This window comes from Streptomyces pseudovenezuelae (assembly GCF_001513955.1).
In the GTDB taxonomy this organism is placed as follows: domain Bacteria; phylum Actinomycetota; class Actinomycetes; order Streptomycetales; family Streptomycetaceae; genus Streptomyces; species Streptomyces pseudovenezuelae.
In genome coordinates, this window is sequence record NZ_KQ948147.1 from 179,632 (window position 1) to 641,004 (window position 461,373).

389 protein-coding genes and 4 pseudogenes (2 of these 393 cut by a window edge) are annotated in these 461,373 nt (G+C 71.8%); 209 read left to right on the forward strand and 184 right to left on the reverse strand.

Going from position 1 to position 461,373, the window contains the following annotated elements; genetic code table 11:
- Positions 1–787: the 3' portion of an FAD-dependent monooxygenase gene (locus AQI94_RS17225; protein WP_225890207.1), read on the forward strand. The gene continues 413 nt to the left of window position 1, outside the view; only the last 787 of its 1,200 coding nucleotides appear in the window; its start codon lies beyond the left edge, outside the window; it ends in the stop codon at positions 785–787.
- Between the two features lie 411 nt (positions 788–1,198).
- Positions 1,199–1,477 carry a type II toxin-antitoxin system Phd/YefM family antitoxin gene (locus AQI94_RS17230; protein ID WP_031058253.1) on the forward strand — a complete coding sequence of 93 codons (279 nt, stop codon included), beginning with the start codon at positions 1,199–1,201 and terminating at the stop codon, positions 1,475–1,477.
- Between the two features lie 189 nt (positions 1,478–1,666).
- On the opposite strand, the gene AQI94_RS17235 is transcribed toward AQI94_RS17230, so the two are convergent.
- Positions 1,667–2,653: an ABC transporter permease gene (locus AQI94_RS17235; protein ID WP_031058251.1), complete on the reverse strand. Its 987-nt coding sequence runs from the start codon at positions 2,651–2,653 to the stop codon at positions 1,667–1,669.
- Positions 2,654–2,779: 126 nt separating this feature from the next.
- Between AQI94_RS17235 and AQI94_RS17240 the strand changes: the two genes are divergently transcribed.
- The 8 genes from AQI94_RS17240 to AQI94_RS17275 all read left to right on the forward strand — a co-directional run bounded on the left by AQI94_RS17240 (position 2,780) and on the right by AQI94_RS17275 (position 9,940).
- The gene (locus AQI94_RS17240; RefSeq protein WP_031058249.1) at positions 2,780–3,409 is read left to right on the forward strand and encodes a TetR/AcrR family transcriptional regulator; all 630 of its coding nucleotides are present in this window, start codon (positions 2,780–2,782) and stop codon (positions 3,407–3,409) included.
- A 132-nt stretch (positions 3,410–3,541) separates the two neighbouring features.
- On the forward strand, positions 3,542–3,844 hold the full coding sequence (locus AQI94_RS17245) for an urease subunit gamma (protein ID WP_028810102.1): 303 nt from the start codon (positions 3,542–3,544) through the stop codon (positions 3,842–3,844).
- Between the two features lie 9 nt (positions 3,845–3,853).
- A complete protein-coding gene (locus tag AQI94_RS17250; RefSeq protein ID WP_031058243.1) occupies positions 3,854–4,165 on the forward strand; it encodes an urease subunit beta in 312 nt (103 codons plus the stop codon).
- Complete coding sequence (locus AQI94_RS17255) at positions 4,158–5,879, forward strand: urease subunit alpha (protein ID WP_031058240.1); 1,722 nt, start codon at positions 4,158–4,160, stop codon at positions 5,877–5,879. The genes AQI94_RS17250 and AQI94_RS17255 overlap by 8 nt, the downstream gene beginning before the upstream one ends.
- Positions 5,880–5,892: 13 nt before the next feature.
- The gene (locus tag AQI94_RS17260; protein WP_062229858.1) at positions 5,893–6,567 is read left to right on the forward strand and encodes an urease accessory protein UreF; all 675 of its coding nucleotides are present in this window, start codon (positions 5,893–5,895) and stop codon (positions 6,565–6,567) included.
- Between the two features lie 108 nt (positions 6,568–6,675).
- Positions 6,676–7,353, forward strand: a complete 678-nt coding sequence (ureG, locus tag AQI94_RS17265) for an urease accessory protein UreG (protein ID WP_031058231.1) — start codon at positions 6,676–6,678, stop codon at positions 7,351–7,353.
- Between the two features lie 35 nt (positions 7,354–7,388).
- Entirely contained in the window at positions 7,389–8,117 is a 729-nt protein-coding gene (locus AQI94_RS17270) for an urease accessory protein UreD (RefSeq protein ID WP_062229859.1), read from the forward strand.
- Positions 8,118–8,326: 209 nt separating this feature from the next.
- A complete protein-coding gene (locus AQI94_RS17275) occupies positions 8,327–9,940 on the forward strand; it encodes an alpha/beta hydrolase (protein WP_031051033.1) in 1,614 nt (537 codons plus the stop codon).
- 44 nt (positions 9,941–9,984) lie between these two features.
- On the opposite strand, the gene AQI94_RS17280 is transcribed toward AQI94_RS17275, so the two are convergent.
- The 7 genes from AQI94_RS17280 to AQI94_RS17310 form a co-directional block, all read right to left on the reverse strand.
- Complete coding sequence (locus AQI94_RS17280; RefSeq protein WP_031051034.1) at positions 9,985–11,007, reverse strand: NAD-dependent epimerase/dehydratase family protein; 1,023 nt, start codon at positions 11,005–11,007, stop codon at positions 9,985–9,987.
- Positions 11,008–11,081: 74 nt separating this feature from the next.
- Positions 11,082–11,801, reverse strand: a complete 720-nt coding sequence (locus AQI94_RS17285) for a lysophospholipid acyltransferase family protein (RefSeq protein ID WP_031051037.1) — start codon at positions 11,799–11,801, stop codon at positions 11,082–11,084.
- Positions 11,802–12,061: 260 nt separating this feature from the next.
- The gene (locus AQI94_RS17290; RefSeq protein ID WP_031051040.1) at positions 12,062–13,294 is read right to left on the reverse strand and encodes a PP2C family protein-serine/threonine phosphatase; all 1,233 of its coding nucleotides are present in this window, start codon (positions 13,292–13,294) and stop codon (positions 12,062–12,064) included.
- A gap of 57 nt (positions 13,295–13,351) precedes the next feature.
- Positions 13,352–15,784 carry a SpoIIE family protein phosphatase gene (locus tag AQI94_RS17295; RefSeq protein ID WP_062229797.1) on the reverse strand — a complete coding sequence of 811 codons (2,433 nt, stop codon included), beginning with the start codon at positions 15,782–15,784 and terminating at the stop codon, positions 13,352–13,354.
- Between the two features lie 95 nt (positions 15,785–15,879).
- Positions 15,880–17,100, reverse strand: a complete 1,221-nt coding sequence (gene rocD / locus AQI94_RS17300; RefSeq protein WP_031051952.1) for an ornithine--oxo-acid transaminase — start codon at positions 17,098–17,100, stop codon at positions 15,880–15,882.
- Entirely contained in the window at positions 17,097–17,909 is an 813-nt protein-coding gene (gene ddaH / locus AQI94_RS17305) for a dimethylargininase (protein WP_031051950.1), read from the reverse strand. Before ddaH ends, rocD begins: the two co-directional genes overlap by 4 nt.
- 154 nt (positions 17,910–18,063) lie before the next feature.
- Positions 18,064–18,549 (reverse strand): Lrp/AsnC family transcriptional regulator, encoded by a 486-nt coding sequence (locus tag AQI94_RS17310; protein WP_031051949.1) that lies wholly within the window; start codon positions 18,547–18,549, stop codon positions 18,064–18,066.
- A gap of 77 nt (positions 18,550–18,626) precedes the next feature.
- Here AQI94_RS17310 and AQI94_RS17315 point away from each other — a divergent pair, with 77 nt between their 5' ends.
- The 4 genes from AQI94_RS17315 to AQI94_RS17330 are packed head-to-tail and all read left to right on the forward strand — an operon-like array spanning position 18,627 to position 22,649.
- Positions 18,627–19,376 (forward strand): LytR/AlgR family response regulator transcription factor, encoded by a 750-nt coding sequence (locus tag AQI94_RS17315; protein ID WP_031051948.1) that lies wholly within the window; start codon positions 18,627–18,629, stop codon positions 19,374–19,376.
- 2 nt (positions 19,377–19,378) lie between these two features.
- Positions 19,379–19,738, forward strand: coding sequence for a hypothetical protein (locus tag AQI94_RS17320; protein WP_031051946.1), 360 nt, complete (start codon positions 19,379–19,381; stop codon positions 19,736–19,738).
- Positions 19,735–21,447: a sodium/solute symporter gene (locus AQI94_RS17325; protein ID WP_062229798.1), complete on the forward strand. Its 1,713-nt coding sequence runs from the start codon at positions 19,735–19,737 to the stop codon at positions 21,445–21,447. Before AQI94_RS17320 ends, AQI94_RS17325 begins: the two co-directional genes overlap by 4 nt.
- A complete protein-coding gene (locus tag AQI94_RS17330; protein WP_031053725.1) occupies positions 21,444–22,649 on the forward strand; it encodes a sensor histidine kinase in 1,206 nt (401 codons plus the stop codon). Before AQI94_RS17325 ends, AQI94_RS17330 begins: the two co-directional genes overlap by 4 nt.
- A gap of 2 nt (positions 22,650–22,651) precedes the next feature.
- Here AQI94_RS17330 and AQI94_RS43985 read toward each other — a convergent pair whose 3' ends face one another.
- The 7 genes from AQI94_RS43985 to AQI94_RS17360 form a co-directional block, all read right to left on the reverse strand.
- Complete coding sequence (locus AQI94_RS43985; RefSeq protein ID WP_031053721.1) at positions 22,652–22,828, reverse strand: hypothetical protein; 177 nt, start codon at positions 22,826–22,828, stop codon at positions 22,652–22,654.
- Between the two features lie 13 nt (positions 22,829–22,841).
- Positions 22,842–24,689 carry a serine/threonine-protein kinase gene (locus tag AQI94_RS17335; protein ID WP_062229799.1) on the reverse strand — a complete coding sequence of 616 codons (1,848 nt, stop codon included), beginning with the start codon at positions 24,687–24,689 and terminating at the stop codon, positions 22,842–22,844.
- 23 nt (positions 24,690–24,712) lie between these two features.
- Positions 24,713–26,062, reverse strand: a complete 1,350-nt coding sequence (locus AQI94_RS17340; RefSeq protein ID WP_031046298.1) for a PASTA domain-containing protein — start codon at positions 26,060–26,062, stop codon at positions 24,713–24,715.
- A 67-nt stretch (positions 26,063–26,129) separates the two neighbouring features.
- The gene (locus AQI94_RS17345; RefSeq protein ID WP_031046295.1) at positions 26,130–27,080 is read right to left on the reverse strand and encodes a cytochrome c oxidase assembly protein; all 951 of its coding nucleotides are present in this window, start codon (positions 27,078–27,080) and stop codon (positions 26,130–26,132) included.
- Between the two features lie 107 nt (positions 27,081–27,187).
- Positions 27,188–28,213, reverse strand: coding sequence for a 6-phosphofructokinase (locus AQI94_RS17350; RefSeq protein WP_031046292.1), 1,026 nt, complete (start codon positions 28,211–28,213; stop codon positions 27,188–27,190).
- A 197-nt stretch (positions 28,214–28,410) separates the two neighbouring features.
- On the reverse strand, positions 28,411–29,139 hold the full coding sequence (locus AQI94_RS17355; protein WP_007380395.1) for a type 1 glutamine amidotransferase: 729 nt from the start codon (positions 29,137–29,139) through the stop codon (positions 28,411–28,413).
- Positions 29,140–29,155: 16 nt separating this feature from the next.
- Positions 29,156–30,394, reverse strand: a complete 1,239-nt coding sequence (locus AQI94_RS17360; RefSeq protein ID WP_031046288.1) for a MurT ligase domain-containing protein — start codon at positions 30,392–30,394, stop codon at positions 29,156–29,158.
- 112 nt (positions 30,395–30,506) lie between these two features.
- Here AQI94_RS17360 and def point away from each other — a divergent pair, with 112 nt between their 5' ends.
- Positions 30,507–31,112, forward strand: coding sequence for a peptide deformylase (gene def / locus AQI94_RS17365; RefSeq protein ID WP_051832247.1), 606 nt, complete (start codon positions 30,507–30,509; stop codon positions 31,110–31,112).
- 3 nt (positions 31,113–31,115) lie between these two features.
- On the opposite strand, the gene AQI94_RS17370 is transcribed toward def, so the two are convergent.
- Positions 31,116–31,760 carry a TetR family transcriptional regulator gene (locus AQI94_RS17370; protein ID WP_031046282.1) on the reverse strand — a complete coding sequence of 215 codons (645 nt, stop codon included), beginning with the start codon at positions 31,758–31,760 and terminating at the stop codon, positions 31,116–31,118.
- Positions 31,761–31,932: 172 nt separating this feature from the next.
- On the opposite strand from AQI94_RS17370, the gene AQI94_RS17375 reads away from it, so the two are divergent.
- Complete coding sequence (locus AQI94_RS17375; RefSeq protein ID WP_031046280.1) at positions 31,933–33,159, forward strand: acyl-CoA dehydrogenase family protein; 1,227 nt, start codon at positions 31,933–31,935, stop codon at positions 33,157–33,159.
- Positions 33,160–33,174: 15 nt separating this feature from the next.
- On the opposite strand, the gene AQI94_RS17380 is transcribed toward AQI94_RS17375, so the two are convergent.
- From AQI94_RS17380 to AQI94_RS17405, 6 genes are all read right to left on the reverse strand, one after another.
- Positions 33,175–34,389, reverse strand: coding sequence for a cytochrome P450 (locus tag AQI94_RS17380; protein ID WP_031046277.1), 1,215 nt, complete (start codon positions 34,387–34,389; stop codon positions 33,175–33,177).
- A gap of 111 nt (positions 34,390–34,500) precedes the next feature.
- Positions 34,501–34,737 (reverse strand): DUF6213 family protein, encoded by a 237-nt coding sequence (locus AQI94_RS17385; RefSeq protein WP_007380390.1) that lies wholly within the window; start codon positions 34,735–34,737, stop codon positions 34,501–34,503.
- 25 nt (positions 34,738–34,762) lie between these two features.
- Positions 34,763–36,148, reverse strand: a complete 1,386-nt coding sequence (locus AQI94_RS17390) for an NADP-dependent succinic semialdehyde dehydrogenase (protein WP_031046269.1) — start codon at positions 36,146–36,148, stop codon at positions 34,763–34,765.
- Between the two features lie 71 nt (positions 36,149–36,219).
- Complete coding sequence (locus tag AQI94_RS17395) at positions 36,220–36,678, reverse strand: NUDIX domain-containing protein (protein ID WP_031046267.1); 459 nt, start codon at positions 36,676–36,678, stop codon at positions 36,220–36,222.
- The gene (locus tag AQI94_RS17400; RefSeq protein ID WP_031046265.1) at positions 36,675–38,213 is read right to left on the reverse strand and encodes an ATP-dependent DNA ligase; all 1,539 of its coding nucleotides are present in this window, start codon (positions 38,211–38,213) and stop codon (positions 36,675–36,677) included. Before AQI94_RS17400 ends, AQI94_RS17395 begins: the two co-directional genes overlap by 4 nt.
- A gap of 29 nt (positions 38,214–38,242) precedes the next feature.
- Positions 38,243–39,178 (reverse strand): NAD(P)/FAD-dependent oxidoreductase, encoded by a 936-nt coding sequence (locus tag AQI94_RS17405; protein ID WP_031046263.1) that lies wholly within the window; start codon positions 39,176–39,178, stop codon positions 38,243–38,245.
- Between the two features lie 64 nt (positions 39,179–39,242).
- On the opposite strand from AQI94_RS17405, the gene AQI94_RS17410 reads away from it, so the two are divergent.
- From AQI94_RS17410 to AQI94_RS17420, 3 genes are all read left to right on the forward strand, one after another.
- The gene (locus tag AQI94_RS17410) at positions 39,243–39,815 is read left to right on the forward strand and encodes a helix-turn-helix domain-containing protein (RefSeq protein ID WP_031046261.1); all 573 of its coding nucleotides are present in this window, start codon (positions 39,243–39,245) and stop codon (positions 39,813–39,815) included.
- Positions 39,816–39,918: 103 nt separating this feature from the next.
- A complete protein-coding gene (locus AQI94_RS17415; RefSeq protein ID WP_225890208.1) occupies positions 39,919–41,568 on the forward strand; it encodes a dolichyl-phosphate-mannose--protein mannosyltransferase in 1,650 nt (549 codons plus the stop codon).
- A gap of 62 nt (positions 41,569–41,630) precedes the next feature.
- The gene (locus AQI94_RS17420; RefSeq protein ID WP_031044636.1) at positions 41,631–42,467 is read left to right on the forward strand and encodes a prephenate dehydratase; all 837 of its coding nucleotides are present in this window, start codon (positions 41,631–41,633) and stop codon (positions 42,465–42,467) included.
- A 44-nt stretch (positions 42,468–42,511) separates the two neighbouring features.
- Here the strand turns inward: AQI94_RS17420 and AQI94_RS17425 are convergent, their stop codons facing one another.
- Positions 42,512–42,985: a Dps family protein gene (locus AQI94_RS17425; RefSeq protein WP_031044633.1), complete on the reverse strand. Its 474-nt coding sequence runs from the start codon at positions 42,983–42,985 to the stop codon at positions 42,512–42,514.
- Between the two features lie 234 nt (positions 42,986–43,219).
- Between AQI94_RS17425 and AQI94_RS17430 the strand changes: the two genes are divergently transcribed.
- From AQI94_RS17430 to AQI94_RS17450, 5 genes are all read left to right on the forward strand, one after another.
- Positions 43,220–44,188, forward strand: coding sequence for an NADPH:quinone oxidoreductase family protein (locus AQI94_RS17430; RefSeq protein WP_031044630.1), 969 nt, complete (start codon positions 43,220–43,222; stop codon positions 44,186–44,188).
- The gene (locus AQI94_RS17435) at positions 44,185–45,366 is read left to right on the forward strand and encodes an acyl-CoA dehydrogenase family protein (RefSeq protein ID WP_031044627.1); all 1,182 of its coding nucleotides are present in this window, start codon (positions 44,185–44,187) and stop codon (positions 45,364–45,366) included. The genes AQI94_RS17430 and AQI94_RS17435 overlap by 4 nt, the downstream gene beginning before the upstream one ends.
- Positions 45,363–46,445, forward strand: coding sequence for an acyl-CoA dehydrogenase family protein (locus AQI94_RS17440; RefSeq protein WP_031044624.1), 1,083 nt, complete (start codon positions 45,363–45,365; stop codon positions 46,443–46,445). The genes AQI94_RS17435 and AQI94_RS17440 overlap by 4 nt, the downstream gene beginning before the upstream one ends.
- 181 nt (positions 46,446–46,626) lie before the next feature.
- Positions 46,627–47,484, forward strand: coding sequence for a phosphatidylinositol-specific phospholipase C/glycerophosphodiester phosphodiesterase family protein (locus tag AQI94_RS17445; protein ID WP_062229800.1), 858 nt, complete (start codon positions 46,627–46,629; stop codon positions 47,482–47,484).
- A gap of 131 nt (positions 47,485–47,615) precedes the next feature.
- Positions 47,616–47,810: a hypothetical protein gene (locus AQI94_RS17450; protein ID WP_031044621.1), complete on the forward strand. Its 195-nt coding sequence runs from the start codon at positions 47,616–47,618 to the stop codon at positions 47,808–47,810.
- A 41-nt stretch (positions 47,811–47,851) separates the two neighbouring features.
- Here the strand turns inward: AQI94_RS17450 and AQI94_RS17455 are convergent, their stop codons facing one another.
- The 3 genes from AQI94_RS17455 to AQI94_RS46400 form a co-directional block, all read right to left on the reverse strand.
- Positions 47,852–49,090 (reverse strand): phosphodiester glycosidase family protein, encoded by a 1,239-nt coding sequence (locus tag AQI94_RS17455; protein ID WP_031044619.1) that lies wholly within the window; start codon positions 49,088–49,090, stop codon positions 47,852–47,854.
- A gap of 73 nt (positions 49,091–49,163) precedes the next feature.
- A complete protein-coding gene (locus AQI94_RS17460; RefSeq protein WP_107064248.1) occupies positions 49,164–49,550 on the reverse strand; it encodes a DUF779 domain-containing protein in 387 nt (128 codons plus the stop codon).
- A gap of 48 nt (positions 49,551–49,598) precedes the next feature.
- Positions 49,599–50,768 (reverse strand): bifunctional class I SAM-dependent methyltransferase/NUDIX hydrolase, encoded by a 1,170-nt coding sequence (locus AQI94_RS46400; protein ID WP_037942254.1) that lies wholly within the window; start codon positions 50,766–50,768, stop codon positions 49,599–49,601.
- Positions 50,769–50,878: 110 nt separating this feature from the next.
- On the opposite strand from AQI94_RS46400, the gene AQI94_RS17470 reads away from it, so the two are divergent.
- From AQI94_RS17470 to AQI94_RS17490, 5 genes are all read left to right on the forward strand, one after another.
- On the forward strand, positions 50,879–52,582 hold the full coding sequence (locus tag AQI94_RS17470) for a cellulase family glycosylhydrolase (RefSeq protein ID WP_404817918.1): 1,704 nt from the start codon (positions 50,879–50,881) through the stop codon (positions 52,580–52,582).
- A 156-nt stretch (positions 52,583–52,738) separates the two neighbouring features.
- The gene (locus AQI94_RS17475; protein ID WP_031044606.1) at positions 52,739–54,790 is read left to right on the forward strand and encodes a galactose-binding domain-containing protein; all 2,052 of its coding nucleotides are present in this window, start codon (positions 52,739–52,741) and stop codon (positions 54,788–54,790) included.
- Between the two features lie 24 nt (positions 54,791–54,814).
- Positions 54,815–55,405, forward strand: a complete 591-nt coding sequence (locus tag AQI94_RS17480) for a TetR/AcrR family transcriptional regulator (RefSeq protein ID WP_031044603.1) — start codon at positions 54,815–54,817, stop codon at positions 55,403–55,405.
- 54 nt (positions 55,406–55,459) lie between these two features.
- Positions 55,460–55,807, forward strand: coding sequence for a VOC family protein (locus tag AQI94_RS17485; RefSeq protein ID WP_031044601.1), 348 nt, complete (start codon positions 55,460–55,462; stop codon positions 55,805–55,807).
- A 54-nt stretch (positions 55,808–55,861) separates the two neighbouring features.
- Complete coding sequence (locus AQI94_RS17490; protein WP_031044598.1) at positions 55,862–58,240, forward strand: ATP-binding cassette domain-containing protein; 2,379 nt, start codon at positions 55,862–55,864, stop codon at positions 58,238–58,240.
- Between the two features lie 7 nt (positions 58,241–58,247).
- On the opposite strand, the gene AQI94_RS42830 is transcribed toward AQI94_RS17490, so the two are convergent.
- The gene (locus tag AQI94_RS42830) at positions 58,248–60,182 is read right to left on the reverse strand and encodes a PAS domain S-box protein (RefSeq protein WP_078902715.1); all 1,935 of its coding nucleotides are present in this window, start codon (positions 60,180–60,182) and stop codon (positions 58,248–58,250) included.
- A gap of 278 nt (positions 60,183–60,460) precedes the next feature.
- Between AQI94_RS42830 and AQI94_RS17500 the strand changes: the two genes are divergently transcribed.
- From AQI94_RS17500 to AQI94_RS17515, 4 genes are all read left to right on the forward strand, one after another.
- Positions 60,461–61,546 carry an S-(hydroxymethyl)mycothiol dehydrogenase gene (locus AQI94_RS17500; protein WP_062229801.1) on the forward strand — a complete coding sequence of 362 codons (1,086 nt, stop codon included), beginning with the start codon at positions 60,461–60,463 and terminating at the stop codon, positions 61,544–61,546.
- 160 nt (positions 61,547–61,706) lie between these two features.
- A complete protein-coding gene (locus AQI94_RS17505) occupies positions 61,707–62,069 on the forward strand; it encodes a bifunctional 3-phenylpropionate/cinnamic acid dioxygenase ferredoxin subunit (RefSeq protein ID WP_031054186.1) in 363 nt (120 codons plus the stop codon).
- Positions 62,066–63,226 (forward strand): NAD(P)/FAD-dependent oxidoreductase, encoded by a 1,161-nt coding sequence (locus AQI94_RS17510; protein ID WP_079062547.1) that lies wholly within the window; start codon positions 62,066–62,068, stop codon positions 63,224–63,226. The genes AQI94_RS17505 and AQI94_RS17510 overlap by 4 nt, the downstream gene beginning before the upstream one ends.
- Before the next feature lie 87 nt (positions 63,227–63,313).
- Entirely contained in the window at positions 63,314–64,441 is a 1,128-nt protein-coding gene (locus AQI94_RS17515) for an aromatic ring-hydroxylating oxygenase subunit alpha (protein WP_031041048.1), read from the forward strand.
- Here the strand turns inward: AQI94_RS17515 and AQI94_RS17520 are convergent.
- The gene (locus AQI94_RS17520) at positions 64,429–65,175 is read right to left on the reverse strand and encodes an IclR family transcriptional regulator (RefSeq protein ID WP_031041045.1); all 747 of its coding nucleotides are present in this window, start codon (positions 65,173–65,175) and stop codon (positions 64,429–64,431) included. The genes AQI94_RS17515 and AQI94_RS17520 overlap by 13 nt on opposite strands.
- Before the next feature lie 208 nt (positions 65,176–65,383).
- Between AQI94_RS17520 and betA the strand changes: the two genes are divergently transcribed.
- The 6 genes from betA to AQI94_RS17550 all read left to right on the forward strand — a co-directional run bounded on the left by betA (position 65,384) and on the right by AQI94_RS17550 (position 75,449).
- Complete coding sequence (betA, locus tag AQI94_RS17525; RefSeq protein ID WP_031041041.1) at positions 65,384–67,054, forward strand: choline dehydrogenase; 1,671 nt, start codon at positions 65,384–65,386, stop codon at positions 67,052–67,054.
- A gap of 184 nt (positions 67,055–67,238) precedes the next feature.
- Positions 67,239–68,708, forward strand: coding sequence for an aldehyde dehydrogenase family protein (locus AQI94_RS17530; RefSeq protein WP_031041038.1), 1,470 nt, complete (start codon positions 67,239–67,241; stop codon positions 68,706–68,708).
- A 20-nt stretch (positions 68,709–68,728) separates the two neighbouring features.
- A complete protein-coding gene (locus AQI94_RS17535) occupies positions 68,729–69,817 on the forward strand; it encodes a quaternary amine ABC transporter ATP-binding protein (protein ID WP_031041036.1) in 1,089 nt (362 codons plus the stop codon).
- Positions 69,817–71,826 carry an ABC transporter permease gene (locus AQI94_RS17540; RefSeq protein WP_031041033.1) on the forward strand — a complete coding sequence of 670 codons (2,010 nt, stop codon included), beginning with the start codon at positions 69,817–69,819 and terminating at the stop codon, positions 71,824–71,826. The genes AQI94_RS17535 and AQI94_RS17540 overlap by 1 nt, the downstream gene beginning before the upstream one ends.
- A gap of 13 nt (positions 71,827–71,839) precedes the next feature.
- Complete coding sequence (locus AQI94_RS17545; protein WP_031041032.1) at positions 71,840–72,805, forward strand: ABC transporter substrate-binding protein; 966 nt, start codon at positions 71,840–71,842, stop codon at positions 72,803–72,805.
- 205 nt (positions 72,806–73,010) lie between these two features.
- Complete coding sequence (locus tag AQI94_RS17550; RefSeq protein ID WP_031041029.1) at positions 73,011–75,449, forward strand: GcvT family protein; 2,439 nt, start codon at positions 73,011–73,013, stop codon at positions 75,447–75,449.
- A 176-nt stretch (positions 75,450–75,625) separates the two neighbouring features.
- Here the strand turns inward: AQI94_RS17550 and AQI94_RS17555 are convergent, their stop codons facing one another.
- Both AQI94_RS17555 and purU read right to left on the reverse strand, forming a co-directional pair.
- Positions 75,626–76,417, reverse strand: coding sequence for an IclR family transcriptional regulator (locus AQI94_RS17555; RefSeq protein WP_199814303.1), 792 nt, complete (start codon positions 76,415–76,417; stop codon positions 75,626–75,628).
- Between the two features lie 31 nt (positions 76,418–76,448).
- Entirely contained in the window at positions 76,449–77,321 is an 873-nt protein-coding gene (gene purU, locus AQI94_RS17560) for a formyltetrahydrofolate deformylase (RefSeq protein ID WP_031041011.1), read from the reverse strand.
- A 233-nt stretch (positions 77,322–77,554) separates the two neighbouring features.
- On the opposite strand from purU, the gene AQI94_RS17565 reads away from it, so the two are divergent.
- The 7 genes from AQI94_RS17565 to AQI94_RS17595 all read left to right on the forward strand — a co-directional run bounded on the left by AQI94_RS17565 (position 77,555) and on the right by AQI94_RS17595 (position 88,426).
- Entirely contained in the window at positions 77,555–79,660 is a 2,106-nt protein-coding gene (locus AQI94_RS17565) for a glycoside hydrolase family 36 protein (RefSeq protein ID WP_031041008.1), read from the forward strand.
- A 229-nt stretch (positions 79,661–79,889) separates the two neighbouring features.
- Entirely contained in the window at positions 79,890–80,987 is a 1,098-nt protein-coding gene (locus AQI94_RS17570; RefSeq protein WP_031040999.1) for a LacI family DNA-binding transcriptional regulator, read from the forward strand.
- A gap of 266 nt (positions 80,988–81,253) precedes the next feature.
- Entirely contained in the window at positions 81,254–82,639 is a 1,386-nt protein-coding gene (locus AQI94_RS17575; protein ID WP_031040996.1) for an ABC transporter substrate-binding protein, read from the forward strand.
- A gap of 1 nt (position 82,640) precedes the next feature.
- Positions 82,641–83,516 (forward strand): carbohydrate ABC transporter permease, encoded by an 876-nt coding sequence (locus AQI94_RS17580; RefSeq protein ID WP_031040993.1) that lies wholly within the window; start codon positions 82,641–82,643, stop codon positions 83,514–83,516.
- Positions 83,513–84,436 (forward strand): carbohydrate ABC transporter permease, encoded by a 924-nt coding sequence (locus AQI94_RS17585; protein WP_031040990.1) that lies wholly within the window; start codon positions 83,513–83,515, stop codon positions 84,434–84,436. The genes AQI94_RS17580 and AQI94_RS17585 overlap by 4 nt, the downstream gene beginning before the upstream one ends.
- A 28-nt stretch (positions 84,437–84,464) precedes the next feature.
- A complete protein-coding gene (locus AQI94_RS17590) occupies positions 84,465–86,588 on the forward strand; it encodes a beta-galactosidase (protein WP_031040989.1) in 2,124 nt (707 codons plus the stop codon).
- A 32-nt stretch (positions 86,589–86,620) separates the two neighbouring features.
- Positions 86,621–88,426, forward strand: coding sequence for an RICIN domain-containing protein (locus tag AQI94_RS17595; RefSeq protein ID WP_031040985.1), 1,806 nt, complete (start codon positions 86,621–86,623; stop codon positions 88,424–88,426).
- 45 nt (positions 88,427–88,471) lie between these two features.
- Here AQI94_RS17595 and AQI94_RS17600 read toward each other — a convergent pair whose 3' ends face one another.
- Positions 88,472–92,071 (reverse strand): LamG-like jellyroll fold domain-containing protein, encoded by a 3,600-nt coding sequence (locus AQI94_RS17600; RefSeq protein WP_062229803.1) that lies wholly within the window; start codon positions 92,069–92,071, stop codon positions 88,472–88,474.
- A 397-nt stretch (positions 92,072–92,468) separates the two neighbouring features.
- Here AQI94_RS17600 and AQI94_RS17605 point away from each other — a divergent pair, with 397 nt between their 5' ends.
- The 5 genes from AQI94_RS17605 (at position 92,469) to AQI94_RS17625 (ending at position 98,441) form a co-directional block, all read left to right on the forward strand.
- Positions 92,469–93,488, forward strand: a complete 1,020-nt coding sequence (locus AQI94_RS17605; protein WP_031046899.1) for a LacI family DNA-binding transcriptional regulator — start codon at positions 92,469–92,471, stop codon at positions 93,486–93,488.
- 127 nt (positions 93,489–93,615) lie between these two features.
- Positions 93,616–94,860 (forward strand): sugar ABC transporter substrate-binding protein, encoded by a 1,245-nt coding sequence (locus tag AQI94_RS17610; protein ID WP_031046896.1) that lies wholly within the window; start codon positions 93,616–93,618, stop codon positions 94,858–94,860.
- A gap of 20 nt (positions 94,861–94,880) precedes the next feature.
- Complete coding sequence (locus AQI94_RS17615; protein WP_031046893.1) at positions 94,881–95,834, forward strand: carbohydrate ABC transporter permease; 954 nt, start codon at positions 94,881–94,883, stop codon at positions 95,832–95,834.
- A complete protein-coding gene (locus AQI94_RS17620; RefSeq protein WP_031046892.1) occupies positions 95,831–96,640 on the forward strand; it encodes a carbohydrate ABC transporter permease in 810 nt (269 codons plus the stop codon). The genes AQI94_RS17615 and AQI94_RS17620 overlap by 4 nt, the downstream gene beginning before the upstream one ends.
- 64 nt (positions 96,641–96,704) lie before the next feature.
- Positions 96,705–98,441, forward strand: a complete 1,737-nt coding sequence (locus AQI94_RS17625; protein ID WP_031046890.1) for an amylo-alpha-1,6-glucosidase — start codon at positions 96,705–96,707, stop codon at positions 98,439–98,441.
- Positions 98,442–98,447: 6 nt separating this feature from the next.
- Here the strand turns inward: AQI94_RS17625 and AQI94_RS17630 are convergent, their stop codons facing one another.
- Positions 98,448–99,728, reverse strand: a complete 1,281-nt coding sequence (locus tag AQI94_RS17630; protein ID WP_031046888.1) for a cytochrome P450 — start codon at positions 99,726–99,728, stop codon at positions 98,448–98,450.
- 11 nt (positions 99,729–99,739) lie between these two features.
- A complete protein-coding gene (locus tag AQI94_RS17635; RefSeq protein ID WP_031046886.1) occupies positions 99,740–101,095 on the reverse strand; it encodes a glutamine synthetase family protein in 1,356 nt (451 codons plus the stop codon).
- A 260-nt stretch (positions 101,096–101,355) separates the two neighbouring features.
- Between AQI94_RS17635 and AQI94_RS17640 the strand changes: the two genes are divergently transcribed.
- The 6 genes from AQI94_RS17640 to AQI94_RS17665 are packed head-to-tail and all read left to right on the forward strand — an operon-like array spanning position 101,356 to position 106,838.
- A complete protein-coding gene (locus tag AQI94_RS17640) occupies positions 101,356–101,544 on the forward strand; it encodes a ferredoxin (RefSeq protein ID WP_031046883.1) in 189 nt (62 codons plus the stop codon).
- 1 nt (position 101,545) lies between these two features.
- Entirely contained in the window at positions 101,546–102,736 is a 1,191-nt protein-coding gene (locus tag AQI94_RS17645) for an NAD(P)/FAD-dependent oxidoreductase (protein WP_031046879.1), read from the forward strand.
- An 11-nt stretch (positions 102,737–102,747) separates the two neighbouring features.
- Positions 102,748–103,554 carry an acetoacetate decarboxylase family protein gene (locus AQI94_RS17650; RefSeq protein ID WP_031046876.1) on the forward strand — a complete coding sequence of 269 codons (807 nt, stop codon included), beginning with the start codon at positions 102,748–102,750 and terminating at the stop codon, positions 103,552–103,554.
- Between the two features lie 34 nt (positions 103,555–103,588).
- On the forward strand, positions 103,589–105,052 hold the full coding sequence (locus AQI94_RS17655) for an aldehyde dehydrogenase (protein WP_031046874.1): 1,464 nt from the start codon (positions 103,589–103,591) through the stop codon (positions 105,050–105,052).
- The gene (locus tag AQI94_RS17660; protein ID WP_031046871.1) at positions 105,045–105,974 is read left to right on the forward strand and encodes a 3,4-dihydroxyphenylacetate 2,3-dioxygenase; all 930 of its coding nucleotides are present in this window, start codon (positions 105,045–105,047) and stop codon (positions 105,972–105,974) included. The genes AQI94_RS17655 and AQI94_RS17660 overlap by 8 nt, the downstream gene beginning before the upstream one ends.
- Positions 105,975–105,992: 18 nt before the next feature.
- Positions 105,993–106,838 (forward strand): fumarylacetoacetate hydrolase family protein, encoded by an 846-nt coding sequence (locus AQI94_RS17665; protein ID WP_031046868.1) that lies wholly within the window; start codon positions 105,993–105,995, stop codon positions 106,836–106,838.
- 40 nt (positions 106,839–106,878) lie between these two features.
- Here AQI94_RS17665 and AQI94_RS17670 read toward each other — a convergent pair whose 3' ends face one another.
- Positions 106,879–107,286, reverse strand: a complete 408-nt coding sequence (locus tag AQI94_RS17670) for a RidA family protein (protein ID WP_031046865.1) — start codon at positions 107,284–107,286, stop codon at positions 106,879–106,881.
- A gap of 258 nt (positions 107,287–107,544) precedes the next feature.
- Here AQI94_RS17670 and AQI94_RS17675 point away from each other — a divergent pair, with 258 nt between their 5' ends.
- Together AQI94_RS17675 and AQI94_RS17680 are read left to right on the forward strand one after the other, a co-directional pair.
- Positions 107,545–108,207 (forward strand): TetR/AcrR family transcriptional regulator, encoded by a 663-nt coding sequence (locus AQI94_RS17675; protein ID WP_062229804.1) that lies wholly within the window; start codon positions 107,545–107,547, stop codon positions 108,205–108,207.
- A gap of 247 nt (positions 108,208–108,454) precedes the next feature.
- Entirely contained in the window at positions 108,455–109,912 is a 1,458-nt protein-coding gene (locus AQI94_RS17680) for an APC family permease (RefSeq protein ID WP_031053605.1), read from the forward strand.
- A 63-nt stretch (positions 109,913–109,975) separates the two neighbouring features.
- On the opposite strand, the gene AQI94_RS17685 is transcribed toward AQI94_RS17680, so the two are convergent.
- Positions 109,976–110,251 carry a hypothetical protein gene (locus AQI94_RS17685; RefSeq protein WP_062229805.1) on the reverse strand — a complete coding sequence of 92 codons (276 nt, stop codon included), beginning with the start codon at positions 110,249–110,251 and terminating at the stop codon, positions 109,976–109,978.
- Positions 110,252–110,440: 189 nt separating this feature from the next.
- Between AQI94_RS17685 and AQI94_RS17690 the strand changes: the two genes are divergently transcribed.
- The 6 genes from AQI94_RS17690 to AQI94_RS17715 all read left to right on the forward strand — a co-directional run bounded on the left by AQI94_RS17690 (position 110,441) and on the right by AQI94_RS17715 (position 119,633).
- Positions 110,441–111,931, forward strand: a complete 1,491-nt coding sequence (locus AQI94_RS17690; RefSeq protein WP_031039548.1) for an aldehyde dehydrogenase — start codon at positions 110,441–110,443, stop codon at positions 111,929–111,931.
- Positions 111,928–112,632 carry a gamma-glutamyl-gamma-aminobutyrate hydrolase family protein gene (locus AQI94_RS17695; RefSeq protein WP_031039550.1) on the forward strand — a complete coding sequence of 235 codons (705 nt, stop codon included), beginning with the start codon at positions 111,928–111,930 and terminating at the stop codon, positions 112,630–112,632. Before AQI94_RS17690 ends, AQI94_RS17695 begins: the two co-directional genes overlap by 4 nt.
- A 196-nt stretch (positions 112,633–112,828) precedes the next feature.
- On the forward strand, positions 112,829–113,812 hold the full coding sequence (locus tag AQI94_RS17700; RefSeq protein WP_031039553.1) for a hypothetical protein: 984 nt from the start codon (positions 112,829–112,831) through the stop codon (positions 113,810–113,812).
- Positions 113,813–113,893: 81 nt separating this feature from the next.
- Complete coding sequence (locus AQI94_RS17705) at positions 113,894–115,750, forward strand: HSP90 family protein (protein ID WP_031039557.1); 1,857 nt, start codon at positions 113,894–113,896, stop codon at positions 115,748–115,750.
- 2 nt (positions 115,751–115,752) lie between these two features.
- Entirely contained in the window at positions 115,753–118,686 is a 2,934-nt protein-coding gene (locus tag AQI94_RS17710) for a hypothetical protein (protein WP_031039558.1), read from the forward strand.
- A gap of 146 nt (positions 118,687–118,832) precedes the next feature.
- Positions 118,833–119,633 carry an endonuclease/exonuclease/phosphatase family protein gene (locus tag AQI94_RS17715; RefSeq protein ID WP_078902634.1) on the forward strand — a complete coding sequence of 267 codons (801 nt, stop codon included), beginning with the start codon at positions 118,833–118,835 and terminating at the stop codon, positions 119,631–119,633.
- Positions 119,634–119,903: 270 nt separating this feature from the next.
- Here the strand turns inward: AQI94_RS17715 and AQI94_RS17720 are convergent, their stop codons facing one another.
- From AQI94_RS17720 to AQI94_RS17735, 4 genes are all read right to left on the reverse strand, one after another.
- On the reverse strand, positions 119,904–120,560 hold the full coding sequence (locus tag AQI94_RS17720) for a hypothetical protein (RefSeq protein ID WP_031039564.1): 657 nt from the start codon (positions 120,558–120,560) through the stop codon (positions 119,904–119,906).
- Positions 120,557–121,438, reverse strand: a complete 882-nt coding sequence (locus AQI94_RS17725; RefSeq protein ID WP_051831942.1) for an ABC transporter ATP-binding protein — start codon at positions 121,436–121,438, stop codon at positions 120,557–120,559. Before AQI94_RS17725 ends, AQI94_RS17720 begins: the two co-directional genes overlap by 4 nt.
- Positions 121,439–122,369: 931 nt before the next feature.
- Positions 122,370–124,673, reverse strand: coding sequence for a beta-L-arabinofuranosidase domain-containing protein (locus AQI94_RS17730; protein ID WP_031039571.1), 2,304 nt, complete (start codon positions 124,671–124,673; stop codon positions 122,370–122,372).
- A 112-nt stretch (positions 124,674–124,785) separates the two neighbouring features.
- Complete coding sequence (locus tag AQI94_RS17735; RefSeq protein WP_318658112.1) at positions 124,786–125,157, reverse strand: hypothetical protein; 372 nt, start codon at positions 125,155–125,157, stop codon at positions 124,786–124,788.
- A 661-nt stretch (positions 125,158–125,818) separates the two neighbouring features.
- Between AQI94_RS17735 and AQI94_RS17740 the strand changes: the two genes are divergently transcribed.
- From AQI94_RS17740 to AQI94_RS17750, 3 genes are all read left to right on the forward strand, one after another.
- Positions 125,819–127,246: a glycoside hydrolase family 43 protein gene (locus AQI94_RS17740; protein WP_031039575.1), complete on the forward strand. Its 1,428-nt coding sequence runs from the start codon at positions 125,819–125,821 to the stop codon at positions 127,244–127,246.
- Positions 127,247–127,445: 199 nt separating this feature from the next.
- Positions 127,446–129,017, forward strand: a complete 1,572-nt coding sequence (locus AQI94_RS17745) for an alpha-L-arabinofuranosidase B (RefSeq protein WP_031039578.1) — start codon at positions 127,446–127,448, stop codon at positions 129,015–129,017.
- Positions 129,018–129,111: 94 nt separating this feature from the next.
- Complete coding sequence (locus AQI94_RS17750) at positions 129,112–130,488, forward strand: glycoside hydrolase family 43 protein (protein WP_031039581.1); 1,377 nt, start codon at positions 129,112–129,114, stop codon at positions 130,486–130,488.
- An 859-nt stretch (positions 130,489–131,347) separates the two neighbouring features.
- On the opposite strand, the gene adh is transcribed toward AQI94_RS17750, so the two are convergent.
- The 5 genes from adh to xylB form a co-directional block, all read right to left on the reverse strand.
- On the reverse strand, positions 131,348–132,871 hold the full coding sequence (gene adh, locus AQI94_RS17755) for an aldehyde dehydrogenase (RefSeq protein WP_031039582.1): 1,524 nt from the start codon (positions 132,869–132,871) through the stop codon (positions 131,348–131,350).
- A gap of 56 nt (positions 132,872–132,927) precedes the next feature.
- On the reverse strand, positions 132,928–134,208 hold the full coding sequence (locus AQI94_RS17760; protein WP_031039586.1) for a GAF domain-containing protein: 1,281 nt from the start codon (positions 134,206–134,208) through the stop codon (positions 132,928–132,930).
- A 96-nt stretch (positions 134,209–134,304) separates the two neighbouring features.
- Positions 134,305–134,904, reverse strand: a complete 600-nt coding sequence (locus tag AQI94_RS17765; protein WP_031039587.1) for an N-acetylmuramoyl-L-alanine amidase — start codon at positions 134,902–134,904, stop codon at positions 134,305–134,307.
- Between the two features lie 310 nt (positions 134,905–135,214).
- Positions 135,215–136,423, reverse strand: a complete 1,209-nt coding sequence (locus AQI94_RS17770) for an ROK family transcriptional regulator (RefSeq protein ID WP_031039589.1) — start codon at positions 136,421–136,423, stop codon at positions 135,215–135,217.
- Positions 136,424–136,430: 7 nt separating this feature from the next.
- Positions 136,431–137,876, reverse strand: coding sequence for a xylulokinase (xylB, locus tag AQI94_RS17775; RefSeq protein ID WP_031039591.1), 1,446 nt, complete (start codon positions 137,874–137,876; stop codon positions 136,431–136,433).
- A 180-nt stretch (positions 137,877–138,056) separates the two neighbouring features.
- Here xylB and xylA point away from each other — a divergent pair, with 180 nt between their 5' ends.
- Both xylA and AQI94_RS42845 read left to right on the forward strand, forming a co-directional pair.
- Entirely contained in the window at positions 138,057–139,223 is a 1,167-nt protein-coding gene (gene xylA / locus AQI94_RS17780) for a xylose isomerase (protein ID WP_031039593.1), read from the forward strand.
- 394 nt (positions 139,224–139,617) lie between these two features.
- On the forward strand, positions 139,618–139,860 hold the full coding sequence (locus tag AQI94_RS42845; RefSeq protein WP_225890209.1) for a hypothetical protein: 243 nt from the start codon (positions 139,618–139,620) through the stop codon (positions 139,858–139,860).
- Position 139,861: 1 nt separating this feature from the next.
- Here AQI94_RS42845 and AQI94_RS17790 read toward each other — a convergent pair whose 3' ends face one another.
- A complete protein-coding gene (locus tag AQI94_RS17790; protein ID WP_031039597.1) occupies positions 139,862–141,202 on the reverse strand; it encodes an esterase-like activity of phytase family protein in 1,341 nt (446 codons plus the stop codon).
- 212 nt (positions 141,203–141,414) lie between these two features.
- Positions 141,415–142,095: a TetR/AcrR family transcriptional regulator gene (locus AQI94_RS17795; protein ID WP_031039599.1), complete on the reverse strand. Its 681-nt coding sequence runs from the start codon at positions 142,093–142,095 to the stop codon at positions 141,415–141,417.
- A 100-nt stretch (positions 142,096–142,195) separates the two neighbouring features.
- Between AQI94_RS17795 and AQI94_RS17800 the strand changes: the two genes are divergently transcribed.
- Positions 142,196–143,041: a patatin-like phospholipase family protein gene (locus AQI94_RS17800; RefSeq protein WP_062229806.1), complete on the forward strand. Its 846-nt coding sequence runs from the start codon at positions 142,196–142,198 to the stop codon at positions 143,039–143,041.
- 52 nt (positions 143,042–143,093) lie between these two features.
- Positions 143,094–144,269 (forward strand): cytochrome P450 family protein, encoded by a 1,176-nt coding sequence (locus tag AQI94_RS17805; protein ID WP_062229807.1) that lies wholly within the window; start codon positions 143,094–143,096, stop codon positions 144,267–144,269.
- Here AQI94_RS17805 and AQI94_RS17810 read toward each other — a convergent pair.
- Both AQI94_RS17810 and AQI94_RS17815 read right to left on the reverse strand, forming a co-directional pair.
- The gene (locus AQI94_RS17810) at positions 144,249–145,517 is read right to left on the reverse strand and encodes an SWF or SNF family helicase (protein WP_031051372.1); all 1,269 of its coding nucleotides are present in this window, start codon (positions 145,515–145,517) and stop codon (positions 144,249–144,251) included. The two genes, AQI94_RS17805 and AQI94_RS17810, sit on opposite strands and share 21 nt — an antisense overlap.
- Entirely contained in the window at positions 145,514–148,345 is a 2,832-nt protein-coding gene (locus AQI94_RS17815) for a DEAD/DEAH box helicase (protein ID WP_031051371.1), read from the reverse strand. Before AQI94_RS17815 ends, AQI94_RS17810 begins: the two co-directional genes overlap by 4 nt.
- Before the next feature lie 237 nt (positions 148,346–148,582).
- Here AQI94_RS17815 and AQI94_RS17820 point away from each other — a divergent pair, with 237 nt between their 5' ends.
- Both AQI94_RS17820 and AQI94_RS17825 read left to right on the forward strand, forming a co-directional pair.
- Positions 148,583–149,641, forward strand: coding sequence for a fatty acid desaturase family protein (locus AQI94_RS17820; RefSeq protein ID WP_031051368.1), 1,059 nt, complete (start codon positions 148,583–148,585; stop codon positions 149,639–149,641).
- Positions 149,642–149,757: 116 nt separating this feature from the next.
- On the forward strand, positions 149,758–149,940 hold the full coding sequence (locus AQI94_RS17825) for a hypothetical protein (protein WP_031051366.1): 183 nt from the start codon (positions 149,758–149,760) through the stop codon (positions 149,938–149,940).
- Between the two features lie 53 nt (positions 149,941–149,993).
- Here the strand turns inward: AQI94_RS17825 and AQI94_RS17830 are convergent, their stop codons facing one another.
- Together AQI94_RS17830 and AQI94_RS17835 are read right to left on the reverse strand one after the other, a co-directional pair.
- Positions 149,994–151,016: a hypothetical protein gene (locus AQI94_RS17830; RefSeq protein ID WP_062229808.1), complete on the reverse strand. Its 1,023-nt coding sequence runs from the start codon at positions 151,014–151,016 to the stop codon at positions 149,994–149,996.
- 135 nt (positions 151,017–151,151) lie between these two features.
- On the reverse strand, positions 151,152–151,448 hold the full coding sequence (locus tag AQI94_RS17835; RefSeq protein WP_031053292.1) for a hypothetical protein: 297 nt from the start codon (positions 151,446–151,448) through the stop codon (positions 151,152–151,154).
- Positions 151,449–151,778: 330 nt separating this feature from the next.
- Here AQI94_RS17835 and AQI94_RS17840 point away from each other — a divergent pair, with 330 nt between their 5' ends.
- Entirely contained in the window at positions 151,779–153,140 is a 1,362-nt protein-coding gene (locus AQI94_RS17840; protein ID WP_031053295.1) for an FAD-dependent oxidoreductase, read from the forward strand.
- A gap of 5 nt (positions 153,141–153,145) precedes the next feature.
- On the opposite strand, the pseudogene AQI94_RS17845 reads toward AQI94_RS17840, so the two are convergent.
- A pseudogene (locus AQI94_RS17845) lies at positions 153,146–153,379 on the reverse strand (PadR family transcriptional regulator); the annotation flags it as partial.
- Between the two features lie 129 nt (positions 153,380–153,508).
- Positions 153,509–154,108 carry a class I SAM-dependent methyltransferase gene (locus AQI94_RS17850; RefSeq protein WP_062229861.1) on the reverse strand — a complete coding sequence of 200 codons (600 nt, stop codon included), beginning with the start codon at positions 154,106–154,108 and terminating at the stop codon, positions 153,509–153,511.
- Positions 154,109–154,260: 152 nt separating this feature from the next.
- On the opposite strand from AQI94_RS17850, the gene AQI94_RS17855 reads away from it, so the two are divergent.
- The 5 genes from AQI94_RS17855 (at position 154,261) to AQI94_RS17875 (ending at position 159,265) form a co-directional block, all read left to right on the forward strand.
- Positions 154,261–155,034 carry an MHYT domain-containing protein gene (locus tag AQI94_RS17855; RefSeq protein WP_031054090.1) on the forward strand — a complete coding sequence of 258 codons (774 nt, stop codon included), beginning with the start codon at positions 154,261–154,263 and terminating at the stop codon, positions 155,032–155,034.
- Positions 155,035–155,098: 64 nt separating this feature from the next.
- Positions 155,099–157,624, forward strand: coding sequence for a sensor histidine kinase (locus AQI94_RS17860; RefSeq protein WP_062229809.1), 2,526 nt, complete (start codon positions 155,099–155,101; stop codon positions 157,622–157,624).
- Complete coding sequence (locus AQI94_RS17865) at positions 157,621–158,091, forward strand: roadblock/LC7 domain-containing protein (protein ID WP_031048680.1); 471 nt, start codon at positions 157,621–157,623, stop codon at positions 158,089–158,091. The genes AQI94_RS17860 and AQI94_RS17865 overlap by 4 nt, the downstream gene beginning before the upstream one ends.
- A gap of 22 nt (positions 158,092–158,113) precedes the next feature.
- A complete protein-coding gene (locus AQI94_RS17870; protein WP_031048678.1) occupies positions 158,114–158,527 on the forward strand; it encodes a DUF742 domain-containing protein in 414 nt (137 codons plus the stop codon).
- Between the two features lie 132 nt (positions 158,528–158,659).
- A complete protein-coding gene (locus AQI94_RS17875; RefSeq protein ID WP_031048674.1) occupies positions 158,660–159,265 on the forward strand; it encodes a GTP-binding protein in 606 nt (201 codons plus the stop codon).
- Between the two features lie 31 nt (positions 159,266–159,296).
- Here AQI94_RS17875 and AQI94_RS17880 read toward each other — a convergent pair whose 3' ends face one another.
- Positions 159,297–159,725: a PPOX class F420-dependent oxidoreductase gene (locus tag AQI94_RS17880; RefSeq protein WP_031048672.1), complete on the reverse strand. Its 429-nt coding sequence runs from the start codon at positions 159,723–159,725 to the stop codon at positions 159,297–159,299.
- Positions 159,726–159,818: 93 nt separating this feature from the next.
- On the opposite strand from AQI94_RS17880, the gene AQI94_RS17885 reads away from it, so the two are divergent.
- Entirely contained in the window at positions 159,819–160,232 is a 414-nt protein-coding gene (locus AQI94_RS17885; protein WP_031048670.1) for a roadblock/LC7 domain-containing protein, read from the forward strand.
- A gap of 124 nt (positions 160,233–160,356) precedes the next feature.
- A complete protein-coding gene (locus tag AQI94_RS17890) occupies positions 160,357–161,238 on the forward strand; it encodes a DUF6397 family protein (RefSeq protein WP_031048667.1) in 882 nt (293 codons plus the stop codon).
- A gap of 1 nt (position 161,239) precedes the next feature.
- Here the strand turns inward: AQI94_RS17890 and AQI94_RS17895 are convergent, their stop codons facing one another.
- Both AQI94_RS17895 and AQI94_RS17900 read right to left on the reverse strand, forming a co-directional pair.
- Positions 161,240–162,106 (reverse strand): acyl-CoA thioesterase, encoded by an 867-nt coding sequence (locus AQI94_RS17895; protein WP_031048665.1) that lies wholly within the window; start codon positions 162,104–162,106, stop codon positions 161,240–161,242.
- A 73-nt stretch (positions 162,107–162,179) separates the two neighbouring features.
- A complete protein-coding gene (locus AQI94_RS17900; protein ID WP_031048664.1) occupies positions 162,180–164,693 on the reverse strand; it encodes a DEAD/DEAH box helicase in 2,514 nt (837 codons plus the stop codon).
- A gap of 145 nt (positions 164,694–164,838) precedes the next feature.
- Between AQI94_RS17900 and AQI94_RS17905 the strand changes: the two genes are divergently transcribed.
- Positions 164,839–165,633, forward strand: a complete 795-nt coding sequence (locus tag AQI94_RS17905) for a metal-dependent hydrolase (protein WP_031048661.1) — start codon at positions 164,839–164,841, stop codon at positions 165,631–165,633.
- A gap of 23 nt (positions 165,634–165,656) precedes the next feature.
- Here the strand turns inward: AQI94_RS17905 and AQI94_RS17910 are convergent, their stop codons facing one another.
- The 4 genes from AQI94_RS17910 to AQI94_RS17925 form a co-directional block, all read right to left on the reverse strand.
- A complete protein-coding gene (locus tag AQI94_RS17910; RefSeq protein ID WP_031048659.1) occupies positions 165,657–165,917 on the reverse strand; it encodes a type B 50S ribosomal protein L31 in 261 nt (86 codons plus the stop codon).
- Positions 165,918–165,998: 81 nt separating this feature from the next.
- Positions 165,999–166,469, reverse strand: a complete 471-nt coding sequence (locus AQI94_RS17915; RefSeq protein WP_031048657.1) for a DUF5709 domain-containing protein — start codon at positions 166,467–166,469, stop codon at positions 165,999–166,001.
- A gap of 507 nt (positions 166,470–166,976) precedes the next feature.
- Positions 166,977–168,758, reverse strand: coding sequence for an ABC transporter ATP-binding protein (locus tag AQI94_RS17920; RefSeq protein ID WP_031048655.1), 1,782 nt, complete (start codon positions 168,756–168,758; stop codon positions 166,977–166,979).
- Positions 168,755–170,569, reverse strand: a complete 1,815-nt coding sequence (locus tag AQI94_RS17925; protein WP_062229810.1) for an ABC transporter transmembrane domain-containing protein — start codon at positions 170,567–170,569, stop codon at positions 168,755–168,757. The genes AQI94_RS17920 and AQI94_RS17925 overlap by 4 nt, the downstream gene beginning before the upstream one ends.
- 179 nt (positions 170,570–170,748) lie before the next feature.
- On the opposite strand from AQI94_RS17925, the gene AQI94_RS17930 reads away from it, so the two are divergent.
- The 3 genes from AQI94_RS17930 (at position 170,749) to AQI94_RS17940 (ending at position 174,690) form a co-directional block, all read left to right on the forward strand.
- Positions 170,749–171,486: a L,D-transpeptidase family protein gene (locus AQI94_RS17930; RefSeq protein ID WP_062229811.1), complete on the forward strand. Its 738-nt coding sequence runs from the start codon at positions 170,749–170,751 to the stop codon at positions 171,484–171,486.
- A 56-nt stretch (positions 171,487–171,542) separates the two neighbouring features.
- The gene (locus AQI94_RS17935; RefSeq protein ID WP_062229812.1) at positions 171,543–173,162 is read left to right on the forward strand and encodes a peptide-N4-asparagine amidase; all 1,620 of its coding nucleotides are present in this window, start codon (positions 171,543–171,545) and stop codon (positions 173,160–173,162) included.
- A gap of 169 nt (positions 173,163–173,331) precedes the next feature.
- The gene (locus AQI94_RS17940) at positions 173,332–174,690 is read left to right on the forward strand and encodes a cation:dicarboxylate symporter family transporter (protein WP_037945362.1); all 1,359 of its coding nucleotides are present in this window, start codon (positions 173,332–173,334) and stop codon (positions 174,688–174,690) included.
- 58 nt (positions 174,691–174,748) lie between these two features.
- On the opposite strand, the gene AQI94_RS17945 is transcribed toward AQI94_RS17940, so the two are convergent.
- Complete coding sequence (locus AQI94_RS17945) at positions 174,749–175,186, reverse strand: MarR family winged helix-turn-helix transcriptional regulator (protein ID WP_031060639.1); 438 nt, start codon at positions 175,184–175,186, stop codon at positions 174,749–174,751.
- 94 nt (positions 175,187–175,280) lie between these two features.
- Here AQI94_RS17945 and AQI94_RS17950 point away from each other — a divergent pair, with 94 nt between their 5' ends.
- Positions 175,281–177,119, forward strand: a complete 1,839-nt coding sequence (locus AQI94_RS17950; RefSeq protein ID WP_031060641.1) for an ABC transporter ATP-binding protein — start codon at positions 175,281–175,283, stop codon at positions 177,117–177,119.
- Positions 177,120–177,201: 82 nt separating this feature from the next.
- The gene (mltG, locus tag AQI94_RS17955) at positions 177,202–178,050 is read left to right on the forward strand and encodes an endolytic transglycosylase MltG (protein ID WP_031060644.1); all 849 of its coding nucleotides are present in this window, start codon (positions 177,202–177,204) and stop codon (positions 178,048–178,050) included.
- Between the two features lie 12 nt (positions 178,051–178,062).
- Here the strand turns inward: mltG and AQI94_RS17960 are convergent, their stop codons facing one another.
- From AQI94_RS17960 to AQI94_RS46565, 5 genes are all read right to left on the reverse strand, one after another.
- The gene (locus tag AQI94_RS17960) at positions 178,063–179,139 is read right to left on the reverse strand and encodes an NAD(P)-binding domain-containing protein (protein WP_031060646.1); all 1,077 of its coding nucleotides are present in this window, start codon (positions 179,137–179,139) and stop codon (positions 178,063–178,065) included.
- Positions 179,140–179,178: 39 nt separating this feature from the next.
- Complete coding sequence (locus AQI94_RS17965; protein ID WP_031060650.1) at positions 179,179–180,195, reverse strand: ABC transporter substrate-binding protein; 1,017 nt, start codon at positions 180,193–180,195, stop codon at positions 179,179–179,181.
- A 41-nt stretch (positions 180,196–180,236) separates the two neighbouring features.
- Positions 180,237–181,016, reverse strand: coding sequence for an ABC transporter ATP-binding protein (locus AQI94_RS17970; RefSeq protein WP_031060653.1), 780 nt, complete (start codon positions 181,014–181,016; stop codon positions 180,237–180,239).
- Positions 180,989–181,900, reverse strand: a complete 912-nt coding sequence (locus tag AQI94_RS17975) for an ABC transporter permease (RefSeq protein ID WP_031060666.1) — start codon at positions 181,898–181,900, stop codon at positions 180,989–180,991. The genes AQI94_RS17970 and AQI94_RS17975 overlap by 28 nt, the downstream gene beginning before the upstream one ends.
- A 125-nt stretch (positions 181,901–182,025) precedes the next feature.
- Entirely contained in the window at positions 182,026–182,109 is an 84-nt protein-coding gene (locus AQI94_RS46565) for a putative leader peptide (protein ID WP_313884353.1), read from the reverse strand.
- 122 nt (positions 182,110–182,231) lie between these two features.
- On the opposite strand from AQI94_RS46565, the gene AQI94_RS17980 reads away from it, so the two are divergent.
- Together AQI94_RS17980 and AQI94_RS17985 are read left to right on the forward strand one after the other, a co-directional pair.
- Complete coding sequence (locus tag AQI94_RS17980) at positions 182,232–182,660, forward strand: YjbQ family protein (RefSeq protein WP_031060669.1); 429 nt, start codon at positions 182,232–182,234, stop codon at positions 182,658–182,660.
- A gap of 70 nt (positions 182,661–182,730) precedes the next feature.
- Positions 182,731–183,312 (forward strand): TetR/AcrR family transcriptional regulator, encoded by a 582-nt coding sequence (locus AQI94_RS17985; RefSeq protein ID WP_031060673.1) that lies wholly within the window; start codon positions 182,731–182,733, stop codon positions 183,310–183,312.
- A gap of 16 nt (positions 183,313–183,328) precedes the next feature.
- Here AQI94_RS17985 and AQI94_RS42850 read toward each other — a convergent pair whose 3' ends face one another.
- Positions 183,329–183,499, reverse strand: a complete 171-nt coding sequence (locus tag AQI94_RS42850) for a hypothetical protein (protein WP_391268988.1) — start codon at positions 183,497–183,499, stop codon at positions 183,329–183,331.
- An 80-nt stretch (positions 183,500–183,579) separates the two neighbouring features.
- On the reverse strand, positions 183,580–184,479 hold the full coding sequence (locus AQI94_RS17990) for a S1 family peptidase (RefSeq protein ID WP_031060675.1): 900 nt from the start codon (positions 184,477–184,479) through the stop codon (positions 183,580–183,582).
- A 289-nt stretch (positions 184,480–184,768) separates the two neighbouring features.
- Between AQI94_RS17990 and AQI94_RS17995 the strand changes: the two genes are divergently transcribed.
- A complete protein-coding gene (locus AQI94_RS17995) occupies positions 184,769–186,040 on the forward strand; it encodes an MFS transporter (protein ID WP_031060678.1) in 1,272 nt (423 codons plus the stop codon).
- A gap of 216 nt (positions 186,041–186,256) precedes the next feature.
- On the opposite strand, the gene AQI94_RS18000 is transcribed toward AQI94_RS17995, so the two are convergent.
- Genes AQI94_RS18000 through AQI94_RS18010 form a run of 3 tightly spaced genes read right to left on the reverse strand, consistent with a single transcriptional unit; the run spans position 186,257 to position 187,844 of the window.
- Positions 186,257–186,679 carry an arsenate reductase ArsC gene (locus AQI94_RS18000; RefSeq protein WP_031060681.1) on the reverse strand — a complete coding sequence of 141 codons (423 nt, stop codon included), beginning with the start codon at positions 186,677–186,679 and terminating at the stop codon, positions 186,257–186,259.
- Positions 186,676–187,470, reverse strand: a complete 795-nt coding sequence (locus AQI94_RS18005; RefSeq protein ID WP_062229813.1) for an aquaporin — start codon at positions 187,468–187,470, stop codon at positions 186,676–186,678. Before AQI94_RS18005 ends, AQI94_RS18000 begins: the two co-directional genes overlap by 4 nt.
- Complete coding sequence (locus tag AQI94_RS18010) at positions 187,467–187,844, reverse strand: ArsR/SmtB family transcription factor (RefSeq protein ID WP_031049381.1); 378 nt, start codon at positions 187,842–187,844, stop codon at positions 187,467–187,469. The genes AQI94_RS18005 and AQI94_RS18010 overlap by 4 nt, the downstream gene beginning before the upstream one ends.
- A gap of 89 nt (positions 187,845–187,933) precedes the next feature.
- Here AQI94_RS18010 and AQI94_RS18015 point away from each other — a divergent pair, with 89 nt between their 5' ends.
- Complete coding sequence (locus AQI94_RS18015; RefSeq protein WP_031049378.1) at positions 187,934–188,365, forward strand: ArsI/CadI family heavy metal resistance metalloenzyme; 432 nt, start codon at positions 187,934–187,936, stop codon at positions 188,363–188,365.
- A gap of 82 nt (positions 188,366–188,447) precedes the next feature.
- On the opposite strand, the gene AQI94_RS18020 is transcribed toward AQI94_RS18015, so the two are convergent.
- Together AQI94_RS18020 and AQI94_RS18025 are read right to left on the reverse strand one after the other, a co-directional pair.
- Positions 188,448–191,804: a S8 family serine peptidase gene (locus AQI94_RS18020; RefSeq protein WP_031049376.1), complete on the reverse strand. Its 3,357-nt coding sequence runs from the start codon at positions 191,802–191,804 to the stop codon at positions 188,448–188,450.
- A gap of 64 nt (positions 191,805–191,868) precedes the next feature.
- Positions 191,869–192,636: a DUF3152 domain-containing protein gene (locus tag AQI94_RS18025; RefSeq protein WP_051832403.1), complete on the reverse strand. Its 768-nt coding sequence runs from the start codon at positions 192,634–192,636 to the stop codon at positions 191,869–191,871.
- A gap of 158 nt (positions 192,637–192,794) precedes the next feature.
- Here AQI94_RS18025 and AQI94_RS18030 point away from each other — a divergent pair, with 158 nt between their 5' ends.
- Genes AQI94_RS18030 through AQI94_RS18040 form a run of 3 tightly spaced genes read left to right on the forward strand, consistent with a single transcriptional unit; the run spans position 192,795 to position 195,489 of the window.
- A complete protein-coding gene (locus AQI94_RS18030; RefSeq protein ID WP_031049372.1) occupies positions 192,795–193,490 on the forward strand; it encodes a response regulator transcription factor in 696 nt (231 codons plus the stop codon).
- Positions 193,487–194,947 carry a sensor histidine kinase gene (locus AQI94_RS18035; RefSeq protein ID WP_225890210.1) on the forward strand — a complete coding sequence of 487 codons (1,461 nt, stop codon included), beginning with the start codon at positions 193,487–193,489 and terminating at the stop codon, positions 194,945–194,947. Before AQI94_RS18030 ends, AQI94_RS18035 begins: the two co-directional genes overlap by 4 nt.
- Positions 194,944–195,489: a hypothetical protein gene (locus AQI94_RS18040; RefSeq protein WP_031049368.1), complete on the forward strand. Its 546-nt coding sequence runs from the start codon at positions 194,944–194,946 to the stop codon at positions 195,487–195,489. The genes AQI94_RS18035 and AQI94_RS18040 overlap by 4 nt, the downstream gene beginning before the upstream one ends.
- On the opposite strand, the gene AQI94_RS18045 is transcribed toward AQI94_RS18040, so the two are convergent.
- The 5 genes from AQI94_RS18045 to AQI94_RS18065 form a co-directional block, all read right to left on the reverse strand.
- Entirely contained in the window at positions 195,455–195,853 is a 399-nt protein-coding gene (locus tag AQI94_RS18045; protein WP_031049366.1) for an ArsR/SmtB family transcription factor, read from the reverse strand. The genes AQI94_RS18040 and AQI94_RS18045 overlap by 35 nt on opposite strands.
- A 155-nt stretch (positions 195,854–196,008) precedes the next feature.
- Positions 196,009–196,383, reverse strand: coding sequence for a roadblock/LC7 domain-containing protein (locus tag AQI94_RS18050; protein ID WP_031049364.1), 375 nt, complete (start codon positions 196,381–196,383; stop codon positions 196,009–196,011).
- A gap of 274 nt (positions 196,384–196,657) precedes the next feature.
- The gene (locus tag AQI94_RS18055) at positions 196,658–198,415 is read right to left on the reverse strand and encodes a SpoIIE family protein phosphatase (RefSeq protein WP_062229814.1); all 1,758 of its coding nucleotides are present in this window, start codon (positions 198,413–198,415) and stop codon (positions 196,658–196,660) included.
- Positions 198,416–198,507: 92 nt separating this feature from the next.
- Entirely contained in the window at positions 198,508–198,789 is a 282-nt protein-coding gene (locus AQI94_RS18060; protein WP_199814364.1) for a hypothetical protein, read from the reverse strand.
- 2 nt (positions 198,790–198,791) lie between these two features.
- Positions 198,792–199,613, reverse strand: a complete 822-nt coding sequence (locus AQI94_RS18065; protein WP_031053340.1) for a phytanoyl-CoA dioxygenase family protein — start codon at positions 199,611–199,613, stop codon at positions 198,792–198,794.
- A 70-nt stretch (positions 199,614–199,683) separates the two neighbouring features.
- Here AQI94_RS18065 and AQI94_RS18070 point away from each other — a divergent pair, with 70 nt between their 5' ends.
- The gene (locus AQI94_RS18070; RefSeq protein WP_062229815.1) at positions 199,684–200,460 is read left to right on the forward strand and encodes an AraC family transcriptional regulator; all 777 of its coding nucleotides are present in this window, start codon (positions 199,684–199,686) and stop codon (positions 200,458–200,460) included.
- 8 nt (positions 200,461–200,468) lie between these two features.
- Here AQI94_RS18070 and AQI94_RS42855 read toward each other — a convergent pair whose 3' ends face one another.
- The 5 genes from AQI94_RS42855 to AQI94_RS18090 form a co-directional block, all read right to left on the reverse strand.
- Complete coding sequence (locus tag AQI94_RS42855) at positions 200,469–200,618, reverse strand: hypothetical protein (protein ID WP_318658113.1); 150 nt, start codon at positions 200,616–200,618, stop codon at positions 200,469–200,471.
- Between the two features lie 59 nt (positions 200,619–200,677).
- Positions 200,678–201,577 (reverse strand): amidohydrolase family protein, encoded by a 900-nt coding sequence (locus AQI94_RS18075; RefSeq protein ID WP_031053463.1) that lies wholly within the window; start codon positions 201,575–201,577, stop codon positions 200,678–200,680.
- A 128-nt stretch (positions 201,578–201,705) separates the two neighbouring features.
- A complete protein-coding gene (locus AQI94_RS18080) occupies positions 201,706–202,998 on the reverse strand; it encodes a vWA domain-containing protein (protein ID WP_051832609.1) in 1,293 nt (430 codons plus the stop codon).
- The gene (locus tag AQI94_RS18085) at positions 202,995–204,215 is read right to left on the reverse strand and encodes an AAA family ATPase (protein ID WP_062229816.1); all 1,221 of its coding nucleotides are present in this window, start codon (positions 204,213–204,215) and stop codon (positions 202,995–202,997) included. The genes AQI94_RS18080 and AQI94_RS18085 overlap by 4 nt, the downstream gene beginning before the upstream one ends.
- Before the next feature lie 88 nt (positions 204,216–204,303).
- Entirely contained in the window at positions 204,304–205,701 is a 1,398-nt protein-coding gene (locus AQI94_RS18090; RefSeq protein WP_031043689.1) for a hypothetical protein, read from the reverse strand.
- Between the two features lie 122 nt (positions 205,702–205,823).
- Here AQI94_RS18090 and AQI94_RS18095 point away from each other — a divergent pair, with 122 nt between their 5' ends.
- Positions 205,824–206,981: a cytochrome P450 gene (locus AQI94_RS18095; protein ID WP_031043692.1), complete on the forward strand. Its 1,158-nt coding sequence runs from the start codon at positions 205,824–205,826 to the stop codon at positions 206,979–206,981.
- Positions 206,982–206,998: 17 nt separating this feature from the next.
- Here AQI94_RS18095 and AQI94_RS18100 read toward each other — a convergent pair whose 3' ends face one another.
- The 3 genes from AQI94_RS18100 to AQI94_RS18110 form a co-directional block, all read right to left on the reverse strand.
- Positions 206,999–207,772: a hypothetical protein gene (locus tag AQI94_RS18100; protein ID WP_031043695.1), complete on the reverse strand. Its 774-nt coding sequence runs from the start codon at positions 207,770–207,772 to the stop codon at positions 206,999–207,001.
- The gene (locus AQI94_RS18105; protein WP_031043696.1) at positions 207,769–209,028 is read right to left on the reverse strand and encodes a glycosyltransferase family 4 protein; all 1,260 of its coding nucleotides are present in this window, start codon (positions 209,026–209,028) and stop codon (positions 207,769–207,771) included. The genes AQI94_RS18100 and AQI94_RS18105 overlap by 4 nt, the downstream gene beginning before the upstream one ends.
- Positions 209,029–209,102: 74 nt before the next feature.
- On the reverse strand, positions 209,103–210,176 hold the full coding sequence (locus AQI94_RS18110; RefSeq protein ID WP_031043697.1) for an alkene reductase: 1,074 nt from the start codon (positions 210,174–210,176) through the stop codon (positions 209,103–209,105).
- A gap of 100 nt (positions 210,177–210,276) precedes the next feature.
- Here AQI94_RS18110 and AQI94_RS18115 point away from each other — a divergent pair, with 100 nt between their 5' ends.
- From AQI94_RS18115 to AQI94_RS18140, 6 genes are all read left to right on the forward strand, one after another.
- Positions 210,277–210,645 (forward strand): MerR family transcriptional regulator, encoded by a 369-nt coding sequence (locus AQI94_RS18115; protein ID WP_031043698.1) that lies wholly within the window; start codon positions 210,277–210,279, stop codon positions 210,643–210,645.
- A 426-nt stretch (positions 210,646–211,071) separates the two neighbouring features.
- Complete coding sequence (locus AQI94_RS18120; RefSeq protein WP_031043699.1) at positions 211,072–212,268, forward strand: cysteine desulfurase-like protein; 1,197 nt, start codon at positions 211,072–211,074, stop codon at positions 212,266–212,268.
- Positions 212,269–212,315: 47 nt separating this feature from the next.
- Entirely contained in the window at positions 212,316–213,104 is a 789-nt protein-coding gene (locus AQI94_RS18125) for a DUF427 domain-containing protein (protein WP_031043700.1), read from the forward strand.
- 147 nt (positions 213,105–213,251) lie between these two features.
- Positions 213,252–216,629 carry a pyruvate carboxylase gene (locus AQI94_RS18130; RefSeq protein ID WP_031043701.1) on the forward strand — a complete coding sequence of 1,126 codons (3,378 nt, stop codon included), beginning with the start codon at positions 213,252–213,254 and terminating at the stop codon, positions 216,627–216,629.
- Between the two features lie 41 nt (positions 216,630–216,670).
- Positions 216,671–218,116, forward strand: coding sequence for an alpha-amylase family protein (locus AQI94_RS18135; protein ID WP_031043702.1), 1,446 nt, complete (start codon positions 216,671–216,673; stop codon positions 218,114–218,116).
- 107 nt (positions 218,117–218,223) lie between these two features.
- Positions 218,224–219,699: an MFS transporter gene (locus tag AQI94_RS18140; RefSeq protein ID WP_031043703.1), complete on the forward strand. Its 1,476-nt coding sequence runs from the start codon at positions 218,224–218,226 to the stop codon at positions 219,697–219,699.
- Here the strand turns inward: AQI94_RS18140 and AQI94_RS18145 are convergent.
- The 6 genes from AQI94_RS18145 to AQI94_RS18170 form a co-directional block, all read right to left on the reverse strand.
- Positions 219,674–220,444: a response regulator transcription factor gene (locus AQI94_RS18145; RefSeq protein WP_031043706.1), complete on the reverse strand. Its 771-nt coding sequence runs from the start codon at positions 220,442–220,444 to the stop codon at positions 219,674–219,676. The genes AQI94_RS18140 and AQI94_RS18145 overlap by 26 nt on opposite strands.
- 208 nt (positions 220,445–220,652) lie before the next feature.
- The gene (locus AQI94_RS18150) at positions 220,653–223,556 is read right to left on the reverse strand and encodes a glycosyl hydrolase 115 family protein (RefSeq protein WP_037942123.1); all 2,904 of its coding nucleotides are present in this window, start codon (positions 223,554–223,556) and stop codon (positions 220,653–220,655) included.
- 197 nt (positions 223,557–223,753) lie between these two features.
- Positions 223,754–225,391 (reverse strand): C40 family peptidase, encoded by a 1,638-nt coding sequence (locus AQI94_RS18155; RefSeq protein ID WP_062229817.1) that lies wholly within the window; start codon positions 225,389–225,391, stop codon positions 223,754–223,756.
- Between the two features lie 128 nt (positions 225,392–225,519).
- On the reverse strand, positions 225,520–226,563 hold the full coding sequence (locus tag AQI94_RS18160) for an NAD-dependent epimerase/dehydratase family protein (RefSeq protein WP_031051589.1): 1,044 nt from the start codon (positions 226,561–226,563) through the stop codon (positions 225,520–225,522).
- 78 nt (positions 226,564–226,641) lie between these two features.
- On the reverse strand, positions 226,642–227,868 hold the full coding sequence (locus AQI94_RS18165; RefSeq protein ID WP_031051593.1) for a hypothetical protein: 1,227 nt from the start codon (positions 227,866–227,868) through the stop codon (positions 226,642–226,644).
- Positions 227,865–228,251 carry a hypothetical protein gene (locus AQI94_RS18170; RefSeq protein WP_031051595.1) on the reverse strand — a complete coding sequence of 129 codons (387 nt, stop codon included), beginning with the start codon at positions 228,249–228,251 and terminating at the stop codon, positions 227,865–227,867. Before AQI94_RS18170 ends, AQI94_RS18165 begins: the two co-directional genes overlap by 4 nt.
- A 95-nt stretch (positions 228,252–228,346) precedes the next feature.
- Between AQI94_RS18170 and AQI94_RS18175 the strand changes: the two genes are divergently transcribed.
- Complete coding sequence (locus AQI94_RS18175) at positions 228,347–229,225, forward strand: hypothetical protein (protein ID WP_031051598.1); 879 nt, start codon at positions 228,347–228,349, stop codon at positions 229,223–229,225.
- A gap of 27 nt (positions 229,226–229,252) precedes the next feature.
- Here AQI94_RS18175 and AQI94_RS18180 read toward each other — a convergent pair whose 3' ends face one another.
- From AQI94_RS18180 to AQI94_RS18200, 5 genes are read right to left on the reverse strand one after another with little or no spacing between them, the layout of a single operon-like run.
- A complete protein-coding gene (locus AQI94_RS18180) occupies positions 229,253–230,506 on the reverse strand; it encodes a glucarate dehydratase family protein (RefSeq protein ID WP_031051601.1) in 1,254 nt (417 codons plus the stop codon).
- Positions 230,503–231,411 (reverse strand): 5-dehydro-4-deoxyglucarate dehydratase, encoded by a 909-nt coding sequence (locus AQI94_RS18185; RefSeq protein ID WP_062229818.1) that lies wholly within the window; start codon positions 231,409–231,411, stop codon positions 230,503–230,505. The genes AQI94_RS18180 and AQI94_RS18185 overlap by 4 nt, the downstream gene beginning before the upstream one ends.
- Positions 231,412–231,438: 27 nt before the next feature.
- Positions 231,439–232,383 (reverse strand): carbohydrate ABC transporter permease, encoded by a 945-nt coding sequence (locus tag AQI94_RS18190; protein WP_031048967.1) that lies wholly within the window; start codon positions 232,381–232,383, stop codon positions 231,439–231,441.
- On the reverse strand, positions 232,380–233,300 hold the full coding sequence (locus tag AQI94_RS18195) for a carbohydrate ABC transporter permease (RefSeq protein ID WP_031048964.1): 921 nt from the start codon (positions 233,298–233,300) through the stop codon (positions 232,380–232,382). Before AQI94_RS18195 ends, AQI94_RS18190 begins: the two co-directional genes overlap by 4 nt.
- The gene (locus tag AQI94_RS18200; protein ID WP_031048962.1) at positions 233,297–234,631 is read right to left on the reverse strand and encodes an ABC transporter substrate-binding protein; all 1,335 of its coding nucleotides are present in this window, start codon (positions 234,629–234,631) and stop codon (positions 233,297–233,299) included. Before AQI94_RS18200 ends, AQI94_RS18195 begins: the two co-directional genes overlap by 4 nt.
- 169 nt (positions 234,632–234,800) lie before the next feature.
- On the opposite strand from AQI94_RS18200, the gene AQI94_RS18205 reads away from it, so the two are divergent.
- On the forward strand, positions 234,801–235,667 hold the full coding sequence (locus AQI94_RS18205; RefSeq protein WP_031048960.1) for a fructosamine kinase family protein: 867 nt from the start codon (positions 234,801–234,803) through the stop codon (positions 235,665–235,667).
- A 231-nt stretch (positions 235,668–235,898) separates the two neighbouring features.
- Here the strand turns inward: AQI94_RS18205 and AQI94_RS18210 are convergent, their stop codons facing one another.
- Both AQI94_RS18210 and AQI94_RS18215 read right to left on the reverse strand, forming a co-directional pair.
- Positions 235,899–238,070, reverse strand: coding sequence for a TerD family protein (locus AQI94_RS18210; protein WP_031048958.1), 2,172 nt, complete (start codon positions 238,068–238,070; stop codon positions 235,899–235,901).
- A gap of 75 nt (positions 238,071–238,145) precedes the next feature.
- Positions 238,146–238,529 carry a DUF5997 family protein gene (locus tag AQI94_RS18215; protein ID WP_031048955.1) on the reverse strand — a complete coding sequence of 128 codons (384 nt, stop codon included), beginning with the start codon at positions 238,527–238,529 and terminating at the stop codon, positions 238,146–238,148.
- Between the two features lie 58 nt (positions 238,530–238,587).
- On the opposite strand from AQI94_RS18215, the gene AQI94_RS18220 reads away from it, so the two are divergent.
- A complete protein-coding gene (locus tag AQI94_RS18220) occupies positions 238,588–239,391 on the forward strand; it encodes a LysR substrate-binding domain-containing protein (RefSeq protein WP_031048953.1) in 804 nt (267 codons plus the stop codon).
- 385 nt (positions 239,392–239,776) lie between these two features.
- Here the strand turns inward: AQI94_RS18220 and AQI94_RS18225 are convergent, their stop codons facing one another.
- Together AQI94_RS18225 and AQI94_RS18230 are read right to left on the reverse strand one after the other, a co-directional pair.
- Positions 239,777–240,982 (reverse strand): GDSL-type esterase/lipase family protein, encoded by a 1,206-nt coding sequence (locus AQI94_RS18225; protein ID WP_031048951.1) that lies wholly within the window; start codon positions 240,980–240,982, stop codon positions 239,777–239,779.
- Positions 240,983–240,999: 17 nt separating this feature from the next.
- Entirely contained in the window at positions 241,000–241,569 is a 570-nt protein-coding gene (locus AQI94_RS18230; RefSeq protein ID WP_031048949.1) for a TetR/AcrR family transcriptional regulator, read from the reverse strand.
- 79 nt (positions 241,570–241,648) lie between these two features.
- Here AQI94_RS18230 and AQI94_RS18235 point away from each other — a divergent pair, with 79 nt between their 5' ends.
- From AQI94_RS18235 to AQI94_RS18245, 3 genes are all read left to right on the forward strand, one after another.
- A complete protein-coding gene (locus tag AQI94_RS18235) occupies positions 241,649–242,146 on the forward strand; it encodes an FBP domain-containing protein (RefSeq protein ID WP_031048947.1) in 498 nt (165 codons plus the stop codon).
- Positions 242,147–242,310: 164 nt separating this feature from the next.
- On the forward strand, positions 242,311–244,950 hold the full coding sequence (locus AQI94_RS18240; RefSeq protein ID WP_062229819.1) for an ATP-binding protein: 2,640 nt from the start codon (positions 242,311–242,313) through the stop codon (positions 244,948–244,950).
- A gap of 100 nt (positions 244,951–245,050) precedes the next feature.
- The gene (locus AQI94_RS18245) at positions 245,051–246,466 is read left to right on the forward strand and encodes an FAD-binding oxidoreductase (protein ID WP_031052161.1); all 1,416 of its coding nucleotides are present in this window, start codon (positions 245,051–245,053) and stop codon (positions 246,464–246,466) included.
- Positions 246,467–246,511: 45 nt separating this feature from the next.
- Here AQI94_RS18245 and AQI94_RS18250 read toward each other — a convergent pair whose 3' ends face one another.
- Complete coding sequence (locus AQI94_RS18250; RefSeq protein ID WP_031052163.1) at positions 246,512–247,201, reverse strand: HAD family hydrolase; 690 nt, start codon at positions 247,199–247,201, stop codon at positions 246,512–246,514.
- Between the two features lie 20 nt (positions 247,202–247,221).
- On the reverse strand, positions 247,222–247,698 hold the full coding sequence (locus tag AQI94_RS18255; protein ID WP_031052165.1) for an Lrp/AsnC family transcriptional regulator: 477 nt from the start codon (positions 247,696–247,698) through the stop codon (positions 247,222–247,224).
- Between the two features lie 199 nt (positions 247,699–247,897).
- Here AQI94_RS18255 and AQI94_RS18260 point away from each other — a divergent pair, with 199 nt between their 5' ends.
- Both AQI94_RS18260 and AQI94_RS18265 read left to right on the forward strand, forming a co-directional pair.
- Positions 247,898–249,385, forward strand: a complete 1,488-nt coding sequence (locus AQI94_RS18260; RefSeq protein ID WP_062229820.1) for an FUSC family protein — start codon at positions 247,898–247,900, stop codon at positions 249,383–249,385.
- Between the two features lie 112 nt (positions 249,386–249,497).
- Positions 249,498–250,526, forward strand: a complete 1,029-nt coding sequence (locus tag AQI94_RS18265) for a lactonase family protein (RefSeq protein ID WP_031053631.1) — start codon at positions 249,498–249,500, stop codon at positions 250,524–250,526.
- Positions 250,527–250,602: 76 nt separating this feature from the next.
- Here AQI94_RS18265 and AQI94_RS18270 read toward each other — a convergent pair whose 3' ends face one another.
- Positions 250,603–251,526, reverse strand: coding sequence for a sirohydrochlorin chelatase (locus tag AQI94_RS18270; protein ID WP_107119426.1), 924 nt, complete (start codon positions 251,524–251,526; stop codon positions 250,603–250,605).
- 95 nt (positions 251,527–251,621) lie between these two features.
- Positions 251,622–252,605: an N-acetylglucosamine kinase gene (locus tag AQI94_RS18275; RefSeq protein WP_031049234.1), complete on the reverse strand. Its 984-nt coding sequence runs from the start codon at positions 252,603–252,605 to the stop codon at positions 251,622–251,624.
- A 155-nt stretch (positions 252,606–252,760) separates the two neighbouring features.
- On the opposite strand from AQI94_RS18275, the gene AQI94_RS18280 reads away from it, so the two are divergent.
- Complete coding sequence (locus AQI94_RS18280) at positions 252,761–253,438, forward strand: uracil-DNA glycosylase (RefSeq protein ID WP_031049232.1); 678 nt, start codon at positions 252,761–252,763, stop codon at positions 253,436–253,438.
- 61 nt (positions 253,439–253,499) lie between these two features.
- Here AQI94_RS18280 and AQI94_RS18285 read toward each other — a convergent pair whose 3' ends face one another.
- Positions 253,500–256,118, reverse strand: coding sequence for a LamG-like jellyroll fold domain-containing protein (locus AQI94_RS18285; RefSeq protein WP_031049230.1), 2,619 nt, complete (start codon positions 256,116–256,118; stop codon positions 253,500–253,502).
- Between the two features lie 105 nt (positions 256,119–256,223).
- Positions 256,224–257,717 (reverse strand): arabinofuranosidase catalytic domain-containing protein, encoded by a 1,494-nt coding sequence (locus AQI94_RS18290; protein WP_225890211.1) that lies wholly within the window; start codon positions 257,715–257,717, stop codon positions 256,224–256,226.
- A 609-nt stretch (positions 257,718–258,326) separates the two neighbouring features.
- Between AQI94_RS18290 and AQI94_RS18295 the strand changes: the two genes are divergently transcribed.
- The gene (locus tag AQI94_RS18295; protein ID WP_031049226.1) at positions 258,327–259,364 is read left to right on the forward strand and encodes a LacI family DNA-binding transcriptional regulator; all 1,038 of its coding nucleotides are present in this window, start codon (positions 258,327–258,329) and stop codon (positions 259,362–259,364) included.
- Between the two features lie 416 nt (positions 259,365–259,780).
- The gene (locus tag AQI94_RS45625) at positions 259,781–260,182 is read left to right on the forward strand and encodes a hypothetical protein (protein ID WP_225890212.1); all 402 of its coding nucleotides are present in this window, start codon (positions 259,781–259,783) and stop codon (positions 260,180–260,182) included.
- On the opposite strand, the gene AQI94_RS18300 is transcribed toward AQI94_RS45625, so the two are convergent.
- The gene (locus tag AQI94_RS18300) at positions 260,065–261,150 is read right to left on the reverse strand and encodes a WD40/YVTN/BNR-like repeat-containing protein (protein WP_051832388.1); all 1,086 of its coding nucleotides are present in this window, start codon (positions 261,148–261,150) and stop codon (positions 260,065–260,067) included. The two genes, AQI94_RS45625 and AQI94_RS18300, sit on opposite strands and share 118 nt — an antisense overlap.
- 285 nt (positions 261,151–261,435) lie before the next feature.
- On the opposite strand from AQI94_RS18300, the gene AQI94_RS18305 reads away from it, so the two are divergent.
- Positions 261,436–262,023 (forward strand): Rv1733c family protein, encoded by a 588-nt coding sequence (locus AQI94_RS18305; protein ID WP_031049220.1) that lies wholly within the window; start codon positions 261,436–261,438, stop codon positions 262,021–262,023.
- A 144-nt stretch (positions 262,024–262,167) separates the two neighbouring features.
- Here AQI94_RS18305 and AQI94_RS18310 read toward each other — a convergent pair whose 3' ends face one another.
- Both AQI94_RS18310 and AQI94_RS18315 read right to left on the reverse strand, forming a co-directional pair.
- Positions 262,168–264,189 (reverse strand): hypothetical protein, encoded by a 2,022-nt coding sequence (locus tag AQI94_RS18310; RefSeq protein WP_062229822.1) that lies wholly within the window; start codon positions 264,187–264,189, stop codon positions 262,168–262,170.
- Between the two features lie 137 nt (positions 264,190–264,326).
- Positions 264,327–265,982 carry an acyl-CoA dehydrogenase family protein gene (locus tag AQI94_RS18315; protein ID WP_031044847.1) on the reverse strand — a complete coding sequence of 552 codons (1,656 nt, stop codon included), beginning with the start codon at positions 265,980–265,982 and terminating at the stop codon, positions 264,327–264,329.
- A 72-nt stretch (positions 265,983–266,054) separates the two neighbouring features.
- Here AQI94_RS18315 and AQI94_RS18320 point away from each other — a divergent pair, with 72 nt between their 5' ends.
- Positions 266,055–266,813 (forward strand): PaaX family transcriptional regulator C-terminal domain-containing protein, encoded by a 759-nt coding sequence (locus AQI94_RS18320; RefSeq protein ID WP_031044845.1) that lies wholly within the window; start codon positions 266,055–266,057, stop codon positions 266,811–266,813.
- Positions 266,814–266,877: 64 nt separating this feature from the next.
- On the opposite strand, the gene AQI94_RS18325 is transcribed toward AQI94_RS18320, so the two are convergent.
- Both AQI94_RS18325 and AQI94_RS18330 read right to left on the reverse strand, forming a co-directional pair.
- Positions 266,878–267,681 (reverse strand): pectate lyase, encoded by an 804-nt coding sequence (locus AQI94_RS18325; RefSeq protein WP_031044841.1) that lies wholly within the window; start codon positions 267,679–267,681, stop codon positions 266,878–266,880.
- 32 nt (positions 267,682–267,713) lie between these two features.
- Positions 267,714–268,691 carry a pectate lyase family protein gene (locus tag AQI94_RS18330; protein WP_031044837.1) on the reverse strand — a complete coding sequence of 326 codons (978 nt, stop codon included), beginning with the start codon at positions 268,689–268,691 and terminating at the stop codon, positions 267,714–267,716.
- Between the two features lie 453 nt (positions 268,692–269,144).
- Here AQI94_RS18330 and AQI94_RS18335 point away from each other — a divergent pair, with 453 nt between their 5' ends.
- Positions 269,145–270,407 (forward strand): extracellular catalytic domain type 1 short-chain-length polyhydroxyalkanoate depolymerase, encoded by a 1,263-nt coding sequence (locus tag AQI94_RS18335; RefSeq protein ID WP_199814321.1) that lies wholly within the window; start codon positions 269,145–269,147, stop codon positions 270,405–270,407.
- A gap of 4 nt (positions 270,408–270,411) precedes the next feature.
- Here AQI94_RS18335 and AQI94_RS18340 read toward each other — a convergent pair whose 3' ends face one another.
- Entirely contained in the window at positions 270,412–270,591 is a 180-nt protein-coding gene (locus AQI94_RS18340) for a hypothetical protein (RefSeq protein ID WP_031044832.1), read from the reverse strand.
- Positions 270,592–270,876: 285 nt separating this feature from the next.
- The gene (locus tag AQI94_RS18345) at positions 270,877–271,956 is read right to left on the reverse strand and encodes an NADH:flavin oxidoreductase/NADH oxidase (protein WP_031044829.1); all 1,080 of its coding nucleotides are present in this window, start codon (positions 271,954–271,956) and stop codon (positions 270,877–270,879) included.
- A gap of 181 nt (positions 271,957–272,137) precedes the next feature.
- Between AQI94_RS18345 and AQI94_RS18350 the strand changes: the two genes are divergently transcribed.
- Complete coding sequence (locus tag AQI94_RS18350) at positions 272,138–272,491, forward strand: ArsR/SmtB family transcription factor (RefSeq protein WP_031044827.1); 354 nt, start codon at positions 272,138–272,140, stop codon at positions 272,489–272,491.
- Here the strand turns inward: AQI94_RS18350 and AQI94_RS18355 are convergent.
- Both AQI94_RS18355 and AQI94_RS18360 read right to left on the reverse strand, forming a co-directional pair.
- On the reverse strand, positions 272,411–273,799 hold the full coding sequence (locus AQI94_RS18355; protein ID WP_031044825.1) for a nucleobase:cation symporter-2 family protein: 1,389 nt from the start codon (positions 273,797–273,799) through the stop codon (positions 272,411–272,413). The two genes, AQI94_RS18350 and AQI94_RS18355, sit on opposite strands and share 81 nt — an antisense overlap.
- Positions 273,800–273,904: 105 nt before the next feature.
- Positions 273,905–275,248 (reverse strand): FAD-dependent oxidoreductase, encoded by a 1,344-nt coding sequence (locus tag AQI94_RS18360; protein WP_031044822.1) that lies wholly within the window; start codon positions 275,246–275,248, stop codon positions 273,905–273,907.
- Positions 275,249–275,437: 189 nt separating this feature from the next.
- On the opposite strand from AQI94_RS18360, the gene AQI94_RS18365 reads away from it, so the two are divergent.
- Complete coding sequence (locus AQI94_RS18365) at positions 275,438–275,905, forward strand: DUF6214 family protein (RefSeq protein ID WP_031044817.1); 468 nt, start codon at positions 275,438–275,440, stop codon at positions 275,903–275,905.
- A gap of 37 nt (positions 275,906–275,942) precedes the next feature.
- Here AQI94_RS18365 and AQI94_RS18370 read toward each other — a convergent pair whose 3' ends face one another.
- Positions 275,943–276,599 carry a DUF305 domain-containing protein gene (locus AQI94_RS18370; protein ID WP_031044815.1) on the reverse strand — a complete coding sequence of 219 codons (657 nt, stop codon included), beginning with the start codon at positions 276,597–276,599 and terminating at the stop codon, positions 275,943–275,945.
- 106 nt (positions 276,600–276,705) lie between these two features.
- Between AQI94_RS18370 and AQI94_RS18375 the strand changes: the two genes are divergently transcribed.
- Positions 276,706–278,208, forward strand: a complete 1,503-nt coding sequence (locus tag AQI94_RS18375; RefSeq protein WP_031044812.1) for an LVIVD repeat-containing protein — start codon at positions 276,706–276,708, stop codon at positions 278,206–278,208.
- Here AQI94_RS18375 and AQI94_RS18380 read toward each other — a convergent pair.
- From AQI94_RS18380 to AQI94_RS18395, 4 genes are all read right to left on the reverse strand, one after another.
- Entirely contained in the window at positions 278,196–278,870 is a 675-nt protein-coding gene (locus AQI94_RS18380; protein ID WP_031044811.1) for a TetR/AcrR family transcriptional regulator, read from the reverse strand. The two genes, AQI94_RS18375 and AQI94_RS18380, sit on opposite strands and share 13 nt — an antisense overlap.
- A gap of 226 nt (positions 278,871–279,096) precedes the next feature.
- On the reverse strand, positions 279,097–279,789 hold the full coding sequence (locus AQI94_RS18385) for an HAD family hydrolase (RefSeq protein ID WP_031044810.1): 693 nt from the start codon (positions 279,787–279,789) through the stop codon (positions 279,097–279,099).
- Between the two features lie 185 nt (positions 279,790–279,974).
- Complete coding sequence (locus AQI94_RS18390) at positions 279,975–280,646, reverse strand: phosphatase PAP2 family protein (RefSeq protein WP_031044807.1); 672 nt, start codon at positions 280,644–280,646, stop codon at positions 279,975–279,977.
- Between the two features lie 325 nt (positions 280,647–280,971).
- Entirely contained in the window at positions 280,972–281,514 is a 543-nt protein-coding gene (locus AQI94_RS18395; RefSeq protein WP_031044806.1) for a DUF5134 domain-containing protein, read from the reverse strand.
- 160 nt (positions 281,515–281,674) lie between these two features.
- On the opposite strand from AQI94_RS18395, the gene AQI94_RS18400 reads away from it, so the two are divergent.
- The 3 genes from AQI94_RS18400 to AQI94_RS18410 all read left to right on the forward strand — a co-directional run bounded on the left by AQI94_RS18400 (position 281,675) and on the right by AQI94_RS18410 (position 286,544).
- Positions 281,675–283,288 carry an FUSC family protein gene (locus AQI94_RS18400; protein WP_062229823.1) on the forward strand — a complete coding sequence of 538 codons (1,614 nt, stop codon included), beginning with the start codon at positions 281,675–281,677 and terminating at the stop codon, positions 283,286–283,288.
- Positions 283,285–283,824, forward strand: coding sequence for a MarR family winged helix-turn-helix transcriptional regulator (locus AQI94_RS18405; protein WP_031052133.1), 540 nt, complete (start codon positions 283,285–283,287; stop codon positions 283,822–283,824). The genes AQI94_RS18400 and AQI94_RS18405 overlap by 4 nt, the downstream gene beginning before the upstream one ends.
- Before the next feature lie 125 nt (positions 283,825–283,949).
- Positions 283,950–286,544 (forward strand): cellulosome protein, encoded by a 2,595-nt coding sequence (locus tag AQI94_RS18410; RefSeq protein ID WP_031052136.1) that lies wholly within the window; start codon positions 283,950–283,952, stop codon positions 286,542–286,544.
- A 60-nt stretch (positions 286,545–286,604) separates the two neighbouring features.
- Here the strand turns inward: AQI94_RS18410 and AQI94_RS18415 are convergent, their stop codons facing one another.
- Positions 286,605–287,927 carry a diacylglycerol/lipid kinase family protein gene (locus tag AQI94_RS18415; RefSeq protein ID WP_062229824.1) on the reverse strand — a complete coding sequence of 441 codons (1,323 nt, stop codon included), beginning with the start codon at positions 287,925–287,927 and terminating at the stop codon, positions 286,605–286,607.
- A 107-nt stretch (positions 287,928–288,034) separates the two neighbouring features.
- Positions 288,035–288,427 (reverse strand): VOC family protein, encoded by a 393-nt coding sequence (locus AQI94_RS18420; RefSeq protein ID WP_031053025.1) that lies wholly within the window; start codon positions 288,425–288,427, stop codon positions 288,035–288,037.
- 71 nt (positions 288,428–288,498) lie between these two features.
- Between AQI94_RS18420 and AQI94_RS18425 the strand changes: the two genes are divergently transcribed.
- Positions 288,499–289,035 (forward strand): GNAT family N-acetyltransferase, encoded by a 537-nt coding sequence (locus AQI94_RS18425; RefSeq protein ID WP_031053028.1) that lies wholly within the window; start codon positions 288,499–288,501, stop codon positions 289,033–289,035.
- 41 nt (positions 289,036–289,076) lie between these two features.
- On the opposite strand, the gene AQI94_RS18430 is transcribed toward AQI94_RS18425, so the two are convergent.
- Positions 289,077–289,760 (reverse strand): glycerophosphodiester phosphodiesterase, encoded by a 684-nt coding sequence (locus AQI94_RS18430; protein ID WP_031053031.1) that lies wholly within the window; start codon positions 289,758–289,760, stop codon positions 289,077–289,079.
- A 271-nt stretch (positions 289,761–290,031) separates the two neighbouring features.
- On the opposite strand from AQI94_RS18430, the gene AQI94_RS18435 reads away from it, so the two are divergent.
- The 6 genes and pseudogenes from AQI94_RS18435 (at position 290,032) to AQI94_RS18460 (ending at position 294,932) form a co-directional block, all read left to right on the forward strand.
- Complete coding sequence (locus tag AQI94_RS18435) at positions 290,032–291,429, forward strand: DUF6421 family protein (RefSeq protein WP_031053034.1); 1,398 nt, start codon at positions 290,032–290,034, stop codon at positions 291,427–291,429.
- Between the two features lie 62 nt (positions 291,430–291,491).
- On the forward strand, positions 291,492–292,241 hold the full coding sequence (locus tag AQI94_RS18440; protein ID WP_062229825.1) for an SDR family NAD(P)-dependent oxidoreductase: 750 nt from the start codon (positions 291,492–291,494) through the stop codon (positions 292,239–292,241).
- Positions 292,238–293,308, forward strand: a complete 1,071-nt coding sequence (locus tag AQI94_RS18445; RefSeq protein WP_031049115.1) for a threonine aldolase family protein — start codon at positions 292,238–292,240, stop codon at positions 293,306–293,308. Before AQI94_RS18440 ends, AQI94_RS18445 begins: the two co-directional genes overlap by 4 nt.
- A gap of 41 nt (positions 293,309–293,349) precedes the next feature.
- Entirely contained in the window at positions 293,350–293,862 is a 513-nt protein-coding gene (locus AQI94_RS18450; RefSeq protein ID WP_031049116.1) for a GNAT family N-acetyltransferase, read from the forward strand.
- 12 nt (positions 293,863–293,874) lie between these two features.
- A pseudogene (locus AQI94_RS42865) lies at positions 293,875–294,207 on the forward strand (transglutaminase); the annotation flags it as partial.
- A gap of 8 nt (positions 294,208–294,215) precedes the next feature.
- Positions 294,216–294,932 (forward strand): B3/B4 domain-containing protein, encoded by a 717-nt coding sequence (locus AQI94_RS18460; protein ID WP_031049118.1) that lies wholly within the window; start codon positions 294,216–294,218, stop codon positions 294,930–294,932.
- On the opposite strand, the gene AQI94_RS18465 is transcribed toward AQI94_RS18460, so the two are convergent.
- The gene (locus tag AQI94_RS18465) at positions 294,895–295,623 is read right to left on the reverse strand and encodes a lysophospholipid acyltransferase family protein (RefSeq protein ID WP_031049119.1); all 729 of its coding nucleotides are present in this window, start codon (positions 295,621–295,623) and stop codon (positions 294,895–294,897) included. The genes AQI94_RS18460 and AQI94_RS18465 overlap by 38 nt on opposite strands.
- A 188-nt stretch (positions 295,624–295,811) precedes the next feature.
- A complete protein-coding gene (locus tag AQI94_RS18470; RefSeq protein WP_031049120.1) occupies positions 295,812–296,228 on the reverse strand; it encodes a DUF4395 domain-containing protein in 417 nt (138 codons plus the stop codon).
- Between the two features lie 75 nt (positions 296,229–296,303).
- Here AQI94_RS18470 and AQI94_RS18475 point away from each other — a divergent pair, with 75 nt between their 5' ends.
- From AQI94_RS18475 to AQI94_RS18490, 4 genes are all read left to right on the forward strand, one after another.
- A complete protein-coding gene (locus AQI94_RS18475; RefSeq protein ID WP_031049121.1) occupies positions 296,304–296,717 on the forward strand; it encodes a TlpA family protein disulfide reductase in 414 nt (137 codons plus the stop codon).
- A 208-nt stretch (positions 296,718–296,925) separates the two neighbouring features.
- Positions 296,926–297,435 (forward strand): flavin reductase family protein, encoded by a 510-nt coding sequence (locus AQI94_RS18480; protein ID WP_031049123.1) that lies wholly within the window; start codon positions 296,926–296,928, stop codon positions 297,433–297,435.
- Positions 297,436–297,662: 227 nt separating this feature from the next.
- On the forward strand, positions 297,663–298,451 hold the full coding sequence (locus AQI94_RS18485) for an electron transfer flavoprotein subunit beta/FixA family protein (RefSeq protein ID WP_031049124.1): 789 nt from the start codon (positions 297,663–297,665) through the stop codon (positions 298,449–298,451).
- A gap of 72 nt (positions 298,452–298,523) precedes the next feature.
- On the forward strand, positions 298,524–299,486 hold the full coding sequence (locus AQI94_RS18490) for an electron transfer flavoprotein subunit alpha/FixB family protein (RefSeq protein ID WP_031049125.1): 963 nt from the start codon (positions 298,524–298,526) through the stop codon (positions 299,484–299,486).
- A 58-nt stretch (positions 299,487–299,544) separates the two neighbouring features.
- Here the strand turns inward: AQI94_RS18490 and AQI94_RS18495 are convergent, their stop codons facing one another.
- On the reverse strand, positions 299,545–300,405 hold the full coding sequence (locus AQI94_RS18495; protein ID WP_391269060.1) for an endonuclease/exonuclease/phosphatase family protein: 861 nt from the start codon (positions 300,403–300,405) through the stop codon (positions 299,545–299,547).
- A gap of 221 nt (positions 300,406–300,626) precedes the next feature.
- Between AQI94_RS18495 and AQI94_RS18500 the strand changes: the two genes are divergently transcribed.
- Together AQI94_RS18500 and AQI94_RS18505 are read left to right on the forward strand one after the other, a co-directional pair.
- Positions 300,627–301,931 carry a DUF6986 family protein gene (locus AQI94_RS18500; protein WP_031049127.1) on the forward strand — a complete coding sequence of 435 codons (1,305 nt, stop codon included), beginning with the start codon at positions 300,627–300,629 and terminating at the stop codon, positions 301,929–301,931.
- A 122-nt stretch (positions 301,932–302,053) separates the two neighbouring features.
- The gene (locus tag AQI94_RS18505) at positions 302,054–304,060 is read left to right on the forward strand and encodes a serine/threonine-protein kinase (protein ID WP_062229826.1); all 2,007 of its coding nucleotides are present in this window, start codon (positions 302,054–302,056) and stop codon (positions 304,058–304,060) included.
- Here AQI94_RS18505 and AQI94_RS18510 read toward each other — a convergent pair.
- Positions 304,006–304,818 (reverse strand): hypothetical protein, encoded by an 813-nt coding sequence (locus tag AQI94_RS18510; protein ID WP_031044349.1) that lies wholly within the window; start codon positions 304,816–304,818, stop codon positions 304,006–304,008. The two genes, AQI94_RS18505 and AQI94_RS18510, sit on opposite strands and share 55 nt — an antisense overlap.
- A 7-nt stretch (positions 304,819–304,825) precedes the next feature.
- Positions 304,826–305,875, reverse strand: coding sequence for a LacI family DNA-binding transcriptional regulator (locus tag AQI94_RS18515; protein WP_031044352.1), 1,050 nt, complete (start codon positions 305,873–305,875; stop codon positions 304,826–304,828).
- A gap of 194 nt (positions 305,876–306,069) precedes the next feature.
- Between AQI94_RS18515 and AQI94_RS18520 the strand changes: the two genes are divergently transcribed.
- On the forward strand, positions 306,070–307,020 hold the full coding sequence (locus AQI94_RS18520) for an ROK family protein (RefSeq protein WP_031044355.1): 951 nt from the start codon (positions 306,070–306,072) through the stop codon (positions 307,018–307,020).
- A gap of 82 nt (positions 307,021–307,102) precedes the next feature.
- Here the strand turns inward: AQI94_RS18520 and AQI94_RS18525 are convergent, their stop codons facing one another.
- On the reverse strand, positions 307,103–309,082 hold the full coding sequence (locus AQI94_RS18525) for an NPCBM/NEW2 domain-containing protein (RefSeq protein WP_031044358.1): 1,980 nt from the start codon (positions 309,080–309,082) through the stop codon (positions 307,103–307,105).
- 193 nt (positions 309,083–309,275) lie between these two features.
- Between AQI94_RS18525 and AQI94_RS18530 the strand changes: the two genes are divergently transcribed.
- The 7 genes from AQI94_RS18530 (at position 309,276) to AQI94_RS18560 (ending at position 317,085) form a co-directional block, all read left to right on the forward strand.
- The gene (locus tag AQI94_RS18530) at positions 309,276–309,470 is read left to right on the forward strand and encodes a hypothetical protein (protein ID WP_031044361.1); all 195 of its coding nucleotides are present in this window, start codon (positions 309,276–309,278) and stop codon (positions 309,468–309,470) included.
- A 148-nt stretch (positions 309,471–309,618) separates the two neighbouring features.
- Positions 309,619–310,659 carry an NUDIX hydrolase gene (locus AQI94_RS18535; protein WP_031044364.1) on the forward strand — a complete coding sequence of 347 codons (1,041 nt, stop codon included), beginning with the start codon at positions 309,619–309,621 and terminating at the stop codon, positions 310,657–310,659.
- A gap of 366 nt (positions 310,660–311,025) precedes the next feature.
- A complete protein-coding gene (locus tag AQI94_RS18540) occupies positions 311,026–312,054 on the forward strand; it encodes an ABC transporter permease (protein WP_031044367.1) in 1,029 nt (342 codons plus the stop codon).
- A 79-nt stretch (positions 312,055–312,133) separates the two neighbouring features.
- Positions 312,134–313,801, forward strand: a complete 1,668-nt coding sequence (locus tag AQI94_RS18545) for an ABC transporter substrate-binding protein (protein ID WP_031044370.1) — start codon at positions 312,134–312,136, stop codon at positions 313,799–313,801.
- 72 nt (positions 313,802–313,873) lie between these two features.
- Positions 313,874–314,866: an ABC transporter permease gene (locus AQI94_RS18550; protein ID WP_031044373.1), complete on the forward strand. Its 993-nt coding sequence runs from the start codon at positions 313,874–313,876 to the stop codon at positions 314,864–314,866.
- Positions 314,867–314,893: 27 nt separating this feature from the next.
- A complete protein-coding gene (locus AQI94_RS18555) occupies positions 314,894–315,970 on the forward strand; it encodes an ABC transporter ATP-binding protein (RefSeq protein WP_031044376.1) in 1,077 nt (358 codons plus the stop codon).
- Complete coding sequence (locus AQI94_RS18560) at positions 315,967–317,085, forward strand: ABC transporter ATP-binding protein (protein ID WP_051832151.1); 1,119 nt, start codon at positions 315,967–315,969, stop codon at positions 317,083–317,085. The genes AQI94_RS18555 and AQI94_RS18560 overlap by 4 nt, the downstream gene beginning before the upstream one ends.
- Here AQI94_RS18560 and AQI94_RS18565 read toward each other — a convergent pair.
- The 3 genes and pseudogenes from AQI94_RS18565 to AQI94_RS18575 form a co-directional block, all read right to left on the reverse strand.
- Positions 316,986–318,092, reverse strand: a pseudogene (locus tag AQI94_RS18565) (protein kinase family protein). The gene AQI94_RS18560 and the pseudogene AQI94_RS18565 overlap by 100 nt on opposite strands.
- A complete protein-coding gene (locus tag AQI94_RS18570) occupies positions 318,038–318,739 on the reverse strand; it encodes an MBL fold metallo-hydrolase (RefSeq protein WP_031044383.1) in 702 nt (233 codons plus the stop codon). Before AQI94_RS18570 ends, AQI94_RS18565 begins: the two are co-directional and overlap by 55 nt.
- Positions 318,740–318,804: 65 nt before the next feature.
- Positions 318,805–320,160, reverse strand: coding sequence for a dipeptidase (locus tag AQI94_RS18575; protein WP_031044387.1), 1,356 nt, complete (start codon positions 320,158–320,160; stop codon positions 318,805–318,807).
- A gap of 133 nt (positions 320,161–320,293) precedes the next feature.
- On the opposite strand from AQI94_RS18575, the gene AQI94_RS18580 reads away from it, so the two are divergent.
- Positions 320,294–321,580 (forward strand): geranylgeranyl reductase family protein, encoded by a 1,287-nt coding sequence (locus AQI94_RS18580; RefSeq protein ID WP_031044390.1) that lies wholly within the window; start codon positions 320,294–320,296, stop codon positions 321,578–321,580.
- Here the strand turns inward: AQI94_RS18580 and AQI94_RS18585 are convergent.
- Positions 321,570–322,019 (reverse strand): nitroreductase family deazaflavin-dependent oxidoreductase, encoded by a 450-nt coding sequence (locus AQI94_RS18585; protein WP_031044393.1) that lies wholly within the window; start codon positions 322,017–322,019, stop codon positions 321,570–321,572. The two genes, AQI94_RS18580 and AQI94_RS18585, sit on opposite strands and share 11 nt — an antisense overlap.
- Before the next feature lie 126 nt (positions 322,020–322,145).
- On the opposite strand from AQI94_RS18585, the gene AQI94_RS18590 reads away from it, so the two are divergent.
- From AQI94_RS18590 to AQI94_RS18600, 3 genes are all read left to right on the forward strand, one after another.
- Positions 322,146–322,838: a TetR/AcrR family transcriptional regulator gene (locus tag AQI94_RS18590; RefSeq protein ID WP_031044395.1), complete on the forward strand. Its 693-nt coding sequence runs from the start codon at positions 322,146–322,148 to the stop codon at positions 322,836–322,838.
- A 124-nt stretch (positions 322,839–322,962) separates the two neighbouring features.
- Positions 322,963–324,201 carry a sensor histidine kinase gene (locus AQI94_RS18595; protein ID WP_107119427.1) on the forward strand — a complete coding sequence of 413 codons (1,239 nt, stop codon included), beginning with the start codon at positions 322,963–322,965 and terminating at the stop codon, positions 324,199–324,201.
- On the forward strand, positions 324,198–324,863 hold the full coding sequence (locus AQI94_RS18600; RefSeq protein WP_031038830.1) for a response regulator: 666 nt from the start codon (positions 324,198–324,200) through the stop codon (positions 324,861–324,863). The genes AQI94_RS18595 and AQI94_RS18600 overlap by 4 nt, the downstream gene beginning before the upstream one ends.
- Here the strand turns inward: AQI94_RS18600 and AQI94_RS18605 are convergent.
- Both AQI94_RS18605 and AQI94_RS18610 read right to left on the reverse strand, forming a co-directional pair.
- Positions 324,824–325,111 carry a DUF6332 family protein gene (locus tag AQI94_RS18605; RefSeq protein WP_031038827.1) on the reverse strand — a complete coding sequence of 96 codons (288 nt, stop codon included), beginning with the start codon at positions 325,109–325,111 and terminating at the stop codon, positions 324,824–324,826. The two genes, AQI94_RS18600 and AQI94_RS18605, sit on opposite strands and share 40 nt — an antisense overlap.
- Positions 325,112–325,196: 85 nt before the next feature.
- Complete coding sequence (locus tag AQI94_RS18610) at positions 325,197–326,687, reverse strand: MFS transporter (RefSeq protein ID WP_031038825.1); 1,491 nt, start codon at positions 326,685–326,687, stop codon at positions 325,197–325,199.
- Between the two features lie 86 nt (positions 326,688–326,773).
- Between AQI94_RS18610 and AQI94_RS18615 the strand changes: the two genes are divergently transcribed.
- Positions 326,774–327,157, forward strand: coding sequence for a MarR family winged helix-turn-helix transcriptional regulator (locus AQI94_RS18615; protein ID WP_031038823.1), 384 nt, complete (start codon positions 326,774–326,776; stop codon positions 327,155–327,157).
- Here AQI94_RS18615 and AQI94_RS18620 read toward each other — a convergent pair.
- Complete coding sequence (locus AQI94_RS18620) at positions 327,154–327,888, reverse strand: maleylpyruvate isomerase family mycothiol-dependent enzyme (protein WP_031038821.1); 735 nt, start codon at positions 327,886–327,888, stop codon at positions 327,154–327,156. The genes AQI94_RS18615 and AQI94_RS18620 overlap by 4 nt on opposite strands.
- A gap of 110 nt (positions 327,889–327,998) precedes the next feature.
- Entirely contained in the window at positions 327,999–328,946 is a 948-nt protein-coding gene (locus tag AQI94_RS18625; RefSeq protein WP_031038817.1) for a LysR family transcriptional regulator, read from the reverse strand.
- 50 nt (positions 328,947–328,996) lie between these two features.
- Here AQI94_RS18625 and AQI94_RS18630 point away from each other — a divergent pair, with 50 nt between their 5' ends.
- On the forward strand, positions 328,997–329,692 hold the full coding sequence (locus tag AQI94_RS18630; protein ID WP_031038814.1) for a type 1 glutamine amidotransferase domain-containing protein: 696 nt from the start codon (positions 328,997–328,999) through the stop codon (positions 329,690–329,692).
- 94 nt (positions 329,693–329,786) lie between these two features.
- Positions 329,787–330,122: a hypothetical protein gene (locus tag AQI94_RS18635; protein WP_031038811.1), complete on the forward strand. Its 336-nt coding sequence runs from the start codon at positions 329,787–329,789 to the stop codon at positions 330,120–330,122.
- Positions 330,123–330,325: 203 nt separating this feature from the next.
- On the opposite strand, the gene AQI94_RS18640 is transcribed toward AQI94_RS18635, so the two are convergent.
- The gene (locus AQI94_RS18640) at positions 330,326–331,573 is read right to left on the reverse strand and encodes an MFS transporter (protein ID WP_031038810.1); all 1,248 of its coding nucleotides are present in this window, start codon (positions 331,571–331,573) and stop codon (positions 330,326–330,328) included.
- A gap of 297 nt (positions 331,574–331,870) precedes the next feature.
- Between AQI94_RS18640 and AQI94_RS18645 the strand changes: the two genes are divergently transcribed.
- Positions 331,871–332,773 carry a helix-turn-helix domain-containing protein gene (locus tag AQI94_RS18645; RefSeq protein ID WP_031038806.1) on the forward strand — a complete coding sequence of 301 codons (903 nt, stop codon included), beginning with the start codon at positions 331,871–331,873 and terminating at the stop codon, positions 332,771–332,773.
- Between the two features lie 1,041 nt (positions 332,774–333,814).
- Positions 333,815–335,497, forward strand: a complete 1,683-nt coding sequence (murJ, locus tag AQI94_RS18650; protein WP_031038804.1) for a murein biosynthesis integral membrane protein MurJ — start codon at positions 333,815–333,817, stop codon at positions 335,495–335,497.
- Here murJ and AQI94_RS18655 read toward each other — a convergent pair.
- Positions 335,480–335,668: a hypothetical protein gene (locus AQI94_RS18655; protein WP_030498833.1), complete on the reverse strand. Its 189-nt coding sequence runs from the start codon at positions 335,666–335,668 to the stop codon at positions 335,480–335,482. The genes murJ and AQI94_RS18655 overlap by 18 nt on opposite strands.
- Before the next feature lie 1,307 nt (positions 335,669–336,975).
- On the opposite strand from AQI94_RS18655, the gene AQI94_RS18660 reads away from it, so the two are divergent.
- From AQI94_RS18660 to AQI94_RS18710, 11 genes are all read left to right on the forward strand, one after another.
- Positions 336,976–338,313, forward strand: coding sequence for a gluconate:H+ symporter (locus AQI94_RS18660; protein ID WP_031038801.1), 1,338 nt, complete (start codon positions 336,976–336,978; stop codon positions 338,311–338,313).
- Positions 338,314–338,354: 41 nt separating this feature from the next.
- Positions 338,355–339,683 (forward strand): enolase C-terminal domain-like protein, encoded by a 1,329-nt coding sequence (locus AQI94_RS18665; RefSeq protein ID WP_031038797.1) that lies wholly within the window; start codon positions 338,355–338,357, stop codon positions 339,681–339,683.
- A 253-nt stretch (positions 339,684–339,936) separates the two neighbouring features.
- A complete protein-coding gene (locus AQI94_RS18670; protein WP_031038794.1) occupies positions 339,937–340,539 on the forward strand; it encodes a hypothetical protein in 603 nt (200 codons plus the stop codon).
- A gap of 121 nt (positions 340,540–340,660) precedes the next feature.
- Positions 340,661–343,852, forward strand: coding sequence for an amidohydrolase family protein (locus AQI94_RS18675; protein ID WP_031038790.1), 3,192 nt, complete (start codon positions 340,661–340,663; stop codon positions 343,850–343,852).
- A gap of 124 nt (positions 343,853–343,976) precedes the next feature.
- Positions 343,977–346,415 (forward strand): ATP-binding SpoIIE family protein phosphatase, encoded by a 2,439-nt coding sequence (locus AQI94_RS18680; RefSeq protein WP_031038787.1) that lies wholly within the window; start codon positions 343,977–343,979, stop codon positions 346,413–346,415.
- Positions 346,416–346,418: 3 nt separating this feature from the next.
- Complete coding sequence (locus tag AQI94_RS18685) at positions 346,419–347,360, forward strand: LacI family DNA-binding transcriptional regulator (protein WP_051831931.1); 942 nt, start codon at positions 346,419–346,421, stop codon at positions 347,358–347,360.
- 45 nt (positions 347,361–347,405) lie between these two features.
- On the forward strand, positions 347,406–348,638 hold the full coding sequence (locus AQI94_RS18690) for an ABC transporter substrate-binding protein (protein WP_031038781.1): 1,233 nt from the start codon (positions 347,406–347,408) through the stop codon (positions 348,636–348,638).
- Positions 348,635–349,555, forward strand: coding sequence for a carbohydrate ABC transporter permease (locus AQI94_RS18695; RefSeq protein ID WP_031038779.1), 921 nt, complete (start codon positions 348,635–348,637; stop codon positions 349,553–349,555). The genes AQI94_RS18690 and AQI94_RS18695 overlap by 4 nt, the downstream gene beginning before the upstream one ends.
- Complete coding sequence (locus AQI94_RS18700) at positions 349,552–350,379, forward strand: carbohydrate ABC transporter permease (RefSeq protein ID WP_031038775.1); 828 nt, start codon at positions 349,552–349,554, stop codon at positions 350,377–350,379. The genes AQI94_RS18695 and AQI94_RS18700 overlap by 4 nt, the downstream gene beginning before the upstream one ends.
- Before the next feature lie 5 nt (positions 350,380–350,384).
- On the forward strand, positions 350,385–352,400 hold the full coding sequence (locus AQI94_RS18705; RefSeq protein ID WP_051831930.1) for a TIM-barrel domain-containing protein: 2,016 nt from the start codon (positions 350,385–350,387) through the stop codon (positions 352,398–352,400).
- 109 nt (positions 352,401–352,509) lie between these two features.
- Positions 352,510–353,985, forward strand: a complete 1,476-nt coding sequence (locus tag AQI94_RS18710) for a glutamate--cysteine ligase family protein (protein ID WP_031038769.1) — start codon at positions 352,510–352,512, stop codon at positions 353,983–353,985.
- On the opposite strand, the gene AQI94_RS18715 is transcribed toward AQI94_RS18710, so the two are convergent.
- Complete coding sequence (locus AQI94_RS18715) at positions 353,986–355,083, reverse strand: Gfo/Idh/MocA family protein (protein WP_031038767.1); 1,098 nt, start codon at positions 355,081–355,083, stop codon at positions 353,986–353,988.
- The gene (locus AQI94_RS18720) at positions 355,062–355,763 is read right to left on the reverse strand and encodes a ThuA domain-containing protein (RefSeq protein WP_031038764.1); all 702 of its coding nucleotides are present in this window, start codon (positions 355,761–355,763) and stop codon (positions 355,062–355,064) included. The genes AQI94_RS18715 and AQI94_RS18720 overlap by 22 nt, the downstream gene beginning before the upstream one ends.
- 204 nt (positions 355,764–355,967) lie before the next feature.
- Here AQI94_RS18720 and AQI94_RS18725 point away from each other — a divergent pair, with 204 nt between their 5' ends.
- Positions 355,968–357,110 carry a S1 family peptidase gene (locus AQI94_RS18725; RefSeq protein WP_031038762.1) on the forward strand — a complete coding sequence of 381 codons (1,143 nt, stop codon included), beginning with the start codon at positions 355,968–355,970 and terminating at the stop codon, positions 357,108–357,110.
- Positions 357,111–357,146: 36 nt separating this feature from the next.
- On the opposite strand, the gene AQI94_RS18730 is transcribed toward AQI94_RS18725, so the two are convergent.
- Positions 357,147–359,309, reverse strand: coding sequence for a protein kinase domain-containing protein (locus tag AQI94_RS18730; RefSeq protein WP_062229828.1), 2,163 nt, complete (start codon positions 359,307–359,309; stop codon positions 357,147–357,149).
- A gap of 196 nt (positions 359,310–359,505) precedes the next feature.
- Between AQI94_RS18730 and AQI94_RS45635 the strand changes: the two genes are divergently transcribed.
- From AQI94_RS45635 to AQI94_RS18750, 4 genes are all read left to right on the forward strand, one after another.
- Positions 359,506–362,841: a tetratricopeptide repeat protein gene (locus tag AQI94_RS45635; protein ID WP_225890213.1), complete on the forward strand. Its 3,336-nt coding sequence runs from the start codon at positions 359,506–359,508 to the stop codon at positions 362,839–362,841.
- Complete coding sequence (locus AQI94_RS18740) at positions 362,745–363,962, forward strand: hypothetical protein (RefSeq protein WP_037941310.1); 1,218 nt, start codon at positions 362,745–362,747, stop codon at positions 363,960–363,962. The genes AQI94_RS45635 and AQI94_RS18740 overlap by 97 nt, the downstream gene beginning before the upstream one ends.
- The gene (locus tag AQI94_RS18745) at positions 363,959–365,224 is read left to right on the forward strand and encodes an alpha-glucoside ABC transporter substrate-binding protein (protein WP_031039161.1); all 1,266 of its coding nucleotides are present in this window, start codon (positions 363,959–363,961) and stop codon (positions 365,222–365,224) included. The genes AQI94_RS18740 and AQI94_RS18745 overlap by 4 nt, the downstream gene beginning before the upstream one ends.
- Positions 365,225–365,324: 100 nt before the next feature.
- The gene (locus AQI94_RS18750; protein ID WP_031039158.1) at positions 365,325–365,972 is read left to right on the forward strand and encodes a DUF6629 family protein; all 648 of its coding nucleotides are present in this window, start codon (positions 365,325–365,327) and stop codon (positions 365,970–365,972) included.
- Here the strand turns inward: AQI94_RS18750 and AQI94_RS18755 are convergent.
- From AQI94_RS18755 to AQI94_RS18775, 5 genes are all read right to left on the reverse strand, one after another.
- Complete coding sequence (locus tag AQI94_RS18755; protein WP_031039157.1) at positions 365,956–366,999, reverse strand: LacI family DNA-binding transcriptional regulator; 1,044 nt, start codon at positions 366,997–366,999, stop codon at positions 365,956–365,958. The genes AQI94_RS18750 and AQI94_RS18755 overlap by 17 nt on opposite strands.
- 124 nt (positions 367,000–367,123) lie before the next feature.
- Positions 367,124–368,191: a glycerophosphodiester phosphodiesterase family protein gene (locus AQI94_RS18760; RefSeq protein WP_031039155.1), complete on the reverse strand. Its 1,068-nt coding sequence runs from the start codon at positions 368,189–368,191 to the stop codon at positions 367,124–367,126.
- Between the two features lie 116 nt (positions 368,192–368,307).
- Complete coding sequence (locus tag AQI94_RS18765; protein WP_031039152.1) at positions 368,308–369,069, reverse strand: YqjF family protein; 762 nt, start codon at positions 369,067–369,069, stop codon at positions 368,308–368,310.
- A gap of 105 nt (positions 369,070–369,174) precedes the next feature.
- A complete protein-coding gene (locus AQI94_RS18770; protein WP_031039150.1) occupies positions 369,175–371,346 on the reverse strand; it encodes an MMPL family transporter in 2,172 nt (723 codons plus the stop codon).
- 449 nt (positions 371,347–371,795) lie between these two features.
- Positions 371,796–372,998, reverse strand: a complete 1,203-nt coding sequence (locus tag AQI94_RS18775) for an FAD-dependent monooxygenase (RefSeq protein ID WP_031039148.1) — start codon at positions 372,996–372,998, stop codon at positions 371,796–371,798.
- A gap of 285 nt (positions 372,999–373,283) precedes the next feature.
- Here AQI94_RS18775 and icmF point away from each other — a divergent pair, with 285 nt between their 5' ends.
- Positions 373,284–376,514: a fused isobutyryl-CoA mutase/GTPase IcmF gene (icmF, locus tag AQI94_RS18780; protein ID WP_031039146.1), complete on the forward strand. Its 3,231-nt coding sequence runs from the start codon at positions 373,284–373,286 to the stop codon at positions 376,512–376,514.
- Positions 376,515–376,523: 9 nt separating this feature from the next.
- Here icmF and AQI94_RS45300 read toward each other — a convergent pair whose 3' ends face one another.
- The 3 genes from AQI94_RS45300 to AQI94_RS18795 all read right to left on the reverse strand — a co-directional run bounded on the left by AQI94_RS45300 (position 376,524) and on the right by AQI94_RS18795 (position 378,773).
- Complete coding sequence (locus AQI94_RS45300; RefSeq protein WP_051831933.1) at positions 376,524–376,769, reverse strand: hypothetical protein; 246 nt, start codon at positions 376,767–376,769, stop codon at positions 376,524–376,526.
- Between the two features lie 338 nt (positions 376,770–377,107).
- The gene (locus tag AQI94_RS45305; protein WP_199814291.1) at positions 377,108–377,626 is read right to left on the reverse strand and encodes an MFS transporter; all 519 of its coding nucleotides are present in this window, start codon (positions 377,624–377,626) and stop codon (positions 377,108–377,110) included.
- Between the two features lie 100 nt (positions 377,627–377,726).
- Positions 377,727–378,773: a LacI family DNA-binding transcriptional regulator gene (locus tag AQI94_RS18795; protein ID WP_031039144.1), complete on the reverse strand. Its 1,047-nt coding sequence runs from the start codon at positions 378,771–378,773 to the stop codon at positions 377,727–377,729.
- 148 nt (positions 378,774–378,921) lie between these two features.
- Here AQI94_RS18795 and AQI94_RS18800 point away from each other — a divergent pair, with 148 nt between their 5' ends.
- The 3 genes from AQI94_RS18800 (at position 378,922) to AQI94_RS18810 (ending at position 381,400) form a co-directional block, all read left to right on the forward strand.
- Positions 378,922–379,980, forward strand: coding sequence for a glycoside hydrolase family 5 protein (locus tag AQI94_RS18800; RefSeq protein ID WP_031039142.1), 1,059 nt, complete (start codon positions 378,922–378,924; stop codon positions 379,978–379,980).
- Positions 379,981–380,207: 227 nt separating this feature from the next.
- A complete protein-coding gene (locus AQI94_RS18805; protein ID WP_031039140.1) occupies positions 380,208–380,831 on the forward strand; it encodes a restriction endonuclease in 624 nt (207 codons plus the stop codon).
- Between the two features lie 98 nt (positions 380,832–380,929).
- Positions 380,930–381,400, forward strand: a complete 471-nt coding sequence (locus AQI94_RS18810; RefSeq protein WP_031039139.1) for a carboxymuconolactone decarboxylase family protein — start codon at positions 380,930–380,932, stop codon at positions 381,398–381,400.
- A gap of 96 nt (positions 381,401–381,496) precedes the next feature.
- On the opposite strand, the gene AQI94_RS18815 is transcribed toward AQI94_RS18810, so the two are convergent.
- Entirely contained in the window at positions 381,497–382,969 is a 1,473-nt protein-coding gene (locus AQI94_RS18815; RefSeq protein ID WP_031039137.1) for an L-fucose/L-arabinose isomerase family protein, read from the reverse strand.
- 25 nt (positions 382,970–382,994) lie between these two features.
- Positions 382,995–384,293 carry an MFS transporter gene (locus AQI94_RS18820; protein WP_031039135.1) on the reverse strand — a complete coding sequence of 433 codons (1,299 nt, stop codon included), beginning with the start codon at positions 384,291–384,293 and terminating at the stop codon, positions 382,995–382,997.
- A gap of 240 nt (positions 384,294–384,533) precedes the next feature.
- Between AQI94_RS18820 and AQI94_RS18825 the strand changes: the two genes are divergently transcribed.
- Positions 384,534–388,457, forward strand: a complete 3,924-nt coding sequence (locus AQI94_RS18825; RefSeq protein ID WP_031039133.1) for a glycosyl hydrolase — start codon at positions 384,534–384,536, stop codon at positions 388,455–388,457.
- Here AQI94_RS18825 and AQI94_RS18830 read toward each other — a convergent pair.
- Positions 388,440–389,465 carry a LacI family DNA-binding transcriptional regulator gene (locus AQI94_RS18830; protein ID WP_031039131.1) on the reverse strand — a complete coding sequence of 342 codons (1,026 nt, stop codon included), beginning with the start codon at positions 389,463–389,465 and terminating at the stop codon, positions 388,440–388,442. The genes AQI94_RS18825 and AQI94_RS18830 overlap by 18 nt on opposite strands.
- A gap of 58 nt (positions 389,466–389,523) precedes the next feature.
- Between AQI94_RS18830 and AQI94_RS44615 the strand changes: the two genes are divergently transcribed.
- The 5 genes and pseudogenes from AQI94_RS44615 to AQI94_RS45640 all read left to right on the forward strand — a co-directional run.
- Positions 389,524–389,676 carry a hypothetical protein gene (locus AQI94_RS44615; RefSeq protein ID WP_158806171.1) on the forward strand — a complete coding sequence of 51 codons (153 nt, stop codon included), beginning with the start codon at positions 389,524–389,526 and terminating at the stop codon, positions 389,674–389,676.
- A 308-nt stretch (positions 389,677–389,984) separates the two neighbouring features.
- Complete coding sequence (locus tag AQI94_RS18835) at positions 389,985–390,203, forward strand: hypothetical protein (RefSeq protein ID WP_225890214.1); 219 nt, start codon at positions 389,985–389,987, stop codon at positions 390,201–390,203.
- Positions 390,204–390,352: 149 nt separating this feature from the next.
- On the forward strand, positions 390,353–391,141 hold the full coding sequence (locus AQI94_RS18840) for a cyclase family protein (protein ID WP_031039126.1): 789 nt from the start codon (positions 390,353–390,355) through the stop codon (positions 391,139–391,141).
- Positions 391,138–392,778: a thiamine pyrophosphate-binding protein gene (locus tag AQI94_RS18845; RefSeq protein ID WP_062229829.1), complete on the forward strand. Its 1,641-nt coding sequence runs from the start codon at positions 391,138–391,140 to the stop codon at positions 392,776–392,778. The genes AQI94_RS18840 and AQI94_RS18845 overlap by 4 nt, the downstream gene beginning before the upstream one ends.
- A gap of 80 nt (positions 392,779–392,858) precedes the next feature.
- Positions 392,859–393,234: pseudogene (locus tag AQI94_RS45640) on the forward strand (DinB family protein); the annotation flags it as partial.
- A 31-nt stretch (positions 393,235–393,265) separates the two neighbouring features.
- On the opposite strand, the gene AQI94_RS18850 reads toward AQI94_RS45640, so the two are convergent.
- The 5 genes from AQI94_RS18850 to AQI94_RS18870 form a co-directional block, all read right to left on the reverse strand.
- Positions 393,266–394,711 (reverse strand): glyceraldehyde-3-phosphate dehydrogenase, encoded by a 1,446-nt coding sequence (locus AQI94_RS18850; protein WP_031049156.1) that lies wholly within the window; start codon positions 394,709–394,711, stop codon positions 393,266–393,268.
- 76 nt (positions 394,712–394,787) lie between these two features.
- Positions 394,788–396,017, reverse strand: a complete 1,230-nt coding sequence (locus tag AQI94_RS18855) for a DegT/DnrJ/EryC1/StrS family aminotransferase (protein WP_031049158.1) — start codon at positions 396,015–396,017, stop codon at positions 394,788–394,790.
- Positions 396,018–396,110: 93 nt separating this feature from the next.
- The gene (locus AQI94_RS18860) at positions 396,111–397,250 is read right to left on the reverse strand and encodes a GNAT family N-acetyltransferase (RefSeq protein ID WP_031049160.1); all 1,140 of its coding nucleotides are present in this window, start codon (positions 397,248–397,250) and stop codon (positions 396,111–396,113) included.
- A gap of 160 nt (positions 397,251–397,410) precedes the next feature.
- Positions 397,411–398,052: a response regulator gene (locus tag AQI94_RS18865; RefSeq protein WP_031049161.1), complete on the reverse strand. Its 642-nt coding sequence runs from the start codon at positions 398,050–398,052 to the stop codon at positions 397,411–397,413.
- 2 nt (positions 398,053–398,054) lie between these two features.
- Positions 398,055–399,257 (reverse strand): sensor histidine kinase, encoded by a 1,203-nt coding sequence (locus AQI94_RS18870; protein WP_031049163.1) that lies wholly within the window; start codon positions 399,255–399,257, stop codon positions 398,055–398,057.
- 159 nt (positions 399,258–399,416) lie between these two features.
- On the opposite strand from AQI94_RS18870, the gene AQI94_RS18875 reads away from it, so the two are divergent.
- The 9 genes from AQI94_RS18875 (at position 399,417) to AQI94_RS18915 (ending at position 407,646) form a co-directional block, all read left to right on the forward strand.
- Positions 399,417–400,202, forward strand: a complete 786-nt coding sequence (locus AQI94_RS18875; protein ID WP_031049165.1) for a class I SAM-dependent methyltransferase — start codon at positions 399,417–399,419, stop codon at positions 400,200–400,202.
- 52 nt (positions 400,203–400,254) lie between these two features.
- Positions 400,255–400,875 carry a TOPRIM nucleotidyl transferase/hydrolase domain-containing protein gene (locus AQI94_RS18880; RefSeq protein WP_031049167.1) on the forward strand — a complete coding sequence of 207 codons (621 nt, stop codon included), beginning with the start codon at positions 400,255–400,257 and terminating at the stop codon, positions 400,873–400,875.
- Between the two features lie 158 nt (positions 400,876–401,033).
- Complete coding sequence (locus AQI94_RS18885; protein WP_031049169.1) at positions 401,034–402,146, forward strand: Gfo/Idh/MocA family protein; 1,113 nt, start codon at positions 401,034–401,036, stop codon at positions 402,144–402,146.
- On the forward strand, positions 402,143–403,069 hold the full coding sequence (locus AQI94_RS18890; RefSeq protein ID WP_031049170.1) for a DUF6807 domain-containing protein: 927 nt from the start codon (positions 402,143–402,145) through the stop codon (positions 403,067–403,069). Before AQI94_RS18885 ends, AQI94_RS18890 begins: the two co-directional genes overlap by 4 nt.
- A 68-nt stretch (positions 403,070–403,137) precedes the next feature.
- Positions 403,138–403,902, forward strand: a complete 765-nt coding sequence (locus AQI94_RS18895) for a cupin domain-containing protein (protein WP_062229862.1) — start codon at positions 403,138–403,140, stop codon at positions 403,900–403,902.
- 72 nt (positions 403,903–403,974) lie between these two features.
- Positions 403,975–405,258, forward strand: a complete 1,284-nt coding sequence (locus tag AQI94_RS18900; protein ID WP_031047526.1) for an ABC transporter substrate-binding protein — start codon at positions 403,975–403,977, stop codon at positions 405,256–405,258.
- Positions 405,255–406,193, forward strand: a complete 939-nt coding sequence (locus AQI94_RS18905) for a carbohydrate ABC transporter permease (RefSeq protein WP_031047523.1) — start codon at positions 405,255–405,257, stop codon at positions 406,191–406,193. Before AQI94_RS18900 ends, AQI94_RS18905 begins: the two co-directional genes overlap by 4 nt.
- On the forward strand, positions 406,190–407,050 hold the full coding sequence (locus AQI94_RS18910; protein ID WP_031047521.1) for a carbohydrate ABC transporter permease: 861 nt from the start codon (positions 406,190–406,192) through the stop codon (positions 407,048–407,050). The genes AQI94_RS18905 and AQI94_RS18910 overlap by 4 nt, the downstream gene beginning before the upstream one ends.
- A complete protein-coding gene (locus AQI94_RS18915) occupies positions 407,047–407,646 on the forward strand; it encodes a hypothetical protein (RefSeq protein ID WP_031047518.1) in 600 nt (199 codons plus the stop codon). The genes AQI94_RS18910 and AQI94_RS18915 overlap by 4 nt, the downstream gene beginning before the upstream one ends.
- Before the next feature lie 86 nt (positions 407,647–407,732).
- On the opposite strand, the gene AQI94_RS18920 is transcribed toward AQI94_RS18915, so the two are convergent.
- Positions 407,733–409,988 carry a heavy metal translocating P-type ATPase gene (locus AQI94_RS18920; RefSeq protein ID WP_031047515.1) on the reverse strand — a complete coding sequence of 752 codons (2,256 nt, stop codon included), beginning with the start codon at positions 409,986–409,988 and terminating at the stop codon, positions 407,733–407,735.
- 159 nt (positions 409,989–410,147) lie between these two features.
- On the opposite strand from AQI94_RS18920, the gene AQI94_RS18925 reads away from it, so the two are divergent.
- Positions 410,148–411,119 (forward strand): hypothetical protein, encoded by a 972-nt coding sequence (locus AQI94_RS18925; RefSeq protein WP_031047513.1) that lies wholly within the window; start codon positions 410,148–410,150, stop codon positions 411,117–411,119.
- Between the two features lie 3 nt (positions 411,120–411,122).
- On the opposite strand, the gene AQI94_RS18930 is transcribed toward AQI94_RS18925, so the two are convergent.
- The 3 genes from AQI94_RS18930 to AQI94_RS18940 all read right to left on the reverse strand — a co-directional run bounded on the left by AQI94_RS18930 (position 411,123) and on the right by AQI94_RS18940 (position 414,733).
- Positions 411,123–411,998: a PhzF family phenazine biosynthesis isomerase gene (locus AQI94_RS18930; RefSeq protein WP_031047510.1), complete on the reverse strand. Its 876-nt coding sequence runs from the start codon at positions 411,996–411,998 to the stop codon at positions 411,123–411,125.
- A gap of 42 nt (positions 411,999–412,040) precedes the next feature.
- Complete coding sequence (locus AQI94_RS18935; protein WP_031047506.1) at positions 412,041–413,882, reverse strand: glycoside hydrolase family 15 protein; 1,842 nt, start codon at positions 413,880–413,882, stop codon at positions 412,041–412,043.
- A gap of 71 nt (positions 413,883–413,953) precedes the next feature.
- A complete protein-coding gene (locus AQI94_RS18940; protein WP_031047503.1) occupies positions 413,954–414,733 on the reverse strand; it encodes a DeoR/GlpR family DNA-binding transcription regulator in 780 nt (259 codons plus the stop codon).
- A gap of 137 nt (positions 414,734–414,870) precedes the next feature.
- Between AQI94_RS18940 and AQI94_RS18945 the strand changes: the two genes are divergently transcribed.
- On the forward strand, positions 414,871–415,755 hold the full coding sequence (locus AQI94_RS18945) for an SIS domain-containing protein (RefSeq protein WP_031047500.1): 885 nt from the start codon (positions 414,871–414,873) through the stop codon (positions 415,753–415,755).
- A gap of 8 nt (positions 415,756–415,763) precedes the next feature.
- Positions 415,764–416,615 carry a class II fructose-bisphosphate aldolase gene (locus AQI94_RS18950; protein ID WP_031047497.1) on the forward strand — a complete coding sequence of 284 codons (852 nt, stop codon included), beginning with the start codon at positions 415,764–415,766 and terminating at the stop codon, positions 416,613–416,615.
- Here the strand turns inward: AQI94_RS18950 and AQI94_RS18955 are convergent.
- Together AQI94_RS18955 and AQI94_RS18960 are read right to left on the reverse strand one after the other, a co-directional pair.
- Positions 416,593–417,354 (reverse strand): class I SAM-dependent methyltransferase, encoded by a 762-nt coding sequence (locus AQI94_RS18955; RefSeq protein ID WP_031047494.1) that lies wholly within the window; start codon positions 417,352–417,354, stop codon positions 416,593–416,595. The two genes, AQI94_RS18950 and AQI94_RS18955, sit on opposite strands and share 23 nt — an antisense overlap.
- Positions 417,347–418,489, reverse strand: a complete 1,143-nt coding sequence (locus AQI94_RS18960) for a methyltransferase (RefSeq protein WP_031047491.1) — start codon at positions 418,487–418,489, stop codon at positions 417,347–417,349. The genes AQI94_RS18955 and AQI94_RS18960 overlap by 8 nt, the downstream gene beginning before the upstream one ends.
- 67 nt (positions 418,490–418,556) lie before the next feature.
- On the opposite strand from AQI94_RS18960, the gene AQI94_RS18965 reads away from it, so the two are divergent.
- From AQI94_RS18965 to AQI94_RS18980, 4 genes are read left to right on the forward strand one after another with little or no spacing between them, the layout of a single operon-like run.
- Positions 418,557–419,198: an alpha-ketoglutarate-dependent dioxygenase AlkB family protein gene (locus tag AQI94_RS18965; RefSeq protein WP_062229830.1), complete on the forward strand. Its 642-nt coding sequence runs from the start codon at positions 418,557–418,559 to the stop codon at positions 419,196–419,198.
- A gap of 37 nt (positions 419,199–419,235) precedes the next feature.
- Positions 419,236–420,480, forward strand: a complete 1,245-nt coding sequence (locus tag AQI94_RS18970; protein ID WP_062229831.1) for an ROK family protein — start codon at positions 419,236–419,238, stop codon at positions 420,478–420,480.
- Positions 420,473–421,195, forward strand: coding sequence for an NUDIX hydrolase (locus AQI94_RS18975; protein WP_031060217.1), 723 nt, complete (start codon positions 420,473–420,475; stop codon positions 421,193–421,195). The genes AQI94_RS18970 and AQI94_RS18975 overlap by 8 nt, the downstream gene beginning before the upstream one ends.
- Position 421,196: 1 nt before the next feature.
- A complete protein-coding gene (locus tag AQI94_RS18980; RefSeq protein WP_031060214.1) occupies positions 421,197–421,646 on the forward strand; it encodes an RpiB/LacA/LacB family sugar-phosphate isomerase in 450 nt (149 codons plus the stop codon).
- A gap of 119 nt (positions 421,647–421,765) precedes the next feature.
- Here the strand turns inward: AQI94_RS18980 and AQI94_RS18985 are convergent, their stop codons facing one another.
- Positions 421,766–422,737, reverse strand: a complete 972-nt coding sequence (locus AQI94_RS18985; RefSeq protein WP_031060211.1) for an NAD-dependent epimerase/dehydratase family protein — start codon at positions 422,735–422,737, stop codon at positions 421,766–421,768.
- Between the two features lie 202 nt (positions 422,738–422,939).
- On the opposite strand from AQI94_RS18985, the gene AQI94_RS18990 reads away from it, so the two are divergent.
- Complete coding sequence (locus tag AQI94_RS18990; protein WP_031060208.1) at positions 422,940–423,467, forward strand: hypothetical protein; 528 nt, start codon at positions 422,940–422,942, stop codon at positions 423,465–423,467.
- A gap of 6 nt (positions 423,468–423,473) precedes the next feature.
- On the opposite strand, the gene AQI94_RS18995 is transcribed toward AQI94_RS18990, so the two are convergent.
- The 4 genes from AQI94_RS18995 to AQI94_RS19010 are packed head-to-tail and all read right to left on the reverse strand — an operon-like array spanning position 423,474 to position 425,984.
- Positions 423,474–424,406 carry a phosphotriesterase family protein gene (locus tag AQI94_RS18995; RefSeq protein ID WP_031060206.1) on the reverse strand — a complete coding sequence of 311 codons (933 nt, stop codon included), beginning with the start codon at positions 424,404–424,406 and terminating at the stop codon, positions 423,474–423,476.
- Complete coding sequence (locus AQI94_RS19000) at positions 424,400–424,984, reverse strand: DUF4865 family protein (RefSeq protein WP_031060204.1); 585 nt, start codon at positions 424,982–424,984, stop codon at positions 424,400–424,402. Before AQI94_RS19000 ends, AQI94_RS18995 begins: the two co-directional genes overlap by 7 nt.
- An 11-nt stretch (positions 424,985–424,995) precedes the next feature.
- Complete coding sequence (locus tag AQI94_RS19005) at positions 424,996–425,391, reverse strand: (R)-mandelonitrile lyase (protein ID WP_031060201.1); 396 nt, start codon at positions 425,389–425,391, stop codon at positions 424,996–424,998.
- A 14-nt stretch (positions 425,392–425,405) separates the two neighbouring features.
- Positions 425,406–425,984, reverse strand: coding sequence for a TetR/AcrR family transcriptional regulator (locus AQI94_RS19010; protein ID WP_031060198.1), 579 nt, complete (start codon positions 425,982–425,984; stop codon positions 425,406–425,408).
- A gap of 171 nt (positions 425,985–426,155) precedes the next feature.
- Here AQI94_RS19010 and AQI94_RS19015 point away from each other — a divergent pair, with 171 nt between their 5' ends.
- Genes AQI94_RS19015 through AQI94_RS19025 form a run of 3 tightly spaced genes read left to right on the forward strand, consistent with a single transcriptional unit; the run spans position 426,156 to position 429,816 of the window.
- Entirely contained in the window at positions 426,156–426,449 is a 294-nt protein-coding gene (locus tag AQI94_RS19015; RefSeq protein WP_031060195.1) for an SHOCT domain-containing protein, read from the forward strand.
- Entirely contained in the window at positions 426,446–427,258 is an 813-nt protein-coding gene (locus tag AQI94_RS19020; protein WP_031060194.1) for an ABC transporter ATP-binding protein, read from the forward strand. The genes AQI94_RS19015 and AQI94_RS19020 overlap by 4 nt, the downstream gene beginning before the upstream one ends.
- Positions 427,255–429,816, forward strand: coding sequence for an ABC transporter permease (locus tag AQI94_RS19025; protein WP_031060191.1), 2,562 nt, complete (start codon positions 427,255–427,257; stop codon positions 429,814–429,816). The genes AQI94_RS19020 and AQI94_RS19025 overlap by 4 nt, the downstream gene beginning before the upstream one ends.
- A 1,111-nt stretch (positions 429,817–430,927) precedes the next feature.
- Here the strand turns inward: AQI94_RS19025 and AQI94_RS19030 are convergent.
- Positions 430,928–431,458, reverse strand: a complete 531-nt coding sequence (locus AQI94_RS19030; protein ID WP_078902993.1) for an ATP-binding protein — start codon at positions 431,456–431,458, stop codon at positions 430,928–430,930.
- Positions 431,459–431,639: 181 nt separating this feature from the next.
- On the reverse strand, positions 431,640–431,963 hold the full coding sequence (locus AQI94_RS19035) for a hypothetical protein (protein WP_031060185.1): 324 nt from the start codon (positions 431,961–431,963) through the stop codon (positions 431,640–431,642).
- A 346-nt stretch (positions 431,964–432,309) separates the two neighbouring features.
- Here AQI94_RS19035 and cds1 point away from each other — a divergent pair, with 346 nt between their 5' ends.
- The gene (cds1, locus tag AQI94_RS19040) at positions 432,310–433,455 is read left to right on the forward strand and encodes an L-cysteine desulfhydrase Cds1 (RefSeq protein WP_031060182.1); all 1,146 of its coding nucleotides are present in this window, start codon (positions 432,310–432,312) and stop codon (positions 433,453–433,455) included.
- A 152-nt stretch (positions 433,456–433,607) separates the two neighbouring features.
- On the opposite strand, the gene AQI94_RS19045 is transcribed toward cds1, so the two are convergent.
- Positions 433,608–434,087, reverse strand: a complete 480-nt coding sequence (locus AQI94_RS19045) for an SRPBCC family protein (RefSeq protein ID WP_031060179.1) — start codon at positions 434,085–434,087, stop codon at positions 433,608–433,610.
- 52 nt (positions 434,088–434,139) lie between these two features.
- Positions 434,140–434,970 (reverse strand): DeoR/GlpR family DNA-binding transcription regulator, encoded by an 831-nt coding sequence (locus tag AQI94_RS19050; RefSeq protein ID WP_031060176.1) that lies wholly within the window; start codon positions 434,968–434,970, stop codon positions 434,140–434,142.
- A 256-nt stretch (positions 434,971–435,226) separates the two neighbouring features.
- Here AQI94_RS19050 and AQI94_RS19055 point away from each other — a divergent pair, with 256 nt between their 5' ends.
- Positions 435,227–437,599 carry a hypothetical protein gene (locus AQI94_RS19055; RefSeq protein WP_391269156.1) on the forward strand — a complete coding sequence of 791 codons (2,373 nt, stop codon included), beginning with the start codon at positions 435,227–435,229 and terminating at the stop codon, positions 437,597–437,599.
- Here the strand turns inward: AQI94_RS19055 and AQI94_RS19060 are convergent.
- The 4 genes from AQI94_RS19060 to AQI94_RS19075 form a co-directional block, all read right to left on the reverse strand.
- Positions 437,569–440,004: a right-handed parallel beta-helix repeat-containing protein gene (locus AQI94_RS19060; RefSeq protein WP_031049589.1), complete on the reverse strand. Its 2,436-nt coding sequence runs from the start codon at positions 440,002–440,004 to the stop codon at positions 437,569–437,571. The genes AQI94_RS19055 and AQI94_RS19060 overlap by 31 nt on opposite strands.
- A gap of 111 nt (positions 440,005–440,115) precedes the next feature.
- Positions 440,116–440,721 carry an Rv1733c family protein gene (locus AQI94_RS19065; protein WP_031049591.1) on the reverse strand — a complete coding sequence of 202 codons (606 nt, stop codon included), beginning with the start codon at positions 440,719–440,721 and terminating at the stop codon, positions 440,116–440,118.
- 223 nt (positions 440,722–440,944) lie between these two features.
- Complete coding sequence (locus tag AQI94_RS19070) at positions 440,945–441,772, reverse strand: MOSC domain-containing protein (RefSeq protein WP_031049593.1); 828 nt, start codon at positions 441,770–441,772, stop codon at positions 440,945–440,947.
- A gap of 41 nt (positions 441,773–441,813) precedes the next feature.
- A complete protein-coding gene (locus tag AQI94_RS19075) occupies positions 441,814–442,254 on the reverse strand; it encodes a DUF6643 family protein (RefSeq protein ID WP_031049594.1) in 441 nt (146 codons plus the stop codon).
- A gap of 297 nt (positions 442,255–442,551) precedes the next feature.
- On the opposite strand from AQI94_RS19075, the gene AQI94_RS19080 reads away from it, so the two are divergent.
- Positions 442,552–443,757 (forward strand): TerD family protein, encoded by a 1,206-nt coding sequence (locus AQI94_RS19080; RefSeq protein ID WP_031049596.1) that lies wholly within the window; start codon positions 442,552–442,554, stop codon positions 443,755–443,757.
- 4 nt (positions 443,758–443,761) lie between these two features.
- Here the strand turns inward: AQI94_RS19080 and AQI94_RS19085 are convergent, their stop codons facing one another.
- A complete protein-coding gene (locus AQI94_RS19085) occupies positions 443,762–444,958 on the reverse strand; it encodes a glycosyltransferase (RefSeq protein ID WP_031049599.1) in 1,197 nt (398 codons plus the stop codon).
- Between the two features lie 39 nt (positions 444,959–444,997).
- Here AQI94_RS19085 and AQI94_RS19090 point away from each other — a divergent pair, with 39 nt between their 5' ends.
- On the forward strand, positions 444,998–445,786 hold the full coding sequence (locus AQI94_RS19090; RefSeq protein ID WP_062229833.1) for a glutamate racemase: 789 nt from the start codon (positions 444,998–445,000) through the stop codon (positions 445,784–445,786).
- Between the two features lie 90 nt (positions 445,787–445,876).
- The gene (locus AQI94_RS19095; RefSeq protein WP_031052628.1) at positions 445,877–446,425 is read left to right on the forward strand and encodes a hypothetical protein; all 549 of its coding nucleotides are present in this window, start codon (positions 445,877–445,879) and stop codon (positions 446,423–446,425) included.
- A gap of 15 nt (positions 446,426–446,440) precedes the next feature.
- On the opposite strand, the gene AQI94_RS19100 is transcribed toward AQI94_RS19095, so the two are convergent.
- Positions 446,441–447,412, reverse strand: coding sequence for an O-antigen ligase family protein (locus tag AQI94_RS19100; RefSeq protein ID WP_031052627.1), 972 nt, complete (start codon positions 447,410–447,412; stop codon positions 446,441–446,443).
- Positions 447,413–447,698: 286 nt separating this feature from the next.
- On the opposite strand from AQI94_RS19100, the gene lnt reads away from it, so the two are divergent.
- From lnt to AQI94_RS19120, 4 genes are all read left to right on the forward strand, one after another.
- Positions 447,699–449,312, forward strand: a complete 1,614-nt coding sequence (gene lnt / locus AQI94_RS19105; protein ID WP_031052625.1) for an apolipoprotein N-acyltransferase — start codon at positions 447,699–447,701, stop codon at positions 449,310–449,312.
- A 99-nt stretch (positions 449,313–449,411) separates the two neighbouring features.
- Positions 449,412–449,891: an NUDIX hydrolase gene (locus AQI94_RS19110; protein WP_031052623.1), complete on the forward strand. Its 480-nt coding sequence runs from the start codon at positions 449,412–449,414 to the stop codon at positions 449,889–449,891.
- A 54-nt stretch (positions 449,892–449,945) separates the two neighbouring features.
- Positions 449,946–450,746 (forward strand): 3-hydroxybutyrate dehydrogenase, encoded by an 801-nt coding sequence (locus AQI94_RS19115; RefSeq protein WP_062229834.1) that lies wholly within the window; start codon positions 449,946–449,948, stop codon positions 450,744–450,746.
- An 82-nt stretch (positions 450,747–450,828) separates the two neighbouring features.
- On the forward strand, positions 450,829–452,748 hold the full coding sequence (locus AQI94_RS19120) for a helix-turn-helix domain-containing protein (RefSeq protein ID WP_031046584.1): 1,920 nt from the start codon (positions 450,829–450,831) through the stop codon (positions 452,746–452,748).
- A 48-nt stretch (positions 452,749–452,796) separates the two neighbouring features.
- Here the strand turns inward: AQI94_RS19120 and AQI94_RS19125 are convergent, their stop codons facing one another.
- From AQI94_RS19125 to AQI94_RS19140, 4 genes are all read right to left on the reverse strand, one after another.
- Positions 452,797–454,185: an MFS transporter gene (locus AQI94_RS19125; protein WP_031046587.1), complete on the reverse strand. Its 1,389-nt coding sequence runs from the start codon at positions 454,183–454,185 to the stop codon at positions 452,797–452,799.
- Positions 454,186–454,375: 190 nt separating this feature from the next.
- Positions 454,376–456,088 (reverse strand): glycerol-3-phosphate dehydrogenase/oxidase, encoded by a 1,713-nt coding sequence (locus tag AQI94_RS19130; protein WP_031046589.1) that lies wholly within the window; start codon positions 456,086–456,088, stop codon positions 454,376–454,378.
- 83 nt (positions 456,089–456,171) lie between these two features.
- Positions 456,172–457,689 carry a glycerol kinase GlpK gene (gene glpK, locus AQI94_RS19135; RefSeq protein ID WP_031046593.1) on the reverse strand — a complete coding sequence of 506 codons (1,518 nt, stop codon included), beginning with the start codon at positions 457,687–457,689 and terminating at the stop codon, positions 456,172–456,174.
- A 68-nt stretch (positions 457,690–457,757) separates the two neighbouring features.
- Positions 457,758–458,606: an MIP/aquaporin family protein gene (locus AQI94_RS19140; RefSeq protein ID WP_031046595.1), complete on the reverse strand. Its 849-nt coding sequence runs from the start codon at positions 458,604–458,606 to the stop codon at positions 457,758–457,760.
- Between the two features lie 647 nt (positions 458,607–459,253).
- On the opposite strand from AQI94_RS19140, the gene dhaK reads away from it, so the two are divergent.
- The gene (gene dhaK, locus AQI94_RS19145; RefSeq protein WP_031046597.1) at positions 459,254–460,258 is read left to right on the forward strand and encodes a dihydroxyacetone kinase subunit DhaK; all 1,005 of its coding nucleotides are present in this window, start codon (positions 459,254–459,256) and stop codon (positions 460,256–460,258) included.
- Positions 460,259–460,265: 7 nt separating this feature from the next.
- Here the strand turns inward: dhaK and AQI94_RS19150 are convergent, their stop codons facing one another.
- Positions 460,266–461,373, reverse strand: partial view of a serine hydrolase gene (locus AQI94_RS19150; protein WP_031046599.1) — the 3' portion only. Its footprint extends 536 nt past the window's final position; the window shows 1,108 of its 1,644 coding nt (coding positions 537–1,644); the start codon falls outside the window, past its right edge; the stop codon is at positions 460,266–460,268.

Sequence of the window (461,373 nt, forward strand, 5' to 3'; positions counted from 1 at the left end):
GGGCCTGGACATCGACTGCGACTACGTCATCGGCGGCGACGGCTCCCAAGGGGTGGCCCACAAGGCCCTGGCCGCCGCCGGAGGGCCGGTGAGTGCTGCCCTGCGGTACCCGTACGAGACCCTGACGATGCTCGCCGAGGTGGACCGCCCCACCGAAGGCGTCACCTACACCCTGGCCGAGCAGGGCTTCGTGGGGATGATGCCGCGCACCGCGACGATCAGCCGCGTCCATCTGCAGATCCCGCACGGCGACACCCCCGCCGACTGGTCAACTGATCGCATCCACGCCGAACTCGCCGCCAGACTGGGGGAGTTCACGCCCGGGGCGCCGCGCTTCGGCGCCCTGACCGAGAAGCGCATGCTCCTGATGCGTGGACACATCGTCGGCTCGATGCGGCACGGCCGTCTGCTGCTCGCGGGCGACGCCGCGCACCTGCTGACACCATTCGGCGGGAAGGGCGCGAATCTGGCCGTCGCGGACGCCGCTCTCGTGGCGGAAGGCCTGATCCGCCACTACAAGGACGGCGACGACCACGGGCTCGACACCTACAGTGACCGACGGTTGCGAGAGGTCTGGGAGGTCCAGGAATTCTCCGACCGCCTGCTGCGCCTCGTCCTGCAGCCCGACGGCCTCACCCCCGCCGAACGCGTCTTCGCTCTCCGTATGAAACGGGCGACGGTCCAGTCGCTGACCCGACCCGGCTGGCAGAGCACTGCCTTCGCCCACCAGTACGTCGGCTCGGGAATGCACTGCGACGGCCCCTCTCAACTTCCTCCGCAAGCGTGATCACCCCCGCGGCCCAACTGCCGCGACGGGTACGAACGAGGAGCCTGGGGCGGTGTTGCGGGCGGGCGACGCGGTGCCACTGGTACCGCATGGGCCGTGCCGACGCCTCAGCGTGCCTGGTTCGTGTTCTCGGCCGGGTCTGCGCAGGTAGGAGTCGTGCGCCTTGTCGGTCCGCACCCGGTCCGGGCGTTCGCGCGGCCTGCCCCGCTTCGAACTGCGGGGAGTCGCCCCGCTGCCCGCCACACCGTAGACCTGCCAGGATTCAGTGCGACCAGTTAGCTCTTCTTCTCACCTCGTCCCACACATTTCTCACAGACGAGAGCGCACAGGAGCACGCGAGGCCCCTGACCTGGAACTTTGATGTCGTCACAGACCACGGTGAACCAGATAGCCGCACCGTAAGCTAGGGGTATGGCCTACGAGATTCCGGTGACGCAAGCCAGGGCTGAACTCGCCGAACTGATCAACCGGGTCGTGTACGGCGGCGAGCGCGTCGTCGTCACACGACACGGAAAGCCCCTGGTCGCCCTGGTCTCGGCCGCCGACCTCGAACGGTTGGAGGAGTCCCCGGAGCCCGTCGAGGAGCCGGTGATCAGCGCGGTCTCCAGCGTGCGCGAGGTCGCGCCCGCTCCCCGCGAACAGCAGCGGTTCGGCATCGCGGCACATCACCGGGGGAACGGCGCCTCCTAGAAGCGGGAGCGCTTCGACTGCGCAGGCGTCCGGCGGCGGCGACCGCAGCGATCATGCTTACAGGCGTAGCGCCAAGCGGTGACCTGCGCGCGGAGCGCAGCGAGGGGGTGGGCGCGCTCCGCCCCCACCCCCCCCAGCACTACCTGCACCAATCCCACCCGGCAGGGCCACACTCGCGTCTGGTGTCGGTCAGCCGACAGGAGCCAGGGCCGGTTCATCGGCGGTCGGCATGACGCCCCTCGACCGGGACTTCAGCGCGTTTCCCAGTACGACGGCGCCCAGGCCCAGCGCGGCCCACCAGGCGAGGGTCAGGGCGGGGCCCGGCGCTGCCGCGCCGTCGAAGAAGGACACCGAGCGCAGCAGGGTCGCGCTCGCGCCGGGCGGCAGCCACTGGCCGATGGCGCCCACCGGTTCGGGCAGCAGCTGCGGGGCCGAGGCGGCGCCGGAGAAAGGGTTGCCGAGGAACATCACCAGGAACGCGACGGCGCCGATGCCCGCGGGTCCGGCCAGGGCGGCGAGTCCCGCGACGGCCGCGCTCACCGCCAGCATCGCCAGTGCGAGGGACCCCGCCTCCGCCCACCAGTTCCCGGTGAGCACGCCGAGCCAGCTGTGGGCCAGGACGGCCGCGACGACGCCCACCAGTGCGGCGCCGACGAGCAGCGCGGTCACGGCACGCAGGCCGCGCAGTCCGAGCAGGGTCACGACCGCGCCCGCCATGATCCCGCTCAGTGTCAGCGGCAGCACCGACGAGCTCAGTACCGAGCCCCTCGGGTCGGACGCCGGGGTCGGGACGACGTCCACGGTCCGCACCTCGGCGCCGCTCGCCGTGGCCTGCCGGGTCACGGCCTGCTGGAGAAGCTGGGCCACGACCGGGCTCGCGGCCGACGCGGTGAGCAGCTCCGGGCCCTGGGCGGTGACCACGACCGCGCCGTATACGGTCCGGTCCCCGATCGCCGACCGCGCGGCCGCCTCGTCGGCGTAATGGTGGATCTCGAAGGCGCCCGCGTGCTGTCGGAGCTGTTGCTCCAGCGGCGCGGTCGCCGCGGCCGGTCCGGCCACACCGAGCGGCAGGTCGCGAGGGGCGGTGCGGGCGGCGGGCCAGGCGAAGGCCCACAGGGCCAGGGCGGCGAGCAGCGGCACGAGGACGACGACCGCGAGCATGCGACGGGTGGACATGGTGGTCCTCTCCGGGACCCGGGTGAGCCCCGCTAAAAAGAAGGATCGTTCGTTTTGACTTCCGTGACACCGTCTCGCCGTCGGTGTGTCTTGTCAAGAAGGAACGTTCGTTTTAGGTTGGACGGCATGGCTCGCGTATCCCAGGCACATCTCGACGCCCGCCGTCGGCAGATCCTCGACGCCGCGGCGGTCTGCTTCGCCCGCAACGGCTTCCACGCCACGTCCATGCAGGACGTCCTGAAGGAGGCCGACCTCTCGGCCGGGGCCGTGTACCGCTACTTCAGCGGCAAGGAGGAGCTCATCGGCGCGATCGTCGCAGAGGTGCTCGGCCAGGTCCACGAGGGTTTCGAGGAGGCGGCCCGCAGCAGCCCGCCCCCGCCCCCCGACCTCCTGGTGGCGTCGGTGCTGGGCCGGGTCCTCGCCACCAAGGAGACGGTGACCGTCGACGGGCGTCCGGCGTTCCCGCGGCTGGTCGTCCAGGTGTGGACCGAGACGCTCCGCAACGAGGAGCTCGCGGCCGTCCTGCGCGAGGGCTACGGCGCCGTGCGCGAGACCTGGACGCGGATCGTCGGGGCGTACCAGGACGCCGGGGCGATGCGCTCGGACGTGCCCCCGGAGCACGTGGCCCGCACGATGATGGCGGCCGCCATGGGCTTCATCGCGCAGCAGGCGCTGTTCGGACCGACGCCCGCCGAGGTCCTGGGCGACGGTCTGCGGGCGCTGATGAGTGTGCGGGACGAAGCCGGCACGCGCTGATGGATCACCGCTCGGTTAACGTGCCTGAAACCGGATCCAACTAGCCTGCGGATCCACGCCACCAGGGACTTTGCCCCGGGGCAGAGGCAACCGGGCCCCGCACGGTCCGGAGCGAGGACTGTGAGGTGGGACGTGCAACTGACCCCGCACGAGCAAGAGAGGCTGCTGATCCATGTGGCGGCCGACGTCGCCGAGAAGCGCCGGGCCCGCGGGCTGAAGCTCAACCACCCCGAGGCGGTCGCCCTCATCACGTCGCACATCCTCGAAGGCGCGCGTGACGGCCGTACCGTCGCCGAACTCATGGCCTCCGGGCGGACGTTGCTGACCCGCGACGACGTCATGGAGGGCATCCCCGAGATGATCCACGACGTCCAGGTCGAGGCGACCTTCCCGGACGGCACCAAGCTCGTCACCGTCCACGACCCGATCGTCTGAGGGGCCCCGATGATTCCCGGAGAGATCCTCTTCGCCGACGGGCCGATTGCCTACAACGAGGGCCGCGAGGTCACCCGGCTGACCGTCCTCAACGCCGCCGACCGTCCCGTCCAGGTCGGCTCCCACTACCACTTCGCCGAGACCAACCCCGGCCTGGAGTTCGACCGTGCCGCGGCCCGCGGCAAGCGGCTGAACATCGCCGCCGGAACCGCCGTGCGCTTCGAGCCCGGTATCCCGGTCGACGTCGAACTCGTCCCGCTCACCGGCGCCCGCGTGGTGCCGGGGCTGCGCGGGGAGACCGGAGGTGCCCTCGATGCCTGAGATCTCTCGTGCCGCCTACGCGGACCTGTTCGGACCCACCACCGGGGACCGCATCCGGCTCGCCGACACCGATCTGCTGATCGAGGTCGAGGAGGATCGTTCCGGCGGCCCCGGGCTCGCCGGTGACGAGGCCGTGTTCGGCGGCGGCAAGGTCATCCGCGAGTCGATGGGCCAGTCGCGCGCCACGCGCGCAGAAGGAACCCCGGACACGGTCGTCACGGGTGTCGTGATCGTCGACCACTGGGGTGTCGTCAAGGCCGACGTCGGCATCCGCGACGGCCGGATCACCGGGATCGGCAAGGCGGGCAACCCCGACACCATGGACGGGGTGCACCCGGACCTGGTGATCGGCCCCGAGACCGAGATCATCGCGGGCAACGGCCGGATCCTGACCGCCGGTGCCATCGACGCGCACGTCCACTTCATCTGCCCGCAGATCGCCGACGAGGCGCTGGCGTCCGGCGTGACCACCCTGGTGGGCGGCGGCACCGGCCCCGCCGAGGGCTCCAAGGCCACCACCGTCACCCCGGGCCCCTGGCACCTCGCCCGCATGCTGGAAGCGATGGAGCAGTACCCCCTCAACATCGGCTTCCTCGGCAAGGGCAACACCGTCTCCCACGAGGCGATGCTGTCCCAGATCCGTGGCGGCGCGCTCGGCCTGAAGCTGCACGAGGACTGGGGCTCGACCCCGGCCGTCATCGACGCCTCGCTGACCGTCGCCGAGCGGACCGGCATCCAGGTGGCCATCCACACCGACACCCTCAACGAGGCCGGATTCGTCGGCGACACCCTCGCCGCGATCGCCGGCCGCGGCATCCACGCCTACCACACCGAGGGTGCGGGCGGCGGGCACGCGCCGGACATCATGACCGTGGTCTCCCAGCCGCACGTGCTGCCGAGCTCCACCAACCCGACCCGGCCCTTCACCGTCAACACCGCCGAGGAACACCTCGACATGCTGATGGTGTGCCACCACCTCAACGCGGCGGTGCCGGAGGACCTCGCCTTCGCCGAGTCCCGCATCCGTCCCACGACCATCGGCGCCGAGGACATCCTGCACGACCTGGGCGCCATCTCGATCATCTCCTCCGACGCCCAGGCCATGGGACGCGTCGGCGAGGTCATCATGCGGACCTGGCAGACCGCGCACGTCATGAAGCGGCGCCGGGGTGCGCTGCCGGGCGACGGACAGGCGGACAACCACCGGGTACGGCGCTATGTCGCCAAGTACACGATCAACCCCGCCGTCGCCCAGGGACTCGCCCACGAGGTGGGTTCCGTGGAGACGGGCAAGCTGGCCGACCTGGTCCTGTGGGAGCCCGCCTTCTTCGGGGTCAAGCCGCATCTGGTCATCAAGGGCGGCCAGATCGCCTACGCGCAGATGGGCGACGCCAACGCCTCCATCCCGACCCCGCAGCCGATCCTTCCCCGGCCGATGTACGGGGCGATCGGGCGGGCCCCCGCCTCGAACTCCTTCAACTTCGTGGCGCCCCTGGCCATCGAGGACGGACTGCCGGAGCGGCTCCAGCTCGGGAAGCGGTTCGTGGCGACCGAGTCGACGCGCGGGGTCACCAAGGCCGACATGCGGGAGAACGACGCCCGGCCCGACGTCCGCGTCGACCCCGACAGCTTCGCCGTGCACATCGACGGCGAGCTGGTGGAGGCCACACCGGCGGCCGAACTGCCCATGGCCCAGCGTTACTTCCTCTTCTGATGGCGGGGTTGTGATGTCACGGGCCGCACTTCTGGTCCTGGCCGACGGCCGCTTTCCCGCCGGAGGCCACGCGCACTCCGGCGGGGCCGAGGCGGCCGTCAAGGCCGGGCGGATCACCGGGGCGGAGAGCCTGGAGTCCTTCTGTCGGGGGCGGCTGTACACGGCGGGGCTGGTGTCCTCGGCCCTCGCGACAGCGGCCGTACTCGGCGTGGATCCACGGCAGTTGGACGAGGCGGCGGACGCCCGCACCCCGTCGCCCGCCCTTCGGGTCGCCGCCCGCAAACTGGGCCGCCAGCTGTTGCGGGCGGCCCGGGCGACTTGGCCGTCCCCTGAACTGGACGCGCTGGCAGGTCAGTTCCCCAAGGGAGCCCACCAGCCGGTGGTGCTGGGCCTGACGGCCCGCGCTGCGGGCCTGGAGCCCGTGGACGCGGCCTACTGCGCGGCGTACGAGAGCGTGAGCGGCCCGGCGAGCGCGACGGTCCGCCTCCTGAGCCTGGACCCCTTCGACGCGACAGCCGTACTGGCCCGACTGGCACCGGAGTTGGACCGGGTCGCGACCCGGGCGGTGGAGGCGGCGAGGACAGCGGTCGAGGAGGGTGTCGACGCATTGCCGTCGGCGTCCGCTCCGTTGCTGGAGATCGGGGCAGAGCTGCATGCGGCATGGCCAGTACGCCTGTTCGCATCGTAGCGAGCCTCGGGCCACCCACCGTCTTTCAGGGGCGCGGGGAACTGCGCGACCAGCCCCCACACACCCGCACCCGGCCACGAACCTCTGAACCCCCTACAGGAGCCGCACATGCACCTCGACCACTCTCACGACGGCCCCACCGCACTGAGCGCCGACGCCCACCGCAAAGACGGCACCCGCAGAGCCCTCCGCATCGGCCTCGGCGGCCCCGTGGGCTCCGGCAAGACCGCCACCGTCGCCGCCCTCTGCCGGGCCCTGCGCGACGAGTTGTCCCTCGCCGTCGTCACCAACGACATCTACACCCGCGAGGACGCCGAGTTCCTGCTGAGGGAAGCCGTGCTGCCCCCCGAGCGGATCACCGCCGTGGAGACCGGCGCCTGTCCGCACACCGCGATCAGGGACGACATCTCCGCCAACCTGGAGGCCGTCGAGGACCTGGAGGACGAGGTCGGCTCCCTGGACCTGATCCTCGTGGAGAGCGGCGGCGACAACCTCACCGCCACCTTCTCCAAGGGCCTGGTCGACGCCCAGATCTTCGTCATCGACGTGGCCGGAGGGGACGACATCCCGAGGAAGGGCGGCCCCGGCGTCACCACCGCCGACCTGCTCATCGTCAACAAGACCGACCTGGCCCCGTACGTCGGCTCCGACCTCGCGCGGATGGCCGCCGACGCCAAGGCCCAGCGCGGCGAACTCCCCGTCGTCTTCCAGTCGCTCCGCGGCGAGGCCGGCGTGACCGCCGTCGCCGACTGGGTGCGGGCGCGGCTCGCCGCGTGGACGGCGTGACCGCGGCCGTGGCCGGGGTGCGGGCCACCGCCCGGATGGTGGCGCGCGACGACGGGCGCGGCGGTACGGCCCTGCCCGTGCTGGAGAGCGACGGGCCACTGGCGCTGCGGCGGACCCGGGGGAGCGGCGCGGAGCCGCGGGTCATGCTCGTCGGAGCGATGAGCGGGCCTCTCGGCGGCGACCACTTCACCGTGACGGCCGACGTCCGGGAGGGCGCCCGGCTGTGCGTCGGATCGGCCGCCGCCACCATCGCCCTGCCGGGGCAGACCAAGGGCGAGGCCCGTTACGACGTCCGGCTCACCGTCGCCGACGGAGCCGAACTGCGCTGGCTGCCCGAGCAGTTGATCTCCGCGGGCGGCAGTGACCTGTACGTCGGCACCCGGATCGACCTCGGGGCGACGGCCCGGCTCGTGCTGCGCGAGGAGCAGGTCCTCGGGCGGGTGGGGGAGGAGCCCGGGCGGCTCACCAGCCGGCTCGTGCTGCGGGTCGCGGGACGGACCGTGCTCGACCAGGAACTGGCCTGCGGGCCCGGGGCGCCGGGCGGCTGGGACGGGCCGGCCGTGCTCGCGGGTCACCGGGCGGTCGGCCAGCTCCTCGTCGTACGGCCGGAGTTCGCCGAGGAGCCGGTGCCGGCGCGGGTGCTCGGCGAGGGCGCCGTCGTCGTACCCCTCGCCGGACCCGCCGCGCTCGTCACCGCCGTGGCCCCGGACGCCCTGCTGCTGCGCCGGGCCTTGGACGCGGCGCTGGCTGCGCTCGTCCCCTAGGGCCTGTCGTTTGGACCAGCCCGGCGTCGCCAGAAAAGCACCGCACCTCACGGCCGCCCTGATCCAAACGACAGGCCCTAGTCCGCCGAGCGAACAGGTTCTTCCGTTTATCGGATTGGCAAAGAAGCCCGACAAACCCTGTTCACAGCGACTTCACAACCACGAGGATCCCCGGAGGAATCGAAACGACGTACGGGGAGGGGTCCCTCTTGAGGGAGACGCGACCGAAGTGGCGCACGACGGCACTCGGTTCGGCCGGCGTGCTCATCACGGCCACACTGATATCCGGTGCCGTCGCGGCACCCGCGTCCGGCGCCAACACGTCCGACAGGACGGCCCGGCACGGACAGGACCGCGAGGCGGCCGGCGCCGCGATCGCCGCCGCCCGCGCCGCGAAGGCCGGCATCGACTGGGCCGACTGCCCCGCGGACTGGGGAATCGCGAAGCCGGTCCAGTGCGGCTGGGTCAGCGTGCCGCTGGACTACGCGAAGCCGAACGGCAAGCAGATCAAGCTCGCCGTCGACCACATCGGCAACACCGGAACCACGGCGGAGCGCCAGGGCGCCCTCGTCTACAACCCGGGCGGACCGGGCGGCTCGGGCATGCGCTTCCCGCTCCGGGTCACGACCAAGAACCCGATCTGGGCCAACGTGGCCAAGGCGTACGACTTCGTGGGCTTCGACCCGCGCGGCGTCGGCCACTCCGCGCCCATCTCCTGCGTGGACCCGCAGGAGTTCGTGAAGGCGCCCAAGATGGACCCGGTGCCGGACAGCGAGGCCGACAAGCGCGCCCAGCGCAAGCTGGCCCGTGAGTACGCCGAGGGCTGCGCCGAGCGCACCGGCAAGGCGATGCTCCAGCAGATGACCACGCCCAACACCGTGCGCGACCTGGACGTCATCCGTGCCGCGCTCGGCGAGAAGAAGCTCAACTACCTGGGCGTCTCCTACGGCACCTACATCGGCGCCGTCTACGGCACGATGTACCCGGGCCACGTGCGCCGCATGATCGTCGACAGCGTGGTCAACCCGTCGCGGGAGAAGATCTGGTACGAGGCCAACCTCGACCAGGACATCGCCTTCGAGGGCCGCTGGAAGGACTGGGAGGACTGGGTCGCCGCCAACGACGCCGCCTTCCACCTCGGCACCACGCGGGCCGCGGTCGAGGCGAAGTGGCTCGAACTGCGGGCCACCGCCAAGAAGAACCCCATCGGCGGGGTCGTGGGCCCGGCCGAGCTGATCGGCTTCTTCCAGAGCGCCCCGTACTACGACTCCTCGTGGGTGCCGGTCGCGACGGTGTTCAGCAAGTACTTCGCCGGTGACACCCAGGCGCTGGTCGACGCGGCCGCCCCGGACCTCAGCGACACCGCGGGCAACATCTCCTCGGAGAACGGCAACGCCGTCTACACCGCCGTCGAGTGCACCGACGCCAAGTGGCCCACCAGCTGGAAGACGTGGGACCGCGACAACACCGCGCTGCACAAGAAGTACCCGTTCATGACCTGGGCCAACGCCTGGCTGAACCTGCCCTGCGCCACCTGGCCGGTCAAGCAGCAGACCCCGGTGAACGTCAGGACCGGCAAGGGCCTGCCCGGCGTGCTGATCGTGCAGTCCGAGCGTGACGCGGCCACCCCGTACGACGGCGGCGTCGAACTGCACAAGCGCTTCAAGGGCTCCCGCCTCATCACCGAGAAGGACGCGGGCTCCCACGGGGTGACCGGCCTGGTCAACCCCTGCATCAACCCGCGGGTGGACGCCTACCTGCTCACCGGCAAGCTCGACAAGGCCGACGTGACCTGCACCCCGCACGCCACGCCGAAGCCGTAACAGCCACGACGGGACAAGGCGGCCGGAGCCACCGGCCGCCTTTCTCATGCCCCGAGCGAGTCGACGAACGCGTCCTCCGCCGCGTAGTCGAAGAGGTCGCCGTAGGTCTGGAACATCCTCGGGTACGCCTCCCGCCAGTCCCGTCCGGCCAGCCGCTCCTCGATCCAGGCGACGGTCTCCGGCAGCCGGTCCGCGTACCGCACCACCGCCCGGTAGCCCAACTCCCGCTCGGCGGCGGACATGTCGCAGACGACCGGCACGGGCGCCGACCACGGCGTGTCGCCCACGGTCGGTGACGGCGGCGGCCCGTCCAGCAGGACCGTCTCCGTCTCCACGCCCGTCACCGCGTCGATCGCGGCGGCGATCTCCGCCACCGTCGGGGCGTCCGGGTCCACGGCGTTCAGGGCCCGTGTGCCCGGCTGCGCCGCCGCGAGCCGGATCAGCTCCGCGATGTTGTGGACGCTCGCGGGGTGGAAGCGGCTCTGTCCGCCGAAGGGGAGAACCCGCCGGGTCCGGCCGTCCAGGTTGCGCTTGACGAAGTAGAGCTCGCGCGGCGTCCGGCAGTGCGGTCCGTGGATCGCACCGGCCCGCAGCAGCGTGGCGGGCAACCGCCCCCCGGCCGCGAGGAGTTCACGCTCCAGCCCCGCCTTGCGGGTGCTGTACGAGGTGTCGCCCGGGGCGACGGTCCGCTGCTCCTCGGTCAGGGGCACCGGGTACTCCGGGAAGCCGTCCGGCTCGCCCTGGGTGTCGAAATTGCGCCCCTTGTCGTCTTCGTACACCGTGATGCTGGAGATCACCACGGCCGAGCCCACACGGTCGGCCAGCGACACCAACTGCCGTGCGTGCGCAGGCCCGTAGGCGACCATGTCCACCAGGACCTCGCAGCCGTCGCCCACCGCGGCGGCCAGGGCGGCGTCGTCCGCCCGGTCGGCCCGCGCGGTGCGCACCTGCCTGGGCCAGCTCCCGTCCCGGCCGCCGCCCCGGGAGACGGCCGTCACCTCCCAGCCGTCCCGGGCCAGCGCGCCCACGGCCACCCGCCCGATCTGCCCCGTCGCTCCGACCACCACAGCACGTCGTGTCATGCGGCGACCGTACGGCGCTCACGCCCGGTTGCTCCAGGGGCTTCTGCCGACGGCAGAGCTCAACTCAACGGCAGCCGCGGGAACTTGCGCTCCTTCGCCGCGGCGGCCTCCTCCGCCTTCACCACGGCCGCGTACTGGTCGACGTACTCCTGGTCGGACAGCTTCAGGATGGCGTACATGATCTCGTCGGTGATGGCCCGCAGGATCGCCTTCTCGTTCTCCATCCCGGCGTAGCGGGAGAAGTCCAGCGGCTTGCCGAAGCGGATCACCACGGGATGGATGTTGGGGATGACCTTGCCGGGCGGCTGTGCCTCGAAGGTGCCGATCATCGCGCAGGGGATGACCGGGACCTGTGCCCTGAGCGCCATCACCGCGACGCCGACCTTGCCCTTGTAGAGGCGGCCGTCGTGGGAGCGGGTGCCCTCCGGGTAGATGCCGAGCAGTTCGTCCTTGCGCAGCACGCCGAGGCCCTCGCGGATGGCGGCCTGGCCCGCCTCCTTGCCGGAGCGGTCGACCGGGATCTGCCCGGCGCTGCGGAAGAAGAAGGCGGTCAGCCGGCCCTTGACGCCGGGGCCGGTGAAGTACTCGGCCTTCGCCAGGAAGGTGATGCGCCGCTTGAGCACCGCGGGCATCAGGAAGTGGTCGGAGAAGGACAGGTGGTTGCCCGCGACGATGGCCGCACCCGACTCCGGGATGTGCTCCAGACCTTCTATTCGAGGCCGGAAGACCAGTCTCAGCAACGGCCCCAACAGCACGTATTTGAGCAGGTAGTAGAACAAGAGGGGGCGCTCCTCGGTCGGGCGGACGGCTCAACTCCGCGTTCTGGCTGGTCAACCGGCGTGAGGCGGGGCTGTCAGTGTAGGCGCAGGGTGCGACGGCCGGAACAGGGCCGATCACCGGACCAGCTTGGTGCCGACGGGCGGCGCGCGGCAACCCGGCCGGACGCTGTGGCGCGAACCGCCCGGGTGGTCGGCCAAGGGGCCGCTCTTGATTTCCGGGCCGGGTCCGGTGGTGTTCACAGCCGCACCATGAGTGGTGTTCACAGCCGCACGATGACCAGGGCCGTGTCGTCCGTGGCGCCGCCGGGCGGCAGGAGCTCCAGCAGGACCGCGTCGGCGAGGGTCTCGGGGTCGTCCTCGCGGTGCCGGGCGAGGGATTCGGCGAGCCGGGCGAGCCCCGTGTCGATGTCCTCGTGCCGCCGCTCCACCAGACCGTCGGTGTACAGCGCGAGGGTGGCGCCCCTGGCGAAGGTGGTCGCGGCCTGCGGCCGGAGCGTCGGGTCGGGGCGGGCGTCGAGCGGCGGGTCGGTGGCCCTGTCCAGGCACTCCACCCGCCCGTCGGCGTGCACCAGCATCGGCGGCGGATGCCCGGCGCTGCTGTAGGTGATGGTGCCGTGGTCGAAGTCGATGAAGGTGGTGACCGCGGTGGCGGACTCGGCGCCGTCGACGACATGGGCGTACCGGCCCAGCACGTTCAGGGCCTGCGCCGGGCCCGCCGCCACCCGTGATGCGGCGCTCAGGGCGCTGCGCAACTGGCCCATCACTCCGGCGGCCGCCAGACCGTGGCCCACCACGTCACCGACCGAGACACCGACGCGGTGGCCGCCCACCAGATCGACCAGGTCGTACCAGTCTCCGCACACGTTCAGCGCGCCGATGGCCGGCCGGTAGCGCACGGCCACCTGGTGGTGCAGCGTCTGCCGGCCGGTGGGCAGCATGGCGTCCTGGAGGGCGAGGGCGACCTCGCGGTCCCGGGCGTGGGCCTGCCGCAACCGCTCGTTGACCTCCTGGAGTTCACGGGCGCGGGTGTACAGCTCGGCCTCCAGGACGCGGTTGCGGTCGCCGTCCGGGCCGCGGGCCCGGATCAGCTCGGTGACCTCCTCGACCCGGTGCACGAGCAGCTCGACCTTGCCGTCCGCGCCGAGCACCGGGGCGTTGCAGGGGCTCCAGTAGCGTTCCTCCCACACCCCCGGCCGGCCCGGCACCTCGACGTCGTAGCGCTGGAGGGCCATGGCGTCGCGCTCCCCGGTCTCCAGCACCCGGCCCAGGGAGGCGGCCAGATTGCGCATGCCGGTCGACGCGGGGTCGTTGGGGTTGTCCGGGAAGACGTCGAAGAGATAGCGGCCCACGACCTCCTCGCGCCGGCGCCCGGCCATGCGCAGGAACTCCTCGTTGACGTCGGCGTACACCAGGTCGGGTGTCAGCAGCGCGACCATGCCGGGAAGGGCCTGGAACACGGCTCGGTAGTCGGTGTCGGTGAATCCGTCGCTCATGACTGCCGCCTGCCTGCCGGGATCGCCCCATTTTCCCACGCTATGCGGTGGGTGGGGTCAGTCCGGCGGATCCGCGAGGGACTGCTCGGCCCAGATGATCTTTCCCTCGGGTACGAACCGGGTGCCCCAGCGCCGGGCGAACTGGGAGACCAGCAGCAGCCCCCGGCCGCCCTCGTCGGTGGTGCGCGGGTGGCGCAGATGGGGCGCGGTGTCCCCGCTGTCGAAGACCTCGCAGATCAGGGACCGCTCCCGGATCAGCCGGAGCCGGATCGGACCGACGGCGTGCCGGATGGCGTTGGTGACCAGTTCGCTGACGACCAGCTCCGTGGTGAAGGCGAACTCCTCCAGCCCCCACTCCGTCAGCTGCCGGGACGCCGTCTTGCGGGCCTCGGCGACCCGGGCCGGGTCGGCGGGCACGTCCCAGTCCGCGACCTGGTCGGGGCCCAGCAGCCGGGTGCGGGCCATGAGCAGGGCCACGTCGTCGTGCGGCCGGGCCGGCGCCAGCGCGTCGACCACGGTGCGGCAGCGCAGCTCCAGCGAGGCCGCGGACTCCTCCAGGGCCTGGCGCAGCCGGTTCCGCCCCGCGTCCACGGCCCACTCCTGGCCGCGGGCGAGCAGCCCGTCGGTGTGCAGCGCCAGGGTGCTGCCCTCGGCCAGGGCCAGCTCGACCGACTCGAAGGGCGGACCGCCGATGCCGAGCGAGGGCCCCTGCGGAAGGTCCACGAAGGCGACCGTGCCGTCGGGCATGATCACGGCGGGCGCGGGATGACCGGCGGCGGCCATCGTGCACTGCCCGTCGACCGGGTCGTAGACGACGTAGACGCAGCCGGAGCCCTGGGCGCTGTCCGTGTCCTCCGGGTCCGGCCCCACGCCCTCCTCGCGCGCCGTCCGGGCGACCAGGTCGTCCAGGTGACCCAGCACCTCCTCGGGCGGCAGATCCAGCGCCGCCAGCGTGCGGACGGCGGTCCGCAGCCGGCCCATCGCGGCGGCGGCCCTGATGCCGTGCCCGGGCACCTCGCCGACCACCAGGGCGACGCGTGCGCCGGAGAGCGGGATGAGGTCGTACCAGTCCCCGCCCAGGCCCGTCAGTTCGTCGGCGGGCCGGTAGCAGGCGGTCACCTCCACGGCGGCCTGCTCGGACAGCCGGTGGGGGAGCAGGCTGCGCTGGAGGACGAGCGCGGCCTCCCGTTCACGGGTGTAGCGCCAGGCGTTGTCCACGCAGACGGCGGCCCGGGAGACGAGATCCTCGGCGAGGTTCAGGTCGTCCTCGTCGAAGGGTTCCTGGCGGCGCCGGCGGAAGAAGGTGGCGACGCCCAGGGTCACACCGCGCGCCCGGATGGGCACGACCAGCACGCTGTGCAGGCCCAGCTCCATGAACGTGGCCCGCCGTCCGCCGGGTATGCCGGTCGCCCACTCGGCGGCCAGCGGGTCCAGTCGCTCCTCCCGCAGGGGCACGCCCTCGGCCAGACACCGCAGCGGGGGCGAGCCGGGCCGGTAGGCGGCCACCTCGCCCACCTCGACGACGGCCTCGGGGACGCCCTCGTTCACCGACTGCTGCCCGGCCCGCAGCAGCGTCACCCGTGAGGTGGGCTCCGCGCCCCGCAGCACCGATTCCAGCAGGTCCACGGTGATGTAGTCGGCCAGCGCCGGTACGGCCACGTCCGCCAGCTCCTGCGCGGTGCGCCGGATGTCCAGGCTGCGGCCGATGTACTCGCCGGCCCGGTCGAGCAGGGCGAGACGCTGCCGGGCCCGGTGCCGTTCGGTGATGTCGACGACCGTGTAGTAGAGGCCCATCGGGTTGCCCCGGTCGTCGTCGATCCGGGTGAACGACAGCGTGTGCGCGGTCTCGCGGTGCGGGGCGGAGCGCACCCGGCCGACGTGCTCGTACCCCACGACCGCCTCGCCGGTCTCCAGCACGTGCCGCATCTGCGCCTCTATCGCCTCCGCGTCCAGACCCGGCTGGATCTCCGCGAACCGCAGTCCCAGCCGCCGCTGGGCCGGGGCACTGCCGAACTGCTCCAGCGCCGGGTTGGACCACACACAGCGCAGGTCCGTGTCCACGATCGCGATGCCGATCGGGGAGCGGGTGACCAGCTGCTCCAGCACGCGCCGGCTCATGTCCCAGCCGGGGGCCTCGGCCATCTCGGACAGCAGCACCAGCCAGCGGGCCGAGCCGTCGGAGTCGTCGGCCGCGGTGATCCGTGCCATCACCCGCACCGGCCGGCCGCCCCTGCGCCGGGCGGTCAGCAGGCCCGCCCAGCCGCCGTCGGCACGGCAGCGCTGCGCGAGTGCGGGCAGGCGGCCCGCGTCCTCGGCGGTGAGCAGGGCGGCGGCCGTCATCCCCACGGCCTCCTGGGCGCCGTAGTCCAGCAGGCGCTCGGCGTCCCTGGTCCAGCCCTTGACGATGCCGTGGGCGTCGAGCAGCAGAGGCGCGGCATCGGCCACGTCGAACCGGTGCCGCGCGGTGTCGTGCTCCTGCTGAGCGCCCACGGACGACCTCTCTGTCGCTGAGAGTGGTCTATCACCTCTTCGTCACATCTTCACCCGGTGTGCGGGAGTACGCGGCCGGAGGGGAGCAGGGCGGGTCAGCGCCGCAGGACCTTTTCCAGTACTCCCAGCGCCATGGCCAGTTCCTCCGCCGTGATGGTCAACGGCGGTGCCAGGCGGATCGTGGAGCCGTGGGTGTCCTTGACCAGGATGCCCTCGTGCATCAGCAGCTTGCTGATCTCGCGGCCGGTGCCGATCGCCGGGTCGATGTCCACGCCCGCCCACAGGCCCCGTGCGCGGAAGCCGACCACGCCCCGGCCGACCAGCCCGGTCAGGCCGTCCCGCAGGACCGTGCCCAGTTCGGCCGCGCGGCGCTGGAACTCGCCCGTCTCCAGGAGTTCGACCACCGCGGTGCCCACCGCCGCCGCCAGCGGGTTGCCGCCGAAGGTCGAGCCGTGCTCGCCCGGCCGCAGCACACCGAGGACGTCCCTGCGGGCGACCACCGCGGAGACCGGGACGATGCCGCCGCCCAGGGCCTTGCCCAGCAGCAGGACGTCCGGGACGACCCCCTCGTGCTCGACGGCGAGGGTACGGCCCGTGCGTCCGAGGCCCGACTGGATCTCGTCCGCGACGAACAGACAGCCCTTGCGGCGGGTGAGCTCTCGGACGCCGGTCAGATAGCCCTCGTCGGGGATGACTACGCCCGCCTCGCCCTGGACGGGCTCCAGGAGCACCGCGGCCGTCGTCTCGTCGACCGCCGCCTCCAGCGCCGCCAGGTCGTTGTACGGCACGATCCGGAAGCCCGGCGTGAAGGGGCCGAAGCCCGCCCTCGCCGTCTCGTCCGTGGAGAACGACACGATCGTCGTCGTACGGCCGTGGAAGTTCTCCGCGGCCACCACGATCGTCGCCCGGTCGGCGGGGACGCCCTTGACGTCGTACGCCCACTTGCGGGCCACCTTGATCCCGCTCTCCACCGCCTCCGCGCCGGTGTTCATCGGGAGCACCATGTCCAGGCCGGTCAGCGTGGCCAGGCGCTCCGCGAACTCGGCGAGCCGGTCGTTGTGGAAGGCACGGGAGGTGAGGGTCAGCCGGTCCAGCTGCCGGTGGGCCGCCTCGATCAGCGCCGGGTGGCGGTGGCCGAAGTTGAGGGCGGAGTAGCCGGCCAGCATGTCCAGGTAGCGGCGGCCCTCCACGTCCTCCACCCAGGTGCCCTCGGCACGGGCGACGACCACGGGCAGCGGGTGGTAGTTGTGCGCGAGGACCGGTTCCTCGGCGCGGATGAGATCGGCGGAGGAACGCGTGCCTACGGGTGCGGTCATGAGCGGATCTCCTGGGTGCAGCACTTGATGCCGCCGCCGGCCTTGTGGAACTCGGAGAGGTCGACGGGGACGGGGACATAGCCGTGGTCGTCGAGGCGCAGGGCGAGGGCCTCGGCCTGCGGGGCGATGAAGACGTGCCGGCCGTCGGACACGGAGTTCAGACCGAACGCCATCGCGTCGTCGCGGGTCGCGAGCACCGCGTCCGGGTACAGCTGTGCGAGTACCGCGCGGCTGCCCGTCGAAAAGGCCTCCGGGTAGTAGGCGATGTTGTTCTCGTCCAGGACGAACAGCGCGGTGTCCAGGTGGTAGAAGTGCGGGTCCACCAGGGTCAGGCTGATCACCGGGTGGCCGAAGAACTCCTGCACCTCGCGGTGCGCCTCCCGGGTCGTGCGGAACCCGGTGCCGGCCAGCACGTACCGGCCCGTCCAGACGAGGTCGCCCTCGCCCTCGCAGACCGCCTGGGGGCGCCGGACGTCGTAGCCCGCCTTCTTGAACCACAGGTCGTAGTGGGTGGACTCGGGGCGCCGCTCCGGCGCGTGGAAGAGGGAGCCGAAGACGCGGCCACCGACGACGACCGCCGAGTTCGCGGCGAAGACCATGTCCGGGAGGCCGGGGACCGGCTCCACGGCGTCGACGCTGTGACCGTGGGCCTCGTAGGCGCGGATCAGCGTCCGCCACTGGTCGTGCGCGAGGTCCACATCGACATGGGTGTCGGGATGCATCCAGGGATTGATCGCGTACTGCACGGCGAAGTGTCTGGGTTCGCAGACGAGGAAACGCCGTCGGCGCGGCACACGGGAGTCGGGCACAGAGGGGTTCCTCCGCTTCCTGCGGTGTGTACTGAGGGTTGACACCAAGGTAGGAAGTGACGGTCACGCCCGACAAGCAACGAGAATTGCGTGTCCGCGCAGGAACGCTGCGTATTCGACGGATATGACGCACGACTGCTGCGCCCTTGGATGTTTATTCGGGAGCGGGCTGGGTCGCCCCCGCCTCGGGGCTTTCCGGGATGAGGTGGGACAGCACCATCACGCTGATCGTCTTCCGGATGAACGGCTCCACGCGGATGCGTTCCAGCACCTCCTCGAAGTGCTCCACGTCCCGCGCCCGCACATGCAGCAGGGCGTCCGCGCCGCCGGTCACCGTCATCGCCGCGGTGATCTCCGGATGGTTGCGGACCACCTCCGCGAGCCGCCGGGGCGGGGCCGCGCCCTCGCAGTACACCTCGACGTACGCCTCCGTGCGCCAGCCCAGTGCCGACGGTTCCACCGTGGCCGTGAACCCGGTGATCACCCCGGTCTCCCGCAGCCGGTCCACGCGCCGCTTCACCGCCGTGGAGGACAGCCCGATCGCCGAACCGATCTCCGCGAAGGAGGTCCTGGCGTTCGCCATCAGAGCGGTGATGATCTTCCGGTCGAGCTCGTCGAACGCGGCGGTCCTGCTGTTCATGTCGGCACTGTATCCAGCGAGGCGTCCGCAGCTCGGCACGTGTCCAGTCGTACGAATTACTCCTAGACTCCGGGGTCATGCTGCGCGCCCTGGCTGTCGACGACGAACGCCCCTCGCTGGAGGAACTGCTCTACCTGCTGAGCGCCGACCCCCGGATCGGCAGTGTGGAGGGGGCCGGTGACGCCACCGAGGCGCTGCGCCGCATCAACCGCGCGCTGGAGTCCGGGCCGCACGGACCCGAGGCGATCGACGTCGTGTTCCTGGACATCAACATGCCGGGCCTGGACGGTCTCGACCTCGCCCGGCTGCTGACCGGTTTCGCCAAGCCGCCGCTCGTCGTGTTCGTCACCGCCCACGAGGACTTCGCCGTCCAGGCCTTCGACCTCAAGGCGGTCGACTACGTCCTCAAACCGGTCCGCAAGGAACGCCTCGCGGAGGCCGTGCGCCGCGCCGCCGAACGCCTCGACGCCGCGCCCCGCATACCCGTGCACGAACCCGACCCCGACCACATACCCGTCGAACTCGGCGGGGTGACCCGGTTCGTCGCCGTCGACGACATCACCCACGTCGAGGCCCAGGGCGACTACGCCCGGCTGCACACCGACCGGGGCAGCCACCTCGTACGGATCCCGCTGTCCACGCTGGAGGAGCGCTGGCGCTCCCGCGGCTTCGTCCGCATCCACCGCCGCCATCTCGTCGCCCTGCGCCACGTCGGCGAACTCCGCCTGGACGCGGGCACGGTGAGCGTCCTCGTCGGCGGCGAGGAGCTCCAGGTCAGCCGTCGCCACACGCGCGAGCTGCGGGACCTGCTGATGAGGAGGCCGTAGCCATGCCTCAGGACCCCGTCGAGCGGCGCGTCGTCGTCACCGGCCCGCCGCGCCGCGGTCGCCCCGCCTCCGGCTACTACCGGCCCCGCACCGAGATCGACGAGCAGACCACCCTCGGCCACACCTACGTCCGCTCCCTGATGCGCACCCAACTGCGCGCCGCCCTCGCGGTGTTCGCCTTCCTCGGACTGCTCATCGGCCCGCTCCCGCTGCTCTTCGCGGCCATGCCCGACGCCCACCGCCTCGAATGGGGCGTCCTCGGCTTCGGCCTCTACGTCCCGATGGTCCTGCTGGCCCGCTGGTACGTGCGCCGCGCGGAGCGCAACGAACGGGACTTCGTGCGGCTGGTCGAGGACCGATGAACTCCAGCTACTCGGTACCGGCCGTCGCGCTGGTCGTCGTCGCCACCGTCCTCGTCGGCGCCTTCGGCCTGCGCATCTCCCGCACCACCTCCGACTTCTACGTCGCCTCCCGCACCGTCGGCCCCCGCCTGAACGCGGCCGCCATCAGCGGCGAGTACCTCTCCGCCGCCTCCTTCCTCGGCATCGCGGGACTGGTCCTGGTCCAGGGCCCCGACATGCTCTGGTACCCGGTCGGCTACACGGCCGGCTATCTCGTCCTGCTCCTGTTCGTCGCCGCCCCGCTGCGGCGCTCCGGCGCCTACACCCTCCCGGACTTCGCGGAGGCCCGGCTCGCCTCGCAGGCCGTCAGGCGGCTCGCGGGCGCCTTCGTCGTCGGCGTCGGCTGGCTCTACCTGCTGCCGCAACTCCAGGGCGCGGGGCTGACGTTGACCGTGCTCACCGGGGCGCCCCAGTGGCTCGGCGGAGTGATCGTCGCCGCCGTCGTGGTCGCCACCGTCGCCGCGGGCGGCATGCGCAGCATCACCTTCGTGCAGGCCTTCCAGTACTGGCTCAAGCTCACCGCCCTGCTCGTCCCCGCCCTCTTCCTCATCCTCGCCTGGCAGGGCGACGGCGCCCCCAGCCACGCCTTCGACGAACCGGCCGCCTTCCGCGAACAACGCGTCGTCCGCGTCGACTCCACGCTCGACCTCAAGCTGGAGCGCCCCCTGACCGTCACCGTCACCGGCACGGTCGACGGCCGCCCGCACGACGACCAGAAGCTCGAACTCCCCGTCGGCACCCACCACATCGAACGGGGCACCCGCCTCACCTTCGCCAAGGGCACCACCGTCCCGGCCGCCGACCGCGGCACCAGCGACGGCATGTCGACCTCCCTGGCGGCGGGCCGCGAGGAACGGCCCCTGTACGCCACGTACGGACTGATCCTCGCCACCTTCCTCGGCACCATGGGCCTGCCGCACGTCGTCGTCCGCTTCTACACCAGCCCGCACGGCGTCGCCGCCCGCCGCACCACGGTCGCCGTCCTCGGCCTGATCGGCTGCTTCTACCTGCTGCCGCCGGTCTACGGCGCCCTCGGCCGCCTGTACGCCCCCGAGCTCACCCTCACCGGCGACGCCGACGCGGCCGTCCTGCTGCTTCCGGAGCGCATGATCGGCGGCCTCGGCGGCGACCTGCTGGGCGCGCTGGTGGCGGGCGGAGCCTTCGCCGCGTTCCTGTCCACGGCCTCCGGACTCACCATGGCCGTGGCGGGCGTGCTCACCCAGGACGTCCTGCCCTCGCGCGGCGTACGGCACTTCCGGCTCGGCACGGTCCTCGCGATGTGCGCCCCGCTCGCCGCGAGCGTCCTGGTCGGCGGACTGCCCGTCGCCGACGCGGTCGGCCTCGCCTTCGCGGTCTCCGCCTCCTCGTTCTGTCCGCTGCTGGTGCTCGGCATCTGGTGGCGGCGGCTGACCCCGCCCGGCGCCGCCGCGGGCATGCTGGTCGGCGGCGGCTCCGCCTTCCTCGCCGTGGCCGCGACCATGGCCGGCTTCCCGGCCGGCGGCCCGCTGCACGCCCTGCTGGCCTGGCCGGCGCTCTGGTCGGTACCGCTCGGCTTCCTCACCATGGTGCTGGTGTCCCTGGCCACCGCGGGCCGGGTACCGGCGGGCACCGCGGCGATCCTGGCCCGCTTCCATCTGCCGGAGGAACTCAGGGCGGAGGTGAAGGCGTGAGCGGATTCCTGGCCGGCCTGTGCGTGGCGATCCTCCCGCTGCTCGCCGCCGGCTTCTGGCTCGGCCGGCGCACCGCCCACCCGCAGAACCTGGGCGGCCTCGGCACCCCCGTCGAGCACGCCACCTTCGAGACCCTGCACACCGCCTCCCTGGCCGCGCCCCCGCTGCGGGCCGGGCTGACGGAGGAGACCGCCCGCAAGTCGGCCCGCAGACTGCGCTCCCTGCTCGGCACGGACGCACTGTGCCTCACCGACCAGAAACAGGTCCTGGTCTGGGACGGCGTGGGCAGCCACCACCGCACCGAGATCATGGAACGCCTCGCGGGCCCCCTGGAGAACGGCCGCGGCGAGGCCTTCCCGCTCACCTGCGACGCCCCGGACTGCCCGGTGCGCTGGGCGGTCGTGGCCCCGCTCACCGTCGACGACCGCGTCCACGGCGCCCTGGTCGCCTGCGCGCCCCGCGAGTCCGCCGTCCTGGTCCGCGCGGCGGGGGAGGTCGCCCGCTGGGTGAGCGTCCAGCTGGAGTTGGCCGACCTCGACCAGTCCCGGACCCGGCTGATCGAGGCCGAGATCAAGGCACTTCGGGCCCAGATCTCCCCGCACTTCATCTTCAACTCGCTCGCGGTGATCGCCTCGTTCGTCCGCACCGACCCCGAGCGGGCCCGCGAACTCCTCCTCGAATTCGCCGACTTCACCCGCTACTCGTTCCGCAGGCACGGCGACTTCACCACCCTCGCCGACGAACTGCACGCCATCGACCACTACTTGGCGCTTGTCAGGGCACGCTTCGGTGACCGCCTCTCCGTCACCCTCCAGATCGCCCCGGAGGTACTGCCGGTCACCCTGCCGTTCCTGTGCCTTCAGCCCCTGGTCGAGAACGCCATCAAACACGGCCTGGAGGGCAAGGCCGAGAAGTGCCGGCTCCAGATCACCGCCCAGGACGCCGGTGCCGAGGCCCTCGTCGTCATCGAGGACGACGGCGCCGGAATGGACCCGGTCCTGCTCCGCCGCATCCTCGCGGGCGAGGTCAGCCCCTCCGGCGGCATCGGCCTGTCCAACGTCGACGACCGGCTTCGCCAGGTGTACGGCGACTCCTACGGCCTCGTCATCGAGACCGCCATCGGCGCGGGCATGAGGATCACCGCCCGGCTGCCCAAGTACCAGCCGGGCGTCCACTCGGCGGGCCGTCTCACGGACGGCTGACGTCAGGTGCTGCGGGTGGCCACCATGCCGAGAGTGATCAGCCCCAGCACGACCCAGCCGAACCACAGCCAGCCGTTGCTGCCGAGCGCCACCGTGTAGGCGGTCACCGCGACGAGACCGCCTACCGTGAGCACCCCCATCGTCCGGGTCGAGCCATCCGTGGAACCGGTACCGGGCATCGCAACACCCTCCTCAGGATTCGTCCCCCTCCATGGTGCCCCCGTTCTGCCTGCGTACGGTGCACACGACAAAATGTGTGCCGTTCTTCCAGGGCCCCGCACTGGTCCAGGAGCCCGCCGTGTAGACGGACGGATCGAAGCCGTAGTCGCCCGGCGGCACGTCCCGCGCGCACGCCGTGTCCGACTCGGTCCGCGCCTCGGACAGCGTGACGTCGGGGGCCATTCGGGTGAATCCGAGCACCTGCTCGTCGTAGGAGCCCGCGCAGGAGACCAGCCGGGCGTCCCGGTTGGTGCGCACGTCCAGGCAGTCCCTGCGCTGCATGGTCGCCGTGTCCGCGAACCCCGAGCCCGTCCGGCGACGGCCGCCGATCGGCCCGTACAACGGCCCGTTCCCGCCCAGCACCAGACACGCGCTACGCCGTCCCGCGGCCTCGAACCCCCCGTCGGTCGGTACGACGGCCTGGCTGCGGACGTCCGCCAGCCGGCCCCGGAGCTCCCGGGTCCGCTCCTCGCACTCCGCCGCCCCCGTCCGCCGCGCCTCGGCCGCGGAGGCGGCCGCGGCGAACGCCGTCACCTGGCCGTCCGGGGCGGTGCCGCACGCGCGATCGAGCCGTAGCCTGGGCGTCCCCCGGAACCGCTCCGAACCGGGCCAGTCGGCGATCACGCAGTCGCCGTCCCGCAACGGCCGCGTGAGCCCGACCGTCTCGCCGTACGGCTGCCGCGCGTCCCCGTGACCACCGCCGCCGTCCGACGACCGGTCGGCCATGGCGTACCACACCCCGCCCAGAGCCAGCAGCAGCCCGAGACCGCAGGCGAGCACGGCCCGCAGCGCGTGCGAGCGCTCCCGCCGGTGGCCGCCCTGAGGCGGGAGCGCCCCGGCGGACGGTCGGTGCCCCTCCGGAGACGGCGGCCCGGGCGGCGGCGGTGCCTGCACAGCCGCCCACGGCGGCTGGGAACCGAGGTCGGTCTGCGTGCGGACGTACGGCTCGGCCTGCGGGGTCACGATCCGCGACAGCGCGGCCTCCGCCTGCGCCGCCGACAACCGCTGCCCGGGATCCTTGGCGAGCAGCGCCCGCAGAACGGGACCCAGCGCACCGGCGCGCACGGCGGGCCGCGGCTCCTCCATGACCACCGCGGTCACCTCGGCGAGATGGGACTCCCGCTCGAAGGGCCCCACGCCCTCCACCGCGTGGTACAGCGTGCAGCCCAGCGAGAACAGGTCGGCGGCCGGGGTGGGCGTGCCGCCCGTCGCCCGCTCCGGCGCCAGATAGCCCGCCGTGCCCACCAGCACCGACGCCAGCGTGTACCGGGTCTCCCCGGCGTCCGGCTGCACGGAGATGCCGTAGTCGGTGAGCAGGACACGGCCGTACGGCGATCCCGCGCGGTCCGGCGCCAGCAGGATGTTCGCGGGCTTCACGTCCCGGTGCATCACGCCGCGCTGGTGCCCGGCGGTCAGCGCGTCGAGCACGGCGAGTCCGACGCGGGCGCACTCCGCCGGGGCGAGCGGTCCGCGGGAGTCGACCAGGTCGCGCAGGTCCACGGCGTCCGCGACGTACTCCATGACGATCCACGGCAGCCCCTCGTGCTCCAGCACGTCGTGCACCGTCACCACGTGCGGGTGGCCGCGCAGCCCCGCCGCGTGCCGGGCCTCCGCGCGGGCCCGCGCCACCCTGGCCTCCCGCTCGTGGCCCGCCTCCACCGGGTCACGGAACACGATCTCCTTGAGCGCGACCTCGCAGACGAGTCTCTGGTCGTGGGCGAGCCACACATGGCCCATGCCGCCACTGCCGAGCGGGTGCAGCAGCAGATACCGGCCGGCGATGAGCCGGCCCACTCCCGAGGTCGGTGATCCTGAAGGCATCCGGTGACTCTCCGGTTCTGACGCTAGGTGGCGACGGTGGTGCCCGGCCCGTCCGTCGCGGGCTCGCTGCTCGCGGGTTCGGTGCTCGCGGGCCCGCCGGTCGCCGGCCGGCTCGTGAGGGGCGCACTGGACGTCGACGGAGGCGGGGGCGGAGCGGGCGCGCTGCTGGTGACCGGGGCGCTGGTCGGCGGCGAAGGGGTCGAGCGCGGCGGGCTCGGCCGGCTGCTCGACCTCTTGGGCGACGCCGAGCCGGGAGCCGTACTGGACGACGGCGGTGATGGGGACACCCCGGGCCTGCCGCTCGACGAGGACGGCCCCGACGGTCCGGCCGGCCCCGAGGACGGCGGCGTACTCGTGGCCGGTGTCCTGGGCCCGGAGGGCGGCGGCGGGGGAGTGGTCGTGGGCCCGCTCGGGCCGCCGGAGCCGCTCGGGCCGCCCCCGGCCACGGTCAGCATCACGTACCCCCCGAACGGCAGCTCGGTCCCGGCCGGCGGATCCGTCGCCGTGACCTTCGCGTCCCCGGCCGGCGCCCTCGGCCCGGCGTACCCGGCCGCCAGACCGGCGTCGGTCAGCTCCCGCCCGGCCTGGGCGAAGCTCCGGCCGGCGAGGTCCGGCACCGTGCGCCGCCTCCTGGCGTCGAAGGCGGTGTCCTTCCCGCCGGTGGTGCCGACCGGGCGGCTGATGCCCCGGGCGGGTTCCCGGACGTCGACGAGGGCGACCCGTTGCAGTTTCCGCGGCGCGGGCTTCACGGCCACCACGGACTCCCGTTCGTATCCCGCCCACTTCTTGTTGCCGTCCTCGAACCGGACGGAAATCCGGCCGGTGTCACCCTCGAAGGGCCGCAGTGGATTTCCGCACGAGCACTTCACAGCCGGAAGCCCTTGTTCATCGACGAGAATCGCGATTCCCGCCTGGAGCAAGGAGTTGTACGGGACGGCCTTTTCCTTTTTGTAGTCGTGGTTCCTGACGAGAGTGTCGTGACGCAGCAGAACCGGTGTGAGCCGATCGAGATATTCCGGTATCCCGTCCGTGCCGATGTCCAGCACGTCGGCCCACGCCTGTGCCTTCGCGTGATTCCCGGGGTCGGTGAGGAAGCGTTCGAGTCGTGCGACGTCACAGACGGTCGGCTGCTTGCTGCCGCCGTACAGGCCGGGCGTGTCCCCCTGCTGGAGGCTTCCTCGTACGGGCAGCGCCCGCACGGTGGCGGTGTCCTCGCCCAGGCCGCTGTTCTCCTCGAAGAACGGTGCGAGCGAGGGCACGCCGACGGCGACCGCCTTGACCACCGTCAGTGGATTTCCCTTCTCACAACCGCTCAGCAGCAGTGAGAAAATCGCCAGGACGGCGATCCTGTGCACAAATGCGCGAAGTGTCATGACCGCTCCCCCTGGCGGTTCCCCCAACGCACTTCATGCTACTGAATGCTTCGGAAAGGCGAAGCCTTTAACGTTCGTGGGTGCTCAATGAGGCCAAATATGCGTTGTACGCCTCGAGTTCCTTGTCGCCGTCGCGGTCCGCGGCCCGGTCGCTGCGCTTGGCCTGTCGCTGTTCGGAGCCGTACCACTGGAACAGCAGTGCGATGAGGACCAGTACGGAGGGGATCTCGCTGAACGCCCAGGCGATACCGCCGGCGTAGTTCTGGTCCGAGAGCGCGTCGATGCCGAGCGAGGCGGGCGGGTTCTTGAACGTCTCCACCATGGGCTCGGACGCCATCATCAACGCGATGCCGAAGAACGCGTGGAACGGCATCCCCGCGAACAGCTCCAGCATCCGCATCAGATACCCGGGCCGGTGCGGCCCCGGGTCGACGCCGATGATCGGCCAGAAGAAGACGACACCGACGGCGAGGAAGTGGACCATCATCGCCACGTGCCCGGTCTTGGACCCCATCAGGGAGTCGAAGATCGGCGTGAAATAGAGGGCGTACAGACTCGCGATGAACAGCGGGATGGTGAACGCCGGATGCGTGACGATCCGCATGTACCGGCTGTGCAGCAGCGCCAGCAACAGCTCACGGGGACCCTTGCGCCCCTTGCCCGCGACGGGCAGGGCCCGAAGGGCCAGGGTGACCGGGGCGCCGAGCAGGATGAGGATCGGCGACAGCATGCTGATCACCATGTGCTGCACCATGTGCACGCTGAACATGACCATGCCGTAGTCGTTCAGCCCGGTGCACATCATCAGCCCGATGGACAGCACACCGAGCACATAGGACACGGTCCGCCCCACCGACCACGAGTCCCCGCGCCGCCGCAGGCGCACGACCCCCCAGGCGTACAGGCCGAGCGCGAGGAGGCAGGCGACGAGGAAGAAGGGGTCGGCCGACCACTGAAGCCCTCGTCCCAGCGTGAACGGCGGCAGATCGTGCGTCATGCCGTGCCCGCTGTGGTCCATCGCGGCGGCTCCTGATTCGTGGGGGTTGTACGAGTCTGTCCGCCACACAGACTAGAACCGCCCCCGGCCGATCTTTCAGCCGGGGGCGACTGTCGCGCCGTTCGGGCCTACAGCACGCACTCCGCCTCGGCGTACCGGTCCTCCGGCACCGTCTTCAGCGTCTCCACGGCCTCGGCCAGCGGCACCATCACGATGTCGGTCCCCCGGAGCGCGGTCATGTGACCGAACTCGCCACGGTGCACGGCCTCCACCGCGTGCCAGCCGAACCGGGTGGCGAGCACCCGGTCGTACGCGGTCGGCGTACCGCCGCGCTGCACATGCCCGAGGATGACCGGCCGGGCTTCCTTCCCCAGCCGCCCCTCCAGCTCGATCGACAGCTGGCGGGCGATCCCGGCGAAGCGCTCGTGCCCGTAGATGTCCTTGCCGCCCTCGTCGAAGGCCATGGAACCGGGCGCCGGCTTGGCGCCCTCCGCGGCCACCACGATCGCGAAGCGCTTCCCGGCCTCGAACCGTTCACCGACCCGCCGGGCCAGCTCCTCGATGTCGAAGGGACGCTCCGGCACCACGATGGCGTGCGCGCCGGCCGCCATCCCGGAGTGCAGCGCTATCCACCCGGTGTGGCGTCCCATGACCTCGACGACGAGCACCCGCTGGTGGGACTCGGCGGTGGTCTTGAGGCGGTCGAGCGCCTCGGTGGCGACCCCGACGGCCGTGTCGAACCCGAAGGTGACGTCGGTGACCGCGATGTCGTTGTCGATCGTCTTCGGCACGCCCACGATCGGCAGACCGGCGTCCGACATCAGCCGGGCCGCCTTGAGCGTGCCCTCGCCGCCGATGGGGATGATCGCGTCGAGCCCGAGCTCCTCGACATGTCCCCTGGCCCGCTCCACGCCGTCCCGCAGATGCGAGGGCTGGACCCGGGAGGACCCGAGGATCGTGCCGCCGCGGGCGAGGATGCCGCCTACCGCGTCGAGGTCGAGCTTGAGGTAGTCGCACTCCAGGAGGCCCTTCCAGCCGTCCCGGAACCCGATGACCTCGTCGCCGTGGTCGGCGACGGCACGGTGCACGACGGACCGGATGACGGCGTTCAGGCCGGGGCAGTCGCCGCCGGACGTGAGGACACCAATGCGCATAGCCGCAAGAACCTTCTCAGCGAGTGAAAGGGGCACGGGTCCGGACCACGCTGTCCGGCTCGAACCCCGCCACCCTAGCGGCAGGAGGGGGCGGGGCCGAAGAACGCGTCCGCCTGCTGGACGGCCCCGCTCACCTGTGCGGAGCAGTCGTCAGACGGGCTGGTGACAGACGGCTGGAGGCGAGATGAACCCCCAGCTCAGGCAGGCTGCTGAGCGGCGGTGATGCGCTCGTTGCGCAGAGCCTCGTACCAGCGGTCGTCGGTCGGCGGCAGCGCGTTCACGTCGAGCGCCAGCTTCAGCAGCAGGTCGGCGATCAGCGGGTTGCGCGCGAGCACGGGCCCGTGCATGTACGTACCGAAGACCGTGTCGTTGTACGCGCCCTCCGTACCGTCCCCGGTGCCGTTGCCCTTGCCCAGCTTGACGTTGGCGAACGGGCGGGCGGTGGGGCCGAGATGGGTGACGCCCTGGTGGTTCTCGAAGCCGGTCAGCGGCGGCAGGCCGAGGCGCGGGTCGATGTCGGCGAGCACGTCGCCGACGCACCGCTCGCCCTCGCCGCGCACCGAGACCACGTCGAGCAGGCCGAGGCCGGGCTCGCGCTGGCCGAGGTCGTTGATGAACTCGTGGCCGAGGATCTGGTAGCCGGCGCACACCGAGAAGACGATCGCGCCGTTGCCGACGGCCCGGTGCAGACCGCCGTCCCGGCGCAGCCGCTCGGCCGCCAGCCGCTGGGGCCGGTCCTCGCCGCCGCCGATCAGGTAGATGTCGCCGGAGGTCGGGATCGGCTGGTCGCTGCGCACGTCCAGGCGGGCCACGTCGAGGCCGCGCTGGCGGGCCCGGCGCTCGATGACGAGGGCGTTGCCCTGGTCGCCGTAGGTGCTGAGCAGGTCGGGGTAGATCCAGACGATCCGCAGTTGGTTGTCGCTCACAAAAGTCCCCTGAGTCTCAGTTGCCGACGCGGCGGCGCAGGTCCTGGAAGGCGGTGTAGTTCGCGATGACCTCGATGCGGCCGGGCGGGCTCATCTGCACGGCCTGGTCGAGGTTGTCGCAGACCTGGAAGTTCTGGTTCGCGACCTCCAGACGGACCGCGAGGTCGAGCTTGCGGTCGCCGATCACGCAGATCGGGTGTCCGGTGAGACGCGTGTAGTCGACGTCCCACAGCCAGGAGGTGTCGGTGCCGTCGGCGCCGCGGGCGTTGACGGAGAGGATCACCGGGGTCGGCGGCGGGTCGATCAGGCTGAACGTCTCGAGCCAGCCCGCCGGGTTCTTCGCGAGCAGCAGGCGCAGGTCGCGCTGCTGGAACTGCACGATGTCGTAGCGGCCGGCCACGGCCTGCACCTGGTACATGCGTTCCAGGGCGACCTGCGGCGGTACGCCGAAGACGGCGGCCACGGCGGCGGAGGAGGCGGCGTTGGCCTTGTTGGCGCGGCCGGGCAGCTGGAGGTGGATGGGCCAGGCGGAGCCGTGCGGGTCGAGCACATGGTCGCCGGAGAGCGCCCAGCTGGGCGTGGGCCGCCGGAACCCGCACTCACCGCAGAACCAGTCGTCGCCGGGCCGCTGCATCACGCCGCCGCAGGACGGGCAGGACCAGGCGTCGTCCTTCCACATCTGTCCCGCGGCGACCCAGATCACGTTGGGGGAGGAGGAGGCGGCCCACACGACGAGCGGGTCGTCGGCGTTGGCGACGACCACGGCCTTCGAACCCGCAAGGCCCTCGCGCCAGTTCTCCGCGAGCATGCGGGTCTCGGCGGCGCGGTCCAGCTGGTCGCGGGAGAGGTTCAGCAGGGCGATGCACTTGGGGTCGGTGTCCCGGGCCACGCCCGCGAGGTACTTCTCGTCGACCTCGATGACGCCGTACCGGGCCTCCGAGCCGCCGGCGAGCGCCGAGGTGATGCCGGCGGGCATGTTGGCGCCGAGGGCGTTGGAGACGACAGGTCCGGCGGCGCCGAGCGCCTCCGCGATCAGCCGGGTCGTGGTGGTCTTTCCGTTGGTCGCCGAGACGAGGACGACGTCCAGGTTCTGGGCGAGCCTGGCAAGGAGGTCGGGGTCGAGTTTGAGGGCCACTCGGCCGCCGATGACCGAACCGCTGCCGCGCCCCGCGGCTCGGGATGCCGCCGCGACGGCCTTGCCCGCCGTCACGGCCAGCTTGGCCCGCGGCGAGAGCGGGTCCGAGTTGCCTGTCATCAGATCTCGATCCTCCTTGCGTACGCGCCGCGCCTCAGCCTCCGGCCACGTGGTGTGGACCTCAGCCTATCGAGATCCGAAGGCACTCCCGAATCGCCGTACCCTTGCGGCCATGCGAAACGGCTCCATTCCGGGCACCCGTGGCCGGGTCCGGCCCCTCACCCTGCTCGGCAGCCCCGTGCTGCACGAACCCTGCGGGGACGTATCGGACTTCGGCCCGGAACTGGCGACCCTCGTCGAGGACCTGTTCGCGACGATGTACGCGTACGAGGGGGTGGGCCTCGCGGCGAACCAAGTGGGCGTCCCCCTGCGCGTGTTCGTGTACGACTGCCCGGACGACGAGGAGGTTCGCCATCTGGGGCATGTGGTGAACCCACGGCTGGTGGAGGCGGACGGGGTGGTGCTGCGCGGCCCCGAGGGCTGCCTGTCCCTGCCGGGCCTGGAGGCGGGGACGGAGCGGTACGACCACGCCGTGGTGGAGGGCTTCACGGTGAGGGGAGAGCCTGTGACGGTCAACGGCACGGGCTTCTTCGCGAGATGCCTGCAACACGAGTGCGACCACTTGGCGGGCAGGGTCTACGCGGACCGCGTGACAGGCTGGCGCCGCCGCAGGTTGCTGCGGCAGGTGCGGCGAACCTCTTGGCACGGGGCGAGTGATCCCACCTGGGGGCGCGGGGAACTGCGCGACCGGCCCCCTCGGGCCGCACCCGAGACGTGACCGTCAGAACCCCGGACCCCCCACCTTGTCCCCGGCGGCAGCGAGCCGCCCCCACAGCAGGTCAGCCATGCTGCGCACCAACTCGTCCCGCGCGCACGGCCGTTCCCCCAGCCACCAGTCACCGGCCGCGTACATCATCCCGACGATCCCGTGCCCCCACACCCGGGCCAGCAACTGACTTCCGGGCCCGAGGTCCAGCCGGTCCTCGATGACCTGCGCCAGTTCTTCACCCATCCTGCGCAGCAACGGCACGGAATGCTTACCGACATCGAACCCAGGGTCCCCGGCCTGGCCCCCCTCGGCGGGATGCATCAGGAACCGGTAGACCTGAGGCCGGGCCTCGATCGCGGCGAGGTAGGTGTCCAGGGTCGCCTCGACCCGTTCGCGCCGGTCCGCGGGAGCGTCCAGCGCCGCCCGCAGCGAGTCCAGCAGCGCGTCGGTGTGCCGCTTGGCGAGCGCGGCGTAGAGTCCGCTCTTGTCACCGAAGTGCCGATACAGAATCGGCTTGGTGATGCCGGCCTCCGCGGCGATGGCGTTCATGGAGGCCTGCGGTCCGTCGCGCAGCACCACCCTGTCCGCGGCCTCCAGCAGCTCGCGCCGACGGCGGTCGGCGGACCGCTGCTGATCGGTCCGCTGTGTGGTGTCCATGAGCTCTCCCCACCCGTGCTTAATCGGTAACGCCTGCGCAAACTAACACCCGACCGATGATGGACTTCGAACAGGCTGCTGACAGGTCCTTGGGAGTTGACTTTTCCTACCCGTGGGTAACAGACTCGGGTTACCGCAAGTAACACGCACGTGCGTCGCCGCTGGAGGGGACATGGCCGAGTTCACCATGGAGCTCAACGACGAACAGAAGGAGGTCCGGGACTGGCTGCACGGCTTCGCCGCCGACGTCATCCGCCCCGCGGCCGCCGAATGGGACGAGCGTGAGGAGACTCCCTGGCCGGTCATCCAGGAGGCCGCGAAGGTAGGCATCTACTCCCTCGACTTCTACGCCCAGCAGTACTTCGACCCCACCGGGCTCGGTATCCCGATGGCGATGGAGGAGCTGTTCTGGGGCGACGCGGGCATCGCCCTGTCGATCGTAGGCACCGGTCTCGCGGCTGTCGGCGTTCTCGCCAACGGAACCGAGGAACAGATCGGCACCTGGATCCCCCAGATGTACGGCGACGCCAACGACGTCAAGGTCGCCGCGTTCTGCTCCTCCGAGCCGGACGCCGGTTCCGACGTGGCCTCCATGCGCACGCGTGCCGTGTACGACGAGGCCAAGGACGAGTGGGTGCTCAACGGCACCAAGACCTGGGCGACCAACGGCGGCATCGCCAACGTCCACGTCGTCGTCGCGGTCGTCGACCCGGAGCTCGGCTCCAAGGGCCACGCCTCCTTCATCGTGCCGCCGAACACGCCGGGACTGTCCCAGGGCCAGAAGTTCAAGAAGCACGGCATCCGCGCCTCGCACACCGCCGAGGTCGTGCTGGACAACGTCCGGGTGCCCGGCTCCTGCCTCCTCGGCGGCAAGGAGAAGCTCGACCAGCGTCTCGCCCGGGCCCGTGAGCGGGCCAAGGCCGGCGGCGAGCGGGTGAAGAACGCGGCGATGGCCACGTTCGAGGCCTCGCGGCCCGCCGTGGGCGCCATGGCGGTGGGCACCGCCCGCGCCGCGTACGAGGTCGCCCTCGACTACGCCAGGACGCGTGAGCAGTTCGGGCGGCCCATCATCGACAACCAGGGCGTGGCCTTCCAGCTCGCCGACATGCGCACCTCCATCGACGCGGCCCGGCTCCTGGTCTGGCGAGCCTCCTGGATGGCGATCAACGGGAAGCAGTTCACCGCCGCCGAGGGCTCGATGTCGAAGCTCTTCGCCAGCGAGACGGCGAAGAAGGTCACGGCCCAGGCCGTACAGATCCTGGGCGGCAACGGCTACACCCGGGAGTACCCGGTGGAGCGCATGCACCGCGACGCGGCGATCTACACCATTTTCGAGGGCACGAGCGAGATCCAGCGCCTGGTCATCGCCCGGACCCTGTCCGGCATGTCCATCCGCTGACCGACCGCTCGACGGTCACCACGTCACCGGGAGCGCCTCGGGGCCGCGGATCGACGTGCCCTTCCTGAAGGGCACCCGCTCCGGCGGCACCGCCGGCCGCAGTCCCGGCACACGGTCGAGCAGCACCTCGACCAGCAGCTCGGACACCAGCCGGACCAGCGTCCCGCCCGGGCAGTGGTGCGGGCCGGAGCCGAAGGACACGTGCGGGTCGGGGCCGCGGGAGACGTCGATCGTCTCCGGGTAGGGGAAGACGTCCGGGTCCCGGTTCGCGGACAGGTACGACACGTAGATCGCGTCGCCCGCCCTGATCCGCACGCCTTTGATCCCCACGTCCTCCAGGGCGATCCGTGCCAGCCCGACCGTGTTGCGGTGCGGGATGTAGCGCAGCAGCTCCTCGACGGCCCGCGGGCGGATCTCCGGCTCGGCGCGCAGGCGTTCGGCCAGGCCGGGGCGGGTCAGCAGCAGGTAGAACAGCTGGCCGCTGTTGTCCGTCATCGCCTCGCCGCCGAGCTGGAGCAGCACCGCGAGCCCCGCGGCCTCCTCCGGCGTCACCTCGCCGCGGCCCACGGCCGCCCCGAGCAGGGAGACCACGTCCTCGCCGGTGCCGCCCCGCCGGAGATGGACGAGCTCGCGGAAGTAGCCGGCCATCTCGGCCCTGGCCCGCTCGCCGGCCTTCGCGCCGTGCGAGCGGGACAGGACCAGCCGGGTCCAGGCGTGCACGCCGTGCCGGTCGGCGGCCGGGACGCCCATCAGCTCGCAGAGCACGGCGACCGGGAAGGGGCTGAGAACGGCCGCGGTGAGGTCGGCGGGCGGGCCGTCCTGGAGGAGTTCGTCGACCAGCTCGTCGAGCATCCGGCGGGACTTCTCCCGGACCCGCTCCACGCCCTGCGCGCTGAACGCGGCGGCCACCGAACGGCGCAGCCGGGTGTGGTCGGGCGGGTCGAGGAAGGCGAGCCTGTCGCGCTGCGGGACGAAGTGCGGGGCGAGCCGGGTGACCGGCTGGTCCACGACGGCCTCGCGGCTGAAGCGCGGGTCCTCGGTCACCGCCCGTACGTCGTCGTACCGGGTGACCAGCCAGGCCCAGCCCTCACCGTGCGGCAGCCGGATCCGGGTGACCGGCCCCTCACGCATCAGCTCGGTCAGCACCGGGTCGAAGTCGACACCGTTCAGGTCGAGCGCCGGCCAGTGCCGGATCGGGGGCAGGATCTCGGTGATCGTCTCTTCGCTCATCTCACGCCGTCTCGTCCCGGAACCGAAGACTGGTCCCGTCCACGATCACCCGAGGGGCGGACGACTTCGCGGCGGGTTGCTCCGAACGCGGGACGACGCGCTCCCCGCCTCCTACGGCGCTCCGCCGCTGCTGTGCGCGATGCACGCCACGTCGATCCGGTCGGCGAGCTTCGCGAGCTCGATCGTCAGTGCGGCGACCGTGTCCTCGTCCAGCCCGTCGGCGCCGGCCTCGACCAGGTGCAGCCACCGACCGCCGAGACTGCGGAGCAGCTTGCTCACATCGGCCGCAGCCACCTGCAGGGTCCCGCGGTCGTCGACGATCAGAGGCAGAGTCACTTCGCGGTTCACACCCGGGATGTTAGCCGCGCAACTGTCACGCTCCGTGCCAAACCGTCGTGATGTTGCAGAACTCCCTGATTCCGTGCCCGGACAGCTCACGCCCGTACCCGGACCGCTTCACCCCGCCGAACGGGAACGCCGGATGCGAGGCGGTCATCCCGTTGACGTACACCCCGCCGGCCTCCAGGTCCCGTACGAACCGGTCGACCTCGGCCTCGTCCCGCGTCCACACGTTGGAACTCAGCCCGAACGCCGAGTCGTTGGCGATCAGCACCGCCTCGTCGAGGTCGGCCGCCCGGTACAGCGTGGCCACCGGTCCGAAGGTCTCCTCGCGGTGGATGCGCATCTCGCGGTTCACATCGGCGACGACGGTCGGCGGGTAGTACCAGCCGGGCCCCTCGGGCCGCTGCCCGCCGCACAGCACGCTCGCCCCGCTGCGCCGGGCGTCGTCGACCAGTTCCTCCAGGTCGGTCCGGCCCTGCTCGCTCGCCAGGGGGCCGACCTCGGTGTCCTCCTCCAGCGGGTCGCCGACCTTGAGCGCCTTCATGCCCTCGACGAACCGCTCGGCGAACCGGTCGTAGACGTCCGTGTGCACGATGAACCGCTTGGCGGCGATGCAGGACTGCCCGTTGTTCTGCACGCGCGCGGTCACCGCGATCTCGGCGGCCCGGTCGACGTCCGCGGACGGCATCACGATGTACGGGTCGCTGCCGCCGAGCTCCAGCACGGTCTTCTTCACCATGTCCCCGGCGGTCGCGGCGACCGCCCGTCCGGCGGGCTCGCTGCCGGTGAGCGTGGCCGCCTTGACGCGGTCGTCGCGCAGGATCTCGTCGACCGCTCCGGACCCGACCAGCAGGGTCTGGAAGCAGCCCTGCGTGAACCCGGCCTGATGGAAGAGGTCCTCCAGGAACAGGGCGGTCTGCGGCACGTTCGACGCGTGCTTGAGCAGGCCGACGTTGCCCGCCATCAGCGCGGGCGCGGCGAAGCGGACCACCTGCCACAGCGGGAAGTTCCACGGCATCACCGCGAGCACGGGCCCCAGCGGCCGGTAGCGGACCAGGGCACGGGAGGCGCCGGAGTCCTTGACGTCGTACGCGGCGGGTTCCTCGTCGGCCAGGAGCGACTCGGCGTGCTCGGCGTACCAGCGCATCGCCTTGGCGCACTTGGCGGCCTCCGCGCGGGCCTGCTTGACCGGCTTGCCCATCTCGGTGGTCATGACCTTGGCGATGTCCTGCTGGGCGTCGTCGAGGAGTTCGGCGGCCCGGTTCAGGAGACGGGCGCGGTCCGCGAAGGACGACGTGCGGTAGGTGCGGAACGTGGCCTCGGCGAGCTGGAGCCTGCGTTCGATCTCCTCCGCGTCCATGGCCTCGTACGTCCTGAGCGTCTCGCCGTTCGCCGGGTTCACCGTCGCGATGGGCATGACCGACCTCCAAAAGGGCTGACTGTGCTTCGACCTTCCCGCGCGGCGGGGGCGACCGCAACGCGTGGACGTCAGGCCGAGTGCTCAGCCAGCCGGTCGAGAAACGCGGCCTGCGCCTTCACGATCACGGCCCGGCCCCGGTCGAGGCCGAACCACTCCACCCGGTCCAGCTCGGGGAACTCCTGCGTCCGCCCGGACTTCGGCGGCCACTCCATGGCGAACGTCCCCGGCACCACGGTCGCCGGATCCAGGTCGGCCTCGATCGCCCACGCCGTGACGACCTTGCCGTTCGTCTGCCGCACCTCACCGAGGGGTACGGCCTCCCCGTCCGGCGGCGGCAGTCCGAGCTCCTCCTGGAACTCCCGCCGGGCCGCGTCCCAGGCGGGCTCCCCGGGCTCGTACTCGCCCTTCGGGAGCGTCCACGCGCCGGCGTCACGCCGGGCGAAGAACGGGCCCCCCATATGGCCCAGCAACACCTCCAGGCCGTCCTCGGTGTGCCGGTACAACAACAGGCCCGCGCTTGTCCTCATGGCCTCACCTCGGGATGCGCGGCCAGCAGTGTCTCCACGGTGTCGGCCTCCTCGGGCCGCTTGTCCTCGCGGTAGCGGACCACGCGCGCGAAGCGGAGGGTGACGCCGGCCGGGTAGCGGGTCGACCTCTGGAGGCCGTCGTAGGCGATCTCGACGACGAGTTCGGGTCGTACGGTCACCACGTAGCCGCTGCTGTCCACCGCCAACTCCCGCAGCCGCTCGGTCTGCCAGGTGAGCATCGCGTCGGTCATGCCCTTGAAGGTCTTGCCGAGCATGGCGAAGCCGCCGTCGGCCGTGCGGGCGCCGAGGTGCAGGTTGGAGAGCTTGCCGGTGCGGCGGCCGTGGCCCCACTCGGCGGCCAGCACCACCAGGTCGAGGGTGTGCACGGGCTTGACCTTCAGCCAGGACGCACCGCGCCGGCCCGCGCTGTAGGGGGCGTCGAGGGACTTCACGACGACGCCCTCGTGGCCGCGCCCCAGGGTCTGGGCGAGGAACTCCTCGGCGGCCCCCAGATCCTGCGGCCCGGACACCAGGGTGCGCCGGACCCGCATCGGCTCGGGCACCAACCGGGCCAGCTCGGCGTGCCGTTCGGCGAAGGGCAGGTCCAGCAGGTCGCGGTCGTCGACGGACAGGGCGTCGAAGAAGACGGGGGAGACGGGCACCGCCTCGGCGGCCGTCCGCACGTCCACCCGGGAGCCGACCCGGCCCGCGGTCTCCTGGAAGGACCGCGGGCGCCCGTTCTCGCCGAAGGCGATCACCTCGCCGTCCAGGATGAACCGGTCCCCCCTCAACTCCCTTGCGGCGGCCGTCAGTTCGGGTAGCCGGTCGGTGATGTCGTCGAGGGTGCGGGTGTACAGCCGTACGGCATCGCCGTCCCGGTGGACCTGCACGCGGATGCCGTCCAGTTTCTCCTCGACCGCGCACCCGCCGAGCTTCTCCACCGCCTCGGCCACCGAGGAGGCGCTGTGCGCCAGCATCGGCAGGACCGGGCGGCCGACGGTGAGGCGGAAGCGGTCCAGGGCGGCCGGCCCGTCGGTGAGCAGCGCCTCGGCCACCGTCTGGAGGGAGCCCGCCAGCATCACGGCGCGGCGTACGTCGGCGGGAGGCGCCTGCGTGGCCTGGGCGAGTCCCTCCGTGGCGACCGCGTCCAGTGCCCCCTGCCGTACCTCTCCGCTGATCAGCCCGAACAGGAACCGCTGCTCGTCCTCGGTGGCCGCGCCCATCAACTCACCCACCAGCCGGACGCGTTCGGCCTGTGAGCCCGCGCCCGCGACCTTGCCCAGCTCGCTCAGCAGGGCGTCCACCGCGCGCACGGTCAGGGTCGGCTCCGCGGCCGGGGCGACCGGGCGGCTCAGCACCTTCCAGCCGACACCCAGCCGGCCCTGCGGGAGCCGGCCCGCCAGATACGGGATGACGACCGGGACGTCGTCCGCCTCGGCCTCCCGGAACAGCTCGGCGAGGAGCGCGATCTTCTTCGAGCGCGCCGAGGTCGCGGCGACGTCCTGGGACACCTGTGCCAGCCGGGCAAGCAACATGCTTCCAGGGTGTACCGGAGGCGGCCGGTCTACACCCCGGCAGCCGCGTCGAGGTCGCTCATCAGCAGCTCACCGTTGATCGTGGCGGCCGCCCGGTGCCCGGCGCTCGCGGCGTTGATCACCTGTTCGGCGAAACCGGCCGCGTTGCCCACGGCGTACACGCCGGGCACGGTGGTCTGCCCGTTCCCGTCGACCACGGGCCAGCTGCCGAAGGGCGTCTCCTGGAACCCGGCGCCGAGCCGTTCCAGCAGGCCGTTGTGCGGAACGGCCCGAGGGGCGGTGAAGACGACCTCGCGCGCGTGCGTCGTGCCGTCCGCCAGCCGTACGCCGGTGAGCCGGTCGTCCGTCACGACCAGCCCGGCGACCTCGCCGGGCACCACCCGGACGCCGGCCGCGGCCAGCCTGCGCAGGTCGTCGTCCGAGAGCCCGGACTCGGCGACCGTGTGCAGGAACAGGGTCACGTCCTTCGACCACTGGGAGACCATCAGCGCCTGGTGCACGCTGAGCGGGGTCGTGGCCAGCACGCCGAAGGCCTGGTCGCGGACCTCCCAGCCGTGGCAGTACGGGCAGTGCAGGACGTCCTTGCCGAAGCGCTCGGCGACGCCGGGCACGTCCGGGAGTTCGTCCCTGAGGCCGGTCGCGACGACCAGGCGGCGGGCCCTTGCCACGGGGCCGCCCGCCAGGGTCACGGCGAAGCCCGGGGCGACCTCGGTGACCCGGTCCCGCACCAGCTCGACGCCGTAGCGCTCGATCTCCTCGCGGCCGACCGCCAGGAACTCGGCGGGCGGCATGCCGTCCCGGGTGAGGAAGCCCTGCAGGTGCGCGGAGGGCGCGTTGCGTGGCTCGCCCGCGTCGACGACCAGGGTGCGGCGCCGGGCCCGGCCCAGGACCAGGGCGGCGGACAGGCCCGCCGCGCCGCCACCGACCACGATCACTTCGTATGTCCCGCCGTATGTCTCGGTCATGGCGCCACGGTCGCTCCGCGGACGCGGGATTGACAAACAACTTTGCTGATTCTGCAATACGGGTATGAGTACCGACGACGTTCTCGCCGAAGTGGGGCCGAGGCTCAGGCGGCTGCGCAAGGACCGGGAGGTGACCCTCGCGGCTCTCTCGGAGACCACCGGCATCTCCGTGAGCACGCTCTCCCGGCTGGAGTCCGGCCTGCGCAAGCCCAGCCTGGAGCTGCTGCTGCCCATCGCCCAGGCCCACCAGGTGCCGCTGGACGAACTCGTGGGCGCCCCGCCGGTCGGCGACCCCCGGGTGCGCTCCGCGCCGCTCGAACGGCACGGGCGCACCTTCTGGCCGCTCACCCGCCAGCCCGGCGGCCTCCAGGCCTTCAAGGTGCTGGTGCCGCGCCGCGAGGAGGAGCCGGAGCCGCGCACCCACGAGGGCTACGAGTGGCTGTACGTGCTGGCGGGGCGGCTGCGGGTGGTGCTGGGCGACCATGACGTGGTGATGTCGGCGGGCGAGGCGGCGGAGTTCGACACCCGGGTGCCGCACTGGTTCGGGTCGACGGGGGAGGGGCCGGCGGAGTTCCTCAGTCTGTTCGGGCCGCAGGGGGAGCGGATGCACGTACGGGCGCGGCCCCGGAGGGCATGAGGTCCGGGACAACGGGACGGCGTCCCGGGTAGGTTCACCGGGTGGACGAAATATCGCCCTGGGCGCACCCCGCGGTACGGCAGGCTCTTCGGTGAGCAGTGACGTGACCTGTTCCCCCGTCGTCGGGACCCCCACGCAGACAGCGCACCGGGACTGGCAGGCGCGCCTTCGCCGGTTCGGATACACGGCCCGCCCCGGGACGGACCCGCGCGAGCGTCTCGTGCCGCGTTTTCCGAAGGTGTCGGTGTGGGACTGGCTGGGGCCGGTGCTCGTCGCCGCCGTGGCCGGTGCGATCCGCTTCCGGCACCTCGGCCGACCGCGGGCCGTGATCTTCGACGAGACCTATTACGCCAAGGACGCCTGGTCCCTGCTGCGGCTCGGCTACGAGGGCAACTGGCCGGACCGCAAGATCGCCGACCCGCAGATCCTCGCCCACCCCCAGGTCGTCCCGCTCTCCGACACCGGGGCGTTCGTCGCCCACCCGCCGACGGGCAAGTGGGTGATCGCCCTCGGCGAGTGGATGTTCGGCCTCACCCCGTTCGGCTGGCGCTTCATGACGGCGGCCCTCGGCACCCTGTCGGTGCTCATGCTGTGCCGCATCGGACGCCGACTGTTCCGTTCGACCGTGCTGGGCTGCCTGGCCGGCGCGCTCCTCGCGATCGACGGCCTGCACGTGGTGATGAGCCGTACCGCCCTGCTGGACCTCGTGGTCATGTTCTTCGTCCTGGCGGCCTTCGGGTGCCTGCTGGTCGACCGGGACCGCGCCCGGGCCCGGCTCGCGGCTGCCCTGCCGGTCGGCGAGGACGGCCGCGCGCGCCCGGACCGGCACACCGCCGACCACGCCGGAACCGGGCTGCGTCCCTGGCGGCTCGCGGCGGGCGTCCTCCTCGGGCTGGCGGCCTCCACCAAGTGGAACGGCCTGTACGTCCTGGTCTTCTTCACCGTCCTGACCGTGCTGTGGGAGGTCGGCTCCCGCCGCGTGGCCGGCTCCTCCCGCCCCTGCCTGGCGGTACTGAACAAGGATCTCGGCTGGTCCCTCCTGTCCATGGTCCCGGTCGCCCTGCTGACCTATCTGGCGACCTGGACCGGCTGGTTCCGCTCCGACGACGGCTACGACCGCCACTGGGCCGACGGCCGCGGCGGCACCTGGTCATGGATCCCCGCCCCGCTGCGCAGCCTGTGGCACTACGAGCAGGCGGTGTACCGCTTCAACGTGGGGCTGCACACCCCGCACAAGTACGAGTCCAACCCCTGGAGCTGGCTGGTCCAGGGCCGCCCCGTGCTGTTCGACTACCAGTCACCCGAACCCGGCACGGACGGCTGCCGTACGGCGGTCCACTGCTCCCAGACGGTCCTCGCCCTCGGCACCCCGCTGCTGTGGTGGTCGGCCTGCGGCGCCCTGCTCTACCTGCTCTTCCGCTGGGCACTGCGCCGGGACTGGCGGGCCGGGGCCGTCCTGTGCGGCGTGGGGGCCGGCTACCTGCCCTGGTTCCTGTACCAGGACCGTACGGTCTTCTCCTTCTACGCGGTCGTCTTCGTGCCGTTCCTCTGCCTGGCCGTGGCGATGACGGTGGGCGCGATCCTGGGACCACCGGGCGCGGACCGCCGGCGGCGCACCCGGGGCGCGGTGGCCGCGGGCGCCCTCGTCCTGCTCATCGCCTGGAACTTCATCTACTTCTTCCCGCTCTACACCGACGAGACGATCCCGTACGCCGACTGGCACTCCAGGATGTGGCTGGACACCTGGATCTGAGGGCGGGGGCCGCCTGATACGTTACGGAGCTTCTGCCGCCCGACGACAAGAGACCGAACCCAGTGACCACCGTCGCTTACCAAGGTGAACCCGGATCCAACTCGGCGACCGCCGCGCACACCCTCTACCCCGGGTGCGCCGAGCAGCCCTGCACGGGCTTCGAGCAGGCGCTGGACGCGGTGACGCTCGGCACCGCCGACGTCGCCGTGATCCCGGTGGACAACTCCGCGGCCGGACGGGTGGCGGACGTGCACCACCTGCTGCCCGGGTCGGGGCTGTTCATCATCGCCGAGCACTTCCTCGCCATCCGCTTCGACCTGATGGGCGTGCCCGGGGCGACAGCGGACCAGGTGGAGTGCGTACGCAGCCATGTGCACGCCCTGGGGCAGTGCCGCAAGGTGCTGCGGGAGGGCGGCTGGCGCACCCTCGTCACCGACGACACGGCCGGAGCGGCGCGCGAGGTGGCCGAGCTCGCGGACCCTCGGCACGCGGCGCTCGCCCCGCCCGCCGCGGCCGGGCTGTACGGCCTCGACGTGCTGCGCTCGGGTGTCGAGGACGACCCCGACAACACGACCCGGTTCGTCGTCCTGTCCCGGGACGCCGTCGTCGCCCCGGGCACCGGGGAGCCGACGATGACCAGCCTGTTCTTCTCCGTGCGCAACATCCCGAGCGCCCTGTTCAAGGCGCTCGGCGGGTTCGCCACCAGCGGGGTGAACCTCACGAAGATCGAGAGCTACCAGGTCGGCGCGGGACTCGACGCCAGCCGCTTCTACGTCGAGGTCGAGGGTCACCCCGACGAGCCGCATGTCGCCCTCGCCCTGCACGAACTGCGGTTCTTCTCCACCGAGGTACGCATCCTGGGTGTGTACCCCGCCCACCCGCACCGCCGGAAGAGCTGAACGCCGTCGCGCGGCCGGGGCGGGCTCCAGGCCCTCCGGCGGGCTCAGCTGCGGTGCTCGGCCTGGAACATCCAGCTCTGCTTCTCCAGATCGGCGGTGAGGCCGATCAGCAGGTCCTGGGTCACGGCGTCCGCCGGGCCGGTCCGCTCGATGCGTTCCCGTACCCGTTCGACGACCGCGGAGAAGGCCCGCACCAGGGCGCCGACGGCGTCCACGTCCTTCGTCCAACCGGGTGAGAACTCCGGGACCCCGCTGGTGGCGGCGACGGTGGCGGCCCGGCCGTCCGGGCTGACCCCGAGCGCCGCGGCGCGTTCGGCCACCGTGTCGGCGTAGGCGCGGGCGGTGGTGACCACCTCGTCGAGCTGGAGGTGGATGGAACGGAAGCGCGGCCCGTACAGGTTCCAGTGCGCCTGCTTGGCGACCAGGGAGAGGTCGAGCAGGTCGACCAGGGTGTCCTGGAGGGCGCTGCCCGCGATCTCTCGTTCCTTCTCCGGCAGCGGGCTCTTGATGACCGTCATGTGCGCGGGTCCTTTCCGGGGATCGTCGGGGGCGCCCTGTGGGCAGGGGATGCCCGGCTCGTCCCTGTCACCCTGTTCAGGCCGCACCAGGTCGTGCAACCGCTGCGCGGCCCCCTCGGTGTGCCTGGTGACACTTTCCCCGCGGACTGTTCCCTGATCGGCAAGCGACCGCTTAGTATGCGGAGGACCCCGGTCAGACCCCGGCATGACGACGCAGTCCCGTGGAGGCCCCCCATGCAGGCTTGGCAAGTGCACGAGAACGGCGAGCCGAGCGAGGTGATGCGCCTCGCCGACGTGGCGCGGCCCGTGCCTGGCGACGGCCAGGTCCTGCTGAAGGTGCGTGCCGCGAACATCAACTTCCCCGACGTGCTGATGTGCCGCGGCCACTACCAGGTCCGCCCGCCGCTGCCCTTCACGCCCGGCGTGGAGATCTGCGGCGAGACCGAGGACGGGCGGCGCGTGATCGCCAACCCGGCGCTGCCGTACGGCGGTTTCGCCGAGTACGCCGTCGCGGACGCCGCCGCTGTGCTGACCGCGCCGGACTCGCTGGACGATGCCGAGGCGGCCGCGCTGCACATCGGCTACCAGACGGGCTGGTTCGGTCTGCACCGGCGGGCCCGCCTGGAGGCCGGCGAGACACTGCTCGTCCACGCTGCCGCCGGAGGGGTCGGCAGCGCGGCCGTGCAGCTCGGCAAGGCCGCCGGCGCCACCGTCATCGGTGTCGTCGGCGGTGCCGAGAAGGCCGCGGTGGCCCGGGAGCTGGGCTGTGACGTGGTGGTCGACCGGCGGAGCGAGGACGTCGTCGCCGCCGTGAAGGAGGCCACCGGGGGCCGGGGCGCGGACGTGATCTACGACCCCGTGGGTGGCGAGGCCTACACGCAGTCGACCAAGGTCGTCGCCTTCGAGGGGCGGATCGTGGTCGTCGGCTTCGCCGGCGGGACCATCCCGAGCCCCGGCCTCAACCACGCCCTGGTGAAGAACTACGCGATCCTCGGCCTGCACTGGGGGCTGTACAACACCAAGAACCCGAAGCTGGTCCAGCACTGCCACGAGCAGCTCACCGAACTGGCCGCCCGGGGCGCGATCAAGCCGCTGATCAGCGAGCGGGTGCCGCTCGCCGGAGCCGCGGACGCCGTGCAGCGCCTCGGCGACGGGGTGACCACGGGCCGGATCGCCGTCGTACCCACAGGAGCAAAGGCATGACCGACGCAGCCGAACTCCAGCGCCGCACCGCACAGTTGCTGGCCGCGCATCCGCCCGCGAACACGGACCGGATCGACTTCCTCAAGGCCCGCTTCGACGCCGGGCTCGCCTGGGTGCACTACCCGGAGGGTCTCGGCGGACTGAACGCGCCCCGCTCCCTCCAGGTGGTCGTGGACGCCGAGCTGGAGGCCGTGGGCGCCCCCGACAACGACCCGCGACGCAACGGCATCGGCCTCGGCATGGCCGCCCCGACGATCCTCAAGTACGGCACCGAGGAGCAGAAGCAGCGCTATCTGCGGCCCCTGTGGGTGGGGGAGGAGGTCTGGTGCCAGCTGTTCAGCGAGCCCGGCGCCGGATCCGACCTCGCCGCGCTCGGTACGCGTGCGGTGCGGGAGGGCGACGAGTGGGTGGTCAACGGGCAGAAGGTGTGGACCTCCGGTGCCCACAACTCCCGCTGGGCCATCCTCATCGCCCGCACCGACCCGGACGTGCCCAAGCACGCGGGCATCACCTACTTCATCTGCGACATGACCGACCCCGGCGTCGACGTCCGCCCGCTGCGGCAGATCACCGGCGAGGCCGAGTTCAACGAGGTCTTCCTCACCGACGTCCGCATCCCCGACGACCGCCGCCTCGGCGAGGTCGGCGACGGCTGGCGGGTCGCGCAGACCACGCTGAACAACGAGCGCGTCGCCATCGGCGGCATGCGGCTGCCCCGTGAGGGCGGCATGATCGGCCCGGTCTCCCGGACCTGGCGCGAGCGCCCCGAACTGCGCACCCAGGACCTGCACCAGCGCCTGCTGAAGCTCTGGGTGGACGCCGAGGTCGCCCGCCTCACCGCCGAGCGGCTGCGCCAGCAGCTCGTCGCAGGACAGCCGGGGCCCGAGGGCGCCGGCATGAAGCTCGCCTTCGCCCGCCTCAACCAGGAGATCAGCGGCCTGGAGGTCGAACTGCGCGGCGAGGAGGGCCTGTTGTACGACGACTGGACCCTGCGCCGCCCGGAGCTGGTGGACTTCACCGGCCGCGACGCCGGCTACCGCTATCTGCGCTCCAAGGGCAACAGCATCGAGGGCGGGACCAGCGAGGTCCTGCTGAACATCGTCGCCGAGCGCGTCCTGGGCCTGCCGGCCGAGCCGCGCACCGACAAGGACGTCGCCTGGAAGGACCTGGCCCGATGAGCGCACAGCCCGACCTGCTGTACTCGGAGGAGGAAGAGGCGCTGCGGGCCGCGGTACGGGACCTGCTCGCCGACCACTGCGACGCGCCGGGCGTGATCGCCCGCACCGAGTCGGACACCCCGCACGACCTCGCGGCCTGGAAGGCCCTCGCCGACGGCATGGGCCTCGCCGGACTCCTGGTCCCCGAGGACAAGGGCGGCCAGGGCGCCTCGCACCGCGAAGTCGCCGTCGTCCTGGAGGAGTTGGGCCGGGCGGTCGCTCCGGTGCCCTACCTCACCAGCGCGGTCGTCGCCACCGAGGCGCTGCTCGCCTGCGACGCGGACGACCTGCTCGCCGAGCTCGCCTCCGGACGGAGGATCGGTGCCCTCGCCGTCGCGCTGAATGTCGCGCCGGGCGGCGCCTACAAGGTCGTACGCCACGAAGACGGTGCCCTGCACGGGGAGTTGACGGCGATCGCGGACGCCCAGGCGGCCGACGTGCTGCTCGTGCCCGCGGACGACGGCGGGCTGTACGCGGTGGACGCCTCCGCCGTGACGCTCACCCCGCAGATCCCCTTCGACCTGACCCGCCCGCTCGCGACCGTCACCCTCGACGGGGCGCCGGGCCGCCTGCTGGGCGACGCCGAACTCGCCGTGCACCGCGCCCTGCGGGCCGGGGCCGGACTGCTCGCCTCCGAGCAACTCGGGCTCGCCGAATGGACGTTGACCGAAACCGTGCGCTACCTCAAGGAGCGCAAGCAGTTCAACCGGCCCGTCGGCGGCTTCCAGGCGCTCAAGCACCGGCTCGCCCAGCTGTGGCTGGAGGTCGTCAACCTCCGCGCCACCGCCCGCAACGCCGCCGACGCGCTCGCGACGGGCGAGGACGCCGACGTGGCGGTCGCCGTCGCACAGGCCTACGCGGCGTCCGTCGCCGTGCACGCCGCCGAGGAGGCGCTCCAGCTGCACGCCGGCATCGGCATGACGTGGGAGCACCCGATCCATCTGTATCTCAAGCGCGCCAAGGCCGACTCGATCGCCTACGGCACGGCGGGCGCCCACCGTGCCCGGTTGGCCGAACTCGTCGACCTCCAGGCGCCCTGAGCGTCACCCGGTGCACCCCGGTGAAGCCCGCCCCACCAGGGGCGGGCTTTTCCGTGCGCCTGCGCGGAAGGGGTGAACGGGCGGCGGCAGTCCGGCCAACTCCTGGCACGTACAGGTCCATTGGGGGCTCAAGGGCCCCATACTCCCTGTGGTTCCGACCCGCCCCACAGGGAGGCAGAACATGGCGCTCATCACCCGTCGCAGAGCCGTCACCACCCTCGGCGCCGCGGTCGCGGCGACGCTGGCCCCGCCCGTCGGCAGCGCGTGGGCCGACAGCCGCAAGCACCACCCCCGTCCGCTGTGGCGCGCCCACGCCCACAACGACTACGAGCATCCGCGCCCCCTCCTCGACGCCCTGGACCACCGTTTCGGCAGTGTCGAGGCGGACATCTTCCTCGTCGGGGACCAGCTCCTGATCGGCCACACCGTGGACGACCTCGACCCGACGCGCACCCTGGAGTCCCTCTACCTCGACCCGCTGGCCAGGATCGTCAAGGCCAACCACGGCTCCGTGTACCGGGGTCGTCGCCACCCGCTCCAGCTGCTCGTCGACATCAAGACCGAGGGATCCTCGACCTACCTCGAACTCGATCGCCATCTGCGCCGCTACCGGCACCTGTTCACGACCTACGTGCACGGCAAGGTCGTCCCCGGCGCGGTGACCGCCGTGATCTCCGGCGACCGCGCCGCCCGCATCCCGATGGAGGCCCAGACCGTTCGCCGGGCCTTCTACGACGGCCGGCTCGCCGACCTCGGCACCGCGGCGCCCGCCTCACTCATCCCGCTGATCAGCGACAACTGGACGCTCAACTTCAGCTGGCTCGGCGAGGGCGGTTTCCCGGGCGCCGAGCGGCAGAAGCTGCGGAACATCGTCGGGCAGGCTCACGCGCGCGGGCAGCAGGTGCGGTTCTGGGCCACTCCTGACCTGGCCGGGCCCGCCCGGGACGCGCTGTGGGCCGAGCTCCTCGCCGCCGGCGTCGACTACCTCAACACCGACGACCTGGCAGGCCTGGAGGCCTTCCTGGACGCCCGCGGGTAGGCGCCTTCGCGCCGGCCCGGACACCACTCGTTCGGAGGACGCTTCAGCCGCCCGGACGAACCCTCCGCTACGCCACACTTGCGGCCGAACGCCGTGAAACGGACCCGGCGGCGTGGCGGAGGAGGCTGTCCATGGCGATTTCCATCTCGGTACTGGTGCTGCTGCTGATCCTGGCGGTGGTCTTCGTGCGCGGCGGCGGACTCAAGGTTTCCCACGCGGTGGTGTGCACCCTGCTCGGCTTCTGTCTCGCCGGCACGAGCTTCGCGCCCACCCTTCACAGCGGCCTCGCCGCGACGGCCGGGATCGTCAGCAGCCTGCATCCCTGACCTCAGCACCAGACGTCAGCGCCGGACCTCAGCGCCGGACCTCATCCCGTGGCGAAGACCCCGATGCCGTTCGGTACGGGCCGTTCCGCGCCGCCCGAGGGGTGGTTGAGGGCGGTGACGGTGGTGCCGCCCGGCTTGCGCGCGGCCATGGTCGTGGAGCCGCCGCCGTCCAGGCTGAAGGCGTCGACCGAGCCCAAGGTCCGCATGGTGTCGGCGACTTCGGAGATCGTCAGTCCACTGCGATAGCCGGCCGCCCCGTCCAGCGCGAGGAGATACAGCCGCCGGCCCTTGTCCGCGATGCCCACGGCCGTGCGCACCGCCGACGTGGTGTCGTCGAGGCCGGGCAGCGGGTGGCCGCCGTCCAGCACCGGATAGCCGCCGAGCGCGAAGCGGTACGCGATGCCCGCCGCGGCCGCGACCAGGCGGTGCTGCACGGTCACCGCCGAACCCACCGAGAGCTTCCGCAGGTGCTGCGCGCCCGCCTCCCGGCCCACGAGCACGGTGGTGCCCTCGGCGATCGGCCCGCTGCCCGGGGAGTCGGCCGCGGCGACGACCTGTCCGCCCCGGACCGTCACCTCGTAGGTGTCGGTGCTGCAGGGCGCGGCCCGGTCCGTGTCCGTCCCGCAGGTCGCCCGCACCCGGGACGCGCTGCCCCAGTCCGAGGTGAACGCCCCGACCGAACCGACGGGCAGCGCGTACTGGTTCAGCCCGCCGAGCGGCAGTTGTCCCTCGGGCGTCCGCACCGACCCGTCGAGCGCCAGATCGTCGAGACGGGCCCGACGGTCGGTGCCCACGCCGAACACGTCCTTCGTGCTGGTGCCGGGCGGCAGCGCGGGCCCGAAGCGCTGCCCGTTCGGCACCGCCGCCTTGAGCGCACGGCCCTGCGCGATCGCCGGGCCCACGCTCGCTCCGGTGGCCTCGACGCCGGGGTGCTGGGTCTCGGAGATGTTGAAGAAGTCGCCGTTCACCCCCGCGAGGGCACCCTGCGCGGTGGCCAGCCCGGACACCGTGGCCCGCGCGGCCACCGCCCCCGGATACAGCAGTTCCACCCGTACCCGCGGCTCGTTCAGGTCCACGCGGAGCACATGGGCGTGCGCCGGCCCCGCGGCCGCGGAGATGTCGAACTGCTCGTACTGCACGCCCGTCGCGAGCCGTGTCCACCCCGGCGCGGCGCCGGCCGGTGCCGCGCCCACCAGGGCCGCACCGGCCAGCGTGCCGAGTGCCGCGAGAAACGTGAGGACCGATCTGCCTGCGCCGGAACGTCTTTGACGGTGCGTCACAGCTCTCCCCTGAGGTCGTGTCAACTGTCCCAGAACTCAGGGGAAGTGCACCAGACGACGGCGAGCCGAAGGGTTACTCGGCACCGACCACACGCGAACGGATGAGGAAACGCACCCCCTCGGGTGCCTCCAGGGAGAATCCGCTGCCCCGGCCCGCGACGACATCGACGATCAGGCGGGTGTGGGCCCACACCTCGTACTGGCTCCTCGACATCCAGAAGGTCACCGGCTCCCCGACCCCCGGCACGTCCAGCTCGGCGAGCAGCACGTCCGAGCCGCCGGTGCGGAACTCACCCTCCGGGAAGCACATGGGCGCGCTGCCGTCGCAGCAGCCGCCGGACTGGTGGAACATCAGCGGCCCGTGCGCCTCGCGCAACCGGCGCAGCAGCTCGGCGGCCGCGGTCGTGAGCTCGACGCGCGGCACCTCGTCGTACACGGCAGGTGCGGAATCCTCGTCCATGGTCGCCGAGTGCAGCACGGGGAAGGTTGCGAGGGGGTTGCACGGCTGCTATCCGGCGAACGGCGTGAAGTGGGCCGCGGTGTGGTCGATCGGCAGGTCCGGACGCCAGGCGGTCAGACCCTGGGCGCTGCACACGAACAGGTTCTCCGGGAGCCGGTCCAGGGCGAACCAGCGCCAGTCGCCGACGCGTTCGTCCGGCTGGTCGCCGGGCTCGCCCCGCCACGCGCCGACCTGTGCGGCCACGGTCATCCGCACCACGCCGTCGACATCGTCGAGCAGCGTGCCCAGCAGCCGGACATCGGCCGGTCGGGCCTCGATCCCGGTCTCCTCGCGGAGTTCGCGCACGACCGTCTCCTCCAGCGACTCCCCGGGCTCCACCGTGCCGCCGGGCAGTTCCCAGGTGCCGCGCCGGTGCCGCCCGAGCAGCAGCCCCCGCGGGCCGTACAGGATGGCGCCCACGCCGATCGCCGCGTGCGGCACCGGACCCCGGTTCGTTCGCGGGCGGGAGGAGACCCGGACCGGCCGGGTCGCCCGGAAGATCCGGTACGAGGCGTGGTTGCCGTCCTCCGGCGCGTCGAGGACGTCGACGCCCTCCACGCGCAGGCCGTGCTCGCCGAGCAGGTCCGTCCAGAGCTCCTCGGTCAGCACCCACATCCGCACGGTCGCCTCCCCGCCCCCGGCGAGCCGCAGGAGTTCGGGCCGGGACTCGACGACGTGGGAGGGGCCGTCGCCGCGCGAGGTCGTGTGCAGCACGGTGAAGCACAGCGTCCCGCCGGGCCGGAGCGCGGTGGTCAGGGCGGGCAGCAGTCGGCGGGGATCGATGTAGGGCACGGCGTTGACGGAGTAGACGACGTCGTACGGTTCCACCGTGCCGAGGTGCTCCACGGCGTCGGCCCTGATCAGGCGCAGGCCGGACAGGGAGCCGTAGCGGACGCGGGCGCGTTCGTACTGGGTGGGGGAGGAGTCGACGGCGTCCACCGAGGCGCCGTGCGCCCGGACGAGGTGCGCCGCGTGCCGGCCCGGCCCGCAGCCGAGGTCCAGCACCCGCCGCCCGGCGAGCTCGCCGAGGATCTCGGCACCCGGGCCGGTGCCCGCCGGGCCCCAGTCGAACCGCTCCAGTTCCGGCAGCACGGTGCCGCGCCGCAGGTGGTGGTCGCCGTAGACGTGCCAGGCCTCGGCGTTGACGGAGCCGGGGTCGACGGGGCGCGTGGTCAACATGCCTCCCAGGTGCGGTGGTCGAGGCTCGGAACTCTATGCGCGGCCGTGGTCCTTTGCCGTCGCGCATCTTGACGTGTACTTGACGCATTGGCTTCCATGGGAGCGCTCCCATGATTCTCTCCCATGATTTCCCCCCGACTGCCCCACCCATCTCTGGAGCCGCAGTGAGCAGAACGAGAAAGAGCCCCTTACGCACCTTCCTGGCCCGGCTGGCGGCCCTCGTCGGACTGGTGGTCCTCGGCGCCCTGTGTCCCGGCACGGCCCAGGCGGCCCAGCAGCCGGCCGCCCAGGCCGCCGGTCTGCACATCAGCAACGGCCGCCTGGTCGAGAGCAACGGCAACGACTTCGTGATGCGGGGCGTCAACCACGCCCACACCTGGTACCCGAACGAACTCGGCTCGTTGGCCGACATCAAGGCGCAGGGTGCCAACACCGTCCGGGTGGTCCTCGCCGACGGCCACCGCTGGACCGCCAACACCGCCGCGGACGTCACCAATGTCGTCGCGCAGTGCAAGGCCAACCGGCTCATCTGCGTCCTGGAGGTCCACGACACCACCGGCTACGGCGAGGACAGCGCCGCCGGCACCCTCGACCAGGCCGCCGACTACTGGATCGGCCTGAAGGACGTCCTGGCCGGCCAGGAGAACTACATCATCATCAACATCGGCAACGAGCCCTGGGGCAACACCGACCCGGCCGGCTGGACCGCCCCGACCATCGCCGCGATCAAGAAGCTGCGGAACGCCGGCTTCGAGCACACGATCATGGTGGACGCGCCCAACTGGGGCCAGGACTGGCAGCAGGTGATGCGCACCAACGCCCAGTCCGTGTACGCCGCCGACACCACCGGCAACCTGGTCTTCTCGATCCACATGTACAGCGTCTTCGACACCGCGGCCGAGATCACCGACTACCTGAACGCCTTCGTGAGCGCCAAACTGCCCCTCGTGATCGGGGAGTTCGGCGGTCCGGCCGACCAGTGGGGCGATCCGGACGAGGACACCATGATGGCCGCCGCCGAACAGCTCCACATCGGCTATCTGGCCTGGTCCTGGAGCGGCAACACCGATCCGATCCTCGACCTCGTGCTCGACTTCGATCCCGCGCGGATGACGTCATGGGGTCAGCGCATCTTCAACGGCGCCAACGGCATCGCCCAGACCGCCAAGGAAGCGACCGTCTTCGGCGGCGGCTCCAGTGACACCCAGGCCCCTACCGCTCCCGGCACCCCCACCGCCTCCGCCGTGACGGCGACCTCGGCCCGTCTGACCTGGACCGCATCCACTGACAACGTTGGCGTGGCCGGGTACGACGTCGTCCGTGTCAGTGGTGGCACCGAGACCAAGGTCGCGGCCGCGACGACGAACTCGGTGACGGTGACCGGCCTGACCGCCGGCACGGCCTACTCCTTCGCCGTCTATGCCCGGGACGCCGCCGGCAACCGGTCCGCCCGCTCGGCGACGGTCGGCGTCACCACCGCGAACACGCCCGCCGGGAGCTGCTCCGTCGGCTACCGCGTGGTCGGTGACTGGCAGGGCGGCTTCCAGGGCGAGATCGTCATCCGCAACACCGGCACGGCCGCGGTCACCGGCTGGAAGCTCGGTTTCACCTTCGCCGACGGGCAGAGCGTCACCAACATGTGGGGCGGGACCGCCGCCCAGAGCGCCGGCGCGGTGACCGTCACCCCGGCCTCCTACACCAACACCATCGCCGCAGGGGGTTCGGTCACCCTCGGGTTCATCGGCAGCAAGGGTTCCACGAACACCGCGCCCGCCGCTTTCACTCTCAACGGAGCGGCCTGCGTGAACGGTTGATGTCCCCCAGGTATCAGGTCAACTGTCCCGGACTCTTGACTCGGAGCGCGATCGGTCGCGATCCTCGACCCATCTATTGCGCCGGTCATGACAACTCCAAGGGCAGTCAAAACGCCCTCGGTCGACGGCGCCCCCGCCGACCGAGGGACGTGGGCCATGGCTGGACGCTCCTGCCGCAGCCGCAAGAACATCACCGTCGTCTCCGTGCTCTTCCTGGTGCTGGCCGCCATCCTCGGCCCCACGCCGAGCTCGGCGGCCACCGACTGGTGGACACCGACGGCCCGGCCCGCGCCCGACGCCCAGATCAACGTGACCGGAGCCCCCTTCACGGGGACCAACTCCGCCGGTGAGGTGCGGGGGTTCGTCGACGCCCACAACCACCTCTTCTCCAACGAGGCGTTCGGCGGGCGGCTGATCTGCGGCAAGGTGTACTCCGAGGCCGGAGTCGCCGACGCGCTCAAGGACTGCCCCGAGCACTACCCCGACGGCAGCCTCGCGCTGTTCGACTACATCACCCACGGCGGTGACGGCAAGCACGATCCGACGGGCTGGCCCACCTTCAAGGACTGGCCGGCGTACGACTCGATGACCCATCAGGCGAACTACTACGCCTGGGTGGAGCGGGCCTGGCGCGGCGGCCAGCGGGTGCTCGTCAACGACCTCGTCACCAACGGCATGATCTGCTCGGTCTACCCCTTCAAGGACCGCAGCTGTGACGAGATGACCTCGATCCGCCTGCAGGCCAGGATGACGTACGACCTCCAGGCCTTCGTGGACAAGATGTACGGCGGCACCGGCAAGGGCTGGTTCCGGATCGTCACCGACAGCGCGCAGGCCCGGCAGGTCATCGAAGAGGGCAAGCTGGCGGTCGTCCTCGGCGTCGAGACCTCCGAACCGTTCGGCTGCAAGCAGATCCTCGACATCGGGCAGTGCAGCAAGGCGGACATCGACAAGGGGCTCGACGAGCTGTACGGCCTGGGCGTGCGCTCGATGTTCCTGTGTCACAAGTTCGACAACGCCCTGTGCGGTGTCCGCTTCGACGAGGGCGGCCTCGGCACCGCCATCAACGTGGGCCAGTTCCTGTCCACCGGCACCTTCTGGAAGACCGAGACCTGCAAGGGCCCGCAGCACGACAACCCCATCGGTACGGCCGCCTCGGAGGCGGAGGCCGACCTGCCGGCCGGCACCGAGGTCCCGGAGTACGACAAGGCCGCCCAGTGCAACGTCCGCGGGCTCACCGACCTCGGTGAGTACGCCGTGCGCGGCATGATGAAACGCAAGATGATGCTCGAGGTCGACCACATGAGCGTCAAGGCCACCGGCCAGGTCCTCGACATCTTCGAGGCCGCGAACTACCCGGGCGTGCTCTCCTCGCACAGCTGGATGGACCTGAACTGGACCGAGCGGGTCTACTCTCTCGGCGGTTTCGTCGCCCAGTACATGCACGGCTCCGAAGGGTTCGCCGCGGAGGCGAAGCGCACCGACGCGCTGCGCGACAAGTACGGCGTCGGCTACGGCTTCGGCACCGACTTCAACGGCATCGGCGACCACCCCGCACCACGCGGCGCGGACGCCGCGAACAAGGTGACGTACCCCTTCAAGAGCGTCGACGGCGGCTCGGTCGTCGACAAGCAGACGTCCGGGCAGCGCACCTTCGACTTCAACACGGACGGGGCCGCCCATGTCGGCATGATCCCGGACTGGATCGAGGACATCCGGCTCGTCGGCGGACAGGGCGTGGTCGACGACCTGTTCCGTGGCGCCGAGTCCTACCTGGACACGTGGGGCACCACCGAGCGGCACCAGGCGTCCGTGAACCTCGCGAGCGGGAGGACGGCGACGGCCAGTTCGTCGGAGTCCAACCCGTTCACCAGCTATCAGCCGGGGCGGGCGGTCGACGGTGACGACTCCTCCCGCTGGGCGAGCGACTGGAGCGACGACCAGTGGTGGCAGGTCGACCTGGGCGCCACCAACCTGGTCTCCAAGGTCACGCTCCGCTGGGAGCGGGCGTACGGGAAGGCGTACCGGATCGAGCTGTCGACGGACGGGACCAACTGGCAGAGCGTCTGGTCCACGACCACCGGCGACGGCGGCCTGGACACCGCCAGGTTCACCGGCACACCGGCCCGTTACGTCCGGGTGCACGGTCTGGACCGCGGCACCGACTGGGGATACTCGCTGTACGAGGTGGGAGTCCACAGCGGCTGATCCGTTCGACAACGGGGGACACGCATGGCACGCATGCCGTCGGCGGAGCGGCGCAGACAGCTGACGGCAGCGGCGATCAGGGCGATGGCCCGGGACGGCGTCGCCAAGACGACGACCCGGTCCATCGCCGCCGAGGCCGGGGTGTCCCTGAGCGTCTTCCACTACTGCTTCGACTCCAAGCAGGCCCTCGTCGAGTCCGTGATCACCACGCTCACCGATCAGTCGGTGAGCGTGGTCCGGGAGGCGCTGCGTCCCAGGGACAGCCTGGAGGAGACCGTCGCCGCCGGCTTCCGGGCCTACTGGGACCATGTCCGCGCCCACCCCGAGGCGCACATGCTCACCTACGAGCTCACCCAGTACGCCCTGCGCGAGCCCGGCTTCGAGCACCTGGCCAGACGCCAGTACGAGCTGTACGGCGAGGCGTACGCCGAGCTGATCGAGCAGCTGCGGGGGGACATGGACCTGGAGCTGGGGGTGCCCGTCTCCGTGCTGGCCCGCTATCTCGCGGCCATGACCGACGGGCTCACCCTGAACTACCTCGTCCTCGGTGACGCGGCCGCCTGGTCGGACATCCTCGACACGGTCACGGCGCACATCGCGGGACTGGTGCGCTGAGACCGGTCAGGATTCGAGAAGCGCGGGGCCGCGGCCCTGGCTAGCGTGACGGGCATGGACATCCGGATACGGGCGAGCTTCCTCCCGCACGACGACCCGGAGGCCGCCCTGGCCTTCTACCGGGACGTGCTGGGCTTCGAGGTGCGCGGGGACGTGGGCCGCGACGGCATGCGCTGGATCACCGTCGGTCCCGCGGGTCCGGGCGGCACCTCGGTCGTGCTGAGCCCGGCGGGCGAGGACCCCGGGCTCCTGCTCGCCACCCCCGACCTCGACTCCGTCTTCGAGCGGCTGCAGGCCCGCGCCGAGGTGATCCAGGAGCCGATCGAGCAGCCGTACGGCATCCGGGACTGCGCCTTCCTCGATCCCGCGGGCAACGTGATCCGCGTCCAGGAGCTGCGCTGAGGCGCGCGCCTCGACATAGTGTTCGAAGTTGTCGAAACGGGAGGACCAGTCACCATGAGCAAGGCCACGCGGAGCGACGCGCCGCACGCCGCTGACAGCCACGACCTGATCCGCGTGCACGGGGCGCGCGAGAACAACCTCAAGGACGTCAGTATCGAGATCCCGAAGCGCCGGCTCACGGTGTTCACCGGAGTCTCCGGCTCCGGCAAGAGCTCGCTGGTGTTCGACACCATCGCCGCCGAGTCGCAGCGGCTGATCAACGAGACCTACAGCGCCTTCGTGCAGGGCTTCATGCCGACCCTGGGGCGCCCCGAGGTCGACGTCCTGGACGGTCTGACCACCGCCATCACCGTCGACCAGCAGCGCCTCGGCGGCGACCCGCGCTCCACCGTCGGCACCGTCACCGACACCAACGCGATGCTCCGCATCCTGTTCAGCAGACTCGGGACCCCGCACATCGGCTCGCCCAAGGCGTTCTCCTTCAACGTCGCCTCCATCAGCGGGGCGGGCGCGGTCACCATGGAGCGCGGCGGACAGACCGTGAAGGAGCGCCGCAGCTTCAGCATCGTCGGCGGCATGTGCCCGCGCTGCGAGGGCCGCGGCACGGTCAACGACATCGACCTCACCCAGCTCTACGACGACTCCAAGTCGCTCGCCGAGGGCGCGATGACCATCCCCGGCTACAAGGCCGGCGGCTGGAACTACCGGCTCTACAGCGAGTCCGGCTTCTTCGACGCGGACAAGCCGATCCGGAAGTTCACCAAGCGCGAGCTCCAGGACTTCCTGTACCGCGAGCCGGTCCGGATGAAGATCGCGGGCATCAACATGACCTACGAGGGTCTCGTCCCGCGCATCCAGAAGTCGATGCTCGCCAAGGACCGCGAGTCGATGCAGCCGCACATCCGCGAGTTCGTGGACCGTGCGATCACCTTCATGGTCTGCCCCGACTGCGAGGGCACCCGGCTCAGCGAGGGTGCCCGCTCCTCGAAGATCAAGGGGATCAGCATCGCCGACGCCTGCGCGATGCAGATCAGCGACCTGGCCGAGTGGGTGCGCGCCCTGGACGAGCCGTCGGTCGGCCCGCTGCTGACGGCGCTGGGCGAGACCCTCGACTCCTTTGTGGAGATCGGGCTCGGCTATCTCTCCCTCGACCGGTCCTCCGGCACGCTGTCCGGCGGCGAGGCACAGCGCACCAAGATGATCCGCCACCTCGGCTCCTCGCTCACCGACGTCACCTACGTCTTCGACGAGCCGACGATCGGGCTGCACCCCCATGACATCCAGCGCATGAACAACCTGCTGCTGCGCCTGCGGGACAAGGGCAACACGGTGCTCGTCGTGGAGCACAAGCCGGAGACCATCGTGATCGCCGACCACGTCGTCGACCTCGGCCCCGGTGCCGGTACGGCGGGCGGCGCGGTCTGCTTCGAGGGCACGGTCGAAGGGCTGCGGACCAGTGGCACGGTCACCGGCCGCCACTTCGACGACCGGGCCGGACTCAAGGACACGGTCCGCAAGGCCAACGGCGCGCTGGAGATCCGCGGTGCGAGCACGCACAACCTCCAGGGGGTCGACGTCGACATCCCGCTCGGGGTGCTGACCGTGATCACCGGGGTCGCGGGGTCCGGCAAGAGCTCGCTGGTGCACGGGTCGATCCCGGCCACGGAGGGCATCGTCTCCGTCGACCAGGGCGCCATCCGCGGCTCGCGGCGCAGCAACCCGGCGACGTACACCGGGCTGCTGGAGCCGATCCGCAAGGCGTTCGCGAAGGCCAACGGAGTGAAGCCGGCGCTGTTCAGCGCCAACTCCGAGGGCGCCTGCCCCACCTGCAACGGCGCGGGAGTCGTCTACACCGACCTCGCGATGATGGCGGGGGTCGCCACGACCTGTGAGGAGTGCGAGGGGAAGCGGTTCCAGGCCTCCGTGCTGGAGTACCACCTCGGCGGGCGGGACATCAGCGAGGTGCTCGCGATGCCGGTGACGGAGGCGGAGGAGTTCTTCGGCGCCGGTGAGGCGCGTACGCCGACCGCGCACAGGATCCTGGAGCGCCTCTCGGACGTCGGGCTCGGCTATCTCACCCTCGGCCAGCCGCTCACCACGCTGTCCGGCGGTGAGCGCCAGCGGCTGAAGCTGGCGACCCACATGGGGGAGAAGGGCGGCGTGTTCATCCTCGACGAGCCGACCACCGGCCTCCACCTCGCCGACGTGGAACAGCTCCTCGGCCTGCTCGACCGGCTCGTCGACTCCGGCAAGTCCGTCATCGTCGTCGAGCACCACCAGGCGGTCATGGCCCACGCCGACTGGATCATCGACCTCGGTCCGGGCGCGGGTCACGACGGCGGACGGATCGTGTTCGAGGGGACGCCCGCGGAGCTCGTCGCCACGGGGGGCACGCTCACGGCGGAGCATCTGGCGGCGTACGTCGGGGAGTGACGGGCCTTCACAGCTTCAGCGTGAACCACGTCGTCTTGCCGTCGTCCGTCGGGCGCACGCCCCAGGTGTCGGCGAGGGTGCGGACCAGGAGGAGGCCGCGGCCGGACTCCTCGTCGTCGGCGGCGAGGCGGGGCTGCGGCAGATGCGGACTGTGGTCGCTGACCTCGACGGTCAGGCCCGTGTCGGTGCGGCACAGGCGGACACCGATGGGGCCCTCGGCGTGCTGGACGGCGTTGGTGAGGGTCTCGGAGAGCAGCAGCAGTGCCTCGTCCGCGGAGGCGGCGCAGTCCCAGGAGAGCAGGGCCTTGCTCAGGAAGGTCCTGCCCTCCGGGACCGACGCGGGGACGGCGGCGAGGTCGCAGCTCACGGCGTCCGGCGGCGCGTCCGGCAACTGGGCGAGCAGCAGGGTGACGTCGTCGTTGTGGCTCTCCGCGTCCGGCAGCAGACCGGCGAGGACGTGGTCGGCGGCGGCCTCCAGACACGGCGGGTCGAGGAAGAACCCGGCCAGCACGGAGGTGAGTTCACCGACCCGCTCCTCGATGTCGCTGCCGGGCGTCTCGATCAGGCCGTCGGTGTAGAGGACCAGCGTGGCGCCGGGCGGCACCGCCACGGAGGTCTGCTCGTACAGGACGTCACCGACACCGAGCGGCGCGTTCACCGGCACGAGGAGGCTGTGCACCCCCTCACCGGGGATGGCCACCAGGGTCGGCAGATGACCGGCGGAGCAGACGGTGACCGTGCCGCTGTCCGGGGCGATCGTCAGGTAGCAACAGGTGACGAGCTGGTCGGGGACGTCGAGGTCGGTGACGCAGTTCTCCAGCTCCTGCATGAGCTGACGCGGCTGCATCCCGGTCTTGGCGAGGGCGTGCGCGGCCGAGCGCAGCTGGCCCATCACGGCGGCCGCCTCCAGACCGCGGCCCATGACGTCCCCGATGAGGACGCCCACCCGCCCGGCCCCCAGGGGGATCAGGTCGAACCAGTCGCCGCCCACGCCGGCCCCCTGGGTGGCGGGGCGGTAGCGGCTGGCGGTGGCGAGGCCGGGAATGGCGGGCGGGGTGCCCATCAGGCTGCGCTGGAGGGTGAGCGCGATGTGCCTCTGCTGCTCGTACAGTTCGGTGAGTTCGGCCTCGGCTCGTTTGCGGTCGCTGATGTCCCGCACGATCGCGCAGGCCCCGACGACCTTGCCGAGGGTGTCCCGCGTCGGCCACAGGGTGACGTCGACGTCCAGCAGGGTGCCGGCCTCGGTGACCCGCAGTGCCTCGAAGTGCTCCACCTTCTCGCCGTGCCGCAGGCGTTTCAGCAGCGCGTTGATGTCGCCGTGCAGTGCGGCGGGGGAGAGCATCGACACGTGCCGGCCGATGGCCTCCTCGGCGGTGTAGCCGTACAGCCGCTGGGCGGCGGCGTTCCAGTAGGTGATGTACCCGTCGAGGGTCATGGCGAGGATCGCGTCCTGGGAGGACTCGACGAGCGCGGCGAGCTCGTTGATCCGGGCCTCCGCGGCCTTGCGGTCGCTGACGTCCCGGACGGCGGCGGAGACCAGCAGACCGTCCGCCGTCTCCATCGGGCTCAGGCTGATCTCGACGGGGAACTCGGTGCCGTCCTTGCGCAACCCGTGCAGATCGAGGCCGGCGCCCATCGGCCGGACCTGGCGGTTGGCGGCGTACTGGCCGCGGTGCACGCCGTGGTGGCCGCGGAAGCGGTGCGGCATGAGCAGTTCGACGGGGCGGCCGAGCAGGTCCTCGCGCGCGTAGCCGAAGAGGGCCTCGGTCTGGGCGTTGACGAGCTTGATGATGCCGGTGTCGTCGACGATGACCATGGCGTCCGGCGCGGCCTCCAGCAGCCCGCGGAACCGCTCCTCGGCGGCTCCCGGAACGGCGGTCCCGGGGACGGCGTGTGCCGAGCCGGCCGGTCCCGCCGGCTCCGCTTCCATGACGTCGCTCATGCCCACCCCTGCCCGTGCGTCCGGCGGTCGGGGCCATCTCAGTGCACCCCGGCCCTCGCCGTGGCCACATGTCGGCAACTGTCCTTTCCTGGCCACAACCCCTTCGAGGAGCGGGCGGACCTGCCCGGAAGGGCACGGGAGGCGTACGCCCCGTCCGCGCCGGCGATCCGGCCGGAACCGACCTCTTGACCCCTGGCTCGCCCTCCTCGATGCTCAGTTGCGCATAGCGATACGCGTCGCGAATGAGGCAACTGAGAGCGCAGTCGGAGGAGTGACCCATGGCTCATGAGGTTCGTGCTGTCGTCGCCCGCGGGAAGGGCGCCCCGGTCTCGGTCGAGACGATCGTGGTCCCCGACCCCGGGCCCGGCGAGGCGCTGGTGAAGGTCGAGGCGTGCGGGGTCTGCCACACCGATCTCCACTACCGGGAGGGCGGCATCAGCGACGACTTCCCCTTCCTCCTCGGACATGAGGCGGCCGGCCGCGTCGAGGCCGTGGGGGAGGGCGTCACCGGCGTCGGACCGGGCGACTTCGTCATCCTCAACTGGCGTGCGGTGTGCGGTGCGTGCCGGGCGTGCAGCAGGGGCAGGCCCTGGTACTGCTTCGCCACCCGCAACGCGACGCAGCCGATGACCCTGCTCGACGGCACCCCGCTCTCGCCCGCCCTCGGCATCGGCGCCTTCGCGGAGAAGACCCTGGTGGCCGCCGGGCAGTGCACCAAGGTGGACCCGGCGGCCCCGGCCACCGCGGCGGGACTGCTCGGCTGCGGTGTCATGGCGGGCTTCGGCGCGGCCGTGAACACCGGTGCCGTCGGCCGCGGGGACTCCGTCGCCGTCATCGGGTGCGGCGGGGTCGGCATGGCCGCCGTCGCGGGAGCGCGGCTCGCCGGCGCGACCAAGGTCATCGCCGTCGACGTCGACCCGCGCAAGCTGGAGCGGGCCACGGGGATGGGCGCCACCCATGTCGTCGACGGCTCCGCCACGGACGTCGTGGCGGCGGTGCGCGAGCTGACCGGCGGCTTCGGCGCCGACGTGGTCGTCGAGGCGGTCGGCCGCCCCGAGACGTACCGGCAGGCCTTCTACGCCCGCGACCTCGCCGGCACCGTCGTCCTGGTCGGTGTGCCCACCCCCGGGACGACACTGGAACTGCCGCTGCTCGACGTCTTCGGACGCGGGGGTGCCCTGAAGTCCAGCTGGTACGGCGACTGCCTGCCCTCACGGGACTTCCCGGCGCTCGTCGACCTCTACCTGGACGGGCGCTTCGACCTGGACGTGTTCGTGTCCGAGACCATCGGTCTCGGGGACGTGGAGAAGGCGTTCGAGAAGATGCGCCGCGGAGAGGTGCTGCGCTCCGTGGTGGTCCTGTGAGAGAGCCCTCGCCGTTGTTCATAGCGCACGATGTTGCGCAGGGGACAACGCGGATTTCTGTCCGGGTCCGGCCTCTGGACGCCTTGACAAGGGTTTGTGGCCGCCCTCAAACTGACGTTGCGTTCAACGCAATCCGTTTCGCTATACGCACCGAGGTGTCATGATGATTCCCGCGTGCCGTCTCGTGGACCTTCCCCGAGGCGAGGCCTACCGGCTCGACATCGATCCGCCGGTCTCGGTGTTCCACACCGACGACGGCGAGGTCTTCGCCATCGACGACACCTGCACCCATCAGGACGCCTCGCTCGCCGACGGCTGGCTGGAGGGCTGCGAGGTCGAATGCCCGCTGCACGCCTCGAAGTTCGACCTGCGGACGGGTGCCGTGGACGCCCCGCCGGCCAAGCGCCCGGTCCGCACCCACGAGGTCCGTGTCGAGGACGGCATGATCTACGTCCAGCTGTCCCTGGACGCGCCCAACCTGCCGCCCTGCGTCGCGGCCCGGCTGGCCGGCGGACCCGCGTGAGGACGGTCGCCGTGGTCGGCGCCTCGCTCGCCGGTCTCTCGGCCGCGCGTTCACTGCGCAGGCAGGGCTTCGACGGGCGGCTCGTCGTCATCGGCGACGAACCGCACCGCCCGTACGACAGGCCCCCGTTGTCCAAGGAGTTCCTGGCCGGATCCCTGGCCGAGGCGGATCTCGCGCTGGAACCGGACGAGGAGGACCTGCGGGCCGAGTGGCTGCTCGGTGTCCGCGCCGTCGGTCTCGACGGCCCGCAGCGCGCCGTACGGCTCGCCGACGGCAGCGAGGTGCGGGCGGACGGCGTCGTCATCGCGACCGGCGCCGCCGCCCGGACCCTGCCCGGCACGGACGGCCTGGCCGGCGTGCACACCCTGCGCACCCTGGACGACGCCCGCGCCCTCCGTGACGAACTGGCCCTCGGGGGACGGCTGGTGGTGATCGGCGGTGGGTTCATCGGCGCCGAGGTCGCCTCCACCGCGTACGCCCTCGGGCTCGACGTGACCGTCGTGGAAGCCGCCCCGACCCCCCTGGCCGGACCCCTCGGCGAGACCATGGGCGGGATCGTCTCCGCCCTCCACGCCGACCACGGCGTACGGCTGTTGTGCGGGGTGGGCGTCAAGGGGCTGCGCGGCGGGAGCCGGGTCGAGGCCGTCCTGCTGGCGGACGGCCGCAGCGTCGGCGCCGACATCGTGGTCGTGGGGGTAGGCGCGCGTCCGTGCGTCGAGTGGCTCGCGGGCTCGGGGCTCGCCCTCGGCGACGGCGTCACCTGCGGCGCCGACGGCCGCACCGGCCTGGCCGGCGTGGTCGCGGTCGGGGACTGCGCCTCCTGGTACGACCCGCGCGCGGGCCTGCACCGCCGCGTCGAGCACTGGACCGGTGCCCGGGAGCGGCCCGACGCGGCCGTGACCGCGCTGCTGGCGGGCGGCGCGGTGGAACCGAGCGCGCCGAGGCCGCCGTACTTCTGGTCGGACCAGTACGGCGTGAAGATCCAGTTCGCCGGTCACGCGGCCGCCGCCGACAGCGTGACGATCGAGGAGGGCGCCCGGGACGAGCACAACGTCCTGGCCGTCTACCGGCGTTCCGGCCATCCGGTCGCCGTGCTCGGGATGAACCAGCCGCGGCTGTTCACGCGCTGGCGCAAGCAGCTCGCCGCGGCGGCCTGACAGCACCGTCGCTGTCGCTCCGCCCGCAACGCCGTCCGCTCTTCCCGGCGTGCACCACCGGCCCACGACGTCCCTGAGGAGTGCACTGTGACCTCGACCAGCCTGCCGGACAGCCTGATCGCCACCCTCCCCGGCGCCTCCTACACGGATCCCGGCATCTTCGCCCAGGAGCAGGAGCACATCTTCGAAGCGATGTGGTTCTGCGCCGTCCGCGCCGCCGACCTGCCCAAACCCGGCGCCTTCAGGACCGTGCAGGTGGGCCGCGAGAGCATCCTGATCACGCGCGCCCGGGACGACTCGGTGCGCGCGTACTTCAACGTCTGCCGGCACCGGGGCGCCAGACTGTGCACGGAGGAGTCGGGAGAGGTCAAGCGGGCGTTCCAGTGTCCGTACCACGCCTGGACGTACGACCTGACGGGCAAGCTCGTGGCCGCGCCGAACCTGACGAAGATGCCGGACGTGGGCCGGACCGAGTACGGCCTGGCGAGCGTCGCGGTGCGTGAGTGGCTGGGCTATGTGTGGGTGTGCCTCGCCGAGAATCCGCCGCCCTTCGACGAGGTCGTCCAGGAGGTGGTCACGCGCCTCGGCGACACCGAGTCCATCGAGCACTACGACATCGACAACCTCCAGGTCGGCCGGCGGATCACGTACGACGTGAAGGCCAACTGGAAACTGATCATCGAGAACTTCATGGAGTGCTACCACTGCGCGACCATCCACCCCGAACTCACCGAGGTCCTCCCGGAGTTCGCCGACGGGTACGCCGCCCAGTACTACGTGGGGCACGGCGCGGAGTTCGGCGAGGACGTCAGGGGCTTCACCGTCGACGGCTCGGAGGGGCTGGACCGGATCCCGGGAGTCTCCGAGGACCAGGACCGCCGGTACTACGCGATCACCGTGCGGCCGCAGGTGTTCGTCAACCTCGTGCCCGACCACGTGATCTTCCACCGGATGTACCCGGTCGCCGCCGACCGCACGGTCGTGGAGTGCGACTGGCTGTACCTTCCGGACGTCGTGCAGAGCGGGAAGGACGTCAGCCGGTCGGTGGAGCTGTTCGACCGGGTCAACCGGCAGGACTTCGACGCGTGCGAGCGCACCCAGCCGGCCATGAGCTCACGGCTGTACGCCAAGGGCGGTGTCCTGGTCCCCAGCGAGCACCACATCGGCGCCTTCCACGACTGGGTCCAGGCCCGGCTGGGGGCTCAGCCCAGGTAACCCATCCGGTGGCTGATCTCCTCGGCACCCTTGACCAGGACCGGGGCGAGCTCGTGCAGGCGCTCCTCGGAGAGCCGGTACGCGGGCCCCGAGGCGCTGAGCGCGGCGATGACCTCGCCGTCCCGGTCGCGGACCGGCGCGGCCATGGCGTGCAGACCGAGCTCCAGCTCCTCCAGGGCCCAGGCGTAACCCCGCTCCCGGGCCTCGGCGAGGTTCTTCTCCAGCTTGGTCTTCGCGGTGATGGTGCGCGGGGTGACCTTCTTCAGGCCGGTCTCCGTCAGCAGCGCGGCGCGCTCCTTGGCGGGCAGGTGGGCCAGCAGGATCTTGCCGCTCGACGTGGCGTGCAGCGGGGTCAGCTGGCCGACCCAGTTCTGCGCGGTGACGGCACCCGGGCCGCGCACCTGGTAGAGGTTGACCGCGTAGCGCTCCTGCATCACGGCGAGGTTCACCGTCTCGCCGATCTCCTCGGCGAGGTCCTCGCAGACCGGGCGGCTCTGCTGGGTGATGTCGATGCGTCCGGTGACCGCGCCTGCCAGGCGCACGATGCCGAAACCGAGCCGGTACTTGCCGCGCTCACCCGCCTGTTCCACCAGGCCGCGCGCCTCCAGGGCGCCGAGCAGCCGGAACGCCGTGGACTTGTGCACGTCGATCTCGGCGGCCACCTCGCTGACCCCGGCCTCGCCGCGCTGGGCCAGGATCTCCATGACGTGAATGGCCCGGTCGACGGACTGCACTCCGCCGCTCGACGACCCTGTCGTTTCGTTATCCGGGTTGTAGTTGCTCACAACGCAACTATACGGGGGGTAAACAACAAGGACGTGAGTCTGTTTCGGGGACCTCGTGCATGTGTCGTGTAAGTTGCGCGCTTCGCAACCTGGTGCGTATCACGCTACCCGTACTAGCATGCCGCGCGTATCGACGGCGCGAGCGAGACGAGGCACCATGGCTCCCGAGCAGTACGACTTCGTCATCGTCGGCGGTGGATCGGCCGGCAGCGCACTGGCCAACCGGCTCTCCGCCGACCCGGGCAACCGGGTACTGGTCCTGGAGGCCGGCCGGCCCGACTACCCGTGGGACGTCTTCATCCACATGCCCGCGGCGCTGACCTACCCGATCGGCAGCCGCTTCTACGACTGGAAGTACGAGTCCGAGCCCGAGCCGCACATGGGCGGCCGGCGCGTCTACCACGCCCGCGGCAAGGTGCTGGGCGGCTCCAGCAGCATCAACGGCATGATCTTCCAACGCGGCAACCCCCTGGACTACGAGCGCTGGGCCGCCGATCCGGGCATGGAGACCTGGGACTACGCGCACTGTCTGCCGTACTTCAAGCGCATGGAGAACTGTCTCGCGGCCGACCCGGACGACGAGTTCCGCGGCCACGACGGCCCTCTCGTCCTGGAGCGCGGCCCGGCCACGAACCCGCTCTTCACCGCCTTCCAGAAGGCCACCGAGGAAGCCGGGTACGCGCCGACCGACGACGTCAACGGCTACCGGCAGGAGGGCTTCGCCAAGTTCGACCGCAACGTCCACCGCGGTCGCCGGCTCTCCGCCTCCAAGGCCTATCTGAAGCCCGTCAGGAAGCGGCCCAACCTCACCGTCCGGACGCGCGCCCTCGTCACCCGCGTCCTGTTCGAGGGCAAGAAGGCCGTCGGCGTCGAGTACCGGCGCGGCCGCGGGGCGCCCCGGCAGGTCCGCGCCGGGGAAGTCATTCTCTGCGGCGGTGCCATCAACTCCCCGCAGCTGCTCCAGCTCTCCGGCATCGGCAACGCCGAGGAACTGCGCGCGCTCGGCATCGACGTCGTCCACGACCTGCCGGGCGTCGGCGAGAACCTGCAGGACCACCTGGAGGTGTACATCCAGTACGCCTGCAAGCAGCCCGTCTCCATGCAGCCGTACCTCGCGAAATGGCGGGCTCCCTTCATCGGCCTGCAGTGGCTCTTCCGCAAGGGCCCCGCCGCGACCAACCACTTCGAGGCCGGCGGCTTCGCCCGGAGCAACGAGGACGTGGACTACCCCAACCTGATGTTCCACTTCCTGCCGATCGCGGTCCGCTACGACGGCTCCGTGCCCGCCGGCGGACACGGCTACCAGGTGCACGTGGGACCCATGTACTCCGACGCCCTCGGTTCCGTGAAGATCAGGAGCCGGGACCCCGAGGAGCACCCGGAGCTGCGCTTCAACTACCTGTCCACCGAACAGGACCGCCGCGAGTGGGTCGAGGCGATCCGCGTCGCGCGCAGGCTGCTCAACCAGCCCGCCCTCGCCCCCTACAACGCCGGGGAGATCTCGCCCGGCCCGTCCGTCGAGACCGACGAGGAGATCCTCGCCTGGGTCGCCAAGGACGGCGAGACCGCCCTGCACCCCTCCTGCACCTGCAAGATGGGCACCGACGAGACGGCCGTCGTGGACCCCGCGAGCATGCGCGTGCACGGCGTCGAGGGGCTGCGGGTCGTCGACGCCTCGGTGATGCCCTACGTCACCAACGGCAACATCTACGCGCCGGTGATGATGATCGCGGAGAAGGCGGCCGACCTCATCCTCGGCAAGCAGCCGCTCGCGCCGTCCGAGGCCGTGTACTACCGGCACCGGGACGCCCGGACGCAGGCGGGGTAACGCGGATTTTTCGCGGGGCCGCTTGTACCCGAAACCGGCCGGGCTCCGGCGGTGCGCACGGCGTCCGCGTGCCCAAACCGTCATCCCCCAACCCCTTGACGTGGGTTGCCGCAGTCTCCAGAGTGTTCCACCACAAGCAATGCGATGCGTCATGCGCAACGAAATCGCTCGAAGGGCTCCCGACGTGGCAGACCTGTACGTGGACGGTGAATGGCGGGAGCCGGTGGCCGGAGGCCATCGGGAGATCCGTTGCCCCGCTGACGGCACGCTCTCCGCGACCGTGTCCGAGGGGACCCGGCCCGACAGTGAGGCGGCCGTCGCCGCCGCCCGCCGGGCCTTCGACGAGGGGCCCTGGCCGCACACCCCCGAGCGTGAGCGCGGCGCCCTGCTGCTGCGCACCGCCGACCTGATCGAGCGCGACGCCAAGGAGTTCGCCCGCGCCGAGTCGCTGGACACCGGCAAGCGGCTGGTGGAGAGCGAGTACGACATCGCCGACGTCGTCTCCTGTCTTCGCTACTACGGCGGGCTCGGCGGCACCGACGCCGGTCGCGTGATCGACACCGGCCGGGACGACGCCGTCAGCCGCGTGGTCCACGAGCCGATCGGGGTCTGCGGACTGATCACACCCTGGAACTACCCTCTGTTGCAAGCGAGTTGGAAGGTGGCCCCGGCCCTTCTCGCCGGCAACACGATCGTCCTCAAGCCCAGCGAGCTCACCCCCTCCACCTCGATCCTGCTGATGAGGGCGTTGGAGGAAGCCGGACTGCCCGCCGGCGCGGCCAACCTCGTCCTCGGTACCGGACCCGAGGTGGGCGCGCCGCTCTCCGAGGATCCCCGCGTCGACATGGTGTCCTTCACCGGAGGCGTGGAGACCGGCAAGCGGATCATGGCCACCGCCGCCGCGACCGTGAAGAAGGTCGCGCTGGAACTCGGTGGCAAGAACCCCAACGTCGTCTTCGCCGACGCCGACTTCGAGACGGCCGTGGACTTCGCGCTCACGGCCGTCTTCCTGCATTCGGGGCAGGTCTGCTCGGCCGGTGCCCGGCTGATCGTCGAGGACTCGCTGCACGACCGCTTCGTCGACGAGGTGGTCCGCCGGGCCCGGCAGATCCGCCTGGGCGGGCCCTTCGACCCCGAGGCCGAGACCGGTGCGCTGATCTCCGCGCAGCACCTGGAGAAGGTCGAGGCATACGTCGCCGCGGGCGTCGCCGAGGGTGCCGTCCTGCGCTGCGGCGGCGCACGACCCGCCGACCCGGACCTCGCCGGCGGCCACTACTACCCGCCCACCGTGCTCGACGAGTGCCGGCAGGACATGCGGGTGGTGCACGAGGAGTCCTTCGGGTCGGTGCTGACCGTGGAGCGCTTCACCGGGGAGGACGACGCCGTACGCATCGCCAACGACACCGAGTACGGCCTCGCCGGGGCGGTCTGGACGCAGGACGCGGGCAAGGCCCAGCGGGTCGCCCGCCGGCTGCGGCACGGCACCGTGTGGATCAACGACTACCACCCCTATGTGCCGCAGGCCGAGTGGGGTGGCTTCGGGCACTCCGGTGTGGGCCGGGAACTGGGACCGACCGGCCTCGACGAGTACCGCGAGCCCAAGCACATCTGGCAGAACATCCAACCCCGGCCGCAGCACTGGTTCCGCGGCTGAACGCCGAGAAGAGGTCGACCATGACCCCAACCCAGACCGAGGTGCCGCCGCGCCGCGGCACCCCCGAGGACGCGGCCCCCACGCCCGTCATATCCGTACGCGGGCTGTGGAAGGTGTTCGGGCCGAAGGCGGACCAGGTGCCGGACTCCGAGGAGCTGAGCGGCCTCACCCGCCGCGAACTCATGGACCGCACCGGCTGCACCGCCGCCGTGCGGGACGTGAGCTTCGACGTGGCGCCCGGCGAGGTCTTCGTCGTCATGGGACTGTCCGGCTCCGGCAAGTCCACCCTGGTGCGCTGTCTGACCCGGCTGATCGAGCCCACCGCCGGAGAGATCGTCTTCGAGGGCGAGGACATCCGGGACGCCGACGAGAAGCGGCTGCGCGAACTGCGGCGCAGCAAGTTCTCCATGGTCTTCCAGCACTTCGGTCTGCTGCCCCACCGCCGCGTCGTCGACAACGTGGCGTTCGGGCTGGAGATCCGCGGCCTGGGCCGGGCCGAGCGCATGAGGCGGGCCCTGGAGGTCGTCGAACTCGTGGGCCTGTCCGGCTACGAGAACTCCTACCCCGACCAGCTCTCCGGCGGTATGCAGCAACGCGTGGGCCTGGCAAGGGCGTTGGCCGGTGATCCGGACGTCCTCCTCTTCGACGAGCCCTTCTCGGCGCTCGACCCGCTGATCCGCCGTGACATGCAGAACGAGGTCATCCGGCTGCACCACGAGGTCGGCAAGACCATGGTGTTCATCACCCACGACCTCTCCGAGGCACTGAAGCTCGGCGACCGCATCCTGATCATGCGGGACGGCAGGACGGTCCAGTGCGGCACCGGCGACGAACTCGTCGGCGCCCCCGCCGACGACTACGTGCGCGACTTCGTCAAGGACGTGCCGCGCGGCGACGTCCTGACCCTGCGCTGGATCATGCGCCCGGCCACCCCCGAAGACCCCCTGGACGGGCCCGAGTTGGGGCCGGACGTGGTGGTGAAGGAGGCCACCCGCGCAGTGCTCGCCGCGGAGAAGCCCGTCAAGGTCGTCGAGAACGGCGAACTGCTCGGCATCGTCGGCGACGAGGAGATCCTCGCGGTGGTCGCCGGGCAGGAAGGCGACGCGTGATGACCGTCGCCATGGAGAAACCCGAGACATCCGGGGAGGCGAAGCAGGCCCCGCCGCCCCCTACCGCCGCCCCCGTGCGCCGGATCAGCCGGTCCATGGTGGTCGGCGCGATCCTCGTCGTCTGGCTCGTCCTGTTCGCCGTGCTGCGCGGGAAGCAGACCCTGTCGCTGGCCGCGGCCGACCTCACCGACCTGCACCGCTGGCTCAACGACGTCAACGACTCCATCGGCGCCAACCGCAACTCCAACCCGCTGTTCCTGTACTTCTTCAACGAGATCCGGCTGGTCATCGACAACCTGGTGACCTTCGTGCAGGACCTGATCTCCCAGCCGTCCGGCGACCGACCGGTCCCGCAGATCGGCTGGCTCGGGGTCGTCGGCCTCGCCGGCTATGTCTCCTGGGCGGTGGCCAACTGGCGGGTCGCGCTGCTGGCCGTGGCCGGCTTCACCTTCCTCGGGCTCCAGGGACTGTGGCAGGAGAGCATGGACACCCTGTCCCTGACGCTCTCCGCGGTCCTGGTGGCGCTGCTGTTCGCCCTTCCGCTGGGTGTGTGGGCGGGGCTGTCGGCACGCGCCAACCGGATCGTCACTCCGTTCCTGGACTTCATGCAGACGATGCCGACCTTCGTCTACCTGGCACCGCTGACCCTGTTCTTCCTGATCGGCGGGGCCTCCGCGACCATCGCCACCGTCATCTACGCGGCACCCCCGGCCATCCGCATCACCGCGCACGCCATCCGTTCCGTGCCCGCCACGACCGTCGAGGCCGCCGCCTCCATGGGCGCCACCCGTAGACAGTCCCTGCTCAAGGTCCTGCTGCCGATGTCCAAGCGGACCGTGGTGATGGGCGTCAACCAGACCATCATGGCCGCCCTGGCCATGGTGACCATCGCGGCCCTGATCGACGCGCCCGGCCTCGGCAAGACCGTCGTCCAGGCCCTGCAGTCCCTCGACGTCGGCACGGCCTTCAACGCGGGCCTCGCCATCGTCGTCCTGGCCATCGTCCTGGACCGGGTCACCACCGCGGCCAGCGGACGCGCGGAGGCGGCCCGGCGGTCCGGCAACCCGCTGCTCAAGTGGCGGCGGCAGCTGCTCGTGGCCGGGGGAGCGGTGGCGGCCGTACTCGTGTACCTGTCGCACACCTACCTGTGGGCGGCCGAGTTCCCCGGCGACGGCGGCACCGGCAGCACCATCGCCAAGGCGGCCGACAACGTGACCACCTGGGCGCAGGACCACCTGTCCGGGCTGACCAACGGCTTCCGTGACGTCATCACCAACGGGCTGCTCAACCCGTTCCAGACGCTGCTGACCGACTCCCCGTGGTGGCTCGTCGGCGCCGCCCTGATCGGGATCGCCGTGGTCCTCGGCGGGTGGCGCGCCGGGATCACCACCGCCGTGTGCGTGGGCCTGCTCGTCGCCACCGGCGTGTGGTCGGACGGTATGACGACCCTCGCCTCGACCGTCGTGGCGACCGTGCTGGTCATGCTGCTCGGCGTGGTCTTCGGCGTGTGGATGGGGCGCAGCGCGCTGGTGGACCGGCTGCTGCGGCCCACCCTCGACGCGGCCCAGGTCATGCCGCCGTTCGTCTATCTCGTGCCGTTCCTCGCCCTGTTCGGCGCGACCCGGTTCACGGCCATCGTCGCCGCGATCGTCTACGCGGCACCGGTCGCCATCAAGATCATCGCCGACGGGGTGCGGACCGTACCCGCGACCACCGTCGAGGCGGCCACCTCCACCGGGTGCAACACCTGGCAGATCATCACCAAGGTCCAGCTGCCGATGGCCCGCAGCGCCCTGACGCTCGCGACCAACCAGGGCCTGATCTACGTGCTGTCGATGGTCGTCGTCGGCGGCCTGGTGGGCGCGGGAGCCCTCGGCTACGACGTGGTGGCCGGCTTCTCGCAGGGACAGCTGTACGGCAAGGGCCTGGCGGCCGGGCTCGCCATCGTCCTGCTCGGCGTCATGTTCGACCGGATCACTCAAGCAGCGGCTCGCCGCACCAGCAACTGAGGAGCACGACACGATGGCAAGACACTGGCGAGCCGGCGCGGCCGGCCTGGCCGTCCTCGGCCTCACCCTCACGGCCTGCGGCGGCGCGAAGGTCGGTGACTCCTCGGAGGCCGGCGGTTCGGGCAGCTCGGGCAAGTGCGGCACCTTCAACCTCGCGGTCAACCCGTGGGTGGGCTACGAGGCGGACGCGGCGGTCGTCGCGTACGTCGCCGAGCACGACCTGAAGTGCAAGGTCACCAAGAAGGACCTCAAGGAGGAGATCGCCTGGCAGGGCTTCGGCACCGGCGAGGTCGACACCGTCCTGGAGAACTGGGGCCACGACGACCTGAAGAAGAAGTACATCACCCAGCAGAAGACCGCCGTGGAGGCCGGTTCGACCGGCAACAAGGGCATCATCGGCTGGTACGTGCCGCCGTGGCTGGCCAAGGCCCACCCGGACATCAAGGACTGGAAGAACCTCAACAAGTACGCCGCGAAGTTCAAGACCTCGGAGTCGGGCGGCAAGGGCCAGCTCCTGGACGGCGACCCCTCGTACGTCACCAACGACGAGGCGCTGGTGAAGAACCTGAAGCTGGACTTCAAGGTGGTGTACGCGGGCAGCGAGACCGCGCTGATCCAGGCGTACCGCAACGCCGAGAAGAACAAGCAGTGGGTGATCGGCTACTTCTACGAGCCGCAGTGGTTCCTCTCCGAGGTGCCACTCGTCAAGGTCGACCTGCCCGCCTACAAGACGGGCTGCGACGCCGATCCGGCCAAGGTCGCCTGCGACTACCCCGTCTACGACCTGGACAAGATCGTCAGCGCCAAGTTCGCCAAGTCGGGCAGCCCGGCCTACGACCTGGTGAAGAAGTTCAACTGGACCAACGACGACCAGAACGTCGTGGCCAAGTACATCGCCGTGGACAAGATGACGCCGGACGCGGCGGCCAAGAAGTGGGTCGAGGCCAACCGCGACAAGGTCGACGCCTGGATCAAGTAGGACGGTCGGGAAAGCCCGTCACGAAGGCCCGGTGGGCGGCGCGCGAGAGAGCGCGGCGCCCACCGGGCGTTCCCGTTTTCCGGGCTGTTGCCGCGCTGTTCCCGGGCGTCACGGGACCTCTTGACACCCACTCGCGCGGCGGGCACATTGAGTTGCGCAGCCTGAATCGTGTTGCGTACAAAGCAACTTAACCGGAGGTGCGGCGATGGCGGGACCCCGAGTGGTCATCATCGGAGCGGGCGTCGTCGGCGCGGCACTCGCCGACGAGATCTCCGCACGCGGCTGGACCGAGGTGACCGTGGTCGACCAGGGTCCGCTCCCGGCCACCGGAGGGTCGTCCTCGCACGCCCCCGGCCTGGTCTTCCAGGCCAACCCCTCCAAGACCATGACCGAGCTGGCCCGCTACACCGTCGAGAAGTTCTGCTCCCTCGACGTCGACGGGCAGCCCTGCTTCCTCCAGGTCGGCGGTCTGGAGGTGGCGACCACCCCGGAGCGCGTCACGGAACTGCACCGGCGGCACGGCTGGCTGACCGCCTGGGGCGTGGACTCTCGGATCCTGACCGCCGACGAGTGCGTGGAGAAGCACCCCCTGGTCAACCGCGAGCGGGTCCTCGCCGGCCTGCACATCCCGACCGACGGCCTCGCCAAGGCCGTTCTCGCCGTCGAGGCGCAGATCCGCCGGGCCACCGGGCGCGGAGTGACCTTCCTGGCCCGCCACGAGGTCCTGGACGTGCTCCGGGCCGACGGTGAGGTCACGGGCGTCCGCACCGACCAGGGCGATCTGGCAGCCGACATCGTCGTGTGCTGCGCCGGCATCTGGGGCCCGAAGATCGCCCGCATGGTCGGCATGAACCTCCCGCTCACCCCGCTCGGTCACCAGCTGGCCTGGACCGGCCCGGTCCCGGCGCTCGCGGGCCAGACCGAGGAGGCGGTGCGCCCGATCCTGCGCCACCAGGACGCCGACCTCTACTACCGCGACCGCCACGACACCCTCGGCATCGGCTACTACGGCCACCGCCCCATGCCCATCACCGCCGACGAGATCCTCTCCGTCGACGAGGCCGACGCGATGCCCTCGGTCCTGAAGTTCACCGAGGACGACTTCGCGGACGCCTGGACCGAGACGCAGTCACTGCTCCCGGCGACCAAGGACGCCAAGGTCGAGGAGGGCATCAACGGCCTGTTCTCCTTCACCACCGACGGCCTGCCCCTGCTCGGCGAGTCCCCGGACGTCAAGGGCTTCTGGGTCGCCGAGGCCGTCTGGGTCACCCACTCCGCCGGGGTCGGCCGGGCCGTCGCCGAGTGGCTGGTCGACGGCCACTGCTCCTCCTTCGACCTGCACGAGTGCGATGTCAACCGCTTCGAGCCGCACCAGCTCTCCCCGGAGTACGTCCTGGCCCGCGACTGCCAGAACTTCGTCGAGGTCTACGACATCCTGCACCCGCTCCAGCCCTCCGGCGACCCGCGCCCGATCCGCACCACCCCCTTCCACGCCCGCCAACAGGAGCTCGGCGCCTTCTTCCTGGAGGCGAACGGCTGGGAGCGGCCGCAGTGGTACGAGGCCAACGCGCCGCTGGTGGAAGGGCGTTCGATCGTCACCCCCAACGACTGGGCCGCGCGGTACTGGTCGCCCATCGTCGCCGCCGAGGCCCAGACCACCCGCGAGACCGTCGCGATGTACGACATGACGGCCCTCAAGCGCCTGGAGGTGAGCGGCCGGGGAGCGGCCGACCTCCTGGAGCGGCTGTGCACCGGCAAGGTCGCCAAGTCCGTCGGCTCGGTGACGTACACCCTGCTGCTGGACCACGACGGCGGCATCCGCAGCGACATCACCGTCGCCCGCCTTGCCCCCGACGTCTTCCAGGTCGGCGCCAACGGCAACCTCGACCTCGACTGGTTCACCCGCCACCTCCCCGCCGACGGCACGGTCCAGGTCCGGGACATCACCCCCGGCACCTGCTGCATCGGCCTGTGGGGACCGCTGGCCCGGGACGTCCTCCAACCGCTCACCGACGAGGACTTCTCGGCGACGGGACTGAAGTACTTCCGCGCCAAGCGCGCCCACATCGGCTCCGTCCCGGTGACGGCCATGCGCCTGTCGTACGTCGGCGAGCTCGGCTGGGAGCTGTACACCACGGCCGACCTGGGCCAGAAGTTGTGGGACACCCTCTGGCGGGCGGCGAAGCCGCTGGGCGGCATAGCGGCCGGACGGGGTGCCTTCAACAGCCTCCGCCTGGAGAAGGGCTACCGCTCCTTCGGCACCGACATGACCTACGAGCACGACCCCTACGAGGCCGGCGTCGGCTTCGCCGTCAAGGCCGACAAGGAGGACTTCGTCGGCAAGGCCGCCCTGGAGCGGCGCAGGGCAGACGTACGGCGGAAGCTGACCTGCCTGACCATCGAGGACCCGCGGGCCGTCGTGATGGGCAAGGAGCCGGTGTACGACGGGCAACGCGCGGTCGGCTACGTCACCAGCGCGGCCTTCGGCCACACGATCGGCAAGGGGATCGCCTACGCCTGGCTGCCGGCGGAGCTCGCCGTCCCCGGGACCACCGTGCACATCGGCTACTTCGACCAGCGCGTGGAGGCGGTCGTGGCCGAGGAGCCGTTGTTCGACCCGGCGATGTCCCGGCTTCGGGGCTAGTGCTCTGACTGAAATGCTCCGGCACCTGGTGGATGCCGTCCCGCAAGGCGTCACGATCAGGCCGGGCGATTCTCTCCGCGTCTCGGTCCGCCGGAGGACGCCGCCGCGGCGGTGCGACCCGGCGAACCCATGCGGTCACAGCACTGGCAGGGGCCGCCGCCTTGCGTGCCGGGGCGTCAGCCCAAGTGGCCCAGCCGGCGGCTGAGTTCGTCGGCGCCCTCCACCAGCAGCGGTGCCAGCTCGTGCATCCGCTCCTCGGTGAGCCGGAAGGCGGGGCCCGAGGCGGTGAGGGCGGCGACGACCCTGCCCTCGCCGGAACGCACGGGCGCCGCCACGGCGTTGAGGCCCTCCTCGTACTCCTCCACCGTCATGGCGTAGCCCTGCTCGCGGACCCGGACCAGCTCCGCCTCCAGTTCCCGCCGGGAGGTCAGGGTGCGTGCCGTCATCCGCTCCAGCCCGGCCGTGGCGACCAGTTCGTCCCGGCGCGTGTCCGTGAGATGGGCGAGCAGAACCTTGCCGCTCGACGTGCAGTGCATCGGCGTCAGCCGCCCGACCCAGTTCTGCGCGGTGATGGCGGACCGGCCGCGCACCTGGTCGAGGTTGATCACATGGTGGGACTCCAGGACCGCGATGTTCATCGTCTCGCCCAGTTTGTCGGCCAGGCGCTCGCAGATCCCGCGGCCGTGCTTGGTGACGTCGATGCGCCCGGTGACCGCGCCGGCCAGCCGGACGATGCCGAAGCCCAGGCGGTATTTCCCGCGCTCGCCCTCCTGCTCGACCATCCCGTGCGCCTCCAGCGCGCCCAGCAGACGGAACGCGGTGGACTTGTGGACGTCGATCGCCTCGGCCACTTCACTGACGCCTGCCTCGCCGCGCTGCGCGAGGATCTCCAGCACGGTGACGGCCCGGTCGACGGACTGCACCCCGCCGCCGGACGTGCCCCCGGACTCGGTGCCGTTGCTGTTCATGGCGGAACCCTATGCGAACAGGTCGACCTGGTCAGCGGAAGACCACCGTGCGATGGCCGTTGATCATCACGCGGCTCTGGCAGTGCCACTCCACGGCCCGGGCGAGGACCTGAGCCTCGACGTCCCGCCCCAGGGTGACGAGGCTCTCCGCGCTCTGGGCGTGGTTCACGCGGACCACGTCCTGCTCGATGATGGGCCCCTCGTCGAGGTCCGGGGTGACGTAGTGGGCGGTGGCCCCGACGAGCTTCACACCCCGCTCGTGCGCCTGGACGTAGGGCCTCGCGCCCTTGAAGCTCGGCAGGAACGAGTGGTGGATGTTGATCGCCCGGCCTTCGAGCTGCTTGCACAGGTCGTTCGACAGGATCTGCATGTAGCGGGCGAGGACCACGAGGTCGATGTCCAGCCGGTCGACCAGGTCGAGCAGCCGCGCCTCCGCGTCCGCCTTCGTCTCCGGGGTCACGGGCACATGGTGGAAGGGGATGCCGTAGCTCTCGGCGAGCGGGGCGAGGTCCCGGTGGTTGGAGACGATCGCCGGCACCTCGATGCCGAGCGCGCCGGTGCGCTGCCGGAAGAGCAGGTCGTTCAGGCAGTGGCCGAACTTCGACACCATGATCAGGGTGCGGGTCGGGGTGGCCGCGTTCCGCAGCTGCCAGTCGATCCGGTACGCCTCGGCGACCGGTGCGAAGCCGGAGCGCAGGTCCTCCAGGGTGGTGCCCGGGTCCGAGACGTCGAAGTGGACGCGCATGAAGAAGCGGTCCTGGAGCCGGTCGTCGAACTGCTGGCTCTCCTGGATGTTCCCGGAGTGCCGGACCAGGAAGCCGGTGACGGCGTGGACGAGGCCGGACCGGTCCGGGCAGGACAGGGTGAGGACGAACTCGCGGTCGGGTTGCGGTCGAAGAGACACGAAGTCCTCCCGATGGCTGCGTATTACGCAACAGTGCGACTGATACGCAACATGGTCCCGGCTGGGGCGGTCCGCGGTCAAGGGTTGTCCGCCGGCGCGGACGCGGGGGAGCGAGCGACGCTTGTGTGACCGGTCACACGCGTGTGAGGATCGGTGAGCGGTCACGCCGCGGGACCGTGAGCTCGCGCAACCCCGTGGACCGCAGGGCGAACCGTCCCGGAAGGGGAACCACGTTGACCGCAGCCGTCGGCACCCTCGGGGGATCCTGTCTCTGGTCGCATCCGGAACTCGGGCTGCGGGCCGTCCTGGACGCCACGGGATCGGTCCGGCTGGGGGCGCCCGGCCAGGACCAGGCCGCCCTGGTACCGCTCGTCGAGGTCACCGCCACCGGGCACGGGCGACTGTGGTCGGGGGAGCGCTTCATCGAGACCGCGATCGGCGCCCGGCTGACCTACCGCGACCATGACACGGTCCGGGACGCGAACCGTGAGCGGACGACGATCCGGCTGGCGGACCCCGAGACGGGCCTGGTCGCCGAAGTGAGCCTGGAGACCGCCGTGGGCGCCGGTTTCCTGCGCTCGCGGGTGCGCCTGGTCAACGAGGGCGAGGCACCGCTGCGACTGGAGAGCGTCAGCACCCTGACTCTGGGCGGCATCGCCGACGCGGACGGCGGCCTCGACGGACTGACCCTCCACTGGGCGGACAACGACTGGCTCGCCGAATGCCGTTGGCGCGAGGCGCCCTTGCGTGAGCACCTCGTCCCGCTGAGCCGTTTCGCGCACGGTCACGAGGGGCGCGGCTGCTTCGAGCGCTTCTCGCAGGGAAGCTGGTCAACGGGCCGCCACCTGCCGATCGGTGCGCTCACCGACCGGTCCGGACGCAGCTGGCTGTGGCAGATCGAGTCCAGCGCGGGCTGGCGCTACGAGACCGGCGAACGCGAAGGCGCCGCCTACCTCGCCCTGTTCGGCCCCGACGACGCCCACCACCAGTGGCGGCACACCCTCGCGCCCGGCGAGGACTTCCGTACCGTTCCCGCGGTCCTCGTCCGGGGTGCGGCGGGCGGCCTCGACACGGCCTTCGGTGAACTCACCGACCACCGCAGGCTGATCCGCCGTGACCACCCCGACCACCGCGCCCTGCCGGTGATCTACAACGACTACATGAACACCCTCATGGGCGACCCCACCACCGAGAAGCTGCTGCCGCTGGTCGAAGCGGCGGCGCGGGCCGGTGCCGAGGTCTTCGTCATCGACGCGGGGTGGTACGACGACGACGCCCAGGGCTGGTGGGACGCCGTCGGCGCGTGGGAGCCCGCCCGGGGCCGCTTCCCCGGCGGCATCCAGGAGGTGCTGGACGCGATCCGGGGCCACGGCATGGTCCCGGGACTGTGGCTGGAGCCCGAAGTGGTGGGCGTACGCAGCCCGTTGGCCCGCACCCTGCCGCCCGAGGCGTTCTTCCGGCGCGGTGGCCTGCGCGTGACCGAACACGGCCGTCACCATCTCGACCTGCGTCACCCCGCCGCCCGGGCCCACCTCGACGCGGTCGTGGACCGGCTGGCCGGCGAGTGGGGCGTCGGGTACCTCAAGCTCGACTACAACATCAACATCGGGCCCGGCGCGGAGAACGGCCCGGAGAGCCCCGGCGCCGGACTGCTCGGCCACCATCGCGCCCACCTCGACTGGATGGCCGGCCTCCTGAACCGGCACCCCGGTCTGGTCCTGGAGAACTGCGGCTCCGGCGGTCTGCGCATGGACTACGCCCAACTGGCCGTCGCCCAGCTCCAGTCCACCAGCGACCAGCAGGACCCCCTGCGCTATCCGCCCGTCGCCGCGGCCGCCGCCACCGCCGTGGCCCCCGAACAGGCCGCGGTGTGGGCCTACCCCCAGCCCGACGACACCGCCGACCGGATCGCGTTCACCCTCACCGGCGCCCTGCTGGGCCGCATCCATCTCTCCGGCTTCCTCGACCGCATGAGCGACGCGCAGTTCGACCTCGTACGGTCGGCGATCCGCGTGTACAAGGACATCCGGCCGGAGATCGCCGAGGCCCGTCCCTTCTGGCCGCTGGGCCTCCCCGGCTGGGAGGACGCCTGGATCGCCCACGGCCTGCGGGGGCGCGACTCGACGTACCTCGCGGTGTGGCGGCGGCAGCGGCCCGGCGCCCCGGAGAGCCGTGCGCTCACCCTTTCCCACCTGCGGGGCGTCGATCTGCGCCCCGAGGTGCTGCAGCCCACGACGGCCGACGCCACGGCGGAGTGGGACGCGGTCCTGGGGACGCTCACCGTCAGGCTGCCGCGCACCGACACGGCCGTGCTCCTCAGGCTGGGCGCGCCGGTCTGAGCGCCCTCGCACCTGCTCGCACCCGAGGCCCGGCGACCGTCGGCCAGGCCCCGCTCCGGTCTCGCCCACCGGGCTGACGCCCTCTCGATACCGCGCGAACCCTTGACACGCCCCATCCGACTGCGTAGATATGACTGCGCAGTCATGACAGCGCAGTCATAGAGGGCGGACCGGCCTTCGACAGACCGCTCTGGCTAGGATCTGAGCCGCCGGACATCGGGAGACAGCAATGACGCCAGTCGGAGGACAGGGCAGCAGCCCCGGCGCGCCGCGTGCCGTGGATGTGGCCCGGCTGGCCGGTGTCTCGCAGAAGACGGTCTCCCGGGTCTTCAACGGCGAGCGGTACGTGTCCGCCGACGTACGCGAGCGGGTGCTCCAGGCCGCGGAGCACCTCGGATACCGGCTGAACGGCGCCGCGCGGGCTCTCGCCTCGGGCCGCACCCGTTCGATCGGTGTGGTCGCCCTCGGCACCGCCCTGTACGGACCCGCCTCGCTGCTCATCGGCGTCGAGCGGGCAGCGCGGGACGCCGGATACGCGCTCCGGGTCGTCAACACCCTGGAGGGCGATCCGGGGGGCGTCGCCGGCGCCGTGGAGTCGCTCCTCGACCAGGGCGTGGACGGCATCGTCGTGTCCGAGCCGATCGACGAGGGCTCGGTGTCGCTCAGTGTCGACATCCCGGTCCTGGTCCTCGGGGCGCCGGCCGCCTTCGGTGGTCCACGCGCCGTGGCCGCGGGCGTCGGCGCCGAGTCGCTGGCCCGCGCGGCCACGGAACACCTGCTGGACCTGGGGCATGTGACGGTCCATCACCTGGCCGGTCCGCAAAGGTGGTTCGCCGCCCGGGACCGGCTCCAGGGCTGGCGGGCGGCGCTCGCGGCCCGCGACCGGGAGCAGCCGGCCGTCATCGAGGGCGACTGGTCGGCCTCCTCCGGCTACACGGCGGGCCACGAACTCGCCGCCGCCGGTGACGTCACCGCGGTGTTCGCCGCCAACGACGACATGGCCGTCGGTCTGATCCGTGCCCTTCTGGAGGCGGGTCTGCGCGTGCCGGAGGACGTCAGTGTCGTCGGCTTCGACGACATCCCCGTGTCCGCCTATGTCACCCCACCGCTGACCACCGTGCGCCAGCCCTTCGACGCCGTGGCCCAGGAAGGGCTCCGGCTCCTGGTGCAGGCCATCGAGAAACCGGACGCCGAGCCGGCACCGGCGGGCGACCCACCGGTCGAGCTCGTCGTACGCGCCTCGACGGCACCCCCGCCGACGGACGGCCCGTATCCGGCCGCCGGTTCACGCGACTCGGCGCACGCGCCCCCGGCCACCACCGACTGACCCGCGCTTCCCGGCCCGGCAGACAGCCTTCCCAGGGCCGGGTGATGAGCCCGAGCCGTGCTCATCACCTGCGAACCGCCTTCGCACCGCCTTCCACGACCGTGGACTTCCGCCACGCGACACAGCACGCGCGTGCCGGTCCCGATCCCCGCGCCGTCCGCCCGAACCCGCGGCAGCGACGCCGGAGCCGTACCCCTTCCTTCCCACCCTCACGACGCGCCCTCGCCAGGCGTGCCGTCCCTATGCCCCTTCGGCGGGAGTTCACCATGCCCAGAGACTTCATACCCACGTCCGCCATGAGCCGTCGGCGGTTCCTCGCCGCGACCGGAGCCCTCTCCCTCGGCGCCGCGCTCACCGCCTGCGGCGGCGGCGACTCCGGCGGTTCCTCCGGCTCCGCGAAGCCGGTCGGCCAGGCCGACATCGACAAGGCGATGAAGACGCCGACCCGGCTGACCTTCTGGACCTGGGTCCCGGACATCCAGCAGGAGGTCGCCCTCTTCGAGAAGAAGTACCCGGCGATCAAGGTCAAGGTCGTCAACGCCGGTCAGGGCGTCACGCACTACACCAAGCTGCGCACCGCCCTGAAGGCCGGCAGCGGCGCACCCGACCTGGCGCAGGTCGAGTACCAGGCCATCCCCACCTTCACCATCACCGACAGCCTGCTGAACCTGGGCCCGTACGGCGCCTCCGCGCTCAAGGGCAAGTTCGTCGACTGGACCTGGGGACAGGTCAGCGGCCCCGACGGCGAGGTCTGGGCGATCCCCCAGGACACCGGCCCGATGGGGATGCTCTACCGCAAGGACATCTTCGACAAGCACGGCATCGAGGTCCCCACCACCTGGGACGAGTTCGCCGAGGCGGCCCGCAAGCTCCACAAAGCCGACCCGGACGTCTACCTCACCAACCTCGCGGCCAACGAACCCGCCGCCTGGCACGGCCTGTTGTGGCAGGCGGGCGCCAAGCCCTACGCCACCTCCGGCAAGAGCACCCTGACCATCGACGTCGACGACGCGGTCTCCAGGAAGGTCGCTGCCTACTGGGGCGGACTCGCGAAGGAGGGCGTCATCAGCACCGACCCCGACTTCGTCGACGCCTGGTACGCCGGCTTCAACAAGGGCAAGTACGCCACCTGGCTCACCGCCGCCTGGGGCCCGGCCTTCCTGTCCGGCTCGGCCAAGTCCACCGCGGGCAACTGGCGTGCGGCCCCGCTCCCGCAGTGGGACGCGTCCAAGCCCGCCTCCGGCAACTGGGGCGGTTCCACCACGGCGGCCATGCGCTCCACCAAGAACCCCATCGCGGCGGCCCGGTTCGCCCAGTTCCTCAACAGCGACCCGGCGAGCGCCAAGATGTTCGCCACCCAGCAGTTCTTCTTCCCGGCCACCAAGTCCCTTCTTGCGGACCCGGGTTTCACCGGAGAGGCACCCGCCTTCTACGGCGGCCAGAAGGTCAACCAGGTCTTCGCCGACATCGGCGACACCGTCTCGCCCGCCTTCCAGTGGCCGCCCTTCCTCGACCAGGCGGCCACCGACTGGACCGAGACCGTCGGCAAGTCCCTCGCCGACAAGTCCGACACCGCCGCCGCGCTCGGGCAGTGGCAGTCGCGCCTGACGACATACGCCAAGAAGCAGGGCTTCACCCTCAAGGGAGCGTGAGATGGCCGCCGTTCGGTCACGGAGCGCCGGGCCCCTGTTCGTGGCCCCCTTCCTGATCCTCTTCCTCCTGCTCTTCCTCGCCCCGCTCGGCTACGCCGCCTACCTCAGCCTCTTCCAGCAACGCCTCGTCGGAGGCACGGTCTTCGTCGGCCTCGACAACTACGTCACCGCCCTGGGGGACCCCCTCCTCCTGCACGGAGTGGGCCGCGTGGCCCTCTTCTTCCTCCTCCAGGTCCCCCTGATGCTGCTGCTGGCCCTGGCGTTCGCCCTCGCCCTCGACAGCGGCCTGCTGCGCCTGGCCCGCGTGATCCGCCTCGGCATCTTCGTGCCGTACGCCGTCCCGAGCGTGGTCGCCGCACTCATGTGGGGCTACCTCTACGGCCCCGACTTCGGCCCCTTCGCCCAACTGGGCCGCACACTCGACCTGCCGGCCCCGGACTTCCTGAGCGGCGGCTGGATGCTGGGCAGCCTGTCGAACATCGTGACCTGGGAGTTCGTCGGCTACAACATGATCATCCTGTACGCGGCGCTCCGGACCATCCCGCACGACCTGTACGAGGCTGCCGCCATGGACGGAGCGGGCGCCTGGCGGATCGCCCGGTCCATCAAACTGCCCGCGCTGCGCCCGGCGTTGCTCCTCACCCTGCTGTTCTCGGTGATCGGCAGCTTCCAGCTCTTCAACGAGCCCAAGCTGCTGATGGCCATCGCCCCGGACGTCATCAGCAGCTCCTACACCGCCAACCTCTACGCCTACTCCCTCGCGTTCACCGGCGACCAGCTCAACTACGCGGCGACGGTCTCCTTCCTCCTGGGCCTGGTCATCGTCATCGCCTCCTACGCCGTACTCCTGACCGCGAACCGCAGGAGGTCCGCATGACGACCACCCTGCGGCAGCCACCGGTGGCCGCGAAGACCCCGGCCGCACCCGTACCGCATCGGTCCGCCGCCCGGCGCCGCAGCACCCCGCTGACGATCGCCATGCTCGCGGCCCTGGCCTACTTCCTGCTCCCGCTGTGCTGGTTGCTGATCGCCTCGACCAAGAGCACCCAGGACCTGTTCGACAGCTTCGGCCTGTGGTTCTCGCACGCCCCGCAGCTGCTGACGAACATCAAGGCGACCTTCACCCAGGACGACGGCGTCTTCGTGCACTGGCTGCTCAACACCGTCCTGTACGCGGTCGTCAGCGCGCTCGGCGCCGCCCTGCTCGCGGCGGCCGCAGGGTACGGCTTCGCCAAGTTCCGCTTCCGCGGTGACCGGTTCGCCTTCAACCTCGTTCTCGGCGCCATCATGGTCCCGGCGACCGCCCTGGCGATCCCGACCTATCTGCTGTTCGCCAAGGTCGCCCTGGTCAACACCCCGTGGGCGATCATCCTGCCCTCGCTGGTCAACCCCTTCGGTCTCTACCTGATGCGGGTGTACGCGGCCGACGCCGTCCCGGACAGCCTCCTGGAGGCCGCCCGCATCGACGGCGCGGGGGAGGCCCGGATCTTCTTCCGGATCGCCCTCAGACTGCTGGCCCCCGGCCTGGTCACCGTCCTGCTGTTCACGCTCGTGGCGACCTGGAACAACTACTTCCTGCCGCTGATCATGCTCAACGACCCGAATCTGTACCCCGTCACGGTGGGGCTCTCGTCCTGGGCCGCCCAGGCCCAGAACGGCGGCGCCGGAGCCAGCAGCGACATGCTCCCGCTCGTCGTCACCGGCTCCCTGATCTCGATCGTGCCGCTCGTCATCGCCTTCCTCGTGCTCCAGCGCTACTGGCAGAGCGGCCTGGCGACCGGCAGCGTCAAACAGTAACTCCCCCTGTCCTCCTGGAGGTTCAACGATGGCGGTCCTGCCCGCCCACGTCCTGTTCGGTGCCGCGTACTACCACGAGTACACGCCCGACTACGACCCCGAACTGCGGCCCGACGAACGGCTGAAGACCGACCTCGACCTCATGGCCGAGGCGAACTTCACGGTGATCCGCGTGGGCGAGTCGGTCTGGTCGACCTGGGAGCCCGAGAACGGCCGCTTCGACCTCGACTGGCTCCAGCCGGTCCTCGACGGCGCCCACGAGCGGGGCATCTCCGTCATCCTCGGCACCCCCACCTACGCCGTGCCGCCGTGGCTCGCCCGCCAGTACCCGGAGATCACCGGCGAACGGCGCACCGGCGAGCGCATCGGCTGGGGCGCCCGGCAGGAGGTGGACTTCACCCACCCCGCCTTCCGCTTCCACGCCGAGCGGATCATCCGGAAGATCGTCGCCCGGTACGCCGGCCACCCGGCGGTCATCGGCTGGCAGGTCGACAACGAACCGGGCCTGCACCTCTTCCACAACCACGGCGTCTTCCAGCGGTTCGTGGACCACCTGCGCGCGAAGTACGGCGACGTCGAGACCCTCAACCGCGAGTGGGGGCTGGTCTACTGGTCGCACCGCCTGTCCACCTGGGCCGACCTGTGGACCCCGGACGGCAACGAACAGCCCCAGTACGACGTCGCCTGGCGGGAGTTCCAGGCCCGGCAGGTCACCGAGTTCATCGGCTGGCAGGCGGACATCGTCCGTGAGTACGCGCTGGACGGGCAGTTCGTCACCACCTGCATCTCCTACACCCGCCAGGGCGTCGCGGACGACGAGCTGTCTGCCCGCCTCGATATCGCCTCCGGCAACCCGTACTACGACATGCAGGACGGCCTCCTGCTGCCCGACCCCACACCCGACGAGCACGAACAGCGCTGGAAGACCACCGGTGTCTGGTCGATGTACCAGACCGCGGACTGGATGTTCTCCTCGCGCCAGGAGCCCTTCCTCGTCACCGAGACCAACGCGAACTCCATCGGTTTCGCCTGGGACAACCGGCCCGGCTACGACGGCCAGTGGCGCCAGGCCGCGTGGGCGCACGTGGCTCGGGGCGCCCGGATGATCGAGTACTGGCAGTGGCAGACCCTGCGCTTCGGCGCCGAGACCTACTGGGGCGGAGTCCTCCCGCACAGCGGACAGCCGGGCCGCACCTACGCCGAACTCGCCCGCCTGGGTGCCGAGTTCGCGAAGGCCGGACCGCTCGTCGCCGGACTCGAACCGGACGCCGACGTCTCGCTGGTCTACTCGACGCCCAGCAAGTGGCTCATGCAGAAGCACCCTCCGCTGGCCACCCCCGACGGCAGCCCCGACCCGGCCGCCTACCACCGCATCTTCGACCCCTTCTACCGCGGTGCCTTCGAGTCCGGACGCCAGGTGCGGATCGTGCACGCCCGACAGCTGAACGAGGGCATGACACCGGAGGAGATGGTCCGCCGCCACCCGGTGCTGGTCGTGCCCGCGCTGTACATCGCCGACGACGCCACCCTCGACCGGCTCGCCGCCTACGCCCATGCGGGCGGCCACCTCGTCCTCGGCCCGCGCACCGGATACGCCGACCACGAGGCCCGCGCCCGGCACGAGAAGGCACCGGGGCGCCTCACCGAGGCCGCGGGGGTGTCGTACGACGAATTCAGCAATCTCGCCCACGGCATCCCCGTGCAGTCCGTGGGCCCCCTGCGGCTGCCGGAGGGGGCGACGGCGACCCACTGGGCCGACGCCCTGACCGTCACCGACGCCGAGGTGCTCGCCGGCTACCGGCACCCGCACTTCGGGAACTGGCCCGCGATCACCACCCGTCGGCACGGCGAGGGTCGCGTCACCTGCGTCGGCACGGTCCCGGACCGCGCCCTCGCCCGGGGACTGGCGCAGTGGCTAGCACCCTCGGCCCGCCACGGCTGGCAGGACCTCCCGGACACGGTCACCGCGACGACCGGCACCGCGTCCGACGGGCGGCGCGTGCACCTCGTCCACAACTGGAGCTGGGAGCCGGCCCGTGTTGTCGCTCCCGTGGATCTGACCGACGTCCTGACCGACGCCCCGGTCCCCGCCGGAGCCGAACTGGAGCTCGGCGCCTGGGACGTACGCGTGCTAGTCACCGCGGACAACTGAGCACCACCGCGGTCACCCTCAAAGGAGAGGCCATGCAAAGAAGACGGCTGGGACAGACACTGGGCACCTTCGCCGCGGCTGCCGCGCTGGCGGCGATCCCCCTCAGCAGCGCGCACGCGTACAACCCGACCGGAGGAATCCTCTACCAGCTCGGCAGCGAACCCTGCCTGAAGGGGCGGGGCAACTGCGCCGTCTACCCCAAGTCGGCGCAACTGCCGAGCGGACGCCTGGTCGCGTCCTTCGAGAAGGCGACCGTCGTACCGCAGTCGGGAAGCGCCGACGGAGAGACGCTCCCGGTCTACAAGAGCGACGACCGCGGCACGTCCTGGCAGCCGCTGTCGGAGGTGAAGGCCCCGGCCTACCTGTCCACCGACCCCAAGTACGCGAAGTACACGAGCAACTGGACCAACCCGTACCTGTACACGCTCCCGCAGACCGTCGGAAACCTGAAGGCCGGCACCCTGCTGCTGGCGAGCGTGGTCTCGGGTGACGACTACTACTACAAGGAGCACAAGGCGGCCGACCCGAACTGGACGCCCTCCAACGACGGCGACCGCAAGGACCTGGCGATCGCCCTCTACTCCAGCACCGACGAGGGCAGTACCTGGAAGGTCGTCAATGTCATCGCCACCGGAGGCTGGCAGGGCGGCAGCGCGGGCGCGGTCGGCCAGAACATCGCGGTCGCCAACACGCACCAGCAGGTGGACCCCCTCTGGGAGCCCTACCTGATGGTCCACAAGGGCCAACTCGTCTGCTACTACTCCGACGAGAACGACTACCTCGGGGTCGACCCGGCCACCGGCGCCCCGATACCGGACCCCGCGAACGCCACCGCCACCGACTCGCACGGCCAGATCCTCGCCCACCGGACCTGGAACGGCCTGAGCTCGGGCTGGAGTTCACCCGTCGTCGACGTCGCGGGACTGACCGACGACATGGGCGGCGGCAAGACGGAGATCGGCGGCGGACGGCCCGGCATGACCAACGTGGTGCCCACGACCGACGGCAAGTGGCTGCTGACGTACGAGTACTGGGGCGGCGGAGCGAACGTCCGGTACGCGCTCGCCACCGACCCGCTGAAGTTCCGCTCCGGCACCTCGGGCGCGGTCACCTCCCTGCCCCTCGACACCGGTTCGCACCCGCTCGCGACCGGGGGCAGCCCGGTGATCATCAGGCTTCCCGACGGGCGTCTCGTCTACAACGCGGCGGGCAGCGGCAACGTCTGGGTCAACGACAGCGGCAGCAGCACCGGCGTGTGGAAGGAGTACCAGACCACCTCGCGGGCGGGCTACAGCCGCAACCTCCAGTACGTCGCCGGGACCGGCCGTGTCGCGATCCTCAACAACCAGGACACCTCGACGATCGCCTACGCCGAGGTCGACCTGGGCCGCACCCAGGGCACCTACTACCAGCTGGTGAACCGGAAGACCGGGCAGGTGATCGGCACCGGCAACAAGACCAACGACGCGAACATCGGCAACGGTGACGTGCCCGACGTCGTCCTGGAGAACGCGGGCGCGGCGGCGAACAAGGACACCCAGTCCTGGCACGTGGTGACCGAGCCGAACGGCGGCACGACCCTGCTCAACAAGTCCGGCGGCCGCGCGGCGGCGATCTGGACGGGGAACGCCACCGTCGGGCAGCGCATCGGCCAGTGGGTCGACAACAGCCCGACGGGAAGCTGGAACCTCGTCACGACGGCCGACGGCTACTACCGGTTCCAGGCGGTCAGGAACACCAGCGTGTACCTGACCGGTGCGTCCGCGGGGGCGCCGCTGACGCTCCAGAACGCCGTCGCCGACGGCTCGCAGGACTGGCGCCTCGTTCCGGTCGGCTGAACGGAACGCCGGCGGCGCCCAGGGGCGCCGCCGGCATCGCTCACTTCACCGCACCTCCCTGGCGTACGGCGCCACGGCGATCCGGTCGATCAGCGGCGCGTACCGGGAGCGGAGCAGCACTCCCGGGAAGGTGTCCGAGGCGTAGGTCGTGCCGTCGAAGTTCGGCAGCTCCTCGGAGCGGAAACCGATCGTGTTCTGTCCCTTCTTCAGGGTGACCGGGACGGTCAGCTCCCAGAAGTTGTCCTGGTGGAAGCTGTGCGGGAAGCCGACCCGCCGCATCTCCCCGCCGTTGACGGTGATGTCGGCGTGACGGGCCAGCGGGTCGGGGTTGTAGTGGGTGGCCTCCGACTGCTCCGGGTTGGAGTAGCGGATCCGCAGCGCGTACAGGCCGGCCCGGTCCGCGGTCACGGTGAACGTGGCCGTGTTGGAGTTGCCCGGGTCCCCGCCGACGCCGGTGATCGCCGTGCCGTCGGTGGCCAGGGGGAGCGGGGTGAGCGTGGCCGAGCCCGCGAGCACCGCGTCCTGTGCCTCGTACGTACGGGCCTTGAGCGCGCCCTCGGTCGGGGTGACCGTGAGACGGTCGACGAGGGTGGTGGACGAACCGCCCGTCAGCGTCACCTTGTTGACGCCACCGGAGAGGGAGACCGCGACCCGGTTGCGGTCCTTGGCCAGGCCCAGGACGTCGTGGCCGTTGACGGAGAGCCGGGCGCCGGTGCCGCCGAGGGTGTCGACCTTGAGCGTGGCCTCACGGTCGGCGGGGGAGTACACCCAGAACGTGGCCGTCTGGCCCTTGGCGAGCCGGGCCGCGCCCGAGCCGGAGCCCGGCACGTCGTAGGCGGGCTGTGCGCCCCCGGCCAGCCAGGCCAACTCGCCCTCGTACACCTGTGTGCCCGCCGAGGCGCTCGGCAGGGACAGGGTGAGCCGGTCGACGATCGCGTCGCCCTTCGTCACCCGCTTGCCGTCCAGGCTCTTCGCGGCGAGCGTCAGGGTGTGCTTGCCCTTGGTGAGCTGCACCTTGGTGTCGGTGTGGTCCCACACCACCCACTTGTAGCCGAGCGGCAGATACAGCTGCTGCTCGCTGCCCGCCTGGCCGTCCACGCGCAGGAAGACATTGGTGGGCCCCTGCTCCTTCACCTTGTCGAAGGTGTTGAGGGAGTTGGCGAAGACGCTCAGGTCGTAGGTGCCGTCCTCGGGCACGTCCACGGTGAAGTCGAGCGTGACGTCCGAGCCGGTGCGCAGCCCGCCCACGTCGTAGCCGCCGGAGGTGTAGAACTTCGACACGTCGGAGGTGGAGCCCTCCGGGCCGTTCTTCGAGTAGCCGGACCCGGTGTGGGCCGCGTCCTCCGCCTCGTAGGAACCCTGCCAACGCACCGGCGGGGACTGGGTCTTCGCGGCCTTCCCGGCCGGGCTGAGGACGATCTCGTACGCCGAGGACTCCTTCAGCTTCGGCAGGGTGCCGTCACCGAAGTCGACGGTGACCGTGCCGTCGCCCGCGACCTTCAGATTCGTCTCGGTGAGCAGCTTCGGGCCGGAGTTGTCGCCGACCTGTCCGCTCCACTCGATCTCCCGGACCCAGGCGTGCACGTTCGTGCCGAAGAGCTTCTTCGGGACGCCCGCGAAGGTGATGTGCCCCTTGCCGGTGGAGCCGCCGAAGACGAGCCGGGCCTGCTTCTTCTTCTCGTCGAGCGTGGCCACGCCCTGCATGGTGTAGTTCTCGCCCGGGAACGGCGGCGTCACCGACACCGTGTGCCCGCTCATCGAGGCGTACGAGTTCAGCAGCCACCACTGGCCGTTGCCGCGGTTGGACTGCACCGCGGAGTCGGAGAGGTTGCCGTCGATGTTCCAGTACGCGATGTCGGCGTCCACCTTGGACTCCTCGATCGCGGAGACCCACTGGATCATCTGGCCGGGGACGGAGGTGTGGTAGTTGAAGGCGTACTCGTTGATGTTGACGGGCAGTTGGGTGCCTTCGCGTGAGGTCCCCTTGAAGAGCTCCTTCTCCCACACCCGGTACTTGGCCACGCTCGCGCGCACCGCCTCCGGGTGGCTCAGCTCGTGCCAGGTGATGACGTCCGGGAGGGTGCCCGCGGCCAGGGTGTGGGTGAGGAAGCCCTTCACCTGGTCGTACAGGACGCTGGTGTTGGGGCCGGCGATCCGTGCGTCGGGCATCCTGCCCTTGATGAGCTTGTAGGCGGAGTCCCAGGCGGCGAAGTAGTCGTCGGGGTCGCTGAGCCAGCTGACCTTGTTGTAGCTCCACTGCCCGGTGCCGAACATGTTGCCCTCGGGCTCGTTGAACGGCACGAAGACGATGTTGTCCTGGTACTGCTTCGGCAGCTTCAGTACCTGGTCGACCTGCCCCGCGATCTTGTCCTCGTAGAGCTTGAGCTTCTCCGCCGGGGTGTCACCGGGCCACTCGTAGGGGAAGCCGCGGTGGATGTCGGTCATGTAGATGTACACATCGCCGTCGGTGGAGTCGGCGAGCGGCTTCACCACGTCCAGCGCGTCGGCACCGGGGTGCTGCGGGCCGTCCTGCGCCTTGGTGGAGACCGTGCGCAGACCCATGCCCTCGATGAGGTTGTTGGTGGGGACGTCCGGTCCGTACACGCCGTAGAGGGTGCCGGAGGCGCCGCCGTGGAACGCGCCGGTGTTCGAGCCGAGGTCGACGGTGAGCTGCCCCTCGCGGACCACGGTGACGGTCGCCTTCACGGCCCTTCCGGCAGCGGTTCCCGCGACGGTGAAGGTCCCCGGCGTGGCGTACTTCTCGGGCGGTACGGCGTCCCAGACGACGGGTGTGTCGCGGTCGTAGCCGTCGGAGAAGGTGGCGCGGACGGTGGCCGGGAGGGCCGGGGCGGTCCCGTCGGTCGTCCGGACGTCGAAGGAGGTCTTCGCGAGGTCCTGGAGGGTCGGCACGGCCCCGACCAGGCCGGCCACCTGCTCGGCGGTGAGCGCCGAGTGCCACACCGCGAAGTCGTCGACGGCACCCTTGAGGAGCGGGTCCGGGTAGAAGGACTTGCCGATGTAGCCGGCGGCGGTCGCCGAACCGCTCAGCAGATCCTTGGCCTTGACGGCGGTCGCGGCGGAGGAGACCGCCACACCGTCGAGGTAGGTGGTGAGCCGGCCCGCGGTGGTGTCGAGGGTGACGGTGACCGTCCGCCACGCGTCCGCGGGCAGCGGCGCGTAGCCGCGGACCTGGGCCTCGGCGCCGCCTCCGCCGGTGGTCACGGAGGTCTGGAACAGGCCGTTGCCGTTGTACGGGGTGCTGAAGAGGTACCGGGAGGTGTCGGTGCCCAGGTCGAAGATGCGCTGCCAGGACGAGGTGTCGCCGCTCCATTTCACCCGGGCGGAGACGGTCAAGTCGCTCGCGTCGCCGACCACTTCGCGGGGCAGCCGGACGTAGGCGCCGTCGGAGGTGGGTGCCCCGCCGGGCAGGGCCAGCGCGCTGCCGCCGTCCGCGCCCGCCACGGACCGGGCCGTCGCGCCGTTCACCAGGCTGGCCGTCAGGCCGTTGCCGGAGCTGTCGCTGATCTTTCCGGAGGCGAGGTCGTCCTGGTCGAAGGTGTAACGGGCGGCGGGCCCGGGCGTCTCGGCCGCCTGCGCGGGCACGGCGGGCGCGGCCAGCAGGCCCGCACCGAGGGCCAGCGCCATGGCGGCCGGCGCCCGGCGGCGCGTGGATCTGTCTGCGGATGACATGGAAACGTCCTCAATCGTCGAGTAACGGGTGCGGGTCGGCCCGCCTCGGTCGCCGTCGAACCGATTCGATCCAGGCGGGGTGCAGAAGGAAGAGGCGCGTACAGGGAGAGGGGTGGGGCGGCTCTACGGCGGCGCACGGCGAGACAGCCGCGAGGGGCGACCGCGCCGAACCGGTTCGGCGAAGCTAGCATCGGGACATCCGGCCAGCAATCCCTTCGACACAGGGTTCTCGCCGTCCCACGGCCCCTGTCGGCGATTACGGCGAGACTCTTGACAGGGGCCTTGGCAGTTCCTACGTTCACTTCCACGCGAACCGGTTCGACAAGCCGGTCGCCCGTCCCGAGGAGTCGCCGTGAACATCGGTGAGATCGCCCGGCGGGCCGGTGTCTCGCGCAGCACCGTGTCCTACGCGCTGAGCGGCAAGCGCCCCGTTTCGGAGGACACCCGCCGGAAGATCCAGCGGATCGTCGACGAACTGGGCTACCAGCCCAGCGCCAGCGCCCGCGCCCTGGCCAACGGCCGGACCAGCACCATCGGCCTGGTCTTCCCGCCCGCCGGGAACCACTACACGGGTATGCAGCTGGACTTCATCGGCAGCGTGGTGGAGGCCGCAGCGGCCCACGACTACGACGTGCTGCTGTCGCCCAGCGGTGTCGACAGCGACCGTTCCTTCCAGCGGCTGCTGGGGGAGCGGCGAGTCGACGGCGCCATCCTGATGGAGATCCGGCTGGAGGACGATCGCGCCGAACACCTCGCCGCGCTCGGCTTCCCCTCCGTCGCCATCGGCCGCACCGCCCACCCGGAGGACGGCTGGTACGTCGCCCTGGACCACACCGCGCTGGCGGCGGCCTGCGTCCATCACCTCGCCGACCTCGGCCACCGCCGGGTCGCCTTCGTCAACCGGCCCGAACAACTCCTGAGGACCGGGTACGAGTCCGCCCAGCGCGGCCTGGACGGCTTCACCAAGGCCGCGGCCGAACGCGGGCTGACGGTCCGCACGTACTGCTGCGGGGACGACGCCGCCGCCGGTCAGGCCTGCCTTGAGCGGATCCTGCACGACGACCCGGCCACCACGGCCCTGGTCACCCTCAACGAGGCCGCACTCGGCGGCCTCTACCGGGGGCTCGCCCACGCGGGCCGTCATGTGCCGCGCGACTTCTCCGTCACCGGGGTCGTCGCCAACCGCTGGGCGGAGACGGTGACTCCGCAGCTCACCGCGGCGGACGTGCCGGCGGCCGAGATGGGCCGGCTCGCCGTCGACCTGCTCGTGGAGCGGCTGGACCACTCCGACGCGCCGCCCCGGCAGCACCTCCTCGTCCCACCGATCTCGCTGCGGGCCAGCACCGGGCCCGCAGGGGTCCCGCAGACCTGACCGTCTCCCCCGAGCACTCGTCACACCGCTGCACGCCCGCGCACCCGAGGGCGTCGTTCGCGGTGCCCTTTTCCCCGCGCGACCCACCGCCGCGGCACCCGCATGCCACACACCGAAGGAACCCGCCATGAACAGCTTCTCCAGACGACACCGTCCGACCGCAGCCGTCCTGATCTCCCTGGCCGTCGCCGCCGGCGTCACGGCCTGCGGTTCCGGCTCGGGCGGCGGCACCGAGGGCGCCGACAGCGGCACGTACACCGTCTGGGACCCCTACCCGCAGTTCGCCCAGGGGTCGGCCTGGACGAAGCTGCTCGACAAGTGCGGCACCGCGGCGGGCGTGAAGATCAAGCGGACCGGCTTCGACACCAGCGACCTGACGAACAAGGCCCTCCTGGCGGCCCAGCAGGGCAACTCCCCGGACATCCTCGTCGTCGACAACCCGGTCGTCTCGACCCTGGCCGAGGCGGGCGTCCTCACCACGACCGACGACAACAAGCTGGACACCTCGAAGGTCGACCCCAACCTCCTCGCGGCCGGCCAGTCGGGCGGCAAGACGTACGGCACCCCGATCGGCGCCAACACCCTGGCCCTCTACTACAACAAGAAGGTCCTCAAGGAAGCCGGGGTGGACATCGCCTCGGTGAAGGACTGGGCCTCCCTGACGGCGGCGCTGGAGAAGGTGAAGAAGGTCGGCAAGAAGGGCATCACGTTCTCCGCGATCGGCACCGAGGAGGGCAGCTTCCAGTTCCTGCCCTGGTTCTGGGGCGCGGACGCGAAACTGACCCGGCTCGACTCCGCGCAGGGCGAGTCGGCGCTCGCCCTGTGGAAGGGCTGGGTCAAGAGCGGCGTCGCCCCCAACTCGGTCCTGAGCAACACCCAGACGACCAGCTGGCAGGAGTTCGCGACCGGCGAGTACGCCTTCGCGGAGAACGGCACCTGGCAGCTCGCCAATGCCGAGAAGGCCGGCTTCGACTACGGCGTGCTCCCGATACCCGGCGCCTCCGGCGGCAGCGCCGCCGCCCCGACCGGCGGCGAGTTCGTCACCCTCCCGGTGCAGGACGACACCGGCCGCTACACCACCGCCCAGAAGCTGGCGACCTGTCTGACCAGCACCCAGAACCTGTACGACACCGACACCACCCTGTCCTACGTGGCCCCCACCACCGAGGTCCAGGACAAGCAGGTGGCCGCGAACGCCGAACTGAAGCCGTGGGTCGCCGCGGTCAAGGCCGCCAAGGGGCGCACCAGTGACGACCTGGGCACCAAGTACCCCAAGATCTCCGAGCAGATGTGGAAGGCCGTCCAGTCCGCGCTCAGCGGCTCCAAGTCCCCGAAGGACGCCCTGACCGACGCCCAGTCAGCCGTCAAGTAAGCGCGAACCGGGTCTCGTTGATGACGCAGACGACACAAGTGCCGCGCCCGCGGACGGACTCCGAGGGCGCCGCCCCCGAGACGCGGCGCCGTCCCGCCTCCCCGCAGTGGGCCGCCTGGGCGTTCCTCGCCCCGGTGACCCTCTACCTCCTCCTCTTCTACGCCTATCCGCTGTACCGCAACATCGACCTGAGCCTGCGCCACTACACCGTGCGCTCGTTCGTGCGGGGCGACGCGCCCTTCACCGGACTGGACAACTACCGGAAGATCTTCGACGACCCGACCTTCGCCCCGGCCCTGCTGCACACCGTGGTGTTCACCGCCGTGTGCCTGGTCTTCCAGTACGCCATCGGACTGGCCCTCGCGGTCTTCTTCCACCAGAACTTCCGGCTCTCGGCGACCCTGCGGGCCCTGTTCCTGGTGCCTTGGCTGCTGCCGCTGATCGTGTCGGCGTCCACCTGGTCGTGGATGCTCAACAGCGACTCCGGGATCGTCAACGCCGTCCTGCACGCCGTCGGCATCGCCCCGGTGAACTGGCTGACCTCGCCGTCCTGGTCGCTGACCTCGGTGATCATCGCGAACATCTGGATCGGCGTCCCCTTCAACCTGGTCGTGCTCCACAGCGGCCTGCAGTCCATCCCCACCAGCCTCTACGAGGCGGCCGCCCTGGACGGGGCGAACGCCTGGCAGCGTTTTTGGCGGATCACCTTCCCGCTGCTGCGCCCGGTCTCCGCCATCACCCTGCTGCTGGGCCTCGTCTACACCCTCAAGGTCTTCGACATCATCTGGATCATGACCAAGGGCGGTCCCGCCGACTCGTCCACCACCTTCGCCACCTGGTCCTACCAGCTCGGCTTCGGCAACCTGCTGCCCGCCTTCGGCCCCGGAGCCGCCGTCGGCAACCTGCTGGTGCTCGCCGCCCTGGTCTTCGGCCTGGTGTACGTGCGGGCCCAGCGAAAGCAGGCGCTGTCATGAGAACACGGCTGAAGACCGCCCTGGCCCTGCTGTTCACCGCCGTCATGCTGTTCCCGGTCTACTGGATGCTCAACGTGTCCCTCACCCGGGACCAGGACATGCGCAAGAGCCCGCCGGACCTGTTCCCCGCCCACGCCACCCTGGAGGGCTACCGGGCCGTCATCGACCAGCAGCTGCCCTACCTCGGCACCAGCCTCGTCATCGGCCTGGGCACCGTCGCCCTGACCGTGGCGCTGGCCGCCCCGGCCGGCTTCGCGCTGGCCAAACTCCGCCCACGCGGCGGTGGAATCCTGAGCTTCGTCCTGCTGGCCGCCCAGATGATTCCCGGCATCATCATGGCGATGGGCTTCTACGCCATCTACCTCCAGCTCGGCCTGCTCCAGTCGGTGCCCGGACTGATCGTCGCCGACTCCACCCTGGCGGTGCCCTTCGCGGTGCTCATCTTCACCGCGTTCATGTCCGGCATCCCCGGCGAACTCCTGCAGGCCGCGCAGGTGGACGGGGCCAGGGCCCTGCGCACCTTCTGGTCCGTCGTGCTGCCGATGAGCCGCAACTCCGTCGTCACCGTGTCGCTGTTCGCGTTCCTGTGGTCCTGGTCCGACTTCATCTTCGCCAGCACGCTCGTCAACGGCGGCGCCCACGAGCCGATCACCCTCGGCATCTACCACTACATCGGCAACAACAACCAGCAGTGGAACGCCATCATGGCCACCGCGGTCGTCGCCTCCCTGCCCGCCGCGGTCATCCTCGTCCTCGCCCAGCGCTACGTCGCCGCCGGCGTCACCGCCGGTGCCGTCAAGGACTGACGTCCGCGGCCCCCTCTTTCCGACGATCACCGACGAGCCCTGCTCGAGAAACGAGTGCCTCTTCATGACCGCCGACCGCTCCGGCCCGGCCTTCTCCGTCCAGGACATCCCGTTCAGCACGCACGGCTCCTGGTTCGGCATCTCCCCCGTGCTCGCGGAGAGGACCCGCGCCGAGGACCTCCACCTCGTCTCGCACCAGAACGGCATGCACGCCGTCCTGCGCCTCGTGCCGCTCGACCCCGCGACCGGTGAGCGGGCCGAGACCCAGGTCGAGGCGACCCCGGGCCTGCTGAGCTGGACCGGCGCGGCCGGGCGGGTGGAGCTCGCCTACGAGACGCCGGACACCGTACGACTGCGCGGCGCGGGCGCGCCGCTGCGGATCTCGGCGGCGGCCCCCACACTGACCCCGTTCAGCGGGACGTACTTCTACCGCGAACCGGCCGCCGACGCCTACGTGTTCACCTCGTACGAAACCGGCCGCCGCTACCGGATCACCCTGCTGTCCGGCACCGTGGCCCAGGTGTCCGGCAGCCAGGCGCTGGGCAGCGCCGACCGGGGTGTCACCGTCGCGCCCGGCACGGACGGCGCCTGGGAGATCGCCGTGGAGGAACTCGACACCGCCCGCCCTGCCTACGTGCCGGCCGCGGCCTTCGGCAAGGTGGTCGAGGCCGCGCGGAACGCCTTCGCGGACTTCGCCGACACCGTGGCCCCCTGGCGCTCCGCCGCCACCCCGGCGGCCGAACTCGCCGCCTACGTCCTGTGGTCGGCGACCGTACGTCCGGCCGGTCTGGTCACCCGGCCCGGCGTCCTGATGTCCAAGCACTGGATGGACAAGGTCTGGAGCTGGGACCACTGCTTCAACGCCCTCGCCCTGGCGCCCGGTTGCCCCGAGCTGGCCTGGGACCAGTTCCAGCTGCCCTTCGACCACCAGGACGAGACCGGGGCGCTGCCCGACTCGGTCACCCACTCCGAGGTGCTCCACAACTTCGTCAAACCGCCCATCCACGGCTGGACGTTCGGCCATCTGCGCCGCCGGCTGCCCACCCCCGTGGGACAGGGCGAACTGACCGGGACGTACGACAGGATGGTGCGCTGGACGGAGTTCTGGCTCACCGCCCGGCGCGCACCCGGCGCCGCCCTGCCGCACTACCAGCACGGCAATGACAGCGGCTGGGACAACGCCACCACCTTCGACCCCGAGCGCGTGGTCGTCACCGCGGACCTGGCCGCCTTCCTCACCCTCCAGCTGCGGGAACTCGCCGATCTGGCACAGCAGTTGGAGAGACCTGACGACGTCAGCCGGTGGACGCGGGCCGCCGAGGAGACGCAGCGGGCGATGTTCGACGAGCTGTGGACGGGCGACCGGTTCGTCACCCGGGGCGTCGACAGCGGCGACACCTGGGGCACGTCCAGCCTGCTCGACCTGATGCCCGTCGTGCTGGGTGAGCAGCTGCCGCCCGACGTCGGCGAGGCGCTGGCCCGCCGGATCGAGGCCCATCTGACCCCGTACGGCCTGGCCACGGAGCTGCCCACCTCGCCGCACTACCTGTCCGACGGTTACTGGCGCGGCCCGATCTGGGCCCCCGCGACGGTCCTCGTCGAGGACGGACTGCGCCGCGGCGGCCACCTCCGGCTCGCGGACGAGGTCAGCGCCCGCTTCCGCGCCCTGTGCGAGCAGCACGGCTTCGCGGAGAACTTCGACGCCCTGACCGGAACGGGTCTGCGCGACCGCGCCTACACCTGGACGGCCGCCGCCTACCTCCTCCTCGCCGAGGCCCACGCGCGGCGGGAGGACCGGTGAGAGCGGTCAGGCCAGGGTGACCTCGACCGGCAGCTTCTTGATGCCGTTGACGAAGTTCGAGCGGACCCGGGGGACTTCGCCCGCCAGCCGGATGTCGGCGAGGCGCGGGATCAGCTCCTCGAACATGATCCGGATCTCGGTGCGGGCGAGGAGGTTGCCCAGGCACAGGTGCGGGCTGCCCTTGCCGAAGGTGACGTGGTCGTTGTGCTGCCGGGCCACGTCGAAGTCGTAGGGGTTGCCGAAGACCTCCTCGTCGCGGTTGCCGGAGGCGTACCACATGACGACCTTGTCGCCCTCCCTGACCCGCTTGCCGCCCAGTTCGACGTCCCGGGTCGCGGTGCGCCGGAAGTGGTAGACGGGGGAGGCCCAGCGCAGGAACTCCTCGACCGCCGTGGGGATCAGCGAGGGTTCGTCCCTGAGGCGGGCCAGCTGCTCGGGGTGCTGGAGGAGGGCCAGCATGGAGTGGGTGATGGTGTGGCGGGTGGTCTCGTTGCCGGCCACCACCAGCAGCAGGAAGTAGTTGTCGAAGTCCTGCGGGGAGAGCGGGACGCCGTCGCGCGGGGTGGTGTTGACCAGCTTGGACACCAGGTCGGTGCCCTCGCCGCCGCGTCGCTGCCGGGCCAGTTCCCGGCCGTACTCGAAGACTTCGAGGGAGGCGGGGGAGCGGAAGGGCAGATCGCGGTACTGCTCGCTCTCCGCGCTGTGCAGCAGGACGTCCGCGTAGTCGGGGTCGGTGTTGCCGATGATGCGGTTGCCCCAGTCGATGAGCTGCTGGTTGTCCTCGGGGGGTACGTCGAGGAGCCGGGCCAGGACGTTGATGGGGAAGTCCGCCGAGACCTCCTTGACGAAGTCGAAGGTTCCCTTGGCCAGCGCCGCGTCCAGGGTCTTCGCGGTCAGACCGCGCAGGAAGTCGGTGTAGCTGTTGATGACCCCCGCGCCGAACTGCCGCTGGATCACGCTGCGCAGGGCGCGGTGGCGGACCCCGTCCAGCTCCAGGATCGAGGCGCGCTTCTTGATCTGGTCCTCGTCGACCTCCTCCAGGTTCACGAACCGCGTGGAGGTGAAGGTCTCCGCGTCCCGGTCCACGCGCGCGATGTCCGCGTGCCGGGTCACCGACCAGAAACCGGAGTTGGGCGCCTCCTCGGGCTGCCAGTGCACCGGGTCCTCGTGCCGCAGGGTGTGGAACATGCGCCAGGGGGTGACGCCGTCGGTGAAGTGGTCGAGGTTCGCGAGGTCGACGTCCGCGAGGTGCATCGGCTCGATGGCGTCGGTTGCTGTCGTCGTCATCCGGGGGTCCTTCACAGGTGGTAGGCGTACTCGGTGAACTCCCAGTCGGTGACGTGCCGTTGGAAGCGTTCGACCTCGTTGCGCTTGTAGGTGAGGTAAGAGGTGGTGAAGTCCTTGCCGAGCAGTTCGGCCAGCGGGGCGTCGGCCTCCAGGGCGTCGAGCGCGGCGGACAGGTCCATGGGCAGGACGGCGGAGCGGGCGGTGTCGTAGCCGTAGCCCTCCAGCGGGACGGGCGGTTCCTCGCCGGCCTGGATGCCGAGCAGGGCGGCGGCGAGAGTGCCGGCGATCAGCAGGTACGGGTTGGCACTGGCGTCGCCGAGCCGCAGTTCGAGCCGGGCCCCCGAGCCGCGCTCGGGCGGGACGCGGACCATGGCGCTGCGGTTGTCCAGGCCCCAGTCGATCAGCCAGGGGGCGAGGGTGTCGGGCCCGAAGCGTTTGTAGGAGTTGACCGTCGGGTTGGCGAGGGCGGCCAGCGCGGGGGCGTGGGCCAGGATCCCGGCGACGGCGTGCCGGGCGGCCGCCGAGAGGCCGTGGGCGCCCGCCGGGTCGTCGAAGGCGTTGTCCCCCTCCTCGTCCTGGCAGGAGAGGTGGAGGTGGAAGCCGGAGCCGCCCGCGTCGCCGAAGGGCTTGGCCATGAAGGTGGCCAGGTTGCCCTCCTTGCGGGCGAGTTCCTTCACGGCGGCCTTGAAGCGGAAGGCGCGGTCGGCGGCGTCCAGGGCCTCGGAGTGGGTCAGGTTGATCTCGTACTGGCCGCCGTCGAACTCGTGGTTCCCGGTGATGACACCGAGCCCGAGGTCGCGCAGCAGTCGCAGGGTGCGCAGCAGGTGGTTGCCGGGGTCGGCGCGCAGCCCGGCGGTGTAGACGGCGCCCGTCACCTCCGGGGCGCGGCGCCAGCCGGCGGGGGTCCCGGGGGCGGGCTCCAGCAGGAAGTACTCCAGCTCGGGCCCCACGACCGGGCGCAGTCCCTGGGCCGCGCACCGGTCCAGCACGGCCCGCAGCAGGTCGCGCGGCGACTCGGCGGCCGGGCCCGAGGTCGCCGGGTCGGTGACCTCGCCGAGACAGGTGGCGACGCCCGGTTCCCAGGGCAGCGCGGACAGGGTCGACAGGTCGGGCCGTACGCACACGTCGGGCAGGCCCGCGTCGAGACCGCCCGCGACCGGGACCACGTCCCCCTGCGGGGTGGTGTGGTAGACGGCCCGGCAGAAGGCCAGGCCGTGCGCGCAGGCCGAGGGCAGATGATCCACCAGGACGTCCCGGGCGCGGTCCGTGCCGATGAGGTCGGGATAGATCACCCGCACCACGTCGATGCCGTCGGCGGTGAGCCGCTCGACGTGACGGCGGATGTCTGGGGAGTCGTGAGCGCTCACCGATGCCTCCTTGGGCGGCTGGAGCAGCCTCGGGTGTTCGTTTGAACCCGAACGTTATGGAGGAGGTCGTCCGCCCGCAAGGGGTGGACGCAAATAATTTATCCACCTGGATAGGTGTTGACCAGAGGGTGCGGTCTGCCTACCTTGTTTGAAGCCAAACGAGTTGGGGGTGCCTCCGCACCCCTTTGGCAGGGGGCCCGGCCGCAGCCGGCCGGGCCCTTCTTCACCCCTTCGCTCCCGCTCCCTCAGGAGGACCGGCCATGAAGGTCGTCGTCGACATGAACAAGTGCCAGGACCACGGCCAGTGCGTCTTCGCGGCCCCCGACGTCTTCTCGATGGACGAGGACGGCCGTCTGCTGTACGTCCCCGACCCCGACGACGCGCTGCGCGACGAGGTCGAGGAAGCCGCGGACCTGTGCCCGCTCCAGGCGATCCGGATCGAGGACTGACGTGGGCGCCGGCATCGTCGTCGCGGGCGCCTCGATGGGCGGCCTGCGCGCGGCCGAGCAACTGCGCGCCGCCGGCTGGACCGGCCGGATCACGGTCGTCGGCGACGAACCGCACATGCCGTACAACCGGCCTCCGCTGTCCAAGGAGGTCCTCGCCGGCCGGGCACCCTTCGCCTCGCTCGCCTTCACCCCCAAGGCGTCCGCGGCCGACGTGGAGTGGCGGCTGGGCGCGAGGATCGTGGCCTCCCGGCTCGCCGAACGCAACGTCTCGCTCGACGACGGCTCGGTCCTGCCGTACGACGGTCTCGTCGTCGCCACCGGCATGCGGCCCCGCCGGCTGGGCTGCCCGGGACCGCTCACCGGCCGGCACACGGTCCGCACGATCGACGACGCCCAGGGGCTGCGGGACGAGCTGACCCGGCCCGGCGCGCGCGTGGTCGTCGTCGGCGCCGGGTTCATCGGCTGCGAGGTCGCCGCGACGGCCGTGGCGCTCGGCGTCGCCGAGGTGACGGTCGTCGACCCGCTGCCCCTGCCCATGGTCGGACCGCTCGGGGAACTGCTGGGGCGCGCGCTGCTCAAGAGACACGAGGAACGCGGCGTGCGCTTCGCGCTGGGCACCGGAGTGGCCGGTTTCGCGGGCGAGGACCGTGTCACCGGGGTCGTCCTGTCCGACGGGACGGTGCTGGAGGCCGACGTGGTCGTCGAGTCCGTCGGATCGGTCGCCAACACCGAGTGGCTCGACGGCAACGGGCTCGATCTCTCCGACGGGGTGCTCACCGACGGGCTCCTGAGGGTCGGGGGCCGGCCGGAGGTCGTCGCGGTCGGCGACGTCGCCCGCTTCCCCAACGCCCGCTACGACGGCGTCCCCCGCCGTGTCGAGCACTGGTCCATCCCGGCCGACACCGCCAAGCACGCCGCCAGGACCCTCGTCGGCACCGAGCAGGCACCCTTCGCGCCGCTGCCCACCTTCTGGAGCGACCAGCACGAGTTCCGGCTCCAGTCCTTCGGCGCGCCCGCGCTCGGCAAGGACGACGTGCGGATCCTGAGCGGCGATCCGGAGGGTGACGTCCTGGTGGGCTACCACACCGGCGGCCGGCTCGTCGGCGTCGTGGCGCTCGGCGGGCACGCCGCCGCCACCGGTGCCGCCCGCTACCGCGCCCAGCTGCTGAAGCAGCCCGCCCTCACCGCGTAAGGAACCCCGTCATGTCTGCTGTCCGCGGCTACTTCCACCCCAAGACGGCGAGCGGTGCCTCGTCGCTGATCCCCGCGCCCCCGTGGCGCTACTCCGGTGACTTGCTCACCGTCGAGTACCGCACGGATCCCGCACGGGTACGTGAACTGCTCCCCGAGCCACTGGAGCTGGCCGACGAGGACCCGGGCGCCGTCGCCCTGATCTGGGCCGACTGGCAGTCCTGCTCGGCGTCGGGGGAGGAACTGCTCGACCCCGTGCGGGCCCAGTACAAGGAGGCCTTCGCGGTCGTGCGCTGCAGGTACCGCGGGGAGACCTACTCCCGCTGCGTGTACATCTGGGTCGACAAGGACTTCGCGATCGCGCGAGGGCTGCACCAGGGCTATCCGAAGAAGCTCGGCTCGATCCACCAGACCCGCCCGCACCCGTACGGGCCCGCACCGCGGATCGAGGCGGGCGCCCGCTTCGGCGCGACGCTCGCCGCGGCGGACCGGCGGCTCGCCCAGGCCGTGGTGACCCTGCGGGAACCGTCCGAGGGCAACGGGTTCGTCAACGCCCACCCCATGGCCCACCACCGGTGGCTGCCCCACATCGAGAAGGGCAAGGGGCTCGCGCTGGACGAACTGATCGAGACCGGGGCCGCCTCCTTCGAGGGCGGCCAACCCTGGGTCGGCGAGGCCGAGTTGGAGCTGTTCGAGGCACCCACCGAGGAGCTGGCCCGGCTGGAGATCCGCGAACCGGTCGCCGCGTACTACCGGCAGGTCGGCGTCGTCTGGGACGGCGGCCGACTCCTGGAGTCCGGAACCTCCGAAGCCCAATGACCCCCGTCCACCACGCAGCACCTGGAGACCGGACATGACCGAACACACCCTCACGGTGGCCGGAGTCGCCGTGGACACCCGGCACTGGATCGGCGGCGAGCGCGTCGCCTCCGCCGACACCTTCACCGACGTCTCACCGATCGACGGCGGTGCCCTCGGTGAGATCGCCCGCGGCGGTCCCGCGGAGGCGGCAGCCGCCGTCGCCGCCGCCAAGGCCGCCTTCCCGGGCTGGGCCGCCACCCCGCGCGCCGAGCGCGCCCGCATCCTGCACGCCGTCGCCGACGGCGTCGAGAAGCGCATCGAAGAACTCGCCATCGTGGAGACCACCGACAACGGGGCGCTGCTGCGCTCGCACCGCCGGGGCGTGATGCCGCGCGTGGCGCACAACTTCCGCTTCTTCGCGGACTGGCTGCTGACCCTGGACCACGACGACTTCGCCACCCGCGGTCACACCAACCACGTCTCCTGGGACCCGGCGGGCCCCAGCGTGCTGATCACCCCGTGGAACGCACCGCTGATGCTGGCCACCTGGAAGGTCGCCCCGGCCCTCGCCGCCGGGAACACCGTGGTCCTCAAGCCCGCCGAGTGGTCCCCGCTCACCGCCTCCCTCCTCGCCGACATCGCCGCCGAGGCCGGCCTGCCCGCCGGCGTCTTCAACGTCGTCCAGGGCTACGGCGCCGAGATCGGCGACGCGCTGACCTCACACCCGGACGTGCGCCGCATCAGCTTCACCGGCTCGGTGCCGACCGCTCAGCGCATCGCCGCCTCGGCCGCGCCCCGGCTCACCCCGCTGAGCCTCGAACTCGGCGGAAAGTCACCGCTGTTGGTGTTCGCCGACGCCGACCTCGACCTCGCGGTCGACCTCGCCGTGGAGCAGTACGACAACGCCGGGCAGGTGTGTCTCGCCGCCACCCGCCTCCTCGTCGAGGAGTCCGTCGCCGAGGAGTTCACCCGACGATTTGTCGACAAGGCAACACGACTCCGCCAGGGCGACCCCCGCGACGAGACCACCGACATCGGGCCGAACATCCACCCCCGCCAGCTGGAGAAGATCGACGGGTTCGTCCGGCGGGCCCTGGCGGCCGGAGCCCGAGCCGTCATCGGCGGACACCCCAAGGACGGCCAGTACTACGCGCCGACCCTCCTCACCGAGGTGGCCCAGGACTCCGAGATCGTCCAGGAGGAGGTCTTCGGACCGGTCCTGACCCTCCAGACCTTCGCCACGGAGGACGAGGCCGTGGCCCTGGCCAACGACACCCGCTTCGGACTGGCCGCCACCCTGGCCACCGGCGACCGGGAGCGCGCCGAACGCGTCGGCGCACAACTCGTCGCCGGCACCGTCTGGATCAACTGCTTCTTCGTCCGCGACCTCCAGGCCCCCTTCGGCGGCTCCCGCCACTCCGGGGTCGGCCGCGAGGGCGGCACCTGGAGCTTCGACTTCTACTGCGACCTGAAGAACACCGTCACCGCGCCGAAGGGGTGGAAGGACCATGGGTGAGATCGTCGGGGCGGGACTGCTCGCCCACGTCCCCACCATCGTGCTCCCGGAGCAGGACCGGCTGGAGCTGAACGAGGGCAAGGAGATCACCCTCGTCACCGGACTGCGGCAGCTGCGCCGGGAGGTGTTCGAGCGCGACGACTACGACACCGTCGTCGTCCTCGACTCCCACTGGGCGACCACCGTCGAGTTCGTGGTCACCGCCCAGCAGCGCCGGGCCGGCCTGTTCACCTCCGAGGAACTGCCGCGCGGCATGTGCAGGATGCCCTACGACTTCCCGGGCGACCCCGAACTGGCCTTGAACATAGAAAAGTTCGCGGACAAGCACGGGACCTGGATCACCGCGATCGAGGACGAGTACCTGCCGATCTACTACGCCACCCTCAACCTCTGGAAGTTCCTGGGGGAGGGGCTGCCCGACAAGCGGTGGGTGACGATCGGGGTCTGCCAGACCGGCGACATGGAGGACCATCTGCGCCTCGGGCGGGCCCTGGCCGACGGGATCGCCGCCACCCCCGGCCGCCGTGTCCTGCTGATCGCCTCCGGCGCCCTCTCGCACACCTTCTGGCCGCTGCGCGAACTGCGCGACCACGAGGCCAGCGACCCCGCGCACATCCGCACCCCCGAGGCCCGCGAGGCCGACCACGAGCGCATCGCCTGGTTCACGGAGGGCCGCCACGACAAGGTCCTCGACACCATGGACGCGTTCTGGAAGGTCAAGCCCGAGGCGAAGTTCTTCCACTACCTGATGATGGCCGGCGCCCTCGGCGAACAGGCCTGCACCGCGAAGGCCCGCCAGTACGGCGAGTACGAGAACTCCGTCGGCACCGGCCAGGTCCATCTGTGGTTCGACCGTCCCGCCGACGGCTGGACCGGCACCGGCCTGCCGAACGGCCCCCGCACCCCGCACAGCCGTATCTAGCCGCATCCAGGAGCCCTCATGCCCGAGTACCGCCGCATCCTCCTCGACGGCGCCGCCGTCCAGGTCACCGTCGACGGCGACGAACTGGTCGCCGGGGACGGCCGCCGCGTCAAGGCCGACGAGGCCCGGCACCTGCCCCCGGTGGTGCCGTCCAAGGTGATCGCCGTCCACCTCAACCACCGCAGCCGCGTGGACGAGTTCGGCATCACCCTGCCGGACACCCCCACCTACTTCCACAAGCCGACCTCCTCCCTGAACTCCCACAAGGGCGCGATCGTCCGCCCCGAGGGCTGCAAGTGGCTCAACTACGAGGGCGAGGTGGCCATCGTGATCGGAAGGACCGCGCGCAACATCTCCCCTGCCGAGGCAGGGGAGTTCATCGCCGGCTACACCGTCGCCAACGACTACGGCCTGCACGACTTCCGGGACACCGACGCGGGGTCCATGCTCCGCGTGAAGGGCTCCGACACCCTGTGCCCGCTGGGCCCCGGCCTGGTCACCGACTGGGACTTCCACGGCAGGAGCCTGCGGACGTACGTCAACGGCGAGGTCGTACAGGACGGTTCGACCGACGAGATGCAGTGGGACATGCACTACCTCGTCGCCGACATCGCCCGCACCATCACGCTGTACCCCGGTGACGTGCTGCTGTCGGGCACACCCGCCAACTCCCGTCCCGTGCGGCCCGGCGACGTCGTCGAGGTGGAGGTGGAGGGGCTCGGGCGCCTCACCAACCACATCGTCACCGGCCCCACCGCCATCCGCACCGACGTCGGAGCCCAGCCCACCGAGTCCGAGGAGGTGCTGTCCACCGCGCTCGGCGGCGACTGGGAGTACCGCGGCATCCGCCCGCCCCGGCGCTGACGGTCCGGCACCCGGTTCCCCGGGTCCCCGGCCCCCGTGCTCAGTCGAGGACCGCGGTGGCCTCGACCTCGACCAGGTGGTCCGGGACGTCCAGGGCGGCCACGCCCAGCAGTGTGGCCGGGGCGACCGGGGTGACCCCCAGTTTCGCGGCCGCCCGCGAGATCCCCTCCAGGAGCTGGGGCATCTTGTCGGGCGTCCAGTCGACGACGTGGACGTTCAGCTTCGCCACGTCGTCGAAGGAACCGCCGGCCGCGGCCAGGGCCCTGCCGACGTTGAGGTAGCTCTGCTCGACCTGCGCGGCGAGGTCTCCCGCACCGACCGTGCGGCCCTCGGCGTCCCAGGCGACCTGACCGGCGACGAAGACCAGCCTCGATCCGGACGCGACCGCCACCTGCCGGTAGACATCGATCTCCGGCAGACCGTCGGGATTCAGCAGGGTGATGGACATGTTCCGCGCCTCCGATGGCCGGGCGTCGCCGACCCGTGGTCTCTTGTGGTTACTGAAACACCGTAGGAGAGCATGCGTTGACATGGAAGAACGCACTTTTCGGTGACTGGGGAACCCGATGGTGACCGGGCAGCTCAGCGGTCCGGAGGGGCCGGGGATGCCGGTCCCCGGACCCGGCTCCCCGGCCCCGCGTGCCCGCTTCTCACGGCGGCCGCCCGACCGGTCCCGCCGCGCGGCCGGCCGGGTAGGGTCGCCGTCATGACCGAATCCGCGGACGTTCCCGAGAGCCGGCGGCCGCGCAGGCGAGTGCACTACGGGGAGGGGCGCGAGGCCCTGCTGAACGCCGCGGTGCGGGTGGTGGGCCGGGGCGGGCTGCGCAGGCTCACCTACCGGGCGGTCGCGCAGGAGGCGGGGGTCACCCACGGGCTGGTGGTCCATCACTTCGGCACCCGCGACACCCTGATCGAGGAGACGCTCGCCCACACCATCCGCACCTCGCTGGACACCAGCGCGCTGGAACCCGGCACGGGCAAGGTCGACGACTTCTCCTCGGGCGTGTCCGAGATGGTCACGGCGGATCCGGACAAGCAGGCGTTCCAGTACGAGCTGCTGCTCGAATCGCGCCGCAGGCCGGAGCTGCTGCCGCAGATCCGCGCCCTGTACGACGAGTACTTCGACGCCACCCGGCGCGAGCTGAACCGCATGCTGCCCGCGGGCGCCGACCGGGCGCTGGCCCGGTTGGTCTTCGCGGCGCTGGACGGTCTCGTCCTGCACCAGCTCGTCCTCGGTGAGCCCGAGGTCACCGACGCCGCGATCGAGGAACTGCGCTCCCTGCTGCGCCTGCTCGACGCCGACGCCCGCACCGGCCACGACGTGGGTCCGGACGCCGAGGGCATCGTCGGACGCGACGCGGACGCCTGAGCCGACCTAGCGGGACAGGTCCTCGTCGGCGCGGAAGGTGGACGTGATCCGGTCCACTTCCCGGCGCCACTTCCCTGTCCGCCTTCACCCGCGCGAACGACCCGATTACGGCCCTGTAAGAAAACGGCCACCTGACCGGAAACCCTCGCCGAACCCCTTGCCAAACGGATAGTTCCGACCCACGATGAGGCAACTCGTTTGGCTCGAAACAATTCCCGCCCCTTCCCGCTCCCGGCAGGTGATTCGAGTGGACAGTCAGACAGCGGTCAGCACAGGGACCGCTTCCGATCCATCCACGGCAGGCAGGCTCAAGCCCAACTCGCTAGGCGTCCTGGGCATCCTGTTCTTCGTCCTTTCCGCCCAGGCCCCACTGACCGGCATCGCCGGCGCCGTCCCCATCGCGGTCGGCATCGGCAACGGGCCCGGCACCCCCGCCGCGTACCTCGTGGCCGGCGCCGTCGTGCTGCTGTTCTCCGTCGGTTTCGTCGCCATGGGCCGCCATGTCGTGGACGCGGGCGCCTTCTACACGTACATCGGCAAAGGGCTCGGCCGCCCGGCCGGCTCCGGCAGCGCCGGGGTGGCCCTCTTCGCCTACTGCGCGATCCAGGCCGCCATGTACGGGTTGTACGGCGCCACGGTCAGCGGTCTGGTCGAGCACTACACCGGCACCCATGTGGCCTGGTGGGTCTGGACCCTGGTCACGATGGTGATCGTCCAGATACTCGGCGCCTCCGGCATCGAGATGGGCGCCAAGATCCTCGCCGTGTTCGTGCTGGCGGAGTTCAGCATCCTGATCGTCTTCGCCCTCGTCACCTTCTTCAAGGGCGGCGGCCCCGAAGGGCTCGGCTTCAGCGACAGCTTCTCGCCCTCGGCCGCGCTCCAGGGCGCTCCGGGGGTGGCGCTGATGTTCGCCGTCGCGTCGATGTTCGGCTTCGAGGCCACCGCCATCTACGGCGAGGAGGCCCGCGAGCCGCGCAGGACGGTTCCCCGGGCGACCTATCTGTCCGTCGCCGTGGTCACCGGCTTCTTCGCGTTCACCTCGTGGATGCTGGTCTCCGCGCACGGCGCGTCCCACGTCACCGCCGAGGCGGGCAAGGCGCTGGCGAGCGGGGACGCCACCGGCTTCGTCTTCGCGCCGATCGCCGCCCAGTTCGGCGGCTGGGTCGACGACGTCCTGCCGATCCTGTTGGCCACCTCCCTCTTCGCCGGCATCCTGGCCTTCCACAACTCGGCCAACCGCTACCTGTTCTCCCTCGGCCGTGAAGGGCTGCTCCCGCACGCTCTGACCAGCCTCAACCGCCGCCACTCGCCCCGGGCGGCCGGCGTCGTGCAGACCGTGATCTCGGTGCTCCTGGTGATGCCCTTCGCGCTCCTGGGCAAGGACCCGGTGCTCACCCTGTTCTCCTGGTTCAGCGGCGTCGCGGTGCTGGCGATGATGCTGCTGTACTTCCTGACCTCGGTCTCCGTGGTCGTCTTCTTCCGCCGGTCGGGCGTGGACACCCGCCCGTGGAACACGGTGATCGCCCCCGCCCTGGGCGCCCTCGGCATCGCCGCCGCCATCTGGCTCATCGTCGAGAACTTCACCACGCTCATCGGCGGTGACCGCACCACCGCGATCTGGCTGCAGCTCACCGTCCCGGTCGTCCTGGTCCTCGGGCTCGTGGTCGCACGGGTGACCAGGGGCGCGGCGGCCGCCGACGGCTGACGCCGGCGGCGGAGTGCGGCCCGGACCTCCCCGCCGGGCCGCACCCGCGCTCCCCGCGAGGCGTCACGCCGAGGCGGTCGCCACCCGGTCGAGGAAGGCGTCGGTCAGCCGCCCGGCGTTGTCCCGTGCCGTGGACTCCAGGGCGCGGCCGCGTGCGGGCAGTTCCTCCGGGTCCACGCCGTGCCGTACGCACTGCTCTGTGCCGCCGAGGGCGGGATACCGGTGCACGACCGCCGTGGTGATCTCCGGACGGAACTGCACGCCCAGGCTGCGACCGGCCCGGAAGGCCGGGGCGCCGAACCAGACGCCCGGTACCGGGACGCCGAGACGGTGGGCCACGCGCAGCAGGGTGAGTTCGCCGCCGATCCAGCTGCCGACCGAGGTCGCCGGGCACCACGGTCACGGTCGTGAGCTCGTACCCACGCTCCTGGAGGCGGGCGCTCCTTTCCGTTGCCGGGCTGGGGCCTTGTGCCGGGCCTCTTGTCGATCATATCGTTTGAATCCAAATAACCTTTCTGGAGGTCTCCCATGACGGATGTCACTCACGAGGAGTGGGTCCGCCGCGCCATGTCCCTCGACCTGTCCGGCGCCCATCACATCGACGGGACCGACGACCCCGGCGGGGGAGCCGCCTTCACCCTCGTCTCGCCCCGCGACGGCCGGGCGCTGGCCCAGGTCGCGGACGCGGGGCAGGCCGAGATCGACCTGGCCGTGGCCGCCGCCCGGCGGGCCTTCGACTCGGGCCCGTGGCCACGCCTCGCCCCCGCCGAACGCGGCCGGATGCTCTTGCGCGTCGCCGACCTGCTCGAAGAGCGGCGCGAGGAACTCGCGCTGACGGTCAGCCTGGAGATGGGCAAGCCCGTCACGGACGCCTACGGCATCGAGCTGCGCGCGCTCATCACCACCTTCCGGTGGTACGGCCAGCTCGCCGACAAGCTCACCGACGAGTCCCCGCACACCGCGCCCGACGCCCTCGCCCTCGTCACCCGGGAACCGGCCGGTGTCGTCGGCGCCGTGGTGCCCTGGAACTTCCCCCTGACGCTGGCCGGCTGGAAGGTCGCCCCGGCGCTGGCGGCCGGCTGCACGGTCGTCCTGAAGCCGTCGGAGAACTCACCGCTGTCCGCGCTGCTGCTGGGCCGCCTCGCGACCGAGGCGGGACTGCCGCCCGGCGTCCTCAACGTGGTCGGCGGCGACGGGCCGGTGGCCGGACGGGCGTTGGGCCTGCACCCCGACGTCGACGTGCTGGCGTTCACCGGCTCCACCGCGGTCGGCCGCCACTTCCTGCGCTACTCCGCCGACTCCAACCTCAAGCGCGTCTGGCTGGAGCTGGGCGGCAAGTCGCCGAACATCATCCTCCCCGACGCCCCCGACCTGGAGCAGGCGGCGGCCACCGCCGCCTGGGGCATCTTCTTCAACCAGGGGGAGATGTGCACCGCCCCCTCCCGGCTCCTGGTGCACTCCTCGATCGCCGAACAGGTCACCGAGGCCGTCGTCGCGCGGGCGCGGGAGCTGCGGGTCGGGGACCCCCTGGACCCGGCCACCGACATGGGAGCCCTGGTCACCGAGGCCCATCTTTCGCGCGTCGAGGACCACATCGCCACCGGCCTCGACGAAGGGGCCCGGCTGCGCGCCGGCGGCGGCCGCACCCTGGCCGGGTCGGGCGGCAGCTTCCTTGAACCCACCGTCTTCGACCGGGTCGGCCCCGGCATGCGGCTGGCGCGCGAGGAGATCTTCGGCCCGGTCCTGTCCGTGCTCACCTTCGACGACCTCGACGAGGCGGTACGGCTCGCCAACGCGACCGAGTACGGCCTCGCCGCCGCCCTGTGGACCTCCGACCTGTCCACCGCCCACAAGGTCTCCCGCGCGCTGCGGGCCGGCACGGTCTGGGTCAACTGCTACGAGGAGGGCGACCTGACCGTCCCCTTCGGCGGCATGAAGCAGTCGGGCAACGGCCGCGACAAGTCCGCGCACGCCCTGGAGAAGTACACCGAGCTCAAGACGACCTGGATCCAGCTGTGAGCCGTACGCACCGGTCCGCGCGGCCGCTGATCGCGATCCCCGCCCGTTTCTCGGCCACCACGTCCGCCCTCCGGTACGCCGCCGAGGTCAACGCCCGCGCCCTGATCGAGGCCGTGTGGCGGGCCGGTGGCGAACCGGCGAGCATCCATCCCGACGCCACCGACGTGCCGGCCCGGCTCGCCCGCTTCGACGGCGTCCTGCTTCCCGGCGGCGGCGACCTCGCCCCGCACCGCTACGGCGCAGCCGCCGCCCACGAGGCCGTCTACGACGTGGACGACCTCCAGGACACCTTCGATCTCGAAGTCGCCCGCGCCGCACTGGAGTCGGGCCTGCCCCTGCTGGCGGTCTGCCGCGGTCTCCAGGTCGTGAACGTGGCCCTCGGCGGCACCCTGGAACAGCACATGGACAGCGACCACCGCCATCTCGTGCACCCGGTGACGATCCGTCGCGGCACCCTGCTGGAGCGGGCCGCCGGTGCGGAGAAGGCCGACGCCTCCTGCTACCACCACCAGCGGGTCGACCGCCCGGGCGAGGGGCTCACGGTCACCGCGCGCGCCGCCGACGGCACGGTGGAGGGGCTCGAACTCACCGGCGCCCGAGGCTGGTGCACGGCCGTCCAGTGGCACCCCGAGGACACGGCCCACGAAGACCCCGCCCAGCAGGGCCTGTTCGACGCCCTCGTCCAGGCCGCCCGCCGCTGACACCGTCCCGCGGGTGAGCCGACGAGCCCACCCCGCGCCGGTGGAAGGGCCGGTCCGGCCCGCGTCGGCTGCTCGCGACTCCCCGGGAAGCAGGGCAAGGACCCGTGGAGCGCCGGTGAAAACCCTGTGGAAGCGGTGTCAGCGGGGCCGTTTATGCTGCACGGACGATCACGCGGGACCATGGGGAGGGCGCGGCATGTTCGGCAAGCTGTTCGGCAGGGATGCGGAGAGACCGGAGGGGAATCCGTACGCCCTGCCCGTCCCGCGCAGACAGAAGAACGGGACGTACCCGCTGCGCGCCCTCGGGGACACCCGGGTGCTCGCGCTGGTGGAGGCGGCCGACGCCGGTGACTGGGAGGCGGTCAAGGCGGCCCTGGCCCCCTTCGATCTCGGCCGTGACCACGCGGTGCTCGGCCAGCTCGCCGACCTGGACGGGGTGCAGGACTGGATCGGCCGGGCCGTCGAGGACGACAAGGAACACCGGGCGACGGCCCTGCTGATATCCGGGACACGGCACATCAGCTGGGGCTGGGAGGCCCGTACCTCCGCCCGTGCCGTGGACGTCACGCGGGAGCAGTGGCGGATCTTCCACGAGCGGCTGGAGATCGCCGAGGAGCACCTGCTCGAAGCCGCCGAGCTGCGGCCCGACTGGATCACCCCGTGGCGCCGCCTGCTCACCTCCGGCCGCGGCATGTCGCTCGGCCCCGCCGTCACCCAGACCCGGCGCGACGCCGCCCTGCGCCGCGACCCGCTGGACCTGGAGACCCACATCGAGTGGGTGTCCCAGCTGCAGCCCCGCTGGGGCGGTGAGCCGGGCCAGGCCCTGGCGTTCGCCCGCAAGGCCTACGCCGCGGCGCCCGACGGGCACCGCCTCGGCTGTGTCATCGCCATGGCCCACATCGAGCAGTGGGTGGAGGAGGACAACCGCGACTGCCTGCAACACCCGCACATCCAGGCCGAGTTGCGGGAAGCAGCGGAGCGCAGCATCCTGCACCACACGTACGAACGCCGCCTGGGCTGGCAGGGCGACTACAACATCTTCGCCATGGCCCTCTCGCTGGCGGGCAGCAGGACGGCCTCCAATGTCTTCCGCGAACTGGACGGGGTCTTCACCGAGTGGCCGTGGGCCTTCATGGCGGACCCCCAGAAGGCCTACGCACGCTTCCGCAAGGCTGTCTGAGCCGCAGGCCACACGGTTCCCGCCCGTCCCGGCGCCGGACCCTCGCCCACCCTCGCCGTTCCCCTCTCCCCGGACTGCCCCATGCCTCTGCGCCCCGAATCCGCCGACCACGCCACCGCCGACCGCACCTTCCAGGTGGACCTGCGCGGCCTGGTCGATCTCCTCTCCCACCACCTCTACTCCAGCCCCCGCGTCTACCTGCGCGAGCTCCTCCAGAACGCCGTGGACGCGCTCACCGCCCGGCACACCCTCGAACAGGGCGCCCCCGCCGACGCGTTCGGCATCCGCCTGTACGCCGACGGCTCCGTGGTGCGGGTCGAGGACGACGGCGTCGGTCTCACCGAGGCCGACGTGCACACCTTCCTCGCCACCATCGGCCGCAGCAGCAAGCGCGCGGAGCAGATCGCCGACCAACGCGCCGACTTCATCGGCCAGTTCGGCATCGGTCTGCTCTCCTGCTTCCTGGTCGCGGACGAGATCCACGTCGTGAGCCGCTCCGCCCGAACCCCCGACGCCCCCGCCGTGGAGTGGCGCGGACGCGGCGACGGCAGCTACACCGTCCGCACCCTGCCCGCCTCCGCCCGCCCCAGGCCCGGCACCACCGTCACCCTGACGCCCCGCGCCGACGCGGGCGAGTGGACCCGCCCGGCACAGGTCCACGCGCTGGCCCGCCACTTCGGCTCCCTGCTGCGCCACCCGGTGACCTTCGACGACGGCACCGCAGGTCCCGGCGGCAGGGGCGCACCCGTCAACCCCGAACCCGCACCCTGGGCACGCACCCACCCCACCCCCGGAGCCCGCTCCCGCGCCCTGGCCGCCTACGGCGAGGACGTCTTCGGGTTCACGCCGCTGGACACCATCGAACTCGACCTGCCGGCCGTCGGCCTGAAGGGCATCGCCTGCGTGCTGCCCGAAGCGGTACCGGCCGGGCGCCGCCACGGACACCGCGTGCACGTCAAGGGCATGCTGCTGTCCGAGCAGGCCGAGGAGATCCTGCCCGACTGGGCGTTCTTCGTCCGCTGTGTCATCGACGCCGAGAGCCTGCGCCCCACGGCCTCCCGCGAGTCCCTGTACGAGGACGACACCCTAGCCGCCGTCCGCGACGCCCTCGCCGAACGCCTGCGCGCGTGGATCGCCAGGGCCGCCGCGAGCGACCCCGAGCTGCTCGGCCGCTTCCTCCAGGTGCACCACCTGGCCGTGAAGTCGCTCGCGGTGCACGACGACGAGATCATGCGAATGCTGCTGCCCTGGCTGCCGTTCGAGACCACCGACGGGCACGCCACCCTCGACGAGTTCGCGCGCACCCACCGCACCGTGCTCGTCACGTCCAGCGTGGAAGAGTTCCGCCAGGTCGCGGCGATCGCCTCGGCCGCCGGGCTCGGCGTCGTCAACGGCGGCTACACCTACGACCGCGCCCTGGTCCACCGGCTCCCCGAGGTCAGGCCCGAGGTCACCGTCGCCGACCTCGACCCGGCGACCCTCACCGCCCACCTCGACCCCGTCGACCGGGAGACCGAGCTGGCCGCCGCGGCCTATCTCGCCCAGGCCCGCGACGCCCTCGCCGTCTTCGACTGCGATGTCGCGCTGCGCACCTTCCAGCCCGCCTCCGCCCCCGCCCTCCTCCTCGACAGCCGCGAGGCCCGGCACGAACGCACCCGCTCCCAGCTCGCCCGCGAGCAGCAGGGCGGTGTGTGGGGCGACATCCTCGGCGCCCTGCGCCAGGAGGCCCCGCGGGCCCAGCTGATCCTCAACCAGCTCAACCCACTGGTGCGTACCGCCGTCACCATCGGCGAGCCCGAGCTGGCCCGCACCAGCGCCGAAGCCCTCTACGGGCAGGCCGCGATGCTGTCCCGGCGCCCGCTCAGGCCCGCCGAGTCGAGCCTCATCAACCGCTCCTTCCTCGACCTCCTCGCCCACGCCCTCCGCAAGGACAGCTGACGATGCCCCACGCGATCCAGACCACCGACGAGCTGTTCCAGGCGCTCCAGGAGAACGACGAGCGTCCCTACGACCGTACCCGCACCGTGACCGCCGAGGAACTCGTCGACGCCGCCGAGCAGTTCGAGGAGCCCGTCCCGCTCGTCCACGCGCTCCTCGAACTCCAGGAGGCGTACACCTACGGTTCCGAACCCCGGAAGTCGCCCGTCGTCTTCGCCCGGCTGCTCACCCTGTTCGACGAGCGGCCCGAGGTCTTCGACGAGCGCCTGCGCCACATGGTGTTCTGGCGGTTCAAGTGGGTGGGCCACGCCCTGCGCCAGCTGCCCGAGATACCGCTGGCCAGCCTGCGCCAGTGGCTGACGGAGATGCGCGACCGCTACGAGAAGGCCGGCCTCGGCCTCCAGCCCTACTACGGACAGGCGTACCAGCTCGCCGCCCACGTGGGCGAGGACACCACCCTCGCCTACGAGCTGTGGGCGGGCCGCGGCCGCACCCGGCTCAGCGACTGCGAGGCCTGCGAGATCTGCGAGCGCGCCCTGTTCCACCTCGCGGCGGGCGACGACGAGCGGGCCCTGCGCACCTGGGAGCCCGTGCTGAACGGGAAGGAGTCCTGCCAGGAGGAACCGGCCCGCTCCCTGTCGTACGCGCTGCTGCCCCTGCTGCGCACCGGCGCCGCCGACCGGGCCCGCGAACTGCACCTCGCCGGCTACCGCGGCTGCCGCCGCAACCCCTCGATGTCCGGGGAGGTGGGCCGGCACCTGGAGTTCTGCGCGCTGACCGGCAACGAGGCCCGCGGACTGGAACTGCTCGCAGAGAACCGGAACCTGTTCGACGAGGTCGACTCGCCGCTGGACCAGCTCGACTTCCTCACCGGCGTCGAGGTCCTCCTGCAGCGCGTCGAGCACCTCGGCCACGGCGAACTGCCGGCCACCGGATACACGGGCCGCACCTGGACGGTGTCCGGCCTGCGCGCCGAGGTGCGGGGCCGCGCCGACGACCTCGCCGCCCGCTTCGACGCCCGCAACGGCACCTCCACCCACACCCACCGCCGCGGGACCCGCCTCGGCCGGGCTCCCCTCCTCGACACGCTGGAACTGACCCTGCGCCCCCGCAGTCTCGACGATGTGGCCCCGACCGCCCCCGTCGCCGCACCCGCCTCCCGTACGACCACGGCCGTCCCCGAGTCGCTGCCCGAACTCATCCTCCGGGCACGGAAGCTGGAGGAGGAGGGGCACCCCGAGGCCCAGGTCTGCTTCGCGCGGCTGCGCACGCTCGTCGCAGCCCACGACTACGCCCACCCCGACGACCCGGCCGTGGGCCCCCTGGTCCGGCTGCGCGCGGACCTGCTGGCCGACGAGGCGAACCAGGCGGGCAACAAGGACGACTTCGCCGAGGCGGCAGCCCTCCACGAGGAGGCCGCGGCCCTCTACGAGGACGCCGCGGAGCCCGGCCACGCGGCGGTCGCCCGCGCCTGCGCCCTGCTCGCCACCGCCCAGATCCCCGCGCAGGACGCGGCCGGGGCCGAGGCCAGGGCGGCCGAGCTGACCGGAGTCCACGCGTCCCTGGTCCGCCTGCACGAGGAGACCACCGGCCTCGCCCCCGGTCACGAGGCCCGTCTGCTGCGGCTGCGGGCGACCGCGCTCGGCCTGCGCCTGCAGACGACGGGAAGCAAGGAGCACGTGGAGCCGGTGTTCGCCGAGACCGACCTGGTGCAGGCCTTCGCCACCCGGCACGACCTGGCCGGGCAGCTCTCCGGCGCGCTGATGCTGCGGGCGAGCACGCACGCCCTCTCCGGTGACCTGCCCGCCGCGGTCACCGGGGTCGACGTCCTCCTCGACCGGCTCAGGGCGCACGGCCCCGCCTGGCACCTGCCCCGCACCCTCGGACTGCGCGGCCGGCTCCAGCTCGCGCTCCGGGACCCCGAGGCCGCGCACGCGGACCTCACCGAAGCGCTGCGACGGGCCGCCGACTGGCCGGCCGACACGGTCGACACCACCCGCCTGCACGGCGATCTCGCCGAGGCCTGCATGCACCTGGGCCGCCCCGGCGACGCCCTGCGGCACCTGACGCGCTCGGCGGAGGCGGACCTGCGCCGGGGCAACCGGATCGACGCGTTCTGCACCTACAGCAACGCGGCCCAGCTCAGCCTCGACCTGGACCGGGTCGAGGACTGCATCGCCCTGCTCGACTCACTGCTGGCCGAACCGGACGTCGCCGCCGGAGAACTGGACGACCGGCTCACCGCCCAGCTGCGCCTGACCCGCGCCCGCGCGCTGCGTGCCGGGGAGGACGTCAAGGCGGCCACGGCCGAGTTCGCCGCCCTCGCGGCCGAGTCGGCCGGCTGGGACGACGACCCGGGCAGCCACGCCATGATCGCCGCGGAGACGGCCGTACTCCTCGGTGAGTCCGGCGAGTTCGGCCCGGCCCGCGAGGCGGCGGACCAGGCGATCGCCGCCCACGCCCGCGACCCGCGCTACGAACTGCTCAGCAACTGCCTGCGTGAACTGGCCCGCCTCCAGGCCCAGCAGCAGGGCGCCGAGGGCCTGGCCGACGCCCGCGCCTTCCTCGCCGACGCCGGCCGGATCGCCGACGAGGCCCGCGCGGCCGGACACGAACCGCGCGGCCGCTCCCTGGACAGCGCCCTGGCCTACGAACACGGGCGGGTCAGCGCCTACGCCGGGGCGTACGAGGACGCACTGGCCGCCCTGGAGAAGGCCCTGGCCCTGCTCGGCGAGCCGGGACCGCAGGACGACCGGGCCGGTGAATGGGCCGAGTGCGTGCGCCTCGCGGGCGCTGTGGAGGGCCTCTACCTGGAACGCCCCGCACCCGCCCTCGTCCGCCTCGACGCCGCGGTGTCCCATCTGACCGCCCAGGGCCACACCGAGGAGACCCAGCCCCTGACCTCCCTGGCGGCCCGGCTGCGCGACGAGGAGTGACGCGGCGCTCGGCCCGGGGGACGCCCGTTCCCCGGGCCGACCCCGGTGCCATAACCTCGTGAAGCAGACGTCGGTCGCCCGATGTGTCCGTCCACGCTGAGGAGGCGAGGGTGCTCGGAAAGGGCACGTGGTTGCTCGTGGGTGCCATGGTGGTGGCGTGGATGGTGCTCTCCGGACCCAGTGCGCCGAGCGGTGCCCTCGACGCCGGCTCGGTGCCCGCCAAACCCGCCAGAGACGTCGTACCGAACCGGGTCATGACCTGGAACCTCTGCAACCCCTGCGAGACGGGCAACGACGACCGGGCGGCGGAGATCGCCAGGTTCGCGCCGCAGGTCATCGGCCTCCAGGAGGCCTGCGTGGGCGACGTCGAGAAGATCCGGGACTATCTGGAGAACCTCCACGGGCTCGTCTACCACGTCGAGTACGGGCCGGTTCTCCAGAGCTGGGGCCGGTGCGGGGGAGCGCCCTGGAAGCCGGGCGGCTACGGCGAGGCGATCCTCTCGGCGGCCCCGATGACCGACGTCGTCACCGAGGAGTATCCCGACGGCGGCTCCGAGGACCGCGGATACATGGAGGTCACCACCACGGTGGGCGGCCGCCCGGTCCGGGTCTTCAACACCCACCTCGCCGAACGCCGCCAGGAGCCGGTCCGGGCAAACCAGGTCGGTGTCCTCGCCAAGAAGGTCGCCCGGCACGACCGCGCGATCGTCATCGGCGACTTCAACGCCGTGCCGGACGCCTACGAACTCACCCCGATGTGGAAACTGGCCACGGACGCGGACCCCCACTGCCGTCCCGGGGCCGCCACGAGCTGCGAGCCGACCACCGACTGGCAGAGCAAGTTCGACTACGTCTTCCTGCGCGGCTACGCCCCCGCCGGGCACCGTGTCCATCCGAATCCGGTCTCGGACCATCATGTGCTGTACGCCGACGTGAACCCGGCCTAGCCGGGCGTGCGGGGCCGCCGGTATTTCACCGGCGGTTCCGAGAACTTCCCGGATTCACCACTCCGCTGCTGTGGCGATCAGCGCGGGCGACTGAACAGAAAGCCTCGCGAAGGACTGTTCCGCACGTCGTCGCACCGGAAAGCGTTCTGGCCCGCCAGGACTTCCGATGTATTGGCTGAGACGGAGCGTCAGTGGAATGGGTGCGCTCAATTCGCCGCAGGTGTCCATGTTGCTGGGCGCCGCGAGTACCGGCACGGCCCTCGCGACGCCTCAGCTCCTGCGGACGCTGATCGCGTGGGTGGCCGTCACCGCGGCCGCCAGGACGCCCGCCGAGATCGCGAGCAGGGCACTGGTGGACCCGAGGACATCCGCGGAGCCGGAGGCGCTCTGCAGGTCACCGAGCAGCACGTTGACCGGGGAGACGCCCTTGGCCAGCAGCACCGCCAGCAGCAGGACGAGGGCCAGCAGCAGGGCGTAGCCCTGTCGGCGGAAGATCAGCCGTGAGCACAGGACGCCGATCGCGATACCCGTGAAGGCGCAGGTGAGCTGGGCCTCGGTGCCCAGGACCGCGTCGGCGAAGGTGAAGGTGTGCGAGCCGAACAGCAGCGGCAGGACGAGCCCGGCCGCCGTCAACGGCAGGCACCACAGGGCGGCCGTGCCCACCGAACCGAGCAGCACCCGCAGATGACTGCCCGCGGTGACGACGACGACCGAGCGGTGCGTCTGGTCCTCCAGCCCGATCAGCCCCATCGTCAGCCAGACGGAGCAGACCAGCATGCCTCCGGCCGCCGAGCCGTAGGTGGCGGCCAGCGGGCCCGAGTCACTGCTGGTCAGCACCGCGAGAAGGCCGACGAACAGCAGGAGCGGAGCGAGGTAGCGCTGCGAGAGCAGCATCACGGTGAACAGGTAGCGGACCAGCGCGATCACAGGGCGGCCCTCCTCGCGCCCGAGCGGGAGGCGTGGCCGGTGCCCGGCCTCGTGAGGCTCTCCACCGACCAGTGATGTTGCAGCGCCGTCAGGAGCGCGGTGTCCGAGTGCTCACGCGCAACGCGCAGGACGATCGCGTTCTCCCCGCGGGAGGCGTCCGTGACGCCGGGCAGCGCGTACCAGTTCACTTCCAGGGGTACGGCGCCGGTGACCGGCACGGTCAGGACCACTTCCACCTCGGTGACCGGCCCGCCCTGGGACGGTCCGCTGCGCGGGCTCACCCGTCCGTCGCTGATGGCGTGGACACCGGTCGCGTGCGTCTCGGCAATAGCCTCGCGGTGGTCGGTGAAGACCACGGCCCCGCCGGCGGCGGACACTTCCGCGATGAACTCGGCCAACACGCCGTGTGCCGAGGCGTCCAGGCCCGACCACGGCTCGTCGAGGACGAGCAGAGCGGGCTCGACGAGCAGTGCCTGGGCGAGCGCGACCTTCTGGGCGTTCCCCTTGGACAGGGTGCGCAGTGCCGCGTCCCGGCCGCCGACCAGCGCCAGCCGGTCCAGCAGCCGCCCGGCCTTCGCCCGCGCGGCCGGGCCGGACAGGCCCCGGATGCGCCCCATGTGGGTGAGGTAGGAGAGGGCGGAGACCCGTTCGTGGGCGGTGAAGCGGTCCGGTACCCAGCCGATGTGCCGCGGCCGTCCCATGACCCGTCCGGACGTGGGCTGAGACAGCCCTACGAGCAGTCTCAACAGGGTCGACTTGCCTGAGCCGTTGCTGCCCACGAGGGCGAGGACGTCGCCGCCCGAGACCTCCAGATCCACGTCCTGGAGAATCCAACGTCCCTTGCCGTAGCGCTTGCTGACGGACTCGCAACGTAACAAGTCGACTCCTCAGTGCAATCTACATGCCTACGCTACTACACGCGGCCGCTGCTTCTTCGTAGAGCTGGGACAACCGGATTCCCCGGGACCCCGAATGAAAGGCCCGATCGTTCCAGCAATTCGCCGTCGACCGTGAACGGCGCATTGGCCACGATGAAGAAGCCGACGCTCGGCTTGTTCCCGGACACTGATCCGCGACTGCGTGCTGCTAGCGAGTGGGCCGCGGTCCCACAGGACACAGGTTGTGTGGGTGTCCAGGCCAGTCCAAGACGAGTGCGTAATGCCAGGGCGGGGCATTCTGGTCCGGGGAGCAGACGCAGTCGGTGACAGGCGCGTGAGAGCGGCGTGCGACGAGAAGCCCCGCAGGTGCGGCCCGGCGGGGCTTCTGAGTGGTGCTGGTTTCCTCGAACGGTGTACGCATATCGGCGCCGTGGTCGGCGGGTTGGTGGTGCCGGTCTGCCTCAGATCCATGGGTGGGCCCACGAGTTGAGCTGGTCGGTCGCCAGGTGGTGCGGGCGACGGTGACCGCCAGGGTGCCGATGGAGGCCGGCTGGTCCACCAGGACCAGCGCCTTCCCCTTGCGCCCCAGGCGGGCGAACAGTTCCCGCAGCCGGGGCTCGCCGTCGGGCAGCGGCTTGTCGAAGGTGATGCGGCCATCACGCAGCAGGGCCGCGCCGTGGTGAGTGGACTTGCCCACGGCGCAGAACACATCGATCGATGTGAAGTCGTTGCTGGTCGCCGGGCTTTCCCCTCCCCGGGATCACCACCGGTGGCCCGCCGGGCACCGGAGATCGGCAGCCACATTTCGCAGCCCTGCCTGTCGGCGGACACGCTTCCATCAGCGACCATCCGGTGCCGCCGGGACCGGCGACAGCACCCCCCCCGGATCATCGAGGACAGGGGCAACCAAGCCCTCCTTCCGCGACGGACGTTAGTTCAGCACGATGCGCCAGCGGTTGTCGGCGGTGCCGTCGTCCGCGTCCTGGACCGCGAACGCGCCGACGGCGGTGGAGTTGTCCGCGATGGCGAGCAGCTTGCCGCTGTTCACGTTGCGGATCTTGTAGGTTCCGTCTCCCTGGTCGAGCAGGGTCCATTTGTGGTCGGCGGTGCCGTTGTCCGACCACTGCAGAACGGTCGCGCCGTCTGCCGTGTCCATGTTCAGGACGCCGAGCACCTTGCCACTGTTGGCGTTGAGGAAGCGGACCGCGCTTCCATCAGTGATCATTTCCCATGTGTGGTCGGCGGTGCCGTTGTCCGTCCATTGCAGAGCGCGGCCGCCGTTGGACGTGGACATGTTCTGGATGCCCAGCAGGAGACCGCTGCTCGCGTTGACGAGACGGACGGTGTTGCCGGTGGTGTTCCAGTAGACGGTGTAGTTGAAGCCGTGCGCGTCGTAGAACGGGCCCAGGTTGACGGTGGAGCCGCTGGAGGTGGCGGTGAAGGCGAGTGAACTGCTGCTGGTCCGTTTGATCGAGGACGTGGTCAGCGCAGGCGGGGCACTGAGGGTGGCGTCACCGTAGTTGCCCGCGAGGATCACCGGGCCGTAGGTGATCGCCGCGACGTTCGCGTTGTCGTTGGCCGGTCGGATGCCGATCCGCATGGGCAGGCGGACGGTGACCGTGTCGCCGGAGGTCCACGAGCGGTTCAGGGTGGCGTAACTGCCGGGCGTGGTGGTGATGTTCTGCGCGATGCCGTTGACGCTGATGATGGCCCCGGTGGTCCAGCTCGGTATACGGATGCGCATCGCCCAGGTTCCGCTGACGCTGCCGGTGACCTGAAGGGTCGTCGTGTCACTGACAGGGTAGGTCGTCGTCTGGGTGACGGTGATACCGCGCTCCGTCCAGGTGAGCACCGACGGCACGAACATGTTCACGGTCAGCGTGGTGTCGTTGTGGAAGTAGATGGAGTCCATCAGCCTGGTGTGCATCTCCAGGCCCGTGCCCTGACAGCACCAGAAGGTGCCGTAGTCCGTGCTCCAGGTGCCGCCGCCCAACGCCGGGCCGACACCGCGTCGGCCTCCCGGCTTGAGGGGGGTGAAGTAGGTGACGTGGCCGTGGTCGTCGGCCGGGTTCTGCTGGCCGATGATCTGGTTCAGCCACGCCCGCTCGTAGTAGTCGAACAGTGCGACGCGGTTCGGGTCCAGCGTGAACAGTTCCCGGGTGAGGGTGAGCATGTTGATGGTGTTGCAGCTTTCGCACGTGTCGTTGGTCAGGTAGCCGGCGATGGCGTTCGGGGCGCGGAAATGCTCCGCCTGGCTGTTGCCGCCGATGGCGTAGGTGTGCGCGTTGACGGTGATGTTCCAGGCGTTGGTGGCGATGTCGCGGTAGCGGGTGGTGCCGGTGGCCTTGTACTCCCGGGCCGCCCCGATCCACTTGGGGACCTGAGTGTTGGCGTGAATCCCGTTGAGCTGGTCCTGGTTGGCCGCCAGCGGGTCGAACACCGTGGCGTGGTCGAACCGTTGGGCGGCGGTGAGCCACCGCGTGTCGCCCGTCTGCTGGTAGAGATCGGTCAGCACGGTGTTCATGCCGCCGAACTCGACGCGCAGCATGGTCTGCATCTGCTGGGTGGTCAGCCGGCCGGTGCGCCAGTCGACCCATCCGGCCAGGGCGAGGAGCACGTCCCGTGCTTGTGTGCTGCCGATGTGGCGCCATACGTCCAGCAGGCCGGCGAGGGTCTTGTGGATCGTGTAGTACAGCACTTCGCCACTGGTTCCCTGCTCAAGAGCAGTGAAGTTGGCCTCCGGGTAGCCGGAGAGATACCCGGGGTTGAAACCGGCGGCGCTGTTGTTGGCCTGGCACTTGGCCAGCTCCGCGACCATGTAGGTGGCCTTGTCCCGGCAGGTGGTGTCCCCGGTGACGGCGTACGACTGTGCCCATGCCGTGAGGAAGTGCCCCTGGATGTGGGTGCGGAAGCCGAAGTTCGGCGCGTCCCAGCCGCCGTTGGCGGTCGCGCCGTTGGTGGAGAGCCTGTGGGTGGCGCGGAAGTTGTACAGCAGCCGGTCGACATCGACGAACCGCAGGTAGTTCTGGGTGCGGTTCTGGTTGTCCAGCCACCGGCTCGCGGTGAGCCGGACCTGGCCGAGTTCGAAGGGGTTTGCGGAGACCCCGATGTCGGTCCTCGCGGGGGCGATGGCCGCTTGGGCGGAAGAAACGCCGAGGAAGGTCCCTGTGGCAGAGGCGGCCACGGTGGCCCCGGCCAGTTGCAGGAGACGACGCCTGCTGACGGAGGAAGACATCTTGAGCCTTTCGATACGGCAGAGCGGCTGCTTGGACGTTCCGCACATGGTTCGACTTTTCAAACGTCGTCCGAAATATTGAACAGGGATCTTCGCCGACACATGGGATGGATTAACGGATATGGACGTTGCCTGTGTCTAGCCGTGTGACACAAATTCTTACCGGCTGTCGGGTCGTCCCGTAGTTCTGCGGCCATGTGTTGCGGGGGCGCAGTGCCGTGCTCCGGCACACGATGGCCTGCGGGCGGGCCGTGCAGCCGCTCTGCGCATGCCGGTTGGCGGCCATCTTCGCGTACCCGGCGGTGTAGGGCGCGGCGCCGGCCTTCACGTTGGCGGCCATGCGGGCGAGGTCGGCGCCGGTGTGGAGGAGGCCGTGGTGCGCGAAGGCTCCGCCCGCGTCCACCGGAAGGGTGGCGAGGCCGGCGGGACCGACGGCTGCGGCACCTGTGGCCTTGAGCATGGTGCGCCGACTGATCTGTCGCATGCATGTGCAGGAGGCGGGGGGACGGCGGGGCGATAACAGAAACTGGGTGGACGTTGTGCAGGTGATTGCCTGACGGGGTGGAGCCCTGCGGGGTGGCCGGTGATCAGGGAGACCCCCGTTCGCGCCGCCGGCCATGGTCGGTCAGCCGAACTGGCCCCCGTCGCCCCCCCCATAAGCGGACGGGGCATATCTCGTACGAGCCGGGCCAGAGGGCCGGGTGAGTGCCGGATCACTCATCTGTATGTTCGGCGGATCGGATGTGTCGGATGTATTGACGCGCCCTCTTTTCCGGATCTAGCCTCTGCCCGATTTCACGAACAGCGTTCGATATATCGTCCAACGTGCCTGACTGAATAGCGAGTTGGCTGTGAAGACTTCCGTCCGAAGTGCCGCCCACCTGAAACGCCTTCACGGGCACTGAGAGGCACAGGCGCCCGGCTCGTGCCGAAACCGCCCCACCTGGGCTTACGTGCGTGCTCGTGCGCCCTGACCCGCCGTCACCACGGCGTCCTGGACGAAGCGGCGAAACGCCGTCGTTCGGATCCGACCTTCCGGCTTGCGCGGCAGCCGGGTTCCGTCCCGCCCGCTCCGAGACCAAGTTCGCCCCGCCGCCCCGCTTCCCCTTAGCCGGCGGTGGCACCCGCACGCGACAGGAGATCCCATGTCTGCGCTCCGTGCCCGGCTGTCGGTGATATTGCTCGCCGTCTGTCTCCTCTTCACGGGCCAAGCCCTCACGACACCCCAGCGGGCGGCCGCCGCCGACCCCGGCTATCTGATGGTGCACTTCACCGGCGACTCCGCGACCGGGCAGATGCTGTACCTCGCGCACAGCACGGACGGCCTGCACTGGAACGACCTCAACGGCGGAGCGCCGGTCCTGAACTCCATGATCGGCACGAAGGGCGTACGCGACCCCGCACTGGTGCGCTCTCCTGACGGGAGCAAGTACTGGATCATCGCGACCGACCTGTGCATCCGCTGCGGCTCGACGTACACCAACGGCAGCCCCGACTTCGTGGTGTGGGAGTCGACCGACCTGGTGACCTGGTCGAAGCCGTGGCTGCTCGGCGCCGCCGGACTGATCCCCGGCGGAAAGAACGCGTGGGCGCCGGAGGCGATCTGGAACCCCGAGACCAACGACTACGTCCTGTACTGGGCGACGAACGCCACGGTGAACGGCATCTTCAAGTACCGCATCTACTCCGCCCGCACCAAGGACTTCCGCACCATCACCACCCCGCAGATCTGGATCGACCCGCCCGGCAGCACGCCGGTCGTCGACACCCAGATGACGGAGGTGCCCGCCGGCACAGGCCCCTACCGCTACCTGCGGGTCTCCGGCGACGGCCAGAACAACGTCGAGGGCAGCAACTCGATCCTGGGGACGTGGACCAACCTCGGCAACCTCTCCAGCATCGGCCTCACCGGCAATGTGGTCGAAGGCCCGGTCTGGATGAAGTTCAGGGACCGCAACGAGTGGGCCCTCTACATCGACTACAACAACCCGCAGGGCGTACGCGAATACAGGCCGATCCTGACGACCGACCCGTTCGACGTCAGCACCTATCGGCTTCAGGATGCGACCAGCTACGACATGGGCGGCACCCCGAAGCGCCACGGCGCGATCATGACCCTCACGGCCGCCGAGGAGAGCCGCGTGCTCGCCCGCTGGCCCAACACCCCGGCGCAGCGGCTGCAGTCGTACAACTTCCAGGACCGCTACGTGCGCCAGATCAACTTCGACGTGCGCATCGACCCGAACGTCAGCCCCGTCGAGGACTCCCAGTTCCGGATCAGGCCCGGCCTGGCCGGCACCGGCACCGTCTCCTTCGAGTCGGTGAACCACCCCGGCTACTTCCTGCGGCACGCCAACTACGACTTCCAGCTCGCCCTCTACGACGGCAGCAGCCAGTTCGCCGCGGATGCCACCTTCAACAAGGTCGCCGGCCTCGCCGACTCCACCCAGTCGTCGTTCCAGTCGTACAACCACCCGGACCGTTACATCCGCCACTACGCCTACTACCTGAAGCTCGACCCGATCACCACCACGACGGGGCGCGGCGACGCCACCTTCCGCGTGACGAGCTGACCCGACCGTCTCACGGTGAGGCCTCACCGTGAGCGCTCTGCGGAGTCCGCCGCTCCGGCGGCGTACCCGACGAACTCCGGCGACGGCGCCCGCCGCCTCGGCCGGCCCCCGGAGCTACCGGCCGGGCCGGGCTGCCGCCGTGACGGCGGCACCCGGGAGTTCCACTCACCTCCCACTCCACTCTGCGTAGGAGTTCTTCATGATCAAGAAGCAGTGGACGCACCGTGTCAGACGCGCGCTGCTCGCGGCAGGGGCCACCGCCGCGCTCGCCGCCGGTCTGATCACCGCCACGGCCGCCCCCTCGCAGGCCGCCACCCAGGGGCCGTGTGACATCTACGCCACGGGCGGCACCCCCTGCGTCGCCGCGCACAGCACCACCCGCGCCCTGTACGGCGCGTACAACGGCCCGCTCTACCAGGTCAAACGCGCTTCCGACAACGCGACCAAGGACATCGGCCTGCTGAGCGCGGGCGGCTACGCCGACGCCGCGCAGCAGGACTCCTTCTGCGCGAACACCAGCTGCGTCATCACCGTCATCTACGACCAGTCGCCCAAGCACAACAACCTCACCCAGGCGCTCAGGGGCCACTGGCCCGGTCCGGCGGAGAACGGGAACGACAACCTGGCCAACGCCTTCGAGGCGCCGGTCACCGTCGGCGGGCACAAGGCGTACGGCGTCTACGTGGCTCCCGGCACCGGTTACCGCAACAACAACACCACCGGCATCGCCACCGGCGACCAGCCCGAGGGCATGTACGCCATCTTCGACGGCACGCACGTCAACGGCGGCTGCTGCTTCGACTACGGCAACGCCGAGACGACCGGCAACGACGACGGCAACGGCACCATGGAGGCCATCTACTTCGGCACCAGCACGGGCTGGGGCTCCGGCAGCGGCACCGGCCCCTGGATCATGGCCGACCTGGAGAACGGCCTGTTCTCCGGGGTCAACCGCGGCGTCAACGCGGGCGACCCGACCATCAACCACCGGTTCACGACCGCCATCGTCAAGGGCGGCCCGAACCACTGGGCCATCCGCGGCGGCAACGCCCAGTCGGGCAGCCTGTCCACCTTCTACGACGGCGTGCGCCCCAACGACACCGGCTACAACCCGATGAAGAAACAGGGCGCGATCATCCTCGGCATCGGCGGCGACAACAGCAACACCGGCCAAGGCACCTTCTACGAAGGCGTCATGACCCAGGGCTACCCCTCGGACGCCACCGAGAACGCCGTCCAGGCCAACATCACCGCAGCCGACTACAACAGCGGCTCGACCAGCACCGGAACCCTCACCCCCGGCTCCCGGATCTCCCTGCAAGCCACCACCGCGCCCTGCTGCACCTCCCACTATCTGCGCCACAACAGCGCGGACACCAAGGTCGTCATCTCCAGCATCAACTCCGCCAGCCCGGCCACCGACAAGGCCAACGCCACCTGGATCGTCCGCGCCGGACTGGCCAACACCTCCTGCCTGTCCTTCGAAGCCGCCGACAAGCCCGGCCAGTTCCTGCGCCACTTCAACTACCAGCTCTACCTGAACACCGACAACGGCGGCAGCTCGTTCGCGAAGGACGCCACCTTCTGCCCCACCGCGGGCAACAGCGGCGTCGGCACCACCTCCTTCCAGTCCTCCAACTTCCCGACCAAGTACCTCCGCCACTACAACTACACGGCCTACATCGCCGGCAACGGCGGCACCAACGCCTGGGACAACACGACGTCGTGGGCCCAAGACACCAGCTGGCTCACCGCGGCTCCCTGGAACTGACGAGGGACCGAATCCGTGGGCGGCTCCTGGCCGGGGCCGCCCACAGGTTCTGGATCCGCCCGCACCTTCCTTCCCTACGACCCGGAGGTACCGGATGAGCGCCACACCCCTCCCGTCGCGCCGGCTGTTCCTCGGCATGGCCGCGGCCGTGCCGCTGTCCGCCACTGGCGTGCTCACCCTCGGCAGCCGGTCCGCGGGCGCCGCGACGACCTCCCCGTTCGTCATGGCCTACTTCACCCAGTCACCGACAAACCTCGGTACGGACTACGGCCTGCACCTCGCCGTCAGCACCGACGCGCTGCAGTGGATGCCGCTGAACCAGAACCACCCCGTCGTCACCCCGACCGCGGGCGACGGCGGTCTGCGCGACCCCGTCATCCTGCCCAAGCAGGACGGCACCTACGTCGTCATGGCGACCAACCTGAAGGGCACCGACTGGACCAAGAAGAGCCCGTACATCCACGTCTGGGACTCCGCCGACCTGCGCTCCTTCGACAACTACCGCCTGCTGAAACTGCACGACATGGCCACCCACACCTGGGCGCCCGACGCCTTCTGGGACGCCTCCCGCGGCCAGTACGCCATCATCTACTCGGCCGTGAACAGCAGCGGCCACAACGTGATCATGGTGAACTACACCCCGGACTTCCAGACCGTGACGGCACCGCAGGTCTTCTTCGACCCGGGCTACGACGTCATCGACGGCACCCTGGCCAAGGACGTGAACGGCGTCAACTACCTGTACTTCAAGGGCCACAACAGCCTCGTGGGTGCGAAGTCCACCTCGCTCAATCCCGGCAGCTTCACCCAGTTCACCTCGGGGCTGGCGCCCCAGGGAGGCATCGAGGGCCCGATCCTCGCCCAGGCCGCCGGCACGTGGTACCTGTGGGGCGACGCCAACGCGCTCTTCTGCACCTGGCAGACCAGCGACCTCTCCACCGGCACCTGGACCGCCACCGACCGGCGCGTCTACACCCAGCCGCTGAACTCCAAGCACGCCGACATCAAGCCGATTCCCCAGACGGTGTACGACAACATGGTCGCCAAATGGGGAAAGCCGGCCTGGAACCGGCTGAAGTCCTACAACTTCCCGGACAGATACTGGCGTCAGGTCGACTCCCTCGGCCGCATCGACCCGTACCCGTTCGACCCGTACACCGACTCGCAATGGAAGTTGGTGCCGGGACTGGCCGACTCCTCCGGCATCTCCTTCCAGTCCGTCACCGACCCGATCCGCTACCTGCGGCACGCCTTCTACCAACTGCGACTGGACGCCAACGACGGCACCGCGAAATTCGCCCAGGACGCCACCTTCCACAAGACGGCCGGGCTCGCCGACCCCTCCTGGTCGTCGTTCCGCTCCCACAACTACTCGGACCGCTACATCCGGCACTACGACTACGTGCTGCGCATCGACCCGATCTCCACCACCACCGGCAGAGCCGACGCCACGTTCTCCGTCTGGCACTGAGCTTGACTCTGTCGGGGATCTTGGAGCCGTCGAGGTCAACCGCCCAGCGTTCGCCAGGATTTCGATCGGGGGATGTCGTGCTGGTCTCAGGAAGGTGTGGAAGGCGGTAGGCGGCCGTCGTGACGGGGTTTCCTCAGTCGGTAGCAGCAGTGGCGCATGCCGTGTCCGTGGGCAAACTCGTCAATGGTGCCCTCGACCCCGGAGCGGACCGCGTAGCGGGGCTTCCAGTCGGGGGTCTGCTGCTTGGCGCGGACGCGGAGTTGCAGGTCGCGGAGTTCTCGCGGGGAAAGCGCGCGGTCCGGGCGCTGTCGGCGCTGGTGGTGCACCGGCACCGGGTGCGGACCGGGCAGGGACGGCACTGGCTCTTGGTGAACCAGGCCACGATCAGCGGGGCGGCGGCGGGCGAGCACGTCGGGCAGGGAGCGTGCCAGCCCGCCGCGCCCCCGACAACGGCACCCTCGCACCTGGCGATTTCCACCAGGCCTTCGCGACCGCGACACAACTCCAGCGGAAGGCGGCTGCTCTGGATGGCGCCACCGGCCGGCCGCCGGGAGCAACTGCTCCCGGCGGACCAGCTCGCCTGGCTGGGACCAGCGGTGATCACGAAGCGGCCCGCAGCGAGTAAGTACCGAACCATGGCGGTTCGGGTGATGCCTACGGGCGCTTGGTGGGTCGCTGCGTTCATGAGGGGGTGGCTCGCGAGTGACGTTCGTCGGCACGATGTGGTCCGCGACTGGTCCGAGTGGGACCCCACTGGGTGCCAGAGAGTGACGAGAGCAGTCCGATTGATTGCATTGAGTAACTATCGTCTCGGGTTGCCTGGAGCGCAACGACACCTCCAGGCAACCGACTGCAGGCTCTAGAAGAACCCAAGTTTCTTCGGACTGTATGAAACAAGAAGGTTCTTGGTCTGCTGGTAGTGTTCCAGCATCATCTTGTGCGTCTCCCGCCCGATCCCCGACTGCTTGTACCCGCCGAACGCGGCGTGTGCCGGGTACGCGTGGTAGCAGTTGGTCCAGACGCGGCCCGCCTGGATCGCCCGTCCCGCCCGGTACGCGGTGTTCATGTCCCGGGTCCACACGCCCGCCCCGAGGCCGTACAGCGTGTCGTTGGCGATCTTCAGGGCGTCGTCGAAGTCGTCGAAGGACGTCACCGAGACGACGGGGCCGAAGATCTCCTCCTGGAAGATCCGCATACGGTTGTCGCCCTCGAAGATGGTCGGCTGGACGTAGTAGCCGCCCTTCAACTCGCCGTCGTACTCGATGCGTTCACCACCGGTCAGGACTTTCGCGCCCTCCTGCCGGCCGACGTCCAGGTAGGAGAGGATCTTCTCCAGCTGGTCGTTGGAGGCCTGGGCGCCGATCATCGTGTCGGTGTCGAGAGGGTGGCCCGGCTTGATGAGTTCGGTGCGGGCGACAGCGGCTTCGAGGAACTCGGCGTAGGCGCCGCGCTGGATCAGGGCCCGGGACGGGCAGGTGCAGACCTCGCCCTGGTTGAGGGCGAACATGGTGAACCCTTCGAGCGCCTTGTCACGGAAGTCGTCGTCCCGCGCCCAGACGTCGTCGAAGAAGATGTTCGGCGACTTGCCGCCGAGTTCGAGGGTGACCGGCTTGATGTTCTCCGAGGCGTACTGCATGATCAGCCGCCCCGTGGTGGTCTCGCCGGTGAACGCCACCTTGGCCACCCGCGGGCTCGACGCGAGCGGCTTTCCCGCCTCCACCCCGAAGCCGTTGACGATGTTCACCACGCCCGGCGGCAGCAGGTCCGCGATCAGGCTCATCCAGTAGTGGATCGAGGCCGGGGTCTGCTCGGCGGGCTTGATGACGACCGCGTTGCCCGCCGCCAGAGCCGGGGCCAGCTTCCACACGGCCATCAGGATCGGGAAGTTCCACGGGATGATCTGCGCGACGACACCGAGCGGCTCATGGAAGTGGTAGGCCACCGTGTCGTCGTCGATCTCGCCGAGCGAACCCTCCTGAGCCCGGATCGCCCCCGCGAAGTACCGGAAGTGGTCGATGGCCAGGGGGATGTCGGCCGCCAGCGTCTCGCGCACCGGCTTGCCGTTCTCCCAGCTCTCCGCCACGGCCAGCTGCTCCAGGTTCGCCTCCATACGGTCGGCGATCTTGAGGAGGATGTCGGAGCGTTCGGTCACCGAGGTCCGGCCCCAGCCCGGGGCGGCGGCGTGCGCGGCGTCCAGCGCCCGCTCCACGTCCTCGGCGGTGCCCCGGGCGACCTCGGTGAAGGGCTGACCGTTCACCGGGGACGGGTTCTCGAAGTACTGCCCCCGCGCCGGCGGCACGTACTCGCCACCGATGAAGTGGTCGTAGCGCGCCTGGTAGGAGACGATCGCGCCCTCGGTGCCGGGTGCCGCGTAACGGGTCATGCTGGCCAGCCTCCTTCAGCAGCGCCGCCCGCCGTTGGGCGGCTCTGCGCGTGAGGCTAGGAGCGCGGACGTTGCAACCACGTTGCCGTCGGCGCGGCCAGCTCCGACTCCAGCGCGGACAGCCGGGCCAGCACATTCGCCGTGGGCCGTACGGCCGCCAGTGCCCGCCACACCTCGATGTCGTCCTCGCCCCACGGCGCGTGTGCCCAGTCCGCCAGCAGGTCGGGATCCCGGCGGGCGACCAGCGCCGTCAGCAGCCCGTCCGCGACCCGGCGCCTGAGCCGCGCCACCGCCGGGGCCTGCGAGGCCGGCAGCAGCGGACCGGCGTACCCCGTCGCGGCCGCCGCGACCGCCCCGCTCTCCAGCCGCCGCTCGACGACCGCCACGTCCGACTCGACCGGCACGGTCAGCCGGTACGGCCGCGACGACAGCAGGCCCGGTCCGAGAACCCTGCGCAGCCGCGCCAGTTCGGCCCGCAGGGTCACCGGCGTCACCGACTCGTCCTCGTACAGCGCGCACGACAACTCGTCCCCGGTCAGGCCCTCCGGATGCCGGGACAGCAGGACCAGGATCTCGCTGTGTCTGCGGCTGAGCCTGACCCGGCGGCCGCCGTGGACCAGCAGCGCCTCGTCCCGGCCCAGTGCGCTCAGCTCAGGTATGTCGACGGCCGGCTGATGGGGGAGGAGCAGCGCCAGCTGGGATTCCGCGGCCCGCGCGACCGCCTGCACGAAGCCCAGGCTGTGCGGATGCGCGAGCCCGTCCCCGCCGGTGATGTCAACGGCCCCCAGCACCCGCCCGGTCCGCGGATCGTGGACCGGCGCCGCCGCGCAGGTCCACGGCTGCACCCGGCGGATGAAGTGCTCGGCCGCGAACACCTGCACCGGACGGTCCACCGCGACCGCCGTGCCCGGGGCGTTCGTCCCGACGGCGGTCTCCGCCCACCGCGCACCCGGAACGAAGTTCATCCACTCCGCCTGCCGGCGGGTCCGCGCGTGCCCCTCGACCCACAGCAGCCTGCCGTGCTCGTCGCACACGGCGAGCAGATGCTCCCCGTCGGAGGCGAAGGTCCCCATCAGCTCGCGGAACAGCGGCATGACCCGCGCCAGCGGATGCTCGGACCGATACGCCCCGAGGTCACCGTCGCTGAGTTCGACGTCCGCCGAACCGTCCGGCCCGACGCCGGCCCGCGCGGAACGCCGCCACGAGTCGGCCACCACCGGGCGCACCGGCCGCTGCACCGTGCCCGCCTCGGTGAACGTCTCGTGCGCCCGTCGCAGCAGCCGGACCTGCTCGGCAAGGTCGGCCCCCGGCTCCAGGGCCACCCATGGATCGGTCAACTCGGCCTCCCCGGAACACGATGCGGCTGGGACCATCGTCACTCCCGGTACGCGCGCAAACAACCTCTTCGACCGGCGTCACCCGATCGGCGCGGCTCACACGGCCTGGACCATGCCCAGGTAGCGGTCCCAGTCCCAGTAGGGGCCCGGGTCGGTGTGGTCCGCGCCCGGCACCTCGTAGTGCCCGATGATGTGGGCGCGGTCCCTGGGGATGCCGTATCTCCCGCAGACGCCCGCTGTCAGCTTCGCGGACTCCTGGTACAGGGCCTCGGTGAAGTAGGCCGGCTTGTCCACCCAGCCCTCGTGCTCGATGCCGATGCTGCGGGTGTTGTAGTCCCAGTTCCCGGCATGCCAGGCGACGTCCGCCTCCCGCACGCACTGCGCGACATGGCCGTCGGCCGATCGCACGACGTAGTGCGCGGACACCTTCTTGGCCGGATCGCGGAAGATGTCCAGCGCTCCGGTGTAGGAGGTCTGGGTGACGTGGACGACCACCCGGTCCACCCGGTACGACCAGGGTCGGTCCGAGGCCGTGAAGTTGGACGCAGTGGCCGGCTGCCACTCGGCGAGCGGATGGTCGACGGGCTGCGGGGCGGCCCCGGCCCGCGTCTCGGACAGCAGTGCGTACGGCACGGCGGCCAGCACGGCCCCCTTCAGCAGGCGCCGTCTGTCGAGCGGTGGTCTGGCGCGTTCCATGGATCAAGTGCCTTTCGCCTCAGCGGTGTTCAGCCAAGCGGGGTCACCGCGGTCTCACGGAGCCGGTCGTGCGCTCCGCGGTGAGTCTCGCGCGCCGACAGCCGTTCCTCGTGGATCTTCGCCACGGGGGTGTGGTTGGTGTCGCGGACGATCAGGACCTCGCGAAGACCGATCGTTCACGACGGCTGTGTGCCTCGCGTGAATCACGGTACGGCGGACGCCGGTTGGGCGCGGGGGCGCTTGATGTTCCGGTGGATGACGCCGGGAATGTGGATATCCCGGTCACCCGATGGGGTGAGTTGACGGGGGCTCAGGCCCGTTCGCCGACAACCGCCGGGTCGTCCAGCACGGCCCGCACCACCGAGTGCGCGGCCCCCAGCAGCGGCCCCTCGGAACCCAGGCCGGACACGGACACCGGGCAGGCCGGACCCGCCGTGCGCCCGGCCAGCTCGTCCCGAAGGGAGGGCAGCAGCCACGGCGCGAGCCCGGCCAGCGCACCGCCGAGCACCACGGCCTCGGGGTCCAGCAGATTGACCGCCCCGGTCAGCGCGATGCCGAGCGCCTCCCCGGCCTCGCGCAGGGCGCCCCGTACGGCCTCGTCGCCGTCCTTCGCGTGCTGTGCGAGCAGTCCGACCCGGTCCTCGCCCGGCTCCAGACCGGCCGCCCGCAGCACCGCCTCCTCGCCTGCGTACTGCTCCAGACAGCCGCGCCCGCCGCACGGGCACCGGGGGCCGTCCGGGCGGACCGGGACATGACCGAGCTCGCCTGCGAAGCCGCGGGTGCCGCGCAGCAGCTGCCCGTCCACGACCAGGGCGGCACCGATGCCGATCTCCGCCGAGACGTGCAGGAAGTCATGGGGGGTGCCGTCGCCGAGCCAGAGTTCGGCCAGCGCGCCGAAGTTGGCCTCGTTGCCCACGGTCAGCGGCAGGTCCGCGGGCAGCAGAGCGCCCAGGTCCGTGTCGTGCCAGTCGAGGTTCGGGGCGCGGACGACGGTCCGGGCGTCCCGTGCGACCAGGCCGGGCACCGCCACCGCGAGGCCGGCGGGCCACAGGCCCTCGCTCTCCGCCTCCGCCACCACCCGGCGCACCAGCGCGGTCAGTTCGGCGATCACCGGCTCGGGGGAGCGGCCCCGGTTCGCGCCGTACCGCACCGACCGCGTGCGCACCTGCCCCCGCAGATCCACCGCGCAGACCGCGAGGTGGTCCACGCCGACCTCGGCGCCTATTCCGGCGGGCCCGCGCCCACTCACGGCGAGCGCGGAACCGGGCCTGCCGACCCGGCCGGGACGCTCGGGGCCGAGTTCCTCCAGGAGCCCCGAGCGTATGAGTTCGTCGACCAGGGTCGACACCGCGGCCCGGGTCAGACCGATGCGCGAGGCGACCGCGGCACGCGACAGCGGTCCCTCGGCGCTGACGGTGTGCATGACCCGGGCCAGGTTGCGGCGGCGCATGCCCTGCTGGGTGTCGGGCAGGCCGCGCCCGGGTCCCGCCGGGTGGGCGTCGTGCAGCGGTGCGGTCATGCCTCCCTCACTTCTCAGAGGTACCCCGCTCCAGCAGCGGCGCCGCGTCGGAGAGTACCCCGGCGATCCTGGCCAGCGTCTGGTCGTCCCGCTCGACGGCCTCCAGCACCGGCCCGGCGGCCGTGTTCCAGCGCCGGGCGACCGCGCCCGGGTCCTCGCCGGTCAGCAGTCCCGCGGCCTGTGCGGCGGCGCCGAGCGCGACCAGTTCCTTCGCCTCCGGCACCTGGACGGGCCGTCCCGAGAGCCGTCGTACGGTCTGCTGCCAGGCGGTGCCCTGGGCGCCGCCGCCGATCAGCAGCAGCGGTGTCGAACGGTCCGCGTCCTCGTCGAGGACCAGGTCCAGCGCCCCGAGCAGCGCCTGCACGGCACCGTCGTAGGCGGCCTGGAGGAGCTGGCCGCCGGTGGTGTCGTGGCGCAGGCCGTGCAGCAGCCCGGAGGCGTTCGGCAGGTTCGGGGTGCGCTCGCCGTCGAGGTAGGGCAGCAGGGTGACCCCCGAGACCGGCTCCACGGCCTCGCGGTCCAGGCCCAGCAGGGCGGCGACCCGGTCGACGGCGAGGGTGCAGTTCAGGGTGCAGGCCAGCGGCAGCCAGTCGCCGTGGGCGTCGGCGAAGCCCGCCACGGTGCCGGTCGGGTCGGTGGGGCGCCGCTTGGACACGGCGTAGACCGTGCCGGAGGTGCCGAGACTCATCACCGGCGTCCCCGGGCGCAGGCCGAGGCCCAGCGCGGCGGCCGCGTTGTCACCGGTGCCCGGGGCGACCAGGGTGCCCTTGGAGAACGGCAGGTCATGGCCGTCGCGCACGGTGCCGGCCACCTCGCCGGGCCGTACCACGCGGGGGAGCAGGGCGGGGTCGAGACCCACGTGCGCCAGGATCTCGCTGTCGTACGACTCCGTGGCGGACGCCCACCAGCCGGTGCCGGAGGCGTCGCCGCGGTCGGTCGTGCCCTCCCCGGTGAGCCGCTCGGTGAGGTAGTCGTGCGGGAGGCGGACGGCCTTCGTGGCGTCCAGGGCCTCAGGTTCGTGCTCGGCGAGCCAGGCCCACTTCGTGACCGTGAAGGAGGCGCCCGGCACGCTTCCGGTCCGCTCCGCCCAGGCCTTCGGGCCGCCCAGCTCCTCGATGAGGCGCCTGGCCTGCGGCGCCGAGCGGACGTCGTTCCAGAGCATGGCCGGGCGCACCGGCTCGCCCCGCGCGTCGAGCGTGACCAGGCCGTGCTGCTGGCCGCCGATCGACACCGCGGCCGCCTCGCGCGCGGGCTCCCCGCACTGGCGCAGGGCTTCGGACAGGGCGTCCCACCACTGGCGCGGGTCGCTCTCCCGGCCGGCTCCGGAGGACACGGTGTGCGGTGCCTGGCCGCGCGCGACGACCTGGCCGGTGGCCGCGTCGACCACCAGCGCCTTGGTGGACTGGGTGGACGTGTCCACGCCGACGACGAGCGGACCCTCGGCTGCTGACATCGGGCTCTCCCTTTTTGCGTGGTTCATGACCGATGCGGCTCATGACCGTGATGCGGCTCGTGACCTTGATGTGGCTCGTGTCTCCGTCCCGGAGACCCTTGTCTCTTCCCAGAGACGTGTGTGCATACTAATTTGTAAAGCGCCATGACGAAATAGTCCGGAGCAGCAAGGAGCCGCGTCATGAACTACCAGCCCACCCCCGAGGACAGGTTCACCTTCGGCCTGTGGACCGTCGGCTGGCAGGGAAGGGACCCGTTCGGCGACGCCACCCGCCGTGCCCTCGACCCCGTCGAGACGGTGCAGCGCCTGGCCGAGCTCGGCGCGCACGGCGTGACCTTCCACGACGACGACCTGATCCCCTTCGGGGCCTCGGACAGCGCTCGCGAGGGTCACATCAAGCGCTTCCGTGAGGCCCTGGACGCGACCGGCATGAAGGTGCCGATGGCGACCACCAACCTGTTCACGCACCCCGTCTTCAAGGACGGCGCGTTCACCGCCAACGACCGCGACGTGCGCCGTTACGCGCTGCGCAAGACGATCCGCAACATCGACCTGGCGGTCGAGCTCGGCGCCGAGACCTACGTCGCCTGGGGCGGCCGCGAGGGCGCCGAGTCCGGCGGGGCCAAGGACGTGCGCGTCGCCCTGGACCGCATGAAGGAGGCCTTCGACCTCCTCGGCGAGTACGTCACCGAGCAGGGCTACGACCTGCGCTTCGCCATCGAGCCCAAGCCGAACGAGCCGCGCGGCGACATCCTCCTGCCCACCGTCGGCCACGCGCTGGCGTTCATCGAGCGCCTGGAGCGCCCCGAGCTGTACGGCGTGAACCCCGAGGTCGGCCACGAGCAGATGGCCGGGCTGAACTTCCCGCACGGCATCGCGCAGGCCCTGTGGGCGGGCAAGCTCTTCCACATCGACCTCAACGGCCAGTCCGGCATCAAGTACGACCAGGACCTCCGCTTCGGCGCGGGCGACCTGCGTGCCGCCTTCTGGCTCGTCGACCTCCTGGAGAGCGCCGGTTACGCCGGTCCGAAGCACTTCGACTTCAAGCCGCCGCGCACCGAGGACCTCGACGGTGTGTGGGCGTCGGCCGCGGGCTGCATGCGCAACTACCTCATCCTCAAGGAGCGTGCGGCCGCCTTCCGTGCCGACCCGCAGGTCCAGGAGGCGCTGCGCGCCTCGCGTCTGGACGAGCTGGCGCAGCAGACGGCGGCGGACGGCCTCAAGTCGCTGCTCGCGGACCGCAGTGCCTTCGAGGAGTTCGACGTGGAGGCGGCCGCGGCCCGCGGCATGGCCTTCGAGCAGCTCGACCAGCTCGCCATGGACCACCTGCTGGGTGCGCGCGGCTGAACGACACCCACGCGCGTGTGCCGTCGGCCGTGAGTGGCCTCCGCCGACGGCACGCGCGCGTGCGCATCGGGCCCCGACCCCTGCGCGGAATGTTCCGGAATCATGCCATCCACGGCATGAGGCGGTATCAACCTCCGCGCGGGGGTCGCCCCGTGACCGGTTCGAGGCGACCGTGGACGGTATGGCCATGCCGCCGGTACCGCCCCAGCCGCCCGGACCGCCGGGTGACACACCGCCTCCGGGCGGTGGTTTCGGACCACCTCCTGACGACTTCGGGCACCACGGCCCGAACCCTTACGGCGGTCTGCCGTCGACCCAGCCGATGGGTCCGGTCGGCGGCCCCGGCCCGAGCGGTCCCAGAAGGCGTCGGAGTCAACTCTTCGCCCTGCTCGCCGTGATCGCGGCCGCTGCGGCCGTCGCCCTCGTCGTGGTCTTCATGGCCTCGGGGAGCGACGACTCGCCGGACAGGAGTCCTGCCTCGCAGACCAGTACGAGCGGTTCGCCCGAGCCGTCGTTCAGTCTGCCCAGCCAACTGCCCAGCGAGCTGCCGAGCGAGCTCCCTTCGCAGTTCCCGAGTGACATCCCCAGCGAGTTCCCGAGCGATCTGGAGTCGTTGCTGCCGTCGCTGATCGGGTGAGTCAGAGGCGGTGCGGCAGCCGGACGTACGTCACCGTCGTCTCCACCCCGCTGTCGACCAGCCGGCCGTCGGCGTCGAACGCCCCGGATCCGTCCGTCATCCCGAAGTCGTTGTCGTTGATCAGCGCGAGCGTGTCCTCGTCCACGCGCGCGACACCCTCGATCTTCCCGGGCACGTCGGCGACCGTGCCCAGGTCGACGACCAGCTTCTTGGCGAGCACGGGCACGCCCGAGGCCGCCGGATCGTCGAGCTGCTCCAGCGAGGGAGACGTGGTGTCGTCGTCCCAGGAGCTGCCGAGGAGGTTCGAGGACCGCTCCAGACGCACCAGCTGAAGCCGTGCGGCCTTGTCGGTGCGTTCCTCGACCAGCAGCCGGTCACCGCCCACCGCGACGACCGACGAGATCTTGAGCTCGGAGGTGTCGTCCTCGCTCGGGTCCACCACGTTCACCGGGTCGAAGCGATACGCGTACTCGGCGGTGACCGCCTTCTTCTTCGGCGAGAAACGCAGCAGCCGCGTGGTCCGGGAGGCCTCCCCGGCATCCGTGTCCGGCAGGGACAGCGGGCTCTGCACGGCCAGCACCAGGTCGCCGCCGGGCAGTTGGGCGAGCCCCTCGAAGCCCCGGTTGACCTTCCGGTGCAGCAGCACCGACGGCAGCGCTTCCACCACCGGGTAGTCGGCGCCGGTGAGGTTCAGCCCCTTGGGCACATAGCGCGTGAGGACCTGCCCGCGCGCCGAGACGTGCACCAGGCTGGGCCCGTACTCGTCGACGAGCCAGAAGCTCCCGTCCTGGGACCGCGCGATGCCCTCGGTGTCCAGACCGTTCGGGTTGTACGACAGCGCCGTGAGCGCGTTGTAGTCGTACGGTGCCTCGTCGCGCCCCCGCTGGTTCGAGAGCCCCGTGACGGCTGCGCCGGAGGAGGTGGTGATCGGGATCGCGTCGAGCACCTTCACGGTGTCGCCCGTGACGCGGATCCTGACGATCGCCGGGTCGAAGCCCGGGACCGGGAAGGTGCGGCGCTTGGTGCCGCCCACCTTGATCTGACCGTTGGGGCCGCGGTCGGTGACGGTCCAGAACTCGCCCTTGCGGCCGGTCGCGCTGATGTCGCTGCCGATGCCGCCGAGATCCACCCCGCGGTCGTCGTTCACCGTGCCGGGCAGCAGCCGGTTGCTGAACACGCCGAGCGGGATCTCGCCGAGCGTCGACGTACGCACGACCCGAGCCCGGTCCGCAGGGGCGCCCGTGGCCGGGGCCGCCGCGGTCAGGGCGGCGACCAGGGCGAGCGGCAGGCCCACCGCTGCGGTGCGTCCGAAGGGGCGTCGGCCGTCGGCGTGCGGGGACATGGGGCCTCCTGGGAACCAAGTTCGGTGACAGCGGCCAGATTTGGGCCCCGCCCGGAACGCCGTACGACCGAAGGGTGAACGGGTGGCATCGGCCGTGCGTCGACCCGGCATCAAGCCGACAAGGCATCAAGCCATTAAGCCATCAAGGCACTGAGGCACTGAGGCACTGAGGCATCGCGGCATGCACACGCGCGCGTGTGCGTGCCGCGTGCTCAGCCGGGGGAGCTGCGAGGGGCCCGATGCGGCCCCAGTCCCTGCAGCACATCGCCGAGTTCGTCCGCCGTCAGCGCGGGGGCGGGCAGGGGCGCGGCGGCGGGCGAGGCGCGCAGACCGGCGAGGAGCAGGGCGAGAGGGCGACGCCAGGCGGCGGGGTCGACGGCCGTGGTCAGCGAGGGGACGGCCCGGCCGAGGGCGGCCAGTGCGAAGAGGACGTCCTCCGTGGTGACATCCGCGCGGATGCTTCCCTCGTCGCGGCCGCGCCGCAGGAGCAGCTCCATGGTCGCCCGGTTGTGGGCGTGTACGGCCTGCAAGGACTCGACGCCCTCGATGTGGGTGGTCATCAGGTCGTTCGTGCCGCGATCGGTGGCCAGGACGGCGAACACGGCCTCCAGGTAGCCGACGAGCCCCTCCCAGGGATCCGTGGCGGCGCGCGCCCGCTCACCGGCGGCCACGGTGCCCGTCAGCGGGTCACGGAAGACCGCCTCGACCAGCGCGGCCCGACTCGGGAAGTGCCGGTAGAGCGTGGCGTTCCCCACCCCGGCCCGCCGCGCGATCACGTCCAGGGGTGCCTCCAGCCCCTGTTCGGTGAACACCTCGTGGGCGGCTTCGGTCAGCAGTTCCCGGTTGCGTCGCGCGTCGCGCCGCCGTGCCGGTGCCGTCACGTCGTCCGTCATGATCGCCCTCTCGCATTACCGGGGAGTGCTCCCCGGTAGCAATGCTATCGTCGGCGAAGGAAGTGGGGAGTGCTCCCCACTTCATTGGGAGGGGTGAGACATGGGCAGTTCGGCACTTGTCCTCGGCGGAGGCGGCCCCGTCGGCGGAGCCTGGATGACAGGGGTCCTCGCCGGTCTGAGCGACGCCGGTGTCGACCCTGCGCGCGCGGACGTCGTCATCGGGACGTCGGCCGGCGCGATCTTCGGCTCGCGTCTCCTCGCCGGCGAGCCCGCGCGCGAGCTGTACGCACGCCAACTGGCCGGCGCCGACAAGGTGGACCTCCGCGTCGGCCTCGGACAGACCGTCCGCTTCCTGTGGGCCGCGCTGGGCTCCCGTGACCCGCGGCGCTCCGTACAGCGCCTCGGGCGCGCGGCGCTCAACGCCCGTACGGGCCCCGAGTCCGACGTGTTCGACGCACTGCGCCCCCTGCTGCACGGCGTGGCGGACTGGCCCGGCCACGCGCTGCGGATCACGGCCGTCGACGCCCTCTCCGGGGAACTGACGGCCTTCGACGCCGACTCGGACGTGACGCTCCTCGAAGCCGTCGCCGCGAGCTGCGCCGTCCCGGTCATCTGGCCCCCTGTCACCGTGGCCGGCCGTCGCTGGATCGACGGCGGCAGCCGCGCCACGGCCAACCTCCACCTTGCGCGCGGCCATCACCACGTCCTGGCCGTCGCCCCGATCCCCACCGCCGTGGGCCCCCACCCCGGCGCCGTACGGCAGGCGGCCGCGCTCGCCGCCGTAGGAGCCCGGGTCACCCTCGTGACCCCGGACCGCGTCGCACGCCGTGCCATGGGACGCGACATGACGTCCGACGCGCGCCGCCCCGCGGCCGCCCGCGCCGGCCACGCCCAGGCGACGGCGCTCGCGGCCACGGTGCACGAGATCTGGCGCGCCGAGCGCTAGCTGATGGGCCGGGATGCCGCAGGCCTGACGACCGCCACCGAGAGGAACCCCCATGCCCGCGTCCACTCTGCATGAGCTGGCCCCGGACGGCCATGACCTGGCCTCGGACCCGTACCCCGTCTACGCCGCGCTGCGGGCCAAGGGGCCCGTGCATCGCGTCCTCGTCCCCGGAAGCGGGGAGTGCTGGCTCGTCGTCGCCCACGACGCGGCGCGAGCCGCGCTGGCCGACCCGCGCCTGCGCAACGACATCCGGCACTCCTCCACTTGGCAAAGCGACGGCGGACACGCCGTCGGCCGCAACATGCTCCAGACCGACCCTCCGCAGCACACCCGGTTGCGTCGGCTGGTGGCGTCCCACTTCACGGCCCGGAGCGTCGCCGAGCTGCGCCCGATGATCGAAGCCGTCGCGCGCGACCTCCTCGACACACTGCCTGAGCGGGGGACGGCCGACCTGGTCGCCCGCTACGCGCTGCCGCTGCCCGTCACGGTGATCTGCGGGCTTCTCGGCGTGCCCGTCGCCGACCGGGCGGTGTTCCACGACTGGTCCGGCGAACTGGTCATGCCCACCTCGCCCGGGGCGGCGGCCGCCGCCGGAGCCGCCCTGACCGAGTACCTCGCGGATCTGATCGCCCGTGGACGCGAAGGGCGGACCTCAGGCCTGCTGGGCGACCTCGCGACAGCCGATGGGCTCAGCTCCGAGGAGCTTCTCGGCATGGCGTTCCTGATCCTCGTCGCGGGCCACGAGACGACCGTCGACCTGATCTCCGGTACCGTCCACGCGCTGCTGGCCCACCCGGACCAACTCGCCCTGCTCCGCGACCGACCGGACCTGATCGGGCCGGCGGTCGAGGAGTCCCTGCGCTACCACTCACCCGTGCACGCCACAGCGTTCCGCTTCGCGGCCGAGCCGCTCGACATCGACGGCACCCGGATCCAGGCGGGCGACACCGTGCAGGTCTCACTCGCCGCGGCCTCCCGCGACCCCCTGCGCTTTCCCGAGCCCGACCGCTTCGACCTACGGCGCCCCACGCGCGGGCACCTGGGATTCGGCCACGGCCCCCACCACTGCCTGGGCGCCCCGCTGGCCCGCGCCGAGGCGGCCGTCGCCCTGCGCCTGCTGCTGCGCCACCGGCCCGCTCTCGCCTTCGCGACCGATCCGGGCACGTTGACCTGGCGCAGCAGCACGCTCCTGCGGGGACTGGCCGCACTACCGCTGAGGTTCGGCTGAGGAGAGCCGCGCCGAGGCCAGAGCCGTCGCCGGATCCAGGGCCGACGGGCCCGCGAGTGTCCAGCGATCGCGCTCCTTCCGGTACGGCCACCACCGCCCGTCCCGGCCAAGGCGTACCTGGGCCGGCGCGTCGACGGCCGACCACCGGTTGCCGTCCGCCCTGAGCGAGGGCCGTTCGTCCTCGTCCCAGGCCGAGTCCAGAGCGGCACGCGCGCGTGCGAGTGTGCCGCCCGACGGCTCCCATTCCTCCTCCAGCACCGACAGTGCTTCCGCGCCACCGAGCTCCCACGCGCGCGTGGCGTCCGCCAGCGCCCGCGGGTCGCGCCCCGATCCGACGGCGAGCCGTTCCGCCAGCGCCTGGTCGGGCACGGCCACGGCGAGTCGTACCGCGTCCTGAGCGGTCGTCAACTCGACTACGGGAGCACGAGGTTCGGACGGCGGGCGCAGCGCCTCCGCGAGCAGACGACGTGCCTCCACGGCGGTCCGGGCGGCCAGATGACGGACGGCGACCGGGTCGACGCCCGGGCCCGGCGGTGCCTCGGTGTCCAACGACGGCGGCAGGCCGGGCTCCTCGGGCAGTTCCGGCGGCGCGGGCAGCGGCGGCAGGATCTCTCCGGCCGCGTACGCCTCGGCGGCCGTCACCCCCTGCGGCGCGGCCACCTCCGGCTCGGGTGCCGCGCTGCGGGCCTGGAGAGCCTCCAGGAGGGCGCCTTCGGCGCGACCGCGCATCAGGAGCAGGACGAAGGGGTCCTGGTCCAGCAGTCTGGCCACCTGGTAGCAGAGGGCCGCCGTGTGCCCGCAGTGGTCCCAGGCGCCGCAGTCGCACTCCGGTTCCAGATCGCCCAGCCCCGGCAGGAGTTCGATGCCTGCGGACGCCGCGTCCTCCACCAGATGCGGTGGCATCTCGCGGTCCAGCAGCGCCGCGACGTGACCGGCCCGCTCGACGGCCATGTCGAGGAAGCGGTCCCACTGCTCGGCGGACAGTTCACCCAGCAGGACGTCGGCCCGGTGCGTGGTGCGGTCACGGTCCAGGACGACCGCCGTGATGCGCCCGGGACGCACCGACACCGCGCCCACCGCGCCCGCGCGGGCGAGACCGCGGCCCGCCTTCACCTGCGCCGTGTCCAGCGCGGCGTCCTCCAACGCCCGCAGCCAGGCCCGGCCCCACCACGTCTGCGCGAAACCCCGCCCCTGGGCGGGCGGCAGCGCCGCGAACGTGCGCTCCCTGTCACCGGCGTGTCCGCTCATCGTGCGCCCCCTCGAAGTTCCACCAGATCGGCCAGCTCCGCGTCCGTCAGCTCGGTCATCGCCGCCTCGCCGGACCCGAGCACCGCCTCGGCCAGCTCCCGCTTGCTGCGCAGCATGTCGGCGATACGGTCCTCGACCGTCCCCTCCGCGATCAGCCGGTGCACCTGCACGGGGCGCGTCTGGCCGATGCGGTACGCGCGGTCGGTGGCCTGCGCCTCGACGGCAGGGTTCCACCAGCGGTCGTAGTGCACGACGTGCTCGGCCCGGGTGAGGTTCAGGCCCGTGCCCGCCGCCTTCAACGACAGCAGGAACACCGGCACTTCACCCTCCTGGAACCGGCGCACCATCTCCTCGCGCCCGGCGACCGGCGTTCCGCCGTGCAGGAACTGGGTCGGCAGGCCGCGCGCTGCCAGATGGCGCTCGATGAGACGGGCCATGCGCACGTACTGCGTGAACACCAGGACGCTCGCCCCTTCGGCGACGATGGTGTCGAGCAGTTCGTCCAGCAGCTCCAGCTTGCCGGAGCGGCCGACGATGACCGGTTCGTCCTCCTTGAGGAACTGCGCCGGGTGGTTGCAGATCTGCTTCAGCCCGGTCAGCAGCTTCACGATCAGCCCGCGCCGCGCCATGCTGTCCGCCCCGGAGATCTCCGCCAGGGTCTCGCGCACCACGGCCTCGTACAGGCCGGTCTGTTCCGGGGTCAGCGACACGGCACGGTCGGTCTCGGTCTTCGGCGGCAGCTCCGGGGCGATGCCGGGATCCGACTTGCGGCGCCGCAGCAGGAAGGGGCGCACCAGCCGGGACAGACGCTCCGCGGCGGCCGGGTCCTGACCGCTCTCGACGGCCTGTGCGTACCGGGCCCGGAAGGTACCGAGCCGTCCCAGCAGCCCCGGAGTCGTCCAGTCGAGGATCGCCCACAGCTCGGACAGGTTGTTCTCCACCGGGGTTCCGGTGAGCGCCACGCGTGCGCGTGCCCCGATCGAGCGCAGTTCGCGGGCCGTCGCCGAGTACGGGTTCTTCACGTGCTGCGCCTCGTCCGCCACGACCATCCCCCACCCGGCGTCCGCGAGCCGGGGGGCGTCCAGGCGCATCGTGCCGTACGTGGTGAGCACGAACTCCCCGTCGGCCAGGCCGTCGAGCTCGCGGCGCGGACCGTGGAAGCGGCGCACGGGCGTACCCGGGGCGAACTTCTCGATCTCGCGCTGCCAGTTGCCCATCAGGGACGTCGGGCACACCACAAGCGTGGGGCCCGCGGTCGCCGGGTCGGTCTGGCGGTGCAGATGCAGCGCGATGAGAGTGATCGTCTTGCCGAGTCCCATGTCGTCGGCCAGACAGCAGCCGAGGCCCGAGGACGTCATGCGGGCCAGCCAGTTCAGGCCCCGGCGCTGGTAGTCCCGCAGGGGTGCGGCGAGCGCGGCGGGCTGCGGAACCGGCTCCTGGCCTTCCGGGTCCGCCAGCCGGTCCCGCAGGGCCGCCAGCCACCCGGTGGGCCGCACATCGACCGGGAGGCCGTCGACCTCGGCGGAGCCCGTCAGGGCGGCCCTCAGGGCGTCGACGGGAGTCACCTTGCGGTCCTGGCGGGCCCGGGCCCGGCGCACCTCGTGCGGGTCGACCAGGACCCACTGGTCACGCAGTCGCACCACGGGGCGGTTGGCCTCGGCGAGCCGGTCCAGCTCCTCGCGCGTGAGCTGCTGGCCGCCCAGGGCGAACCACCAGTCGAACGCGAGCAGGGCGTCCGCGGAGAGGAACGACGGCGTGTCCGCCGACCCCCGGTCGTGGCCGTCCGGCGGGCCGACCAGCGCGCGCGTGGTGAGCCTTCTGGCCATGTCCTTCGGCCAGTGCACCTCGACACCCAGGTCGGACAGGGCGTGCGCGCCCGTGCCGAGCAGGTCGGTGATCTCCTCGTCGGCCAGTTCGACCGCGTCCGGGACGGCCGCCGAGAGCAGCGGCGCGAGCGGGGGCCACGCGCGTGCGGCCCTGCGGAGCGCCAGCAGACAGTCCATCCGCGCATGGGGGCCGAACGCGGTGGAGCCGCCCCATACGGCGGCGGCGTCCGCCACGATCGTCGGATCGCTCACACTGTGCACCTGGAGGACGGACCGGAAGGCAGGCACCTCGCCGTCGGTCAGCCCGCGCACCTCGATCCGCAACGAGAGGCGTACGCCCGCGTCGTGGCCGGCGGCGACATCCGCCGCCCAGACCCGCTGCTCGGGCATGTGCCGCGGTTCCCGGCCGGCGTAGGCGGGTGCGCCCGTCACGAGGGGCGCCGCGGGAGAACGCGGGAGGGTGTCGGCGACCGCGTCCAGGAAGGCGCGCAGCAGTAGTTCGGGCTCGGGCAGCCGCAGCGGCTCGGCGCCGCTCAGCGGTACGGCGTGTGCCTCGGGCGGCATGGCCGCGGCGAGCCGGCGGACCCGCTCGACGTCCGCGGTGCCCATGGGGCCCACCCGCCAGGCGTCGTGGTCGGTGGGGGACAGACCGGGCAGCAGCAGCCCGCGCGCCACGCACTGCAGGGCCAGCACGGCCGCGGCGCCCCAGAAGACGGTCGCCCGGTGCCCGTGCGTGGAGGTACGCGCACGCGTGAGGACCGGCAGGGCGGCACGTACCGGGAGCAACACCGCGGGCAGGCGCACCAGTTCCACACCGGCGCCGCCGGGTGTCACGAGTGCCAGCTCCTCGACGGTCCCCGCCGCCACAGCGGGTGGAGGAGCGCCGTCGGGCTGCCAGAAGGCCACGCGGCCGGTGCGGGCCGGGTCGCCGGGCACGAAAACGGCGCGGCACGAGGCCAGTTCGGAGATCTCGGACGGTGATGCCGCGGGAACCCTCTGCACAGAGATCGCGGAACTCCTCAAACTTGACTACGTCGTCGGGGTGGTCGAGGGTACCTCACCGCCCGGCCCTTCGCGGCCGTGGTCTGTGACACATTTCGCAGGGGTGTCGGCAACCCCCCTGTCCGCCCGGTGCTGACCCCCGCACACACACGGGGGGTCGCCGCATGGTCGCGACCGGTCACCGGTCCGTACGTTTCCTCAGGTCAGCACGTTTCCTGAGAGAGCCGGAGCCCGGACATGTCCCAGAGCACCGCCACCGTCGCACCCCGCCCGCGCGGTACGTCCGGCCCCTCGCCCGGCGGCAGCGAGTTCGCTCCCCTCCTGCGCGCGGTGAAGGGCCGGGGCCTCCTGGACCGCCGCCACGGCTGGTACACCCGGGCCGTCGCCGTCAACACACTCGCCCTCGCCGGACTCGTCACGGCCGTCTCCCTGTCCGGTGACTCCTGGCGGACCCTGCTGCTGGCCCCGCTCCTGGCCGTGTTCTGTGCCCGCACCGCCTTCATAGGCCACGACGCGGGCCACGCCCAGATCACCGGCGACAAGGCGGCCGGCCGTCTCATCGGGCTCGTCCACGGCAATCTGCTGCTGGGGATGAGCTACTCCTGGTGGAACCACAAGCACAACCGGCACCACGCCAACCCCAACCACATAGACAAGGACCCCGACGTCGCCGCGGACGTCCTCGTCTTCACCGGCGAACAGGCCAGGACGCGCACCGGCTTCAGGCGCCGGCTCACCCGTCACCAGGCTTGGCTGTTCTTCCCGCTCACCCTCCTCGAAGGCGTCGCCCTGAAGATCCAGGGCTTCCGGGACCTGCGCCGACAGGCGCCGGGGGAGCGTGCCGTGGAGGGCGCTCTGCTGGTGAGCCACATCGCCGCCTACGCCACGCTCCTGCTGACCACCATGTCCCCCGGCAAGGCCCTGGCCTTCGCGGCGATCCACCAGGCCCTGTTCGGCCTGCATCTCGGAATGGCCTTCGCCCCCAACCACAAGGGCATGGAGATGCCCGACCCCGACGGCGAGTCCTGGGGCCACCTGCGCCGCCAGGTGCTCACCTCCCGCAACATCCGCGGCGGCCTCCTCACCGACTGGTTCCTCGGCGGCCTCAACTACCAGATCGAGCACCACCTCTTCCCCAGCATGCCCCGGCCCCATCTGCGTCTCGCGCAGCCTCTGGTGCGCGCCCACTGCCGGGATCTGGGTATCCCCTACACGGAGACGGGCCTCGTCGACTCCTACCGTCAGGCCCTGAGTCACATGCGCGAGGTGGGCGAGCCGCTGCGGGCGGACCGCTAGGCGAGGCGTATCCGGGGCATCTCAGGGATGTCTCAGGGTCGCGGAGCGGAACTGCGGGAAGCGCGGACCCGTTTCCAGGACAGAGAGCGGCAACCGCCGCGAAGGAGGCGACGTACATGTCGAAGAACGCGAAGATCGCCGCGGGGGGAGTGGCGGTCGGACTGCTCCTGCTGATCTGGCTGCCCTGGTGGGCCGCATTCCTGATCATCCTGGGAGTCCCGGCCGCCGCGTACCTCACCCTGGACCCCTCACAGCGGCGCAGGCTGCGCCGCGTCACCCGCAAGGAACTCGGCCGCTGACGCACCCGCACCGGCCGGGGTCACAAGAGACCCGGACGGTGCGGCGCACCGGCTCAGCTGGGGCGTACGGCCATCTTGTCGAGTGCTGCCAGCAGTCCCGGAAGCTCGGGGCCCCGTCCCACCGGCAGGACCTCGCCGGGCTCGTCGTCGAGCAGCACGAACGCGATGTCGTCGGTCCTGGCGACCAGGGACCAGCCGGGGCCGTCGGCGCGCAGCGTCCGTGCGTCGCCCGACGCGAAGGACGACCGGACGCGCCCCAGGGGCGGAGGCGAATCCACGTAGGCGCGGGCTTCGGCCAGGACGCGCCGGATGCCGCTGTGGCCCTTGGGCCCCTTCTTCCGGGATTCACCCGACGCTCCGTCGCCGACGGCCTGGCCCTCGGCGGCCCGGTCGCTCGCGGCCCCGCCCGCCGTGGGTTTGCCCTTCGGGGCATCGGGATCCGAGGCCGCCCCGTCGGAGCCCTCGCCGTGCGGGCCCGCACTGTCCGAGGCTTCGCCGTCGGAAGCCTTGCCGTCGGAGCCCTTGCCGTTCGCGGCCGTGGCGCCCGGGGCGGACCCGCCGTTCGGGCTCAGGAAGGCCGCGTCATCGATCTGTTCCCGCCACATCGCCCACTGGAGCGCGATCTCGTCGGCGCCCAGACGTCGCTGGGCTGCCCCCCACGTGGAGGTGTCCGGGGGTGTCAGTGGCGGGCCGCCGACGGCTTCCGGATCGGGATCGTGCGGCGCCGGCACCCCGGGCGCGGCGACGGCGACCGCGAGCGGCCACCCGGGCAGCGCGGCCACGACCGTGCGCTCGTCGGGCGACAGGTCGTACTCCATGCCGCAGTCCCAGGTCGCGATGGCGACGGCGACCAGCGAGACGTCGTCGATGACGACCGTCCACCGGGCGCCGCTGCCGTCCTGGCCGAGCACCAGGCCGTAACCGTGCGCCAGCGGCGCCAGACCGAGCGCCGCGCACGCCTCCGGATAGTCGTCGCCCAGCACGCTCGGGAACTTCGCCGGCGTCAGCAGCACCGCCGTCAGCACATAGAGCGCGTCGTCCGCGGCGGCGACGGCGTCCTCGTCCGTCCCGGCCATCACAGCCTCCCCATCGGTTCGTCCAACGGCGCGCACCCTAGTGTGCGCGGAAGGCGCTTGTCACGACTCCCAAGAACACCCGGAGCTGCAGTTTTCCGGCTGGACGGGGGCGAATCGACCACTCTTGCCGACCGCTCAGGCCGCCGGCAGTCCGAGGAGCGCACGTGCCACCGTACGCGGGGACTCGTCGCGCTCCCGCGCCAGGGCGATGACGGCCCGGCACGCCAGCTCGTTGACCCCGAACGAGAGGGCCTCCGGCGACACCCAGGCCGACGCCTCGTCGATCCGGTCCTGGTCGTCCTCCGCGCAGGCCGAGACGTACGCGGCGGCGGCCTCGAACAGATTGTGCGCACGGCCTTCCCCGCCGGTGGGCGCCTCAGTGCGCAGCGCTTCGACGAATCGGGCGCTGGACTCGCGGAACCTGCCCCACATGCCGACCACCTTCCCCCTGCGTGACGTGATCCTGGCGAACGTTCGTCTTCTTCCACTCAACGTAAAGTCGGAGCCCCGGCGGCAGAAGAGGGCCGGAGGGCGGCGGTGCGGTCGTCGTTCGCGGAGGGCCGTATTCCACTCACCGCGCCGAGCCCGAGGCGGACCTTCCCTTGTCGCGCAGAAGGGCCGGAAAACGGTCAATGCCCTGTGCGGGAAGGGATACTCATGTCGTCTCACGACATGATGACCAGGGGGAGGAATGCGGTGAACGCTGCCGGAGGGACAGGCCGTAGGGGAGCAGGCGGCGGGGACGGACGGCATGCCGTCGTCGTGGGCGGGAGCCTCGCGGGGCTTCTCGCGGCGCACGTCCTGGCCGGGCACGCCGAGCGGGTGACCGTCGTCGAGCGCGACCGGTTCCCGGAGGGCGCCAAGCCACGGCCCGGGGTGCCGCAGGGCCGCCACCCGCACGTCCTGCTCCAGGGCGGCCAGCGGGCCCTGGAGTCACTGCTGCCGGGGTTCCTGGCGGAGCTGCGCGAGGCGGGGGCGCCTCGGGTGGGCATGCCCGCCGACATGGTGCTGTGGCAGAGCGGCCGCTGGTTCCGGCGCGTGCCCGCGTCGACGCACATCTACACCGGCTCCCGCGCACAGCTGGAGGAACTGGTGCGGCGGCGGGTCCTCGCCGACCCGGTGATCAGCGTGCTGGAGGGGACCGACGCCGTCGGGCTCCTCGGTGACGCCACGCGCGTGCGGGGTGTGCTGGTGCGGGACCGCTCCGGCGACACGCGCGCGAAGTCCCGCCCCCTGGAGGCCGATCTGGTCGTCGACGCCTCCGGCAGCGGCACGAAGGCCCCGCAGTGGCTCGCGGCGATCGGCGCCGAGCGCCCGCGCGAGGAGACCATCGACACCGGACTCGCCTACGCCTCCCGCGTCTACCGCGGCACGAACGGCGCCCTCGACGGCGAGACCCGCGGCTACTACGCCTATCCCGACCCCGAGCAGGTGCACGCCGGAGGCGCACTGCCGCTGGAGGACGGCAGTCATCTGGTGATCGTCTCGGGCCTGCGCGGCGACGAACCGCCCACGGGTGACGACGAGTTCGTGACGTACGCCAAGAGGCTGCCGCATCCACCCCTGCACCGGTGGCTGGCCGAGGCCGAACCGCTCTCCCCGGCGTTCGGCCACCGACGGACCGCGAACGTCCGCCGACGCCACGACCTGCCCGGCCGACCGGCAGGATTCCTCGCCACCGGCGACGCCCTGTGCACCTTCAACCCGATCTACGGGCAGGGCATGGCCGTGGCCGCGATGAGCGCGGTCGCCCTGCGGGACGCGCTCGCCGACCGGCGCCGGACGCCCACGACACGGCGCGTGCAGCAGGCGCTCCTGGCGGCGTCCCGGCTCGCGTGGGACATCTCCGCCGGGGCGGACCGCAAGATGCCGGGCGCGGTCGGCACGGCGGTCGACGGCAGGCCCGGGGACCAGGTCGCCGGGTGGTACCTGAGCCGCGTCCAGGAGCGTGCCCCCGGCGACCCTGTCGTGGGCCGGGCCTTCCGTGCCGTCCTGACGCTGTCCGCGCCCGTCACCGCCCTGTTCGCGCCGGCCGTGGCCCGGGCCGTCCTGTTCGGGCCACCCGCGCCGACGCCGACCGAGCCGCCCGCGGCACCGGAGGAGCCCGTGGCCCCGACGGGCTGACGGGCTCACTCGGGGAGCGACGTGATCGTCTCCCGCAGCGAGCGGAGCTCTTCCCGCGAGGTGGCGCGGGCGATGGTCAGCACCCCGCGCCGGAAGGGATCGTCCACCTCCTCGGCGCTCAGCGGCCGGTCGCCCTCGTGGAAGAAGCCGGCGGGCTCCTCCAGGAAGGCGAGCCGGCGCCGCAGTACGGCCGCCTGCGCGTCCGCGTCGTCCAGGTGCCGGAGGAAGGCGAGGACCGTGGGGAGGCGCGCGAGGCGCTGGAGGCGGCAGGCGTGTGCGTGCTGACCGTCCCCGGCGCCGGGCACAACATCGTGCTCGACAACCCCGACGCCTTCGCCGCGGTGGCCGCCGGCAGGTGGTGAGCGTGGTCAGTCCTCGCGGACGGCCAGGGCCAGGAAGCGGGCGTCCTCGTCGGCGTACGACGTCATGCGCCATCCCGAACCGGCCAGCAGGGGACGGAGGTTGGGCTCGGCGCGCAGGTCCTCGGGAGTGATCTGCCGTCCCTGCCGCGCGGCGAGCGCCGCCCTGCCGATCGGATGGAACAGGGCCAGGACACCGCCGGGCCGCACCACCCTGGCCAACTCGCGCAGGTTCTCGGCGGGTCGGGGCAGATGCGAGATCAGGCCCGCTCCGAAGACGGCGTCGAGCGATCGGGAGCGCAGCGGCAGCGCGGCCACGTCGGCGAGCAGCAGCCGCCCCTGCCGGTCCCGTCCGGCGCGTACGGCCGCGTGCAGCATGGCCGGGGTCAGATCGGCTCCGAGGACCACTCCCGAGGGCCCCACGGCCGCCCGCAGGGGCGGCAGGGCGCGTCCGGTGCCGCAGCCCGCGTCGAGGACGCGGTCGCCCGCGCGCAGCCCGAGCTCCCCGACCGCGGCGGCGTAGGCCGGACCGTCGTCCGGGAACCGGCTGTCCCAGTCGGCGGCGCGCGCCGAGAAGAACTCCTGAACGTGTGTGTGGTCGTCGCTCATGTTCCGCATGATCCCTCACCGACACGGATGAAGCCCCGGCGCACATGTTCGAGCGCGCCGCGATCGTTCAGGCGCACCTCTGCGCCATATTCCAACACCTTTCGAAATGCGCCCTCTTTGTGCGCCCCTGTCCCGACTAGCGTCCCTTGGCCATGGGACACCTGGACCACGCAGCCCTGGGCTGGCTGACGCCCGCACTCTCGTACGTCATGGCCTGCATCGGCGCCGCGCTCGGCCTGCGCTGCACCATGCGCGCGCTCGGCGCCACCGGACGTTCGCGCCGCAACTGGCTCATCACCGCGGCCTCGGCCATCGGGACCGGCATCTGGACCATGCACTTCGTGGCCATGCTCGGCTTCAGTGTCAGCGGTACCGACATCCGCTACGACGTACCCCTGACCATCGCCAGTCTCCTGGTCGCGATGGTCGTCGTCTCCGCCGGCGTCTTCGCGGTCGGCTACGGCCGCGACCGGGTCCGCGCGCTCTTCCTGGGCGGACTCACCACCGGCCTGGGCGTGGCGAGCATGCACTACCTGGGCATGGCCGCCGTACGGCTGCACGGCGGCGTCCACTACGACCCGGCGCTCGTCGGACTCTCCGTCCTCATTGCCGTCGTCGCGGCGACGGCGGCCCTGTGGGCGGCGCTCAACATCAAGTCGCCCGTCGCCGTCACCCTCGCCTCCCTCATCATGGGCGCCGCGGTCAGCAGCATGCACTACACCGGGATGTTCGCGGTGAGCGTGCGGGTCTCGCCCTCCGGCGACGTCCTGCCCGGGGCGACGGCGATGCAGTTCATCTTCCCGCTCGCCGTCGGACTCGGCTCCTACCTGTTCCTGACCTCGGCCTTCGTCGCGCTGTCGCCCACGACCGGAGAGCGCGAGGCATCCGCCTCGGCCCAGCGCCCGGTCGAGAACGTCGCCTCCTAGCGGCGGATCCGGACCCCGGACGGCCCGACCACACGCCCCCGAACCACTCCCGAGCGAGGAGGCCATGCGTACACCGCGTAGGACCCTCACAGCCGGCGCCGAGACGCCGCACCAGACACCCGCGCGCGGGCGTCGCGCACATGCCGGACCACCGGCCGACGAAAGCCCGGACGACCCCCTGGGTCCCCCGGCCGAGGACATACCCGCGCGCGCGGGACACTGGCGGATACGCCCCCGCACGGTCCGCGCCAAGATCGTCTGCCTGCTCATGGTGCCCGTGGTCTCCCTGCTCGCGCTGTGGGCCTACGCCACGGTCAGCACCGCCCAGGACGTGTCCCGGCTGCGGCAGTTGCAGCGCGTGGACAGCGCCGTGCGCTCTCCCGTCACCGACGCCGTGACCGCACTGCAGGCGGAGCGAGCGGCCGCCGTCCGTTACGCGACCGACCCGTCCGCCGCGCAGCGCGACGACCTGCGCGCGCTCGCCGCGCGCACCGACCGGGCCGTGGCACGCCTGCGGCTCGGCGACGACGACACGGTGGCCGACAGCGAGGAACTGCCCGCCGGTGTCGCCCAGCGGCTCGAAGCCTTCGTGACCGGCGCCGAACAACTGCGCCCCGTGCGCGCCGCCGTGCTGGACCGCAGCGCCGGCTGGGACGAGACCTACGGCCGCTACACCCGGACCATCGCCGGCGCCTTCGCCGTGGGCGGGGCCCTCACCGGCATCCAGGACGCCGACCTCGGCTCCGACGCGCGCGTGCTGCTGGAGTTCTCCCGCGCGGGCGAGTCGCTGGCCCAGGAGGACGCCGTGCTGTCGAGCGCGCGGCTGGCGGGGGTCCTCGCCGGAGAGCGGCTGCGGCTGTTCACGGGGGCCGTCGACACCCGCCGAGCCCTCGTCGAGGGCGCCGTCACCGACCTGCGCGGCTCCGACCGCGCCGCCTGGCGCAAGGTCGCCGGCAGCACCGCCTACGCCACCGTGACCGCCGCCGAGGACCGCACGCTCGCCGCCGCGCCCGGCGTCCGCGCGGTCGAGTCGACGCCGGAGGCCACCTGGCAGGCGGCACACGCGCGCGTGCAGGAGGGCATGCGCACCGTCGAGCACACGGCGGGCAGCGGCGTGGCCCACCGCGCGGACCCGTTCACCCGGGGCCTGCTCACCCCGGCCGGAGCCGCGGTCCTGCTCGGCCTGATCGCCGTCGCCGCGTCGCTCGTCATCTCGGTGCGCATCGGACGGGGGCTGGTCATCGAGCTGGTGAGCCTGCGCAACAGCGCCCTGGACATCGCCCGCCGCAAACTCCCCGAGGCCATGGAGCGGCTGCGCGCCGGTGATGAGATCGACATCCGCTCCGAGGCCCCGCCGGGACCGCCCGCGGAGGACGAGGCAGGCCAGGTCGCCGAGGCCCTGACGACGGTCCACCGCGCCGCACTGCGGGCCGCTGTGGAGCGCGCCGAGCTCGCCAGCGGCATCTCCGGGGTCTTCGTCAACCTCGCCCGCCGCAGCCAGGTACTCGTCCACCGCCAGCTGAGCCTGCTCGACAGCATGGAACGCCGCTCCGACGACCCCAACGAACTGAGCGACCTCTTCCGCCTCGACCACCTCACCACCCGCATGCGCCGCCACGCGGAAAGCCTGATCATCCTTTCCGGAGCGGCACCCGGCCGCGCCTGGCGGATGCCGGTCTCACTGACCAACGTGGTCCGCGCGGCCGTCTCCGAGGTCGAGGACTACGCGCGCGTGGAGGTGCGTCAACTGCCCGACGCCTCCGTCGTCGGCGCGGCGGTCGCCGACCTCACCCACCTGCTCGCCGAGATCATCGAGAACGCCGCGCAGTTCTCCCCACCCCACACGCGTGTGCGGGTCACCGGCGAGCCCGTCGGCAACGGTTACGCCGTCGAGGTCGAGGACCGGGGTCTGGGCATGGGCAAGGAGACCCTCGATGAGGCCAACCGCCGCATCGAGCAGTCCGAGATGCTCGACCTGTTCGACAGCGACCGGCTGGGCCTGTTCGTGGTCAGCAGGCTCGCCGCCCGGCACGGCATCAAGGTGCACCTGCGCACCTCGCCCTACGGCGGCACCACCGCCGTAGTCCTGCTGCCCACGGCACTGCTGCACATCAAGGCGGCGGAACGTTCCCCCGCCAAGGCCGCGGACCGGGAACGGCTCACGGAACGGGAGTACGCGCGCGTGGCCGCCACCGAACGGGACCAGGAGTCCGTGCCCGCCCCCGCCGAGCGGCCCGCTCTGGTGGCTCCCCTGACGGCCGCGGCCGACCGGGGCACGGCCGACACACCGCCCTCCGGAGTCACCGCCCTGCGTCTGCGCCGGCCGCCCGAGGAACCGGCGGAGTCCCAGGACCTTCCCCGCCGGGTCCGGCAGGCGAGCCTCGCTCCCCAGCTGCGCGAGCAGCGCTCCGCGGACCCGGCCCCGGCGACCGCCCGCCAGGACGACGACGACCGTACGCCGGAGGTCGTGCGGGACCGGATGGCGGCGTACCGCGAGGGCTGGGCCCGCGGCGGCGGCAGGCAGCCCGGACGCGGTGCCACCCCCGACACCCCGGCGGGCAGAGACAGCAGCGAAGGAGACCGAGGATGATCCAGGACCCGAGTACGAGGGCCGACACGGGGGTCCCCCCGCGCGAGCGGAACCGGGAGTGGGGGAGGTCCGGCGAACTCGACTGGCTGCTGGACGACCTGGTGCTGCGGGTGAGCGAGGTACGGCATGCCGTGGTGCTCTCCAACGACGGCCTCGCCGTGGGCGCCTCGACGGACCTGCGCCGCGAGGACGCGGAGCACCTCGCCGCGGTCTCCTCCGGATTCCACAGTCTGGCCAAGGGCGCCGGCCGGCACTTCGGCGCCGGAGGAGTGCGCCAGACCATGGTCGAGATGGACGACGGCTTCCTGTTCGTGGCCGCCGCGGGGGACGGCTCCTGTCTCGCCGTCCTCACCGCGGTGACCGCGGACATAGGCCTGGTCGCCTACGAGATGGCACGGCTGGTCAAGCGGGTCGGGGAGCACCTCTACACGCCGCCGCGCGTGGGCGCCCGGCCGCCCGCCGGATGAGAGGGAAGGACGGTCGGCTCAGATGACCGAGGACATGGCGGGCGTCCCTTACGACCAGGGCAGCCAGTGGTACGACGGCGAGGCCGGGCCCCTCGTCCGCCCCTACGCGATGACGGGCGGGCGCACCAAACCCGGCCCCACCGGCGTGCGTTTCGATCTGATCGCCCTCGTCACCCTCGCCGTCGGCGCGCCCGGGGCCGGTGACGACACGGCGCTCGGGCCGGAGCACCGGGCCCTGATCGAACTGTGCCGCACCGAGACGCAGTCGGTGGCGGAACTCTCCGCGGGCGCCGACCTGCCCGTGGGCGTGGTCAGGGTGCTCCTGGGGGACCTCCTCGAACTCGGCTGCGTCACCGTCAGCCGTCCGGTGCCGCCCGCTCAGCTGCCCGACGAACGGATTCTGCGCGAGGTGATCGAAGGGCTCCGGGCGCTGTAGATGAACGTTCAGAACCGGGCAAAAAGTGGTCCAACCCCTCGAAGGGGAGCTCCAGTTGTCATGATGCTGCCTTCGCGACCCCGTACCGCCGACGTCGCCGCCCGTTGCCGGCCCCCCCGAGAGAAGTGATCGATGGTCTCCGAGAACTCCGACGCACAGGGCGGCGAGACGACCGCCCTCGCGCTGAAGATACTGGTCGCCGGCGGGTTCGGCGTGGGCAAGACCACCCTGGTGGGCGCGGTCAGCGAGATCAGGCCGCTGCGCACGGAGGAACTGCTCAGCGAGGCGGGACAGTCGGTGGACGACACGGACGGTGTGGACCAGAAGGTCACCACCACGGTCGCCATGGACTTCGGGCGGATCACCATCCGCTCCGGCCTGTCGCTCTATCTCTTCGGCACCCCGGGCCAGGACCGCTTCTGGTTCCTGTGGGACGAGTTGTCGCAGGGCGCGCTGGGAGCCGTCGTCCTCGCGGACACCCGGCGCCTGGAGGACTGCTTCCCGGCCGTGGACTACTTCGAGCACCGGCACATCCCGTTCGTGGTGGCCGTCAACTGCTTCGCCGGTGCCCGGACCTTCGGCGCCCAGGACGTCTCGCGCGCCCTCGACCTTGACCAGGGCACACCCGTGGTGCTGTGCGACGCGCGGGACCGCGACTCGGGCAAGGAGGTGCTGATCCGGCTGGTCGAGTACGCCGGGCGGATGCACACCGCCCGGCTGCTCGACTCGGTGAGCTGACCGCGAGGGGTGCGGCCGGCCCACCGGTACGTCACTCCGCCACGGCCTTCTCCGCCAGTACCTTGTCGATCCGCACACGGACGAGGAGTTCCCCCGGCACGCCGTTGCGGGCGCCGAACTCCTCGGCCCGTTCCTCACCCATGTACCGCGCCCCGATCCGCCCGGCCCAGTGCCGGAGCTCGTCGGGCTCCTCCGAGATCCGGGCCCTGCCCTGCAGCACCACGTAGTCGAAGGGCGGCCGGTCGTCGTCCACACACAGGGCGACCCGCCCGTCCCGCGCCAGGTTGCGCCCCTTCACGGTCGCCTTCCCGGTGTTGAACACCAGGTCGTCCCCGTCGAGCACGAACCAGATCGGTGCCACATGCGGACTCCCGTCGGCCCGGACGGTCGACAACTTGCCGGTGCGGGTGCCGTGCGAGACGAACTCCCGCCATTCCTCATCGGTCATCTTCTGTGCCATGTCCCCATTCTCCTTGCCCCGTTGACGGTCGTGGGGAAGGCTTGCTGGGGATCCTCCGGGCAGGAGGAGACGTCACACGGGGAGACGGGACACATGCCGGAGAAGCAGGGGCTCGGCTGGCTGCTGGACGATCTGACCGAGCGCGTCGACCATGTGCGGCACGCGCTGGTGCTGTCCAACGACGGGCTGGTGACGGGCGCCAGCACGGGACTGCGCCGCGAGGACGCGGACCACCTCGCCGCCGTCTCGTCCGGCCTGCACAGCCTGGCCAAGGGCTCGGGGCGCCACTTCGGCGCGGGCAGCGTACGGCAGACGATGATCGAGTTCGACGACGCGGTGCTGTTCGTCACCGCGGCCGGCACCGGCAGCTGTCTGTGCGTGCTCAGCGGCTCCGACGCCGACTTCGGCCGGATCGCCTACGAGATGACCCTGCTCGTCAACCGGGTCGGCGAGCACCTCGACGTGGACGCCCGCCGACCCGAGCGGAGCCCGGCAACGGACCTCTGACCTGCCTGTTCTCCGGTCCGTTGGAGTTATCCACAGGCCCGCCCGGCTTCGCGCCCCACCGGCTACGGTTTCTGTCACGGCGAACGCACACAGCGTGAGCGACCGACTCCACGGGGGAGCGACCATGACGAGCGGTACCGTCACCCAACTGCAGCGGAATGCCTGCACACCCAGCCGAGCCGCGCGCGAACTGGGCCTGAGGCGCAGCGAGTTCGACCTCGCCGTCCACCTCGGCCAGATCCGGACGGTGCCCGACGAAGGGGGCGGGGGCCGACGCGTCACGCGGTCCGAGCTCGACCGGCTCCGGGCCACCGCCGGCTTTGCCGACTCACTGCGCCGGCGGGTACGGCTCGTGGGCACCACCGAGGGCGCGGAGGTCATGGGCATCCCGGTCGGCAGGTTCACCCGTCTGGCGCGCCTCGGCCTGTTCTCGCCGGTGCGCTTCTATCTGAACCGCTACCGGGCCGTGGTGTGGCTGTATCTGGCCGACGAGCTGGAGGAGTTCACGACGGTCGAGGACAACACCCCGCTGCTGACCGCCCGGTGCCTGCCCGAGGGGTTGCGCGGCATGCTGGACGAGGGCGTGGACCTGCGCGCCCGCAACTGGCGCGGACGGCACCGCGGGTTCCTTCTGCGCCTGGCCGAGAACCCCTGGGAGAGCGCCGGAGCCCTCGCCGCCTTCCTCGACCCGGTCCGGATCGCGCAGCTCGTCCCGGACCCCTACGAGCGGTCCCACCTCCATCGCTTCCGGCCGGGACCACCCGCGCACGGGGCGCAGGGCACGCCCGCCGCGCGTCTCATCGAGAAGATCATGACGGCGGACGACCCGGCCGAGATCGCCTGGCTGACGACCGAACTGACCGGCGTCCTTCAGGACGCGCGAAGGTTCCGGCCCGCGCCACGCCCCGCGGCCCGGGAAACACCCTCCGCCCCGCCACCGACGGAGCCGGCCCCCCGGGAAGCGTCCCGAGGGCTGCTGGGCTGGCTCCGCCGCAGAAGCGCCTGACCTACAGCGGCCGGAACAGCCCCTCCTGGACGACGGACACCAGCAGCCGCCCCTCCGTGTCGTAGATCCGGCCACGGGCCAGACCACGTCCACCCGTCGCGATCGGCGACTCCTGGTCGTACAGGAACCACTCGTCAGTACGGAACGGCCGGTGGAACCACATGGCATGGTCCAGCGACGCGATGTCGAAGCTCCGCGGGCCCCACAGGGGCTGGACCGGGAGACGGACGGCGTCCAGGAGAGTCATGTCGCTCGCGTACGTCAGCGCGCAGGTGTGCACGACCGGGTCGTCCCCGAGCGGCCCGACCGCGCGCATCCACACCGCGCTGCGCGGCTCGGCGTCCTTGACCTCCTCGGCGCTCCAGCGCAGCCGGTCCACGTACCGGATGTCGAAGGGCTGGCGGCGCGCCATCCGCTCCAACTGCTCGGGCAGTTCGCCCAGATGCTCCCGGATCTCGTCCCCGACCGTCGGCAGGGACTCCGGGTCCGGGACCTTGCGGGCCGGCGGCAGCTGGTGCTCGAAGGGACCTTCCTCAGGCTTGTGAAAGGAGGCGGTGAGATTGAAGATCGTGCGCCCCTGCTGCACGGCGGTGACCCGCCGCGTGGTGAACGACCGTCCGTCCCGCACCCGCTCGACCTGGTACACGATCGGTACCCCCGGCCGGCCCGGACGCAGGAAGTACGCGTGCAGCGAGTGCACCGGGCGCTCGCCGTCCGTGGTGCGGGCGGCGGCGACCAGCGCCTGGCCCGCCACCTGGCCGCCGAAGACCCGCTGGAGGGACTCGTGCGGGCTTCGGCCACGGAAGATGTTGACCTCGATCTGCTCCAGGTCGAGCAGGTCGACGAGCCTCTCGGCCGGGTTGGTCATGGGTGGGACTCTCCTTGGCTCACTACCGGGCTTCGCCTCACGACCGGACGGGGGATCGCAACCGGCCTCGGGCTCACAGCTGGCCGACATCGGTGACCCGGACGACCGCGCGGCCCTCGGCGTCGGAGGCGACGAGGTCGATCTCCGCGCTGATGCCCCAGTCGTGGTCGCCGTTCGGGTCGGCGAAAGTCTGCCGGACGCGCCACAGCCGGTTCTGCGGCTCCTCCTCGATCCGCAGCAGCTTGGGGCCGCGGGCGTCGGGGCCGGTGCCGAGGTCGTCGTACTCGTCCCAGTACTTGTCCATCGCCTCGCCCCACGCCTCGGCGTCCCAGCCGGCCTCGTCGTCCATCGCGCCGAGCTCCTCGACCTGGTCCAGGGCGGCGAGTTCGACGCGGCGGAACAGGGCGTTGCGGACCAGGACACGGAAGGCGCGGGCGTTGGCGGTGACGGGCTTGACCTCGTCGGCCCGCTCCTGAGCCTCCTCGGCGGTCATCTCCTCCGGGTTGGCGAGCTGCTCCCACTCGTCCAGCAGGCTGGAGTCGACCTGGCGGACCGTCTCACCGAGCCACTCGATCAGGTCCTGCAGGTCCTCGGACTTCAGGTCGTCCGGGATGTTGTGGTCGAGCGCCTTGTAGGCGCTCGCGAGATAGCGAAGGACGATGCCCTCGGTGCGGGCCAGGTCGTAGAGGGAGACCAGCTCCGTGAAGGTCAGCGCCCGTTCGTACATGTCGCGGATGACGGACTTCGGGGAGAGCGGATGGTCGCCGACCCAGGGGTGGCTCTTGCGGTAGGTGTCGTACGCGTGGAAGAGCAGCTCCTCCAGCGGCTTCGGGTACGTGATGTCCTGGAGGCGCTCCATGCGCTCCTCGTACTCGACGCCGTCCGCCTTCATCGCGGCCACGGCCTCGCCCTTCGCCTTGTTCAGCTGGGCGACCAGGATCTGCCGGGGGTCGTCCAGCGTGGACTCCACGACGGACACCATGTCCAGGGCGTAGGACGGCGATTCGGGGTCGAGCAGCTCGAACGCGGCCAGCGCGAAGGTGGACAGCGGCTGGTTGAGCGCGAAGTCCTGCTGGAGGTCCACGGTGAGGCGGACGATGCGGCCGGAGGCGTCGGGTTCGTCGAGCTTCTCGACGATGCCGCCGTCCAGCAGCGAGCGGTAGATGGCGATCGCCCGCCGGATGTGCCGCAGTTGCTGCTTGCGCGGCTCGTGGTTGTCCTCCAGGAGGTGCCGCATCGCCGCGAAGGCGTTGCCGGGACGGGCGATCACCGACAGCAGCATGGTGTGCGTGACCCGGAAGCGGGACGTCAGCGGCTCCGGCTCGGAGGCGATCAGCTTCTCGAAGGTGTTCTCCGACCAGGCGACGAACCCCTCGGGCGCCTTCTTGCGGACGACCTTGCGGCGCTTCTTCGGGTCGTCGCCCGCCTTGGCGAGCGCCTTCTCGTTCTCGATGACGTGCTCGGGCGCCTGGGCGACGACGAAGCCCGCCGTGTCGTAGCCGGCCCGGCCCGCGCGGCCCGCGATCTGGTGGAACTCGCGAGCGCGCAGGGTGCGGACACGGTTGCCGTCGTACTTGGTCAGCGCCGTGAACAGCACCGTGCGAATGGGCACGTTGACACCGACGCCGAGGGTGTCCGTGCCGCAGATGACCTTCAGCAGTCCGGCCTGGGCGAGCTTCTCCACCAGCCGCCGGTACTTGGGCAGCATGCCGGCGTGATGGACACCGATGCCGTGCCGGACGTAACGGGAGAGATTGCGGCCGAACTTCGTGGTGAAGCGGAAGTTGCCGATCAGGTCGGCGATCCGCTCCTTCTCCTCGCGCGAGCACATGTTGATGCTCATCAGCGCCTGCGCCCGCTCCACGGCCTGCGCCTGCGTGAAGTGCACGATGTACACCGGCGCCTGCCTGGTCTCCAGGAGCTCCGTCAGCGTCTCGGTGAGCGGGGTGAACTTGTACTCGTAGGAGAGCGGGACCGGACGGGTCGCCGAGCGGACCACCGACGTCGGCCGGCCGGTGCGCCGGGTCAGGTCCTTCTCGAACATCGCGACGTCGCCGAGCGTGGCCGACATCAGGATGAACTGCGCCTGGGGCAGCTCCAGGATCGGGATCTGCCAGGCCCAGCCGCGGTCCGCCTCGGCGTAGAAGTGGAACTCGTCCATGACGACCTGGCCGACGTCCGCACCCTTGCCGTCGCGCAGGGCGATCGACGCCAGCACTTCGGCGGTGCAGCAGATGACGGGGGCGTCCGCGTTCACGGAGGCGTCGCCGGTCAGCATGCCGACGTTCTCCGTGCCGAACATCTTGCACAGCTCGAAGAACTTCTCCGACACCAGCGCCTTGATGGGCGCGGTGTAGAAGGTGACCTCGTCACGGGCGAGCGCGGCGAAGTGCGCACCCGCCGCGATCATGCTCTTGCCGGAGCCGGTGGGCGTCGACACGATCACGTTCGCCCCCGAGACCACCTCGATCAGCGCCTCCTCCTGATGGGAGTAGAGCGTGAGACCGCGTTCCTCGGCCCACGACTCGAAGGCTTCGTAGAGGGCGTCGGGGTCGGCGGTCGGCGGCAGCTGATCGATGAGGGTCACCCACCCATCTTGCCTGCCCGGATGCCCGATGGGGGAATCGGATGCGAGTCCGAAGATCACGACCAGTACGCTGTGTCGCCGACGGAGCGTCAGCGGCGCCGGTCAACTGGACAGTGGCACACGAGGAATGGGGCGGGCAACGCCGATGATGGGACCAGCACACTCACTGTCGGGCGCCGCGGCCTGGCTGGGCGTAGGAGCGGCAGCCGCCGCCACCGGGCACACCATGCCGTGGCCCGTACTGCTGGCCGGAGCCCTGATCTGCGCCGGAGCCGCGCTCGCACCCGACCTCGACCACAAGGCGGCGACCATCTCGCGGGCCTTCGGGCCGGTCTCGCGGGCCTTGTGCGAGATCGTCGACAAGCTCTCCTACGCCGTCTACAAGGCCACCAAGAAGCAGGGGGATCCGCGCCGCTCCGGCGGGCACCGCACGCTCACCCACACCTGGCTGTGGGCGGTGCTGATCGGTGCGGGCTGCTCGGTGGCGGCGATCACCGGCGGCCGCTGGGCGGTGCTGGCGATCCTGTTCGTGCACATGGTGCTGGCCATCGAGGGCCTGCTGTGGCGGGCGACCCGGGGCTCCAGCGCCGACGTCCTGGTCTGGCTGCTGGCCGCGACCAGCGCGTGGATCATCGCGGGTGTCCTGGACAAGCCGGGCAACGGTTCGGACTGGCTGTTCACGCAGCCGGGCCAGGAGTACCTGTGGCTGGGGCTGCCGGTCGTGCTGGGTGCGCTGGTCCACGACATCGGGGACGCGCTGACGGTCTCCGGCTGTCCGATCCTGTGGCCGATCCCGGTGGGCCGCAAGCGCTGGTACCCGATCGGCCCGCCGAAGGTCATGCGTTTCCGGGCGGGCAGCTGGGTGGAGCTGAAGGTGCTGATGCCGGTGTTCATGCTGCTCGGGGGCGTGGGCTGCGCGGCGGCCCTCAACTTCATCTGAGTCCGGGGCGCCGAGGCTCCCCGTCAGCTGCCCTGGCCGGTCTCGCCGCCGTAGCGCCGTTCGAAGGCGGCCACCCGTCCCTCCGAGTCCACCGTCCGCGCCTTGCCGGTGTAGAAGGGGTGGCTCTCGGAGGAGATCTCCACGTCCACCACCGGGTAGGTCTCGCCGTCGTCCCACTCGATGGTCCGGTCGCTGGTCGCGGTGGACCGCGTCAGGAAGGCGTAGCCGGCGGAGCGGTCGCGGAAGACGACCTCGTGGTAGTCGGGGTGCTTGTCCTGCTGCATGGCTGCTCCTCGGGAGGCGCGGGATACGGCTCGGGCGGTGCGGCGGTGGGCGGTGTGGACGTGGCCGGGCGGGCGCCGGGCTCAGCCGGGCAGGGACTCCTCGTCGACGATGTGCATCGCGGCCTCCTCCGCGGACGCCGCGGCACCGTCGATGCCCACGTCCGTGGCGACCAGCGCGCTCTCCTCGTCCTCGTGCGCCCCTTCGTCGGGGGCCACGAGACGGCCGGAGCGCAGCGCGCCCACCTCGTTGTCCAGGAGTTCGCCGTCGGTGCCGTCGCAGTCACCGATGCCGTCGCCGTCGGACGGTTCGAGGTCGGGCGTCTCCTCGGCGAGCCGTTGGTCCAGCGTCTCGCCCTGTCGGCGCTCCGCGGCCGTCACACCGCTGTGCTCCACCGCCCACGGTCTGTCCGGCGGGGACCAGCCGCGGTCGAGGGGATCGCCGACGCCGTCGTCGTCCAGGGTGTCCTCCGCGTCGAGCAGACCCGCGTCGTCCTGGATCTCGGAGCCGTCGGGCTGGTAGACGTCGTCTCCCCATCCGTCGGAGCTGTCCACGGGTACCTCCAGGTGAAGGGGACGGACCCGTTCCTTTCGCGGCCCGGGGCGGGCCACGGACTGACGGGGCACTTGCCGCGCCCGCCGGCGAACCGTGCCGTCCGCGTGCGCTCCCTGAGCCGGTGCTGCTGTCCAGCCTTCCACCCCCCTTCGGGACTGCGCAACGCCACGGGCGCTGCGCAGGCTGGAGCGGGGGTGAGCGGAGGGCTGGGACGGGGCGCGCCGGTGTCGGGAAGGGCGGGGCCGGAGCGGGCCTCCCTCAGCCTCCCGGCACTCCAGGAGGCCAGCTTCGGCAGCCGAGGAGCCCCGGGAGCGGGGCAGCCCCGACATCCGAGCAGCCCCGGCATCCGGGCAGCTCCGGCATCCGACCAGCCCCGGCATCCGAGCAGTCTCGGCACACCCGGGCAGCCCCGATACCCGACCAGCCCCGGCGCACCCGACCAGCCCCGGCAACCGAACATCACCGGCACCCGGCACCCGGTACCGCGCGCCCCCGCCCGTCATCCCTCACCCGTGCCAAGACCTCCACAACGCCGCATACGCCCCGTCCGCCGCGACCAGTTCCTCATGGCTGCCCAGTTCGCTGATGCGGCCGCTCTCGACGACGGCGATGACGTCCGCGTCGTGGGCGGTGTGCAGGCGGTGGGCGATGGCGACCACGGTGCGGCCGTCGAGGACGCGGGCCAGGGAGCGTTCCAGGTGACGGGCCGCCCGGGGATCCAGCAGCGACGTGGCCTCGTCCAGGACCAGCGTGTGCGGGTCGGCCAGCACCAGCCGGGCCAGTGCGACCTGCTGGGCCTGGGCCGGAGTGACGGTCACCCCGCCCGAGCCGACCTCGGTGTCGAGGCCGTCGTCGAGCGCCCGCGCCCACCCGTCCGCGTCGACCGCGCCGAGGGCCGCCCAGAGCTCGGCGTCCGTGGCGTCCGTCCGGGCGAGCAGGAGGTTGTCGCGCAGGGAGCCCACGAAGACGTGGTGCTCCTGGTTGACGAGGGCCACGTGCTCACGGACCCGTTCGGCGGACATCCGGGACAGCTCGGCCCCGCCGAGGGTGACCCGGCCGTCCCGCGGCGCGTAGATGCCGGCGAGCAGCCTGCCCAGGGTGGACTTGCCGGCGCCCGAGGGGCCGACCAGCGCCACCCTGGTGCCGGGCGCGACCTTCAGGGACACCTCGCGCAGGACGTCCACGCCCTCCAGGTACCCGAAGCGCACCTGGTCCGCGTCCACGTCCCGCCCGTCGGGGGCGAGCCCGGTGTCCCCGACGGCAGGCTCGATGTCGCGGACTCCGACCAGCCGGGCCAGCGACACCTGGGCCACCTGAAGCTCGTCGTACCAGCGCAGGATCAGCCCGACCGGATCGACCAGCATCTGTGCGATCAGCGCGCCCGTCGTCAGCTGGCCGACTCCGATCCAGCCCTGGAGGACGAAGACTCCGCCGATCATCAGCACCGACGAAAGGATCATCACGTGGCTGATGTTGATGCAGGGGAAGAGCACCGAGCGCAGCCACAGCGTGTACCGCTCCCAGGCGGTCCACTCCTTGATCCGCCGCTCCGACAGCTCGATGCGACGCGCGCTCAGCCGGTGCGCCTCCACGGTGCGTCCGGCGTCCACGGTCTCCGCGAGCGCGGCGGCCACGGCGGCGTACCCCGCGGCCTCCGAGCGGTACGCCGAGGGTGCCCTCTTGAAGTACCAGCGGCAGCCGACCACCAGCAGCGGCACGGCGAGCAGTACGGCGGCGGCCAGTGGCGGGGCGGTGACGACGAGCCCGCCCAGGAGCAGGGCGGCCCACACCACACCGATCGCCAGCTGGGGCACGGCCTCGCGCATGGCGTTGCCGAGCCGGTCGATGTCCGTGGTGATCCGGGACAGCAGATCACCGGTCCCGGCCCGCTCCAGGACGCCCGGCGGCAGGCCGACCGACCGTACGAGGAAGTCCTCGCGCAGGTCGGCCAGCATGCGCTCGCCGAGCATCGCACCGCGCAGCCGTACCTGCCGTACGAACACGGCCTGGACGACCAGCGCGCTCACGAACAGCCCGGCCGTCAGCTCCAGATGGAGTTCCCCGGCTCCGTCCGAGACCCGCTCGACGAGGTCGCCGAGGAGCCAGGGGCCGACCATGGAGGCCAGCACCGCGACCGTGTTGACACCGACCAGGAGCCCGAAGGCGCGGCGGTGCCGGCGGAACAGTTCGGCCACGTAGGCCCGTACGGTCGCGGTGGCTCCGACGGGCAGGGTGTTCGCCGTCGTCGGTGCCGCCGGGTCGTACGCCGGTGGCGCCACGCCGATCATGCGCTCTCCTCGATCTCTTCCAGTTCGTGCAGTACGGCTCGATCGCCCAGTACGTCGGCCGACGCGGCCTCTTCGTCCGTCTCGCGGGTGACGACCGCCCGGTACCGCGGCTCCTTGCGCACCAGTTCGCGGTGCACCCCGACCGCCGCGACCTCGCCCTCGTGCACCAGCACCACGCGGTCGGCGTGGTCCAGGAGCAGCGGCGAGGAGGTGAACACCACGGTCGTGCGCCCGGCCCGCAGATCCCGCACGCCCTGCGCGATCCGTGCCTCGGTGTGCGAGTCGACGGCGGAGGTCGGTTCGTCCAGGACGAGCACGTCCGGGTCGGTGAACAGGGACCGGGCCAGCGCGAGCCGCTGGCGCTGGCCGCCCGACAGGGACCGCCCGCGTTCGGTGATGCGCGCGTCCATCGGGTCCTCGGCGCCCACGGACCCCTGGACCAGGGCCGCCAGCACGTCCGCGCACTGGGCGGCGGCGAGCGCCTCCTCGGCACCGACGTCTCCGGAGGCGGGCACGTCGAGCAGTTCGCGCAGGGTTCCGGAGAGCAGGACCGGGTCCTTGTCCTGGACCAGGACCGCCGTGCGCGCCGAGCCGAGCGGCAGCTCGTCCAGCGGCACCCCGCCCAGCAGCACCGACGTGCCCTCCTCCGAGGGGTGGCCGCCGAGGCGTTCGGCCAGCAGCCCCGCCGTGTCCGGGTCACCGCACACCACGGCGGTGAGCCGGCCGGAGGGGGCGAGCAGACCGGTGGCCGGGTCGTACAGATCCCCGGCCGGCAGGCCGTCCCCGGCCCTGTCCCGCGAGCCCTCGGCGGAGGTGGCCCGCTCCAGGGACAGCACCCGGGCGGCCCGGGTGGCCGAGGGGCGGGAGAAGGAGTACGCCATGGCGATCTCCTCGAAGTGCCGCAGCGGATAAGTCATGATCATGACCGAGCTGTAGACGGCGACCAGTTCGCCGATCTCGACGCGGCCCTGCCGGGCCAGATGGACGCCGTACCAGACGACCGCGATCAGCAGCAGCCCTGGCAGCAGCACCTGGATCGCGGCGATCAGGGACCACATCCGGGCGCTGCGCACGGCCGCGTGGCGGACCTCCTGGGAGGCCCTGCGGTAGCGGTCGAGGAAGAGTTCCTCGCCGCCGATGCCGCGCAGCACCCGCAGACCGGCGACGGTGTCGGAGGCCAGTTCGGTGGCGCGGCCGGCCTTCTCGCGCTGGACGTCGGCGCGGCGGGTCGCGCGGGGCAGCAGCGGCAGCGCCGCGAGGGCCAGGACCGGCAGACCCACGGCGACCACCCCGCCGAGGGCCGGCTGGTAGACGACCAGTCCGGCGCAGACCACGACGACGGTGACCGCCGCCGCGGTGAACCGCGACCAGGCCTCCACGAACCAGCCGATCTTCTCGACGTCGCCGGTGGAGACGGCCACGACCTCGCCCGCCGCGACCCGCCGGGTCAGCGCCGAGCCCAGGTTCGCGGCCTTGTGGGCCAGCAACTGCTGGACGCGCGCGGCGGCAGTGATCCAGTTGGTGACGGCGCTGCGGTGCAGGAAGGTGTCGCCGAGCGCGCTTCCGGCGCAGCACAGCGCCAGCAGGCCGCCCGCGAGGGCGAGTCGGCGGCCGGAGTGGTCGACGACCGCCTGGATGGCCACGCCGACGCAGAAGGGCAGCGCGGAGACGGAGAGGAAGTGCAGCAGTCCCCAGGCCAGCGACTTGAGCTGTCCGCCCAGTTGGTTCCTGAAGAGCCACCACAGGAACCGGGGACCCGAGCGCGCGTCGGGCACTCCCGGGTCGGGATAGGGAAGGTCCTGGATCTGCATGACGTGTTCCCGGTGGCTCGTGTCAGGGGGGATGGGAGGGAGCCGCGCACGGCGGCTGCAAACCGTGAAAGGTTCGCGGCAGAGCGTGGTCGGAGGCAACAGGTTTTCCGCCGCCCGGAACAGAACCGGCTGCGCTGTGCGCGTCTGCGCCGCCGGGACCGCGGTGCGACCATGGAGCGATGCGAGGCACCGGAGCACGGCGTGCCGTGGTCACGACGACGGTCCTGGGAGCACTGCTGATCCCCCTGGGGGGCTGCGGCGGGCCGGGACCGGCGGCCCCCGGCGGCCCCCGCGCCCGGGCCGTCGACGGCTCCGCCGACAAACCGGCACACCGACCGACCCGTATCCCCGGCGTGGGTGACCGCCTCCAGCGCCGCATCCCCGAGGCCTCCCGCCAGGTCGTCGTGGTCTACGGAGACGGCAAGGACTCCCCGGACGCCACCGTGGTGCTCTACACCAGGCGCGGTTCCGTCTGGGACCGGGTCCGCGACTGGCCCGCGCACAACGGCAGCAAGGGCTGGACCACCGATCACCGCGAGGGCGACCGGCGCAGCCCCGTCGGCGTGTTCACGCTGAGCGACGCGGGCGGTGTGCTCCCGGACCCCGGGGCCCGGCTGCCGTACACGAGGTCCGCCGCCATGGCGGTCCCGCGCTGGTGGCCCAGGTCCTACTGGCACGACTTCGACTACGTCGTCGCGATCGACTACAACCGGGTCCTGGGGACCCCGCCGAACAACCAGACCCGGCCCCGGGGTTACTCCGAGGGCGGTGGCATCTGGCTGCACCTGGACCACGGCAGCGGTACGTCGGCCTGTGTCAGCGTGTCCAGGCCGGCGATGCGGTATCTGCTGCGCACGCTCGATCCGGACCGGCATCCTGTGGTGGTGATGGGGGACAGGGTGGACCTGCGGGCCTGAGGCCCCTGGGGGAGGCGTCATTGCGGGAGACGGCCGACTCCCCGTAGAACACGGCCATGAAGAGACGGATCGTCATGTCCATGCTCGCAGGAGCGACCCTCCTGGCGGGCACCCTGCTCGGAGCGACGCCCGCCCAGCCCGCCGAGGCGCGGTCCCCGCAGGCCCGACCGGCCGACGTCCCCGCGGAGTTCGGCAGTGACTGGCACGACCCGGTCACCGCGGCGCCGCCCGTGACCAGGCCCCCGGGCGCGTCCTGCCGAGTCACCCTCGCCGAAGCGCAGTTCCGCGACTTCACCCCGTACACCGGCACCTACACCCCGCCCGAGGGCTGCGGCGACCGCTGGAGCAAGGTCGTGCTCCGCATGGACGGCAAGGTCAAGGGACGGCAGTTCGACCGGCTCGGGTACCTGCATGTCGGCGGGGTCGAGATCTTCCGTACGTCCACACCGCAGCCCTCGCCCGACGGCATCGAGTGGTCCGTCGAGAAGGACGTCACGCGCTACAGCGACACCCTCCGCGCCCGCCACGACGTCGAGATGCTCATCGGGAACGTCGTCGACGACACGTACACCGGGATCATCGACGTGAAGGTCACGCTCACGTTCTACGAGGGGCGCGCGGCGCAGGCGCCGGACCGCGTGCTGACGCTCCACGACAACACCCTCACCACCCCGCGCAACAGCGAGCGCATCGTCGCCGAGGTGTACGCCACCGGTTCGGGCGGCGGTTGCGAGGAGTACTGGTACCTGACGGTGCCGTCGAACGCGCCGTACTCCTGCCAGGCCGACAACGGCCCCTACCGCGAGGTGCAGATCAAGGTCGACGGCCGACTCGCCGGCATCGCCGCGCCGTTCCCGACCGTGTGGACCGGTGGCTGGTCCAATCCCTTTCTCTGGTACGTCGTCCCGGGCCCCCGCGCCTTCGACATCAAGCCGATCGAATACGACCTGACCCCCTTCGCCGGCCTCCTCAACGACGGGCGGGCGCACCGCGTGGACGTCGCGGTCGTCGGCGTCCCCGAGGGGCAGGCCGGCTGGAGCACTCCCGTGAACGTCCTCGTCTGGCAGGACGCCGGGCGCGCGCACGTCACCGGGAGGCTCACCGCTCACACGGCCGGCGAGCTCGCCGACTCCTCGACGTACACACCCGGTTCGGAACACCGTGTGGACACCGAGGGTGATCACCGGCTCACCGTCGCCGGATACGTCGACACCTCGCACGGCCGTGTCACCACCACCGTCCGCCGCTCGCTGGCGAACACCTCCACGCACCGCTGGGCCGACGGCGAGAACCCCGACGCCCTCAAGGCGACCTGGACGGACGACGAGTCGGTCACCGTCGACGGCCGGGGCCCGGCCCGGACCACCCGCACCCACCGCACGTACACGATGGACGGCACGACCACCATCGGCGCGGGCGACCGGCTGCGCACCCGGTTGACCCTCGGTGACCGTGCCGAGGTCACGGTGACCCGGTCGGGCCGTCGCACGGGGTGGTACCGGCTCGACGACACCTACGCGGGCGACGCCACGTACACGATCAACGTCCCGCGCGACCAGCGGCACGCGGTCGGAACGACGAGCGAGCGCTACCGGATCCGCGGTTCGGCCGGCTGCCACGACCGGTCCGTCGGCACCGCCCAGGGGGTGCTGATCCGGGAACGCGAGGGCTGCTGAGGGACGTTGTGTGCGATGCGTCACAGGCAGCGTGATTTACCCGGCTGAAACGCGACGGTTGCGCGCGTGATCAACGATCCCTCCAGAGTGATCGCCACGGAAGCCGCTTTCCGTATCGCAGAAGTCTCCCCCGGGCTTCCGCGTGTCCCCCCTCGCTCAAGGAGTGCTCGTGCCGCCGTCCGTCCCGTCGTCGCCGCGACGCGTCGCACGCATACTGCGTACCTCTCTCTTCGCGCAGGTCGCCTGCGCGCTCGTGCTCGGCATCCTCGTCGGAAAGCTGTGGCCCGGCTTCGCCTCGGACCTCCAGCCGCTCGGCGACGGCTTCACCCGGCTCATCAAGACGATCATCTCGCCGCTCGTGTTCTGCGTGGTCGTCGTCGGCATCGCCAAGGCCGGTGATCTGAAGGCGTTCGGCCGGATCGGGCTCAAGGCGCTGATCTGGTTCGAGGTCGCGAGCACCCTCGCGCTGATCATCGGGCTGCTCGCCGCCAACCTCGTCCAACCCGGCTCGGGGATGCACGTCGACCCGGCCACGCTCGACAGCGCCGCCGTCGACGCCAAGACGGGCGGTGGGCACCTGCCCTCGACGACCGAGTTCGTCGTCAACGCGCTGCCCACCAGTTTCATCGGCGCCTTCGCCGAGAACTCCCTGCTCCAGGTGCTCATCCTGGCCTGTCTGGTGGGCGCCGCGCTGCTGCACCTCGGGCACACCAAGGTCCCCCAGGTGCTGCCCGCCATCGAGCAGGCCCAGGAGATCATCTTCGCGATCGTCGGCTTCGTGATGCGCCTCGCGCCGATCGCGGTGTTCGGCGCGATGGCCGTCCTGATCGGCCAGTACGGCCTCGGCGTCATCGAGACCTACGCCAAGCTGATCATCCTGTGCTACGCGGCCGCCGCGCTCTTCATCGCCCTGCTCGCCGTCGCGCTCAAGGCGCTCACCGGGCTCAGTCTCTGGAAGTTCCTGCGCTACATCCGCGAGGAGATGCTGCTCGCGCTCGGCACCGCGTCCACCGAGTCCGTCATGCCGCGCGTGATGCAGAAGCTGCGCAAGGCCGGTGCCCGCGACGACGCCGTGGGCCTGGTACTGCCCACCGGTTACTCCTTCAACCTGGACGGAGCCTCGCTCTACCTCTCCATCGGCACGCTGTTCATCGCCCAGGCGGTGGGCGTCGACCTCAGCCTGGGCCAGCAGATCACCGTGGTCCTGGTGCTGATGCTGACCAGCAAGGGCATGGCGGGCATCCCCGGCTCGGCCTTCCTCGCCCTGTCCGCCACGGCGTCCTCGCTGGGCGCGATCCCGGCCGGTGCGGTCGCCCTGCTCCTCGGCGTGGACCGCATCATGGACTCGATGCGCGTCGTGACGAACCTGCTCGGCAACTGCGTCGCCGTGTTCGCGGTCTCCCGCTGGGAGGGGGCGCTGGACATCGACCGGGCGAAGAGGGTGCTGGGCGGCGAGGCCGAACCCGCCACGGAGGACGAACCCGTACGGGCGGAGGCCCTCAAGGAGCCCGTGCCCGAGGCCGGCTGACGCCGGTCCCCGAACGGGGTGTGGCCACCACTTCACCGAAGTGGTGGCCACACCCCGTTCAGCACGGTCCGTCCGCCAAGGTGTCCAGCAACTGGCCCAGCACCTCACGCTGTTCGCCCGACAGGGGGGCGAGGATCTCCTCCGCCGCGGCCCTGCGTACGTCCCGCAGCTCCCGGAGCGTCTTCACGCCGTCCTCGGTGAGCTCGATGCGGATCACCCGGCGATTGGCCGGATCGGGCACCCGGCGCACCTTGCCGCCCGCTTCCAGCCCGTCGACGAGCGTGGTCACCGCGCGCGGCACCACCTCCAGCCGCTCCGCGAGATCGGCCATGCGGGGCGGCGTCTCCCAGTGCGCGAGCGTGCGCAGCAGCCGGGACTGCGCCGGGGTCACGCCGAGACCGCGCTCATGGAGCTGGCGCTTCTGGATGCGGTGCACCCGGCGCGTGAGCCTGAGCAACTGCTCGGCGAGCAGGCTGTCGGAATCTGGCGTGGTCATGCGGGAACAATATCAGGACCTAATTCATTGTGAGCATAGGTAACAATGAGCTAGGCTCCGTCAGTCCTCGCCACCTCACCTTCCGTAGGAGACCATGCCCCGCGATCACATCGACTGGACCCCCGCGCCCGGCACCTCGACCGACCAGCCCCGTCAGGTGCGCCGCATCCTCCGTCTCTTCAAGCCCTACCGCGCCAAGCTCGCCGTCGTCGGCCTGCTGGTGGGCGCCGCCTCCCTCGTCACCGTGGCCACCCCGTTCCTGCTGAAGGAAACGCTGGACGTGGCCATCCCCGAGGGCCGCACCGGCCTGCTCAGCCTGCTCGCCCTGGGCATGATCCTGAGCGCCGTCCTCACCGGCATCTTCGGCGTCCTGCAGACCCTGATCTCCACGACGGTCGGCCAGCGCGTCATGCACGACCTGCGCACCGAGGTCTACGGCCGCCTGCAGCGCATGTCGCTCGCCTTCTTCACCCGCACCCGCACCGGCGAGGTGCAGTCCCGCATCGCCAACGACATCGGCGGCATGCAGGCCACCGTCACCTCGACGGCCACCTCCCTGGTCTCCAACCTGACCAGCGTCATCGCCACGATCGTCGCGATGATCGCCCTCGACTGGCGCCTGACCGTCGTCTCACTGCTGCTGCTCCCGGTGTTCGTGTGGATCAGCCGCCGGGTGGGCAACGAACGCAAGAAGATCACCACCCAGCGGCAGAAGCAGATGGCCGCGATGGCCGCGACCGTCACCGAGTCGCTCTCCGTCAGCGGCATCCTGCTCGGCCGCACGATGGGCCGCTCCGACTCGCTGACCCGGTCCTTCGCCGACGAGTCCGAGGGCCTGGTCGACCTCGAAGTGCGGTCGAACATGGCCGGCCGCTGGCGCATGGCCGTCATCGGGATCGTGATGTCCGCGATGCCCGCCGTCATCTACTGGACCGCGGGCCTCGCCCTGCGGACCGGCGGCCCGGACATCTCCATCGGCACCATCGTCGCCTTCGTCTCGCTCCAGCAGGGCCTGTTCCGCCCGGCCGTGAGCCTCCTGTCGACCGGCGTCCAGATCCAGACCTCCCTCGCGCTCTTCCAGCGCATCTTCGAGTACCTCGACCTGCCGATCGACATCACCGAGCGGGAGAACCCGGTCCACCTCGACCGCGTCAAGGGCGAGGTGCGCCTGGAGAAGGTGGAGTTCCGGTACGACGCCGACGACGACAAGCGGGGCCCCGTCCTCGACGGCATCGACATCGACGTCCCGGCGGGCAGCAGTCTCGCGGTCGTCGGACCGACCGGCGCCGGCAAGTCCACGCTGGGCTATCTCGTCCCGCGGCTCTACGACGTGACGGGCGGCCGGGTCACCCTGGACGGCGTCGACGTCCGCGACCTCGACTTCGACACCCTCGCGCGGGGCATCGGGGTCGTCTCGCAGGAGACGTACCTCTTCCACGCCTCGGTCGCCGACAACCTGCGCTTCGCCAAGCCGGACGCGTCCGACGAGGAGATCGAACAGGCGGCGCGGGCGGCCCAGATCCATGACCACATCGCCTCGCTGCCGGACGGGTACGACACGGTCGTCGGGGAGCGCGGACACCGGTTCTCCGGTGGTGAGAAGCAGCGCCTGGCCATCGCGCGGACCATTCTGCGAGACCCGCCCGTCCTCATCCTGGACGAGGCGACCAGCGCGCTGGACACCCGTACCGAGCACGCCGTGCAGCAGGCCATCGACGCGCTCTCGGCCAACCGCACCACGCTCACCATCGCGCACCGCCTGTCCACCATCCGCAACGCCGACCAGATCGTGGTCCTCGACTCCGGCCGGGTGGCCGAGCGCGGGACGCACGAGGAGCTGCTGGAGCGGCGGGGACGGTACGCGGAGCTCGTGCGCCGGGACGCCCGGCTGGACGTGGCCCAGGGCGACGCGCAGCTGGAACCGACGGGCTGAACGGCAACCGACCAGCTGACACCAAAACCGACAAGCCGAAGATATGCCTGTTTTGTGACGATATGCGGGTTACCGTGCCCGCATGTACAGGAACACTCCGCCACGGAGCACGATTCGACTGACGCGCCGGGGCCGACTCGTCCTCATCGCGACCGGGGCCGTCGTGGCCGGCACCGCCGTGGCGGTGCCGCTGCTCAGCCTGCGGGGCGAGGGGGAGCGGGAGCCGACGACCCTGGTGATCCCGGAGGGCTGGCGGGCCGGGCAGATCTACGACGCCGTCGACAAGGCCCTCGCGCAGCCGCCGGGAACCGCCAAGAAGTCCCTGGCCAAGGCGAACCTCAAGCTGCCCAACGACGCGGAGGGCAACCCGGAGGGCTACCTCTTCCCGGCGACGTACCCGCTGGAGCGGGGCGGGAGGAAGACGACGCCCGAGGCGCTGCTCTCGTTCATGGTCGACACCGCGAACAAGAAGTTCAACGGCGCCCCCATCGCGGCCGGCGCCCAGCGCAACGCGCTGAACGTCTACCAGGCCGTCACCATCGCGAGCATCGTCCAGGCCGAGGCGGCGACCGAGGCCGACATGGGGAAGGTGGCCCGGGTCGTCTTCAACCGTCTGGAGCGCGGGATGCCGTTGCAGATGGACTCCACCATCAACTACGCGCTGAACCGCTCCACCCTGCGGACGACCGGCGCCGACACCAAGATCGACAGCCCCTACAACTCGTACCAGCGCATGGGCCTGCCGCCGACCCCGATCGACAACCCGGGTGAGGCCGCGATGCGCGCGGCGATCAACCCGACCCCGGGGGACTGGCTGTACTTCGTGACGGTGAAGCCGGGGGACACCCGCTTCACGAACAGCTTCGAGGAGCACCGGCGCAATGTGGCCGAGTTCGACAAGAACCAGCGGAGCCCGGCCGGGGCGGGGTGACGTGCCGGAGCATCAGACAGCGACGGGTTCCGCCGTCAGGAGCCGTCTGATCTCCCGTACGGCCGCACGGCCCGCGCGGTTGGCGCCGATGGTGCTCGCCGACGGGCCGTAGCCGACGAGATGGACCCGCGGGTCGGCGACCGCGCGCGTGCCCTCGACCCGGATCCCGCCACCCGGCTCGCGCAGCTTCAGCGGGGCCAGGTGTTCGATGGCGGCCCGGAACCCGGTCGCCCACAGGATCACGTCGGCGTCCACGCGCCGCCCGTCGTTCCACTCCACGCCCTCGGGCGTGATCCGGTCGAACATGGGCTGCCGGTCCAGGACCCCGTCCGCGATCGCCTGCCGGACCGCGTCGCTGAGCGGCAGTCCGGTCACCGACACCACGCTCCTCGGCGGCAGCCCCTGCCGTACCCGCTCCTCGACGAGCGCCACGGCCTCCCGGCCGACGTCCTCGGTGAACGGGCCCTCCCGGAACACGGGTTCGCGCCGGGTCACCCAGGTGGTGGCGGCCGCGTACGGGGCGAGCTCCATGAGGTGCTGGGTGCCGGAGGCGCCCCCGCCCACCACGACCACCCGAAGCCCGGCGAACGCCTCGGGCCCGGGGTACTGCGCGGTGTGCAACTGCCGCCCGCGGAAGGTCTCCTGGCCGGGATAGCGCGGCCAGAACGGCCGGTCCCAGGTGCCGGTCGCGTTGATCAGCGCCCGTGTCGACCAGAGTCCGTCCGAGGTCTCCACGAGCAGCCTCCCGCCGCCGCCCTCGCGCACCGCGCGGACGTCGACAGGGCGGCGTACGCGCAGGTCGAAGGCTTGCTCGTACGCCGTGAAGTACTCGGCGATCACCGCCGAGGACGGCCGCTGCGGATCGGCGCCCGTGAGCTCCATCCCGGGCAGCGCGTGCATGCCGTGGACCTTGCCGTACGTCAGCGACGGCCACCGGAACTGCCAGGCGCCGCCGGGGGCGGGGGAGTGGTCCAGGACCACGAAGTCGCGCTCCGGCTCGAAACCGGTGCGGCGCAGGTGGTAGGCGCTGGACAGACCCGCCTGACCAGCGCCTACGACGACCACCTCGATCTCACGCATGTCGTTCACGTTTCTACTAACCGTGGTGAGGCCGCCGATCTTCCCGTGTCAGTCCTCGGAGGGGCGGGGCGCGGAGACCGACGCGGGCAGATCGCCGTTGAACCGCGTGTCCACGAACTTCCCGAAGTCCACCTTCCCCGGGATCAGCTTCAGCGAGGTGAACGTGTCGGCGATCTGCTGCTCCGAGGCGATGAGCTGCCGGTCCACCGCCACCGCGACCCGGGTGGTGTACGTCCGCTTCACCGCGGCCAGCGCCACCTCCTCGGGCAGCCCCGTCTCCTTGGCCCAGACCTTCGCCCACTCCGGCTCATGGGAGTAGACCCACTTGTAGGCGCGCCGGAGCCGCTCCAGGTAGTCGGCGATCGCGGCGGCCTTCTTCTTGTCCTTCAGCGCGCTCGGCGCCGCCACCTGGAAGGTCAGACCGTTGGTGACACCGTCCCCGGTCGTCAGCACACGCCCCTGCTTCGCCTGGAGGATCTGCGAGGTGTACGGGTCCCACACCGCCCACGCGTCGACCTTGCCGGAGGTGAACGCGGCCAGGGCGTCGGCCGGTTGGAGGTACTTGACCTTCACGTCGCCCAGGCTCAGCCCGGCCTGCTTCAGGGAGGCGACCAGCTGGTAGTTGGCGGAGGACCCCTGCGCCACGGCGACGGACCTGCCCTTGAGCTGTGCGGGATCGGTCAGCCCGGAGCCGTTCGGTACGAGGATGGCGTCGCCCTTGGACGTGCCGTGCCAGGCCGCCACCACCGTGATCTTCGAGCCGGCGCCGGCCGCGAACACCGGCGGGGTGTTGCCGACGCCGCCGATGTCGACGGCCTTGGCGTTGACGGCCTCGAGCAGCGGCGGGCCGGAGGTGAAGGTCGACCACTTGATCTTGTAGTCCAGGTTGTCGAGCTCCCCGGCGGCCCGCAGGATCGCCTCCGAACCGCCCTTCTGGTCACCGACGTTCAGCGTGAGGGAGCCCTTGCCGTCGGTGTCGGTGCCGGCGGACGCGTTCCCGCCGCAGGCGGTGAGCAGAAGAGCGAGGGGGAGGAGGAGTGCGGCGGGGGCGAGGCGACGTCGCATGACGATCCGTTCTGTGGGACTTGGCTTGTGGGTGGGGGAGTTCAGGCGGCTTCGGCGGCGGTGTCGACGCCCAGGCGGGCCAGGAGGTGCCCGCGGATCTCCGCGAACCGGGGATCGGCGATGTCGCGTGGCCGGGCGAGGTCGATCTCCTGCTCGTGCGCGATGACCCCGTCGTCCATCACGAGGACCCGGTCGGCGAGCAGGACGGCCTCCTCGACGTCGTGCGTCACCAGCAGCACCGCGCAGCCGCGGCGCTGCCACAACTCACCGACCAGGCGCTGCGCCTTGATCCGGGTGAGGGCGTCGAGCGCGCCGAACGGCTCGTCCAGCAGCAGGAGATCGGGTTCGCGCACCAACGCCCGTGCCAGCGAGGCGCGTTGGGCCTCGCCGCCGGAGAGGGTCTTGGGCCAGGCGTCCGCGCGGTGGCTCAGGCCGACCTCCTCAAGGGCCTGGTCGGCGACGGTGCGGTCCGGCTTGCCGGGCAGGCCGAGCAGGACGTTGCGCCACACCTTCTTCCACGGCATCAGCCGGGGTGCCTGGAAGGCGACCGCCTTGCGGCGCGGGACCAGGACGGTGCCCTCGATGTCCCGGTCGAGGCCCGCGAGAATGCGCAGCAGCGTGGACTTGCCGCATCCGCTGCGGCCCAGCAGGGCCACGAACTCGCCCGGCCGGACGTCCAGTCGCAGGTCGTCGATGACGGCCCGGCCGTCGAAGGAGCGGGTCAGGCCCTGAACCCGTACGGCCCGCGCGGGCCGGGGTGCCTCGGTTCCGGAGACCTCGGTCACCTGGGGGTTCACCGGCCGGTGAACGTCGGTCGCCATTGCAGCAGCAGCCTTTCGAGAGAGCGGACGACGAAGTCGGCCAGCAGGCCGAGGAAGGCGTAGACGATCAGGCAGACCACGATGACGTCGGTGCGCAGGAAGTCCCGTGCCTGCACCATCAGGAAGCCGATGCCGGAGTCCGCGTTGACCTGCTCGGCGAAGACGAGCGCGAGCCAGGCGATGCCGAGCGAGTAGCGCAGACCGGTCAGGGCGCCGGGCAGCGCGCCCGGCAGCACGACATGCCGCACCAGCCCCCACCGCGAGAGCCCGAGCGACTCGCCGGCCTCGATCAACTGCGCGTCCACACCGCGGATGCCCGCGTAGACGTTGAGGTAGAGCGGAAAGGTCACGCCGAGGGTGATGATCGCGATCTTCGGGGCCTCGCCGATGCCGAACCAGATGATGAACAGCGGGATCAGGCCGACGAACGGCACGGTCCGCAGCATCTGCACGGGTGCGTCCACGACGTCCTCGCCCACCCGGAACAGCCCCGAGACGAGGGCGAGTCCGGTGCCGATCAGGGTGCCGAGGAGCAGCCCGCCCGCGACCCGCTGGAGCGAGGTCGTCATGGCCGAGGCAAGCGAACCGTCGGCGATCAGATCGCCCGCGACCTGGGCGATCCGGCCGGGGGAGGCGAGCACGTCGGCGGTCAGCACCCCTGTACTGCTGAGGAGTTGCCACAACGCCAGCAGCAGGACCGGACCCGTGGTGCGGCGCAGCCAGCGCGGGACCCGGGTGCGGCGGGAGGAGGTCGGGACGATGGGTTCGAGACCGGGATCGGGAGCGCGAGTGAGGGCTGAAGTGGTGGGCTCTACGGCATCCCGAGGGGAGGTTTCCGGAATGTCGGGCGCGGGAGAGCCGGGCGGGGCATGGCTGATGCTCATGATGCTCCACGGGAGGGGGAGAGCGACCGGTGAAGGGCACGCCTCGACGCCACCGCACGGGACGGCACGGATCAGTGCGCGCGTGGGTCAGCGGAGCGAGGGTGGGGAAAAAGGAGGAAGGGGCGTCAGCGGCCGCGGCGACACGCGGCGGAGGCCACCCGCAGCAGGTCGATGTGACCGCGCGTGGTGAGCAGGGCTGAACGCAACATGCGGCAGAAGCTAGCCAGTCGGCGTGTCCACGGTCAATGGCGTCTCGCGGACTGGACTCGCCGTATCGCGGGATGAGTCGGCTATGACGAGTGAATCCCGCGCGAGGGGTGAGGATGGTGGCATGTCAGACGCTTTCACCACTCGAGTCCTGAACGTCGCCTCCGGTTCCTCGGAGCGGGTCGTCGACCTCACCGGCGACTGCGAGGCCTTCCTGAGGGAGATCGCCGCGGGCCGCGACGGCCTCCTCAACCTCTTCGTCCCGCACGCCACCGCCGGCGTCGCCATCATCGAGACGGGCGCCGGCAGCGACGACGACCTCCTGGCCGCCCTCCACACCCTCCTCCCGGCCGACGACCGCTGGCAGCACCGCCACGGCAGCCCCGGCCACGGCCGCGATCACGTCCTCCCGGCGATCGTGCCCCCGCACGCCACCCTGCCGGTGGTGAACGGACAGCTGGAGCTGGGGACTTGGCAGTCGGTCTGCCTGGTGGACACGAACAAGGACAACCCGCGGCGCAAGGTGCGTCTCACCTTCCTCGCCGGTTCCTGACCCCTACCGCTCCGGCGCTATGGTGGAGCCAAGCGGACTGCTGTCCGGTGTGGGCCGGGAAGGACGGCGAGTGGAGCCGAGCAACGACGGGCCGCAGCGCTCGGACGCGCAGCGGAACCGGGAGCGGATCCTGGAGGTGGCGCTCGCCGAGCTGACGCGTGCCCAGGACGTCCCGCTGAGTTCGATCGCCCGGAAGGCGGGGGTGGGGCAGGGGACCTTCTATCGCAACTTCCCCAACCGTGAGGCGCTGGTCCTGGAGGTCTACCGGCACGAGGTGCACCTGCTCACGGACGCCGCGGCCGAACTGCTCAGGACCAAGGCGCCCGACCAGGCCCTGCGGGAGTGGATGGACCAGCTCGCCCGTTTCGCCGTCACCAAGGTCGGCCTGTCGGACGCGATGCGTCAGATCGTGGGTACGACGGACGGACCGGCCCAGCCGGGATACGCGCTGGTGGTCGAGGCGATAGGGGCTCTGCTCGCCGCCAACCACGAGGCCGGAACCATTCGTCCGGGAGTCACCGCCGACGACTTCGTCCTGGCCATCGCGGGTCTCTGGCAGGTCGATGCCCACGGGGACTGGCAGACCCGGAGTGCCCGGCTCCTGGACCTCGTCATGGACGGGCTCCGTGCGGGAGCGCCGGGGAAGGGCTGATGATCCCGTCGAGGGGTCAGCTCGTGATGACGGCGTCGCGGTGGATGACCTTCTGCGCGACGCTCGCCGAGCGGAAGGTGTCGCCCACGCCGAACGAGGACAGCCCCACCAGGCGGGAGACCCCCGTTTCCCCGGCGGCGCCGGTCACCGCCGCTGCGGCACAGGTGAAGAGGTCGTCGGCGCGCACGGAGGTGCTCGGAACGCACCGGACAGTTGTCCGGTACGCAAGGACGGGCGGGGGCGGGGAGCCCCCGTGGCGGCGTCCCGTCAGTAGACGGACAGGCCGTAGGTGTTCAGCACTTCCTGGATCGGCTGGTAGTAGGTGGTTCCTCCCGTGGTGCAGTTCCCGGAGCCCCCGGAGAGGATGCCGAGGACCTTGTCGCCGGCGTAGAGCGGGCCTCCGCTGTCGCCCGGCTCGGCGCAGATGTTGGTCCGGATCAACCCGGAGACGGTGCTGCCGTCCCCGTAGTTGACGGTCGCGTTCAGTGCGGTGACCACCCCGCACCGGACACCGGTGGTCGCTCCCCGGCGGCAGACGCTCTGGCCGACGTAGGCGGTCGCGGTCCCGGTGACGTCGACGCTTCCGACGGTGCCGGGGTGCGGTACGGCCGGGTTGGCGTACCGGACCACACCGAAGTCGTCGCCGGGGAAGCTGGTGACGGTCGTGGGGCCGATCGTCGTGGTCAGGGCGGAACTGGTGTACCAGGTGGGCATGGTGTCGGTGCAATGACCGGCCGTCACGAAGTAGTACGCGGAGCCGGCGCGCACGTTGACCCCCGCCGAACAGCGCAGACCGGAGGCGTGGACGCCGTCGCCGCCCGACACCAGGGTGCGCAGCCGGCCGTCGAGCCGTTCGACGGTCGCGGTGCCCGGGAAGCGCCCTGCGGCCTGCCGGATTCTGGACAGGTCGGCCTCGGCGACCGTGGAGTCCGCGGAGACCCGCAGCTGTCCGGTGCGCCGGTCGACGGCCCAGGACGTCCCGGCCACGCCCAGGGCGGCCACGGCCGAGGCCGTGCTGGACACCGCGACGGTCGAGGGTGCGGAGCCGGCCGGGGGTGCCGCGGCGGCGCCGGTGCCGGACACGGCGACAGCGGTCACCACCAGCAGGCTCAACACCGAGGCGATCAGCCGTGGACGTCTGATGTCGGTACGGCGCGCATTGCTCACTGAGGCCCCCCGGAGCGGTGGATCGGATGCGGGGCACGCCTGTGCGGTCGCCGGGCGTGCCGTGCTTGCGTGCTGTGCCGCGCTGTGCGGGTGCGAAGGGTGAGGTGAGTCCGCGCAGCGTGGCCGACGCTTCAGTGTGCCCGGCCGCACCCCGTGCGGGTAGAGGGCCTCCGGCCGATGAACCGGCCCTCGGCTTGGGACAATTGTGGCTGTTGCTTTGCCCGTGCATGCGTTGTCTGCCGTGGCACCCGGACCTAGCCTCGCCTGCGGAACCGTGGGAAGGACCGGCATGCTGACGACCGTTCGAGAGCAGGCGAGGGGACTCACCAAGGACCAGCGCAACGCGTTCGTCGCCGCCTATCTGGGCTGGGCGATGGACGCGTTCGACTACTTCCTGGTCGTCCTCGTCTACAGCGAGATAGCCGACGACTTCCATGTCTCCCTCACCGACATGGCCTTCCTCACCACCGCCACCCTGGTGATGCGGCCGGTAGGCGCCTTCGTCTTCGGCCTGTGGGCCGACCGCCGGGGCCGCCGGCTCCCGCTCATGGTCGACGTGGTCTTCTACTCGATCGTCGGATTCGCCTGCGCCTTCGCGCCCAACTACGCCGTCCTGCTGGTGCTTCGCCTGCTGTACGGCATCGGCATGGGCGGCGAGTGGGGTCTGGGCGCGGCCCTCGCGATGGAGAAGATCCCCGCCGAGCGGCGCGGCTTCTGGTCGGGGCTGCTCCAGAGCGGCTACTCGCTGGGGTATCTGCTCGCCGCCGTGGCGTTCTTCGTCATCGAACCCGCCTTCGGCTGGCGGGGGTTGTTCGCCTTCAGTCTGGTGCCCGCCCTGGTGGCCCTGTGGGTGCGGACCCGCGTGGAGGAGAGCGAGGTCTGGGAGAAGAGCGTCAAGCTCAACCGCACCCCCGCGTACCAGGTGTTCAGGGATCCGGCGGTGCTGAAGCGCTTCGTGTACCTCGTGGCGCTGATGACCGCGTTCAACTGGATGTCGCACGGCACCCAGGACATCTACCCGACTTTCGTCAAGAAGGGTCTGGGGCTGTCCCCGGACACCTCCATCGCCATCGCCGTCGTCTACAACATCGGCGCCATCATCGGAGGCGCGTTGCTCGGCGCCTTCTCCGAGCGGCTGGGGCGCCGCCGCACCATCATGATCGCCGCGGCCGGGGGCCTGGTCGTGGTGCCGTTCTTCGTGCTGTCCACGGCCGTGGGCTGGCTGATGCTCTCCTCCTTCCTCATGCAGATGTGCGTCCAGGGGGCCTGGGGTGTCATCCCCGCGCATCTGACCGAGATGAGCCCGGACGCGATCCGCGGCTTCTACCCCGGTGTCACCTACCAGTTGGGCAACCTGATCGCCGCCCTCAACCTCCCGATCCAGGAAGCCCTCGCCGAGCGGCACGGCTATCCGGCGGCGATGACGTGGACCGTGGTGCCCGCCCTGGCCGTGGTGATCGTGCTCAGCGCCGTCGGCAAGGAGGCCAAGGGCATCCGCTTCGGCGGGTCGGGCGCCCCGGGCGACCCGGCCCCGAGCACGGCGGTGGCTGACAGCGCGTAGGCCGGCTCACGGCAGCCACGGGCCGGCCGGCTCCTCGGGTGCGAGGACCGGCCCGGTCCCGTCCCGCCGTCGAGCGAGCGGGCCCGCGCCCAACTCCACCCGGCGGGCGGGTCTTTGGCCTGTGAGCGGTCGAGCTCGCCCGGTCGAAACGGCGTACCCGGGTCCGTCACTGGGCTGCCGGCGCCCCCGATGCCGTACCCACGACACTCATGACACTCACGCCCTCACCTCGACGCCGAGTTCGGCCAGCAGGACCCGCACCCGCCGCTCGATCTCGTCGCGGATCGGCCGGACGGCCTGGACGCCCTGCCCGGCGGGGTCGTCCAGCGTCCAGTCCAGGTACCGCTTGCCCGGGAAGTACGGGCAGGCGTCCCCGCAGCCCATCGTGACGACCACGTCGGAGGCCTGGACGGCGTCGGAGGTGAGGATCTTCGGGGTCTCGGCGGAGAGGTCGATGCCGGTCTCCCGCATGGCCTCCACCACGGCGGGGTTCACCGCGTCGGCGGGAGCGGAACCTGCGGAGCGGACCTGGACGCCGTCCCCGCCGAGACGGCTGAGGAAGGCGGCGGCCATCTGCGAGCGGCCGGCGTTGTGCACGCACACGAACAGCACGGAGGGGACGGCGGCGGGAGAGCTCATGAGGAGACGGTGCTTTCTTCTGCGGGGCGGGCGGGCCGGGCGGGCCGGGCGGGGGAGGGCAGCTGCCGATCGCCGTGCGGGACGACGGCCTCGTCCCCGGCCGTCGGCGTGGGGCGGCCGAAGGTGACGGCGACCAGGACGAGACCGAGGCCCGCGCCGGCGAGCTGGGCGGCGAGGAAGGGTGCCACGGAGGAGGGGGCGATGCCGGCGAAGGTGTCGGTGAAGGCCCGGCCGATCGTCACGGCCGGATTGGCGAAGCTGGTGGAGGAGGTGAACCAGTAGGCAGCGCCGATGTAGGAGGCGACCGCTACCGGTGCCAGCTGCGCACGGCCTGCCCGCGCCAGTCCGAGGACCAGCCAGACCAGTCCCGCCGTGGCGACCACTTCGCCGAGCCACAGATGGCCGGCGGACCGGTCGTGCGCCGACCAGTGCACCAGAGGCCGGGCGAACATGGCGTCCGCCAGGACCGCGCCGGCGATGGCCCCGGCGACCTGGGCGGGCACGTACGCCGCCACCTCCCGGGGACCGGGGCCGTCGGCCGTACGGAGGCCGGCGAACCAGGCGGCGAGAGTCACCACGGGGTTGAAATGCGCCCCGGAAACGGGGCCGAGCAGGGCGATGAGCACACCCAGGCCGAACACGGTCGCCAGGGAGTTGGCCAGCAGCTGCACGCCGATGTCGCGGGTCAGCTCACTCGCCTGGATCCCGGAGCCGACGACCACCGCCACCAGCGCCGCCGTGCCGACCGCCTCGGCCGCCGCCCGCCGTGCGAGCGGGACCGAGGCGTTCACGCGGAGGCCTTGGCGGGGACGGCCGGTGTCTCCAGGAGGGCGGACAGTCTGCCCAGTGCCTCGGGGAGCACCCAGTAGTACACCCAGGTCCCCCGTCGTTCGGAGCCGACCAGCCCGGCCTCGCGCAGCACCTTCAGGTGGTGGGAGATGGTCGGCTGGGAGACGTCGAACGGGCCGGTCAGGTCGCAGACGCACGCCTCCCCGCCCTCGTGGGAGGCGATGAGGGACAGCAGCCGCAGCCGGATCGGGTCCGACAGCGCCTTGAACATCCGCGACAGCTCGGCCGCGTCCACCTCGCCCAGCGGTTCGCGCACCATCGGGGCGCAGCACGCCTCGTCCTGGCCGAGCACCGGCAGATCAGCTTGTTTCGACATGCCTCTATGTTGACGTCTGTCGATCCAGGTGGCAACCTCGGCTGTATCGACATCCGTCGATACAGCATCGTCCCGGATGGGAGACCGCCATGTCCCGAGTCCAGCTGGCCCTGCGCGTCGCCGACCTGGAAGGCTCGATCGCCTTCTACTCCAAGCTCTTCGGCACCGAGCCCGCCAAGCGGCGCGAGGGGTACGCCAACTTCGCCGTCGCCGAGCCCCCGCTGAAGCTGGTCCTCATCGAGGGGGAGAGCGGCGAGGAGACCCGCCTGGACCACCTCGGTGTCGAGGTCGCCGGCACCGCGGACGTCAACGCCGCCACGGCCCGGCTGAAGGAGGCGGGCCTGGCCACGTTCGAGGAGAACGACACCTCCTGCTGCTACGCCCTGCAGGACAAGGTGTGGGTGCACGGCCCGGGCAAGGAGCCGTGGGAGGTGTACGTGGTCAAGGCCGACGCCGACACCCTCGAGAAGGCCGGCACCTCTCCGGACGCCTGCTGCGGCACCACCGCCTGCGGCTGCTGACCGGTGGCCCGCGGACCCGGGCGCACCTCTGCCCGGGACGGCGACGCGGCCGTCCCGGGCAGAGGTGCGTTACACGGGTGGTTCAGGGGGTGGTCAGGTAGGCCCTTTCGATCGTCTGGGTCAGGGTGTTGCCCGCGCGGTCGGTCAGCTCGGCGCGCAGGGAGACGGACCCCGCCGTCGCCGGGTGCTGGAGCGACAGATGCGTGCCGCCGACCGACCTGGCGGCCTGCCAGGTCCTTCCTTCGTCGTACGACACCTGGAAGGCGAGCTTCGCCGGGCGCTGACCCGCTGCCGCGCCCTCGACGGTGAAGGGCACCTCGAACCGCTTGCCGGCCTTCGCGGTACTGGCGAGGGTCAGGTCGGGACTGAAGCGGACCGTCGACAGCGGCACGGCGGCGAACTCGCCCCCGGCGGTCTTCGCCGAGCGGAAGGTCCACTCCGCGTGGACCCTGGTGCTGACCGGATACACGGCCGGGTCACGGGTGTTGTCCACCGTCAGCCGGTACGCGGTGTCCTCGGCGGGAAGCGTGTACTCCGTGAGGTCGAGGGTCGGCGGGACGCCGTAGTCGTCGGCGATCTCCTTGCCGTTCGCCTCCAGCCTGGTCGTCGTCGACGTCGCCTCGCTGGTGCCCCAGTGCCCGGAGCCGTCACCGAACAGCGGCAGGTAGGCCCTGAGGGTGTTCCCGTCGCGGCCGAGGCCGGGGAAGCCCCTGGCCGGTCCGAGGTCGCCGGGGCCGCCCAGGACCGGTCCGAAGACCCCCACACCGAAGCGCTCCTGATAGGTGTGGCCGGCCTGCCAGGTCCTCGGCATGCGCATCAGGAAGCCCTCGAAGGAGGCGTCCGGGCCCTCGCCCCAGCGCTGCCAGGTGCGCACCGACCACTTCACGCCGTTGTCGAGGATGTACTCGGTGCTCCGGTACGGCAGGTCCCCGCGCATGTCGGTGAGGCCGCTCACCAGTCTGCCGTCCGGCAGATGCGCGGTTACCTCCGCCTGGACGCGCCGGCCCCCGACCGCCGCACCGACCTGGAGGTCCACCTTGGCCAGCTGCCCTCGCCGGACGTTCGCGGTGAAGCCGTCCAGGGTGCCCTCCCGGTACCAGCCCAGGTGATAGTTGACGGGCCTGCCCTGCTTGTCCTTGCCGGCCCACCTCCCGGAGTAGAGGGAGGTGAGCCCCGCCACGGGCTCGTCGGAGGCGAGTCGCCCGAACCGGGAGCCCGCGAAGGTGGGCAGCAGGAACTGCAGGGAGGCGTCGTCCCGGCCCTCGCCCCGCCCGTAGCCGACCGCGACCACGGCGTCGTTGTTCACGGCCGCCGGGTCGGGCACGGTGATGTCCACCGGCTTCGCCTGCCGGGCGTCCACGGTGACCGTCATGTCCCGGTCCAGCCGCAGCCTGGGCCGGACCAGCACGGCGTGCCGGGGGGCGGACAGCGCCGGGTGGATCACCCCGGTCAGGAGGTAGTCGGCCTTGGGCAGCCGTACCGTCAGCTCGCCGTCCCGTTCGTCGGCGTAGTCGGCGTAGAAGTTGCCCACGAGACCCGCCACGGAGGTCACGGCGTCGCCCGTCGCCGCGCCCTGCTCGTCGATGTGCTTGAGCGTCAGGTCGTACGACTCCACCTCGCGGACCACGCCCACGGCGGACCGCACCCGTATCCTGCCGTCGGCGGAGGCGGCCGTCACCGAGCCGCCGAAGCTGCCGTCCGCGGTGCCGGCGCGGGTGTCCGCGGTGACCTCGGCCTGTGTCTCGCCGCCCGCCGGGACGGTGATCCGCCGCGGGGAGACGGCGAACATCCCCTCGGCGGCGGGCTTTCCGTCCACCGCGTAGGCGTCGACGGACAGGTCGAGGGTGACCGGCTCGGTGCCCAGGTTGCGGTAGGTCAGCCGCCGGGTCTCGGCCTTGTCGTCGTCGTGCGGCCACTGCTGGACGCCGAAGTCGACCGGCCCCTGCTCGGTGACGACGTTCTCGTCCAGCGCCCGGACCACGTCGACCCGTCCGGTGCCCTGCTGGTAGGAGCTGTACGCGCCCGGCTTCGCGGAACCGGTCAGCACCGCCTTGAGGCGCTCACCGCTCCAGTCGGGGTGCTGCTGGGCGAGGAGCGCGGCCGCGCCCGCGACATGCGGGGTGGCCATGGAGGTGCCCTCGATCGTGAGGTACCCGGGAATGTCGGAGGGGTACCACTGCGACAGGAGGCTGCCGGCGGCGGACGCGGCCGTGATGGCGACGCCCGGCGCGGTCAGGTCGGGCTTGACCCCGCCGTCGCCGACCCGCGGGCCGCGGCTGGAGAAGTCGGCGAGCGCGTCGGACCCGTCGACCGCGCCGACGGTGAGCGCGGAGTCCGCGCTGCCGGGCGAGCCGACGGTCGTCTCGCCGGACTCGCCCTCGTTGCCGGCCGCGATGACGAAGAGGGTGCCGGACTCGGCCGAGAGCCGGTTGACGGCCTCCTCCATCGGGTCGACCCCGGGGAAGTCGGTCCCGCCGAGGCTGAGATTGACGACGTCCGCGCCTTGGGCCACCGCCCACTCCATGCCGGCGATGATCCCGGAGTCGCTGCCGCCGCCCTGGTCGTCCAGGACCTTGCCGTTCAGGAGCCGCGCGCCCGGCGCGACCCCCTTGTACTTGCCGTCGGACTGGGCGCCACTGCCCGCCACGGTGGACGCGACATGGGTGCCGTGGCCGAACGCGTCGGTGGTGGTGCCGGTGCCGCTGAAGTCCTGCGCGGCGACCACCTTGCCCGCCAGGTCGGGGTGCCCGGTGTCGATTCCGGTGTCCAGTACGGCGACCTTGGTGCCGCTGCCGTCGAAGCCCGCGGCCCAGGCGGTCGGTGCGCCGATCTGGGGGACGCTCTTGTCGAGGGAGGCCCGGCGCTTCCCGTCGAGCCACAGCTTCTCCACCCCGGCCGCGGCGGTGAACTCCGCCGCGCCCCGCGTGGACTTGTGGGTCACGGCCTTCCAGAACCCGGTGCCGCGCTTCTTCGCGGAGCGCATCGCCCTGCCGTTGACGACGGGCAGCCGGCGGCCCATCCGTGCCCCGGCCTCGGTGAAGGGACCGGTCGAGGGCGCCTTCCTGCCGCGGAACGTGACGATCAGCGGCAGGTCGGAGCGGTTCGCGTCGTCGTAGCCGTCCTTGACCAGCTGGGTGACGTCGAACAGTCGCGGGTCCAACGTGCCCTGTGCCAACAGGAGTTCGGCGTCACCGGGGACGACCCGGGTGTGCCCGGCGACGACCCGGACCGAGAACGGCATGTTCTCCCGGCCCTGTGCCCGCTCCACTCCCGAGACCTGGCCAAGGGCGTCCACCAGGACCCGGTCACCGGTGACGAGCGTGACCGTCTTCACCGCGGAGGCCGTACGGGTGCTCCCGGTGGAGACGTCGTCAAGGGCTCCGGCGCCGGCCGGGAGCCCGGCGAGGACCAGGGCCGCGGAAGCCACCCCCGCGGCCATGGCCGCATGTCTGTGGCGTACGCGTAACTCCATCTGAACTCCTGACAGTTGGGGGATCAATGCGTCACGGGACCGAGGGACCCGTGAGGAGACGGCCGTCGCTGTCGTACGGCCAGACATTGGGGACGCAGCCGAGCAGGCCCTTGATCTGCTGCATCATCGCGGGGGCCGGCTGCCCCTTGCCGGGACAGGTGGCGTGGCCGTGGCCGAGGAAGTGGCCCACCTCGTGGTTGATGATCAGCGAGCGGTACCCGACGACGTCCTCGCGGTAGAACTCGGTGGCCAGGACCCAGCGCCTGAGATTGACCATCACGTTGTGGTTCACGCTGCAGTTGACCGTGCCGCCGGTGTCGAGGCCGCCCTCGGCGCAGATCCGGTCGACGGTCGCCGGCGTGGCGAGGCGGACCCGGAAATCCGTCGGGCCGTCGGACACCCGCTGGAACGCCGAGTGGCCGTCGGCCGTCCAGCCCCGCGGGTCGGCCAGGGTCCGCTCCACCTGGGCGGCGACGTCCTCGGGGGAGATGCTGATGCCCTTCTCCACCTCGACCCGGTAGCGCAGCGGTGTGCCCTTGCCGACCCGCCCGCTTCCGCCGGGTGCGGTGACGAAGGTCCCCGGACCGCTCTGCGGCAGGGGGGTCGCGGAGGGGCCGCGGGGCGCGCTGGGCTCTTCCGGTTCCGGTGCGGAGGCGGTCTCTTGCGACTTCGGACTCTCAACGGGCATGAGCGCCGCGGAGGTTCGTCCCGGAGTGGACGGCAGCCACGCCACCACCGTGCCGCCGACGGCCGCGAAGGCCGCCAGCGCGGCCAGGCCGCCCAGCAGTTGGCGTTTCACGCTCCGCTCGGAGCGCTTCCGGCGCGAGCGACCGGCGGGGTTTCGTCTGTGCGCTGTCACGGTCGTTCACGATGTGATCGCCATGTGATCGGACCTGGCCCGGAAGGTAACGAACCGATAACCCTCCTCGCGGTCCTGGCCCTGTGGATACTGTGCGCATGTCACGTGTACTGCTGATCGAGGACGACCCCGCCGTGCGGGAGGGCGTCGCCCTGGCCCTGCGCCGCCAGAACCACGACGTCGACGCCACCGCGACCGGCGAGGAGGGGATGGACCGGCTGCGGGCCTTCCGCCCAGACATCGTCGTCCTCGATCTGATGCTGCCCGGCATGACCGGACTCGACGTGTGCCGGGGCATACGGGCCGTCGACCAGACCCTGCCGATCATCATGGCGACGGCACGCGGCGACGAAGTGGACATCGTTGTCGGTCTGGAGGCCGGCGCCGACGACTACGTCGTCAAACCCGTACTGGCCCGGGTGCTCGACGCCCGGATACGGGCCGTCCTGCGCCGGGCGGCGGGCGGCCCACCCGGCGCCGGGGGCCTGCCGAAGATCGACACCTACGGCGACCTCGCCGTCGACCGGGCCGGCCTGACCGTCGCGCTGAACGGCGAGCCGATCGCCCTCGCCCCCTCCGAGCTACGGCTCCTGCTCACCCTCTCCGCCTCACCGGGCCAGGTGTTCAGCCGTCAGCAGCTCCTGGAGGCGGTCTGGGAGCACGACTACCACGGCGACGCCCGCCTGGTGGACGCCTGCGTCAAACGACTGCGCACCAAGATGTCCGAGCCACCGCGCGCACCCCGCTACATCCACACCGTGCGCGGTTTCGGCTACCGCTTCTCGGCGCCGTGAGGAAACGCCGGCTGCGGGGCCTGCGTGCCCGTCTGGTGGTGGCCTTCGGGCTCGTCGCCACCGTCGCGGCCATCACGACCGGGGCCCTCACCTTCCGGGAGGCGCGCACCGGAGTACTCCAGCAGAGCCAGGATTCCACCATCAGACAGCTGCGGGCCCAGCTCAACCAGCACGCCGCCGAACTCGCCGTACCCCCCGACGAACCGGCCCTGCGGGAGTTCGCCCACGACATGGCCGCCACCGAGTCGCAGGGCAGCTGGCGGGTGCTGGTGACCTACGGGGACCTCAGCGGTTCCTCCGCACCGGCAGACCCCTTCACCGAGGTGACGCCCGCTCTGCGGGAGGCCGTCGGATCCAGCCGGGCCACCGTCTTCCAACGGGTGCGCGACCAGGGCCGCACCTCCCTCGTCGTCGGCATGTCGATCCTCTTCGGCGGCCGGGACACCACCCCCACCGCCACAGGCGTCCAGGTGTTCCTCGTCGTGCCGCAGACCACGGAACAGGCGTACGTCGACGCCCTGGTCACCGCCGTGGAACGGGCCATGGTGGCCGCCCTCGCGCTCGCTGTCGTGCTCGCGCTGCTCGCCGCCCGCGGGGTGCTGGTGCCGGTGCGCAAACTGCGGCTCGCCACCCGCAGGATCGCCCAAGGGCGCCTGGACACCCGGCTCGCGGTCAACGGCTCGGACGAACTCGCGGACCTGTCCCACACGTTCAACGAGACGGCCGCCGCACTGGAGGCCTCGGTCGCGGAGCTCCGCGACATGGAGTCCCGGGCCCGCCGCTTCGCCGCCGACGTCTCGCACGAACTGCGGACCCCGCTCGCCGCCATGTCCGCGGTGACCGACGTCCTCGACGAGGACGCCGCCCGACTGGATCCGGACACCGCCACCGCGGTCCGGCTCATCAGCGAGGAGACCGTCAAACTCGCCCGCCTCGTCGACGACCTGATGGAGATCTCCCGCTTCGACGCGGGCGCGGCGGTGCTGCACCTATACGAGATCGACCTCGCCGAGTCGATCCGCCGCACCCTCGCCTCGCGCGGCTGGACGGACACGGTGGACACCGAACTGCCCCCGCCCGACGCCCTGCGCGGCCGCGTCGACCCGCGCCGCCTCGACGTGGTCGTCGCCAACCTGGTCGGCAACGCGCTCAAGCACGGCGACCGTCCGGTACGGGTGCGTCTGAGCGGCGGCGACGCGGCGGCCGTCATCGAGGTACGGGACAGCGGCCCCGGCATCCCGCCCGACGTGCTGCCCCATGTCTTCGAGCGGTTCTACAAGTCGGACACCGCCCGGATCCGCTCCGAGGGCAGCGGACTGGGCCTCGCCATCACCGCCGAGAACATCCGCATCCACGGCGGCACCGTCCGCGCGGCCAACCACCCGGCGGGCGGCGCAGTCTTCACCGTGGAACTTCCGCTGCGGCGGGACGAGTCGCCCGAGGAGGGTCCGTCATGAAATCCCTGCGCCGCGTCCCGCTGCTGGCGCTCCTCGCGCTCACCTCCTGCGGGATCCCCGCGACCGGGGTGGTGCAGGCCGGCGGCCCTGCCAGCGGGACTCTGCCTCAGACCCCGGTCTACTTCGTCGACAGGAACGGCGGGCTCGTCGCGACGCCCCGCACGACCGAGGCGCCGGGTGAGCCCGAGGCGGCCCTGCGGCTGCTGATGGCCGGGCCGCTGGAAGGGGAGGCGGGCGTGGGCGGCCTGTTCACCGAGGTGCCGGGCTCGGCGACCTCCGCGCCCCTGCCCACGGCCACCGCCGACGCGCCCGGCACTTCCTCGTCCGACGCCCCGACGGTGACCGTGGCGGGCGGCACGATGACGATCGGACTCCCGCCGGGCGTGGACAGGTTGAGCGACACCGGGGCGCGGCAGATGATCTGCACGGCCGCCGCCGCGTACCGCCTCACCCGCCCGTCGGTGGACGCGGTCACCGCCGAGGTGACCGACGGAGCCGGATGGCGGGTCAGAGGGTCGGACGAGGGCTGCCCCGATCGGTGAGGAGTCCTTCCGTCGCGGGAGCTGCCGGCTCGGCGGTGTCGGCCTGCCGGAGCTGGCTCAGGAGCTGGTTCTGGCCCGCCAGCAGTTCCGTGAGGATGCGGCGGGCGGCGCGCAGGAGTTCGGCGACGTCACCGCCGGCGAGGGCGTAACTCACCGTGGATCCTTCGCGGGTGGACACGACGATGCCCGAGCGCCGCAGCACGGCCAGCTGCTGGGAGAGGCTGGAGGGCTCGATGTCGATGTCGGCGAGCAGGTCGCGGACCGGCACGGGCCCGTGCTGGAGCAGTTCCAGGACACGGATGCGCACGGGGTGGCCGAGCATGCGGAAGAAGTCCGCCTTGGCCTGGTAGAGGGGCACGTGCATGGGCGGCGCTCGCTCCCTGCCGAACGGTACGGGGTCGTCGGTGCCGATCCTGCTGGTCGGGGACGCCGGGCGGCCACGGCTTGGGCTCATGTGGATGTGGTGACTTGAAGAAGTCTTCACATCGTGGGCGCACGGCGTCCCGTCCGGGAGCGGCTCTAGACCTCCAACTGCTGCTCCACGCGCTTGAGTTGGTGCCGGGCCATCGCGAGGTTCGAGCGGGCCTTGTCGAGGACCAGGTAGAGGAACAGCCCGTTGCCGGTGCGGCCGGTCACCAGGCGGATGAGGTGGTACTGGTTCTCGAGCGTGATGAGGATGTCCTCGATGTCGCTCTTGATCCCCAGCTGTTCCATGGTGCGGACCTTGGCGCGGATGACGTCGGTGTTGCCCGCCGCCGCGACCGTCGGGTCCAGGTCCTTGCCGCCGCCCAGGGTGCCCAGCGCCATTCCGCTGGTGTAGTCGACGACCGCGGCCGCCACCGCCCCTTCGGTCCCGGCCATCATCTCCTTCAGCGACACTTCCACACTCGCCACGGTGCCTCCCCTTGTGTCTGTGGATCGCGGCGGACCCGTGCTCGGGCCCGTCCGCCGGATTCCGGGACCGTATGCGCGGAGCGGGTGGCCGGGTGCCGGGGTCTTCGGGACTGTCTTCCGTTGACCGAACGCCATACCCGCAGGACCGCCCGCGGGGCCACAACTGGCCTTCCAGGGGCCGAAGATGACGCCCGGAGCGGACTCGGTGCCGCCCGGCCCGGCCCGGCCCGGCTCGGCCGGGAGGCGCGGGCGTGTGCGGTGGGCCGAGCCGGGGCTAGAGCGTGCGGGCCGCCAGGAGCGTCACGTCGTCCTCGGACTGGGCGGGGGCCAGCCGGTCGAGGACGGTGGTCAGGATGTCCGGCAGCGGGTGCCCGGCCGCGATGGGCGTGCCGGCGAGGGCGGCGAGGCTCGTGTCGATGTCCTCGCCGCGCCGCTCCACGAGCCCGTCGGTGTAGGCCAGCAGCAGGGTGCCCGGCGGCATCGGGCAGGGCCGGCTCTCGTATCCGCCGGCACCCGTGCCCAGGGGAGGCCCGACCGGCAGGTCCGCGAGCTCGGGGGCGGCGCCGGGCCGGACCAGCAGGGGCGGGACATGGCCGGCCGTGGCCAGGACCGCCTGTCCGGCGGCGGGGTCCAGGAGGACCAGCACACACGTGGCGACGCGGTCCAGGTCGAGCGCGTGGGCGGTGCGGTCCGCCTCGGCGAGCAGCTGGCCGGGGGCGAGCCCCTGCAGGGCCAGCGCCCGGAGCAGGGAGCGGTACTCGCTCATGGCCGCGGCGGCCCGCACCCCGTGCCCCATGACGTCCCCGACCACGAGCAGGGTGCGTCCCGAGGGCAGCGCGACGGCGTCGAACCAGTCGCCGCCGACCTCGGCACCCCGCCCGGCGGGCAGATAGCGGCTGGCGATCTCCACTCCGGGCCCCGGTATGTGCGGGGTGGCCAGGAAGGCGCGCTGCATCTCCAGCGCGGTCTCGTGCTCGTGGGTGTAGCGCAGGGCGTGCCCGATGCCGGTCGCGGCCCGCGCGGTCAGCAGCTCCAGCAGCTCGACGTCGTCCGGTGTGAACTCGGGGGAGTGCGCCCGGCGACCGAGCATCACCGCCCCGACGGGCTCGCCGCCGACCATGAGGGGCAGGTAGGCCACGGAGTGCAGCGCCAGGGCGCGGTAGCGCTCCAGCCGCTGGCGTGTGGGGGCGAGCATGCGCAGGGTGTCGTCGTCGGGCCGGTTGAGCACCATGGGCTTGTGCGCGGTCAGGACGTGGGACATCGACGAACTGGCCTGGTGGAAGATCACCTCGCCGCTTCTGGTCGCCGGGGTGAGCGGCTCGGGCACACCGGGAGCGGCGGCCACCGCCATGCGTCGCAGCCGCACCGGGACGGGGGTGGCCGGTGCCCTGCGTGTGCCCTCGGGGTCGAGCACGTCCACGGCGGCGTAGTCGGCGAACCGCGGCACCAGCAGGTCGGTCAGCGCCCGGCAGGCCTCGGCCGCGTCGAGCGTGCCGCCGACCCGGGAGGCGGTCTCCTCCAACAGCTCCAGGCGTTCCTGGGCCCGCCGGAGCGACTCGCGCTGGCGGATGCCCTCGGTGACCTCCATGACGACGGCGGCGACACCGAGGATCCCGCCGTCCTCCGCCTCCAGCCGGTGGAAGGCGCCGAGCCACCAGCGCGGCACGTCCACCGTGTGGTCGGGCACCCGGCCGTCGAACACGACCGTCTGCGGCCGTCCGGTACGGAGCACTTCGCGGGCCACCTCCGCGGAGGGCCCGGAGCCGGGTATCACCTCCGGCATGGGACGGCCGAGGTGCTCGTCGACGGACAGGCCGTTGAACCCGGCCAGGGTGTCATTGAGGTACAGATAGCGCAGGTCGGTGTCCAGGATCGCGACGGCCGCCGGTGTCCCGTCCAGGAACCGGCGGGCGGTCCACAGCTCGTCCAGCACCTGCCCGGTCCCCGCCGCCCGGGCCGCCTCGGACAGCTCCCGCACGGTCCCGGAGGACAGGAGGGGGGCGGATCGCGCGGACAGGCGGGGGTGGGTCATCTGGTGTGATTCCTCGAAGTTCCGGAGTCCGATTCGTCATACTTGTGGCGTATTGGACCACATTCGAGGGGGTCGCGGCTATGAGCTGTGTCTCACCCGCCGCTCACCAGCTTCTCGAAGAAGAACTCGTGCTTCAGGAACGAGGTCTCGTGCTCCGTCCCCGGATACGGCGGGACCAGCTGCGCGGCCTGGAAGAGCCGCCAGCCGTCCTCCAGGGCGGCGACACCCGTCTCGTACGGTGGCTCGTCGCTGTCCCCGGTCGTGGGACGGGTGGTGCCCGTGCCGTCGTAACGGGCCCAGCCGATGACCCGTGAGTCGAGCGCGGAGGTGTCCAGGTACAGGACGAGAACCTGCTGGCGCACGGTGGTGGACATGGTCACGCCTGGCTCCTCTGTGCGGCGGGCCGGTTGGCGATACGGGTGGCCCAGTACTCGATGTCGAACGTGGGATCGCCGGTCAGGGCCCGCCACAGCCTGATCCGGTTGAGGATCTCCAGTCGGCCGGTGGCCTGCTCGTACCAGGGGAAGCCGCGTCCCAGCTCCTCCCGGACGGCGGGCGCGTCCAGGTCCGCGGTGTCCCACAGCCGCACCTGCGGCACGGTCGGGTTGAAGCGGATCTTGTACATGTGGCGGACGATGTCGCTGTCGTTGCGCCGCCCGCCGTGCCAGATCCCGTGGTGCAGCAGCGCGACCGTGCCGGCCGGGCAGGTCAGCCGGGTCTGCCCGCGCAGGTTCTGGTAGCGCCCGGTGTCGGACTCGTTGGTACGCCGCAGATGGCTGCCGGGCACGATGAGCGTGCCGCCCATCTCGGCGGTCACCTCCTGCGGGTAGTACATGAGCTGCACGTCGAACGCGTCGGTCCGCAGATCGATGACGGCGTCCCCGTGCAGCGGCTGCGCACTGCCCTCACGCGGCTCACGGGTGTGCACGTGATGGTGGTCGACGGTCGGATCCGGGCCCACCAGGCTCTCCAACGCGCCCGCGACGGCGGGCAGTTCGACGAGCCGGCGGGTGAAAGAACCCTCGGGGAACGCCTTCGGCACGGGCGTGCCGTACGGCACGGAGGGCAGCCCGGCGGCGAAGACCGCGAGCGCCTCCTCGTTCATCTCCGGGGGCACGATGCCGTCCAGGCGCAGAAAGCCGTGGGCCGTGAACCGCGCCACCTGGGCGGAGCTCAGCAGCTGTCGTGTGGTTGACATACGGCAACGGTAGGAACAGTCACCCTGATCGTCGTGGGCTGTAAACGACGACCACTGGTAATTTTCCACCATGACCCGTCATGTCGACCTGGCCCTCGACCTGCCGCCGCACGTGGAGAACGCGGGCATCGGCGTCCACGGCTCCGCGGGCCCGCACGACGTGTTCCGCCTCCCGCGCCTGTGGCAGCTCCATCTCTACGGCTACTCGGGCGCCCTGGAGCTCGGCGGCTCCCGGCACCCGATCCGCCCCGGACACGTGAGCCTCGTCCCGCCCGACACCGAGGTGCACTTCCACTACGACGCCACCCGCTGCGAGCACTTGTACGCCCACTTCCGGCTGCCCGGCGACGGCGAGCGACGCCGGGTCCCGGTGATGCAGGACGCCGGCGCGGACGCGGCGGCGCTGACCGGACTGCTGCGGCAGACGGTCGCGGCGAGCGCGCAGTCCCCGGCCCGGGCCTCCGCGGAGCTGTGGACCGTGCTGTGGCGCACCACCGGCCTGGCCGGCGCCGGCCAGGACCGGGCCCGGCACCCCGCGCTGCGCACGGCGATCGCCCACATCGAGGAGCACCTGGCCGGCCCGCTGACCGTCCCCGGCCTCGCCCGTGCCGCCGGGGTCTCGCACACCCATCTGACCCGGCTGTTCCGCGAGGACACCGGGCACACCGTCGTCGCCTACATCCGGCGCCGCCGCATGGAACGCGCCCGCCACCTGCTCATCGCCTCGACGCTGGCCATCCCGGCGATCGCGGCGACCGTCGGCATCCCCGACCTCCAGGCCTTCAACAAGACCTGCCGCAAGGAGCTGGGAGCCTCGCCTCGCGCGGTACGGGAGCGGCACGGATAGAGCGGGGCTCACACGGGTGCCGCCACCGTGCGCCGGGCACCCCGTCGCCGGGTCCGGTGGCCGCCGTCCGCGGCGTAGCGGACGAACGAGACCGTCGTGACGTACGGGCTGACGGGGGTGCTGCTGCCCAGGGCCGGCAGGACCGGCGACGCGGTCACCGCCCACGACCCGCACGGACAGGGCGATTGCCAGGCCGAGCGCGATCGCTGCCGCGCCGTCATTCCCTGCCGGTGAGCAGTCGCCGCGGGTTCGCGATCCGGAAGGCGTAGGCCGCCGCTCCGCCGAGCCCGTGGCCGGGGTGCTGCGGCGGCTCCGCGTACGGCCGGTCCGAACCCTGGACCACGGCTTCCACGCCCAGGGCCCGCACGACCGACTCGACCGCACGCGGCCCGTACGAGGACGTCTCGACGAACACCGACGGGTCCGGCCGGGTCCCGCCGCCCCCGCGCGCGGCGAACCGCTCCCCGTGCAGCGGAGCCAGCCCGGCCAGCAGCGCGAAGCAGACCCGCAGCCGTGGGTGACGGGGGCGGCCGAAGGCGCGGAAGGCGAACCAGGCGGCGTGCATCTGCTGGACGTAGGGCACCATCGCGGGCCACCAGCCCGGTCCCTCGCAGCCACCGGCCGCGGGCCCGGGATGGACGAAGAGCGGAAGGTCGCGCTCCGCCAGCAGATCGAGCAGCGGCGCACACCGCGCGTAACCGGCCGCGTCGACCAGGGCGTCCGCGGGCAGTTGGAGGCCGACGAAGCCCTGGTCGAGCCGGTCGGCCGTCGCCCTGGCATCGATGTCCCGCACGCAGGCGGCCGCCCACGCCCCGAACGGCTCGGGCAGCGCGGCCGCACCTTCGTGATAGGCGTCCAGCAGCGGCCGCGCCTCCGCCCCGGGCAGCCACTCCACGCCGATCGGAGCCGAGAGGGAGACGAGCGCGAGACCGAGACCGTCGGTGGCGGCGAGTTCCGCGCGCCGGGTCACGTCGTGGTCGGCGGGCGGCAGGTCGTAGGGCGGCTCACCGTCCAGGTACAGCGTCCAGCCGTCCAGGTACGGCGGTTCGCGGCGCGCCCTCAAGGCCGTCACCAGCGACGGGCTCCACAGATGCTGGTGCACGTCGACATTGGTCATGGCACTCCTCCCACCCGGGCCCGCGATGTGCACCGGACTCCGCAGGCCTCCATGATCTCGTGGTCCACCGCCCCCGCGTCCACCCCGCGGGCGTCGTGAGGTCGACCGCCCTTGCCGGGACCCGTGGTTCAGCGGGCCCCGGACGCCGAGCCGATCTCCACCACCCGGGCCCAGGCGGGCGGTGAGTCCGGCACGTACTCGGGATTCCTTTCGCGTCGCGCCTGGCTCCTCTCGGGACGGGGGAACAGACCGACGACCGTACGGCAGGAGGGCCGCGCGCTCGGCCAGGGGGTCTGCCCGTCGGTCAGGGCCACGACGACGTCCGGACGGGGTCGCGAGCGCAGCGCCCTCGCGAAGCCCGTGCGCAGGTCGGTGCCCCCGCCGCCGACCAGGGCGATGCCCTCGGCCCGGCACAGTGGACGCACGACCCCGGCCGCCGCGTCGCACGAGAGGACGTGGACCAGGTCGCGGCGGCCGCCCACGGCACGGCAGATCGCGGCCACCTCCAGCAGGGCGCTGCCCAGTTCGTCGTCGCTGACCGAGCCGGAGGTGTCGATGATCACGCAGACCCGGGGCGGCCGGCGCCGCAGGCTCGGCAGCACCGCGCCGGGCACCCCCGCCGAGCGCCGGGACGGACGGCCGTAGCTGTAGTCGTCGCCCGCGCCCGAACCGGAGACCGCGGACCGAAGTGCCGCGCCCAGCAGGTCCCGCCACGGCTGCGGCGGATGGAACGCCTCCTCCGCCCACCGCCGCCAGCCCTGTGGGGTGTCCCCCGGATGCGCCTTGATGCCCTGCGCCACCCGGAAGCGGACCGCGTCCCGCTCCTGGTCGCTCAGACCGTCCGCCCCGTCGGGACCCAGGTCCCACTCGCGGTCCAGGCCGTCGGCACCGCTGCCGCAGTCCAGCCAGGACAGATCAAGGGTGAGCGGTCCGAGGCTGATCCCGCTCAGGTACTCCTCCATCAGCTGCCCCACGGGCAGCCGCAACCGCCCGGGCCGGACGGCGTCCTTGGGCGCGACCAGTCCCTCGCCGTACACGTCGTCGTTGATCTCGCAGTCCGCGGCGATGTTCATCCGCAGCCGGTCTCCGAGACCGGTCAGCCCGCGCTCCCGGGCCACCCGGTCGCCGCGTCCGTGGTGGTCGCGCAGCAGATGGGACACCTCGTGCACCCACACCCCCGCCAGCTCCTCCACCGGCATCCGGTCCACGAACGCCGGGGAGACATAGCACCGCCAGTGCCGGTCGACGGCCATCGTCGGCACCCGCCTCGACTCGACGGTGTGCAGGGCGAACAGCGCCGTGGCGAGATACGGGCGGACCCGGGCGGCATGCAGACGGGCGGCGAACAGCTTGTCGCGGTCCAGACGGCCGCCCCCTTCGGACGTGCCGGTGCTCGTCTCCCTGGGGGTGTCCGCGCTCATCGCCGGCCCTCGGAGGCGACCGCCGCCCGGTCCGCCCGCCGCGACAGCGCCACCGTCCCGGCGAGCCTGTCGATCGTGGCCGGCACGTCCCAGTCCTGCTGCCGCAGCGAGGCGAGGGTGGTCGCGGGCACGACCACCAGGTCCGGGGCCCCGGTCTCCAGCGCCCGGACCAGCACCGCCCACGCCGAGTCCCAGCGGGCCCGGTCCGGACGCGCGCGTACGGCCGCCACCACACCGTCGAGCACGGCCTGCCGCAGGTCGCCCCGCTCGGGCAGGACGGCCCCCGCGGGGTCGGCGAGCACGTCCTCGGGGTCCGGGAGGTCCATCCGGTCCAGGCTCGCCAGCAGCTCAAGGCCCGGACCGTCGCCGACCGTCCCCCGGACCAGCAGGGAGAGCACGTCCCGCGCGGAGCCGGCCGCGGTCGCGAAGGCGACCAGGGACAGCGTCATGTCCCAGCTCCGCGGCGACGGCCAGGGTCCGCCCCGCCGGGTCTCGTCGGTGGGCAGCCGGTGCACGAGCGTGGGCCGCGCGGCGAGCAGTCCGCACACCGCGCGGCGGGCGAACTCCACGGCCTCCGGCAGTCTCCGCGGATCGAGCCGCGGCAGGGTGGCCCGCGGCCAGGTCCCGCCGAGTCCGCGCACCACCACCTCGTGATCGTGGGTCCACTGGAGATGGACGAACCGGTTGGCCAGCGGCGGGCTCAGTTCCCAGCCGTCGGCCGCCGAGGCACGGGGGTTCGCGGCGGCCACGATCCGTACGCCGGGCGGCAGTCGCAGCGCGCCGATCCGCCGCTCCAGGACGAGCCTGAGCAGCGCGGCCTGCACGGCGGGCGGCGCGGTGGACAACTCGTCCAGGAACAGCAGCCCCCGCCCGGCCCGCACCAGCCGTACGGCCCAGTCCGGCGGGGCCATCGGTACGCCCTGGGTCGCGGGATCGTCCCCGACCACGGGCAGCCCGGAGAAGTCGGACGGCTCGTGCACGCTGGCGATCACCGTGGTCAGCGGCAGGTCAAGGGCCGTGGCGAGCTGGGTCAGGGCCGCGGTCTTGCCGATGCCCGGCTCCCCCCACAGCAGGACCGGCAGATCGGCGGCCACGGCCAGGGTGAGGGCCTCCAGCTGGGAGTCGGGGCGAGGTTCGGTGGTGGAGTCGCGCAGGAGGGTCAACAGGTCGGCGGCGATGTCGAGTTGAGAAGCGGGGGCAGGGGCGGTCATGGGCATGAGTGATCACCTTTGGGCTGGGAGGGGGCAGGAGGAGGGAGGTTTCCGGTGGCGGACGCAGGCCGGATGACGCGGGCAGGCGGGGGACTCAGGTCGCGTGCCGCGGATGGGTACGCCGGTTCCGCGCGTCGCGTCCGCTCGGACGCGGGCGGAACCGGGCAGGCCCGGGTCCCGCCAGGCCCGCCCTGAACAGGCCGTAGGTGATACGCCGCAGCGCGGCCGCCTCCAGCGCCTCCCGGAGGGGGCCGGCGCGCAGCAGCGCCTCGGGCCCGAGCAGTCCTTCCACGACGGCCAGCGCGCCGGCGGTGTCGCCGTGCACGAGACGTTCACGGACGCCGTCCAGACAGTGCGGACGACGGTGTGCCTCGTCGATCGCCTGGAGACAGGGGAGCGGAGTGCCGGTGAGTGCGACCAGCAGTTCCTCGCGCCGGATCTCGTCCGGGTCGTGGTCCAGCGGGGCGAGCACCCCGTCGACCAGACCGATCCGGTGGCGGGCTCCCCGGCATTCCACGAGACGCGGTGTTCCGGTCCGGTCGGGGGTGCGAGGCGGTCCGCCGGCCGCGCGCTCCGGTGTCAACGCGGCAGCGACCAGAGGGTGCAGGCGAGCCGCCTCGATCGCACCGGCGCGCAGCAGCTGGACGTCGGGCGGCACCCAGGTCGCCGCGTCGGGCAGGACGGGAAGCACGGAGACGATGTCGGCCGAGGGTGTCGGCACGGGACGGATCAGCTCACCGTCCGCGGCGAGCTCCAGCACCAGCCGGTGCCGTCCGCCCCACCGCACCAACAGGCGGCCACCGGACCGCCCTTCGGCTCCGAGCAGTATCCGCGCCTCGGCCGCCCAACGGTCGACGGCACACTCGGGGGGTGCGCCCAACTCCGCTGCGGACAGGTGAGGTCGACCGGTCACCGATCCGAAGGAGGGCTCACCGGTCCCACCGCCCCGGTCCCCCTCACCGGCCCCCGACCGCTCCCGCAACTCCCCGGCGCGGCCCGCATCCCACAGATGCCGGTGCAGGTCCAGGCGGAACCGTCGGTTCGGACGCGGGTGCGGATGCCGTACGGCGTCGGCGGTGGCGCGGGACCACAGGGCGAGGCCGATCCGCTGCCCGGCATCCGCCCACGCGGGCGCGGTCCGGGCCACGAGATGCACCGGGCCCTCGACGGCCTCGTACCGCGCCAGGGTCAGGGTGAGCCCGGGCCGCAGCAGTCCGTCGGGGGCGATCCTCGGCAGGTGCCAGCGCAGCAGGTCGGGAGCCAGCGCGCGGAGATCGGACCGCACCCGGGAGGCGAACTCCCGGCCGTGATCGCGCGCCACGGCACGGAGGTTGAGATCGACGTCGAAGCCCGCGGCGGCACACGCCCCCGACCAGTCCCCGGCGAGGCGACGGGCGGTCGCGGTCTCGATCATGGAGGCCGGCACGGCGAACTCGCGCACGCGCGGCCAGAAGGACGTACGGATGTCCTCGTTCGCGGTCGAAGTGAGCATCAGCACTCACCTTGCGCGGACGGGACCCCCAATCGTTCAGGAGTGTGAGTCGTCATCGTCGAGCAGCGTAGGTGGCCCCACGCTGATCCGCCACGTGTTTTCCGCCGGGTTAGCCTGGGGCGGTGATCGGATTCCCGCTCGGCGCGGCCACCACCTCGGCCGAACTCGCCGGTGACCCCCACCCGCGCCTGGCCGAACTCCGCGCGCACGAACCCGTCTCCTGGCTGCCCGCGCTGAACGGCTGGCTGGTGACCCGTCGCGATCTCGCGCTCGACGTGATGCGGGACGCCGAGACCTTCACCGTCGACGACCCCCGCTTCTCCACCGCCCGGATCGTCGGCCCCAGCATGCTCTCCCTGGACGGCGACGAACACACCCGCCATCGCGAGCCGTTCACCGCGCCCTTCCGTCCCCGTGAAGTGCGTGCCGGATTCGCCGAGTTCATCGAGGAGGAGACCGACCGGCTCGTCACCGGACTCGAACCGGCGGGCGCCGCCGAACTGCGCCGTGCCTTCGCCGGCCCGCTCGCCGTCGCCGTCGTCACCGAGGCGCTGGGACTGGTGGACGCCGGCACGGACACGGTGCTCGCCTGGTACGACGCCATCGTGCGCTCGGTCTCGGACATCACGGAGGGCCGGGCGGCGGGACCCGCCGGCCCGGAGGCGTACGCACACCTTCGCCAGGCGGTCGAGGCCACGGTCGCGAAAGGGGCCGAGTCCTCGCTGCTGGCCTCGGCCGCCGGCCGGCTGGCGCTGCCGGAGGTCGCCTCCAACGCCGCCGTGCTGATGTTCGGCGGCATAGAGACCACCGAGGCGATGATCGCCAACGCCCTGCTGCACCTCCTCCAACACCCCGACCAACTCGCGCTCGTCCAGGCCGACTTCACGCTGCTGGACGGCGCGATCGAGGAGTCGCTGCGCCTCGAACCCGGCGCCGCCGTCGTGGACCGCTACGCCACCCGCGACCTCACCCTCGGGCCGGCCGCGATCCGCCGGGGCGACCTCGTCACCGTCTCCCTGACCGGCGCCAACCGGGACCCCGCGGTCTTCCCCGACCCCGACCGCTTCGACGTCCGCCGCCCCAACGCCCGCCTCCAACTGGCCTTCGCGCACGGCCCCCACTACTGTCTCGCCGCCCACCTGGCCCGCCTGGAGACCCGCATCGCCCTCCGGCACCTGCTCGACCGGCTGCCCGCCCTCCGCCTCGACCCGGACCACCCGACCGCCCCGCACGGTCTGGTCTTCCGCAAGCCGCCCACGCTGCACGTGCTCTGGGGCTGACCTTCGGCGCGAGGTTCTCACCCGGCCCGTGTCACCTCCAGGGACAGGTCGTTGTCGACCGTGTAGTACGGGCGCACGACCAGCTCGCCGGCCGTGGCGCCGGGGTAGACGTGGACATGCTTGCGGTCCGCCACGTCGTCCAGGAGGCGGGCGAGCCGGATCATCGGGGCCCCGGCAGCGGGCCGTACGAACAGGTCCCAGATGCCGATGTCGAGGGTCGCGTCGTCGACCGTGAAGGAGAAGCTGCGGCCGTCCTCCGCGACCAGGGGCTCGACCGTGCGCAGGGTCCCTTCGCCCCGTCGCAGGCGCAGCCGCACCTCGGCGCCGTCCAGCGGCGAGGCGCCGTGCAGCCGGGCCGCGACCTTCAGCGTCCCGCCCGTGATGTCGACGCGGTCGGCCTCCGCGTGCGCGGGCCGCAGCCAGGTGCGCACCGCGAGATAGCCGTCCTTGGTGACATAGGGGACCCGCACCGCCAGCGGCCCGCGCCGCTCACGCAGGTGCCCGTCGACCAGCGCCCGCAGATCACGCGGGCCCGGACGCAGACGCGTGCGCTCGTCCCCGTCCAGCAGGTACACGTCCCAGCGCCCCTCCGCTAGCACGGGTTCCGCGCCCAGCACGGCCTGGGCCCGTCCCTCGCCGACGGAGTCCAGGTCGAGGACGTGCAGGGTCTCCTCGGGCTGCCCCTTCTTCGGACGCAGCCGCAGCAGCAGTCCGTGCCCGTGGCCCGCGGGCAGCGCGAAGGTGATCCGGCCCTCCGCGTCGATCGCGCATCCGGCGCGTGGTGTGGTCATGGCCGTCCCTTCCGTACGAGGCGCAGCGCGCCGCTCGCCGCGATCAGCGCGGTGTCCCTGGCGGCGGAGCCCCGGGCGGTCAGTGTCCCGCCCTGGCGCTGGCGTACGACCCGCCGGCCCGCCCGCCGCGCCGACACGGCCTCCGTGATGAGCCGCTCGGCCTGCTCGACCACCGGCCCGGGAGCGAACCGGCGCGCGTTCTCCTGGGCCGCCCGGCTCATACGGCGGCGCAGCTCGTCGTCCCCGACCAGTTCCAGCAGTGCTGCGGCCAGCGCGTCCCGGTCCCCGACCGGCACCAGCCGGCCGTCGACCCGGTCCGCGATGATCTCGGCGGGCCCGTGCGGGCAGTCGGTGCTCACCACGGGCAGCCCGCAGCGCATCGCCTCGACGATGGTCATGCCGAAGGGCTCGAAGTCGGACGTGGCCGCCCCGATCGAGCCCTTGACCCACTCCGCCTCCATCGGGGCCGCGGCCCCCATCAGGAAGACGTTGTTCCACAGACCCAGGTCGGTGATGAGCCGCCGCAGCCGGTCCTGTTCCTCGCCCTTGCCGTAGATGCGCAGCTGCCAGTCGGGATGCTCGGCGGCGACCGCGGCGAAGGCCTCGACGAGAAGGTCGTACCGCTTCACCGGGACCAGCCGGCCGGCCGCGACGACCACCTTGGCGGACCCGTCCGCGGCCGGCAGCACGGGGTCCGGGACGCTGTTGGGCAGGGCCTCCACCCGTACGCCCGGCAGCCGCATCCGGCGCCGGTAGGCGGCCGCGTCCGCCTCGGTGACCGTGGTGAGCACGTCGAGCCCGCGGTAGGCCCGGCGCAGCGCGGTGCGCAGCCGGGGCGAGTGGTTGTCGAGGGTGAGGTGCTCCTGGCCGACACGGGCCACATGGGGCGGCGCCTGGCCGGCGAGATGCACGTTGAGCCCGGGGCGGGTGCCGATCACCGCGTCCGCCTCGATGGTGGCGAGGGCCTCCGCTATGCGGTGGTCGGTCAGTTCGCTGTACTGCCCGTACCGGTACTCCGAGCGCGGGAACACCCGCGCCGGTCTCTGATGTAAGGGATGATCCCTCTCCTGTCTCAGATCGACCAGCGGCCGCAGCGAAACCCGGGGATCCAGCACGAAGTTGGGCAGCTCCCGGTGCCGCAGCACGGAGACGATCTCCACTTCGTGCCGTTCCGCCAGGGCCTGGGCCAGGTTGAACGTGGTGGTGATCGTGCCTCCGATCGCGTAGGCGTTGTGGAGCAGGAAAGAGATCTTCATGCCGGGCTAGACCACCCGCCATCGCCTACGGTTGACCCCCGTTACCCATTCGTGGTGTCCCCGCCACCGGGACGTCATGCCGTGTACTGGTATGCGGGATAAGTCAGATAGCCGTCGTCACCGCCCTGGAAGTACGTGGCCTCGTCGGCGGGAGCGATCGGCAGGTCGGTGCGCAGCCGCTCGACCAGGTCGGGGTTGGCGATGAAGGCGCGGCCGAAACTGATGAGATCGGCGCCGAGCCCCAGCCAGTGGTCGGCCTCGGAGCGGCCGGTCTGCTTGGCGCCCATCGGCAGCACCGGGTTCATGACGAGCGCGCCCGGCCAGGTCCGGCGCAGGGCGAGCAGCGTCTCCTCGGGGGCGGTGGCCTCCAGATGGACGTAGGCGAGTCCGAGCCCGGACAGCTCGGTCAGCAGCGCGGTGTACAGCTCGGGGACGTCCGACTCCTCGACTCCCCAGAAGCCGCCGCCCGGTGAGAGCCGTATCCCGGTCCTCTCCGCGCCGACCGCGTCCACGGTCGCTGCGGCCGCCTCGACGGCGAACCGGATCCGGCCGGCCACCGAGCCGCCGTAACGGTCCGTGCGCAGATTGGCGTTGGAGGAGAGGAACTGCGAGATCAGGTAGCCGTTGGCGCCGTGCAGTTCCACCCCGTCGAACCCGGCGTCGACGGCGCGGCGCGCGGCCTCGGCGTACGACGCGGCGTGCTCGGGCACCTCGGCCGTGTCCAGCGCCCGCGGAACCGGCGCGGGCTGCGGTCCGGTGGGCGTGAACACCTCGCCGGTGGCCGGGACGGCCGAGGGCCCCACGGGCCGCAGGCCGTTGGTGTCCGGGTGCGAGACCCGCCCGCCGTGCATGATCTGCGCGAAGATCCGGCCCCCGTTCGTGTGCACGGCCTCGGTCACCTGGCGCCACGAGGCCACCTGCTCATCGGTGTGCAGCCCCGGTGTGCCCGGATTGGACTGACCGATCAGACTTGGCTGCACCCCCTCGGAGACGATCAGACCGGCCGTGGCCCGCTGGGCGTAGTAGCGCGCCATCGACGGAGTCGCCAGCCCGCCCTCGGCGGCCCGTACCCGGCTCATCGGGGCCATGACCACCCGGTTGGGCAGCTGGAGTCCGCCGAGCCGGAAACCGGTGAAAAGCGTCGTCACGTCACATCTCCTTCGTGATCCGTCGTACCCGGGTCCCGGGCACGCCGTTACGCTAAAACCTGACGTCGACGTGAGGGTCAAGTCCGTCAGGGAGGAACACGTGCGCATCGGGGAGTTGTCGGCACGGGCCGGGGTCAGCGTCCGGGCGCTGCGCTACTACGAGGAGCAGGGACTGCTCACCAGCACGCGCAGCGCGAGCGGGCAGCGGCACTACACGGAGACCGCGGTCGAGCGCGTGGTCTTCCTCCAGCGGATGTACGCGGCCGGACTCTCCAGCCGCACGATCGCCGAACTCCTGCCATGCGTCGAGTCGCCCAGCGAGGAGACGTCCGACGCCGCGCTGCTGCGGATGGCCGAGGAGCGCGACCGGCTCTCCGCCCACATCGCGGACCTCATCCGCACCCGCGACTCCCTGGACGCCCTGATGGCCACGAACCGGGCCCACCGCGCGACCCTGACCACGAGGTGACAGCCTGGGACCACGCCGTCGGCGGCTGGACCGCTGTGCGGGGCTCCTCGGACCCGTGTGGGGTTGTCCCCGCCGGATCGGCGGGTGACGCTGGGGGCACGTCGATGGCGGCTGCAGCGGGGAGTCCGTGTGCTGTGGGGCCCTGCGTCTTGCACCGCGTGCTTCGTTGGGCTCGCCCGGACCCGTGCGGCTTGTCTCCGACGGGCCGGCAGCCATGAGCCGGGCCCGGTGGGCGGCCCTGGGTGCGGTGTGACGGGCTGGGATCACGTCGTCAGCGGCTGGACCGGCGTGTGGGCGCGCGCTCGCTGGGCTGGTCCGGACCCGTGCCGCTCGTCCCCGACGGGTCGGGCCCGCCGTGAGGCCCCGCGTGCGGCGTGACACGCTGAGATCGCATCGTCAAACCGGCCGGACCGAGGAGCCCCCCCCGTGACGTACGACATCGCCGCCCTCCGCTCCCACTTCCCGGCCCTGGCCGCCGGCACCGCCCACTTCGACGGCCCCGGCGGCACCCAGACCCCCGAACCCGTCATCCGGGCCGTCGCCGACGCCCTGGCCCAGCCCCTGTCGAACCGGGGACGGATCACGCTGGGGGAGCGCAACGCCGAGGGGATCGTCAGCGGGGCCCGCCGGGCCATGGCCGACCTGCTGGCGGCGGACCCGGCGGGGATCGTCTTCGGCCGCAGCGCCACCCAACTCACCTACGATTTCTCGCGCACCCTCGCCCGGACGTGGTCGCCCGGCGACGAGGTGGTCGTCACCCGCCTCGACCACGACGCCAACATCCGCCCCTGGATCCAGTCGGGCGCCACCGTGCGGTGGGCCGAATTCGATCCGGGGACAGGGGAGTTGACGGTCGACGCGATCCGGGCCGTGCTGTCCGGGCGGACCCGGCTCGTCGCCGTCACGGCCGCCTCCAACCTGATCGGCACGCGCCCCGACATCCCCGCGATCGCCCGGGCGGCCCACGAGGCCGGCGCACTCGTGTACGTGGACGGCGTCCACCACGCCGCCCACTCCCTCGTGGACCTGGAGGCACTCGGCGCGGACTTCTTCGTGTGCTCCCCGTACAAGTTCCTCGGCCCGCACCACGGAGTCCTCGCCGCCCGGCCGGAGTTGCTGGAGACCCTGCGCCCGGACAAGCTCCTGCCCTCCACCGACGCCGTCCCGGAACGCTTCGAACTGGGCACGCTGCCCTACGAGTTCCTCGCCGGCACAGCGGCGGCGGTCGACTTCCTCGCCGAGCGGCTGGACGCGACGGCCACCGGCAGCCGGCGCGAACGGCTGGCCGCCGGGTTCGCCGCCCTCGAAGCCCACGAACACGTCCTGCGCGCCCGGATCGACGAGGGGCTGGCCGCGCTCGACGGTGTCACCGTCCACTCCCGGGCCGCCGACCGCACCCCGACCGTCCTGCTGACCTTCGAGCGCCACAGCACGGCCGACGCGTACGCGTTCCTCGCCGAGCGTGGCGTGCAGGCCCCGGCCGGCTCCTTCTACGCCGTCGAGGCCTCCCGCCACCTCGGCCTCGGCGACTCCGGCGGCCTGCGCGTCGGCCTCGCCCCCTACAACGACCTGGAGGACGTCGACCGTCTCCTGACGGGACTGACAGACTTCCTCAAGGGGTGAGCTTCCCGAAGAGGTAGCTTCCCGAAGAGGTGAAGGGAGAACCGCTCATGACCACGTTCCCCACCGCGCGAGACGTACGGACCACCCCCGAAGGCCTGCTGTGGGAGCCCAGCGAACGCTGGGTGCGCGGCCGCAAGGGAGACGTCACCGTCGTCGACAGCCGGCACCCCGTTCTCGTCTGGGAGCCGGACGTCCCCGTCCCGCTGTACGCCTTCCCGCGCGCCGACGTCCGCGAGGACCTGCTGCGCCCCGCGAAGAACCCGGCGACCGGCACCCACACCGGATCGCAGGTCTTCTACGACCTGGAGGCCGACGGCGAGCTCGTCGAGAACGCCGCCTGGACCTTCCCGGCGGCCGACCTCGCCGACCACATCGCCTTCGCGTGGTTCCGGCGCTGGGGCACCGGCCTCGACCACTGGTACGAGGAGGAGGAAGAGATCTTCGTCCACCCCCGTGACCCGCACAAACGCGTCGACGCCATGCCCAGCAGCCGCCATGTCCAGGTGGAGATCGACGGGATGCTCGTCGCCGACACCCGCCGGCCCGTCCTGCTCTTCGAGACAGGTCTGCCCACGCGGTACTACATCCCGCGCGAGGACGTCCGTCTCGATCTGCTCGAAGCCACCGACCACCACACCGACTGCCCCTACAAGGGCACTGCCGAGTACTGGTCGACGGGTGGACACGCGAACATCGTCTGGAGCTACCCCGGTCCGCTCCCCGCGGTGGCCGTCGTCAAGGGGCTGCTCGCGTTCTTCAACGAAGTCGTCGACATCACCGTGGACGGGGAGCGCCTGGAACGGCCGGTGACGCCCTTCACCGGGACGGTGGAGTGACCGGAGCTGCCCGCAGGAGGTCGTACAACCGCTGTACCTGCGCAGATCACCCCCAAACCGTCCGCGACACGTGACCTGACTCTCATGGCCACCGACCGCCTTTGCCGAGAACATGGGGGCGTCACCGGCAGGCCGAAGGGAACGGGAATGCTCCGCAAGGTACTGGTCGCCAACCGTGGTGAGATCGCGATCCGAGCGTTTCGCGCGGGCTACGAGGTGGGCGCGAGGACGGTCGCCGTCTTCCCCCACGAGGACCGCAACTCACTGCACCGACTCAAAGCCGACGAGGCCTACGAGATCGGCGAACCGGGCCATCCCGTGCGGGCCTATCTCTCCGTCGAGGAGATCATCCGCGCCGCCCGCCAGGCCGGCGCCGACGCCGTCTACCCCGGCTACGGCTTCCTCTCCGAGAACCCCGAGCTCGCGCGCGCGTGCGAGGAAGCGGGCATCACCTTCGTCGGCCCCAGCGCCGACATCCTCGAACTGACCGGCAACAAGGCCCGCGCGGTCGCCGCGGCCCGCGCCGCGGGCGTGCCGGTGCTGGGCTCCTCGGCCCCTTCCGACGACGTGGACGAACTGGTCCGGGCCGCCGACGACGTCGGTTTCCCGGTGTTCGTGAAGGCCGTCGCGGGCGGTGGCGGGCGCGGTATGCGCCGGGTCGAGGACCCCGCCCAGCTGCGGGAGTCCATCGAGGCGGCCGCGCGCGAGGCGGCGTCCGCCTTCGGTGACTCCACCGTCTTCCTGGAGAAGGCCGTCGTCGAGCCCCGCCACATCGAGGTGCAGATCCTCGCCGACGGCGAGGGCAACGTCATCCACCTCTACGAGCGTGACTGCTCGGTGCAGCGCCGCCACCAGAAGGTGATCGAGCTCGCCCCCGCGCCCAACCTCGACCCGGAGCTGCGCGACCGCATCTGCGCCGACGCCGTCCGCTTCGCCCGCGAGATCGGCTACCGCAACGCGGGCACCGTGGAGTTCCTCCTCGACCGCGACGGCAACCACGTCTTCATCGAGATGAACCCGCGCATCCAGGTCGAGCACACGGTCACCGAGGAGGTCACCGACGTCGACCTCGTCCAGGCCCAGCTGCGCATCGCCGCCGGCGCCACCCTCGCCGACCTCGGCCTGTCCCAGGAGGCGATCCGGCTGCACGGCGCCGCCCTCCAGTGCCGTATCACCACCGAGGACCCCGCGAACGGCTTCCGCCCCGACACCGGCCGCATCAGCGCCTACCGCTCGCCCGGCGGTTCCGGCATCCGGCTCGACGGCGGCACCACCCACGCCGGTACGGAGATCAGCGCCCACTTCGACTCGATGCTGGTCAAGCTCAGCTGCCGGGGCCGGGACTTCACCACCGCCGTCAACCGGGCCCGGCGTGCCGTCGCCGAGTTCCGCATCCGCGGGGTGGCCACCAACATCCCGTTCCTCCAGGCCGTGCTCGACGACCCGGACTTCCAGGCGGGCAACGTCACCACGTCGTTCATCGAGCAGCGCCCGCATCTGCTGACGGCACGTCACTCCGCGGACCGTGGCACGAAGTTGCTCACCTACCTCGCCGACGTGACGGTCAACAAGCCGCACGGCGAGCGGCCCGACCTGATCGACCCCGTCTCCAAGCTGCCCCAGGTGGACACCGCGACGGAGCCGCCCGCCGGTTCCAGGCAGCAGCTCACCGAACTCGGCCCCGAGGGCTTCGCCCGCCGGCTGCGCGAGTCGCCGACCATCGGCGTCACCGACACCACCTTCCGCGACGCCCACCAGTCACTGCTGGCCACGCGCGTGCGGACCAAGGACATGCTGGCCGTCGCCCCGGCCGTCGCCCGCACCCTGCCCGAGCTCCTGTCCCTGGAGTGCTGGGGCGGCGCCACCTATGACGTGGCCCTGCGCTTCCTCGCCGAGGACCCCTGGGAGCGGCTGGCCGCCCTGCGCGAGGCCGTCCCCAACATCTGCCTGCAGATGCTGCTGCGCGGCCGCAACACCGTCGGCTACACCCCGTACCCGACCGAGGTCACCGACGCCTTCGTGCAGGAGGCCGCCGAGACCGGCATCGACATCTTCCGCATCTTCGACGCCCTCAACGACGTCAGCCAGATGCGCCCCGCCATCGAGGCCGTACGCGCCACCGGCACCTCGATCGCCGAGGTGGCCCTGTGCTACACCTCGGACCTCTCCGACCCGAACGAACGCCTGTACACGCTCGACTACTACCTGCGTCTCGCCGAGCAGATCGTGGACGCGGGCGCCCACGTCCTGGCCGTGAAGGACATGGCGGGCCTGCTGCGCGCCCCCGCCGCCGCGAAGCTCGTCTCGGCGCTGCGCCGCGAGTTCGACCTGCCGGTGCACATCCACACTCACGACACGGCGGGCGGCCAGCTCGCCACCTACCTGGCCGCGATCCAGGCGGGCGCCGACGCCGTGGACGGGGCCGTCGCCTCCATGGCCGGTACGACCTCCCAGCCCTCCCTCTCCGCGATCGTCGCCGCGACCGACCACTCCGACCGGCCGACCGGACTCGACCTCAGGGCCGTCGGCGACCTGGAGCCGTACTGGGAGAGCGTCCGCAAGATCTACGCCCCCTTCGAGGCGGGCCTCGCCTCCCCGACCGGCCGCGTCTACGACCACGAGATCCCCGGCGGGCAGCTCTCCAACCTGCGCACCCAGGCCGTCGCGCTCGGCCTCGGCGACCGCTTCGAGGACATCGAGGCGATGTACGCCGCCGCCGACCGCATTCTCGGCCACCTGGTGAAGGTCACCCCCTCCTCCAAGGTGGTCGGCGACCTCGCCCTCCACCTGGTCGGGGCCGGGGTGACGCCGAAGGAGTTCGAGGAGACCCCGGACCGCTTCGACATCCCGGACTCGGTGATCGGCTTCCTGCGCGGCGAGCTCGGCACCCCGCCCGGCGGCTGGCCCGAGCCCTTCCGCAGCAAGGCGCTGCAGGGCCGCGCCGACGCCAAGCCCGTCCAGGAACTGAACGCGGAGGACCGCACCGGCCTGGAGAAGGACCGCCGCTCGACCCTCAACCGGCTCCTGTTCCCGGCCCCGACCCGCGAGTTCGAGACCCACCGCCAGTCCTACGGCGACACCAGCCTCCTGGACAGCAAGGACTTCTTCTACGGCCTTCGCCCGGGCAAGGAGTACGCCGTCGACCTCGAACCCGGCGTCCGGCTCCTCATCGCGCTGGAGGCCATCGGCGAGGCCGACGAGCGGGGCATGCGCACGGTGATGTCCACGCTCAACGGCCAGCTGCGGCCCATCCAGATCCGGGACGCCGCCGTCTCCTCGGACATCCCGGCCACCGAGAAGGCCGACCGGTCCGACACCGGCCATGTCGCCGCCCCGTTCGCAGGAGTGGTCACGCTCTCGGTCTCCGAGGGCGACGAGGTGGCGGCCGGGGCCACCGTCGCCACCATCGAGGCCATGAAGATGGAGGCCTCGATCACCGCCGCGAAGGCCGGCCGGGTCTCCCGCCTCGCCATCAACAGGATCCAGCAGGTGGAGGGCGGTGACCTGCTGGTCGAGATCGCCTGAGCCGGAACGCGGTCGGGCGGTGGCAGGCAGGAGCCCTTGTCATGACAGTGCTGTACGAGATCAACACCCTCGTCTGGCTGGGCGATCTGAGCCACCGCCACGGCCGCCCCGTCACGCTCGGCGACGTGCCCGGCGAGGCCTGGGACTCCGTCGCGCTGCCCGGGGTCGACACCGTGTGGCTGATGGGCGTGTGGCAACGCAGCCCGGCCGGCCGGGAGATCGCCCTGCGCGACCCGGGGCTCAGGGCCTCCTTCCGCGAGGCCCTGCCCGACGTCACCGGGGCGGACATCGCCGGATCGCCGTACTGCGTACGCGACTACGTCGTGGACGCCCGCCTCGGCGGTCCGGACGGACTGGCCGCCGCCCGCGCCCAACTGCGGGCCCGCGGACTGCGGCTGATCCTCGACCATGTGCCCAACCACGTGGCTCCCGACCACCCCTGGCTCACCGCGCACCCCGACCGGCTCGTCCGGGGCACCGCCGACGACCTGGCCCGCGCTCCGGCCGACTTCATCGAGGCCGGGGCGGGGATCTACGCCCGCGGCCGCGACCCGTACTTCCCGCCCTGGCCCGACGTCGTGCAGCTGAACGCCTTCAGCGAAGCACTGCGCGAGGCGACCGTCGCGACCCTCGTGTCGATCGGCGACCAGGCCGACGGCGTGCGCTGCGACATGGCGATGCTGCTGATGAACGACATCGTCGAGAGAATCTGGGGAGAGCGGGCGGGCACGCCACCCGCCGAGGACTTCTGGGCGTACGTCATCCCGCGCGTCAGAGCCCGCCACCCCGGCCTCCTCTTCGTCGCCGAGGCCTACTGGGACCGCGAACAGGCCCTCCAGCAGCAGGGCTTCGACCACTGCTACGACAAGCGCCTTTACGACCGCCTGCTGCACGAGGACGCCGATTCCGTCCGTGCCCACCTGGGCGGCGACCCCGCCCACCAGCGTGCGCCGGTCCGCTTCCTGGAGAACCACGACGAACCGCGGGCCGCCGCCACCCTGCCCGGCGACCGGGGACGGGCGGCGGCCGTGGCCGTCGCGACCCTGCCCGGCGCCACGCTCTGGCACGAGGGCCAGTTCGAGGGACGGCGGGTACGCCCGCCCGTGTTCCTGACGCGCCGTCCCGAGGAGCCGGTCGACGAGCCGCTGCGCGACTTCTACGAGCGTCTGCTGCCCGCCGCCGCCTCCGTACGCCGGGGGGACTGGCGGCCGCTGACCCCGGCGGGCCTGCCGGACGACCACACCCATCACCACCTTCTCGCCTGGACCTGGACCCACTCCGACGCCCGCCACCTGGTCGTCGTGAACCACTCGGACGGCCCGGCCGGCGCGAGGCTGCCGCTGCCGTGGGACGACCTCAGGGGCCGCGTGTGCCGTGCGACCGACCTGCTCACCGGGGCGGTGTACGACCGTGACGGAGACGAACTGACCGACTCCGGTCTGTTCGTGTCCCTGGCGGCATGGGGGTGTCACGTCCTCCAGTGGTGAGGGCCAGGGCTCGGGCGTACCGTCGTACGGAGACCATGAGCACCGACCCGCAGGCGAGTTCTGCATCACGGACCACCCCACCGGACTCCGGCGGGGGCGGAAACGCCATGGCACTGCTGGTCATCGCGTCCTGCCAGCTCATGGTGGTGCTCGACATCACCATCGTGAACATCGCGCTCCCGGACATCCAGCGCTCCCTGGACTTCTCCACCACCAGCCTGGCCTGGGTGGTCAACGCGTACACCCTCACCTTCGGCGGGCTGCTGCTGCTCGGCGGCAGGACCGGCGACATCCTCGGCCGACGCCGCATGTTCGTCTGCGGCGTGCTGCTGTTCGTGCTCGCCTCACTGCTCGGCGGGCTCGCCCAGAACGAGGGCCAACTCCTCGCCGCACGCGCCCTCCAGGGCGTCGGCGGCGCCATCGCCTCCCCGACCGCGCTCTCCCTGGTCAGTACGACCTTCCGCGAAGGCCCCGAACGCAACCGGGCCTTCGGCGTCTTCGCCGCGGTCTCGGCGGGCGGCGGCGCGATCGGGCTGCTGGCCGGCGGAGTCCTCGTCGAGTGGCTGAACTGGCGGTGGGTGCTGTTCGTCAACGTCCCCATCGGACTGCTCATCGCCCTCGCCACGCCCCGCTGGATCCGCGAGTCCGAGCGGCATCCCGGCAACTTCGACATCACCGGTGCGCTGACCGCCACCGCGGGCATGGTGCTGCTGGTGTACGGCTTCATCCGGGCCGCCCAGGAAGGCTGGCGGGACCCGTTCACGCTGGCCTCGTTCGCCGCCGCGGTCGTCCTCCTCGTGCTGTTCGTGCTGATCGAGAAGCGGTCCCGGCAGCCGATCACCCCGCTGCACATGTTCGCCGACCGCAACCGCGCGGGCACGTACGGCATCATGCTGTGCCTCGCGGCCGCGATCTTCGGCATGTTCTTCTTCCTGACCCTCTTCACGCAGAACGTCCTGGGCTTCAGCCCCCTGGCGACCGGGTTCGCGTTCCTGCCGGTCAGCGCGGTCATCGCCGTCGGCGCCGGTCTCGCCTCGCGGTTCCTGCCGGTCTACGGGCCCAAGCCCTTCATGGTGGGCGGAGCGATCCTGGCGGCGACGGGGCTGGCCTGGCTGACCCTGACCGACGTCCACTCCACCTACGCGGGCAGCGTCCTCGGGCCGATGCTCGTCTTCAGCCTCGGCATGGGCATGGAGTTCGTGTCGCTGACCCTGATGGCGCTCTCCAACGTGCCCTCCGAGGAGACCGGCGCGGCCTCCGGCCTCCTCAACGCCACTCAGCAGGTGGGCGGTTCGCTCGGGCTGTCCATCCTGGTCACCACGTTCGGCACGGCCAGCGCCAACGAGGCGGAGAAGCAGGTGCCCGACTTCCTCGCCCAGGCCACCCCGGCCGAGCGCGGCCTCTTCGCCCGCACCGGTGAACTCCCGGGCTCCTGGGGCGACGAGGTCCTCACCGCCGGCATCTCGGCCGCCTTCGTCGTGGCCGCGGTCTTCGCGGTGCTCGCCGCCCTCATCGCCGTCGTGGTCATCCAGGTCCGCCCCTCCGACCTGGAACGCCTCAAGGGCGGGCCGCCGACGCCGTAGGGACGAGGCCGAGCCGCTGGGCGTGCAGCACCGTGCTGACGCGGTCGTGCGTGCCGAGCTTGCGGTAGATGTTCGCGATGTGCTTGTGGACCGTCCGCTCGGATATCCCGAGTCTGCGGCCTATCGACACGGCGGTCAGGGCGTCGCCGAGCAGGAGCAGCACGGTCGTCTCCCGGGGCGTGAGCGCCAGGCCGGCCGCCTCCTCGGACGGGGTGCCGAGCCGCCGCAGGAGCTGCCGTTGCTGCTCCACGGCGGCCAGCAGGGGCTGCAGGCGCTCGGCCAGAACCAGCTCGTCGTCGCTGAAGTCCCGCCCGGAGCGGTACACCATGCACCCGGTGACCGGGGTGGTGGACTGCGGCAGCGGAATCCCCAGCACGTGGTCGACGTCGAGGAGGTCGTCGAGGAGCCGCGCGGTCGGGCTCCCCGACCAGGAACGTCCGGCCACCCGGCGGGCCGTGACCGGCGTGCGGTCCGGCCCGCCCGCGTAGTGCCCGGCCAACGGGTAGCCGGCGCGCAGCAGCCCCGTCTCCTCGTCGCCGATCGAGGTGAACTCCACGTCGGCTCCGGGGGACAGGCCCAGCGTGCCCTCGCGCTCGTTCCAGTCGTCCAGCTTGTAGATCAGGGCGTCACCGCCGCACAGCACGGGCAGTTCGGCCGCGAGCAGGGGCCACAGCCGCTCAGGCGCGCGTTCGTGGAGCGCGGCCACGGCGACCGACAGCATCCGCTCATACGCAGTTGTACCCATACCGGCCCCGTACCTCGCTGACCCACACTTCATCCGAGCACCATCGACGTTCTCGGATGTACTCCAGCACATCGAAGCTCCGGCGGGCCGCAGTGGGGGAGGGCGGCCCGTCCGACACGTCTGTCTCCCCGCGGGGACGGGCAGCGCCGGCCGCGACGCGTGCGGGCCGCCGGCACGGGGGACCGGCGGCCCGCACGAAGCCCCGGCCCTACTGGTCCGGCGCCTCCAGAACCGGGCCGGGCGAGGGCTCCGGATTGAACACCGGGTGACAGCTCTCCGGTGGTGCGAGATACGTGGCGGGCAGCCCGCCCGTGTCGATCACGATCTGGTCCACGGCGATCGCCGGATCGACCATGAAGATCCTCAGCACGTGCTCCCCGGCCTCGGCGACCCTCACGGTGGCGGTCAGCCGCTCGACGCCGTCCTCCACCTGACGGGCCCAGGCGTCCCCGCGGTTGCCGGTCGCGACGGCCTGCCCGGACAGGACCGTCACCAGCTGGTCGTCCAGCCCGACGGCCACCCGTCGCTGTCCGCGCTCGTCCAGCGAGGGCAGCCGGAAGACGGTGACGGGGAAGGTGCCGGTGCTGCTGAACCGCACCCGGTACCGCAACTCCGGTGCCCGGGCGGCGAAGTCACCGGTGACCGGAGCCGCCGTGGACGGAACCGCCTCGACGGCTCCCGTACGGCGCCCGAGTCCGCGCACGGTCCGCCAGCGGGAGCCGCCGCGCGCCACCCTCCGGTCGGCGTGTGCCGCGTCGATCGACACGTAACCGTGGGCCTCCACGAAGCCGCGCGCCCGTCTACGGCCGTTGACCACCCGTAGCGGCACGTCATGGCGCTGTCCGGCGCCCGTGAAGGCGACCGTGGCCTCCTGCGCCCCCTCGGGCGCGCGCTCCCAGTCGATCTCCACCCACACCCGCCGCTGCTCGGTCAGCGAGCCTCCCGGGACACTGAGCACCACCCAGGGGTGACTGGCCTCGGCGGCCCAGTCCAGGGGCAGGAAGCCGGTGTTGAAGACATCGACGAAGCGCCGGTCGCGGGTGTACGAGGAGAACGACAGCGGCCGGGCCGCCCCGGTCTCGTTCCCCTCGGCCGCCACCCCGAGCCCGGAGGTCTCCTGCCGGGTCACCCTGGTGACCGCCGGGCGTCCCGGTGCCTTCGGGATCTGGGACGGATACGGATTGACGATCCCGTCCCACTTCCCGCCCGCCACCTCCACGTTGTACCGGCTGGTGAGCGCCGCCTCCGCCGTGTGCGCGGCCAGCGCGAGATCCGCGAAACGGTTGGTGCCGGCCCCGCGGCCCTGCCGGGCGGCCAGCGTGTTGCGGTCCGCCCAGTAGTACTTCAGGTTCATCAAGAAGGCGCCGTGCACCGGGTATTCGACCAGCTCGTAGAAGGCGTCCCGGTACGCGTCGGGGAGTTCGGCCCCCACCGCCCGGACCCGCGCGAGGAGGTGGTCGTACGCCGCCATCCGGCGCCCCGCCTCGTCGCCGTGGTGGACGACGGAGACCAGGCCCGCGGCGATGAACTCCGGCCGCAGCTCTCCGGCGAGCCGGTAGTACTCCGTGCGGATCGCGGCGATCTCACGGGCGTGGCGCCGCCCGAACTGCCTCTCCGCCCAGTCAGCCAGGAAGCCCTCGACCTCGTCCGCCTGCCACCGGTCCACGTCCCAGGCCATGTCCATCGCGAAGGACAGGCCGGTCTCGATCGACTTGAGGTCACCGACGTTGAAGATCCACATGCGGTCGGCGCCGTGCTCGTACACCCGCCTGAGCTCCTGCCACACCTTGGCCGGCTGGGTCGTGTCCAGCCACAGATAGCTCTTCGGGCGGCCCCAGTAGGACAGGTGGTAGTAGATCCCGTTGCCGCCGGCCCGCGCCCGCTCCGCCTCGGTGGGCAGCTGGCGCATGTTGCCGTGGTTGTCGTCCGGCCAGATCAGCGTGACGTCCTCGGGGACCCGGACGCCCGCGTTGTACAGGTCCAGGACCTCCTTGTACGGGATGAAGATCTGCGGCTCGGCCGCGGCCCCGACCTCCTCGGCGAGGATCCGTCGCTGGTCGGCGATGATGTCGTTCATCACCGCGACCTTCTCCGGGATCGTGGTCGCGTACCTGGTCTCCAGCGCGCTGTCGTGCAGACCGCGCATGCCGAGCGTCCAGCTGCTCTCGTAGGCGGCGTTCTGCCGCGCCCGTGCTCTCCAGTAGTCGGAGACGACGGCGGGGTTGACCGTGTAGTCGTACACCGGCGCGCTGCCGTCGGGGTTCGGGTGCTCCGCGATCCACGGCTCCCACTCGTGGACACCGTTGCGCAGCAGGGCCTCGGGGTGGCTGGAGCCGACGACGATGCCGTAGCGGTCGGCGAGTTCGGGGTTCTCCCGGTACTTGTTGAAGAAGTCGGAGTACGGATGCATCGCGGGCCACAGGTAGTTGGCCTTCAGACGCAGCAGCAGCTCGAAGACCCGTTTGTACGTCTCGGGGCCGATGTTCTTGTCGGTCTCCTGGGTGCGGTGGGACCAAGTGGTCAGGTTCTGCTCGTCGTTGATGAAGACACCCCGGTAGCGGACCGAGGGTTCGTGGCGGACGAAGGGGCCCGCGGGGACGGTCACCGTGTCCCGGTGCACGACGGGGACGTCGGCCCACCAGTACCAGGGGGAGACGCCGATGCGCTCCGAGGTGTCGTAGACGCCGTAGACGGTTCCGCGCCGGTCGCTGTCCGCGATGACCAGGGCACGGTCGACGCCGGGCAGGGGGCGCTCGACGACCTGGGTCACGGACGCCTCCCAGCGGCCCTCCACCCGGGAGACGTCGAGGCGGCCCTGCGCGGCGAGGCGGTCGATGGCGGGGCTCGCGCCGAGGGTGCCCACGAGGACGAGCAGGGAGGCGCTTCGGGGCAGGGCGCGCAGCAGGTCGGGTCTGGTCCCGCAGACCCTTTCGACGTCCGCCTGCAGGTCGCCCGCGGCGCGGACGACGGCGGGGTCGTCCGCCGCGTCCACGAAGACGCCGACGGCCGTGCCTCCCGTCGCGAGCGGGAAGTCGGGACGGCCCGAGGAGGCCGCGTGGGCGCTCGCCGGGATCAGACCGGGCAGGAGGGGGGCCGCGCCGACGGCGGCCATTCCCCGGAGGAAGGACTTGCGGGTCCACTGCTGGTGCGGCACGAGACGCTCCCCCTGGTTGGCATGGGCAGGCCAGAAAGCGCTTTCTCCGGAACCCTAGGCGAGGTGTTCGGGAAGCGTCCAGAGGCGTGCGTGCAGGGAGTGCCGTGCCGCGTACGCGTGCGGCGGTGGTGGTGCGGCGAGCGACGGGAGACGGTTCAGGCGGGCCGTATCGCGCCGCGGATGATCGACTCGCCGGTCGGGTAGATCGACTCCTCGCGGATGGAGGCTCCCGGGCCCGGCGCGTGGATCATCATGCCGTTGCCGGTGCACAGGCCCACGTGACTGAAGTCGTCATGGAAGAAGACCAGGTCACCGGGCTGCATCGCGTACAGCGGTACCGCCGTGCCGGTGCTCGCCTGGCCGACGCTGGTGCGGGGGAGGGAGACGCCGGCGACCTTCCAGGCGGCCTGGGTGAGGCCGGAGTTGTCGTACGACCCCGGGCCCGCCGCGCCCCAGACACACGGCTTGCCGATCTGGGAACGGGCGAAGGCGAGCACCTGGATGACCTTGGAGTCGTAACCGGGGTCGGGGGTGGGGAGGTCCGGGTCGGTGCCGGGGAGGGCGGGAGCCGGTGCCAGGGTCAGGGGCGCGGCGACAGGGGCCGGGGCCGACTGGGGTGCCTGCGGGTCCGGCTCGGGGGAGCGGGGGGCCGGGATGGCCGGGATGCCCTGGGTCGCGAACGGCAGGGGGGCGATCGTCGCGAGGGGGGCGGTGAGGGCGGAGTACTCGGGGAAGCCCGTGGTGACCGGCGCGGCGTACTCCGGTTGTCCGGTGCCGAGTTGCCCGCCGTAGTCCGCGAAGCCGGTGGTGGTCGCCGCGGGGTACTCGTACAGGGCGGTGCCCGGTTGCCCGGTGTGGTCGGGGAAGGCCGAGCCGGGTTGCGGCGCGTACTCGGGCACACCGGTGAGGAGTTGCGGTGCGTACTCCGGGACCGCGGTGCCGGCCTGCGGGCTGTACTCGGGCAAGCCGGTGGCGGGGTACGCGGTATGGTCCGGGAAGCCGCCGGCGGCCTGCGCTCCGTACGCCGGGAACGCGGTACCGGTGGACTGCTGGGTGTACTCGGCCGCAGTGGGGGCGGGTTGGGGTGCGTACTCCGGCACCCCGGTGACGGACTGAGCGGGGTACGGGGTGTACTCCGGGACCCCGGTGACCAGGTGCGCGGTGCCCACGGTGGGGATTTCGCCGGTGCCGGTGAGGTCCCGCGGGGCAGCTTCCGGGGCCCATGAGGGCGACTGGGCCGGCGCGGCCGTGCGGGCGGCCGGGGCCGGCTCCGGGGCGCTCGGCAGGGCGAGCATCGGCCGGGCGCTCAGCTCGGGGCGTTCGGCGGCCGGCTTCGGTTCGCGTGCCGTGGGAGCCTCCGCCGGCCGCGGGCGCCGTGGCTCGGCGCGGCGGGCGGCGACACGGTCGGAGGGCAGGACCGCCTCGACCATGGGCCCCACCTTCGCGCGGGCCATGCCGTACCACTGCTTGGCGATGTCATCGAGGGCGGGATCGCTGTTCGCCCTGCTCCCACCGCCGGTCGGCGACGAACCGGTCCGGCCGCGGGTGCTCGACGCGGTCGCGGCGGCGCGGGTGGCGTTGTAGGTGCCGGAGTCGTTCTCGGCCCGGTCGTAGAGGTTGGTGACCCGTCGGCTCACCTCGTCAGGGCTCGGCGCCTCGTCGGCCGCGGCGCTCCCGGCCTGCGAGAGGAGGGCCGCGGAGGCCAGAGCGGCCGTGGCGAGGGCGGAGTTGCGCTTGGCCGGGAGGCTGGACCCTCCATTGCGCGAAATGCGATCCGGCGCCATGAAAGTCATGCCCCTTCCGTCGTGCTGTTCGCCGTCAACTTAGCCAACTTGTGAGGCTCACGTGAAGATTGAAGTGTGAAAAGCGTGAGATGTAACTGTGACCTTCGTCGCGTACGGGCCTCTCCTCGCGGGGAGGATCAGCGTGTGGCCTGCTGTGCGCGCCATGCCTCGTAGTGGTCGAGGACCGTCTCCTCGACCGGGCGGTAGACGAGGCCCAGTTCGTTCACGCTGCGGCTGTTGTCCACGCGGAAGCGGATGCCGAGGTGCCGCCGGATGTACTCCTGGGTGAGTCCGAAGGCGGGGCCCAGTACGCGCACCGGCCAGTGGGGGAGCGCGGTGCGGGGGATGCGCAGGCCGCGGGGGTGACGGGTACGGATGATGCGGGACATCTCGTGGAACGACGTCATCGTCTGCGCCGCCAGGATGTAACGGCCCTTCGCGTCGGGCTTCTCCGCCGCCGCGATGTGCGCGTCGGCCACGTCACGGACGTCGACCGTGGTGAAGCTGAAGTCCGGGGCGCCGTAGAAGAAGTAGCCCTTGAAGAGCTCCTCCAGGAGGAAGAGGCTGCCGGACTCGGAGGCGGGGGTGAGCGAAGGGCCGAGGATCAGGCCGGGGTTCACGGCCACCATGCGCCAGCGGTCCTGTGCGGCCTCCGCGTCCCAGGCCGCGCGCTCGGCGACCGTCTTGGCGTAGTGGTACGGATTGTTCTCCACCGTGCTGCTGGTGTTGAAGTACCGCTCCGACAGGACCTGCCCGTCCATGTCCCGCACGTCGGAGTAGTCGCCGAAGATCGCACCCACCGTGGAGGTGAGCACGAGCCGCTCCACGGCCGGCGTCCGCTCGATGCCGGCCACCACGTTGCGGGTGCCGGTCAGGGCCGGGTCGACCATGTCCTTCCGGCCGTCCTTGATCTTCTCCGGCATGAAGAACGGTGAGGCCACATGGAAGACCACGCGGCAGCCCGCCATTGCCTCGTCGAAGGAACCCTCTGCGAGGAGGTCCGCCTCGAACAGCGTGAGTGCGCCGGGGAATTCGCCCTGCAGGTCCCGCAGCGGGCGCACCTTGGCCGCGTTGCCGAGACTGCGCACGGTGGTGTGCACCTCGTAGCCCCGCTCCAGCAGCCGCCTGACCAGATGACTGCCCACGAAACCGCTGCCACCGGTCACCAGGACTCTGCCCATGCCCTCGCTCCTCCACCCAGGGGGTGACATTGAAGCACCGGCGGATCTTCAGCGGGAGGTGGTCGGGCTCGGACGGGTTCAGTCCATCCACCGGCGGTACAGCGCGGCATACGCCTGGTCCATCGCGTGGTTGTAGGAGACCTTCTCGCCGAGGAGCGCCTGGGTGCCGAAGCGCAGTCCGAGCATGAGGTCGACGCGGCTGAGATCCAGGCAGGGCTCGGTCCCGAAGGTCGGGAAGTAGCCGCAGGCGGGCGTCGCGCGCCGCTGCCGGTCCTTGACGCTGTACAGGGTGAAGGCATCGCCGTACGCCGCCCTGATGTCCGCCTTGCGGACGAAGGGAAGGCGTCGCTCGGTGACCATGTCCGCGTCGGCGAAGAAGCCGGTGGCGGGCACGGGGAAGTCACGGACGTCCCGGTGGTACGCGTCGACCCGGAACCCCGTGGCCGGCATCCGGGCTCTGCAGAGACCGTGCAGCTCGGCGATGTCGACGGCGTTGGTGAAGACCCGCCGAGGATGCTGCTCGGGCTCCAGGATCGTGTACAGGGCGTAGTTCTGGCGCTTCTCGGTCTCCGCGAGCTGCTCTGCGATGACCGAGGCGTCGCACAGGGCGTCGATCTCGCGCTCCGTGAGTCCGGCTGCTTCGGCGAGGGCGGCGGCCGACGGCTCGGGTCGGTAGAGGCACCTCATCAGTACCGCGGAGACCCGCTGAAGATCCTCTCCGAAGGAATCCCGGGTGCGGCTGAAACGGCTGATGATTCTGGTGTACTTGGCGGGCAGGGAGGAGCGCAGAGACAGCCAATGGTCGTATGCGCCCTCGTCGAAAGCCGCATGGAGAAACGACAGTTCGGTGACGAGCGCACTCGCCTCCAACAGATCGACCAGGGTGATCGCAGGTCCGATTCCGGAAACCGCCGCGCGCTCGTACGCGAGGGCATTGCGGCGCGCCAGGCGGGCGGCGTTCACGCGGTGCAGTTCGATGAGTTCCGCGTGTTCCTCACCGAGGCTCTTTTCCGGGTCCCGCTCGCCGTTCTCGGAAAGGGCCGCGATCAAAGTGGCGGCCACGGCATTGCGTTCGGCCTCGACCATGAACCGGTCGTAGAGCGGAGGGCAGAGCAACGCGTCGTGGAAATGGCGTATTTCGTGAAGGATCGTGGCCTCGGCCAGCAGGCGTTCCCTTTCCGGATCCGCCGACGGCCCGTCCGGTGCCGTCCAGATCTCTGGGCGGTGCCTGGCGAGCACGTCGGAGCGGATGAGGATCACCGGGACGCCGATGACGTGGGAGCCGATCCGGCCCGTGTGGGTCATGGTTCGAGGAGGCGCCTGATCTGTTCGGGAGTCAACTCGGCGATGTTGTAACGCGCGCCCTCGACCGTGATGTTGATTTCCACGGGCGGGGGTGCCGGTGTGGCCCTCGCATTCGTGCCCGATGCGTCGGCCGAGTCGCCGCGTCTTTGGCGTTGCCTGACCAACTCCACGAGTTGGGCCAGAGCCAGAGGCGCTTGGACCACACTGATGACAAGGGTTCCGATACTCACCAGCGTGTCGAACTCGAAGCTCAATTCGCTGTCGGCGACCGGTGTTTCCGCGCTGCGCACAAGTCCCGAATCAGGACGGAACAACAGGTCGAAAACCTCTTCGGTGGACAGTGGGGCGGGAACACGGAACGAGATGTCGGCCTTGACTGTCACTTTTCCCCCAGTCAGTTCGGTCGGTGGCCGTGGCTCAGTATGGCATGACGTCGATCAGCCCACTCGGAGTTCGCGGAAGAAGTAGTCTGGCATTCGTGCGATCCGAGAAGATCCCAGGTTATGCGGCTGCACGTCTCTACTACCCTGTCACGCCCGCCCGGGCCGGCGACCCGGAGGCCCTCACCCGGGACAAGGCCGACGCGCTGCGGGCGTGCGTCGGTACGGAACTCGAACTGCGGGTGGAGAACACGCCGTTCAGTCCCGAACTCTTCGGTGCCACCTCAAGAAGCCCGTACACCAAGGCCGTTGTGCGGCTCACGCAGGCCGACTGGTCCGATGGCCTCCTTCCACAGGTGCACGGCATGGACGGATCCCTGTTCCTCAGGTTCCGTCTGGAGGACAGCGCGTTCCTCCAGCGGTTGATCGACCACCGCGATCCCGACTGGGACCCCGAACTCGCCTTCCGGCGCCGGATCCTGCACTGGGGCACGCAGAACTGGGGCGGCCTCACCTGGACCCTGTCCGCGGGCGCCACCCACCTGTACTGCTGCGACGTCGACGTGTTCCTCCCGGAGGAGCCGCAGGAGGTCACCGAGGACCTGTACCTGTACGTCCTCTCCTTCGACCCGGTGGCGTACGCGCGCGCCCGGCCGGAGGAGGCGGAGGAAGCCCGGCGGGGCCGGGAAGGCCTCGACGACGCTGCGGCCGCTCCTCCGGCCGAGGACCCGCGTGTGGGCCGGTGCACCGGCTGCGGGACGTGGCTGACGCTGCCGTCCGGCATGCTGGCCGTCCTCGACGAACCGGGCGGGATGGCCATCGTGCCCTGCACCGGGTGCGGCGAGGGCCGCATGGTCCGCATCAACAGCGCCTCCGACCGCCGACTGGGCGGCGTCCGCTACGAGATGGTGCCCCCTCCGGACCCCGCGCTGATCCCCGAGGAAGTGCTGCGGGCCATCAAGCGGATGGACGACTAGCGGGCGCCCTGTCCTGTGAAGCTCATGTCACCAGCGGGGGAGCCGGAGTTCGTAGTCCGGCTGGAACCGCCGCATGTATCCGGTGTCGTCCCGGCTGCGGACCCCGGAGTCGAGGTAGAGGCGGTGCAGCCGCTCCAGGGCCGCGGGGTCGAGTTCCACACCGAGGCCGGGACCGGTCGGCACCTTGACCTCGCCGTCGCGGAACTCCAGGACGCCCGGGCGGATCACGTCGTCGGCGTGGTTCCACGGGTAGTGGGTGTCGCAGGAGTGGTCGAGGTTGGGGATCGCCGCGGCCACATGGGTCATGGCGGCCAGGCTGATGCCCAGGTGCGAGTTGGAGTGCATGGACAGGGCGAGCCCGAACGCCTCGCAGACCGCGGCCAGTTCACGGGTGCGGCGCAGGCCGCCCCAGTAGTGGTGGTCGGTCAGCAGCACCTGGATGGCGTTCTGCTCGATCGCGGGCTTCAGGTGCTCCCAGGCGATCACGCACATGTTGGTGCCCAGCGGCATCGGCGCGTCCTTCGCCACCGCCGCCATGCCCTCGATGCCCCTGGTCGGGTCCTCCAGGTACTCCAGGACACCGTCGAGTTCGCGGGCCACGTACTTCGACGTCTCCACGGTCCACGCCACGTTGGGGTCCAGGCGCAGCGGCTGTCCGGGGAAGGCCTCCGCCAGCGCCCTGATCGCGGCGATCTCCTCGTCGGGCGGGAAGACCCCGCCCTTCAGCTTGAACGACCTGAACCCGTACCGCTGTTGCATGAGCCGGGCCTGCTCCACGATGCCGGCCGGGTCCAGTGCCTCGCCCCACTCGTCGCCGACCGCGGCACGGCCGTCGAGGGCCGGGTGCTCGGCCCACTTGTAGAAGAGGTACGCGGCGAACGGCACCGAGTCCCGGACCGTCCCGCCGAGCAGGTCACTGACCGGGCGGCCGAGCAGCTTGCCCTGGGCGTCGAGGCAGGCCACCTCCACGGCGGAGGTGGTCCAGCCGCGTTCGTGCGAGGAAGGAACCGTGGGCAGCAGGGCGGTGTCGATCGCGGCGCCGAGAGCCGTCGTGTCGAAGACGTCCATGCCCACGACGACCTTCGCCGCGGCCTCAAGTCGTTCCAGGCGGGCGACCCCGCCGGGGGACTCCCCGAGCCCCACCGTGCCGTCCTCCAGCACGAGTTGGAGGATGATCCGCAGGGCGAGCGGCTCGTGGACACCGTTCGAGTTGAGCAGCGGTGGGTCGCGGAAGGCGATCGGGGTGACGATCAGTTCCCTGATGCGCGTCGGGACGCTCATGCGCCGACCACCTCCAGGCCGTGCTCGACGAGTGCGGACAGCCGCGCGATGTGCTCCGGCGTCGGATCGACCAGGGGCGCCCGTACGCCACCCACGTCCAGGCCACGCAGGGCCACTCCGGTCTTCACCAGCGCCACGGCGTACCCCGGCACCTCGTCGCGGAGCCGGACGAGGGGGCCGTAGAACTCGTCGAGGAGTGTGTCGAGCAGCGGGCGGTCGTCCGTGGCGAGTGCCCGGTGGAAGGCGAGGGCGATCTCGGGCGCGAAGGCGAACACGGCGGAGGAGTACAGGGAGACGCCGATGCCCTGGTAGGCGGGCGCGGTCATCTCCGCCGTGGGCAGGCCGTTGAAGAACTGGAAGTCCTCCGTGCCCGGTACGGCACGCACCGCGCGCACGATGCGGTGCATCCGCTCGATGTCGCCGAGGCCGTCCTTGAGGCCGACGACCCCGGGCAGTGCGGCGATCTCGGCGGCCGTCTCCTCGGTGAGGCGGGCGGTGCCGCGCTGGTAGAAGATCACGGGCTGCTCGCTCGCGGAGGTGACCTCCTCGACGTAGCGCACCAGGCCCTGCTGGGGGGCCGTCACCAGGTAGGGCGGCAGCAGCAGGATGCCGTCGGCGCCCGCGCGGGCGACCCGGGACGCGTGGTCGCGGGCCACCGGGGTGGGGCCGCCCGCCGCGGCGAGGACCGGCACCCGGCCCGCCGTCGTCTCGACCGCGACCCGGGTCGCCCGCTCGATCTCGTCGGGCGTCAGCGCGTGGAACTCACCGGTGCCGCAGGCGACGAACACACCGCCCGCACCGGCTGTCACACCGCTGTCGATGTGCTGGGCGAGCCGTTCCTCGTCCAGCGAGCCGTCCGCGGCGAACGGCGTCACCGGGAAGAACAGCACTCCTTGGAACTTCATGTCTCCCTCAAACGTGGGGGGTCGGGGTCAGCCCTTCGTGGCGCCGGCGGCGATGCCGGAGACCAGGGAGCGCTGGAGGAGCAGGTAGACGATCAGGCTGGGGATCAGGGCGATGACCGCACCGGCGAGGACCACGCCCGAGCCGACCACGGGGTCGGTGCGCAAGGTGGCCAGGGCGACGGTGACCGTGTAGTCGGTGGGGTCCTTGGCGGCGATCAGGGGCAGCAGGTACTGGTCCCAGATCATGATGAACCCGAGGACGCCCGCCACGCCGAGCGCGGGCCTGCACAGCGGCAGGATGATCTGCCACAGCATCCGCAGCTCGCCGACGCCGTCCAGGCGGGCCGCCTCCTCGATCTCGTCGGGGATCTCCCGCATGAACTCGGTCAGCATCATCACCGAGAAGCCCCAGGCGCCCAGCGGCAGGATGACGCCCCAGACCGTGCCCTTGAGGTCCGCGTGGACCACCGGCACGTCACCGAGGACCAGGGACAGCGGGATCGCGATGACCTCCTCGGGCAGCATCAGCGTCATCATGAACAGCATCATGATCAGCGCCTGCCCCCGGAAGCGGTGCCGGGCCAGCGCGTACGCGGCGAGGGTGCACACCACCAGCTGGAGGAGCAGCCCGCCGCCCGCGATGACCAGCGAGTTGCCGAGGTAGTCCCACATGCCCTGGGCGCCGGCGACCTTGAAGTTGGACAGCGTGGTGTCGTGCGGCAGGAAGGACAGCGAGGAGCCGCTGGGGTGGGTGGTGAAGGCGCCCGAGAAGATCGTCAGGAAGGGCGCCGCGAAGATCGCGAGGGCGATCACACAGAGCAGGATCCTCAGGCCCCAGGCGAGACCGGGCCTGTCGTTCCAGCCGAGTGCGGTGTCGAAGCGGGCCGGGGTGGTCCGCTGTGGCGTGGTGGTCCGCCCGGCCGGGGTGTCAGGTGCCGCCGGCCGGGCGGGGTCGATGACGGGGGCGCTCATCGCGCTTCTCCCCTCTTGCGGAGGTGATTGACCATGACGGTGAGGAGCAGCGTCACGCAGAGCAGGACGACCGAGGCCGCCGAGGCGCCGCCGATGTCGTTGCGGGTGAAGCCCAGGGTGTAGGCGCGGGTCATCCAGACGTCCGTGGACCCGGCGGGGCCGCCGCCGGTGAGGACGTAGACCTCGGTGAACACCCGCAGCCCGCGGATGGTGGCGAGCGTGAGCACGATCATGAGCGCCGGGCGGATCGCGGGGAGCGTGACGTGGCGCAGCCGCTGCCACAGCGAGACCCCGTCCATCGCGGCGGCCTCGTACAGCGAGCGGTCCACGCCCGCCAGACCGGCGAGGAAGATCACCATGTTGTAGGGGGCCCAGATCCAGATGCCCATCACCATCGTCGAGTACAGGGCGATGTTCGGGTTGTCGAGGAACTGGACGGTCCCGAGGCCGAAGAGGTGCAGGCCGCTGTTGAGCAGGCCGTCGGAGGTCGGGTAGTACATCAGCCGCCACAGCTCGCCGACGACCGCGGTGGCCGTGACGGCGGGCAGGAAGACGGCGGTGCGGAGGAACTTCAGCGAACGGGCCTGGCCCTCCAGGAGCAGTGCGAGGGCGAACCCGAGCAGGATCGCGCCGACCGCCTGGCCTATGCCGAGGATCAGGGTGTGCCCGATGGACTCCTGGAAGCGGTGGTCGCTCAGGACCCTCGTGTAGTTGTCGAGGCCGATCCACTCGTTGCCGAGGAAGGGCCGCACGTGGAAGAAGCTGAGCCAGATGCCCTTGGCCATCGGCCAGAACTTGAAGACGAGCGCGAGCAGCAGCCCCGGAGCGAGGAAGAGCCAGGGGACGATGTTCCTCTTGCCGAGGGCCCCCTTGACGAGGCCTCTGCGCGCCGCGGGGGCGGATACGGTGGCGGTCATTTCAGCAGCCCCTGGTCCTTGAGATCACCGGCGAGCGTGTCGTTGAGCTCCTTGAGCTGGGAGCGGACGTCACCGCCGCAGTACGTGAAGATCGAGTTCAGCGAGTCGGCGGTGTCCTGTTTGATCGGGGCGAAGTCCGGCGCGTTCGGGAACTGCTCGGAGGCGTTCTCGTAGGCCTTCTGCACGACGCTCCAGCGGGCGTCGTTCCTGACCTTCGCGGCGTCCAGCGTGGAGTTCACGGGGATGCGGACGACGGGCTGGTGACCGTCGACGCTGGTCATGGCGATCTTCTGGCCCTCCGCGGAGACCAGGAACGAGGCCAGCGCCAGCTCCTGCCTGTCCTTGCCGGTCCGGGCGCCGAGGTAGACGTTCTCGCCGTCGGCCAGCACGTCTCCGCCGGCCGGGCCCGCGGGGGCGGGGACGACCTCGTACGTCTTCTTGCCGGGCGTGGTGTCGTAGGTGGTGATGTTGTACGGCCCGGTCATGTACATCCCGGCGTTGCCGTCCTGGAAGTTGGTGGCGGTTCCCGTGACGGCGGTGATCGCGCCGGGCTGGACGACCCCCTTCTCGCCGCAGAACAGGTTGTCCTTCATCCAGGTCACGGCGTTCACGGCGGCGGCCGAGTCCATGGCGGGGGTGTACTTCCCCTTGCCGTCCGGCTTGATGATCTGCGCTCCGCCCTGCCACAGGAAGCTCGCTCCCCACATGGCCGCGTAGCCGTTCTGGGCGCTGGCCGGCGCGACGATGCCGTAGGTGTCGGCCTTGCCGTCGCCGTCGGGGTCCTCGATGGCGAAGGCCTTGGCGACCGAGAGCATCTCCTGCCAGGTCGTCGGCGCCTTCAGCCCGAGCTTGTCCAGCCAGTCCTTGCGGATCATCAGCGTCTGGGCCTGGCGGGAGTAGGGGATGCCGTAGTGCTTGCCGTCGACGCCCACCGTGGAGGACCAGGACTTGGCGGTGATCCGGTCACCGCCCGCGACCGACGACGGGTCGATCGGCTTGAGCAGGCCCTGGCTCTGGTAACTGCCCATCAGGGCCGTGTCGTTGATCATGACGTCCGGCAGGTCCCTGGTGGAGGCCCGGCTCTGGAGCTGCTGGTCGAAGTTGATGATCGGCTGGTAGTCGATCCTGATGCCGGTCTTCTTGGTGAAGGCGGCGAAGACCCGGTCGTAGGTGGCGGCGTCGTCCGGGTTGCTCCGGGTCCACACCTCCAGCGTGTTCGGATCGCTGCTGCCCGCGTTGCCGGAACCGGAGCCACAGGCGGCCGTTGCGGACATCAGTCCCGCGACGGTGGCTGCCGCGGCCAGGCGGCGTCGTCGTCGGCGATCGCCCATGGACACTCTCCGTTCATATCCGTGAACCCGCTTCACGAATCTAAATGATCGGCCAAGCTACGGATTGTTTCTTCCGTATGTCAAGACATGGCTGGGAGTCTTCACAGAGGCTGTGCACGAGCCCTACGGGGCACGCTGGTGCGCAATCGACGTGATCAGGGAGGCGTGGGTGTACGACCGAGGCGACGGCCCGGGTGCGGCCGCGACGCGGCTCACCGGGCGGAAGGCGACCGGTGAACGCCGGCTGTCCGGCGCGCTGTCCGAGGTGACCCTCGACGACGGCCGGGAGGTGATGGTGAAGCGCGCGGACAGCGCCGAGGAGGCCCGGGCGGAGGCGGCGGGGCTGCGCTGGCTGGCCGAGGCCGGCGCGGTCCGGGTGCCGACCGGGTACGGCGAGGACGGCCCCTGGCTGGTGACCGACCTGATCGCCAGGGGGCGGCCGAGCCGGGAGGCCGCACTAGAACTGGGCTGGGCGCTCGCCGGGCTGCACCGCGCCGGGGCGCTCGCCTTCGGCTCCGCGCCGCCCGGCGGTCCCCGGGAGGCGTTCATCGGGCGGGCGCCGATGCGCAACGTCGAAGGCGCCGAGTGGCCGCGGTGGTACGCCGAGCACCGGGTGCTGCCGTATCTGCGGCGCGCGGTGGACGACGGCACGATCACGCTCTCGGAAGCAGAGGTGATCGAGCGCCTCTGCGCGCGGCTGCCCGCACTCGCGGGTCCGGCCGAGCCGCCGGCCCGGCTGCACGGCGACCTGTGGAACGGCAACGTGCTGTGGGGCGCGGACGGCCACGCCTGGCTGATCGACCCGGCCGCGCACGGCGGCCACCGCGAGAGCGACCTCGCGATGCTCCAGCTCTTCGGCTGCCCGCACCTGGACGAGGTGCTGCGCGGCTACGAGAGCGTGGCGCCGCTCGCCGACGGCCGGCTCGACCGCGTCGGGCTGCACCAGATGTTCCCGCTGCTGGTGCACGCCGTGCTGTTCGGACGGGGATACGCGGAACAGGCGCTCAGCACGGCGAAGGCGGCCCTGGAACGGTGAGTCCACCGGTCCGGGCCGCCTGCGCGGACGACATCGACGACGAGGAGAGCGAAGGAACTGGAGCTCTGAGAAAGCCGGTTGTCACACCGGTGAGAAGGAAGCCCCTTCATGGCCTCGTGTGTCGACGCCGAGGGCGAGGAAAGCGGAAGAGCTGGAGATCCAAGCCCCATGGGGGCTCATCGAGTGGAGAAGGAAGCCCTTCCATGGCCTCGCCACGCGTAACGGTAACAGTCACTCGGGGATCAAGTCGCGCAGGTTTTCCGGGGTGACGACCACCGAGTCCGGGTGCAGCCCCTCGGGACGCTCCAGGCCGATGTAGGTCACGGGTCCGTCCGGTACCGCTCCGGCGTCCCAGGTCGCCATGTCCGTACCGCCGTTCGCCATCAGCGCGGTCAGGTACCCGACCGTGAGCTGCTCGCGCTCGACGATGCCGCGCAACAGCGTCGCCACCGACACCTGGTTGTCCTCGACGCGGTTGTACGCCGGCTGCCCCTTCAGGTACAGGTGCAGCCACTTGGCGTGCCAACTCCCGTCCTGCGCACGCCGGAACGCCAGCGGCAGCGCCACCCGGCCCGGCCCGCGCAGCTCCGACTTCATCCGCACGGTACGCGCCTCGAAGGGCCGGCCCCGCTGCTCCCGCTCACGCAGCATGAACCCGAAGAACGACTCCTCGGCCTCCTCGAACTTCTCCCCGCTGTAGATGTTGACCTGCGGCACGATGTACGTGCCCCGCACCGCCCCGAGCCGCAGATCGATGAACTCCGAAGCGCCGTCGGGGGCGTTGGTGATGTCACCCGAGTGCGCGCCCTCCACTTCGCGGAGATTGGTGTACGACAGCCAGGACACCGTCTCGTAGTCCGCGTCCAGCAGCAGTGCCGACAGGTCGTAGTCCGTGATTCGCTGAGCCTGCTTCCAGTACACGAAGAACCGCAGCAGTTCCCCGTCGACCGGTGAGACGGAGCCTCGGGGCAGCACACCGAGCCCGGCCGAGGTCGCCCGCCCGCTGAGCGGAAGCGCCACGTCAAGCACGTCGGGATCGACCAACAGCCGCTCCGGGCAGGGGAGTCGGCGGCCGATCTCCGTGTCGAGCACGGCGATCAGGCGGGCCCGTTCCGCCTCCGGTACGGCCGCACGCGTGTCGTCGGCGACATGGGCGCGGCCGAGCCGGTTGACGAACACCCGCTTCCGGCCCGTCTCGGCGGCCCGGTTCTGCAGGTACTCACGCACCGACAGCACGACCCGCCCGGAGACCTCCGCGGCGGTCTCCTCCACCGCGGCCACCACCGCGTCCCGCTCCTGCCGCGTGCGCGCGCCGCGCAGCAGCCGGTCCAGCGCACGGAACAGCCTGCCCGGCGCGGACCTGAGCAGTTCCACCGCCCCGATCACGTCGGCCGCGCCCAGCAGCGCCTCGACACGGGCGTCGAAGGTGTACGCCTTCTTCTCACCCCGGGCGACCGCGAACACCTCGGCGGCACGCGGCCACCGGGGGTACTCGTGCGGGTGGAGCCGCTCGCCGAGCCGCTTGAACGCCTCGCGGTGCGCGAGCACGTCGGCGAGCTTGGCCGGGGCCGCCTCGACGACCGAGTCGAGCCCCGCGAGCAGCGCCCGGCGCACCGGCCGCGACAGCGCCCGGAACCGGGTCGGCTCCTGGAGGGACACGTCCCCGCCCGACAACGCGCAGGCCAGCCGCAGCACATCGGTCACGGTGTCCAGGAGCAGGCCGGAACCCGCCTTCAGCCGGGCCTCGTTGACGACGGCACGGTTCTCCCGCACCGGGATCGCCGCGGGCTGGGGGCCGTCCGCGCAGTGCTCGGCGAGCACCCTGAGATCGGCCAGGTGCTCGTCCCCGAGCGGCGTGGTGCTGCCGGCCAGCGCCAGGTACAGGGCGCTGACCTCGTCCTCCAGGGAGGCGCCCAGGTGCAGGACGGTCAGCCGGTCGCCGAGCGCGGCCGTCAGCTCGTCGTGCGCGGCGAGCATCTCGTCGTACGTGTGCCGGTAGGTGCCGTAGGACGGGAGGGTGAGCAGGTTGAGCACGCCGTTGCGCAGCTGGCTGAGGACGCCGGAGCGGGCCTTGCCGTCCTCCAGGGCTTCGCGCACGCAGCGCGTCCAGAACTCGAAGGTGTCCGGGACGTTGGCCGGGAAGTCCTTGAAGTAGACGTTGTGCCGCACATGGTCGCCGGCCATCTCGCGGACGGTGGCGAGCGTGCGCACGGCGGTGTCGACGACCGTGCTCTCGGACCGTTCCGACAACGTCCGCAGCGCGTCCGCCGACAGCTTGAAGCCGACGGACATCAGCGCGGCGTCGAACTGCCGCGCCGCGATGTCGCCCTCACCGGCGGGGCCCGCAGGAGCGGGCAGTCGGAGGGCATGCCGAACGACCAGGGATTCCAGGCGGTGGACCATGCCGGAATGGTCGCAGAGGTGTTCGACCCGGCGCACCGGAGTTTCCGGGGCCCCGGCCTGGTGCGGGCCCCGGGGTCAGGACTCCTCGTCCTGCTTCTTCTCCTTGATGCGCGCCGCCTCCTTGCGGACCTCCGCCTGCGTGGCGCGCTCCTTCTCCAGCCACTCGGGACCCTCGTCCCGCAGCGCCTCGATCTGCTCGGTGGTGAGCGGCTCGGTGACCCCGCCGCGCGCGAGACCGGCGATGGAGACGCCCAGCCGGGCCGCGACGACCGGACGGGGGTGCGGGCCGGTGCGTCGCAGGTCCTGCAGCCACTGGGGCGGGTTCGCCTGGAGCTCGTTGAGCTCGGCGCGCGAGACGACACCCTCCTGGAACTCGGCGGGGGTGGCAGGGAGGTACACACCCAGCTTCTTCGCCGCGGTGGCGGGCTTCATCGTCTGGGTGCTCTGGTGCGACTTCATGCAGTCCAGACTATCGGCCGCGCACGAGACCTCCGACCACAGTGGGTAACCTTGCCGCGTGACAGACTCGCCAGAACCCCCCTCCTTCCGGCTCGCGTACGTCCCCGGGGTGACGCCCGCCAAGTGGGTGCGGATCTGGAACGAGCGCCTGCCCGACATCCGCCTGGAGCTCGTCCAGGTGGCTCCCGCGGAGGCCCGCGACGTGCTGCGCGACGGCGGCGCGGACGCCGGTCTCGTACGGCTGCCGGTCGACCGTACGGTGTTCAGCGCGATCCCCCTCTACACCGAGACCTCGGTCGTCGTGGTCCCCAAGGACCACGTGGTGACCGCGGTGGAGGAGGTGACGCTGGAGGACCTGGCGGACGAGGTCGTCCTCCACCCCCTCGACGACGTCATCGGCTGGGAGCAGCCGCCCGGCGAACCGGCCTTCGAACGGCCGGCCACCACGGCGGACGCGATCGAGCTCGTGGCGGCGAACATCGGCGTCCTCGTCGTCCCCCAGTCCCTGGCCCGACTCCACCACCGCCGCGACCTCACCTACCGCCCGCTCACCGACGCCCCGCAGTCCGAGATCGCGCTGGCCTGGCGCGAGGACGCGACGACGGACATGGTCGAGGACTTCATCGGCATCGTCCGGGGACGGACGGTCAACAGCTCGCGGGGCCGCACCCAGCCCGAACCGGAGCGCGGGCAACCGTCCGAGAAGGCCGGCGGACGCAAACCGGCGGGCGCCGGGAAGGGCACGGCACGGGGATCCTCCGGAGCGGCCAGGGGGTCCCGCGGGGCGTCCGGCCGGTCCGGTGGGTCCGGCGGCTCCAAGGGCGCGGGCGCCCGGCGGGGCAAGCCCAAGCGCAGGGGGTAGCGCTCCCCGGGAGCCGGGCGGGAGCTCCGGGGACAGGGGGGCGGGTGGTGCGTCACCTCAGCCGGCGCGGCCAGGGGGTCGCGTGGGGCGTCCGGCCGGGCCGGAGGATCCGATGGCTCCAAGGGCGCGGGTGCCCGGCGGGGCAAGCCCAAGCGCAGGGGGTAGCGCTCCCCGGGAGCCGGGCGGGAGCTCCGGGGGCAGGGGGGCGGGTGGTGCGTCACCTCAGCCGGCGCGGCCAGGGGGTCGCGTGGGGCGTCCGGCCGGGCCGGAGGATCCGATGGCTCCAAGGGCGCGGGTGCCCGGCGGGGCAAGCCCAAGCGCAGGGGGTAGCGCTCACCGGGAGGCGGGCGGGAGTTCCGGGCGGCAGGGGGCGCGGTGCGCCGCTTCAGTCGCTGGGCCGGCCGGAGTCGCTGAAGGCTCCGGAGCCGTCGGTGAACACGCCGTCGGGGCCGAACGCGATCCCCGCGAACCGTTCCCCCATCCGTCGATGCGTCGCCGCGTCCGGATGCAAATCGTCCGGCAGCGGCAGCTCCGCCGAGTCGTCCTCGCCGTACAGCTCGCGCCCGTCGAGATAGTGCAGATGCGGATCGTCGGCGGCCCGCTGCTTCACGATCCTGGCAAGTTCCTCCCGGATCACCTGAAGGGTCAGCTTCCCGCTCGCGCGTTCCGCCGGGTCGCCCATCGTCCTGAACCGCAGCCGGCCCTCACCGAGTTCGCTGACGTCCGGGAAGCAGGGACCCGGGGTGTCCTCGTGCATCGGGCACAGGATGGGCGAGACGACCAGCAGGGGCGTGTCCGGACGGCCCTCGCGGATATTGTCGAGGAAGCCGTGGACCGCGGGACCGAAGGCGCGCAGCCGCATCAGATCGTGGTTCACGACGTTGATCCCGATCTTGAGGCTGATCAGGTCGGCGGGAGTGTCCCGCACCGCCCGCGCGGTGAACGGGTCGAGCAGAGCGCTCCCGGCGAGTCCCAGGTTGATCAGCTCCACACCGCCCAGCGTCGCGGCGACCACGGGCCAGATGCCGGTGGGGCTCGCCGCGTCGGAGCCGTGGCTGATGGAGCTGCCGTGGTGCAGCCAGACCCGGCGGTCGGTGCGGGGCGCGGGCGCGACGGGCGCGTCGGTGCGCAGGGCGATCAGCTCGGTGGTCTCGTTGTGCGGCAGCCAGATCTCGACGTCCTTGGCGTCGCCGGACAGCCCGTCGAAACGGACGGTCCCGGGCGGTCCGGGCCGGACCTCGGACGTCCCCGCTGCCATGTCGACGGTGATGACGGTGCCGGCGCGGACACTGCCCTGCCCGGCCGGCCGGCCGTCGACGACCAGGTCGTACACCCCGTCGGGCCGCGGTGGCGCACCGACATAGGCACGCTTGGTCGGCAGGACGTCCAGCTCCACCGCGGTGGCCCGGGTACGGAAGGCCAGCCGTACGCCGGAGGGCTGGGACTCGGCCATGGCGAGCTGGTCGTCGGTGTTCTGGGCGCGGGCCCGGGCCGGCAGCCGGTGCGGCAGCACCCCGCGCTCGGTGGTTTCCACGTCGAGCGCGCCGCGCAGCAGGTCGGCGGTGACGGGGGTGGTGATCCAGTCGTGCATGTTCCTCAGCCTGTCGGTCAGCGGGCGGGCCAGTTGCGCAACAGCGAGTCGAGGGCGTCCAGGATCCGCGTCCAGGACTCCTCGGAGTCGGGAGAGCTGTGGCTGAACCCGCCTGCCCCCTCCAGGCTCGCGTACCCGTGGAAGGTGCTGCCCAGCAGCCGTACGGCATCGGTCTGATCGGGTTCCGGCAGGTCGTAGCCGCGCAGGATGGCCCGCATCATCTGTGCGTGCCGTACGCCCGCGCTGGCCGCCGCGGTCTCGGGGTCGAGCCTGAGCCGGGCGGCCGCGGCACGGCCCGGGTGGGCGTGGGCGTAGTCGCGGTAGACGTTGGCGAAGGCGGTCAGGGCGTCCTTGCCGGCCCGCCCGGCCACCGCGTCGGCGGAGAGGTCGGCGAGTTCCTCCAGCGCGAACAGGGCGATCCGGGTCTTGAGGTCCTGGGAGTTCTTCACGTGCGAGTACAGGCTCGCGACCTTGACGCCGAACCGCCGGGCCAGCTCCGAGACGGTCACCTGCTCGAAGCCCACCTCGTCGGCCAGCTCCGCACCCGCCCGGACCAGGCGCTCCGTGCTCAGACCTACCCGTGCCACAGCTGTCCTCTCGTTCGCCAGAGTCGCCAGAGTCGATTATGCATTTGCCTAAGAGTTTTAGGCAAACTAGCGTGGACTTATGGAACCGTTGACCGAGCAAGAGATCCGTGCCGCCTTCGTGAACTGCACCAAGGGCCAGGCCAAGCGGCTGTCCGTGCCGCGTGACCTGGACGAGCGGCCGTGGGAGGACCTGGACTACCTCGGCTGGGGTGATCCGCAGGCCCCCGACCGCGCCTACCTGGTCACCGTCCTGGACGGCCGCCCGACCGCGCTCGCGCTGCGCCGCTCCACCGCCGGTTCCTGGCAGACCCGGCGCAGCATGTGCTCGATGTGCCTGACCACCCACTCCGGCGGGGTGTCCCTGATGGTCGCCCCGAGAGCGGGCAGGGCGGGGCAGCAGGGCAACTCGGTAGGGGCGTACATGTGCGACGACCTGGCCTGCTCGCTGTATGTGCGCGGGAAGAGGGACGCGGGCGTGGGCGCACGGCTCCACGAGACGCTCACCCTGGACGAGAAGATCCGCCGGACGGTGACCAACCTCGCCGCCTTCGTCGCCAAGGTGACGGGCACCGAGTGAGACGCCCGCTGCCTGGTGGAGTGCGCGAAGCGCGATGTGCCGGTGGTCCACGACGGCAACCCCGGCTTGAGCCCGGACGCCTGCGTACGGACCGAAGGGGGGAGTGGGCGGCCCCTCCGTCGTGAAGGGCCCCGCCCGGCGTCCCCGGTGGCAGAATCGGGCCCGTGGACTGGGGGATCCTCGAGCGCGAGCCCGAACTGGCGCGACTGGCCTCGGCCGCACGGGAGGCGGCGGACGGGGCCGGATCCGTGGTGCTCGTCTCCGGAGAGGCCGGTATCGGCAAGTCGAGCCTGGTGAGAGCCCTTCCGGGCCATCTCCCGGCCGGCACCCGGATACTCGTCGGCGAGTGCGACGACCTCGCCACCCGCAGGCCGCTCGGCCCCTTCCGCGACCTGATCGGCAGCGTCGGGGGCGAACTCGCCGGCGCCGTGACGGAGGGCGGCGACCGCCATCGCGTCCACGAGGCCCTGCTCGAAGAACTACGCGGAGCGGTACTCGTCGTCGAGGACGTCCACTGGGCCGACGAGGCCTCCCTGGACGCCCTGCGCTTCCTGGTCCGGCGGACGGAGCGGCTGCCCACCCTCCTCGTCCTGACCTACCGCGACGACGAGTTGAGCCGTGAGCACCCGCTCCGGCAGCTGCTGGGCCAGGTTTCCCGCGCGCCCCGCGTGCACCGGCTGCCCCTGGCCCGCCTCTCCCTGGACGCCGTACGCACTCTCAGCGCCGGCCGTGTCGACCCCGCCCAGGTGTACGCCGTCACGAACGGCAACCCCTTCTTCGTCGCCGAGATCGTCGCCGCCGGCGGCACCGGGAAGGTGCCCCCGACCGTCGTCGACGCCGTGCTCGCCCGATTGCGCGGACTGCCCGGCGCCATCGTGGACGCGCTGGAGCAGTTGGCCGTCGTCCCCTCGGCCGTCGAACGCCCCCTGGTCGACGCGCTGCTCACGGACGGGGCGGCGGCCGTCCTCGCCGCCCCGGAGCGAGGCGGCCCGCCCACCGGCGGGGTGGCCGTCCTCGCCGCCGCGGAGCAGCGCGGCCTGCTCACCGTCACCCCCGAGCGGGTGGCGTTCCGGCACGAGCTGATCCGCCGGGCCGTGGCGGACTCCCTGCCCGCCGCCCGCCGGATCGGCCTCAACCGGGCCGTCCTCACGGCACTCGTCGCCCGCCCCGGATCCGACGCCGCCCGGATCGTCCACCACGCGGCCCAGGCCGGCGACCAGGACGCCATCGCCCGCTACGGCCCCGACGCGGCGAAGGACGCCTCCGCCACGGGCGCCCACCGGGAGGCCGCCGCCCAACTCCGGCTCGTGCTGCGCGAACGGCACCGCTACGCCCCCGCCGAACTCGCCGACCTGCTCGAACGCTATGCCGTCGAGAGCTACACCATCGCCGACTCCGCCGCCGCCGTCGCCGCCCAGCGCGAGGCCGTCGCCCTGCGCCGCGCCCTCGGTGACACCCTCGCCCTCGGCGCCGACCTGCGCTGGCTGTCCCGCATCCACTGGTGGGCCGGCAACGCCGACCAGGCCCAGGAGGCCGCCCGCGAGGCGGTGACCGTCCTTGAGCACGCGGGCGACGACCGGCTGCTGGCGCTCGCCGTCAGCAACACCGCCCAGCTGCGCATGCTGTCGGAACGCTACGCAGAGGCCGTCGAACACGGCGAGCGCGCCATCGCCCTGGCACGCAAGGCCGACGACCCCGCGATCCTCGCGCACGCCCTGAACAACGTCGGCACCGCCCGCTGGCGCTCCGGAGACCCCGGCGGACGGGAGCAGCTGGAGGAGAGTCTCGACGTGGCGCTCGCCGCCGGCGAGGTCGAGCACGCGTGCCGCTCCTACGCCAACATCATCTGGACCCTGCTCGACAACCTCCGGTACGACGAGGCCGACACCTTCCTGCCCCCGGCGATGGAACTCGCCGACCGGGCCGAGCACTTGGGCTTCCTCAACTATCTCCACGTCGAACTCGCCATGCGCAGGCTCGCCGCCGCCGACTGGGGCGACGCCGAGCGGCACGCCGAGTACGGCATGCACGACTTCGTCCCGGCCCGCTGCCCGGCCCTGACCGTCCTCGCCCGGGTCCGCATCCGCTGCGGCCGCCCCGGCGCCGAGGCCCTTCTCGCCGAGGCCTGGGACATCGCCGTAGGGACCAAGGAACTGCAGCGCACCGGGCCGGTGGCGGTGGCACGGGCGGAGTGGGCCTGGCTGCGCGGGGACCCGGAGGCCGTCGTGGCAGCGGCCGGGCCCGTTCACGCCCAGGCGAGCCGGCTGCCCGGCGCCCCCTACCGCTCCGAACTCGGCTACTGGCTCACCAGAGCGGGCCACCCGGTGCCACCGGACGACTCGGACCATCCCTACGCGCTGCAGGCCCGCGGGCAGTGGCGCCGGGCCGCCGAGCTCTGGCGGGCCGCGGGCTGTCCCTACGAACACGCCGTCGCCCTCGCCGAGAGCCCGGACCCGGCCGACAAGCTGGAGGCGCTCGCCGTCCTCGACACCCTCGGCGCCGAACCGGCGGCCCGTATCCTCCGCGCCGAGCTGCGACGGCTCGGGGTGCGGCACATCCCGCGCGGCCCCCTCGCCGCGACCCGGGACAACCCCGCGGGCCTCACCGACCGCCAGCTCCAGGTCATACGGCTGCTCGCCGAGGGACTCACCAACGCGGAGATCGCCGCCCGGCTCGTCGTGTCGGTCCGCACGATCGACAACCACGTGCGCGCCGTGCTCGACAAACTCGACGCGCCGGGCCGCCGCCAGGCCGCCCTGCGCGCGGCCGAGCTGGGCCTGCTGCCCGCCGACCCCCCGAGCTAGGTATCCGAACGCGCCGAGCTGGGTGACGGTCACGGATGTCCGCCGCGGAGCGACGCGAGTAGAACGGACGAATCGACCCGATTCGGAAACGGGGGACCGCATGTCCAGCACACCCGCCCAGGCCGCACGTCGTGAACTGACCGACTTCAACGGAGAGTTGATCGGACCCGAGGACGCCGGCCACCAGCAGGCCCGTACCGTCTACAACGCGATGATCGACCGGAGCCCCGCCCTCGTCGCCCGCTGTGCCGACGCCGACGCGGTGGCCCGCACGATCGGTTTCGCCCGCGCTCACGGTCTGCCGCTGGCCGTGCGCGGCGGCGGCCACCACGGCGCCGGGCTCGGCACCGTCGACGGGGGAGTGGTCGCCGACCTGGCACCCCTGAAGGACATCCGGGTGGATCCGGCGGCCCGCACCGTCAGGGTCGGCGGCGGCTGCGTCTGGGGCGAGGTGGACCGCGCCACCAACGCGCACGGCCTGGCCACGCCCAGCGGCATCGTCTCCACGACCGGCGTCGGCGGCCTCACCACCGGGGGCGGCCTCGGCCACCTCACCCGCAGGTGCGGGCTGACCATCGACAACCTGCTGGAGGCCGACCTCGTCCTCGCCGACGGCAGCCGGGTGCGGGCGAGCGCCGACGAGAACAGCGACCTGTTCTGGGCGATCCGGGGCGGCGGCGGCAACTTCGGTGTCGTCACCTCGTTCGTCTTCCGGCTCCACGAGATCGGTACGGTGATCGCCGGCCCGACCTTCTGGCCCGTCGAGGACAGTGCCGAAGTCCTGGCCGCCTACCGGGAGTTCATACTCACCGCGCCCCGCGAACTGGGCGGCTTCTTCCTGTACGGCACCGTCCCGCCGGCCCCTCCGTTCCCCGAGGAGATCCAGCTGCGCAAGACGGCGGGTGTGGTCTGGTGCTGGACCGGCGACGACAGCGAGGCCGCCGCCCGCGAGATGGCCCCGCTGCTCGACGCCCTGCCCGCGCCGCTGCTGCACGCGCCCATGGCCATGCAGCACCCCGACCTCCAGGCCATGTTCGACGGGCTCTACCCGCCCGGCCACCAGTGGTACTGGCGGGCCGACTTCGTCGAGACCATTCCCGACGAGGCGGTCCAGCTGCACGCCAAGTTCGGCGCCGAGGTGCCGACCGTCCAGTCGACCATGCACCTCTATCCGATCGACGGCGCCGCCCACGACGTGGGCCAGGACGAGACCCCCTGGGCCTACCGCCACGCCAACTGGGCCTCCGTCTTCGCCGGCGTCGACCCGGACCCGGCCAACGCCGAACTGGTCAAGCGGTGGACCGTCGACTACTTCGACGCCCTGCACCCGTACTCGGCGGGCGGCGCCTACGTCAACATGATGATGGACGAGGGCCAGGAACGCGTCCGGGCCAGTTACCGCGGCAACTACGACCGGCTGGCCCGTATCAAGGCCGACCGAGACCCGGAGAACGTGTTCCGGCTGAACCAGAACATCCAGCCGGCGCCGAGGCCGTCGCACGGGTCGCGGCCGTAGGGCGGATCGCCGCGCGGAGCGGGAGGTGAGGGGCGCCGCCGCGCCTCACCTCCCGCTCCGCGCCAGCCAGTCGTGCGCCGCCCGGGCCGTGAACTCCTCCTGGCCGCCGCGCAGCAGCAGACCGGCGCGGGCGAACTCGGGTGCGTCGGCCTGAGCCGCGAGGTACGGGATCGCGATGCAGCGCATCCCGGCGGCGTGGGCGGCGGCCGCGCCCGGCGCGGCGTCCTCCAGGACCACACAGTGGGCCGGTTCGGCGCCCAGCCGCCGGGCCGCCTCCAGGAAGACGTCCGGCGCGGGCTTGCCACGGTCGACCTCGTCGGCCGAGACGGTCGTACGGAGATACGCGTCGAGGCCCGTCCCGGTCAGGATCGCGTCGATGGCCGCAGGGGAGGACCCCGAGGCCACGGCCATCGGCACCCCCTCAGCGGCGAGCAGTTCCACGAACGCGCGCATCTCGGGGTACACGCGCGTGGCGGTGCGGGCCAGTGCCAGATAGCGCCGGTTCTTGTCCGCGAGCAGCTCCGGCACGGACGCCCGCAGCCCGTACAGCGACTTCCACTGCGTGACGGTCTCCTGCGTGCTGATCCCGACGTACCGCTCGTGGTCGGCCCAGGTGAAGTCGGGGACGCCGTGCGCGGCGAGGGTCTGCCGCCCCGCTTCGTAGTAGTTCGGCTCGCTGTCCACGAGCGTTCCGTCGAGATCGAAGATGACCGATATGCCGCTGAGCCTGCTCATGGCGTCCAGGATGGCAAAGATCAACTCCGGGTCGTGCGCCCGACCGACTCCACCAGGGGCAGCAGCCGGTACGCCACCCGCTCCCGCAGCGCCACCTCGGTGCGCGTACGCACCACGCCGGGCAGGCTGATCACCTTCTGGATCACGTCCTCCAGATGCGCGTTGTCCCTGGCCACGACCCGCGTCAGCAGATCCCCGCCGCCCGCGATCGAGAACGCCTCGACGATCTCCGGTACGGCCGCGAGCGCATCCCCCACGTCGTCGAGCCGCCCCTGGGTCACCTCGATGTGCACGAACGCCAGCACCGGATGGCCGAGCGCGGCGGGCGACAGCGAGGGCCCGGTCCCGGTGATCACGCCGTCCCGCTCCAGCCGGTCCAGCCGTGCCTGCAAGGTGCCCCGCGCGACCCCGAGGATCCGCGCGTACTCCCGCACGCTCGTCCGCGGCCGCTCCAGCAGAAGCCGCAGGATGCGGGTGTCGAGCTCGTCCACGGCCATGGCGTACGACCTCCTCGGGCATGGTCCTTTGGCCCGCCGACGGACGCACCAGGACCGCTCATTCTGTACCAATGGCCCAGCATATGCGGGTCCGCTTGAGCCGACAGCGGTGAGGATGCTGCAATGAGCCCGTCGATGGCGCTGCGGACCCCGCGGCGCCTTTTCCATGCGGTCTTCCGAGGGATTCAGGGGGCGGTACGTGCTCAAGAGGGTGTTCATGGCGCCGGACCCGGGCCGGGTCCGGCTGCGCTTCGCCGCGCGGGCGGTGCTCGGCATCGGCCTCGCCGTCGTGGTGTGCGGCCTCGCGGGCCACTCGCTCGCCGGTGCCGTCACCGGTGGCCTCGCCGCACTGCTCGCCCTGTTCACCGTCACGGACGCCACCGTCCGGGGGCAGGCGCTCACCACCGCTCTGCTGCCCGTCGTCGGGCTTCCCGTCCTCACCGCCGCGGCCGAGCTCCACGACCACCCCGTCGCCCGCGACCTCACCTTCCTCGCCGTGGTCGGCGCGGGCGTGTACGCCCGGCGCTGGGGCCCGCGCGGACACAGCCTCGGCGTCTTCGCGTTCATGACCTTCTTCGTGGCGCAGTTCCTGCACGCGACCACCGACCGACTCCCCGAGCTCCACGTCGCCGTCCTGCTGTCCGTGCTCACCGCGGCCGCGGTCCGCTTCGGTCTGTGGTGCTACGAGCGCCGGCTGCCCCCGCCGCCGGTGCCGGCCCCGCCCGCCGGCACCGGCCTCGCGCGCGTGACCACCCGCCAGGCGGTCCAGGCCATGGCGGGCGCGGGCTTCGCCCTCGTCGTCGGCCAGCTCGTCTCGGGGCAGCGCTGGTACTGGGCCGTCGGCGCCACCTGGTGGATCTTCGTGAACACCGTCTCGCGCGGCGAGACCCTGGTGCGCGGCTTCCGCCGGGTCCTCGGTACGGTGATCGGCATCGCCCTCGGCCTGCTCGTCGCCGTACCGCTGCAGGGGGCACCGGCGCCCACGGCCGTCCTGGTCGCCGTCTGCGTCTTCGGCATCTTCTACACGGCCGCCGTCTCCTACACCTGGATGATGCTCTGGGTCACCCTGCTCGCCGAGCTCCTCTACGGCCTTCTCGGCGTCCTGAACCCCGGCCTGCTCGCGCTGCGGCTCGCCGAGACCGGAGTGGGCGCGGTCGGGGCCGTCCTCGCGGTGCTGTTCGTCCTGCCGGTCACCACCCACAGCGTCACCGACGCCTGGATCCAGCGCGCCCTGCGCTGCGTCCACGCCTGCACCGCCGAGGCCGCGGCCCGGCTCGCGGGGGTGCCCGGCGCCGACCCCGGCGGCCGGGTGACCGAACTGGAGCACCTGCTCGCCAGGGTCCGCCTCTCGGTGGCCCCGCTGGTCCACCCCCTGAGTCCCGTGCCGGCCCGCAGGCGCCGCGCCCGCCGTGTCCTCGCCCTCCTCGACGACTGCGCCCGGGAGATCCGGGGCCTGGTCGCCGTCGCGGCCGACCCCGAGGCCTCGCACGACGCCCGCCTGACCACCGCGTGCCGACGGGTGGAGGCCGCCGTCGAGGCCCTCACAGAGGGCAGGGACTTCCCGGTGGCGGACCGTCCGCTCGCCGAGGAACCCGCACTGGCCCATCTGCACGGACTGGAACGGGCGCTCGCGGAGTTGGCGGCGCCCCTGCGGTCCCCGACCGGATCGCCGCTGGTCGGAGCCTGAAGGCCCGCGCCGCGTCCGTGACCGTCCCGCGAATTTCTCCGGAGTTGGTCTAGACCGGTGGTGATCGACTGCTACCGTCGCCCCCGACGGCACGGACCGAGAGGGGACGACTGTGGCAGACGGCGGGCGGCGACGGGCCTGGATCGGGTCGTTCACGGCGGCGGGTGGCCCCGGCATCGTGACGGCCACGGTGACCCCGGGCACGGGTGCGCTGAAGGTGCTGAGCGGGCTGAACGGCGTACCCGATCCGTCGTATCTGGCCCTGTCGGCGGACGGGGACGTGCTGTACGCGGTCAGTGAGACGGCCGAGGGCGCGGTGGCCGCGTACCGGGTGACCGGCGACCGGCCCGAGCCGGCCGGACCGGCGGTGGCGGTGGACGGGAACGGACCCACGCACCTCGCCGTGCACGCCGGACACCTGCTGACCGCCAACTACGGCTCCGGCAGCGTCACCACCGTGCCGCTGCGGGCCGACGGCTCCCTCGCGGGCGCCCCCTCCGGAGTGCTCCGGCACACCGGCTCCGGCCCGCACGCGCCCCGGCAGCTGAGCCCGCACGCCCACCAGGTGCAGCCCGACCCGAGCGGTCGGTGGATCGTCAGCGTCGACCTCGGCACGGACTCCGTGCGGGTGTGCACCCTCACGGACGGGGCGCTCGACGTGCACCGCGAGATCGCCCTGCGCCCCGGCTCGGGTCCGCGCCACCTGGCCTTCCACCCCGACGGCACCCGCGCCTACGTCCTCAACGAACTCACCCCGACCCTCACCGTGTGCCGCTGGGACGCCGCGGAAGGCTCCCTGAAGCCCCTGAACGAGACGCCGGTGCTCGCGGGCGCCCCTGCAGGCGACGCGTACCCGTCAGGCGTCGTCACGTCCCCCGACGGCCGGTTCGTGTGGACCGCCACCCGGGGCGAGGACGTCCTGTCCACGTTCGCCGTCGAGGGCGATGACCTGCGGCTGGTCGGCACGGTCATCTGCGGCGGCCACTGGCCCCGCGACCTCGCCGAGTCCGGCGGGTTCCTGTACGTGGCGAACGAGCGCTCCGGCGAGGTCACCTGGTTCGCCGTGGACCCGGCGACCGGCCTGCCCAGGTACGAGGGCGCGATCGCGGTACCGGCCGCGTCCTGCGTGGTCCTCGGCTGATCCGGGCCGCCACGCCGAAGGGCCCGCTCCGACGACGGAGCGGGCCCTTTCGGTGGTGCGGTCGCGGCGGGTGCGTTCAGCGCACCGGGGCGCCCTGCGCCTGCTGCGGGGCGATGCCCAGCGCGGTTGTGTACTTGGCGAGCACGAGCTTGCCGATCGCCGGGTAGGGGCCGAGCGGATCGGCGGCGGAGCAGCCGGCCTCCCTGGCGGCGTCCTCGATCACGGCGGGGTCGATCTCCGGCCCTATCAGGTACGGCGCGAGCGCGAGCTGCTGCGAACCGGAGGAGCGCAGCTGTTCGGCGATGGACGCGATCGAGCCGTCCTGGTCGAGCGCCGCCGCCATCACCGGCACGGCCAGCCGCGCGGCGAGCAGCATGCCGGTGATCCCGGCCGCCTGCACGGCCTCCTCGCCGCCCACCGCGCCGAGGATGATGCCGTCGGCGGCGGTCGTCACCGCGAACAGGCGGGCGCGGTCGGCACGGGCCAGCCCGGCCTCCGACAGGCGCACGTGCAGCGCCTCGGCGAGCAGCGGGTGCGGGCCCAGGACGTCGGTGAGGTCGGCCGCGATCCGGCTGTCCATCACGGCCTGGCGGATCCGGCGCAGCAGCGAACTGTCCGGTCCGGCGAGCAGCGGCACGACGACGGCGACGGGGCCCTCGGGCTCCTTGACGTCCACCCCGGCGGCCTTGGCCTGCTCATAACGTGCGGTGCGCTCGCCGGCGGTGTGGGCCAGCACGGCCTGGAGCGTGGGGAACTCCGAGTCGTCTCCGTCCAGGTAACCGATCCGCGCGTCCAGGCCGGGCAGCTCGGAGCGGGCGATGCTCACGACCTCCTCGGCGAGGCCGCGCGTGGCAGCGCCGGGCGTGCCCGGCACCGCGAGGACGAGCGCGGGCGCGCCCTCGGGAGCCGCCAGCGGCTCGGGTCGGCGGTGCCGCCCGGGCTGGCGAGGTCGCGGCATTCGTACTGGCAGGCCGGACGCGGGTCCAGTGGGGGAGCTCATGGCGACGCATGTTACTGGCTTCCTGGGCTTCCCTGTTCGGGGAGGGTGCAGGTGAGCGGTATCCGTCCGGTTTTGTCTGATGAGTTACGTCCGCTTCAGCCCCTCTTTGGGGTCACCACGTACACCATCGCCTCGTCACCGGGCAGCGTGAGCGCACCGCGCGCCAGTTCTGTGGCGATCTGTACGGATCCCTCCAGCGGTCCGCCCGCCGCCGTGACCCGCCGCGCGTGCGGCAGCCGTCGCTCCAGCTCCTCCTCCAGGGGCACGAGGAGGGCGGCACCCATCCCGAACAAGCCACCGGTGAGACTGACATACGGCTCACCCTCCGCCGGGCAGACCGCGGCCGCGGAATCGGCCATGTGCCGGGCCGCCTCGCGCAGGATCCCCCCGGCCACCGGGTCGCTCTCGGCGCAGGCCGCCACGTGGGGCGCGAACGAGGCGAGTACGGCGGGCCGGTCCGTACGCGGATAGAGCCGTCCCGGCAGCTCCCGCACCGGTCCGAACGCCTCCTCGGCCCGGGCCAGCAGCGCCGACGAGCCCCCCGGTCGCCCGTCGTGGGCGCGCAGGGCGGCCTCCAGCCCGGCCCGCCCGATCCACGCGCCGCCCCCGCAGTCGCCCAGCAGATGCCCCCAGCCGTCCGCCCGGCGCCAGGACTTGAGGTCGGTGCCGATCGCGACGAGACCGGTACCGGCGGCGACGACCGCACCCGGGCGCGGTCCGAGAGCGCCGGTGTAGGCGGTCACCGCGTCCGCGACGAGCGCGACGGTCCGCACCCCGAACTCCCGCTCCAGCGCGCCGGGCAGCTCGGCCCGCAGGGCATCGCCCAGGCTCGCGAAACCGGCCGCCCCGACGACGGCGGTGCCCATCCCCCCCACTCCTGCTTCCTGCTGCGACGCCCTCACCAGGGGCACCAGTTGTTCCATCAGATGGCCCGGATCGATGCCGCGCGGACCGGTCCGCACCGGCACCCGCGACTCCCGCGGGGCCGTGGTCCCCCCGTCGGGGGTGCCGACGACGACCCGCAGCCCGGAGCCGCCGGAGTCGACGGCGAGGAATCCGTCACCCGCCGCTGAACGCACCCGCCTCCACCCCTTCCCGACGACCGGCAGCGCGCTCGGCCCGGCCGGCTCGAAGATCTCGACGGGGAGGAAGAGTAGCGCCCGCGGGACGGCCCGCGGGAGGAGTCTTCCCTGGATATGCGGGGCGTCAGTGTGTGCCAGTAGAGTGACGCGCCGTGGCACCACGACCCTTGCATGAACTTGTCGAAGCGGGCTGGGCGAAGGCCCTCGAACCCGTGGCCGAACGCATCGCGGCCATGGGGGACTTCCTCCGTGCCGAGATAGCGGCGGGCCGGACCTACCTGCCGGCCGGGGCGAACGTCCTCAGAGCCTTCCAGCAGCCCTTCGACGACGTCCGCGTCCTGATCGTCGGTCAGGACCCCTATCCCACGCCGGGAATGGCGATCGGCTTGAGCTTCGCGGTGGCGCCCGAGGTGCGGTCCCTGCCGGGGAGCCTGGAGAACATCTTCCGGGAGCTGCACTCCGACCTCGGGCTGGCCAGGCCCTCGAACGGCGATCTGACGCCGTGGACCCAGCAGGGCGTGCTCCTGCTCAACAGGGCGCTGACGACCGCCCCGCGCAAACCCGGCGCGCACCGCGGGCAGGGCTGGGAGGAAGTCACCGAGCAGGCCATCCGGGCGCTGGCGGCGCGCGGGAAGCCGCTGGTGTCCATCCTGTGGGGGCGGGACGCGCGCAACCTGCGCTCTCTTCTGGGCGACCTCCCGGCGATCGAGTCGGCCCATCCGTCACCCATGTCGGCGGACCGCGGCTTCTTCGGTTCGCGCCCGTTCAGCCGGGCCAACGACCTGCTGGTCGGCCAGGGCGGACAGCCGGTGAACTGGCAGCTGCCCTAGCGCGGTGGGACGCCGGACCCCCGAGGACAACGGGGAGGCCCGGCGCCTGCGGAGCACCGGATCAGGTCAGGACGAGTTCCAGGACGGTGACGGACAGCGGCGGCAGGGTGCTGGTGAAGGCCGCCGCGGCCCCGGCCACGGTGCTCGTCCGGGGAACCAGGACGGCGGGGTCGGTCAGTGTGTTCGTCGTGGTGCGCGAGGGGCCGGTCAGGACGGTGACGGTGGCGTTCTTCCTGACTCCCTTGGCCAGGCCCTTCAGTTCGACCGGCGCATCCACCTTCTCCGTCCCGGAGTTGACGACCGCGACGTAGAGTCGGTTCCCGGCACGGGTGGCCACGGTGGCCAGACCGGGCAGGGCACGCGCAGTGGCCGGCAGCACGGTGTCGCCCAGCCTGCTCGTCAGCATCTGCTGCGCCCAGTAGCTGGGGGAGACGTAGCTGTTCAGGTTGTCGTAGGCGATCAGGTTGGTCGCCCAGACGTTGTTCCTGACATGGGAGAACAGCGGCGCGTAGCACTCCATGAGGACCTGGTCGGAGTTGCGGATCAGCCCGGCCAGCCAGGCGGCGTCGCCCAGCGCGGCGTTGAGGTCGGGTGTGGGGCGGCCCTCCTGCGCGGCCCACTCACCGACGAAGACCTTCGTCGAGGCGCGGTCCCTGTTGTCGTACTTGTGGGTGGCGGCCTGGGCGGCGGACGGCGCGAGATAGTAGTGCTCGTCGATCAGGTCCGGCGTGCGGCTCGTCACCGTCGTCGAGGCGATCAGCTTCAGGTGCGGGTACTTCGCCTTGATCGCGTCGTGGAAGGCCGCGAACCGCTCGTCATAGGACCCGGAGGAGTCGAACCAGTCCTCGTTGCCGATCTCCACGAACTCCAGCGGGAACGGCTTCGGATGGCCGTCTGCCGCACGCCGTGCGCCCCACGTGCTGGTGACCGGGCCCGTGACGTACTCGATCTCGTCCAGGGCGTCCTGGATGTACGGCTTCAGCGCGTCCCCGGTGACGTGGTCGCCCTTCAGCGCGTACCCGGCGAAGACGGCGAGGACCGGCTGGGCGCGCATGTCCTCCACCCATTGCAGGTATTCGAGGAGCCCGAGCCCGTCCGTGGACCAGTAGCCCCACGCGTCGTCCATGTGGCCGGGACGCTCCCAGACCGGGCCGATGGTGTTCTTCCAGTCGAAGCGGGTCGCGAGGGTGTTGCCTTCGAGGAAGTTGCCGCCGGGGAAGCGCAGGAACTTCGGCTTCAGGGCGACCAGTTTCTCCATCAGGTCGACGCGCAGGCCGTTGGGGCGGTTGTTGTAGGTGGGCGGGAAGAGGGAGACGTGCTGGAGCCACAGGGTCTCGCCCGCGGCGGCGGGGTCGGCGGTGGTGACGGTCAGTCTCGCGTCACCGGTGACGGGGGCGTCCGGGCCGGTGCGCAGGGTCAGTTCGAAGGGGTGGTCGGGGAAGGCGGTGCCGATGTGGGGGAGCCGGGCCGAGGCGTACACCGTCGTGCCGTCCGCCGACTCGACGGTCACCGTGAGCGGGCCGATCCGGCGCGACGCCTTGGCGAACAGCCGGGCGGTGTAGGTGGTCCGGGGCCGCACGGGTATGCCCCAGAAACCGTCGTTGGCCACCCCGGCCCGGCCCCCGGCACCGGTACCGCTCGGCAGCACGACCTTGAGGGAACGCTTGAGGACGTCGTTGAGGGGCGTGGCGGTGTCGAGCGCGAGCGTCGTCCCGCCTACGGCGGACCAGTGCACGGGGGCGGTGTCGTCGGCCATCATCGAGCGGTTCTGGACCAGTTCGGCGTAGATGCCGCCCTCGCCGGAGTGGTTGATGTCCTCGAACATCAGGCCGGGAAGGATGGGGGAGACGGCGTGCGCGGGGTGAGCGACGTCCACGCTCAGCAGCGGTGTCGTGGTCTCCACCGGCACTCCGGCCAGCGTCGCGACCTGGGCCGGGGTGAGGGCCGTCGGGAACAGCTGTACGTCGTCGATCAGGCCGTGCCACTGGTCGACGTGCCCGCCGCCGTAGAGCGCCCGGCCGATGGCGGTGTCGCCGGTGCCGGCCCAGGCCGCGGTGTAGGCGGTCTCCCCTTCCAGTACGCCGTTGACGTAGAGACGGGTGACACCGGCCGAGGGGTCGCTGACGCCGACGAGGTGGGTCCAGGTGCCGGTGGTGGGCGCCGAGGCGGCGGCCGCCACGGCGGCACCCTGCGTGGCGTCCGAGTCGAGGCGGGCGAAGGCGAAGGTCCCGGTGTCGTCGCGCAGCCCCAGGTAGAAGGAGCTCACGACCTTGCCGTCGATGCTCACGGCGGTCTGGTAGCCGCCCAACTGGCTGAGGTTGACCCAGGCGGCCACCGAGAACGCCTTGGAGGTGTCGACGACGGGCCCGGACGCGGTGGCGTTGCCGCCGGCGGTGAGGCTCAGGCTGTGGGCGCCGACCTTGCCGTTGTCCCAGGCGGCCGCGTCCTGGAGCGTGGCGGTGTGGGCGTTGCCGGACGAGTCGGCGGCGGAGGTACCGGAGCCCTCGTCGAAGCTCCAGTGCGCGGCCGCGGCGGGGAGATCGACGGCGGCGGCGTCCGTGCTCGTGCCGGAGCGTTCGGCGGCCGAGGCGGGAGCGGAGGCGGCGAAGGTCCCGGCCAGGGACGCGGCACCGAGGGCTGTCAGTACGGTCCTGCGGGACGGTCCGGGGTACGAGGGCATGCGGGGGTTCCTTTGTTCAGCTGTTCGTCGGACGAAGCGGTGGGGAGCGGGCGCGGGCCCGTCGCAGGGGAGGGCCGACGGGCCCGCGACGACTGCGTCATCCGGTCAGGGGGCGATGCTCCACTGCTGGCAGGTGTTGTCGAGCTGCTGCCACTGGCGGACCGCGGTGCCGTTGGCCGTACCGCAGTTGGCCACGTCCAGCGTCATGCCGGTGTTGACGTTGGTGAGGGTGTACTGGCTGCCGACCCTGGTGACGTCCCACTGCTGGCAGGTGTTGCCGAGCGAGGCCCACAGCTGGACGGCCGTGCCGTTGCTCTGCGCGCAGTTCTTGTCGTCCAGGACCGTGCCGCTGTTGACGTTGCTGATGGTGTAGTGGCCGTTGCCCGCACTGGCGAACTTCCACTGCTGGCAGGTGTTTCCGAGCGAGGCCCAGATGTCGATCGACGTCCCGTTCGCGGTACCGCAGTTCACCGCGTCCAGGACCTTGCCGGAGTTGGTGTTGGTCAGCCGGTAGGCGGTGCCTGCCACGGGGAAGCTCTTGGTCGGGGTGGTGTAGCCGACGGAGGTCACGTTGGCCTGTACGGCGTTGTCGGCGGCGTCGGTCGGGTAGCCGGAGGTCATGACGCCCTCGAAGAAGGAGCCGTCGGACCCGTTGCTGTCGTCACCGCCGGTGCCGAGGACGATGGCGCCCTCCAGATGCATCGGGGTGTACCCGCCGAGGTTGGGAAGGGCCCCGTTGTACCAGGTGGTCAACGAGCCGGACTGCGCGTTGCCGCCCTTGATGGCGTAGGTCGTCGTGCCGTTGTTCTTCTCCATGGCGGTGACGTACTCGCTGGAGTTGCCCTTGTTGGCGGTGTTCGAGCCGTTGCCGCCGGCGAACAGCCCGTTCTCCAGGTCGGCCTGGACCCACGGCCCCGAACCCGAGCAGGGGGAGAACCAGCACTCGGTACCGAAGTTGATCGCGTCCATGTGGCCGTTGCCGGTGTCGTTGGAGGACGTCTCGGCGTTGCCGTAGTCGAAGCAGCAGCGGTTGTTCACGTGGTGGCCGCTGGTCACCATGTACGCGCCCTCGGGGGAGCTGCCGGTGGCGATGCCGCTGGTGCTGTTGTCGCGGTAGCCGACGCCGGCGGACACGAAGACGCCGTACGCCGCGTGCCCGCCGACCGTCACCGGCAGGGCGTTGGCGATCGCGCCGACGTCCTGTCCGCCGTTGCCGCCCGGTCCCTCGACGGTGAGGTCGTTGTGGTGCGAACTCTGGTCGTAGATCTTGGTGATGACACAGGTCGTGCCGGAGCAGAAGGAGTCCTGCGCGGCCGCGTTGGCGTAGCCGCCGGCGCTGAGTACGCCGATGTCGGTGGTGGCGGCGTCGGAGGCGCGCTTGACCTGGTAGAGAGAGCCGTTGTAGGAGGCGTAGAGCGCCCGGGTGGTGCTGTGCGCCGCGGCGCACGGTGTTCCCGCGGAGGCGTAGATGTCGCAGGGCAGGGACGAAGCGGCCTGGGCCGTGCCCGCGATGCCGACGATCCCGGCGAGGATCCCCCCGACGAGGGTGAGGACCGCCCCCACCGTCAGCAGGAGCCCTCTCAGACGTCGGTCTGCCACCGGGCCTGTCACTCGACCTGTCACTGTGAACCTCTTCCGTCGTCGGTGCTTCTCTCATCCGGTGCCGCAGGCTCCGGGAGACCTGGATGTGGGCGCTAACAATGCGGGCCCTCGGGTGTCGTCACTCGGTCGAGAGGCACGGGAGGGACAATGGGGGGAAAGAAGGCCGTTCTGCGTGCTGCGTTGGCCGAGCGGTGTCGCGGAGAGCGTCACAGCAGGTCAGAGCGGTGTGTCGAAGCGGCCCTGGGGCCTTCGCGGGCGCCGTTCTCGCGTGATCGGCGAGGGAACGATCGGTTCCGCGCCCTCGTCTTTTTACGGCCGGATGAATAGCGGGTCAACACCGTCGAACAGTCAAGAGTGCGGAAACAAAACCTGTGCAGTCTGTTTACCCGGGTGCGCGGCCCGGCTGCCATTGATCTTGTGTGATGCGATAGCAGCAGCTCAGAAGGGTCGAGCGGCAGGGCATTGGACTCGCAAAAACCCGAGAACGAGGGGTCGGGACAACCTTGACCCCCGAAGATTGTGTGCGCTAACAATTCGTCACGACGTGCTCCTCCCACCGGAGAAGTGTCCGATCGGAAGACGTGACAGCGCGTGAGGAGGCGGAGCATGGACGGGGATCGCGCACCGGTGATGGCCGACGTGGCCAGGATCGCGGGTGTCTCGCACCAGACCGTCTCACGGGTCCTCCACGACCACCCGAACGTGCGGGCCACCACCCGCGAGCGGGTACTGGCAGCCGTCCGCGAACTCGGCTACCGGCCCAACGCCGCCGCCCGCACCCTGGCGACGCGCCGCACCCGCACCCTGGGTGTGATCAGCTTCAACACCACGCTGTACGGCCCGGCCTGCATGCTCTACGGCATCGAGCAGGCGGCCAGACAGCACGAGTACTTCGTCACCGTGGCCGCGGTCGGCACGCTCGACCGCAGTTCGGTCCTGGACGCCGTGGACCGGCTGCGCAACCAGGGCGTGGAGGGCATCATCGTCATCGCGCCGCAGACCGCCGCGGTGGGCGCACTGGCGAACGTGCCGCCGGACGTCCCCCTGGTCGCGGTGGGGTGCGGCACCCACACCACGCTGGCCTCGGTCGCCGTGGACAACGAGGCGGGCGCCGAACTCGCCACCTCCTATCTGCTCGATCTCGGCCATCGCACGGTGCACCACCTCGTCGGTCCGCGTTCCTGGCTCGACGCGCAGGAACGCGAGGCGGGCTGGCGCGCCACGCTGGAGAAACGCCGGGCCCCCGTACCCGAACCGATGACCGGCGCCGACTGGACGGCCCGCACCGGCTACGAACACGGCCGACGGATCGCCGCCGACCGCGAGGTCACCGCGGTGTTCTGCGCCAACGACCACATGGCCCTCGGCCTGCTGCGGGCCCTGCAACAGGCCGGGCTCCGGGTGCCCGAGGACATCAGCGTCGTCGGTTTCGACGACATGCCGGAGGCCGAGTACTTCGGCCCCTCCCTGACCACCGTCCGCCAGGACTTCGACGAACTCGGCCGGCGTGCCCTGCGTGCGCTGATCGAGATCGCCGGTGACCCGGACGCCGGGATCCCGGCGTCCGGCTACCGGCCCCACGTCGTCATACCGCCCAGCCTTGTGGTGCGGACCTCCGCGACCCGCCCGCGCCACCGAACGTAAAGCCCGACCTGACAGCTTCCGGCTAGCACCACCCACATCAACCTCCCTCCCAGCAAGGCCCCTTGCGAGCCGACTGCTGCACGGAACACCGCCGCTCCGGTCCTGAGCGACCGGCCGTGACGTCCACCGGGCACGACAGCTCCACCCCGGCCCGCCGCCCCGAGCGGCCGGCCCCTCCCCGGGCCTGACGCTTCGTCAGGCCCGCCCGTACCGGCGCCCGCGCGCCCTCGCCGCTCACCGGACGGGCCCCCGCCCCGGCGACGCCCCGCGCCACGTACCGCTTTCCAGCGGTCCCCACCCGTCCCGCCTCACGGCACCGGCATGCCCGTGAACAGGCGTGCGCTCCCTCGGCGTTCCCCTGTTCCCACGCGCCCCGAGACACCCTCCAGACACGCCTAGAGGGGCGCTGATCAGCCATGATCCGAAGCAGAAGGTCCCGCACCCTGGTCGCCGCGACCGCCGTCCTCATCTCGCTCGCCGCCGCCGGCTGCTCCAAGAACGCGGGCGGCTCCGACAGCACCGGCTCGACCGGTACCAAGGCCGCCGCCCCGGTCGCGCTGGCCGGAAAGGACCTGTCCAAGGTCGACATCGCGATGGTCGTGAACGTGGCCGCCGACTACTGGAAGGCCGGCCAGGTCGGCTTTCTCACTGGGCGGGCCCGCTCCCGGGCCACCGAGGTCTCGGGGCGGCCCCGTCGGGATCAGGCGACCACCGCCGCCCGCACACACAGCACGTCCGGCAGATGCGAGGCCAGCTGCCGCCAGCTGTCGCCGTCGTCGGCCGAGGCGAACACCTCGCCGTTGCGGTTGCCGAAGTAGACGCCGGCCGGGTCCGCGTCGTCCGTGCACATGGCGTCCCGCAGCACCGTGCCGTAGTGGTCCTCCTGCGGCAGACCCGCCGTGAGCGGTTCCCAGCTGCTGCCCGCGTCCGCCGTGCGGAAGACCCGGCAGCGGCGACCGGCCGGGACGCGGTCCGCGTCGGCGTTGATCGGGAACACGTACGCCGTCCCGCCGCGGTGGGGATGGGCGGCGGTCGCGAAGCCGAAGGTGGACGGCAGCCCCTCGCCGATGTCCGTCCAGTGCGCCCCCGCGTCGTCACTGCGGTACACACCCCAGTGGTTCTGGAGGTACAGCCGGTCCGGATCGGCCGCGTCCCGGGCCACCTTGTGCACGCACTGGCCGAACTCCGGGTTCGGGTCGGGCAGGAACACGGCGGAGACACCGGAGTTGGACGGCGCCCAGCTCGCGCCGCCGTCCTCGGTGCGGAACACCCCCGCCGTGGAGACGGCCACTGTCACCGCGCGCGGGTCCCGCCGGTCGGTCAGCACGGTGTGGAGCCCCTCACCACCGCCGCCCGGCACCCACTGCGAACGGGTCGGATGCTCCCACAGCGGCCGGACCAGCTCGAAGCTCTCCCCGCGGTCCTCGGAGCGGTACAGCGCGGCCGGTTCCGTGCCCGCGTACACCACGTCCGGCTCGGCCGCCGCCGGGTGCAGCTGCCAGACCCGCTCCAGGGAGGCCCCGGTGTCCTTGGGGAACTTCACGGCGGGCTGGGCCGGCTCCGTCCAGGTGCGGCCCAGGTCGTCGGAGTGGAACACCGACGGGCCCCAGTGCGCGCTGTCGCCGCCGGCCAGCAGCCGCGGGCGCTCGCCCCGGGTGTCGATCGCGACCGAGTACACGGCCTGCGCGTTGAAATACGGGCTCTCGTCGAACTCCCAGGTGCCGCCTCGCTCGCGCCCGACGAACAGGCCCTTGCGCGTCCCCACGGCAAGCAGCTTCTCAGCCATACCGATCACCTCCGTGACGTCTTTGTCCCAGACACCGGCCAGTCTGCACCCCACCACTGACAGTCACCTCTGGAAAGGGCTTCACCGCAGGTCAGGGCGGGGATGGTAACCGGCTGCGGCGAGGGACGGGTGGCTTTCGGCAAGATGACCGCGGCGACGGCCGGGCGGTGGGAACGTCGTGACGGAGAACTCGCCGTGAGCCGTGAGCATCGAGGACGGCTCTCCCGTATGGGAGGTCGGTCCGGCATGTTCGTGCGCCCGTCGCTCATGAGGAGGATGCCTTCGATGGCGTTCCGTGGTCCCAAGGTCTGGCTGTGGCGCTGGCGGCGCAATCCGCTCAGGCGCCGTGCCGACGCTCTGGAGGCGTGGGTCGTGCTCGGTGCCTGGCTGCTCACCGTGGTGGCCGGGGTGCTCGCGGGTCTGGGGGTGAGCCGGGCTGTCGAGCACCAGCTGGCGCTGGAGCGCGTCGAGTGGCGGCCCGTGGTGGCCCGCCTCGCCGACCAGGCGCCCGGCGAGGCCGACCCGGGTACGTCGAGCGGTGAACGGGTATGGGGCAAGGTGGCCTGGACCGGGGCCGACGGCTCGGCGCACGCGGGCCAGGTGCGCGTCGATCCCGGCAGTACCCAGGGCACCCCGGTCACCGTGTGGACCGACGCCCAGGGGCGTCTGATGACCCAGCCCGCCACCGAGGACCAGGCCCGCATCCGCGCCGCGCTGATCGGCGTACTGGTCGGCGTGAGCACCGCGGCCGTGCCCTTCGTGGGCGGCCGGGTCCTGCGCGGCCGGATGGAACGCCGCCGCCTCGACCAGTGGGACACCGACTGGGCGTACTTCGGACCGCTGTGGGGCGGACGGCGGGCCGACGGGAGGTAGCACCGGAGGGCGGGGCGGCGCGGAGTGAACCCGCGGTGCGCCGCCGCCCGGACGGTGAGGCTCGGAGCGGGGGCACCTCGCGCACCGCGCCCGCACCCGCGCCCTCGCCGCACCCGCCGCGCTCCCTCCGCCGTGGACCGCCCCCTAGGCGCTCCCCAACACCTCCTCGCACGCCCGCAGCAACCGCTCGTCGTCCAGCACGTCATGGCTGCCGTACCCGCCGGACGGCGACGCCAGATGTCGTCGCCGAGCCGCCAGTTCCGCACGGAGAAGATCGTGGAGGGGCGCTCCCGCCGGGCCCAGCGCGGCGAGGCAGGCGGTGACGGTCAAGCGGGTGCGCGGATGGTCCGCCCAGGCCGTCCGCAGCACCGGCGCGGCGAACTCCGCGTCCCCGGAGATCCGCCACACCGCACCCGCGGCCGACACCCGCTCCCACAGATCCTCCGCCAGAACCATCCGCCGCAACCCCGGCAGTGCCGCACCGGCCTTCGGCCCGAGCCGCGCCAGGGCCGCCGCGGCCGCTCGCCGCCGAGGTGCGCCGTCCGCCAACTCGCCGGTCAGCACGGGCAGTACGGCCGAGGCGTCCCTTTCCACGGACCACAGTGCCCCCGCGGCGACCGCGGCGTGCTCCGTCGCCAGCAGCTCGCGCAGCACGGGTATGACCAGGGACGGTGCCGCGCTCCCGAACGCCTCCAGAGCGCGAACGGCCGCCTCCGTCACGGCGTCCCGCAGCGGCAGCCGCACGGGCAGGTCCCGCAGGAGCCGCAGCACCTCCGGTACGGCCTCCTCGTCGCTCAGCGCGGTGAGCGCCGACAACAGCGGCACGGCCCCCTCGAAGGCGTCGGCGGAGTCCGGTACGACCTCGCCCAGCCGACGACGCAGTGCGGGCGCGAGCGGGGCCGCCCCGGGGCCCAGGTGACCGATCACCCGGCCCAGGTCGGCGGGTACGTCCGGGCCGGCCAGCACCTCCGCCAGCACCGGTGTCGCCCGCGCATCCCCGCTCCTGGCGAGGGCCTTGAGCGGACCGCCCAGTGCGGGTGCCCCCCGCTCGCGGTGCCGTACCCACAGCTCGGGCCGGGCGGCCACCAGGGCGGCCAAATCGTCGGCGGCGGGAGCGGCCAGGTCGAACAGGTCCTCCAGGACCGACACCGCGGCATCGCGCAACCGGCTCTCCTCGGCGGCCAGTTGAGCGCCGATCAGGGTGACGGGCTCGGACCAGTCGGCCCGCCACTCACGGAACAGCCCCGCCGACATCCACACGGCGTTGCACCGGTCCACGGCGTCCGGGCTGGTCAACTGTCCCTTGAGGAGGGCGGTTCGCTCGTCGAGCCGGTCACCGAGCCCGCGGTGCAGGGTCCGCAGCAGCTGTGAGCCCTCTTCGTCCGAGGGCCGCAGCCGGCGCAGCCGGCTCGCGAGGGTGTCGGCGTGGGGGCAGCCGACGCCGTGCCGACCGAGGGACCGCCGGGCGGACCGCTCTCTGAGCAGCACTATGGCGACCGCCACCACGTCGGGCGGGAGCCGGTCGGGGGCGCAGCCGGCGAGCTGGCCGAGGGCGGCGAGACGCAGCCCGGGGTTGTGCGGCGCGGTGCTCTGAGCCGTGAGCAGCTCCAGTGCCCCGGCCGCGTGCCCGGGATACCGCCGTACGAACAGGGCCAGGCTCTCGGTGAGGGCATGCAGGACCCGGTCGTCCCGCTCCAGCGCGCAGCGGTCCCGCAACAGGGCGAGCACACGGGCAGGTTCGTCCAAAAACCGCACGAGGCCCGCCGCGGCGGCCCGGCGGACGGAGGGGTCGGCGTCCCCCGCCAGCCGGACGAACACCTCGGCGCCGGCGCGTACCAGGACCCCGGCCCGTGTGCGGAGACGGCCCTCGGCGCCGTCCTCCCGGCTCGCGCCCTGCGTCCCGATGCTGACAAGGAGTTCGACGATGCCCGCCCGGTCCGCGACCTCCCCGCTCGCCACGAGCGCGAGCAGAAACGGAACGCAGGCCAGGGTGGAGTCGTACACGTCTCCCTGGTGGTGCACGGCGCCGTACATCCCGTCCAGGGCGGTCTCCCGCTCGGCCGGGTCCGCGGAGGCGAGCCCCCGCAGCAGCCCGGGCACATCCTCCGCGCTGCCGTAAGCGTGCCGCAGCGAAGCCCAGTCGACCTCGTCGATCCCCGTGAACACGTTGTCCTCCCCAGGCGAAGTACCAACTGATCGGAGTCTGCACCACGGGACCGACAACGAAGCGGAATCAGTGGGTGACGGTGAGCGATCCGGACAGGGAGGTGGTCCGGTTTTCGCCAGGTGGCTCCGGAACGGCCTCAGTCGGTCTCCGGCAGTGCCCTCCTGAGGACCGCGTCCACGTCCGCGGCGTCGGGCAGCGTGCCGAAGGCGTGCCCCCAGTCGCCGCCGAGCCGGGTCGCGCAGAACGCGTCGGCGACGGCCGGCGGGGCATGCCGGACGAGGAGCGAGGCCTGGAGCGTCAGGGCCATGTGCTCCACCAGTCGCCGGGCGCCCGCCTCGGTCGCCGTGGCCAACAGGCCCTTGAGGTGGCCGACGGCCGCGTCCAGACGGGCGTCCGCGCCCTCGGCCAGGGCGAGTTCGCCGAACAGCGCCTGCGCGGTGTCCGGATCGCGGCGCAACGCCCGCAGGACGTCGAGGGTGTTGACGTTGCCGGAGCCCTCCCAGATCGACAGCAGGGGCGCCTCCCGGTAGTGCCGGGGCATGCCCGAGTCCTCGACGTAGCCGTTGCCGCCGAGACACTCCAGGGCCTCCGCGGTGAAGGCCGGACCGCGCTTGGTGACCCAGTACTTGCCGACCGCGGTGGCGATACGGCGGAACGCCTGCTCGCCGCCGTCCCCGCGCACCGCCCGGTCGGCGGCGCCCGCCAGCCGTAGCGTGAGGGTGGTGGCGGCCTCGGACTCCAGCGCCAGATCGGCCAGGACGTTGCGCATCAGCGGCTGGTCGATCAGGCGGGCGCCGAACGCGCTGCGGTGCCGGGCGTGGTGTCCCGCCTCGACGAGGGTCCTGCGCATCAGGGTCGCCGACATCATCACGCAGTCCAGCCGCGTGCAGTTGACCATCTCGATGATGGTCTTGACGCCCTGTCCCTCGGGCCCGACCAGCCAGGCGACCGTCCCGTCGAACTCGGGCTCGGAGGAGGCGTTCGACCGGTTGCCGAGCTTGTCCTTGAGGCGCTGGATGCGGAAGGTGTTGCGGCTGCCGTCCGGCAGGATCCGCGGGACGAGGAAGCACGACAGCCCGCCGGGCGCCTGGGCCAGCACCAGGAACACATCGCACATCGGCGCCGACGTGAACCACTTGTGCCCGCGCAGCGTGTACATCCCGGACTCCGCGGTGGGCGTGGCCGTGGTGGTGTTCGTGCGGACGTCGGAGCCGCCCTGCTTCTCGGTCATGCCCATGCCCGCGAGCAGACCGCGCTTCTCGGTCGGCACCCTGAGCTCCGGCTCGTACTCACGGCCGGTCAGCAGGGGCTCGTACACCTTCGCCAGCTCCGGCTCCTTGCGCAGCGCCGGGATCGCCGCGTACGTCATCGACGTGGGGCAGCCGTGGCCCGCGTCCGTGTGTCCCCACACCAGGCCGCCCGCCGTGCGGGCCACATGGGCGCCGGTACGGTTCTCCGCCCACGGCGTGCCGGCCAGGCCCTCGGCGACGGCGGTCCGCATGAGGTGGTGCCAGCTCGGGTGGAAGTCGACCTCGTCGACCCGGTTGCCGTACCGGTCGTGCGTGCGCAGCACGGGCTCGTGCCGGTTGGCCTGATCCGCCCACTCCTGGGCCTCGGCGCTGCCGGCCCGCAGACCGAGCCGCCGCAGGCCCTCCTCCGCCCAGTCGGCGCCCTCGCGGCGCAGCCCCTCCAGCAGGGCGGTGTCGTCCGAGGCGTCGTACGGGGCCAGGGGAGGCGGCTGGTTGGTGACGGCGTGGGTGGCGGCCTGTTCGGGCGCGGCGAGGGAGTCCATGGCATCAATGTTGCACTTCTCCTGCGGCCGTAGCAATAGTGCAACAGAGAGGGGGTCGTACAGTACGTGACCATGCGCAGGAACGTGTCGGAGCAGCCCGGTGAGGTCGACCTGCGGCCGCTGTCCGCCCGGTCGGTCGTGCTGAGCCTGCTGCTCGGCGCGCATCCGCCGCAGATGCCGGTGAAGGACCTGGTCCGCGCGGTGGAGCCGTTCGGGGTCGGCGGCTCCACGCTGCGTGCCGCGCTCAGCCGGATGGTGAGCGCCGGTGACCTGCGGCGCGCCGAGGGTGTCTACGGTCTCAGCGACCGGCTGCTCGCCCGTCAGCGCCGTCAGGACGACTCCGTTCACCCCCGCACGCGCGCGTGGAACGGTGACTGGGAGATGGTCGTGATCACCGCGACGGGCCGTGGACCGGCCGAACGCGCCGAACTGCGCGCGCGGCTGACCGCCCTGCGGCTGGCCGAACTCCGCGAGGGCGTCTGGCTGCGCCCCGCCAACCTGCTCCGACCCCTCCCGGACGACCTCGACGGGATCGCACAGCACTACACGGCCCGTCCCGCGGGTTCCGGACCCGAGCTCGCCGCCGCCCTGTGGCCCCTGGAGCACTGGGCGGCCGACTCACGGGCACTGCTCGCCCATGTCGCCCGCGCGGACCGGCCCGCGGACCGGCTCACCGGCTTCGCGGCGGTCGTACGCCGGCTGCTGACCGATCCGGTGCTGCCGCCCGAGCTCCTGCCGCCCGGCTGGCCCGGCACCGCACTGCGCTCGGCGTACGCGGCCTACCAGGGCGAGCTGGCGGACACGGTCCCGCAGGACCGCGTCCGCACATGACACGGCGGCCGTGCGAAGCGCCGTGCGGGGACGCTTCGAACGGCCGCCTTCACCTGCCGGGCGGCTACCTGTAGGTGATGTCGGAGGTGGCGTACTTGCAGTAAGTGCTGTCCGGTCCGGAACCGTTGGTGGTCGGCTCCTTGCCCGTGTTGTTCCCGATGTACTTCTGGCACGGGACGATCTTCTTGCCGGAGTCCCCGACGATCGTGATCTTCTTCAGGGTGGCGCTGTCGCCGTAGTTGGTGTTGATGCCGACGAGCTTGTTGCCGGAGTAGGTCGCCTCGATGGTGTTGAGGTTGATCGTCCGCTTGTACTGCGTCGAGCAGTTGCCGCAGGAACGGACGAAGGTGCCGAAGTTCTGCACCGCGAAGTTCGAGACGTTGAGCGTGCCGGCGCCGTTGAACTGGAACACCTTGTCGCTGGCCGACCGCGCGCCACCGCCGGAGACGGTGTACACGTTCGACGACGAGGAGCCGCGGAAGGTCGCCGCGTCCTCGCCGACGTCCTCCCACCACACGTTCTGGAGCGTGCAACTGCCCGCGCAGTGGATGCCGTCGGCAGCCGGGGCGCCGATGATGACGTTCTTCAGGACGGTGCCGGCGGCCAGGTTCAGGATCGGTCCCTGGTCCTCGTCCTGGCTGTCGCTGCCCAGGTCTCCCGAGCCGTACAGGCGCTTCATCCCGTAGTCCTTGGTGCCCGACAGCTGGATGGTCGAGGAGACCGCCTGGCTGCCGTTGGCGGTCGGCCAGGTGGCCGCGCTCGCCGTCGGTGCGTTCAAGGTCATGATCATGCCAACCGAGAGGCCGAGAGCGGCCGCGGCGCCGGTCAGTGCGCGGGTACGCGCGCGTGGACGTGCCGAAGAAGTCATGTCCCGAGTCCTTCTTCCTTGTTGGGGGGAGGTCAGAGCTTTCCGGTGCCCGCGCCGCCGGTCACCGAGGCGACGACGGAGGAGGCGGGCTCGGCGGTGTAGCCGTACGGAGCGGTGGTGAACGTGCCGACCTGGGAGACCTCGGTGGCGGCTCCGCCGAGGTCGTTGCCGCGCAGGTTGGCGTATCCGTCCACGTCACTGTTCCGGTTCGTGGTGACAGCGACTCCGGTGCTCCGGAAGACGTTGTTCTCCACGAGCATCTGGGCGCCCATGCGCGAGTGCACCGCGGTCTCGGCGCCGACGACGTAGTTGTCGTAGAAGTGCCCGGTGCCGAAACGCAGGCTGGGGATGCGCGAGTTGACGTTGTTGAACCAGTTGTGGTGGTACGTCAGCTTCAGATGACCGGTGTCCTGGCTCGCGTTGTTGTCGCTGTGGCCGACGAGCGAGCCCTTGAAGTGGTCCCTCAAGGTGTTCCAGGACACCGTGACGTTGTCCGAGCCGTGGTTGATGTCCAGCAGACCGTCGTAGTAGTCCTTGTCGTGATCGCGGTCCGCCGAGAAGGAGTTGTGGTCGATCCATACCTTTGTCGAGGCCTGCACCTCGATGCCGTCGGCGGGCGCGAGGGGCTTGCTGATGTTCAGGTTGCGGACCACGACGTTGGTGACCTTCTTCAGCCGCAGCCCGCCACCGGTGAAGCCGGACGACGAACCGACGCCCAGCACCGTGGTGTTGGAGCCGACATCGACCGTGCCGCTCAGCGAGATCAGGCCGTTGACCTTGACGACCTTCGCCGTGCTGCCGGTGACGGCCGTCTTGAAGGCGCCCAGGGTGGAGACGGTGACCGCGGAAGCGCTGCCGCCGCCGGTGGTGCCGGCGCCGAAACCGATGGGGGAGGTCTCGGCGGCCCCGGCCGGCTGCGGGACGGCCAGGGCGGCCGCCGTCGCGAGCGCGGCCGCACCGGCGGCCAGAGCGGATCTTTGCGCGTGTGTACGTGGGGGGCGAGTACGCATGCGGGTGCGTCCCTTCGTGGTGCCTGCATGGTGCCTGATCGGTCATGTACGTGATGGTTGTTCGCAAGCTTGAACGGCGTACGCAGTGCAGAGCAGCAATGCCCGGACCCGGTGAGGCGAGTCGGTCACATCGCTGAACGGAACGTAGGGGGTAAGCGCTTTCTGGTCAACGCTTTGCGCAGAAGACATTCGGCCACGCTGGTGGGGGAGGGGGCGGTGGGCGCGAGCGAATACTTTCGACGCGTGGGAGCGCTTCCATGGCGGCCATGTGCATGCCACCATGCTCGCCGGACGCTTCCCTTCCGAGAGGTCCACCAGAACTTCCGAGGGGGTGGGCAGGTGCCGACTCCATCCATGCGTACGGTCGTCGGCGGCCCGGTGCTCACCCTGCTGATCCTTCCGAGAGAGAGGGGCAAGGACGTGTCCATCACTCCGAGGAGGCCGCTGGGTTCGGTGCCGGCGGTCCTGCTGTCGTTACTCGTGGCGGTGCTCTTCGCCGCCGCCCCCACCGCATCCGCCCGCACGGAGGCCGTCCCCACGGCGACCCTCACCGAGGTCACCGATTTCGGTACGAATCCCAGCAATCTCCAGATGTACCTGTATGTGCCGGGCAACGTCACCGCGCACCCGGCGGTCGTCGTCGCCGTCCACTACTGCACCGGCTCGGGACCGGCCATGTACAACGGCACCGAGTGGGCCCGACTGGCCGACACCTACGGGTTCGTGGTGGTCTACCCCTCGGTGACCCGGTCCAGCAAGTGCTTCGACGTGTCCTCGCCGCAGGCGCTGAAGCGGGGCGGCGGCAGTGACCCCGTGGGCATCAAGTCGATGATCGACTGGACGGTGCGCACCTATTCCGCCGACACCGCCAGGATCTACGCCACCGGCATCTCCTCCGGCGCGATGATGACGAACGTCCTGCTCGGCGACTACCCGGACGTGTTCGCGGCGGGCGCGGCGTTCTCCGGCGTCCCCTTCGGCTGCTTCGCCACGACCGACGGCTCCGAGTGGAACAGCGCCTGCTCGGGCGGCACCGTCACGCACACCCCGCAGCAGTGGGGCGACCTGGTCCGCGCCGCCTACCCCGGCTACACCGGTACCCGGCCGCGCATGCAGGTGTGGCACGGCACCACCGACGACGTGCTGCGCTACCCCAACTTCGGCGAGGAGATCAAGCAGTGGACGAACGTCCTCGGCGTCAGCCAGACGCCGGCCGCCACGGACACGCCCGTCTCCGGCTGGACCCGCACCCGCTACGGCGCCACGGGTGACCGGGCCCCCGTCGAGGCGATCAGCCTCCAGGGCGTCGGCCACAATCTCTACACCACGGGAATGGCCGCCCGCGCCCTCACCTTCTTCGGCCTCGACGGCTCGGGCCCGGCACCCCAGCCCCAGCCGGGCGCCTGCAAGGTGACCGCCACGACCAACGCCTGGAGCACCGGGCTGACGGCGTCCCTGACGATCACCAACACCGGCACCACCGCGATCAACGGCTGGCAGCTGTCCTTCACCCTCCCCACCGGCCAGACCATCACCAACGGCTGGGGCGCCACGTACGCCCCGAGCTCCGGCGCGGTGACCGGGACGAACGCGACGTACAACGGCACGATCGCGCCGAACGCGAGTATCGGCATCGGCTACCAGGCGAACCACGCCGGGAACAGTGCCGCGCCGGGGTCCTTCACGCTCAACGGAAAGACCTGCACGGCGAGTTGACGGCTCACCGGCCGTCGCGGTCCTCCGGCGGGATGTTCCGGCGCAGTGCGCGGGCGTCCCGCCGGACGGCGTGCCAGGAGCGCAGCAGACCCCGCACCTGGTCGAGCAGTCCGGTGAGGGTGTACAGAAACACGGACACCACGCTTGCCGCGCCCAGGATGTCCAGGACGATCCGCGACTCCATGCTCGGGGCCTCCTCCGCGAGGGAGGGTGATCGAACCGAGCGCGAGCCGCAGGCGGGATGGCAGGTGTCTCAGGCCGACCACCCGGTACATACGGTGATCAACTGAGGCCCTGCCGGCGTGCAGGCCGCGTGTGAAGTTGTCGCGATTGACGCACCGCCGATCGCTCGGCGGACGCGCCCGAAAGGGACGCCGGACCCATTCCCGTCGCAGTCGGCGAACCGACCGTGCGCAGAGGAGCCTACTTCCCACGCCCCCTGCGCCGAAGGTCCTTTGCCGAAACGGCGTCAGACCGACCGGTGGTACTGGTCCGGCACATGCACGTCCCCGCCCAGCTCGCGCGCCGCATGCCGCGCCCAGGACGGGTTCCGCAGCAGCTCACGACCCAGCAGCACCGCGTCCGCCTCGCCGTTGGCGAGGATCTTCTCGGCCTGTTCGGTCTCCGTGATGAGGCCGACCGCGGCGACCGGGAGGGTGGTCTCCGCCTTGACGCGGGCGGCGAATGGGACCTGGTAGCCGGGGCCGACCGGGATGCGGACGCCCGAGGCGTTGCCGCCGGTGGAGACGTCCAGGAGGTCGATGCCGTGGGCCCGCAGATCGCGGGCGAAGCGGACGGTGTCGTCCGCGGTCCAGCCGCCCTCCTCCAGCCAGTCCGTCGCCGAGATGCGGAAGAAGAGGGGCTTGTCGTCGGGCCAGACCTCGCGCACCGCGTCGACGACCTCCAGTGCGAAGCGGGTGCGGTTCTCGTACGAGCCGCCGTACGCGTCGGTGCGCTGATTGCTGTGCGGGGAGAGGAAGTTGCCGATCAGATAGCCGTGGGCACCGTGGATCTCGGCGACTTCGAAACCGGCGGCGAGGGCGCGACGGGCCGCGTCCGCGAACTGGTCGACGACCTCGCTGATCTGATCGGCCGTCAGCTCGGCCGGTACCGGGTGGTTCTCGTCGTACGCCAGCGCGCTCGGGCCAAGCGGCTGCCAGCCCCGCGCGTCCGGGGAGAGCGGTGCGCCGCCCTTCCAGGGCTGGTCGGTGGAGGCCTTGCGGCCGGCGTGGGCGAGCTGGATTCCCGGGACCGTGCCCTGGGAGACCAGGAAGCGGGTGATGCGGCGGAACGCCTCGACCTGGGTGTCGTTCCAGATGCCGAGGTCGTAGGGGGTGATACGACCCTCCGGGCTGACGCCGGTGGCCTCGACGACGATCAGGCCCGCGCCGCCGGCCGCGCGGGCCGCGTAGTGCGCGAAGTGCCAGTCGTTCGGGGCGCCGGCGTCGGGACCTTCCGGAGCGGCCGAGTACTGGCACATCGGCGGCATCCACACCCGGTTCGGGATCGTCACGTCGCGAAGGGTGAAGGGCTCGAAGAGGGCGCTCACGGCGGGCTCCATTCGTCACGGGGGACCGGTGGTGGTCGACTCGTACGATAGGCATCGTAGTACGTTGGATGTCAAACTACGAGAGGTCTCGTACAATGGGTGCTCCGGGCCGGTCCCCGCGTCCGGAAAGCCCCGGGAGGACCGGGCAAGTCCTCGGGACACCCGGAGAAGTGGAGCCGTCGTGACCTCTCCCGCCGTCAGCAGTCGTGCCCTTCCGCATCCGGAGCGCGGCGAGATCAGGCTGGAGGGCATCCTGCACGCGCTCTCCGATCCGATGCGCCTGCGGATCGTGCGAGAGCTCGCCGCGGTCAGCGACGAGCTCTCCTGTTCGCACTTCGATCTGCCCGTCACCAAGTCGACGACCACCCACCACTTCCGGGTGCTGCGCGAGAGCGGAGTGATCCGGCAGATCTACCGGGGCACCGCCAAGATGAACGGCCTGCGCCGGGACGACCTAGACGATCTCTTCCCGGGACTGCTCGACACCCTCCTCGACGCCGCCGCCCGCCAGGCCGTCCGGGTCGGGAGCGGCTGAACCGGCCTTCGCCGGAAGGTGGTTGAAGAGCAGGTTCAGCACGATCGCCGTGAGGCAGCCCGCGCTGATGCCGCTGTTCATCACCGTCTGGAACCAGTCGGGGAACTTTTCGTAGATCGTCGGCACGCCGACCGGCAGCACGCCCATGGCCACCGAGACGGCCACCACCGTCAGGTTGTCGTTGCCCTTGAAGTCCACCTGGGCGAGGGTCCTCAGGCCGCTCGCCGCGACCGTCCCGAACATGACCAGGCCCGCCCCGCCCAGCACCGGCGCGGGTATCGCCGCGACGAGCGCGCCCAGTTTGGGCAGCAGGCCCAGCAGGACCAGGATGCCGCCGGCCGTGGCGACGACCCAGCGGCTGCGTACCCGGGTCATGCCGACGAGACCGACGTTCTGCGCGTAGGCCGTGTAGGGGAAGGTGTTGAAGACGCCGCCGAGCACGGTCGACAGGCCGTCCGCGCGCAGGCCGTCCGCGAGGGATCGCGGTTCGACCTTGCGGTCCGTCATCTCGCCGACCGCGATCAGGTCACCGGTCGTCTCCGTCATCGTCACCAGCGCCACCACCAGCATCGACACGATCGCCGAGAACTCGAAGGTCGGCGCCCCGAAGTGGAACGGCGTGCTGATCCCGACCCAGTCCGCGTCCCCGACCCCGTCGAAGTCCGTGAACCCGAAGGGCACGGCAACCGCCAGGCCCACCGCGATGCCGATCAGTACGGCGATCCGGCTCAGGAACGCGGGCGCGAACCGCTGGAGCCCCAGCACCACCGCCAGGACGAAGACGGCCAGTGCGATGTTCTTCGGTGCGCCGAAGTCCGCCGATCCGGCGCCGCCCGCCACCCAGTTGCCCGCGACCGGCAGCAGGGAGATACCGATGATGAGGATCACCGTGCCCGTGACCAGCGGCGGGAAGAAGCGCAGCAGCCTGCCGAAGACCGGGGCGAGCAGCATGATCGCGAGGCCCGCGACGATCACCGAGCCGTAGATCGCCGGGAGTCCGCCGCCCGTGGTGCCGATCAGGACCATCGGGGACACGGCCGCGAAGGTGCAGCCCTGCATGATCGGCAGCCGTACGCCGAAGCGCCAGAAGCCGACGCACTGGATGAGGGTGGCGATGCCGCACACCAGGAGGTCGGCGGTGATCAGATACGCCAGGTCCGCCGGTGACAGCTTCATCGCACCGCCGACGATCAGCGGGACGGCCACGGCGCCCGCGTACATGGCGAGCACGTGTTGGAGGCCGAAGACGGCGAGCCCGCGTACCGGGGGCACTTCGTCCACGGGGTGCACTGGAGTGGTTTGAGCCATGTCCGAGACCGTAAGGGTGTTGAACAGTTTGTTGATTTCGGGGGTGTTGCCGGTTCGTTGCCCGGTGCGGGTCAGCGCGCGACGGCCGCTCGGGTCTTCTTCCTCCTAGCGGACCTGTCCGTTCACCGCGTTCATCAGGGAACGCCAGTCCGGGAGCTTCACCACACCCCGGCCCAGGGACTTGCCGAGCTCCGCTTCCGCCCGCTCTATCGCGCACCAGCCCGCCCACTCCACGGGTTCGACGCCCGCTGCCCGCAGGGCGACGAGCGGGTCCTCGCGCAGGTCTTTGTGTACGAGCGTGGGGGCGTCCGCAAGGAGCGAGCCGACCGTCTCCTTGGCGTCCGGGCGGTTGGTGCCGATCACGCCGGTCGGGCCGCGTTTGATCCAGCCGGCCACGTACTCTCCCGGGACGGCTGAACCGGCGTGCAGCACACGGCCGTCGACATGGGGCACCGTGCCGCTCTCCGGGTCGAACGGCAGCCCCTCCACGGGCATTCCGCGATAGCCCACCGAGCGCAGCACCAACTGGGCCTCGATGTCCTCGAACTCACCGGTGCCGCGCACTCCGCCGCGCCCGTCCGGCACCGTCCGCTCGAAGCGGACCGCGCCCACGCGGCCTTTGTCGGCGAGGAGTTCGACGGGGCGCAGGAAGAACCGCAACGAGATCCGGTGGGCGGACTGCCGAGGCTCCGCGGCCGCCCAGCCCCGCAGCACCTCCACGTTCCGGCGCTGCGGCGCGGCCAGGGCGGAGGGGTCGAGGCAGGCCGGGTCCCGGGCCAACTCCTCCTGGCGCACGGCCACTTCGGTGTCCGGAAGCGAACCCAGCTCGCGGAGCTCCTTGGTGGTGAACCGGGCCTGGGAAGGGCCCCGCCGGCCCACCATGTGAACTTCCGTCACCCGGCTGGCCGCCAGCGCGGTGAGTGCCGGATGCGGGATGTCGGTCGGGCTGAGCTCGCTCACCCCGCGCGCCAGCATCCGCGCCACGTCGACGGCGACGTTGCCCACACCGATGACGACCGCGGACCGGGCGCCGGCCACGAAACCGTCGGCCGCGGAGTCGGGATGCGCGCTGTACCAGGACACGAACTCCGTCGCCGACCAGCTGCCCGGCAGCTCCTCGCCGGGGATCCCCAGATGCCGGTCGGTGGCGGCGCCCACGCAGTACACGACGGCGTGGTACAGCTCGCGCAACCGCGCGGCCGGCACCCCGCCGGGCCCGATCCCGACACCGCCGAGGAACCGCACCCGCTCGTGCTCCAGGATCGTCCGCAGGGTGGTCTGGAGCGACTTGATCTTCTCGTGGTCCGGTGCCACCCCGTAGCGCACCAGGCCGTAGGGGCAGGGCAGCCGGTCCAGGACGTCGACGAGCACATCGGGGTCCTGCTGGACGAGGCTCTGGGCGGTGTAGCACCCGCTGGGCCCGGAGCCGACCACGGCGACACGCAGCACGGCGGAACTCCTTACGGGAGGAGTCGCTGACACCACCAGGATCGCACCGCCGGTGCTGCTCTGACAGGGTGCCGGAGGGACCTGGGCGTGCGTGTCCGTTCGTATGGAATGTGATCATGCGGTTACGTTGCGTGTGTGCTAGAAGCATCCTTTCTTAATCTTTCTGATCGTTGTCCGACGGACGGCAGCGTGTCCGTGTGGCCCGCGTGGGAAGTGCGGGAGGACGCCGGCGCGATGGCGTGGTTCCACGTCCGGCTGGTCTTCTCCGACGGCGCCCGGGTCGACGCGCTCGCCGTGGTGGCCCGGGACGGTGTCTGCCTGGAGGACGTACGCGCGATGCCCGCCCTGTCGCTGGATGACCTGGGCGTGCTCGCGGACTGGATCGAGGGGCCGCTCTTCGCCGCGTGCGGGAGGGAGCCCGAGCGGGCGGCCGGGGCGGACGGCGAGGCCGGACCGCGTCGTGCGCGCCCGGCCTGGCCGCGCGGCCTGGAGGGGCGGTGGCTGGTCGCGCAGGAGTACCAGGCCGCCCAGGAGGACGGTGTCGACCCGGTCCTCGCCGTGATGTGCGCGACCGGGCACAGCCGCCGCAGGTCGCTCCGGCTCATCGCGCAGGCGCGCGACGCCGGCTTCCTGACACCTCGTCACGCACGGCGCTGAACGGACCGGTCGGGGGCGCCCGACCTCAACGGCCCGTTCAGAGCATGTTCCGCATGCGGTTGATCTCGCTCGTCTGCTGGGCCACCACGTCGTCCGCCATCTCCTCGATCCGGATGTTGTTGCCCTGCCCCTTCACATCCGTCGCCATGGTGATCGCCCCCTCGTGGTGGGTGATCATCAGGGTGAGGAAGAGCTCGTCGAAGGCCTTCCCCTTCGCCGCGCGCAACTTCTCCAACTGAGCCTCGGTCGCCATGCCCGGCATCCTGGCGTGCGCGTGGGCGTCGCTCTTCTCGGACTGGCCGTACTCCTTCAGCCAGGCCCTCATCGCGTCGATCTCCGGCCCCTGGGCGGCCGAGATCCGTTCGGCGAGCGCCTTGAGCTTCACCGACTCGGCGCGCTGCGGGGCCAGTTCGGTCAGTTCTAGGGCCTGGGCGTGGTGCGCGATCATCATCCGCGCGTACGAGACGTCGGCCGAGTTGGGAGTGTCGTCGTCGGCCCGCTGGTCCTGCGCGTCCTGCGCGGACAGGGTGCGGTTCGCCTCACCGGGCTTGCCGGGCGCCAGTACCGAAGGGCCGGTCGCCGAGGCGGACTTGGGGTCGGCGCCGGAGTCGCAGCCCGCGAGGGTCAGTGCGGTCAGTGCGGCCAGGGCGGCCGCCGCGTACGGCGCGCGGCGGAAAAGCACAGTGGTCACCATGGTCCCCTCATGACGATTTCGTTGCCCCCTGTTGATCTGTGCATGGTGAAGACGATACTGCGGTGACGCGTGAACCGTTCCCATGAACGGCACAGGGAGGAAAACAGTGATCCTGTTGCAAGAGTCCCGAACCCGCCACAGACGCCTGGGAGTTGCCGCGGCAGCCGCCGGTCTCCTGGCCGCGCTGCTGACCGCAGGACCCGCCGTCGCGACCCCCGACCCCGGGGACGGCCCGACGACGGGCAAGGGCGTCTCCAAGAGCACCGAGGCCGAGGTGAAGGCGGCGATCGCCGACGGCGAGATACCCGGCCAGGACGAGATCGTCCACTCCGGCAACATCGAGCACCTCGTCAACATCCCCAAGGACGCACTGCCCGGCACCAATTCGGACCTGGCCTTCCAGGGCAGGTACGCCTTCGCCGGGAACTACGACGGCTTCCGTGTCTTCGACATCAGCAACCCGAAGGCCCCGAAGACGATCGCCCAGGTGCTCTGCCCGGGCTCGCAGAACGACATCTCCGTCTCCGGCAATCTGCTGTTCCTGTCCACCGACTCCTCGCGCAGCGACAGCAGTTGCAGCAGCACCACCCAGCCCGCGACCGAGAAGTCGTCGTGGGAGGGCATGAAGGTCTTCGACATCAGCGACAAGAGGAACCCGAAGTACGTCGCCGCCGTGGAGACCGCCTGCGGCTCGCACACCCACACGCTGGTCCCCGAGCGCAGGAACGTGTACATCTACGTCTCCTCGTACTCACCGAGCGCCACCTACCCCGACTGCCAGCCGCCGCACGACGGCATCTCCGTGATCAAGGTGCCGCGCAACGCCCCCGAGAAGGCGGCGGTCGTCGGCTTCCCGGTGCTCTTCCCCGGCGAGGGCCCCGACGGCGGCGGCAACCCCGGTTCGCCCACCAACCCGGGCGTCTCCAAGACCACCGGCTGCCACGACATCACGGTGCTCCCCGACAAGGACCTGGCGGCCGGCGCCTGCATGGGCGACGGCATCCTGTTCTCCGTCAAGGACCCGGAGAACCCGAAGGTCATCGACCGGGTGCAGGACAACGTGAACTTCGCGTTCTGGCACTCGGCGACCTTCAACCAGAAGGCGAACAAGGTCGTCTTCACCGACGAGCTGGGCGGCGGCGGCGCGGCCACCTGCAACGCGGCGATCGGCCCGAACCGTGGCGCCGACGGCATCTACGACATCGTCGGCAAGGGCGACCAGCGCAAGCTGGTCTTCCGCAGCTACTACAAGATCCCTCGCTACCAGGCCGACACTGAGAACTGCGTCGCCCACAACGGCTCGCTGATCCCGGTCAAGGGCAAGGACCTCATGGTCCAGGCGTGGTACCAGGGAGGCGTGTCCGTCTGGGACTTCACCGACTCGTCGAAGCCCCGGGAGATCGCCTACTTCGAGCGCGGGCCGCTCAACACGAGCACCATGCAGACCGGCGGGGCCTGGTCGGCGTACTACTACAACGGCTACATCTACTCCAACGACATCGCCAAGGGCTTCGACGTCCTGAAGCTCAGCGACAAGCGGACGGACCCGGCCAGGAAGGTGCGGCTCGGCGAGCTCAACGTCCAGACGCAGCCGGACTACTTCGACTGATCCCCGGCCTCCGGGCTCGTCTCGAAGAACCGCGACAGATCCCTGTCGCACGTCCCGTCGGGTGCCTCGGTGCCCGGCGGGACGCCCTGCTCCCAGTCGAGCCGGTAGCGGGTGAACAACTCGGCGCGCAGGGTCGCGATCGGCATCGGGACGTTCGGTACGACCATCGCGTAGACCGCGCCCATGAGCTGCGAGCGCAGCATCGGGTAGTCGGTCTCGACCGTCTGCGAACCGTGCCGTTCCATCGTGTCCCGCAGCAGTTCGGCCAGGCGCTGCTGCTCCGGGCACTGCACGAAGCCCTCGGTGTCGAGCAGTCCCGCCATGTGCTGGCGCATCAGCACCGTCCGGTCCCGGGCCAGGCCCAGCACCGCGTCGATGGCACGGGCCATCCGCTCCCGGCCGTCCTCGGTGCACGGCTCGCGCTCCAGTGCCTCTTCCAGCGTGCGGTGCATGAGCCGGTGCACCGCGGACTGCACGAGCTGGCGCTTGCCGGGGAAGTAGTACGACACCAGACCGCGCGCCGATCCGGCCCGGTCCGCGATGTCGCCGAGGGTGGTGGCCTCGTACCCGCGCTCGGAGACCAGTTCGATCGCCGCCTGCAGGAGCCGCTCCCGGGAACGGCGGCGCAACTCTTCGTTGACCGAGGCGCTGCGCGGGGACATGCTGTAACTCCTGCGTTGACTGGCTATCAGCCAACTATACTCAGTGCGTCCGGACCGGCTCGTAAAAGGCCTGGTCGGGGCTGCCGCCTGCTCTGGGCGACGCGGGGGATCGTCCAGGGTGGGCGAGCATACGCCCCAATGGTGTCCTCAGGCGACCTTCCCGGCGGGGTGACCACCCCGTTTTCGGCCAGTTTCCCGAGGTCGATTTCGACCGGGGTCGCGGGCCTCAGTCCACCAGGTCGAGGACGGCGCGCAGTGCGTCGGGGCGCTGGTCCGCCGGCAGGTGATCCACGAAGTGCACCGCGCAGCCCAGGGTCGCCGCACCGCCGTCCGCCCGCCGGTCGTCGCCGACCATCAGAACGTCCCGGGGCTCGACACCGAGCGTCGTGCAGGCGGTCTTGAACAGCCGTGGGTCCGGCTTCTGGACACCGTGTTCGTACGACAGCACATACGCGTCGACGTACGGATCGAGTCCGTGTGCGCGGAAGACCGGGCGCAGGTCCCAGCCGATGTTGCTGACCACACCCACCTTCGTCCCGCGCTCGCGAAGTGCGCGCAGCACCTCGGCGGCATCGGGATACGGCTGCCAGGCGGCGGGGAGCATGTGCCGGTCGTAGAGCGCGTCGTGCAGGGCGGGATCCGGCAGCGTGACCAGCCGGGAGAGCCCGGTGTACGCGGCCCGGTGCAGTTCGGCGCTCTCGTCCCGGACGTCCCACACGGCGGCCGGCCCGTCCGGCATCGGCACCCGCGGCGCCACCCCACCGGGCAGCGCCCCCACGTGCTCCAGCTCCCGCGCGAGTCGCGTCACCTCGTCCTCGGCGAGGGGGAGTCCCGCCTGGTCGAGGGCGGCCCTCAGCCAGGAGTCGGTGGACTCGATCCGGAAGAGGGTTCCCGAGAAGTCGAACAGGACGGCGGTCATGCGGTGATCCTACGAGCCGGCGATCCGCCCCGGGGCAGTGCGGTACCGCGGAACACGCGGACGAAAGCCGCCGCGCGCACGATCGACCGCTCCCCGCACCCGTCGCAGAACCGGAACGCCACCTGGTGGGTGAACCGGCCGGAATGCTCGACGCGGGCCCGGTCCGGCCCTGCTCGGGCCGTCAGTCACGGCCGGTGTCGCTGGTGGACCGTCACCGCCAGCGTCACCAGCATCGCGCCCATCAGCCAGCCGCCGAGCACGTCGGAGGGCCAGTGGACGCCGAGCCAGATGCGGGTGAGGCCGACACCCACCACAGAGATCACGCCGACAACCAGCGCCGTGCGCCACACGGCGCGGCCGACGCCGTAGTGGTGGAGGAGCCACAGGAGGAGGCCGCACACGACCGTGGCCGTCAGCGCGTGGCCCGACGGGTAGGCCGCGAAGTGCGCGGTGTCGACGGGGTCGGGCCAGACAGGGCGTTCGCGGCCGACCGCGGCCTTCAGGACCTGCTGGACCAGTGTGCCCAGCGCACAGGTGGCCACCAGCCATACGGCGGCCCAGCGGGCGTTGCGGCGCCACACCAGCCAGACCGCCGCGCCCGCTGCCAGGACGCGCATCGCCCAGGGGTCCCAGACCCAGTCGGTGAGGATGCGGAAGGCGTGCGTGAGCCCTGGTTCGTCGACCGCCCAGCGGTGGGTGGTGTCGGCGATGTCGCCGTCCACGGTGAGCAGTGGATGCCACTCGACCACGACCAGGACGAGCAGCAGCGCCGAGCACAGGGCGAGGACACCGGTCGCGCGGGCTGCGGTCCGGTGCTCCGGCGGGCGGGGCGGGGAGTCGACGGACGGGGTGTGCATGCTGCGATCCTCGCCGACCGGTGTGGTGGGAGGCGAATCCCGGGCGCGGGTGGGCCGGACCGGCCGATGTCCGGGCCCGCGATCATGTCCGGTTGTTCGCCGTGGGGGGTGTGGTCATGCCGGGTTCCCTGTTTTCCACGGGTCCATGCCCGTCCGCCCGGTGCCGTCTTGATCGTCGGCAGGGGGGCGAAGGGCCCCGGACCGGGTACGGAAAGGGAGTTCGGCCGCCGAAGCCCAGCCCGGCCCAGCCCGGCCCGAAACCTGGCCGCGGCCAAGCCGCACGAGCCGCCGCAGCCGCAGCCGCGCGCGTCAGACCGTCGGAGCGTCAGAGCGTCAGCAGCATGGTCACCATCGCGATGCCCATCGACAACCGGCACGCGCGCGCGAGTTCGGGACGGTCGCCCCAGCCGACGGTGCCGCCACCGGCGGTCACCGGCATCAGCACCGGTATCAGGCGGACGCCGGACAGCAGGACGTACCCCGCGAAGTAGAGGAGGAGCGCGCCCGTCACCGCGGGGACTCCCGTACCGCCGTGGTGTCCGGGGGAGGCCGCCATGACCACCGCCATGTAGACCATGGCCCCCGCCCCCACCAGGTGGTGCAGATGACGGGTGCTGGTGCGCGCCGCCCACAGCGCGCGCACCGCGGCCGCGCCGAACACCGCCGTATAGAGCGGCCAGGCCCACGACGGGGGTGTGAACACCGCGGCCGGTACGGCCATCGCGGCCATGCCGAAGCCCATCAGCGCCTCGCCGCCCGCGGCCCGGCGCTGCTCCTCGACGCTACTGCGCATCCGCAGCAGGCAGTACGCCCCGGTCGCCGCGCAGAGCGCCACCAGCAGCCAGCCGGACGAAGCCGGTCCGTGCACGCCAACCTCCCCCGCTCGACGTCGGTCAAGGAATGCCCGGGCCATGCGGCGCGCAATCGAGCGCAAGGGTGTACGCGGGGAGCGTGCGGCGGAGCACGGCAGGTCAGGGTGATGATCCTCACCTCGTTTACAGGTAAAACACTTGCTAAGGTATTACCTCATGGGCAGTGCGACCCCCCACCCCGGCACTCCGCGCGTACGCCGCCTTCCGCTGGCCGGCGTGCTGCGCCTCGGCCGGCCCTCGGACATCTGGTTCAAGCCCGCCCTGAGCGTGGTGGTCGCGGTCGCCCCGCCCAACCTGACCCTGCTGGCCCTCGGCCGGCTCGACCTGGCGATGTACACCATGGCCGGATCCCTATGCGCGCTGTACGCCCACAACCGGCCCTACGCAGCCCGTGCCCGCACCCTGGCCTGGGTGGTGCTCGGCATGGTCGCCGGCCTCGGCGCGGGTCTGGTCGCCGCCTCGCTCACCGGCAGCGCGGTCGTGCTGGTCACCGTCGGCGCACTGGTGGCCGCCGTGCAGAAGACGCTCTGCGACGCGACCCGGATCGGCCCGCCGGGGCATGTGGTCCTCACCTTCATCAGCTCCGCCTCCCTGTTCGCCCCGCAGACCCTCGCCCAGGTCCCCGGCCACCTCGCCCTGGCCCTCGCGACGGGCGCCTGGGCCTGGCTGGTGGGGATGGCACCGGGCCTGTTCCGGCCGCACGGTCCGGAGCGACGCGCCACCGCCCGCGCCCTGGACGCGGCCGCCGCGTACGCGAAGAACCCGCACCCCCAGTCGAGCGGAACCGCCCACACCGCCGTGCAGGCCGCCTGGCAGACCCTCCTGTCGGCCGGAGCCCGCTCCGAGACCCGGCGTGCCCTCGAACGCCTCGTCGTCCGCGCCGAGGTCGCCCTCGCCGCCCCCGCCGACGCCGACCCGGACCGCCTGCGCACCTGGGCCCGCGCACTGCGCGGCACCGCACCGGTCCCGCAGGCCGCGGACGACGACGAACTCCTCGGCGTGGAGATCGAGCTCGCCGCCCCCGCCCACCCGGTGTGGCGCATGCTCGCCCCGATCGCCGTACGCACCGCCCTGGGCTGCGCCCTCGCCGGTTACGCCTCCCTCGCGCTCGGCGTCGGCCGCCCCTACTGGGCCCTGGTCACCGCGGCCTCCCTCTACCAGGCCAACGTCACCCTCACCTGGAGCCGGGGCGTCCAGCGGGTCGTCGGCAACCTTGTCGGGGTGCTGGTGTTCGCCGCCGTCGTCCCGCTCGCCCACCTCGGGCCCGCCGCGCTCGTCCTGTGCTGCCTCGCCTTCAACTTCGGCGCCGAGGCGCTGATCGCCCGCAACTACTGGCTGGGCAGTATCTGCGTGACCCCGATGGCCCTGCTCATCACCGAGTTCGCCGGATACCAGGAGCCCGGCCGGCTGATCACCGAGCGGGTCATGGACACCCTCGTCGGGGCGCTGGTGGGATTCGTGGCCGCCGTAGCGGTCACCAACCGGCGCGCGGGCGACCGTGTCGAGCAGTCACTGGCCGCACTGGAACACGCCCGCGAACACACCGCCCGGCTCCTGGCCGAGCCGCACCCCGCACCCGGCGCGCTGGACACCGCCCGCCGTGCCCTCGCCGCCGCCCTGGTCGATCTGCGTGCCACTGTCGAGGCCGCGTCAGGCGAATGGTGGCCGCGCGCCCTGCCCCAGGAGAGGGTCGTGCGCGCCGAGCAGGCCGGACACCGTACGCTCGCCGCGACGACCCGGCACCACAGAACGGAGGGCGTACGTCCATGACGGCACCGAACGGACGACCGGCGGACCCGACGAGAAACGACACCGTCGCCGCGGTCGTCCGGCAGTGGCAGACCGTCCACCCCGGGCTCGACACCGGTCCCATGGAGATCATCGGCCGCGTCAACCGCTGTGCCGCCCTCCTCCAGCAGGCCGAGGACGCCCCCCTGCGCCGCGCCGGGCTGAGCCGTCCCGAGTTCGACCTGCTCGGCGCGCTGCGCCGCACCGGTCACGAACTCACCCCCGGCGACCTGGCCCGCGAGACCTTCTCCTCAGGGGCCGCCGTCACCAAGCGGCTCAAGCAGCTCACCGAGCGGGGCCTGGTGGAGCGCCGGGGCGACACCCGCGACCGCCGTGTCGCCCACGTCCGGCTCACCGACGCCGGCCGCGACCTGGTCGACGGCATCCTGCCCGAGCAGCTGGAGTACGAGACAGCCGTACTGTCCGTCCTGACCCCCGAGGCGCGGGACGAACTCGCCGCCAGGCTGGGAGAACTGCTCGGCCGGCTGGAGGGCACCCTGGGCGTGCTGCGCACCTGACAGCTGCGACCTGCGGTTTCGGAAGTTTCGAAGCCCGTTGCCTGTTGACGCGGTCCACCCGCGCTTCCTACGTTCGTCCAGGTCGGTGCGGATCATCGACGGTCGTACGGAATGTCGAACGAAGGATGGATGCCGTGGCAGCCGAAGGCCCCGCCCGCGAGAAGCTCACCATCGACCTCGGCACCGGGACCGGCCCCTTCCACGGAGGAGCGAGCGGCACGCTCTACGGCCTGTACGGCGACGGTGTGCCCAGCCGCGCCGTGGTCGAGGGCATGTACCCCCGGACGGTGACGACCAAGGCCCAGGACGGCACCCAGCATCCCGGCGGTGACGCCCTGGAGATCCTGCCGCCGTTCGTCGCGGCCGGCGGCAGGGACGTCTACGTCTATCTGACCGACTTCTACCGGGGGTTCCCGTACGAGTGGCCGGGCGCCACCGGCGAGGAGCGGCTCGCCGGGCACCTGGACGTGATCCGCCGCCAGGTCGAACACGGCCTGAACCTGGGGGAGTTGAGGTCGCACATCGTGTACGTGCCGTTCAACGAGCCCGAGGGCAACATGTTCGGCGAGGGGGAGTGGAGCTACGACGGGGTGTCCTGGCGGACCGCGCCGGACCACTACTTCGCCGCCTGGGAGGCCGCCCACCGCCTCATCAAGGACCTCGACCCGGACGCCCGCGTGGCCGGACCCAACACCTGCGTCCTGTACCCCGAGGTCAGGGACTTCCTGGAGTTCGCGAAGTCGCACGACGTCCTGCCCGACATCGTCACCTGGCACGAGCTGTCCTCGCCCGCCGAGGTCCGCACCAATATCGCCAAGTACCGTGCACTGGAACGGGAGTTGGGCATCGGCCCACTTCCGGTCAACATCAACGAGTACGCGCACAACTACCACGTCTCCGTCCCCGGCCAGATGATCCAGTGGATCGCCGCGATCGAGGAGTCGAAGGTCGACGCCGACCTCGCCTACTGGAACATCGCCGGAAACCTCAACGACTCGGCGGTGGAGGCGAACAGGGCCAACGGCCAGTGGTGGCTGTACAACGCCTACGGACAGCTGACCGGGCACACCGTCCGGGTCCTCGCCCCGCACCCCAACGTGCAGTACACGCTCCAGGGCGTCGCCACCCTCGACCGGGAGAAGCGCCAGGCCAGGGCACTATTCGGGGGTGCGGGCGGTAGGGCGGACATCGTGTTCGAGAGCGTGGACGCGGAGGTGTTCGGTGACGTGGTCCACGTGCGTCTCGTGGAGATTCCCTGGACCGGACAACTGGGCTCCAGCGCCCAGCCGTTGCGCCTGCTGGACCAGGAACTCCCGGTCCACGAGGGCAAAGTGACGTTGAGCCTCGCCGACCTGGACGCGATGTCCGCCTACCAGGCGATCCTGTCGCCGGGGGGCAACGGGGCCGTGTCCCTGCCTCCCGCGGTGCGCTGGAGGCGGACGTACGAGGCCGAGGACGCCGGCTACACGGGCGGCGGTCACTCGAAGAACGGGCCCGAGGGGTCGCCGTCCGCCGTCGACCGGTTCGCCACCTCCGGCGGCTACCACGTGGGCGGACTGCGCACCGGCTCGGACGGCGTGCTCGCCTTCGACGTCGAGGTCCCGGAGGACGGGAGCTACGACCTGGTCGTCTTCGCCAACTCCCACAATCTCGCCGACCTGGTGCGGGAGCAGGGCCCCACCAACGTCTTCCTGCGCGTCGACGGCGAGGACCCGCGCGAACTGCGGCTGCCGCTCGGCTACAAGTGGGCGGTGTGGGGCCACACCGACACCCGGGTGGAGCTGACCGCGGGCCGTCACCGGATCACCCTCGCGGCCCAGGACCCCGACCTCGGGGTCACCAAGGGGGACGCGGTCGTCGACAAGCTGGACGTCGTGCTGCGGGACGGGGACGACATCGCGCTCTACGACGCCGAGTTCGCGGACCTCGGCGGCGGGGCCCGGGTCAGCCACGCGCACCGCGGCGCCTCGGGACCCGGAGTGACCGTGCTCCCGCGGGGCGGCACCGTCACCTTCTGGGCGTACGCGGCCGACGACGGCGAGGCCTGCGTGACCGTCGACGTGCTCGGGCCCGGAGAGGGCGTGCTGAGCGTCAACGGCGAGGAGACCGGGCGCGTCGAGCGCGGCGCCGTACCGCTCTTCCTCGCCGGAGGCATCAACAAGATCACGGTCACCGGGACCTCGGACCGGCTGATCGTGGACCGGCTCCGCGTCGCCCCCTCGCGCGGCCTGCTGCCCACGACCGTGTACGCCGCCGAGGAAGGCGTCCTGACCGGCGCGGCGACGGTGACCGGGTACCCGTACGCCACCGGCGGCAAGGCGGTCGACGGCGTCGGTGCCGGGCCCGCGAACGCGCTCACCCTCACGGTCACGGCGGACCGCGCCGGACGCCACGCGCTGACGATCCGCTACTCCAACGGCGAGCAGCCCCCGTCCACCCACTACAACCCGGACCCGGTCTGCCGCCACGCCGACATCTCCGTCAACGGCGCCCCCGCCCGTCGCGTCCTGTTCCCCACCACCTTCCACTTCAACAACTTCTGGAACCTGTCCCTGCCGGTCACCCTGCGCCCGGGCCTCAACACGCTCACCTTCACCGCCGACGAACTCCCCGACTTCGCCGGCGACACCAAGAACGAGTTCGGGCAGCGCTCCGCCCACGCCCCCGTCATCGACCAGGTCACGGTGACACCGCTCGCACCGGGGGATGCCCCGGCCTGACCCCGGGGGCGTCTGCGCTGATTCGGCGCAGCCAGGCCTCTCAGCCTGCCCCGCGCCGGGTCAGGACCGTCCGGCCGGGGCCGCCAGTTTGCGCAACCGGCGCCAGTTCAGGCGGGGTTGGGCCGCCGGTACGCCGGGCCGCTTCCTCGGGACACGCACGCGGAGTGCCGCCGGCGCGATACGGCAGTGGACCGGGGTGGGCAGGACCAGGGCCTCGCCGTCGATGCCGACCTCGATCTCCGGGTGGTCGGCGTCGACGACCACCTCCCGCGCGGACAGCACCGCGAGGCCCTGCGGAGCGGGGTCGAGCAGCAGCGCCGCCGCCTCGGCCGCGCTGTCCACCCGGACACCGAGGATGCCCAGCCGCCCGGAGTCCAGCCGCTCACGGCGGCCCAGGCCCACGGGGTCACCGGTGCGGTAGGCGTTGTTGCTCACCAGCACGGCCTGCGGGCCGTCGATCGTGGTCGCCTCGATCCGCGCGGTCAGTCGCGGGCCGCGCTGCCGGGTGAGCAGATCGGGCAGGAGCTCCAGCGTGGTGCCGATCTTGTCGTCGCGGTAGGCGGGACTCTGGACGACCGCCGCGTACGCGCCGAAGGAGGCGTTGTTGACGAACGGACGGTCCGCCACGAAGCCGAGGTCCACCCGGAGTTCGACTCCGTCGGTGAGTGCGTCGAGGCAGGTCGAGGGGTCGGCGCGGTCGAGGCCGAGGTCCATGGCGAAGTGGTTGCGGGTGCCGGCGGAGATGACGAGGAAGGGCAGGTCGTGCTCCGCGGCGACGGCGGCGACCAGCGCCTGGGTGCCGTCGCCGCCCGCGACACCGAGCAGGTCCGCGCCCTCCGCCACGGCCGCCCGGGCCAGCTCGGTCACGTCCTGGTGCTCCTCCGGGTCGAGCAGCACCACCCGGGCGCCCAGGCGTTCGGCCTTCTCCCGCAGCCGGAACTGCTCGACCTTCCCGCCTCCGGAACGGGGGTTCATGATCAGGAAGGGGCGCCGCACGGACCGCGCCCGGTGCTCCTTCATCCGCTTCGGGCGGGTGCCGGCGCTGCGCAGCGCGTACCGCCCGCTCCACACGGCCACGCTCCACAGCACCGGCGTCAGGACGAGCACCCATCCCAGGGTGAGCACGAAGAGCACGAGGACGGCGGCGGGAGTGACGACCGCGAGGGCCGCCGCCAGCCAGCGCTCCGGTCCGCGCCGCGTCAGCGTCCACCAGACGGCCGCCGCCGTGACGGCCGCGCCCGCGAGCCCGGCCGCCAGCAGCAGCACGCCGCCGAGACCGCCGTAGCCGAGAGGCAGCAGGACCGCGAGGGCGGCCGCCGCCAGGGACGTCCTGGCCGCCCATCTCTGCCTGCGAAAGGCCGGGGCGTTCACGTCCACGCTCATGTGCTCCTCCACTGCTCGACGCCCTGGGGCCACGGCGGTCGGCGGAGCATATCCAAAGCGTCGGAACGGCCGGCACCAGGTGTGATGCCGGCCGGTGGACGGTGGGTTCAGATGCCCGGCCGGTACCGGATCGGATGGTCGGCCGGCACCTCCACCAGCACGATCGGGATGCCGTCCGGGTCCGCCACCCACATCTCGACCAGCCCCCAGGGCTCCTTGACCGGCGGCCGCACGATCTCGACTCCCTTGGCCACCAGTTCCTCGTGCGCCGCGGTCACGTCCGGGACCTGGAGCCACAGCCGGAGGTCCGCGCCCTGCGGTGCCTCGGAGCGTCCCGACAGTTCCAGGAACCCACCGCCGAGGAAGTAGACGGTGCCCCGTTCGGGGCCCGTGCCGAACTCGCGGTACACGGCGAGGCCCAGCCGGTCGCCGTAGAAGACCCGGGAACGCTCCGGATCCGTGGGCCGCAGCAGGACGCGGCCGCTCAGTACGTGCACCATGCGGGCGAGCCTATCCGGGGCGTTACTCTCGACCGTGCCCGAGTCGTGCCCCTGAAGTGGAGATGCGCCCCATGGAGACCACCGCCGGCCTCACCTTCCGTGACGCCACCGACGCCGACGTGGACACGCTGGTCGCGCTGGTCGAGTCGGCGTACCGCGGGGACGACAGCCGGGCCGGGTGGACCACCGAGGCGGACATCCTGGAGGGGCAGCGGACGGACCCGGAGGGTGTGCTCGCGGTCATCAAGTCGCCCGACAGCCGGCTGCTGACGGTGGAGCGGGACGGGCGGGTCGTCGCCTGCTGCCAGCTCGAACACCGGGGCACCCACGCCTACTTCGGGATGTTCGCGGTCAGCCCCACCCTCCAGGGCGGGGGCCTCGGCAAGGTGATCATCGCGGAGGCGGAGCGGATCGCACGGGAGACCTGGGACGTCACCGAGATGCACATGACCGTGATCTCCGTGCGCGAGGACCTCATCGCCTGGTACGAGCGGCGCGGCTACCGCCGTACGGGACGGATGACGCCCTTCCCGTACGGCGACGAGCGCTTCGGCGTTCCGCAGCGCGACGACCTGCAGTTCGAGCTGCTGGTCAAGCCGCTGGTGTGACGTCCCTCCCGCGATGACGTGAGCGCCGGGCGTCCCGCGGCTCACGCGGTGAAGCGGCCGGTGCGTTTGATCTCCGGGTAGTCGGTGGTCGCGCCGTCCAGTCCCAGGGCCCGCACCAGCCGCAGCTGGTCCTGGGTGTTCACCACCCAGCCGATGATCTTCAGGTCCGCCTTGCGGGCCGCCTCCACGACCTCCAGGGTCAGCCGGCGGATGTTCAGGCAGACCGTTTCCGCACCGGCCTCGACGGCACGCTCCACGATGTCGGGGCCGAACCGGCTGCCGATCAGCGCGGTCCGGACACCGGGCACCAGGCGGCCGATCTCGGCGATCGCCTCGTCGTGGAACGAGGACACCTCGACCCGGGAGACCAGATCCCTCCGGATCATGACCTCGGCGAGCGCGCGGGCCGCCGCGATGTCCTTGATCTCGGCCTGGAGCGGCGACCGCACGGCGTCCAGGACCTCCTCGAACACCGGGACGCGTTCCCCGCGGCCCGCGTCCAGGGCGCGCAGTTCGGTGAGGGTCTTCTCGGCGATCGGGCCGGTTCCGTCGGTCGTGCGGTCCACGTCGGTGTCGTGCATGACGACGAGGGCGCCGTCCTTGCTCAGATGCAGATCGAGTTCGATGACATCGAGGCCGGCCTGCTGGGCGGCGACGAAGGAACGGAGGGTGTTCTCGGGTTCGGTACCCATGACTCCGCGATGACCGATGGTAAGGAAGTTCAAGGTTCAACTCGCTTCCGTCGACGGCGGCTCGGTGCAGAGCCGCAGCCTAACGGCTACGCCGTGTGATGGACCCGTGCGTACACGCAGGATCGCCAAGGCGGGCGCGGAAGTGATCTCCGTTACCCGGAATCGCTGTGTTCATGGCTTCCGGCAGGAAAAAATTCGGTGACCATTGGGGTGCGCAGGATAACTTCCCGAGGGTGCTCTTGCTGGACGGAAGCTCGTATGTATACGGTCTTCATACGCGAGGTTCTCCGGTGAAGGATGGGACATGACGGAAATTCTTGTGCAGGCGACTTCGGGGGACCGGCTTCCTCCCGTGACCAGGGTGGTGGAGCACCCGGCATGGCCTGTGCTCAAGGATGCCGTGGAGCGGATCCGGCCATGGCAGTCCAAGGACGGGTCGATCGACTTCGAGGCCGACGGTGCCCCCGCGCGCGAGGAGGCCGAGGCCGCCGTACGGCGTGTCGTCGAGGCGGTGCAGGAGCTGTCGCCGCTGCTGCCGCACGACGCCGACTACCACGGTGCCCTCGCCAAGGACCTCACGCGCTGGTCCGAGGGCGGCTTCGAGGTGCCCGACTTCCTCGACTCCCTGCTGGCCTTCCAGCCCGCGGCGAACCGCGCGGACGGCCTCCAGCACCTGGTCGTCTTCCCGATGTACACGCAGAACGGCAACCCGGACCGCAACCTGGAGGCGGTCGTGCTGCGCATGGTCTGGCCCGAGTGGCTGGCCGAGCTGGAGCGCACCCGCTACGACAACCCGCTGTTCTGCGGCATCAAGTTCGAGGACTTCACGGCCGGTTACGACACCAACTCGGCCGTCCTCTTCCCGGAGACCATCGCCGTGCGCGAGGCGCCGGAACGATTCTCCTGGGGCGGTATCTTCTGCGACCGCGAGGCCGCCCGCTTCCGCCGGGTCACCGACGCCGCCGTCGGCATCCTGAGCGTCGAGCTGCCCGAGGACGTCGCCGCGATGGTCCACGACCAGAAGCGCTGCGAGGAGGCCTTCGTCCTGTGGGACATGGTCCACGACCGCACCCACAGCCACGGCGACCTGCCCTTCGACCCGTTCATGATCAAGCAGCGCCAGCCGTTCTGGATGTACGGCCTCGAAGAGCTGCGCTGCGACCTCACCGCCTTCAAGGAGGCCGTGAAGCTGGAGGCCGACGGCGTCCCGCAGGCCCGTGACGTGCAGTACGCGGTCCTCTTCGACCGCATGTTCCGCTTCCCGGTCACCGGCGAGCGCGTGCGCAACTACGACGGGCTCGGCGGCCAGCTCCTCTTCGCCTACCTGCACAAGCACGACGTCGTGCGCTGGACCGACAACAAGCTGTTCATCGACTGGCAGCGCGCCCCGCAGGTCACCAACCAGCTGTGCGCCGAGATCGAGGACCTCTACCGGGCGGGCATCGACCGCCCGAAGCTGGTCCACTGGTTCGCCGCGTACGACCTGGTGTCGCAGTACCTCGCTCCGCACCCGGGCTCCAGGTGGGCCAAGGGCCCGGACGCCCTCGACCTGTCCCAGCCGCCCCGGAAACTCGTCGATGACGTGCTTCCGGACGAGTTTCCGCTGAGCATGTTCTATGAGGCCCTCTCCAAAAAGCTCAAGAACGTGATCGCCTCCACCCGGGGCATCACGGCGGAGAGCGCCGAGCGGACCGCCGCGTGAGCGAGCGCGGCACCGGGAACACTGCACAGGCCGCGCGGGCGGCTGCACAGGAGGCGAAGAACATGGTGGGGAACGGAGCTCTCAACGGTGCGGTGATCGCGGTGGCCGGCGCGGGTGGACCCGCCGGGCGCGCGGCACTCGTCCGGCTCGCCGAGGCCGGGGCGACCGTCGTCGCCGCGGACAACGACCCCGAGCGGCTCGCGGAGGCGGTGGGTGCCGCCCGGGACGCGGGCGGTGGCGCCACCGTCATCGGGGAGCCCGTCGACCTGCTGGACCTGGATTCCACCCGGCACTGGGCCGACGGGATCGAGAAGGAGTTCGGCCGGGTCGACGGCGTCGTCCACCTCGTGGGCGGCTGGCGCGGCAGCGAGACCTTCATCAAGACCAGCCTCGACGACTGGGACTTCCTGGAGCTGCTGCTCATCCGCACCGTGCAGCACACCTCCCTCGCCTTCTCCGAGGCGCTGCAGCGCAGCGACCGCGGTCGTTACGTCCTGATCAGCGCGGCGGGCGCGAGCAACCCCACCGCGGGCAACGCCGCCTACGCCGCCGCCAAGGCCGCCGCCGAGGCCTGGACACTCGCCATGGCAGACTTCTTCCACAAGGCCGGGGCGGGTGCGGACCTCACCTCCGCCGCCACGATCCTGGTGGTGAAGGCCCTGGTGCACGACGCCATGCGCGCCGAGCGCCCCAACGCGAAGTTCGCGGGTTTCACGGACGTCAGGGATCTGGCCGAGGCGATCGCCGGTGTCTGGGACAAGCCCGCCGCCGAAGTGAACGGAAACCGTCTGTGGCTCACCGAGAAGCCGTGAATCCTCCGAAGACCGACGCCCGTCGCCATCACGACCCGGACGTCCGCGGCTTCGCCAGCGACAACTACGCCGGGGCCCACCCGGAGGTGCTCGCCGCCCTGGCCCTCGCCAACGGCGGGCACCAGGTCGCGTACGGCGAGGACGACTACACCGACAACCTCCAGCGGATCGTCCGCAGCCACTTCGGGGCCACGGCCGAGGCGTTCCCGGTCTTCAACGGCACCGGCGCCAACGTGGTCGCGCTCCAGGCGGTCACCGACCGCTGGGGCGCGGTGATCTGCGCCGAGAGCGCGCACATCAACGTCGACGAGGGCGGCGCCCCCGAGCGGATGGGCGGCCTCAAGCTGCTCACCGTGCCGACGCCGGACGGCAAGCTCACTCCCGAGCTGATCGACCGGCAGGCGTACGGCTGGGACGACGAGCACCGTGCGATGCCGCAGGTCGTCTCGATCACCCAGAGCACCGAGCTCGGCACCCTCTACACGCCCGACGAGATCCACGCGATCTGCGACCACGCGCACGCGCACGGCATGAAGGTCCACCTGGACGGCTCCCGCATAGCCAACGCGGCCGCCTCCCTGGACGTCCCCATGCGGACGTTCACCAACGCGGTCGGCGTCGACATCCTCTCCCTGGGCGGGACGAAGAACGGCGCGCTGTTCGGCGAGGCGGTCGTGGTGATCAACCAGGACGCGGTCTCCCACATGAAGCACCTGCGCAAGCTGTCCATGCAGCTCGCCTCCAAGATGCGTTTCGTGTCGGTGCAGTTGGAGGCCCTGCTCGCCAAGGACCTGTGGCTGCGCAACGCCCGCCACTCCAACGAGATGGCCCAGCGGCTGGCGGAGGGCGTCCGTGCCGTCCACGGCGTCGAGATCCTCTACCCGGTCCAGGCCAACGGCGTGTTCGCCAAGCTCCCGCACGACGTGAGCGAGCGCCTCCAGAAGCGCTTCCGTTTCTACTTCTGGGACGAGGCCGAGGGCGTCGTCCGCTGGATGTGCGCCTTCGACACCAGCGAGGACGACGTGGACACGTTCGTGGCTGCGCTGAAGGAGGAGATGGCGCGCTAGGCGCGCGCCGGGCCGCGGCACGGCTGTGCTTGCATGCCGGTGTGGACAAGACACCGGGCCGGGTCCGGCCGAGGACCGAGGACGACCTCCGGGCATGCGTGCGAGTGCTGGGGGAGGTGCACCGGCAGGACGGTTACCCGGTGAACTGGCCTGCCCGGCCCGGCGAGTGGCTGACGCATGCTGCGGCGCTGGGCAACTGGGTCGCCGATCTGGACGGCCGGGTGGCGGGCCACGTCGGCCTCACCCGCAGCGCCGAGGGCGACCTGGCCCCGGTCCTGTGGGGCGAGCGCAACGGCACGAGCGGGGAACGGGCCGCGGTGGTCGGCCGGTTGTTCGTCGCCCCGTGGGCGAGGGGGCACGGGATCGGTGCCCTGCTGATGGGGCGAGCGGTGGCGGAAGCACGGCACCGCGGCCTGCATCCGGTGCTCGACGTGGTCGCGTCCGACACCGCCGCGGCGGCCCTGTACGAACGGCTGGGCTGGACGCGGCTCGCCACGGTCGAGCAGCGCTGGAGCGCGTCCCAGGTGGTGACCGTCCATTGCTACGCCGCATAAATATGCGGAAACTATGCGCGGCTGGCCTTCGAGTTCGTCCGCGAGGCGATCCCGCACTCCCAGGACTCCGGCGACCTCCGCGTCACCTGGCGGGCCTCCGACGTCCTGGAGCAGGGCACCGGCATCTGCATCCACGCCCGGCTTGTTGCCCCGGGGGTCCTGGCGGTGCCAGGCGACGCCCGGTTCTCCCTCGACGGCGAGCGGCTGGCCTTCACGCCGGATCCGAAGTCCAATGAGATGGACTGTCCGGTCCTGTACGCTGAACCGCACCCGACCGTCCTGAGCGTCCTCCAGGCCGCCCCCGACCGGCCGTACCTCTGGAAGACACTTCCCACCGCACTCTGAGGCACCCGATGACCCTCTCCCTGACCGTGTCCGACGAGGTGCGCGCCCTCGCACCCGGCTTCACGCACCTCGCCGTCGAGGCCCACGGACTGACCAACGGGCCCAGCACCGACGCCAGTTCGGCGCTGCTCGACGAGGCGGCCCGCCGGCTCGCCGTACGACTGGACGGGCGCGCCCCGCACGAGGACCCGCACATGGCGGCCTGGCGTGAGGTCTACACGGCGTTCGGCTCGAAGCCGTCGCGCACCCGCAACTCGGCGGAAGCGCTGGCGAAGAGGGCGCTGTCGGACGCGGGGCTGCCCCGCATCAACCTCCTGGTCGACCTCTACAACGCGATCAGCGTCGCGCACCTCGTCCCCGTCGGCGGCGAGGACCTCGACCGCGTCCGGGGCGGGATGCGTCTCGTCCGGGCCGCCGGTGACGAGGACTTCGTGACCATGGCCGGCGGCGAGGAGGTCGTCGAGCACCCCGACCCCGGTGAGGTGGTCTGGCGGGACGAGGCCGGCGTGACCTGCCGTCGCTGGAACTGGCGCCAGGGTCCGCGCACCAGGCTCACCGAGCAGACGGTCTCGGGCGTCTTCCTGCTGGAGGCCATGGCCCCGATGCCGCTCGCCGACGTGGCGAAGGCGGCCACGGAACTGGCCGAACTGCTGGAGGAGTTCAGCCCGGGGGCGCGGATCGAGGTGGCTACCGAGCCTCTGCCTCGCGCACCTGCTCCGGAGTAGGCGCCGTACCCCCGAGATGGGCCGGCATCCACCATGTGTCGTCCGGCCCCTTGGGGCGCACCGGGTAGGCCCGCTGGGCCGCTTCCAGCAGCTCGTTGACCCGCTCGCGCACCTGCCGGGTGATCGCGCCCGCGTACTTGTCGCGGGACGCCTCGATCGCTTCGCCGACCCGCATGGTGATCGGGAGGTGGCTGCGCTTGAAGTTGCGCGGTTGCCCCTTGGTCCACAGTCGCTGCGTGCCCCAGACGGCCATCGGGATCAGCGGGACCCCGGCCTCCTGTGCCATCCGCGCCGCACCCGACTTGAAGCTCTTCAGCGTGAAGGACTGCGAGATCGTCGCCTCCGGGAAGACCCCGACGATCTCTCCCGACCGCAGCGACTCCAGGGCATGGGCGTACGCCGTCTCGCCCTGTGTGCGGTCGACCGGGATGTGCTTCATCCCGCGCATCAGCGGGCCCGAGACCTTGTGGCGGAAGACGGACTCCTTCGCCATGAAGCGCACGAGACGCTTCTGCGGGAGCGCGGCCAGGCCGTTGAAGACGAAGTCCAGGTAGCTGATGTGGTTGCTCACCAGCACGGCACCGCCCGAGCGCGGGATGTTTTCCGAACCCTTGCAGTCGATCTTGAGATCCCAGGCCTTGAACAGGGCCTGGGCGAATCCGACGACGGGACGGTAGACAAGCTCTGCCATGGGCGGGGTGAGCCCTTCCTGCTCTGCCTGGGAAGCCGACTCCCCGGCAATAAGTTACGCAGCCGTAGGTTTACGGCATCTCGCAGATCGTGCCCGAAGAACGGGCGGGGAGCCAGTCCTGGTGCCCGCCCGGAGCGAGATTCTCGTCACGTCTGCCCAGTGATCCACCTTGGGCTTTTAATCCTTCTTTACTCCGCGCGAACCGTCACCCGCCGCACGAGCAGGTACATCTCGCATCCCAGGCAGTACCCGAAGGTGGCGTTGAGGAAGGCCGCCGCGAGCGCCGCTCCGGTGGCGGCGAGCCCGAGCCACTCCGGTCCGATCCCGTATCCCACGAGCCCGAGGGCCGCGAAGGTCAGACCCACGGCCTGCGCGAACCGTGGCGGTTCGGGTGCCTCGAACTCGGTCGGCGGGCCGATCCGCGGCCGTACGACCGCGCGGAACAGCAGGCCGTAGGGCGAACGTCCCACTCCGCCGGCCGCGCCCAGCGCGAACGCCAGCGTCTGCCAGACCAGCAGCCAGACGCTGCCCGTGATCAGAACGGCCGCCAGCACGACGGTCGTCACGGCCGCGCCGAAACGCGGCCCCCTTGCATCGATGTCCATGAATCAAGCATTCCGCAACGGAAAGACCTGGGGGAGGCGGGAATCTTTGCAGTCTCGTGAATGCTGATGCGGAGGATGACCGGACTTGTGGTGTGCGTGGCGGTGCTCGCGGCGGCGAGCGCCTATGGAGTGCTGCAACGGCGGAGGAACGGGAGAGTGCGGGTGCGCGGGCGCGACGACGGCAAGAGGCTCGGCGCCGCCGAGTTGGGCGCGGAACTCGGTGAGCGCGCCACGCTCGTCCAGTTCTCCAGCGCCTTCTGCGCGCCCTGCCGGGCGACCCGCCGGGTGCTCGGCGAGGTCGCCGCAGTGGTTCCCGGCGTGAGCCATGTCGAGATCGACGCCGAGGACAACCTCGACCTCGTCCGTGCGCTCGACATCCTCAAGACGCCGACCGTGCTGGTCCTCGACGCCGACGGCAGGGTCGTGCGTCGGGCCACCGGTCAGCCGCGCAAGGCGGACGTCATCGCGGCGATCGGAGAGGCGGTGTGAGGCCGGGTGCGCGCACGGTGAGGCATCTCCCATATGCCGGAACCCACTTGACTGTGCACCGCACCTATCGTCAGCCTGACCGTATGCCCAGGGAACTCCTTCTGTTCGGGCGGGTCCACGTCGACCTCGCCCGTACCGCGAGCGCGCGCTGTCCGGTCTGTTGAGCAGTCACGGTCCGGCTCGACACTCCTCGCAGAAGGAACACCGCATGACGGCCCCGTCCGACCTCGGCAGCCCCCGGCTCGCCTCGCCCGACCTCCTGCGCTCCGTCTTCCGGCGGCACGCGGCGGGAGTCGCCGTGATCACCGCGAGCGGTGACGCCGGCCCCGTCGGCTTCACCGCCACCTCCCTCGCGTCGGTCTCCGCCGAACCCCCCATGCTGTCCTTCGGGATCGGCACGGGCGCCTCCAGCTGGCCCGCGATGTCCCGGGCCGACCACGTCGGCGTGCACATACTCGGCGAGCACCAGGAGGAGCTGGCGGCCACCTTCGCCCGCAGCGGCGCCGACCGGTTCGGCGCGCCCACCGCCTGGCGCGAGGGGCCCGAAGGCGTCCCCGTCCTGGACGACGTGCTCGCCTGGCTGGTGTGCCGGGTCCACGCACGCGTGCCCGCCGGTGATCACCGCATCGTGCTGGCCGAGGTGCGGCTCGGGGACCACGAAGGCGTCGGCCGGCCGCTGCTCTACCACCAGGGCCGGTTCAACGGCCTGCGCGACTGATCGGCTCGCCGAGGCTTCCCGCCGGGCTGCGGGGCCGTCGAGTTCCGATTACGCTGCGTTGCGAAGGTCACAGTTCAAAGCGCTTGCTTAGCGGGCACATGCTGGATGTACTGGTGAGTAATATTGCGGTCGGAGCACAGCCCGCCCCGACCGGGATCGGCCGCTTGGGGCGCCTATGCTGCCTGCAAGAGGCAGCCGAAAAATGACGATGCAGTAGGAGAGTCGGCGTGAGCTTGAGGATCGTTGTCACTGTGAAGTACGTGCCCGACGCCACCGGCGACCGGCACTTCGCCGATGACCTGACCGTCGACCGGGACGACGTGGACGGTCTGCTCTCCGAGCTCGACGAGTACGCGGTCGAGCAGGCGCTGCAGATCTCCGAGAACTCCGACGACGACGTCGAGGTCACGGTCCTGACCGTCGGCCCCGAGGACGCCAAGGACGCGCTGCGCAAGGCGCTGTCCATGGGCGCCGACAAGGCCATCCACGTCGAGGACGACGACCTGCACGGCACCGACGCCCTCGGCACCTCCCTGGTGCTGGCCAAGGCGATCGAGAAGGCCGGCTACGACCTGGTGGTCTCCGGCATGGCCTCCACCGACGGCACCATGGGCGTCGTCCCGGCCCTGCTGGCCGAGCGCCTGGGCGTCCCGCAGGTCACCCTGCTCTCCGAGGTCTCCGTCGAGGACGGCACCGTCAAGGGCCGCCGCGACGGCGACGCCGCCTCGGAGCAGCTGGAGGCCTCCCTCCCGGCCGTCGTCTCCGTCACCGACCAGTCGGGCGAGGCGCGTTACCCCTCCTTCAAGGGCATCATGGCCGCCAAGAAGAAGCCGGTGGAGTCCTGGGACCTGTCCGACCTGGAGCTGGAGGCCGGACAGGTCGGCCTGGAGGGCTCCTGGACCACGGTCGACTCCGCGGCGCAGCGTCCGGCCCGCACGGCCGGCACGATCGTCAAGGACGAGGGCGAGGGCGGCAAGCAGCTCGCCGAGTTCCTCGCGAGCCAGAAGTTCATCTAAGGGTCACTGGCCCGCCGAGGCTCAACCCCCAACCGCCCCTCAAGCCTTCGCAATCCGCAGGAGAGCATTCCCATGGCTGAAGTTCTCGTCTACGTCGACCACGTGGACGGTGCCGTCCGCAAGCCCACCCTGGAGCTGCTGACCCTGGCCCGCCGCGTCGGCGAGCCCGTCGCCGTCGCGCTCGGTGCCGGTGCCGCCGACACCGCCGCCGTCCTGGGCGAGCACGGCGCCGTCAAGGTCCTCACCCACGACGCCTCCGAGTACGCCGACTACCTCGTCGTACCCAAGGTGGACGCCCTTCAGGCGGCCGTCGAGGCCGTCTCCCCGGCCGCCGTGCTGGTCCCGTCCTCCGCCGAGGGCAAGGAGATCGCCGCCCGTCTGGCGCTGCGCATCGGCTCCGGCGTCATCACCGACGCCGTCGACATCGAGGCCGGCGACGAGGGTCCGGTGGCCACCCAGTCGGTGTTCGCCGCCTCCTTCACCACCAAGTCCCGTGTCTCCAAGGGCACCCCGGTCATCACCGTCAAGCCCAACTCCGCCGCCGTCGAGGCCGCCCCGGCCGACGCCGCGGTCTCGGAGCTGAGCGTGACCTTCTCCGCGCAGGCCACCGGCACCAGGGTGACCGGCCGCACCCCGCGCGAGTCGACCGGCCGCCCGGAGCTGACCGAGGCCGCGATCGTGGTCTCCGGCGGCCGCGGCGTCAACGGCGCCGAGAACTTCGCGATCATCGAGGCCCTCGCCGACTCCCTCGGCGCGGCCGTCGGTGCCTCGCGTGCCGCGGTGGACGCCGGCTGGTACCCGCACACCAACCAGGTCGGCCAGACCGGCAAGTCGGTCTCGCCGCAGCTGTACATCGCCAACGGCATCTCCGGCGCGATCCAGCACCGCGCGGGCATGCAGACCTCGAAGACGATCGTGGCGGTCAACAAGGACGCCGAGGCCCCGATCTTCGACCTCGTCGACTACGGCGTCGTCGGCGACCTCTTCGACGTCGTCCCCGCCCTCACCGAGGAGATCAAGACCCGCAAGGGCTGATCCCGCTCCGGGCGTACGAGGCCCCCGTGACCGCCGACGCGGTCGCGGGGGCCTCGGCTCATCCCAGGGTCAGCGTGGCCTGCACCGGCAGGTGGTCGCTCGGGAACTGCCCGTTCATCGCGAAGGTGTTGATGGCGGCCCGGAGCACGGTGGTGCCGGGGGTGGCGAGGATCCAGTCGATGCGCTCGCCGTCGGGGGTGAGGGGCCGGTAGCCGTGGAAGGTGGCGTACAGCCGGCTGCGTTCGGCGGCCGCGTCCCAGGTGTCGACGAGTCCCGCGGCGAGCAGGGTGTCGTACGCCCGGTTGTCGTGGGCCGGGGCGTTGAAGTCGCCGGTGACGACGACCGGCAGGGCCCGGTCGAACCCGGCGATCTTCTCGCCGAGGAACTGGGCGGAACGTTCGCGCGCGTACTGCCCCACATGGTCGAAGTGGGTGTTGAGGACGTAGAACTCGCGGCCGCCGGCGCGGTCGCGGAAGCGGATCCAGGTGACGATCCGGGGGAGCGCGCCGCCCCAGGTGTTCGAGCCGATGACTCCGGGAGTGTCGGAGAGCCAGTGCGTGTCGTGCTCGACCGGGGCCAGGCGCCGGGTGTCGTAGAAGATCGCCGTGGACTCGTCGTGGCTGCCGCCCTCCCGGCCGGTGCCGATCCAGTCGTAATGCGCTCCCAGGTCGGAGTGGATGTCGAGCAGCTGCTGGTAGAGGCCTTCCTGGGTGCCCATCACCGTGGGCGCCTCCTGGCGCAGGAGTTGGCGCATCACCGGGCGGCGGACGGTCCAGCTGTTGGGTTCGGAGGTACTGGCGAAGCGGAGATTGAACGTCATGACATCGAGTCGGCGGTGGTGCGGCTTGGCGGCGGAGGCCGGCAGCGTGCCCATCAGCGGCACGGTGACGGCGGCGGCCACGGCGGTTCTCAGGCCCATGCGACGCGTCATTCTGTGGGTGTCCGACATGTTGTTTCCCTCCCGACGGGACAGGATGAATGGTCGAGCCGGAGTGCGGTAGACGGCGTAGGGGTTCTCGGCACCTTGAATGAACGCGACGGCTCATGCTGTGGACGGGGTGTTGACCCTCGGGAGGCTTCGCGGATAACTTCGCTCTACGGATTGTTGATTCCGTAGAGCGGAAAACAGGAGGGTGTGGGATGGGTCAGGGTCAGCAGGAGCAGGTGTCGACGAGCCTCGCGGGAGCCGTCAGCGAGGAGATCAGCGCCTCCCTCGCGCCGGTCGACGCCGAACTGGAGCGCCGCTACCCCGGAGACCCCGGCACCCGCCAGCCCGTGCACACCGTCTACGTCCCCGGTGACGTCTTCGCCGCCGACACCGTCCGCTCCTGGGGCGAGAAGGCCCTCACGGCCCTCGACACGCACGCCCCGGACGCCGCGTCCTTCGCCGCCGTCCTCGGGCTGTCCGCCGAGCTCGCCGAGCCCGTCTACGCGCGCGTGCGCGCCAAGCTGGAGCACGAGCCGATCGAAGACCTGCGCGTCGACTTCGAGGACGGCTACGGCCCGCGCCCGGACGCGGAGGAGGACGAGTCGGCGGCCCGCGCGGCCCGCCTGATCGCCGAGGCGTACGAGAACGGCACGGCGGCGCCGTACATGGGCATCCGCATGAAGTGCATGGAGGCGGCCGTCCGGGACCGGGGCATCCGGACCCTCGACGTCTTCCTCAGCGGCCTGATGGCGGCGGGAGGCCTGCCCGAGGGGCTGGTGCTGACCCTGCCGAAGGTGACCTACGCCGAGCAGGTCACCGCGTTCGCCCGGCTTCTGGAGGCCTTCGAGAAGGCGCACGGCCTGGACGCCGGCCGGCTCGGTTTCGAGATCCAGATCGAGACCAGCCAGTCCATCCTGGCCACCGACGGCACCGCCACCGTCGCCCGCATGATCCAGGCCGCCGAGGGCCGCGCCACCGGACTGCACTACGGCACCTTCGACTACAGCGCCTGCCTCGGGGTCTCCGCCGCCTACCAGGCCAGCGACCACCCCGCGGCCGACCACGCCAAGGCGATCATGCAGGTCGCGGCCGCGGGCACCGGCGTGCGGGTCTCGGACGGCTCCACGAACGTCCTGCCGGTCGGGCCGACGGCGAAGGTCCACGACGCCTGGCGGCTGCACTACGGCCTGACGCGCCGCGCCCTGGCCCGCGCCTACTACCAGGGCTGGGACATGCACCCCGGCCACATCCCCACCCGGTACGCGGCCGTGTTCGCCTTCTACCGCGAGGGCTTCGAGCAGGCCGCCGACCGTCTCGCCCGCTACGCCAACCGGGCCGGCGGCGACGTCATGGACGAGCCCGCGACCGCCAAGGCGCTCAGTGGCTACCTGCTGCGCGGTCTCGACTGCGGCGCCCTCGACATCGGCGAGGTCGCACGGCTGACCGGTCTGACCCGGGCCGACCTGGAGAGCTACGCGGTGCCCCGGCGCGGTGATCTGACCGTCTCCACGCACTAGTCTTCACGAAGGCGGCGAAGACGTAGCGGCCCTGTCACAGTCGCAACCGCAGGCTGGAGTTGTCCCTCCTTCCCCGTAGTCTGTACCGCACGCATTGACGTGTTCACAGGAACGGGGCAGCGGTGTCTTCGGGGGAGAGCAACGGAAAGGGCCAGGACGAGACCGGTCGGCTGCTGGCCGGGCGTTATCGGGTCGTGTCCCAGCTCGGGCGCGGCGGCATGGGTGTGGTCTGGCGGGCCGTGGACGAGGTCCTCGGCCGCGAGGTCGCGGTCAAGGAACTGCGGACCTACTCCGACGCCGACGGCCCCGAACTCGCCGATTTGCGGCTGCGGATGCAGCGCGAGGCGCGCGCGGCGGCCAGGGTCCGCCATCCCGGCGTCGTCGCGGTGCACGACGTGGCCGAGGTCGACGGACGCCCGCTGATCGTCATGGAGCTGGTCGAGGGCCCCTCCCTGGACCAGGTGCTGCGCAAGCAGGGCACTTTCGACCCGCGGGAGGCGGCCGGGATCGGCGCCAAGGTCATGGACGCGCTGGCCGCCGCCCATGGCGCGGGCGTCCTGCACCGGGACGTCAAGCCCGGCAACATCCTGCTCGACCGCTCCGGCCGCGTCCTGCTGACCGACTTCGGCATCGCCACCATGGACGACCCGGGCGACGGCTCGGCCACCAGCCTCACCCGCACCGGCCACCTCGTCGGGTCCCTGGACTACATGGCCCCCGAGCGCGCCCAGGGCGCCGACCCGGGACCGGCCTCCGACGTATGGGCCCTCGGGGCCACGCTGTACGCGGCCATCGAGGGGGCCTCGCCGTTCCGCCGGACGTCGACGTTCTCCACCCTCACCGCGATCGTCGGCGAACCGCTCCCCGAGTCCCACCGAGCCGGGCCCCTCGGCCCCGTTCTCCAGCGCCTGCTGGACAAGCGGCCCGAGGCCCGCCCGGGGGCCGAGGAGGCGCGCGAGCTCCTGCAGGCGGTGGCGGACGGCGCCGAGGCCGGGGCGGACAGCCCCACGACGACCTTGCGGGGTACGGCGGAACCGGCGGGTCGGGCCGAGACCGTGTCCGACGTGCCGGCGGCGCCGGTGGCGGCGGCCGTTTCCGGGGCGGAGCCGGGATCCGGCTCACAGGCGGCACAGGCGGCACAGGCGACGCGGGGGACCGAGCCGGACGCGGGGACCGGACAGCCCCGTCAGGACCGGCCGGCCGAGAGTGCCACCGGGCAGCACGGTGCGCCCGGGCAGGGCGAGGCCCCGGCGCCCTGGTGGGTGGGGGCCGCTTCCCAGGACGATGCCGCGGGCCGGGCCGGCTCGCCGGAGCAGGGCCTCGGTGGCCCGACCCAGGGCAGTGGTCCGGCAGGCGGCCCGGGCGCATCCGTCGCCCCTCCGGGACCGTCCGCGCACAGCCACGAGGTGTCCCGCGACACGACCCCCATGGCCCCCGCCCGTACGCCCCGCCGCAACAGGCGCGTCCTGCTCGCCGCCGCGGCCGTCGCGGCCGTTCTCGCGGTGGCCGGCACCGCGGTCTCGCTGATGAACGACTCGGGCAAGGCCGCAGCCGGCGCCCGGCCGACCGCGTCCGGCACGAGTGAGCCGGCCTCCTCCTCCGCCTCCCCCCGCACCGACGCCGACCATGCGGGCAACGCCGCGCTGACGGACGGGGAGGCCAGGAAGACCCCGGGCGCGAAGGACACTCCGGGCGAGGACGGCAGCGCGAAACCCGCGAGCTCCTCCTCCGCGTCCTCCAAGGCGCACCCCCCGGGCAGCGGCTCGGGCGGCGACGGCTCGGGCGGCAGCGACTCGGGGGACGGCGGTACGACCGGGGACGGCGACCCCAGCACCCCGGCACCGGCCCCGGCCTGCACCGCGATCGGCGGCGGCAAGTACAACTGCACGGTCTGGAAGACCGCCAAGTCCTACACCGCCTCCGGCGCCGAGGCAGGCGTCCTCAACGCGGGCACCAACTACTTCTACTGCCAGTCGAACCTGGGCCGCCGCGAGACCTCCGGCGAGTGGACCAACGTCTGGTGGGCGAGGACGGACGACGACAGCGGCAACACCGGCGTCTACGTCAGCGACGTCTACATCAAGGGCGGGAACAACGACGAGGCGGTGCCGGGACTCCCGGTCTGCTGAACCGTCACGTACCGCTCCAGGCCGGACTCCGTGACCCGCTTCTCGTCGGCGAACAGCCGGGTGCCCGCCTCGCACAGGTGCCGGTCGGCGCGGGCCCGTGCCACGAACTCCTCCGGCGTGACCCCGAACAGCTCCCGCAACCGGGCGGATCCCACCAGGAGTTCGGTCAGCAGCTCCCGCTGGCCGGGATGGGTGCGCGGAGCGCCGGTGCCGTCGTGCAGGACGCCGTGGCGGTTGACGTAGGAATGGACGCCCGGCAGCGTGACGCCGCCCGGCAGTTCGACCCGCACCTCGGGCGCGGGCAGCCAGGCACGCCAGTAGTTGCCGTGCGGCAGGGGCACCCCCTCGCTGGCGTCGATCACCGCGAGCTGCTCGGCGTCCAGCCAGATGACGAACAACTCCCTTGCGGTGTACGGCGCTTCGAAGGGCGAGGCGGACACGTAACCCATGCGGCTCACGTGCGCGGAGACACCCACGTCGACGCCGGTCACCCGTGCCCTGACCATCGGGATCGGTGAGGTGATCGCGAACTCGGCCATCTTGTGCCGCAGTTGTCCCGGACTGGCGTTGGAGCCGACCGCGAGGACGGGAGCGCGGTCCTCGTGCCGCCACCGGTCCAGGGGCAGCGACCCGGCAAGGGGTACGAGCCGGTCACCGTCGAGGAGCGCGGAGTCCGCCGGCCAGGCGCCGGGATACCGCAGCGGGTGGTCGCGAGGAGCCTCGGCCAGGCCGAGTGCGTTCAGGGTGAAGCCGTCCATCGGTCGCTCAGTCCGCCGGCGGCAGCTCGCCCGAGCCCCGGGTGATCAGTCGCGTCGGCAGTTCGATCCGCTCCGGCGTCAGCAAGGTGCCGTCCAGCTGCCGGAACAGCCGCTCGGCCGCAGTCCGCCCCAGCGTCGCCGCGTCCTGGGCGACGACCGTGACGCCCGGCTGGAGCAGATCGGCGAGTTCGATGTCGTCGAAGCCGACGAGGGCGACTCTGCGGGTGTGCTCGGCGAGGACCCGGATCACGGTGACCGTCACCCGGTTGTTGCCGGTGAAGATCGCGGTGACGGGGGAGGGGCCGGAGAGCATCTCCTCGGCCGCCCGGCGCACCCGCTGCGGGTCGGTGACGCCCAGCGACGTCCAGGCGTCCGCCACCTCGATGCCGGCGTCCTCCATGGCGGCCCGGTATCCGCGCAGCCGCTCGGCGGCCGTGTGGATGCGGGGCATGTCGCCGATGAAGCCGATCCGCCGGTGGCCGTGGGCGATGAGGTGGGCCACGGCGTCGCGGGCCCCGCCGAAGTTGTCGGAGAGGACCACGTCGGCGTCGATCCGGCCCGCCGGGCGGTCCACGAACACCGTGGCGACGCCCGCCTTCAGTTCGGGCTCCAGATAACGGTGGTCGTCGCCGGCCGGGATCACCACCAGGCCGTCCACCCGCCGGGCGCACAGGGCCAGTACGAGTTCCTGCTCGCGCTCCGGGTCCTCGGCGCTGGAGCCGTTGATGAGCAGGGCGCCGTTGGCCCGGGCCACCTCCTCCACCGCGCGGCTGAGCGGGCCGTAGAAGGGGTCGGCGAGGTCCTCCAGGACCAGGCCGATGCTGGCGGTACGGCCCTTGCGCAGCACGCGCGCGCTGTCGTTGCGGCGGAAGCCGAGCGCCTCGATGGCCTCCCGGACCCGGTGTTCCGTCTCGGGGGTGACCCCCGCCTCGCCGTTGACCACACGCGAGACCGTCTTGAGTCCGACGCCGGCTCGCGCGGCCACGTCCTTCATGGTCGGGCGGTTGCCGTACCGGGTCGTGGCGAGGCGGTCTGCTCGGCTGTGGGTCTCGGGCACGATACGGCGTCCTGTCCTGTCGTCGACGGGGATGCGCTGGTCCATGATTTTGTATGAGGATGTGGCGTCGAGCATAGAGCCTGGACAACGTTGTCAGATGCGGGAGACACTGTCCATCGCAATCTGTCGGCCGGCGCCCCACCGCGAGACCGGCCTGTCCATCCCTCACGGTTGACCGGGGAGAACTGACACTGATGCACACCGACCTCGTGGCCGCGCTCGACATCGGCGGCACCAAGATCGCCGGAGCGCTGGTGGACGGCCACGGCCGGATCCTGCTCCGCGCACAGCGCGCCACGCCGGCGCAGGAGGACGGCGAGAGCGTGATGCGTGCCGTCGAGGAGACCCTCGGCGAGCTCACGGACTCGCCGCTGTGGGGGCGCGCAGGCGCCCTCGGCATCGGCAGCGCGGGCCCGGTGGACGCCTCCACCGGCACCGTGAGCCCGGTGAACGTGCCGGGCTGGCGCGACTATCCGCTGGTCCGCAGGGTCCGGGAGGCGGCCGGCGGGCTGCCCGTGGAGCTCATCGGCGACGGGGTGGCCATCACGGCGGCGGAGCACTGGCAGGGCGCCGCGCGCGGGCACGACAACGCGCTGTGCATGGTCGTGTCGACCGGGGTCGGCGGCGGTCTGGTGCTCAACGGTCAGCTGCACGCGGGGCCCACCGGCAACGCCGGTCACATCGGGCACATCAGCGTCGACCTCGACGGCGACCCGTGCCCGTGCGGCGCCCGCGGCTGTGTGGAGCGCATAGCCAGCGGTCCGAACATAGCCCGCCGCGCGCTGTTGAACGGCTGGCGGCCCGGTCCCGACGGCGACACCTCCGCGGCCGCCGTGGCCGACGCGGCCCGGGCCGGCGATCCGGTCGCCGTGGCCTCCTTCGCCCGGGCGGCCCAGGCGCTGGCCGCCGGTATCGCGGCCACCGCGACCCTCGTGGAGATCGACATCGCGGTCATCGGCGGCGGGGTCGGCAAGGCGGGCGACGTCCTCTTCGAACCCCTGCGCAAGGCGCTGGCCGACTACGCGACCCTCTCCTTCGTCCAGCGCCTGACGATCGTGCCCGCTCAGATGGGCACGGACGCCGGGCTGGTCGGAGCGGCCGCGGCGGCGCTGGCGAAGCGGACCGACACGGCCGCGGTGGTCTGACGACCACCGGCCGACAGATGCGAGAGAAACGTTCACCCGGCGGCCGGGTCCGGACCCGGCCGCCGCGTGCGGACGGCGGTTCTCAGCAGCTCAACTGCGCGTCGCCCCAGTCGGCGTGGTCCGAGTCGATGCCGTCGCCGCCGTCGGTGGCGACCAGCCGGACCACCCGGGCGCCGGTGACGTCCGCGGTGAGCGGCTGGGCCGGCATGGCGTTGGTCAGGACCCCGGTGGACGCCACCTTGGTGCCGTCCGCCCACACCTCGAAGGCGACCGTGCCGTTCGCACCCTTCTCGTCGTCCACGCCGACCTGCGCGGTCACGGTCTCGCAGGCCGCGCCCGTGTAGTACTCGACCGAGCTCTCCGCGTGCACCCCGAGGCCCTTGGCGTACACCACCCCGCCGATGGTGATCGGATGACCGTCGCCCGCGGCGGCCTCCCCGTTGCTGGTGTTGCGTTCGACGGGGCCGTAGCCGTTGGCGGCCGACAGCCACGGCAGATCGCCGAGGCCGGAGGTGCCCGAGGGCGGCGGCACCACCACGGTCGCGGTGAAGGCCAGGGTGCTGTCGACCCGGACACCGGCCGGTGAGCGGTGACTCGCCTTGAGCGTGAGGTCGTACGACCCGGTCGGCGTCCCCTGAGGGGCGGTGACCGACCACCTGGTGCGCAGCGCACGGCCCGTGGGCAGGGCCGCGGCGGAGGCCGGCGAGGCCGCCTTCACGGCCCAGCCCTCGGGGCCGGACAGCCGTACGGAGACCTGCCGGGCCGTGGTGCGTCCCAGGTCGGTGACCGCGGTCGTCAGTACGGCAGGTGTGCCCGCCTGGATCAACGGGCTGCCGTCCAGGCCGAGTTCGACGGCGGGCGGGTACTTCTGCCACCCGCGGTCGGCGCTGATCCGCAGGAGCACCGTGCCGTGCGCCGGGACGGTCGCCGAGATCGCGCCCGCGGTGTTGTAGCTCCGGTGCTGCCACAGGTCCCGCAGCGTGTACGCGCGGGCGCCGGGCAGGCCCACGGCCGCGGCGGTGGTGGCGATGCGCTGAGGGCTGCCCGACTCGTTGAACAGGGCGACCGTACGGCTGCCGTCCTTCATCTCCTTGGCGACCACCCAGCGCCCGCCCTCGGAGGAGAGCACGCTGCCCTGCTTGCCCAGCGGGTCCTGGTCGACGGCGATGACCTCCTTGTTCGCGAGGATCTCGAAGGTCTGCGGGGAGGCCGAGCGCAGGTCGCTACCGATGAGCAGGGGCGCGGCCATGACCGACCACATCGAGAAGTGCGAGCGGTACTCGGTGTCCGTCATGCCGCCGTTGCCGACCTCCAGCATGTCGGGGTCGTTCCAGTGGCCGGGACCGGCGTGGGGCGCCAGCGGCAGGTTCTGCTTGAGGATCGAGAGCATCGAGCCCCAGGTGTCGCTGATGTCGCCGGTGGTGCGCCACAGGTGCCCGACGTCCGCCGCCCACTCCCAGGGCTTGTTCTGGCCCCATTCGCAGATGCTGTAGACGATGGGTCTGCCGGTCGCCCTGAGGGCGTCGCGCATGGTCGTGTAGCGCAGCTTCGCGTCCACGCCCTGGTTGTTGCAGTTGTCGTACTTCAGGTAGTCGACGCCCCAGTCGGCGAACTGCCGGGCGTCGCTGTACTCGTGGCCCAGCGCGCCGGGGAAGCCGGTGCTGTCGCACGTCCTGGTGCCCGCGCTGGTGTAGATGCCGAGCTTGAGGCCCTTGGAGTGCACATAGTCGGCGACGGCCTTGATCCCGTGGGGGAAGCGGACCGGGTCCGGGACGAGTTGGCCGTCGGCGTCCCGGTTCGGCAGGGCCCAGCAGTCGTCGAGATTGACGTACTGGTACCCGGCGTCCTTGAGGCCCTTGTCGACGAAGATGTCCGCGATCCCCTTGACCATGGACTCGTTGAACTCCGCGCGGCAGTGGGTGGAGTTCCAGTTGTTGAAGCCCATGGGCGGGGTGAGGGCCAGGCCGTCGGCCAGGGCGGGTGAGCCCGTGCCCTCCTCGCCCGCGACGGCGGGAGCCGCCCCGGGCACCGCGAACGCCAGCACCGTGAGTGCGGCGACCATCCTTCGGCGGGTCGTGCGGGTGTGAAGGTGACGCGTCATTACGTTCCTCCGAAACCAGCGGAAGGGGGTGATGACGTCGACATGTACGCGTCATCATGTGAGCGTTTACGTTAGATCGTGTTGGACTGTGGTGGAAGAGAGCGGCACGCACAAGGCAGCGTGACCCATTCCGTCCGGTGCCGTTGATCAGGCCATGAAGAAGCGCAGCATGCTCGCCATCGCCTCCCTCGCCACCGGCTTCGTCGTCGCGGCGGTCACTCCCTCGCACGCCCTGGGCGAGGACCTCGACCACCTCGACGTCGACAAGACCCTCAGCTCCCTCGATCACACCGTCGCCGGTGAGAGCCTGGAGGGCCTGGACGGGACCGCCCTCGGACAGGACGGCTGACGGGAACCGCGGATCGGCGCGATCGGCACCGGGGCCCCTCGTCCGGAGGGGCCCCGGTGCCGTGTTCGTGCACCCTCATCTGCGGCTGGTTTCCGTGGCAGGGTGGAACGGGCAAGCCACAGGGGGCCAAACAGAAGAGGGGGAGTCCGTGATCGTCTGGATCAACGGCGCGTTCGGTGCGGGGAAGACCACCGCCGCACGGGAACTGATCGAACTGATCCCGAACAGCACGCTCTTCGACCCCGAGGACATCGGCGCGGCGGTCGTGCGTCTGTTGCCGCCCAAGCACCTCGCCGAGGTCGGCGACTTCCAGGACCTGCCGATCTGGCGCCGCCTGGTCATCGACACGGCGGCCGCGATGCTCGCCGAGCTCGGCGGGACGCTCGTGGTCCCGATGACCCTGCTGCGCCAGGAGTACCGCGACGAGATCTTCGGCGGCCTCGCCGCTCGCCGGATCGCCGTCCACCACATTCTCCTCGCTCCGGCGGAAACGATCCTGCGTGAGCGAATAGCCGGGCGGGAGACCCCGCCGACCCTGCCGCTCGGCGAGATGGGGCAGGGGCACTGGGCCTATGACCGCATCGAGCCCTACCGGGCCGCCCTCGCCTCCTGGCTCGCCGCCGACGCGCACCTGATCGACACCGGTGCGCTCACCCCGTACGAGACGGCCGCCCGCATCGCCGAGGACCTCGGCGCCGGGACGGTGCCCGTGTGCGACATCGTGCAGACGCCCGAGCCCACCGCGGAGACCGTGGCCGCCGGGGTCCTCCTCTTCGACGAGCAGGACCGCGTGCTGCTCGTGGACCCCACCTACAAGGCGGGCTGGGAGTTCCCGGGTGGTGTCGTGGAGTCCGGCGAGGCGCCCGCGCGGGCCGGGATGCGCGAGGTCGCCGAGGAGACCGGCATCCGGCTGGACGACGTACCGCGTCTGCTCGTCGTCGACTGGGAGCCGCCCGCCCCGCCCGGATACGGCGGACTGCGCCTGCTCTTCGACGGCGGGCGGCTCGACTCCACCCGGGCGCAGGCCGTTCTGCTGCCGGGCCCCGAACTGCGCGGCTGGTGTTTCGCCAGCGAGGAGGAGGCCGCGGAACTGCTGCCGCCGGTGCGCTACGAGCGGTTGAGGTGGGCGCTGCGGGCCCGGGAGCGCGGGGCGGCGCTGTACCTGGAAGCCGGAATCCCGATCGGCTGAGACCGCGTGAGGCCCCGTCGGCGTGCACCGCCGACGGGGCCTCGTCATGTTCGAGGCATGTTCGGTTCAGGCAAGTGGAGGGCGAGAACCCGCCAAGGGAATCGTCGCGGTACCTCCATGTCAGAGCTAACGAAACGTCCCGCCCTCGTCAACCTTTGGCAAGGAGCGCAAACAATCCCCTTTCCGGTCATTTTCCGCCTTGACCGGCTTCTCGGCGTGTTGCGACAGTCCGCTCAGTCTCACGGCGCCGACAACGGCCGGCGACCGCAGCCTTTTTCCCAGGAACAGCCCCATGACGAGACCCCGTCCGTCGGCCTCGGCGACAACCCCCCGCCGGCCCCAGCACATACCCGGGACGTCCGCACGATGACGACGCAACAGCAGCCGATGCCCGCCGACACCGGCACCACGCACACCGGTGAACCGTCGCCGGACCCGCGGAGCGACGGCACGGTCATCACCGGTCGCTCACCCGCCCGGATGGCCTGGCGACGCATCAGACGGGACAAGGTCACCCTCGCCGCCTTCGTGATCACCGTGCTCTTCATCCTGATCGCGCTGCTGGCCCCGGTCCTGACGGCGATCACCGGCTGGGGGCCGATCACCCCCGACGGCAGGGCGATCGACCCGGACACCGGCAACTTCCCGCGTGGGGCGCTGGGCGGCGTCAGCCTCACCCACCTGCTGGGGGTCGAACCGGGCACCGGCTTCGACCTGTTCGCCCGGATCGTGTACGGCCTGCGCACCTCGCTGTTCGTCGGCTTCGCCTCGGCCGTGCTGTCCACCGTCGTGGGTGTCGTGGCCGGCCTCGCGGCGGGGTACTCCGGCGGCTGGGTCGACTCCGTGCTGTCGCGGATCATGGACGTGATGCTGGCCTTCCCGCAGCTGCTGTTCATCATCGCGCTGACCCCGGTCATCCAGAACGCGATGCAGACGAACAGCCACGGCGGCACCGACGAGAACCTGCGGCTGCTGGTCCTCGTCCTGAACATCGCGGTGTTCGCCTGGGCCTACACCGCCCGGCTGGTGCGCGGGCAGGTCCTGTCGCTGCGCGAACGGGAGTTCGTCGACGCGGCGCGGATCATGAGCGCCGGGCGATGGCACATCCTCCTGCGCCAACTGCTGCCGAACCTGTGGGCGCCGGTCCTGATCTCCTTCGCGCTGGCCGTCCCGCAGAACATCACCACCGAGGCGGCCCTGTCCTACCTCGGCGTGGGCGTCATCCCGCCCAACCCGGACTGGGGGGCGCTGCTCTCGGACGCCTCCCAGTTCTTCCTCCAGGACCCCACGTACCTGTTCGTCCCCGGAGTCCTGCTGCTGTTGCTCGTCCTGGCGCTGAACCTCCTCGGCGACGGCGTCCGGGACGCCCTCGATCCCCGCGCGGCCCGCGGCTGACGCGGTCCCCTCAACACCGGCGCGCGCGGCCTCACTTGAGCCGCCGTCACCGATCCGTACCAGAACGGAGTGTTACCTCATGACGCGCAGAAGGCGCTCGATCGCGCTCGCGGCCACCGCCGTGGCGATCGCCCTGGGGGCCACCGCATGCGGGGGCTCCTCCAGCACCACCGGCAGCGGCTCGCCGACCAAGGGCGGCACCCTGACCGTCCTCGACCACGCCGACTTCGACCACCTCGATCCGCAACGCGTCTACACGACCGAGGGTTCGAGCATGGACCAGGAGTTGGTGCGCACCCTGACCGGGTGGGACGAGACGGGCTCCCGGCCCAGACTCGTCGGCGACCTCGCCACCGACACCGGGACGCCCAGCAAGGGCGACACCGTGTGGACCTTCCACCTGCGCAAGGGCGTCACCTGGCAGGACGGCACCGCGGTCACCGCGCAGGACGTCAAGTACGGCGTCGAGCGGACCTTCTCGCCCGACATCAACGGCGGCCCCCCGTACGCCAGTCAGTGGCTGGTCGGCGGCTCCTCCTACAAGGGGCCCTACTCGGGCAAGGAACTCGCCTCCGTCCGGACACCGGACGCGTCGACGATCGTGTTCCATCTGGACCAGCCCGTCGCGGACTTCAACCAGACGACCGCCATGCCCGGCTGGTCGGCGGTGCCCAAAGCGCACGACACCGGCTCCACGTACGACACCCATGTCTGGTCCGACGGGCCGTACATGATCAAGTCGTACACCAAGAACAAGGAGCTCGTCCTCGTCAGGAACACCGCCTGGAAACAGTCGACCGACCCGATCCGGCAGCAGAACGTCGACGAGATCGACGTGAAGCTCGGTCAGGACCAGTCTGCGATCGACCAGCAGATCAAGTCCGACGCCGGCACCGCCCAGACCTCGATCATGCAGTGGCCGATCGCGGGCTCCGACCTGACGACGATCTCCAGCGACCCGTCCCTGAAGTCGCGCCTCTACGACATCCCGGCCCCGGGCATCAACTACCTGGCGATCAACACCACCCGGGTCAAGGACCTGAAGGTCCGTCAGGCCATCGAGGACGCGATCGACAAGACCACCGTCCGCGGCGCGTTCGGCGGCTCCGCGTACGGCGACTACGCGAGCACCATGCTCAGCCCCGGCATCGGCGGCCAGCGGAAGTTCAACCTCTACAGCACCGACCCCGCGGGCGACCTCACCAAGGCCCGGGCCCTGATGAAGCAGGCCGGGAACCCCAGGCTCACCATGTCGCTGGCGGTCGAGAACACCACCACCGAGGAGCACTTCGCCGACGCCGTGAAGACCTCGCTCGGCAGGATCGGCATCACGGTGAACATCACGCCGATCGACGCGGCGAACTACTTCAGCACCGTCGACAACGTGAAGAACCAGTACGACCTGACCTGGGTGGACTGGATCGCGGACTGGCCCAACGCCTCCACCGTGCTGCCCGTGCTGTTCGACGGACGCCAGATCGCCAAACTGCCCCAGTCCAACCAGGACCTGTCGTACCTCGACGACCCCGCGGTCAACGCGCAGATCGACAAGATCGCCAAGATGACCGACGTCAAGCAGGCCGACGCCGCCTACGGCGCCCTGGACGAGCAGATCATGAAGGACGCCGCCGTGGTCCCGCTGATGTACATGAAGTTCAGCGAACTGGCCGGCTCCAAGGTCGGCGGGGTCATCCCGGACCCCATCCTCGCCGAGCCCAGCCTGGTCCACGCCTACGTCAAGAGCTGACGCAGCCTTCCCCGGCCCGCCGGCGGTCCCCGGCCGGCGGGCACCCCCTCTCACGTCAGGGTCCAGCACGACATGCTTCGTTACCTCATCCGGCGCCTGCTGGCAGCGGCCGCGATCCTGCTGGTGATCACCGTGATCACCTTCGTGATCTTCTTCGCGCTGCCGTCCGACCCCGCGCTCCTGGCCTGCGGCAAGACCTGCTCGCCCTCCCGGCTGGCCGAGATCAAGCATTCGCTCGGGCTCGACCAGAGCTTCCTCACCCAGTTCTGGGAGTTCTTCAAGGGACTCTTGGCGGGCCGAGACTTCGGCGACCAGAGCGTGCGCGTGCACTGCGGCGCGCCCTGCCTCGGCATCTCCTTCCAGACCGACACCCCCGTCCTCAGCACCCTGCTGGGCGACTTCCCCGCGGACCTGTCGCTGGGCCTCGGCGCCGCGGTGTTCTTCCTGATCCTGGGCGTCGGCCTCGGCACGCTCGCCGCGGTCCGCCGGGGCAGGGCGGCCGACAAGGCGGCGGTCGGACTCGCCCTGCTCGGCGTCTCCGTGCAGATCTACTTCGTCGGCCTGCTGCTGCTCTACCTGTTCGTCGACAAGTGGCAGATCCTGCCCGCCTCCGGCTACACCCCGATCACCCAGGACCCGTCCGCGTGGTTCCAGGGCCTGATCCTGCCGTGGGCCACCCTGGTCATCGTCTATCTCGCCCTGTACACCCGGCTCACCCGTTCCTCCATGCTGGAGGTCTTCGCCGAGGACTACATGCGCACCGCGCGGGCCAAGGGGCTGTCCGCCGTCAAGGTCGTCCTCAAGCACGGCCTGCGGGCCGCGATCACCCCGATCATCACCATCTTCGGCATGGACGTCGGCTCGCTGATCGGCGGCTCCGCGGTCATCACCGAGTCGGTGTTCGGCATCAACGGCATCGGCAAACTCGCGGTCGACTCGGTGCAGAACTCCGACCTGCCGGTCATCCTCGGCACCACGCTCTTCACGGCCACCTTCGTCGTGCTCGCCAACGTGGTCGTCGACGTGGTCTACGGCCTCGTCGACCCGCGTGTCCGCCTCGCCTGAGCCCTCTCACCGCAGCAAGGAAACCCCGTGTCCCTCCTGACCTCACCGCAACCGGCGGACGCCGACCCCGCGGCCGCCCCCTTCCTCGACGTACGGGACCTGCGGGTGCACTTCCCGACCGAGGACGGGATCGTCAAGTCCGTCGACGGCGTCTCCTTCAGCCTGGAGAAGGGCAGCACCCTCGGCATCGTCGGCGAGTCCGGCTCGGGGAAGTCGGTCACCTCGCTGGCCCTGCTCGGGCTGCACAAGGGCACCCGCGCCCAGGTGTCCGGCGAGATCCGGCTGGAGGGCCGCGAGCTGGTCTCCCTGCCCGAGCACGACATGCGCGCCCTGCGCGGCCGGACGGTCTCCATGATCTTCCAGGACCCGCTGTCCGCCCTGCACCCGTACTTCACCGTCGGCGCCCAGATAGCCGAGGGGTACCGCGTCCATCACAGGGTCTCGAAGAAGGAGGCCCGGGACCGTGCGGTGGAGATGCTGAAACGGGTCGGCATCCCGCAGCCCGAACGCCGGGCGCGGGACTACCCTCACCAGTTCTCCGGGGGCATGCGGCAGCGCGCGATGATCGCCATGGCGCTGGTCTGCGACCCCGAACTGCTCATCGCCGACGAGCCGACCACCGCCCTGGACGTCACCGTGCAGGCGCAGATCCTCGACCTGATCCGCGATCTCCAGGAGGAGTTCGGCTCCGCGGTCGTCCTCATCACCCACGACCTCGGTGTGGTGGCCGACATCGCCGACGACATCCTGGTGATGTACGGCGGCCGCCGCATCGAGTACGGCACCGTGCACGACGTCCTCAAGGAGCCCCAGCACCCCTACACCTGGGGCCTGTTGGAGTCGATGCCGCAGATCACCGGGGACGTCGAGCGGCGGCTGAACCCGATCGCCGGTTCACCGCCCAGCCTCATCAACCCTCCCGGAGGCTGCGCCTTCCACCCCCGCTGCACCTACAAGGGGTGGGTGCCCGGCGGGCGTTGCGCGACGGACCGGCCCGAACTGTTGCCCGTCCCCGGTACCGGACGGCACCTCGCCGCCTGCCACCTCACCCCGGAGACCCGAACAGAGATCCGCGGTCGCACGGCCGCCGGAGCCGCGCAGTGAGGGCGGCGGACGAACAGGAGCACGCCGTGAGCACCACACAGCCCGCCGGGGAACACCTGCTCGACGTCAGGGGCCTCACCAAGCACTTCCCGATCCGCCACGGCATCGTCTTCCAGCGGCAGATCGGGGCCGTGCACGCCGTCGACGGCATCGACTTCACGGTCGCCGCCGGGCAGTCGCTCGGCCTGGTCGGCGAGTCCGGCTGCGGCAAGTCGACGACCGGCCGGCTGGTGACCCGGCTGCTGAAACCCACGGCGGGCAGGGTGGTGTTCGACGGCGAGGACATCACCCACACCCCGGAGAACCGGATGAAGGAGGCCCGCCGGAACCTCCAGATGATCTTCCAGGACCCGTACTCCTCGCTGAACCCCCGGCACACCGTCGGCACGATCGTCGAGACACCGATGCGGCTCAACGGCATCAACCCGCCCCAGGGCCACAAGAAGCGCGCCCAGGAGCTGCTGGAGACGGTCGGCCTCAGCCCCGAGCACTACAACCGCTACCCGAACGAGTTCTCCGGCGGCCAGCGCCAGCGCATCGGCATCGCCCGCGCCCTCGCGCTCCGGCCCAAGCTCATCGTGGCCGACGAGCCGGTCTCGGCGCTGGACGTGTCCATCCAGGCGCAGATCGTCAACCTGCTCCAGGACCTCCAGCGGGAGTTCGGCATCGCGTTCGTCTTCATCGCCCACGACCTGGCCGTCGTACGGCACTTCTGCGAGCGGGTCGCGGTGATGTACCTCGGCAAGATCGTCGAGGTCGCCGACCGCCGGACGCTGTACACGGGTCCGCGGCACCCCTACACCCATGCCCTGCTCTCCGCGGTTCCCGAGGCCGACCCGGACGGCACCCGGCGGCGCGAGCGCATCCGGCTCGCCGGGGACGTGCCCTCACCGGTCGATCCGCCCTCCGGTTGCCGTTTCCGTACCCGCTGCTGGAAGGCCCAGGAGCGGTGCGCGCGGGAGGAGCCGCCGCTGGTGCGCCTGGCGGGCAGCACGGACGGTCACCTGACCGCCTGTCACTTCCCGGAGGAGCCGAGCGTCGCGGCGCGCGAGGAGGACATCGTGCTCGACCCGGCGCTGTCGGCTTCGGGGGACAGCGAGTCGACCTCGTCGTGAGGGTAGGGGGTGAGCCTGCTCGCCTGCTCCAGACGCCGGTTGAAGTCCCCGACGACCGTCGCCAGTCGGGCATGCCGTGAGATGAGCGCGGCGGCGGCCCCGGGGACTCCCTCGGGACGCCTGCCGTCGGCAAAGGCCCGGATGAAGGCCTCGCGCTCGTCCCGGCCCAGTCCGTACTGGTCGGCCACCAGCCAGTGGACCAGGTACGAGAGGGCGTAGGCGCGGTCGTAGGGACGGTGTCGGTCGAAGAAGTCGCGTTCCCGCGAGTCCAGTCGGAAGCGGCCGGACAGGGACAGGCCGTAGTCGGTCAGGTAGAGCCGGTGTCCGTCGGTGAGGACATTGCCGAAGTGGGCGTCGAAGTGGATGAGTTGCTGCTCCCGGAGGAATCCGGTGACGGCTTCGAGGCCCTGCTCGACGAGCGCGCAGGCCGAGTCGGCGTCCTCCGCGCGCAGTTGTTCGTGGAGCCAGTCGTGGAGGGTGTGCGGCACGTACTCCAGGAACAGGGTCAGGCTCGCGGACGCCGTGCGCAGGCCCGCGAGGTGCCGCCTGACTCCTGGTGAACCTCCTCAGTAGGCCACGGCCCGCTCCTCGTCGGCGAGTTGCGGGGGCAGCGGCCGCGGTCCGTCGGGCAGGACCCGCCAGTGATGCAGCAGGGGAAATCCCGGGAACCGGCCGGAGCGCACCCAGTCGGTCGTCATCTCGTGCACGGCCAGCTCGCGCCACGCGCCGAAACCCGGGCTGCCGATCGCGCCGATGCCGTAATGGCAGAAGGCCGGCATGTCGAAGAGGTTCGCGGTGGAGCGGACGTTCGTGGGGTGCGACTCGGTGTCCGTGAGAGGTATCCGCTTCACGAACACCCGCACGCCCTCCACCTCCACCAGCGCCGTCCGCCCGCCGATGCCGGTCCCCAGGGGCGTGCCCGACGCCACCAGATCCGCGAGGCCCTGCTCGCTCAGGCGGGCGAGGGCGGCGGCGGTATCGGTGTGGAGGCGGGCACGGGAGTCCATGCACCCATGATCGGGGCTCCGTGGCCCACGCAGGTCAGGTTCGGGACCAGGGCCGCCAACTGGGCGTAGGACGCCAGGGTTTGGGAGCGGTCGACGTTGAAGACGCCGGGGACCGGCATCCCGTCGGTGGGGGAGGCCGCCACCGTGTCCCCGGCGAAGAGCACGCCGTGCCGCGGGAGGTGCAGCGCGATGCTGCCGGGGGTGTGGCCCGGGACGTGGACGACCCTCGCTCCGCCGCCGAAGTCGAGGTCGTCGCCGTCGGACAGTTCCGTGAGCCGCGGCGGTCTCGTGAACTCGCCCTGCGGCAGCTGCCGTAGCGCTTCCGCGTGCAGAGGGCGCTCCCAGTCCTCGAACACCGGCGGCGGGCCCGGCACCTCGCCCCGCACGGCGGGCGCGTCCAGCCGGTGCGCCAGTACCTCGGCGCCGGTCATGGCGGCCAACTCGCCCGCCCCGCCCACGTGGTCCTCGTGGAAGTGGGTGAGCACGATCCGACGCAGACGTCCCGGTACCCGGGCGGCGATCCACCCGGCGGAACCCGCCGGACCGGCGTCGATCAGGGTCGACTCGTCGCCGTCGCGCCAGAGATACGCCTGGCCGACCGGGAAGCGCAGGAGGTGGAGACGGGGGAGGAGGGCGATGACGTCCATGGGACGACCGTAGAAAGGCCCCCGTCCGGGGACGAGGGCCTTCTGCCGACAGCAGAGCCGTCGGATCAGCTCGCCGCGTAGTTGCGCAGGAACAGGGCCTCGGCCACCGACAGGCGCTCCAGTTCCTCCGGGGAGACGCTCTCGTTCACGGCGTGGATCTGGGCCTCCGGCTCGCTCAGGCCGATGAGGAGGATCTCGGCGTGCGGGTAGAGGCCGGCGAGGGTGTTGCACAGGGGGATGGAGCCGCCCTGGCCGGCGTACTGCATCTCCTGGCCCGGGTAGGCCACCGCCATCGCCTCGGCCATCGCGGCGTACGCCGGGCTGGTGGTGTCCGCGCGGAACGGCTGGCCCTGGCCGATCTGCTCGGTGCGCACCCGCGCGCCCCACGGTGTGTGCGTCTCCAGGTGCGCCTGGAGCAGCTTGGTGGCCTCGGCGGCGTCGATGCCCGGCGGCACCCGCAGGCTGACCAGCGCGCGGGCACTCGCCTGCACGGACGGGGTGGCGCCGACGACCGGTGGGCAGTCGATGCCGAGGACCGTCACGGCCGGGCGGGCCCAGATGCGGTCCGCGACCGTGCCGTCGCCGATCAGCTCGACGCCGTCCAGGACCTTGGCGTCCGCACGGAACTGCTCCTCGTCGTACTGGAGGCCGTCCCAGGACGCGTCCGGGGTGAGCCCGTCGATCGTGGTCGTGCCGTCCTTGCCGCGCAGCGAGTCCAGGACGCGGATCAGCGCGGCCAGCGCGTCGGGGGCGGCGCCGCCGAACTGGCCCGAGTGGAGGTTGCCCGCGAGGGTGTCGACCTGGATACGCATCATGGTCATGCCGCGCAGGGTGGCGGTGACCGTGGGCAGGCCGACGCGGAAGTTGCCCGCGTCGCCGATGACGACGGTGTCCGCCTCCAGGAGTGCGGGATGTTCCTCGGCGTACCGCTCAAGGCCCCCGGTGCCCTGTTCCTCCGAGCCCTCGGCGATGAACTTGACGTGGACCGGCACCCCGCCGTTCGCCTTGAGGGCGCGCAGCGCGAGCAGGTGCATGATCACACCGCCCTTGCAGTCGGCGGCTCCGCGCCCGTACCAGCGGCCGTCGCGCTCGGTGAGCTCGAAGGGCGGGGTCGTCCAGCCGGCCTCGTCCAGCGGAGGCTGCACGTCGTAGTGGGCGTACAGGAGGACCGTCTTCGCTCCGGCAGGACCGGGCAGGTAGCCGTACACGGACTGGGTGCCGTCCGGGGTGTCGAGCAGGGCCACGTCCTGGAATCCCTCGGCGGTGAGCGCGTCCGCGACCCAGTGGGCGGCGGCCTCGCTCTCGCTCTTCGGGAACTGCTCGAAGTCCGCCACCGACTTGAACGCCACCAGTTCGGTGAGCTCCGCCCGCGCCCTCGGCATCAGCGAGGCGACGGTCTCGGCGACCGGATTCGACGACATGGGCACGCTCCTTGTGGGTGCGACGTTGTACCTGTGAGTGCCGTAGATCCTCCCACAGTGGTCTGTGGGCGGGCCCGCCGTAGGATGCGGGAGACAGGTGCGGCAACGGCTTGATCGGGAGCAGCAGACCATCGTGAGCAGCGAGAACTCTTCGGCGGACGACACTTCGGCGGACGACTCTTCGGCGGACGGCGTGCAGGACGACGCGCAGCGGGTGTGGGACGTCGTCGTGGTGGGTGCGGGACCCGCGGGCGCCTCGGCCGCCTACGCGGCGGCGGTCGCTGGACGGCGCGTGCTGTTGCTGGAGAAAGCCGAGCTGCCGCGCTACAAGACATGCGGCGGCGGCATCATCGGGCCCTCGCGGGACGCGTTGCCGCCCGGCTTCGAGCTGCCCTTCAGGGACCGGGTGCACGCGGTCACCTTCTCGAACAACGGCCGCTTCACGCGGACCCGGCGCTCCAAGCAGATGCTGTTCGGGCTGATCAACCGGCCCGAGTTCGACCAGCAGCTCGTCGAGCACGCCCAGAAGGCGGGCGCCGAGCTGCGCACCGGCGTCACCGTGCAGCGGGTCGAGCAGCACGGCTCGGCGGTGCCCGACCGGCGTACGGTCGCCGTGCTCCTGCAGGGCGGCGAGACGCTGCTCGCGCGGGCGGTCGTCGGGGCCGACGGCAGCGCCAGCCGGATAGGCGCGCATGTCGGGGTGAAGCTCGACCAGGTGGACCTCGGCCTGGAGGCGGAGATCCCGGTGCCGGAGACCGTGGCCGAGGACTGGAAGGGGCGGGTGCTCATCGACTGGGGCCCGATGCCCGGCAGTTACGGCTGGGTCTTCCCCAAGGGGGACACCCTGACGGTCGGGGTGATCTCGGCGCGTGGCGAAGGCGCGGCCACCAAGCGGTACTTGGAGGACTTCATCGGGCGGCTCGGCCTCGCCGGGTTCGAACCGAGCATCTCCTCCGGCCACCTGACCCGCTGCCGTGCCGACGACTCCCCGCTCTCGCGCGGGCGGGTCCTGGTGTGCGGTGACGCGGCGGGGCTGCTGGAGCCGTGGACCCGCGAGGGCATCTCCTTCGCGCTGCGTTCGGGGCGGCTCGCGGGGGAGTGGGCGGTCAGGATCGCGGAGGCCCATGACGCGGTGGACGCCCGGCGCCAGGCGCTGAACTACGCGTTCGCCGTCAAGGCGGGTCTCGGCGTCGAGATGAGCGTCGGCAAGCGGATGCTGACCGCGTTCGAGCGCCGGCCCGGCCTCTTCCACGCGGCACTGACGGGTTTCCGGCCCGCGTGGAACGCCTTCCGGGAGATCACCCAGGGCGCGACCTCGCTGGGCGAGCTCGTCCGGGGCCGGCCGATGGCCCAGCGGGCACTGGCCGCGCTGGACCCGCGTCCCGCCGGGGCCCCCGAGGGCGGGGAGATCAGCTCTTGACCGTGATGCGGAAGACGGGGTGGTCGGGCGCGATGCGACGCAGGTCGGCGTCGGGGGAGTCGGGGCCGACCCCCTTGAAGAAGACGCCGACCTCGGCCTTCCAGCGCTTGAGGTAGGCGCGCAGGAGCGGGACCTTGTCGTCGTCGCCCACCTCGGTCGCGGTGAAGGCCTCCACGTGTTTGCCGAGGCGCAGTTCGCCGCCGCCGGCCGCGCGCATGTTGTGCGTCCACTGGACGTGGCCGCGCGGCGCCACCAGGTACTGCCGGCCGTCCACCGTCAGCAGGTTCACCGGCGTGGTCCGCCACTCGCCGCTCTTGCGGCCGCGGACCGCCAGGACACGGGAACCCCAGACGCTGAGGCCACGGCGGGTGAGCCAGGCCACCAGGCGGTTGAAGACGTTGACCGTGAACCAGCCGGGCTTCTGGACGTGCGTGGACATGACGACCCCCATTGTTCGAGAGAGCGGCGCTCTCACTTGAGAACAGTGTGCCCGGACTGGTGAGTGCTGACAAGAGCATTGCTCTCGTTTGTGTGCACCGCTCTCTCCCTGTGGAACACTGGAGGCATGAGCACCGTACAAGGAGCCCGGGCCCGTGCCCGGCTCGAAGTCACCGCCGCCATCAAGGACGAGGCGCGCCGGCAGCTCGCCGCCGAGGGCGCGGCGAAGCTCTCGCTGCGGGCCGTGGCACGGGAGCTGGGGATGGTCTCCTCGGCGCTGTACCGCTACTTCCCGAGCCGCGACGACCTGCTCACCGCGCTGATCATCGACGCGTACGACTCCCTCGGGCAGAGCGCGGAGCGGTCGCACGAGGCGGTCGCGGAGGCGGCCCCGCTGGAGCGCTGGGTCGCGGTGTGCGAGGCGGTCCGCCGCTGGTCGCTCGATCATCCGCACGAGTACGCCCTGATCTACGGCTCTCCCGTCCCGGGATACGTCGCCCCGCAGGCCACCGTCCCGGCCGCCGCCCGCGTCGGCCTCCTCCTGATCGGCGTGGTCCGCGACGCCCACGACGGCCCGGGGGGTCTGGAGGAGCTGCCCGCCGTACCCGAGGAGCTGCGCGCCGAGGCCGACCGCATCGCCGCCGACCTCGCCCCGGACCTCCCGGCGCCGGTGGCCGCGGCGCTGGTGGTGGCCTGGGCCCAGCTCTTCGGCCTGGTCGGGTTCGAACTCTTCGGCCAGTTCAACCGGGTGGTGGAGGAGCGGGAGCCGTTCTTCCGGCACGCGGCGCGGCAGCTGGGGCGGGGCGTGGGGCTCCACTAAGGGTGTCCGGCGAGGCCGTGACCGCCGCGGGTCCCGCTGCCGCCGTCGTACTTCGCCGGGAGTAGGCGTGATCACCACGCTCGGGGGACGTCCTGCTCGGGCCGGGCCGTCTAGCGTGGCTGTCATGGACGGTGAGCGGGGTGCGCGCGGGGGAGGTTCGCCGCGGTGGTGGCGGCACGGGCCGCCCTGGGGGCGCGGCTTGGGCGGCGACGGACAGGGCGCCCGGTGGCCGTGGCCCTCCACCCTGCTGGTCACGTTCTTCGTGCTCGGCGGGTCGAACTACGCGGCCCATCAGCAGGTCGGTGAGCGGGCCGCGCTCGATCCGTTCGCACGGGCGCTGCTGGTGATCGGCTCCGGGCTGCTGCTGTGGCGGCATCGCCGGCCGGTGCTCGTCGTCTTCGGTGCGGCGGCTGCCGCGATGCTGTACCTCGGGGCCGGGTATCCGTACGGGCCCGTGTTCCTCCCGGTCGCCCTCGCCTGTTTCAGCGCCGTCGTGGCCGGACACCGCAGGGCCGCCTGGACCGCGCTCGCCATGCTGTGGGCCGGGCACGTCCTGGTGGCCCACTGGCTCTACCGGTGGCTGCCGCCGTCCGGGGACGCGGCCGCCCCCTGGGGGCAGGAGGGCGTGATCGCCGCCTGGGTCGTCGCCATCGTCGCCGTCTCGGAGCTGGCCCGGACCCGCCGTGAGCAGTGGGCCCGGGAGCGGGCCGAGCGGGCCCGGGCCGCGCAGCGCCGCGCCGACGAGGAGCGGCTGCGGATCGCCCGCGAACTGCACGACGTCCTCGCGCACAGCATCTCCGTCATCAACGTCCAGGCGGGCGTCGGCCTCGCCCTCCTGGACACCGACCCCGAGCAGGCCCGCACCGCGCTCAGCACGATCAAGGCCGCCAGCAAGGAGGCGCTCGGCGAGGTCCGCCAGGTGCTCGACACGCTGCGCACCCCCGGTGACGCGCCCCGCGCCCCCGCGCCGGGCCTCGACCGGCTGCCCGAGCTGGTGTCCCAGGCGGCCGGCGCGGGTCTCACGGTCGACGTGGAGGGGACGGCACCGGGGCTGCCGCCCGGCGCGGACCTCGCCGCCTTCCGCATCGTCCAGGAGGCGCTCACCAATGTCGTACGGCACTCCGGTTCGCGGCACGCGCGCGTGCGGCTCGATCACGACGCGGACGCGCTACGGCTCCGTGTCGACGACGACGGACCCGCGACCGGCGCCGACGCGGGCGGCAGCGGCAACGGTCTGGCCGGAATGCGGGAGCGGGCCGCCGCACTCGGTGGCACGATCGAGGCGGGGCCGCGTCCCGGGGGCGGGTTCCGGGTCCTCGCGGTACTGCCGCTCAAGGTGAAGGCCAAGGAGGACGACCGGTGATCCGCGTACTGCTCGCCGACGACCAGTCCCTCGTGCGAGCCGGCTTCCGGGCCCTGCTCGACGCGCAGCCGGACATCGAGGTGGCGGGGGAGGCCCCGGACGGCGAGGAGGCGCTGCGCAAGGTGCGCGAACTGCGGCCGGACATCGTCCTGATGGACATCCGGATGCCGCTGCTCGACGGTCTCGCCGCGACCCGGCGCATCACCGAGGACGCCGCCCTGAAGGACGTGAAGGTGGTCATGCTCACCACCTTCGAACTCGACGAGTACGTCTTCGAGGCGATCCGTTCGGGCGCCTCCGGCTTCCTGGTCAAGGACACCGAACCGGAGGAACTCCTGCGTGCCGTGCGGGCGGTGGTCGACGGCGACGCGCTCCTGTCACCGGGGGTGACCCGCCGACTCATCGCCGAGTTCGCGGCCCGCTCCAAGGAGCCCGCGGCCGAAGGCGCCCTCGCCGGACTCACCGAGCGGGAACGGGAGGTGATGGCCCTGGTCGGCATCGGTCTGTCCAACGAGGAGATCGCCCGCCGGCTGGTCGTCAGCCCGCTCACCGCCAAGACCCACGTCAGCCGCACGATGGTCAAGCTCGGCGCCCGTGACCGCGCCCAACTGGTGGTGCTGGCCTACGAGTCGGGGTTGGTGCGGCCGGGCTGGCTGGGCTGAGGGCGCTCCCGCCGGAAGCGCACCAGCACACTGATCACCCGGGCGGCGAAGACCACGGGTGCGATCAAGAGCCCGGCCCGCAGCAGCAAGGTCTCGACAATGCCCGGCAGTTCGAACAGCAGCGCCGGTCCCGCCACCGCTCCGAACAGCACGGCCGCCGCGAACAGCGCGCTGCACAGCGCGTATCCGGTCTCGACGGTGACGGCGTCCCGCTCCGCCTTGTTCCGGCGTCCCCCGTACGTCTCCATCCTCCGAGTCTCACAGCCGGGTGCCCGGCGGAGCAAGCAGGCTCCGCCGGGCACCCGGTGTCGGAGGAGGCGCCCCCGGTGCGCGCTAGTCGTGGACGACCACGCGCTCCGTCTCCTCCAGGGAGGTGGACTTGGCGACGACCACGCTCTCCTGCCGGCGCCGCACGCGCAGTCCGGTGAGCGAGATCAGCAGACCCAGGACCGCGATCCCGGTGACCACCGTCAGGGCGGGCAGATAGCTGTCGAGCACGGCCTGCGGGGACGCGCCCTCCTCGGGGGTGTTCGCCGTCAGGACCGCCGTCACCACGGCGAGGAAGAGCGCTCCGCCCACCTGGACCGAGGTGTTGAGCAGACCCGAGACCATGCCCTGTTCGTGTTCGTCGACGCCGCTGGTGGCCTGGACGTTGAGCGAGGGGAAGGTCAGCGCGAAGGCGGCACCGACCAGCAGCATGGTCGGCAGGATCACCGCCGCGTAGACCGGGTCGAGGTCGATGCGCAGGAACAGCAGATAGCCGACGACCATCAGCGCGAAGCCCGCCACGATCAGCCGCGGTGTGCCGAACCGGTCGATGACCGTGCCCACCTTGGTCGCGGACAGGGCCACGAGCGCACCCGCCGGCAGGAAGGCCAGCGCGGTGTGCAGCGCCGACCAGCCGAGCAGTTGCTGCATGTAGAAGGTCACCAGGAACTGGAAGCCCATATAGCTGCCGAGGAAGGTCAACGCGCCCAGCTGAGCCCGCACCTGGGGTCCCGAGCGGAGCACGCCGAGCCGGATCAGCGGGCTCGGGCTGCGTCGCTCGACGGCCACGAAGGCGGCCAGCAGGGCGATCACGGCGACGAAGGAGAGGAGCGTGCGGGCCGAACCCCACCCCGCGTCCGGCGCCTGGACCACGGTGAACACGAGCAGCAGCATAGAGGCGGTCCCGAGGACGGCGCCGGGGATGTCGTAGCCGCCGGTGCTCTGCTCGCGCCCGCTGCGCGGCAGCAGCCTCAGGCCTACGACGAGGGCGATCAGGGCGACGGGCGCGGGCAGCAGCATGGTGTAGCGCCAACTGGCCTCCGTGAGCAGGCCCGAGAAGACCAGTCCCATCGAGTAGCCGGTGGCGCCGCAGGTGGTGTAGATGGACAACGCGCGGTTGCGCAGGGGGCCTTCGGCGAAGGTCGTGGTGATGATGGACAGGCCCGCGGGCGCGGTGAAGGCGGCGCTGAGGCCCTTGACGAAACGGCTGGCGATCAGCAGGGGGCCCGAGTCGACCAGGCCGCCGAGAAGCGAGGCGACCGCGAAGACGCCGAGGGCCACCAGGAAGACCTGGCGCCGGCCCAGCAGGTCGGCGGCCCGGCCGCCCAGGAGCAGCAGACCGCCGTAGCCGAGGATGTAGCCGCTGACGATCCATTGCAGCGTCGAGGTGGAAAGGCCCAGGTCGGCGCCGATGGACGGGAGCGCGACGCCGACCATCGACACGTCGAGGGCGTCCAGGAACATCGCGGCGCACAGCACCAGCAGGGTGCCCCAGAGCCGGGGGGTCCAGCGGACCGCTGAGGACGGGTCCGCGGGGGTGGTGAGCGGAGAGGTCATGCCGAGGACACTACATGCGCATGCATCGAATGCAAATGCATTTAATTCCAATGCAATAATCCGGCTTCTCTGCTACGGTGCCGCGCATGGTGGCGAACAAGCCCGAGCGGGCACTCGCGGAGCAGTGGCGGGACCTCCTCGCGCTGCACGCGCGCACGCAGTGCGAACTGGACCGCGCTCTCCATCAACACGGCCTGTGCGGCAGCGACTTCGAGGTGCTGGACGTCCTGGCCGACGGCGGCTGCGCCTACCGTGTGCAGGAGATCTCCGAGCGGGTCCACCTCAGTCAGAGCGCGCTGTCGCGGCTGATCGCCCGGCTGGAGAAGGACGGACTCGTCGAGCGCGGGATGTGCGCGGAGGACCGGCGCGGCGTACGCGTCTCGCTCACGGCCAAGGGGCGCGCGCTGCACCGTGACGCCCTGCCGGTGCAACGCGCGGTTCTCACCCGGATGTTGGAACCCTCCGCCTAGCTCACGGCGGACGTCTCCCGCCACAGCTCCGCGACCGACGCGTCCCCGGTCACCCGCGGGAGCGGCAGCCGGTTCCACAGCGCCAGATACAGTCGCGCGGCCGGCCCGGACACCTCGCAGTCGGCGTCCCCCGCCTCGCAGCGCTCGGTCGCGGGCGGCTCCTCGGTCAGGCGTACGGTCCACACGGCGTCGTCCGTGTCGCTCGCCCGCACTCGCAGCACCCGGGGCTCGGCACTGCGAACCCGGCTCTTCTCGCGGGCGTGGAAGCCGCGCAACAGCTCGTCGATGCCGTCGGCCGCGAAGTCCCGCCCCGGTTCCTCGGGGGTACCGCCGCGCGCCGCCTCCGCGTCGAAGCGGTGCACGGCCGTCTCGTGCGCCTGCCGCCGGGCCCAGAAGGCGAGCGGCGAGGGGGCGGGCAGGAAGTGCCAGCACCGCACGTCGGGCGCGGCGGAGTCCAGCGTGTCGACCAGGAGGCGGTGGCCGGTGCGGAACCAGGCCAGCAACTCGTCGCCGTCGAGGGCGGGTTCGTCGTCGAAGGGGCGGAAGCCGGTCAGCTCCTCGGCCACGAAGGCCCGCGCCCAGCGATGCACGGTGCCCGTGTGCCGCAGCAGGTCCCGCACCTGCCACTGCGGGCAGGTCGGCACCTTCGCGTCCGGGCCCGCCTGTTCGGCGGCCGCCGCGAGCAGCCGGCCTTCGCGGTCCAGGATCCGGATGAACTCGGGTGTCTCCATGGAAGAAGTGTGCCCGACGGGGCCGGCCGCCTGGCGGTGCCGACCTCCTGCGCTGCCGGTCCTCTGGCGGTGCCGACCCCCTGGCGGTGCCGGCACCCTGCCCCCGCCGGCTACCAGTCGCGGGCGGCCCGGAGCAGGTGGTCACGGACCAGCGCCACGTGCGGATTGCCGGAGGTGCCGGGGCGCTGCACCAGGAAGCCCGTGTTGATGGGCGGGTCGTCGGGGTCGTGCAGCAGGACCAGTGCCCCCGACGCCAGCTCCCCGGCGCACAGATAGCGGGGCAGCACGGTGATTCCGGCGCCCCCGGCCACCGCGGCCTTCACCCCGTTCAGGTCGGGCATGGTGAGCGCGGGCTGCCGTACCAGGCGTCGGCCGAAGACGTGCCGCCAGTAGCGGCGCACGATCGGCAGGTCCTCGGCGTAGGCCACGAGCGGGACGCCGTGCAGCGTGGCCGCGAGATGTTCCGGTGTGCCGATCCGCCGGGCCCAGGTGGGGGCGGCGACCAGGACGAACTCCTCGTCGTTGAGCGCGAGGGCGGTGAGCGTGCGGCCGCGCGGCCGGAACGTGGCGATCACCAGGTCGTGGCGGCCCGCCCGCAGGTCGTCCAGGAGGGGATCGGTCAGGCCCGGCGTGACGCGCAGCCGTACGCCCTTGTCCACCAGGGGCGCGAGCCCGGGCAGGACGCACCGGGAGAGCAGCTCGGCCGGACCGGCGAGGTGCACCGGCTCGGCCGGGGCGTCCTCCGCGCTCCCGGCGGGCCCCGCCACCGCGGCGAGCGAGTCCAGGGGCTCCACGACCCGGGCGGCGAGCTCGTCCGCGTACGGTGCCGGGGTCACCCCCCGCGCCCGGCGCTCGAACAGCTCGCGGTCCAACTGTCTTTCCAGAGTGCGGATCTGGGTGGTGACGGTGGGCTGGGACAGGCCGAGGAGGCGAGCGGCCGCGGTGAAGGAGCCGGTGCGGTACACGCTCAGGAAGGTCCGCAGCAGGTTCAGGTCCAGCGGCGCGCCCACGGCCTGGCCCGCATCCTCCGGAGAGCCATTGGAGTTCCTATCCCTCATATGCGTGAGCCTATTGGATTTCTATGGCAGGGCAGAGCTACGGTCTCACCATGTCGAAGATCCTCTTTGTGATGACCGGTGCCGACCGATGGACCCTGGCCGACGGCACCCAGCACCCGACCGGCTTCTGGGCCGAGGAGGCCGTCGCCCCGTACGAGGCCTTCAAGGCCGCGGGCCACGAGATCGTCGTGGCCACCCCGGGCGGGGTCGTGCCGACCGTGGACAAGGGCAGCCTCGCGGCCGAGGCCAACGGCGGACAGGAGAACGCCGACCGCATCGCCGGCGTGCTCTCCTCGGCCACCGAACTCCAGCACCCGCTTCGGCTGGACGAGGTGAACCTCGACGACTACGCGGCCGTCTTCTACCCCGGCGGCCACGGACCCATGGAGGACCTCGCCGTCGACGCGGACTCCGGCCGACTGCTCACCCGTGCCCTGGAGAGCGGCAGGCCCCTCGGAGTGGTCTGCCACGCCCCGGCCGCACTGCTCGCCGCGACCAGGGCGGACGGCTCCAATGTGTTCGCGGGACGCCGCGTGGCCGCCTTCACCAACGCCGAGGAGACCCAGGCGGGCCTCGCCGACAAGGCGAAGTGGCTGCTCCAGGACCGGCTCACCGAGGCCGGCGTCCAGGTCGAGGTGGCCGAGCCGTGGGCTCCGCACGTGATCGTCGACGGCAACCTGGTGACCGGGCAGAACCCGGCGTCCTCCGCACCGCTCGCCGCGGAACTGCTGAAGAAGCTGGGCTGAGCGAAGCGCGCGGTGCCTGACGGGGCGGGGCCGAGTCTCTGAGGCTCCTCAAGTCGCTTGTCGGCCACGGAACATCACCGACACGATGGTCCGCATGTCGGTAATCGCGGGACTGAACAAGAAACACAACTTCGTGCTGGTCGTCCGGGACGCGGACGTCGTCGGAGCCGCCCTGCGCCAGGCGCTGGACGAGGCCCCGCCCGAGGAGCGTCCCGGGCTGGAACGCGCCATGGCGCTCGTCGAGTCCACCGCCGCGGCCGCCGAGACCGTGCTGCGCGCCCGCTGGGTCCGCTCCCGGCTGGCCGCCGTCGGCTTCACGGGTGACATCAGCTCCGTCGCGGCGGTGCGGGCCCTGCGCAAGGCGGAGCCGAAGCTGAGCCTGCTGGCGGCCGTGGAGCTGCAGAAGGACGCGGTGGCTCACCCTGAGTGAGCGGTGGCTCATCCTGAGTGAAACGGGGTGAGCCGGAGTGTTTCGGGTGGGTTCTGAACCGGCGGGCGCCGGAGTGCTCCGGAGGAGCCCGGCTGGGGTGGGATCCGGAGAGCGGGGCATCGGCCCGTTCCCCCGGGTGGCGGCGACGGCCTTCCGTGGCGCGGAGGGCGCCCGCCATGAGCTCTCGGGCCCGTTGGCCGTGGTCAAGCCGCTGCCGCGCGCCGGGTCACCGCCGCGATGACCGCCGCGGTGGCGGCCAGCGCAGCGACGCTGGTGAGCGCGGCGGGCAGGGAGAACCAGTCGGCCATGAAGCCGATGGCGGGCGGGCCGAGCAGCATGCCGCCGTAGCCGAGGGTGGAGGCGACGGCGACGCCGTCGGGTCCGGCCAGCCGGCCCGCACGCTCGACGGCGACGGGGAAGAGGTTGGCCAGGCCGAGCCCGGTGATCATGAAGCCGAGCAGTGCCGCCCAGACGGAGGGGGCGAGGGCGCCGAGCAGCATGCCGAGCGCGGCCGTGGTGCCGCCGCCCACGAGCGTACGGGTCTGGCCGAGTCGTTCGAGCAGCCTGGTGCCGGTCAGCCTGCCGATGGTCATGGCGAGCGCGAAACACGAGTAACCGACCGCCGCGACGCCGGCCGTGGCGTCCAGGTCGTGCTCCAGGTGCAGGGCACTCCAGTCGGCCAGGGCCCCCTCGCCGTAGGCCGTGCACAGGGCGATCAGGCCGAAGGTGAAGACGAGGCCGCGGGTGCGGGTGTGGGTGCGGTCGCGGTCGCGGGAAGAGGCGGGGGCGGGGGCGGGGCTGCCCGGCGGGCGGGGCGCGGCCTTCTGCTCGGTCGTGTCCGGTGTGGGTGCCGGGGGCTGGATGCGCAGCAGGGTGCGGCCCGCGACGGCGGTGACGAGCAGGCCGATCACGGTGAGGCCGAGCAGATGCCGCGTGGGGGACAGGCCGCCGGCGACCAGCCCGCCGAGCCCGGCACCGAGCATGCCGCCCAGGCTGAAGGCCGCGTGGAAGCTGGGCATGATGGGCCGCCGCAGCGCGCCCACCAGATCGACCGCGGCGCTGTTGAAAGCGACGTTGATGCTGCCGTACGCGGCCCCGAAGACCAGCAGTACGGCGCCGAGGGCCGGCGCGGAGTGGGTCAGCGGCGGCAGGGCGACGCTGAGGGACAGCAGCACGGCGCAGACGACGGTGACCCGGTGGGTGCCGTAACGGCGGCACAGCCGTCCCGTGAGCATCATGGTGATCACCGCACCGGCCGAGACGCCGAGCAGGGCGAGGCCGAGGGCGCTGGCGGAGGCGCCGGTCTGCTCCTTGATCGCGGGGATGCGGACGACCCACCCGGCGAACACGAAGCCGTCGAGGGCGAAGAAGACGGTCAGGGCGATACGGAGTCGGGTGAGGGAGTTGTCCGGCGCGGCTGTGCGGGTTCGCGTTTTGTTTATTGGCGGCACAAAGTCAGCGTAGGTGTGTGCTCGATTGTCGGCAAGGGTGTTCGGGTGAGCGGCGGTGCCGGCCCACTGGTGGTGCGACCGAGACGAACGCCCCCACATCCGGGCCCGCATCGGTGGCCACCGTCACCGCCGTCATCGGATCTGCACCCGCCTGCATGCCAACTTCACGCCGTTACTCGTGAGTCGGGCGCGGTGGCGTTGGATGCTGGATGTCACGGAGCTGTCGGATGGTCGGCTCACGGCGGTTGCTTGTGAGCGGGAGGAGCGCTCCAGGTGGTTCTTGGCGCACGTGGTGACATGGTGGGGACAGGCACGGGTGCGGTCGAGATCGCGCGGCTCGGTGGGCTGTGGCGGGTGACCAGGCCCTGGCATCCGGGGCTGCGGCCGTACTTGCGCAGCTACGTCGGTTACTGGGAAGCGGTGGCCACGCCGTACGAGGCCCGACTGGTGCCGACCGGGAGCGCGACCCTGTTGATCAGTCTCGCGGAGCCGTTCTCGCAGGTGCGGCGGCTCGGTGTGCGGGGCGGGGGCAGCGGGCGTATCGGGTCGCTCGTGGTGGGGCTGGAGGACCGGCCCGCGATCTGCACGCATCCCGGTGGCCAGGAGGCGATCCGGGTGGAATTCACACCGCTGGGCGCGTATCGGCTGTTCGGCATGCCGATGAGCGAGTTGACGAACCTGGCCGTCGAGATACGGGACGTCCTGGGGCCCGAGGCCGGCGTGCTGGTGGAGCGGATGGCGGCCACACCGGACTGGGCCGCCAGGTTCGACCTGCTGGACATGGCGCTGCTCACCCGGCTCGAGTACGGTCCGTCGCCCACGCCCGAGGTGGCGCAGGCCTGGCACCTGCTCTCCGGGAGCGCGGGAGCGATCCCGATCGCCCGGATCGCCGCCGAAGTGGGCTGGAGCCAGGGGTACTTGATCCGCCGGTTCACCCAGCAGATCGGCCTCGCACCCAAGGCGTCCGCCCGGGTGCTGCGCTTCCGCCACGCCGTGGCGCTGCTCGGTCGCGGGGCCGCGAGTCTGACCGAGGTCTCCACGGCCTGCGGCTTCTACGATCAGGCGCACCTGAACCGTGAGTTCCGGGCCATCGCGGGGACCACGCCGGGACGGATGGTGGCCGCGCGCCGGGTGGAGGGGGCGATGGCTCTGTCCGGGAGTGCAAATTCTTCCAAGACCGCGACGGGGACGGGCCGGTAGCGTCCCCGTTGGTACAACCGACGGCCGGTCGGATGGCGCGGGGGACCGTCCGACCGGCACGGGCATCCGCCGGGGCGTCTCTGTCGACGTGGGTCCGGATCGGCCTCAACGGCAGCCGGTCGCAGATGAGTTGGGCCGCTCGGCGTCGGTCCGTCATGTCTCCGGAGCAACGGGTCGACGACGAGAGGACTGCCCGGGGCGCGTCGCGGGGGCACGGCGGACTCCGTGGGCCCCTCGGGTGCGGGACCGTATGGACGCATCGCCCGGCCGAGGGCGCCCCGACCGTCGTCGCTCTCGGCCGTGAAGCAGCAGCGCCGATTCGATCTGCGAGCGCATCTGCCGCAGCACGGCCCCCTGTGAGCCTGGACTCTGGCACTGGCGCTGGGCAACTGATCGCGTCGACGGCAGGTGTCTCGGAGCGCGGGTCGAACCCGAACCCGGCGATCCCGGCCACCGCCTCCTCCCGGTTGACCGAGTGACCACGCGCCCGTACCTCCGCGAGATCGGTCGGCAGAGCGCCCCGGCTGGTGTGTGTGTTGGTCGTGTACGCCCGCAACGGCGTTTCGCTGAACGGGAGTTCGCCATCGGCGCGCTCCGCAAGCGGCGCATGCCCGTCGCCCCCGCGACCGGCCCGGTGCCCGGCACGCCAGCGTGCCCGGTAACTCGCTGGCCCGCGCGGCTGAGCGTGCGCAGGTTCTCGTGCGCCTCGCGGGGCCAGGTGGGCAAGGTGCGAACGGTCCGATCGCGCGAGTTGACTGGTCTCGCCGAGTGGGTCCAACGCTGCGTCGAGATACGGCACTTGGAGCACCGCGACGGTGCGGACCACCGACTCGGCCTCGGGTGCGCCTGGAGGCCGCGAGACGTACTGGTGAGAGGCAGTGTCCCGACCCTGTGCTATTCGGTGTACTGGCGCAGAGCACTTGTGCCGTTGCTGTCGTACTTCCTGAGACCACGGTCATGGCCGGTCGGGGAGGGTTCGCTGAACGCCTCGGCAAAGCAAGCCAATTGGGGCTGTGGGATCTTGGGGCATAGGTTGACGGCATGGTGCAGGGGGCGGACTCCGCGGCGCAGACCATGCCGCAGGGGCAACAGACGAGGGGGCGGCGTACCGCCCAGCAGAAGAAGGACACGGGCGGGCTGGCTCGTTCCTCCTTGTTGATGGCTATCGGCACGGTGGTGTCCCGAGCGACGGGACTGATCCGTCAAATGCTACAAGCCGCAGCGCTCGGGACGGGCTTGCTGGCCAGTACCTACAACACGGCGAACACGGTGCCAACGAGCCTGTACACGCTGCTGATCGGCGGCGCGCTCAATGCCGTGCTGGTGCCGCAGCTGGTGCGGGCCAGGGCGACGCAACCTGATGGCGGACGTGCTTACGAGCAGCGTCTGGTCACGCTCGTGGTGTGCGTGTTGGGCGTGGGGACGGCCCTGGCAGTGTGGACGGCGCCGCAGATCGTGGGCCTGTACATGCGGGACACCCCGGACAGTCATGAGGCGTTCGAGCTGACGGTGACGTTCGCGCGGTTCCTGTTGCCGCAGATCTTCTTCTACGGGCTGTTCAGCATGTACGGGCAGGTGTTGAACGCCCGCGAGAAGTTCGGCGCGATGATGTGGACCCCGGTGCTGAACAATGTCGTGCTGATCGGCATGTTCGCCGCCTATCTGGGGCTGATGGCGGTGCCCGACCGGGTGGAGGACATCACCTCCGACCAGGTGTGGTTGCTGGGAGTAGGGACGACGGCGGGCATCGCCGTGCAGGCTCTGGCGCTCATTCCGTTCGCGCGGGCGGCGGGTTTCCGATTCCGGCCGCGGTTCGACTGGCGGGGCACCGGTTTGGCCAAGAGTGTTCACGCGGCGAAGTGGACCCTGTTGTTCGTCCTGGCCAACCAGGTCGCCCTGACGGTGGTGACGAACTACGCCAATGCGGCCGACCAGGAACTGCCGCAGGCTGGCGCGGGCTACTCGGCTTACACATACGCGCAAACCATTTGGATGCTGCCGCAGTCGATCGTGACGGTCTCCCTGGTGACGGCGCTGTTGCCGCGTATGAGCCGGGCCGTCGCTGAGGGGCGCATCCCGGATCTGCGCGCGGACCTGTCTCGAGTGCTGCGGATCAGCGGCGTGGTCATCGTGCCGGCCGCCTTCCTCTTCCTCGCCTTGGGGCCGCAGATCGCGACGCTGCTGTTCGCCCACGGAGCGGCGGACGCCGACTCAGTCCGGCCGTTGGGGTACATGCTCCAGGCGTTCGGGCTCGGCCTCATCCCGTTCTCTGCCCAGTACCTGCTGTTGCGCGGCTTCTACGCGTTCGAGGACACCCGCACTCCCTTCTTGATTGCGGCCTGGATCGCGGGCATGAACATTGCCCTGGTCACCGCCTGCCACATGCTGCTGCCTGCCCGGTGGGCGGTGGTCGGCATGGCCGGCGCCTACACCCTCTCCTACGTGGCCGGGCTCGCCCTCACCGCGTATCTGCTGCGCAAGCGGCTCGGGGGGCGTATCGACGACGGTGGTCTGCGCCGCACCTACCCAAAACTGTTCTGCGCCGCGGGTCCGGCTGCAGGGCTGGGCTGGGTTGCGGCGCGTGCGTGCGCGGGCCTGGGAAGTGGAACGTGGCCTACTGCCGTCGCGCTGGCTGTCGGGGCGCTCGCGACAGCTCTGGTGTACCTCCTTCTCGCCAGGCTGATGAAGGTCAGCGAGTTGCGTCGCCTACCGGGGATGCACTGAGTCGAGGGACCGGCCTGTGGTGGTCTGCTGTTCGATGAGACGAGCCAGCGTCGGCGGCAGGAGCACGGCGTTCTCGTCGAAGGTGAAGTAGGCGCCGCGCTCGTCCTGGTGGAAACGGCCGGTCGTCAGGTGGACGATGCGGATGAGGGGCAGGCCGTAGGGCCGGATCAAGGCGCCGACGATCCGAAGTTCCAGAGGCAGTGAGGCGTCCGTCAGGCCTCGACGGGAGCTGCTCCTGGTGGTCCTCGTCGTCAAGGAAGAGCACCGGCATGCTCATAGGGCGCCCGGGTTACTCCAGGTTCTGGGTCAGGCCGCAGGTCGGATCTCGTTGCCGTCGCCGGTGGCGGCGTTGAGCGAGCAACGTCCGCGGTCTGCGCGTCGGCGGGCGTCACGGATGACGAACCACTCGGCGAAGGGCCGATTGATCTCTGTGTGCGGCGGGTGTGCACCGGAAGGTCGCGGACGTGGCCCGTGGCCGCGTCCTGGGGCAGGTCATCGAGGAGTGCGTGGGTGATTTCCCCGTGGCCGGCGGACAGCGTGGCCAGGAGGCGGGCGCTCGGGCTGCGGCGGAGCTACGCCAGAACATACCGGGGACTAGGGGCTGTGGCGGGGGCTTCGGCAAGCGGAGCGAGCGCGGGGGTGACCTGTCCGTCCTCGTCGGCGAGGAGATTGTGGACACGGTCGCTGGCCCCACATTCCAGGCAGCGTCCATCACCGAGGATGTCGCCCGGGGTGCCGCATCGGCGGCAGGAGAAAACGATGTCGGTGCCGCAGCCTGGGCCGCAGGTTTTGCCGCCGTCGTCGTTGAGGCCGCCCCGTACGCGGGTGACACCGCAGAGGGAGCAGGGCTCTGGGTTGCGTCGGCGCCTGGAGTAGCAGGGGGAGCAAAAGGGGCCGATCGCCAGGTGGTGACTGCGGCCTTCTTGCCGCGTCTGCAGCCGACGCATCGACGCATCGACGCATCGACCGGGGGCGCAGAGAGCGGCTCCTCCAACTCTCTTGCTGTGGGCGCCAGCACGGAAGCGTCCGCAGACGATGCATACCCCTTCGAAGGTGTAACAGCGATGGCAGACGCCGGGTTCACCGTCCTTCCCACGCTTGGCGAGCTGCGTCAGTTGACGGCGGACGCACTCACGCTCGGGGTAGCCGGCGCAGTTGCTGTCGCGCGGGCACGCCCAGCCCGTCGGAGGGTTCACGCAGGCTCGCAGGCAGTTCGCCTCGGGCTTCCGGCACTTCGAGCACCGCGAAGGTACGGACCGGTGACTCGCCCTGGGGCGCGCCTGGACGCCGCGAGACGGCCCGCGCGATCGACAGGCGATTCGCGCAGACCCATTGACCGCCGGTGATCCATCCATCTAGCCTCCGTCCTCATATGTAGATGGTGTTTTTGTATGAGGATCGCGTTCAGTGGGGTGACTCCGTGGAGTGCTCCGGTGAACTCCTCTCACCGCCCTGCCAGTTCAAGGGAGAACTGACACATGCCGCTCGTCGTGGTCGGGATCAGCGTTCTCGTCCTGCTCTTTCTGATGACGAAGCTGAGACTGAACGGCTTCGCCGCCCTCCTCCTGGTCGCCGTGGGCGTCGCCCTCGTACAGGGCATCGGCCTGGAGGACATCCCCGACGTCCTCTCCGAGGGGATCGGGGACCAGATCGGCGACACGATGCTCACCATCGGGCTCGGCGCCATGGTCGGCCGTGTGATGGGGGACTCCGGCGCCGCCCAACGCATCGCCGGCAAGCTCCTCGACGTGTGCGGCCCGCGCTGGGTGCAGGTCGCCATGGTGCTGTCCGCGATGCTCATCGGCGTGACCATGTTCTACGAGGTCGCCTTCGTGATTATCGTGCCGGTCGCCTTCACCCTCGTCCGGGTCACCCGGGCCAACCTGCTCTGGGTGGGCCTCCCGATGTCGATCGCCCTGTCCACCATGCACAGCTTCCTGCCGCCGCACCCGGGCCCCACGGCCGTCGCGGCCACCTTCCACGCCTCCGTCGGACTCACCCTGTTCTACGGCCTGTTCATCGCGGTCCCGGTCGGCGCGTTCATCGCCCTCCTCTGGCCGCGCCTGCCGTTCATCCGCCGTATGAACCCCGAGATCCCCAAGGGCCTGGTCAGTGAGCGGGTCTTCGAGGAGGAGGAGATGCCCGGCATGGGCTGGTCGCTGGCGGTGGCCCTGCTGCCCGTCGTGCTGATCGCCGGTGCCGCGGTGACCGACCTGGCCACCTCGGGGGACAGCGCAGGACTGCACTTCGTCGCGTTCATCGGCTCCGCGCCCATCGCCCTGCTGCTCACCCTGCTCGTCGCCGTGTGGGTGTTCGGGCCGCGGATGGGGCGCAGCCTCGCGGAGGTCAGCACCTCGTGCAAGGAGGCCGCCCAGGCCATGGCGATGATCCTGCTGGTCATCGGAGCGGGCGGCGCCTTCAAGAACGTCCTGGTCGAGGGCGGCATATCCGACTACATCAAGGACGCGACCGACAGCTGGTCCGTCTCCCCGCTCATCCTGGGCTGGCTGATCGCGGCCATCCTCCGTATCGCCCTCGGCTCCGCGACCGTCGCCGTCGTCACCGCCTCCGGAGTGGCGCTGCCGCTGCTAGCGGGCGGCGGGGTCCACGCCGAAGTCATGGTGCTCGCGGTCTCCTGCGGGTCGATCGCCTTCTCGCACGTCAACGACCCGGGATTCTGGATGTTCAAGGAGTACTTCAACCTGTCCGTCATCGACGCGATCAAGGCACGCACCACCTATACGACGGTCCTCGCGATCCTGGGCCTCGGCGGTGTACTGATCCTGGAACAGGTGCTGGACACCCTCAACGTCTGACCTCCTGACCCCCCGCCTCACAGGAAGGGCACCGCCCCGCAATGAGCCAACCCGTCGTCACGAAGTTCTCCGTCCACCCGGTGGCCGGACACGACTCCATGCTTCTGAACCTCTCCGGCGCCCACGCCCCCTACTTCACCCGGAACGTCGTCGTCCTGGAGGACTCCGAGGGGCGTACCGGCCTCGGGGAGGTGCCGGGCGGCGACGGCATCACCCGGACCCTGCGCGACGCCGAGAGTCTGGTCGTCGGTGCCCGCGTCGGCGACTACAAACGTGTCCTGCGCGCGATCCACGACACCTTCGCCGACCGCGACTCGGGCGGCCGCGGCGCCCAGACCTTCGATCTCCGTACGACCGTGCACGCCGTCACCGCCGTCGAGTCGGCGCTCCTCGACCTCCTCGGCCAGCACCTCGACGTCCCGGTCGCCGCCCTGCTCGGCGATGGCCAACAACGCGATGCGGTACGGATGTTGGGCTACCTCTTCTACGTCGGTGACCCGGACCGCACCGACCTCGACTACGTCCGTGAACCCGGCGCGGACGTCGAGTGGTACCGCCTCCGGCGCGAGGAGGCGCTGACCCCCGAGGCGATCGTCCGCCAGGCCGAGGCCACCTACGACCGGTACGGCTTCCACGACTTCAAGCTCAAGGGCGGTGTCCTGCCCGGCAGTGAGGAGGTGAAGGCCGTGCACGCGCTCAAGGAGCGGTTCCCGGAGGCCCGCATCACCCTCGATCCGAACGGTGCCTGGTCCCTGCGCGAGGCGGTCGAGCTGTGCCGTCCGCTCGTCGGCACGCTCGCCTACGCCGAGGATCCCTGCGGTGCGGAAGGCGGTTACTCCGGCCGGGAGATTCTCGCGGAGTTCCGCCGGGCCACCGGGCTGCCCACGGCGACCAACATGATCGCCACGGACTGGCGGCAGCTGACCCACGCCCTCGCCCTGCAGTCGGTGTCCATCCCGCTCGCGGACCCGCACTTCTGGACCATGCAGGGCTCGGTCCGGGTCGCCCAGCTGTGCCACGAGATGGGCCTGACCTGGGGCTGTCACTCCAACAACCACTTCGACATCTCGCTGGCGATGATGACGCACTGCGGTGCCGCCGCCCCGGGTGAGTACAACGCCCTCGACACCCACTGGATCTGGCAGGAGGGCATGGAGCGGCTCACCGTCGAGCCACCGCGGATCACCGGCGGCGAAGTCGCCGTCCCGGACGCGCCGGGCCTCGGGGTCCGGCTGGACCGCGACCGGCTCCGGGCCGCCGAGGAACTGCACAAGGAGGTGGCCTCGGCGGGCCGTGACGATGCCGCGGGAATGCAGTACCTGATCAAGGACTGGACCTTCGACGCCAAGCGTCCCTGCCTCGTCCGCTGACGCGTCCGTGGCCAGTGCGCGGACGCGAGTGTTGAAGCGACCGGTCCCATCCCGTCCCATGCGCGGAAGCTTCCTGCCCCGCCCTGTCCCGTGCGCTGAGCCGGCCGGCGATGCTCCGTCGCCCGGGTGCCGGAATCGTTGACATGGCCAAGACACCTCATTAGCATCCGGGGCACTCCGGAAAGCGCTTTCCAGTTCATGCCTCGACTTTCCCCCCACGGGATCCACCCCCCCCCCACAAGAGGACCCCCACATGAACCCACGAAAGGCCGCGGGCGCCGTCGCGCTCGCCGCCGCGCTCCTGGCCGGTCCCGGTATCGCCCAGGCCGCCCCGGCCGCCGCGCCCGCACCCCACGGACAGGTCGCGGCGGCCACCATCACCTGGACCCTGGAGCGGGCGGGCAACCCCACCGCGGACCAGCAGTCGGCGTACACCCAGATCACCTCGGCCATGAACGCCGCGGTGGCCCGCTACAACAACCTCAGCGATCTGGGGAAGTCCCTCACCGTCCGCTACGACCCGAGCGTGCCCACCGCGGACGGCAACATCAACGGGACCATCCGCTTCGGCAGCAACCGCAGTTACATGACCGAGCGGACCGCTCTGCACGAGATCGCCCACACGATCGGCGTGGGCACGAGCTCGGGCTGGTCCTCGCACGGCGGCAACAGCGGCACCTGGACGGGCGCTCAGGCGACCGCCCTCGTGCGGCAGTACGACGGTTCCTCGGCCAAGTTGTCCACCGGCGGCGGCCACTTCTGGCCGTACGGCCTCAACTACGAGAACGAGTTCTCCGGTACGGCGGCCGACCGCCACGTGCGGATCGTCGAGGCGATGGTGCGTGACGGCCTGTGAGCTGAGGGGTTGATGTCCGGGGGCGAAAAACCGCTCCCGGACACGGTGTTCGGGCGCAGGGCAGGCCCCTGAGGGGAAGGGCCCATGTCGTCCGGCACCCCACCGCGCACTGGAGACTCCCTTGGACGTCCACGGCACACCCGACACTTCCCGGCCCGGCCCGCTCTCCCGCCGCAGATTCCTCCAGGCCGCCGGCGTCACCGCCACCGCCGTCGCGGCACCCGGTTCACCCGCCTCGGCCGCCCCCTCCCACCCGGTCACCCTCACCCTGACCGCCGCCACCGGTGGTTCCGCCACGCTCTCCCCGGCCGGCGACCGGCTCGTCGCCGAAGTGCAGAACGTGCTCTGGTCGATCCCGCGCACCGGCGGCACCGCCGTCGCGCTCACCCCGCCCGGCCTCGAACCCACCCGCCCGCAGTTCTCGCCCGACGGCAGCCGCCTCGTCGTGTGCGCCTACCGCGGCGGCGGCTTCCACCTGTGGACGCTGCGGCCCGACGGCGGTGAGGTACGGCAGCTGACCGACGGCCCCTGGGACGACCGCGGCCCCGCCTGGTCACCGGACGGCACCCGGATCGCCTTCGCCTCCGAGCGCGGCGGCGACACCGTGACCGGCAGTCCGTACCGCGTCTGGGTCGTCGACGTCCGTTCCGGAGCGCTCAACCGGCTCACCGGACACCCCGGACAGCAGGGCCCGGCGCAGGGCGGTGCCTGGGAGGACTTCGACCCCACCTGGTCGGCGGACGGCAAGCGCGTGCTGTTCGTGCGCGCGGCCGTCACCGCCACGGGCACCCTGCGCGCCGACACGGTGGCCTCGGTCGCGGCCGACGGCTCGGGGCCGGTCACCGTCGAGCACACCGACGACTCCGGCGCCCAGCTGATGACCCCGGCCGTCTCACCGCGCGGCCGCCTCGCGTATCTGCGCACGACGCCCGCACCCACCGCCTCCTGCGCCCTCGTCGTGGACGGCGCGCCCGTCGCCGTCGACGGTGACGTCCTGCCCGCCCCACCCCGCTGGACCGACGGCGAACGGCTCCTGCTCGCGGTGGACGGCCACTTCCGCCTCCTCGACCCCACGGCACCCGCGGCGGGGGAGGAGATCCCGTTCACGGCCGCGATGCCCGTGGAACGGCCCCGCTACCGCGGCAAGGCGTACGACTTCGAGGGCACCGGCATCCGGCGCGTGCGCTCCCTGCATCTGCCCGCGCTCTCGCCCGACGGCCGCAGCGTCGCGTTCGCCGCGCTCAACTCCCTCTGGACAGCCGGGACGTCGGGCGGGCGCCCGCCCCGCAAGGTTCTTCAGGTCCCGCACACCCGCTATGTGCTGGGACCGACCTGGACACCCGACGGCACGGGTCTTCTCTACGCGGACGACCGGGACGGACTGTTCGCCGTGCGCCGCCGCGACCTCGACTCCGGCGAGGAGACCGTGCTCGCCGACGGCGGCCGGGTCTTCCCCGCGCTCTCGCCCGACGGGACCCGGCTGGCCTGCCTGGACATGTCCGGCAACCTGGTCGTGCGCGACCTGCCCGACGGCGGCGAGCACACCCTCGCCGCCCCGCTCGGCGCGGGCGGGCTGCCCGGCCGCCCCAGCTGGTCTCCCGACGGCCGGTACGTCGCCCTGTGCGATCGCAACCGGCTCAACCAGCGCTTCCGCGAGGGCTACAACCTCATCCGGGTCGTCGACACCACCACCGGCACGGCCGCCCTGCATGCCCTCGCCCCGCACACCTCGCTGTCCGACCGCTACGACTCGGGGCCGGTCTGGTCGCCGGACGGCCGCTGGATGGCCGTCGTCGCCGAGTCCGCCCTGTGGCTGCTCCCGGTCCGCGCGGACGGCACCCCCGACGGGGAGCCGCGCCGCCTCACCACCGAGCCCGCCGACCACCCCTCCTGGTCGGCCGACGCCCGCACCCTGCTCTACCTCTCCGCGGGCACCCTGCGCCTGATCGACGTCCGCAGCGGCAAGGCCCGTACGGTCAAGGTGCCGTTGGACTACCGGCGTCCCCGTCCCGCCGACACCCTCGTGCACGCCGGCCAGTTCTGGGACGGCACCGGACCGGACGTCCGCGAGGACGTCGACGTCCTGATCCGAGACGGCCGTATCGCGGAGGTCTCCCCGCACCGCGCCGGGCGGCCGTCCGCACACCGCGTCGACGCGAGCGGGCGCACCGTGCTGCCGGGACTGTGGGACGCGCACACCCACCCCTGGCAGAGCACCTACGGCGGCCGGCAGACCGCGCTCCAACTCGCCTACGGCATCACGACCGCCGTCTCCCTGGGCGGCTTCGCCTACGAGCAGGCCCGCGTCCGCGAGGCCGTCGCCGCGGGCGCCCTCGCCGGGCCGCGGCTGCTGGCCACCGGCGAACTGCTCGACGGGGCCCGGGTCGCCTACAGCATGGGCCGCGCGCACCGCACCCCCGAGGGGCTGCGGCGCTCACTGGCGCGCGGGGCGGCGCTGGACTGGGACTTCGTGAAGACGTACGTCCGTGCCCCGGGCTGGGTGATGAAGGAGGCCGCCGACTTCGCGCACGAACGGCTCGGGGTGCGCAGCGGCAGCCACCTCCTGACGCCGGGTGTGCAGCTGGGCCAGGATCTGACGACCCATCTGCAGGCCACCCAGCGACTGGAGTTCGGGCACGCGACCACCGCCACGGGCCGTGCCTGGCAGGACGTCCAGGAGATCTACACCGAGGCGGGCTTCCATCTGATCGCCACTCCGTTCACCGCGCTCGCCCTGCTGGGCGCCGATCCCGCGCTCGCCGCGGACCGGGTCACCACGCTGATGCCGCCGTGGGACACCGCGCTGGTCCGGCAGCAGGCGGGACAGCCGCCCACCGCCGCCCAACTCGCCACGCTCGACCGGGAACTGGCCGTCTACCGGCGCCTCCTGGCCGACGGCGGGCTCGTCGCGCTCGGCACCGACCAGCCGCTCGTGCCGGTCGGCCTGCATCTGCACCTCGGCCTGCGGGCGCTGCACCGCGGCGGGCTCTCACCGGCCGAGACCCTGCGCACCGCCACCGTGCTGCCCGCCCGGGTGTTCGGCGCGGACGCCGACCTGGGCACGCTGGAGGAGGGCAAGCTCGCCGATCTCACGGTCGTGGACGGTGATCCCTTCACCGACTTCGACACCCTGGTCCGCACGGTCGCCGTGCTGCGCGGGGGTGTGCCCTTCGAGCAGGCGGATCTCGTGGACACCTTCGACTCCGTGCGGCGCTCGGGCACGCCCTCCCCTGTCCCGTCCGATGCGGAATGGCTCGAAGTGAGTCGCCGACTGCGGCGGGAGGGATGCTGCGATCCGGGGACCGCGCTGTGAGGGACAGTCGTCGACACGGGTCTGACGTGCGGGCGCCCAGGGGACGCCGGATCTGACTTGTCCGATTCCGGTGCGGCGCGCACCCTGGGTCTGTGAGGCACCTCACCGCGCGAATAGAGCAAGAATGGCCACATTTGATCAAGGGAACGGTCACAGCGGGTGGTCATCCGAGGTCGCGACGGTCACCCTCGGTCTGGACGGCGTGGTCACCGGGTGGAGCGAGGGCGCTCGACGCCTCCTGGGCCATGGCGCCCCGGAGGTCGTAGGGCGCCCCGCGACCGACCTGCTCCTCGGTGGAGGAGCTCCCGACGCCACCGGGTTCTCCCTCACCGGCTCCCGGGAATGGCGGGGCACGGCGGCACTGCGGCATCGGGACGGCCACCGCGTCACCACGACCCTGCACGCCCAGCCCTCGCTGGACGTCGACGGCAGGCCCCGGTCCTTCGTCGTGGCCCTCTCCCCGGACCCCGGCCCGCCCCTGGTGCAGTGGGCCTTCGACCAGTCCTCGATCGCGCTCTCGACGCACGCCACGGCATCCGGCGCATGGCAGCGGAACGCGGTCGCGCAGGGCGGAGGAGGGCGCGCTGCCCTGACGGGCGGCGAGCGGCGGGCGCCGGCCTACGCCGACGAAGGCCTGCTGCGGTCTGTGCGCCGGGTCGCCGAAGAAGGTGTCCCGCTGCGCTACGAGTGTCTGGCCCCGGAGCCGACCTGCGGCCCCGGAGCCACGCCCGCCGTCCTCCTCAGCTCCGCCCGGCACCGCGCCTGGGTCATCGAGCTGTGGCCCGTCCGCGACCCCGGCACCGGTGAGGTCGTCGGGGTCGGCACCGCCGCGTTCGACAGCAGTGACCAGCACGCGGCCCGCCGGCGCCTCGCCCTGCTGCAGGAGGCCGGCACCCTCATCGGCACCACCCTGAACGTGGCCCGCACCGCCCAGGAGCTCGCCGACCTCGCCGTGCCCCGCCTCGCCGACTTCGTCAGCGTGGACCTGCTCGACTCCGTGCTGCGCGGTGAGGAGCCGGTGCCGGGACCGGTCGACGCGGCCGTGGTGCTGCGCCGGGTCGCCCATCAGTCCACCGCCGAAGGGGAGGACGTGCCCGAGGCCGCCATCGATCTCGGTGACATGGACACCTACCCGCCGTTCTCACCGCCCGCGCGTTGCCTGGCCGACGGCAAACCGGTGCTCAGCGGGGTGGCCGACCCCGACTTCACCGCCTGGATCGCCGGGCACGAGAGGCGCAACGCCCGTGTGGCGGAGTTCGGGTTCCATTCCGTCATGGCCACCCCGCTGCGCGCCCGCGGCATCACCCTCGGCGTCGCGGTCTTCACCCGTGGCGAGGGCTCCCCGCCCTTCGAACCGGACGACCTGATCCTCGCCGAGGAACTCGCGGGCCGGGCGGCGGTGGGCGTCGACAACGCCCGCCGCTACACCCGCGAACGCACCAACGCCCTCACGCTCCAGCGCAGCCTGCTGCCCCGGGACCTGCCCAAACAGGCGGCCGTCGAGGTGGCGTACCGCTATCTGCCCGCCGGGACCGGCGCCGGCGTCGGCGGCGACTGGTTCGACGTCGTGCCGCTGTCCGGCACCCGCGTGGCCCTGGTCGTCGGGGACGTCGTCGGTCACGGCATCCACGCCTCCGCCACCATGGGCCGGCTGCGCACCGCCGTCCGCACCCTCGCCGACGTCGACCTGCCCCCGGACGAACTCCTCACCCACCTCGACGACCTGGTCGTGCATCTCGCCACGGACCGCGAGGACCTTCACCCGGACGAGCCCTACCTCGTCAGCGGAGAGATCGGCGCCACGTGTCTGTACGCCGTCTACGACCCGGTGTCCCGCGTGTGCACCTTCGCCAGCGCCGGTCACGTCCCGCCCGTGGTGCTGCTCCCCGACGGCACGGCCCGCGTGGTCGAGCTGACCCCCGGACCGCTGCTCGGGGTCGGCGGGCTGCCCTTCGAGTGCACCGAGGTGGAGCTGCCCGAGGGCAGTCTGCTGGCCTTCTGCACCGACGGTCTGGTCGAGGCGCGGGAGCGTGACGTCGGCCTCGGGCTCGACCGGCTCTGCGAGGTGCTGTCCGGTCCCGTCACCTCGCTGGAAGCCACCTGCGACACCATCCTGAGGGCCCTGCTGCCCGCGAGCCCCTACGACGACGTGGCCCTGCTCCTCGCCCGCACCCGCGCGCTGCACGCCGACCAGGTCGCCGCCTGGTCGCTGCCCTCCGACCCGGCGGTCGTGGCCGACGCCCGGGCCCAGGTCACCCGGCAGCTCACCGCGTGGGGCCTGGAAGAGGTGGCCTTCGTCACCGAGCTGGTGGTGAGCGAGCTGGTCACCAACGCCATCCGCTACGGCGCAGTACCGATCGGCCTGCGGCTCATCCGGGACCGCACGCTGATCTGCGAGGTCTCCGACGCCAGCAACACCGCCCCGCATCTGCGCCGTGCCCGCACCTACGACGAGGGCGGTCGAGGGCTGCACATGGTCGCCCAGCTCACCCAGGGCTGGGGCACCCGCCAGAGCCCCACGGGCAAGACCATCTGGGCCGAACAGTCCCTGCCGGGGGGCTGACCGATGGCAGCGCGACCCGGAACGGACGCCGGCCGTGGCACCCACACGCTCGGGCTCCTCTACCCGCCTGCCGGCCGCCTCGGCGAGTACACCACCATGCAGCTCGCCTTCGTCGGCGGGGTGGCCGAGTCCGCCGCCGAGCAGGGCTACGACCTGCTGCTCGCGCCCGCCGGAAGCCACGAGGACCCCTCTTTCCCGCGCATGGTCGACGACCGGCGGGTGGACGGCGTCATCGTCATGGAGATCCGCCGGGAGGACGACCGCGTCGCCCACCTGGCCGACGCGGGCTTCCCCTTCGTGGCCATCGGCCGCAACCACCGGGCCGATGTGGCCGGCTGGGTCGACCTGGACTTCGCCGGTCTGGCCGGCGGCTGCGTCCAGCACCTCGCCGACCTCGGCCACCGCAGGATCGCCTTCGTCAACCGGTCCGAGCAACTCTTCGACAGCGGCTACGGCTTCGCCCGCCTCGGGGACGAGGGCTACACCGAGACGATGAAGAAACTGCTGCTCACCCCGCATGCCTACCTGTGCGGCGACGACCTCGCCTCGGGGGAGGCGGTCGTGGAACGCATCCTGAGCGAGGACCCGGACACGACCTCGCTGGTCACCATGAACGAAGCCGCCCTGGAGGGGGTCTACCGCGGACTCACCCGCAACGGCCGCACCGTGCCGCGCGACTTCTCCGTCGTGGGCGTGGCGGCGAGCCCCTGGGCCGAACAGGTGAACCCGCCCCTGACCGCAGCCGAGATACCCGCCAAGGAGATGAGCCGGGTCGCCGTCGACCTGATGATGAGGCGGCTGCGCGCACCGGACTCGCCTCCCCGGCACGTCCTGCTGAAACCGCTGATCACCCTGCGCGGGAGCACGGGACGCTGCCGCCAGGCACCGGGCTCGGAACCCGAGTCCGAGCTTCCTGATTTCCCCGATATCGACCTGGATTTCTGATACGTCGGTTTCTGTGCCCGATCATCGAACCTCTGGGAGCAGACGATGTCGTACCCCGTCGACCGCCGTGGTTTCCTGCGCGTCTCCGGCGCGGCGGCGGCCACCGCCGCCCTCGGTCTGACCTCCTGCACCTCGGACACCTCGGGGCCGGTGACCCTCAGCTGGTGGGACTACTTCACCCTGGACAACTTCCAGCCCGGAATGAACCGCCTGATCAAGGACATCGAGGCCGGTGTCCCGGACGTGCGGATCGAGCGGCGGAGCTTCCCCTTCGCCGAGCTGGAACGGCAGATCACCCTGGGTGCGATCTCCGGCGACCTGCCCGACCTCGCCATCGTCGACAACGTCTCCATGAACACCCTCGGCGGCAGCCGGCTGCTGGCCGACCTCACCGCCAGAGTCGAGAAATGGGGTCAGGCCGACGAGTACTACCAGGGCCCGTGGTCCGGCTGCCAGGTCGGCGGAAAGACCCTCGGCATCCCCAACAACAGCAACTGCCTGGCCCTGTACTGCAACACCCGCATGCTCAAGTCCGCCGGCGTCGAACCTCCCACCACCTGGGACGAGTTGGCCTCCGCCGCGCAGAAACTGACCAGCGGCGACCGCTACGGACTGGCACTGAGCGCGATCAGGACCGAGGAGGGCGTCTTCCAGTTCCTGCCGTTCCTCTGGCAGGCGGGCGGCGACCTGGACACCTTCCGCACCTACGGCCCCACCGCGCTCGCCTTCCTCGACGAACTCATCGCCAAGGGCTCCCTGTCCGAACAGTGCGTGGGCTGGACCCAGCAGGACGTCAACACCCGCTTCCTCAACCAGCGCGCCGCGATGCAGATCAACGGCCCCTGGCAGATCCCCACCCTCAAGAAGGCCGCCTTCGACTGGAACGTCGTCGCCCTGCCCCGCGACAAGGAGGCCGCCACCTGCCTGGGCGGGGAGAACTGGGTCGCGATGGCGAGCGGCAAGCACGTGGACAAGGTGTGGGAGGTCCTGGAGTACACCCAGCGCCCCTCGGTCCTGGTGCCGTACCTGGTGTCCTTCGGCGAACTCCCGGCCCGCAAGGACCTCGCCGACCGGGGCAGCTGGGCCTCCGACCCGGCCCTGCGGCTCTTCCTCAGCCAACTGCCCCTCGCCCGGCCGCGCCAGTACGGCGCCCACTACGCCGAGGCCTCGCAGGCCGTCGCGGACGCGGAACAGGCCGTGCTCACCGGATCCGCGTCCCCGTCCGCGGCGGCCGGGACCGCGGCCGGAAAGATCGACAAAGCTCTGGGCGAGCAATGAGGCAGCCCCTGTCACTCTCCGCGCGCCGCAGCCGCACCGGCTACCTGTTCTGCCTGCCGGGCCTGGCCTTCCTCGCCCTCTTCCTGGCCTATCCGCTCCTCTACAACGTGTGGACCTCCGTCCACGACGTCGACCTGGGCCAACTCCTCGGCGGTGCCGAGCGGTTCAACGGACTGGACAACTACCGGGCGGTGGCCGGCGACCCGGCCTTCTGGCACTCCGTACGCCTCTCCCTGGTCTTCACGCTGGCCTCGCTGGTGCTGCAGTTCACGATCGGTTTCGCGCTGGCCCTGCTCTTCGCCCGCCCGTTCCCCCTGGGCGGCCTGCTGCGTTCCCTGCTGCTGGTCGCATGGCTGCTGCCCCCCGTGGTCAGCGGCACCCTGTTCCGCTGGATGCTGGACGGGGAGTCCGGCGCCTACAACGCCCTGTTCCAGGCCGTCGGTCTGAGCGCGCTCTCCCATGACTGGCTGACCGACCCGTCCACCTCGATGGCGGGGGTGGTCTTCGCCAACGTATGGGTCGGCGTGCCCTTCAACATGCTGCTGCTCCTGGTGGGACTGCACACCATCGACCCCGAACTCCACGAGGCCGCCGCCATCGACGGAGCGAACGCCTGGCAGCGCTTCCGCCACCTCACCCTCCCGCTGATGCGACCCGTCTCGGTGACCGTCCTCCTGCTCGGCCTCCTCTACACCTTCAAGGTCTTCGACCTCGTCTTCGTGATGACCGGCGGCGGCCCCGTCGACGCCACCCGCGTGCTCTCCCTCTACGTCTACGAGGTCTTCTTCACGTTCTTCCGCTTCGGCCAGGGCGCGGCGGCGGGCCTGCTGCTGCTCGTCGTGCCCCTGCTGGCAGGTGCCTGGTACGTACGGCGGCTGCGGCACGAGGAAGAGGCGCCGGCGGGAGGTGCCCGATGAGACCACCGCGCCGCCCCTGGCTGTGGACCGCCCTCGCCACGCTCATCACCGCGGCCTTCCTGCTCCCGGTGTACTGGATGGTGAAGACCGGCCTCACCCGGCCCGACCGCATCCAGACCCCCGACCCGCAGTGGGCGCCCACTCCTCTCACCGGCGAGAACTACTCGACCGCGCTGGGCTACGAGGGCCTGACCCGCGCCCTGTTCAACAGCCTCGTCATCTCCTGCGGGGTGGTCGCGCTCACCCTGCTGCTCGGCGTTCCGCTCGCCTACGCCCTCGCCCGGATCCGGATGCGCGGCTCGGGCACGATGGTGCTCGCGCTGCTCGTCGCCCAGCTCCCGCCCGCCATCGTGCTGGCGGCCCCGCTGTTCATCCTCGAACGCCGGGCCGGCCTCACCGACACCTATGTGGGCCTGATCGCCGCCGACACCACGCTCACCCTGCCCTTCGCGGTGATCGTGCTGCGTCCCGTGCTGCGCGGCGTCGCCCCGGAACTGGAGGAGGCGGCCCTGGTCGACGGCTGCGGACTGCCCGGTGTGCTGCTGCGGGTCGTCCTGCCGCTCGTGGTGCCCGGCGTGGTCGCGACGGCCGGACTGTCCTTCCTGATCGGCTGGGGCGAGTTCCTGTTCGGGCTCACGCTCGCCGAGGGGCCCGAGGTCCAGCCCGTCACCGTCCTGCTGAACTCCTTCGTCGGGCAGCACGGGACGTCCTGGGGCGCCCTGATGGCCACCGCCACCCTCGTCAGCATCCCGGTGGTCTGCGTCTTCGCCGTCTTCCAGCGCTTCATCGTCGGCGGGCTCACCGCGGGCAGCGTGAGGGGCTGACCAGCATGCATCCCCGTGACAGTGCGCCCTGGGTGGCACCGCCTCCGCCCCTCGTCCCGGCCCTGCTGGATCCGCTGGCCGGTGCCCGAGTCACGTCCGCCGACGAGGCCGGCGTGACCCTCGACGTCCGCACGGCGTCCGGACGCACCGGCACGCTCCGTCTGCGCCCGGCGACGGACAACTCCCTGCGGATCACCCTGCGGCTGGACGGGGTGCCGACGGCACCCCGGGTCTCCCTGGTGACGCCGCCGGCGGACACCGGCTGTCTGGTCGAACGATCGGCGGACAGGCTCACCCTCCGACTCGGCTCCCTTGCCGTGGACGTCCATCTCTCGCCCCTGACACTGGAACTGACCGAGTGTCACCTGCTGCAGGCGACCGACGTGAGCGACCCCGGCGACCGTACGACCGTCCTGCCCCTCGGCGTCACCGAACTCGCCGACGGGCAACTCGTCCACCACGACAGCTGGTTCACCGAGCCCGACGAGCACTTCTACGGCCTCGGCGAACGCTTCACCGGCCCCGACCTGCGCGGACAGCGCGTGGACTGCTGGGTCGAGGACGCCCAGGGCTCGACCGGCACCCGCTCCTACAAGGCGGTCCCCTTCCTCCTCTCCAGCCGGGGCTACGCCGTCCTCGTGGACACCACCACCGCGGCCTCCTTCGACCTCGCCCACAGCAACACCGGCGCCTGGTCGCTGACCGTCCCCGACGAGGAACTCGACTACTACCTGATCGCCGGCACCCCCACCGAGTGCCTGCGCACCTACCGCGACCTGACCGGGCCCGCCCTTCTGCCCCCGGCGTGGGCCTTCGGCCCCTGGATCTCCGGCGGGTTCCGTCCCGACAGCGCGGCCGACGTGCGCGAGCGGGGCCGCCGGATCCGTGAACTCGGCTTCCCCTGCGACGTGTTGCACATCGACACCTACTGGCAACGGCCCGGCTGCTGGTCCGACATGGAGTGGGACGGCGAGGCGTTCCCGGACCCCCGCGGGCTGCTCATCGACCTGGCCGGACAGGGCTTCCACGTCTCGCTCTGGACGAACCCGTACCTCAGCGTCGACAGCCCGCACTTCGCCGAGGCCGACCGCAACGGCTGGTTCCTGCGCACCCCTTCGGGCGCCTCCTGGACCGGCCAGGTCTGGGGCGGCGCGCACCCGGACTCGGCCGTCCTCGACCTGACCCATCCCGGCGCCGCCGACTGGCTGCGCGGCCGGGTCCGCCGGGTACTCGCCGCCGGGGTGTCGGTCCTGAAGACCGACTTCGGTGAGGCGGTCCCCGTGGACGCGGTGGCGTACAACGGCATGACCGGCGACCGACTGCACAACCTCTACCCGCTCCTGTTCAACGACCTGGTCGCCGAGGTCACCCGAGAGGTCGCGGGCCACGGCCTGACCTGGGGCCGCTCCACCTGGACCGGCGGCCAGCGGCACGGCGCCAAGTGGACCGGCGACTCCAACGCGAGCTGGCAGGACCTGGCCTCGACCCTGCGCGCGGGCCTCTCGCTCTCCTTCTCCGGGCACCCCTTCTGGAGCCACGACATCGGCGGTTTCCACGGCACCCCGGAACCCGAACTCTTCGTCCGCTGGGCGCAGTTCGGACTGCTGTCACCCCTGACCCGGTTCCACGGCATGACGTCCCGGCTGCCCTGGGACTTCGGTGAGGAGGCGTACGCGGCCGTCCTGCACGCGGCCCGGCTGCGCACCGGCCTGCTGCCGTACGTCCGCCGCTCCGCCGCCGACGCGGTCCGCACCGGCGAGCCGCTCGCCCGCCCCATGGCCCTGGACCACCCGGGCCGCCCGGACGCCCACGCGGCCGACCTCCAGTACCTGCTGGGCCCGGATCTGCTGGTCGCCCCGCTGTACGCGCCCGGCGGACGCCGGCAGGTGTGGTTCCCGCCGGGGGAGTGGCTGCCGTACGCGGGCTCCGGAGGGCCGATCGACGGCCCCGCCTGGCGTCGGGTCCGCATCCCGCTCGCCGCCGCCCCGCTCTGGCTGCGGGCCGGGGCGCACGTTCTGTGAGCAGGGCGTCGCACACCGCCCCGGTGCTGTGCGCCGACTGTCCGGAGGGCTCCGGAGGTGGGACGCTGGGACGGGAGAGGTATCCGCCGAGGGCACTCGGGAGGGCCCGATGGGACGTGACGTGCCGGCCCTGGTGTTCACGCGGGAGGACCGCCGACAGTACCGGGACAAGATGCACACCTGCCTCGACGTCCTCGCGCAGATGCTGCGCGAGTCGGGTTTCGAGAGCGAGCGGCCGCAGGTCGGGCTGGAGATCGAGCTCAACCTGGTGGACGGGGACGGCCTCCCCGCGATGCGGAACACCGAGGTGCTCCAGGCGATCGCCGACCCCGCCTGGTCGAGCGAGCTGGGCCGCTTCAACCTGGAGATCAACATCCCGCCCCGCCGCCTCCTTTCCGGCGGCCCCGGCTCCTGGGAGCAGGAGATCCGCGACGCCCTCAACCACGCCGAGGAACGCGCCTCGGCGGTCGGCGCGCATCTGATCATGGTGGGCATCCTGCCGACGCTGGGCGAGACGGACGTCGGCGAGACCGCCCTGTCCGGCGATCCGCGCTACCGGCTGCTCAACGAGCAGATCTTCGCGGCCCGCGGCGAGGACCTGCGCATCAAGGTGGACGGCGTGGACCGGCTCGCGATGTACGCCGACGCCATCACCCCCGAGGCCGCCTGCACCAGCACGCAGTTCCATCTCCAGGTCGACCCGAGGGAGTTCGCGGACTACTGGAACGCGGCGCAGGCCGTCGCGGGGGTACAGATCGCCCTGGCGGCCAACTCGCCGTTCCTCTTCGGCAAGGAGCTGTGGCGCGAGACCCGCATCCCCCTGTTCGAGCAGGCCACCGACACCCGGCCCCAGGAGATCAAGGCCCAAGGGGTACGGCCCCGGGTGTGGTTCGGGGAGCGCTGGATCACCAGCGTCTTCGACCTGTTCGAGGAGAACGTGCGCTATTTCCCCGCCCTCCTGCCGATCTGCGACGAGGAGGACCCGCAGGAGGCGCTCGACGGCGGAGGTGTCCCGGAGCTCGGCGAACTGACCCTGCACAACGGCACGATCTACCGCTGGAACCGTCCGGTCTACGCCGTCACCGACAGCGGCCCGCATCTGCGCATCGAGAACCGGGTGCTGCCCGCCGGGCCCACGGTGGCCGACATCATCGCCAACGGCGCCTTCTACTACGGCCTGACCCGCGCCCTCGTCGACGAGGACCGGCCGGTGTGGACGCGGATGTCCTTCTCGGTCGCCGAGGAGAACCTGCACACCGCCGCCCGTGACGGCATCGACGCCCGCCTGTACTGGCCGGGGGTGGGCGAAGTGCCGGTCACGGAGCTGGTGTTGCGGCGGCTGCTGCCCCTCGCCCACCGGGGCCTGGAGCTGGCCGGGATGGACGCGCAATGGCGTGAGCCGCTGCTCGGCGTGATCGAGCAGCGGTGCGTCACCGCCCGCAACGGCGCCCTGTGGCAGGCGGAGACGGTCCACCACCTGGAGAAGGCGGGCTGCGACCGCCAGGAGGCGCTGCGCCGGATGACGCTGACGTACATGGACTACATGCACCTCAACGCACCCGCGCACACCTGGCCCGTGGACTGATCAGCGCCACTTCTCCGCAGGCGTCAGCGGTACCGGATCGGGCCGCTCGACCGACGTCGACAGCTCGATCCGCCGCCCCTCGGCCGAGGAACGCAGCAGGGCGGTCATCGTCTCCAGCACGTGCAGGGCGAGTTCACCGCTCGCGCGCGGTGCCCGCCGTCCGTCGGCGGAGACGAAGTCGAGCAGCCCGACGCCCCGGGCCGCGCCGACGTATCCGGCCGAGGGCGGGAGGGTGCGCCACTGATCCGCACCGAGTTCGAGCAGCCGTACCTCGCCGTCGAAGTGGTTCGGGTCCGGGACCGTGAGGGTGCCCGTCTCGCCGTGGACCTCGATCGGCGCGGCCGTGGTGGTGACGCCGTCGAAGCTCGTGGTGATCGTCGTCAGGGCGCCGCCCTCGTGTTCGAGGATCCCGGAGACATGGCTGTCCACCTCGACCGGGATCCGCTCGCCCGCGCGTGGACCGGACCCGATGACCCGCTCGGTCCTGAGCCGGCTGGAGGCCCCGGTCACGGCACGCACCGGACCCAGCAGATGCACCAGGGAGGACAGGTAGTACGGGCCCATGTCCAGCAGGGGGCCGCCGCCGGCCGTGTAGTAGAAGTCCGGGTGGGGGTGCCACCGTTCGTGGCCGGGAGTGACCATGGCGGCCGAGGCGAACAGCGGGCGGCCCACGGCCCCGGCGTCCACCGCCGCCCGTGCCGTCTGGACGCCGGTGCCGAGGACCGTGTCCGGCGCGCACCCGACACCGACCGCCGCCTTCTCCGCCGCCTCCAGGACGGCACGGGCGGCGGTGAGTTCGGCGGTCAGCGGTTTCTCGCCGTAGACGTTCTTGCCGTGGCCGATGGCGCCGAGGGCGATCTCGGCGTGGGCCGCGGGGACGGTGAGGTTCAGCACCGTGTCGACGTCCGGGGAGGCCAGCAGCCCCACGACCGACAGGGCCTGTACGCCGGGTAGTTCGGCGGCGACGGCGGCCGAGCGGGAGGCGTCCAGGTCGGCGACCGCGGTGATGCGCACGGCGGAACGGCCGACCAGGGTGTCCAGGTAGGCGCGGGAGATGACGCCGAGACCTATGACGCCTATGCGGTGCGCGTCGCCCACAGCATGCCCCTCTCGATGACGGTACGGACGGCGGGGTGCTCAAGGACGTCGAGGCTGTGCCCGGGAGTCGTCACCACGACCCGTCCGGCGCCCCACTGACGGGCCCAGACCGCCGGTGAGGTGACCGGACGGTGCCAGGGCTGCCACGGGCGGGCGGGATGGGTGGTGGTGGCGAGGACGTCGATCAGGTCGTCGTGGAGCACCCAGTACTGCTCGGTGAGCAGCTCGAAGTCCTCGACGCCCGCGGTCACGGGGTGCTCACGGCCGAGATCGGTGAAGGTGACGGTGTGGGGCAGGAAGTTGTCCTCCTCGCCGCCCTGCCGCTCGCACGGTTCCTTGCCCGGATGGGTCGCGAACTGGCCGCCCACCAGGTGGAGATAGTCGGCGCAGGCACGGAACGAGTCGGCGATCCCCCCGTGCCAGCCGGTCAGGCCGGTACCGGCCGCGACGGCCGCGCTCAGTCCCGCCGCCTGCTCGCCGGTGATCTCGGACATGGTCACGCACTGCACGACGAGGTCGGTGGCGGTCATCTCGGCGGTGTCGGCGTAGACGTCGGTGGACTCCTCGATCCGGATGTCGTAGCCGTTGCCCTCCAGGAAGGGCAGGAACAACTCCGTGGCCTTGACCGGCTGGTGGCCTTCCCAGCCGCCTCGGACCACCAGGGCTTTCTTCCGTGTCATCTTGTTCCTTTGCGGGGCAGGACAGGGTTCCTGGGGGGAGATCCCCCGAGTGAGCCGGAGGAAATCTTCGGGCCGGGGCGGGATTGCGACAACCTCGGCGTTGGTATGGACCTGTCAATTGTCGCGGACTAAGCTCTGCCGGGCCAGCCTGAGAGCGCTCTCAGAGAACACTGTCATCCCGTTGAACGACGAAGGGCAATCTCCATGAGACGCACCCGAATCATGCGCGCGGGCCTTGCCGTGCTGCTCCTGCTCGGTGCCGGCGCGGCCGCGGGCACGGTGCCCGCCACCGCCGACGAGAAGGCGCCCGCCTCCGCCGGTCTCCTCACCGCGATGCAGCGCGACCTCGGCCTCTCGCCCGAGCAGGCCGTGACGAGGCTCGCCGCCGAGCGGAAGGCCACGGCTCTCCAGCCCGAGGTCCGCCGGGCCGCGGGCGCGTCCTTCGGCGGCTCCTGGTTCGACGCCGCCAAGGGTACGCTGACCGTCGCCGTCACCCCCGGCGCCTCCGCCACCGCCCTGCGCGAGATACGCGCCACCGGCGCCACGGTCCGCACCGTCGCCCACAGCGCCCGCGAACTCTCCGCCACCCAGGCCCGGCTCGACCGACTCCCCGCACCGGACGCCGTCAGCAGCTGGCACGTCGACCAGAAGGCCGGCACCGTGGTGGTGAACGTCGTCAGCGGCCGACAGCGTGACAACGATGTCCGGGCGTTCGTCGCCCGCGCCCGCAAGGCAGGTCCCGTCACCGTGCGGGAGGTGGCCGCCGCGCCGACCACCTTCGCCGCCGGCACCGTCGGCGGCGACCCCTACTACACCGGCAACGTCCGCTGCTCCATCGGATTCTCGGTCTACGGCGGCTTCGTCACCGCCGGCCACTGCGACCAGCACACCGGCAGCGTCTACGGCTGGGACCGCAGCTACGTCGGCAACTTCCAGGGCTCGTCGTTCCCCGACAACGACTACGCCTGGGTCAACGTGGGCAGCGGCTGGTGGACCGTCCCGGTCGTGCTCGGCTGGGGCACCGTCTCCGACCAGCTCGTGCGCGGCTCGAACGTGGCGCCCGTCGGCGCCTCCATCTGCCGCTCGGGATCGACCACCCATTGGCACTGCGGCACCGTCCTCGCCATGAACGAGACCGTCAACTACAGCCAGGGCGCGGTGCACCAGATGACCAAGACCAGCGTCTGCGCCGAACCGGGCGACTCCGGCGGCTCGTTCATCAGCGGCGACCAGGCCCAGGGTGTCACCTCCGGCGGCTGGGGCAACTGCTCCAGCGGCGGTGAGACCTGGTTCCAGCCCGTCAACGAGATCCTCAACCGGTACGGGCTGACCCTGCACACGGCCTGAGCCCGGGTGGGCCCGGCCCCTGCTGGGCCGGGCCCCTCAGGAGACGTCCGCCACCGAGAAGATCCCCGGGCCGCTCACCCCGTACAGCACCTTCCCCACCAGCAGCGGCGGCACCGAACTCGGCGACAGTTCCTCGAAGGAGCGGCCGCCCGTGTCGAAGGACGGCTCGGTACGGCCGATCTCCTTGCCGGTCCCCGGGTCGAGGGCCAGGATGCTGGTGTCCGGCATCGTGACGTACAACCGGCCCGCATGGTAGGCCGGTTCGCTGAACACGCGCAGGTCGCGCGAGCTGGACCACAGCGGCTTGCCGTGCTTCACGTCGAGAGCGAGCAGGGTCTCGTTGCCGTAGTCGAAGATGTACATGGTGTCGCCCTGCACCAGCGGCGGCGCCTCGGGCTCCACGCTCCAGGGGAAGTCGATCCGGCGGGTCTTCCCGCTGCCGAGGTCCTGGACGAAGAAGGCGGCGGACACTCCGGAGCCGTCCTCCCAGCGCGCCCAGTAGGCGGTGCCGTCATGGACCGTCGCCAGCCACAGGTCGCCCTTCGGCGCGTCGACGCTGCCCAGGGTCCTGCCGGTCCGTGCGTCGAGGCGGGCGACGCCGCCCTCGCCGCCGCGCAGATCGGCGTAGAGCGTGTCCTCGGAACCTTCGTAGAACGGGCTGGGTGAGGTGGAGGTCAGCTCGCGCCGCCACAACTCCTTGCCCGTGCGCGGCGCGTAGGCCGCGTAGCGTGCCGTGTCGGAGGGGCCGAGCTGATCCAGCCGGACGAGCAGCACTCCGCCCAGGTACTCGAACTCGCCGAGCGGGCCTTTCAGTCGCCACAGCCGCTCGCCGGTCTTCGCGTCGTACGCGTCGACGCCCTGTGAGCGGTCCGCGCTGTACACGAACACCACGCCGCCATGGACGAGGGGCTCGCGCACGGAGAAGGAGCTGACCTGCTTGCGGCTCATGGACTTCGTCCACTCCACGGTGCCCGTCGCCGGGTTCAGCCGCGTCAGGGCGACCTGCTCGGAGGCGCAGAACACGCCCAGCGCGTCCGGGGTGCACGAGGGGCCGATACTCATCGGCTGGTCCTTGCCGTCCGACCCGAGAGCGTTGTGCCAGGGCCGCCAGCCCGCCGGTGCCGTCCCGCCGGGCGTCGTCCGCGGAGCGAGGGCGTCGAACTCGTCCACCGAGCTCGCCGGTCGGTCGCCCACCACGGCGGCCGCGACCGCCCCGGCCCCGCCGAGGAGTGCCAGGGCGGCGACGGCGGCCCACAGTCTCCGCCCGCGGCGCCCGCGCCGGACCGGCCCGCTGTCGCCGAGCCGCGAGGTCACGCCGTCCGCCCGCGGGAACCGCTGCTCCGGGGAGGGTCCGTCGGCCGGTCGCCCCTCGGGCAGGTCACCCGGGAGCCCCGCCAGCTCCTCCAGCACCTCGCTCGCCGTCGGCCGGTCCGCGGGTTCCTTCGCCAGACAGCGCGAGACCAACGGGCGCAACCGCTCGGGCAGTTCCCCGAGCCGGGGCTCGCCGTGCACGGTGTTGTACGCGGCCAGGTAGGCGTTCTCCGCCTCGAAGGGGCTGTGCCCGGTGGCCGCGTACACCAGGACCGCGCCCAGCGAGAACACGTCCACCGCGGAGCCGACCTCGTGCGGGCGGCTGAACTGCTCCGGTGCCATGAAGGGCGGCGAGCCCATCACCATGCCGGTCTGGGTGCGGACATCGCTGTCGGCCGCCCGCGAGATGCCGAAGTCGATGACGCGTACGGCCCCGTCGTCGCCCTCGCTCTCCAGCAGCAGCACATTGCTCGGCTTGAGGTCCCGGTGCACGACCTCGGCGCGATGGATCTCCCGCAGCGCCTCGGCGAGTTCGGTGCCGAGGCGGCGCAGCGCGGGCCGGTCGAGCGGTCCCGACTCGTCGACCAGCTGGGCGAGGGTACGGCCCGGGACGAACGCGGTGGCCATCCACGGCCTCGCCGCCTCCGGGTCCGCGTCCACGACCGGCGCCGTGAACGCGCCGCTGACCCTGCGCGCGGCGGCGATCTCCTGCCGGAACCTGGCCCGGAACTCGGGGTTGTCGGCATACCGGGAGTGGACGACCTTGACCGCGACGGCCCGTCCCGAGGCCGATCGGCCGAGATAGACGACACCCATGCCGCCGGTCCCGATCCGCGATTCGATCCGGTAGCCGCCGACGGACTCCGGATCGTTCTCGCGCAGGGTCACCGTGTCTCCTTCACCGCTTCTGGCCAGGACGGCTGCGGTCCGGACGCTTTTGACAGGAACCCCTCACTCTAGAGGGGTGCCCGTCCCTGAGGGACGGCGATCCCGGCCTTCTCGTCCGGCCGGACCCCGCGGGATCACGCTTCCCGGGAGGAACGGAAGGGGTCGATCCCGGCACCTGGCCCTATTCTGAGGAGGCATGAAGGGGGCTCGGGGCGGGAGTGCGTTCGGTGAAGTACCGGAATCCGAGGGGTCGTTCGGTCCGCTTGTCGTCACCGGACAGCCGATGTATCTGAGGGCCGCGCATGTCGACCTCCCCGCGGAGAACCCCGACCCGACCGTGCTGCCCACGATCACGCTGCTCGGACGCGGCTGGGGTCCCGGCAGCGACCCCGGTGAACTGCCGTTGCCGCCGGGGCAGTTGCTCGCGGGCCAGTACCGCCTCATCCGGCCGCTCGGCTACGGCGGCATGGGCGAGGTCTACCTCGCGCTCGACACCAAGGTCGACCATCGCGAGGTCGCCATCAAGATGCTGCACCCGGATCAGGCGGCGGCCGCGGCGGGCGCCCTGGCCCGGGAGCGGCGGGCCCTCGTCGACCTCGGCCACGACGACATCATCCGCGTCTTCAACTACGGCCATCACCCCGAGGTCGGCGACTTCCTCGTCCTCCAGTACGTGGACGGGCTCACGCTGGAGGAGGTGCGGGCGCGGGCCCAGCTGAACCCGGGGGAGTTCGGCGACCAGCGCTTCCACGAGTTCGTGCTCGCCTACGGTGTGCGGATCCTGTCCGCCCTCGCGTATCTGCACGCGGACCGGCCCGGCAAGGTCTACGGCGACCTGAAGCCGGACAACGTCATGCACGACGGCACCACGACGAAGATCATCGATGTGGGCAGCGTGCGTCCCGCGGGGGCGCCGGGGATGACCACCACGGGCTTCAGCGCCCCCACCGTCGGGCCCTACGGCGAGTCCAGACCGCAGGACGACCTCTTCAGCCTGGGCGAAACACTGCGCCGCCTGAGCGGACTGGGCACGTCGGCGCAGGACCTGGCCCGGCTCGGGGAGGTGGGGACGCTGCGGGAGGAGCCCGGCGGGCCCATTGGGGCGGATGCGGATGCGGATGCGGCAAGGGCAGCGGGGGTGGCTGCCGGGACGGCGCCGACCACCGGTGAGGCACGGCTCGCCGCGGACGCCGTGGCCGCCGGCGAGACTCCGGCGACCCGGAACGCTCGGGTGGCCGAGGAGGCCTTCGGCGGTGGGGCGCGGTCGGGAGTCCCTCGGGGAACGGCCGCTGAGGGGGCCCTGAGCGGCGGCGAGGCATCTGCTGTGCCGGCGCAGGGTGCGGCCGCCCGGCGTGGGGGTGGCGAAGCAACACCAGGCGCCGGTGCGGCTGCGGGTGCGGACCAGCGGCCAGGGGCCGGGGAGGCCCCGGGCGTCGAAGCCGATTCGAGCGGCGGGAAGACGGGCGTCGTACAGAGGCCGAGTGGCGTGGGGCCCTCGGGTGCGGGCTTAGGACGGAGTGGCCGAGAGCAGCTGAGCGCCGCTGAGAGCTCGGACGTGGCTCGCGGGTCAGGGGGTGAGGGGGCTTCGGGTGGCGAGGGGGTAGTGAGCGCGGGGGAGCCCGGTGCCGCTGAGGGGTCGGGGGGCGCGGTGGTGCCGGGTGGGGGCCTGGGAGTGGGCGGCGCGGAATTCCCGGGGGTGGGTCAGGGGGCGGGTGGTCGAGGGGCGTTGAGCGGCGCTTCGGGTGGCGAGGGGGTCGTGAGCGCCGGGGAGTCCGGTGCCGCTCACGGGTCGGGTGGCGGGGTGGTCCCGGGGCCTGAAGGCAAGAAGGCGTCGGCCGACGTCGTCCCGGGGCCGGCCGGAGGGAAGGCGCCGCGTGCCCAAGCCGCAAGGCATGTCGGGAAGTCGGCGGGGGTGGCTCACGCGGCAGTTCCCGGGGGGCCGGGGACGCACGGCGAGCCGCGGCCTTCCGGTGCCGCGGAGGCGGGGGGAGCCGGCCACGGGCCGGATGCCGGTGAGGTGTCGAGGGGTGGCCGGGCGGTGGCCGTCGAGGGTGTGCCGGAGGTGAGGGAAGGGGCCGGGTCCGGTTCTGGAGGTCCGGTGGCCGGCGGGGAGGTGATGGCCAAGGAACCGTGGGGGCCCGGCGACGCCACCGCACCCGTTCCCCGCGGTCTCGGTCTCCTCTCGCTCGCCCGTGTCCTGCATCGGGCCACGCTGAGCGACCCCGCGGGACGGTTCGCCGACGCACGGGAGATGGAGCAGCAACTGCGAGGTGTGTTCCGCGAGTTGCGGTCACTGCGTACCGGCGCCGAGACCTTCGAGCCCTCGCCGCTCTTCCACCAGTCGGCCTACGCCCTCGACGGTGCCCTCGGCTCCGCGCCACCCCTCGCCCACTGGACCGCCCCCGACGCCCCGTCCCCGTTCGTCCCGCCGTCGCCCGCCGAAGTCGCCCGGCGGCTGCCCGTCCCGCGCCCCGACCCCCACGACGAGCATCACGCCGAGCTCAGCAGACTCGCCGACGCCGCCCCGGAGGCCCTGCTCCAGCACATCGGCGACTGGCAGGACTCCACGGAGGTTCATCTCCTGCGCTGCCGGCTGCGGTTGCGGAACCCGGCCGACGAACCCGACGCCGCCGAACGGGAACTGCGGGCGGCCGAGGCACGGATCGGCCCGGCCCGTGCCCCGTACGACTGGCGGCTGGACTGGCACCGCGGGCTCCTGGCCCTCGCCCGCGACCAAGTCCCCTCCGCCTGGCGGCACTTCGACCGGGTGTACGCGGCGATCCCCGGCGAGTACGCGCCCAAGCTGGCCCTCGGTCACTGCGCGGAACGCCTCGGGCGCCCGCACGAGGCCCTGACCTTCTACGAGGCCGTCCGGCTGCGCAACCCTTCCCTGGGCAGCGCGGCCTTCGGCGCCGCACGAGCCCGGCTCGCGCTGGATGGCGAGAGGGCGCGCGAGGAGGCCGTACGCGAACTGGACGCCGTACCCCAGCACTCGCGGCACCGGACCGCCGCGCGGACCGCGGCCGTGCGGATCGGCATCGAATACGTGCGCAGGGCGGGTCATGACGACGAGCTGCCGCAGCGGTTGCGCGAGGTGCTGGGACGTCTCGCGCTGCTCTTCCACGCGCACGGCCTCACCGACGAGGAGGCCAGGGTCCGGATGACCGTCGAGGTCTGGGAGGCCGTCCAGGGCGCCCTCACCCGGGGCGCCCTCGACGCGGCGGACCTCGCGGCGCTGTCCGCCGGCGCGGATCCCCGACTCGGCCTCCCGCCCGACGAACACGGACTGCGGGAGGACCTGTCCCGCCGCTATGTCACCCTCGCCCACCAGGCCGCCCGCTCCGCCGCCCCCGAGGACGCGGCCGTGGCCGAGATCCTCCTGGACCGCGCCTACGAGGTACGCCCGCTCGCCTTCCGACACCACAGGGACAGCCCATGGCTCGGCAAGAGAGTCGCCGACTGGCTCCGGACGGTCGCTCGCGCGCCGTCGCACAGGACACACTCCGCCTCACGCGGGCCGTCGCCGCCGTAACCGCCGAACTCGTCCGCCGGGTCCACCGCTACGCCTGGCCCTCCGCCGTCGGCCACCGCAACCGCGCCTACCTGCGGGACCGGCTCGTCGCGCTGCCGCTGCTCGCCGTGGTGGCCTTCGGGGCGCTCGGCTGGGCCTACGCGGGCGTGCGGGGCGACTCCGCGTACATCCGGGAGCGCGCGGCGCCCGCGCTGGTCGACCTCGCGGACGCCCGGGCCTCGCTGCTCATCGCGCAGGGCGAGGCCGAGCGGAATCTCGCCGAGGGCCGGGCGGCCGAGCTCAGCGGGCTCAGCGAGCGGTACCGGACCCGGATCGCCCGCGCCACGCAGAGCCTGAACCAGGTCACCCGCAGCGGTGCCCTCACCGTCGCCGAGGAACAGGAACTACGGGTCGTGTCCGCGCTGGTCGTCGACTACACCGGCTGGATCGGCCGGGCCCAGGGCCACGCCACCGACCCGGTCCTGCGGGACGCCGAACTCACCTACGCGCGCAGCATGCTGTGCTCGCAGCCCGTCGCGGCGACCGGCAGGAACCCGTATCCGGCCTGCCCGGCCGCGACCGGCTCCGCCGCCACCTCGATCGTCGACCGGGTGACCGGCCTGGAGGGGCGGCTGCGCGCCCGGCTCGCGAGCCGGGCCGCCTGGGGAGCTGGCACCATCACCGCGGCGGTGATCGCCGTCCTCGCCCTCGCCCTGCTCGCCGCCGGGCTGTGGCGGACGGTGTCCTTCCTGCGCCGCCGCTTCCGGATCCGGCTGAGCATCCCCCTCGCGGCCGCCGCCCTGCCGTTGCTCGCCGTACCGTTCCTGACGGTCGACGCCCTGCTCACCCTGGACGCCCAGCACGGGACCGTCCCCGTCGCGGACGCGCTGGCCGAGAAGACCTCGCCCCGCACGGAGACGGCCGCCGAGGAAAGCCCCTTCGCCGGACCGGAACCGCAGGCCATCGAGACGCTTCGGGCCCGGATCGACGAGGGCCTGGCGGACGGGCGGCTCGCCTTCCTCGACGGCATCGCCCCGTTCGTGTTCCCCGCGGGCCTCGGCGTCGCTGCCGTGATCGCCGGCACACTGCACGCCTACCGCCGCGAGTACCTCGTCGTCGCCCGCCCGGGAGCCGTCGCATGAGCCGTGTCCTGCGCGTCCTCCTCGCGGTGTGTCTGCTCGCCCTCGTCCCCGGCTGCGGGTCGGACACCCGCGACCCGCTGGTCGTCCTCGGCCCCTGGACCGGCGAGGAGGGCAAGGCCTTCGAAGCCGCCCTCGACAAACTGGACGACGGCACCGGACGGACGTACACCTACGAAGGCACCCGCTCGCTGCGCGAGACGCTCGTCTCACAGCTGGAGGCCGACGATCCGCCGGACGTGGCGGTCCTCAACAGCATCGGCGAACTCACCGAGTACGCCCGCCGCGACGAGCTGAAGCCGCTCGCCGAGGCGAGTGCCGAGCGCGCCTATCCGCCCTGGGCGCCGACCTTGCTGGTGGACAGCAGGCGGCGCACCTACTGGGTGCCACTGAAGGTCGACCTCAAGAGCCTCGTGTGGAGCAGGCGCGGCACGTCGAGCGAACGGCCCACCTGGTGCGTCGGCCTCGCCTCGCAGGCCACCTCCGGCTGGCCCGGCACCGACTGGATCGAGGACCTTCTGCTCCACCAGGCGGGCCCCGCCCTCTACACCGAGTGGGCCACCGGCCGTCTCGACTGGCGGGACCCGGCTGTCGAACGCGCCTGGACCACCTGGGCGAAGCTGCTCGGCAAGCGCTCCCCGGAGTCCGTGGAACGCTCCCTGACCACGTCCTTCGAGGGCTCGACCGGCCCGGGCGGACAGCCGCGCGGCCTGCTCGGCTCGCCCGGTTTCCCCTGCACGCACGAACACCAGAGCGCCTTCATCCGGTACGTCTACGCGGGCGAGGACGTGACGGTGGAGCCGTCGGCCCGCTATCTGGACGGACAGTCCGCGTACCGGGACGCCTTCGAGGTCGCGGGGGACATGGCCGCCGTCTTCAGCGACGACCCGGACGCCCAGCAGCTCGTGGAGCGGCTGTCAAGCCCGGCCGGGCGGGAGCTGTGGTGGGCCGAGGCCGATCCGGCGGTACGGCCGCTGTTCCCGGACACGGCCGGGTTGTCGCCGCCGGCCTCCGCGACGCCGGTCGAGCGGGAGATCGACTCCCTGCTCACCTCCCGCGCCCGCACCCTCTGCTTCGACGCCTCCGACGTGATGCCGCCCGAACTCCGGGACGCCTTCCACCGGGCCGTCCTGGAGTTCTTCCGCGACCCCACTCAGCGTGAACTGGACTCGCTGCTCCAGCAGTTGGAGACCGTACGCGTCCAGGTGAACACGGACGCCGGTGTCGACCGCACCTTCCGGCCCCCGCAGGACATCTGCGCGTGAGCGGTCCGCGCCCCTCCGTCCGCGCCGCTCCGTTCTCGCCGGTCCGCTCGCACTCGTGGCGGAGCGCACGGCCGTCGGTCCGGCCTGACATGGTGGTGTCATGTGCTGGAGTGCGACAGCGGACCTGGTGGCGGGTGCGGCCATCACCTCCGTCGGGGCGGCCTGCCTGATCCGGACCCACCGCGCCGCAGACCTGCCCCTCGCCGCGCTGCCCCTGCTGCTCGGCACCCACCAACTGATCGAGGCCAAGGTCTGGCACACCGGCGGAGGGACCGGCGCCGCCACCATGGCCTGGGCCGTCATCGCCCTGCCCCTGCTGGCGGTGTGGGTGCCGGCGGGGGTGTGGTGCGCCGCCGCACGCCCGGCCCGACGCCGGGTGGCGGCGTTCGTGGCGGTGGGCGCGCTGACCGCCGCCTTCCTCGCCCACGGTCTGGCCACCCGCCCGGTCCGGGCCGAGATCCGCGGGCACACCATGGCCTACGTCATCGGGCTGCCCCGGGCGGAACTGCTCGTGGCGGGCTACCTGATCGCCACGGTCGGCGCGCTGCTGCTCTGCGGCGACCGCCACCTCACCGCGCTCGGCGCCCTGGCCGGGGTAGGTGCCGTGGTGTGCTGGCTGCTGTGGCGGCTGGAATTCGTGTCGACCTGGTGCGCGCTGGCGGCGGTCTGCTCGGTGGTCCTGCACGGGTGGGCGCGCGGGCGCCCCGCCCCGAGGCGGGCTCTCCCGGCGATCACCCACCGTCCGTAGGACCTGGCCGCCCCGAGGTCTCCCGGACCACCAGTTCCGGTGCGGAGACCGGATGCGGGGTGATCGGCGCGGACTCCTCCAGTGCTCCGTGCAGCAGGGCGAACGCGGCTCGCCCGAGGCCCGTGAAGTCGAGGCGCACGGTCGTCAGGGACGGCGTCAGATAGGCGGAGTGCGGGGCGTCGTCGAACCCGGCCACGCTGACCTCGCCGGGCACCGGGCGGCCGGCCTCGTGCAGAGCGCGCAGCACACCGAGCGCGAGGTCGTCGTTGCCGCACAGGATCGCCGTGACGGACGGGTCCCCGGCGAGCTTCAGGCCCGCCGCATACCCTCCGGCGGGGCCCCAACCGCCCTGCACGGGAGGGGGTTGCGGAGCGTCGGCCTCCGTCAGGGCCTGCCGCCGGCCTGCGATCCGGGCGCTTGCGGGTCGGGTGTCGGAGGGGATGGCGACGTAGTGGACGGTCTCGTGGCCCAGGGACAGCAGGTGCCGGGTCGCCCGGTAGGCGGCCTCGCGGTCGTCGGTCCACACCCAGGGCCGGTCGTCGGCGGGCGGGCTCGCCGGGGTCTCGACCACGCCGACGACCGGCAGTCCGGCCGGGACCGCCTCCAGGGCCCGGACGCCGGCCGGATCGTAGGCGATCACGACCAGTCCGCCGCCCACGTCGGCGGCGCGCCGCACCTCCGCGGCGACGGTGGCCTCGTCGGCCGATTCGAGGACGCCCACGCCCACCGAGTAGGCGGCCGCGCGGGCCGCCTCCTCGACGCCCCGCAGGATCGAGGCGTAGCCGTAGTGGGTGGTGTCGGCGGTGAGCACGGTCACGGTCCTGCTGCGGCCCCTGGCCAGGGCGAGCGCGGTGGCGCTGCGCCGGAAGCCCAGTTCCTCGACGGCGGCGAGAACCCGTTCCCGCGTCGCCGGTCTGACACTCGGGTGAGCGTTGATCACCCGGGAGACGGTCTGGTACGAGACCCCGGCTGCCGCGGCGACATCCCGGATGCTCGCCGGACCGCGGGTGTGACCGGTCACCTCCATGCGGGGAGTGTGTCGGGCACCGAATGCGGGGTCAAGCCCGGTTGGAGGAGCCCGTCGACGCCGTGCCGTGTCGGCGGGCTCGCGGCGGCGCGACCACGTCGGCCGGGGCCGTTCCGCCCTCGCGTCAGCGGGGCCGGTACGCCCTCGGCAGGGGCATGCCGCGCTCGGCCATGATCTGGCGCACGCGGTTCGGATAGTCGGTGATGACGCCGTCGACGCCGCTGTCCATGAGCGCCTCCAGGGTGGCCGGGTCGTCGCAGGTCCACGGGATGACCTTCAGCCCCCGGGCGTGGGCCTCCTCGACCATCGTCCGGTCGGCGTAGAAGCGGAAGCCGGGGTCGCCGACCTTGCCGCTCTGCGGGAAGCCGTAGTTCGGGGAGAGGGCCTTGACGCCGGGGATCGTGGCGGCCGCCCTGACGAAGTCGCCACCGTAGTCGTCGGCGTCGATCCCGCCGAGCCACGGCGACGCGCCCGGCTTGCCGACCTGGAGGAAGTCGTAGTTGGTGAGGGCGACGAGCGGCCACTTCGGGGCCAGCTCGTGCATCTCCTTGAGCGCGCCCCAGTCGAAGGACTGGATGGTGACCTGCCTCTCGATGCCCGAGCGGTGGATCTCCTCGTGGACGCGCCGGACGAACAGCGCACGCGGCGCGGTCTGTTCGGGTGCGCCGGCCTCGACCTTCGTCTCGATGTTCAGCTTCACCTGCCGCGCCCGGTAGCGCTTGACGAGGTTCAGCACGTCCTTCAGCTCCACCATCCGGAAGCCCTTGACCACCTCCTGCTCGGGGAAGCCGGGCAGCTGCTGGTAACCGCAGTCCATGGTCCTGATCTGAGCCAGCGTCAGATCCTTGATGTACTTGCCGACGTACGGGTACATCGGGTCGCCGGCCGTCACCGGCCCCGTGTCACGGCACTTGACCGCGCTGATCTGCCGGTCGTGGTTGACGACGACCTTCAGGTCCTTGGTGACGTGGGTGTCCAGTTCCAGCGTGGACACCCCGAGGCGCAGCGCCTTCCCGAAGCCCTCCAGGGACTCCTCGGTCGTCATGCCGAGGCCGCCGCGGTGGGCCTGGAGGTCGAAGCGCGGCTTCGGCGCGTGCGGTCGGTGGCCGTCGTACGCCGTCGCGGGCGGGGCGGCCGAGAGCGCGAGCACCGGCACCAGCGCCAGGCCGGCGAGGACATGTCTTGAGGACATCGACACCTCACTCGTGTGGGTCGGGACGCCCACAGACGCTAGTGCGGTCGCGGACCGGTTCAACCCCCCGGACGTGATCCCGCCGTGAATGTCCGGGGAACGCGGTCCCGCCGCCGTCAGGGCGTGGGGATGCCTGCGGGACGGGCCGGGCGGCCCAGGCGGACCGGCACGCCGGGGGAGTACAGGACGCTGACCGGGGCGTCGGCCGGGGCGGGCAGCCCGGCCGCGGTGACGAGGTCCTGCTCGCAGGTGAGCAGCTCGGCGCGGTACAGGGGCCAGCGCGGATGGTGGTTGGGCAGGTAGGCCAGCGGTTCGGGGCCGCCGAAGAAGGCGTTGTGCATGCCCCAGCGGGCGGTGAGGAAGTGCTCCAGGCCGGTCGGCTCCCCGATGCGTTCACCGGTCCGCACCGTGAGGAGGCTGCGGGCGCCGCGGGGGCCGGGCCAGCGACGTGAGCTGGTGTAGGTGACGGTGTCACCGGCCCTGCGGACGCTCATCCGCGACCACAGATACGGCAGCCGGAAGCCGAGCCGTCCCATCACCACCGGGATCAGCCGGGAGGCGTCCATCGAGCGGAACACCACGCCCCGCCGTCCGTGCGCGTCCACCGAGTACAGGCGCACGTTGGTCTCCGGGAAGGTCCCGAGGTACGGCACCCCCGGCAGCCCCAGCCAGCCGACCCGGTGCATCCGGAAGGCGACCAGCCCGACGTAGGTGAGCCCGTCGTGCGTGTCGGGGACCGTGCCGCGCGGCAACAGCCCTGCCACGACCTCCGGTTCGACGGCCCAGTGGATGAAGGCGAGGTCGAGCCACTGCTGGGTGAGCAGCGGGACCCCTGTGAGGGCGGGGGCGTCCGGGGTGACGGGAGTGGGGTTCGGCACGGGGTCCACGGTGTCAGAGGCCGGAAGCGCCCCGCCGGGCGGGGACGGGGAACGGCGTCCGCCGGGCCGCATCGGCCCGGCGGACGCCGTCGTGTCGTCGCGGTGTCAGGAGCGGCGTCCGGCCGGATCGTGCACCGCGGTGTCCCGGTCACCGCCGGAGACCGGCACGGGGGCGGCCGGTGTCTCCTTCGCCCGGTCCGCGTGCCCCGGCCACCAGGCGGCGTGGCCGATCAGGGCGGTGAGGCTGGGCGTGAAGAACATCGCCATGACGAAAGCGGCGACGGCGATGCCGAAGGAGACCGCGAAGCCCATCTCGGTGAGCAGGGCGTTGCCGGCCAGCATCATCGTGGCGAAGGTCGCCGCCAGGATGAAGCCCGCCGCGGCCACCGTGGGACCGGCGTGACGCAGCGCCATACCGGCCGCCTCGCGGGGTTCTCGGCCCTCGCGGGCCTCCTCCCGCAGCCGGGCGATCATCAGGATGTTGTAGTCGGTGCCGATGGCGACCACGAAGAGATACATGATCACCGGGAGCATGAACATCAGCCCCGAGTGCCCCTGGCCCTCCTGGAAGATCCACACCGTGGCACCGAGCGTCGCACCGAAGCCCAGGCCCACCGACGCCATCAGGTACAGGGGGGCGACCACACTGCGCAGCAGCAGCCCCAGGATGAGCATGATCAGCGCGGCGGCGACGGGGAACACCGTCCGGTAGTCGTGGTTGACCGCCGTGTCGATGTCCTTGAAGATCGAGGACATGCCGCCGACCAGGGCCTCGGTGCCGTCCGGGGCGTCGGCGTGCGCCACGTCGCGGACCCGGCCCACCGTCTCGATGGCCTTGTCCGTCGACGCCTCGTACTTGAGGGTGACGGTGAAGTCCGCGGTGGTGCCGTCCTTGCTCGCCTGCGACAGACGGGCGTTCGCCACACCGTCCACGGCCCCGAGCTTCTTCGCGTACGCGTCGAAGACCGTGGTGTCGATCGGCTTGCCGTCGGTGCTGGACAGGTAGACGTCGGTCGGTGCGGCGGCACCGGCCGAGTACGCCTTCTGCATCTCGTCCTGGACGACCATCGACTCCTTGGTCTTGGGCATGGAGCCGGACGCCAGGTCGAACGTGGCGTTGTAGCCGAACGTCCCGAGCGACAGCGCGACCAGGATCAGACCCGAGAGCCCGGCGGTGAGCGCCGGACGGTTCCGCACCCCGCGGCCCAGCGCGGCGAACCGGGCGTTCTCCGGCTCGCGCTGCCAGGACTTGGACGGCCAGAACACCTTCGGGCCGATGAGCGAGACGACGGCCGGGATCAGTGTCAGACCCGCGATCAGAGTGACGGTCACCGCGATCGCCAGTGCCGGACCCATCTGCTTGAGGAAGCCCAGCGTCGACAGGACCAGCGCGAGGAAGGCGATGATGACCGCGCCGGCGGCGGAGGCGATGGCCTCACCGACCCGGTCGACCGCGTTGATCATGGCCTGCTTCGGCTCGTCGCCGAGGCGCAGACGTTCGCGGTAGCGGAACATCAGGAACAGGAAGTAGTCGGTGCCCACGCCGAACAGCACGACGATCAGGATCGACGAGATCGAGCTGTTGGCCTGGAGGCCGAAGAGCTTGGTGGCGTAGGCGATCAGCCCGTTGGCGATCGCGGACACCAACCCGATGGTGATCAGGGGCAGGAAGGCCAGGATCGGGGCCCGGAAGATGATCAGCAGGGTCACCAGGATGATGAGGAAGGTGCCGATGCCGATCAGTGCCTCGCCGCGCTTGGACGAGTCCTGCTGGTCGAGCGCCTGGGCGGCGGAACCGCCGAGCTTCACATCGAGGTTCGTGCCCTTGGCGAGCTGTTTGACGTCGTCGCGCAACACCTTCGCCGCGTCGGCCTGCTTGGGCTGGCCGGCGTTCTTGCTGTCCATCTGGACCAGGGTCAGGGCGTACCTGCCGTCCGAGGACGGCTGGCCGGGGACGACCTTCTGCACCTCGTCGATCTTCTTCTTGCCCAGCTCGGAGGTGATCCGGGCGACGTCCTTCCGGTCGGCGGCGGTCAGCTTGCCGCCGTCGGTGCGCTGGTACAGCGCGATAGCGGAGGGGGTGAAGGCGCTGGGGAACGCCCTCTCCTGGACCTGCGCCGCTTTGATGGACTCGTAACTCTTGGGGAGAAAGCTGCTCTCGTCACTGTTCGAGGGCAGGCTCGGAGCGGTGGCCACGATCGCCACGGCTGCGATCAACCACGCAACGATCGTCCAGACGGGATGTCGGACGACAGCGTTGCCAATACTTCGGAACATGCGGAAGGTCCTCCTGGGAAGGAAGATCACCGCAGCCCGGGGAGCGGTCCCTGGCATCGGCGACCCCCGGCGGTCCCCCAGGATCCCCCCGTGGGACCGGCCGGATAGTTGACTTGAGCTCTCATCGTAGTGATCACGGGTGAAGATCGCTTGACCGGGAGTCAGCCGGACCCTGGCTGATGCCGGGCGAGGGCGATGTGGAGGGTCGGAGGCGGTGTGTGCGGTGTCGCGGGCTTGCTGTTCGGGGCCGTCGGGGAGGTGGTTGATGTCCCGGCGGGTGCGGCTGAGGTGCTGGAGTCGGGTGGTGCGGGCGAGGCGCGCGGACTCGTAGCGGCGCAGGGCGGCTCGGGGGTCGTCGGGGGAGTCGGTCGGACCCTGCCCGGCGCCAGGCTGGGGAGGGCGATCCCCGCTCCCGGAGCCGCCTGGTCGTGCCAGATACCCGGTCGGGGTCAGGGGGCCTCGGTGAGGGCCTGTTCGGCGTCGTAGCCGTAGATCCAGCCGTTGGCCGCCAAGGGGTCGGAGGTGGTGAGGGCGGCGTCGCGGGCTTGCTGTTCGCGGCCGTCGGGGAGGTGGTTGATGTCCCGGCGGGTGCGGCTGAGGTGCTGGAGTCGGGTGGTGCGGGCGAGGCGCGCGGACTCGTACCGGCGCAGAGCGGCGCGGGGGTCGTCGGGGGAGTCGGCGAGGCAGCGGGCCAGCACCGCCGCGTCCTCGACGGCCTGGGCCGCCCCCTGTGCGAAGAAGGGAAACATCGGGTGGGCGGCGTCGCCGAGCAGCGTGATCCCGCCCCGGCTCCACCGGCGCAGCGGCGCCCGGTCCAGCAGGGCCCAGCGGCCAGGGGTGCCACCGGCCGCGATCAGGGCCCGTACCCGTGGGTCCCAGTCGGCGAACTGGGCCCCGAACTCCTCGGGGGAGGCCGTCGCGCTCCAGGACTCGTGGGTGTGGTCACCGGCCGGGGCGACGGCGACGACGTTGATGGCTTCGCCACCGGCGATCGGATAGTGCACGAAGTGCCGTCCGGGCCCCAGCCAGACGGTGTGGGTCGGCCGCCGCGCGAACTCCGGAGCTGTCGCGGCGGGCACCAGGGTGCGGAAGGCGCACAGCCCGGAGTGCTCCGGCGGGGCGGGCTCGGTGACCGCGCCTCGGACGACCGAGTGCACCCCGTCGGCGCCGATCACGACATCCGCCCGCGCCAGGCTGCCGTCGGCGAAGCGGAGCACCACACCGTCCCCGGCGGTCTCGTCGACCGACGTGCACCGGGCGCCCAGCCGGATCCACTCGCCCGGCACGGCGGACCTGAGGGCGCTGAGCAGATCGGCCCGGTGCAGGCCGTAGGTCCGCTCGCCGTAGAGCCGCTCGCAGACGCCGGTGAGCTGCTCCACCGAGAGCACCGAACCGTCCGTCCAGCGCCGGAACTCCCAGGCGCGTTCCAGTGCCACGGCCCGCCGCAGGAACGGCCCCAGCACGCCGAGGCGACGCAGCAGCCGTACGACATTGGGGGCCGCCACCAGACCGGCGCCGACCTCGGCGAGCACGGACGCCTGCTCGTGGACCGTGGCCGTCAGACCCGCGCGCCGCAGGAAGCCGGCGGCGGCGAGACCGCCGATGCCACCGCCGACGACGGCGATCCGCGGACCGTGAGGGAGGGCGGGCATCCGTCCACTCTATGCGGCACCCGGCAGGTCCGCAGCAGGTGAACACCGTGCCAACGTCCGTCGGGTGGAGGGGATTTGCCGAGATGAGGCTGTATGCGGACAGGACGGCGAGGGGCGGGCGCCTGCGGATGCGGCCGTCGCCGCAGAGGACGAGCGGGCCCCCTGAGCACAGGGCCGTTCGGGTGTTCTGCTGTGCTTCTCCTCACCCGGCTCCCACAAATTTACTAGGACGTCCTACTATTTTCTCAGCTCGCGTTCTTCGACGTGTCCTGGGAAGGCTCCGCCATGAGCGATCTGCATCGCCCCGTCCACCCCGTCCGCCTGGTCACCGCCTCGGCGCTGTTCGACGGGCACGACGCCTCGATCAACATCATGCGACGGATCTTCCAGTCGCAGGGCGCCGAAGTCATTCACCTCGGCCACAACCGATCCGTGCGGGAGGTCGTGGACGCGGCCCTGGAGGAGGACGCGCACGGCGTGGCCGTCTCCTCCTACCAGGGCGGACATGTCGAGTACTTCGAGTACCTGGTGGCCTCGCTGCGGAAGCAGGGCGCGGAGCACATCCGGGTGGTGGGCGGCGGCGGCGGAGTGATCGTGCCGGAGGAGATCGCCCGGCTCCGGGAGAGCGGGGTGACGATCTTCTCCCCCGAGGACGGTCAGCGACTGGGTCTCGCGGGCATGGTGAACTCGGTCGTCAAGGACTGCGACTTCGACCTCTGGGACGGCAGGCCGGCCGACCTCACCGCGGTGCTGACCGGTGACCGGTTCGCGATCGCCCGCGCCCTGACCGGCGCCGAACTCGGCAAGCTGCCCGAGGAGTTCCGGCGCCAGCTGCGGGCCACGGCGGCCGCGCGGAACGTTCCGGTGCTCGGCATCACCGGCACCGGCGGTTCCGGGAAGTCGTCCCTGACCGACGAACTGGTACGACGGTTCCGCGTCGACCAGCGGGACGGCCTGCGCATCGCCGTGATCGCGGTCGACCCGACCCGTAGGCGGGGCGGTGGGGCGCTGCTCGGTGACCGGATCCGGATGAACTCCCTGGACGGCGAGCGGGTGTTCTTCCGCAGCCTCGCCACTCGCGGCAGCCGCGAGCTGCCCGAACACCTCTCCGACGTGATCGACGTCGTGAAGGCCGCCGGATTCGACCTGGTGATCGTGGAGACCCCGGGCATCGGCCAGGGCGACGCGGCGATCGTGCCGTTCGTCGACGCCTCCCTGTACGTGATGACTCCGGAGTTCGGCGCGGCCTCGCAGCTGGAGAAGATCGACATGCTCGACTTCGCCGACGTCGTGGCGATCAACAAGTTCGAGCGGCGCGGCGCCAAGGACGCCCTGCGGGACGTGGGCCGCCAACTCGTCCGCAACCGAGAGGCGTTCGGGAAGCGGCCCGAGGACATGCCCGTGTACGGCACCTCCGCGGCCACCTTCAACGACGACGGGGTCACCGCGCTCTATCAGCACCTCAAGGACACTCTGGCGGAGAAGGGCCTGCCGCTGTCCGAGGGGGCGCTGGAGCGGGCGGACGTACGCCACTCCTCCGGCATCCGCCAGGTGGTTCCCGCCGACCGGGTGCGCTACCTCGCCGAGATCACCGACGCCGTCCGCGGCTACCACGCCGAGACACTGCGACTGGCCGAGCAGGCGCGGCGGGTCCAGCGGCTGCAGATGGTCGAGGGCGAGCTCGCCGACGCCGGCCTGGACTCCGAGGACGTGCGGTCCCTGCTGACCGAGGCGCGCCGGCAGCTGCCGTACGAGATCACGGAGCAGATCACGAACTGGCCCTCGGTGATCGCTTCTTACTCGGGTGACGAGCAGGTCGTGAAGGTCCGCGACCGGGAGATCCGCACCAAGCTGACCCGTGAGTCGCTGTCGGGCAACAAGATCCCCCGCGTCGCCCTGCCCCGCTTCACCGACCACGGCGAACTGGTCCGGTTCTGGCGGGCGGAGAACCTGCCCGGTCACTTCCCCTTCACCGCCGGGGTGTTCCCCTTCAAGCGCGACGGCGAGGACCCGGCCCGCATGTTCGCCGGGGAGGGTGATCCCTTCCGTACCAACCGCCGATTCAAGCTCCTGTCGGAGGGCCAGCCGGCCACCCGCCTGTCCACCGCCTTCGACTCCGTCACCCTCTACGGCCGCGACCCCGACGAGCGCCCCGACATCTACGGCAAGGTCGGCACCTCCGGCGTCTCGGTGGCCACCCTGGAGGACATGAAGGCGCTCTACGACGGCTTCGACCTGGTGGCGCCCACGACCTCCGTGTCCATGACGATCAACGGACCCGCGCCGGCGATCCTGGCGTTCTTCCTCAACACCGCGATCGACCAGCAGACCGAGCGGTTCCGTGCCGAGGAGGGCCGCGACCCCTCGCCCGAGGAGACGGCCGAACTGCGCGCGCACGCGCTGGCGAACGTGCGCGGCACCGTGCAGGCCGACATCCTCAAGGAGGACCAGGGCCAGAACACCTGCCTGTTCTCCACCGAGTTCTCCCTGCGGATGATGGCCGACATCCAGGAGTGGTTCATCGCCCACCAGGTCCGCAACTTCTACTCGGTGTCCATCTCCGGCTACCACATCGCCGAAGCCGGCGCGAACCCCATCAGCCAGCTCGCCTTCACCCTGGCCAACGGCTTCACCTACGTCGAGGCCTATCTCGCCCGCGGCATGCGCGTCGACGACTTCGCCCCCAACCTGTCGTTCTTCTTCTCCAACGGCATGGACCCCGAATACTCCGTGCTCGGCCGGGTCGCCCGCCGTATCTGGGCGGTCGCGATGAAGGAGAAGTACGGCGCCGGCGAGCGCAGCCAGAAGCTGAAGTACCACGTCCAGACCTCCGGACGCTCCCTGCACGCGCAGGAGATGGACTTCAACGACATCCGCACCACGCTCCAGGCGCTCATCGCCATCTACGACAACTGCAACAGCCTGCACACCAACGCCTACGACGAGGCCGTGACCACCCCCACCGAGGAGTCCGTCCGCCGGGCCCTGGCCATCCAGCTGATCATCAACCGGGAATGGGGCCTCGCGATGAACGAGAACCCGCTCCAGGGGTCGTTCATCATCGACGAACTCACCGACCTGGTCGAGGAAGCCGTGCTTCAGGAGTTCGAGCGGATCAGCGAACGCGGCGGTGTGCTCGGGGCCATGGAGACCGGCTATCAGCGCGGCCGTATCCAGGACGAGTCGATGCTCTACGAGCAGCGCAAGCACGACGGTTCCCTGCCCCTGATCGGCGTCAACACCTTCCGCAACCCCCACGCCGACACCGCCGAGCCCGGCGTCGTCGAACTCGCCCGCGCCACCGAGGAGGAGAAGCAGTCCCAGCTGGAGCGGGTACGGGACTTCCACGCCCGCCACCACGACGAGGCCCAGGCCGCCCTCGCCGCCCTCAAGGACGCGGCGGTACGGGGCGAGAACGTGTTCGCGGTGCTCATGGACGCCACCCGGGTCTGCTCCCTCCAGCAGATCACCGAGGCCTTCTTCGAGGTCGGCGGCCAGTACCGGCGCAACGTCTGATCCACGCCGTTACGACAGTCGCCGTGAGCCGGGAGGCAGCACCCCCGGCTTCACGGCGACTGTCCCGATGCCGTGCCGGCTCCGCCGCCCACCGGTGAGGAGGACCAGCGCCGCTACGACGACCGTCAGGACACCGCCGCCCGTCACGGTCCACGGGACCCCGAGGGCGGCGCCTGCCGTACCGTGCAGGAGGTCGCCCAGGCGTGTCCCTCCGGCCGCCACCACCGTGTCGATCCTCTGGAGCCGGCCGCGCACGCCGTCAGGACGGCCGTCTGCAGCACCGTCTTCCGGAAGACCCCGAGCGCGAGGAGCGCACCGCCGGCCAGGAGCAGCCATACCACGGCTGCGGGCAGTGAGCGTGCCGTCCCGAACCCCGCGACCGCCAGGCCCCACGTCCCGGCGGACACCGCCACCGCGACACCGTGGCGGTGGACGCGGGTGAAGGCCCCGGAGACCAGCGCGGCCAGGACACCACCGGCCGGCCGAGGGACAGGGCGGCGAAGTCGCAGAGATAGATCCTCAGCAAGACCTGACGTGACATCACCATCCGTATGCCGTAAGCAATCTGACGCAGCACCGGCTCGTGCCGTCGCTCACCGCCGCGCTCCGCGGGGCAGCGCGGGCAGCCGCCACACCGCCCACACCGTGGCGCAGACGGCGACCGAGTCCGCCAGATACAGCGTCCCGCTCCCGATGGCCGGCAGCAGACCACCGGCCAGCAGCGGTCCGGCGACCCCGGCCGACAGCAGGACCATCGACTGCAGGGCGTTGGCGGCGGGAAGCAGCTCGGGGCGCACCAGACGCGGTGTCACGGCCCTGCTCACCGTGGAGTTGGCGCCGAACAGCGCCTGCGGCGCCCCCACCAGCACGAGCAGTGCACCGACCGACCGGAGATCCGCCCGCGCCTGCGCCCACAGCAGCAGAGACGTCACCCCGATGCCGGCCGCGGTCGTCAGCAGCACCCGCCGCCGGTCCCGTACATCGGCGAGCGCCCCGGCCCACAGCGCCGCCGCGGCCATCGGGGCGAGGCCCACCCAGGCCGACGAACCGGAGAACGGGTAGATCTGCAACGGGACGACGAACGCGGTCAGTTGAGCCCCGAGGGCGGTCACGATCTCCGCGGCCCACACCCAAGGTCAACCGACGAGGGCGCGCACCCGGGCGAGCAGAGGCCGCGCAACGGCAGTCCAGGACGCCGGCGGTTGCCCGGCGTCAGCCCCGCGGTGCCGCCGTGCTGCCCCTCACCACCAGCCGCGTCGGGACGAGATCGGTGCCGGGCCGGCCGCCCTCACCCGCGCGGATCTGCTGCAGCACCTTCTGGACACAGCGGTGCCCCACCTCCGCGAAGTCCTGGTGCACGGTGGTGAGCGGCGGTACGAAGTACGCCGCGTCGGGAATGTCGTCGAAACCGACCACGCTGACGTCGTACGGCACGGACAGCCCCCGCTCGTGGAACGCGCGCAGCAGCCCCAGCGCCATCTGGTCGTTGGCGGCGAACACGGCGGTGCAGTCCGGTGGTTCGGCGAGCACGAGCCCGGCCGCGTATCCGGACTCGGCCGACCAGTCCCCGTAGAGCGCGGGCGGCACCGGCCGCCCGGCCTCCCGGAGCACCGCGCGCCAGGCCTGGGCCCGCCGCTGCCCCGCGAAGGACGCCTGCGGTCCGGTGACATGCCATACGGTCCGGTGGCCCAGGTCGAGCAGATGCTGCACGGCCTGCCGGGCGCCGTCCGCCTGATCGGTGTCGACCACGCTGTGACGGTCGCCGGCGTCGGAGTCCACCACGACGACATGCACGCCGGGCGGCAGCTGCACCGTCCCGGTGTCGAGGAGATGGATCTCCATGATGACGATGACCGCGTCCACGGCCAGCTCGCCCATGCGCGTGAAGGCGCCCAGCACGTTGTCCTGCGTCGGGACGTCGATGGGGATCAGGGTGATCGCGTACCCCTCGGCCGCCGCATGGGTGGCGATCGCCTCCACCGTGCGGCTGTTGCCCGTGGAGGACAGGCTGAACAGGATCACGCCGATGGTGTTGAACTGGCCGTACCGCAGCGCCCGCGCGGCACTGTTGGGGCGGTAGCCCAGTTCCCGCATCGCCGCCAGGACCTGCTCGCGCGTCGAACTGATCACGCCCGGGTGACCGTTGGAGACCCGTGAGACGGTCTGCGAGGAGACACCCGCGAGCTTGGCCACGTCGGCCATGGACACGCGCTGCTTGCGTCTGCCTCCGGGGACACCGGATCCTCCCCGCTCCACCACTGCTGCCTCCTCCGTCCGCACACGAACCTGTTGCGTGTCGTATCGGATGTTACGTGTGGGAAACCTTGACGGTCGCCGAGGCGGATGCCACGATTCCGGCGCCGTCATGTTTACGTAAACATGCTGTCATTCCGAAAGGGTTTGGTCGATGCGCAAGACCCCCGTCAGCACCCGTCGCGCCCCGAGGCTGCGTGCCTCGCTCGTCGCCGTCGCGATCGCCGCGATCAGCGGCGCCACCCTCACCGGCAGCCCCGCCTCCGCCGCCGCGCCGACCACCGACACGACCCAGTTCAAGGGCGTCAACTGGGCCGACCCGCGCGACAACTTCGCCGACGACGAGCTCCAGCTGTCGGGCCTGTCGACCTCCGACACCTACGCCCAGACCTACATCAAGGCGAGCCGCATCATCTCGGCGTTCCGCGCCAACCTCGGCGCCAACACCGTCCGGCTGCCGATCAACCCGTACACCGTCAACGGCTCCTACTGGAAGTCGTACAAGGGCGTCATCGACGCCGCGACGGCCCACGGCTTCAAGGTCATCGTGTCCTACTGGGAGGGCACCGGTGACCGCAAGGACGGCTACATCGACGACGAGGCCACCTACTGGCCGATGTGGAACACCGTCGTCAAGGCCTACAAGGGCAACTCCCGGGTCTACTTCGAGCCGATGAACGAGCCGCACGGCTACACCGACGCCCAGTGGGCCGACATCGCCGCGAAGTGGCTGGACACCTACAAGTCGGTGCCGCGCAACCGCGTCTTCGTCAGCGGCGCCGGCTACAACGACCACGTCACCACGGTGTGCGCCGACCCCCGCCTGAAGGGCACCTACCTGTCGCTGCACCACTACGGCTTCTGGAAGTCGTACGCCACCTACGACGAGTGGGTCGCCGACCTGAAGGTGCGCATCGGCGACTGTGCGAACCGGACCGTGGCGGACGAGTTCGGCGCGCCGATGACGACCGGCCTGAACTACAACGTGAAGACCCCGGACGACAACTTCGTCAACTACGTGCAGGCCGTCACCGACACCTTCCGTGAGCTGAAGATGGGCTCGGTGTACTGGCCGGGCCTGCGCACCGACGACATCTACTCGGTGCAGAAGCTCGTCGGTCCGTCGGCCCGCCCGTGGCTGGAGACCACCAACCGGACCGGCGCCGACCGCCTCGCCTGGGCCTGGGGCCGCGGCAAGCCCGTCCAGGGCTGATCCCGCACGCCCCGTCCGGCCGCGGTGCCTTCCGGTACCGCGGCCGACCGGCGTCCGGGGCGGCCGATCGGACATGGCCGACTCGCGCCCTACCCACGCCCTCCTGAACTGCCCAGACTGCTGGACAGGGACACCGGGGGGAGGCCGCCGTGGCCAGGCGCCGAAGGGGTACGGCCGCGCGCAGAAGGCGGGCGCGGAGGATCAGGTCGGGCGCGGGAGGCGGCGCGGTGGCGCTGCTCCTCCTGGTGGTGTTCTGGACGCGCGTGTGGCCGTATCTGTTGGGTTTCCTGCTGGTCGGTGCGGCGGGGACGATCGGATGGTGGCTGTGGCGCACGGACCGGCTGCTGCGCGCCGGGGACCGTCGTCGGCGCGAGGAGGACGCGTTGCGGGCCGGCCGGCGGACCCTCGCCGAGGTGGACGTCATGACGGGCACCGAGTTCGAGGAACTGGTCGCGGGACTGTGCCGCCGCGACGGGTGCACGCAGGTCCGCCGGGTGGGCGGGGCGGGCGACAACGGCGCCGACGTCCTCGGGCGGCTGCCGGACGGGCGGACCATGGTCGTCCAGTGCAAACGGTACGCGCCGAGCCGGGCGATCCCGAACCGCGAGCTGCGCGATCTGGTGGGCGCCCGGGTGCACTTCGGCGCCGACGTGGCCGTCTTCGTGACGACCTCGCGCTTCACCGGACCCTCCGAGAAGTTCGCCGTGCAGCACGACATCCTCGCCGTGCACCGCGACCTCCTCGGCCTGTGGAACAACGGGGCCTGTCTCCTGGCGGTGGCCGGGGTGAACGGCCGCGGCCAGGGCGACGCCCGGCACCGGGCCCGCTGGAAGCAGGCGTACGGCGGCTGAAGTACGGGGAGACGCAGGTCACATCTGGACGTGTCACAATCCGGCGGCCCATTCAGTCATAGGTGTGTAGCCATCAACAACGGCCGAAGGAGCACACCATGGAAGCCCGACTCGACGTCTTCGCCAGCCCGCTGACCGGCAAGCTGCTGAAGCACTTCGCCGCCGCGGGCAAGGTGGTCACGGACTCGGGACTGCCGGTGACGACCCAGGAACTGGTGAAGATCCGCGCGAGCCAGATCAACGGCTGCGGGTTCTGCCTCGACATGCACACCAAGGAGGCCGCCGCCGCGGGCGAGACCGCGCAGCGCCTCCACATGGTCGCGGCCTGGCGTGAGGCCAAGGTCTTCACCGAGGCCGAGCGGGCCGCGCTGGAGCTGGCGGAGCAGGGCACCCGCCTCGCCGACGGGACCGGCGTGCCGGACGAGGTCTGGGAGAACGCGGCCAAGCACTACGACGAGGAGCAGCTCTTCGCGCTGGTCTCCCTGATCGCCGTCATCAACGCCTTCAACCGGCTGAACGTCATGACCCAGCAGCCGGCCGGAGACTACGTGGTCGGTCAGTTCGGCTGAGCCTGACGGGCCGGATGGCCGGACCGGGGGCTGCAGACCCCGGGCCCGACCTCGGCCCCTGGACCGGCGCGCGGCGGCCTCTCCCGTGGACGCCGGTCACACCTGCCGGTGCTCGATCCCCAGCAGACTCGCCGCGGCCCCGAAGTCGGCGCCGTGGTGCCCCACCGCCAGCGACCAGTGATGCCCGACCCCCGTCGCGCTCCACGCGTCCACCCACTCGCCGGGATCCCGGCCGAAGTCGACCCGGCTGGTGGTGTTCCCGATCTCCAGCAGCGGCCCGGGGACGACCGTACCCTGCGAGGTGATGAACGACAGGCTGCCGTCGGCGTCCTGGCCCAGCCCGAGCAGGGTCACGGGCCCGTGCCGCACGTCGAACTCGACGCTGACACCCCAGCCGCGCTTGCCGTGGTAGACACCGAGGCCGCGCAGCAGCGGATCGCGGGCACTGAGCGCGAGGTGGGCGGGACCGTCGTGGCCCATCTCCACCACCCCGTCCTCGAAGTTCAGCGCCTGGATCTCCGTGAAGGAACCCCCGGCGCCGACGCTCTGCGAGGCCAACTGGGCGAGGCTGGTGCGCAGTTCGAACTCGCCGGCCGCGGGCACTCCCCGGGCGGTGAGCAGGGAGGCGCCCAGGATCATGCCGGCGCCGAGCCGTTCGTGCTGCTCGCCGTCCAGTCCCCGGTGGTAGTACGCGAGGGTGTCGAGGCCGAAGTCCTCCACCAGCCGGTCCAGCGCCACCGACACGGTCGCGCCCCACGCGAAGTCCTCGTCGACCACACTGTCGTCGACGGTGAAGATCCGCCGGGCGAGCTCCACCCGCTCCCGGGTCTCCGCCTCCGTCACCTGCTCCACCCGGTGCCGCAGATCGTCGAACTCCAGCACCTCGACATGCGACCCGAACGTCGCCGACAGCAGCGTCGGATCGGTCTGCACGTCGAGCATCCCGGGATACACGTGCCCCATGAGCCCGTGCCGGGCGTGCCGGAGCGCGGCCCGGACGTGCGCGGCCCGCACCCACCGCTCGATGCGCCGCCACGCCGACTCCTGGCGCAGCCAGCCCGACACCGACCGGAAGGGGATACCGGCCCGGCGGAAGACGTTGCCGACCTCAGGCACGGAGCACTGCGAGCAGTACGCCAGCCAGTCGCCCGTGTCGAAGGAGGCGTGGTCCATCCGCTCGGACGGCTGGAGGTCGACCACCAGGACCGGGGTGTTGGTGCGCTGTGCGATCGGCAGCACCATCGACGAGGTCAGATAGGTCGTCAGGAACAGCACGATCAGATCGCAGTCCACGCGTCGGAGCCGCTCGGCGGCCGCCGCGCCCTCCTGCGCGTCGGAGACGAACCCGGCGTCCGTCACCTCCGCGTCCAACCGGCCCAGTCGCTCGGCGACATAGGCCGCCGACTCCTTCAACTGGGGCAGCAGTCCCGGGAACTGCGGCCAGTAGGTGCCGAGGCCGCCGGAGACGAGGCCGATCCGCGGGCGGCGCCGGGTCACGGGCGGGAGCAACTCGCCCAGGCCGGTTTCCCGTTCACCGGCGTACGTCGTGGTGGATTCGGTCGTCGCCATGGTCGGCGCTCCTTCGGGATGCGGTTCAGGCCTGCGCGACCTTCAGATCCGCCGGTGCGGTGGCGGCCGGGGACGCGCGGGGGACGAGGACACGGACGATGTACAGACCCGCGAAGGCCGACAGCGCCATGCAGCCGGTGATGACCCAGAGCAACAGGCTGGGGCTGCGGTCGAGCAGGGCGGGCGTGACGAACGCGACGCCCGCGAAGACCCCGCGCGAGACGGCATAGGTGATCCCCTGTGTGGTGCCCCGGGTCTCCGCGGGCAGGGTCAGCTGCGACCACACCTTGTAGTTGGCCTCGCCCGCGAAGGGATAGGACAGCTGGTAGAGGACGTAGAAGACGAGGAAGCCGACGATGGCGCCCAGGGTGAGCGTGCCGATCGCGAAGGCCGCGATCTGCACGACCGTGGCGATGTAGAACATGCGGTCGCGCCGCGGGCCGTCGGCGATCCGGACGAAGGCGAGCGTCAGCAGCAGGCCGATCGGCAGACAGGCGAGGTTGATGCCGGTGGCCACGCTCTGCGAGGCACCGCTGACGGTGACCAGCAGATACGTCGTGAACTGGCCCATGGTGTTGGCGCCCAGGCCCCAGGTGACGTAGAAGGCGAAGGTCGCGAGCATGGGCACCAGGGCGGCACGGGTCCAGACGTTCTTGAGCGCGACCCCCTGTTCGGCGGCCGGCTTGTCGACCGGGACCTCGTCCTGGGCCGGATCCGGGCCGGTGGCCAGCTCCAGCCGGGAGCGCAGATGCCAGGTGACCAGTGCGGCGACCGCCAGATGGGCGGTGATGAGCCGCGCCCCGATCATGCCGGTGTCCGACAGGGCGAACCCGGCGAAGACCACGACGATGATGCCCAGCATCCACATGACCTGCGTGAACGCGATGAGCCGACCCCGGGCGTGGTCGGGGGAGGCGTCCGAGACCACGGCCAGGGACGTCGGCAGGTCGGCGCCGGCCGCGAGACCGGCGAGCAGCACACCCACCAGAAGGGTGATGTCGTCGGGCGCGAGCGTGATGATGACCGCCCCGACGGCGTAGCAGAGGATGTCGAGGTTGTAGAGCCGGCGGCGGCCGAACACGTCGGCGAGCCGTCCGCCGACGAGGGAGCCGACGGCGATGCAGATGGTGACGATCGCGCTGATGGCGCCGGCCATCCAGACGCCCATGTCGTAGGCGTCCCGGTAGATGGCCAGGTTGACGCCGATGCTCACGATGAGAGCGGCGTCGAGGTAGGACGCCATGCCGGAGAGGGTCGCGACCTTCCACAGGCGCTTCTCGATGGGCGGTTCCGGCTGGCTGGGGGCAGGCGAGGTTCGGGCCATGATGCGGCTCCGTCTGGGGAGAGGGGGTCCGAGCGGAGGGGGACGTCGCTGTTCTCGGCCGATGTCCAGCGACTATAGGAGGGTAAAAACGTTCCAACAAGACGTCATGCGGCCATCCGTGGAAACGACCTGACGGCCCCGCAGCTCTGGTGGGCACCGTGGGGGTGTCCTACGGTGAGGCTGACGTAAAACGTTTTTGATCCGTGAGAGTGTCCGGGCCGTAGTCGGAAGGACCCATCCGTGATCTCTCCAGCCCTGCGACAGCTGTTCGACAACCCGCCCCGGGACTTCGGCCCCACCCCGCTGTGGTGGTGGTCCGGCGCGAAGGTGACCCGCGACCGTCTGGCCTGGCAGCTGCGCCGGTTCGCGGACGGCGGCGTCCACAACCTCGTGGTGATCAACCTGGCACCGGCCGGCCCCACCTTCGGCGCCCGCACCGACGACCCGGTGTGGTTCGGCGAGGAGTGGTGGGCCCGCTTCACGGACGCCTGCGAGCTCGCCGGGGACCTGGGCACCCGCCTGTGGTTCTACGACCAGATCGGCTTCTCCGGCGCCAACGTCCAGGGGAGCATCACCCGAAAGCACCCCGAGGCGGCGGGCCGCGCCCTGCGCTCGCGTCGGACGGTCGTCTCCGGCGGCACCGTCGCACTGCGGGGCACGGAGACGCTGGTGGGTGCCTACGACAGCGCGGGCGGCCGCCTGCCGGTCGCCGGCCCGGCGCGGGTCGAGGCCCCCGACGGAACCGAGGTGCGCCTGGTCCTCGCCGTCCCCACGGCCTTCGACTATCTGGACCCGCAATCCGTCGGTCGCCTGTTCGACGCCATCCATCACGAGTACGACCGCCGCGTACCCGGGTACCTGGGCAACGTCATCGCCGGCAGCTTCCAGGACGAGCTGCCCGCCACCAACTCCTGGACCGCCCGGTTCCCCGAGGAGTTCCGCACCCGACGCGGCTACGACCTCCTCGAACACCTCCCCGCCCTGTTCGCGGGGGACGACTCCGACCGGGCCCAGAGGATCCGCGCCGACTACTACGCCGTCCGCGCCGAACTCACCGAGGAGGCCCTGTTCCGTCCCCTCGCCGCCTGGCACGAGGAGCGCGGCCTGCTCCTGGGGTGCGACCAGAGCCACCCCGCCCGCTCCGGCTTCCCGGCCCAGTCGACGCAGCTCTACACGGACTACTTCCGCACCCACCGCTGGTACAGTGCCGCCGGCAGTGACCACCACGGCGACGCCAAGGTCCACTCCTCCATGGCCCACCTCTACGGCCACGAGCGCGTCTGGATCGAGTCGTTCCACTCCTCCGGCTGGGGCGGCACCCTGGAGGAGACCTACGACTGGCTGCTGCCGTTCCTGCGCAGCGGCGCCAACCTCTACAACCCGCACGCCAGTTACTTCGGCACCGCGGGCGGCTGGTTCGAGTGGGCGCCGCCGTCCACCGACTGGCGCCAGCCATACTGGCGGCAGTACCCCGCCTTCTCCCGTGCCGTCGCCCGGATCTGCTCCATCCTGTCCTGGGGCGCCTACAGCGCCGACGTCGCCGTCCTGCACCCCACCGCCACCATGCAGGCCCTCCTTCCCCTGGACGCTCCCGTCCAGCACTTCGGCGACGGCCGCCTCGGTGAGGACCACGCCGACGTCGACGAGACCCAGCGCGACTACCTGGAGCTGTGCGGCACCAACAACTGGCTGGGGCCCTCCGTCGGAGCACTCGACCGCCACCGCGTCTCCTTCGACGTCATCGACGACGCCTCCGTCCAGGGCGCCAAGGCCGGCGACGGGGCCCTGCGCGTCAGGGACCTGACCTACACCGCGGTCCTGCTGCCCTCGGCGAGCGTCCTGGAGCACGAGACGGCCCGCCGCCTGGCCGAACTCCTCGACGCCGGAGGACGGGTCGTGGTCGTCGGCAGGCCGCCCGCACAGGCGGCCGGGCTCACCGGCGACGACTCGGTCGTGACCGCGCTGCTGGACCATCCCCGGCTGGAGCGGGTGACCGACGCCGAGGCCGCCGCGGCGGCGGTGGCCGACGCCGCCGGATACGCCACGGGCGAGGTGCCGCTCCTCGTCAGGAGGAAGGGCGACGAGGCCGTCGCGCTGGTCACGGGGGCGTTCCCCGACGCCCGTACGGATCCGGCCGGGGGGCGCCACGAGATCGACCCCGCGCGCTACGCCCGGACCTCCTCCGTCACCGTGCGGGCCCCGGTCGCCGAGGCCGAGATCTGGAACCCGGCGACCGGCACCCGCCGCCCGGGACGGGTCACCGTCACCGACGGAGTCTCGACCGTCGAGGTGCCGCTGGACGGAGCCCCCGCCGTCCTCGTCGTATGGCGCGAAGGGCCGCCGGTGGACGCCGGGCCCCCGTCGGCCACGGCGTCGACGCAGTGGATCGACCTGTCGACCGGCTGGGAGGGCCGGCTCGCGCCCACCCTGGACAACACCTGGGGCGACCTGGCCCTGCCCGCCGGAGCCTCTCTCGCCGAACCGCAGATCTGGACCATGCGGTGGACCGAGACCGAGGACTCCTGGGAACCCGTCCGGGCCACCTACGGCAACCGCGTCCGTGTCCTGCCGCCCGTCCCCTCCGGTCAGGCCCCGGCACCTCTGGACCCCGCGGCCGTCGCACAAGTCCTCGCCGGGACACTGGACTTGGCTCCCGCGGACTGGGGTGTCTCGCTGTACTCGTCGAGTCGCGGCATCCCGGACCCGGACGGTCTGCTCGGCAACAAGGGCCTGGTGCCGGAGGAGTTCGTCCGCGTCCCGGTGCCCGTGAACGGGACGGTCGCCCGGGTCAGGACCGTCGTGGAGACCGACCACCGCGGGCCCGCCGACCTGCACATCGGCGCGGCGGCGGTCAAACGCGTGTGGTGGAACGGCAGTCGACTGGACACCGGCGACGGCTATCTGGCGTCGGCCCGGGTCGAGGTCGAACAGGCCCGCAATGTGCTGGAGTACGAGCTGGCCGACGCCCAGGACCGACCGCAGACCATCTCGGGCGCCGCCGACACCCCCTTGGGCAGCTACTTCTGTCTGTCCCGCCCCGACGGGTTCGCGCCGCGCCCCCTGTTCATGCGCCTGCCCGACGGTGTGCGGCCGGACGGCAGCGTGACCTACCGCGGCCGGATCAGCGCCCCGGGCCGGGGAGCGGCGGCGGTCCTCGTCGTGGGCGCCGCGGTGGGCGTGACCGTCCTGCTCGACGGAGCCGTCGTGGCACGCCAGGAGAAGGTGGAGTACTACGAGTCCGACTGGGGCGCGGTTCCGATGTTCTTCCGGCACGAACTGACGCTGAGCGGCGGCGATCACGTGCTCGATGTCGTGGCCGACAGCGTCGACGCGCGCGACGGGATCTATGTCGACCTCGTGGCGGACGCGACCGCCTTGGTCAGCGGCCCGGGTTGGGAGGCCCGGACGGGACAGTGGCACGGGCCGACCGTCGAACACGTGGGCCGTTGGGGGGAGTTGCAGCACTGCGGCGCCGCGGTACGGCCGCACCCGCTGCCCGGGGCCGAGTGGTTGGCCGGCGCCCCGGTGCTCGGCTCGTCCGTACTGCCGCTGCGGTCCACCGACGATCTTCGGGAGGCCGGGCAGCGCTTCCGGTTCACCGTGCCGGCGGGGACCGTGTCACTCGACCTGCCACTGGAACTCCCCGCCCGGGTGAGCGTCGACGGCGGCCCCGAACTGCCTCTGGAGGGACCCGAACTGACGTGGGACCGACCGCTCGGCAAGGCCGCCGAGTGTGAAGTGGTCACCGCGCCCACGGCCGTTCTGCGCGGGGGCTCCGCCTGGAGCGGCCCGGTACGGGTCCGCACAGTGCCGGCGCCCTTGCCGCTGGGGGAGTGGAGTGAGCTGGGCCTGGGCGGTTGGAGCGGGGGTGTGACCTATGCGCGGACCCTGGAGGTGCCGGCCGGGCCGGACCCGGTGCTGGATCTGGGGCGGGTGCGCGGCAGCGTGGAGGTGCGCGTCGACGGTGAACTCGTCGGCGAGGCGTTCTGCGCGCCGTACCGCTTCGGGCTGCGGGGCACCGCCGGGCGTACCGTCCGCCTCGACGTGACCGTCCACAACACGCTGGCCCCGTATCTCGCCGAGGCCACGCCGACCGCCTGGGCCTTCCCCTCCCAGCTTCCGTCGGGGCTGCTGGGGCCGGTGCGGCTAGAACGGCGCGTCTGAGGAAGCGCGCGTGGAGTCCCGCAGGACCAGCGCCGGAGCGAACACCCGTGCCTCGTGCGCGTGTTCCGTGCGGGCCTCCACCTCGTCCAGGAGCATCTCGACGGCCGCCCGGCCGAGCTCCTCGACCGGCTGGCGGACCGTCGTCAGGGTGGTGCCGACGAAGCTCGCGATGTCCAGGTCGCCGTAACCGACCACCTGCACGTCCTCGGGGATCTTGACTCCGCGCTCGCCGAGCGCCCGGCACAGCCCGGCCGCGAGGAAGTCGTTGGTGCAGAACACCCCGTCGGGCAACTCGTCCAGGCCGTGGGCGATGTCGCTGCCGTAGGCCACCGTCATCTCCTCGGCGACCACCTGGCCGAGCCGGGCCTCGCGCCGGGTGCGCACGGCCTGGCGGGCGCCCTGGTAGCGGTCGGCGCACTGACGGATCGTGCGCTCACCGTTGACCACCAGGATGTCGCGCGCGCCTCGGTCGAGGAGGTGCTGCACGGCGACGCGGCCGCCCGCGATGTCGTCGACGGAGACCGAACAGCCCTCCTGGGCGGGCATCGCGCGGTCCGCCAGCACGAGCGGGATACCGCGCTCGCGCATGCGTGACAGCCGGGTGGGGTCGGCGCTGAGCGGGACCACCACCGCGCCGACCGCCCGCTGTTCTATGAGCATGGTGAAGTAGCCCTGCTCCCGCTCCGGCGCGTCCCCGCTGTCGCACAGCACGAGGGAATAGCCGTGTTCGTAGGCCGCGTCCGCGGCGCCGCGCGCGATGCGCGAGTAGAAGGAGTTGGCCACGTCCGGCAGCACCAGGCCGATCGACGACGAGTGCCCGGTGCGCAGACCGGCGGCTCCCGGATGGGGGACGTAGTCGAGAGCGGCGACGGCGTCGCGGACGCGCTCCGCGGTGCGGGCGTTGACCCGCTCGGGCCGGTTCAGGACGTTCGACACCGTGGAGACCGAGACCCCGGCGGCGGCCGCGACGTCCTGGATACGGGCGGGGCGAACCGAAATGGCGTCCACCCCCTCGCTGTTGCAGCCGTACGACCAGGCAGGACGTAGTCCTCGGACGCTCTCTCCCATGGGCGACGCAAGTCTACCCCGGGCACGGATAAAACGTTTTCCGTGCCGGTGCAACTCCCTGGACGCGGTGGGCGCCCGGAAGACGCCGGCCGTCGCCGACGACCACATGGACCGGACGTACTTCCTGTGCGGCGACGTGGACTTCGGCTGAGCCGCATCGAAAATCCGGCGAACCCGCACACCGTTCACCGGCCGGTCACGCGGAAACTGAACCGTAGTCATGACCGCACGGTCGCAGGGCGTTTTGGTGGTGGAGTGTCCGGCTTGGGAACCGCACGGCGATGAAGGGCCGGACACCACCGCGGCAAATCCTGTGAAGAACCCGGTGGATTGCGTGACCGTGTTGCGACGCCGGTGAAGCCGGGAACCGAACCGCCCGGTGAACCGGGGTCGGCCGACTGGCCGTGTCCATGCCCGGCGTGCTTCCATCCGGTGTCCCCACCTCCTCGAGGATTGCTCATGCGAAAGGAACCGCGCGCCATGAACGTCGCCCCCCACATCGAGGCCGCCGAGCTCACCGACGCCGACCTGGACCAGGTCTCCGGCGGTGTCGCCGCCGCGACCGCCGCCGGTCTCCACCTCCAGGTGGCGCACCTCGAGGTCTGCGCCGACGCCGGTGCCTTCGTCTCCGCCGAGGGTGTCGCGCTCGGCGTCAACGCCCACGTCGGCGTGAACTGACCGAACACCCGCCACGGGCCCCGGATCCTGTGATCCGGGGCCCGTCGTGGTTCCCGGGGGCACCCGCCGCGCCGCCTGCGGGAACGACGGTGACGCCGACGGCCGAGGCGGTGCCATGCTGGCAGTCCGGAGCGTTTCAGGAGGCCCTCATGCACGAGCAGCCGTCCCTTCTCGCCGCGCTGGTGTCCGCCCTGCGGGCCGGCTCGATCGAGGTCGTCGATCTCACCTCGCCGTTGTCCTCCTCCACACCGGTGATCCAGCTTCCGCCGCAGTTCGGCCAGACGGCGGTCTTCGAGCTGGAGCAGATCAGCCGGTACGACGACCGTGGACCGGCCTGGTACTGGAACAATTTCCGCAGCGGAGAGCACACCGGCACCCACTTCGACGCCCCGAACCACTGGGTGACCGGAAAGGACCTCGCCGACGTGGCGTCCGTGCCGGCGCAGCGGCTGATCGCCCCCGCCGCCGTCCTGGACTTCACCGCCGAGGCGGCCAAGGACCCCGACTTCCTCGTGGAGGTGGACCACGTCAGGATCTGGGAGGAACACAACGGGCCGCTGCCGGACGGGGGCTGGCTGTTCCTGCGCACCGGCTGGGACGCCCGCTCGCACTCCCAGGAGGCCTTTCTCAACGCCGACGAGAACGGCCCGCACACACCCGGCCTGTCCCCGGAGTGCGCCCGCTGGGTCGCCGAGGAGTCGCCCGTCATCGGCCTCGGTGTGGAGACGGTCGGTACGGACGCCGGGCGCGGGCACTCCTTCGACCCCGCCTTCCCCTGCCACTCGTATCTGATGGGCAGCGGCAAGTACGGCCTGACCCAGCTCCAGAACCTGGCCGCGCTGCCCGCCACCGGCAGCGTCGTGGTCGCGGGACCGCTGCCCATCGTCGCGGGCTCCGGCTCGCCCGCGCGCGTGCTGGCACTGGTGGAGCGGTCATGAAGGTCGCGGAGGCCGTCGGACGGGCGCTGCACGCGGCCGGGATCGAGCAGGTCTTCGGCGTCGTCGGGTCCGGGAACTTCCATCTGACCAACGCCTTGGTCGCGGCCGGCGCCCGCTTCGTCGCCGCCCGCCACGAGGGCGGCGCGGCGACGATGGCCGACGCCTACGCGCGCGTGAGCGGCACGGTGGCCGCCGTCAGCGTCCACCAGGGGCCCGGGCTGACCAACGCGATGACGGGGATCGCCGAAGCGGCCAAGAGCCGTACCCCCCTGGTGGTGCTCGCGGCCGAGGTCACCCGGCCGACCTCCAACTTCTACGTCGACCAGGACGCGCTGGGCGCCGCGGTGGGCGCGGTGCCGCTGCGGATCACCTCGGCCGGGACCGCCGTCGAACAGGCGTGCACGGCGGTGCGGCGCGCTCTGCACGAGCGGCGTACGGTGCTGCTCAACCTCCCTCTGGAGGTACAGGCGTCGGACGCCCCCGACGGTGCCCTCGCGCAGGCGGCGCCCCCGCCGCCGCGACCGGCGGTCGAACCGGACGCCTCCGAAGTGGCCGCCCTGACACGGCTGTTGGAGCAGTCCCGGCGACCGGTCTTCGTGGCCGGGCGCGGCTCACGCTCGCCCGCCGCCCGGGACGCCCTCGAAGCCCTCGCCGAGCGCTGCGGCGCGCTGCCGGCGACCTCGGCCGTGGCGCGCGGTCTGTTCCACGACAACCCCTGGTCGCTCGACGTGTCCGGAGGCTTCGCCTCGCCCCTGGCGGCGGAACTGATCGGCGGCGCCGACCTGATCGTCGGCTGGGGCTGCACACTGAACATGTGGACCATGCGGCACGGCGCCCTCATCGGCGCCGGCACGGCGGTGGTGCAGGTCGACGACGACGCCTCGGCACTCGGCGCGCACCGGGAGCTGACTCTCGGCGTCACCGGCGATGTCGAACGCACCGCGCGGCACGTCCTGGCCGCCTTCAGCGGGACCCGGCAGGGCCTGCGGACCCCCGGCACCGCCGAGGCCCTCGCCGCGCGCCTGCGCTGGCGGGACCTGCCGTACGAGGACACGAGCACCCGTGACCGGATCGACCCCCGCACCCTCAGCATCGCGCTCGACGACATCCTGCCGGCGGAGCGGGTGGTCGGCGTCGACTCCGGGAACTTCATGGGGCACCCGAGCATGTTCCTGTCGGTGCCGGACCAGGACGGCTTCTGCTTCACCCAGGCCTACCAGTCGATCGGCCTCGGCCTCGCCACCGCGATCGGGGCGGCCCTGGCCCGGCCGGACCGGCTGCCGGTGGCCGCGCTCGGCGACGGCGGCGCCCTGATGGGCGCCGCCGACCTCGACACCGTACGCAGGCTCGGGCTCCCCATGGTCGTCGTCGTGTACAACGACGACGCCTACGGAGCGGAGGTGCACCACTTCGGCCCCGAAGGACACCCGCTCGACACCGTCGAGTTCCCGCCGACCGACATCGCGGCGGTGGCCCGCGGCTACGGCTTCGAGGCGGTGACCGTGCGCACGCAGGCGGATCTGAAGGCCGTGGAGGACTGGGTCGCCGGCCCGCGATCCGCCCCGCTGCTGGTCGACGCCAAGGTGGTGCGGGACAGCGGGGCGTGGTGGCTGGAGGAGGCGTTCCGCGGGCATTAGGACCGACGGCCGGGGGAGGGGGCCGGCAGGAGCCCCGGACCGGAGGAAAGCGGGAGCGCGGCGGCCCGGGGTGTGCGGGCCTGGCGGGCCTGTCGCACCGGGGAGCACCGACGCCCGCAGGCCCCCGCCTCGCCCCGGTCACGGACAGCGGCGACGAGTACCGCTGGGAGCCGGTGCCGGACTGCTGGTCGGTGCGGCGCCGGACGGACGGACCCGGCGCGGGCGGTCTTCCTCACCGGCACCGGTGCCTGGGGCCGGGACGCGGCGCCCCACCGCCGTTCACGACCCTGGCGTGGCGCCTGAGCCACCTCGGCGAGATGCTCCTCCTGCGCCGCCGACCACACGACGGGCACCCACACCCTCACCCGCGACGGCGATCGCGTCAGCGGCACCGCCGACACCGACCCCGACACCGTCGGCCGCCGCACCCGTCCGCACGGGAGCGACGGCACCGACCGGCCGGCCACCGCGCAGGTGGCCGGCGGAATCAGACCGCGGGCGCCGGATAGGTCGGGTACTCCACGCCGGTCACGTGCTGCACGACCCGGACCACCTGGCAGGAGTAGCCGAACTCGTTGTCGTACCAGAGGTAGAGGATCGCGTTGTCGCCGTCGACCTTGGTGGCGCCGGCGTCGACGATCGAGGAGTGGCGCGAGCCGATGAAGTCGCTGGAGACCGCGTCGGGGGCCGTGGTGAAGTCGATCTGGCGCTTGAGCGGGGAGGTCAGCGAGACGTCCCGCAGGTGGTCGAGGACCTCCTCGCGGGTGGTCTCACGGCCCAGGCGCAGACTCAGGATCGCGATGGAGACGTCCGGCACCGGCACCCGGATCGAGCTGCCGGTGATCGGCGCCTTGAGGTCGGGCAGCGCCTTGGCGACGGCGGAGGCTGCGCCCGTCTCCGTGATCACCATGTTGAGCGGCGCGGAGCGGCCCCGGCGGTCGGCCTTGTGATAGTTGTCCAGCAGGTTCTGGTCGTTGGTGAACGAGTGAACCGTCTCCACGTGGCCGCGCAGCACGCCGTACTCGTCGGCCATCGCCTTCAGCGGCGGCACGATCGCGTTGGTGGTGCAGGACGCGCAGGACAGGATCTGCTCGTCCGGCTTGATGGTGTCGTGGTTGACGCCGTGCACGATGTTGGGGACGTCGCCCTTGCCCGGCGCGGTCAGCACGACCTTGTCGATGCCGGGCCGCAGGTGCTGCGAAAGGCCCTCGCGGTCACGCCACTTGCCCGTGTTGTCGATGAGGATCGCGTTCTTGATGCCGTACGCGGTGTAGTCGACCTCGGAGGGGTCGTTCGCGTAGATCACCTTGATGGTGTTGCCGTTGGCGACGATCGCGCTCTCGGCCTCGTCGACGGTGATCGTGCCCTGGAACTGGCCGTGGATGGAGTCCCGGCGCAGCAGCGAGGCCCGCTTGATGATGTCCTGCTCACCACCGCCACGGACGACGATCGCGCGCAGCCGCAGTCCGTTGCCGGAACCCGCCTTCTCGATCAGCAGCCGGGCCACCAGGCGGCCGATGCGGCCGAAGCCGTAGAGGACGACGTCCCGCGGCTCACGGCGGTCGATCTTGTTGCCGCCCGTCGCGCCGGCCACCGCCTCGGCGGTGAACTCGGCCACCGAGAGACCGCGGTCGTCGGCCTGGTAGATCTCGGCCAGCCGGCCGATGTCGATCTGCGAGGGGCCGAGGTCCAGCGCGGTGAGGGCCCGGACGAAGGGCAGGGTGTCGGTGACGGAGAGCTCCTCACCGGCGATCTGCCGGGCGAACCGGTGGGTCTTGAGGATGCTGACCACCGACTTGTTCACCAGGGAACGGCTGTGCAGGAGAACCGTTACATCACGCTCCCGGTGCAGCCTCCCGATCATCGGGATCATCGATTCCGCGATCTCCTCGCGGTTCTTCCAGTCGGTGAACGAGTCGTCCTTGACAGTCACAGAATTCTCTTTCGAGCTAGGCGGCGCTCATATGCTAACCCCCTGATGTTTTGATCGATCGTCGGGGTGTCGCAGTTCACTGCCCCAGCATCCGGGGCGGTGTGGCGTCCGGCACCGGGCGCAGCAACGCGGGGTGCGCGTCGGCCACCCGCTCCTTCGCGAACGCGGCCACGATCCTGCGGGCCAGCAGGGGATCGGCCGGGAGCACGTGCGCGGCGAACCAGCGGGCGGGCGCCGGATCCGGGGAGGGCTCGACGAACTCCGCCCCCGCGTAGTCGTCCAGCGGCGGGTCGTAGAGGTAGCCGCAGACCACGTCGTGCCGCACCAGCCGCTGGACGAGGGCGTCGCGGTCGTGGACCAGGAGCGGTACCCGGAACAGCGGGAGGGGACCGTCGTGCGCCGTACGGTCGCGCAGCGCCGGCGAAGCCCACGGGTTGCCCGCCAGCAGGGCGACCCCGGCCCTGCGCCGGACCAGGTCATCGTCGAGCCGGGCCATCCGCAGCGCCAGCTGGCCGCGGACCAGGGCGCCGTGCCGGGAACGGTAGCCGTGCAGATCCACGCGGACCCAGCGCTCGTAGGCGGTCAGGCTCGGGGCCTCCCGGGCGGAGGCGGCGAGCCGCGGCGCGTGCAGTGCCATCCGGAACGCGTCGCGCTCCATGAGCCCGAGGCGCTCCATGGTCCGCCACACCGGGCGCACCAGGTGGAGGGACCGGACGGCGGACCGGGCCAGCGGGCGCAGGGTGGTGGTGAGGTCCTCGCGCAGCCGGCCGGGGGTCAGCAGGTCGTCCCGCAGCAACTCCAGCTCCCGGCGCGTGCGCGCGTCCTCGACGGCGAGGAAGCCGCCCGCCATTCCCGCCGCGTGCTTGGACAGGCTGAAGGCCGCCGCCCTGCCGAAGGTCCCGACCGGCTGCCCGTCCACATGGCTGCCGATCGCGTGCGCCGCGTCCTCGAACAACGGGATCCCCAACTGCTCGCAGCGGCGCCGCAGTTCGAGCACCCGGTCGGGCACGCCGTACAGGTTGGTGGTCAGCACCGCGTCCACGTCGCGCCAGGTCGACTCCGGCACCGCGGCCGGGTCGATGTTGCCGTCCCACACGGACACCGGAGCCGTCACGGGGCGCAGTCCGGCCGCGAGGACCACGAACAGGATCACGTCGTCGTTCACCGGGGACATCAGCACCCGTGCGCCCGGCCGGCACCAGCGCCGGAGCGCCAGGTACAAGGCCAGCCGGGCGGAGGGCGTGTAGACGCATTCGCGTCCCAGTCGCCGGGTCATCGTCGCGGCCAGCCGCGAGCCGTACGGCATCGGTACCCCTTGTGTCGACGGGCCGGAAAGGGCCGTGGAGGAGGACACGCGCAGGAGTCCGCCCCCCTGCGGAAACCGGGGAGCGGGCTCGTGTCAGCTCGCCGGCGGTACCGCCCGGTCGGAGTCCGGGCCGAGCGCCGAGGTGCGCAGGGTGCCGACGGTCTTCAGGAGTCGGTCGGCGGGCTCGCGCAGGGAGGGGTGGGCGTTCACCGTGTTGCGCAGCCCGCGCACCGGCCGCCGCCACAGACGGTGGGCCGTCGCGACCGGGTGGGGACGGGTGGCGAATCCTTCCGCCACGCGCAGCTCACGGGTCTTGAGCCAGTCCTTCCACTCCTTGTCACCTCGCCCCATGTCCATGAGCCGGGCCCCCCGCCGGCCCGCGGCCTCGGCCATCCGCAGGTGCATGATCAGTCCGGGGGAGTAGTAGCGCAGCTCCGGGTCGTACGCGGTGAACCAGGGGGCGAACACCGTGCGCGAGGTCGGCCCGAAGTGGGCGGCCACCGGCCGGTCACCCGCGTACACCACCGAGAGGAGCCCGGTGAAGTGCTCCTCGCGGACCTGGAAGAGGTCCTCCACCAGACGCACGATCCACGGCCGCGCGAACCGGTCCATCCGGCCCGTCCTGCGGTACTGGGCGGACTTCCACCGCATCAGCGTGCGCAGCGCCGTCGGGTCGCGCTCGTCGAACACGAACCGCATCTCCCCCAGGTCGCGGGTGAGCCGGCGCTCCTTCTTGAGGGTCGTCTTGGCGATCCCGGGGTACGCGCCGCGCAGCCATTCCGGGTAACTGTCGCTGCCCACCTTCAGATCGATCACCGGGGAGGCGAACGTGCCCGTGACATAGGGGGCGAAGGGTCTCTGCTCCTCGACCAGGTGATCGAACTCGAACACCGAGAGCCGGCACGCCGTCAGCAGCGCCCGGGTGTCCCAGGCGACCCCGGGCAGGTGCACCAGGCCCTGGCAGTCGGACAGTCCGAGCCCGATGGCCCGGCCGACACCGAAGGAGCCGCGTTCGTACGGGAGGAAGCCCACGGCCTCGCCGTGCTGGTGCAGGACCGCCACCCGGGCGCCGCCGCGGTGTCGGTCGATCCCGGCCGCGAACTCCGGTGCCAGGAACGGGTTGGCGTAGTGGGGCGACTCGTCCATGGCCCGGTGCCAGGCCTTGCGGAGCGAGGCGTCGAGCTCTTCGGGTCTGTGGATCGTTATGTCCGTGTCACTGCTCATGGATCGCATGGGCGACCGTTCCCCCCAATTCCCCCCACGACGCGGCGTCCGCGTCCCGCCGATCGAAATGTCGGCAAGGACCAAACGTCGCCAAACAGTACGCATGCTGTCAAGGGTGCCTGCCGTAACGGAAGAGTGCGGATCGGACGCCCCTGGTTCCCACCGTCCATCACGGCAGCAGCCGCCGTTCCTTGGCCACGGCCACCGCGCCCGCCCGGGTCTCGACGCCCAACTTGCCGTAGATGCGTCCCAGGTGGGTCTTGACCGTCGCCTCGCTGATGAACAGGGCCCGGGCGATCTCCCGGTTGCCGAGGCCGCGGGCGAGTTGCGCGAGGATCTCGTGCTCGCGGGCGGACAGGGCGGGGCGCGGGCTGCGCAGCCGGTTCAGCAGTCGGTCGGCCACCGGGGCGGACAGCGCGCCGCGGCCCGACGCCGCGTCCCGGATGGCCGAGAACAGCTCCTCGGGCTGTTCCGCCTTGAGGAGATACCCGATGGCACCCGCCTCGATGGCACGGGTGATGTCGGCGTCGGTGTCGAACATGGTGAGCACCAGCACCCGAGGACCCCGCTCGCCCCGCGCGGTCAGCTGCCGGGTGGCGGTCACCCCGTCCATGCCACCGTCGAGCTGCAGATCCATCAGTACGACGTCCGGGTTCAGATGGGCCGCCATGGCCAGCGCCTCCTCCCCGGTCGCCGCCTCCCCGACCACGTCGATGCCGTCCGCGCTGGACAGCAGGGCGCGCAGCCCGGCGCGTACGACGGCATGGTCGTCGCAGAGCAGGAGCCGGACGGGGGAGGAGGGCGGCAACATGCTCACAGGGCGGGCTCCTTGACGACGAGCGGGACGGCGGCCGACACCACGGTGCCCTCTCCCGGGGTGGACTCCACGGTGAGCGTGCCGCCCACCTGGCGGGCCCGGATCCGCATGGCGGGAAGCCCGTGCCCACGCGTGGACGACGGGACGGCCCGCGGCGCGGGCTGCTCGAACCCCCGGCCGTTGTCGGCGATGTCCAGCGAGACCTGGTCGTCCAGCCAGGTCAGCGTGAGCGCGGCCCGAGTCGCCGCCGCGTGCTCCCGGACGTTGGCCAGCGCGCCCTGGGCGATCCGCAGCAGCGCCGCCGCGACCCGCTCCGGCAGCGGTCCCTGTTCCCCGTCGAGCCTGAACTCCACGGTCAGCCCGGGGCCGCCCGCCCGCCGGGCGAGTTCGCCGAGGGCCTTGGCGAGGGAACGCTCCGCGAGGTCGGCCGGGGCCAGGTCGTGCACGAAGCGCCGGGCCTCGGCGAGGCCGCGCGAGGCGATCTCGGCCGCCGCCCGCACATGATCGCGGGCCGCGCCCCGGTCGGTCGACCACACCCGCTCGGCGGCCTGGAGCAGCATCCGCTGGCTGGACAACTCCTGGGCGAGGGTGTCGTGGATCTCCGCGGACAGCCGCTGCCGCTCGGCCAGGACACCCGCCCGCCGCTCGGTGGCGGCGAGTTCGTGGCGGGTGCGCACCAGGTCCTCGATCAGCACGCGCTGCCGGGCGCCCTGCCGCTGCAGATGCACCAGTACGGCGGTGGCGACCGCGGCGACGGCCGGCGGGGCCACGACCATGTTCGGGTTGAGCGGCCCCTCCGCGACCCGTATCTCCGAGAGCACGACCAGCGCGGTGAGCACGGCCGCCGCCGGCACCGCGATCCTCGGCGGCAGCGCGTGCAGGCCCGCGAACAACAGGGGCATCACACACCAGGTGGCACTCGGCGCGAGCACGAGCAGGACGACCCAGACCGCGGTGACCGAGCCCAGCCAGACCAGATGGCGCCGGGTGGGCGGCAGTCCCGGGCGGGGCGGCGGGGCCAGCAGAAGCCCGAGGACGTGGAGCAGACAGAAGCAGGCGAACAGCGCCACCACCCAGCCGGTGCGCGACCCGCCCTGGTCGCGGCTCAGGAAGCGGGCGAACGACGAGCCGAGCAGCAGGAAGAACGCGCCGTGCACGATCGCGCCCAGCCAGCGCTCGTCCGGATCGGTGTGGTTCATGCTCCGTGTCTAACGTGCCGGACGCGCCACCGCATCAACCGATCGGCTGACCCGGCGCTCGCCCGAACCTCCCCGGGACGCGAGCCCGTTGGCGGAGCCGGAGCCCAGGCCGCCGCGTCGAGGCTTGGCAGCAGAGCGAAGACCTCCGAAAGGCCTCCGATGCCCGCCAAGAACCTCACCGCCAACCGCGCCGCCCTGGGCCACCGCGTCGGCTACGCCCTGCGCCACCCCGACCGTGTGCCCCGCCATGTGGTCCGCGCCGCCCGCGACCTGTGGCTGCGCCGCCGCCACCCGGACCACATCTCCTACTACCGCGCCGTGATGCGCTCCGACACCCGCACCGACCCGGACCTGGCCGTCGGCAGCCGCAACCGCGAGCGCTGGCTGGCGCTCGGCGCGATGCAGTTCGACTACCTTCTCGGCCACGGCCTGCGCCCCGGGCACCGCATGCTGGAGATCGGCTGCGGCAACCTGCGCGGCGGCTGGCGCTTCATCCGCCACCTGGAGCCGGGCAACTACCACGGGATCGACATCTCGCCCGACATCCTCCTCGCCGCACAGGACACGATCGTCGAGATGTCCCTCCAGAAGCGGCTGCCGAGCCTCACCCCGGTGCGCGACCTGACCCTGCGCTTCCTGCCAGACGCCCACTTCGACGTCGTCCACGCGCACAGCGTCTTCTCGCACTCGCCGCTGCCGGTGATCGAGGAGTGCCTGGCCCACGTCGGCCGGGTCCTCGCCCCGGGAGGCTGGTTCGACTTCACCTTCGACCGCACCGAGGGCGAGGAACACCATGTGCTGCGGGAGGACTTCTACTACCGCGTCGAGACGCTCGTGGACCTGGCCGGCAAGCACGGGCTGCGTGCCCGTTTCATGGACGACTGGGAGGAACTCCCGCACGGCCAGTCCAAGATCCGGGTGACGCACGGGGAGGCGAGCGGGTGAGCCCGGGGGAAATTGCCTACCGTCCGGGCCGGTGAGGGCACAGACTCGTCCCATGGCTGACATGGGGGAGTTCCGGGACGCGGTCACGGCGTGGGCGGCCGGAGGCCCCGGCGACCGGGCCCGCGAACTGGCCGCACAAGTGTCCGTCCGGACGGTGGTCCTGCTGGAAGGTCCGAGCGACGTGGCGGCCGTCGACGCGCTGGCCGCGAGCCGGGGCCGCGACCTGGCGGCCGAGGGACTCTGCGTCCTGGCGATGGGCGGCGCGATGAGCGTGGGTCGCTACGCGGGCCTGCTCGGCCCGTCCGGCCTGGGCCTGCGCCTGACGGGACTGTGCGACGAGCGGGAGCAGCCCTTCTACGCCCGAGGCTGGGAGCGGGCCGGCGCGGCGCCGGACGGCTACTTCGTCTGCGCGGCGGACCTGGAGGACGAACTCATCCGCGCGCTCGGTGTGCCACGCGTGCAGGAGCTCGTGCGCGAGGAGGGCGACCTGCGGCCCCTGCGGACCTTCCTGTCCCAGCCCGCCCAGCGAGGCCGCACCGCCCACCAGCAGCTGCGGCGCTTCCTCGGCACGAAGAAGGGGCGCAAGATCCACTACGGCCGCGTCCTCGTCGAGGCGCTCGCCCCGGACCGGGTGCCCGCCCCGCTCGACGATCTGTTCGCCGCGCTCTCCTGAGTCACGCGCGTGGACGAACGGTGTGCGTGGCGTGTTCACCGATATCACCGCCCGGGGTCTTGTTAGGACAATCGCCGGGCATCTAGGGTCGTCCCCGGGAGAGCAAGCGCTTTCCCCGCACGTCAGCGTCCCCTTGCCGGACGTCCCAGGAGGACCGTATGCCCCGTCCAGCCCGCCGCCGCGTCGCCGTGGTCGGCACCGGCGCCATCGTCAGCGGCAGCCATCTGTCCGCGCTCAGGGCCCACGCCGAGCGCACGGAACTGGTCGCCGCCGTCGACGTGGACCAGGGCAGACTCGACGCCTTCCGCGAGCTCGCGGGCGGCGAGATCGCCGGGTACACCTCGATGGCCGCGATGCTGGACGCCGTACGCCCCGACCTGGTCCTCATCGGCACCCCGCCGTCGCTGCACCGGGAGCAGACGGTGGCCGCCCTCAAGGCGGGCGCCTGGGTGCTGTGCGAGAAGCCGCTGACCCTGTCGCTCGCCGAGTACGACGAGATCGCCGCGGCCGAGGAGGCGTCCGGCGCCTACGCCTCCGTGGTCTTCCAGCACCGCTACGGCTCCGGCGCCGTCCACGCGCGCGAGCTCATCGCCGGCGGCGAGCTGGGCGCCCCCCGGGTCGCGCACTGCCAGACCACCTGGCACCGCGACGCCGCCTACTACGCCGTACCGTGGCGCGGGACCTGGGCCAGTGAGGGCGGCGGCCCGACCATGGGCCACGGCATCCACCAGTACGACCTCCTGCTGCTCCTGCTCGGCCCGTGGACGGAGATCCGCGCCATGGCCGCCCGGCTGGTCCACGACACCGAGAGCGAGGACGTCTCCACGGCCCTCGTCCGGTTCGAGAACGGTGCCCTCGCCACCGTCGTCAACAGCGTGCTGTCCCCCGACGAGGTGAGCCGCATCCGCATCGACTGCGCCGACGCGACGGTCGAACTCACCCATCTGTACGGGCACCGCAACGAGGACTGGACCTACACGCCGGCCCCCCACGTGGCCACCGACCGCGTCGACGCCTGGCGCACCCCCGCCGCGGACGTGCCCAGTTCGCACTCGGCCCAGCTCGGCGCGCTCCTCGACGCGTACGACAACGGTGTCAGGCCTCCCGGCAGCGGCGCCGACGCGCGGGCCACCCTCGAGTTCGCCGCCGCGCTCTACAAGTCCGCGTTCACCGGGCAGCCCGTGCACGCGGGCGAGATCGCGCCGGGCGACCCCTTCTACCCGGCCATGCACGGAGACCACCCCCACTGGGCCCCCAAGGAGCGCGCATGAGCATCCGCGTCAGCCACGTCCACGGCGAGCACATCGCCGTCGAGGCGGCGAACGGCACGGAGATCCTCCGCTACGTCTACCGACCCGACCCCGAGGCCTTCGAGGCCCAGAAGCCCTACGCCCACCCGGTGCGCACCCTCGGCGGCCGCACGGTGACCGGCTACCGTCCCAACGACCACCGCTGGCACAAGGGCCTGCAGATGACGGCGAGCCATCTGTCCGGGCAGAACTTCTGGGGCGGCAACTGCTATGTGCACGGCCGGGGTTACCTGCCCCTGCCGGAGCGCGTCGGCTCAATGCGGCACGACGGATTCACCGCGTTCACCGTCTCCGAGGCCCGCCTCGACGTCACCGAGGCGCTGACCTGGGTGGAGAACGGCGGCGCGGAGTGGGCCCGAGAGGAGCGGGGTCTGGCCGTCCACTCGGTCGACGAGGCCGCCGGCTCCTGGGCGCTCGACTGGTCGATCCGGCTCACCAATCTGCGTGCCGAGCCCCTCGCCTTCGGTTCCCCCACCACCGCGGGCCGTGACATGGCCGGTTACACCGGGCTCCAGTGGCGCGGCCCCCGCGACTTCACCGGCGGGACCGTCTTCGCCCCGGACACCGACGGCGACGCCGACAAGCTCATGGGCAGCCAGAGCCCCTGGCTCGCCTTCACCACCGAGCACGACGACGTGGACGCCCACTCCACGCTCGTCTTCGCGCACGCCCCCGAGAACCTCGACGCGGGCACCGCGATCCACGAGTCGCACTGGTTCGTGCGTTCCCAGCCCTTCCCGACGGTCGCGTTCTCCTGGGCGTTCTTCGAGGAGTTCGAGCTGCCGCCGGGGGAGTCCTTCGAGTACCGCTACCGGCTGGTCGTCGCCGACGGCGCGTGGGACTCCGAACGGGTGGGTGAGCACCTGAAGGGGCTGGCGTGGTGAGCGGCGGCCAGGGTCAGGGCGAACCGGAACGGAAAGTTGCCGTCGGCGGGTCCGCGCTGCCGCAGCCGCTGCCCGGCGCTGTCGGGAGGCCCGCGTTGCCGCACCCGCTGCCCGGGGCCGTCGGGCTCTCCCACCTCAGCGCCTACGACTGGGAGGCCGCCGACGGCGTGTGCGGCGGCAGCCCGCACCTGCACCTGGTGTGCACCGAGGCGTACGTCGTCACCGGCGGCCGGGGCGCCGTCCAGACCCTGAGCCCGGACGGCTGCCGCGAGATCCCCCTGGAGCCCGGCGCGATCGCCTGGTTCACCCCGGGCACCGTGCACCGCATGGTCCAGGGCGGCGACCTGCGCATCACCGTGCTGATGCAGAACAGCGGCCTGCCCGAGGCCGGGGACGCCGTCTTCACCTTCCCGCCGGAGGTGCTCGCCGACCCCGACCGGTACGCCGCCGCGGCCCAGCTGCCGCCCGGCACCGGGCCGGAGACGGCCGCCGCCGCCCGGCGCCGCAGGGACCTCGCCGTCGAGGGCTACCTCGTGCTGCGCGAGGCCCTGGCCGCCGGCGACACCGGCCCGTACCTGGAGTTCCAGCGGGCCGCGGCCCGCCTGGTGCGGGACAAGGTGCCCCACTGGCGCGAGCTGTGGCAGGCCGGGGCACTGGCCACCGCCGAGCGCACCGGCGCCCAGCTCGACGCGCTGGCGTCCGGCGCGCCCGCGTATCTGGACGAGGCGACCGCGTACGAGGCCGAGCCGACCCGGCTGGGCGGCTTCGGGATGTGTGGCAGACGCGACGAGTACAACCTGCCGGGCACGACACTGCCGTACGGCGGCGAGTAAAACCGTTCGCCCAGGGGGGGAGTTCCGAGGGGGGCCGTAGAAAGTCCGAGGAAGGGATGAGGTGACCTCGGCATGCCCGGACACAGGACAAAGGGGTTCTGCGCTTCGGCCGTCGCACTCGCGCTCTGCGCGCTGGCGGCCGGTTGCGGGGGATCCGGGGAATCGGTCGGCGGCGGCAAGGCCGTGCTGCGCTACACGTGGTGGGGCAACCCCGACCGCGCGGAGCGCACCGAGAAGACCGTCGCCCTGTTCGAGAAACAGCACCCCGACATATCCGTGCAGACGTCGTTCTCGGGATACGACGCCTACAAGCAGAAGCTCGCCGTCCAGGCCTCGGGCGGCGACGCACCCGACGTGATGCAGCTGGACTACCGCCAGATCGACCAGTACGCCTCGGGCGGGGTCCTGCTCGACCTGGCGAAGCAGAAGACCGTGCTGCGCACCGCCGGGATCGACTCCGGGCTGCTCGCCACCGGCCGCGTGGACGGCGTCCAGTACGCGATCCCGCAGGGCCGGGGCACCGAGACCGTCGTCTACGACGTCAAGACCTGGAAGGACTCCGGAGTACCGCTCCCGCGCGCGGGTTGGACCTGGTCCCAATGGGCCTCCTCCGTGCGGGAGTTGGCCGACAAGACCGGGAAACCGGGCGCCACCGACCCCGGCCAGAGCGAGGACGCCTTCGAGGTCTGGCTGCGCGGCCGGGGCAAGGCCCTCTACACGAGGAGCGGCGAACTGGGCTTCACCGCCGACGACCTCGCGCGGTGGTGGACCTTCACCGACGGGTTGCGGCGCGAGGGAGCCGTCTCGCCGGCCGAGCAGACCACCCAGCTCGACGGCTCCGTGGAGAACACCCCGCTCGGCCGTGGCAAGGCGGTCTCCGACACCAACTGGGACGCCCCGTCCAGCGGTTATCTCGCGATCGTCCCGACGGGCATCGCGCTGGCCCCCATGCCGTCCGGCTCCGACGGCACACCCGGCCAGTACTTCAAGCCGTCGATGTTCCTCGGCGTCTCCGCCCACACCGGCCACGCGAAGGAAGCGGCCCAGCTCGTCGACTTCCTCCTCAACGACCCGGGGGCGGCGAAGATCCTCGGCGTCACCCGAGGCATCCCCGTCAACGAGACCATCCGCACGGACACCGCACCCCTGCTGAAGGACTTCGACAAGACGGTCGCCGACTACCAGGCGTCCCTGGAAGGCAAGTTGAAGGACCCGCCGCAGGCTCCGCCGTCCGGCGACAACGCCCTGCAGACCACCTTCCAGCGCGACTACGACCAGGTGTCCTACGAGCGCATGACGCCCCGCGAGGCGGCCGAGAACTACGTCACCGAGGCGAAGGCGGAGCTGAGGTCATGACCACCACCGCGATCCCGACGGCGCGAGAGCGCGCCGAGGCCACCACCCCGAAACGCCGCCCCCAACGCGAACGCGAGGGCGCCGCCTGGGTGTTCCTCTCCCCGTGGGTCCTCGGCGCGAGCGTCCTCACCCTGCTGCCGATGGCCGTCTCGCTGTACCTGTCCTTCACCGACTACAACCTCTTCGACCCGCCCCACTGGGTGGGCCTGCGCAACTACACCCAGATGTTCACCGAGGACCCGCGGTACTGGCGGTCGGTCCTGACGACCGTGACGTACGTCGTCATAGCCGTGCCCCTGCAACTGGCGCTGGCCCTGGTCGTCGCGCTCGCCCTGAAGTCCATGAAGCGCGGCAAGGCCTTCTACCGGTCCGCGTTCTACGCCCCCTCGCTGCTCGGCGCGTCCATGTCGATCGCGCTCGTCTGGCGTGCCGTCTTCAACGACGGCGGCACCGTGGACAATCTGCTCGGCACCGGCGGCTGGGTCAACCAGCCGGGCTGGTCGCTGCTGGCCGTCGCGCTGCTGACGGTGTGGCAGTTCGGCGCGCCGATGGTCATCTTCCTGGCGGGTCTGCAGCAGATCCCCGCCGAGCTGTACGAGGCGGCGGCGGTCGACGGTGCCGGCCGGTGGCGGCAGTTCCTGTCCGTCACCGTGCCCATGCTGTCCCCGGTGCTCTTCTTCAACCTGGTCCTGCAGACGATCCAGGCCTTCCAGGTCTTCACACCGGCGTTCGCGGTGAGCGCGGGCAAGGGCGGCCCGGCCGACTCCACGCTCGTCTACACCATGTACCTCTACGACCGCGGCTTCGTCGCCTCCCACATGGGTTACGCCTCCGCCATGGCCTGGGTGCTGCTGCTGGTCATCGGCGTCGTCACGGCGGTGCTGTTCCGCACCTCGCGTTCCTGGGTCTTCTACGCGTCCGAGGGGGACCGATGACCACAACTGCCTTTGCCCGCAAGCCTGTTCGCTGGAGCAGGGTCGCCCTGCACCTCGGCTGTCTGGCCGCCCTGCTCGTGATGCTGTACCCGCTGGCCTGGCTGCTGGCCACCTCGCTCAAGCCCGCCGACGAGGTCATCGCGAGCCTCGACCTCCTGCCCAGCCACCTGGAGTGGTCGAACTACGGCACCGCCTTCGAGGGCGTCAACGACGTCTCCGTCTGGCGGCTGCTGTCCAACTCCCTGCTGATCGCGGGCGGCGCGGTGCTCGGCAACGTCATCAGCTGCTCGCTGGCCGCCTACGCCTTCGCAAGGCTGCGCTTCCGCTTCCGTGGCCCGATGTTCGCCTTCATGATCGCCACGATCATGCTGCCGCACCACGCGATCCTGATCCCGCAGTACATCATCTTCAACCAGCTCGGCCTGGTGAACACCTACTGGCCCCTGATCCTGCCCAAGTTCCTGGCCACGGAGGCGTTCTTCGTCTTCCTCATCGTGCAGTTCATGCGCGGTCTGCCGCGGGAGCTGGAGGAGGCCGCCCGGATCGACGGCTGCGGTCCGTTCCGCAGCTTCTTCCAGATCGTGCTGCCGCTGACCCGGCCCGCGCTGATCACCACGGCGATCTTCACCTTCATCTGGACCTGGAACGACTTCTTCACCCAGCTCATCTACCTCTTCGACCCGGACAAGTTCACGCTCACGCTGGCCCTCAGGTCGTTCGTGGACGCCTCCAGCCAGTCGGCGTTCGGTCCGATGTTCGCGATGTCGGTGATCGCGCTGCTGCCGATCGTGCTGTTCTTCCTGGCCTTCCAGCGGTTCCTGGTGGAGGGCATGGCGAGCTCGGGACTCAAGGGATGAGCGGGCTGCGGGCTCGTGAACCCGGTGAGGTCTTCGGCCCCCGGATGACCCTGTTCGCCGACATGCTGAGCGTCGGCCTGGCCACAGCCGTGGTGTGCCTGCCCGTGGTGACGGTCCCGGCAGCCCTGTCGACCGCGTGCGCGGTGCTGCGGGGTGCCGGGGAGGGCCGGCCCGCCACCGCCGGACGGTACTTCGCGGCGCTACGGCGACGGCTGCGGTACGGCGACCTGGCGGCGGGCGCCGTCGCCCTGGCCGGGGCGCTGCTGTTGCTGGCGGATCTCGCGCTCGCCGGGGCCGGGCTGCCGGGGGCACCGCTGTTCGCGGTGGTGGCCGCCGCGGTCGGCACGGCCGCCCTGGTGGTGGGTCTGCGGGCCTGCGCCCGCCCCGAGTCGCTCACCGACTGGCCGGCCGCCGTGCGAAGGGCGGCCCGTGACGCCGTACAGGACGTCGGCGGCAGCGTCCTGGTGCTGCTCGCCGTGGCCACGGCCGCCCTGTGCGCCTGGATGCTGGTGCCGCTGGCCTTCCTGGTGCCCGGACCGTTGGCGCTCGCCCTGACCGCCGTCGACGTCCGACCGGCCGTCACCTCCCGGACCTGACGGGAGGACCAGGTGCGGCCCGCGGTGCCGGTGCCCCAGGCTGCTCCACCCACCGCTGCTCCTCCTCACCGGACGACCCCGCCGGGTCATGCCGCTCGGAACGACCGCAGCCGCAGCGAGTTGCCGACCACGAACACCGAGGAGAACGCCATCGCCGCACCGGCCAGCATCGGGTTGAGCAGCCCGGCCGCGGCGAGCGGCAGCGCGGCCACGTTGTAGGCGAAGGCCCAGAAGAGGTTGGAGCGGATCGTGCCCAGGGTCCGACGGGCGAGCCGGATGGCGTCCGCCGCGGCCCGCAGGTCGCCCCGGACCAGGGTCAGGTCGCCCGCCTCGATCGCGGCGTCCGTGCCCGTGCCCATCGCCAGGCCCAGGTCGGCCTGGGCCAGCGCGGCGGCGTCGTTGACTCCGTCACCGACCATCGCGACCGAACGGCCCTGCGCCTGGAGCCGCTTGACCACGTCGACCTTGTCCTGCGGCAGCACCTCGGCGATCACCTGGCCGGGGTCGATGCCGACCTCCCGGGCCACGGACTCGGCCACGGCCCGGTTGTCACCGGTGAGCAGGACCGGGGTGAGCCCGAGCGCGCGCAGCCGGGTGATGGCCTCGCGGCTGGTGTCCTTGACCGCGTCGGCGACTTCGAGCACGGCCCGCGCCTCGCCGTCCCAGGCGACCGCGATCACGGTACGACCGGCCGACTCCGCCGCGGCCTTCCTCTGCCGGAGCTCCTCGGGCAGCTCCATCGCCCACTTGGCGAGCAGCCGCTCACGTCCGACGAGGACCGCGTGGCCGTCGACGATTCCCTGTACGCCGAGCCCGGGAACGTTCGCGAAGTCCTCGGGCGTGGGCAGTGAACCCAGCTTCTCCAGCGCCCCGTCGGCGACCGCGCGGGCCACCGGGTGCTCCGAGGCGTGCTCCAGAGCACCCGCCAGACGCAGGACTTCGGCCTCGTCGGTGCCGGGGGCCGTGTGCACGCCCAGCAGGGCCATCCGCCCGGTGGTCACGGTGCCGGTCTTGTCCAGGACGACGGTGTCGACCCTGCGCGTGGACTCCAGGACCTCAGGGCCCTTGATGAGGATGCCGAGTTGCGCGCCGCGCCCGGTTCCGACCAGCAGCGCGGTCGGCGTGGCGAGGCCCAGCGCGCACGGGCAGGCGATGATCAGTACGGCGACGGCGGCGGTGAACGCGGCGGCCGTACCGGCGCCGTTGCCGAGCCAGAAGCCCAGGGTGCCGAGCGCGAGTGCGATCACCACCGGCACGAACACCGCGGAGATCCGGTCCGCGAGCCGCTGCGCGGCCGCCTTGCCGTTCTGCGCGTCCTCGACCAGCCTGGCCATCCTGGCGAGTTGGGTGTCCGCGCCGACCCGGGTCGCCTCGACGACGAGCCGTCCGCCCGCGTTGAGAGTGGCTCCGGTGACGGAGTCGCCGGGGGTGACCTCGACCGGTACGGACTCACCGGTGAGCATCGAGGCGTCCACGGCCGAGGAGCCCTCGACGACGGTCCCGTCGGTGGCGATCTTCTCGCCGGGGCGCACGAGGAATCGGTCGCCCACCTTCAAGTCCGCGACGGGCAGGGTCTGTTCACGACCGCCCGCGTGCAGCACGGTCACGTCCTTCGCGCCCAGCTCCAGCAGCGCCCTCAGGGCCGCGCCCGCCTTGCGCTTGGAGCGGGCCTCGAAGTACCGCCCGGCCAGGATGAACGCGGTGACCCCGGCCGCGGCCTCCAGATACAGGTTCCCGGTGCCCTCGCCGCGGGCGATCGTCAGCTCGAAGGGGTGCTTCATGCCAGGCGTGCCGGCGGTCCCGAGGAACAGCGCCCACAGCGACCAGCCGAAAGCGGCCGTCGTACCGACCGAGATCAGCGTGTCCATGGTCGCCGCCCCGTGCCGGGCGTTGGTGAAGGCGGCCTTGTGGAAGGGCCATCCGGCGTACGTCACCACGGGCGCCGCCAGCGTCAGCGACAGCCACTGCCAGTACTCGAACTGCAGCGCGGGGACCATCGCCATCGCGACGACGGGTACCGCCAGCACGACGGCGGTCACCAGCCGCTCACGCAGGGACCGCAGTTCGTCGGCATCTCCTTCGTCGGCATCCCCTTCGTCGGGGGTCGACGGTTGCGGGGGTGCCGGTTCCCGGGCCGTGTACCCGGTCTTCTCCACGGTGGCTATGAGGTCCTGGACCGACACCTCCGCGGCGTGGGTGACCTTGGCCTTCTCGGTGGCGTAGTTGACGGTCGCGGTGACCCCGTCCATCCGGTTGAGCTTCTTCTCGATGCGTGCCGCGCACGAGGCGCAGGTCATGCCGCCGATGGCGAGCTCGGTCTCGGCCGCTGCGGTGGTGGTCATCGACGCTCCTCTTAGATACCGGGTGGGGGTATGCTCCGTGCTGTCTCCTGTATACCCCTGGAGGGTACCTGGAGCAAGCGGGCCAGCAGGTTGACTTCATACCCCCCAGGGGTATCGTGAAGTGCATCGGAAACCCCTGTCGAGCTGGAGGAGCCGGTCATGCACACAGGACTGAAGATCACCGCGTTCGCCGCCGCACTGGCCGCGACGTTCGGCACCGCCTACGGCGTGGGCCAGGGCATGGGGCCCGTCGTCGACGACGAGCCGCCGGCCCGTCACGACGCGCACAAGGGCGGCGACTCAGGGTCGGAGGAGCACCCGGGAGAACCGGGACACTCGGGGCACCGGACGGCCCCGGCCGGCGGTCTCCAGATCGCCGGGAACGGCTACCGCCTCGATCTGCGGACCCCGCGCCTCGCGGCCGGACGCACCACCGACCTCCGCTTCGCCGTCCGGGGCGACGACGGCCGCGCGGTCACCGCCTTCCGCCGGGAGCACGACAAGGAACTCCACCTCATCGTCGCTTCACGCGACCTGAACACCTACCGGCATCTGCACCCCGTCCGGGCCGCCGACGGAACCTGGAGCGTCCCCGTGTCCCTGCCCGGGGCGGGCGACTACCGGGTCTTCGCCGACTTCACCCCGGACAGGAAGGGCGCCGAGAACCTCACCCTCGGCGCGGACCTGGCCGTGGCGGGCACCTACACGCCCCGAAAGGTGCCGGCGCCGGACACCACCGCCACGACCGACGGCTACGAGGTGAAGCTCGGCGGAGCCCTGCGTCCCGGCGCCGCCCGCGAGCTGAAACTGACCGTGTCCCGGGGCGGCAGGCCGGTCACCGACCTCCAGCCCTACCTGGGCGCCTACGGCCACCTGGTCGCCCTGCGCTCCGGCGACCTCGCCTACCTCCACGTCCACCCGAACGGCGAGCCAGGCGACGGCACCACCGCGGCCGGCCCGGACATCTCCTTCACGGCCACGGCGCCCAGCGGCGGCACCTACCGGCTCTTCCTCGACTTCAAGCACGAGGGCACGGTGCACACCGCCGCGTTCACGGTCCGGACCGGAGAATCGGCGGCCGCGCCCGTGGACGGGACTCCCCACGAGTCCTCGGGCGGACACGGCCACTGACCCTCAGCCGATGCGAGCCCCCGCGCCCCCGACCCGGACCCGGGGGTCGCCCGCGCGCAGGGTCACCGTGAGCTCGCCGGGGCGGCCCAGGTCCGCACCCTGGTGCAGGGTGAGGACGGCGTCCTCGGGGACGAGACCGAGTTCGCGGGCGTACGCACCGAAGGCCGCGGCCGCGGCACCGGTCGCCGGGTCCTCGACGACACCGCCGACGGGGAACGGGTCACGGACGTGGAAGACGGTGGCGGACTCCCGCCACACCAACTGGACCGTGGTCAGGTCCAGCCGGTGCATCAGGGCTTCGAGGCGCGCGAAGTCGTACGCCAGCTCCGCCAGGCGCGCGCGGGTCGCCGCCGCCAGGACGAGATGGCGGGCACCCGCGAACGCGATCCTGGGCGGGAACGCCGGGTCGAGATCGGTGGCCGGCCAGTCGAGGGCCGCCAGCGCCTCCGTGAGATCGGCGTCGGAGACCTCCTCGACGTGCGGCGCGACGCTGGTGAGCGTGGCCCTGACCGTCCCGCCCTCCTCGGCCACCGACACCGGCACGGTCCCGGCAGGGGTGGCGAACACCAGCTCTCCGGGTCCGATCCGCTCGGCCAGCGCGACGGCGGTCGCCACGGTGGCGTGCCCGCAGAACGGCACCTCGGCCTTGGGGCTGAAGTAACGGATGGTGAACGTCCGTCCCCGCGGCCCCTCCAGACCCTCGGGCGGCGCGGTCAGGAAGGCGGACTCGGAGTACCCGAGCTCGGCGGCGATGGCCAGCATGTCCCCGTCGTCCAGGGTGGAGGCGTCCAGCACCACGCCGGCGGGGTTGCCGCCCTCGGGAACGCTGGAGAAGGCGGTGTATCGCAGGACCTCGGGGCGCGGCGCGTTCGTCGTCATGCTGAGGGCAACGTGGGACCGGGCGGCGGCTATTCCGGGCCCTCAGCCCAGGGCGCGGTCCAGGTTGAACGCCGCGCTGATCAGGGCGAGATGGGTGAACGCCTGCGGGAAGTTGCCCTGTTGCTCGCCGGTGTTGCTGATCTCCTCGGCGTACAGGCCCAGATGGTTGGCGTAGGTGAGCATCTTCTCGAAGGCCAGGCGCGCCTCGTCGATCCGCCCGGCGTGCACCATCGCCTCGACGTACCAGAACGAGCAGATCGAGAAGGTGCCCTCGTCGCCGCGCAGTCCGTCGGGGCTGGCCGTCGGGTCGTAGCGGTAGACGAGGGAGTCCGACACCAGCTCCTCGGTCAGCGCGTCCAGCGTGGACAGCCACTTGGGGTCGGTCGGCGCGATGAACTTGGTCAGCGGCATCATCAGGACGGCCGCGTCGAGCACATCGCCGTCCTCGTGCTGCACGAACGCCTGCCGGGTCTCCGACCAGCCGCGGTCCATGATCCGCCGGTAGATCGTGTCCCGGCACTCCCGCCAGCGGTTCAGGTCGGCGGGCAGACCGCGCCGGTGGGCCATGCGGATCGCCCGCTCGATCGCCACCCAGCACATCAGCCGCGAGTACAGGAAGTTCTTGCGGCCGCCGCGGGTCTCCCAGATGCCCTCGTCGGGCTGGTCCCAGTGCGCGCACACCCACTCCACGAGGGTGCACACGTCGTCCCACTGGCCGCTGGAGATCGGCTTGGCCCACTTGTCGTAGAGGTAGATCGAGTCGATCAGGGCGCCGTAGATGTCGAGTTGGAGCTGGTCGGCGGCCGCGTTGCCGACCCGGACCGGCGCCGAGCCCCGATGCCCCTCCAGATGGCCGAGTTCACGCTCCGTCAGATCCGTGCGGCCGTCGATGCCGTACATGATCTGGAGCGGGCCCGAGGGGCCGTGGCCCTCCGGGCTGACGTGCCGGATGAGGAAGTCCATGAACTGCTCGGCCTCGCTGGTGAATCCGAGCCGCAGCAGCGCATACACGCAGAAGGCGGCGTCCCGCACCCACACGTACCGGTAGTCCCAGTTGCGCTCGCCGCCGAGCTGCTCGGGCAGGCTGGTGGTCGGCGCGGCCACGATCGCGCCGGTGGGCGCGTAGGTGAGCAGCTTGAGAGTGAGGGCGGAGCGGTGCACCATCTCCCGCCAGCGGCCCCGGTACTTGGAGGCGGACAGCCAGTGCCGCCAGTAGGCGACCGTGCTGTTGAACTGCTCCTCGGCCTCGGTGCGCGCGCATCGGCGCGGGGGCACCTCGCCGCCGACCTGGTCCAGCGCGAACACCGCCGACTCGCCCTCGGAGAGCTTGAAGTCGGCCCGCGCGTCCGGGCCCTCGGTCTCCAGTGGCACGGTCGCGGTCAGACCCAGCGACAGCTTCGGGGACTCGAAGACCGCCACGTCCCCGACCATGCGCACGGTGTGCGGCTGGGCGCCGTAGTCGAAGCGCGGTGCCACGCGGGTGCGGAACGGGATCGAGCCGCGCACGCACACCACCCGCCGGATCAGCCGGTGCCGCTCGGTCTCCACCGTGTCGCCGTCGACCGGCATGAAGTCCTGGACCTCGCCCACGCCGTCCTCGGTGTAGAACCGGGTGATCAGGACGTTGGTGTCGGGGAAGTAGAACTGCTTGGTCCGCGCCGGCACGGTCGCCGCCAGTTCGAAGCGGCCGCCGCGTTCGGCGTCCAGGATCGAGGCGAAGACGCTCGGGGCGTCGAAGGACGGGCAGCAGTACCAGTCGATCGTGCCGTCGGTCCCGACCAGCGCGACACTGCGCAGGTCGCCGATCAGACCGTGCTCGGCGATCGGCAGGTAGCCCCCGTGGTCCCCGGACGATCCGCTGTCGTCCCTGACTGATCCGTTCATCGCGGCCTCCTGCGGATCAGCCTAGGCAGGATCGGCCGCGGGTGTCCCCGGAACGGCACCCCGACCCCTCCTCAGGCCCTGAGAACCCGCACTCCCGCCTCCTCGAACCGCCGGACGGCCTCCGGGGCCACCGCCGAGTCCGTGACCAACGTGCCGATCTTCTCGACCCCGCAGATCCGGGCGAACGCCCGCTGCCCCAGCTTGCTGGAGTCCGCGGCCACCACCACCCGCTCGGCCCGCTCGCACAGCAGCCGGTTGATCGCGGCCTCCGCCTCGTCGTGGGCGGCGGCACCGTGCGTCACGTCGAAGGCGACGACGCCGAGCACCGCCACATCGAGGGTGATCTGGCTCAGCACACCGTCCGCGAGCGGCCCGACGAGCTCGTACGACTGCGGGCGCGCGACCCCGCCGGTCAGCACGATCTTGAACTGGGGGCGTACGGCCAGCTCATTGGCGATGTTGAGGGCGTTGGTGACGATCGTCAGCGCGGGGGAGCCGCTGGAGAGGTCCCCGCGCACCGCGAGCGCCCGCGCGACCTCGGTCGTGGTCGTGCCGCCGGTGAGCCCCACCGCCTCACCGGGCGAGATCAGCTCCCCGACCGCCTTCGCGATGCGCTGCTTCTCGGAGGCGTGGCGGGCCGTCTTGTACCGCAGCGGCAGCTCGTAGGACACCCCGTGGACGACGGCCCCGCCCCGGGTGCGCACCAGCATCTGCTGCTCGGCCAGCTGGTCGAGGTCGCGGCGGATCGTGGCGGCAGAGACCTCCAGATCGGCGGCCGCCTCCTCGACGTCCAGCCGGCCCCGCTCGACGAGCAGCTCCAGCAGCGCCTTCCAACGGGCGTCCCGCGACATCCGCACCCTCCGGCCCCGACAGTGTCTCGGTCTCCCGGCGACCTTAGCGCACCCCTCCTGCCTACGAATGCTTGATTGTGCTCGAAAGGTGGCTATATCTTGCAAGAAAAATCAGACGGAGTGGGGAGAGGTACGGCATGACCCATGTCGAGGACGAGCTGACCAGTCAGCCCGAGTGCTGGACCCGGGCGGCGGCGGAGGCCGCACGCCACGCCGACGCGCTTCCGGCGGCCGGGGAGCGGGTCGCCGTCGTCGGCTGCGGCACCTCGTACTTCATGGCGCAGGCGGTGGCGGCGCTGCGCGAGGGCGCCGGCCAGGGCGAGACGGACGCCTTCGCGGCGTCGGAGTTCGCGCACGGCCGCTCCTACGACCGGGTCGTCGCCCTCACCCGCTCCGGCACGACGACCGAAGTCCTCGATGTTCTCGGGCAGTTGAAGGGCCGCACCCGCACCACCGCGATCACCGCCGACCCCGCCACCCCCGTCATGGCCGCCGCCGACGAGGTCGTCGTCCTCGACTTCGCCGACGAACGCTCTGTCGTCCAGACACGGTTCGCGACCACCGCGCTCACCCTGCTCCGCGCCCACCTGGGCCTGCACACCGACGCCGTGGTGGCCGACGCCCGCACCGCTCTCTCGACGCCCCTGCCCGAAGGCCTCGTCGAGTGCACCCAGTTCAGCTTCCTCGGCCGTGGCTGGACGGTGGGACTGGCCAACGAGGCCGGACTGAAGATGCGCGAGGCCTCGCTCGCCTGGACCGAGGCCTACCCGGCGATGGAGTACCGGCACGGCCCCATCAGCATCACCACGCACGGCACCGCCACCTGGATGCTCGGCGAGGCCCCCGAGGGACTGGCCGAACAGGTGCGGCAGACCGGCGGACTGTGGGTGCCGGGCGCCCTGGACCCGCTCGCCGAACTGGTCCGCGTGCAGCGCCTCGCGGTCGCCGTCGCCGCGGCCCGCGGGCTCGACCCTGACCGGCCCCGCCACCTCACCCGCTCGGTGATCCTCGCCCGCCCCTAGGAGACCTCGTGCCCCTGGCCACCACCGGCGAACTCGTCCCCCGGGCCGCCACCGCCCGCTCCGCCGTCGCCGCCTTCAACGTCATCACCCTGGAACACGTCGAGGCCGTCGTCGCCGCCGCCGAGTCCCTGGACGCGCCCGTCGTCCTCCAGGTCAGCGAGAACGCCGTCAGGTTCCGCCACGGCCGCCTCCTCCCGCTGGCCCGCGCCGCCGTCGCCGCGGCCGAACGCGCCGCCGTACCCGTGGCGTTGCACCTCGACCACGTCCAGAGCGACGACCTGCTCCGCCAGGCGGCCGACGCCGGCTTCGGTTCCGTGATGTACGACGCGGCCCACCTGCCCTACGCCGAGAACCTCGCCGCCACCCGGGCCGCCGCCGACTGGGCGCACTCCCAAAAGCTCTGGATCGAGGCCGAGTTGGGGGAGGTGGGCGGAAAACAGGGCCGGCCTCCGCTGGACGCCCACGCCCCCGGCGCCCGCACCGACCCCGCCGAGGCCCGCGCCTTCGTCACCGACTCCGGTGTGGACGCCCTCGCCGTGGCCGTCGGCAGCGCCCACGCGATGACCGAGCGCACCGCCACCCTCGACCACGACCTCCTCAAACGGCTCTCCACCACTCTGGACGTCCCCCTCGTCCTGCACGGCTCCTCCGGAGTCCGCGACGAGGAACTCACGGCGGCCGTCGCGGGCGGCATCGCCAAGGTCAACGTCGGCACCGCGCTGAACGTCGCCATGACCGGCGCCATCCGGGAGTTCCTGAGCGCTCACCCCGAGGCGGCGGACTCGCGCACGTACCTGAGTGCCGGGCGGGACGCCATGGTCGAGGCGGCCCGGCGGATCATCCGGCTGCTCGGGCGGTGAGGACGGGCTGGTAGAACCCGCTGGACGCCGGATCGTGCCAGCGCACGTCGACGAAACCGGCCGCGCCCGCGAACCGGGTCAGCTGCGCACGCGTCAGCGCCCAGGAGGTCGTACGGCGGACCTGGACGGCCCACTCGTCGCCGCCCGGCCTCAGCTGGAAGTACTCCTGGTCGTAGCGCTCGCCGTCCTCGTGCCAGTGCCACAGCTGGAAGGTGATCACCCGGCCGTCGGAGCCCTCGGAGACCTGCGGGGGAGCGGCCCCTGGCCTGGTCCGGCGGAGCTCGTCGTAGTCCCTGAGGGTGAGCAGCAGCCGGCCCCCCTCCCGCAGCACCCGCCGCATGTCTGCCAGCGCGGCCGCCACGTCGGAGGCCGTCAGCAGATGCGCCATGGAGTTGTCGGCGCAGACGACCACGTCGAACACGGACGACGCGAACGGCAGCCGGCGCATGTCCGCGGCGGCCGTCGGCAGCCGGGCGCCGCGTGCCGTGGCCTCCGCTGCGGCGCGCGTGGCCGCGACGGGACTGAGGTCGCTGCCGACGACCCGGTGCCCGGCCAGGGCCAGTCCGATCGCCTGGGTCCCGATCCCGCACGAGCAGTCCAGCACCCGGTGCGGACCTGGCCCCAGGAGAGCGCCCAGCACCGCCGCCTGGCGGGCCATGCTCGCGTCCCAGTCCGCGAAGATCCGGTGGTAGTCCGGAGCCAGCGAGTCGTAGAAGTCCCGCGTCGAGGAGTCAGTCACTCGACCTTTTTACCGCCTTGAGCACCACGAACTTTGGGTCACTGGCCACCAGTTGGCTGTTTCCGAACAGCTTCCGCAGCGTCACGTGGTACCCGAGGTGCCGGTTGCCGACCACCCACAGCTCACCGCCCGGCCGCAGCGTCCTGCGCGCGTCGGTGAACATCCGCCGGGCCGTCGCGTCGGTGGTGGCCTGGTGGGAGTGGAACGGCGGGTTGTTGAGGACGAGGTCGACGCTGTCGGCCGGGACCCCGCTCAGACCGTCCCCGACCCGGAACTCCGCGTGCCCCTGCACCCCGTTCGCCTTGTACGTCTCCTCCGCCGACGCCACGGCCGGGAAGGACTCGTCGACGAACAGCACCTCGGCCTCCGGGTTGGCGAGGGCCATCGCCGTGCCGACGACGCCGTTGCCGCAGCCCAGGTCCACGATCCGCTGGGCGCCGCGGCTGTCCGGCAGGTGCTGGAGGAAGAACCGGGTGCCGATGTCGAGCCGGTCCGCGCAGAAGACGCCCGCGTGGTTGACGACGGCCCGCCCGGAGGCGGCACCGATGCCGTCCGGGAGCGTGTAGCCGTAGGGCCAGGGATTCGTGGGCCGTACGAGCGACGGCTCCGGTGTGCAGAAGATCAGCCGGGCCTTCTTCTCGGCGAGCGAGGTGCGGGTCGGACCGAGGATCCGCTCGAACAGCCGGAGCGTCGAGGTGTGGATCTCCTTCACCATGCCGGTGCCGACCACGACCGTGCCCCGGTGCACCGCGGGTGCCAGCCGCCCGAGCTGGTCCTCCAGCAGGGCCAGACTCTTCGGCACGCGCACCAGCAGGACGTCGACACGGTCGGGCGGCGGGTCCTGGGTGGTGAGCAGCTGGACGCTGCCGGGTTCGACGCCGGCGCGTTCGAGGTTGACCCGGGTCGCCTCCTGGCCGAGGAAGGAGTCGGTGATCTGCACCGGCCGGTGGGCCGCCAGCGCGGTGACCAGGGCGCCCCAGCGGTCCCCGACCACGACGACGGTGCCGGACAGCGCGACCCCCTCGTCCGCCAGATGCCTGAGCAGATACTCGTCGGAGGCGTCCCAGGCGCGCAGCCGGTCGCGCGGGTCCTCGGGGAAACGGGTGAGGGCGAGTTCGCCCCAGGCGGTCGTCATTCGGTCGTCCATCGTGCGCCCAGGCTATCGGAGCCGCAGCTCAGGCCCCTCGGGCAGGATGGAACCCATGGAAGCCGAGCTGTTCCCCAGAATCCGTACGGACATCGCGCCGGGCGCGGTGCACGTGCCGGACTGGCTGGCTCCGGCGCGGCAGCGCGAGCTGCTGGCGGCCTGCCGGGACTGGGCGCGCCCGCCGGCCGGACTGCGCACGGTCCGCACCCCGGGCGGCGGCACGATGACCGCACGGCAGGTCTGCCTGGGCTGGCACTGGTATCCCTACGCCTACGCCCGCACGGTCGTCGACGGCGACGGGACACCCGTGAAGCCCTTCCCGTCCTGGCTGGGCGAGCTGGGCCGGGAAGCCGTACGGGACGCCCTGGACACCGACGCCTCCGGATACGACATCGCGCTGATCAACTTCTACGACGGCGACGCCCGCATGGGCATGCACCGCGACGGCGACGAGAAGTCGGACGCACCCGTGGTCTCCCTGAGCCTCGGCGACACCTGTGTCTTCCGCTTCGGCAACCCCGAGACCCGGACCAGGCCGTACACGGACGTCGAGCTGCGCAGCGGCGATCTGTTCGTGTTCGGCGGCCCGTCCCGGCTCGCGTACCACGGGGTGCCCCGGGTGCATCCGGGCACCGCGCCGCCCGAGTTGGGGCTGACGGGACGGCTGAACATCACGCTGCGGGTCAGCGGCCTCTAGACCGGGCCGAGGAACGGATCATGGGAGACTCGCCCTCATGAGCGGCAAGGCGGACCCCCGGCCGGCGGGGGAAGTGACCACCTCGAGAGCGCGGCTGGACCGGGGGCGCGGTGCGCTCGGACCCGCGTTGGAGCTCGTGCACACCGGCCGCGCGCCCACCCGGGCCGTGCTCACCGCCGAACTCGGCGTGACCCGTGCGACGGCCGGCGCGGTCGCCGCCGAGCTGGAGGCACTCGGGCTGATCCGCGTCGACGCCCGGCCCACCGCGGCCGCCGGTTCGCAGGGCAGGCCCTCGCACCGGCTCGCGGTCGCCGAGGACGGTCCCGTCGTGCTGGCCGCCCAGGTGCACGCCGACGGCTTCCGGGCCGCGCTGGTCGGCCTGGGCGGCCGTATCGTCGCCACCGCGCCCGGCAGCGAGACGATCGACGCCGACCCGGCGAAGGTCCTCGGCTCCGTCGTCGAGGCGGGCGCCGACCTGCTGCGCACGACCGGCCGACGCTGCGTGGGCGCCGGGCTCGCCGTGCCGTCCGCGGTCGCCGAACCCGACGGCCTCGCCCTCAACCCCCTCCACCTGGCCTGGCCGGCGGGCGCCCCCGTCCGCCGTATCTTCGACGAGTGCGTGCGCGCCGCCGGCATCACCGGACCGGCCTTCGCGGGCAACGACGTCAACCTCGCCGCGCTCGCCGAGCACCGGCACGGCGCGGGCCGCGGCGCCCGCGATCTGCTGTGCGTGGCCACCGGCCACCGGGGCGTCGGCGGCGCGCTGGTGCTCGACGGGCGTCTGCACACGGGCAGTTCGGGCCTGGCTCTGGAAGTCGGCCACCTCACCGTGAACCCCGAGGGCCGCCCCTGCCACTGCGGCAGCCGCGGCTGCCTGGACGTCGAGGCCGACCCGCTGGCCCTGCTCACGGCGGCCGGACGCGACCCCGGCCCCGAGCAGTCCCTGCTCCGGCAGGCCGACGACCTCGTCCGTGACCACTACGACGACCCCGCCGTCCGGACCGCGGCCGAGTCGCTGATCGACCGCCTGGGCCTGGGCCTCGCCGGTCTGGTCAACATCCTCAACCCCGACCGGATCATCCTCGGCGGTCTCCACCGCACCCTCCTGGCCGCCGACCCCGCGCGCCTGCGGGCCGTCGTCGCCGAGCGCAGCCTGTGGGGGCAGAGCGGTGGCGTGCCCGTCCTGGCCTGCACCCTGGACCACAACAGCCTCGTGGGAGCGGCCGAGCTGGCGTGGCAGCCGGTGCTGGACGATCCGCTGGGCACGCTGACCCGTGGCTGAACTGCTGGAGGCCGGGGGACTGCGCCTGGTCGAGGTGGCGCCCCCGGTGGTCCCGGCCTGGGCGCGGACGGCCATGGACCGCGAGTGGGACACGGTGGTCCTGGCCAACCCGGCTTTCTTCGACGGCCCGGTGGCGGTCTGCGCGGGACTGTCCCGGGAGACCCCGGACACCCTGCTCGTCTCCTGGTCCCGCGCCACCTACCGCTACTTCGCGCTGCGCCGCGTCCCGGGGGCCACCGTCCGGCGGTCCCTGTTCGTGAGCGTGGTGCAGCCGACCGAGGACGGACGCGTCCTGGTGGGCCGGATGTCCTCGGCCACCGCCGCGCCGGGCTGCTGGCAGTTCCCCGGCGGATCGGTGGAGCCGCCCACCGGTGACGAGCCGCTCGACGAGCACGCACTGCGCCGCCACGCGGCCGTGGAACTGGCCGAGGAGACGGGCGTCGACCTCCCGGCCGCCGACCTCACCCGCTGCCTGGTCACCCACGGCGAGGACGGACAGGTCGGCGTCCACTACCTGGCGCCACCGGTACCCGCGTCCCTGCTGCACGACCGCTTCGAGGCGCTCGTCGCCGCCGAGACGGCCCGAGGGCACGCCCCGGAGTTCGACCGGATCGCCCTCGTCGGCTCACCGGCCGAACTGCCGGACCTCGCCGGCCCGCACGTCACCCACCTCGAACCCGTCGTCCGCTGGACGAGCCGCCGAGTAGGCTCGTGACATGCGGATCTCCGTCTCCTCGGACATGGACGAACCTGTCGCGCGCACCCTCCTCGACGAACTGCGCGCGCGAGGCCACGACGTCGTCGCGTACGGCGCCCTGAGCCCCGGCGCCGACCCGCAGTGGGCCGTCTGCTCCGAGGCCGCGGCCCGTGAGGTGGCCGCGGGGCGCGCCGACCAGGCGATCGTGTGCTGCTGGACCGGCACCGGCGCCTCCATCGCCGCCAACAAGGTCCCCGGCGTACGGGCCGCCCTGTGCACGGACGCCTACACCGCGGACGGCGCCCGCCGCTGGAACGACGCCAACGTCCTCGCCCTCAGCCTCCGCCTCACCTCCGGGCCGCTCCTCAAGGAGATCCTCGACGCCTGGTTCACCGCGCAGCCGAGCGAGGACGCCGAGGACCGCGAGAACGTGGCCCGGGTGGGGCGCCTGGACACCGGCCGGGCCTAGGGACTGTCGTTTGGATCAGCCCGGCGTCGCGGGGTCTGGCACGCACATCTGCTGCAGAAAGGCACCGCACCTCACGGCCGGCCTGATCCAAACGACGGGCCCTGGCGGCGCGCGTCCGGTCAGGCGCTGAGCGCGCCCGCCACCTTCAGCTCCCCGTCGTCGATCAGCCGGCGCACCGCCTCCAGTACGGCGGCCTCCGGTTCGTAGCGTGGGGCGTAACCGAGGACGGTCCTGGCCTTCTCGATGGTGAGGCACTGACTGCGGTGCAGGTGGTCCCAGCTCGCCTCGGCGTGCTCCGGGGCCGTGGCCCGGCGGAACTCCTCCCAGGTCACGGGCTCAAGCGACGCGGTCCGACCGAACCAGCCGGCCGCGATGCGGGCGTACCCGCGTACGTTCAGCGCGGTGGGGGCCACGACGGTGAAGTCCTCGCCCGCGGCCGCGTCCCGGCGCTCGACCGCCCGCTCGAAGGCCTGCGCCACGTCGTCCGCGTGCACATGGTGCATCAGCTCGACACCGCTGCCCGGGACCTTCAGCGGCTGTCCCGCCGAGAGCGTGTACCAGACAGCGGGGTCGAGACTCCCCAGCGGTCCGATCGGGTGCCAGCCGGGCCCGACGATGTGCCCGGGGTGCAGGGACGTCGTCACCAGGCCCCCGGCGGCGGTCTCCTGCTTCAGCATCCGGGCGATGCGGTCCTTCTGGATGCCGTACTCCCCGACGGGCGGGGTGCCCGTGGACTCGGAGATCGGCAGCCTGTCGGCGGGGCCGTGACGCCACACGCTGCCGCAGTGCACCAGGTGCCCGACCTCGCCGCGCAGCCGCTCGACCAGCGCGGTGGCCGAGTCGAGGGTGAAACAGACCAGGTCGACGACGACGTCCGGGGCCAGCCCGGCCACGCGGTCTCCGAAGGCGCCCTCCCTGTCCTCCTGCTCCCGGTCGGCGACCACCTGACGCACGTGCTGCCACTCGGGAGCCTCGACGTAGGCGGTACGGGTGCCACGGCTGATGTTGATCACTTCATGGCCGGCGCGGACCAGCCGGGGGACCAGGAAGGTGCCGATGTGCCCGCTACCGCCGATGACGACGACTCGCATGTTCTTCCCATCAGTGTCAGGCCATCAGTGTCAGGCCATCACAGTCAGATCGATCAGGTCAGTGTGATCAGGCTCCTGACGGCGCCGTCAAGCGCCCCAGCGCCGCGACCAGCGACCGGGGCCGCTGGGACTCCGTGCTTCCAGGACATGGACATCTAGGTGGCCCAGGGCCGTTGTCAGTGGCGGCGGCTAGCCTGCGGGCATGATCGAGACGACCGAGGGCGACCGCGCCTTCCCGCCCGCCCTGGCCGACGTGGCCCGTGTGGAGTTCGACTACGACGACGGCGAGGGTGTCGACTTCGAGCCGTACGACGCCTTCGACTCCGCCGAGGAGACCACCGACTGGCTGCGCCACTGGACCGGCAACCACCAACTCGACGGTGACGCCTACCGGGTCTTCGGACAGGACGGCACCGGTGGACTCGCCGCCCTGTGGCGCGTGCGGCCGGACCGGCCCCTCGCCGAGCAGCCCGTGGTGTTCCTGGGCTCGGAGGGCGAGCGCGGTGTGGTGGCGGCGAACCTGTCCGACTTCCTGTGGGTGCTGGCCGACGGCCTGGGGCCGATGGAGGTCGTGGAGCACGAGGAGTACGACGCCCGCCCGAACCCCGTGCTGACCGAACTCGCCGAGCGGCACGCGAGCACCCCGCGCCGCTCCACCCGGGACATTGTCACGGCCGCCCGGTCCGAGTTCCCGACGTTCTCCGAGGACCTCGACGCGCTGTGCCGGTGACCGGCGTCAGGGCCCGCTCCACTCCACCGCCAGGGCCCGACCCGGGTTCTCGGTGAAGACGCGCCGCACCAGCTCCGGGCCCATGTCGCCCAGCTCGGCCGCGAGCCGCGGCCGCACCCGGCGCAGCAGATACGGCATGCCCGGGCCTCCGTTGACCGAGCGGGCGGCCGCGGTCGTGGTGTCGCCGCCGAGGAGCAGACGGTCCGCGTGACCCGCCTCGGCGAGGGCCCGTACGGCGTCCGGCATCCGCCAGTCCGTGGCGTGGTTGGCGCGTGAGGGCCCGTCGAAGGCGAGGAAGCAGCCGGACGCCGCGGCCTGGCGGTGCACGGTGAGGTCGGGGGAGCGGTTGAGGTGTCCGAGGATCACCCGCCGCGGCGGCACCCCCAACTCCCCGCACAGCAGGTCCAGTACATCCAGCGCGCCGGTCCCCAGCTCCAGGTGGACGGCGATCGGTGCCCCCGTCGCATGGTGGGCCTCGGCCGCCGCGGACATGGTCCAGCGGGCGTGTGCGTCCAGGGCGTGGAAACCGCCCGCCACCTTGATCAGCCCGGCGCGGACGCCCGACGTCCCGATGCCCTCGGTCAGTTCGGCGACGAACACCTCGGCCAGTCGGCCGCGCAACCCGGCGAGCGTGGTGTCGTCGTAGTGGACCGCCTGGTGCAGCCCGGTCGCGGCGACGATCCGCACCCCGGTCTCCCGTGCCAGCGGCGGCAGATCGGCGGCCCGCCGCCCCAGCCCGTACGGCGTCCACTGCACCACGGTGCCACCGCCCAGCTCGGCGAAGGCCGCCAGTTCGGCCCGCGCCGCCGGGATGCTCCGCAGCTCCTGCCCGGGCAGTTGGGGACTGCCGAAGAACAGGTGGTCGTGGGCGTCGCACACCCCGAGCTGCTCGGCGGGGACGTCACCGGCCACCGTGCGGACCGCGACCGCCCTCACCACTGCCGCCCCCGCGGCAGCCGACCCCGGCCCGGTGCCGACACATGCAGCACCTCGAACAGCTCGCCCTCCGCCTCGGGCGCCTCGTGCGTCCAGAGCGAGAAGTGGACGATCTCCCAGCGGGCGGTGTCCACGGCGGCCGCCGCCCACACCGCGCCGTCCTCCCCGGCCAGCCGCTCGGTCCCACCCACCGCGTCCGCCATCACATCGGCCAACTCCGCACCATCGGGCACCGGTTGGCGCCGCCGCACGGCCCACCGTCCGGGCGAGCCGGCGGCGCCGCCCTCCTCGTACGACAGACCGGTCCACTGCCGCACCGACGGCCGCCCGAAGTCGTTGCTGAGCCCCTGGAAGCCGCCTCCCCAGAGGAAGCCGTTCATGCCCTCCACGGTGTTCCAGAGGTAGAAGGGCGCGTACTGGTTCACGGGCGAGCCGTTCACCCCGCGCTCGCGCATCAGGTACGTCTTGAAGCCGAGCCCTTCCCAGTCGTCCAGCAGATGCCCGACCCGGGCCACTCGGGCGCGGACGACGTCCATGTCGTAGTCGGAGGGCAGGGTGAGCTCGTACTGCATGGCGTGCATCGGGGGCCTCCTCAGGCGGGGTGGTCCTCGGGGGTGACGTGTGCGCCCCAGTCGGCCGTCGTGCCGTCCTCCGCCGCCTCGACGACCGCGAGATGGGTCATGAAGGTGCGCGGCCCGGCCCCGTGCCAGTGCCACTCGCCCGGCTCGATCCACACGGTGTCGCCCGCGCGGATCGGCTCGACGGCACCGCCCCTGCGCTGTACCAGCCCCTCGCCTTCCAGGACGTGCAGCACCTGGCCGTGCGGATGCCGGTGCCACGCGGTGTGCGCGCCGGGAGCGAAGTGGACGTTGAACATCCGCAGCCGGGACGGGGCGGGTGGCGCGGCAAGCTCGTCGAGCCACACCGTCCCGGTGAAGTTCTCCGCGGCGCCCCGGCGGGTCTCGGGGCGCTGTCGAGTGATCTGCACGTGGAGGAACTCCCTTACTCGGTCGGTGGCGTGAGCAGTGACAGCAGACCCCGCACGCCCATGTCGAAGGCGGCGGGCGAGCCGGACGCGCGGGCGAGGACATAGCCGCCCTGGACCGTCGCGAGCACGGTCGCCGCGATCTCCTCGCCGTCCAGCGCGGCCGCGAACAGGCCCTGTTCCCTGCCCTCTTCGACGATCCCGGCGATGCGCTCACGGATCCAGTCGATCGTCTCGTCGACCGGTGCACGCAGTTCGTCGCTGGCGACCACGTCCGGATCCATCGTGAGCCGGCCGATCGGACAGCCGCGCAGCACATCGCGCTCGCGCCGCAGATAGGCCTCGATGCGCTCGTACGGCGTGCCGGGCCCGCCGAGCACTCCCTCCGCGGTGGCGCGCAGCTCCTCGGCGGTCCTTCGGATCGCGGCCAGGGCGAGGTCGGGCTTGCCCTTGAAGTGGTGGTACATGCTGCCCTGTCCGGCGCCCGCGCGCTCCAGGATGGCCTTGGGGCTGGTCCCCACGTAGCCGCGCTCCCACAGGAGCTCACGGGTGGACTCGATCAGTCGGTCCGAGGTGCTCATGACCGCACTGTACATACTAGTAGTTACAGAAGTCGAGCCCTCTGGGGAGCAGGCGGAACAGGCCCGCGTACTCCCCGGGAGGTACACGCACTGCCGCTGGCCGTACGACGACCCGGCCCCCTCCCCGGAGCCAGTCTCGAAGCAGCACCGATCGACACCTTCGCAACTCCAGGGAGATGAACCGACATGCAGACTCTCGCGAACTGGGACGGCGGCCCGGGCCCGTGGATCCTCTTCTTCCCGCTGATCTGGGCGGCCGTCGTGCTCGGCGTCGTCACCGTCCTGCGCCGCACCCTCTGGCGCGGCCGCCGCGGACCATGGCGCGCCATGGCCGACGCCGGTCCCTCCGGCGACTCGCCGATCGCCGTGCTCGGCCGCCGCTTCGCCTCCGGCGAGATCGACGAGGACGAGTACTGGCGCCGACTGTCCGTCCTGGACGAGCAGTTCGGCCGTACGGTCGGCAAGGGCGGTGCGGTATGACCGTCACGACCGCCCCGACGAAGACGCCGCCGGCCGCCCGGGTGGTCGACGCCGTGAAGGTGTACGGCAGCGGCGACACCGGTGTGCGGGCCCTGGACGGGGTGAGCGTCGACTTCCCGGCCGGCCGCTTCACCGCGATCATGGGGCCCTCGGGCTCCGGCAAGTCCACCCTCATGCACTGCGCGGCCGGCCTCGACACGCTGACCGAGGGCGCCTCCTACATCGGCGACACCGATCTCGGCTCCCTCGACGACCGCCGCCTGACCCTCCTGCGCCGCGACCGCGTCGGCTTCGTCTTCCAGGCGTTCAACCTGGTGCCGACCCTGACCGTCGAGGAGAACATCCGGCTGCCGCTGGACCTCGCGGGCGGCAGGGGCGACCCCGAGTGGATCGACGCGCTGATCGACGTGGTCGGCCTGCGCGACCGGCTCCGTCACCGGCCGGCCGAGCTCTCCGGCGGGCAGCAGCAACGCGTCGCCGTGGCCCGGGCGTTCGCCGGCCGGCCCGACGTCGTCTTCGCCGACGAACCCACCGGGAACCTCGACTCCCGCTCGGGTGGAGAGGTCCTCGGCCTCCTCGGCAGGACCGTGCGCCGGACGGCCCGCACCGTCGTCATGGTCACCCACGACCCGGTCTCCGCCGCCCACGCCGACGAGGTGGTCTTCCTCGCCGACGGACGCCTGGTGGACCGTATGGAGAACCCGACGGCCGACCGGGTCCTGGACCGCATGAAGGCCTTCGAGGTGCCCTCGCAGACAGATGTGCCGTCACGGTCCGAGACGCCCTCGCGGACGGAGGTCCCCTCGTGAACGCCTCCCTGCGCCTGAGCGTGAACTCCCTGCGCGCCCACAAGCGGCGCTTCGCCGGAACCTTCCTCGCCGTGTTCCTCGGTGTCGCCTTCCTCGCCGGAACTCTCGTCATGGGCGACACCCTCCGGGCCGGCTTCGACACCATGTTCGGCAACGCGACCGGCGGCACCGACGCCGTGGTCCGCAGCGCCGAGGCCATCACCACGCCGGGGGAGAGCCAGGGGGTGCGCGAGCCGGTCACCACCGACCTGGTCAGTACCGTCGAGCAGGTCCCCGGCGTCGCGGCCGCGGTCCCCGACATCCAGGGCGCCGGCCAGCTCGTCGGCGCGAACGGCGAGCCCATCGGCGGCCAGGGCCCGCCCACCCTCGCCGGCAACTGGATCGACGACCCGAAGCTCAACCCGTACGAACTGGCCGAGGGCCGCGCCCCGAAGAGGTCCGGCGAGGTCGTCGTCAACCGCGGCACCGCCGAGAAGGGCGACCTGAAGATCGGCGACACGACGGTCCTGCGGACGCCCGACCCCGTCGAGGTGACCGTCGTCGGTCTCGCGACCTTCGGCGGCGAGGACGGCATGGCCCAGGTGACCTTCACCGGCATGACCCTGGCCGACGCCGAGAAGTACCTCACGGCCAGGCCCGGTGAGGCGTCGAGCATCCAGGTGCGCGCGGGTCCCGGTGTCGGTCAGCGGGAGCTCGTCGACCGGCTGAGCCGCGTACTGCCCCGGGGCGTCGAGGCGATCACCGGTCAGGAGTCGACCGAGGAGAACACCGACATGATCTCCAGTCAGTTCCTGTCCGTCTTCACGACCTTTCTGCTGGTGTTCTCGGGCGTCGCCCTCCTGGTCGCCACCTTCTCCATCCACAACACCTTCGCGATCGTCGTCGCCCAACGCACCCGTGAGAACGCCCTGTTGAGGGCACTCGGCGCCTCCCGACGCCAGGTCACCGCCTCGACCCTGACCGAGGCGAGCGTCGTGGCCGGCGCCGCCTCCGCCGCGGGCATCGCGGGCGGCATCGGGGTGGCCGCCGGCCTCCAGGCGCTGTTCCCTGCGATCGGATTCCCCTTCCCCGAGGGCGACTTGGTGATCAGCACACTCTCGATGCTGCTGCCGCTCGCGGTCGGCGTCGTGGTCTGCCTGGGCTCCGCGCTGCTGCCCGCCCTACGCGCCGGACGCACCGCGCCGCTGGCCGCCCTGCGCGAGACGGCCGTCGACCAGTCGGGGGCATCCCGCGTCCGTGCCGTCATCGGGGCCGGCCTCGCCGCGCTCGCCGTGTCCCTCACCCTGACCGGCGTCCTGGTGTCACCGTCCCTCTGGCTCGCGGCAGCCGGCGCGGTCCTCGCTCTCGTGGCCTTCGTGGTCCTCGGCCCGGTCGCCTCCACCACGGCCGTACGCGTGCTCGGCGGCCCGCTCGCCCGGCTCCGTGGCGTCACCGGGTCCCTCGCCCGGCGCAACGCCCTGCGCAGCCCCGGGCGGACGGCCGCCACCGCGAGTGCGCTGATGATCGGCGTGGCCGTGGTCTCGCTGTTCACGGTCTTCGGGGCGTCCCTTAAGGCCACCATGGACCAGACCGTGTCCCGGTCCTTCGCGGGCGACGTCGCCGTCAGCACCCCGTCGTTCGGCGCGGGCGGCAGCGGTCTGAGCCCCCGGCTCGCCGGAGCGCTTCAGGCGCTTCCCGAGGTGGACACGGCCGTGGGTCTCGGGCGCGGTGTCGCCGAAGTCGACGGCAAGGGAAGGGCATTGACGGTCGCCGACCCGATCGCCCTGGAGCGCACCTTCGATCTCGGTACCGTGCGCGGCTCCCTGCGCGGCCTCGGCACCGACGGCATCGCCATCACCCGGACGGAGGCGGAGAAGCAGGGCCTCACGACCGGGGACAAGGCCCGACTCACCTTCACCGACGGCGAGAAGGACGACTTCACGGTCCGCGCGGTCTACGGCCGGTCCGAGCTGGCGGGCGATTACGTCATCACCCGCGCGGCCTGGGCCCCGCACCGCACCCAGGACTCCGACACGGTCGTCGCGGTCTCCTTCAAGGACGGCGTGAGCACCGGCGCGGGCAAGGCGGCGGTGGAGAAGGTCGCTGCGCGCTACGGCCATCCCGAGGTGCAGACCCGCGACGAGTACGCGCAGTCCTCGGCCGCCGGCATCGACATGATGCTCTCGCTGGTCTACGCGCTGCTCGCCCTGGCGGTCCTCATCGCGCTGCTGGGCATCGCCAACACGCTGACGCTGGCGATCCACGAGCGCACCCGCGAACTGGGCCTGCTCAGGGCCGTGGGCCAGACCCGTTCCCAGCTCCGCGCCATGGTCCGCTGGGAGTCGGTCCTGGTCGCCGCCTTCGGCACGATCGGTGGCCTCACCCTCGGCGCCTTCCTCGGCTGGGTCCTGGTCAGGGCCTCGGACGGCACGAGCGACAGCACCTTCGCCTTCGCCGTCCCGCCCCTCCAACTCACGGTGGTCGCCATGGTGGGCCTCACCGCGGGAGCCCTGGCAGGCCTGCGCCCGGCCCGCCGCGCCGCCCGCCTCGACGTCCTACGGGCGATCGCGACCGAGTGAGCCGTCCGAAGCGGCGGGCCGGCGTCGGGACGCAGATTGCGTGGATCTCGCGGGACGCGCGTCCCGACGTGCGGCGGGCGTTCGCGCCCGGCGCCCCCATGGGCTGTGACGGGCGGGAGCTGAGTGGCGACGGGTGGGCCGACCTTTCCGTCAGGGGGGTGCCGGTGCCGGGACGTAGATTGCGCGGGGCGCGTGGCTCGACGTAGGGCGGGCGTTCGCGCCAGGGCCGGACAGGCGCGGGGCGAATCCATGGGCTGAGGCGGGCAGAAGCCGACTGGCGACGGGTGGGCCGGTCTTTCCGGCAGGGGGAGTCGGCGGGTTGCGCTGGTGCCGGGACGTAGATTGCGCGGGGCGCGTGGCTCGACGTAGGGCGGGCGTTCGCGCCAGGGCCGGACAGGCGCGGGTGAACCCATCGCCTGTGACGGGCAGGAGCCGACCGGCCCGGGTGGGCCAACTCGCCCGGTCAGGGGGGCGGCGGGTTGCGCTGGTGCCGGGACGCGGATTGCGCGGGGCGCGCGTCTCGACCTGCCGCGGGCGTCAGCGCCCGGATCGGGACGGGTGCGGGGCGAACCCATCGGCTGCGACGGGCAGAAGCCGACCGGCGACGGGTGGGCCAACTCTCCCGGTCAGGGAGTCGGAGGGTGTCGGGACACAGTCCACGCGGGAGCCTTCGCGATCCCCGCGCTGGGCGCGCGTCTCGACATACCGCAGGCGTTCGCGCTCAGGGGCAGTCGCGCGGGGCGAGCCCATCGGCTGACACGGGCAGGAGCCCACTGGCGACGAGCGGGCCTACCTATCCGTCAGGGGAAGCCGGAGTGCCGCGCCGGGGCCGGGACGCCGATCGCGCGGCAGTCTTCGCGGGCCGCGCGCGTCTCGACGTACCGCTGCCGTTCGTGCCCAGGGTCAGTCGGACCGCAGCGACCCGCCGATCGCCGAGTGAGACGGGCAGCACCCCACCGACGCGTCGGCCGCGACACAACCGGTGGGGCCCGCCGCCGTCGGGGCGACGGACGCGCCGTGGCCCGAGGGGCCGAGCGCGATCGTCGTCCCGGCACTGCACGGCAGCGTCCCGCAGGCTGACGAGCGAAACAGAGGAGTCGTCACCGCCCGGTCAGCCGGCAACGGCGGACCGGGCGGGAGCGTGTTCGGGCCTGCGGCCGTCAACCCGCACCTCGGCGAACCGGAGCGCGGTCTTGTCGAGGACGGTCTGCCGCTGGGGCCGCTGCGGCAGCGTCGCGGAAGGCGTCGGCAGGGTGAACCACACGAACTTCCCCGACTCGCCGTCCGGCCGTACGCCCCAGCTCTCGCTGACCGCGGCGACCATCGCGAGGCCGCGCCCGCACGTGGCGAGCGGCTCGGTGTCCTTGATGTCGGCCACGACCGGCAGACGCGGGTCGTGGTCGTGCACCGAGACCATGAGCCGGTCGAGCAGCAGCTCGATCTTCACGGTGCACGTCTTGTCGGGCTGCGCATGGCGGTGGACGTTGGTCAAGAGCTCCGTCACACCGAGCACGGCCCGGTCTATGAGGGGATCCATATGCCAGTAGCGCAATTGCGCAGAAAGGATTCTGCGGACCTGGCCGATCCGCGACGGCAGAGCTTGGAGCTCCACCGTGCAATGCCTGCTTGGGTGACTGATCACGGCTGCGACTCCCCGACGTGAGGTCCGGAAGAACACGGAGTTCGGATCGAGCAGGTGCCTGGATGGAACGGCCGCCTGCTGTCGTGCCCGGCGGGCTGGTGTGCAGCGTGATCGCCGGTAAACCCAGAGTGATGTGAGACCAGCGTGACGCAGGAGGCGCGGTACCGCAACTCGCGGTGACCTATTCGCTACGCCCCGCAGCCCGGCGTACGGCCTCGATGAACCGGCGCGCCGCGGGCGGCCCCGGCTCGCCCGGAGCGGGGTCGTGCTCGCCCAGGGTCAGCAGATACCGGTTGCCGTTGAGGTCCGCGAGAGCCCGGTCGTCGGCGGCGAACCAGGGCTTGGAGGCGCGCACCGCCTGCACCGGCGCACTGTCGATCTCGCTGCCGTAACTGGTGAGCAGTTCCAGTCTGCCGTCGTTGATCCGGACCTGACCGGCCCGGGTGAGCGAGCGCAACCTCTTCCCGATCCGCACGCCCGTAGCCGTGAACTCCGGCTCCGCCATGCCGCCCCGCCCCCTTGTGCGCGTCGGTGTGCCGGCTCGTACGACCGCGTGGGCCGAGAGCCGGCTTCTGTCGTGATCCAGTGTGCGCCCCCGTCCGAGACGTCCGTCCCGCCCGGTGCAGTCTGCCCGCCACGGGCGTCGAGCACCAGTACGCACGGCATCTCGCCGGGAGCGCCCGGAGCACTCGTCCGAATGCGCCCCCGCCCTCGCGCCCCGCCCTGACCCCAGGGTGCCTTTGAGGCTCCCAAAGGTGTGTTTATGCAGGTGAGAAGCGTGCGGAAGGTGTCTATGATCGAGTCATCGGCCGCGCGACGCGCCGTCGGCGCGAAGTGTTAGGAGCCCTGCCGTGAGCACCCCTCAGCAGACCAGGACCGGCGACACCCTCGACATCGACCACACCGACACCGCCTACCGCGGCTGGCTGAAAGAAGCCGTCCGCAAGGTCCAGGCCGACGCCAACCGCTCGGCCGACACCCACCTCCTGCGCTTCCCGCTCCCGGAGAAGTGGGGCATCGACCTGTACCTCAAGGACGAGTCGACCCACCCCACCGGCAGCCTCAAGCACCGCCTCGCCCGCTCGCTCTTCCTCTACGGCCTGTGCAATGGCTGGATCCGGCCCGGCCGCCCGGTGATCGAGGCGTCCAGCGGCTCCACGGCCGTGTCCGAGGCGTACTTCGCGAAGCTGATCGGTGTGCCCTTCATCGCGGTGATGCCGCGCACGACGAGCGCCGAGAAGATCCGCCTCATCGAGTTCCACGGCGGCCGGTGCCACTTCGTGGACGACCCGCGCACCATGTACGAGGAGTCCGCCCGTCTCGCGGGGGAGACGGGCGGCCACTACATGGACCAGTTCACCTACGCGGAACGGGCCACGGACTGGCGCGGCAACAACAACATCGCCGAATCCATCTTCCGTCAACTGGAGTTGGAGCGTTTCCCGGAGCCCGCGTGGATCGTCGCCACGGCCGGCACCGGCGGCACCTCGGCGACCATCGCCCGGTACGTCCACTACATGCAGCACGACACCCGCATCTGTGTGGCCGACCCGGAGAACTCCTGTTTCTTCGAGGGCTGGAGCACCGGCGATCCGGACGTCACGTGCGACTGCGGCTCGCGCATCGAGGGCATCGGCCGTCCGCGCATGGAGCCGAGCTTCGTGCCCGGGGCGATCGACCGCATGATGAAGGTCCCGGACGCGGCCAGTGTCGCCGCCGTGCGCGCCCTGGAGCGGGCCATCGGCCGCCGGGCGGGCGGCTCGACCGGCACCGGTCTGTGGAGCGCGCTGAAGATCATCGCCGAGATGGTGGCCGAAGGGCGGCAGGGGAGCGTCGTCACCCTGCTCTGCGACCCCGGAGACCGTTACCTGGACAAGTACTACTCGGACGCGTGGCTGGCCGAGCAGGGCCTGGACATCGAGCCCCACACGGCGGCGATCGCCTCCCTGCTGGAGACGGGGGTCTGGCCCGCGCGGGCCACGTCGGACGGCCTCTAGCCGACCGGCGGCCTCGGCTCACCCCACAGCCTTCGGTCGACCGCCAGCCGCCAGCCGCCAGCCGCCACCCGCCGAGCGACGGTCCACGCCATGCACCCGATGAGCGAGCCCGGAAGGCGGCCGGACCCGTCACGCACCTTCCCGGAGCCCGGCTAGGAGCCCTGCGCCGCGAGCCGACGGTCCAGCGTCCGGACCGCCTCCCGGAAGGCCCGCCCCAGCCCGGCCCGCCCGAGCCTTGCGACCACGCGGAACGCCGCCGTGCCGTCCACGGCGAACGTCCAGCGCACATGGGTGCCCGGTCCTGCGGGAGTGAGCCGCCACTCCTCGGCGATGGCACGGGCGCCGGGCGCGTTGGCCACATCGACCCGGTAGGCGTACACCTCCGGGGCCTCGGCCGCGAGGATCGTCTCCTGGAAGCGCCCGCCGCCCCTGAGGTGGATCTCCCGGGTCGAGCCGTCCCCGGTCGAGCGGGCCAGCGTCACCGCGGAGAACCATTCCTCCCAGCCCGGCACGTCCTCGGCGAGCGCCCGGTGGACCGCCTTCGGCGGAGCCGACATCTCCTGCGCGAACACCATCCGTACGGGCGCGGTCGCGATGAAGTCGAGCTCCACCGCGCGCAGTTGGTGAGCCATGAGCACATCCCCCTGGTGTCGGACGGGACGTGTCACCTTAGTTGACGCTCAGTCAGATGTCTGTACCGTCAACGGACTCGCCCGCCACCACCAGCCGTCGCAGATGCTCCGAGACCTCCGCGCGCGCCGACGCCGGCAGCCCCGCGTCCGTCACCAGCGTGTCGACCTGCTCCAGCGACGCGAACGAACTCAGGCCCACGGTGCCCCACTTGGTGTGGTCGGCGACCACCACGACCCGCCGGGCCGACTGCACGAGACGCCGGTTGGTCTCGGCCTCCGCGAGGTTCGGCGTGGACAGGCCGGCCTCGACCGATATGCCGTGCACACCGAGGAAGAGCACGTCGAAGTGGAGCGCCCCGATCGCCTGGTCGGCCACCGGTCCCACCAGCGAGTCGGAGGGGGTGCGCACACCGCCGGTCAGCACGACGGTCGCCGCACCCTGACGGGGGCCCGTGGTGCGCTGCGCCGCGTGGAACACGTCGGCCACCCGCACCGAGTTGGTCACCACGGTCAGGTCCGGCACGTCGAGCAGATGGTGGGCCAGCGCGTAGGTCGTCGTACCGCCCGACAGGGCGATCGCGGTGCCCGGGGCGACCAGCTCCGCCGCGGACCGCGCGATGTCCTCCTTGGCGGTCAGCTCCAGACCCGACTTCGCCTCGAAGCCGGGCTCGTGGGTGCTCGCCTCGACCACCGGGACGGCGCCGCCGTGCACCTTCTCCAGCACACCCTGGCGGGCCAGCGCGTCGAGATCACGCCGTACGGTCATGTCCGACACGCCGAGCTTGCGGGTCAGCTCGTTGACGCGCACCCCGCCTCGGCGCCGGACCTCGTCCAGGATCAGGGCGCGCCGCTGCTCCGCGAGGAGGTTCTGATTCTCACTCACGTACGCTCCGGTCCTTTCGCCTGGGGCCGTCCGACTCGCCCTGCGCACCCTCTCCCACGAGGACATTTTGCCCGTCCCTGGTGCGCGGGACGTCCCATACTCGCACGGGCCCCCACCAGGAGCGCCACCGACCGCCCCGTCGCGCCCGCGTCACGGGGGTGACCGTGGGTCCCGGCCGTCACCCGGATCGGGGAGATTCCGTGACGAGTGGTGCGCACAACGCGATGAGCGGCGATCCTTGTGCCCGCACGGACAGATGCCGACGGCGCGTCACGGGGGAAGTGCGAGATCAGTGGAACCTGTCACGACCATGGGCGCGGACGGCTCGGCCGCCCGGCCCGAGGAATCCGGAACCGCCCTGGAACTCCTGGTCCACGGAGTGGGCGGCACCACGCCGGAGAAGATGCTCGACGATCCGCGCACGGTGCGGATCACCGGCGACGACATCGCGGCCGTCTTCCGGCGCGCCGACGACGTCGACGCCGAGAAGAGACCACGCGACGGCCGCACCGGCCCGGTGCCCGAGGCGTACGTGTGGTGCAACCTCACCTCCGGCAACGGCACCCGCGCCCTGTGGCTGCTGTTGCTGCCGTTCATGGTGGTCAACCTCGCCCACTGGATGCGCCCCGCCGCGCGCGACCGCAGAAGGACCGTGCGCCTCTACGGCCTGCTGGTGCGGCTCGCGAGCCTGACCCTGACCGTTCTGCTGGTCGCCGCCGCCTGCGAGGTCGCCCTGGACCTCGCGGCCTGGCAGTGCGCGGGCACGCGCGCGTGTGCCGAGGCGCACTCCTGGCTGGGCTTCCTGTCGCCCGACGTGTCGGACGGCGGCTGGTGGAGCAGGCCGGGCCGCCGCCTCGCGCTGGCGGCCGTGGTCCCGGCCGCGCTGACCGGTCTGCTCTGGTACCTGTCCCACCGCACCTGGAGCGCCTACGAGTCCCAACAGCCCATGGCGCGCGGCGGTGAGCCGGAGGAGGACAGCGGCCGCACCGCGCTCGGCCGTCCCGGCTTCTGGTACGGCCGCCGCCTGGTCGCCCGCCTGCGGGCCGCGCACACCGCGGCGGGCCTGCTGACGATCGCCGCGGCGGTCTGCTCCACGGCCGCCCGCTTCGACCGCGAACCGGGCGGCCCCGCCCTCCTCGACACCCTCGGCCGGCTCCTGGAGGCCGGACTCGTCGCGGGCGGGATCTCCGTCGTCTGGGTGGTGTGCCGCCGCGGCCGCAGCGAGCGGTACCTCGACCGGCAGCTCGACGAGCATCTCGTACGGCGCCTGCCGCTCGCCGCGCTGGTCCTGCTCGCCCTCGCCGCGGTGTACGCCGGGTGGGAGCGGCCGGGCTGGCAGTCGCACGGCCGGCTGTCGGGGGACGCCACCTTCGGCGGGATCGCCTTCGTGCAGGGCCTGCTGGTCGTCGCCCTGGCCGTGGTCGCCCACCTCCTGTACCGCACGCATCCCGACCCGCGCGCCGCGATGCGCGGCCTGGCCGGTCCCGCCGTGGCGACACTGGCCTGCGCCCTGGGCGGCGTGATGTCCGGCGGCGTCTCGCAGCGCGTGGCGGACTGGCTGGACGGCACCGGCGCCAGCATCCTCGGGCCGCCGGTCCTGCTGACCTGGCAGGCTTCCGTGATCCCGCTGGTCCTTCTCGTGCTGCTGGGGCACTGCGCCTGGCTCGGCCGGCGCACCTGGCGCTCCGGCCGGGCCCAACAGGGCGCCGTCGAGAGCGAGTACCCCGCGGAGCCCAAGGACGCGGAACGCACCCGCCGCATCGCCCGCACCCGCGCGATGGCGGCGCTGACGGACCGGGGACCCCGCCTGCTCGGGGTGACGTCGGCCAGCACCCTGCTGCTGGGAGCCGGAGCCCTCGTCGGCGCACTGACCTCCCGCAAGACCCCGGCAAAGGCCGCCGAGGGGGCCTACGTCTTCGTCCAGGGCGCCGCCGACACCGCGCAGGCACTCGGCTCCTGGCTGATCGGCCTCGGCTTCATCCTGTTCGTCACCTGGGGCCGCCGCGCCTACAAGGACCCCTCCGCGCGCCGGACCATCGGCATCCTCTGGGACGTGGGCACCTTCTGGCCGCGCGCCGCCCACCCCTTCGCCCCGCCCTGCTACGCCGAGCGCGCCGTACCGGACCTGACCTGGCGGGTCGCGACCTGGATCCGCGCCACACGCGGCCGCCTGGTCATCTCCGGACACTCCCAGGGCAGTGTGCTGGCGGCCGCCGCGGCCTGGCAGCTTGAGCCGTCGGTCCGGGGGCGGGTCGCCCTGCTCACCTACGGCTCCCCGCTGGAGCGCCTCTACGGCCGCTGGTTCCCCGCTCACTTCGGTCCGGCCGCGCTCACCGCCCTGCACCACGACGTGGACTGCTGGCGCAACCTCTACCGGCTCACCGACCCCATAGGCGGCCCGGTCCGGCTGCCCGGCGACTGCGGCCCAGAGGTGGACCGGGAGCCCCTGAAGGACCCGCTCGCCTACGGCCGCACCGCTGTGCACCCGCTGCCCTCGGCGATCCTCGGACACTCCGACTACCAGGCCGACCCGGTCTTCGCCGAGGAGCGGGCGAGACTACTGGGCCGGCTCCAGCCGGACCTGCCGGGTCCGCGGGCTCAGGACGGCTCGGGCAGATCCTCGGCGTAGAGCAGGGTCAGGTCGTCCTTGGTCGGGTCGTCCACGTGGGCGACCCGACTCGCGTGCCGCTCCACCATCGCCTCGAAGGTCTGGCGCGCGGTACGGCCGTTGCCGAAGGCGGGACCCTTGGGCAGCACGGTGAAGTACTTGCGCAGGGCCTCCGCGGCGCCCGGCGCCAGCCGGTACTCGTGCTCCTCGGCCTGCTGCTCCACGATGCTGAGGAGTTCGTCGGGGTTGTAGTCGCTGAAGGTGATGGTCCGTGAGAAGCGGGAGGCCACGCCCGGGTTGACCGACAGGAACCGCTCCATCTCGGCGGTGTAGCCCGCGACGATCACCACGACCGCGTCCCGGTGGTCCTCCATCAGCTTCACCAGCGTGTCGATGGCCTCCTTGCCGAAGTCCCGGCCCGAGTCCTCCGGCGACAGCGCGTACGCCTCGTCGATGAACAGCACTCCGCCGCGCGCCCTGTCGAAGGCCTCCTGGGTGCGGATCGCGGTGGAACCGATGTGCTCGCCGACCAGGTCGACACGGGACACCTCGACGAGATGACCCTTCTCCAGGACGCCGAGGGAGGCGAGGATCTCGCCGTAGAGCCGGGCGACCGTCGTCTTGCCGGTTCCGGGGGAGCCGGTGAAGACCAGGTGGCGCTTGACGGAGGCTGCCTTGAGGCCCGCCTGCTGGCGTCGCCGGCCCACCTCGATCATGTCGGTGAGCGCCCGCACCTCGCGCTTGACGCTGTCCAGGCCCACCAGGGCGTCGAGTTCACCGAGGACGGCCTTCGAGGTACGCGAGGGCTTCTCCGGCTCGGCGGGGGCGATCAGCGGGTCCTGCTCGGTGACCCGCTGTCCGGGGATCGTCCCCAGCAGCCCGGGGGAGCGGGACTCCGTCTGCACGACCGTCTCCCTGGCCGCGGGCGGGGTCGGGCCCCCGCTCTCGTCGCTGGTGCAGTCCTCGACGACGGGGCCCGCTCCGGCGGCCGCGTCCGGGGCGTCCGCGAACTCGTAGCCCCCGCGCGCGCAGCGCTCCGTGCGGCACTTCCTGAGCGTCGCACGGCAGCCGTCTATGACATGGAAGCCGTACCCGCCGCTGCCCGTCACCCGGCAGTTCAGGAAGCTGCCGCGGCCGCCCGCCGACACGTAGAAGCCCGCCTCGGCCGGGGAGTCGACCGTGCAGCGCTCGATCGTCGGGTCGGCGCCCTTGGTGACGATCACGCCGGTCTGGGTGCCGTCCACGGTGCAACTGTTGAGGGTGCCGCCGCTGCCGTGGTCACGGAACCATGCGCCGGTCGCCGCGTCCCGGATCCGGCAGTCGTCGAGCTGCGCGGTGGCGCCGTCGCTCACGGACACGGCCGTGTTGCGGACCTGGGAGATGTCGGTGTCGACGACGTCCGCGCGCGAGCCGCGGTCCAGCACGAACAGGGCGTCCGGCACGTCGTGCACCCGGCACGAGTCGAGCACCGCGGTGGCGCCGTCGCTGACCCACACGGCCGGATAGTCGCCCGTGCTGTCGAAGATCTCGCACTGGTTGGCGTCCACGCGGGTGCCCGGGTCCCACACCGACAGGCCGTTGCGGCCGAACTGACGGACCGTGGTGCGGGTCAGGGTGAGCACCGAGCGGGAGCGCAGGTCGACCGCGTTCTCCGGGATGTCGTGGATACGGCAGTCGGCCAGGGTCAGTACCGCGTCGGTGTCGAGTGTGACGCCGTCGGCGGTGGTGCGGTGCACATCGCAGTCGGTGAGGTGGGCGGTGGCCCGGCCGGTGATCTGGATCCCGCTGCCGCGGACCTCGTAGACCTCGCAACCCACGGCCTCCAGCGCGGAGTTCTCGCCGGTCGCGGCCAGGCCCGCGCCCGAGGTGTGGTGGACGCGGCAGCGCTCCAGGCGGGGGTGGGCCCCGCCGCGCACCGCGACGCCGGACTGGCCGGCCGCCACGATCTCGCACTCCTCGAACACCCCGCCCGCGCCGTCCAGTACGGCGATGCCGATGCCGGCCGGGTTGTCGACGGTGCAGCGGCGCACGGTCGGGCGGGCACCCCCGCGGACCTCTATGCCGGCCGCGGACCGCGTGACGATCCGGATGTCGGTGAGCTCCGGGGTGCCCTCCTCGACGAGCAGGGCGGGCGCGGCCGCGTCCTGGCCCTCCACGTGCAGGTCCTGCACCACGGCAGAGGCGCGGACGGTCAACGGCACCCCGTCCAGGGGCGCGATCCGCACGGAACCGGGCGACCCCTCGGGGCCGCGCAGGGTCACCGCCCGCTGCACGACGAGGTTCTCCCGGTAGGTGCCGGGCGCGACCGTGAGGACGTCCCCGTCCGCCGCGGCCTCCAGGGCTGCGGTGAGCGACGCGTACTCACCCGTGCGGCGGCGCCACCGCGATGTACCGGTGTACGTCACCTGGACCGTGCCCTGTGCCATGGCGTTGCTGTGCCCCCACCTCGTAGTACGCGGGTTTGTGCTGCCGAGGAACCTCGGCCGGTCCACCGTAGCGTGCGCGCGGACGGTGGGTTGACCAGAGCGGTGAGGCCGTCAGCTGCCGGTGCCGGTCCGGCCCCAGTCCGGGCCCGCGCGGTCCCAGGCCTGGTCCCAACGGGCGTACCGGCGACGGACCATGCGCCAGACGGCGAACCGCCTGCCGCCTTCTATCAGGGCCGCGGTCAGCAGGGCCGCCCCGGCGCCCGCGAGAACGGCATGGGTGGTGGCGGTCGCGGAGTCCAGCGGCCGGGCCGCGATCCGCCCGTGGAGGTCCGTCCACAGGTCGAAGTGGTCGCCGCGGTGCGGGGTCTGGAGACCGGCCATGACCGCGCCGTGGCGCGAGGTGCCGTCCGGCGCGGTCCAGTCGGCCACCACCCGGGTGCGCGGACTGCGGCCCGAGGTGGCCTCGGGGTCGACGTCCAGCGGCGAGCGGTCCAGCTTGCGGATGACGGTCGCCGTCACCAGCCGCCGGGAATCCTGCTGTTCACGGACCGAGCGCTGGAGCGCGTCCTGGGCCGCATGCCCGGTGAAGGAGCCGATCACCGGTCCGATGACCAGGATCAGCAGCAGGGCCAGGAGGGCGAGCCAGGCCTCGGCCAGGTCCGTCCCACGGCGCAGCGGGTTGCGCCGCCAACGCCACAGTCCACTGATCGCTCGCACCGTCCGCACCCCCTTCCCGCTCCGTGATAACCCCGCACGGAGTCGTTCACGCGCGGGACCGGCCGAAGAGAGAGCGAAATCACCTGCGGCCGGGTCCTCTCATGAACTCCTCATGAAAGCCCCAACGTGCGGGCCCCCGGGCGGTGTTCCCGTCGGCGCGAGCCGGGTGGATCTTTGGCGGAACTTTGTCCACCGGCAGCTGCCTCGCCCCTCCGGCCGCCCCCTATTCGAGGATCGTGACCGGGTCGCCGACCCGGATCGTGCCGCGGGAGCGGGGCACGAGATTCTGTCCGAAGACGAGCTGGCCGCCGAACCGGCGGTGCCTGCCCAGGCTGTGCAAAGGCTCCTTGCCGCGGACGGCGCGGTCCTGGTCCGTGGTGGTCACCACACACCGCCCGCACATCTTGGCGACGCGGAAGGTGACGTCCCCGATGGCGATGAGCGACCAGTCGTCCTCGGCCCAGGCGTCGGTGCCGCCCACGACCACGTTCGGCCGGAAGCGGTTCATCGGCAGGGGGCCCTCGGCCGCGTGCCGGCCTTCGGAGATCAGGGAGTTGAGCGCGTCGAGGGAGGCCGCGGACGTGATCAGCAGCGGATATCCGTCGGCGAAGGTGACGGTCTCGCCCGGCAGCGCGTACTCGGGTTCGACCGGACGGCGGGTGGCGGGGTCGTCCATGTGGACCAGGCGGGTCCCGGCGCCCAAGTACGTGCTGCACCACTCGTGCGCGGCCGGGTCGGCGGCGGGCACCCCTTCGACCTTGTCCCCGAAGAGGTCCAGGGTGACGGTCTCGCCCGGCTCCGGGACCGGCACGGCCAGCGGGTCCGTCCCGGGCGCCGACAGCACGACACCGCCGCCGGGCAGCAGCTCGGCGGCGGCCTGCGCGAGGCGCGGGTGCTGTCGCTGGGTGACGACCTTTCCCCCGTCGTCGACCAGCGCCCAGCGCCGGTCTCCGGCCAGCCCCCAGGGCTCCACCTCGGCCTCCTGGAGTGCCAGACTCCGGAGGGCCTTGACCGGATGGATGTGGATCGACAGCAGTTGTGCATTCCCCATGGGGCCATCGTGCCAGGTGGCACCGACAGCCCGGGAGGGAATCAGTACCCGCGGTACTGCTGCTGGTTGTTGTACGGATCCTGGTAGGGAGCCGCCTGAGCGGGCCGGGGAGCCGCGGGGCGCATCGCCTCGTAGCCCGTGCCCATGCCGGGGCCGGCCGGACGCGGCTGCTGCTGCGGCCCGGGATAACCGCGAGGCGCGGCCGCCTGCTGCGGGATGTACGCACCCGGGGCCTGCTGCAGCGGCGAGGGCTGCTGCGCCTGCGGGTAGCCGTACGAGGAGTAGGAGGGACCCGCGGGAAGAGCGGGCAGCGCGGACGGCAGCGCGGGCAGGTGGCTTGCCGGGACGTCGTACGCGGCCGGGACCCGGATCGGGGCGATCTGCGGGGTGCCCCGCTCGGCCACGAGTGAGTCGTAGATCGGAGTGTCCGGGAAGGAGGCGGAGTAGTAGCCGCCGCCATAAGTGGAGCGGGGGGAGGTCATGGCACATAAGTTAAGCCCACGATGTGCTGGTTGGGGAGACCGATAAGAGGGTTGTTTTCCGTGTCGGCAGTGGCGCGGGATCCCCAATGCGAGCGAACTCGGCAAAAAAGGACGCCAATCCAGGTCCCATCCTTGTAAAGGCCGAGTTCCGAGCGGGTTACCGGCGGTTGGCCGGCGATCTTCCTGTGCGCGGGATGGGAGTTCGCCGCCCCGGGGGAATAGGTTGTGCGGGGGGAACTCCGGGGACCGCCTGGGCGCGTCCTGGCCTGCCGACACCTGATGGGGGCGGACATGTCAATGTCGAAAGGGTCGAACGCGCCGGTGCCCACGACGGCACTGCGCGTCGAATTGGGCTGGCGCTCCGGGCCGGGGGTCCCCGACGCGGATGCCTCGGCTCTGCTGCTCGTCGGCGGAAAGGTCCGTTCCGACGCCGACTTCGTCTTCTACAACCAGCCGCAGCACTCCTCCGGAGCCGTCCGCCACGAGGGCAAACGGACCGACGGCGGCCGGGTGACCGACACGCTGCTCGTCGATCTCGCGCGCGTGGAGCCCTCGGTGGAGACCGTCGTGCTCGCCGCTTCCGCGGACGGCGGGACCTTCGCCGGCATTCCGGATCTTTACATCGAGGTGCGCGATGCGGCGCAGGGAACCGTGGCGGCGCGGTTCGACAGTACGGGCGCGACCGTAGAAACCGCTTTCGTGCTCGGGGAGTTCTATCGCCGTCAGGGCGCCTGGAAATTCCGTGCCGTCGGACAGGGCTACGACAGCGGACTGGAAGGTCTGGCAACGGACTTCGGCATCACCGTGGACGAGCCCCAGCAGGCGCCACCGGTGGCACCACCACCCACCCCCGCCGCGCCACCGGTCCGCCTTTCCAAAGTCACGCTGGCCAAGGCCGCTCCCTCCGTCTCCCTCGCCAAACAGGGCGGCACCTCGGGCGCGATGCGCGTGAACCTCAACTGGCAGGTGCGCAAACAGTTCTCGGGCTGGGGCAGCAAGCGCGGCCGCGCGGTGGCCATGCACGCCGACCTCGACCTCGACCTGTGCGCCCTGTACGAGCTCGCCGACGGCCGCAAGGGGGTCGTCCAGGCGCTGGGCAACGCCTACGGAGCCCTGCACCAGCCGCCGTACATCCACCTCGACGGCGACGACCGCACCGGTGCCGTGGTGAGCGGCGAGAACCTCACCGTCAACCTCGACCACCAGCGGGACTTCCGGCGCATCCTCGTCTTCGTGACCATCTACGAGGGCGCGCGCTCCTTCGCCGACCTGCACGCCACGGTCACCCTCCAGCCGCAGTACGGCGCCCCGATCGACTTCTCCCTCGACGAGTGCACGGTGCCCTCGACGGTGTGCGCGCTGGCCCTGATCACCAACACCGGGGACGACCTGGTCGTCCAGCGCGAGGCCCGCTATCTGGTGCCCGACCGGGGGGTGAGCCCGCAGCGGACGGTGGACCAGGTCTACGGCTGGGGCATGAACTGGACACCGGGCCGCAAATGAGGCCTCACCGCTCCTCGCCGACGACGGCGTCCGGGCGCGCGTAGGTGCGGCCCTTCCAGGCCGCGCCGCGCCCCCGGTAGTGCTGCACCGCCGAGTCGACCGTCATCAGGAGATAGAGGAACGCGGTGAACGGCAGCAGGGGAGCGAGCCACAGCGGCTGCCGGTAGTAGCGCAGCATCGGGACGTACGTCCCGGTCATGACGAGCCACGCGAGAGCACCGGGCACCACGGTCGCCGCGCTCCCCGTCGCCAGGCCCGTGACGACGGCGACCGGCGGCACCAGGTAGACCAGCGCCAGCCCCAGGACCGTTCCGCACAGCACCAGGGGGTTGTGGCGCAGTTGGGCGTAGGCGCTGCGCGACACCATCCGCCACAGGTCGTGCAGCCGGGGATAGGGGCGCACGCTGTCCACCCGTTCGGCCAGGCCCAGCCAGATGTGGCCGCCGGCACCTTTCACGGCCCGCGCGAGGGCCACGTCGTCGATGACGGCGTGCCGGATGGCGTCCGGGATCCGCGCCCGCTCGGCGGTCTCGGCGCGCAGCAGGACACAGCCGCCCGCCGCGGCCGCGGTCCGCGCGCCCTTCCTGCCGATCCGGCGGAACGGATACAGCTGCGCGAAGAAGTAGACGAACGCCGGCACCACGAGCCGCTCCCACAGGCTCTCCACCCGCAGCCGGGCCATCTGCGAGACGACGTCGAAGCCCCCGGCGTGCGCGGCGGCGACCAGCCGCCGCAGACTGTCCGGCTCGTGGGCGATGTCGGCGTCCGTCAGCAGCAGGTACTCGGGACCACGCGCGCGTGCCAGGCCGATGCCGTGCCGCACGGCCCACAGCTTGCCCGTCCACCCCGGTGGCGGCTCACCCGGGGAGGACACGGTCAGCGGCAGCCCGCCGGACCGGCCCGCCAGGTCGCGTGCCAGCTCCCCGGTGCCGTCCGTGCTGCCGTCGTCGACGAGGAAGACCTCCGCCCGCCCCGGATAGTCCTGGGCCAGGAGCGAGGGCAGGCTCGCGGGCAGCACCTCGGCCTCGTCGCGGGCCGGCACCACCACGGCCACGAACGGCCAGATCCCCGGATCCCGCTCCGGCGGGAGTCTCACATCCGTGCGCCAGAAGAACCCCTGGCAGAGCAGCAGCCACAGCCAGGCGGCGAGTGATACGGCGGCGGTCCACGCGATGGCGCTCACGCGCGCAGTCTGCCCCACGGAACGGGCCCCCAAGGGCTCATCGTCTATCGTGGCCGGGTGAAGATCGCGCTCTTGGACTCCGGAATCGGTCTGCTGGCGGCCACCGCCGCGGTACGGCGACTGCGCCCCGACGCCGATCTCGTGCTCTCTCTCGACCCCGATGGCATGCCGTGGGGCCCCCGGACCCCGGACGACATCATCGGGCGCGCGCTCACTCTCGCCGAGGCCGCCGCCGCCCATGGCCCCGAGGCCCTGATCATCGGCTGCAACACCGCCACCGTGCACGCCCTGACCGCCCTGCGCGCCCGTCTGGAGCCGGAGCTGCCGGTCATCGGCACCGTGCCCGCGATCAAGCCCGCGGCGTCCGGCGGCGGCCCCTTCGCCATCTGGGCGACGCCCGCCACCACCGGCAGCCCCTACCAGCGCGGACTTCTCCGGGAGTTCGCCGACGGGGTGCCGGCCACCGAGGTGCCCTGCCACGGCCTCGCCGAGGCGGTGGAGCACGCCGACGAGGCCGCCATCGACGCCGCCGTCGCCGCGGCCGCCGCCCTGACGCCGGAGGACGTGACGACCGTCGTCCTGGGCTGCACCCACTACGAACTGGTCGCCGAGCGCATCCGGGCCGCTGTGCAGCGCCCCGGCCGCCCGCCGCTCGTCCTGCACGGCTCCGCCGGAGCGGTCGCCGCCCAGGCCCTGCGCCGGATCGGCGAGCAGCCCGCGCCCGAGGCCGCGGCCACCGGCACCCTCACCGTGCTGCTGAGCGGACGCGAGGGCGCCGCCCTGCCCGCTCCCGCCCTCGCCTACGCGGAGGGCCGGCTCCTTCGGGCGGCCACCCCCGCCCGCTGACCGCCGCGGACGGCCGGAAAACCCCTGCCCGGACCAGTCACGCTGCGCGACGAGGTACCCGCACGGCGAAACCTGAGTAACCTCATAGGCATGAGGGACCACCCCCACGGCGAGCACTCCTCGCACCACACCGATGTCTGGACCGGCCGCGCCTCCAACCGGATCCAGTGGCTGCTGGCGCTCGGGGGCGCCGCGATCGTGGCGCTCGGCGTCGAGCTGGCGGTCGACTCGGCGTGGACCTCCGGCGTCGCCCCGCTGGTCATGTCCGTGGTCGGCTGCATCGCGGCCGGACTGCTGGTCCTCTTCCTCACGCTCGCCTTCGTCCATGTCGCCCTCAAGGTCGACATGGACTCCCTGGAGGTGCGCTGCGGCCACATCGGTGTGCCGCGCCGCCGCATCCCGCTGGCCCATGTCGCGGGAGCCGAGTTCGTCCCGCACGTCACCCCGCGTCAGTGGGGCGGCTGGGGCTATCGCTGGCGCCCCGAGAAGGGCACCGCCGTCGTCGTACGCCGTGGCGAGGGCGTGGTCCTCCAGCTGTGGGACGGCCACACCTTCACGGTCACCGTGGACGACGCGGAGGCCGCCGTACGCATCATCCGTGACCGGCTGCGGCCCGGGGCCGCGGGTCCGCGGCGCTGAGACCGGGCCGACCGGTCACGTCCGGACCGGTTCGTCGGCGAGCGGGTGGGCCGTCGCCAGGCCCGCCAGGAGACCGACGCCCACCGACACCATGGTGAAGCTCAGCGCGTTGCCGACCGCGGCGATCGCCGCCAGCGCCGTCAGGGCCGCGCCCGCGGTGAGGACGACCGGAGTGGGGCGGGGCGAGCGCCACAGGGCGTACAGCAGCCAGCAGAAGGCCGCGGCCAGCAGCAGCACTCCGATCACCCCCTGCTCGGCGGCCATCTGAAGCGGTGCCGAGTGCGGTCTGCCGTCGGGCAGCAGGGACTGGGCCGCCGTCGTGCTGAGCTCCCCGAAGCGGCCCGGACCCACACCGAGGGCGGTGTCCTCCCGGGCCAGGTGGAGGGCGTCGTGCCACAGGTCGATCCGGTGCGGTGTGAGCCGGCCGCGCAGCGACTCGGTGAGCCCGTCCGGGACCGCGTTCCCGGCGACCGCCCAGGTCAGGCCGGTCGCCGCGGTCGCGGCGAGGGCGAGAACGGCGATACCGGGGCCGCGGTGGCGCGTCCGGCCCGCGGCGAGCGAGTACAGCAGCACCGCGGCACAGGTGAACAGCCCGGACACCGAGTCCAGGACGGCCGCGAGCACCGCGATGCCGGCGGCCAGCAGCCGCAGCAGAACGCGCAGCGGGGGAGAGGCGGTGGCCCAGGCGGCGCAGCACGCGGCCCCGGTGGCGAGCGTCAGCAGGGCGGCGGTGGCGCCCGCGTGACCCAGGGGACCGACGATCTCCGGCCCCGGTGTGAGACGGGGGAGCCCGGCTGCCAGGCACACTCCGGTCAGCGCGGCGGCGCACGGAGCGGCGACCGGCAGAAGCGCCCCCGAGATCCGGCCGGCCGCGTATCCCGCGGCGACGGCCAGCAGGGCGAGCAGCACGCCCTCCGGACGGCCGTCGTGCGCGGCCGCGGTGATCAGCGACCAGGCCGCACAGGCGCCGAGCACCAGCACACCCACTACGTCAGAAACGTTTCGTCTGTCGCCGTCCTCCTCGGAACCGGCCACAGACGTGATCCCCGTGGAACCCACCCCGCCCCCCGACACCCCGGTCCCCCGACCTGTGGCCCCCGCCGCCCGGACGCCGGCGGCCCGTACGACAGGGACTCCGGCACACCGTAACGGCTGATGGGCGATTTGTGGACGAGTTGTGCGGGATCTTCCCGGCACGGACCCGTGGGCGGCGTCACGCCCACCGGGCGGACCGCGCTGTGGACGCCGAGGTCAACCGCCGTACACTCCCGGAGTGACCGTCACCGCAACTTCCGTGGACGAGTCGGACCGGCTGGAACCGCAGCCCGCGCCCGCCTCCCGCTGGGCCGTCCGGCTCCGCCGTCTCGTCCCGGCCGCCGCCGCCGCGCTCTCCGGGGTGCTGCTGTACGTCAGTTTCCCGCCACGCACCCTGTGGTGGCTGGCCCTGCCCGCCTTCGCCGTCTTCGGCTGGGTGCTGCGCGGCCGTGGCTGGAAGGCGGCTTTCGGTCTCGGCTACCTCTTCGGCCTGGGCTTTCTGCTGCCGCTGCTGGTGTGGACCGGCGTCGAGGTCGGCCCCGGGCCCTGGCTGGCCCTGGTGGCGATCGAGGCGATCTTCGTCGCGCTGGTCGGCGTGGGCGTCGCCGCCGTCTCCAAGCTGCCCGGCTCGCCGGTGTGGGCGGCCGCGGTGTGGATCGCGGGAGAAGCGGCACGCGCGCGTGCTCCGTTCCACGGCTTCCCCTGGGGCAAGATCGCGTTCGGGCAGGCCGACGGCGTCTTCCTGCCGCTCGCCGCGGTGGGCGGCACGCCCGTCCTGGGCTTCGCCGTCGTCCTGTGCGGTTTCGGCCTCCACGAGATCGTGCGGCTGCTCGTCGAGCGGCGGGGCACCGGTGCCGTACGGCGTCCGGCCGCGGCCGTCGCCCTGCTGAGCGTGGCCGTGCCGGTGGCGGGCGCGCTCGGGGCTCGGACGCTGGTGACCGACAAGGCCGAGAACGGCACCGTGACCGTCGCCGCGATCCAAGGCAACGTCCCGCGCGCGGGCCTGGAGTTCAACGCCCAGCGGCGGGCCGTGCTCGACTACCATGCGCGCGAGACCGAGCGGCTGGCCGCCGAGGTGAAGGCCGGCAAGGCCGACAAGCCCGACATCGTGCTGTGGCCGGAGAACTCCTCCGACGTCGACCCCTTCGCCGACGCGACCGCTGCCGCGGTCATCGAACAGGCGGCCAAGGCCATCGACGCGCCGATCTCCGTCGGCGGTGTCGTCGAGCGGGACGGCAAGCTCTACAACGAGCAGATTCTGTGGGACCCGGTCAAGGGCCCCACCGACACCTACGACAAGCGGCAGATCCAGCCGTTCGGTGAGTACCTTCCGCTGCGTTCCCTCGTCGGCGCGATCAACAAGAACTGGACCTCCATGGTCCGCCAGGACTTCAGCCGCGGCAGCAAGCCGGGCGTCTTCCGGATGGCCAACGCCAAGGTAGGCCTGGTCACCTGCTACGAGGCCGCGTTCGACTGGGCCGTGCGCTCCGAGGTGACCGACGGGGCGCAGCTGATCTCCGTGCCGAGCAACAACGCGACCTTCGACCGCAGCGAGATGACCTACCAGCAACTCGCGATGTCCCGGGTGCGCGCCGTGGAGCACAGCCGGACCGTCACCGTCCCGGTGACCAGCGGCGTCAGCGCGATCATCATGCCGGACGGGCGGATCACCCAGAAGACCGGCATGTTCGTGGCCGACTCGCTGGTGCAGAAGGTTCCGCTGAGGTCGACCGAGACCCCGGCGACCCGGCTCGGCATCCTGCCCGAGATGGCTCTGGTGCTGGTCGCCGCGGGCGGACTCGGCTGGGCGGTCGGCGCCGGAGTGCGCAGGCGTCGCGCCGAGGACGCTTGAGGCGCACGGAGGCCGTAGAGGCCGGAAGATCACTCGGGTCGTCCGGCAAGATCGCTTGGGCTCGCTCGGAGCCGTGAGGGCGGCCGTTAGGGTCGAGGCATGGCTACTCCTGACTTCATCCGCACCCTGCGGCGTTCCATCGGCCACGACCTCCTCTGGCTCCCCGGCGTCAGCGCGATCGTCTTCGACGACGAGGGCAGAGTGCTGCTCAACCGCCGCTCGGACAACGGCAAGTGGTCGCTGATCGGCGGCATCCCGGAACCGGGGGAGCAGCCCGCGGCCTGCGCGGTGCGGGAGGTCGAGGAGGAGACGGGCGTGCGCTGCGTCGTCGAGCGGGTCCTGGTGGTCCAGGCGCTCAGGCCCGTGACCTACGACAACGGCGACACCTGCCAGTACATGGACATCGCATTCCGCTGCCGGGCAGTCGGCGGCGAGGCCCGGGTCAACGACGACGAGTCCCTTGAGGTCGGGTGGTTCGCCGTGGACGCCCTGCCGGAGCTGAACGAGTTCGGGCTGCTGCGGATCAAGCAGGCGCTGATGGAGGCACCCACATGGTTCGACCCCACGAGTTCTGAGTGAAGTATGGGCTGTGACCACATGTGGTCAGGGCCGGGCGCTGCCTAGGGTCGGAACATGACCAGCAGCAGCGCCCTCCCGGGCCCCCACGCCCCCACCCTCGACCTCGGCGGCCGCACCGCCCTCGTCACCGGCGCCGCCGGTGGCATCGGGGGTGCCTGTGCGCTGCGGCTCGCGGCGGCCGGGGCCAAGGTGAGAGCGGTCGACCGGGACGCGGCCGGCCTGGCGGCGCTCGCCGAGCGGGCCGCGGGGCTGGCGGGCACTCTCGAACCGCAGGTCCTCGACCTCACCGACCTGGACGCCGCCGAGCACGTCGCCGCGGGTACCGACGTCCTCGTCAACAACGCCGGCATCCAACTGGTGCGCCCCATCGAGGAGTTCCCGCCCGAGGTGTTCCACACGGTGCTCACCGTGATGCTGGAGGCCCCGTTCCGTCTCATCCGCGGCGCCCTGCCGCACATGTACGGGCAGGGCTGGGGACGGATCGTCAACGTGTCCTCGGTGCACGGTCTGCGTGCCTCGGCCTACAAGGCCGCCTATGTGGCCGCCAAACACGGCCTGGAAGGTCTGTCCAAGACCGCCGCCCTCGAAGGCGCCCCCCACGGCGTGACCTCGAACTGTGTGAACCCCGCCTATGTGCGCACCCCCCTGGTCGAGCGGCAGATCACCGACCAGGCCCGGGCGCACGGCATCCCCGAGGAGCGGGTGGTGTCCGAGGTGCTGCTCCAGGACAGCGCGCTCAAGCGGCTCATCGAGCCGGAGGAGGTCGCCGAGGCGGTGGCCTACCTGTGCGGCCCGCAGGCGTCCTTCGTCACCGGCACGTCGCTCGTCCTCGACGGCGGCTGGACCGCGCACTGACCGGCAGCCGCCCGCATGCCGACCCGCCCGGAGTTTTCCACAGGCCTGACGGGGTGAGCGTGCGATGAGCAATCCTGTGGGCATGTCCAGCGATCACACGCAGTCCGTCGAGCGCCCCGCCGGCAGTGCCGAGGCACCCTTCCTCGACCTGCTGGCCAGGGGCGCGTCCGCCGACGCCTACGAGCAGCCCGTGCTGATCGCCCGCGCCGAGGGACAGCCCCCCGAGCGGCTCGCGGCACTGGAGGAGGCCAAGGCGGTCGCGCTGCGCGTGCGCTCCGAGTTGGAGGGCCGGCGCCGGCGGGAGGCCGAGCTGTCCGCCCTGTTCGAGACCGCCCACGACCTGGCAGGACTCCGGGACCTGGACGCCGTGCTGCGGGCCATCGTGCAGCGCGCCCGCTCCCTGCTCGGCACGGACGTCGCCTACCTCAGCCTGCACGACCCGGTGCGGGGCGACACCTACATGCGGGTCACCGAGGGCTCGGTCGCGGCCCGCTTCCAGCAGCTGCGGCTCGGGATGGGCGAGGGGCTCGGCGGACTGGTCGCCCAGACCGCCCGCCCCTACGTCACCGACGACTACTTCAAGGACGACCGCTTCCAGCACACCCTGACCATCGACTCGGGAGTCCGGGACGAGGGACTGGTCGCCATCCTCGGCGTACCGCTGACGCTGGGGCACCACGTCATCGGCGTGCTCTTCGCGGCGGACCGGCGTGCCCGGGTCTTCGAGCGGGAGCAGATCGCCCTCCTCGGGTCCTTCGCCGCGCTGGCCGCGGCCGCCATCGACACCGCGAACCTGCTCACCGAGACCCGCTCGGCCCTGACCGAACTGGAGCGGGCCAACGAGATCATCCGGAATCACAGCGGAGTCATCGAGCGCGCCTCCGAGGTCCACGACCGGCTCGCCGAACTGGTGCTGCGCGGCGGCGGGGTCCACGACGTGGCGGCGGCCGTCTCCCACATCCTCGACGGCGCGGTCGAGTTCACCGAGAGCGCGCCCCCCGAGGCGCTGGAGGCGTCCCGGGCCGAGGGCCACGCCGTACGGCAGGGAGACGACTGGATCGCCGCCGTCGCCGCCGGCGGCGAACTGCTGGGTGCGCTGATGCTGCGCGGCCACCCCGGGCTCGACCCCGTGGACCAGCGCACCCTGGAGCGCGCCGCGATGGTCACCTCGCTGCTCCTGCTGGCCAGACGCTCTGCCGCCGAGGCCGAACAGCGGGTGCGCGGCGAGCTCCTGGACGACCTGCTCGACGTCCGTGACCGCGACCCCCGGCTGCTGCGCGAGCGGGCCGCCCGGCTGGACGCCGACCTCGACGCCACCCATGTCGTGCTGGCCGCCCGGCTCGACGGCCCGGCGGCCGACGCCGACCAGGAGGCGGCCGCCCGCAGACGCCTGTGGTCCGCGGCCTCCCACCTCGCCGCCACCCGGCACGGCCTGGCCGCCGCCCGCGACGGCGGCACCGTCCTGCTCCTGCCCCTCACCGCCGGAGACACGGCCACCGCACTGGCCCGCCGCGTCGCCGGACATCTCGGCAAGGCCGTCCACGAGGCGGTGTCCGTCGGTGCCTCGGCCCCGGTCCGCGACCTCGTCGTCCACCTGGACGCCGTGGCCGCCGCCTACGCGGAGGGCCGCCGCTGCCTCGACGCGCTGCGCCTCCTGGGCCGCTCGGGAGACGGGGCCGCGGCCGAGGACTTCGGGTTCCTCGGGCTGCTGCTGGCCGGCGACCGGGACATCGCCGGCTTCGTGGACCGCACCATCGGCCAGGTGGTCGCCTACGACGACCGGCGGGGCACCGATCTGCTGCACACCCTCGACGCCTACTTCGCGTGCGGGATGAGCCCGGCCCGCACCAAGGACGAGCTGCACGTCCACGTGAACACCGTCGCCCAGCGCCTGGAACGCGTGGGCCGTCTGCTCGGCGAGGACTGGCAGAGTCCGGGCCGCGTGCTGGAGATCCAGCTCGCGCTGCGGCTGCACCGGTTGTCGGCACCGACCGGACCCTGACCCCCGCACGCACGGGGCGCGCGGGGGCCGGCCGGTCCGGGGCGGGGTTCAGGCGGTCCGGGCGTCCGCCGCCGGAGAGGTGGCCGCCGGCTCCGGTTCGGCGTCCGGGGCGACGTCGGCCAGGTCCCGGTGGCGGGTCTCCTGGGCGACACCGACGGCGACGACCGTCAACACGGCCGCGGCGATGACGTAGAGGGCGATCGGGGTGGAACCGCCGTAGGCGGACAGGAGCGCCGTGGCGATGAGCGGGGCCGGGGCACCTGCCGCGACAGAGGCGAACTGGGCGCCGATGGAGGCACCGGAGTACCGCATCCGCGTCGAGAACATCTCGGAGAAGAAGGCGGCCTGGGGGGCGTACATGGCGCCGTGCAGGACGAGTCCGACGGTCACCGCGAGGATCAGGTTGCCGAAGCCGCCGGTGTCGACGAGCGCGAAGAACGGGAACATCCACAGCCCGATGCCGACCGCGCCGAGCAGGTACACCGGGCGTCGGCCGATGCGGTCCGACAGGGCGCCCCAGGCGGGGATCACCGCGAAGTGCACGGCCGAGGCGATCAGCACCGAGTTGAGGGCGGTCTGCTTGGAGACACCGGCGGACGTGGTGGCGTACACGAGGATGAACGCGGTGATGACGTAGTAGCTGATGTTCTCCGCCATGCGCGCGCCCATCGCGATCAGCACGTCGCGCCAGTGGTGGCGCAGCACGGAGACGAGCGGAAGCTTCTCGGCCGCACCGCCCCGCGCCGCCTTGCGGGCCTCCGCCTGGGCCAACGCCTCCTTGAACACGGGGGATTCGTCGACGGAGAGCCGGATCCACAGACCGACGACCACCAGGACACCGGAGAGGAGGAAGGGAATCCGCCAGCCCCAGCTGCCGAACGCGGCGTCCGACAGTACGGCGGTCAGCAGCGACAGCACACCCGTGGCGAGGAGTTGCCCGGCCGGAGCGCCGGTCTGCGGCCACGAGGCCCAGAAGCCGCGTCGCCGGGCGTCCCCGTGCTCGGACACGAGCAGGACGGCTCCGCCCCACTCACCGCCGAGCGCGAAGCCCTGGACCAGGCGCAGCACGGTCAGCAGCACGGGAGCGGCCGTGCCCACGGTCGCGTGCGTCGGCAGCAAGCCGATCGCGAAGGTCGCCCCGCCCATCAGCAGCAGGCTCAGCACCAGCAGCTTCTTGCGTCCGAGCCGGTCACCGTAGTGCCCGAACACCAGGGCGCCGAGCGGCCGGGCGGCGAATCCGACGGCGTACGTCAGGAAGGACAGCAGGGTGCCGACGAGCGGGTCGGAGTCGGGAAAGAACAGCTTGTTGAAGACCAGGGCGGCCGCGGAGCCGTAGAGGAAGAAGTCGTACCACTCGATGGTGGTGCCGATGAGGCTGGCGGCGACGATGCGCTTCAGGTTGTTCGGGGCCGGTGGAGCGGTTGCGGGCGACGACATCGGCACCACTTCCTGGGGTGTGACGGGGACGGTTGCGTGTCGCCACACCGTAGGAATCCGCACGTCAGCCGCACATATGGCGGGACAACATAGTTCGAGGGTTGGCTATGCGTGGGGCCACCATGCCGGCGCACGGAAGGGAGGTAAGGGGGCCTCAGATCCCGCTCGCTTCCGGTCCCCGAAACCTTGCTCAGTGCACCGGGATGATGTCGGGGGCGCCGAGCCGTACCGCGTCGGCGGTCCGGTCGTCCGGCTGCTGCTGGGCCTCGCGTTCGGCGGCCACCCGCTTCAGGTAGTGGCTGACCTCACGGTCCCGGTGCGCCTGGTCCCATCCCAGGTGCGGCGCCATCAGTTCCGCGACGGTCTGCGCCGCGTCCGCACCACGGTCCCAGGACTCGATGGAGATCCGAGTGCGCCGGGCGAGCACGTCCTCCACGTGGCGGGCACCCTCATGGGTCACCGCGTACGCGGCCTCGACCCGCAGGTAGTCGTCGGAGCTCGGCAACGGCTCGCCGAGCGAGGAGTCGGCTTCCACCATGGCGAGCAGCTCGTGCACCAGGGAGCCGTAGCGGTTCAACAGGTGCTCGATGCGGGCGACATGGAGCCCGGAGCGCTCGGCGAGGTTGTGGCGGGAGTTCCACAGGGCCGGATAGCCGTCGGCGCCGAGCAGCGGAACGCGTTGCGTGACGCAGTCGGGCACTTTCTCGTCCAGGCCGCGGGCCGCCTCGTCGACCGCGTCCTTGGCCATCACCCGGTAGGTCGTGAACTTGCCGCCGGCCACCACGACGAGACCGGGTACCGGGTGCGCGACCAGGTGCTCCCGTGACAGTTTGCTGGTTTCCGCGGCCTCGCCGGACAGAAGGGGACGCAGACCGGCGTAGACGCCTTCGACATCCTCCGGGACCAAAGGCGTGGTCAGGACGCTGTTGACGTGGTCCAGCAGGTAGGTGACGTCCTTGGAGCTCAGGGCGGGATGCGCCTTGTCGAGTGTCCAGTCGGTGTCGGTGGTCCCTATGATCCAGTGTCGTCCCCAGGGGATGACGAACAGCACGCTCTTCTCGGTGCGGAGGATGAGCCCGGTGCGGGAGTTGATCCGGTCACGGGGGACCAGCAGATGCACGCCCTTGGAGGCGCGGACGTGGAACTGGCCGCGCGTACCGGCGAGTGCCTGGGTGTCGTCGGTCCACACGCCGGTCGCGTTGATGACCTGCTTGGCTCGCACCTCCGTCTCGTCGCCGGTCTCCAGATCCGTGACAGCGGCTCCCACTACCCGCTCGCCCTGCCGCAGGAAGCGGCTGACACGGGTGCGGTTGGCGGCCAGCGCTCCGTAGGCGACGGCCGTGCGGGCGAGGAACATGGTGTGCCGGGCGTCGTCGACCTGGGCGTCCCAGTACTGGATCCCGCCGACCAGGGCGTCGGAGCGCAGCGCGGGCGCCTCGCGCAGGGCCTGGCGCTTGAGCAGGTGGCGGTGGTGGGGCAGACCTCCGGCGGTACCGGAGGCCGCGGCCATGGTGTCGTACAGCAGCACGCCGGCGCCGACGTACGGACGCTCCCGGACCCGGTGTTGCAGGGGGTAGAGGAACGGCACCGGACGCACCAGATGCGGGGCCAGCAACCGAAGCAGGAGTCCGCGTTCCTTCAGGGCCTCGGCGACCAGCCGGAAGTCCAGCATCTCCAGGTAGCGCAGGCCGCCGTGGATGAGCTTGCTGGAGCGGCTGGAGGTGCCCGAGGCCCAGTCCCGGGCTTCGACGAGGCCGACTCTCAGGCCCCGGGTGACGGCGTCCAGGGCCGCGCCGGCGCCGACCACGCCGCCGCCGACGACGAGGACGTCGAGCTCACCCTCCCCCAGTCGGACGAGGGCCTCCGCGCGTGCGCCGGGCGAGAGAGCCACCGGGTTCGCCATAGGTCTCCTCCTCGTGCGGCGGGGTGCGGGCGGCGCACGCGGCGCGACTCGGGCGGCCCCGTTCGGGCGCTGCAGGCCGGAACCTATTCGACCTTGGCCCAGTCGAGCGTGCGCTCCACGGCCTTCTTCCAGCCCGCGTATCCCTCCGCGCGCTGTTCCTCGGACCACTGGGGTTCCCAGCGCTTGGACTCCTGCCAGTGGGTGCGCAGTTCGTCCGTGTCCTGCCAGAAACCGGTGGCCAGACCGGCGGCGTAGGCGGCGCCGAGCGCGGTGGTCTCGGCGACGACCGGGCGGCTGACCGGGACGCCGAGGACGTCGGCCTGGATCTGCATGCACAGGTCGTTGGCCGTCACACCGCCGTCGACCTTGAGCACGTCGAGGTGGACGCCGGAGTCCTGCTCCATGGCCTCCACCACGTCACGGCTCTGGTAGCAGATGGCTTCCAGGGCGGCCCGGGCCAGGTGGCCGCCGTCGTTGTACCGGGCGAGGCCGACGATCGCGCCGCGGGCGTCGGAACGCCAGTACGGGGCGAACAGGCCGGAGAAGGCAGGGACGAAGTAGATCCCGCCGTTGTCCTCGACGGTACGCGCCAGGCGCTCGCTCTCGGCGGCATCCTTGATGATCTTCAGCTGGTCGCGCAGCCACTGCACCGCGGAGCCTGTGACGGCGATGGAGCCTTCGAGTGCGTAGATCGCCGGGCTGTCGCCGAACTGGTACGCCACGGTGGTCAGGAGGCCGTGCTGGGACCGCACCAGTTCCGTGCCGGTGTTGAGCACCAGGAAGTTGCCGGTGCCGTAGGTGTTCTTGGCTTCGCCGGGCGCGTAGCAGACCTGCCCGACGGTGGCTGCCTGTTGGTCGCCGAGCACACCGGTGATGGGGATGGCCGCCCGCAGCGGCCGGGAGGTACGGGTCTGCCCGAACGCCTCGCGGTGGGAGGACGGGTTGATGGTCGGCAGCATCGCCCGGGGAACGCCGAAGAAGCCCAGCAGTTCGTCGTCCCAGTCGAGGGTCTCCAGGTCCATCAGCATGGTGCGGCTGGCATTGGTCACGTCGGTGGCGTGGACGCCGCCGTCGGGGCCGCCGGTGAGGTTCCACAGCACCCACGCGTCGGTGTTGCCGAAGAGGGCATGGCCCTGCTCGGCCGCCTCGCGGACTCCGTCGACGTTCTCCAGGATCCACTGGATCTTGCCGCCGGAGAAGTACGTGGCCGGCGGCAGCCCTGCCTTGCGGCGGATGACGTCGCCCTGGCCCGAGCGGTCCAGCGCTGCCGCGATGGAGTCGGTACGGGTGTCCTGCCAGACGATGGCGTTGTAGTAGGGGCGGCCGTTGCGCGGGTCCCAGACGACGGTCGTCTCCCGTTGATTGGTGATACCGATGGCCGCCAGGTCCTCCGGCGAGAGGTTTCCGTGCCGGAGCGCGTTCTGGATCACCGAGTTGGTGCGCTCCCAGATCTCCACCGGGTCGTGTTCGACCCACCCCGAGCGCGGGAGGATCTGTGAGTGCTCCAGCTGGTGCCTCGCCACTTCGTTGCCGGCATGGTCGAAGATCATGAAACGGGTGCTGGTGGTCCCTTGGTCCACCGCGCCGACGAAGTCCGCCATGGGATGCCGCCTCTCCTTGGGCTCTCCCGGGGCAGCCGGATGAACGACAACCCCGGGAGCCGGTCAGCTCAGTTCTCGTCCGGGGCCGGGATCCGTCCGGGGGGTTCCGGCTCAGCGGTCGGCAGGAACCGGCCGATGAAGACCTTGTACAGGCCCGCTCCCAGCACACCTCCGATCAGCGGACCGACGATCGGCACCCAGAAGTAGAAGTTCCCGTACTGATCTCGCCACGCTCCGCCGTACCCGGTGAGGAAGCTGGCCAGCCGGGGACCGAAGTCGCGTGCCGGGTTGATCGCGTAACCCGCGTTGGTACCCCAGGCCATACCGATGGCCACCACGATCAGACCCACGATGAACGGTGCCAGGTTGGCGCCCGGGGGCGTGTTGAGCAGGTCCGTGACCGCCAGGATCAGCAGCAGCAGGATCGCGGTGCCGATGACCTGGTCGCGGAATGCGCCCCATTCGTGGACCGGCAGGTTCGGGTTGCCGTTGGCGGGCAGCGTGGAGAACACGCCCTGCGTCTTGATCGTGTGGGTGGGATCCGCCTTCGCCAGCGCCTCGGTGTAGTTCCACCGGACGAGCAGGGCCGCCACGAAGGCGCCGGCGGTCTGGGCCAGCGCGTAGGGAGCCACTTTGCTCCACGGGAAGCCCTTGAACGTCGCCAGTGCGACGGTCACCGCCGGATTGAGGTGCGCACCGCTCAGCCTCGCCGCGACGTACACACCCAGGGTGACGCCGAGGCCCCAGGCCCAGGCGATGCTGTCGTGGTTGCCGAGGCCACCCGGCGGAGTCGTGAGGGCCCCGCCGGCGACCACCTGAGCCACCACGCCACAACCGAAGAGGATGAGGATCATCGTGCCGGCGAATTCCGCTGACAGCTCGCCGACCAGTCCTGATCTCTTGAGTCGCTCAGCCATGGGTGCCCGCTTCCCGCCGGCCCGAGGGTCGGCTGTCGACTGCCCCGAGTCCTCAGAAACATCGTAGAACCGGCCGGAGCCATACGCGCGCGGGGCGATGCTGCAGCTGCCAGGCCAGGGAGGAGACGGGAGTCCGCCCGCCGACAGGAGACATGGGGCTGCCATGAGTGTTCCGCTGCGACTGCGACCCCGCGAACCCCTGACCAGGCGGAAGGGGACGTCGGCGCCCGTGATCCGGCTGAGCCGGGGTCCACAGTCCCGCGGCCGACGGCGTCGAGGACACGTCGCCGCCCCGTGCGCGCGGGGCGGCTGTTCCCCGGTGGAAGCGTTCGGTGGTGCAGGCAGCCGGGCACCGGTGTGGTCGCGACGAACCCGCACTGATTCCTCGTCGTCATCCCGGACCAGGCGCTGCGCCGACGGCAACCGGGTGGGCTCCCAGGACCTGCGGCGCCCCGGCCGCCCGGACCGAACCGGCCGCACGCCGGCAGGCGGGCGGCAGTGCGCACGCATCGCGGATGGCCACGTCGTGGCGGCACACTGGTTCGTGTGGCGTGCGATCGCGCATGCGCCCGCCTGTCACCGGCGATGCCTGAGCTCCATGAGGACACTGGGCGGAGGCTCGGCCGCCGTTCCTCCCGGGAGGTCCCATGAAAATGCTGATCAACAGTCCGCAGACCGTGGTCGCCGATGCCCTGCGCGGGCTGGCTGCCGCCCACCCTGAGCTGGACGTGGACGTGGAGCGGGGGGTGGTCGTACGGCGAGACGCCCGGGAGGGCGGGCGGGTAGGGCTGGTGTCCGGCGGGGGTTCCGGGCACGAGCCGCTGCACGCCGGGTTCGTCGGGTACGGGATGCTGTCGGCCGCGTGTCCCGGGGAGGTGTTCACCTCGCCCGTCCCCGACCAGATGCTGCGCGCGGCGAGCGCCGTCGCGGCCGGGCAGGGCGTGCTGTTCGTCGTCAAGAACTACACCGGGGACGTGCTGAACTTCGAGATGGCCGCCGAGCTCGCCGAGGAGGACGGCGTCCAGGTCGAGCGGGTTCTGGTCAACGACGACGTCGCCGTCACCGACAGCCTGTACACGGCCGGGCGGCGGGGCACCGGGGCGACCCTGTTCGTGGAGAAGATCGCCGGGGCGGCCGCCGAGGAGGGCGCGCCGCTGGAGCAGGTGGCCGCGATCGCCCGGCGCGTCAACGAGTTCTCGCGCAGCTTCGGCGTGGCGCTCAGCGCCTGCAGCACTCCCGCGAAAGGAGGCCCGACCTTCGACCTGCCGGACGGGGAGATGGAGCTCGGGGTCGGGATCCACGGCGAGCCGGGCCGAGAGCGGCGCGCGATGATGCCGGCCCGAGAGATCGCGGAGGTCGCGGTGGGCGCCGTACTGGAGGATCTGGGGGAGGTGCCTCCGGCCGACGGGCCCGTACTGGCCCTGGTCAACGGGATGGGAGCGACGCCGCTGCTGGAGCTGTACGGGTTCCACGCCGAGGTGGTCCGGCTGCTGGAGGCCCGGGGCGTGCCGGTGGCGCGGGCGCTCGTGGGCAACTACGTCACATCGCTGGACATGGCGGGCTGCTCGGTGACACTCTGCCGGGCCGACGAGGAGATGCTGCGCCTGTGGGACGCGCCCGTGCAGACGGCCGCGCTGCGCTGGGGCCGCTGAGCCCTGGCTAGTCGTTCCTCGTGAAGGTTCCGAGGCCGGACGTGTCGAGGTTCTCGACCCGGACCTTGTCGGCGCGTCCGCCGGACCCGACGGTGAAGGTCACGCCGGACAGGCCGACGGCCATTTCGCCGGAGGTGCTGTAGCTGAAGGTGTCACCGTTGTAGTGGCGCAGGACGAACCGTTGCTTCTTGGGCCCGAGTTGCATGGTGAGCTTGCCGTCCTGGGCGCTGACGGTCATCGCGCCGTAGTACTTGTTGGCGTACGTGCCGGTGTAGGCGCTGTTCGCCTTGGCGGGCGCGGGCGAGGCCGGCGGCTTGCTGTAGTCGACCTTCGAGTGTTCCCCCTGCAGGGTCTGCTGGAAGAGCGGTCCGAGGAACTTCAGCCAGTCCACGGTCGGGCCGCCGGTCTGCGCGGTGTCGAGGAACGTGGTGGAGATCGCCTCGGGTACGCCGATGGGCTCGCCGTTGGTCAGGACGACGATGCCGAGCTTCTCCGAGGGCAACAACGCGACGTTGGTGGCCGCCCCCAGCGCGAAGCCGCCGGAGTGGCCGAGCTTCAGCCTGCCCTGGTCGTCGTAGCTCACGTTCCAGCCGAGCCCGTAGAACCCGGTCCTGCCCACGGGTGAGTGCGGAGGCTCGGAGACCATGTGCGGCACGTGGGTCTGCTCCAGTGCGTCGGCGTCGACGACCTTCCGCCCCTCGAACGTGCCGTTGCCCAGTTGCAGGCGCAGCCACTTCGTCATGTCACGGACGGTGGAGCTGACCCCGCCCGCCGGGCTCTGAGCGTCCGGGTCGCGCACATGCTCGGCCTGCCAGGTCTCCCCGGTCCGCACATGAAGGGTGGCCTTGTTCTCCGCCTTCTCGTAGTCGGCGAAGGAAGAGCTGGTGGAGTCCATGCCGAGCGGCCGGTACAGCTTGTCGGCGGACAACTTCTCCCAACTGGTCCCGGCCGCCCGCGCGGTGGCGACGGCGGCTTCGGTCAGCCCGAAGTTGGTGTACGCGTAGTGGGCGCGGAAGGGAGCCAGCGGTTCGTAGCGGAGGTGGTCGAGGATGTACGAACGGTCATAGCCGAGGTCCTCCAGGAGGTCTCCGGCGTGGTCGGGCAGTCCGCTGCGA

Excerpts from the sequence above, each read along its gene's own strand:
- AQI94_RS17585 (WP_031040990.1), top strand. The coding sequence starts at position 83,513 with ATGACGACCACCCTGCGGCAGCCACCGGTGGCCGCGAAGACCCCGGCC.
- AQI94_RS18885 (WP_031049169.1), top strand. The coding sequence starts at position 401,034 with ATGCCCCGTCCAGCCCGCCGCCGCGTCGCCGTGGTCGGCACCGGCGCC.
- AQI94_RS17670 (WP_031046865.1), bottom strand. The coding sequence starts at position 107,286 with ATGTCCATCACCCTGCTGAATCCCGACGGTCTGCCGGAGATCGATGTC.
- AQI94_RS18235 (WP_031048947.1), top strand. The coding sequence starts at position 241,649 with ATGGAACCGTTGACCGAGCAAGAGATCCGTGCCGCCTTCGTGAACTGC.
- AQI94_RS18710 (WP_031038769.1), top strand. The coding sequence starts at position 352,510 with ATGGGACGTGACGTGCCGGCCCTGGTGTTCACGCGGGAGGACCGCCGA.
- AQI94_RS18315 (WP_031044847.1), bottom strand. The coding sequence starts at position 265,982 with ATGGACTCCCTCGCCGCGCCCGAACAGGCCGCCACCCACGCCGTCACC.
- dhaK (WP_031046597.1), top strand. The coding sequence starts at position 459,254 with ATGAAAATGCTGATCAACAGTCCGCAGACCGTGGTCGCCGATGCCCTG.
- AQI94_RS17430 (WP_031044630.1), top strand. The coding sequence starts at position 43,220 with ATGCAGGCTTGGCAAGTGCACGAGAACGGCGAGCCGAGCGAGGTGATG.
- betA (WP_031041041.1), top strand. The coding sequence starts at position 65,384 with ATGGCTCCCGAGCAGTACGACTTCGTCATCGTCGGCGGTGGATCGGCC.
- AQI94_RS17390 (WP_031046269.1), bottom strand. The coding sequence starts at position 36,148 with ATGCCCATCGCGACGGTGAACCCGGCGAACGGCGAGACGCTCAGGACG.
- AQI94_RS18215 (WP_031048955.1), bottom strand. The coding sequence starts at position 238,529 with ATGAAGTCGCACCAGAGCACCCAGACGATGAAGCCCGCCACCGCGGCG.
- AQI94_RS17310 (WP_031051949.1), bottom strand. The coding sequence starts at position 18,549 with ATGAACAGCAGGACCGCCGCGTTCGACGAGCTCGACCGGAAGATCATC.
- AQI94_RS17810 (WP_031051372.1), bottom strand. The coding sequence starts at position 145,517 with ATGAGCGGACACGCCGGTGACAGGGAGCGCACGTTCGCGGCGCTGCCG.
- AQI94_RS18635 (WP_031038811.1), top strand. The coding sequence starts at position 329,787 with ATGTCGGTAATCGCGGGACTGAACAAGAAACACAACTTCGTGCTGGTC.
- AQI94_RS18060 (WP_199814364.1), bottom strand. The coding sequence starts at position 198,789 with ATGTCCACCACCGTGCGCCAGCAGGTTCTCGTCCTGTACCTGGACACC.
- AQI94_RS18910 (WP_031047521.1), top strand. The coding sequence starts at position 406,190 with ATGACCACAACTGCCTTTGCCCGCAAGCCTGTTCGCTGGAGCAGGGTC.
- AQI94_RS17290 (WP_031051040.1), bottom strand. The coding sequence starts at position 13,294 with ATGAGCGACGGATTCACCGACACCGACTACCGAGCCGTGTTCCAGGCC.
- AQI94_RS17555 (WP_199814303.1), bottom strand. The coding sequence starts at position 76,417 with ATGAACAGCAACGGCACCGAGTCCGGGGGCACGTCCGGCGGCGGGGTG.
- AQI94_RS18495 (WP_391269060.1), bottom strand. The coding sequence starts at position 300,405 with ATGGGCCTGAGAACCGCCGTGGCCGCCGCCGTCACCGTGCCGCTGATG.
- AQI94_RS18570 (WP_031044383.1), bottom strand. The coding sequence starts at position 318,739 with ATGGACGTCATCGCCCTCCTCCCCCGTCTCCACCTCCTGCGCTTCCCG.
- AQI94_RS17480 (WP_031044603.1), top strand. The coding sequence starts at position 54,815 with ATGGCACGCATGCCGTCGGCGGAGCGGCGCAGACAGCTGACGGCAGCG.
- AQI94_RS17975 (WP_031060666.1), bottom strand. The coding sequence starts at position 181,900 with ATGAGCATCAGCCATGCCCCGCCCGGCTCTCCCGCGCCCGACATTCCG.
- AQI94_RS17410 (WP_031046261.1), top strand. The coding sequence starts at position 39,243 with ATGAGTACCGACGACGTTCTCGCCGAAGTGGGGCCGAGGCTCAGGCGG.
- AQI94_RS18875 (WP_031049165.1), top strand. The coding sequence starts at position 399,417 with ATGCCCGCCAAGAACCTCACCGCCAACCGCGCCGCCCTGGGCCACCGC.
- AQI94_RS46565 (WP_313884353.1), bottom strand. The coding sequence starts at position 182,109 with ATGTTGCGTTCAGCCCTGCTCACCACGCGCGGTCACATCGACCTGCTG.
- AQI94_RS18045 (WP_031049366.1), bottom strand. The coding sequence starts at position 195,853 with ATGCACGTGCCCCTCTACCAGGCCAAGGCGGACTTCTTCCGCATGCTC.
- AQI94_RS18745 (WP_031039161.1), top strand. The coding sequence starts at position 363,959 with ATGAGCCGTGTCCTGCGCGTCCTCCTCGCGGTGTGTCTGCTCGCCCTC.
- AQI94_RS17750 (WP_031039581.1), top strand. The coding sequence starts at position 129,112 with ATGAGCGCCACACCCCTCCCGTCGCGCCGGCTGTTCCTCGGCATGGCC.
- AQI94_RS18645 (WP_031038806.1), top strand. The coding sequence starts at position 331,871 with ATGGTGGGGACAGGCACGGGTGCGGTCGAGATCGCGCGGCTCGGTGGG.
- AQI94_RS18185 (WP_062229818.1), bottom strand. The coding sequence starts at position 231,411 with ATGAAGTTCCAAGGAGTGCTGTTCTTCCCGGTGACGCCGTTCGCCGCG.
- AQI94_RS17345 (WP_031046295.1), bottom strand. The coding sequence starts at position 27,080 with ATGGACCACAGCGGGCACGGCATGACGCACGATCTGCCGCCGTTCACG.
- AQI94_RS18665 (WP_031038797.1), top strand. The coding sequence starts at position 338,355 with ATGAGCCAACCCGTCGTCACGAAGTTCTCCGTCCACCCGGTGGCCGGA.
- AQI94_RS18865 (WP_031049161.1), bottom strand. The coding sequence starts at position 398,052 with ATGTTGCCGCCCTCCTCCCCCGTCCGGCTCCTGCTCTGCGACGACCAT.
- AQI94_RS17945 (WP_031060639.1), bottom strand. The coding sequence starts at position 175,186 with ATGACCACGCCAGATTCCGACAGCCTGCTCGCCGAGCAGTTGCTCAGG.
- AQI94_RS17705 (WP_031039557.1), top strand. The coding sequence starts at position 113,894 with ATGCCTCTGCGCCCCGAATCCGCCGACCACGCCACCGCCGACCGCACC.
- AQI94_RS18720 (WP_031038764.1), bottom strand. The coding sequence starts at position 355,763 with ATGACACGGAAGAAAGCCCTGGTGGTCCGAGGCGGCTGGGAAGGCCAC.
- AQI94_RS17875 (WP_031048674.1), top strand. The coding sequence starts at position 158,660 with ATGGTCTCCGAGAACTCCGACGCACAGGGCGGCGAGACGACCGCCCTC.
- AQI94_RS19115 (WP_062229834.1), top strand. The coding sequence starts at position 449,946 with ATGACCAGCAGCAGCGCCCTCCCGGGCCCCCACGCCCCCACCCTCGAC.
- AQI94_RS18355 (WP_031044825.1), bottom strand. The coding sequence starts at position 273,799 with ATGGCTCAAACCACTCCAGTGCACCCCGTGGACGAAGTGCCCCCGGTA.
- AQI94_RS17805 (WP_062229807.1), top strand. The coding sequence starts at position 143,094 with ATGCCCGCGTCCACTCTGCATGAGCTGGCCCCGGACGGCCATGACCTG.
- AQI94_RS18130 (WP_031043701.1), top strand. The coding sequence starts at position 213,252 with ATGCTCCGCAAGGTACTGGTCGCCAACCGTGGTGAGATCGCGATCCGA.
- AQI94_RS44615 (WP_158806171.1), top strand. The coding sequence starts at position 389,524 with ATGGGCGACGCAAGTCTACCCCGGGCACGGATAAAACGTTTTCCGTGC.
- AQI94_RS18210 (WP_031048958.1), bottom strand. The coding sequence starts at position 238,070 with ATGGTCCACCGCCTGGAATCCCTGGTCGTTCGGCATGCCCTCCGACTG.
- AQI94_RS18190 (WP_031048967.1), bottom strand. The coding sequence starts at position 232,383 with ATGAGCGCCCCCGTCATCGACCCCGCCCGGCCGGCGGCACCTGACACC.
- AQI94_RS18575 (WP_031044387.1), bottom strand. The coding sequence starts at position 320,160 with ATGTCGTCGAATCCGGTCGCCGAGACCGTCGCCTCGCTGATGCCGAGG.
- AQI94_RS17380 (WP_031046277.1), bottom strand. The coding sequence starts at position 34,389 with ATGAGCGAAGAGACGATCACCGAGATCCTGCCCCCGATCCGGCACTGG.
- AQI94_RS18755 (WP_031039157.1), bottom strand. The coding sequence starts at position 366,999 with ATGGAGGTGACCGGTCACACCCGCGGTCCGGCGAGCATCCGGGATGTC.
- AQI94_RS17350 (WP_031046292.1), bottom strand. The coding sequence starts at position 28,213 with ATGCGCATTGGTGTCCTCACGTCCGGCGGCGACTGCCCCGGCCTGAAC.
- AQI94_RS18660 (WP_031038801.1), top strand. The coding sequence starts at position 336,976 with ATGCCGCTCGTCGTGGTCGGGATCAGCGTTCTCGTCCTGCTCTTTCTG.
- AQI94_RS18330 (WP_031044837.1), bottom strand. The coding sequence starts at position 268,691 with ATGCGTACTCGCCCCCCACGTACACACGCGCAAAGATCCGCTCTGGCC.
- AQI94_RS17610 (WP_031046896.1), top strand. The coding sequence starts at position 93,616 with ATGAACAGCTTCTCCAGACGACACCGTCCGACCGCAGCCGTCCTGATC.
- AQI94_RS18380 (WP_031044811.1), bottom strand. The coding sequence starts at position 278,870 with ATGTCCCCGCGCAGCGCCTCGGTCAACGAAGAGTTGCGCCGCCGTTCC.
- AQI94_RS18325 (WP_031044841.1), bottom strand. The coding sequence starts at position 267,681 with ATGACTTCTTCGGCACGTCCACGCGCGCGTACCCGCGCACTGACCGGC.
- AQI94_RS18860 (WP_031049160.1), bottom strand. The coding sequence starts at position 397,250 with ATGCGATCCATGAGCAGTGACACGGACATAACGATCCACAGACCCGAA.
- AQI94_RS19130 (WP_031046589.1), bottom strand. The coding sequence starts at position 456,088 with ATGGCGAACCCGGTGGCTCTCTCGCCCGGCGCACGCGCGGAGGCCCTC.
- AQI94_RS17615 (WP_031046893.1), top strand. The coding sequence starts at position 94,881 with ATGACGCAGACGACACAAGTGCCGCGCCCGCGGACGGACTCCGAGGGC.
- AQI94_RS19110 (WP_031052623.1), top strand. The coding sequence starts at position 449,412 with ATGGCTACTCCTGACTTCATCCGCACCCTGCGGCGTTCCATCGGCCAC.
- AQI94_RS17865 (WP_031048680.1), top strand. The coding sequence starts at position 157,621 with ATGATCCAGGACCCGAGTACGAGGGCCGACACGGGGGTCCCCCCGCGC.
- AQI94_RS18815 (WP_031039137.1), bottom strand. The coding sequence starts at position 382,969 with ATGGCGACGACCGAATCCACCACGACGTACGCCGGTGAACGGGAAACC.
- AQI94_RS17650 (WP_031046876.1), top strand. The coding sequence starts at position 102,748 with ATGTCTGCTGTCCGCGGCTACTTCCACCCCAAGACGGCGAGCGGTGCC.
- AQI94_RS18155 (WP_062229817.1), bottom strand. The coding sequence starts at position 225,391 with ATGACTTTCATGGCGCCGGATCGCATTTCGCGCAATGGAGGGTCCAGC.
- AQI94_RS18015 (WP_031049378.1), top strand. The coding sequence starts at position 187,934 with ATGTCCCGAGTCCAGCTGGCCCTGCGCGTCGCCGACCTGGAAGGCTCG.
- AQI94_RS18915 (WP_031047518.1), top strand. The coding sequence starts at position 407,047 with ATGAGCGGGCTGCGGGCTCGTGAACCCGGTGAGGTCTTCGGCCCCCGG.
- AQI94_RS17825 (WP_031051366.1), top strand. The coding sequence starts at position 149,758 with ATGTCGAAGAACGCGAAGATCGCCGCGGGGGGAGTGGCGGTCGGACTG.
- icmF (WP_031039146.1), top strand. The coding sequence starts at position 373,284 with ATGAGCGATCTGCATCGCCCCGTCCACCCCGTCCGCCTGGTCACCGCC.
- AQI94_RS18295 (WP_031049226.1), top strand. The coding sequence starts at position 258,327 with ATGGACGGGGATCGCGCACCGGTGATGGCCGACGTGGCCAGGATCGCG.
- AQI94_RS17770 (WP_031039589.1), bottom strand. The coding sequence starts at position 136,423 with ATGACCGCACCGCTGCACGACGCCCACCCGGCGGGACCCGGGCGCGGC.
- AQI94_RS17545 (WP_031041032.1), top strand. The coding sequence starts at position 71,840 with ATGGCAAGACACTGGCGAGCCGGCGCGGCCGGCCTGGCCGTCCTCGGC.
- AQI94_RS18980 (WP_031060214.1), top strand. The coding sequence starts at position 421,197 with ATGCGGATCTCCGTCTCCTCGGACATGGACGAACCTGTCGCGCGCACC.
- AQI94_RS18925 (WP_031047513.1), top strand. The coding sequence starts at position 410,148 with ATGCACACAGGACTGAAGATCACCGCGTTCGCCGCCGCACTGGCCGCG.
- AQI94_RS18775 (WP_031039148.1), bottom strand. The coding sequence starts at position 372,998 with ATGCCCGCCCTCCCTCACGGTCCGCGGATCGCCGTCGTCGGCGGTGGC.
- AQI94_RS19055 (WP_391269156.1), top strand. The coding sequence starts at position 435,227 with ATGCCGACGGCGCGTCACGGGGGAAGTGCGAGATCAGTGGAACCTGTC.
- AQI94_RS18435 (WP_031053034.1), top strand. The coding sequence starts at position 290,032 with ATGACGGAAATTCTTGTGCAGGCGACTTCGGGGGACCGGCTTCCTCCC.
- AQI94_RS17765 (WP_031039587.1), bottom strand. The coding sequence starts at position 134,904 with ATGGAACGCGCCAGACCACCGCTCGACAGACGGCGCCTGCTGAAGGGG.
- AQI94_RS17270 (WP_062229859.1), top strand. The coding sequence starts at position 7,389 with ATGGTGGCGCGCGACGACGGGCGCGGCGGTACGGCCCTGCCCGTGCTG.
- AQI94_RS18770 (WP_031039150.1), bottom strand. The coding sequence starts at position 371,346 with ATGTTCCGAAGTATTGGCAACGCTGTCGTCCGACATCCCGTCTGGACG.
- AQI94_RS17395 (WP_031046267.1), bottom strand. The coding sequence starts at position 36,678 with ATGAGGACAAGCGCGGGCCTGTTGTTGTACCGGCACACCGAGGACGGC.
- rocD (WP_031051952.1), bottom strand. The coding sequence starts at position 17,100 with ATGACCGCACCCGTAGGCACGCGTTCCTCCGCCGATCTCATCCGCGCC.
- AQI94_RS17590 (WP_031040989.1), top strand. The coding sequence starts at position 84,465 with ATGGCGGTCCTGCCCGCCCACGTCCTGTTCGGTGCCGCGTACTACCAC.
- AQI94_RS43985 (WP_031053721.1), bottom strand. The coding sequence starts at position 22,828 with ATGCCCGGTACCGGTTCCACGGATGGCTCGACCCGGACGATGGGGGTG.
- murJ (WP_031038804.1), top strand. The coding sequence starts at position 333,815 with ATGGTGCAGGGGGCGGACTCCGCGGCGCAGACCATGCCGCAGGGGCAA.
- AQI94_RS18965 (WP_062229830.1), top strand. The coding sequence starts at position 418,557 with ATGGAAGCCGAGCTGTTCCCCAGAATCCGTACGGACATCGCGCCGGGC.
- AQI94_RS45625 (WP_225890212.1), top strand. The coding sequence starts at position 259,781 with ATGATCCGAAGCAGAAGGTCCCGCACCCTGGTCGCCGCGACCGCCGTC.
- AQI94_RS17710 (WP_031039558.1), top strand. The coding sequence starts at position 115,753 with ATGCCCCACGCGATCCAGACCACCGACGAGCTGTTCCAGGCGCTCCAG.
- AQI94_RS17620 (WP_031046892.1), top strand. The coding sequence starts at position 95,831 with ATGAGAACACGGCTGAAGACCGCCCTGGCCCTGCTGTTCACCGCCGTC.
- AQI94_RS42830 (WP_078902715.1), bottom strand. The coding sequence starts at position 60,182 with ATGAGCGACGTCATGGAAGCGGAGCCGGCGGGACCGGCCGGCTCGGCA.
- AQI94_RS18525 (WP_031044358.1), bottom strand. The coding sequence starts at position 309,082 with ATGGTCGCCGCACTCACGGTGCTGGCGTTCGCGGTGCCCGGGGCGGCT.
- AQI94_RS17655 (WP_031046874.1), top strand. The coding sequence starts at position 103,589 with ATGACCGAACACACCCTCACGGTGGCCGGAGTCGCCGTGGACACCCGG.
- AQI94_RS17400 (WP_031046265.1), bottom strand. The coding sequence starts at position 38,213 with ATGTTGCTTGCCCGGCTGGCACAGGTGTCCCAGGACGTCGCCGCGACC.
- AQI94_RS18305 (WP_031049220.1), top strand. The coding sequence starts at position 261,436 with ATGGCGTTCCGTGGTCCCAAGGTCTGGCTGTGGCGCTGGCGGCGCAAT.
- AQI94_RS17595 (WP_031040985.1), top strand. The coding sequence starts at position 86,621 with ATGCAAAGAAGACGGCTGGGACAGACACTGGGCACCTTCGCCGCGGCT.
- AQI94_RS17630 (WP_031046888.1), bottom strand. The coding sequence starts at position 99,728 with ATGACGACGACAGCAACCGACGCCATCGAGCCGATGCACCTCGCGGAC.
- AQI94_RS19120 (WP_031046584.1), top strand. The coding sequence starts at position 450,829 with ATGTCCAGCGATCACACGCAGTCCGTCGAGCGCCCCGCCGGCAGTGCC.
- AQI94_RS18585 (WP_031044393.1), bottom strand. The coding sequence starts at position 322,019 with ATGTCCACGCACGTCCAGAAGCCCGGCTGGTTCACGGTCAACGTCTTC.
- AQI94_RS18285 (WP_031049230.1), bottom strand. The coding sequence starts at position 256,118 with ATGCCCTCGTACCCCGGACCGTCCCGCAGGACCGTACTGACAGCCCTC.
- AQI94_RS18410 (WP_031052136.1), top strand. The coding sequence starts at position 283,950 with ATGGATGCCGTGGCAGCCGAAGGCCCCGCCCGCGAGAAGCTCACCATC.
- AQI94_RS18550 (WP_031044373.1), top strand. The coding sequence starts at position 313,874 with ATGCTTCGTTACCTCATCCGGCGCCTGCTGGCAGCGGCCGCGATCCTG.
- AQI94_RS17950 (WP_031060641.1), top strand. The coding sequence starts at position 175,281 with ATGCCCCGCGATCACATCGACTGGACCCCCGCGCCCGGCACCTCGACC.
- AQI94_RS18520 (WP_031044355.1), top strand. The coding sequence starts at position 306,070 with ATGCACACCGACCTCGTGGCCGCGCTCGACATCGGCGGCACCAAGATC.
- AQI94_RS17550 (WP_031041029.1), top strand. The coding sequence starts at position 73,011 with ATGGCGGGACCCCGAGTGGTCATCATCGGAGCGGGCGTCGTCGGCGCG.
- AQI94_RS17660 (WP_031046871.1), top strand. The coding sequence starts at position 105,045 with ATGGGTGAGATCGTCGGGGCGGGACTGCTCGCCCACGTCCCCACCATC.
- AQI94_RS18945 (WP_031047500.1), top strand. The coding sequence starts at position 414,871 with ATGACCCATGTCGAGGACGAGCTGACCAGTCAGCCCGAGTGCTGGACC.
- AQI94_RS17325 (WP_062229798.1), top strand. The coding sequence starts at position 19,735 with ATGAACTCCAGCTACTCGGTACCGGCCGTCGCGCTGGTCGTCGTCGCC.
- AQI94_RS18940 (WP_031047503.1), bottom strand. The coding sequence starts at position 414,733 with ATGTCGCGGGACGCCCGTTGGAAGGCGCTGCTGGAGCTGCTCGTCGAG.
- AQI94_RS18590 (WP_031044395.1), top strand. The coding sequence starts at position 322,146 with ATGAGCACCGTACAAGGAGCCCGGGCCCGTGCCCGGCTCGAAGTCACC.
- AQI94_RS18250 (WP_031052163.1), bottom strand. The coding sequence starts at position 247,201 with ATGAGCAGGCTCAGCGGCATATCGGTCATCTTCGATCTCGACGGAACG.
- def (WP_051832247.1), top strand. The coding sequence starts at position 30,507 with ATGCGAAACGGCTCCATTCCGGGCACCCGTGGCCGGGTCCGGCCCCTC.
- AQI94_RS17260 (WP_062229858.1), top strand. The coding sequence starts at position 5,893 with ATGTCACGGGCCGCACTTCTGGTCCTGGCCGACGGCCGCTTTCCCGCC.
- AQI94_RS18420 (WP_031053025.1), bottom strand. The coding sequence starts at position 288,427 with ATGGTGCACGTACTGAGCGGCCGCGTCCTGCTGCGGCCCACGGATCCG.
- AQI94_RS18920 (WP_031047515.1), bottom strand. The coding sequence starts at position 409,988 with ATGACCACCACCGCAGCGGCCGAGACCGAGCTCGCCATCGGCGGCATG.
- AQI94_RS18470 (WP_031049120.1), bottom strand. The coding sequence starts at position 296,228 with ATGGACATCGATGCAAGGGGGCCGCGTTTCGGCGCGGCCGTGACGACC.
- AQI94_RS18610 (WP_031038825.1), bottom strand. The coding sequence starts at position 326,687 with ATGACCTCTCCGCTCACCACCCCCGCGGACCCGTCCTCAGCGGTCCGC.
- AQI94_RS17715 (WP_078902634.1), top strand. The coding sequence starts at position 118,833 with ATGGTGGTGGCGTGGATGGTGCTCTCCGGACCCAGTGCGCCGAGCGGT.
- AQI94_RS17475 (WP_031044606.1), top strand. The coding sequence starts at position 52,739 with ATGGCTGGACGCTCCTGCCGCAGCCGCAAGAACATCACCGTCGTCTCC.
- AQI94_RS18135 (WP_031043702.1), top strand. The coding sequence starts at position 216,671 with ATGACAGTGCTGTACGAGATCAACACCCTCGTCTGGCTGGGCGATCTG.
- AQI94_RS17485 (WP_031044601.1), top strand. The coding sequence starts at position 55,460 with ATGGACATCCGGATACGGGCGAGCTTCCTCCCGCACGACGACCCGGAG.
- AQI94_RS18540 (WP_031044367.1), top strand. The coding sequence starts at position 311,026 with ATGACGACGCAACAGCAGCCGATGCCCGCCGACACCGGCACCACGCAC.
- AQI94_RS18500 (WP_031049127.1), top strand. The coding sequence starts at position 300,627 with ATGGGTCAGGGTCAGCAGGAGCAGGTGTCGACGAGCCTCGCGGGAGCC.
- AQI94_RS18605 (WP_031038827.1), bottom strand. The coding sequence starts at position 325,111 with ATGGAGACGTACGGGGGACGCCGGAACAAGGCGGAGCGGGACGCCGTC.
- AQI94_RS18020 (WP_031049376.1), bottom strand. The coding sequence starts at position 191,804 with ATGGCCGCGGGGGTGGCTTCCGCGGCCCTGGTCCTCGCCGGGCTCCCG.
- AQI94_RS18440 (WP_062229825.1), top strand. The coding sequence starts at position 291,492 with ATGGTGGGGAACGGAGCTCTCAACGGTGCGGTGATCGCGGTGGCCGGC.
- AQI94_RS18165 (WP_031051593.1), bottom strand. The coding sequence starts at position 227,868 with ATGACCCACACGGGCCGGATCGGCTCCCACGTCATCGGCGTCCCGGTG.
- AQI94_RS17450 (WP_031044621.1), top strand. The coding sequence starts at position 47,616 with ATGGCGATTTCCATCTCGGTACTGGTGCTGCTGCTGATCCTGGCGGTG.
- AQI94_RS17405 (WP_031046263.1), bottom strand. The coding sequence starts at position 39,178 with ATGACCGAGACATACGGCGGGACATACGAAGTGATCGTGGTCGGTGGC.
- AQI94_RS18340 (WP_031044832.1), bottom strand. The coding sequence starts at position 270,591 with ATGGAGTCGCGGATCGTCCTGGACATCCTGGGCGCGGCAAGCGTGGTG.
- AQI94_RS17500 (WP_062229801.1), top strand. The coding sequence starts at position 60,461 with ATGGCTCATGAGGTTCGTGCTGTCGTCGCCCGCGGGAAGGGCGCCCCG.
- AQI94_RS18075 (WP_031053463.1), bottom strand. The coding sequence starts at position 201,577 with ATGACCAATGTCGACGTGCACCAGCATCTGTGGAGCCCGTCGCTGGTG.
- AQI94_RS17980 (WP_031060669.1), top strand. The coding sequence starts at position 182,232 with ATGTCAGACGCTTTCACCACTCGAGTCCTGAACGTCGCCTCCGGTTCC.
- AQI94_RS18370 (WP_031044815.1), bottom strand. The coding sequence starts at position 276,599 with ATGGTGACCACTGTGCTTTTCCGCCGCGCGCCGTACGCGGCGGCCGCC.
- AQI94_RS19015 (WP_031060195.1), top strand. The coding sequence starts at position 426,156 with ATGCAGACTCTCGCGAACTGGGACGGCGGCCCGGGCCCGTGGATCCTC.
- AQI94_RS18670 (WP_031038794.1), top strand. The coding sequence starts at position 339,937 with ATGAACCCACGAAAGGCCGCGGGCGCCGTCGCGCTCGCCGCCGCGCTC.
- AQI94_RS18890 (WP_031049170.1), top strand. The coding sequence starts at position 402,143 with ATGAGCATCCGCGTCAGCCACGTCCACGGCGAGCACATCGCCGTCGAG.
- AQI94_RS17370 (WP_031046282.1), bottom strand. The coding sequence starts at position 31,760 with ATGGACACCACACAGCGGACCGATCAGCAGCGGTCCGCCGACCGCCGT.
- AQI94_RS18415 (WP_062229824.1), bottom strand. The coding sequence starts at position 287,927 with ATGAGCGTGGACGTGAACGCCCCGGCCTTTCGCAGGCAGAGATGGGCG.
- AQI94_RS17675 (WP_062229804.1), top strand. The coding sequence starts at position 107,545 with ATGACCGAATCCGCGGACGTTCCCGAGAGCCGGCGGCCGCGCAGGCGA.
- AQI94_RS17540 (WP_031041033.1), top strand. The coding sequence starts at position 69,817 with ATGACCGTCGCCATGGAGAAACCCGAGACATCCGGGGAGGCGAAGCAG.
- AQI94_RS18880 (WP_031049167.1), top strand. The coding sequence starts at position 400,255 with ATGGCTGACATGGGGGAGTTCCGGGACGCGGTCACGGCGTGGGCGGCC.
- AQI94_RS18705 (WP_051831930.1), top strand. The coding sequence starts at position 350,385 with ATGCATCCCCGTGACAGTGCGCCCTGGGTGGCACCGCCTCCGCCCCTC.
- AQI94_RS18480 (WP_031049123.1), top strand. The coding sequence starts at position 296,926 with ATGACGGCCCCGTCCGACCTCGGCAGCCCCCGGCTCGCCTCGCCCGAC.
- AQI94_RS17930 (WP_062229811.1), top strand. The coding sequence starts at position 170,749 with ATGCGAGGCACCGGAGCACGGCGTGCCGTGGTCACGACGACGGTCCTG.
- AQI94_RS17905 (WP_031048661.1), top strand. The coding sequence starts at position 164,839 with ATGATGGGACCAGCACACTCACTGTCGGGCGCCGCGGCCTGGCTGGGC.
- AQI94_RS17745 (WP_031039578.1), top strand. The coding sequence starts at position 127,446 with ATGATCAAGAAGCAGTGGACGCACCGTGTCAGACGCGCGCTGCTCGCG.
- AQI94_RS17600 (WP_062229803.1), bottom strand. The coding sequence starts at position 92,071 with ATGGCGCTGGCCCTCGGTGCGGGCCTGCTGGCCGCGCCCGCCGTGCCC.
- AQI94_RS17625 (WP_031046890.1), top strand. The coding sequence starts at position 96,705 with ATGACCGCCGACCGCTCCGGCCCGGCCTTCTCCGTCCAGGACATCCCG.
- AQI94_RS18085 (WP_062229816.1), bottom strand. The coding sequence starts at position 204,215 with ATGCCCATGACCGCCCCTGCCCCCGCTTCTCAACTCGACATCGCCGCC.
- AQI94_RS18845 (WP_062229829.1), top strand. The coding sequence starts at position 391,138 with ATGAAGGTCGCGGAGGCCGTCGGACGGGCGCTGCACGCGGCCGGGATC.
- AQI94_RS18905 (WP_031047523.1), top strand. The coding sequence starts at position 405,255 with ATGACCACCACCGCGATCCCGACGGCGCGAGAGCGCGCCGAGGCCACC.
- AQI94_RS17640 (WP_031046883.1), top strand. The coding sequence starts at position 101,356 with ATGAAGGTCGTCGTCGACATGAACAAGTGCCAGGACCACGGCCAGTGC.
- AQI94_RS17800 (WP_062229806.1), top strand. The coding sequence starts at position 142,196 with ATGGGCAGTTCGGCACTTGTCCTCGGCGGAGGCGGCCCCGTCGGCGGA.
- AQI94_RS19080 (WP_031049596.1), top strand. The coding sequence starts at position 442,552 with ATGTCGAAAGGGTCGAACGCGCCGGTGCCCACGACGGCACTGCGCGTC.
- AQI94_RS18985 (WP_031060211.1), bottom strand. The coding sequence starts at position 422,737 with ATGCGAGTCGTCGTCATCGGCGGTAGCGGGCACATCGGCACCTTCCTG.
- AQI94_RS17230 (WP_031058253.1), top strand. The coding sequence starts at position 1,199 with ATGGCCTACGAGATTCCGGTGACGCAAGCCAGGGCTGAACTCGCCGAA.
- AQI94_RS19070 (WP_031049593.1), bottom strand. The coding sequence starts at position 441,772 with ATGGGGAATGCACAACTGCTGTCGATCCACATCCATCCGGTCAAGGCC.
- AQI94_RS18000 (WP_031060681.1), bottom strand. The coding sequence starts at position 186,679 with ATGAGCTCTCCCGCCGCCGTCCCCTCCGTGCTGTTCGTGTGCGTGCAC.
- AQI94_RS17535 (WP_031041036.1), top strand. The coding sequence starts at position 68,729 with ATGACCCCAACCCAGACCGAGGTGCCGCCGCGCCGCGGCACCCCCGAG.
- AQI94_RS17830 (WP_062229808.1), bottom strand. The coding sequence starts at position 151,016 with ATGGCCGGGACGGACGAGGACGCCGTCGCCGCCGCGGACGACGCGCTC.
- AQI94_RS17820 (WP_031051368.1), top strand. The coding sequence starts at position 148,583 with ATGTCCCAGAGCACCGCCACCGTCGCACCCCGCCCGCGCGGTACGTCC.
- AQI94_RS19045 (WP_031060179.1), bottom strand. The coding sequence starts at position 434,087 with ATGGCTCACCAACTGCGCGCGGTGGAGCTCGACTTCATCGCGACCGCG.
- ureG (WP_031058231.1), top strand. The coding sequence starts at position 6,676 with ATGCACCTCGACCACTCTCACGACGGCCCCACCGCACTGAGCGCCGAC.
- AQI94_RS17730 (WP_031039571.1), bottom strand. The coding sequence starts at position 124,673 with ATGTCTTCCTCCGTCAGCAGGCGTCGTCTCCTGCAACTGGCCGGGGCC.
- AQI94_RS17835 (WP_031053292.1), bottom strand. The coding sequence starts at position 151,448 with ATGTGGGGCAGGTTCCGCGAGTCCAGCGCCCGATTCGTCGAAGCGCTG.
- AQI94_RS18855 (WP_031049158.1), bottom strand. The coding sequence starts at position 396,017 with ATGCCGTACGGCTCGCGGCTGGCCGCGACGATGACCCGGCGACTGGGA.
- AQI94_RS17505 (WP_031054186.1), top strand. The coding sequence starts at position 61,707 with ATGATGATTCCCGCGTGCCGTCTCGTGGACCTTCCCCGAGGCGAGGCC.
- AQI94_RS18180 (WP_031051601.1), bottom strand. The coding sequence starts at position 230,506 with ATGAGCGTCCCGACGCGCATCAGGGAACTGATCGTCACCCCGATCGCC.
- AQI94_RS18700 (WP_031038775.1), top strand. The coding sequence starts at position 349,552 with ATGAGACCACCGCGCCGCCCCTGGCTGTGGACCGCCCTCGCCACGCTC.
- AQI94_RS18245 (WP_031052161.1), top strand. The coding sequence starts at position 245,051 with ATGTCCAGCACACCCGCCCAGGCCGCACGTCGTGAACTGACCGACTTC.
- AQI94_RS17490 (WP_031044598.1), top strand. The coding sequence starts at position 55,862 with ATGAGCAAGGCCACGCGGAGCGACGCGCCGCACGCCGCTGACAGCCAC.
- AQI94_RS18105 (WP_031043696.1), bottom strand. The coding sequence starts at position 209,028 with ATGAAGATCTCTTTCCTGCTCCACAACGCCTACGCGATCGGAGGCACG.
- AQI94_RS18140 (WP_031043703.1), top strand. The coding sequence starts at position 218,224 with ATGGCACTGCTGGTCATCGCGTCCTGCCAGCTCATGGTGGTGCTCGAC.
- AQI94_RS17250 (WP_031058243.1), top strand. The coding sequence starts at position 3,854 with ATGATTCCCGGAGAGATCCTCTTCGCCGACGGGCCGATTGCCTACAAC.
- AQI94_RS18040 (WP_031049368.1), top strand. The coding sequence starts at position 194,944 with ATGAAATCCCTGCGCCGCGTCCCGCTGCTGGCGCTCCTCGCGCTCACC.
- AQI94_RS17855 (WP_031054090.1), top strand. The coding sequence starts at position 154,261 with ATGGGACACCTGGACCACGCAGCCCTGGGCTGGCTGACGCCCGCACTC.
- AQI94_RS18900 (WP_031047526.1), top strand. The coding sequence starts at position 403,975 with ATGCCCGGACACAGGACAAAGGGGTTCTGCGCTTCGGCCGTCGCACTC.
- AQI94_RS19020 (WP_031060194.1), top strand. The coding sequence starts at position 426,446 with ATGACCGTCACGACCGCCCCGACGAAGACGCCGCCGGCCGCCCGGGTG.
- AQI94_RS19010 (WP_031060198.1), bottom strand. The coding sequence starts at position 425,984 with ATGTACAGTGCGGTCATGAGCACCTCGGACCGACTGATCGAGTCCACC.
- AQI94_RS19035 (WP_031060185.1), bottom strand. The coding sequence starts at position 431,963 with ATGGCGGAGCCGGAGTTCACGGCTACGGGCGTGCGGATCGGGAAGAGG.
- AQI94_RS18475 (WP_031049121.1), top strand. The coding sequence starts at position 296,304 with ATGACCGGACTTGTGGTGTGCGTGGCGGTGCTCGCGGCGGCGAGCGCC.
- AQI94_RS18080 (WP_051832609.1), bottom strand. The coding sequence starts at position 202,998 with ATGAGCGCGGACACCCCCAGGGAGACGAGCACCGGCACGTCCGAAGGG.
- AQI94_RS18740 (WP_037941310.1), top strand. The coding sequence starts at position 362,745 with ATGGCTCGGCAAGAGAGTCGCCGACTGGCTCCGGACGGTCGCTCGCGC.
- AQI94_RS18620 (WP_031038821.1), bottom strand. The coding sequence starts at position 327,888 with ATGGAGACACCCGAGTTCATCCGGATCCTGGACCGCGAAGGCCGGCTG.
- AQI94_RS18300 (WP_051832388.1), bottom strand. The coding sequence starts at position 261,150 with ATGGCTGAGAAGCTGCTTGCCGTGGGGACGCGCAAGGGCCTGTTCGTC.
- AQI94_RS17570 (WP_031040999.1), top strand. The coding sequence starts at position 79,890 with ATGACGCCAGTCGGAGGACAGGGCAGCAGCCCCGGCGCGCCGCGTGCC.
- AQI94_RS18065 (WP_031053340.1), bottom strand. The coding sequence starts at position 199,613 with ATGTCAACCACACGACAGCTGCTGAGCTCCGCCCAGGTGGCGCGGTTC.
- AQI94_RS17890 (WP_031048667.1), top strand. The coding sequence starts at position 160,357 with ATGACGAGCGGTACCGTCACCCAACTGCAGCGGAATGCCTGCACACCC.
- AQI94_RS17470 (WP_404817918.1), top strand. The coding sequence starts at position 50,879 with ATGATTCTCTCCCATGATTTCCCCCCGACTGCCCCACCCATCTCTGGA.
- AQI94_RS17235 (WP_031058251.1), bottom strand. The coding sequence starts at position 2,653 with ATGTCCACCCGTCGCATGCTCGCGGTCGTCGTCCTCGTGCCGCTGCTC.
- AQI94_RS19000 (WP_031060204.1), bottom strand. The coding sequence starts at position 424,984 with ATGCACGCCATGCAGTACGAGCTCACCCTGCCCTCCGACTACGACATG.
- AQI94_RS17255 (WP_031058240.1), top strand. The coding sequence starts at position 4,158 with ATGCCTGAGATCTCTCGTGCCGCCTACGCGGACCTGTTCGGACCCACC.
- AQI94_RS18030 (WP_031049372.1), top strand. The coding sequence starts at position 192,795 with ATGTCACGTGTACTGCTGATCGAGGACGACCCCGCCGTGCGGGAGGGC.
- AQI94_RS18750 (WP_031039158.1), top strand. The coding sequence starts at position 365,325 with ATGTGCTGGAGTGCGACAGCGGACCTGGTGGCGGGTGCGGCCATCACC.
- AQI94_RS17880 (WP_031048672.1), bottom strand. The coding sequence starts at position 159,725 with ATGGCACAGAAGATGACCGATGAGGAATGGCGGGAGTTCGTCTCGCAC.
- AQI94_RS18625 (WP_031038817.1), bottom strand. The coding sequence starts at position 328,946 with ATGAGGGATAGGAACTCCAATGGCTCTCCGGAGGATGCGGGCCAGGCC.
- AQI94_RS18630 (WP_031038814.1), top strand. The coding sequence starts at position 328,997 with ATGTCGAAGATCCTCTTTGTGATGACCGGTGCCGACCGATGGACCCTG.
- AQI94_RS17740 (WP_031039575.1), top strand. The coding sequence starts at position 125,819 with ATGTCTGCGCTCCGTGCCCGGCTGTCGGTGATATTGCTCGCCGTCTGT.
- AQI94_RS18195 (WP_031048964.1), bottom strand. The coding sequence starts at position 233,300 with ATGACCGCCACCGTATCCGCCCCCGCGGCGCGCAGAGGCCTCGTCAAG.
- AQI94_RS46400 (WP_037942254.1), bottom strand. The coding sequence starts at position 50,768 with ATGTTGACCACGCGCCCCGTCGACCCCGGCTCCGTCAACGCCGAGGCC.
- AQI94_RS17335 (WP_062229799.1), bottom strand. The coding sequence starts at position 24,689 with ATGCCTTCAGGATCACCGACCTCGGGAGTGGGCCGGCTCATCGCCGGC.
- AQI94_RS18055 (WP_062229814.1), bottom strand. The coding sequence starts at position 198,415 with ATGACCCACCCCCGCCTGTCCGCGCGATCCGCCCCCCTCCTGTCCTCC.
- AQI94_RS18200 (WP_031048962.1), bottom strand. The coding sequence starts at position 234,631 with ATGGGCGATCGCCGACGACGACGCCGCCTGGCCGCGGCAGCCACCGTC.
- AQI94_RS18160 (WP_031051589.1), bottom strand. The coding sequence starts at position 226,563 with ATGGGCAGAGTCCTGGTGACCGGTGGCAGCGGTTTCGTGGGCAGTCAT.
- AQI94_RS17375 (WP_031046280.1), top strand. The coding sequence starts at position 31,933 with ATGGCCGAGTTCACCATGGAGCTCAACGACGAACAGAAGGAGGTCCGG.
- AQI94_RS17315 (WP_031051948.1), top strand. The coding sequence starts at position 18,627 with ATGCTGCGCGCCCTGGCTGTCGACGACGAACGCCCCTCGCTGGAGGAA.
- AQI94_RS18490 (WP_031049125.1), top strand. The coding sequence starts at position 298,524 with ATGGCTGAAGTTCTCGTCTACGTCGACCACGTGGACGGTGCCGTCCGC.
- AQI94_RS18390 (WP_031044807.1), bottom strand. The coding sequence starts at position 280,646 with ATGCACACCCCGTCCGTCGACTCCCCGCCCCGCCCGCCGGAGCACCGG.
- AQI94_RS19095 (WP_031052628.1), top strand. The coding sequence starts at position 445,877 with ATGAGGGACCACCCCCACGGCGAGCACTCCTCGCACCACACCGATGTC.
- AQI94_RS17925 (WP_062229810.1), bottom strand. The coding sequence starts at position 170,569 with ATGCAGATCCAGGACCTTCCCTATCCCGACCCGGGAGTGCCCGACGCG.
- AQI94_RS19060 (WP_031049589.1), bottom strand. The coding sequence starts at position 440,004 with ATGGCACAGGGCACGGTCCAGGTGACGTACACCGGTACATCGCGGTGG.
- AQI94_RS18990 (WP_031060208.1), top strand. The coding sequence starts at position 422,940 with ATGATCGAGACGACCGAGGGCGACCGCGCCTTCCCGCCCGCCCTGGCC.
- AQI94_RS17790 (WP_031039597.1), bottom strand. The coding sequence starts at position 141,202 with ATGTCCCCGCACGCCGACGGCCGACGCCCCTTCGGACGCACCGCAGCG.
- AQI94_RS17360 (WP_031046288.1), bottom strand. The coding sequence starts at position 30,394 with ATGACAGGCAACTCGGACCCGCTCTCGCCGCGGGCCAAGCTGGCCGTG.
- AQI94_RS18270 (WP_107119426.1), bottom strand. The coding sequence starts at position 251,526 with ATGAGCTCCCCCACTGGACCCGCGTCCGGCCTGCCAGTACGAATGCCG.
- AQI94_RS17240 (WP_031058249.1), top strand. The coding sequence starts at position 2,780 with ATGGCTCGCGTATCCCAGGCACATCTCGACGCCCGCCGTCGGCAGATC.
- AQI94_RS18385 (WP_031044810.1), bottom strand. The coding sequence starts at position 279,789 with ATGACCGCCGTCCTGTTCGACTTCTCGGGAACCCTCTTCCGGATCGAG.
- AQI94_RS18145 (WP_031043706.1), bottom strand. The coding sequence starts at position 220,444 with ATGGGTACAACTGCGTATGAGCGGATGCTGTCGGTCGCCGTGGCCGCG.
- AQI94_RS18090 (WP_031043689.1), bottom strand. The coding sequence starts at position 205,701 with ATGCTCACTTCGACCGCGAACGAGGACATCCGTACGTCCTTCTGGCCG.
- AQI94_RS18930 (WP_031047510.1), bottom strand. The coding sequence starts at position 411,998 with ATGACGACGAACGCGCCGCGCCCCGAGGTCCTGCGATACACCGCCTTC.
- AQI94_RS17460 (WP_107064248.1), bottom strand. The coding sequence starts at position 49,550 with ATGGACGAGGATTCCGCACCTGCCGTGTACGACGAGGTGCCGCGCGTC.
- AQI94_RS18405 (WP_031052133.1), top strand. The coding sequence starts at position 283,285 with ATGACGGCACCGAACGGACGACCGGCGGACCCGACGAGAAACGACACC.
- AQI94_RS18545 (WP_031044370.1), top strand. The coding sequence starts at position 312,134 with ATGACGCGCAGAAGGCGCTCGATCGCGCTCGCGGCCACCGCCGTGGCG.
- AQI94_RS17920 (WP_031048655.1), bottom strand. The coding sequence starts at position 168,758 with ATGATCGGCGTGGCGCCACCGGCGTACGACCCGGCGGCACCGACGACG.
- AQI94_RS18255 (WP_031052165.1), bottom strand. The coding sequence starts at position 247,698 with ATGGCCGTGGACGAGCTCGACACCCGCATCCTGCGGCTTCTGCTGGAG.
- AQI94_RS17995 (WP_031060678.1), top strand. The coding sequence starts at position 184,769 with ATGCTGACGACCGTTCGAGAGCAGGCGAGGGGACTCACCAAGGACCAG.
- AQI94_RS18320 (WP_031044845.1), top strand. The coding sequence starts at position 266,055 with ATGCGCAGGAACGTGTCGGAGCAGCCCGGTGAGGTCGACCTGCGGCCG.
- xylB (WP_031039591.1), bottom strand. The coding sequence starts at position 137,876 with ATGTCAGCAGCCGAGGGTCCGCTCGTCGTCGGCGTGGACACGTCCACC.
- AQI94_RS17935 (WP_062229812.1), top strand. The coding sequence starts at position 171,543 with ATGAAGAGACGGATCGTCATGTCCATGCTCGCAGGAGCGACCCTCCTG.
- glpK (WP_031046593.1), bottom strand. The coding sequence starts at position 457,689 with ATGGCGGACTTCGTCGGCGCGGTGGACCAAGGGACCACCAGCACCCGT.
- AQI94_RS18465 (WP_031049119.1), bottom strand. The coding sequence starts at position 295,623 with ATGGCAGAGCTTGTCTACCGTCCCGTCGTCGGATTCGCCCAGGCCCTG.
- AQI94_RS18835 (WP_225890214.1), top strand. The coding sequence starts at position 389,985 with ATGCGAAAGGAACCGCGCGCCATGAACGTCGCCCCCCACATCGAGGCC.
- AQI94_RS19140 (WP_031046595.1), bottom strand. The coding sequence starts at position 458,606 with ATGGCTGAGCGACTCAAGAGATCAGGACTGGTCGGCGAGCTGTCAGCG.
- AQI94_RS17795 (WP_031039599.1), bottom strand. The coding sequence starts at position 142,095 with ATGACGGACGACGTGACGGCACCGGCACGGCGGCGCGACGCGCGACGC.
- AQI94_RS17580 (WP_031040993.1), top strand. The coding sequence starts at position 82,641 with ATGGCCGCCGTTCGGTCACGGAGCGCCGGGCCCCTGTTCGTGGCCCCC.
- AQI94_RS45635 (WP_225890213.1), top strand. The coding sequence starts at position 359,506 with ATGAAGGGGGCTCGGGGCGGGAGTGCGTTCGGTGAAGTACCGGAATCC.
- AQI94_RS18400 (WP_062229823.1), top strand. The coding sequence starts at position 281,675 with ATGGGCAGTGCGACCCCCCACCCCGGCACTCCGCGCGTACGCCGCCTT.
- AQI94_RS17735 (WP_318658112.1), bottom strand. The coding sequence starts at position 125,157 with ATGCGACAGATCAGTCGGCGCACCATGCTCAAGGCCACAGGTGCCGCA.
- AQI94_RS17425 (WP_031044633.1), bottom strand. The coding sequence starts at position 42,985 with ATGACGGTCATCAAGAGCCCGCTGCCGGAGAAGGAACGAGAGATCGCG.
- AQI94_RS18125 (WP_031043700.1), top strand. The coding sequence starts at position 212,316 with ATGACCACGTTCCCCACCGCGCGAGACGTACGGACCACCCCCGAAGGC.
- AQI94_RS18870 (WP_031049163.1), bottom strand. The coding sequence starts at position 399,257 with ATGAACCACACCGATCCGGACGAGCGCTGGCTGGGCGCGATCGTGCAC.
- AQI94_RS18070 (WP_062229815.1), top strand. The coding sequence starts at position 199,684 with ATGACCCGTCATGTCGACCTGGCCCTCGACCTGCCGCCGCACGTGGAG.
- AQI94_RS17870 (WP_031048678.1), top strand. The coding sequence starts at position 158,114 with ATGACCGAGGACATGGCGGGCGTCCCTTACGACCAGGGCAGCCAGTGG.
- AQI94_RS17575 (WP_031040996.1), top strand. The coding sequence starts at position 81,254 with ATGCCCAGAGACTTCATACCCACGTCCGCCATGAGCCGTCGGCGGTTC.
- adh (WP_031039582.1), bottom strand. The coding sequence starts at position 132,871 with ATGACCCGTTACGCGGCACCCGGCACCGAGGGCGCGATCGTCTCCTAC.
- AQI94_RS17895 (WP_031048665.1), bottom strand. The coding sequence starts at position 162,106 with ATGACCAACCCGGCCGAGAGGCTCGTCGACCTGCTCGACCTGGAGCAG.
- AQI94_RS18840 (WP_031039126.1), top strand. The coding sequence starts at position 390,353 with ATGCACGAGCAGCCGTCCCTTCTCGCCGCGCTGGTGTCCGCCCTGCGG.
- AQI94_RS18695 (WP_031038779.1), top strand. The coding sequence starts at position 348,635 with ATGAGGCAGCCCCTGTCACTCTCCGCGCGCCGCAGCCGCACCGGCTAC.
- mltG (WP_031060644.1), top strand. The coding sequence starts at position 177,202 with ATGTACAGGAACACTCCGCCACGGAGCACGATTCGACTGACGCGCCGG.
- AQI94_RS19075 (WP_031049594.1), bottom strand. The coding sequence starts at position 442,254 with ATGACCTCCCCCCGCTCCACTTATGGCGGCGGCTACTACTCCGCCTCC.
- AQI94_RS18100 (WP_031043695.1), bottom strand. The coding sequence starts at position 207,772 with ATGACCACACCACGCGCCGGATGCGCGATCGACGCGGAGGGCCGGATC.
- xylA (WP_031039593.1), top strand. The coding sequence starts at position 138,057 with ATGAACTACCAGCCCACCCCCGAGGACAGGTTCACCTTCGGCCTGTGG.
- AQI94_RS18425 (WP_031053028.1), top strand. The coding sequence starts at position 288,499 with ATGGAGACCACCGCCGGCCTCACCTTCCGTGACGCCACCGACGCCGAC.
- AQI94_RS18530 (WP_031044361.1), top strand. The coding sequence starts at position 309,276 with ATGAAGAAGCGCAGCATGCTCGCCATCGCCTCCCTCGCCACCGGCTTC.
- AQI94_RS17885 (WP_031048670.1), top strand. The coding sequence starts at position 159,819 with ATGCCGGAGAAGCAGGGGCTCGGCTGGCTGCTGGACGATCTGACCGAG.
- AQI94_RS18685 (WP_051831931.1), top strand. The coding sequence starts at position 346,419 with ATGGCAGCGCGACCCGGAACGGACGCCGGCCGTGGCACCCACACGCTC.
- AQI94_RS17665 (WP_031046868.1), top strand. The coding sequence starts at position 105,993 with ATGCCCGAGTACCGCCGCATCCTCCTCGACGGCGCCGCCGTCCAGGTC.
- AQI94_RS18800 (WP_031039142.1), top strand. The coding sequence starts at position 378,922 with ATGCGCAAGACCCCCGTCAGCACCCGTCGCGCCCCGAGGCTGCGTGCC.
- AQI94_RS18615 (WP_031038823.1), top strand. The coding sequence starts at position 326,774 with ATGGTGGCGAACAAGCCCGAGCGGGCACTCGCGGAGCAGTGGCGGGAC.
- AQI94_RS18150 (WP_037942123.1), bottom strand. The coding sequence starts at position 223,556 with ATGGCCGCCGTCGGCGCGGCCCCCCTCCTGCCCGGTCTGATCCCGGCG.
- AQI94_RS17445 (WP_062229800.1), top strand. The coding sequence starts at position 46,627 with ATGGCGCTCATCACCCGTCGCAGAGCCGTCACCACCCTCGGCGCCGCG.
- AQI94_RS17910 (WP_031048659.1), bottom strand. The coding sequence starts at position 165,917 with ATGCAGCAGGACAAGCACCCCGACTACCACGAGGTCGTCTTCCGCGAC.
- AQI94_RS18820 (WP_031039135.1), bottom strand. The coding sequence starts at position 384,293 with ATGGCCCGAACCTCGCCTGCCCCCAGCCAGCCGGAACCGCCCATCGAG.
- AQI94_RS17970 (WP_031060653.1), bottom strand. The coding sequence starts at position 181,016 with ATGGCGACCGACGTTCACCGGCCGGTGAACCCCCAGGTGACCGAGGTC.
- AQI94_RS17860 (WP_062229809.1), top strand. The coding sequence starts at position 155,099 with ATGCGTACACCGCGTAGGACCCTCACAGCCGGCGCCGAGACGCCGCAC.
- AQI94_RS17320 (WP_031051946.1), top strand. The coding sequence starts at position 19,379 with ATGCCTCAGGACCCCGTCGAGCGGCGCGTCGTCGTCACCGGCCCGCCG.
- AQI94_RS18680 (WP_031038787.1), top strand. The coding sequence starts at position 343,977 with ATGGCCACATTTGATCAAGGGAACGGTCACAGCGGGTGGTCATCCGAG.
- AQI94_RS18935 (WP_031047506.1), bottom strand. The coding sequence starts at position 413,882 with ATGAACGGATCAGTCAGGGACGACAGCGGATCGTCCGGGGACCACGGG.
- AQI94_RS18760 (WP_031039155.1), bottom strand. The coding sequence starts at position 368,191 with ATGTCCTCAAGACATGTCCTCGCCGGCCTGGCGCTGGTGCCGGTGCTC.
- AQI94_RS18225 (WP_031048951.1), bottom strand. The coding sequence starts at position 240,982 with ATGCACGACTGGATCACCACCCCCGTCACCGCCGACCTGCTGCGCGGC.
- AQI94_RS18960 (WP_031047491.1), bottom strand. The coding sequence starts at position 418,489 with ATGACGACCGCCTGGGGCGAACTCGCCCTCACCCGTTTCCCCGAGGAC.
- AQI94_RS18010 (WP_031049381.1), bottom strand. The coding sequence starts at position 187,844 with ATGTCGAAACAAGCTGATCTGCCGGTGCTCGGCCAGGACGAGGCGTGC.
- AQI94_RS18810 (WP_031039139.1), top strand. The coding sequence starts at position 380,930 with ATGGAAGCCCGACTCGACGTCTTCGCCAGCCCGCTGACCGGCAAGCTG.
- AQI94_RS17690 (WP_031039548.1), top strand. The coding sequence starts at position 110,441 with ATGACGGATGTCACTCACGAGGAGTGGGTCCGCCGCGCCATGTCCCTC.
- AQI94_RS18595 (WP_107119427.1), top strand. The coding sequence starts at position 322,963 with ATGGACGGTGAGCGGGGTGCGCGCGGGGGAGGTTCGCCGCGGTGGTGG.
- AQI94_RS18725 (WP_031038762.1), top strand. The coding sequence starts at position 355,968 with ATGAGACGCACCCGAATCATGCGCGCGGGCCTTGCCGTGCTGCTCCTG.
- AQI94_RS17435 (WP_031044627.1), top strand. The coding sequence starts at position 44,185 with ATGACCGACGCAGCCGAACTCCAGCGCCGCACCGCACAGTTGCTGGCC.
- AQI94_RS18460 (WP_031049118.1), top strand. The coding sequence starts at position 294,216 with ATGACCCTCTCCCTGACCGTGTCCGACGAGGTGCGCGCCCTCGCACCC.
- AQI94_RS19125 (WP_031046587.1), bottom strand. The coding sequence starts at position 454,185 with ATGTCGTCGCCCGCAACCGCTCCACCGGCCCCGAACAACCTGAAGCGC.
- AQI94_RS18970 (WP_062229831.1), top strand. The coding sequence starts at position 419,236 with ATGAGCGGCAAGGCGGACCCCCGGCCGGCGGGGGAAGTGACCACCTCG.
- AQI94_RS17965 (WP_031060650.1), bottom strand. The coding sequence starts at position 180,195 with ATGCGACGTCGCCTCGCCCCCGCCGCACTCCTCCTCCCCCTCGCTCTT.
- AQI94_RS18690 (WP_031038781.1), top strand. The coding sequence starts at position 347,406 with ATGTCGTACCCCGTCGACCGCCGTGGTTTCCTGCGCGTCTCCGGCGCG.
- AQI94_RS18510 (WP_031044349.1), bottom strand. The coding sequence starts at position 304,818 with ATGGACGGCTTCACCCTGAACGCACTCGGCCTGGCCGAGGCTCCTCGC.
- AQI94_RS17850 (WP_062229861.1), bottom strand. The coding sequence starts at position 154,108 with ATGAGCGACGACCACACACACGTTCAGGAGTTCTTCTCGGCGCGCGCC.
- AQI94_RS17340 (WP_031046298.1), bottom strand. The coding sequence starts at position 26,062 with ATGACACTTCGCGCATTTGTGCACAGGATCGCCGTCCTGGCGATTTTC.
- AQI94_RS17700 (WP_031039553.1), top strand. The coding sequence starts at position 112,829 with ATGTTCGGCAAGCTGTTCGGCAGGGATGCGGAGAGACCGGAGGGGAAT.
- AQI94_RS17440 (WP_031044624.1), top strand. The coding sequence starts at position 45,363 with ATGAGCGCACAGCCCGACCTGCTGTACTCGGAGGAGGAAGAGGCGCTG.